This window comes from Legionella cardiaca (assembly GCF_029026145.1).
GTDB classification, from domain to species: Bacteria; Pseudomonadota; Gammaproteobacteria; order Legionellales; family Legionellaceae; genus Tatlockia; species Tatlockia cardiaca.
Genome location: NZ_CP119078.1, coordinates 498,529 through 959,901, shown reverse-complemented (window position 1 = coordinate 959,901; position 461,373 = coordinate 498,529). Strand labels below are relative to the sequence as shown.

The window sequence follows — 461,373 nt, the reverse complement described above, 5'->3', positions numbered from 1 at the left end:
AATCACGCTGATATACAGTGGAACTCAAATAGTATATCTTCTGAAAATGGCCAGATACTGTATGAGGTTTTTTTAAAAGACAAGAGGTATGTTTTAAACTGTTTGCGAAAAGATATGTTTTTAGAAAGCTATGTTGAGCGTTTGGACCCACTAAGTAATAAGGAAATATCTACAATACAATCTTCGCCGTCACAACAACAATCTCCTGTGCTTTCCGAACAATCTCAATTAAATCCTTATGCAGCATCAACAAACCCTCAAAGTTTTTTTCTTAACGTGGGTATGCAACCATTAGACTCAAACTCCAACCCTGCTGATTTAGATGGAACTACTAATTCCTTATAAACCTATAAGAATCCCTGTTTCTTTTCAGAAGCAGGATGACTTAAAATAAATTCTTATAGAACTAGCTCAGCCTTGGTATTGCGTTGCAATTATTACTAATAATCTCTGCAATTCAGCGAAAAGAATATTTTTGAGGTGTTTGGATAGGAAGTCTTTAAAGAATAAAGCCATTTAATTAATCGTGATGGACAAAAGCAATACTGGCACTGCCAATGATGGCTCAATGGTCTAAGGGATGTTTTGTCGATAACAGCCTGCCTGACATTATTGCGATTAGATGACAAGGATGGCAGCTGACAACGCAGGTCATCGTGAAAGGGTAAAAAAAGTGTTATAAATTGCTTAAGCACCTTTTTTACACCACTCGAAAATTCACGCAAGTTTATGACTGATTAACCTTTGACTCCCTGCCTAATTAATCGCTCAATCTCATCAAAGTCAGGCGGGCCCTCCTGGGGCGCTGGTGGATTTAATATATCTTTTAGACGAGCACCTCCAGAAACATTTTTTAAATCACCTTTTTTAACTTTTTCTTTAGTTTGTTTTTTTGCAAACGTTGGAGAAGATTTTTTCATGGTTACCTCTTGAAAACGAAGTCTTTACTTTGAGAGCATAAGGCCACCCTATTTCAAATGAATTTGCACCCTGATATTTAACTTATTTATCTTTTTCTACCTACTCCTGGGAATAAAGGGTGTTCTCCCGAGCGCCAGGTATCATCGGAGGGCCGTCTTCTGCCACCAGAAATATTTTTTAAATCCTCTTTTTTAAGATTTTCCTTAACGTTAGTTTTAGAGGGATCTTTTGCAGACTTTTTCATGATTTTGTCCTATAACAATAAGGTACCTTTTAAGAGTAGAACAAAATTTAACAAAAGGTTTAATTATGTGCGGTTGCTTTACCATTGACACGGATTACGAAAAAATTAAAGAGCAATTTGGTATCCACCAGATTGAGCCACTACTCAATAGTTTTAACGTCGCCCCAACTGGAAATGCGCTGGGTATTGTGTCCTGGTATGTGAAAGAAAAGAAAACACACTTTTAATCAATATGCCTGCAGAAACCGTTGCCGAAAAACCTGCTTTTCGTCAAAGCTTAAAATACCGTCGCTGCATTGGTGTTTTTTGAATGACAACATCATTAAAAGATGAAAAAAAAGTCAAACAACCTACTACATCACACGAGCCGATAAAAAACTCATGGCAGTTGCCGTCCTTTGGGAGCGATTTGGACCGAAGCCCTATATAATGATTCCCTCCTATTGCGTGCCAGCCACAGAACCCATCCCGTAGTCTATAGTAGCTATAGCTCCAGGTGTCCCGCCAATAGCCATTCCTCCACGGATTTATTACCGTCTTCCTTAGTCACTACTGACACGAAAGAAACAGGAAAAACAACTTTTCCTTTAAATTAACCTGATGTTGTATAATGCAATTTTTAAACTTAGAAATTTAATAGGTTTTTTAAAATTGCCTTTATTTAGTAACCTAAAGCTTGTCTTTAAAAAGTTATCTATTTAATTTCTAAATTTATTAATACCTTCCTTTGCAGCTTCGGTAAGGGTGGTTTCAACTTTGAGGCCGAACTTATCGTTATTCTTCGCGATAAAGAAGGAGGCTGTATTAAATAAAGATGAGGGGGATGCCTGAAATCCAAGGCGTATATAAGCATTTGCATCCGCTCTACTTAAATGGGGATTTAATTGTGTATTATCTTCATCAATTAAAATCATTTGCTCTGCTCCAGGGAGGCGGGTTTGAATGGCTTGACGTTGTTCTGGGCTCATCCTCTTTACTTCGCGAGTCATTAAAGACACCGTTTCAATATTTTGAGGTATAGCCTGGAAAATAAGCATTAAATCTTCTGCTGGTATATCTTCAAGACAATTCTGGCTCAAATCAAAATGGATGACTCCTGAATCTTTAAGGACGCTCAATATCGCTACCAGCTCCTCTGCGGTCTTTTCTCCAAGATTATTAAACTCCAAATTAAGATGGGTGATTCCCGAATCCTTGAGGGCGCTCAATATCGCTACCAGTTCTTCTGCGGGCCTTTGCCCAAGATAATTTCCGTTCAAATTAAGATGGGTGATTCCTGAATCTTTGAGAGCGCTCAATATCGCTACCAGCTCCTTTGCGGTCTTTTCTCCAAGATTATTTCTGCTCAAATCAAGATGGGTGATTCCCGAATCTTTGAGAACGCTTAATATCGCTACCAGCTCTTCTCCAGTCTTTTGACCCAACCGACACTCGCACAAATCAAGATGACTGATTCCAGAATCCTTAAGGACGCTCAATATCGCTACTAGCTCTTCTACAGTCTTTTGCCCCAAGTTATTTGATTTCAGCTCAAGGTGGATAACTCCTGAGTTTTTGAGGGCACTTAATATGGCTACCAGTTCTTCTCCGGTTCTTTTCTCAAGTTCATTTAGACCCAAACAAAGATGAGTAACTCCTGAATTTTTGAGGACACTCAATATGGCTACCAGCTCCTCTCCGGTCCTGTCTCCAAGATTAGTACCCTGCAAATTAAGATGGGTGATTCCAGAGTCCATAAGGACGCTCAATATCGCTGCCAGCTCCTCTCCGGTCTTTTCTCCAAGATTATTTCTGCTCAAATCTAGATGGGTGATTCCAGAGTTCTTAAGGACACTCAATATGGCTATCAGCTCCTCTGCGGTCTTTTTCCCAAGATTATTTCTGCCCAAATCAAGACAGGTAACTCCCGAGCCTTTGAGGACACTAAATATGGCTACCAGCTCTTCTCCTGTCTTTTGACCCAGCTCACACTCGCTCAAATCAAGATGAGTGATTCCAGAATCCTTAAGGACGCTCAATATGGCTACCAATTCTTCTCCTGTCTTTTGACAAAGATTATTCTTCCTCAAACTAAGATGAGTAACACCAGAATTCTTGAGCACACTAAATAGAGATATCAGCTCTGACTCTGTTTTTTCCCCAAGATTATTTCTGCCCAAATCAAGACAGGTAACTCCCGAGCCTTTGAGGACACTAAATATAGCTACCAGCTCTTCTCCTGTCTTTTGACCCAGCGCGTTTGATTCCAAATCAAGGTGGGTAACTCCATAATTTTTGAGCACCCTAAATAGAACTATCAGCTCTGCCTCTGTCTTTTCCCCAAGATTATTGCCGCACAAACTAAGATAAGTGACTCCAGAGTTTTGTGTTTGTTGCAATTCAGATATTAATTGTTCTATTTGATTGTTAAAGAGATGTAGATACATGATAAACCCTAGCCGGACTTGAAATTATTATGAACAATTATGCCAATTTATATTCATGCTTGTCAATATTAGAACAAAATCCATTGAATATCTATATCATGAAAGAACAATCAACTCTCAAGCGCCCACAACGGAAGTTCTCCCTGAAATACTACCAGTACCTGGTTCTGCAAATGATTAACCCAAGACAAAGGATAGCTACACTGGTTCCTACAATGGCTATAAACTCCAAGTGTCCCACCAATAGTCAATCCCTCCTGGATGTACCCCTTTTCTTTTGTCACTAATATTGAACCATAATATTTTCGCCTACCTTACCGACATGAAAACACTGATTTATTCTGGCTTATATCCTTGATAAATTATGAACCAATGCTTATTAGTTTTTAAAATGAATCTGCAATTTGTGAAAAAACCGCTTATGTGGTGTTGCAACGTACAGTGTTGAAATTATCAGGAAAGCCCTGCCTTGAACTTGATGAAATAGTGCCTAGACAATCCATTATGTCCTCTTGCTCGTTTGGAGGTCTGCAATCAGATTTTGGGTTTATTCAAGAGGCCATCAGCCATCATTTGCTAAATTTTGTCCCAGGATATTACCTAGACATCCTCAAGGCTCTCCAAAAGATCATTGTTATTTCTCCATGATAACGCTAGACTTGCTTACGAAAGTCCCGGTGGCACAGCTGGATAGCGCAGCCCCCTCCTAAGGGGCAGGTCGGAGGTTCAAATCCTCTCCGGGACGCCAATGAAATCAGGAATTATGTCTATTTATTCCCAATTTTAAGTATTATTTTTAAGACTGGTAAAATTAGTTTGTTGGGTCAAAATGACCCAACAAACTTGCTTGCTCCAGGCTAATATACAGTCGTAGGTTAATAAGATTTCTCCAATGACGCCACCCACGCGATTGTTCCTTGACGAATTAGGTAAACCTTTTCAATTTCGATTGACTGCAAAAAATCGTCATCATGTGAGATGACAATCATCGCTCCGGGATAATTTTTTAAGACTTGAATCACATGTGCACGTGTTTCCAAGTCTAAATTGTTTGTAATTTCATCTAAAATCAATAAAGCAGGCGTTTTGGCAGCGATGCAGCATAAAGATAGTCTTGCTTTCTCTCCACCTGATAAATCTGCAATGGTTGTTTCAACCTCTTCCGTTTTACGGAATAAAAAATCATTGAGATGTGCTCTTAAGTCATTATTTGTGGCTTTGGGCATGAACAGCGCTACCATTTCCAACACAGTTTTATCGCTATGAAGATTTTGATAGTGTTGGTCTAAATAGCCTACCGTTGTGCGATTTGGCAATATCCACGTACCGGTTTTTTTCAAGTTGCCGTCATCGAAAATAGCTTTTACAAAGGTCGATTTGCCTGAGCCATTATCGCCTATAAGAGCAATGCGATCACGCCCGGAAATAGTCAAACCAATATTTGACAATAACGGTTTACCCGGAAAATATTCTAATGCTCCACTAGCGATTTGAACAAGCGGTCGATTTGTAATTTTATGACTATTAATATAAAACTTAGGTACAATGCTCTCTGGTAGAGAAAGCTCAGCTAATCTATTTGTCAGATTCGCTTTGGTACTATCGATGACTTTTAATTTCTTACCCTGAGACTTTTCAGCTTTCATGCCTTTTAAATCGCCAACCGTTTTAAGCCATTTACGATTCGCTACTTTCTTCTCCCCTTTAGCACAGCTTTTAGCAGTACGTTGTTGTTCTTGCCTAAGTTTGTCGTGCATACCCTTTTTTTGCCTGTTTAAGCGCGTCAGTTCATTCTCAATGGATAGGCGCCTTAGCTCCTTCTCACGTATATAATCATCGTAATTACCTGAAAATATATGGATTTTTCCATTATCAATATGCCACAAAGTATCCACAGAGTTTCGCAAGAGTTCGGTATCATGAGAAACAATAATCAGCGTACCAAGATAAAACTGTAACATCCGCATCAAACTTATACGATTGCGTTTATCCAGGTGATTGGTAGGCTCATCAAGCAATAAAAGATTTGGTGAATGACAAAGTGCTGCAGTGAGTGTGCGATTTAAACGCTCTCCACCACTCCATGGTTCATGAGTATCAATTATCTGCGGTAAATAGCCAAGCTTAATATTATCTGGTAAGTGGATACTTCCTTCATGGTAAACACATGTGCCGTTGAAGGCTTTAAGCAACGTTGATTTACCTGTGCCATTACGACCGATGATCGCAATCCGACTACCATACAGAACTTCTGCGCTAAAATCTAAGAAACATTGTTTTTGTGGAAAGGAAAGACCAAAGTTTTTAAATTGGATGGGCTTATGCATGAAATTACACTCTTAAGTATTGAGAAGGGATAGTTCATTACCCTTGTCTAGTCAGGGTTTACTTAAGCTGTAATTATCATCGGATTTAAAAGCCTCAATCTGAAGTGACATGTTTAATCTAGGATCATACGCAATTAGTAAATAAAGATCAATTTGGTACCGCTATAGTCTATCCGGATACATTCATGAGTTGTCTGGGTATCGCCATCTTTTGAACAATTTATCGATTTTTTTAATGGTATATTGTTGTGTCACTCTTGCGTAACCGGAATGACACAAATTTCAGATTAAAATGCATAGTTAAATACCGATTTGTAACTGATTCACACGCGACGACAAGCTTGAACTTGAACTAAGCACATAAAACTGCAATTAAAACCAACCGCATTGTGATGAGAATTTTTCTGTTGCTTATTCAAGATCGTTAAACTTATTAACGTTTACGTCGTTCATCAAGTATACGACGAATCTCAGATGGATCTGGAAGCTCAGGGATATGAACCCTGCCTCCGGAAATATTCTTTAAATTCTCATTTTTTATAGTTTCTTTAGTTTTATCTTTTACAGATTTTTGAGAGGACTTTTTCATGATTTATCCTAAAACAAAGAAATATTTTTTAAGCATAGCCCAATTTTAATAGTTTTAAGCATATGCGTCTGTTTCATGTCGATATGGCTACAAAATCTGGAATTTACTCTATGATAGTTGGGCCGAAGCCCAACTTACGTGAAATGAGTTGAAAACTTAAATGTAGTTAAATACAGTTAATCCTTGAATCCTTGAGAAACTTTGTTGGGCTGCTTGTAGATAAATTCTTTGCAAATCCAGTTTTACAGCGACCTCAGCAAGGTTAACATCAACTAATGAAGATAAGGTTTCCTCACTGGTTTGCACCAGATCGCCATTCACTTGCTCTGCTACATCCAATTGATTTAAGCGTGCACCAAGCTGGGCTTGATATGCCAAGACATTATCAAGAGCGGCATCCAATTGATCGAGCAATTGATTATTTTCAGTCGATACGACAGCTTTGTCAGTCACGGTTAAAAAAGGCCGATTTAAATTTTTAACCATGCGATCCACTGTTGAAAAAACAGACTCATTTTCTGCTGGTTTAATAGCAAATGCATCCCCTGCAGCAGGATTACCATTAATGGTTACCTGAATACCATTAAAAGTCACTGTAGCGCCCTCTTGGTATACGGGAGCATCATCTGGAAGTCCTGTAGGTGGAATAACATTCCCAGTACTTAAACCATTCACCATGACAACCAGTTCATTTGATGAATTTAAGGCAAATTGCAGCGTGTAATCATCGGGAACGTATGAGGTCACATCAACCACAGTACCTGAATTAACTGAGCCACTACCCACATTGGGAGTAGCAGTTTGCCCGACGGTAAAATAGCCATTACCATTTATAATACGCATAAACAAATCAGAACCATTATCATTTATGGCGACATTCAATCCACTACTAATTGCCTGGAATCGTTGTGTTTCATCTCCATTGTAAATGAATTGTCCACTCACATCCCTGGTAATTGCCTGAGTAGCAGTTTTGCCGCCGCTAAATAAGTAATAGCCATTGCTATCTTGAGTGTTTGCAAGTCCTTGTAACTGACCTAATAGACTTTGTGCTTCCTCGCCTAAGGCTTTACGGTCAGCTTCAGAAAGAGAGCTATTTCCTGCCTGAACCTGTATTTCGCGAACTCTCTGCAGTACATTAATAATGTTGCTTAATGTACTCTCCTCAAAATTTAAAGCGCCTAAAGCTGCATCGCGATTCTGTTGCAAACGTTCAGTACTGTGGATACGTTGCTTCATAAGGTCAATTTTTGCCGCAGCAATTGGATCGTCTGACGGCGATTGCACTTTTTTCTGTGACGATAATTGTTGTTGAAGTTTTAATGTTTCAACTTGTTGGGCCAACATATTATTCAGCCCGCGCGTAAAAATTTGATTGGTTGAAATTCGCATAATCACCTCATCGCGGCGAATAATATATCCATCATCTGTCCAGAAACTGCCATTACTTTACTGGCTGCTTGATAGGCCTGTTCAAAACGTAGCAAATTTGTTGCCTCTTCATCTAAATTAACACCGGCTTTACTATCGCGAAACTCTACGGCTTGTTGATGTAATATATCGGCAGCGTCGCTGCGAAGTTTAGCTTGATAAGTTTTTCCGCCAACCTGAGCAATTAAGTTAGAATACCTGTCAAATATACTTTCACTGCCACCTTCAAATATCTTATTTTGTTGTAGTGCATTTAGTCTTAAACCGTTGCGATTGTCGCCAATCCCCCCACTATTAAATGATGCCGTGAAGCTATCGCCTGTTTTAGGAATTCCTGAAAGTACGATGGAATAAGAGGGTGCTAAGGCGTCGGGAATCAAAACAGTATTATCCGCGTTAGGAGTAAATGTAATAGGCCCTGTTGTTATACTGTCTGTCACATTAATCAGGTTATATTGCGTATCGGAAATAAACTCAATGCGGAATTCTTTATTAACATCTGTTGTGTTAAATACATCACCCAAGGCAATACGACCATTACCTGTATTTGCTAATGAAGCCTGAGTGCGTACTGGCGATGCAAAAGCGATTTCTCGAGCATCGACTACTTTTAATTTTAAATCTCTTGCCGCTCCTCGAGTTGGACTAATAGTAAAACGATCATCATTACTCAAATTAGACACATTATCGACCGTGATGGTCATACCATCAATGACAATTTGTCCAGCTGGAGGAGTCGGTGGACTATTTGTCCAGTTTAAGGTGGTTGATTGACCATCTGATTTTCGAATTAATCTAATTTCATTCGTTAAGGAATCAGTAACTAATAATTCATAATCACTCAGCTTCGTTTGTGCAATATCTGATATAGCAACTGATAAAACACCTGAACCAGTATTGTTGGTTGCTGCAACTGCACGAGTTAGCTGTAAGGACATGTCATTAAAATCAGTAAAAAAATCTTTACCAATTTGGCTATTCATATCAATGCCCAAGCGATGTTGTGCGTTAAACGTTGTTGCAAGACCTATTGCCATTTGTCCCAATAGTTGGCTCGCCTGTCCTATGACGTCCTCTTCAAAACTTAATAAGCCGCCTAACATACCGGAATGCAAGTTCTTTGTTACTTCGGTCTGGCCAGCACCGTTATCAATGGTAATTCTTGTGCCCACTTGTCCTGACGTATTGGGTGCAATTGCCAGATCACGATGCTCTGTGCCCATAACAAGCATTTCACCACTTCCAATAGCAACACTTATTCCTGAGTCACCTTGGTCAATTACGGTAACAGTGGTGTATTGAGATAATTCCCGAAGTAATTCATCTCGCTTGTCGAGTAACTCAGGTGCATTGCGTATGCCGCTTAGTTGTTCATTCACTTGAGCAATACTTGCTGTTATTTGATTAATCTGAGCAATCGCTTCATTGATTTGCGTCGTATTATTTCGTTGATACTCATCCAGGCGAAGCTGCATGGTATTAAACTGGTCAACTAATAATTCACTTTGCTTTATAGCTACTCCGCGGGAGGCAAGACTATCAGGCGCTTCGTTTAATTGGGCCAGCGCATTAAAAAAGTTTTGTAAACTTGCAGAAACGCTTGTTCCATCTTGAGATAACAGTTTATCTATCTGTAAAGCCTGTTGATAAAAGGTATCGTATTCTGTTTTGCTTGTCAGTGTTTCACGAACCTGTCGGGTTGCAAAAAAATCATTATTACGTTTGATATTAGATACTCCAACGCCCGTACCAATATAAGAACCAGCGTAACGTTGTGAGGGCATTGGAGTAAATTGTGTTGTTTGTCGTGAATAGCCACTATTATTCGCATTGGCTATGTTATTGCCAACAACCTCAAGGGCTCGTTGGAATGCACTAAGACTAGATGCAGCAATACTTAAAATCCCTGACATACTCTTACTCCCTTATCAATATTCCCTATCAAATTAAGAATTGTATTCAGTTCTTATTCCTATTATCTAATACTGAGTTATTCTAATGAAAAACCATTCCTTTCCAGTGCTTGCTGTAATTCATCACCATGATAAATTGCCAGAATTTTAGAAGCATAATTCGGATCAGTAGCGTAGCCTGCGCGATGTAACTCATCAACATAGCGTTCTGGGTCTTTGGTATTTGCCAGAGCAGCTTCATAGCGACTATTTCCCTGAATTAATGCAACGTAATCATTAAAACTATGCTCTATCGACGGATATTTACGAAAAGATGCATTGATTTTAATAGGTGTATCGGCAATGTATTCGGTAGTTTTAGTTTTAACCATATCTTCTGTGTCTGAAGTGGCTTTAATATTAAATAAATTGTTACTACTGCTACCATCAACGCCTTTTGTAACATACTGTCCCCACCCTGTTTCAAGAGCGGCTTGAGCCATTAATATTTTAGGATCAAGTCCTAACAAATTAGCCGCCTGTCGCGCATAAGGCCAAATTGATTTCACGAAATCATCGATAGTAGTAGCAGTTCCCACTGAACTATTTCCACTTGTAGTTAAAGCATGTTGCGGTGCCATACGTGTTAACAATGATGATTGATTGACCGAGTTCAAAGAAGAGCCGTTACTCGTGGAATTAATTTGAGGATTTTGTCCAAGTTGTTTTGCAAGCACAGCGGCCAATCCAACACCTTGAGAGTGGGCAATATTATTGGCGTATTGTGCATCCAACATATCTTGAAAAGTAGAGGCAGTATTACTCTTGAATGGGCTTGATTCATCAAGGAAATATTGTCCTCCCATGCGCATACTTTTTAACATGGATTGTAGAAAAATTGCTTCAAATTGCTTTGAAACTTCAGGCAAAGCCTTTTGCCCATCAGCCTGCGCTTGCTGTTTTAAATTTTGTAAACTCTTAAAATCACCTACAGCGATCCCATCAATTGCCATATCAACCATCCTGGTTAAATAATGATTATTGTTGCATTTAATGCGCCGACCTGCTTTAAAGCTTCAAGAATAGCAACTAAATCAGCTGGTGTGGCACCCACGGCATTAATTGCTTTAACAATATCTTTTAAAGAAGCACCCGGAGCGAATAAAAAGGTATGACTATTTTTTTGTTCCACATTAATTTGCGTATCAGGTACAACTACAGTTCGACCTGCAGCAAAAGGATTTGGCTGGCTGACGATGGGATTCTCACTGATAGTAACAACCAGATTTCCATGAGACACCGCGGAAGGTTTCACAAGTACGTTTTGGCCAATTACAACCGTACCTGTTCGTGGATTAATGATGATCCTTGCTTCTGCTTCAGCCGGCGTAAACTCAATATTTTCCAATACAGAAACATAGTTAACGCGATTAGCTGCTGTTCTAGGAGCGGTTACTTCCACTGAAGCAGCATCAATGGGGTGAGCTGTCCCTGGGCCCATTAATTCATTGATAGCATCGCTCATGCGTTTGGCAGTAGTAAAATCTGGACTATGCAAATTATAAGTTAAGGTTCTTGAAAAATAGAATGGGTTGGGAATGTCCACTTCGACTGTCGCACCGTTTGCAATTCGCCCACCACTTGGCACGTTAACTGTAACACTTGAACCATCCTCTCCACTGACCGCTAAGGCAACTACGGTAATATTGCCCTGCGCCATGGCATAAACACGACCATCCGCTCCTTTTAATGGTGTCATTAGAAGGGTACCGCCACGGAGACTTTTTGAATCGCCAATTGAAGATACATTGACATCCATGGTTTGCCCTTTTTTCATGAAAGTACTTAAACTTGCAGTCACCATCACAGCGGCAATATTTTTTGAATTAAGTTTTGTTCCTGGAGGAATATTGATACCTAATTGAACTAGCATATTAGTAAAACTTTGCTCCGTGAAACGTGTGCCAGTTCTATCGCCGGTTCCATCAAGCCCTACAACTAATCCATAACCGACTAGCTGGTTTGTTCGCACACCGGCTAAAGTCGCAATGTCTTTAATGCGCTCAGCATAGACAAAAGAGCCTAGCATATTGAGAAAAACTAATAAAAAAACAACATAAGCTTTGCGCATCGATTCGTCCTGTTATCTTAAATCGCAGATTCTACGCTTAAGAACAATCATTCATATTTCTTGCTTGTCATCCTTGGCAAAATGATGACTTCATCAACAAACCTTCACCATGGCGACAAGCTAAAAACATAACATTCTATAAACATTACACAGGAAAGAGAGGTCCCCAAATAAAGCGAGCAAACCAACCCTGCGCATTGGTATTATTAATTTGACCTGTACCACCATAAGAAATTCTTGCATTAGCAATCCTTTCAGAGGTGATTGTATTATCAGGTCTAATATCTTGCGGCCTGATAATCCCTGATAATCTTACAAATTCACTACCCTGATTGATATGTATCCACTTTTCACCCTGGACTACCATATTGCCATTAGCAAGAACTTTGGCAACAGTGACCGAAATGCTTCCCGCCAATTTATTATTTTGCACTGATTGCCCTTCACCTTCAAATTTACGCTTCGCATCCAGGTCAAAATCCATGCTGTAACCACTTCCAAAATCAATTGGGCGTCCAAGGAAAGTCGCATTAAATATTTGTGTTTTGTCATTCTTTCGTTGACGTGTAATTGCTTTCTTTTGAGCATCCGTTTTTTCAATTAACAGCACAGTAATCAAGTCGCCCGGGTGTCTTGCTCTAGGTGTCTCAAAGAGTGGTAATGCCGTCTCCGCATTATAAATAGCGCCATTAATATGTCGCGTTTGTTTTGGATCAGGCCCTGTCGGGTAGGTCGGAGCATAATCAGGATGCGTCCCCGGGTAGGGAGGAAATAACGCCTCGCAGCCACTTAATAAACAAATTACTCCTGCCCCTATCCAAAACCTAAGACTAGCCATTACTAATTCCCATTAAACCGTCTGTGTTAAATATTGCAACATGTTATCAACTGTCTGAATACCTTTGGCGGTAATTTCATAACTGCGTTGAGCTTGAATCATATTGACGAGTTCTTCAACGACATTCACGTTAGAAGCTTCTAATGATCCTTGCAATAAGGTTCCTAATCCGGCGTTGCCTGGGATGTCAGTTTGCGCAGGGCCACTTGCAACAGTCTCCAGGAATAGATTTTGTCCAATTGGTTGTAATCCAGTAGGGTTAATAAAATCGGTGAGTTCCAAGGTACCGATTTGTGTAGGAACATTGTTACCGGCCACCAACGCAGTCACAGTGCCGTCCTGGCCAATTGTTATATTTAATGTTTGCTCTGGAATGGTAATTGGGGGTTGTATTACATAACCATTTGCAGTAACGATTTGACCTTGAGAGTCACTCTGGAAAGTTCCATCGCGGGTGTAAGCTTCAGTACCATCAGGCAGCAGCACCTTTATGAAGCCGCGCCCTTGAATAGCTACATCTAAAGCATTCTGCGTGTTTTGAATACTGCCCTGACTAAAGATTTTTTGAGTAGAGACCATATGAACACCAGTACCCATATTGATACCGGTGGGTATTTCAGTGTTTTGTGTGGATTGTGCGCCAGCCTGGCGTAAATTTTGATAAATTAAATCTTCAAAGACCGCTCTTCCCTTTTTAAATCCTGTGGTATTAACGTTAGCCAGGTTGTTTGCGATATTCGCAATATTTTTATCTTGTGCATCAAGCCCGGTTTTACTAACCCATAATGCTGGTTCCATAGCCGTTCCTTATTATTATTCTTATTGTTAGGCTCTTCAAAAATCATATACGCAATAGTTCTGCCAACCCATCTGCAGCTTCTGCGGCAACTTGAATGGTTTTCATTTGCGCATCAAATTCTCGACCTGATGCAATCAAATCCACCATTTCCTCGACGGCATTCACATTACTACCTTCTAGTGCTCCTTTTACCACAACCACAGTAGCATCACTAGGTGCTACGCCTCCTTGTTTTAAACTCATCAATCCATCAAGATTCTTTACCAGATTCTTAGGATTTAACTTTACTAGCTTTAACCTGTCAATAACCGCCAACGTATCAGGATCACCATCAAGAGGAACAATGGATATTGTACCGTCGCTACCAATTTCAATACGTTGTGCTGGCGGAATAGAAATAGGACCACCATCCCCCAGCACGGGTTTATTCGCAGCGGTGACTAACATGCCATTTTCAGTTATATGAAAATCACCGGCTCGAGTGTAAGCCTCTTTTCCTTGTGAATCCTGCACTGCAAACCACCCATCTCCCTGCACAGCGACATCCAAATCGCGGCCTGTTGTTATTAATTCACCATCGGCAAAATTAGTACCATTTTCGGTTTCAACGACAAAGGCCTCTTCCGTTGCCACTGGACCTGTAACATACATGGATTCAAACTGAGCTATATCGGCCTTAAATCCGGTCGTACCAATGTTGGCTAAATTGTTTGAAGCAACGTTTTGTTTTCTAAAGTCAGTTTGTGAGCCACTCATTGCATTATAAAGCACAGGTTCCATTGTTCACCTCTTGTCATTTAAACCATCAACCACCTGCAAACACTAATTTATTAGCGAATATTAATAATGGTTTGTGTTACAGCATCCGCTGTCCTAATAGTTTGGGCATTTGCCTGGAAATTACGCTGAGCGCCTATCAAATCAACCAGTTCACCAGTTAAATCAACATTAGACTCTTCCAAAGCACCAGACTGGATTAAACCAAGACTGGCCGTGCCAGGATTACTAATTAAAGCTTGGCCTGATGACGAGGTTTCAGCCCAATTGGTGTCGCCTAATGCTTGCAATCCATCTGGATTGGTAAAATTAGCCAATTGTATTTGCCCCATGACCCTCGATTGCCCATTCGCATAACGACCAAATAAAGTTCCTTGCTCATCGATATCTAAACCATCGAGACGCCCCGTGGTATACCCATTTTGCACGTTGGATTGAACAGCAAAGGGACTACCAAATTGGGTGCTATTAGAGAAATCAACAGTAAAATTCAACGGATCCGCACCATTTGTCAGCGCCATGTTGAGTGGTATAAGGTTATTTGCTAAAGCTGTATTCGTAGTATCCAGGGCAGTACTGAACGATCCATCACTATTAAAATTTACTCTAAATAAATTATCAGTATTCTCAGTCCCTACGTTTGCTGGCAAATTTTGGTTATCAAGTTGAAAAGCGATATACCATTGATTTTGAGTACCCGGAGGCGAGGAGGCGTTCGGGTCACCTAACGCTGCAGAAGAGTCAGCGTGAATGAAATACATCGACAAGACATGAGAATTACCCAAGCTATCATAGATTGTTGTTGATGTTGCATTATTATAAGTATCCTGTGCCGGGGTTGCGCCACCAGTCCAATTGACTGTAGGGGCCGGGCTTGCCGCATACAAATTGACGCCGCTGGAGACAGTAGTTGTAGCGCTAGGACTTATATTGGCGGTATTTATCTGTAGATTTCCTGAGACATTCGAAATATTGCCATTCGCATCAGCCAGCAATCCAGTTAAATTTTGGTTTGAACTATTCACAATGAAACCATCAACATCCAAACCAAATGACCCGGCTCTTGAATAAACTTTCGAGCCTTGATCACTTAGGACAAAAAATCCTGAACCACTTATGGCTAGATCTAGACTATTATTGGTAAAGCTAAATGTTCCCTGACCAAAATTTTGTTGTACCCGGGATAAACGAACACCGCTCCCTATTACATTGCCTCCACCACCATAAGAGCCAGTTGCATAAACATCCGCAAATTCAGCCCGCGAGCTTTTAAATCCTATGGTAGCTGAATTAGCAATATTATTACCAATTACATCCAGATCTTTACTGGCTGCCTGAATTCCACTTAGTGCTGTTCCGAATACCATAATTGCCTCCTGCAATAATATTCAAAGCTTAGCAAAATCTAAGCTTTGCTTATAGTAAAGGCAGGTAAATTACCTGCTCTCAACTACGCTATCCTGTAATCTGCTTCACATCGCTCAAGGCTACTGAACCAATACCTGCTACATTAAGTTTTACGCCTTCACCATTTTGACCTAGACTCACACTATCAACATTAGCAGCGGTCATCGTCCTTAAGGCCACTTCTTTTCCTGAATATACGCCATTTACTTTGATTGTATATTTTCCGGCAGGAACCCTCTGACCATTTTGATTAAACCCATCCCAACTGAATTCAAAAAGCCCCGCGGAACGTTGTCCTAATGGGATAGTCCGCAGAAGCTCTCCTGCTTCTGAATAAATTGCTGCTTTTAAGTTATCGACTCCTGCGGGAATATCAACTGCAGCCTTAGTCTCCCCTTCTTGTCCCAGGCTCATTACATTGCTGTTTACTAATACTTTACGTCCTACTAATGCAGACGCTTGAAGTGCTTGATTAGATTGTAATGAAGAAGCTAGATTTTGAATTGATTCTTGCATTTTAGTAATCCCATCATTCGTGCTGAACTGCGCCATTTGAGAAAGAAAATCGCCATTAGTTTGTGGTTCTAAAGGATCCTGGTGTTGTATTTGAGCAATCATTAATTTTAGAAAATCTGCTTGCCCTAGACTTTTCTGAGGGCCTGTTGCGACTGGTCCCGTCAATGAGTTGGTTGCGCCATCAATTGAATTCATTGCCATTATTTAGTGCCCCTTACTGTCCAAGTTGTAAAGTTCGCTGGATTAGCTGTTTTGAGGTATTGATTACCTCCAAATTCATCTGATAGGCTTTTGATGCCGAAATGATATTTGCTATTTCAGCGACATAGTTAATATTCGGTGCATAAACAAATCCATCCGCATCAGCCAAAGGATTATTCGGATCATATTGCTTAAGCGCTTCTGCTTCACTTTCATAAATATCACTGACTTCCACGCCAGCTTTAACCTGATTATCCATCCAAGCCTGCGCTTCATCCTGGACAGTTCTAAAAACAGGATATTGTGCTTTATAGGTATCATCGGGGTTACTAGTAACGACGTTAGCGTTACTCATATTACTGGTGCTTGTTGTTAATCGCGCTGTTTCAGCAACAAGAGCCGAACCGGCAATATCAAATACATTGTTTAGGGAAGACATCATTATTCTCCTTTCAGCGCAGTGATCATGGATTTAATTTTACCATCCAGAAAGGTTAGACTGGCTTGATAGGACAATGCATTTCGAGCAAATTCAGTGGCCTCCAGATTTTTGTCCACCGTATTGCCATCCAGCGTTACATGACTAGGTGTGCGATATTTAAGCTGTTTGTCAAAATCACTTTGACCCACGATATGATTGGGTTTATCAACTACCATTTCTTGAGAAGAGCCCGTCATTACTTGGCTTAGTGCATCCTTAAAATCCAAGTCTTGGGCTTTGTAGTTAGGCGTATTGACATTTGCTAAATTCATAGCAATCTGTGATGAACGTTGATCACGCAAGACCAACGCCTTTGCATGAATCCCAAGATACTTATCTAAATCCAAGGCCATTTCTCAAACTCCCTTTTTACTGTCATCTGCAATTAAGCAAATGACGTGCCAATATTCATTATATTTTTACCCGCCAGGTCTATATTTCTTTTCCTTAAGCGTATATTTTACGCTTATTTGTTTTACTGATGTAACTGTTTTTGTATTGCCCTTCACAAATAATTTGTGGACAAACGCAAGACAGCTTTTTGTCTTTAGCGAACCAGGAGTAACTTATATGAGTACAATCCAGAAATTACCCTCAAACGCCATTGAATTAGTTAAACTATATCTTTTACAGTTGCAAAATAATATTTGTAAAACCTTGGAAGAGCTTGATGGTGAAGGTAAATTTGTAGAGGATCGCTGGGTTAGACCTCTAGGAGGCGGTGGCATTACACGAATTCTGAATGAAGGAAAGGTTTTTGCAAAGGCCGGGGTAAATTTTTCTCATGTTTCTGGTGAGGAACTACCTGCATCAGCTACTGCTCATCGCGAAGAATTGGCAGGTCGCCGATTTCATGCCTTAGGTGTGTCACTTGTTATTCATCCTGATAACCCGTATGTTCCGACCTCTCATGCAAATGTCCGTTTCTTCATCGCAGAAAAAGAAGGTAACAGTCCTGTATGGTGGTTTGGCGGTGGTTTTGATCTCACTCCTTATTATGGTTTTCGTGAAGATTGTAAACAATGGCATCAGACAGCATTTGCGGCTTGTCAACCTTTTGGAGCCGAGATTTATCCAAAATTTAAATCCTGGTGCGATCGTTATTTCTATCTTAAACACCGTCAGGAGGCCCGAGGAATTGGAGGGCTATTCTTTGATGATTTCAATGAAGGGGGTTTTGATAATAGCTTCGCTTTGATGAAAAGCGTTGGTGATCATTTTATTAAAGCGTACGAGCCTATTGTTAAAAGACGTAAAGAAATACCCTATGGACAACAAGAAAAAGATTTTCAACTTTATAGACGCGGACGTTATGTCGAATTTAATCTGGTTTATGATCGAGGAACATTGTTTGGTTTGCAATCAGGAGGCAGAACAGAATCCATCCTCATGTCTCTGCCACCTGAAGTTCATTGGAAATATAACTGGCAACCTGAACCAGATAGTGCCGAAGCCAAACTCTATACAGACTTTTTACCCGCCAAGGATTGGCTAAATGATTAACCCTACTTTTGAACACTAGCCCGGGCTAGTGTTCATTCCAGTTTGACCTCTTTATCAGCAAACATAACTGTATAGTTTTTATGAAACTCAAATTGCGTTCCCTCAAATACACGCCAATCTACAGAACACTTCTCGGAATGCAAGTTTATTAAAAAATAACTGTTCCTGCCATCTCTAGTTCTTGTACATGACAAAGAACCGGCATGTAATACTAAGCAAGTCCTGTCATTTTTTTTCTTTATCAAACCCAGATTCGCATAATGCAGATGCCCTGTGCATACGATATCGATATTACTGGTTTGTAAGTAATTTAAAAATTGATCTTCATTTTGCAAAGGCCTATGCAACCCTTCGATATGATCAAAGTTATGATGAAAAAATAATATGTTAACGCTTTTATTAGCTTCTAAAAAAAAATGTTCGATATTATACAGAGTTGACGTCGTTAATTTACCTTCTATTGCTTTAAAAGGATTAACACTACTAACTCCTAGAATAGAAATATCATTATTTGTAAATTTTGACTTAAAGTGTTCACCAACATACTGATTATATGATTTGAGTGGCCATAATAAGCGAGCAACCAGGTTGTACAATGGCACATCATGGTTCCCCGGAACCAGCAAAACAGTTCCGGGTAATCGATTTAAAAATGATTGTAATAATTTAAATTGATAGCTTTTTGCACGCTGGGTTAAATCACCAGAAATAATTATTATTTCTGGTTGCAAAAGATTTACATCCTTTAGAAAAGCTTCCAATACTTGAGGACCATGCATACCAAAATGCAAATCAGAAATATGCGCTATTTTCATTTTAGGGTTAACAGTTGTAATGAGTCGGGAAGACAACGATAAATTAAAGGAGTTTCTATCATGATTGCATCCCCATCTAATGAAATATTCACTTCGCGCCTATTTTTTACATTAACTTTAATTGTTGTTTCAGATTTCATAATTTCAAAGTTACTTGCTCTTTTTAATAAATGTTCGAAAACCTTTAAAATTGTCATCTTTCCATATTTTAAAAAATAGATTCCCAGTGCTTTTTGATTGAAAGTTTCTCGTCCAATCGTTATCGGAAATTGATAGGAGTAGAGATTGTTAGAAACCATAAAAAACGACGTGCGAATAGTACGGTTTAAGTTTTGGCTTTGTATTACCACATGAAACGTGTCATGGTAACGAAGCGTTTCTAAAAAACTTGGAATATAACTTAACCATTTAGGAAAATATTTAGCATAATGGTCTCGTTTTTTGGCTAATCTAGGATAGAAACCGAGAGATGAATTATTAATGAACACAAGTCCATTGACTTCAGCAAGATCAATTTTAATGACTTTGGGCTTTTTGATTGCAGCAATTAAGTCATTGACGGTAAATGGCAAGGCTAATTCTTTGGCAAAATGATTCATCGTTCCCAGGGGTAAAACCCCAAGAGTAATTGGACGATTTGCACAATATTGAGCAGCGTTCCGAATAGTACCATCTCCTCCCCCCACGAGTAAAAGAGAGCAATCCTGCACACATTGCTTAAGCGTTGCATCTAAATCTTGCGGTTCAATCTGAAAACAATTGTAATCGATTTGCTCTTTATTAAATGCATCAAGATAATTATCAATTAATGCGGCATTCTTCGCTTTTTTGTTTACTACAATAGCTATCTTAGTCACAATTACCTCTTAATAGAGAAATAAAATACTGACTTACAAAATCCTTAATTTATAAAGAGCCAACCATAATCCCATAGCAGCTAATGCATTTAAGATAGCTAACAAAAGAAAAATCATGGGAATACTTATATTTAAATAAAGTAAAAACATTACAAAACAAGAACCAAGCACCATAAATAAAGCATTGAAGATATTATTTGTAGCAATTGTACGCGCCCGCAAGCTCTCGTCACTTGCTACTTGTATATAAGTATATAACGGAACAATAAATAATCCTGCACTAAACGAAAATAGAAAAAAATCGACAGTAATGCGTAAATTATTAAATTTGGATAAAAAGACAACCAAAGACTGTAGTGGCTCTGCTATTATGAAATTAGGTGAGGCAAGATATAAATCCACAGCAAATAAGGATAAAAATATCATACTGAGCGGGACAAAACGTAAGGTGATGTTCCCGTTCAATAGACGCCCTATGACAATGGATCCCAAAGCAATTCCGATAGAAAATAGCGCAAGAAAAAATGCGAAAACTGAAGCTGAAGCTCTTAAAATATAATGTGTGTAATCCGGTAATTTTGTTAGCATCACCGCGCCAATTAACCAAAACCAGGATATCGTAAAAATAGCAGGTAATACTTTGTAATTGCTCATCGCATTTTTTAGCATTTGCCTTGTAGCACGCCATACATGCCAATCTATATTCAACTTAGTTGCATTTGCTGGAGCCTTAGGAATAAATAAACTCGATATTAACCCCAACCAAGCCACCAAATTAGTTAAAATTATTGCATAACCAGTATGTGATTGAGCGCTGCCAATACTTAATGTACCCAATGTGGTTCCTAAAAGAATAGCTAAAAATGTTGAGGCTTCTATGAGTGATGTAGCACCAAGTAACTCATCTCGTTGTAAATGATCAGGAAGAATTGAGTATTTTATTGGTCCGAAGAATGTGGAGTGAATCCCCATACCTGTTAATGTAATCATCATTAGTGCAACACTTTGTAAATAGAGTGAGAAACCTCCAATTATCATTAGACATACTTCAAATCCTTTCACAATAACAGACATATGGGCTTTATCGAACTTATCCGCAAGCTGGCCCGCCGTCGCTGAGAAAAGAAAAAAGGGAAGTGTAAATAAAGCACCAGCTATTGCCTGGTACATTTCGGACTGGTCTAGAGAAGTACTCAGATGGTAACTTATTAAAGTAAGCATCGCCAGCTTAAAAGCATTATCATTAAAAGCACCAAAAAATTGCGTTAAAAAAAGTGGTAAGAATCTCCTCTTTTTTAATAAATAACTCGTGGGAAGTCCCATTTAACACTCCGAAACCGCAATTTAACTACTTAAATGCCAGGACACCTAAATAATTACTGACAATCCTTAGGAATCAGAGGACAACCATGAGCATTCTTACGAACGTCAAAAACTACTTTGCCGTGAATATCATGAGGGTTAATATTTACTTGTCCCACACAATTCATAAATACATGGCTGTCATTTCCAAGCATCAGAAAATTATCGTGATTAAAATTTGAAGGTAAGTCGACTAAACTCTTAACACTGATAGGTGATGACAAAACCTCTTTATTATTTTCTTCTTTAATATAATTAAGAAGTATATGGCTTTTTTTATCATTCTTCTCATAGACATCCATTGCTTCCAGATGGTTATCACTGCAGCGCCAAAAAACTTTATAATCTACCGCCCAGCCTGTAACCGTAAAAAGCAATAATGATGATGCTAAAATGCCATTTTTCATCTCTTTACTCCCTTTGAATTCAAACACTTATCAATAAAAAACGGAATATGTTTTCTCTCATGTTATTGGGTAAGAATCCATCATGAGCTTGCCATAGCTCTTTTACTTAAAGAGGCAATAATTTTTTCAAGACTATGTGGATGTGGATCTGTTTGTTCGATAATGGCTCTAGCACGCTGTTCACAATAATCTTTTACTTCCCGGTCAGGTAAAATATAAAAAGTTTTGTTTTCAACTTCCTTAATAATATGTGATGCAACATCTTCTGCAGGTCTGCTACGAGCAACTAAATCAGCAACCATATGATGCAAGGTATCTGTATGCAGGGGAGTAGAATTTTTAAGTAATTGTGTATTGGCAAAGGAAGGACAAACCACTGATACATCAACTGGTTTTTCCAGACGCTTTAGATCAAAATGCAAGGATTCAGAAAGCGCTACAATAGCATGTTTAGACATAGCATAAGCAGACATCTGCGAACCACTGCATAAACCATATAAACTGGCCATATTAATTATATGAGCACGGTGCTGCTGTTTAAACATAAAAGGTAAGAATGCTTGTACACCATGAATTACTCCATGCAGGTTAACATCAATCACTTTACGGATATGCTCATGGGTTAACTCCCATATGGGTGCCAAATGACCACTAATTCCCGCATTATTGAATAGCCAATCAATGCGATTAAAATGTTCATAAGTTTGTTTTGCTAAATGCCTAAGACTGTCGGCTTTAGTCACATCACAGACTACACCCAATACTTCAACTTGCGATTGATTACTTAATTGCTCAACCTGGTCACATAAAGCAGTTACTGCATTATCTGCCATAACAACATGAATACCACGTTGTATACAAGCATGAGTTAAGGCAAGTCCAATTCCACTGGCCGCGCCAGTAATCACCGCAACTCTTTGATTAGACTCCATTCCAATCTCTCCTGAAGTGACATTGTGAGTGTTGATTATTAGTTCTCTCTCAGTATTAAATGCATTAGTATGTACACGTTACTATCTTTGTGGTTTTATTTTAAACAAAACATACTACCGTGGTGGATAATAACGATTCTTCTAGCACTTGGTCAAGAATAAGTAGCCTTCTACAGTGTAACTGGCAACTACAGCAAATATAAATGATAAAATTATCAGTTTACAAATTTACGGGAATTAGGTAAATAAAATTTATAGACGCAAAGTATTATTGATGTCACACCATTTAAAATCAACATAGAAAAAAGTCAGGCACTCCCTGCCTAACTTTTATCTAATATTCTTATTTTTGAGGATGCTATTCTTCGTTAGCGACTACAACAACATCTTGAGCCTTATAGCCTTTTGGACCTTTATCTAGCAAAAAAGTTACTGGGTCATTTTCATGTAAGGTTTTAAAGCCGACGCCTTGAATATCTTTGTAATGTACAAATATGTCATCACCTTGCTGATTGACGATAAATCCAAATCCTTTTTTCTCATTGAACCACTTAACATGGCCAGTTTCTCTCTGCGACATTCATATCCCCTTTCGTCTAAAACTCACCTACTTCCAGATAGTAGATTAAAACAATTCAGCGCATTCACCAAAAGGCCAAAATACAAGCAGTCATGCAATAAATACCACAAGTAAAACGGATTTTGAGCTACATGATGAATACTTTCATGTCAGTACTAACCAACATTCGATTAGAATAGCAGTTTTTTATTGATTGTTAACGATTTTTTTAAAAAAACATGCAATCTCTTTATTTTTTGCATCCACTGCTAATAAACTTTTGTAGAATAAGCCTTGCTGTCTATAAAGTAGGATATATTAATGAACCAATTTAAAGAATCGTTTATTCGTTTAGCGCTGGATTGTCAGGTACTAAAATTTGGCGAATTTACTCTTAAATCTGGCCGGAAAAGTCCCTATTTTTTTAATGCTGGCTTATTTTATCAAGGTGATGCTTTACGTCAGTTAGGACATTTTTATGCTAAAACACTGATTAATCACCAGATTGATTTTCAACATCTTTTTGGTCCTGCCTATAAAGGCCTTCCTTTGGCAACAGCAACAGCAATTGCATTGGCAGAACTAGACGTTAATGTCACGGTGACATTTAATCGTAAAGAAGTCAAAGTGCATGGTGAAGGAGGCCAACTTATCGGTGCGCCCCTTCAGGGCAAAACCATCATTGTTGATGATGTTATTACAGCGGGCACAGCCTTTCGTGAAGCCCAAACGCTGATTCGTCAGAACGGTGGCCAATTAACAGGAGTTATTATTGCCCTTGATCGTTGCGAACGTGGGGTCGGTAGTCAATCAACTCTTGCAGAAATTGAAGCTCAAGGCATTCGCGTTTTCTCTATAATTACCCTCTTTGATTTAATTGATTTTCTGCAAATGAATAATCAATTAGATAAAGTTGAGCGCTTGATGGCTTATCAAAGCGAATATGGCTGTAGCTAATATAATCTGTCGTCATTAACACGGCATCCAGACAAAAAGATTCCGCGCTTATGCGCGGAACGTAGACATTAGATATCAGGCAATCCCTAGATACAGATTGCACTTAAGAATTTAGTACAACTAATAAGCTGCAATATCGATAGTTCTTAATTTATAATTTAGGATTTTACCTTGTCTTAAGACACTAAGATTTATCGTTTCACCTACTTTAATATCTACAAGAATATTATAAAAATTATCGTAATTTTTTACGGGATGACCATTAATTGCAGTAATAACATCACCAATATGAATGCGCCCCCAACTATCGCGTACTGTTCCGTGTAATTTTGCCTGGGCAGCTGGGGTATGAGGGAGAACATCAGCAACTAATAAACCCTTTTCAATTCCAAGTCGTCTAGCGATATGCGGCTCAACAACCTGAATACCAATCCCTGATAACATTACACGGCCATTTTTAATAATTTGCGGGACAATACGAGCAATGTCATCTGCAGGTACTGCAAAACCCACACCAGCAGAAGAACCTGAATTTGAATAGATTGCTGTATTTAAACCAATGAGTCGACCTTTGCTATCTAATAGAGGGCCTCCTGAATTTCCAGGATTAATCGAAGTATCTGTTTGAATCATATCACGAATGGTAACACCACCTGCACCAGGAACCTGACGTCCTAAAGCGGAAATTACCCCCACCGTTAAACTGTGATCCAATCCAAAAGGATTACCAATAGCAATTGTTTTTTGTCCCACAAGTAACTCATTGGTGTGCGTCAGTTCAAATGGAGTAAATGATTTTAATAACTCCAATGCTTTAGGAGATTTAATGGCAAGAACAGCAATATCTTTACGAGGTTCTGCGCCTACTACTTTTGCAGGAACTGTTAACTTACCAATGCTCACCGTCAAGTTATCTGCACCATTAATCACATGAAAATTAGTAACTATATGGCCTTGTGCGTCCCAAATAATGCCTGAGCCGGCTCCAGCATTTACTTGCATGCGCTCATAAGAATGATTAACAACGGTTGCCAAGCGGTGCACATAAACAACTTTGGGTGAAAACTTTTGAAAGATTTCAACAGTATTCCTCTCATTCGGCAACAGCTCATCTAACGTAGTACCGTATGAAGTCAACGCCATCATACTCGAACAAGAAAACAACAATAACGACAACCATCTACGTCTCATTATCAAACTCCATACCTATTGCTCCAGACAAACGCTTGCGAATACTCTGGCGCGACAATAACTTATTAATTACAGGTTGAGGGAAATCAGTAATCCTGATCACGTTTTTACTTATTAGAACATCAATGAGATCTTCTAATACACGAATTAATTGCAGATCAGATTGCAATAATTCCAGTTTTTTTTTGTTATCACAGCGCGCTAGAAACTCGAGAACCTCCGGATGCGCCATGTCAATTTCTTCCATTTCCGAGGAACCTGTTTCATAAATTGCGCAAATTTTTCCTTCACTATCACGTTTAATATAAGTCACAGGATTGTCCTTAATTTAATTTTTGCCAATTATGCCTTATTTTAGTGTAACTAGACAAATAAAAAAACATAATTACGCCTGTTTTGCCCAAAGTTAACATGGGAACGAACTGTAAATTTTTAAAGTCATTTTAGAAAATTTAATAAAAAATAGTTATTAATCAAAAGTGAATGTTTTCCTGGACGTAAAGTATGTATATCTTGCTGCGGGCATCTTTTGTATAACCTTGATGTTTGCATTGCTAGCATCAAGGTTAAGACTTTATAACAAGACGATTTATTAAGTGGATTTGAAGATTACGTTTTTATTTAAAGCTACACTGCAAATTCTTTCTTACCATTATTGCCTTCATTTTCATCATTATTAGGAATATCCTCTATTACCTCACCATCCTCTTTGCCATTAATATCATCTTCAGCCTCTGCCACATCTTCTCTAGCATCAATTTCATCTTTAGCTTGTTCATCGTTAATGTCACTGGAAGGCTTAAAATATTGCATGAGCATCGTTATTGGAGCCATGATCATTGCTTTGAATGTCTGTGTGCCCGCATCAATTGATTTCACGGCAATATTTTCACTATTTCGGTTATGACGCAGATAAATCTTTTCTAATAGTCCTGAATGACGTTGGTAGATAGCATCCAGATGTCTGTTACGCTTTTTTTCCTGATCTAAAAGATAATCTTTTAACTCAGAATGTGTATCCCATAGTGAATCTCTTCTTTTTTGCAATTGCTCTAACTCACTATCATAAAATCCAAGCTCACTATCTATTTCACTTTTAAGCTTGTCACAAATTGCCTTGCGCTCAGCAGACTGCTCCCCACTAATCATTGCTGTTGATTCCCTAACAGCAATTTGAGCATAACGTTCTATTAAATCTGCTTTTTTCTTAAGAATGTCTTCGATTTTTTGATCAAGATATTGAATAGCATCCTTGTTTGTACCTAAAACCTGATAATGAGAATCAAAACGTTTATTATTCGCCATCTCACTACGAAGGTTTTCCAACTCTTTTACTTCCTGAGTAAGTGCTATCTGCTGAGCTTTATCGTTTAAATTTTTATCGCGGCTTAATAACAGCTGTCGAATAAAAGCTGACAATACAGCAACAACGCCAAATGCAGTCGCACAAATGATCGCTATAGTTACTGGTTCCATAGCAAAGTCTCCTTTAGTGCAAATGAATCAATTGAGTATGTATATCGATGGCAAAATAACGGCTGAATGCTTGAAACGAATCAACAACAGGCCATTCTTCAACGTTATTGCACATACGCATCATTTCTGCTTCAAAAATAGGCTCGTAGTGATGTTGCAGAAATGGTTTAATCTGGGTCAATTTAGTGAAATTTTTAACTACTACTGTTGCATTCTCAGCCAGGTGAGAAATATTAACTTTCTCTAATACACTAACCAAATCACTCTGATCTTCAACAGCTGCCTTCATCCATTTCAATAAAACTGAACGTGGCCTGACACGTAGTAACTGCTTACCTTCTTCAAAAGAGGGTTCCATAAGAACGATGTGAGAATGAAGTTCAAATTTAAAACAGCATAAAAAGTCTAGAAAGCTTCCTTCGATTTCGTTACGTGCGTTTTCACCCAGCCAACGACATATCTCATGCCTAAACATCGTGGTGAAGTGTCGTTCTATTTCATTTAAAGTATCTTCATCATTTTTCTGCTTTTCAATAACATAAGCTGTGTTATCAGTTTGCAACAAACGTAATTCTGGTAACTCAATCTCTGGTAATTGTGAAGCAAGGAATGATAAAAAAACTGGAGTAGGTTTGAGAATTATAATTTCCCATTTACTTGATTGCATGACGCTCTCCTTGATTTTATCGACTCATCCTGAGTACAGCTAAAAAGCAAAATCAACGTCTTTTTTCCCCTAACTTTTTTTAAGGGAAGACTATCAGATTAGTTCAATTTAAAAATAATGACAAGCAAAAAATTATTTTTTTATAAATTAGACGCCGAGGTATTTTAAATGGCGGTAGATTAACCCAGAACAAAAAAAACTAATAAAATCATATGGTATCGCGAAACACGCGTTATTCGCCCACTCTGTCATTCCGAGCGTAGCGAAGAACCTCCTGTCATTGGACGATGTCATTAGAATTCAGTATTAAAGTCATATAATCAGACATCTACTAAGCAGAAGTATTACCAAATTACGCGAGATTCCTCACTACACTTGGAATGACGGTAATTTTAGACACGGTTTTATTTTTTAATGAGATAGCACTGGGACCTTTGCCTTGACATAATCATTCTTCGCTATACTATATACCTGCCGTTTTTTTCCAGTATTCGACATGAAACTCCTAAAAAAACTAACTGTCTCGATAGTTGCCTTTCTCATTGTAGCCGCCGTTATCCTATGGGCACTTGCCAAATCAATTAATCCAGAAGTTATTAAAGACTATGTCAGCTCACAATTGACTGCCTTAACAGATCAGCAAAGCCAGGTCGATGGCGACATTTCCTGGCAAATTTTTCCACGCCCAGGAATAAAAATTACAAAAGTACAAATTGGTAGCGAAAAAAATGACCAAAGTAATTACTCGATAAAACTGGAGAATTTACTTTTTAATTTAAAAATTACCCCGCTTTTACGCGGTAAATTAGTTTTTAGTGAGCTCGATGTTAATGGTTTTCAAATTAACATAAATCCAAATGCAGAACCAATCAAGGTTAAAAACAAAAAAACAGCACAATCCTCCAGCCCCAAAAATCGCAACATTGCGGAACAATTTGCCATAGAGCGTTTTCTTTTGAGTCACGGCCAAATTAATTTCAATGGGAGCGAACAAACCATTAAACTGGCCAATTTACAAATTGGGGCTGAACAATTTAATTTAAATAAAACTCCCTTCCCTCTTCAGTTTAAAACCCAGCTAAATGTCGCTTCTGGTAACAAATCTGTTATGAAAGCACAAATTAATTTTAAAGGTAGTACAACGTTATCAACTTCCTTATTTAATAATCCATTTAATGCATTGCAAAATACACCACTGGACGGTCAATTAGCAGTCCAGGACTTTAACATTCATCAATTTAAAGTAAATAAAATTCGTGCACATGTAAAAACCAAACCAGGAGTACTCTGGTTAAACCCTCTAACTTTAAATATGTACAATGGCGAATCAGTTGGTGATCTCAGTTACGAGTTTGCCAGCATGAAACTTGCTCTCAATCAAACCGCGACTAATCTTAATGGCAATAAATTAACTTCCGATTTACTTAATAAAAAATTGTTTAAAGGCAGTGTCGATTTGTCCATTCATACTCAAGCCAATATGCAGAATAAAAATTGGCCTGAAAGCATTTTAGGAAAAGGTAATCTTACAATAAAAGATGGTATTGTTGAGTCAATAAATTTAGATAAGGTTATTGATGAAACGAGTAGTAAAATCAATAAATTGCTTAATGGTAAAAATAATGAGGTTAAAGATGTTTTACAATTAAGCCAATTTGATAATCCTGCTTTTTTCAAAGGAAACACCAATTTTAAATTGTTAACATTTCAATATTCTCTCCAAGATGCAAAATTACTAAGTGATTCGTTAGTACTACAAACCGAGCGCTTACAACTTAAGGGTGACGGGAAAGTAAACCTTAAAGACAATAGCGTGGATAGCCACCTGCTTGCTCAAGTTAGTTTAACTGATCCAGAAGTTGATAAAATTCAACAATTATTAGGTGGAAACTTTCCTCTTTTAGTTAAAGGTTACTTAACAGAGCCAACCGTATTACCTGATTTAAAAATTATTAACCCTATTCTTACCAAGTATTGGTTAAAAGAAACGCTGGTAAAACCGGTAAAGCAAATCCACAAACAAATCAAAACCCTTTTAACGACAAAGAATGACTAAGCAGCAACTACAAGAGCAATTTAGTCAACCTTTACTAACCTGGTTTGATACCTTTGGACGCAAGAATTTCCCTTGGCAAAATCCTCGAACTCCTTATCGGGTCTGGATTTCTGAAATTATGCTACAACAAACCCAAGTTAAAACTGTCATCCCTTATTTCGATCGTTTCATGAATCATTTTCCAGATATCCACCATTTGGCCGCAGCACCCGAGGATCAAGTATTAGCATTGTGGTCAGGATTAGGGTATTACAGTCGAGCGCGCAATCTCATAAAAACAGCAAAAATAATTTGTGCAGAGTATCAGGGGGAATTTCCTCATCGCCTGGAAGAATTGCTTGCCTTGCCTGGGATAGGTGACTCCACTGCCGCAGCAATTGCATCCCAGGCATTTAATCTGCCTGCAGCAATTCTCGATGGGAATGTAAAACGTGTTCTTTGCCGATACTTTATGATTGAAGGCTGGCCGGAGCAGGCTACAGTAAAAAAAAATCTCTGGCAACTGGCAAATCAGTGTATGCCCAATTACCGCTGTGCGGATTACACACAAGCTATTATGGATTTAGGGGCAACCTGCTGCACCATGAGGAACCCTAACTGCTATCACTGCCCTTTGCAGGAAACTTGCTTAGCTAAATTGCACGATAAAATAAATTTTTACCCACAAAAAAAACCTAAAAAAGCACTTCCTCATAGAAAGGAGCAATTTTTACTGCTCCACACAGCAGAAAACCAAATTTATCTGGAGAAAAGACCTCCGATAGGTCTTTGGGGTGGACTGTGGTGTATTCCAAGTATTGATATGAACACCTGTCCTAAAGAGCATATTAAAAAAATTTATAACCTTGACTGTTTAACTGCTAAAGAAATGATGAACCTCAAACATTCATTTAGCCATTTTCATCTTCACATTAAAGCCATTGAGATACAGGTAACGCCATCACCCAATACACTTGTTGAAACCAATGGCAGGTGGTTCAAACTAAACGAAATTAGTCATATTGGGCTAGCAAAACCAATCACAGCCATTATTACTCGCTTTCAAGAGAATCTAGGTTCTGGCGACGTTTGTTAATGACCAGCAAAATTAAAATTACCCCAGCTAACAGCAACATTATAATTTCTGCAGAATACAATTTTGCAACAGGAATACTTCTCCAGTGCACCAAGGCATAATAGAAGAAAATGATGACTGCACCAGATAAACTATTAAACAAAGATTGTACCCTTCCCTGATAACTTAAGTCTGTCATTTCTTGAGCTAATGTTGTCAACAATGCCCATGAAGAGAAAGAAAAGCCAAGCAAGAAATGATAGAAAATAGCCCATTCTGTATTCTGCGTATGACTAAAGAAGTAGAATGAAAGAACTCCCAGCATTACTTGACCAAAAATAACTCTGGTTAAAGAAAAACGTGTTGCTAACCAGGGACTTACAAAACCACCAAAAATGATACCTGCAGATAATGACGCCTCAAGCCAGCCAAATTGCGTAACATTGCTGTGTAATACTGATTTAGCATAGGGAGCTAGCAACACCGGGGCTGTCATATAACAAACAAAAAACAATCCCTGCACTAAATAAATCAATAAGAGAGGGAATCGGCGAATAATATAACGTCCTCCTTTTATAAATTGCATAGAAAAAGATTCAACGACGGTTTTTTCTTCGACTTCTCTGGAATAAGGAATTAATAAAATAAAAAGCGCTGCTAACAGATAACAAGCACTGTTAATAATAAAACAGGTAGCGAATGACGTTCCTGCCAAAATAAGGCCCGCGCCTCCCATCCCCAAAGCAGCCCCAACCTCGTAAGCAGTGTCGAGCATCGCATTAGCATAGAGTAAATCTTCCTCACCTTTAATAATTTCACGCACAAAAGCCATGGCAACAGGGATATAAGCGGCTAACAATGTCCCAATTAACGTGGCAAGGAAATAAATGGCAAAAGGTGTTGCATAATCATGATAAACCACTACTGCAAAACCAAATAAGCAAACAGCTCGCAAGCCAACGGTGGCTAGAAGTAATTTTTTACGATTCCACCTATCGGCAAGAACGCCTAAAAATGGCCCTAATACAACGTTTGGGAGCCAAAAGCAGGTCATCAGAATAGCAGTTGAAACGACGGAAGCATCAAAGCGAATTAATGCCCATACCATGACAATGTAAGTTAAACCATTACCGAACATGGCTAACATACAACTAAGCGTAAAATGCCTGAAAGCAGCATTTTTAAAGAGATGACGTTGTTTACTCAACATAATAATTTGTCTGTGTTGAAAGAGCAGCCCGCATTGATAGATAGCATGAGGCTCTTCATTGATTAAGAAAGAAACTCACTTGGATATTCTATAGTTTCTTTACATGGCTTATTCTGTGTCCTTTATCAAGATAATTTAGCCACACAGCCGCTATAGTATCACATCAGCGACAATATGAGAAGTTTTTGAACATAAAAAGGCTTATTGTGTTCGCCGATAAATCCAGTATTATCAACTCTTAATCTTCTTGAGAGTTGTTATGATTATTTTACTTATACTAGTTAGTCTTATCGCTTTATTATGGGCCGCCAACCAATTAATTACAGGCGCCTCAGGAATTGCGGCATACTACAGATTATCCCCACTTCTCATTGGGTTCACCTTGGTAGCTTTGGGCACTTCAGCACCCGAAATTATCATTTCTATCACAGCATCGATTGAAGGTTATACAGATATTGCAATTGGTGATGCCATTGGCACTAATATTGCAAATATTGGTTTGGTCTTAGGTTTGACCGCTCTTATTAAACCTATCCGCGTGCAATCTACCTTATTGCGCCGAGAATATCCCTTGCTTTTTCTGGTAATGCTTTTTTCTTACTCGTTAATGCTTGATGGTTATTTGGGAATTGTAGATGGTTGCTTGTTATTATTAATGTGTATAGGCATCCTCTGTTATTTTATTTTTGTAACTAGGCAACAACGCCCACAAAAACAACTGACTTTAGCTTTTCAGCAAGCATCACTCAATAAACACTCCATCAAATCGCATGTTGCAAGCTTTATTCTCGGTTTGATTGTGTTGCCTATCAGCGCCAAGTATTTGATAAATAATAGTATTCAGCTTGGTCATTTACTTGGCGCAAGTGATTTAGTAATGGGATTAACACTTATTGCCATAGGCACGTGCTTACCTGAATTGGCTACTTCTATTGTCGCTGTAATGAAGGGTGCCGATGATATTGCTATTGGTAATATTTTAGGCGCTAATATTTTTAATTTGCTTGCAGTGATAATCTTCCCCAGCATTATTCACCCTTCAGCAATCAGTACGACATTACTCTGGCGAGATATTCCAGTGATGTTTGTTACCACGTTTATTCTGCTATGGATTAATTATCGCAATAAAAAACGAATGGCTCGCTGGCATGGTGGGATTTTAATTTTGGTTTACTGCTGTTACATGGTGTCTATAATCATTAACGCCACACTTTGATTCAATTTCAATAAAGATTAGATTTTTACGGGAAGATGTTTTGCGGCTGTTGCTTTAAAATAGCAAGAGCTGCTACTGCCTCAGGTTGTCCCGCCTGCGCCGCTTTGTTAATCCAATACCAAGCTTTTTTGCGGTTTTCAACCACGCCTTGACCATAATAATACATATAGCCCACTGCATATTGAGCGTCAGGGCGTCCTTTTTTAGCTTCAGGTTTTAGGCGAACAAAAGCCTGGCGATAATCCTGGACGCGAAAACTCTTAATACCTTCTATTAAGTTTGAACGACTTGCACAAGCAAATTCTGTAAAACTTAAAACAATCACCAGAGCTATTCGCAGGGAAAAACGCATTACTTTATTCCTCAATTAGCGGCTTTGCTGGAGCATCGAAGGTTAATTCATTTTTTGGCAAACTTAAACTCTCAAGAGCACCATTATGCAAGACAACTACTCCATTTGGCGAAATTCGTTTAATAATAGCGCCACCAGGCAAAGAATCTCCAATAGAATAAATTTTTTCTTGCCCACCGCCAGCTCGAATTATAACTTGAGACTGATTTTCATCAGAGTCAAACATAATACCAACCACTTCAGCATCAAGCATGGATTGCTTAATCTCGGTCTCTGTCAAATTTGCAGGTACGTAATCGCCAAACAACGATATGGTAAATAGTGGAGAATTACTACGTAAATTTTCTTGAGCATTCTTATTCACAGGCATCGTGGCTACCATTACTTTTTCTGTTGTTTGAAAATGATTAACAATCTCCCACACAAATAAAAAGAAGGTAATGAAAAAAATAAGCACAGCGATTAATAATTTTGGATCTTTATAATCCGGAAGTAATGTCGTTTTTTTCATATCTTACTTCAACTTAGCATGATTTTTGCCTACTATTAATCGATTAATTAATATCAACTGACTAATAGAGCGATTTTCTTTAAAGCTTTGGATATTAACCAGTTAAGTGATACCTTCATCCCGTTTTCCTATCATCACAGAAAATTAAGGGATATTGCAAGTTTAGTCGAAGTTGTTAAAAACAATTCGGCTGTGGCAAGAAGATCTAAACATAACGAATGTTTATAGGAAATGAGCATGCAAATAAATCAAGAACCTGCTTACGTTCAGTTAGCAACAATGTCGCGTTGGTATGTTGTCTCACGAGCAATACATACCGTTGCAAAACTTGGCATTGCTAATCACATGTCCTTACAACCAATTAAAATTAAAAAATTAGCTGAAATGACCGGCACGAAACCAGAATTATTAGGAAGACTCCTAAAATTTCTTAGTGCTTATCAAGTATTCAATTGTGATGAAGAATCTTGTTCGCTTACCGAGTTATCATTGCCATTGCGAGATGACGACCCTCATTCTATTCGTGATGTTTTGTGCATGGTTGATGACAGTTGGTGGCAAGCTTTTGCAAACCTTGATACCAGTTTAAAAACAGGAAAATCTGCCTTTTCCCAACAACACGGTGATGATTTCTTTACTTTTCTTAGTAAGCATCCCGAAAAACAAAGTAATTTTGATAAAGGAATGGCAAAGTTATCCACCTATGATGACAAAGCAGTAGCGAATGCTTTTGATTTTTCGAGTTTCTCACATCTAATTGATATGGGCGGTGGACGTGGTGGCTTGGCAAAAGCAGTCGCTCATCAATACCCAACATTAAAAGTCATGTTATTTGACACTCCCGCTGTCATTTCCCAGCTCGATAGCAAGGACTTCTCAGAGCAAATAGAATTAGTTGCCGGCGATTTCTTAAAAGACATCCCCCAAGCTGACGCTTATCTCTTCAAAGGTGTTTTGCATGATTTTAATGATGAGTTAATGCAACAGATTTTAAGTAACTGTTTTCGACAAATGCCCCATAATTCAACTTTATTCATTGCTGAGCAAGTACTACCTGAACATGCCGGACCTCACCCAAATAAAACAATGGATATAGTGATGATGGTTTTATTAGGAGGGAGACAAAGACGTCTTTCAGAGTGGCAACGCTCTATAGAACCTGCAGGCTTTATTTATCAAGATAGCTATAAAACGAACACCTTGTTTACCTTGATGGCTTTTAAGCCTAATAAATAACCTTGTCTGCCCGCATTGGCGGGCACCCATTTCTGATATAAATTCTTTTACTTTATAGAAAATCTCATTAAACTTCGCGCTTGAATATTTAAAAAGGTCTTCACGATGCATGCTTTCATGCGTTCTTTAATTTTTGTTTTTTTGATTGCAAGTATTCCTGAGCAGACAATGGCTGCCAATGAGCGTCTGGTTTTTGCCCTGGATCTCATTCGTCATGGCGATCGAACCCCTTTTACTACCTTGCCCAATGCACCCCACCTATGGAGCGAGGGTGAAGGACAATTAACCGCTTTAGGCATGCAGCAAGAATATCAGTTAGGGGTAAAGTTACATCAACGCTATTTGGTTGATAATCAATTATTACCTGCAAGCTATCAAGCAAATACTATGTATGTGCGCTCAACAGAAGTCGATCGGACTATGATGAGTGCACAATCCTTGCTTATGGGTTTATATCCCCCGGGAACGGGACCAGTATTAGCAGATGCAAAGCCAGCATTACCCTCGCAGATACAACCTATTCCAATTCATGTAGTACCCGCAGCACAAGATAATGCATTGCTAATAGACCTTCGCACGAATGAATTTTCTGAGTTGCTTACTAACTACGTCTTTACACGTGCTGATTGGCAGCAAAAATCAGCCGAGTGGTCAGCACAATATGCACGCTGGAGCCAATTAACCGGTATGACAATTGACAATATGATCGATGTTATTAGTGTTGGTGACACCTTGAATACCTATATTGCTCATGATCTTGCATTACCCCAAGGCTTAAGCATCGAAGAGGCAAAGACTATGATTGCTGCAGGTAACTGGATTTTAGCTACCTTATTTAAGCCTCAACAAGTTGGCGATATTGCGGGCAAAGGCGCGTTAAATGAAATTAAAGAGCATCTACAGCGTGTGGCCGAACGAAGTTCAAAGACACAATTCGTCTTGCTGTCTGCTCATGATGTGACTCTGCTTGGAGTGATGAGTGCACTGCATGTGCCTTTAGATTCTGCACCACCTTATGCTTCTGATTTGAATTTTTCTGTTTATCAATCAGATTCAGATGAGCTTTTAATAAAAATAACCTATAACAATAAGCCAATACCGCTGCCAGGATGCGAGATCAATCATTGTTCTTTAGATCAATGGCTAAAACAAACTTAAGAAATGAGTTCGCATTGCCCTTATCATGATTTAACTCTCCATAGTGCTCGTGTATGCCCATTTTGCCTGTTTGTAATTTAACCTGTCATTTTCCAAATAATTTATTAAAGGAATTATACTAAAACCTCGTCATGAGAACTGCTCAACTTGACTGATGAGATTTAAATTAGATGGGTAATCTTACCCATGGAAAAACAAATACAAACAAATTAAATTCTGTGCAAATTTACAAAATCATTAGCACTTCAAGAGCTTTAATATGCCATCTTCCTCTCAAGAAATAACACTGACTATTCTTCCAGTCGACATTATTTGCTATTTAGCACTGAATTATCTGGATTATCAGTCGGCAGTTAATTTATTTAAAGAAATCATTATTAAGCATTTTTCGCTACAACACGCATTAACTTCTAATGAAGACCTATTTGATGAACTAAAGAAATTTAGAAGTTCTCATCCCTATAATCAGTGTGAGAATGTTCGCAAGCAACTATTTCCCAAAATCGCTGCCGGAGATTATGTGAGTTTTTATTTTCTTCCATCTGAAGGCTGGTTTGTTTGGGGTAGCAAAGATGCTGAACAACTTACAGGAATTCGGAGTAACCGGCCTCAAAAACTAAAACTTCCATTTGAAAGTCTTTCTTCGCAATTTTGGCAAAAACCTCAATTAAACATTGTTGATATCGCTTGTTATTCTTCCCGAACTTTCTTTTTAACAAGTGAGGGAAAAATTTATCAGACAGGAAAGGATTTTAGGGATAGGAATATTTCCCCTCCATTGAAATTTGTTAAGGAATTAGACAGCAAAAAAATTGTTAAACTTGCCTTAGGCAACAATCATATACTGGCTTTAACCGACAACGGCCAAGTCTATAGTTGGGGAAATAATGACTGCGGTCAATTAGGATTGGAACAACATGACGATTGCAACATACCACAATTAATTACTGCCTTCAAAAAGATAAGAATAACTGCTATTTTTGCTGGCCGTTCTACCTCATTTTGTCTTTCCGAAGAAGGAGAAGTTTATGCTTTCGGAGATAATGAAGCCAGTCAGTTAGGACTGGAAAATGTGAAAATGTGCATTAAGCCCCAACTCATTCCAGCCTTTAAGGACAAAAAAATTATTTCTATAGCCTGTGGTTATTCCCATACCTTATTTCTAAGCTATGAAAATGAAGTTTTTAGTACTGGCCTTAATATATCAGGTGCATTAGGAATTATAGGACTTCGCTCTACGAAAAAACCGACTCTCATTGACTCATTACGTCATAAAAAAATTACAATGATTACCACTTGCCTAACACATACCGTCTGTGTAGACGAACAAGGAAAAGTATACTCCTTTGGGAGAGATTATTCACAAGAATCTTTGATCTCTGCCGGATTCGGGATCCCTAAACTTGTTCCTATTCCAGAAGGTGAAGTTATTACAGCAGTAACTGCAGGAATTTACCATGTTCTATGTCTTAGTAAAAAAGGAGAACTTTATAGTTTTGGTTCTAACACCCATACACAATTAGGTCATGAGGAAAAGAAACCACACAAGGTTACTTTCTCTACAAATTTAGTGACCAATGATTCAGCTTTGCAAGAGTCACTAATTCTGAACAAAAAATGATGTGCTAACCTGAAAAAAATTTAGCTCGTAAATAGCTGCGATCTAAAAATAGAACGTGGATCATATTTTTTCTTAAGATTAAGCCAATCCTCATAAGAAGAACCAAAATGATTTTGCCAATAGTTTTGTGGTAAGTTCTGACCAAGGTAGCCTGATAGATAGCGTTTTCCACCCTGTGTTAAGAACAATGAATCCAGCATTTCAATGGTGTGCAGACAACCTGGAAGCAACTTTTCATTAACCCCTGGGGTTAGAATCATCACAGCAAAAACCTGTTCGCTATCTGGAAGCATAAAAAAGCCAACCTGAGGTTGTCTGGCAATAGGAACAATTTGCAGCACAGTCGCATAATACAAGGGCAATTGTTCCAAAATGGACTCAAGATTCATTAATAAATGCCCAGGAATAAAACATTCATACCAGGGATGAAGAAGATCCCACTGCCCCATAAGTTTCATCCCTTCAAAACGAGAATCATGACGATGTAAATAAGAGTCAATTTCCTCATCTTGGGTATGCAGGATTTTCCACGGTTGCAGTTGCTGACTAAGGTCTCCTAATTGAGGAGGCGTATTGTCGTATTCTTTGGCTACGTGCAGAGCAAATAGCCATTGTGCAAATGGCAAACGTTTTCCTGATGTGATTTTTGCACCTTGAATGGACGGAGAGCAAAAGGATTCAAGGTAATCCGCTTTATCCTTTAGGGTTTGTATATCATTAAGCCACTGCTCTTTGTCAAGATAAACCAGGAAAAAGGTTCTCACATTTTTTAAGCAAGGACGCAAATTGAGGCATGCTTTGGCGATGATTGCAACACGTCCTTGGCCCGAAAGACAGGCTCTAAAGAGGTCCGTTTTGGCCTCGACCATCTGCCGGCTACCGTCAGCAGTGATAACCTCAAGCGCTTTTACGTGAGAAATAACGTTACCGTATTTAAATGAAGACGCTCCTACTCCCCCCGCAGATAAAACGCCACCTACGGATAAATTACAGTTATAAGGAATAACATAAGGAATTTGAGAGCATTGCAGCGAGGTCTTAATTAATGCAGACCAACTTGTGTTGGCATCGACCCAGATAGATGCTTCCTCAAGAGAGCCAATCTGGTTTAATTTTTCTAAATGAACAGCCATTCCTCCTTCTACTGGCAGAGATTGCCCGCATTGACTTAAACCATTACCTCTAATGGTGAGAGGTAGATGATGTTGGTAGGCGTAATTTAAAAGGAGTTGAAGTTTTTCAGAAGAGCTTGGGAGACAAGCGGCAGCAGGAGAGGTTTGTGTTATCTTACCAAAATCACGTGAATAAAGGGTAAGCGTATGCTCATCGCTGAGCATCGCTTCACCAGTTTCTTTTTCACACTGCTTTATCTGAGACATATTCCAATGCATTTGCTGCATTTTTATTCCTTTCAGTAGCTAACTGTAGTCGTTTGTTACATGCAAGAATTAATCCATCAAACATCTTGTTAAATGCTTCATAACATCTGTCAATCATCTTGAGTGCTTCCCGACGAACATTAACAGGGACTGGCCACTCAAATAGTTTTCTTTCCATTTCTTCTTCGAAAATGGCATGTGCCATTTCAACTTCAAGATGAGAACTTGAGAAATATTTAAGATTTTTATCGGCACCTGTTTTCTTAACTTGTTTAACTACTTTTTCAAAGAAAACATGGCCTGAAGACTCTAATGTGAGTAATAAAGCGATATTTATTATTTCATCATCTGCTTTGTAAATTTCAGACATAATGGCATAGGCTGCATCACGGGTAAGCTGCGATTCTTTACTGTATAACCACGCTACATCATCTTTATTACATGATTCATCATGAGAGACTTTGCCTAAAAATTTCTTATCATGCAAAAACCATTTTTCATGACCCGCATCTTCTAAACGATGGTGACGAGCTACTTTTTTCAAATAGGGATCACTGACTCTCTCTTCATTTAAACGTAAAATATCTTGGAATGTCATTGCCCAAAAGGTCAATTCAGGAACAAAATAACTAATTTCTTCTAAACTATCTAATTGAGACAAGACTTCAAAAAAAGGATGATTCATAAATTCTTGTTGTTTGGAATCAATATAGGATTGTATAGTTTTCATAGTATTTGCCTCCACGGCATAAAATTGTTACTCAGGTAAGGTATTGCACCCTCCATGCCAAAATTTTTTGCCATTTGACGCAATTTTATTCAAAAAATCGGTTTTTTTTTCTTTATGACGTGGCAAAACCTCGGGAAGCGACAAAAAACTGTCCCCGAAATCAGGGGTGGTGACAAAATTTTGGCCAAATTACTCCTTTAAGTTAAAAGAGTTTTTATTTTCGAGTTTAAATTCGCCAAATTTTTGTCATATTGAAGCATTAAATCATCTACTTCGTTCCAATCTATCTCTTCAATTGACCTCACTTTTTTACAAATTTCATTTAATAACTGTTTTTGTAGCTCTCCATATGCCTTAGCTTTTGCATAAGGCGTATTGGTAAACATGACCAAAACATGTTTTGATACATAGATCTCTGGATAGCGGTGCATTAATTCTTGTTCTATTTGTTTTTTTAAATTGAACTTTTCATCACGTATATCTGTTTGAATTTCATGATAATTATCCATTGACATCGCAGATACAGCATCCGTATTAGGTTTACGAGAAGCAAAAAATGCGGGCATCACCTCTTGCCAATTATCTTGATAAGTATCTAAAAGCTCATTGAGAATGCGACAATCCTCAAAAGCGCTATTCATCCCCTGACCAAAAAAAGGCACTATCCCGTGAGCAGCATCACCAATCAATAGACATTGATCTGCAAAATACCAGGGAGCACACTTAATCGTACTTAAGTTTCCCGTTGGGTGATTTAAAAATTCACCAATTAAATCGGGCATAGCCTTGTAAGCATCGGGGAATTCTTTTTTAAAGAAAGCGTTAATAGCAATTTTATTATCAAGTTCTGCGAAGCTATTTTTACCCTCAAGAGCGAGGAATAAAGTCCCGGTAATTGAGTAATCTCGATTAGGATTTCCTAATAACATGAAGGAATCTCTCGGCCATAGGTGCAAATGCTCTGAGACAAAATCAGAAGAATAGCTTTTTGAAATAGACAACTCTTTGTAGCCATGTGGTAAAAAATTTCTTGAAGCAACAATGAGTTGTCTTCTAACCAACTCCTCTCGCACACGAGAACCTGCCCCATCGGCTCCAATCAATACGTCATACGATCTTGTAAGCTGCTCATGATTTTTAAGCTCAAAATGCAATAATTTTTTATCAATATCAAGGTTTACTAACTTCATATCAAAATATAAATGAATTCGTGGCTCACGCTCTGCAACATTCAGTAGTAAAGCATTCAACTCACTACGATGTATGGCATTAATATATTCATCTTTATGACGGCCAAAAGCTTGAAACTTTATCTCGCCATTCGATTCATGGATTGCTCTTGCAAACATAGGCACCATAATTTTTTCAACTTCAGACATTAGACTAATACTTGCCAATCCGGTAATCCCACGGCATGACAAAGCAAGATTAATGGAACGTCCCCGATCTAATTTTTCTGTTCTAATGTCAGGTCTTGATTCAAATACATTAACTTCATAACCTCTTCTGGCCATATAGAGCGACAATAACGTTCCAGCTAAACCAGAGCCAATAATGGTTATGCTCTTCATTTTTCTCTCCATTGCCATCTCAGGTCAATGAAGCCAGTTACATCGCTCCATCTACCCCAAGATTCGCTATCCATAAAATATATCCCATCACTATTTGAGGCAAAGTGATCAACTAATAGCTTACATCGACCTGATATTAGCTAGTACATAGTCAATACTCCTAAAAAACACGATCAATTTATAACCACTATAAAATTCCCAGCAATAATCGTACCTGCTGAAAAATTTCAGCATAAATTAATGTGATTTATAAAAAAATAGTATTTTCCCTAGATGGCTGTAGCCCAATGATTAAATATAAGAAATAATAAAGCTATTTGGGTTTATTGCTTGTCATTAAACACACATAGAATTTAAGATTTTTGGGGGCTGGCAGAAACATTTAGAGGTTCTTGCTCCTTTACTTCGCCAGTAAAAAGACTGTTTTCTGATACCGAGACTTTGGTTTCATCTAGCTTTTTTTGTTTGATATAGTGTTTTTCTTTTGGATAATCCCAAGCTTCATAGCACATGGGAACATGATGATTATAAGAAGTAAAAACTCGATTGCGGTAACTTGCTCGTAAAACCATAGCGTTTTGAGAACAGATGATTCTATCTTTAACGCCATTTGCCTTGGCAAGAATATCTTTCTGTAAAACAATAGGACCTGCAGAGCCCTCAAAAGGTAATAAATAATTTATGACCGCCCAAGGGTTTTCTTGCATATTCTCAAAATCAACTTCACCAAGAAAATAAGAGCGTTTTTCCCACCCAGGGATCGCAAATAATAGCTTCTTTATTCCAGGTGCATGGATTGGCTGAATCCGTAGATGAATCACGACCAATTACAACGAAAAAGTGATCAATCATCGGGTTATTAAATAATTCAATGTTAATGCCTCTACCAGAGGGTAGTAAATCAAGCAATCTATGCAAAACATTAAATGTCACGCAACCTTTTTCGCAACAATTGCCCACCCCATAAGCTTCTGCCAGAAAAGCAACATGTTGAATCCATTCAAGAGAATATAAAGGCTCCTCAATTTTTTCCTCACGCATTTTATTAAGAGAAGTTATAATTTTCTGACCAAAACTTGTTTGGATTTCACTTTCAGATAAACGATTGCTGGAACCCTTAATGACTGACATAGTATGTTCAAAGGCTTCTTGTGCGAGTCTAAAACGCTCTTTTGCAAAAGGGCTTTTAATGATTTCTTCAAGCGATTGTTTCATCTTTCTAAACTAAAAATCCGGGTATTTTTTTAAAAAATCTTTCAAAGCCTCGGGAGTATTAGGTGGTTTAAAATAATAGCCTTGTGCATAATCACAACCATGCTCAATAATAAAATCTTTTTGCAACTCTGTTTCTACACCTTCTGCCAATACTTCCAAATTTAAGCTATGTCCTAAATTAATAATAGCTCTGGCAATTGCTGCATCATTTTCTTTGTTTACCAACTCAGAAATAAAAGAGCGATCGATTTTTAATTTGTCGACAGGAAATTGTTTCAGATAAGACAGGCTGGAATACCCTGTACCAAAATCATCGATAACAAGCTTCACGCCCATGTCCTTTAATTGATACATCGTTTCTACAGCATGCTCAATATCATCTACCAATAAACTTTCAGTTAACTCAAGCTCAAGATATTTCGCTGCTAATCCAGTCATTTTTAAGACCTCACTAATGACCTTAGGTAGTTGACTTTGACGAAATTGACGACCAGAAATATTGACAGCGATCGTTAAATCTTCAAACCCCTCTTTATGCCATTTCACGGTTTGATTACAGGCTTCCTCTAATACCCACTTACCGATATCAATGATTAAGCCATTTTCCTCAGCCATACTAATAAAATCGACAGGAGAAACCTGGCCTAATAAATGACTGTTCCATCGTAATAAAGCTTCGAAGCCAAGGATTTTGTGCTTTTTTAAATCAATTAGTGGTTGAAAAACCAAATAAAATTCATTCCGCTTCATTGCATCATGCAAAGCATTATCAAGTTGCATGCGATTGATAACACGTCTATTCATTTCTTGTTCAAAGACTCGAAAGCTATTTCGACCACTGTCTTTGGCGTGATACATTGATAAATCAGCATTTTTCATTAAGGATTCATAATCAAGACCATCTTTTGGATAATAACTAATACCGATACTACCCGTTATTTTTAAACTGTGTTGGTCAATCTGAAATGGTTTCTCAATAAGATGCAGAATTTCTTGTGCCATTTGCTGCGCTTGCACTTCAGTACTGAGATCAGGAAGAAGAATAACAAACTCATCTCCTCCCAGCCGAGCCACTGTATCAAAGTCATTCGTTGCTATCAGTAAACGATTAGAAACAGCTTGCAATAACTTATCACCAATACTATGACCCAAAGTATCATTGGTCATTTTAAAGCGATCTAAATCAAGGAATAGAAAAGCAAGCAAGGATTTCTTTTTCTTTGCCTGTAAAATAGCCTGTTCCACCCTGTCCATTAATAAAACCCGATTGGGCAACTCTGTAAGAGAGTCATGGGTAGCCTGCCTAACCAATTGTTTTTCCATTTCACGGCGTTGTGTTATGTCATTAATAATGCCGATAAAATGTCTAATTTTACCGAAGGAATCACTCACCGGAGCCACACTAAGCTCAGACCAGTACATCTCGCCATTACGCCGATAACTTTCAAGCTCAACCGTTTCTTCTCGCTGTTCGCGTATAGCTAAATCAATCCGTTTTTGGTTAACTTGATCAACTTTACTACCTATAATTTGCGAAATATTTTGACCAACGATTTGTTTTTCACTGTATCCTGTAATGCGCTCAAACGATTTATTAACATAAATAATAGGCTGTTCTGCCTTCGTGATATCTATTATCGCTACTCCATGCGTACTTGCCTCAATCGCCCTCTCACGAATCCGCAACTCATCATCTGCCATAAGTTTTTGTGTAATATCACGAAAACTATAAACGCGTCCGACAATTTCAGACCCCACGCGTTGAGGTTGAGTATAGCGTTCGAAAATTCTTCCATCTTTAAAGTGCAATAAAGGTAACTCCCCTTGCCACTCAGGATTTTCATAGAGATATTGAACGTCAGCAACAACGGCAGCAGGATTACTTAGTTGCTCAAGAATATATTCAAATCCAATACTTTCAGTGCCAGATTCAAGCATATAGGAAGGAATACGCCACATTTCAACAAATTTTTGATTCCAATCAACTACTTGCCCTTTTCCATTTACCATCATGATGCCATCAGCAGTTGATTCTAAAGTAGCACGGAGTAAAGAAAGTGATTTTTCAAGTTCCAGATTTTTCTCAAGAATTTCACTGGTTTCGATTTTAATATTATCAGAAAGAGGTACTTTAATCGAACGCTGAAATTCAGGCTGATTGTGGTACCATTTCTCCAGCAATGAAGATAATTCAGGAGTAAATGAGAGAATACCCAACTCTTCACAGATGTTGGTAAGAGAGGGTTCCTTCCCCTGCTGTTTCACAGTTTCAGCGGCAGAGGCAACTTTTTCATAACTTATTTCTTGCCTACGCATTAATCCCTCACTAGAATTGCACAAACCTTTATTAAAATTATCAAATTCGCTTTAAGTTATTATATACTGCTCTTGAATTTTTTGCCGGGCAGCAATCTTAAACAAGGGAACATTTATATGGACAAAACTCACTTCGACACACGTGCAATCCATGCAGGCCAACAACCTGATCCTAGTACAGGTGCGGTAATGACTCCCATTTATACAACTTCAACTTATCGGCAAACTTCTCCAGGAGTACATCAGGGTTATGAATATTCCCGAACTCACAACCCAACAAGAAAAGCTTATGAAGACTGTATTGCTAATCTTGAATCAGGTCAACGCGGATTTGCTTTTGCTTCTGGGATGGCAGCAATAAATACAGTCGTAGATCTTCTTAATGCGGGCGATCATATCATTGCCACGGATGATCTTTATGGAGGCACGTTTAGATTATTTGACAAAGTAAAAACACGCACATCAAATCTCTCTTTTTCTTTTGTCGACATGACAAATATTAGCAGTATCGAAAAAGCCATTCGTCCGGAAACAAAAATGATTTGGGTAGAAACTCCCTCTAATCCCATGCTTAAGCTGGCTAATTTACGCGAAATTGCAGATGTAGCCAAACGTCACAAGTTAATTAGTGTCGCGGATAACACATTCGCCACCCCTTGGATTCAACGTCCTCTCGAACTTGGCTTTGATCTGGTTTTACATTCTGCCACTAAATATTTAAATGGCCATTCTGATGTAGTAGGTGGTGTTGTAATAGTCGGAGATAACCCCGAACTTGATGAAAAAATGGCTTTTCTGCAGAATTCATGTGGCGGAATAGCCGGTCCTTTTGATAGTTTTCTGGTATTAAGAAGTTTAAAAACTCTTTCGTTAAGAATGCAACGCCATTGTGAAAATGCAAGAAATTTAGCACAATGGCTGGAAAAACATTCTAAAATTGCAAAAGTAATTTACCCTGGTTTAGACAGTCATCCCCAACATGCGATAGCAAAAGAGCAAATGCATGACTTTGGTGGCATGATATCTATGGTTATTCATGGTGATTTAAACACTGCAACCCGCTTTTTAGCACGCTGTGAGTTATTTACACTTGCAGAAAGTTTAGGCGGTGTTGAGAGTCTAATTGAACATCCTGCTATAATGACTCACGCATCTGTTCCACCAGAAACACGTAGAAACCTGGGAATTGAGGATGGATTTATCCGACTTTCCGTCGGAATTGAACACATTGATGATTTAATTGCTGATTTAACTTATGCCCTCAGCTAAGAAATAGTCGAAATGCCTAATATGACTTATCCAATACACTTAGCCGGAGGAGTCATCTGGCTAAGTTTTCACTACAGTGAGTATCCTAATCCCGCTCTTGATTTGTAAATGGAGAAAATATTGAAAAATACAACACCATCGGGGGGTCAACTTCATGGCATTATAGCCATACTCATTCTGACTCTGACAACAACGTTAAGTTTTATTCCGGTTCTTTTTATGGGAATATTAAAACTTTTTCCAAACCGACGCTGGAAGCTCTTTTGCACAAAAATTGTAGATATAATAGCCAGTTTCTGGAGTGGCATAAACAATGCCTACATCAACCGCACTCATAAAATACACTGGGATATAGTAGGTCTTGAAAATCTTAGTCGTAAGAACTGGTATCTTATCATTGCTAATCATCAAAGCTGGCTTGATATTGTCGTCTTACAACGACTTTTTAATCGTAAAATACCAGTATTAAAATTTTTCATTAAAGATCAGCTAAAATGGGTACCTTTGTTAGGATTTGCATGGTGGGCCATGGGGTGTCCCTTCATGAAACGCTATTCTCGAGAATATCTTGCTAAAAAACCTCACAAAAAGGGCAAGGATCTGTTGGCAACCCGTAAAGCAATTGAGCTTTTTAAACACACGCCAGCAGCAGTTATGAATTTTGTTGAAGGAACACGTTTTAGCACTCAAAAAAATCAACATCAAAAATCACCCTACCAGTTTTTGTTAAAACCCAAAGCTGGGGGGATTAGTTTTGTCATTAGTACCATGGGACAACAATTCACTAGTCTACTGGATGTAACTATTATTTATTCTAACAAAAAACACTCTCTTTGGGATTTTTTGTGTCGTCGAGTTAATGCCGTTAAAGTGCGTATCAGACAACTCCCTATTCCGAGTCAATTTTTAAACTCTTCTCTCGTAGAAAATGATGATGCGCAGGCTGAGTTCAGAGACTGGCTTAATAATAGTTGGCAGGAAAAAGACAATTTAATTGCTAGCTTAAAAGCTTGAAGAACACCTGGTTGTCGCAAATGCACCAACCAGGCTACATCCCACGTCATCCAGACATACCGATGGATTCACCGGCAGTGGCATCGATGTTTCCCCTACGTCATTCCGAGCAAAGCGAGGAATCTCCAACAGCGGCACAATCTTTAAAGTAACGATGCTATAAATCCTTTTATTCCTAATCAATTTTATTAAGCATTTACCTTTGTTCGCTCAATGGCAAAGGACAGGGGTGTTATAACGTATACAATCCACATTGCAGGCGATCCCTCGCTTTGCTGGGGATGACGAGAAATAACGTACCGCGGTTTGTCCCACGTATCTAAGATTAAAATTCAACCATTAGGCTTTGGACGAATGTAATGCTACGGCGTTACCCTCTGTGTCCAGAATTATAGCTCTGTACCCATAAGGACCGATTTGTTCCTTATTTTTTAAAATCTCCGCCCCCTGCTCTTTTGCTGCTTTAATAGCATCATCAATACGACCATCAACATTAAGGTAAACTAAAGGACCGTTCTGTGAAGGCTTTCTATCCTCCATAACAGAAAGACAACCTGAAACATTATCTTCGGTGTGAGGTAGTAATCCAAACTCAAATCCATGTTCAGAGATTTTTTGCACAGATTTCCCTAGCAGCGCACTATAAAAATCAATAGCTCGATTCAAATCAATAACAGGGATATCTATCCAACAAAAAGTGTTTACAACGCTCATAATTTCCTCAGACAAATTATCAAAAAAACGATTTTACCACGCTTATTTAATCCGATTAACTATTTATCACAGTCTAAGTTTATTGCAGAATATTGATTATCAAACTATAGATGTTATGTTGAACTTCCTATTAATCGGGCTCTAATCGAGAGAAAGAAAAAAATGACCTCCTCTTCATTTCAAGGTTTTATTCCCTGGATAGTTTATTTTGTCTTGGCAGGATCTCAATATTTAGCCGATGAAGTAGCCGTCCTTGCTGCACTGGCCGCCACAATAATTTTTAACTTTAAAAATTTGCGTAAAAAATTCATTCTTGATTGGGGTACTCTACTCTATTTTGCTTTTCTTTCGGTGATGTACCTACTGCCTGTGGGAAATTGGTTTAATCAAATTGCATTTTTATTATCTAATGTGGTTCTTGCACTGATTATGTGGGTTTCAATTATCATTAAAAAACCATTTAGCATGCAGTATGCAAAAGAAGGTGTAGATGAAATTTTCTGGATAACCCCCACATTTAAATATATTAATTATGCTATTTCCCTAGTGTGGGCATTAGCACTGTCTTTGATGGCAATAGACGGTTTATTACAGTCTTCCGGGGTTGCTTCTGACTGGGTTGCTGATTTCATTTTAGTTTCACTATTTGTTATAGCTATCTGGTTTACCAACTGGTTTCCCGACTGGTATCAAGGTTTTCTCTTTAAAAAATTTAGTAAGAAAAAAGATGATGTTCGCAAAAATCCTTACTTGCAAGGTAATTTTGCACCCATTCAAGATGAATTATTCGTTACTGATCTGCCAATAGAGGGTGAATTACCTAAAGAGCTATCAGGAATTTATATGCGCAATGGACCAAATCCTCTTTTTGAGCCTCTTTCCTATACGTTTCCCCTGGATGGAGATGGCATGTTACACGCCGTTTATATTAATGAAGGCAAGGCAAATTATCGTAATCGATTTGTTGAAACCAAAGGATTAATTGCAGAAAAAAAAGCAGGGCGCCCGCTGTATGGAGGTATCGCCAGACCAATACCAGTCGATCCAAGGCTCATTGGTAAGGATGGCGATCGGGGTCCAGTTAAAGATGGCGCTTTTATCCATATTATTCGTCATGCAGAACAATACCTTGCCCTGTACGAATCAGGCCCAGCCTACGACGTTTCCTCACAACTCAAAACGATTGGAGAATGGTGCCCACCAGGTGGAACTCGGCCATTTAACGTCAATGCTCATACTCGATTAGACCCTGAAACAGGCGAACTTTATGCCTTTACCTACAACCTGCAATCTCCTTACTTGCAATACTATGTTTTAAACAAAGAAGGAAATCTTACCCATAATATTCCTATTGAGAAATCGACACCCTCAATGATGCATGATTTTATACTCACAAAAAATTACATTGTCTTTTTTGATTGTCCGGCGGTTTTTGACTTAAGCAAATTAGCAACAGGGGGTAACTTGCTTAGTTGGCAACCAGAGTTGGGAGTAAAGATTATCGTTGTAAATCGCCAAACCAATGAAATGTTTAGCATCGAAGCAGAGACATTTTTTGTCTATCATTTTGCGAATGGATTTGAACAGAATAATCACCTCATCATTGATTATGTCCGACATGCAAAACTAGCGCTACAAAAGGATACGACAGCATCCGCCAAACCGCCTGTGTTATACAGAACAGTTATAGATTTACAGACTAAAATGGCCATCCACACACAACTCGATGATTATCCTGTGGAATTTCCGCGTATTAACGAAGAGAGAATATCAAAGCCTAATCGCTACATTTACATTCCTACAAGAACAGCGGGAGAGCAATTTAACGCCTTAATAAAATACGATTTAGAAAAACAAATACCCATCGTGCATGATTTTGGTGAAAATGCCGAAGTTGGCGAAGCAGTGTTTGTACCCAATTCCTCTAGAAAAACTGAAGACGATGGGCTCATCGCACTATTCGTTTATGATAAACGCGAAGGAAAAAGTGACTTTATCTTTCTTAATGCCCAAACTTTTGTAGACGAGCCTGTAGCTAAAATTAAATTACCACACCGCGTGCCCCATGGCTTACATGGCTCCTGGATGCCAGGGCCATGGTAATAAAGGTAATTAATGATAAAAATCCAAATACCATTTAACAAATCGAGAAACTCCTTCGCGAAAATCAATTTTTGGACGATAGCCTAATTCTTCTTGTAAGCGATTCGTATCAGCATGCGTGGATACAACATCGCCAGCTTGCATGGGCAAGAATTCTTTTAAAGCTTTTTTACCTGTAGTTTCTTCAATGGCTGCAATGTAATCCAATAAATTCACCGGATTACCACAACCAATATTATAAATTCTATAAGGTGCATAGCTACTCGCCGGATTCGGCTCATTCGATGACCAGGATTCATCGGGTGCCGCTATATTATCAATCGCCAAAGAAACTCCAGCAACAATATCGTCAATGTAGGTAAAATCACGCTGCATATGCCCATGATTGTAAACTTTAATTGCTTTGCCCGCTAAAATGTCTCGGGTAAATGAGAAAAAGGCCATATCGGGTCTCCCCCAAGGCCCATATACTGTAAAAAAGCGTAACCCCGTCGTTGGTAATTGATATAAATGAGAATAGGAATGGGCAATAAGTTCATTGGCCTTTTTAGTAGCAGCATAAATAGTTAATGGATGACTTACAGCATCTGTTTCTTTATTAGGCTGCACACCATTTGCCCCATAAACTGAACTTGTAGATGCATAAACCAGATGTTCGACTTGATGACGATGGCAAGCTTCAATAATTGTACTAAAGCCCACTACATTAGATTGGACATAAACTTCAGGATGACTCAATGAATAGCGAACGCCCGCTTGCGCTGCCAAATTAACAACTCGCTCAGGTTTGTGACGAGTAAAAATTTCATTAACAGCGACAGGATCCCCAATATCCGCTTGATAAAATTGAAAATTTGGGTAATTTTGTAATAATTCCAAACGCGCTTGCTTTAGACGAACGTCATAGTACTCATTCAGATTATCTATAGCAATCACGGAATCTCCACGCTCCAAGCGAAGTTTTGCCAAATGAAAACCAATAAATCCAGCTGCACCCGTGATTAATAAACGCATAATTGATCCCATGCTCCTAAATAACCGACAAGTATACTCGCTATATTTCTGCCTGGAAACTAAAGGAATTTAAATCTCTTGTCTCCTACTAAGGAAAATCAATAATGTGACATTCTGGGTAAATTTACCCATGGGTTTACTTTAAACAAAATGTAAAATACAAATCATTTTTTATTGATAAAGAACAACTATTTTTAGAAATGACTATATGAATGAAAAATCAGAATCCCCAAGCACTGACACTTATAAAAAAACCAAGATTGCAAATGAACCTTTTCGTGACACAAATGACTGGATTACAGGATTACCTACAGAGGTTTGGCTACAAATATTAGGCTATGTTCATCATCAACATAATCTAAATTATCACCAATTTTTTAAACCAACTTACGCAAGAGTGAGTAAACTATTTAATGCTTGTGCCAATACATTAAGTAAATTGCCTTCTGAGAAAAGTTATCAACTCATGGCATATTGTTTAATCGGTAAAGTAATGGTCCAAAAATTAATTGAAGACTTTAAATTTCCGCGTGAAAACCAGTATCAACTTTTATTTAATCATATCTGTGTAGAAGTAGCGAAAATTTCTCGACACCATTCTTTCAACGATCTCGAAAAATTTACTAATAATATTATCAATTATTGTAAAGAAACTGACTTATTCGTATTTAAAAAACCGACATTTTCAGGATACCAGCGGAAAGACTTTCTTTCTTTATTCTTCAATCTTACCAAAGAAAAATATCAATTATTGACTGCTTTAACACCCAATGAGGATTGTTATTTTGCACTGATGGCTTTGGCCTATATTCAAAAAAATAAATCACTCGAAGCCATTGAGCAATTAGCTTGCTTCTTTGCCGAAACAGGTTTTTTAAAAGGAACCCTATTCATTTTGGAATTCTGCCAAGGATTTAACGTATGGTGCACCCCCAATCCACAATGCTCGCTGCAGTCCAACAAAAATGACTTTTTATTGAATGTATTAAAATATTCACTTAAATGGCCAGATGTAGGCACGTCTATTGGATATTATATAATGGAGCACTACCATTTTTACTATGACGCAAACTTTATACTTAGCAGTATTTATCAATGCAAGGTTTTTACACCTGCCATTAAACTCTTGTTGAATGATGTTCGACATTATCAATCCTCAACAGAAATGTTAAAAATTATTGCCTTAATCGCCCCAGCGTTGGCTAGTCATTACTCTCTACACAGCTTTCATGGACAACTTTCAGCAGAAATTATAGAGAAATTGCAAATAATGAATAAATTTGTCAAATTATTTGCTTCAAATTTTCACTTTGATGAAGGTGAATTAAACTTTTATACTCTGCCAGACAGGCTAGATAGGTTTGAAGAGGATATGCTTACAATAGTCTATTCAGCAGTAAGAATAATCACTAGCTATATAGAGCACGAATCCTCCCAAACCATGTCTCATACTCTACCTGCTCTTCTCTCTAATAGAATAACGCAAATAGAATTAGTAGGTGATTTGGCTGAGTTCTTTAATGCCCCTTCTCAAATTTCTGATAATCAAACCCTGTTTTACCAGGAAGTTGCAGATTTATGTCAGCAAATACCTTTGCATAAGAGCCTGCAATAGACCCCAAAGATACTTATCGTGTGGGTAAATTTACCCATGCGATTGCAACACGTAACGTGTGTAGAGTAAATCTACTTTATTTATTGTTCGCGAAGCTTTTGATAAGCTGCATTTGTTTTTTTTGCGTTGTGGCAAACTTGCCGATTAACAATATTTTTAGATACATCAGGGATTATTATGTCATTAAAGGATTGGGTAGGATTTGGGGCTTTCAGCCTATTTTTATTTATGATGTCAGTAGCAAAGGCAGGTAGTCCATTATGGACTTTTCAGCCGTTACCTAATACCAAAACCACGCTGACAGTGCCTGCCAATAGTACAGCTTTGGTGCAATACCGGGTGACTAATCAATCAGACAGACCACACACTTTAGTAATGCAAAAGATTTCTGGAATTACACAAATAACAACAGGTCTTGAGATTTGCGGCAACTCATTTGTTTTGCAGGGTCATAGTTCCTGTATCCTCTCTTTGCAAATAAATGGTAGTCAATTAAATTATCCGATTAATGATGGGCCATATGTTTGTCAGCAAGGATCCCGAATTTGTTATCGACCCAGTGTACCGGATATTTTACACATAACTCAGGCACCACCGACAACAAATGCGACAATAAGCGTCACTGGCTCCCCACTAACATTATCAACAAACGGAGGAAATCGTCAGTTAATCATTCGTAACCTCTCCAGTGAATTAGCCGCGACCAATATTACTTCTAATTTTTCAGGCACCGCCCTCAATGGTAATGTGACTGAAACAGGTAATACTTGTGCTTATGTACCGCCAGGAGGTAACTGCACCTTAACCTATACACCCGGCAATACGGTGGTGCCACAAACAAATTTCATAATTCAAGGCTCAAATACAAATGCGCTAGTGGCGGCGATTACAATACAGTCAGGAAGCGCCGTAATCAGCGTCGCGGGTTCACCGTTGACATTAGCAGTAAATGGGGCCACTGGTCAGTTAATCATTACTAACACCTCCACCGAAATGACGGCTACAAATGTTACTTCTAATTTTAATGGTACAGCGCTTGATGGAAATGTGACTGAAACAGGAAATAACTGTGCGAGTATCTCGCCGGGAGGTAGTTGTATTTTGACCTATACACCTGGCAGTACAGCGGTACCACAAACGAATTTTACTATTCAAGGCACGAATACAAATGCGCTAGTGGCAGCGATTGCAATACAGTCAGGAAGCACATTAACTGCTGTTAGTCCCACTTCTGGTGTAGCTGCCGGCGGCGTTGGAGTCACTTTAACTGGAACTGCATTAACAGGAGCTACGGCTGTGAGATTTGGAGGTGTCTCTGCTACCAGTGTTAATGTAGTCAATTCAACTACAGTGACGGCGGTTACGCCTGCTCATACGATAGGTGTTGTCGATGTGGTCATTGATACACCCGCAGGGGGAGCGACACTTGCAAATGGCTTTACTTATGTGACAACAGCTGTGGGCCTGTCTTCAAATGGCGGTATTATTGCTTGCTTAAATGGAGGTTTCAACAATTTGATCGCAGCTACTACAAATATTAGTAGTGGTATTCAATGGGGGGGTATGGGTATTTTAGTCCCTGGGGCAGGCAGTACTACCAACGGCGCAACAAATACTACGGACATTGTTAATGAATTAACAGGTAATCAAGGTATTCCCTTGGCCAACTATGCTGCAGGCCTTTGTAGTGACTATGCAATTGATTCGCAAGGTAATTCGCCTTGTCTGCCAAATAATACTTGCTATAACGATTGGTTTTTGCCAGCAGGCAACAATATCTCAGCGTCAGGACAACTCAACTGCCTGTATGTGAATCGTGTTGCTATCGGTGGTTTTCCCGCTGTCTCTAACTATTGGAGTTCCACGCAAGACTACAGTGGTATACCGTCTGATTTCGTTTGGACTCAAAATTTCTTCAGTAGTTTTCAAGGCCCTGGCAATAAGGATGGTTTTCGTTACGTCAGATGTGTACGAAATTTTACTCCGTAGAACTTTAACGGGTAACTGGCTTTTGAACAGTTACCCTTCCGGCATTTCTATAAACTCTTTGATTAGGTATACTAACTTGCCAGTTTATTAACCGATGAAATTTATGAACTCATTACAAACCACCATTGAACTTGGGTTTGACCAACGCCAAGAATTATCGCCCGAAACAGCATCCAAAGAGATCGTCAGTGCAGTTAATGAAGTGATTGATGGTTTAGATCAAGGTCATTTTCGTGTTGCTGAAAAAATCAATGGTCAATGGGTAGTTCATCAATGGATTAAAAAGGCAGTATTGCTCTCTTTCAAATTAAACTCTAATCAGGTTATCGATGCTGGCTTTTGTAATTTCTACGATAAAGTCCCTCTTAAATTTGCAACCTGTAACAGCAATGATTTTGAGCAAATTGGCGCACGCGTTGTTCCTCATGCCATGGTAAGACGTGGAGCTTTTGTCGGCAAAAATACAGTACTCATGCCGTCCTATGTCAATATTGGCGCTTATATTGATGAAGGGGTCATGGTTGACACCTGGGCTACCGTTGGCTCCTGTGCTCAGATTGGTAAAAATGTTCACCTGTCAGGGGGCGCGGGGATTGGTGGTGTTTTAGAGCCACTTCAAGCGAACCCCACTATCATTGAAGACAATTGCTTTATTGGCGCCCGTTCAGAAGTCGTTGAAGGTGTCATCGTTGAGCGTGATTCTGTGCTCTCTATGGGAGTATTTTTAGGCCAAAGTACAAAAATTTATAATCGCCTCACTGGAACCATTAGTTATGGTCGCATTCCTGCTGGCTCAGTTGTTGTTCCAGGCAATTTACCTAGCGAAGATGGTCGTTATAGTCTTTATTGTGCTGTTATCGTTAAACAGGTTGATGAAAAAACTCGTGCCAAGGTTAGCATTAATGAATTGCTAAGAGATATTAAGTAAGATGAATACATTAAAATCCTTGCTTGCCACCCTTGTTGGCTTCCCATCAGTCACTCCTCTTGATGCTGGTTGCCAGGACTATATGATTCAATTTCTTGAGCAATTAGGTTTTCAATGTCAACGGTTTAATAGTTCCCCAGTAGCTAATTTTTTTGCGCGTTTGGGTAGCACCTCTCCCTTGATAATCTTTGCAGGTCATACTGATGTTGTACCAGTTGGCGAAGAAAAAAAATGGAATACGGATCCTTTTATCTTACAAGAGCTAGATGGCATGCTTTATGGTCGTGGTACAGCCGACATGAAGGGTAGTCTGGCGGCAATGATGATTATGGCGGAACGTTTTGTACAAACCAATCCTAATTTTTCAGGGAGTCTTGGATTTTTAATTACCAGTGCTGAAGAAGGAGATGATTTTGCCCTTGGCACTCCTCATGTCATGGCAGAGCTTAATAAACAGGGTATTAAACTTGATTTTTGCATAGTTGGCGAACCTTCAAGTACACAATACCTGGGTGATGTTATTAAAATTGGGCGTCGTGGCTCATTAACGGGAAAAGTTTTAATACATGGAAAACAAGGTCATGTAGCTTACCCACATTTAGCAGAAAACCCCATCCATAGGATTAGCCCGGTACTAGCCGAACTAACAAGTATAAAATGGGATGAAGGGAATCAACATTTCCCCCCTACTTCCTTACAAATTACTCACATCAAAGCTGGTGGGCAGGCTTCCAATATTATTCCTGGTGAACTGACTTTGCATTTTAATTTTCGCTTTTCAACAGAGCAAACAGCAGAGTCATTAAAAAATGCAGTGGAAGACTGTTTCAAACGCTATGGATTACAATCTATCATTCAATGGCAATTAAATGGTGAACCCTTTTTAACCGCCCATGGTCAATTAATTACTAGTTGCATCAAAGCAATTCAAAAATTTACTGATAGAACACCGGAATTATCTACGAGCGGAGGTACCTCCGATGGTCGTTTTATTGCTCCCTATGGAGTTGAAGTCATTGAGTTAGGACCGGTTAATGCAACTATTCATCAAGTTAATGAATGCGTTTCTTTGGATGATCTGGATAGACTCGCTTTAATTTATCAAGCTATTTGTGAAGAAATTTTGCTGAAGTAGTTGGATTGCTTCTATCGACTATGCCTTAGCCTGTCTGAGGCATCCAACAATGTTTGAGGATATTAATTTATAACCTTTCACGCCTCAGGATGACCTGAGGCGTTACGACGAAGGATCTCCTAAAGGGGGCATTATCTTTTAGGTCAAATACTTATGTCATATTCAGGGAACCCTTCTGATGACGCAGGCATGAACGTTACTTAATCTTTTATGCCGCATTCATCTTTATTTAAATGGAGTTTATAAAAGCCCTCGCCGTCTAATTCATAATAATAAAAAAAATCAATATTATTTTTTAAAATCCACTTAACACTTTCATTGTTACAAGCTGACGGTTTAACTGCACCAACCAATTGCTGCACTGCTTCATTATAATTTGTATGCAGGAAATTAAGTTCTCCTTTACTAAAATTCACCAGACGGTAGTAATAAGATAGAGAATGATCACCTGGTACAACTTTGTATAACTCCATGTGCTTGTTAATTTGTGTAGGTAAAGATTGATTAAGAATTTCAGCCTGTTGAACTAGTATCTGATTAATATCTTTATTTTCTTTAAAAAATTTATTAAATAATCCTATATCCAAAGAAAGAAGAATTGCTACGGCTCCAAAAAAAACCGCAAGTTGGGATAGCGCTGCCAGAAGCTCTGCCCCTGTATATTTACTCGCACTTCTCCAAATAGAAACCAATATGAACGTAGCATAACCGAGCCAAAGTACTATTAGCAGATAGAGTGGAATAATCCCATATTTACTAATAAATTCCTCATCATTGGCATAACCAATTAACAACCTTCCTAAGCTGATCATTAATACGCCAAATATCCAAAAAGTTATCCATAATGGCATATCGCCTTGCCACAATTTTTTAAACATGTGCAAATCCTTAGCCCAGATAGTTAAAAGTATATCATTACCATTGTAAACATCCCAAAGCTCTCCGCCTGTTTTTTGCCAGATATTCCAAAAGGATTAAATTACCTGGTAAATTCTATGCGTCGCTCTTCGTTGAACTCCTCATTCAGTTTTCTGTAAGATCTCTTCTTCATAAATTTTACACGCATGCACGAATGTTTATTGAACCCTCAACAAACGCCGCCCGTTTAGATCTTATGCATACTAATGAGTGTTTTCCTGCTTGTAAGGAGACAAGAACTCTTATCGAGAATATTTTGCTGAAGTCTTATTTGAAAATGACATAGCTCTTTGAGGAGAGCGTTATTTTGAAAGTAGCAAATAAAATAAAGACAGCACCCGAAGTATAAAGGCAGTTAAACGTTGTTTGAGTTTACTAAAATTGCGGATGATGCCAAAATATGTGCTAAGTATAAACAAGGAATTATTTATTGAGGTATCCATTCTCCCAATAAAGCCCTGTTGAAGAGTAATTTAATTTATGATTGCTATCCAATTAAATTTGTTGTGGATGAAATGAAAGATAATAAAAAAATAGTAAATCAATACGAATATCCTGATTTTCTCGTCTCCGCTCTTGCTATCCATGGCTCTGTAACGCCAAAAGTGTTAAAGCAAGTATTAGTTGCAACTATCTACGCATGCTTAATATCGATTTTAAAATTGCTTATTCCTTGGTTTGCAATTCCTATAAGTCCTTTTGAGTACGCAGGACTTGTTATGGGATTAATTTTGGTTTTTCGCATTAATGCTGGTTATGATCGCTGGTGGGAAGCAAGGAAACTTTGGGGTAGTATTGTAAATAGTAGTCGAAATTTAGCAATAATAATTGCTAATTATGTGTCATCTACAGAAAAGGAATCTATACAGCATCTTATGGGATATATCGCAGCCCTTCCTTTCTTAATAAAAAATCACTTACGTTTGAATGAATCAATTAAAGAGGTGGAGCATCTGGTCGATCAAGCAACCTTTTTAACGTTACCACAAATTACACATAAACCGAATTATATATCCAGTAAGATTGCGGGTTTACTTTCCCTTTTATTAAAAGAAAATAAAATTAACGAGTTTTCATTTCTTAAGGCAGAAGAATGTCGTGAAATTGTAATTGATTGTCAAGGAGCATGTGAACGGATATTAAAAACCCCCATGCCTTTCGTGATGGCAATTAAGTCTCGACGTTTTATTCTATTGTTTTTATTGATACTTCCTATCGCTCTTGTAGATTATTCAATTTATATAAACCCTTTAGTTACGGCACTTGTGGCCTATGCTTTGTTTTCATTAGATCAAATTGGTATTGAACTACAAAATCCATTTTCTCCAGAAAGGCTTAGTCATTTACCTTTAGGAGACATTTGTCGAGGAATAGAAAATAATGTGATGGAAATCTATTCGAATCATGGGAGTAATTGCATAAAAAATTATGATCATAAAACACCTTCTCTAAAAAGAATAAAAGATAAAATCCAAACAACGCTCTAGATATTAAAGTGGATACATTTCTTTATTAAAGGTAAATACTATAACTTTCGATGAAAAAATAGACTAATTTATGAAAACTATTACAAAAGAACTACAACAACAGATAACACCGGACCAGGCTATTGAGCTTTTAGAAAACGGTAACAAACGCTTTATTCAAAATTTAAGCTTTAATAGAAATCTTTTACAGCAGGTTAATGAAACTGCAACTGGCCAATACCCTTTTGCAACAATTCTAAGTTGTATTGATTCGAGAACACCGGCGGAATTAATTTTTGATCAAGGCCTCGGTGATATTTTCAGTATTAGAATCGCTGGAAATATTATCAACGATGACATCTTGGGAAGCATGGAATTTGCATGCAAAGTTGCTGGTTCAAAACTGATTGTAGTTCTAGGGCATACTAATTGCGGAGCGATAAAAGGGGCCTGCGATGGTGTAGAGATGGAGCATTTAACAGGACTGTTAAGAAAAATCAAACCCGCAATAGACAGTGAAAAATCCATAACCAGTCAACGATGTAGTGATAATACCGAGTTTGTTAATGCGGTTTCAAAATTAAATATAATAAACAGTATTAATTATGTCCTTGCCGAAAGTAATATTTTAAAAAAACTTATATCAGAAAAAAAAATTAAAATTATTGGTGGTTTATATGATATAGCGAGCGGTAAAGTTTTATTTTTTAACCGTTAATGTAAGCTTATTCCCAGGGTCTGGGCCTGTTGACATGTCACCGTCCACCTACGTGACTCGGCTCGTCCGCGGCACCCCCACAAGGTCTATGCCGCCCTACAAATCGATAAATTGTTCAGAAAAAAAGAGCTTCAACGGCCCAATCATTTCTGCCAAAGCCTATCCAATAGGAGTCAATTCAAGATTTGGAGCCAACTTCCCATCTGCGCTTGCTTTGTCATTCACAACTTTCGCTACGCAAGAGTCAGACCATACATTTAATGCTGTCTCGAGCATATCAATGAGGCTATAGAAAGGTAAGATGATTCCTAACAAGGTAATAGGCACATTCATACTTGCAAGTAAACTTGCACTAAGGAAAAAACAACCCATAGGCACGCCTGCATTACCAATTGCAGCAATCGTCGCAATTACAACCCATAATGCCATCATTCCTAATGAAATTTCGATACCATGATTTTGCATGAGATAAATGACGGTTGCAAAAATAAAAGCTGCACAGCCATTCATATTGAGACTGGTGCAGAGCGGTAAAACAAAACGACTTATTTCAGGCTTAACATTTAAATTTTTCTCTGCTGTTTCCATTGTCACTGGTAAGGTACCTACTGAGGATTTAGAGAAAAAAGCAACTGAAAGCGCTGGGAGCATGCCTCTAAATGCCGCAAAAGGTTTGATACCTTGTGACTTCAACCAGAGTGGTAAAATCACAAAGCCCTGAATTAAATTGGCAAGCACAATGATAAGTAAATATTCACCAATTCCTTTAATGGCCATGCCTTCACGCAACTGCATTACTGTCGTAGTGATAAATCCGTACAAGCCTAAAGGAATCACAGCAATGATCCAATTAGTGATTACCATAAATAAACCATGCGCACCTTTAAAAAATTGCGTAATAGTTTGTCTGGCATCAGGCTCAGGAATGAAACGAATAGCCACACCAACTACAATCCCAATTAACAAGACTCCCATCACTTGATGTTCAAGAAACGGTGCCAAAATGGAGGAAGGAATAAGATTGGCGATATGCTGGAAATAACCCAATTGATTTGTTTCCATGGGTGCAGCAGCACTTTGTTTAACAACACCAACCATACCTGGATGAATAAGAAGATATAAAACACAGCTGGTGGCAGCAGCAACTAACGTCGTTCCAAGTGTATAACTCATTGCACGACGCCAAATCTTGCGCATTATTCCATCCGCACGGTAATTTGATAAAGTCACAATAATTGATAGTGCAATAATGGGAAGACTGATGCATTTGAAAATTTTAATGAAGACGTCAGCAATGAATAAACCAAAAGTTTTTAGCAAAGGAATATCTGAATAACCACTTAATATCCCAAGAAAAATCATAATCGCATATAAAAAAGGAGTACTTAACCATCGTTTTTTCTGGGGTGATTGTTGTGTGCACATGAGAAAATACCTTCTATAAAAATTAAATGGGGCTTTAGGAAACAGCAGAGGTTAGCAACAACAGCAGCAGCAACAACAAAATGAGAAGGAGGTTGCGGAAACAATAAAGATATAGGAAGGTAAAAGTGTATCGTTCATGATCACCATTTAGGTTATTTTTTACACATTGAGTTCATATTTTAACATATTCCGCTTTTAGGTCAAGTCTTTTATTAACTCCTTACTTTAACCCTTTCTTTAAATGAACTATTCTTTGATAAGCTTCAGCAATACGTTCTTTTGAAATCTTATTTGTATTAACTAATTCTTCTATTTTATCAATTACTTCATCAGGAGTTATTTGGCCTAATTGATTGCCAAAAATTAACATATCAGCCCCAGCATTAATTGTCAGATACAACGCCTCTTCTAAGGAATAATGTTTGGAAATTGCATGCATCTGCAAATCATCGCTAATGATAACACCATCAAAACCTAATTCCTGTCTTAATAATACCGTCAATATTGTCTTTGAAAGGGTCGCTGGCAGTCCACTTGGATCTAATTTACGGTTTATTACATGAGCTGTCATAATCATAGCAGGCACATCATTCTCTTTTAGTAGCACCCGATAAGGCTCAAGTTCGCTTGGATGAAAAGTTCCAGTGACATCAACAAATCCTTCATGTGTATCACCACAGGCACTACCATGGCCAGGAAAATGCTTGTAGCAACAAGTAATTTTATACTCTGCAAATATTTCTACAAATTGCCTGGTCACCTCAATGACCCGTTCAGGATGAGCCGAAAAACTACGTTTGAGTTTACCAATAATTCCTTGTTCCTTGTTTAACTCAAGATCAACAACGGGAGCAAAATTAAGATTAAAACCAAGCAATTTGATGGTTTTTGCCATTTCGTGAATTTCATTCTGTAAATCAGTTTGCGAAAAACCAGCTAACTCTGCAGGACTTACAGTTTTCATACAGCCATCAATATGCTTTAGACGATCAACCGCTCCCCCTTCATAATCAATAGCAATAAAAAGAGGCAGGTTACTTGATGAAGCGTTGGCTTGGTGTAATTGCTTTGTTAAATGCTGGATTTGCTGACGATTAATTAGATTTTTACCTTGACGCTGATGTATTAAATCATAATCAAATAACAAGACACCACCTAAGTTATTTTTATTTAACCAATTTTTGATGGAACTAGATTCATCAATCATCGTGCCTGAAAACCCCATAATCAGCATCTGGGAAATTTGCTGTCTTAAGGTTGTCATTCTTGTTACCTCTTTTTATTATCGTCAGTCGCAATGGGAGGATGATACAAGTTATGAGGAGTTAAGAAAAGCTCGATAATTCTAATTCCTAAAGGTGAATCATTTTGTATTAAATCAAATGATTGCTAATAAGAAGACTAACGATTACAATTTTGTTCTTTTAATTGTCTAACAGGTTAAAAAATGTTTTTCTCTAGTCCTCCTAAAATTAATCGTATTGCCAATTACCTGCAAGCTCAATTAGCCGAGTTTTCCCAGGACAGATGGGCTCATTTTCTTGTTGAAGCAAAAAAATATCACTCAGAGTTCGCTATTCTTCAGGAACAATCTGGCGTAGAAAATATTCAGGAGATTGTAAATACCTCTTCCTGGTTACAGGCAAAAGAGAATTTTTCCTGGCGGCTTGATTTAGACACGAGTGGCACTATTGTTCCTGCTTTTGCAGTTGATAATGCAAAAAAACAATATCACCACTACACAAATCTTTTGCATAAAGCAGAACGTATTGTAGCTGAACTTAATGAAAAATCGCCAAATTACCAAACAATTATTACCTTGGCCAAAGAGATAAAAGCAAGTTTGACAATAGTACCCTCGATTATTAGTGGAGATCCTATATCAATTGAAGTAGGTTATTTCTCAGGCAGTAATTTATTCGTCAATTTTTTTAGTGGAATCGGTGGATTAATTTATGCTCCTATTGCTTTTTTAGCGGGTGTATTATTTGCAATTCCTGGATATTTTTTAGATTCTCAATATTTTGGTACTGCGTCTTTTCTGCTCGATACAGCAATCTATTTTTGTGAATCTTTATTCAATGTAGCAAGTTCGGTTCTTTTCCCAATAGGAATGCTTTATTCAAAGTACCATACCGACTCTTATAATATCGTTAAAGGGGATTTACCACGCTGTATTGATAATCTCATAGCACTTGCAACAAACGAATTACCAAAAGATGTCGAGCTTAAGGAAATCAACACGTCCTCCTTAAGCATCATCAATTAACTTGTCCTTATTGAGGCGGGGGCGCAGGGATCTGGCTCCAATCACATTGGCAATTTCCTTGCGCATCCGGAGGCAAGGGAACTGCCGCAAAATTAGCAGGGAAACAAACTGGAATATTCCAGGCAGTATCACCTTCTCCTATGGTGGCAGGCAAAGACCAATAACGCATTGACATATAATTTTTTCCAACTTCACTTTGCCAGAAAACAGGCTGATAAGTGGCCTGATAAAAAAATCGTTGTGCAGGTTCACAAGTAAACTTCTGTCGCGCCCAAGATTTTCCTTTAGGAACCTCTACAGTAACCACAGGCTTGTTAGTATTTGCATCGACCACCACTACCTTTACATCATAATTTGTCCAGCAACTATCTTTTGCCAAGGTAAAATAACAAGTGAAGGCAAAAGTTTGGGCGGAAAATATTACACAACCTATAGCAAGCAAAAGCCTTATTCTCATTGGAACATCCATTTGTCAAAAATATTACCTTAATTATAAGCAATAATTTTATCCAAAATGCACAGAGTGACACATAAAAAAGCAAATATTTTTTATTGCTTTTTTATTTAATGCCCTTTTTTCTCAAAGAGTTGCAGGTATTACGGTTGATTTCCATCATATATCGGTATATTCTTCGCGCTGAGGAGAGATGGCCGAGCGGTCGAAGGCGCACGCCTGGAAAGTGTGTATACGGCAACGTATCGAGGGTTCGAATCCCTCTCTCTCCGCCAAAATTCTTAGGCAGACCTACTAACACATCTATGCGTCCACAATTAATTAAACACTTCTATCAATGCGAGGATTATTTTTTTAAATCAGTAAGTAAAGAATGGTTTGCCCTAAATGATCATGCATTGATTTATGTAACTAATGTCCCTGTAGCAAGCTTAAATCTTGTTGTTTTACAAAAAGATATTGCCAATCCCCATGATTTTTTTGAACAGTGCGATCATTTTTTTGCAGCCAAAAATTTACCATGGGCAGCAGTTCTTTCGACCCACTATTTGAAACACGATTTGGAAGATTATTTACAGGGAATAAATTTTGAAGCGAGTGAAAATGCTACGGCAATGTTTATTGACTTGCATGCCTTATCCCCCTTTGTACCAAACGAAAAATTCGTAATTAAATCAACGGATAATAAATTAAATGATTGGATGTCTCCATTAATCGATGCTTTTAATTCAACAAATGAATTGACATCACTTTATCTGCAAACACACGAGCGGGCACGCACCAAAAAAGCCCAGCTTCGCCACCTTACTTTTTATATTGATGACCAACCAATCTCTTCTCTGACTCTATCTTTTCATAATAATTTAGCCCGGATTGATGATTTCGGCACTTTATCGGCTTACCAAGGAAAAGGCTATGGAAGGTATCTCCTTAATTACACTTTAAAGGAGGCAAAAAAAGCAGGCGTCGAGTTTTGTTTTTTAGAAGCCGCCGAAACCAGTTTGTCCCTCTATGAAAAAATGGGATTTAAAAACCTTTTCAAAAGAAAGTACTTATGGGATTTCACACTTTAAGCAATTACGCCGATATAAAACCCTGAATTTGTATTTTCTTATTAAATTCAGCGACATAAAAATTATTTTTTGAAAAATTTTAAATCAATTTATTTCACTAAAAACAATAGTTGTGTATTTTTTTGTCGCAAAGTACTAAAATAGCCACTAGCGAATAAATAAAAAAATTTTGGAATTTTTCTTGGAAAAGAAACTCTTTACTTGTTATTTGATAGGAGAAGATCCTTTACTATTGCAATGCGCAGAAATTCTTCTATCCTACAATCATTCAATACTGGGCATTATCTCTCCTCTTCCGGCGGCCGAAGATTTTGCATCAAAGAGGAAAATACCTTATTTCCGTAAACTTATTGAAGCTAAGTCGGTATTAACAATAACCTCATTTGACTATTTATTTAGCATTATAAATGGGGCAATCCTTCCTCTTGCTTTGCTACAACAACCGCAATGCATGGCTATAAACTATCATAATGCCCCTTTACCAAAGTATGCAGGACTACATGCGCCTTCTTGGGCGATTTTAAATAATGAAAAAATTCATGGGATTACCTGGCATAAAATGGTTGAAGAAATTGATGCAGGCGATATCTTGAAACAAACCCTCATTGAAGTAGAGCCCAATGAAACAGGCTTAAGTCTAAGTGTGAAATGTTATCAGGAGGCAGTACATACATTTAAAGAATTGATTTATGAAATTACTTTCCAGCGCCTTCATATTCTTCCTCAAGATTTAAAAAATCGTACTTATTTTGATTATTATAAAAAACCTCGCCATGGGGGATGGATTACTTGGAACGACTCTGCCGAACTCATTGACAGAATGTGCAGAGCACTCAATTTAGGACATCATTACCACAATCGCTTGGGATTGCCTAAATTTAATATTGGAAAGGATTTTTTTCTTATTACACAGCTACATATGCTTAATGAACCGAGCAATCATCAACCAGGTACAATTTTAGAGATAACACCTAATTATTGGCGCATTGCAACAAAAACTGAAATAGTGCAATTAGAGCAAATCATTTCTTTACATAACAATACACCACTTAATTTAGTGGAGATTGCTAATCAGTACCATTTAAAAGTTGGTTCAGTACTTCCATCCGAACATGAAAAAAATCTGCTGGAGTATGAGTATCTCTATGAAATTTATGCGATTCACGAAATGTTTTGGGTGCGTCAACAAAAACACTTTAATCCTGCCCTACTCCCCTTTCAATCCTTAGTGTCCTCTTCAAAATGCATGCCTTTAGAACCTATCGCTTCTCTTGATACCGCTAAAATATTTGTTTCCTCGACGAATGAATATCCAAGGAATCCTTGCAATATCCTCTTTGTAGCATTGTTAATTTATTTTTATCGTTTGGGGAATAAAGAAAAATTTGGTGTCGGTTTTTCTCACCCCAAATTGCATCAATTATCTGAAACCATAGCACCCTTATTTTCTCCGGTTGTCCCTTTTTCATTATCGTTAGGAGAAGACTCTGCTGTTGAAGAGGTATGTGATGCTTTTTTTAAACAGCTATTAATGTTCGATAAACATTTAAGTTTTTCGAAAGATATCTTTTATCGTTATCCAGAATTAGCTTCAAGTTCACAATCTTTTTACCCTGTTACAATTGTTATAGGTCATGAAGCGAGTCTGGAAAAACAAATCCAGGAGCTTAATGCATCCGTTATTATTACTATTTCCAATACTTATAAAATTCAGTGGTATAGTCGAGATAACAATAAAGATTTGCGAGCCGTAATTAAAAATAGCGTGCAGCACCTTCCTATTCTTATTAAGGGAATGATAAAACATCCCACAATGTCTATTTCAAAATTGCCTCTGCTTTCTCAAAATGAGCGCCAGCAATTATTGATTACATGGAACAACACACAAACACCTTATTCCAGAGATAAAAATGTCGTGCAGCTTTTCGTGGAACAAGTCCAAAAGACCCCTTCGCAGACTGCTTTATCTTACGAAGGGCATTCGCTTTCATATCACTCACTCAATGAACAATCGAATCAATTTGCTCGTCTATTACAAAAACAAGGGGTTTCACCTGGGAGTCATGTTGCAATTTGCACTGACCAGGAAATTCATTTAATTGTTGGATTATTAGCCATTTTAAAAACTGGAGCGGCTTATATTCCAATAGACTCGAATTATCCTAGCTCCCATATACAATTTATTTTAAGTGACAGCGATTCAACACTGGCATTAGCTTCAAGCTCTGTAAAAAGCAAGATGCAGAATTGCTGTGATAGCCAAAATGTTCCTTTAATAATCTTCGATGACTTAATAGCGACAGCTGCCCATGAGAGTCGCGATGATTTTAATTTTGCCAATTCGACGCCTAACAGTCTTGCTTATATTATTTATACATCAGGTACAACAGGAAAACCCAAAGGAGTGATGGTTCCTCATCGTGGAATTAATCGCTTGGTTAACTCAACCAATTATATCCAAATTACTACCAAGGATCGTGTCGCACAAGCAGCAAGTATTAGTTTTGACGCAGCCACTTTTGAAATTTGGGGCGCCTTGTTAAATGGTGCAACGCTTGTGGGTGCTCCTCATCACATTCTCCTTAATGTTGACCTGTTTAGTCAGTTTCTTGTCGACAAGAATATTACCGTGCTATGGTTAACATCAGCTTTATTCAATCAATATGCATCTATAAATCCATCTATGTTTAACAAGTTGTCATACTTATTAGTAGGCGGGGATGTTTTAAATGCTGAACGAATAATGAATGTAATGCAGTGCGATAAGGGAGCTCCCCAAAATATTTTAAATGGCTATGGTCCGACAGAAAATACAACGTTCACAACCACTTATTCCATTATTCCTCAAAAAGAAGGCTATCAATCAATTCCAATCGGCAAACCAATCGCTAACACGACCGTATATATTCTTGATAACCATTTGGAGCCTACGCCAATTGGAGCACCCGGTGAACTGTATACAGGGGGAGATGGCGTTGCGCTTGGATATTTAAACCGCCCAGAAATTACTGATTCGCGTTTTATTCCGAATTTATACGATGCTCAAGGGACGTCTAAATTATACAAAACAGGGGATATCGTAAGGTGGATGCCCGATGGAAACATTGATTATCTCAGTCGCCAGGATAATCAAATAAAAATTCGTGGTTTTCGTGTAGAACTTGAAGCGATTTATTCTATATTACTTCATCATGAAGCAGTTACTCAGTGTGCTGTTCGCGTCTACGAAAATGAGAAGCATCAAAAATCGATAGTTGCATACCTTGTTCTTAAAACTGAGACACCTGTCACTCAGATTCAGCAATATATGTCCACTCAACTACCAGGATATATGATACCTAGTTTTTTTATCATTATTGATAGTATCCCTCTTACTTTGAATGGAAAAGTCAATTTTGAGAAATTGCCACCGCCTGATTTTGCCTCACATTCTCTACGTGCAGAGTATGTTGCGCCTCATACACAAATTGAAAAAAACATCGAAAAAATATGGAGCGAATTATTTGAACTGGATCAAGTCGGTATTCATGATTCCTTTTTTGATTTAGGCGGCCATTCCTTAATGGTGACGCAGCTGGTCTTAAAAATTAAAGAACATTTACAATACGATTTACCCTTACAGCAATTTCTTGAAAACCCAACTATTTATCATTTGGCCCAACTCATAGAAGCTAACCTTAACACCGAAAAAAAACCTTCATCTTTAGCAACTCATTGGCAATTTGATATCGAATTAAATTTATCTCATTCAATTAATGAACTAGAACCGTTTAGTTTTGATGTTCAATCAGTACTACTCACTGGGGCAAATGGTTTTTTAGGTACGAGTCTCTTACAACAACTCTATGATTTAACCTCCGCAACCATTTATTGTTTGGTAAGAGGAACAAATTATGATGATGCAAAAAATAAACTTGATAAGGCCATCAAACAATACCATCTTCACTTTAAAGATAGTAAGCGTATACGTTTGTTAGTTGGCGATTTGGAAAAACCTTATTTAGGTCTAACGATTGAAGAATTTATGTCATTAGCCGAAGAAATTGACATAATTTATCATAATGGCGCAGCTGTTCATCATCTCTACAGCTATGAAATGTTACGGGCAGCTAATGTTTCCAGCGTCAAAGAAATATTGAAATTTTCAACCATTAAAAAGCAAATTCCTATTCATTATGTATCTACCTTATCTGCAGCTGGGAATTATACTGACAATTTCGATGCGATTATTGAAGACTTCATTTACTCTCATCCTAACGCCGCTCCTCTGGATGGTTATAGTCAAACTAAATGGGTAGCAGAACAGTTGCTAGCGAAAGCTCACCAACAACAATTTCCAGTTAAAATATATAGACCTGGCTGGATATTGGGACATTCTCTTTCTGGGGTTATTGCAGCAGAGCAAAACCATTTACTTATGTTAATAAAAGGCTGTCTCCAATTAGGCTATGCCCCAGCTTGGGATGTTTCAATTGATATCCTTCCTGTTGATTATGTAAGCCAAATGATTATAAAAACATCACTAAATAAAAAAATACCCTACCATTTATTCAATTTAGTAAATCCTAATAAGTTATACTGGAAAGATTTGATAGAATATCTGCGACAACGAGGGTATAACTTGTCATTACTTCCACCACAAAAATGGCGAGAAAAACTTACAAAAGAGATTAATCCTGCGAACGCACTTTATTCGTTACTTACTTTATACATCAATCAAGATGATAATGATTGGATGAAAGGATTGAATAAAATATCTCATGCAAACAATCAAAATACGCACTATGCTTTTAAAGAAAACAATATGGAATTTCCCTTGATTAACCAGCAACTACTGGATACTTATTTTAGTTTTCTAGAGCAAAAGGGATTTTTAACAATAAAATAATGTCATCTTATTAGGGTAGTTTAATAATGGGAAAGAAATCCACAAGTATTCCTCTGCACCAACAAATGGAAGCAATCTTCACCTTATCAGAGGATAGCATTATTATTTTAGATGCTAATCATCGTATCATTGACTTTAACCAAGCTACTGAATCACTGTTGGGCTGGAAAAAAGAAGAACTAATTGGAGAATTTTTTAAAGAAGTTTGTCTTAATTGTGTCAACAAATCACCTTTCCCCCTCACACAGGTGGATGCTGTTTTACAGGGTAATCATAATGATTTTGAATACATTCTCTATAGAAACAACACCAAACGATATATTACCTGGAAGTTTAGTGCCCCAGATAAATCAAGTTTAATTATTTTAGGAAAAGATACTACAGACCAAAAACGTTTAGCCTTACAGAATGTAACCATTTTTGATCAAATTAAAAAAATTTCCGCCGCAGTGCCTGGTAATTTCTATTGGAAAAATAAGAATGAAGAATATTTAGGCTGCAATAAAATTCTTCTTAAAACACTTGGCTTTAATTCCATGAAAGATATTGTTGGAAAGACAGATTATGATCTTTGGCCAGAACATGCAGATGAATTGAAAAAAAATGATGAACAAGTTATCCAATCTAAACGGCCGATCTTTTTTGAAGAAACCGTAACACTTGATGGTAAAAAAATGTATTTTACTGTCATTAAAATGCCCCTCTTGGATGATGAAGGCAATATCATAGGCATTTTAGGTAACTCTTTAGATATTACCGAACTTAAAAAAACACAAGCCGATTTAAAAGTAGCCAAAGAAATCGCTGAGCAAGCAAGCCATGCCAAAACTGAATTTTTAGCAAACATGAGCCACGATATTCGAACACCATTAACTGGCATTATTGGAATGTCGAAAATGTTGGAAGAAACCGTGCAAAGCCAGGAGGAAAAGCAATACGCTAGTTGGGTTAATGATAGTGGAGAACAATTATTAAAATTTCTAAATGGCGTTCTTGATGTCATTTCTGCCGAACATATGAATGAAGATGATCTTCATCTAGAACCATTTAATCTGCAAGAATGTCTGGAGGACTTAAGTCAGCTAGAACGGCCCGCAATGGTTCAAAAAAATCTGGACTTTAATTTAAATATTCCCGCAGATATTCCTTCGATTATTATAACTGATCGCTTTAAATTAAGTCGTATTTTGCTTAATTTACTGGGTAATGCTATTAAGTTTACCGAATACGGTAGTATTAAACTTGCGGTTCATCGACAAACCACTTTAGATAATAAAGAATTATTAGCGTTTAGCGTATCAGATACTGGAAAAGGGATTCCCAAAGAAGCTCAAAAAAGAGTATTCGAGCGTTTTTACCGTGTCTCACCTTCTTATAAAAATGATCACCATGGACACGGCGTAGGATTACATATTGTAGAAAAATATATAGGCTTGTTAGGTGGTAAAATTGAACTTGAAAGTGAAGAAGGAAAAGGAACCACTTTTTTCTTTACAATTCCGTTGTTTCATTCACAGAATACTTCGACTGAAAATTTTTCATCTGCAGATAAAAACTCAGCTATTCAGTCTTCTTCTAGTCATGTTGATTTGCCATTTATTCTACTAGTAGAAGATAATACTGTAGCCTTAAAAGTCCTCGAAGGAATGGTGGCTAAAACAGGCTGCGCTTTTTTATCTGCTACTTCTGGCGAAGAAGGTCTACAACTTGCAAAAAAAGAGCGATTTGATTTAGTTATTACCGATATTGGTTTGCCTGGCATATCAGGTAATGAAATGACGCGACAAATTCGTGCTTATGAAAAAGAAACGAATACTCCAGCGCTTCTTATCTATGGTTTAACTGGTCATGCGGTACAAACTGCCGAAATGCAATCCCTACAAGCAGGAATGAATGGTTTATTTACGAAACCCATGACTCCTGAGGCCTTTAAAAAAATGCTGGAAACTTTTCGCTCCCAAAAAGAAAATGCCCCATCTTTCAAAAAACCTACTGTCTTAAGTGCCAATTTGCCAGATTCAAATGAGCTCTTTGCACTCGATCGTTTTTCGCTACTTGATATAGAAAAAGGCATTACTACCTTAGGCAATTTAGATATTCTCAAAGAACTTTTAGAGACTATGGTGAATCACGCTATTCCTGCTGAAGCCCTGGAAATTAAAAAAGCTTATGCGCAAAATGACTGGGAAACCATTGAAAATCTGGTACACAAAATGAAAAGTGGTGCGCTATATTGCGGTGCTGTTAGGATGCAATATGCTTGTCATTATCTTGAGCACTATCGAAAAACTGGAGAAAACGATTTACTCGATAAGTTATATCATCAATTAATTCAAGTAGTCGATAATACCAAGATGGCAATGAACACCTGGCTAAAAGAAACCATTTAACTTAGAGATAACCTTCAAGGATCCATTGCATGAAATCCCCATGCATTGTGAATGACACGGGGATTTATTCTACTTTGTTGGTTATTTAAAATTGAATCCATCATAGGCGGCGTTATATTCCGTAATGGATTCGAGTTGTCCATTCCCACACATCTGAGCAATTTTAATTAAAATTGCCTTATGTTGCTCTTGTTGAAAATCCAGATCAAATTCCATCAGATCTTTTTTCAGCAATCTGGCTAATAATTCCACCTGCTTTGCATTAGGTTTTACTGATGCAAATATAGGTTTGGTTCCTCTCATTCCTTGAGCGAGGATTTGAGCTGCCTTTCGAATTGCAACAAAGTCCTGCGCTCCCTTATCTGCAATCTGCTTGTCACAGGCTTCAGTCGCAGGAGGCTTGGTTTTACCTCCCAACGCTTCAGCCATGTTTAATGCATGCTTAGGATCACAAAAAAGAAGATCGAAGTTATCTTGATCAAGCTTTTTTCCATAGCTAAGACAAAAACAGGCACTTGTTAAAGTACGAATAAACGCAAAATTTTCAATAAGTTTAGTAATATTATCGGGACTAAGAATTTCAGCTGCGGCTAATTCTGCTAATAAATCAAGAAATTCTAAATTCATTAAATTTTTTTTAAATAACTCCGCACAAAGATGATTTTTTTCAATACTTAAATTCGTAAATTCTTTTGTGAAAATCTCATTTTTGCGTAAATATCTCACGACACTCGCAGCAACCTCTGCATTTTGCGATTGTTTAAGAGCAAGTTCTCTAATCTCGGGAGAAAATTGTTGTGCTTTCTCCAATTGTGTAAATAACAACGCCATTGAATCTGCGACGGCTGGGACAGTTGTGAAGAGTTTTTTATTCTCTTCGTTATCCAACGAGACAGTATTTGCAATTCTTATCGCATTAGCTAATTTAGTGGCATATTGAGGATCACTGATTATTATTGTTGCCAGATTGAAGCTAGTACATAAATTATTCTTTACAAGAATATCCACTGCCTCAATTAAATTGACAGAGTGTTGCGGGTTGTTAAAAAGAATATGTAAAAGAGATTGCACTTGAAGTAATGGGAGTTTTAATCTCTTAAGAGTTTCCAATGCAAGACTTACCTTTATATGATAGATCTGCACTATCGCATTTTTAAATAGGCTGTCTAAATGCGGTTCGACTGGCCATTTTGCCTCCTTAAATATATCTATTATTTCCTTGATCCAGGCGCTAGACGCCACTACATCAGGATGAAAGCATTTATCAAGGTTAGCTTGGGTTACACTCTCTTTAAGCAGGGTTAATTCTTTCAGAATCTCAAGAAACCCAATCGTATCATTTCCTAGCTTACAAACCCTCAATAGATTTGCTTTAATTAACTCTGGATGCTGCAACAACACCAAAATTTGATGCACAGAACTCATGTACTGGGTTGGTAAACAGTCTAACTCTTCTTCTGCAATATCTAATTGGCGCAATAGGATTATGGTACTTGCCATTGCACAAGATGCTTTATTGTTAGCTGTTAGTTGTAACGTTCTCGAAGAAAGAAAACAAGTTTGTTTAAGAAGCTCAATATCCTTTAATTTTTCATCGATATTTGCCAGATCATTAATTCCTTGCACGATCTCAGATAAAGGCGCATCAAGAGAATATCCTTTTAACGTCTCCATAAGGCGCGACAAATTATCAGCAAAATCTTTGTATTTTTCTAAGAGAAAGATATATGAACCAGCCAACTGTTTATTTTTTTTCAGCCTTTGCAGAGCATTTTTTCCACCTAAATGTGCAAGGAGATTTCCTAAAGCGATACTACTTTCCGAATCGTTCCAGGTATTTTTTCTAAGACAAATTCTTACTACTTTTACAAGCTCCAGCGATGTTAATTCTCTATCTTTACCTTCAAGCTCATTATTATAAAACTGCCGTAATTCTCCAATATGAGGTTCATCTTTGAATATACGCCCTGTTCCTTTATTCCCATCATAACTGTCAAGGCAACTTTTAATTTGTGCAATTCTCATAAGACATCCCATCCATGTTTATTCCATACTTATCAATTTTCAAAGCTAAACAAACTTTCTTTATTGCCTGCAAGAAAATAACGGTAGCTAACTCAACAGTCAATAACTCCTTATTTTTTATGAAGTGAGAAGAAAATTTCAGTTAAATGAGCAAAATAATGCGCTTCAAGTCCATCCTCCAGATTCCACACCCAAGAGAGAATAGCTTGCACAAAACACCATTGATAAACCCGTTTCTCATGCAAATTTAGTAGAGTTGCACATCGATTAATACGTTTACCTAATACAAATGGAAGCGATTTGACTTCAAGTAATTTGGGCATCGGGTTTTGCATAAAAGCAGCAAGTTCATAGGTTTTATCACCGATTACACCTTTGGGATCAATGATTATCCAATCATGGTCGTGCTGTAAAATATTTTCATGATGCAAATCGCCATGCAATAATTTATCTTCGTTCCTGGTTTGAAAAAGTATCGTAAGTTGTTTTCTAGCTTCTTCGAGATAAATCTTTGGAATAGGCCACTCTTTATAAAGTACTGCAAACCAATCTCGCAAATGAGGGAACTCATTTTTTGCGGGTAAAGGAGCATGATGCAACCGCTTTATACAGTCACACACGATTTTAGTAGCTTCATCTTCATTGTGAGGCCAGTGAGCTTTTAAGGAACTGCCAGGAACAGCACGCTCCAAAAGTAATGCATGCTTATCTTGCGCTAAAATTGAGATTACCCCATAACCTGCAAAAGCCTTAAGCGCTTTCGCCTCATTGTCCACTATTCTTTTATCAAATATTAATTTAAGGATAATCGGTTTCTTATGCTGAAAACCACTTAAAACGTAATTGTAAGATAAATTATCGACAGGTGTTAAATGACTGAGCTGCCAAGCAGCAACCAGTTCATTAATCAGGTATGGCAACTTCTCTAACCAACGTTTCCCTTCCTTCCCATAAAGACTGATGATAGTTTGTTCATATAAAGACATTAAATTATCTCTTTTATAAATAGTTTTTATTTGCCATACAATTGCACTCTATGTACAATATTTGTTTTGTTGTTGACATGGAGATGACATGGGCAGAAATTTAACGACGGAAACCTTACAGCAATTATGCCTCCGCACTATAGCTCAAGATCCCAAATTAGCTTTTGAGTTGCTTCATGACAATGACTTTGTTCCCCATCTTAAAATTGCATTGATAGAACTCGCTTTCATTAATTTACTACCGGTTGAATTACAATTACACATTGTCAATTATCTCCCTTTTAACAGTTGGCAATCATTGTCTCAAACAAATCGAGCGTGGCATTCAGTTGTTATGTCGGCAACTAATTCCTATCTTAATTCACTAAATGCTAAACCAGAGCTGGCCCCACAGTATATAGCCAGCATATTGGAGAATTTAAACAAGGAAGTTAAACAATATGAACAAACTATGTTCGGAGCCCATCCTAAAAGAGGCTTGCAAGTAAAACAAATCAAAAATCTCATTACAGAAGTAAATGGGATAACTAACAGTCTGGCAAAATGGCATCATTTTAAAAGAAAATTACATATTATCTCTCAAGATATTGAAGACTCTTGCAATACATCCTTCTCTTTTTTTTCTGGCGCGAGGCATAGTAGGCTTTTTAATATTACCGTCAACGCACTCAGTAGCGGCCCGTCAGATGCCTGGTTAAAGAAAGCAATTGCTTACACTACTTTTTCGCCAACTCATCCGTTCTCACAAAACTTTTTAGAAGAACTTGATAGAATTCAGAAAAAGAACACAAACAAACCTAAGGGGCTTATAACTAGAATATCGAGCGTATTACCAGGGCTTTAATTTTCATGATCTCATTAATTAGATTATTACTTTCATGAGAATTTTTTGGACTGTACAGCATTGGGAAAAATTTCTTTTATCGGTATGATAAAGAACCGAATTTATTAATGGAGCCCTTACCATGAACAAAAGTCCAATTTCACCGCAAGATATACTTGCTGACGGTGTTGATTATACGGAATTTAAAGGAGTCCGAGTGAGAAAGGCGACGGTAGCTGCATTTATTGCAAATATTGAAGTACTTGAGGATGTGAATACCTCTGCTGAGGATAAAAGTCAGGCAATTCGCACGTTAATGGATTTAGCACCTTCAATTGTTGCCATTGGTTTGCCGCAACATGTGCAATTCAAAAATGATTTTATTGAATCAATTATTCAGGAAGCATCAGCAAAACTACAAGAGCAAAAATGTTGATAGCTGGTTTTCATAATCTCATTGAATATCGCACTCAAGGTGCGATATTTCAGTTATTTCTGTGAATTACGCCAAAGTTCTCGTAACATCCGATAAAGTACATGGCGTGAAAGGTGATGTTCTAATGATAAATTTGGATGATCAAAATCATCATTTTCATTATGAGTCATACCTATTTTTTCCATAACTCTCTGAGATCGTAGATTACTTAAGGCAGTAAACGACACAATTTCATTTAACTGCAATTTCTTAAAACCATATTCTAATACTGCTTTGGCACCCTCAGTAGCTAATCCTCTCCCCCAGAATGGCCAAGCTAATCGCCAGCCAATTTCCACGCACGGAGTAAAATGAGCAGAGAACGAGGGAATGTTTAAACCAATAAATCCTATAAATTCCTTACTCTCTTTTAGCTGTGCCGCCCAAAGCCCAAACCCATGCTGCCGAATATGAGTATTGATACGCTCGATCATTGCAATCGTTTCCTCGGCAGTTAAGATTGCTGGAAAATGCTCCATTACTCGCTTATCTGCATTCATTGCTATAAACGCATCAGTATCTCGCTCTTGCCATTCTCTAATAATCAAACGTTCACTTGTTAATATAATCATTGCTAATCTCATACAGTAATAATCAAATAAATTTAAGTTAAGCTTAAAAAAATATTAATTTTCAATGAAAATATTCGCCTTAATTCTATAAGGATCTCTATAAATTTTTAGCATTAATATGCTTTTATGACATAGTCCGTCAGAATAATCTGGTGATTATAAATCGTTCTTTATAACCTATGTGAAAAAATTCTTGCGTTCCCAGCCTTTTTCTTATAAAAATCTCCTTTTGTTGCAATTTCACATAGAAATTTCTAGACAAAATACAAAATTATTATACAATTTTTGACCCATTACTACTTTTGAGAGACTAAACAGTTAGTGACTAACCAGCAACAACAAAATACCGCACCACTCAACGATGGCGGCTACAGACGCGGACTTAAAGATCGCCATGTGCAATTAATTGCTTTGGGCGGAATAATTGGTTCCGGCTATTTCCTGGGAACTGGAGAAGTGGTCAATCAGGTAGGTCCTTCTGTATTTCTCGCCTATATGTTAGGCGGTCTAATTATTTATCTCACCATGCTTTGCATGGGTGAGTTAGCTGTTGCGATTCCAATTTCAGGCTCATTTATTACTTATACCGCCGATTTCATTTCACCCACCATTGCTTGTGGTGTTGGATGGTCTTACTGGATCAGTTGGGTAGCCTATATACCAGCAGAATGTATTGCCGGTGGCATTATTATGCAGCATTTTACTGGAATAAATGGTTATGTCTGGGCAGTTGGGTTTGGATTAATTATTACCTATATCAATATCGCTAAGGTCGGTACTTTTGGTGAAATTGAATTTTGGTTAGCAATTATTAAAATTGCCGCTCTTATGGGCTTTGTTGCGCTTGCCACTCTTATTTTCTTTGGCGTCATTCATGGACCACAGCCTGCAGGGATTATTGGTGGTAGATTTATTTTTGATCAGGGAGGTCTCTTTCCTAATGGCAAGATGGTTTTATTAACAGCCATGGTTTTGCTGTTAGTAAACTATCAAGGCTCAGAAATTATTGGTCTTGCGGCTGGAGAGTCCATTAATCCTGGTCGTATGATTCCAAGAGCTATCCGCACCGTAACCTTTAGAATTCTTTTTATTTATATCATTCCAGTTTTTTGCCTCGTCTTAATTTATCCTTGGCAAAAGGCAGGTCTTGCAAACTCTGTTTTTGCTGATGCCCTCAATTTTTATGGTTTGAAATGGGCCGGTGTTGCAACGAGTTTTGTCACACTAACAGCAACGCTTTCATGTTCAAACTCAGGTGTATACGGTATTGTACGTTCATTAAATGCCCTTGCTCGTAATGGAATGGCCCCTCACAAATTAAGCAAGCTTAATCGCAATGCCGTTCCACAAAATGCAGGAATTGTAACGTTGTTAGCAATATGGATACTCTTGGCAGCAGGCTACTTTTTTGGACAATCGATGTTATATATTGCTCTACTTCTTGTCTCAGGGTTTACAGGAGCTACCGCATGGATTTCTCTTTGCTGGGCACAAATTAACTTCCGTAAGCGCTTGTATAAAGCAGGTTATACCGTTGAGGATTTAAGCTACAAAACCCCAGGCTCACCCTATACAGGGATAGTGGCTATTGTTTTGATGCTAGTTTGTTTAATTTTTCTTATTATGAATCCCGACCCAACTTATAAAATTGCTTTTGTTATGGGATTAATTAGTTTTATTGGACCTATTATTGTTTACAAAATCGGCGGTTTTTCCAAACGTAGACATAAAGCAATGGAAGCTAGTAAACATTTGCAATTTAAAGATGTTTTTCCCGATCGAAAAAAATCGGCCACTCATCACAAAGCATAGAATCGTTGTAGCCTGGTTGACGCATTTGCGACAACCGGGTTCTGAAAGATCCGCTGTTTGTCTGGCAAATCATACCAAACACATTCATTGCACTTTGTATACCTGACCTGTTTGCAACCCTTCAACACTTTTACTGTAAGCTAATGCAACCCGGGCAGCACTTACAGATTCATAGCCTCTAAAGTATGGCGCATAGTTTTCCATAGCTTCAGTAACAACTGTGGGGCTAACACAGTTGATACGCTGTCTTTTAGGCATTTCGATAGCTGCAGCAAGCACGAATGAATGAAGTGCACCATTGACCATGGATGCCGAAGAGCCATAGCGAATTGGGTCATCACTTAAGATACCGCTGGTTAATGTAAACGAGCCACCTTCGTTTAAATAATGTCTTCCAATTAATACGGTATTAACCTGACCCATGAGCTTATTCTGTAAACCAATATTAAACTCATGCTCATGCATTTGCATAAACTCACCGAAATGAACCTTTCCTGTAGTAAGCACCACTGCATCGATGTATTGAATTTTTTTAAACATGATTTCAATGGAGGTTTTGTCAGTAATATCAACATTGATATCACCAGAACTAAAACCCGCCGTAATAATATCGTGTCGCGACTGCAATTCGGCAACTACAGCTTGTCCAATTGTACCAGATGCCCCAATAACTATTATCTTCATAATAAACTCCTGGGTAAAAACAATTGTAGATTTTTAAAATTAGTTTCTCAAAAAAAAATAATTGTTTCCATAGAGTTAACCATCCATGCTCCTATTCATTGGAAATACTCTATAAGTTTACAGACATCCAATATAACTCTTGTTCATTTGAAATATCACAGATAATATTAACCGGAATAAAAAGCTTTAACTTTTGAAATCATTATTTAATTGCATCTCTATTTCCAGGGTGGAAAACTAAATATAGGGAAGTATTAGCCCACATGTTAAAAATTTTTACAGGAATATCCTGCTTATTTCTTAGTGCCTGTATGGTTGGGCCTAATTATAAAGAGCCAAAGCAAAACGTTGCTGCTAATTGGATGCAAAACAGTCCATCAGTTAAGCCCATTCCTCTGCGAGATGCTAATTGGTGGAAAGCATTTAATGACCCCACGTTAACATCCTTAATTTATCAAGGTTATCATAATAATTTATCCGTTCAGATTGCAGGGGTTCGGGTCTTACAAACAAGAGCGCAGCTAGCCCAATCAGTCGGTGAGCTTTATCCTCAACAACAAGCCTTGACGGGAGATTATACCTATAATCGTATTGGCGGAAGTTCATTACAAAATATTTTACCCTCCAGTTTCGATACAGCAACCCTGGGTTTTAAAGCAAGTTGGGAACTTGATTTTTGGGGGAAATACCGTCGAGCAATTCGCTCGAATGATGCAACTTTTTTAGCATCCGTAGCGGCTTACGATAATGCTTTGGTTACGTTAACCGCAGATATTGCCAGTGCTTATATCAGCATTCGCACCTATGAACGACAAATCAAAGTGACTAAAGCCAATATCCAATTGCAGATAATGAGCTTAAAAATAGCGCAATCTCGCTTCAGAAATGGGGAAACCAGCTTGCTCGATGTTGAGCAAGCCCAAACTGAACTTGCTGAAACACAATCAACGCTTCCTACTCTAATTAGTAATTTGCAACACCAGAAAGATAAGTTAGCTGTCTTGCTTGGTATTATTCCTAATGATGTAAATGTTTTGCTCACGAAGAGCATTGGAATTCCCAGGACCCCACCTACAGTAGCAGTAGGTATTCCATTAGAAACGCTAGCTCAGCGTCCCGATATCCATCAGGCTCGTCTGGAAGCTGTAGCACAATCAGAAGCTATCGGTGCCGTTAAAGCCAATCTTTTTCCTGCACTTTCACTATCAGGCACTTTTGTATTTGCGGCTAATACCATCGGTAATAATTCCATTAGCGACATTTTTAACTGGTCAAATCGCAATATCACCGCAGGACCATCCGTCGTTTGGCCTGTATTAAACTATGGACAAATTACCAACTCTGTACGTATGCAAGATGCTGCTTTTCAACAGTCCTTACTCAAATATATGAATTTAGTATTACAGGCCCAGCAGGAAGTACAAGACAATATTACCCGTTATATTGAAGCTAAAAAAACGGAAGCCTATCTTATCAAAGCCAATCGCTCAGCCACTCTTTCGACAAAATTAGCTTTAACACGATACAAGGAAGGCGAAGCAAGTTATACCACGGTGCTCGATGCCGAGCGACAAGAACTTCACGTCCAAACTTCATTAACAAATGCAACGGGTGAAGTTTCTCAAGCCTTGGTATCGCTTTATCGAGCGCTCGGTGGCGGCTGGCAAATCAGAGCTTGCGATGATGTTGTCCCTCAACACATTAAGCAGGAAATGGCTGCACGTACCAACTGGGGCAATTTGTTAAAACAACCAAATCATGAGCCGCCTGTCACAAAGGGGCAGCGAATTAAGCAACTTTATATACCGAATTGGTGATGAGTATGAATTCAGATAGAACATTAAAATTAATAAAAATTGGGCTTCTTGTCTTTGTACTTCTTCTACTTATTTATTTCATCATGCATCATAAAACTAATAACACTGCTTCTACCCTGCCTACACCGGTTGTTATTGTGCAAAAACCCAAGATGCTTGAAATGGCTGAATACGTCACACAAACCGGTAATACAGTTGCTTATAACTCAGTAAATTTAGTCGCACGTATTGAAGGTTATTTAGATGAAATCAAGTTTGTCGACGGTAGTATTGTTAAAAAGGGACAAGAATTATTTGTAATAGAACCACAACCTTATAAGGAAAAACTCATCGAAGCAGAAGCACAAGTTGCGGTCGCAAAAGCCGCCAATACTTATGATAATGCCGAGTATGCCCGCCAAAAACAAATGTATAGACAAAATGCTACGTCGCTAAAAAATGTGGAAAAATGGTTGGCAAAAGCAGAAGAATCAAAAGCTGAAATATCAAAAACGGTAGCCAATGCGAAAGTTGCAGCGATCAACTATAGTTATACCCACGTCCTTGCGCCATTTGATGGCCGAATTGGCCGTCACTTAGTCGATGTAGGAAATCTTGTTGGTAATGGCAAGGCTACTGATTTAGCTACTATTGAGCAAATTGATCCCATCTATGTTTATTTCAACCTCAATGAACTGGATTTAATTAAGCTTCGCGAAGCGGCGAAGGTCAGAGGTATTACAGTAAGTGATATTAATCAAATTCCTGTGTACGTTGCCATGCAAGGTGAAACAGGATTTCCACATGAAGGAAAACTTGATTTCGTTAATACTGGCCTTAATGCCTCAACAGGTACCATGGAATTTCGTGCTCTCTTATCCAATAAAAATTATGTTTTACTGCCTGGTCTCTTCGTACAGGTACGAATTCCTGTAACGAAAGCCTCTCCGAAATTGACTGTACCAGACACCGCAGTGCAATACGACCAGATTGGTCCCTATCTACTGACAGTAAATAAAGATAACTACGTGGAAATAACACGAGTGGTATTAGGTAGTTTAGAGCAAGGGAGCCGCGCTATTCTTAAAGGACTTAATGCTCAGGATAGTGTGATTGTTGATGGCCTACAGAATGCTACACCCGGTAATCAAGTTGCTCCTAAAATGCAAGCAGACTCCTCTCATTAAAAACATAGGGAGAGGACAAAATGAGAAGAAAGGGAAATGATTTCTAAATTTTTTATTGAGCGGCCTGTATTGGCTAATGTCATTGCACTATTACTCGTCTTATTGGGGTTAATTGCAATTGTTGTTTTACCCGTGTCACAATATCCAGCGATAGTCCCTCCCACGATTCAAGTTACAACAAATTACCCGGGTGCCGATGCTAAAACGCTAATTAAAACCGTAGCTCTTCCTATTGAGCAGCAGGTTAATGGTGTTGAAAATATGCTTTATATGCAATCGACGAGCACCAATAGTGGTAACTATACATTAATTGTCACTTTCGCCATTGGTACGGATTTAAACTACGCTCAGGTTTTAGTACAAAACCGTGTGCAGGCGGCAATGGCTCAATTACCTGAATCTGTGCAGCAACAAGGTGTTGTTGTTCAGCAGAAATCCACTGCTATCCTGCAATTTATTACCTTAACCTCTAAAAACGGCGAATACGACGGTTTATTCCTTGATAGTTATGCCACGATTAACATGCAGGATGAATTAGCCCGCTTACCCGGCGTGGGTAACGTAATTATCTTTGGCTCCGGGGCCTATGCAATGCGCGTCTGGCTTGACCCCAAAAAAATGCGTGCTTTTTCTTTGACACCTCGAGAAGTACTTAATGCCATTAGCAATCAAAACAAAGAGGTTTCAGCCGGACAAATTGGAGCCCCTCCAGTCACAGGTAAACAATCGTATCAATTTACAGTAAACGTGCCTGGTCAACTTGCTGATCCTAATGAATTCGCCGATATCATTATCAAGACAATAGCATCGGATCCTGATGAGCAAGCAAATGCCAGCAGTAGTGCACAAGTGGTTCGCATTCGTGACGTAGGTCGCGTTGAGCTTGGTTCATCAAGTTATAGCCAACTTGCAAAACTTAATGGTAAACCTACAGCCGCCATTGGTATATTCCAGCTTCCTGGAGCTAACGCTTTGGAGGTCGCTAAAGAAGTACGTAAAACTGTGGCTAAAATGGCAAAAAAATTTCCACCAGGGTTACAATATTCGATTCCTTTTGATACCACTATTTTCGTTAAAGCATCGGTCGATGAAGTATATAAAACACTCTTTGAAGCAGGTATTTTAGTCCTATTGGTTATTGTGGTTTTCCTCCAAAACTTTCGCGCTACCTTAGTTCCAGCAACAACAGTACCCGTTACTATTATCGGTACTTTCTTTGCCATGTTCTTATTAGGCTATTCGGTTAATTTATTAACTTTATTTGCTTTAGTATTAGCAATTGGTATTGTGGTGGATGATGCGATTGTGATTGTTGAAGGCGTTACGCAACATATTGAACGAGGACTGCCGCCCAAAGAAGCCTCCATTCAAACCATGCAGGAATTATTTGGCCCCATTCTTGGCATCACTTTAGTCCTGATGGCAGTATTTGTACCCGCAGGCTTTATGCCAGGCTTAACAGGTGCCATGTATGCGCAATTTGCCCTGGTTATTGCTGCAACCGCATTTATTAGTGCCATTAATGCAATGACATTAAAACCCACTCAGTGTGCCTTATGGCTTAAACCAATTGATCCCAACAAACCAAAGAATATTTTTTTCCGCACTTTTGATAGATTCTATAATCCTCTAGAGGCTTCTTATATTCGCTTCATGGATCGCCTGGTGCACCGCAGTGGGCGAGTATGTTTAGTCGGGATTATTTTGGTTGCTGTTGCTATTTTTGGGTTGAGTCGCATTCCTACAGGTTTCATCCCTATTGAGGACCAAGGCTACTTAATTATGAGTGTGCTATTACCCGATGGTGCAAGCCTGGATCGCACAGAAGCAGTCTTAGAACAACTCGGGAAAAAGGCTTCCAACATTGGAGGAGTGGAGAATGTTATTGCCATTGATGGTATTTCTCTCCTAGACAATAACTCTAGTCTGGCAAATTCTGGTGTTTTGTATGTGATGTTTAAGGATTGGAGTGTACGAGGTAAAGGTGAGGATCTAAGATCACTCTATACCAAACTCAATGAAATTGCTTCACAAACCTTAGACGCTAAAGTATTGGTTGTTGTTCCGCCTCCGATCCAGGGTCTAGGATTATCCGGCGGTGTGCAAATGCAAGTTGAACTACAAGATGGTACGTTTGATTATCACAAATTACAGAACGCCACAGATCAGATTGTTAAACACGGCAACCAAATGGAAGCGTTACAGAAGTTAATGACTTCTTTTCGCTCCTACGTACCCCAAGTGCTGGCGCCCTTTAATCGCGTGAAGGCAGAATCGTTAGGCGTTACGATTGGTGATACCTTTGACACCTTACAAACCTATTTGGGATCGTCCTACGTCAATCTCTTCACTAAATTTGGACAAGTATTCCAGGTTTATGTACAAGCTGATGCCTCTTCCCGTATGAGTATTGATGATGTTCGAAATTACTACGTAAAGAATAAAGATGGTGAAATGGTGCCTTTAGGAACATTAACGGAGATTACTCAAACTGTAGGCCCAGCACTCATTTCCCTTTATAACCTATATCCTTCCAGTAGCATTAATGCTATGGCTGGCACAGGTTATAGCTCGGGACAGGCTATCCAGGCAATGGAAACATTAGCGCATCAACTTTTACCTGCAGGCCTTTCTTTTGAGTGGACCAGCACAGCTTATCAAGAAATATTGGCCGGAAATTTAAGTTATATGATTTTTGCCTTGTCTCTTGTTTTAGTTTACATGATCTTAGCTGGACAATATGAGAACTGGCTTACACCAATAGCAATCATTATCAGCGTCCCGTTAACATTAATAGGTACTGTATTAGCCTTATCTAGTCTGGGTTTAGACAATAATATGTACACACAAATAGGCTTGTTACTACTAATTGCCCTGGCATCCAAAAACGCTATTTTAATCGTTGAAGTCGCACGTGAAGAAAGGTTGCTTCGTAATAAATCCATTCTTGAGGCAGCGGTATTAGGGGCAAAAACGCGTTTTCGTCCTATTCTCATGACTTCTTTTGCTTTTATTATGGGGGTAATGCCCTTAGTGTTTGCAACGGGAGCTGGTGCCAATGCACGACGTTCTATTGGAATAGCGGTTGCCAGCGGCATGCTCGCATCCACTTGTCTTGCCGTTGTTTTTGTTCCCGTTTTTTATGTATTGATTCAAACCTGGCAGGAAAAACGGCGTGCTAAAAAAAATGCAAATATAGTTTCGGATAAACCTGTTACAAATGAATAGATACTTATTAGTAATCCATGCGTTCAGCTGTTTAATGTCAGGAAGACTGGTCTATTCTTAAGAGGATTAAACGATAATATTCTTCATTTTTTGATGTCTATAACCTTTAAGGTAATAAAATATGAATCGCTTTTCTTTTGACAAAACCAAACTTCTTCATAGTCGTCAAGCCATTATATCTTTATCTGTGGTAAGCATTTATTGGATTTATTGTTTTTTCTGGGCACCGCCAACCCTTCTCACTGGTATTTCCTCTTTTGGTTGGCTTGGCAAAATTGTTTTTTTTCTTGTTAGTTGCCATTTAACCATGATCGCTATTTCAATCTATCTGCATCGTAGCCAAACGCATCGTGCAGTTGAATTTCATCCGCTTTTAAGACATTTTTTTCGTTTTTGGTTATGGCTTACTACCGCGATTGTCCGATCAGAATGGGTGGCAATTCATCGTGCCCATCATCAAGCTCCTGATCAAGGCGCAGATCCCCACAGCCCCTTGAATTATGGCTTACCAAACATGTTTTTAAGAGGTGCTGAAATCTATAACAGAGCTAAAGACCCTGAAATTATCAGTAAATATGGTTATATCAATGATAATGATTTTTTAGAAACCCTCTTTAAAACAAAAATAGGTCCTTTTTGTTTTTTATTACTTGAAATTACTCTTTTTGGCCTGTGGGGGATCGTTATGTGGAATTTGCAAATGCTTTTTCAAATAATCGCCCAAACATCGCTAATTAACGGTTTAGGTCATTACTGTGGTTACCGCAATTTCCAAACTGATGATAACTCGCACAATTTAATCCGCTGGGGAATTCTTATTTCCGGAGAGGAATTACATAATAATCATCATCATGATCCAGCCTCAGCCAAATTCTCATACAATCGTAATGAACTAGACATTGGCTGGCTTTATATTAAATTGCTTCAGAAGTTAAAACTGGCTCACCTTAGAAAAGAAGAAACACATTAACAGTAAAGCATGCCTAACTGCTCATGACCCACATCATTCTGAGGAGATCCTTCGCTTCGCTCTTGATGACGGTTGGTGTTTGAATGATGTGGACCATGAACGGTACAAGCACTCAACTTAACTTGTTTTTTTAGATAATCCCGTTTGAATATTCCATAAATATTGATAATAGGTTGGGGTTGTTATTAATTGCTGATGATTACCTTGCTCAATGATATGCCCCTTATCCAGTACATAAATTATATCCGCTCCCGTTACCGTGGAAAGACGATGGGCAATAATAATGGTGGTCTTATTATGAGAAATCGTTGCTAAGGCCTGCTGAATTGCTAATTCTGTATCATTGTCCACTGCCGATGTTGCTTCATCTAAAATGAGAATGGGAGCATCTTTAAGTACGGCTCTGGCAATTGCAATTCGTTGCCGCTGGCCACCAGATAAAAAACCTCCTCGCTGTCCTACTGATGACTCATATCCTTGAGGTAAACGGTTAATAAATTTATCAGCTCCAGCAATTTGAGCAGCATGACGAATGTCTTCCAGTTTAGCCCCCACTTTTGCATAAGCAATATTTTCTGCAATCGTACCTTCAAAAAGAAACACATCCTGACTTACTAAGGCAATTTGTTGTCGCCATTGAGACAACTCATAATGCTCTATAAGATGTCCATCCCAAAAAATAGCGCCCTTTTGTGGTTGATAAAAACGGCATAATAATTTAATCAGAGAACTCTTTCCTGAACCGGATTCTCCTACAAAAGCCACAGTTTGGTTTTTACCAATAGCAATATTAAAATTCTCAAATACAGCTTGGGTGGTATTGGGGTAGCTAAACGATAAATCCGTGATGACGAGTCCTTCCTGCTTTTTATTCTTACCTTCTATAGTCATTGTCGCTTTTTTCTTTTCTTCTTTTTCCCAAGTCAGCAAATTTAAAACGCGGGTGGTTGAAGCCATTGCACGCTGAAAGTTAACAGTAACATCGGCTAGATAAGAGAAAGGCCATAAGAGTCGTTGGGATAAAAAAATTAGCAAACTAAAAATCCCCACATTCATTTCACCATGGATAGTTTGATATCCACCAATTAATAAGGTAAATAAAAAACCAGTCAAAATCATTATGCGTATTACGGGAGTAACCATTGAACTGACAACGATTGTTTCACGGTTTGCTTCCTGATAATCAAGACTCAATTGCTCCAGGCGCTGCGCTTCAAAATTTTCAGCGGTGTAACTTTTAATGGTCAAAAGACCCGTTAAATTATTAGCTAAAGCTGCGGCTATGTTGGCGGCTTTTTCACGAACGTTTAAAAACTTGGGTTCTAATTTATTTTGGAAATAAAATGCACCTAATAAAATAAAAGGAATTGGTAATATTGAAAACAGTGTTATTAATGGAGAACATAAAAGAAAAATAATTCCAATTAATATGGTTGAAGAAACAATTTGAATAATTTGGTTAATTCCATCTTCAAGAAAACGCTCCAACTGATTGATATCATCATTAATAGTAGCAATTAATTGCCCTAAAGACGTTTTCTCAACGTCTTCCATACGCGCACATTGAATGTGTTGGTATGTTTCCATTCGCAGACGATGTTCAACTGCTTGAGCTAAATTTCGCCATTTCACACTGTACAAATATTGAAAAATAGATTCCAAACTCCAGGCAATAAAAGTCAAAGCACCAAGAAGAATTAACTGCAGTAGCATATTTGAATAGCCAGATAAGGCTGCTAACCACGAATGCTCACGGTTAACCACAACATCAACTGCAGCCCCTATTAAGACCTCTGGAAAAATATCAAACAACTTATTTAATATGGAATATAAGGTGGCTAATAGATAGATTTTCCGATCCCCCTTCATGTAACTTAATAGTCTAAATAAGGGATAACGAGATGTTTCTAAATAAGTTTTTTCATTCATTGAAAGCCTTTGTGTTATTAAAAGATATTAAGCTACTCTCATAAGATTAACATCGATAAACTATCACTGTTTATAGTATTACTAAATTTTATCTTTTTTGTATTACTACTGACCTTAAGTACATTCTATTATCTTATTGTACAAATTTATTCATAGTGCTAATATGTACAAATTGTATATTTTATTACTTGAATTTTCTTATGCTTTCTAAACCAAAATTAAGTGGCTCAGCCGCAACACGTCCTGATTATGTACAGTTAATTTCTTTAATAGATAATTTTAATACCGCTCCCGCAAATAGCTATACAAAATTAGCCTTGCTGCAACAAATTGATGCCTACTCCCGAGCTATTGTCGAAAATTGCGAAACAGAGTTTTTAGATACGCCACGAAAATTACCTCGTAATCGTTCATTTGCAGATGCGGTGTTTACCTGGCGCTATCAAAATGATTTTACTAGTTTATCAGCAATAAAAAAGCCGGGCGATACAGAAGAAAGTTTAGAACAAGTTCTACAATCTTATGGGGTTCACCGGGATGCTTCCATATTACTTAGAAGCGCTGAGTTTGCGATTGCTTATCGACGACTTGCTCCTACGACAACTGGCGAACCATTGGATGAAGAAAAACCTGTTCTCAGTATGGAACAATTTTATGAACTTTTAAGCCAACGTTATTTAATTCTGAAGCAGCTGTTAAACAAAGAATATGACTCAGGAAATGATGCGGAAAAACTTCATCAAAAATTAGCTGAAACCCATCTTCAGATATTTAGGGCAGTTGGCAACTCAACCGAAATTGCAGAATTAGTGCAAGAACATACCGATATGCTTGCCTTAACTTATGCAGAATTCGACGTAATTCAAGAAAGACTTGACCAGGAATTCCCAGGCCAGCAAGTAGAGGAATTAGAGGATAAATGCATCAATAATACGAACCTATCCTTTGTCATTCCATGTGGAGAAACTGATTTAAAATTGGTAATTCGCCAGGAAGATCGAGATAATGCTGCTAATGAACAATGGTTGCACTCCAACAAAATCGCAAGATTTTTTATTAAAGATTATGCCTCCTTTATGAAGCAATATGCTGTTGAAAATGGTTTTATCTATAATCCAATAGCCGTTAGTCAATATGCCAAACAAGGAAATTTAAAGAAAGTTGCTAAAAAAATACCGCAAGACCAGTCAGACATGCTTGTCGACAAAACACAGCTCTACTTTAATCAAATCTGTGAGTTTTGTCTTGAATTAATAGAATCAGGTTTTTATCATCCTGATATCAAATTAACAAATTTCCTTGTTGATGACGATAAAGTTTTTATCAGTGACCGGAAATCATTTCAATCAGAACAACAGATTAAGTTAGCAAAAATAAGAACAAGTCCATTATATTCTCCTCCCGAATTATCAAGGCATGTAAATAATTCACATACAACTATTAAATCTCATGCTGCAAAACAAACTTTAGACTTGGTTCCTTTTATGGCGTTTCAAGTCGGTATGGCTTTAAAATCGTTTTTACTGGGTGGTAGGTCTCCTAGTCATTTTATATCTGCTGATTTACTAAAATCATGTCCTAATCCCAGTGTTGCTCATAAGAATTTGGTTATCTTAAGTGATGCGCTTACGAGAAATGTTATCGAACATCGTATAAGTATCGATGTTTTTTACACTATGCTTTCTACAGAGAATTTGCAGCTTCCTACAAACCAGTTTTTATCGAAACTTAGAGAAGTTGCTGGCAAAAATCCATTTGTGATAGCGGAATCTCTTACCGAAATGAAGCAACAAGAATCTGGTGACATTAGCCAAACTGACCTCGAAAAACTTCTTAGCCCTTATGAGGAGAATTTAGTATTGATTGATCATGATGCAGAAAAGATTCTCCTGGAATTACTAAAAACAAAAACTGTCTCTTCAGTGTCTTTCCGTGAAATTGCAGTGAAAGTTCAAACAATGAAAGACCTCGTAAATGATAATTCAGTGGAAGAAGAAACGCTGCTAAAGATTTGTGAAGCACTCACTGAAAATAAACGTTTTCTTGAACAAATTCCTAAAACTCAGAAATTGTCTATAGCAGAGACACTACTGGCTAAAGCTGTTAAGGAAATAGAAAAGGACTATGATCCCTATATAAGAATGTTTGAAATGCGTTCACTCATAGAGAAATTTAAAAGCCGCACAGTGACGGAGCAGGATCTGAAGCAAACAGCCATGTATTTGAATACCTATTTGGGCGAAGATTTAAGTGAAAAACCTAAAAGACATCAAAGTGCTTTTAAAGAACTCAAAAAACTTAGTGCCGCTTTTGTTAAAGAAGAAGTGGCTACTTTTAACAAAAAGAAGGCGTGGTTCTTTGAAAGGATTTTAGCTTGGTTTCGCATAATAGACATTCCGAACAGAATCACTAAAACCGACATGGAGTCAGCTAGCGAGCTTCAGGCCAGCCATAGTCTTTTATCAAAGCTAACGGTTAGAAAAATAGGCTTATTTCTTACCACAAAATACCCATTAGCAACGTTCATGACGTCTTTATATGATGAAATTAAACAATCTTATAATAACGCATTAGAAAAACTTGGTCCGTCGAATGTGACAAGAAATACTAGAGACCAGACGCTATCATCAGCTTCAGTTAAAGAAGATGAGGAAAGTACAACCAAGTTCATTGCTTCTGAAGAAGAGCCTGGAGAAGGAACAACCAAGATCCACGTCGAAGAGGAATCTCAGAGTAATTTACAAGCCTTAATGTAATCTCAGAGCGTGTCCTCAATTGTTTTATGATGCAAAAATTATCCAGTTTTCGGCATTATAAAAGCAATTTGAGGGCATACTTCTAGCAAAAGAAAAAACTTTAATGAAGTTTCTGACCATTGGGAACTTTATGATCCGTGGTAATAAGGCTAATTGCCCCATTCGCATCGGTAAAGCCTACCAATAAAAATTGCGAAGTGAACCCAGCTATATTTTTTTCTCCTAAATTAACACATCCTACCACTGATTTACCTAGCAACGCTTCTGGCGTGTAATTAATTGTAATTTGCGCTGAAGTTTGTAAAATGCCTAACTGTTCACCAAAATCAACCCAAACTTTAAAAGCTGGCCTTTGAGCTCGAGGAAACGCCTCTACCTTAACGACAGTTCCTGAACGCAAATCTATTCGAGCAAAGTCATCATAACTAATCATCTATCTACCTCTTGATAACAATTTTTTGATATAGTCGGGTTAAAATGCTGCAACTATTTTTTTAATAATGCAACCAGGCGTACTGGCGCCTCAGTACCTCCCTCTATTTTAATTGGTAAAATCAGCGCATAACTTCCTACGCAAGGAACGGTTGCTGCATTTGCTATATTCTCTACAATATATTTTCCTGCCCCCAGAAATGCTTGATGAACTGGGTAACCAGAATCAGGTCTATCCGGAGAAAGTGTATCAATTCCCAAGCCCACTACATTTCGCTTTAGCAACAATTTTGCAGCATCTATTCCACAACTAGGGAAAAGATAATTATTATGATATTTTTCAGGCTGTTTCCAATATCCTTCCCAACCTGTTCTGATAATAACAAAAGAATGCTCTTCTATTTTTCCGAAACGCTCTTCAAAATGTAAAATTTCTTTAACTGTCAGTTGATAATCTGCTGTTGCTAAATGAGCCACATCAATCAAAACACAAGGTGCAAGCAGCTCATTAAGCTCAAGTTCGGCAATTGATTTTCCCCCTTTAATACAATGAGCAGGCGCATCAATATGGGTACCAATTCCAGCATCCATCTTGAGACGTTGCACACGAAATGAGACCTGGGCATCATCTTTATAATCTTGCGTTGTTTGGTGCTGAAAACCACAAGTACCCTCCCAACCAGGAATAGCACTTGATAGACTATGAGTTAAATCAAGAATGGTATAGGGAAAATCATGCATTTGGGCCACTAGCTATCTCCCTGGAGTTTTTTTTATGAAAGTTCTTTTCAGTATGCCAATCTTAACTCAGGGAATTGGCAATAGAATCCGGCTCTACCTGCGAATTAAACTCAGGGACTAAACTTTTCAATAAAATATAGAGCTCTGAATTATTATGCATTGTACACGCCATATTCAACAGCCGGATGGTTTGTGTTAATTCATTCCACTCTAAGTGGCGAAACTTAGCCTTGAACAATTTTTCATGTTGCGTTTGAGCAAGTTGTTCAGAAGGATGAAAAAGCTCCTCATATAATTTTTCGCCCGGTCTTAAGCCTGTATATCTTATCGTGATATCTTTACCAGGTTCTTTTCCTGCGAGTCGAATCATTTGTTCTGCAAGATAGCTAATCTTAATTGGTTCACCCATATCAAGAACAAATATTTCCCCCCCTTGCCCATTGATCATTGCCTGCAAAATTAACTGGCATGCTTCAGGAATAGTCATAAAATAACGCTGAATATCTGGATGAGTTACCGTCAGTGGCCCTCCTGCTTGCAACTGTTTCTGAAATAAAGGGACCACACTTCCTGCAGAACCAAGCACATTACCAAAACGCACCGTAATAAATTGTGTATCAACGCGTTCGTTTAGATTTTGACAGTAAATTTCGGCCACTCGTTTAGTCGTTCCCATAACATTGGTGGGATTTACGGCTTTATCAGTAGAGATTAAAATAAATTTCTCAACACCTACAGCCACACTTGCTTCAGCAATAACTTGGGTCCCTATGACATTATTTTGTACTGCGACCCGGACTTGTTCTTCCAACATAGGTACATGTTTATAAGCAGCAGCATGAAATACAATTTGTGGCTTAAATTGATGAAAAAGAAAATCAACTGCAGTAATGTCTGTAACAGAAATTAATCCTAGCTCCACAGGAATATCAGGAAATTTTTGCTTCAGTTCAAGTTCAATTTTGTATAAATTAAATTCTGAGTTATCAATAATTAATAATTTTTCAGGATTTAGCAACATAATTTGACGACACAGTTCGGAACCAATGGAGCCTCCTCCACCGGTGACGGCTACTCTTTTGTTTTGAATATTTGAGGCTATTCTTTGCCATTCTAATTGAACTTGATCGCGTCCTAATAAGTCTTCAATATTTACATCTCTAAGTGCATTAACCTCAACACGACCCGCAACTAATGCTGAAAGGCCAGGTAAAGTACGGAAAGGCACTTTACAATCTTCACAATGATTCACAATCCGTCGCATGACAGCAGAACGCGCAGAAGGAATAGCGATGAAGATAAGATTAATATTATATTCAGCAACCAAATCAACCAAATCGCGCGTGGTACCCAAGACCCGTACGCCATGAACTTCCAGTCCTTTTTTTCCAAGGTTATCGTCTACGAAACCTACTGGACAATAAGATTGCATACGCTTCAAATCGCGGACAAGACCTTCCCCTGCACGTCCAGCGCCAATAATTAAGACACGTTTACTTTCAATACTCTCCCCTTTCTCTTTTCTATCCCAGTAGGAACGCAATAACAATCGCCCACCGCAAAGAAACGTGATTAAGGTCATCCCATATAATGGAAATACTGAACGCGGAATATGTTGTAGTAAGGGCGTAAAAAACAATACCAGTACGGAAATAGCCGTAGCGCAGACAATAGCTTTAATAATTCTTGCTACATCATTTAAAGATGAGAAACGCCATAAACCACGATAAACTTTAAAATAGTAATAACAGCCTATCTGTACTAAAGATAGAAGCAATAATGATGTTAAGGAGTATACGCTGGTAAGATCACGAGGAAAAGGCTGTAAATTGTAGCGTAACCAATAAGCAAAATACCACGCAGCGGGTATAGCTAATGCATCGAAGGTGATTACAGGCCATTTCTTATATAACTTCTGAAGCATACCAAAATTTTGCATATTGAAAAAATCCTTTAAATGAGCACAACTCAAATTCCAGATGAATTAAGAGGTTGTATCTTACTACAGCTTCAATTTGATAGGGTATAAATTTCATATCGATAAGAAGATTTTTGATCACCCGTTTTATAAATGGTTTTAAAATCATACAACTGGTTATTTTTTAAAACCTGCGCTAAACAAAAATCAGTCGGAGTATACCTGACACGCCCATTCTCCACCAGCGAAGTTAAAATGATAACTTCAGGTTTGGTTTTAAGCACATCATGACATAACCAGGAATACATGTTTTGATTGGGTACGCTGCTCATTTTTTTATTGCTTAAACAGTAAGAATCTACAAAGTTTAGAGAGCTGAGATAAGGTATCATTCCGCTGTCTGCCAAAACTACTCTACTACCTGGTTTAATATGCGTTTCTAGCCAATCTACCACCTGTTGCCTAAGTGCTAATCCTGCCTGAGGATTAGCACTGAAATAACGATAATTTGCCAACGTCATTTTGGGGATAAAAAAGAAAGCAAAAAGCAAAACACTCACCACCAAATAGACAGTAGATAAAGCAGTCTTTTCCCTTGGCAAACAATAGTCAACTATATGGATAATTCCTTGCAGCGTTAATGGCAATAACAAAATAAATACGGGTAAAAATAAACGATTTGAAAATGCAACAATTGGATCAGCACCAATTAATAGCAGTAGGTATGCTAATGACGGCAGCCATAAAAAATAGTGTCGTTTGTCCTTTGCTTTAAAAATAGCAGGCAGAGCAAATAACACAAAAGGCCAAATCAGATTTAAGTAAGCTAAGTCCAGCTCCAGCGAAAAATCTCTAAATCCTTTGCAATAAACCGCATTCGGAAACAAACGACCATAATAATCCCACCGCCAAACAAAATAAGGCAGAAATAGTAAGGCCACGGTGAGACAACTTAGCAGCAATCCGGCAAAATAATGTCGTTGCATTGTTTTAGGTTTATCTATAATAGCCAGGCCATAAAAAATGAGCATTAATACAGGTGCCTCGGGCCTGGTTAAGCCAGCTACCGCCAATAAAAATCCGGCGATTACTAAGTAAAACCAGTTTGCTTTTTTTCTACCTTCAGGAAAAAAGCGGTATCCCATACCTCGAAATAAAAAAAACAAAGAAGCACATAGAAGCGCTTGATAAACCGTTGTCTCTAACCCACTAACACTCCATATAATTTCACCGCGATAGAGTAAAAGCCAAATGCTTGGAATAAATCCGATCCATGCGGAAAACCAAAGGCGCGAAAGAAAATAAAGACTAATTGTGCTAAAAACCAACCCTACAACTCCAAGACTTTTTAGCAAATTAACCGGTTCAATGTTAAGCTTCATTGCCAGCGCTGCCAGCGCAACAAAACTAAAACTAGAATAACCCTCAACAGGCTCCTCAGCAGGATTCCATGACAGGCCATGTCCTAAAGACCAATGTTTGGCGTAGCGCAAAGAGATATACATATCGTCGATGGTAAACGGCCAGATAGCATAAACTTGTAATACCAATAGATAACTAAAACAAAAAAACAAAAAAATGACTAAAATGCCCTTCTTCTTACTCATTTTGTTAAAGCTATAAAAGTTAAGATGAGAAAACAGAGTAAATTAAAGCGGGATAAATTGTCATTAAAGAAAAGTGACACCGGATCATCATTGTCAGAGTTTCTGGTGGTCAACCAAGCAAAACGCCATATTCCTATGGCTGCAAAAGGCAGGGTTAGCAAAAAGTAAAATGACTCGTCACGTGCATAGATTGTATAAAAAAGATAAGTAACAAAACTTGCTGCGGCAGTGAATATAATTAAGATATCAAGCAAGCGAGAAGGATACCTCTTTAAAACGGCACGGGTGGAAAAACGTAATCCTAATTGTTTTTCTAATCGCCGTTTGCACAATGCAATGAATAAACTAATTAACGTCGCCGTAAAGGCTAACCACCAGGAAATAGGAAGGCCTATACCAATGGTACCCGCTAAAACTCGCAATAAGAATCCACTAGCAATGCAGAGAACATCAAGTATTGGTACATTTTTTAACAAATGGTTATAGGCTAAATTGACCAAGAGGTAAATACCAAGTAGAGCCGCTAAATTGCTTGAAATAAACCAAGCCAATAATAAACCAGCAACAAGTAACACAACTAGCATGCTTACAGCGAAATCCAGAGAAATTTCCCCAGACGCTAACGGTCGGTAGCATTTTTGCGGGTGTAAACGATCCTCTTCCCTATCCTGGATGTCATTATAAATATAAACAGCACTGGCAATTAGGCAAAAAGAAAAGGCAGCCAATAAAGCATCGGGAAGATACTCAAGTGAACCTGCATAGAAAACACCAAGTAAGACAAAAGCAGCCTTCGTCCAGTGTGATAATCTAAGCAACTTGAAGAAATGTTTTATTGAGGTCATAACGATAGCCTAAAATAATATTTTAATTTAATACTACTCGCCACTATATCACACCAAGATTTACGAAAAACCCCAGAATTGAGACAAAAAATTGTTTTTAATGAGGAACCTACATAGACAAGAGAAATAATTTAAAAAAATTTCCTAGAAAATGACCATACAATGATTAATGTATATTAATAATGCAAGTTACTTTATCCCAACGATGGACTTCGATTTACCAGAGAATCAAGCAAATCAGCTGTACGGCTGCTAACTTTTCCTTCTCTAACAGCTGGTGATTCTTTTTCTACCTTTTCAACAGCCTCTTTTACTGACATTGTTTCTGTATGAACAATTAAATCGCACAAAGCATTAATTTTTTCTTGTTTTCTATCTTTGTTAGGATAGGGAATCCAACTATTAATTTCACTATGCAACGTTTCAATTTGCTCTTTAATGGCATCAAACTGCTCTGGAGTAAGATTATCTGGTTTTGCATGAGATTCAAAAAACGTTTTTACGTCATACCTTGGAAAGCCATAATTACTTTGATTACCAGATTTCATTTGTTGTATTTTTTCTTTGAAACCTGCCGTTGTCGATATCTTTTCTGCTTCGACAATTGTCTGAGTTGTAGAGGATATACCTTTTACTCTATCCGGTGCTTGAATATTAAAATGTGCAAATATAGCTGCTCTCTGAGCAAACATTTGCCCTGCGACCATACCAAGATTTTGAGGACTAATCGCATGCCCATTTTTATCAATTGGACTCCCATTTTTATCAATAGTGATTGAGCAAGCATAACCACCGGAATTTATTCCCTTAATAATGTAACTACCATTCTTTTCTTCGACGCTCTCAACAAAGCTGTCTCCGTCAGCCGAGACAAGTACATGTGGCTTAGTCTTTTTTACTTCACTTGGCATTTTTGAGCTAGTAACGATACCTTTTACCTTATCTGGTGCATGAATATTGAAATGGTCAAATATGGCTGCTCTTTGAGCAAACATTTGCCCTGCGACAATACCAAGATTTTGAGGACTAATCGCATGCCCATTTTTATCAATAGCATTTCCATCTTTATCTATAGTGACTGAACGAGACTGGCCAGAAGCATTTCTCCCTCTAATAATGTAATTACCATTCTTTTCCTCAACACTATCAACAAAGTTATCCCCTTTAGGATCAGCAAGCTTATATACACTTTTACTCGTGACTGGAGAAGCTTTTGGAGATGAAATATCAACAATATTCGTTTTTGTTAGATCCGTAGCAGATTGATTCGTTTGTACCATTAAACTTTTAGACTGTTCACTGGATGGGCTACAGGTTGCCACAACCATCTCGGTTCCTGAGGCTTGAAACTCTTTAATTTTTGCTACACCTGCATAAATTTCAGAAAGCGATGTTTTACCCAATGGTTTTATTTTTCCAAGTTCTTTATCACAGAAAAATAAAGGAGTACCGTCTTTGCTTCCCGCTGCAGTTTTTTGTAAATAATCTATTAACTTCTTCCCCTCCAGAATATCAATTTCTCCGGTAGGTCCTTTCACAGCCAAGGCACCACGGGCTAATACATCATGTGGAGGGTTAGTTAAATTCTGCCATCCCGTTCTTCCTTGGAGTAAACGACCTGCAAACCGTGCAAATTCAAATTTTGATTGTAATGGCGTAATACGAATATCAGAGATTTCTGTATCATGATATCTATGCCACTGAACGGATTTTCCTTCCTCATCTACAACAGGCCAAATTTTATTTTTCACGGTCATTTCTTCTAGATGACGATGCTGGTTATCAAAAGAAACCGTATAACTATTTCTTGCATCACCAGGCGTCATTATTCCATGCTGATCATCTACCCGCATTTTTTTATTTAATTTAGCACCATGACCATTAATAACTAATATTTTTTTCATAATAACAACTTATGATTGGATAATGATTTATTTTAGCAATAAAAATCAGTGATTATATTAAGGGAATATTATATAGATTAAATATTTTCCCTACTTATCTAATTATGAATGCCAATTATGAATGCCAAACAAATAAACTTTGTAAAACACGCTGATGTACCCTCAACCTTTCTCAGCTATTTCATTAACCGCTAGCTAAAAGTTTAATTTTAATAAATTGACTAGTTTATTGATTAATAAATAAAATTTATTTATAAAGGGTCTGAAATAAGCATTTTCAGAATACTTTCAGACAACTTGCGAGTACGTAGACGATGAGAAGTAATTGGCAAAATATTATTGGCTTGTCCCAAATTTAGTAAAATTTAACCAATTAAGATTGCATTTAACCAGAGAATACGTAATATAGAAAACTAGGACGATATTTTAACAATGGACGTGAGGTGCATATGCTCTTCGTACTATCTGACGAATTTATAATCAAACTTTGCATGATCCGCGACGATTATGAAAAGCGAGCCGGCATAATTCTTGATGAAACACAACAGCCTTATGCGATTAGTCGTTTTTTTGGCGCAAAAGACATAAAAACACGCAATATACAGATTAATCTCCTTGAAAAATGGCTTTCTGCATTTAAAAAAGATTTATTATTAGATAAGTTAACCCTCGAGGAGTTACAAAATTTAATTAAAAAATTACCCAAAAAAGAAAACTCTGAGCCCACCACAGAAAAATCACGCCACAAGAATGAATGGCTTGCTGCATTCAAAAAAGATTTAACTGACCAACAATGTTCACTTACAGAGGTACAAAATTTAATAAAGAGATCTGTAGAAGAAAAAAAAGAAATTGCGGACAAACTTCCTGACGGCGCTTCTCCTTTTGCCGAGCCTACAGCACAAGCAATTGAGAACCAAGTCACTGCTTTGCGTGTATTAGCAACTGTATGCATGTATATTAAATCAGAAATTGATTCCACCTATTCCGTTCGCTCTGGTTCTTCAGCTATTCTGGAACAGCTTATCAACGAAGCAATGGGAATCACATCATCAAATATCATTGATCAAGAAACACGTGCCTGTTGTTTACTTGCCACTCAACGCTACTTAAAGGAAAGAGGCCGATTTGAAGCGATTAATGCCCAGTTACAAACTCGATTTACGGAGAAACAGTGGCATGATTTTTTAAGTTTTGTCGATAAAGAATGCGCAGGATTAAGTAAAAAATACAAAACACAATTTCCTGTCAAAGACATTATGATGCCTCTCATGGGTAAGCCCTTGGAACTTGCTGGGTATACATCGGGCTTTATCTTGGGAGAAATGGTAAGTAAGTCCACGAAGTTGCTTAAAACACAGCATGCGTTAACTGCAGCGATAGGGAGTGGATTAGTATTGTGTCTTGGGCCATCAGCAAGTATTGGCGTCATACTACTCGCGCCAACTTACGCCAGCCGGATTTTAGACACTTTTTGTGGAGTAACACTGGCTTGGGCACTTGGAACGGCAGGTAATATTGTCGGACAAGGTCTTGGGTTCGGTGTGGGTGTATCCGTTGATTTGAGTTGGAAGCTCATGTATCACAGCGTTACCTTGCTAGCAAGTCTTTATGCTAAAACCAGACCCGAGGAAAAACTAACTGGCATTTGTTTGATTAATGGTCATCGCATTGTTGATGGGATTGAGTTAAAAGTTGTCGATCTTGAGAGCTTGCCTCCAGAGTGTCAACTTTGTCCCATTACGTTTGAAGTCGATGAAAAAGAGCTTAAAGTCACCGTAAACGAAGACCATACAACGGTTATACCATGGGAACCAGGCAAGGAATTACTCTATATGGAGGAATTGAAAAAATACCTGACAGCCCATGCTTACCTTGAAGCAAGTGCAAACCTTCTACAATCTCCGGATATTGGTGATAAAACTACTGATGAAACAGTCCAAATCCCAAGGGATGAGGAGCCACCTAGTCCTGAAAACAATGAGGGACGTGTTGCAGCTCCTGTTGTATAAGAGTAGTAACCTGTTTTATTACTGAATAAAGCACATCATCACACCCATATTGATAGAAATCCTGAGCATTGAGGTGATCCTCTAGGCTAATTCTGCAAGCTCCTTACTATACCCCGGTATCGTGAGGAAGCTCTTTCATTAACTCTCTAACCACTGATGTTGCATAACTTCCCGAAGGTAATCGAAACGATAGATGAAGAAGATTACCCTGCCAATCCCACTTCATATTCTCAACCTTAAGTATTAAAGAACGGTAGCTACGCTCCAAACCATGTTTTTCTAATGCATCACACCAGGATTCATATTCAGAAAGTGCTTGCCGCTGGCGAATAAGGGCTTGTTTTGATACACGCTCTTCTCCTCTCCCCCAAAGTGGTGCTGCAGGCGAAATATCAAATTCACTGACTCGTTTAATTATTACTTCATCAGGCTCATCGATAGCAAAAATACTGTTTGTACCAGCCAACTGCATGACATCTCCAGCGACTGCTTTATTCCAGGTTTCTGTCTGCACCCGCTGGCTTAAAATCTGATTAAACAAAAATGAGCGAGCCGCTGAATAATATAATCCTCGCAAAAAATGATTTCTTACCTTGTCACCCCCTAAAAGAAGTTTTTCTGCTTTTACCAAATTCTGATTTTCATAGCCAAAACGCTGCGCCCCAAAATAATTAGGAATACCATTGCGATAGATTTTTTGCAGGCGAGTCTCAACATCCTCACTATCGCTAATATTACGAATAACCAAAGAAAATTCATTTGCCGCAAGAGCACCGGTTCTTAATTTCTTCGCGTGACGCTGATGTTGGACAACATGCCACCCTTCTCCTTGGAGTAGTAGCGGGGAATTAATTTCTTCACCAGGACAATGTATCGACAACCACTGTGTAGTAATTGCTCCTTTATCCTTTAAACCAGCATAGGAAATTGTTTTTGCAGGCCTACCCAGATCACGGGCCAGAGCCTTCACTAACTCTTCTGTATTTAACCCTTTTTTTTCCACCTGCAAATACAAGTGTTCACCTTCACCTGATAAATTAAAACCTAATATTTCATTCACCCTAAAATCCTCAGGGGAAGCTTTTATTTTTCCAGAGCCGGCAGGCGCTCCGTATGCAAATGCAAAATGACTACAATCAAACATAACTCTATCAATCCTCAAACTGTATTTAATGCAGAAACCTATGGTTTTGGCTAAGATTCACTTCTCTTTTCTAGAATGGCTTAGACTAAACAGGATACTAATTATTAAAGTCGCAACAATGACTATTAACGAAATGAAAATCGGTATTTTAACCCAATAAGCGATTAGCATTTTCAAACCAATGAAAGTGAGAATAAGGGCGATGCCATATTTTAAAAGATGAAATCGATCTGCCATATTAACAAGCAGAAAATACATTGCTCTCAAACCCAGAATAGCAAAAATATTTGAAGTAAAAATGATAAATGGATCCTCTGTAATCGCAAAAATAGCAGGAATACTATCCAAGGCAAAAATTAAATCGCTTGTTTCAATAAGCACCAATACTAAAAACAGAGGAGTAATATAAAGTTGATTTGCCTTTCTTACAAAGAATTGCTCTTGATGAAAGGTCTTCGTTACTCTTAAATATTTGCGCATCCAATATAAAATAGGGTTTCTTTCCAGTGAATGATCTTCTTCACCCAAAAATAGTAATTTCATGCCACTAATCAATAGAAATGCCCCGAAAACATACAAAATCCAATGAAACTTCGTGACCAGCCAAAGCCCTAACAAAATTAATAAAAGACGCATTACTATCGCGCCTAACACTCCAAATAATAAAACACGCCTTTGGTATTCCAGTGGTACGGAAAAATATTTAAAAATCATTATAAAAATGAACATATTGTCCATCGAAAGTGATTCTTCAATTAAATATCCGGTAAAAAACTCCAAGGCCTTTTGATGCGCCGTTGCAGAATCAGTCGTTTGTAGAAGATAAAACCATAAAAGAATATTAAATAATAATGCCAAGGTTACCCAGACAATTACCCAGCTCAAAGCTTCCCTGGTAGAAACACGATGTATTTTCTTTCCACTGAGAAGAAATAGGTCGATGGCTAGCATAAAAAGAATAAAGAGAACAAAACCGCCCCACATCCACCACTGCCCCATCGAATGCATTCCTTTTCCCCTTGTCCTCTATATGTGATTACTCAATTGTATTGCTCATGCAACTTTTGAAAATTTAACGTAAATTATTTTCAATTTGGTGTTTTTTTAAGCATTTCTTAAGGTGTCTATGAAAAAATAAATTCATTCTCTTTGTTAAGGGGTATTATATGTTACAAAAGCACGAACTACCTCATGCAAACATAAGTTTACTTGAAGAAAAATATGGAAAATTTTGGTCTTCTTTTGTTTCCCCCTTTGATAATGCTAAAAAGGTATTAACTAACTACTGTGTCCGTGAGCTTCTTAAATGGACTCCAACTATGTTTCAACGTGTAGGTAAGAATCGAACTGACTCTAATGTAAAAATTGTAGAGCAAATTTTGACTGACTCCTCGCTAGGTACAGTGGAAGCCTTGCTTCATAAAATTAATAGTCAAGTCCCTTTTTATGAGCCCAATAGCTCCTTGCTTCGACGTATGCAATTCATTTGTAATAAAATGAATCTTCCTTACTCTATCGATATTCATGATAAAAAAGTCTCACTCACGCTACACTTCGAATCCCCGGGCGTTCACTTACAAGCATCCGCTAAACAGCTAAAAGCTGAAAGTCCAAGCACATCCTATATTGCTACTACGACTACGGCGAGTGGACTATTATTAGACTCTTATAAAAAATATAAATTACTCGAAGAATATAATGATCAGCAAATTATCAAACGTGAAGATAACGATTATAAAAACGTCACTTTAATTCGCGATCCGCAGGAATTAGAAAATAATAAAATTTATTTATACGTTATTACAGCCAATGGAGAAACCTGGTTCGCACCGCAACAAACCTCAGATTCTACTAAATTGACTCATGGTGGATTAATTAGAAAAGCACTGGGTATTTCTAATGGCCCAACGCCTCCTGTGATTGCAGCGGGCACGATTATGAATGCTAAAAGTGTAAAAACTGAAAAAGAAGAATCTAAACCATTAACTTTTATCACGCTCTCAAGTGGCCATTTTGCACCCGATTCAAAAGCCTATTATGCAGCGTGTGATGTATTGGTTGATAAACTTGGGGAACGACTATTACATCTTCAGGTAGGTTATTCCAATACTCACTATAAAAGCCTGGATATTCGCTATGGTCAGGAAGTGTCCTCGGAGGCCATAAAACAAGGGCGCGCTTTTAAGATGGCTCTCATGAATTATATGCAACAATCTTGTCATGATCCAGACAATATAGAAGTCGTAAGTGTAGTACGCAAACTATTGCTGGAAATAAATCCTTCAGATAAAGACTATGATGACGATGCGGTTATTAGCTTCAGTGGGCATGAATTGAAACTTTTCTTTCAAGATGAAAGCTTATGCGAGCTTTTCAAGACTTATAAGAAATTTTTCCCTGAAGCAATCCAGAACTATAATCCAGAGAACTCATCAGAATATACAATGAATATAAGAGTTTAAACCGGGTTTGCACTATCAATAAAATGATGTGCAACATTAAATCGTGATGACAAGTGTTTCCCTAACTCTTGCACTCCGTAGCGCTCTGTTGCGTGATGACCACAGGCAAAATAATGAATACCTAATTCCTTAGCCTGGTAATACGTGCGCTCGGAAATTTCACCACTTATATAAGCATCAGCGCCGAGATTATATGCTTCTTCAATAAAATCTTGAGCAGCACCACTGCACCAGGCAAAATATTTAATGGGTTTGGAAGAACCCTCAACATGCAAAGGTTTTCTACCTAATTTATCTTCTAATTGCAGAAGAAACTCATTCGCAGTTTTAGCTTTTGTAAAAGAACCCGACCATAGAAGATTTGGTGTTTTACCGGCGGAATGCATTTTAAAGGAATCTACATTCAAAAGCTTTGCCAAACAGGCATTATTACCAATCTCTGGGTGGCAATCCAGAGGCAGGTGGTAGGCAAAAAGTGATATATCATGTGTAAGTAATTGGCTTATTCTCTGCCGTTTCATGCCAGTTATAATTGACTCTTCACCTCGCCAAAAATAACCGTGATGAACAAGCAGAGCATCTGCTTGTAGAGCAATGGCATGCTCTATTGCCTCTGCTGAGGCAGTAACAGCTGTACAGATCCGTTTGATATCGTTTTTTCCTTCTATTTGCACGCCATTAGGTGCGTAATCATGAAAATTGCCACAACCTAAAAATTCGTGCAAATAAGAAGCAAGCTTAGTGCGTGATATCACCGTGCTGAGGCCCTCTTAATATCAGCACCTAACATGGATAGCTTTTCTTCAATACGCTCATAGCCTCGATCGACGTGATAAACACGCTCAACAGCGGTTTCACCCTCAGCGGCCAAACCGGCTAAAATTAAGCTTGCAGAAGCACGTAAATCTGTTGCCATAACCGGAGCACCTGTTAATTTTGGTACGCCAGTTATCATCGCTGTATTACCATTCAATTGAATTTGAGCGCCCATACGTTGCAATTCTTGCACATGCATAAAACGATTTTCAAAAATATTCTCAATGACTGAAGACGTTCCTTCAGCAACGGCATTTAATGCCATAAATTGAGCTTGCATATCCGTTGGGAAAGCTGGATAAGGGGCAGTTGAAATATTCACAGCTTGAGGACGAAGCCCATGCATATTTAAAGTAACCCAATCTTCGCCAATAGATAATTCAGCACCCGCCTCTTCAAATTTACAAAGCATTGAAAGTAAATTATCAGGTTTGACCCGGCGCACAGTGACTTTGCCACGAGTTATAGCTCCCGCAGTAAGATAGGTACCAGCTTCAATACGATCTGGCATCACTGCATAGCTACCACCTGACAATGCAGGCACCCCTTCCACTTCGATCGTGCCACTGCCAGCGCCGGTGATTTTAGCTCCCATCTGATTTAAGAAATTAGCCAAGTCAACGACTTCTGGTTCACGAGCAGCATTTTTAATTAATGTTTTACCTTCAGCAAGCACAGCAGCCATTAACACGTTTTCGGTTCCTGTCACTGTAACAGAATCAAAAATTAATGTTTTTCCTTGTAAACGGCCTTTTTTACAGCGTGCCTTAATATAACCATTTTTTACCGTAATCTCGGCTCCCATAGACTTAAGTGCCTTCAGATGAAGATCAACAGGCCGCGTACCTATCGCGCATCCGCCTGGAAGAGAAACATCCGCCTGACCAAAACGTGCCAATAAAGGTCCCAGAACCAAAATGGATGCTCGCATGGTTTTTACTAATTCATAAGGTGCAACATATTCGTTCACATGCGAAGCATCAACTTGCACATTCATCTTTTCATCAACTGTCAGCTGAGTTCCTAGTTGTCCTAAAAGCTCCATCATGGTCGTGACGTCTTTAAGATGAGGCACATTTGCAATAGTTACATTGTCGGTAGCTAGAAGTGTGGCTGCCATAATTGGCAATGCTGCATTCTTTGCTCCTGAAATGATGACTTCACCTTGCAAAGCTTTGCTACCATTGATAATTAACTTATCCACGATTTTTCTCCCACTCTTCCTTTGTTAAAGTCTTCATGGTTATTGCATGAAGGCTACCGGTCGTAATGTAATCTTTAAGTTTTGCATAAACCCACTGTTGTCTTGCCACTTTGGTTTTGCCCAAAAATGAATCAGATACAACAGTTAATTGATAGTGATAACCATCCCCTTCAACTCGAACAAAATCAACCTCTCCCGTTTCAACAAGACGTTGTTCTAGTACTTCATTATTAATCATACAACTCATTCTCACTTGGGTTTATTAGACTTCTTCGGAAACACTATTACAGAGGATTGCTTCCTCGAGACGGTACTCAATCGTCATATACAGGCATGTACACTCAGGTTCTGCGTACCCACTCGTCTCTCCCTATCTTCTCTGTAGTCGAGTATCCAAAAAAATTTCGTTTTACTTATTGAGTATTGCATCAACCCCACAAAACTCAGCCAAAGCATGAATAGCTTTAGGCATACCTTCAATTTTACAGGTTTTTTTTCTTGAAGCGCTTAATCTTTTCGCTTCAATCAACAAAGCAAGTCCTGCGCTATCGCAATGAGTAACCTCACTTAAATCAAGTGTTACATGATTACTCGCAACCTCACGGAAATACTTCACCAAACGCTCGCAATCTGATTGCACCGTCGTAAAGGTCATTTCCTGTGATGGTTTAAAAGATTTAGATTCCACTTATGCTGCCTTCTTACCAGGTTGTTCATGAAGTTGCTTAATAATTTGCTGCATACTTGAATTTCTTAATGCATCGGCAAATTGCGAACGGAAACTTTGGAGTAAACTTACCCCCTCGACACTTAAATCATAAATTTTCCAGGTTCCATTTTTAGAAACCAAACTATAACTTAGCGGAATATTCTGGCCATTTGAACGGATTATCACACTATTAACACGCAGGAAACGACCATCAAGGGACCCTCTGATGGGTAAAAATTTAATTTTCTCATCAGTATATTCAGCCAAAGGGGTTGCATAAGTCCGAATAACTAATTGTGTAAATTCATAAGAAAATTGTTGTCTCTCACTAGCAGAAGCCTTATTCCAAGCTTGTCGGCCAAGCACTGATCTTGACATCCCACTCACATCAACATTAGGAAGCAAATAACGTTTTACCGCTTGATGAATTATCTGCGGATTCTGCTTTAGTGATGATTTATTTTCTTTTAATGTTGCGATGATTTGATTTGCTGTACTTTCAAGCATGGGCAAAGGAGAAGTTTGAGCCCACAAAAACTGGCTGAGCGACAACGTGACCACCAAGGCTAATGACTTAATTGTTCTCATAATCCACCTATTTTTTATTAATATTGAATAAAAGCTGGCCAATCAAATTTTCAAGAATGACTGCTTCCTGTGTTTTAGCAATAACATCTCCTTCACGTAAGAAGGGATGGTCCTGTCCTTCCTCATCCTCAAATCCTGGTACAATACTTACATAATTAGAACCGATTAAACCTTCGGTTAGAATACGAGCAGAAGTATCTTCATAAGGAATTGGCTTGTCATTGCGTAATAACATCGTTACTTTGGCATTTAATTCACCAGGCTGTAGCTCAATGTGAGTTACTTCACCAATTTTTACCCCTGCAATAGTCACTGGTGCTCTTACTTTTAGCCCGCCAATATCAGTAAACTCAGCGCTAATATGATAGCCTTTATTTGATACCAAAGAAGTGACACCGCTCACTTTCATCACCAGAATAAGTAAGGCAAACAAGCCTAGCAACATAAAAATGCCTACGCTTATATCTGTATAACGTTGCCTATTATTCATTTACCAACCTCCAATCATCATCGCGGTCAAAATAAAGTCAAGTCCAAGCACTGCCAACGAAGAATAAACGACTGTTCGTGTTGTTGCCTGACTAATACCTTCTGCAGTAGCAATACAATTAAAACCTTGAAACACAGCTATCCATACCACTACAAAAGCAAACACCATACTTTTAATAATGCCACTTAAAATATCCAGACGAAAATCCACAGCAGCTTGCATGTTTGACCAAAAACTGCCGGCATCAACACCTAACCAATCCACACCCACAAAATAACCACCATAAATCGCTACAGCAGTAAAAATTAAAGCTAAGACGGGTAGCGAAACCAAGCCGGCAATAAAACGAGGATAAATGACGCGCCCTAAAGGATCGACACCCATCATATCCATGCTTGCTAATTGTTCAGTTGCTTTCATTAAACCAATTTCAGCAGTCAAAGCTGAGCCAGCTCTGCCGGCAAATAATAGCGCACTAATTACCGGTCCTAGCTCTCTGCCAATGCTTAATGCCAAAAGTTGCCCTAATTGGCTGCTTGCGCCAAATTTTTGCAGCGTATTATAACCTTGTAATCCGATTACCATTCCAACAAACAGTGCAGAAACTACAATAATCAAACAAGATAAAACGCCGACAAAATAAAGTTGCCCTTTTAAAGCGGGCCAAAGCCTTGAAAAATCAGGGTTTCTTAAAAACATTCTTAACAGAAATACACCCGAATGTCCCATGGCCTGCAAATTAGTTATTCCACGCTGCCCCATGCGTGCAAATGTATCAAGCATCTAGCAACTCCTCTGTGTAGGGGCGAGCTGGATAATGAAAAGGAACCACACCATCAGCTTCACCATGCATAAATTGTTTAACTTGCGGTTGATTTGATTTTTTTAATTCAAGAGGCGTGCCATGTCCGATAACTCGACCTCCAGCTATCAAATAAACATAGTCAGCAATTGAGCAAGTTTCCTCTACATCATGCGAAACAATGATGGTCGTTGTTTGTAAAAGCTGATTTAATCTTTTTATTAAACGCACTAAAACCCCCATGGAGATAGGATCTTGTCCAGTGAAGGGTTCATCATACATCATTAACTCAGGATCAAGCGCAATGGTCCGAGCTAATGCGACACGTCTTGCCATTCCTCCTGACAGCTCATCGGGCATTAATTGCGCGGCCCCTCGTAAACCAACGGCTTCAAGTTTCATTAACACAATATCGCGCAACATCGCATCATTTAGCTGGGTATGTTCCCGCAACGGGAAAGCGACATTATCAAAAACAGATAAATGGGTAAAGAGGGCACTACTTTGAAATAGTAATCCCATCTTACGTCGCGCCATATATAATTCTTTGCGGGGCAATTGATGAATGTTTGCGCCATTAACCAAAACGGTACCTGCTTGCGGGTATAATTGGGCACCAATTAAACGCAAAAGTGTCGTTTTACCACTCCCACTTGGTCCCATGATGGCGGTAATTTTTCCGCGCGCCATGTCCATACTGACACTATCAAAAATGCGACGCTCACCACGATCGAAGGTGAGATTAGTGATCTGCACTAAATTATCCTGCATTATTTTTATTCCGGCATAGAATTAAATAATGATTATATACTTGATAACGAGTAATTTGCGAATTAAAAAAGATTAGCGCTTTTATGTGCAATCTCTAGCTGATTTAATTAAATTACCACTACATCCACAGTTCCTTTCAGGAAAGAAGATATCTCTTTAAACAATTAAGTTACCTTGACCTGACTCTGCCCTATTTTTTAGAATGCTCATTCTTTGTTGTTACTGGATTTTTTATAATCAACTGGAGGCCGGAAATGCTAAAAAAAACTGAAAACACCCATTTATCACCGAGACAATTAGAAGAGCTGCGATTGAGAAAAGAAACAAATGGAATGTTTGCTCCAGCTAAACCCGGCAGTTTTTATGAGAAAAGAAAAGAACTTATTGAAAAATATGTGAGAGAAGGGCTTGAAAAATTTGATGCGCGTCAACAAGATACACAACAAATGAAAGATGATGAATTAATGTCCAGGATGGAACCTTAGATCCTGTCGATAACAGAAAATTCAAATCAAATCTGTCAATTAAAAGAAAAAATCTCAGACCAAATAATAAACAGGTGACGTCACTTTCCTCAAGATTTGATATTAATGAAGTAAACGATCATGATTTCTCAATATGGTACCTATTTTTGGTCTGCTATGTTACACTTTCCCTCTTCTTAGATGACTCTCAAGCATATGAATTTTTGCAAATTGGGCCTTGCAGTCATTGAAACTGAGGGGCAAGCAGTACTTGATTTAGCACAACGTATTGATCAACGCTTTGAAACAGCCTGTGAACTTTTACTGGCTTGCAAAGGCCGCGTGGTCGTAACGGGCATGGGTAAATCAGGTCATATCGGCAGTAAACTTGCTGCTACTTTCTCAAGCACAGGAACACCCGCCTTTTTTATGCATCCAGGCGAGGCGAGTCATGGTGATTTAGGAATGATTACACGGCAAGATACTGTCGTTGCAATTTCCAACTCAGGTTTTACAAATGAAATTATCACCCTGCTTCCTCTTTTAAAACGACTTGAAGTTCCTTTAATTACGTTGACAGGCAATAGCGAATCTACGCTTGCCAAAGCCGCTGATGTCAACCTTGATATTAGTATTCAACAAGAAGCATGCCCTTTGGGTCTAGCCCCCACCACCAGCACAACCGTTTCTTTAGTAATGGGCGATGCCTTGGCTATCGCTTTACTACAGGCAAGAGGATTTAGTGCAGAAGATTTTGCTTTAGCTCATCCAGGTGGTGCATTAGGACGACGTTTATTATTGCGTATTGATGAGCTTTGTCATGAGGGATCGCAGTTACCTATGGTGAATGAACAAGCGACTATTGGTGAAGCCTTAATTGAAGTCACCGCTAAAAAATTAGGTATGACTTGCGTGGTTGATAGTGCTGGATATCTTACTGGTGTATATACAGATGGGGACATTAGAAGAACATTAACCCAAAATTTTGATATTAATACCACCCCTCTGGCAACTGTAATGAGCAGAAACTGTAAGACAATCAAAAAAGGACTTTTAGCAGCAGAAGCACTGGCGCTAATGCAAAAATACAGCATTACATCCTTAGTGGTTGTCGATGACATCAATCGCCCCCTAGCAGTTGTTCACCTGCATGATCTGCTGCGAGCAGGAGTTTTTTAAAAAATTTTACCAGAATCCACTTTGTAGGATATAAAATGAATGAATTAATTGAAAAAGCAAAAAAAATCAAATGCTTAATCTGTGATGTAGATGGTGTACTAACTGATGGTCTTCTTTATATCGATAATTTTGGCAACGAATTAAAAACTTTTCATGTTCAAGATGGCATGGGTTTAAAATTCCTGATGGCTGCAGATATTCAGGTCGCTGTTATTACAACTTCGGTCAATGCTGTTATTGACAATCGTATGAAACAACTTGGTATTCAGCATTATTTTACTGGACAAGTCGATAAACGAAGTGCTTTTGAACAACTTAAAGCTCGTCTTGGCTTTAATTGTGAAGAATTTGCTTACATTGGTGATGATTTACCTGATCTACCAATCATCCAACAAGTGGGATTAGGAATCGCGGTTGCCAATGCTGTAAGTCAGGTCAAAGAATTTGCTGACTGGCAGACCGAAAAAACTGGGGGCAGAGGTGCAGTACGTGAAGTATGTGAACTCATTTTAAATGCACAGAATAAACAAGAAGAGGCATTTGCAAGGTATTTAGCCTCATGAACGCTGCTAAACAAGCTGCCTGGTTATTTTGTGTCCTTATAGCACTTGCCTGCTCCGGGTGGTATTTTGCCAGCTCCAACGTTATCAACAAGTTGGATGACAAAACACTATCCCAATCCGCTGATACGATTGTAACTAATTTAACAGTGCGTCGTTTTGATGAGCAGGGTGCCTTAATAAACTATTTACAAACGCCTGAAATGCAGCATATCCCGGCAGAAAATACACACTTGTTAAAAATGCCGCAAATTATGATTGTTCAACCTGGACAACCTGCCTGGCAAATTCATTCAGACACAGCCAGAGCTATTCATGGCGGAGAACAGATTACGTTTATCCATAATGTGATTGTTCATCAGAATAAAGGTGAACACACTCAGGAAAGTACAATGAAAACGGAAGAACTCGTTTATTTTCCTAAAGAAAAATTGGCAATGTCTGAACTTGCTGTAAGCTTTGAGCAACCTGGAAGTATCGTACACTCTCAGGGAATGAAAGCCTATTTGGCCGATAAACGCGTGCAACTAAGCAGAGCACATGCAACCTATGAGCCACGAAATGGATAAAATAACGAGTTTAGTCATTTTTTTCTTGCTAATCCTAGTTAACATAACCAGTTTTGCCATGCCTGACGATCGAGAAAAAATTGCCGAACTCGCTGCCGACTCTGCGGATCTCAATCAACAAACACACCGTGGCGAGTATGTTGGCAGAGTAGAGTTTAATCAGGGAACCACGCACCTGCGTGCCGCCAAAGCCATTACTGAAGGCAATCAGCAAAATAAATTAATTCTGGCAATTGCTTTAGGGGATGAGACTGAACAAGCCCATTATTGGACGCAGACTGCTCTTAATAAACCCTTATTACATGCTTATGCAGATATGATTCGTTATTATCCTGAGCGTCACTTGGTTGAATTAATTGGCAACGCACGAATTACTCAAGGAGATAACTCTTTTGCAGGTCCCAAAATTAGCTATGATACAGAAAAGCAACATGTTATTTCTAAGGGTGACACTAAAAATCGCACCACCATTATTATTCATCCTGAGAAAAAATCATGAGTGAATTGTTAGCGCGTCATTTAAAAAAATCTTTTAAAACACGTACGGTTGTTAACGACGTTAGTATCAATATTCGTCGTGGAGAATGCGTAGGATTATTGGGTCCTAATGGCGCCGGTAAAACAACTTGCTTTTATATGATTGTTGGTCTGCAATCTTGTGATGAAGGCCAAATTATACTTAATGAGCAGGATATTACCAAAGCTCCGATGCATCAACGAGCACGCTTGGGTATTGGCTATTTGCCCCAAGAAGCCTCAGTCTTTCGGAAAATGTCAGTTGCTGATAACATTTTATCGATTTTACAATTACGCAAGGACTTGGACGACCAAGGGCGCCAAGAAAAATTACAAGAATTAATGCAGGAATTTCATATTTCTCACATTCAAAAAAGCTTAGGGATGAGTCTTTCGGGGGGGGAACGTCGTCGTGTTGAAATTGCTCGAGCTTTAGCGATTGAACCTACGTTTATTTTATTAGATGAACCCTTTGCAGGCGTTGATCCCATTTCCGTTCTAGATATTAAAAAAATTATTCTTCATTTATGTGATAAAGGAATCGGTGTATTAATTACTGATCATAATGTTCGTGAGACTTTAGACATTTGTGAACGCGCTTACATTGTCAGTCAGGGCAGAATTCTTTGTGAAGGAACGCCTGAGGCAATCCTACGTAATCAACAGGTCAGAGCCGTTTATTTAGGTGAAGAGTTTTCTTTGTAGCTGATAAGTATCCCCAACGCATTTCATTGTTTTCTTTTAACTCAGGAATTTATGTTACTCATCATTGATAATTATGATTCTTTTACATACAACCTGGTGCAATATTTTCAATATCTAGGTCAACAAGTCATGGTTTATGCCAATGACAACATCGATATTCGGACAATCAGGCAGCTAGCACCGCAATATCTTGTTATTTCTCCCGGCCCTAAAGGCCCGCAAGAAGCTGGTATTTCACTTGCTGTAATTGAGCATTTCCATCAACAAATTCCAATTTTAGGGGTTTGTCTTGGCCATCAATGTTTAGCTTATTCGTTTGGTGCCTCAATTATCCAGGCCCCAACTATTATGCATGGAAAAACGTCTGCGATCCTGCATCATAAACAAGGTCTTTTTCGCTGTTTGCCGAGTCCCTTTCAAGCAACACGTTATCATTCGCTTGCTATCGATACGAAGACGCTTCCCTCTTGTTTCTCCATTGATGCATGGGCTGACGACACAATTATGGCTATTTCTCATCGTCAATACCCACTTTATGGTCTACAATTCCATCCGGAAGCCATTCTGAGCGAACATGGTTTACAATTACTAACCCATTTTTTAGAACATGAATACAACGAAACTTTTTGAGCAATTAATTGCGGGTAAAGATTTAACGACTTCGCAAATGCAAAATTTTATGCACACTTGCATGAGCGGTGAATTAACTGATGTACAAATCGCAACCTTCTTAGCTTTAATGCGCATGAAAGGTGAAACCACAGAAGAATTAACCACCGCGGCAACAGTAATGATGGAGCTTGCGCATCCTATTGATTTAGGAAAAGACCTCATTGATATCGTAGGTACTGGTGGCGATGGTAAAAATACCTTTAATGTCTCTACCATTAGTAGTTTTGTGGTAGCAGCAGCAGGAGTTCGCGTAGCCAAGCATGGTAATCGTTCTGTTTCAAGCCGCAGTGGTAGTGCCGATCTATTAATAGAAGCGGGTTTTGAATTGCAACTCAGTGATGAACAGCTCAAAGATTGCATACAACAATGCGGAGTAAGTTTTTTATTTGCACCACATTTTCACCAGGCAATGCAGCATGCCCGTAATGCCCGCCAACAACTTGGCATTCGCACCTTATTTAATCTTCTTGGCCCTCTCATTAACCCAGCACGAGTTACTAAACAAGTTGTTGGTGTGTTTGCAAAACGCTGGCTTGAACCTTTGGCACATGTCTTGGCCAACCTGGGAAGTGAACATGCTCTTGTAGTTAATTCGCGCGATGGCATGGATGAAGTCAGCATTTCAGCGATTACTGATGTAGTGGAATACCAGCATGGGCAATTGCGTCATTGGAGCATTAACCCAAAAGATTATAATTGCTTCCATTCAAGTTTGGACGAAATAATTGTGGATTCACCAACGCAAAGCTTAGCGTTAGCTAAAGGTGTATTCAACGGACAACAAGGGCCAGCACGTGATATCGTACTCCTAAATTCCGCTCTTGCCCTTTATTGCGCTGATTCCTCAATGAGTTTTTCTGATGCCATCGAAAAAGCAAAAGAAGCAATCGATAGCGGAGAGGCTCAACGACGATTCCAGCAACTAAAAGAATTAACCCACAAAGGGCAAATATATGAATAGCATTCTCAATAAAATAGCAGAACATAAAAAATTAGAAGTTGAATTGGCCAAACGAAATCTACCGTTAGAAGTTTTAATGGAACACAACAATCCCCTACCCCGAGACTTCATTGCTAATCTTAATAATGCTAACCCTGCAATTATTGCCGAAATTAAAAAAGCCTCCCCAAGTAAAGGATTGATTCGCGCTGATTTTGATGTGGCCACTATTGCTAAAATCTATGAAAAGAATGGTGCCCGGTGCTTATCCGTTCTTACTGATATTAATTTCTTTCAAGGCCATCCTTCTTTTCTTGCGGTGGCTAAAGAAAATTCAGTTTTACCCGTACTACGCAAAGATTTCATTATTGATCCTTATCAAATTTATGAAAGCCGCTTTCTGGGCGCTGACTGTATTCTACTTATTGTTGCAATGCTCGACGATCATCAACTTAGAGATTATTGCCAATTAGCGCAAGAACTGAATATGGCTGTGTTAGTAGAAAGCCATACACTTGAAGAATTGCAACGAGCCATAGAACTTCCGACACCATTAATGGGGGTTAACAATCGCAGCTTGCATACCTTCACAACCGATATCCGCACAAGTATTGAATTAGTTAAAAATCTCCCGGCAAATAAAATTATGATTACCGAAAGTGGGATTAATACTCGCGAGGACATCCAGCTCATGCTAAACAATCAAATTCATTGTTTCCTTATTGGTGAAAGCCTTATGAGAGCACCAGACATAGGAGGTAAATTAAGAGAGTTTTTGTCTCTTTGAACTAGCGCGAATCTCTTCCCTAACAAGAAAAAATGTCATTTCTGCGTAGGTGGGAATCTAACCATCCTAGTTATTCTTTCCTCCGTTTAGAGGATAAATTTCCACTTTCGTGGGAATGACAGGAATTATAAACAAAAGCAACGATTCCTCATCTCATATTTGCTCTTTTATTTGTATTAGTGTGCTAAATTTAGCATAATGCAAACCCTTTTTTTTATCCGAGAGTCTATGACACAGAATCGAATAACTGTTGATCTCTTGAAACAACTGGTGAGCAAAGCAGAACTCAGCCAGGAAGGCAATACGGCTAATTACATTCCTGAATTAGCGAATGTTAATAAAGATCTTACTGCCATAGCGGTGCATACCCTTGGTGGTGAATCGTTATCCTACAGCAATCAACCTCTCGCCCCAGTAACCCTACAAAGTACCGGCAAAATGATTACTCTCATCGGCCTGCTTGAAGAATTTGGTGCTGAGCAACTGTTTGAATGGGTGAAAGTCGAGCCATCAGGAGACGATTTTGCTTCGATTACTCGTCTTGAGCAATTTGGTCCTAAACCTTCTAATCCAATGTTAAATGCGGGTGCAATTACTTTATGCTCCCATATTCCAGGTATTGGCGAACAGCAATTTGCCTGGTTAGAACATTGGGTACAAAAACTTTTTAATCAACGGCTTAGTATTAATCCTCTCGTTTTTGCCTCTGAAAAAAGAACTGGTGATCGCAATCGCTCTCTCGCTTATTTACTGAAAAGCAGAAACAATTTAGGAGCCGGAGTAAGCGAAACGCTGGATTTATATTTTACCCTCTGCTCCTATGAAGCAGAGCTTGAGCAAATGCTCTATTTACCCACACTGCTTGCTAACGGTGGCAAAGATCCTGTTGGTGGCGGCCAAATAATTTCCCTGGAAACTTGCAAAATTACTTTAGCAATTATGGCTACTTGCGGTTTATATGACGAAACAGGCACGCATATGGTTAAAACAGGTATACCAGCCAAAAGTGGTGTTTCCGGATATACAATTGCAGCACTGCCAGGTAAAGCCGGAATTGTTGTACTGAGTCCTCGAGTCAACCCCAAAGGAAATAGTATTCGTGGGGAAATCATGCTGGAAGAGTTGTCCAAAGCAATGAGCTGGCATTTCGCCTTGCCTTAGATAAAAATCAACGACAATTGGGCTGAACGGACTTTGATGACAACAGTAGATTGTCATCAGGCTCAAGGAAATAGATTAGGGACTTTACACCATGAATGATCAAAACTATTTTGACCACGATGCAGATATTGGCATTATTGGAAGAGGCTCATCTTTAGAACAAAGCTTTGAACAAGCCGCCAAAGCAATGTTTGCTTTAATGGGAGATTTGTCCACAGTCACCACTCAAAAAGCCATTTCTTTTGTGTTTGAAGAAAATGATATTGAATTAGCATTTGTTACCTGGCTGAATTTGCTAATCGCGAACGCGCAGGAACATCATTTAATATTGGCTCATTTTAAAGTTGAAAATGCAGGTAGTACATGGCACGGCGAAGCTCAGGGCGAACAATGGAACGAAAAGATTGAACGGGGAATTGATGTAAAGGGTGCTACCTTGACAATGTTGTCCGTAAAACAAATAAATAATATATGGGAAGCTAAATGTGTTGTCGATGTTTAACAGCATAGATGGAGAGATTGCTTGTGGATATGTCACAAATAAAACGAATTGATGACTATCGTTGGGCGCCTGATGAAAAACCTCATTCAGTAATGATGTATGGCACCCAAGAATTAATAGCAGCTATGGATGAAAAAGTCCGCGAACAAATCATCAATGTAGCGAGTTTACCTGGACTAGTTGGTCAGGCTATGACCATGCCTGATGCTCATTGGGGTTATGGTTTTCCTATTGGTGGCGTGGCCGCATTCGATGCTAATGAAGGTGGAATTATTTCAGCCGGCGGTGTAGGCTTTGATATTTCTTGCGGTATTCGTTGCTTACGTACTAATCTTTTTCTCGATGATATTTTGCCCCACATTGAAGATTTGGCTGAACAACTTTTTTTATATGTCCCCTCAGGTGTTGGCTCAACAGGAAAACTGCGTTTATCTGTCAAAGAATTGGATAAGGTCATGTTGGGTGGTGCGAAATGGGCAATTAGTGAGGGTTATGGCAAAAAAGAAGATTTAGAGTATGTTGAAGAAAATGGTTGTGTCGATGGTGCACTCCCCAACTATGTTTCTGACCATGCCAAAAAGCGTCAATTACATGAAATGGGCACGTTAGGATCCGGTAATCATTATTTAGAAATTCAGCTTGTTAAACAGATCTATGATGAAAATGCAGCGAAAGCGTTTGGCCTCAGCAAGAATCAAATTATTATCGCCATTCATTGCGGCTCACGTGGCTTAGGTCATCAAATTGGTTCTGATTATTTAGTTTCGCTAGCAAAAGCAGCAAGCAAATTGGGACTTCATTTACCAGATAGAGAATTAGCCTGTGCTCCTATTCTTTCAGAGGAAGGCCAACGATATTTGGGAGCAATGAATGCTGGAATTAATTGTGCTTTAGCTAATCGCCAAATTATTGTCCATTTAACGCGAGAAGCCGTTGCTAACATACTTCCTCATGCTAATCTTGAAACGTTGTTTGATGTTTCTCATAATACTTGCAAGCAAGAAAAACATGTCGTTAACGGCAAAGAACAAATGCTCTATGTTCATCGTAAAGGAGCCACGCGTGCTTTTGGCCCGCAACATCCAACCTTACCAAAACGTTATAAAGAGGTGGGTCAGCCAGTTTGTATTGGCGGCAGTATGGGAACAGGCTCATTTATATTAGCGGGTAATCCACCAGATTTAAATCATGCCTTTGCCTCTGCTTGTCACGGTGCTGGACGACAAATGAGTCGCCGACAAGCGTTAAAACGCTGGCAAGGAAGAACGCTTATTGACGAGTTGAGACATGCAGGAATATATATTCGTAGCAGCTCCATGCGCGGTATCGCTGAAGAAGCACCTGGTGCTTACAAAGATGTCCATAAAGTGGTTGAAGCCACGGAGTTTGCCGGTTTAGCACGGCGAGTTGCATTCTTAACCCCTTTAGCCTGCATAAAAGGTTAATTTCACATATACTGTATTTTATGACTTCAACGTATTCTGACAGCCTGCCCTGGGCACATCCTCTGGTTCGCGAATGGTTTGTTAAGCAATTTATCTCAGCAACGGAACCACAAGAACAAGGTTGGCCGCAGATTCTTGCAGGCAATACCACTTTAATTTCTGCGCCTACGGGCTCGGGGAAAACTTTTGCTGCATTTCTCGTTTGCATCGATAAGCTAGTACGTCAATCCATTGCTAAAGAATTAACTAATCAAACACAAGTGCTGTATGTCTCACCATTAAAAGCACTAACAAATGACATTCAAAAAAATCTCATCGGCCCCCTGGCTGAGATTTTCAAATTGGGGAAAGAACAAGGCTATGAAATGGAGGAAATACAAATTGCCGTGCGTACGGGTGACACGCTTCCTCGTGAAAGACAAGCCATGCTAAAAAAACCCCCTCATATTTTAGTAACTACCCCTGAGTCGTTTTATTTATTACTTACTGCTGAAAAAAGTCGCACTATTCTGAAAGATGTAAAAACTGTCATAATTGATGAGATTCATGCATTAGCAAACAATAAACGGGGAACACATCTCTCGTTATCCTTAGAACGATTAGAAGCAATTAGCATTCAGTCCCCCGTTCGCATTGGTCTATCAGCGACGCAAAAACCTATCAATATTGTTGCTAATTTTCTTACAGGAAATGATCGACCTAAACCAGTGATTATCAATATTGGTCATACTCGTCAACTTGAACTTCATATTGAGGTTCCTTCCAGCGAACTAGCCCCTGTTGCATCCAATGAAATGTGGGATGAGATTTATGAGCGCTTGGCAGAACTAGCAAGGCAAAATCGTTCTACGTTAATTTTTGTTAATACCAGACGGCTGGCAGAACGTGTTGCTCATCATCTGGCCGAACGTTTAGGAAAAGAGTTAGTGGCAGCTCACCATGGGAGTTTATCGCGTAAGCTACGCTTGGCAGCTGAAACAAAATTAAAGAATGGTGAACTGAAAGCACTGGTAGCAACAGCATCCTTGGAATTAGGAATTGATATTGGTACGGTTGATCTTGTTTGCCAACTTGGCTCACCTCGTTTGATTTCTGTTGCTTTGCAGCGCATTGGTCGCTCAGGTCACTGGCATGGCGCTATTTCAAAGGGAAGAATTTTTGCGACCACACGCGATGAATTACTTGAATGCGCCGCCTTAGTTCATGCCATTCGCAACAAAGAATTAGATCAATTACTGGTTCCCGAGGTACCTCTAGACATTTTAGCGCAACAAATCGTTGCAACCTGCGCAACAGATGATTGGTATGAGGATGAATTATTTAAACTAATTAAAAAAAGTTTTCCTTATAAAAACCTCTCTCGAGAACAATTTGATTCTGTTTTAGAGATGCTTGCTAATGGTATTGCAGGCTCCCGCGGACGATACGGTGCTTATCTCTTTCGTGATCGCGTTAATGGCATCGTTAAAGCGCGTCGTGGCAGCCGTTTAACAGCCATTACAAGTGGCGGAGCCATTCCGGAAAATGGTTTATTTACGGTAATCGCAGAGCCTAATGAAGTTATGGTAGGTACCTTGGATGAAGACTTTGCTGTTGAAAGCAATCGCGGTGATATTATTCTGCTCGGCAATACTTCCTGGAAAATTAAACGAATAGAAAGTACCAAGGGAAGAGTCCTGGTCGAAGACGCTCATGGCTCCCCTCCCAGCGTTCCTTTCTGGCGCGGCGAAGCTCCCCCTCGCTCAGATGAACTCTCCCTGCAAGTTTCTTATTTACGAAAAAAAATAGATGAATTGCTTCCTTTAACTCTTTCTCCTGTTGAAGAAATTCAAAAACAATCTGCTGCTTCTGCCGCGATAAACTGGTTAAAAGAACAATGTGGAGTTAATGATGCCGGGGCTGAGCAACTTATTGAATACATTTTGGAAGGACGAGCCGTTTTAGGAGCGATCCCAACTCAGGAAATTATTATTGCTGAGCGTTTCTTTGATGAGTCAGGTGGTATGCAACTTGTTATTCATTCTCCTTTTGGAGCCCGTATTAACAAAGCGTGGGGGCTTGCTTTAAGAAAGCGCTTCTGTCGCTCGTTCAATTTTGAATTACAAGCAGCAGCGACAGATGACGGCATTAATATTGCTCTTGCTGAACAGCATAGCTTTCCTTTAGCTGATGTTTTTCATTTTTTACATCCAAATTCAATTACTGAGGTGATAACACAAGCGATTTTGCAATCGCCTCTTTTTACAACGCGCTGGCGATGGGCGGCAACCCGATCGCTAGCTTTGGTACGCTTTCGCAATGGTAGAAAAATACCCCCGAATATTCTGCGGATGCTTTCAGATGATTTATTAGCCGCTGTATTTCCCGACGCCGCTGCGTGTCAGGATAATCTAGCCGGGCAAGACATCGAGCTTCCAAAACATCCGTTAATTATTGAAACCATGAAAGATGCTCTCACGGAAGCGCTTGATATCGAAGGTCTTATTAAACTTCTTGAAAGAATCAACGAGGGAAAAATTCAATGTTTGGCCATCGACACCCCTGTACCTTCTGTGTTTTCCCATGAAATTTTAAATGCAAATCCCTATGCTTTTCTTGATGATGCCCCCTTAGAAGAGAGGCGAGCCAGAGCGGTAGAAATGCGTCGTTTTTTGCCAGAGTCTGTTTTACGTGAAGTGGGCGCACTTGATCCAGATGCCATTATTGAAGTTCAAAAACAGGCTTGGCCAGATATTAGAAATGCGGATGAATTACACGACACATTGCAAAGTTTAATTGCCCTGCCAATCGATATTCACTTGAGTAATATACATACGCTGTTTCCTGCATGGAAACTTTTTTTCGAACAACTAAGCAACCAGAATCGCGCAGGTATAGCCTCTGTTGCAAATAAGCAATTTTGGATAGCCACAGAAAAAAAACATAGCTTCGCTGAAATTTATCCTGAGGCAATTTTTGATACCACACTACCTGATATTAAGGAGCAATCTTTAGAGCGTGAGGCTGCTATTGTTCAAATGTTAAGAGGCTGGATGCAACATACCGGGCCTATTCACGCTCATGAACTTGCTAATACACTGGGTTTAAAAGAAGCTGAAATTGAACAGGCACTACTTCATCTAGAATCTTCAGGATCAATTTTGCGTGGTTACTTTAGAACAACAAAACAACAACAAGTTGAATGGTGTGAGCGGCGGCTTTTAGCCAGAATTCATAACCTCACTTTAGGCAAATTACGCCAGGAAATTGAACCCGTAACCGCTGCACAATTTATGCGTTGGCTAATAAACTGGCAGCATGTCATGCCCGGTACGGAATTAAAAGGCGAACACGGGTTGTTAGAAGCTATTAGACAATTACAAGGCTATGAGATTCCGGCCAATGCCTGGGAAAAGCAAATTTTTGCCAGACGAGTAAAAGACTATACCCCAGATATGTTAGATCGCCTTTGTTTGACAGGGGTAATAGGTTGGGGACGTTTATCACCTCATCCCGCATTAGCAGTACAAGAAAATAGCGCCTCCCCCGGTTCTTTAAAATATAAACGTATAATCCCCACCAGTGTGGCTCCAATTACTTTTTTTATTCGTGAAGATGCCGATTGGATGAGCAACATGCCTCCTTTAGAGAATGAACTACAACCCTCTCTAAGTCATGTTGCACAGAACATCTATTTTTATTTAAAAGAAAATGGGGCTTCTTTTTTTGTAGATATTACCGATGGAGTCAATCATTTGAAGGCCGAAATTGAAGCAGGTTTATGGGAGTTGGTTTCAGCTGGATTAATTACTGCTGATGGTTTTGATAATTTACGTGCATTGATAGACCCTCATCGTCGGACAGGAAGAAGAAGTCGTAGCATTTTTAGACATGCCACCGGTCGGTGGTCTCTATTAAATAGAAAAAAAATAACAACCAAAGATAGACAACTTGAGGCCACCTGTTGGGTTTTACTAAAACGATATGGCATATTCTTTCGTGAATTATTGGCAAGGGAGAAAATTATCTCCAGCTGGCGCGATTTACTTATTGTCTTTCGTCGTTTGGAAGCACAGGGAGAGATTAGAGGAGGCCGTTTTGTCAGTGGTTTTCTGGGAGAGCAATTTGCCCTACCTTATGCAGTTGACTCGGTTCGCGCTATTAAAAAGAAAACGCCTGACGCAATGAGTGTTAGCTTTTCCGCCGCTGATCCCTTGAATTTAGTCGGCATTATATTACCCGGTGAGCGAATTCCAGCCTTATCAGGAAAAAAAGTCACTCTCAAAGAGGGTGTTGAATGCAAAGAAGACGCTTACCAAGGTTGGTAAGCCATCTAGTGTGTAGTGACATCTGTTAGAGGTTCAATGGCACTTATAAATTTCCCCTGTCCCCATGTAACCCCTAATTTTTGTAAAATTTCCCACTGCTCCTCTCTTTCGATGAATGTGGCAATCACACTTATATCAAGTGTTTTTGCCATTTCGTTAAAGTAATGGATGAAGAACTGTTTATTTTCATTTTCCGTGATGTCATGAAATAGGCTGCCATGTAACTTGATGTAATTAATTGGAAGCTCATTTAAATAATGCATTGGTGAAAAATTAATACCAACTTGATCTATGCCGACATTGATATTTAATTTTTGCAATGCTTTGACAAAGAGCAATACTTTTGAGAAATTTTTTAATACTGTCGTTTCATTCATCTCCAAATGGAGCCTATTGCGATGCTTCATAGGTATCTTTCCAAGCATTGCCAGATAATCTTCGCGATATTGCGGATTCAAAATCGTCTCTGCTGTAAGGTTTAAAGCAATTGTGAAACGAGTCAAGAGATTCTCTGCCAACACTTTCTTCAGAACAGCCTGATCAACCAAATGAGCTTTCCCAGCTTTCTCTGCTATAGGCATAAAATAGCCTGCACACAGTTCGCGTCCATTCTCGTTAAGTCGTACGAAAATTTCTCGATGAAAACTGTCTCGATTTGAAACAATCAATTGATTATATAAAGAAATTTTTGACGTTGATAAAGCCGCTGTTATTTCTTCGCCAGTAATAGTCGGCTCATAACTATTTATACTTGCACTAAATGATAACTTGTTTGCTTCATTCCTTGAATGTTTTAAAATTTTATCTGCTTCAATCAACAATTCAGTAGGTGTTTGATGTAATGAATAAGGAACTGCTGCTACAAAAGCTTGGCATGGATAGCTTTTTAATGATTTTTTTATTTCTTCATTAAATTTGTCACAGTTTTTTACGAATTCGTTGGCATCACTTTCTTTTATTAATAATGCAAAATTACTACCGCTGATCCTGGATAGATTAATGATTGTGTCAGAGGGCCAAAAATTGGCACATACGTTGGCAATATCGCAAAGCACCTTATCCCCTTCCTGAAATCCTGATTCCTTATTTAAGCGTTCGAGACCATCTACGGCAACCAAGATTATAAAGCCGGGAGTAAATTCCTCTTCATCACTTAGCAAAGAGGTAAGTTGTTGTAAAAAGTATCGTCGATTTCCTATATTAGTTAAGGAATCCTGGAAAGACTGATCGCGTAATTTTTCTATTTGTTCTAACTGCTCTTTGAAAATACGTTTTACTCTCATCACCATTTGATTCATAGCAAGAGTAACCTTTTTGAATTCGGGTGTTTTTGGAATCTGTTCCTGTATAGGGAATTGGCGCTGGCAAATTCCTTGTGCCTGTTCAGTGACTCGTTTGAAAGGTTTCAGTAACCAATTTATAAAAAGATAAACGATGAACAATGAAAGCAAAGCAAACAGTACATACCAGGCAATTAGCTCGCGGGCATTATCCCACAGTGCATTCAATGCATAATTCGGATCTGTTGCCACAAAAATTTCACCGATTTGATTCCAGCCACTCATGACAATTGACGAGCGCACTGGGGGAGTTAATTGAATAAATTTTTTAAACCATCCAGGCACTTTTTCTTTTTGTTTAAGTTGTTGCCGCGAAATTAATAGCTTCCCTTCCATATTTCGAACTTCAATCAAAGAAAAATAACCACGATCAAATACAGCCTGCACCATAGAAAGCATGAGGGCTTTATCTTGGTTAACCAGTGCATGAGAAAGCGACAAACCTAATGAAGTGGCTGTATCCTGAGCATTGCTTCCCATTTGTTGAATAAAATAGTTTCGCTCATTATTTAAACTGATAAGGTATGAACCAATAAAAATTAATATTAATAAGCTTAGAACCGCTATAGACATCTTCCGTGTTAATGTCATAAATCACCTTTTTTGCATTCTTTGAATAAGACTTTGCCACTTAGTTAAACGATTTGAGTCGCCCAAAAATTTATCCGAACTTCGCTGTTTAGCTAACCAAAGTCCTTGACCATTAAAACTGTAAACGGGAATTAAATCCGGTCGTTTTGAAGCAGGTAAAATTTCACTCACCAAATTATCCAAAACCAGGGGTTCGGCATTTGGTTTTGCATAGAAGGCTAAAACCATGTGTGCGCGATTAAGTTTTACAGATTTAACATAGGTAATTCGCAAAGTTTGCATAGGAACTCCTAATGCAAGTAATGTAAAATACTTCGCAATGGAAAAATCTTCACAATCCCCTTCCCCAGAGACAATAAATTCTTCTGGTGTTTGCCAATAATCTTCTACACCCTGAGTATTGTCTTCATAGTGAAAGATAAATTGATTAAAAAAATCGTTCGTTACTTTTAGTTTATTGAAGGTAGCATCATTCCGATTCGTTAAAATTAATTTTTTCCAGGCAGCAAAACGCTGAGCTATGGCACCCGTGTATTTTTGCTGCTCCTTATCTATTTGCTCAATAGATAAGGGCAGATTCTCTTGTGTAGAACTATACCCAGACACAAAAGGCAAGCTTACAAGTAAAACTATGCCAGCCAGACTAAATGTGTTTAGGTATTTGCTTATAAGTGACCAGTACTCCCTGCACATGAGCAACTTCCTTTAGTCTCTCCATGGCGTTTGCTGCATGGCCACGATATTCATAAGGACCTACTATTACATTGAAACAACCTTTAATAATTTGTACGCAAGCCTTAAAACCTAGCTTATTAAGATGTTTTGCTAAAGTGATAGCTTCTTCTTTTTGAGCAAAAACCCCGGTTGAAACATACCAGACTCTGGGGGCGACAATAGGTGGTGTCGTTGTATTTTTATAAATAGTCGCTTTGGTCAGTGGCGTAGTATTCATATTTTTCACAGGATGAGCTAACGCTAACGCATCATCAGTTGTATCAGGATAAGGTATTTTATCCATTTCCTTATTAAGCAAGATATGCGTCTGAGCTGAACTAAATACATCGTTATTAACGACATTCGCGGGCAATCTAAGATGGAGATAAGGGAGTAATTTGCCCATACCATTTAAAATACGGTAACGTGCAAAAATTTCATCATTTTTACCTCGCACAAATTCAATTTCTGATTGATAGTATTCATTTTGAGAATCCAATAAATCAAGTAAAGTACGTTTACCTACTTTAAATTGCTCTTGATAAGCACTACGGGTCTGTCTTGAAGCAATGACGTGCTGTCTTAACGGTTTTAATCTAAGACCTGCTGCCATCCAGGCATTCCACGATAAACGAATAGACTCTTTTAGATCAATCAATGCCTTATTTTTTATTTCATAAGCTTCCTGAACTTGATAAGCCGTTTCACGCACATGAGCTTCATCCGCACCACCACGAAACGCGTTATAATTCATACGTATCATTGCCAGTCTATCGTTATTTGGTCCAACAAGACCATCTAAATTACGATTTTGCGAAGCGCTTAAAACCAAATCAACCCGTGGATAATAACTGGCTCGAGCAACTTCGTATTGTGATTTGGCTTCTTTCACATCGGCGTATGTAGACTTCACCGTAGGGTGACTATCTAATCCTTGCTCGATAGCCTCACCTAAGGAACGAGGCAACTCTCTATTCGTAGGAATTTTAGGCCAAACTAATTTTCCCGGCCATTTCCCTACCGCTTTAGCATAGTTAATTCTTGCTTCATGTAAATTTGCTTCGGCACTGATTTTATTAGCTTCAGCTAATGCTAAACGGGCATCCGCTTGATCTAACTCAGCCTCACGAGAAATTCCTGCATCACTTCGCTCTTTTATCATGGCAAAAACAGAGCGATGCGCCTGATAGTTTTTTACAGCATAAACATAGAGTTGCTGATGCAAAAGGACTAGTAAATATCGATTGGTTATATCCAAAGCCAAATCTTCGGCAATACCTTGTGTTTTTAATTTTTGCGCTTCACAAAGATAGACATTACGTTTCAGCTCATTAGCAATACCGCCTCCAGCAAAAAGATTTTGCTTGAATTCAATATTTGATTCGACACGGTTTAAGATGCGTTGCCCGGGACCGTCAATAGCTTCGGTAGTTGGGTTAATACTTTTTTCACGACCAAATCCACCCGTAACATCTACTGTAGGAAAATAGGCTCCTCGAGCTTTATCAACGCCTTGTCGAGCAGTTAATCCTTTAGCCGTATTAAATAAGACATCAGGATTTGAAATCATTCCATGCTGCACAGCATCATAGAGTGTTTCAGCAATCACGGAAGAAGTTATGACCAAGCTTGCGATAACCACAACACATCTAACAATCATCTAGATCCTTTTAGCTAACCATTAAACTGATAAAGCTTATCGCACAACAGCTATTTTTCCTACTAGTTTTAATTGCTAAAATATAATATTACTCCATCTTTTCTCATTTTTTATGCAATCAGATTTACCCACACTTTCAGTAAGTCAACTTAATCGTCAAATACGTTCTTTTCTGGAAAATGAAATTGGTGAGCTCCTTGTCCTTGGTGAGTTATCTAACTTAAGTAAGCCAAGCTCAGGGCATTTTTATTTTACCTTAAAAGATCACTTAGCCCAATTGCGTTGTGTTTATTTCCGGAATCATCATGACGCAAACAGCAAACATTTTAAAGATGGGCAACAAGTTTTAGCCAAAGGGAAATTAAGTCTCTATGAAGCAAGAGGTGATTATCAGCTAATAGTGCATTCCCTTAGTGATGCCGGCCTGGGAGAACTTTATCGTCAATTCGAAGAGTTAAAAGCAAAACTTCAGTCGTTGGGATTATTTGCTGCGGAAAGAAAAAAGAATATCCCTCGTTTTTCATCTGTTATTGGGATTGTTACTTCTGCCAGTGGGGCGGCATTGCATGACATTTTAACAACTCTGGCAAGACGTTATCCTTTAGCCTCGGTAAAAATCTATGCAAGCGAAGTACAAGGGAAAGATGCTGCCCAGCAACTCATTAAAGCCATCAAAAAAGCAAATCAAGATAATCTGGCTGATGTGTTAATTTTAGCCAGAGGCGGTGGTAGCATTGAGGATTTGTGGGCTTTTAATAATGAGCAGTTGGCCTTGGCGATAAGTAAAAGCACTATTCCCATTGTCACAGGGATAGGCCATGAGACTGATTTCACCATCGCTGATTTTGTCGCAGATTTAAGAGCTGCCACACCTACTGCTGCAGCCGAAGCAGTAACCCCTAATCAAATTGAGTTGCTAGCTTCCTTACAAACACTCAAACAACGTGCAATTTCATCGATTGGTCGCCTTACCCAACATAAACAACTTTTACTCTCTAACCGCATGGGTAAAATTTTATCGCCACAGCAGTTAATCGCTAAATATTGGCAGACAATTGACTTTTTAGAGCGACAACTCTATCAAGCAATGCATAGTTTATTAAACCAACAAAAAAACAGATTACATCTATTACTCACCAAATTACACGCCAATAATCCACGAACATTGCTCCAACAATCGCAAAATCGCGTTCTATCTTTGGAACAGTATTTAACACACCTTATTACTGCAAAGTTGAATAGATTAAAACAAACTTTCATGACCCGCTTGGCTACATTGCATGCAGTAAGTCCCTTAGCTACACTGGAGAGAGGCTATGCAATTGCAACCTTTAATGAAAAAGTTATTTTTAATGTTCAGCAAGTCAATAGAGGCGACATGATTAATATACGCTTAGCTCAAGGACATTTAAATTGTGAAATCATTAATAAAGAGGACCATAAATGATGGATTGCTCTAAATTTTTATATCTAATTATTTCTTTATTACTTTTGCTGACTCGTTCCTTGTATGCAGCCTCAAATAACTTGCCTGAAAACCATTCGGTTAACGGTGGTGTAACCATTATCCCTATCGACGTTAAGCAGCAACCTGAAATCTATTATGACAATAAAAAAATTGCCGTCCTTCCCAGTTCAGAACCCAATCAATGGCTACTTATTGTTGGTATACCTCTGGACAAAATGGAACCTGTGCAAAAGCTTATAATGACCAAACCCTATAAAACCTCAATTCCCTTTCATGTCACCGATAAATATTATGCAACTCAAAACCTGACAATTACTGATAATCGTCTTGTTAATCCGTATGAAGAAGATAAAAAACGCATTGATAAAGAAAATCAGGAGATGGCAAAACTGTTTGCAAAATTTACACCCAACAATCCCTTTGTTAGTGGATTTAAAGCGCCAGCACATGGGGCGATTACCAGTCTTTTTGGACTAAAACGATTTTACAACCATCAACCATGGCCACCCCATTCAGGTTTAGATATTGGAGCTCCTGAGGATGCTCCAGTTCATGTCACCGCTGAAGGAAATGTCGTTGCTACAAAAGAGTATTTTTTTACAGGTAATACAGTAATCGTCGACCATGGTATGGGCCTATTTTCTCTCTATGCCCATCTAAAACGTATTGATGTTAAAGTTGGTGATCATCTGGAGCAAGCAGCGCAAGTTGGAACCGTTGGCAAAACGGGGCGAGCCACTGGACCACATCTACACTGGTCAATGATTCTAAATCAAACCTTAGTTGACCCGCTTCTGTTTGTTCCTGTGCGAATAATTACCGCTCTGCCCGCCAACAACCCAGCTCAAAAAACCAATAAAAAACTGCTGAAACAATAAAAGAGATTTTACATGCTTGAAGAAATTAATCAGAGTTTGGCTATTATTATTGAACAAACAAAAGCCAACATGAATACACTTATTATTATTTTGTGTATACCTTGGCTGATTTATTTTATTAATCTTTTTTTAAACAATCGCTTGCTCTATCTTGGTATCATCCCGAGACGCTTTTATGGCCTCAGCGGCATTCTGTTTGCCCCCTTTCTGCATGCAAATTTCAATCATATTTTCTTTAATTCAATCCCATTATTGGTATTAAGTAATTTTATTCTCATTAACGGATTAACCTATTTTTTATACGTTACAGTAATGATTACGGTTCTGAGCGGCTTTTTAATTTGGTGTTTTGCCAAACCTGGAATTCATATAGGAGCGAGTTCATTAATTACTGGCTATTGGGGATTATTGGTAAGTGATATTCTGCAACAAGGGACTGTAACTGCAATTATACTTGGGATTATCAGCATTTATTATTTTGCCGGAATTTTTTTAGGGATCTTCCCGGGAAAAAAAGGTGTTTCCTGGGAAGGACATTTATTTGGACTAATAGCAGGCTTTTCTACCAGTTATCTTGTTAGCTATCTTGGGTTAGCTTTAACATCAGGCTCACCATTGTAGATGCTAGAGTTCGAATTTTGTACCAAGTTGTTTGATTTTTGCATTGCGATAAACTGCTTGAGCAATGCTGATATCTTGAATTGCAAGTCCAACTGATTTGAAAACTGTCATTCTCTTTTGGTAATAAGCCGAATTTTTTTGAATCATGCTCCCTAATTCTTTAAGTCTGGCTTTCGTCAGCGCCTTATTCTCAATTGCATTAATAATTTCTCCCGCTTCAGCAAGTGCAGCTTTTTTTTGATCAATAATTACAATAGCCTTTGCCAAAACATCGTTGGCAATCTCTCGCATTTCCTTTGAATGCGAACCAATTGCATTGATGTGAACTGACGGATTAATGTCTTTCAAATGCACAAGCGGTTCTTTACTTGCCGTTGCTGTACATATAATGTCCGCATCTTTAACAGCTGCTTTCACATCCTTATAGGTTTTAACCTCAAAATGCTCTTGTATTGCTTCCGCAAATAAATCAGCATTTTCCTTATGACGTGACCATAAAGAAACTCGCTTTATTTCCCGCACTGCAGCTATAGCTTCAAGTTGGGTAACAGCTTGCACACCCGAGCCAATAATCGCCACATGGCTGGCATCTTTCTTTGCAAAATACTTTGTTGCAAGACCTGAAGCAGCCCCTGTCCTTAAAGCTGTTAAATAAGTTCCCTCCATAAGGGCTTCTATTTCACCGGTTTCAGCATCTAAAAGGATAATGCTTCCGTAAATACTAGGGCGATTTTTCTTTGAGTTGTTTGGGAAAACGGAAACCACTTTTAGTCCCAAAGCATTATGAGCAGATAAATAAGCTGGCATAGTCAATGTTAAAGCATTTTTATTTTCAATAGGAATTGAGGTTCTAAGCGGCATAACAACATTACCTTTAGCTAATTGCATAAATGCTTCTTCCATTACTTGTATTGCTTCCTTCATGGTAATACAGTGTTTAATGTCATCCAGCTTTAGCAAGGTCAAACTCATAGGAACTCCAAATTTAAGACTCTAAAAAAGTAGGGTATACTATTTCTTGTATAAGAGACGGATATAAGCATGTCAATGTTTTTAATCATAAAATAAGGAAATACTATGAAAATTGGTACTTTTGCGGGGCTTGTTGCAACATTATCCTTAACTACCTTTGTAGCTCACGCAAACTGGGTATGTAATGTTGCTAATTTACGCGGGGAGCATTGGACTTTTACAGCTCCCACTCAAGAAAGCGCTCAAACAATGGCAAAGAATGCTTGTGATGCAAACAGCATTAATCCCAATAATTGCAATCCTCAATGTTTTGATAACGGTGTTGCTGCCGGCCGCTGGCACTGTGTGGTTAGTAATTTAAAAGGTGATCACTGGTCATTTTTTGCACCAACACAAGAGCAAGCTAATGCCTTAGCAAAAAATGCCTGTGATGCAAATAGCATTAATCCCAATAACTGCAATCCTCAATGCGTGCCTGAATAACAGCTACTTATGTCCTCCCGCGCAAGCGGGAATCTACCATCTATTAAATTCTTTACTTTCTTTGTGAAATGGATTCCGTCTACGCGTGAATGACAGAAAATGAGACAATCATTCTATGCCCTGCAAGCAGAGCAAGATAAAGTCCAATGTTTTATAACCCACTTTGTAGTATACTATTGCCCCTTGAAGTTTAAAGCATGTGTTCGCCCCATCATGGTCAAACTGATACTTAATCCCCCTAAAGTTGATAAAAAACAAACTTGGGGAAATTTATATGGCTGCAGTCTTCCTTTAGCAATAGCTGAATACTGTCAACAAAAAGCAGGCATCAAACTTTTAGTTGCGCCAGACAATCTAAGTGCAGGACAACTATTGGCCGAACTACGCTTTTTTTTGAGTGATAAAAACGCCCCAGAATTGCTGTTTTTTCCAGATTGGGAAACACTACCTTATGATCAATTTTCACCACACCAAGATATTATTTCTGAACGCTTAGCTACGTTGAGCCGCTTGCAACAAGTCTCTAATGCGATAGTTATCAGTTCAGCAAGCACGTTGATGCATCGCTTATGTCCACCGCAGTTTTTGCATCACCACGCGTTAATTCTGCAAGAAGGTCAAACACTTAATTTAGAACAATTTAGACATCATTTGCAGGAGGCCGGCTATCACTGCGTGAACAAAGTGTTGGAACATGGTGAATTCGCTATCCGCGGAGCAATTATTGATATTTATCCCATGGGAAGCCCGACGCCTTTTCGCATCGAGTTATTTGATGATGTCATTGATAGCCTACGGCAATTTGATACGGAATCACAACGTACAATTGCTAAAATTACAAATATTCAACTTTTGCCAGCGCGCGAATTTCCTCTAAATGAGCAAAGTATCACTTTATTTCGTCGCGCCTTTAGAGAACAATTTTCTGGCAATCCAAGTCAATGCCCTGTTTATGAAGCAGTCAGTGAAGGACAATACCCTTCAGGAATAGAATACTATTTGCCCTTATTTTTTGAACAAACTGCCACTTTTTTTGATTATCTACCCGCAAATGCTAACATCTTCCTCATTGGGGAAATTCCTGAACAGGCGGAGCAATTTTGGCAAGAAGTCGCAACACGCTATGAGCAGCGAAGCTACGATATTACACGTCCGATTCTTAAACCTAACCGTTGTTTTTTAACGGCCACAGAATTACTGACTTATGCAAACCAATACCAGCAAATTCGTTGTTATAATGAGACCGTAGAAAAAAAAGGAGCTGTTTTTAATTTTAATATTGAAAAAGCGCCCTCTTTACCTATTGAACGTCAAGCTGAAAAGCCCTTAGCAAAATTAAGTGATTATATTGCAGACAAAAATAAACGTTTTCTCATTGTTGTAGAAAGTGCAGGAAGACGCGAGGTTTTGTTGGACTTGCTAAAACAAGCTACTATAACACCGAAAATACAAGCTTCCTGGGAGGATTTCCTTGAGGACTCCGCTCTCATTAGTATTACTACAGGTCCATTAATTTATGGTACCGAACTCATTGATCAACAAATTGCAGTAATCGTTGAAGCGCAGCTGTTTGGTGAACAGGCTATTCCTCAACGACGAAGCACCCAAAAAGCTGTCGATCCCGATCTGATCATTCGCGATTTGGCTGAGCTGCGCATGGATACACCCGTGGTTCATTTACAATTTGGCGTAGGTCGGTATAAAGGCCTTAAAACCCTGGACAGTAATGGAACGATGAATGAATTTCTCGTTTTAACCTATGCTGGGGATGACAAAATTTATGTACCGGTCACCTCCCTTCATCTAATCAGTCGTTATACGGGTGTTGATAGTGAACACGCACCCTTGCATAAATTAGGTTCCGACCAATGGCAAAAAGAGAAGAAAAAAGCTGCCGAAAAAATTCATGACGTGGCGGTGCAATTACTTGAAGTCTATGCTAAACGTGAAGCAAAACCAGGTTACGTTTATCAGTTTAATTCCGCTGATTATCAACGTTTTGCCAGTGGTTTCCCTTTTGCTGAAACAACCGATCAATTAAGAGCAATTGAACAAATTATTAAAGACATGGAATCACCACGACCCATGGATAGGTTAATCTGTGGTGACGTAGGCTTCGGCAAAACAGAAGTTGCCATGCGTGCCGCTTTCATTGCTGTGCAAAATGGAAAACAGGTTTGTGTCCTCGTTCCTACTACATTGTTGGCTGCGCAGCATTTCGAAACATTTCGCGATCGATTTGCCGAGTTTCCTATTAATATTGAACTACTATCTCGTTTTCGTAGTGGCAAAGAGTCTGAGAAAGTCATTGATTCTTTGAAGAGCGGCCAAACTGACATTGTGATCGGCACCCACAAACTTTTTTCCAAAGAGATTTCTTTTAAGAATCTAGGACTCCTTATCATCGATGAAGAACATCGTTTTGGTGTTAAGCAGAAAGAACATATTAAATCTTTACGCACCCATGTTGATATTTTGTCTATGACGGCAACCCCTATCCCCAGAACATTAAACATGGCTATGGCTGGCATTCGCGATATTTCTCTTATTGCAACTCCCCCGGCAAAAAGGCTAGCCATTAAAACATTCTGGCAGGAAAAGAGTGACTATATTCTTCGAGAAGCGATGCTGCGTGAGATTTTACGTGGAGGGCAGGTTTATTTTCTTCATAATAATGTGCAAACTCTTGAGCGCGTCTGTCAGGATTTGCAATTATTGGTCCCTGAAGCAAAAATTCGTGGAGCACATGGACAGATGCGTGAACGTGAACTAGAACGAATTATGTCCGATTTCTATCATCACCGTTTTAATGTGCTCGTCTGCACCACTATCATCGAAACAGGAATCGACATTCCTACGGCAAATACCATTATTATTGATAGGGCTGATAAATTTGGATTAGCGCAACTCCATCAACTACGGGGGCGCGTGGGACGTTCTCACCATCAAGCCTACGCCTACTTATTAACACCCAATGAAAAATTATTAACCTCTGATGCAGTCAAACGATTAGAAGCTATTGTTTCTTTAGAAGACTTAGGCGCCGGATTTACTTTAGCCACTCATGATTTAGAAATTCGGGGAGCTGGTGAACTACTGGGCGAGGATCAAAGCGGTAACATGCAGGCGATTGGTTTTAGCTTATTTATGGAAATGCTCGATAAAGCCGTTAGCGACCTAAAAGCAGGTAAAACTCCTGAGTTGGCAACGCCCGTGCAGCAAGGTCCAGAAATTGACTTACGATTAAGCGCCATTATTCCCGACGATTATATTGCTGATATTCATACCCGTTTGATTATGTACAAGCGAATTGCCAATGCTAAAAATAAACAGCAATTACGTGATTTACAAATTGAAATGATAGATCGCTTTGGTTTACTACCGCAGCCTGCTAAAAATTTACTGTTAGTCACTGAACTAAAACTTTTAGCAACGCAGTTAGGAATTAACAAGATTAATGCCGCACAGCAACAAGGTAAACTGGAATTTGGCGAACAACCAAAAATTGATCCTGCTATCCTGATTAATCTGATTCAGCTCCACGCCAAACGTTATCAACTGGATGGCCCTACTCGTCTAAAATTTACGCTAGATAATACAACAGCGGAAGAGCGTATTCATGAAATTCAGGCACTATTAAGCAAATTAGCTAATAAAGAAATTGAATGGTAAAGATTAAGATAAAGCAGTCACTGCTTTAATTGCTAATCAATAATCCAACTTCAATCCTGCATCAGTCGCTGCAGATTCTGGATCAGCCGAGAGCTCTGCACCATCGCCAGGGAAAGAACTAAGCAAGGTATCAGGAGCATCTATTGATAATTCAGCTTGATAACGGATAAATGCGACACGACGCATAAGAGAACCCTCAGCATCAAATTTAGGATGTTTTTTAACATCTTTTTCCAGCTCGGCTAATGTCTCTGTAATGTCCTTACCAGATTCAAGTACCTCTATGGCGCGAGCGACTAATGCATGATGGTGGCGATTCCAGTGTGCCGTAAAAAATAAACCTAACGCGGGAATACACCAATCTTGTTTGTTGTAATCGATTAATAGCGCTAATACATTACGAGTAAATGCCTTTTCATTGTCCCATAAATGAGAATAACGACCCTCTAGCTCTTTAAAGTGTAAATATTCGCTAGATTGCTTCATTTGTTGTTCAGCGTCTGCTGCACCAATATCATTTAAGAATTGTTGTTGATAAGCGGTAAATGGAAATCGTTTTGGGGAGTCTAAGTATTGTACCAAGCATTTATTTGCCTTTCTTAAATAAGACTCTCTGCCTTCTTCTTGCAAGTCTAAAAAACTTTTAAGCTCATCGCTTTCCTTAGCACCGGCTAATCTACTGAGAGCAATATAAATAGCTAGAAAATTTTCTGCATCTTTTTGGGATTTTAGTGAACCAGAAACTGAGATTTTTTTTCTGGTAAATGGGCAAATAATATCATCTTCTGTTAATTGCTCACCGTCAAGCGTTAATTTTTTCTTATTTTCATTAACAATTGCCGCTTGCCTAAAAATTGAGTTTAAAAAAAAGTATGATAAAGAACTGGCTAGTGCATCCTCTTCGTTTTCTTGTTCGGGTAAAGTCTGCAAAATTCTAATTATCTCAATGCATTCATCTAAATGAGGAATAATTATTGGAGTAATTGTTGGGGTGGATACAATTTCGTCCAGGCTAACAGTATTTGTCAAAATAAGAGCAAATATTTTATCTAAACTTTGACATGTTCTTATAAAATTCTCACGCGAGGCTGTTCCCATTTTTTTCAGAATAGCATGATATTGGACTTGCAATTCTGATAAATCCTCAACTTTGTCTAAGGCTATTTGAATGCCTGTCTCGTCATTTGCATCCAATTGAATTATTTCACGAGCATCATCAAATTGCTTTTTTAAAGCAGCCACACTGTCCTTGGCGATTAAACGAACATCAGCATTTCCAGGTTCATAATTTGAAAACAAGGGAACATCAGGGATTTCTAAGGTACTGGAATCAATGAAGAAGCCCTCTTTTTCTTTAATTTTGTCGCTAAAATGGTGGATATCTATTGACGATAACAATGGCACATCAAACCTCTTCGAATGTCAAAAATTTAGACAGTTTGAATATTTTAAATAATAATTACACGAGAATCAAGCTAAATCGCATAAAATAATCCAATTCACAGGCTGCCAGAACCCCAGGGCCCTTTAGGTCTAGCCCATAATTCGTCTTTATCATGCAATTGCCTGGTGTAGGCTTTATCTAAATACTGCTTCGTATTTTCCAGTAATGAAGTAGCAACTTTCCTGAATAATGGATCATGATCTTTATTAATCATTGCTTCAAGCTTAAGGTAAGCACTACCCTCCCTGTTATTAACTACATGGGTTAGTCTGGCCATTTTATCAACCGTGTCTTCTAATGAGGAACGAAACAAGGTAGGTTTTGCCCCATAATAACTTTTCATCAGATCAAAAATTGCCTCTACTGTTGGCTCAGCTAGATTAGGTTTTTGAATTGTCACTGAGGGGGTAACATAGGAGGAAGAATGCGATACTGTAGGACTTACTGTAAAAGATGGCGGTTCATATTCACCGCCAGAATCAACCACGGGATGAACTAGTCCATGCCAGATTTTTAGCGCTTGCTCATTTTTTTCTGCTAAAATTTTCTCAGCAGCAACGTGAAATTGCGCCAATAAAGCCTCAACTTGCCCTCCTAAACCTAAATTAGCTGCCAAACCTTTAATTAGGTTTTCATGAGTCGTCTTCCAAAGTTCAATTGCTTCTGCATCGGAACTTGTAAGCTCTTTACTCCAATCAATAAAATATTCGGGTTCAAAATCAAAAAAATAAAGCCTGTCGCTAATTACTAAATTTCTAGCTGTAAGATTATCTCCAGTTCCTTTAAGCACACTGCGGTCTCTATCAACGACGCCTGCCTGCAGCATTATTAAAGACAATTCCATTGCTTGTCTTATTAACAGTTTTGAGTGGCTTTGAACTTGCGACCATTTTGTTGCAATTTTAGATGGATAAGCTTCGCGAATAAAATAATCATCGCCTGCTGCAATGACTGGAAGAAAACCCGCTCGACCTTGTAATTTTATTGAGGCATCTCGATCTTTTGGTGCTCCCAATCCTTGCTTAAACACAATTGCATCGGGATGGCTGGAATCAGTATCAGTCGATTTTTTCTTCCCTATCAAAACAGTAACGGGTCCGCCCTCCTTCGCTGCTACAAAATCATAATACTCATGCATGTTTTTTGCAGTAATCTTTGGCATTTCCTATCCTTTTATACCCTTAACCTGCCTGTTAACTTAAATATAGAATAAAAATGAGCAGACAGAGCATTAATGAATCCCATGCTTCAAAGATAGGCCTATGTACTTTGTTAAAACACTGTTATGATGATGAAAAATAGGAAATAATTTAAAAAAGACGCGCAAAAATGCGGCGTACATATATACTATTAACGAGGACAATTTAGTATAAGGTTTCTGCTATGGACATGAAAAAATACATTTTATCAATTGCAATGGGTACCCTATTACTAAGCTCGGTTTATGCCAGTACTCAGGAAGGCGAGGCGGCTTATAATGAGCAGCGTTACGAGAAAGCTTTCATGTTACTTTCTGATGAAGCCGCTAAAGGTGATGCAAAAGCACAATATCTGTTAGGTAAGATGTATTATAACGGACAAGGAGTAACTTATAATGCTGAGAAAACCGAACAGCTATTATTAGCCTCCGCTAATCAGGGTAACGTAGATGCCCAGGTGTTATTAGCGGGATTTTACTGGTACCAGGAAACACCCGATGGTTACAGTAAGGCACTTCAATGGTACGAAAAGGCAGCAGCTCAAAATAATTCCGACGCCCAATATGCTCTCGGTTACATGTATGATCATGCAACAGGCGTACCGCAAAATTACGAGACTGCTATGTCGTGGTATAAAAAAGCTGCTGAACAAGGAAATTCCGAAGCTGCTTTATCTATTGGTTTTATGTATGATACAGGAACCGGTGTAGCGAAAGATTTGCCTGAGGCGATTAAATGGTATCAAAAAGCCGCAGAACTCAATAATCCAGGTGCACTCTATAACCTCGGTCTTTTACACAAATATGGCGAAGGTGTTCCAAAAGACGAAACTAAAGCGTTTGAATATTTTCAAAAAGCGGCAGATAAGGGACATGCCAAGTCCCAACTTGAAGTCGGTTATTTTTATGATACTGGAAAAACAGGCTCTGCTGATTTACAAAAAGCAGCCTATTGGTATCAAAAAAGCGCTGATCAAGGTAATGCCAATGCTCAATTCAATATAGGTGACATGTACTTATATGGTGACGGGGTTACAAAAAACCTGGAACAAGCCGTTAGCTGGATTCGTAAATCAGCTGAGCAAGGATATGGAAGGGCTCAAAATAAAATGGGCATCTTTTATCGTGATGGCATAGGAGTAACGGTTAATCCCGTTGAAGCTTACGCATGGTTTAGCGTTGCAGTTACGAATGGTTTTACTGACTCTAGCAAAGCGCGAGACGAGCTTGAAAAAACACTCACGCCCGAGCAATTACAGCAGGCTAAAGATTTAGCCAATAAATATGCCCTGCAGTATAAAACCAAATAAATCATAAAAGCTACCAATAAACTGCCTCTATTGAGGCAGTTTATGTTTAGGCCCATACAATAGTGTTACGCTGAGAAACCGCCCCTTTAATAAGATCATGATAATTAGCCTCTACAATACGTCGTTTTACCTTAAGTGTTGGGGTTAAAAGACCATTCTCAGGCGTCCAGGCATCTTTCAAAATAATAACATGACTAATCTTTTCGTAATTGGCTAATTCACTGTTCACTTTACGTAAACTTTCCTGTAATTCTTGTTTAACATTTTCTTTATTTTGACTACGTCCCAAGTCACTCAAAGTAACAATTAAAACGTTGTTTGGTAACTCACGCCCCACTATACATAATTGTTCGATAGCTGAGTTTGCTGCAAACCGTTCTTCAATAGGCGCAGGGATAATAAATTCTCCTTTTTGATTTTTAAAATTCTCAGAAAGGCGCCCAATTATTTTTACATTATAATTTTCATCCAACTGTGCAATATCACCTGTATGTAACCAGCCATCTTTGGTTAGTGTAGCATCCGTTGCTTCTTTATTTTTGTAATATTCTTTCATCAAACAAGGTGATTTAATCATTAATTCATTTTCGTCACCTAATTTTAATTCCACTTGTAGTCTGGGAGTACCTACATAACCAGGGCGTCGTTGACCAAGCATTGTAAATGTTGCATAAGCTAAGTTTTCGGTTTGTCCGTAACCTTCTTGAATTTTTAAATCAAGCTTATCAAAAAATTCAATAATAGAGAGTGGCAAATGAGACGCTCCGGAAAAACAATTGGTGCATCGATTTAACCCCAAGTGATGTTTAATTTTCTTTTTTATCAAACTGGATACAAAAGGTATTTTAAGAAGAAAATTCAGTTTTCCAGGTGGTAATTTTTGCTCTATTTTTTGTTGGAATACCCCCCAAATCCGCGGGACCGCTGTAAAAAATGTGGGTTGGACTTCGCGCAGATTGTCAGCAAATTTATCAAGGCTCTCAACAAAAGAAACATCACAAGGAATCGTGATGCTACCCAATTGAATTGCGGAGCGCTCATAGACATGAGCCAAAGGTAAATAGGACATGAGGTGATAATGATCGAGTACCTTTATTCGCCTAATATCCTTAGGAAATAAACTGAGATAGTTCGCAATAATTTCATGAGTATAGACAGCGCCTTTCGGCTGAGCCGACGTACCGGAAGAATAAATAATGGTATATAAATCATCTGGTGAAGTCTCTACAACCTTTTCCACAGGTTCTTTAGCAAGAACATCAGTCCAATGATAGGTTGTATTCATATTCCCATGATAGCCAAAACTTACTGTAGGCAATTCTTCAGGAATATAACGGTGAACTCGTTGGTGGTCATCCAGCTTACCAATAAAGACAAGTTTAACTTCTGCATGACTTAGCACAAATTTGATACTATCTTCATGCTGATTAGCAAATAAAGGCACATTGACCATACCTGCTAAACTAATTCCGAAATCGCTAATAAACCATTCCGCGCAATTTTTTGAAAAAATTGCAACATGATCCCCTTTTTTTAACCCCACATCCTGTAGTAAACGTGCCACCTGCCTGGCTTGGTGGATAACCATACTCCAGGTTAATTCATGCCATTGTCCTTCGCGTGGTTGTCTAAGATAAACCTTGTCACTCAAATTATTTTCATTCTCGAGTAAAAGATGATTCAATAATTTTGCTTGCATTGTCATAGCAGAGCCCTTTTCATAATTCATAATTATAATGATAGTACTCAAAGACCGGTTTCTTAATTAGGTAAAGAGTGAGTTGAATTCTTATGGGATTTTTCTAGCACTTGTCATGCCAGTATATATTTAGATAATTTGATATCTAATGCTTGGCTGCTAGAAAAATCACAATATACCTTACTGGACTAGCTATGTTAATCTAGGAGCCTTACTCAGCATTTCCATTTTAAATTTATGAAAGCCAAAAGCTACAGAAATTATTTACAACAAAAATTTAATTATTCCATGCTACGAGAATGGAGTTCTTTTTTATTTCTCGTATTGATTTTATTTGCAGCTCGTTCAGCAATTGCCGATTGGAATCGCATCCCCTCAGGATCGATGGAACCAACAATTTATGTTGGCGATTTAATTTTAGTGAATAAATTAGCCTATGATCTTAAAATCCCTTATACTACAATTCATCTTGCTGAATGGGCAAATCCAAAACAAGGAGAAATTGTTGTTTTTAATAAACCAGGTGACGGACAACGTTTAATTAAAAGAGTCATTGGCACACCTGGCGACATTATAGAAATGAAAAATAATGTGTTAATTGTGAATGATCATCCCTCTACCTACAGCCCTTTGCCACCCGTCACGGCGAAGCTTCCAAAAGAAGAGCAAAATTTGGCAGTCTTTGCAACTGAACAGTTAAACCAAAAATCTCATGCTGTTATGGGACTACCCTCTCAGCCAGCCTTACGTTCATTTGGTCCTATTAAAATTCCAGCAGATCAATTTTTTCTGTTGGGGGATAATCGCGACAATAGCGCTGATTCCAGATATTTTGGTTTTGTACCACGCCAGCAAATTATTGGCAGGGCAGAAAGAGTAATTATCTCTTGGGATAAGGAAGATTTCTATAAACCAAGGTTTAAAAGATTTTTGCAAAAATTAATTTAAGTGAATGAAAACCTTCATTTCTATGTTCTAACAATATTCATTTACAAAGCCTACATTATTTTTAGATTGTTTAATTTTAAGTAGGCACAGTTTTTGAATATTAAATTACAGTAATTCTAGAGAAGGATTATGAAATGAAAGTTAAAACTTTGTTAAAAATTTTTCCTCTGGCACTTTATGCACTTATTTCAATCTTCCACAGTGCAATTATTTTATATTGAAATTTTATACAAAAAATCTCTCATGCCCGCGCAGGCGGGCAACCTTTCAGCTAATTGCTTTCCCTTGTCCTCCTACGAACAATATCTTCTTACTACTCAGCTTTCTTGCGCAAAAGTCAAACTTAGAAAATGAGAATCTTTTCTAGAGATCGATACCAGCAATTTTGCTTTATTTTGTTCAATTAAAGTCAATTTTTACTCGTGTAGCTAATTACCCCTCAGGTTAGGGTATACTATATCAACATAGGATATTGCGAAAGCAAGATTAACTCGCTTTATCTTCTAAAATAAATCACTCTGGCTTATTATTTTTATTGTTTGAAATTAGAACAATGAGTATTGAATAATGAAAAAAAAACGCATTATTATCGGCATATCCGGAGCCTCTGGAATTATTTATGGTATTCGACTTCTAGAGTTATTAGCTCAAACCGATTACGAAACACATCTTATTGTTTCAAAAGCAGCGCAACAAACACGTTCTTGTGAAACCAATTTAACCGCAAATGAATTGTGTGAATTGGCAGATGTTTTCTATTCTATTCACGATATTGCTGCTGCAATATCAAGTGGATCATTTAAAACAGCAGGAATGATTATCGCTCCTTGCTCAATGCAAACTTTAGCAAGTATTGCCTGTGGTACTACGTCTAATCTCCTGACACGGGCTGCTGATGTCGTTTTAAAAGAGCGCCGTCGATTAGTTTTATTGGTTCGTGAAACCCCTCTTCACCTGGGACATCTTGAAAATATGAAAAAAGTAACCGAAATGGGAGCCATTGTTGCTCCTCCTGTCCCAGCATTTTATAATCAACCTCAGACAATAAATGATATCGTTACTCATAGTGTCGGGCGTGTGTTGGATTTATTTGATATTGATGTGAATGTTGTCAAACGCTGGAAAGAGACTGACTCCGAATAAAAATAAATTCGATATATTGGCGTAAAATAAAAAGGATATTATTTTAATGGATAGCCTATGAATATTTTATCAAACATTAAAGTAAGGGCGGCTATAGTTGTTCGACATATATCTCAATCGACTACTGCCTGCCTTCTTTCCATGACAAAAGGCAATTTAGGCTCTCTTACATTAAGTCATTGGGAAATTGCCATTACTACAGGATTAGGTGTTGGTTTAATTAGCTTAATTGCCTCATTCGGGAATTTGGTTAAATTGCAAACATCTCGTTTTGGAGTCGCATTCATTGCCTTTGTTGGTACATTCATTGCCGATTATATTAATCATGCGGCCTGGCCTGAGGCCTTAGCTACAGGAGCGGGGGCCGCCTTGTTATCTCTAACATTATCACTGACCCCACTTGATAAATTTATAGCCAAATTACAAGGCGGTGAAGAACAGGAAGAAGAAGCCTAAATTTGACTCAATAGACTTATCACAGCCTAATGAGTCAAATATAATCTTAGCGAGTACCGCCAATAGTTAATGCATCAATTTTTAAAGTAGGCTGACCAACACCAACTGGAACAGATTGCCCATCCTTGCCGCACACACCAATGCCACTGTCCAGAGAAAGATCATTGCCGATCATGCTTACTTTTTTCATCACTTCAGGGCCATTGCCAATGAGTGTTGCGCCCTTAACAGGCTTGGTTACTTTACCATCTTCAATCAAATATGCCTCGCTGGCCGAAAAGACGAATTGACCAGAGGTAATATCAACCTGTCCCCCACCAAAATTAACAGCATACAAACCGCGCTTCACAGAACGAATTATTTCATCGGGGTGGTATTTACCGACCAACATGTAGGTATTAGTCATTCGCGGCATCGGCAAATGAGCGTAGGATTCGCGACGACAATTACCAGTAGGCTGCATACCCATTAATTTTGCATTGAGCTTATCCTGCATATAATTTACCAACACCCCGTCTTCAATAAGGGTTGTACATTGAGCAGGTGTTCCTTCATCATCAATGGTGAGAGAACCGCGTCTATCTTTTAAGGTGCCATCATCAACCACGGTGACACCTTTTGCAGCAACTTGCTGTCCCAAACGTCCAGAAAAAGCGGAAAGCCCTTTGCGGTTAAAATCGCCTTCTAACCCATGCCCAACCGCTTCATGTAATAAGACGCCAGGCCAACCTGGTCCTAACACAACAGGCATTGTGCCAGCAGGTGCATCCTCTGCTTCAAGATTAATCAAAGCTTCACGCACTGCTTCGCGTGCATAGCCGAGGGCTCTTTCTTTTTCTAGAAAATAAGAATAAGCTACACGACCACCACCCCCAGAGCGCGCTGATTCCCTACGCCCATTTTTATCTTCAACAATGACGCTTACGTGAATACTGACTAAAGGTCGTATATCAGCAGTCATTTGGCCATGCATGCCCGCAACCATAACGACTTCATAACATCCGCTTAAAGAAGCATTGACTTGTATAACACGAGGATCAATGCGCCGTGCTTCTTTATCAATTGCCTCTAAGAGCGCTATTTTTTCTTGTTTGCTCATGCCTTCAATAGGATTTAATGGCGCGTAACGTGTAATAGGTGACGCGGCTATCTGAATAGGCCGCACTGGTTTTGTTCCAGTAAAAGCAATTGAGCGGGCAGCGTCTGCTGCTCGTTGCATGGCAGGCAATAAAATATCATCACAATAGGCATAGCCGGTCTTATCACCACTTACGGCTCGAATACCAACACCACGATCGATAGAATAGCTACCACTCTTCACTTCAGAGTCTTCTAAATACCAGGACTCATAACTGCTACTTTGAAAATAAAGATCTGCATCATCCACATGATGGCTCATCATAGAGCGAATTAATTTTTCTAAAGCGGTTTCATCTAAAGATGCAGGCTTTAATAATATATCTTTGGCTAGCGCTAACGCCTGAGTCATAATTTTACCTTTTAATTAATAAAGAACATGATGGTCATTACACGGAAACTGCCGCCGTAATTGCTCTAATTGCTGCAAATCGACCTCAGCAGTTATCATACCAATACCTTCCTCTTGCTGTCTTACTATCTTTCCCCAAGGCTCAACTATCATACTGTGACCATAAGTATGTCGCCCATTTTCATGTAAACCACCTTGATTAGGAGCTATCACATAACATAGATTCTCAATAGCCCGTGCTCTTAATAAGACTTCCCAATGAGCAGCACCGGTCACCGCAGTAAATGCTGATGGCACACTAAATAATTCAGCCCCTCTTAATACTAATTGTCGATATAATTCCGGAAAACGCAAATCATAACAAACAGACAGGCCTACGCGGCCCACAGGTGTATCCACCACAACAATTTCATCACCTCTTTCAATTGTAGATGATTCTTGATGTGCTTCCTGCTCAGAAACACGCACATCAAACAAATGAATCTTATCATAGCGTGCGGCACATAGTCCTTTATCATCAAACACTAAGCAGCTGGAACGAGCACGTTCTTGCAAGCCCTTCAAAGGTAACGTGCCGGCGATAACCCATAAACCATATTCTTTTGCCCAACGACTGATATGGTCTTGAATTTCGCCCGATCCATATTTCTCAGCTTTACTCAATTTATCAGTTTCATGTTTGCCCATAAAAGCAAAATTTTCTGGCAAAACCAATAAATCGATCTCCTCCTCTTTGGCCTTAATAAAAAACTGTTTTACTTGATTCAAATTGTTTGTTATCGATCCTGAAGAAATCATTTGAATCGCAGCAATGTTAGGCATGTTCCCATTTCCAAATAGAAAATTATTCTAATTATCTGCGATTAGTTTGTGATGTTTCAATCTTTTGGTTATATATAAATCTTGGCACTTTCAAAATAGAAAGCTCCCAAAGACTATCATGAAGAAATCTTGCCAGTTTTTTTACATATCTATAGACTTGAAAAGAAAGCATCACACCTATACATATGCTAAAATAGAAATATAAATAATCTGGAGCTATGCATGAACAGAAACGACGTTACCTTGTTAAGTCAACGAAGTGAAGCGGTACTTGCGACGAATAAAGTTCTACGCAATACCTATCTTTTACTTGGTATGACATTTTTATTTAGTACTCTTATGGCTTATGTGTCATTTGCCGTCAATGCAAAGCCTATGAATCCTTTGCTAATGATTGTTGGCGTTTATGGTTTAATGTTTCTAACTCATGCATTAAGAAATAGTGCCTTGGGGTTAATCAGTGTTTTTGCTTTTACCGGTTTTCTTGGCTATAGCTTAGGCCCTATCCTAAACTTTTACGTTGCCAGTTTTTCGAATGGACATCAACTTATTGGAACTGCACTTGGTGGTACCGGGATGATTTTCTTTGCCTTATCAGGCTATGCTCTGACTACTCGTAAAGACTTTAGCTACTTGGGCGGTTTTCTTTTCGTTGGAGTCATGGTTGCCCTACTCGCTATGATTGCCGGAATCTTTTTCCAAATTCCAGCTCTACAGCTTGTTATTTCAGCAGCTTTTGTGTTGATTTCTTCTGGTTTAATTCTATTCCAAACCAGTGAGATTATTCACGGTGGAGAAACTAACTACATTTCGGCAACTGTTTCTTTATTTGTATCCATTTATAATTTGTTTGTTAGCCTTCTTAATATACTCAGCGCATTTTCAGGTCGCGACTAAAATCATCTCCTCAACTTGAGTCCCGGTGAGTCTACCGGGATTTTTTTATCTCCTATAAGTAACTCTTTTAATCTTTCCTTAAGCAGAGGTGTACTATCATATACACTACGTACTCTTAATTCCTAATTTATGCCTAACATAATAATATATACCGATTTCGATGGAACCATAACCGCAAAGCCCGGGAATGAACTGGTTTTTACCCCTTTCTATCAGTCATTGCTAGAAGGTTATGAAGAGGGAAAAATACAAAAAAATTATAAAACCACACCATTAAAAAGTTCTTCTGAAATCCAGGATTTGTTTGTAAAAAAATTCGGGGAATATGACGGAGAATCCAATTATCTTCGTGAAGATGCTGAGTATCTCATGACTCCGGAGGCAGTGAGCTTTTTCCATAAAGTATTAAGTAATCCCGATATCAAAGTAAATATTGTTACTAGAAACCGCTCTGGTTATATTAAAGAGTTATTCGCCTATCATAAATTTACTGCCGAAGAAATTAGTAGGCTGGAAATTCATGATAAAACAGGCAAATATGATGCTGTTTCTTCCGATTCCCATCCAGAGGGAATCTCTCATTTTTACGTTTTCGATGACTCTTCTGAAGATTACGGGGCGATGTATTATGCGCTTACAAATCGAGGGTATCAACAAGAGCAAATCTATGGGAGAAATGAAGCACCAGGACAATTTAAATGGGGCGAATATTTAAATCATATCCTAATTAAATTAGGACTTTCTTCCGAGAAAAAAGAATCTTTAGAGTCTATAAATCCCTCTTCAGAAGACTCATCAATACTCTCCGCTTCAAGCACCCTAACTGCGCTTGAGACGCGGGATCGAGAGTCTTCTAGTCGAAAAAAAGAACCTTCATCACAACATGCTACAGTTTTATTCGATAAAATAGAACAAGAGATAGCTCGTATTAAAGGTTACAAAAATAGCAAAGCCCTTTATAAGGCAAGTAAAATTGAAACTGCGCTTGCAGAAGCAAGTAAGTACTTGCAAGCAAATCCTTCTTGTACAATCAAAGAGTTTCTAAATTATCGAAAAGATAATAACCCTGAAACATTGTCTATTTCAAATGCCTTAGCCATTAAACGCAACTCTTGGGATTTCCTTCATACGCCTGATGCATTTAAGAATGTTATGAAGCTATTTACAGGACGAATGGATGAACAGGTTGGTCATAAAGAAGATGAGATTCGTCCTCTTCCCATCTCCCCCATTAAGTAAAACTTTGGAACGCCAGTTCAAAACTGGCGACTCAAGCTAGTCAAGTTGCACGCAATTAAATCCTGGAAATAAACCAGTGTGGTTTTGACCAAGGTTTATAACTACTTCTTTGGCTTGCTGATACACAAGATAAGTGTAATGATTTATTATAACTTTAATTGATGCGCTCAGTAGTGCAATTCTGAAACTCTAAAATCTAATTAAAATTTAATAGAATAGAGTCATAATTTTTAAACTTCCATCAGTTTGGATTTTAAAATTAAAAATATATGGGTCTTTATTCTTTCTGATTTTCTCCTGGTTCAGTTATGGCTACGCGATAAATCTCAAGATCGGTACCATCTACGACAATGCCCCTTTTGAAATGATAGCTAATAAAAAAAATGGAGAATTTATTGGCTTTGATATTAGTCTAATGGAAGAAATTTGTAGACGACTTAATGCGACCTGTACTTTTCAAGGCGTGTATTTTGATCAGCTTTTTGATTTGGTCAGTAGCGGCGAAGTAGATCTGGCAATTGCAGCAATTATTATTACCCCTGAACGAAGCGAAAAATTTTTATTTAGCCTTCCCTATAAAGAAAGCCATCTTCAGTATATAGTTCGTTATCAGTCTCCTTTGCAAAGCATTGAGGATTTGCAAGGAAAGACCATCGGTGTCTATTTAAATTCACCCGCACAAAATTTTGTATTACAACAATTTGCGAACACAGTGCAATTTCAAACCTATCGAACCTCTGCTCAAATGTTTGATGCGTTGTATCATCAAAAGATAGATGCAATCATTATCAATCCTCCCCAGGCTATGTATTGGATGTCCAACAACTCGGGGATTTATCGATTATTAGGAAAAAAATATCCGATAGGTGAAGGTTATGGAATTATGACCCAGTTAGGTCGTAATGATTTAATGGCTCAAATTAATAATATCTTGAATAGCATAGAAAATGACGGAACCTATCTGAATATTTATAATTCATTCTTCAGTGAATAGTCATTCCCATCCCAATGTAATTCCCTCGTCATTCTCCTCGTTATTTTCTCGCCATCCTTGTTATCCTCGTCATCCCGAACGTAGCGAGGGATCTCCTCACTGCAAGGATCATCTGGATAGATTGTGCCACGCAAGGAGATCCCTTCGCTACGCTCGGGATGTCGTAAGAGTTAAGGATGACAAAGGGAATTTTGAATGCAATGGACGGAGGCTACCTGCGTAGTTGCCAAAGTTTTATTCTGGAATTGCTTTCCTCAAAGCAAATTGAATCAGAACCAGTTGCCTCCAAACTCCGGAGTTAATTCTTCCCTTCTTGCTGCCAGCTTGCTTTAGCACGAAACAAGGCAGACAAATCACTCGCCGATTTCTTAAAGGGTTTACTCAATGAAAATATTTCGCGCTCTTTGCGATAATAAACACCTAAGGGAACAGGGAATTCCGGAAATGTTAGTCGAGCTAAACGCATGGCAGCAATAAAATTGCTAGCATCGTGGCGATAAGTTACTTCGCTTTGAATTTTGCGTTGCAACAGTTCATCTTGTAAATCTAAAGCCCACTGTTGTTCTGCACCAAATATCAAAGGAGCGCCCTCTTCCAAAATAATGGTTTGTTCAGCACGATTTGTTTTGACGGCAAACGCATCAAAAGCACCGTTATTAAAAATATTGCAATCTTGATAGATTTCAACAAATGAACATCCTTTATGTTCATAAGCTTTCTTAAGAATAGAAGCAAGATGATTTGGATCCTTATCCACCGCACGCGCAACAAAGCTGGCACCAGATGCCAGTGCAATTGTTAACGGATTTATAGGTTCATTGCTAACCCCTTGTGGGGATGTTTTAGTCACTTGTCCTTTTTGTGAGGTTGGCGAAAATTGTCCCTTTGTTAATCCATATACCTGATTATTAAATAACAAAATATTAACGTTTACATTGCGTCTTAAACAATGAATTAAATGGTTCCCACCGATACTTAAGGCATCCCCATCTCCGGTAATAATCCAAACTGTTAAATCATCACGCATTGCTTTAAGTCCTGTAGCTACCGCTGTCGCTCTGCCATGTATGGTATGAAAGCCATAAGTATTCATGTAATAAGGTAGTCTCCCCGCGCATCCTATTCCTGATACAAATACATGTTTTTCAGGTGGCACCCCTAATTCAGGAAGCACGCGTTGCAACGCCGCCAGGATTGCATAATCACCGCAGCCCGGGCACCAACGCACCTCAGTAGAATTAGTGAAATCTTCGCGTTTATACGTGTTATTCATGATCGATTTCCAATTTAATGGCTTGAACCAGGTGACTCACCGTAAAGGGTTGACCGTTGCACTGATTAATTGATTTCGCATCCACCAAATAATTGGCACGTAACAATTGGCACAATTGGCCAGAATTTAATTCAGCAACCAGCACTTTTTGGAATTTATTAAGAAGTGAACCCAACTCATCCGGTAATGGATTCAAATGCCTCAAATGCAGGAGAGCAATTGCAATTCCTTCAGCACGGCATTGACTGACAGCTGACTTTAAACTCCCATAAGTACTACCCCAGCCAATTAATAACATCGTTGCGTTTTCCTGGCCTTCAAGCTGTAAAGCGGGGTATTCGCGAACAATGCCGGCAATTTTATTTGCCCTGAGTGTAACCATATTTTGATGGTTCTGTGCATCATAGCTAACCCGTCCTTCTTCCCCTTGTTTTTCTAATCCACCTAATTGATGTATGAAACCAGGTGTGCCAGGCACGTTCCAGCTTCGTGAAAGAATTTCATCACGTTGATAGGGCTTAGGAAAACGATTGAAATCAATGACAGGCATTTCCAACGATTCGACCGCAGGAATCTTCCAAGGTTCTGCGGCGTTTGCCAAATAAGCATCGAGTAAAACAATGACTGGAGTCATGTATTTAATTGCCAGGGTGAAGGCTTCAAAAATAGTATTAAAACAATCAGCTGGTGATTTCGCCGCAAGAACAGGTAGGGGCGCTTCGCCATGGCGACCATAGAGAGCCTGACGTAAATCACTTTGCCCAGTTTTAGTCGGCAAGCCTGTAGAAGCGCCTGCTCGCTGAACATCAACCAAAACAAGAGGTAACTCTGCCATAACAGCAAGCCCCAGGCTCTCACTTTTTAAATCGAAGCCAGGTCCTGATGTGCACGTCAATGCCAAGCAACCACCATATGCAGCTCCTATACAGGTACAAATAGCGGCAATTTCGTCTTCTGCTTGCAGCAACTGCACACCATAATCACCTAATTTGGCACACTCATGTAAAATAGCTGAAGCGGGAGTAATCGGATAGCCAGACACGAGCAAAGAGGTTGCTGTTCCTGTTGCAATGGTTGCAATCGCTAATGAAACCGCTTCAACACCTGTAATTTGTCTATACTCACCATCCTCACGACTAACTTGCCCTAACATGAATTGACGACGAGTTAGTTCCAGAGTCATTGCATAATTAAAACCTGCCAGCAAAGTTAGTTCATTTGCCTTTGCAATTTGCGGATTAGTGTTGAATTTCTTTTTAATAAATTCGATACAATTATCCGTCGGTAAATCAAATAACCATAAGACCAGCCCTAAAACATAGAAGTTTTTAGCTTTCTTTGCCTGCGCATGATTCATGTCTAACGCGGCAACTGCTTGCAGTGTTTGGGTAATTAATGGCAAGGACACTACTTGATAGTGTTCTTTGGCATTATCAAGTAATTCATTGCTTATTCCTGCTTTTTGCCAATCCTTGGCTTGAAAACTATCCTCATTAATAATTAATAAGCCCCCGGCATTGAGATGTTGCAGGGAGTTTTTTAAAGCAGCAGGATTTAATGCCACTAATACGTCCAATGTTTCACCGGCCGTAAAAATAGCTTGCTCTGACATCGCCAGCTGAAAACCAGAAACGCCAGCAACAGTGCCTGCAGGTGCTCTAATTTCCGCAGGAAAATCAGGAAGCGTCCTTACATCTTTACCCGTTAGTGCTGCAGTAATTGTCAACTGCTCACCAACAAGTTGTACACCGTCACCCGAATCTCCTGTTAAACGTATAACGATTGCGTCAGTATTTGACATAGTTTCTTGCTTCCAACATGAGTTGACGCATGTGTCTTACCGCTTCCTTTAAACCACTAAATAAAGCACGGGCGATAATGGCATGGCCAATATTTAGTTCGTGAAACTCTTTAATAGCAGCAATGGGTTTTACATTATGATAATTTAAGCCATGTCCTGCATTGACAATCAAATTAAGACTGGCGGCATATTTTGCTGCTTCTGTAATTCTTTGCAATTCACGTGCCTGATCAGCTGGATTAGTGGCATCCGCATAACAACCAGTATGAATTTCAATCACTGGCGCTCCAACAGCAGCAGCAGCTTCAATTTGCTGCACATCAGGATCAATGAATAAAGAAACTTCACTTCCTATAGTCTGCAAACGTTTTACTGCATCAGCCACTGCCTGATAATGCCCTATGACATCTAAACCACCTTCTGTAGTAAGCTCTTCGCGTTTTTCAGGCACTAGACACGCATGTTCTGGTTTAATTTCTTCTGCAAAATTAAGCATCGCCTCTGTAATAGCCAACTCTAAATTCATTCGAGTTTGTAAGACAGCTTTAATAAGGCGAACATCGCGTGCTTGAATATGCCGTAAATCTTCACGCATATGCAGGGTAATTCCATCAGCCCCTGCCTCCTCGGCTTCCATAGCTGCTTGCACTGGGTCAGGATAAATAGTACCTCGAGCCTGTCGCACTGTTGCGATATGATCAATATTAACACCGAGCAAAATTTCATTCGTCATAACTTCACCATTGTAAAACAAATCAATGTCAAATTATGACCTGAAACACAGTTTGCATCTATAGCACTGTTAGGCATTTTTAATTTAATTCTTACTTTTGATACTAAAAATAAGCGATTTACATGCCAACACTATTCATTTTTTCTAATAAAGTTGACGAAAAATTTACAATGAAAAATCCAGTGTTAACTTTCACGTCATAATACTTTCATATAATGAAAAGAAATCCTTAATCATTTAGGGTTGATTATAGAATGCCATCCAATAACGACATAGTTAGCTTTTTCTTTCTTGGTACTGCACACCACCGCGCAACCAGACAGGATGTGTTAACTAGTTTTTATGATTTGATTAAGAAATCAGGCGGAGCAACCCATCTTTTTGATGGTGTTGGTTCTTCACCGCAGCACCTTGGAACTGAACACCCAATGCCCGGTCGTTATGTTTATGACCCCACTACCGACACAAAACTTATCCCTAGAGACGAATCACTAACAGGTGTTCGCGAGCTTATGAAAAAGTTAACAGGTGTCACTGCAGGCGATGGAATGGATGAATTGCTGTTTGAAGGCATTCAATATTTGGAAAATTTAATCAAAAACAATCATGGTGTAATGCCTAAAACTGTCAATTTACATGGTTATAGTCGAGGGGCCGACGCATGCGTAAGGCTTGCGAATTTATTGGATAGTTTATATCCAGATGTTGAGGTTAATTTATTTCTTATTGATCACGTGCCTGGCCCCGGTAGAGCAGATGATCCGGCTTCCTATACTATCCCTGCTAATGTAAAACGTTTACAGTCAACAATTATGCTCCATGAATACACGCCAGGATTTGCCCCACAAGATAAAGTACGTTACGTGTTTGCCAATCCCACATCAACCAAAGCTTCTATACAGGTTTATCCTGGCTCTCATGGGACAGCAACCAGACTAACATCAAATCAAAAAACTAATGATGTACCTATCCTCCTTCATGATTCATTATTACGTTTTGCCAGGGAAACAGGATCTCTACCTGACGATTCTGCAGTACCGACCTTGAAGGTACTTACTAAGGGTACAGCCTACGAAGAAAGAGAAGCGACCAGTCTTTCCGACATTGAACGATTTCATTATTACAATCAGGTCAAGAAAAATTGGCGTTATTATTGTGCGGTTGGTAATCTATCAAGTTTTCATTCCGCAGGTCTTGTAAGTCATCGTAAAGTATTAACTGAACATATACACTACAGTGAGAATCACCATCTATTTATTAACCAGGAACATGGCGAATTATTTCAACGCTTTTATCCTGCTTTGTACGATTGGTTCTTACTAAATCATTCTAATCCCACAGTTACTTCTGATGATGTCATACGAGAGCTTGAAATATTAGCTCAACAAGAACCTGATTTTCATAATAATTTCTGTCACATTTGTCAGATTGAGGATCTAGAAAACCCACAACCTTGTGCAATGAGACAACGCAAATTAGTTTCTTCCAATAAACCACTGGTTCATGATGAGTTGTCTTATTTGCAACATTCCCTAACTTCTATCATTAATTATCAACTTCATCATATGGGATCGGATACACCACCTCTATTATTTGCTATGAATCAATTAAATAAAGCTTTATATGACGCAGAAAAATGCGCTAAGTCTTCTGATGCTATTCGTGTTTTACGGCAAGGAATTTTCCTGGCAACTTCTTTCTTGGAAGTTAGAGCTCAACAAGAAAGCTATCTCTATCAACAACTACTTAAACTAAATATCAATGCTGATGAATATATAATAAGCATACAAACCCTTCTAAGGGAAAATTTAACCCACAATGAACAATTAGACTCCGACGAACGACAATTCCTCACCAGGGTGATCGAAATACTTGATGAGCTTGCTGCTGACAACCAGATGGATAAATTGTATAAATTACAACAGGCAAGAACCGTTGTAAAAGAAACCAGCATTAAGCTGCAATATCCAACAAATGAGGAAACATTAGTTAGAAATATAATAGCATCAGCCTATGAATCTTTTAATGCGCCCAAACAATTTAGCAGGCAAAAATTTATTTCATCTCTTAATGAGTTAAGTACTCCTGGCTTTTCTGATAAAAATATTGCTAACGATCTTGCAAAACAATTTAATTCCTATCATCAAAGAACTGTCTTTTGGTATGCAGTGAAAAAATTCTTATCAGATATTTTATCAATAGAAGTGCCTATCCCGCTTTCAGTAAGAAAAGCTAATATTGCAGCAGAAATGCGCGGTGAACTACAAACTTTGCATAAACAGGGGCAAGGAAACGATTTAGTTGCCGTTTCTAAAATTTTGGCCAAAGGTCAGCATGCATTGCAAACTATTTATTTGCATCATAAAGGTATACACAAAGGTGAATTGGATAAAATTTTTGATAAATCGCTAGGGATAGTACGTGCAGAAATTGATTTTTTAACAATACCGACAAATCAGGCTACCTTAAAAATTGGATAATCGCATTTTATATTGAGTACAAGTCCAAGACTAGTAAATTTAAAAATTTTCCTGAAAAATACAATATCCTCTCCATTTTAAAAAGTTCACATTTCATGTCTTCTGCTCTTTCAAAACGCCATTTCCCAAGTCTCTTTCCTCACATTAAAAATTATTTTTTTGTTTTCAGTATCTTACTTATTATTCTCTGTACTAATTTACAAAACATTAATGATGCATTTCATCAACGATATTATGTCTATGAACAAGACGCCTATATGCACCTTGTCATTGCATCTGATTTGTTACAGCACAAAATTTGGTACCAACACGTTAATCCTCGACTCAATATCCCTTGGGGGGCAGATACACATAGCTGGACAAATGCCACTACTGCCTTATTAGCTGGTGGGGCTATATTGCTAAATTTCTTTATGCCACTGGACTCAGCGCTCTATTGGTGGGGGTTTTGGTTACCACTGATTTTTCAAGCCCTTGCTGTAGGGGGTATGCTCTGGGTTGTCAATGCATTAAAATCCAGCACCAGCCAACAATTTTTTGTGTTGGGTGCTTTTTTATTTAACCCTTTTTTAAATACTTTTTTTATTCCCTTGCGAGTTGATTATGACTTTTTATTAATTACGCTGGGTATTGTTTATTGGGGTTATTTATTAAGGTTTCTGCAAAGAAATAAGACAAACTTTGCCTTGTATACCGCGCTTATTGCCAGCCTAGGAATATGGACCAGTATTAGTTTTATTTTGCCTCTATTAATTGGCTTAGCTTTTATCTTTTGGCAGGTCTTAAAGCAAAAAATTTCCCCTCAAGCAGTGATAACTCTTCTGAGTAGCTTATGTATTAATATTATTATCATTCTCTTTCTTGAACACCGTCATTTTTTTACGGTAGCTCATGACATCATTTCAGTTGTGCACTTAACTTTTTTTCTTTTGCTTACTTTAAGTTTCATTATTTATACATTTTTGCCAATGCAAAAAATTATTATCAAACTTATTTTTTTCATCATTGCTATGATGGTTATTTTTGCAATAATGAACGTTTTGTTCCCTGGATTTTATAAGGGTCCATACAATCACGTTGATCCCTATTTACTGAAAAATTTTTTCCCCATACTTTCAGAATTTTACTCACCCTTTAGTATTGATCGATCGCTTGCTTTAGCAATAATTTGCTATTTCATAATTGGTGCAGGTTACTGTTACTACCTTTATTTATCCCATACACTTTGCCCTGATAAATTGCTCTTATTATGGGCGGCAACAATATTAACCTTATTAACAGCCTACATGTATCGTTGGGTTGAATTTTCCATGCCGCTTACTATTTTTTTGGTTTCTTTTTTAATAAAAGAGAGCAAGAGCAGCTATCCAGGCATTAAATCTTTACTCATAATTTTATTAATTAGTTTGCCTACCTTAATTTTATTCCTGGCCAAAGATTACTTCTTAAATTCCCAACAAATTTGTCAGCAACAATTTTATCTAATGCTGCGTAATGGATTTTTAAATCAACCTCAATTTAATCAGGATAAGAGCATTTTTGTACACAGTAACTACGGTCCTTTATTAGTTTACGCAACACGTTACTCTATTGTAGCAACCAACGATCATCATAATCCCGAGGGTCTGAAAGATAGTATGAATTTTTTTAGGGAAAAAGAGAGTGATGCAAAACAAATGATATTGCAAAGAAAAATAGATTTAATACTTCTCTGCCCAATAGAACACCCTACCCAATTTAATCCTCATAAGAGCTCCTGGCTAAAACCTATACCTCTTCCAAGCACGTATTCTCAATGGCAACTTTACCGTCGTCGCAATTAAGACTATGATGAGCGTTTGGCAATATACAATGCCCGAGATTTTAGGGGTTTACCCCCTAAAAGATGATCAATAGCTTGACGCATAATAAACTTGGCTATTTTAAGTACATGAACATCATTTAGATGGCCTTCTGCAAGCGCTAAAATATCTTTCCCGGACAATCCCGTATTCGTCGGGAGAAAGCCTTCGTTTGCTATAAATTGGTAGTAGCCATCACTAGCAATATCATTTCCCGAATGAGCCTCAGTAAATGATATTGCTTGACCACATGCCATAAGCAAATGCCACTCAAAACGGCGTAATAGCACTTCGATTGCCAGATTGTCGGTTGTAATTGTTAACTGTTGTAGGGTTTCTACATAAACATCAAAGAGTTCTGTATGAGGATCAAGAGGTCTTAACGTATAATAAAGCAATTCATTGATATACAAACCTGCAAAAAGAGCACTGCTTTTAATATCGAGAGATAATGAGTTGCTTTCAAACTGGCGAGCATAGTACCACTCTTTTCTCATTTCTACGGCTAACCACAAGGGAGTAAAAGCCTGTAGAAGGGCTTGCTTTTTAGGCGTTCGCCCACCTTTACATAAACAATTAACAATACCCTTTTCTCGTGTAAAAAACGTCACATGAACGCTGGTATCACCTGAAAGGCGTTTATGGATAACCCAAGCCTCAAACGATTCAGCCGTCATAGCCCAATTGCTTTAACATACGCTCATCATCAGCCCAACCAGTTTTCACTTTACACCAACATTGCAGAAATACTTTTTTACCTAATAGTTTTTCCATGTCTAATCGAGCGCTGGTTGCCATCTCTTTTAATTTTTGTCCCTTATCACCAATAATAATTCGTTTATGGTTGTCTTTTTCCACAAGAATTAAAGCATGTATACGAATCAAGTTACCTTCGTCTTTAAATGACTCAATTTCTACCGTGGTTGCATAAGGTAACTCTTGGCCACAAAGACGAAAAATTTTTTCACGCAGTAATTCTGCGCATAAAAAACGAATCGGGCGGTCAGTAAACTGATCATCAGCAAATAAATGAGGGCCTTCTGGTAAGTAGGATTTTAATTGTTCTTCAAAATTCTCCACTTGGGTACCTGTTTTGGCAGAAAGTGGAATGATTAAGGAAAAATCATGGAGTTGACTTACTTTTTCTATAAAAGGTAATAATTCTGATTTATCAGTAATTTTATCTACTTTATTAATAAGCAGAATACAGGGAACTTTAGCCTGTTTAATTAAATGCAGAATGTATTCATCTTCATCGGTCCAATGTGTACCATCCACAAGAAAAGCGATTACATCAACGTCACGTAATACAGATTTGGCTGTTTTATTCATCATACGGTTCATGACTTTCTTTGAGCCCTGATGAATACCTGGTGTATCGACATACACATATTGATATTCATCTATTGTTTGTATTCCTAAAATACTATGTCTAGTAGTTTGAGGTTTACGTGAAGTGATACTTAATTTTTGCTGCAAAATACGATTTAGCAACGTTGATTTACCAACGTTAGGTCTTCCTATTAGAGCAATATAACCGCAGTAAGTTGTCATTAACTATAAATCCTGTCTATTTTTAAATCATTTTACCAGCCAGTCTGGTGGATTGCCAGCAACACGGAAAGTGTTTTGACAATTTTGCAGATTAATTTCCCAGAAGTCCACTTGCAATAGTCCTATAAAACCTAGTAGTGTTGTTGAAAGAGTGGGCAACAATTTATTTAGACAATGGCTAAAGTAAGATTAATTGGCGGGCGACTACAAACAGTAATCCCTTTACAAGTTAAACCCCATTCCCATGAAGCAATACCAACACTTACAGGTTCTGCAATTAGTCATCAGGCAGGCACTGTATTATATGGTTATTACAACATGGATTTTAAGCTTCCAAATAATGATTATCTGCGCATTTTTGCCAATCATAACAAAAAAAATGTACAGTTATTATGGCTTACTCATGATGCTAATAAATTAAAATCTTTACCCGGGGCAAGGCCTTCTTCTTTAGTAGCTAATGCAATTAGTCAAATAAATCGCTATTGTATTCGCTCCGATCATTACCCACAACCGCGCACTCAAGCTCAGGAAACCAAGTATAAAATAGCCACCACCTGCATTAGTCGTCTAACGCAATTACTCCCTTTGGAGCGAGAGTTAAGCAGCGATGACTGGTCAACTCAAGAGGCATTACGGGTCAAAGTAATCGCTATACTTGAAGAATGCAGGAGTGATAATTTATTGGTTGCCACAAACCCTATCGTTTCTGAAGGGATGTTAGATACGATAATTTATGATGCTCAACAGACAGCGCAACATTATCAATTTAATCGCCTGCATCCAGTATGTCTGTATGATCAACTCGATTTTAGCCAAGAGAAGGGAGAAAATTTCTTTGTCTGGGATAGTGAATTACATATTGGTCAAGATGAGGAGGCATTAAATGACACTATTCGTGTCATTTGTCAGGCCTATAATCTTGTTCCTCCCTCTTCATTAAGTAATATCGCGGCTAATCGTTTCAAACGTCTGGAATTATTTTTTCGTAAACTCTGGCTTGATGGGCGAGACTGGATAAATCATTTAGCAAATCCTTATGTAGCAAGCCAGGAAACTCAAACTGAAAAACGAACCGATGGCTTATCAATCACTCGTATTAAACCTTATTACCATTTAGACGGTGTTTCTCAAATTGGCTATTCATCGCTAGCAGAGCTAATTGCAGAGATTAATAAGAAGCCTCTTCAATCTTATATTGAAGCTAAATCCATGCAAGAAGCAGCCGATTGGCTAACCTGCCGTCCCAATGGTAGTTGGGCTACATTACCAGATCAGCGTGTCCTTTTGCGCTTAAATGATGAAATGGTCACGATTAATTATTTTGAGGAGGGAGAATTATTCTATCCTCTACCTAGTGGAGAGGATATCTATACTTTAAGCCAGCTCGGGAAAAATCATCTTTATTTGCCTGAGCGAGCGGGTTTACAACTGAAAGCTTTTTTCTCGCGTTTGCCCATTTTCTTTAAAAATTTATTTCATCGTGTAAAACAATTTATTCATGATCTCTATCAAGAATTTGCTAACCACATCCATGCAAGTCATAAACAATTAAAATTAGAAGAACCCACTACAAAAGCAAAGAAACCTCGTCGTTTAAGTTATTTACAAGAAGCGTTATATGCTCACGGATTATTGGAGGATGGACAAACATTAGAGGAATTTATCAAATTCCAGCTTAAGAAAAATCATTATATTATTGTGCGGGAAATGCACTCCCCCAGTCCAGAGCCCTATGAAAATCCTATGCATCGCTTTTTGGGAGTATTACGACATATTGGTGGTTTTTTTGTTGATACGAGTGAGAAACATCCTGTTATTGGCACATTAGCTATGGCAGCCTATGCCTATGGAGCGGGCGCTGTAATAGCTCCTGAAACCCTCACGTCAATTTTAACGAAATTGCATCTTAATGGGCTCATCTACGGCATTAAACCTACTCAAACACTAGCTAAATGGATGAGTCATGGTACCACCTCTGAAGCCATTTCTGCAGCAACCACCTACTGGCAGGGGATAGTTGTAGGGGGTGATCTCGATCAATTTTTTATTAAAGCAATTAGTTTATTCAAAGAAGAGCCTGCGCAAGTTGCCATTATTGTTGCATTGGCAATCAGTTTAGGTTACGGCCTATGTAAATCACTTCCCGCTCTTGAAGAGGAAATGGGACAATTTCCGTATATAAACTATGCAGCCCTGGGAGCTAAAGGAGGCGCTGCAATTTATGACACTGTCATGCATCCAGGAGATGATTGGCTACTCGGCACAATAAAATGGTTTTTACGAGGAGGTTTAACTCTCGCTAAACTAATTGGTGGTCCCTTTATAGAAGCATATTATTATGGATATCAAAATGGATTTATTTCCGGTTTGAAAAAAAGTTATAAGTTATTTATTAGTAGCACTAAACAATTAACTGCAGCATCCGTTGATTTTTTCTTAGCTGTAACCACGATCCCTTTGCTTGAATTAAGTTCTTTATTAATTCATGTACCCTTTCGTGGAATAACCAAACTTCTCAGTAAAACATTAGCGATTTTAGGTAATTGGCAAGTTGTGGGAGGCGTTTTAATTGAATTTGCAAAACGACCTAATAGTTGGGGGTATTTACCCGGTTTTCGTTTATCCCCTCTTTATGGCTTTAGTAGCCCTTTCGGCCATTATACCCAAAATCAGTGGCTGAATGTGGTATTAAATTTGGGGATGCTTCTTCTATGGCCGCCCCTCTTACTTTTTAAAAATTTTATTCTATTACCCGCGATGGATCTCTCATCCTTTTTGATTCGTTTTGTATTAACACTGTTCGATCCCGTAGTTCGTGTATTAGCATTCGGCCTCGGTCATGCCTTAACAACTGGGGGATTTATCTGGGATAACTCTTTAGGCCGCCTATTTCACTTTACTGCTTACGCTATTACTTTCTGCAGTAATAAGCTTGATAATTTTACTGGGCATCTTAAACAACAACTCGTTGCAGAGATACAAATTTGGCGCCGAAATCTTTATCATTGGGCCTTTCCTAAAGAAGAAGAATATGCCTTGCATAAAACCAATACAGATGTCGATTATTGTGTGCAAAATCCTATGAGGATAGAGCGCCTGCCACATCATTCAACCGAATGCATACTTAAAAAATTACTTAGCAATGCTTCATCTAACTCATCTAAATCAGTTTTGGCCGAAAAGACTTCTCATACAAGTTTATTCCACCCCTCTCTCAATAGTATGGATGCTCTTTCAGAGGAGCCCCTTTCAGTTATAGAACCAACTTATTAGCCAACAGCGAGAAGGATGAAAATTCATCGTATTACAGAAATGATTAAAATTTTGCAATATAGGTCCATACCGGAAGAGAAATTAATATCACTCTTTTGATAACTGCACGTCTTACCCATCACAATGAAACTGCTGAGCCATTATTGGTCCCACTTTGCTAGACCTCGATGCTTGTTGAAGGATAATCGGAAGAAGGCTCGTCATCACCAGGTTTGGAGTTTCTGATGCTAGTTAATAATGAGCCCGTGCGGTTGCTGAAAATTCCTTTGATTGCATCAGGATTCGCCTTTATTACTGCGTCAACAAGTTCCTCTACAGAATCATATTCAGTAGATTTTGTGAGTAACATTTTTAATGCTTCAATTTTAGTATTTTTTCTTTCTCTGTGAAAAAATAAGCAACCTCTAGTCTCCGCCTTTAAAATGCTTATTAATTCTTGTATTTGTGTTTTATGATCTTCGCTTATTAATTCCCTTCCTGAATTTTCTTCCAATAAACTACTTGAATCAGATGTTTTTTGTGCTACTAATTGTTTTTTTACTTCTTTCATTGCATTCGAAGATTGAGGAAGTAGTGTTTTTGAGGTCTCATCACTCCTTGAAATTCCCACCATACGTTTTCTATCATCAAGTCCATTAGGTAAGTGTTCCCGTGAGGTAATCTCTAAATCATCCTCATTCGCGTCTTCCTTCGCGGAATCAATCACAACATCTTCTTCCTCTTCAATATCTAAAAATTCAGTGATGGAATCCTCTTCAACATCTAAAAATTCAGTGATGGAATCCTCTTCAACATCTAAAAATTCAGTGATGGAATCCTCTTCAACACCTAAAAATTCAGTGATTGCTGCGAAGGAACTGTTCCGTGATCGCTTTACCGCCGGAAAATACGATGGGTTATCCACGATAAAATCGAGAGCATCAACTAAACTCCATACAGCTTCTTTTTTTCTGTCATAAAAATCTGTTTCTGTTTTCTTAATTTTTTTAAATTCACGCTCTAGTTCATCGGTTAATGGGCCTATATTTTGAATTTCTGAATTCTTTAATGCTTTATGAATATCTTCTAATATTTCCTGAAGAATTTGAAAGGGAGAATCCTCCTCCTCTTCATCAATTCTTCGAGCTGTACTTCTAATAAGTTCTTGAGATAAGCTTGTAGTCGATTCTTTAAGCAACTCAAAAACTGTTCCATTAACTTTCAACCTTTCTAAACTCTTTCTAGAAAGATTTCTCTGCACTGTGTCAGTTAATTTTTCGGCAGTATCAGTTAATTCTTCTGTTTCATCTCTGTTAGACGAAGTAGCAGCTAGAGTATGAGTAACATTATGCTCTACCATGTCATTTAGAGTTTTAAAAACTTTATAGTTTTCTGCCCCCACTATGTCTTTTATTTCCGTTGATGAAAGTTCCAGTTTTTTATCACGAATATAATAAATGGTATTAATAATTCTTCTGAGTTTTAAAAACTTCTCTGTATGAATATCGCCTGTAAGTTGATCAGTTATTTCTTTCGCTTTTTTACCAATCATCTCCGCAACATTCTCTTCTCTGGGATCCAATTTTTGGGTGGTCACCATATGATCAAAAACAATTTGATAAACTATAGAAATGTCGCCGCACGCCCAACCATTCCTTCGTTCTTCTTCATCCTCTCCTTCCCGTTGTATAGGTGTATTATTTATTTGATAACGTATATCTGAGTTATTGGCCATCCAGTCCCTTATTACACGTTCACGCGTATCAGATCCTTCGGCTCCATAAGGCTCTAAACGTATCAATGTATTATCATAAAGGATAAACATATTATAATGCGAGCCGACATAGGACAGTATATTAACTGGTTCTGTTTTTGAACTAGGCAATAAGCGATTAAAAGGGTCTAACGGTGATTCGCCGCCCTTCAAGGAATTCATATATGCAGGCGAAAATGAAGTATAATATGCATCTCCTGAATACGAAAAACATCTCATTATCGCTGATAGGGTCCTATCATCACGGAATGAGTTATCCGTTTTAGACTCGACATATCTTTTTAATTCTTTTAACTCAGCCTTACTCGCCATGACTATCTCATTACAAAATCCAACTCAAACATGAAAACAATTATAACATTTAGCTCTTTTTATTTCCATAAAATATCAAATTTACACTATAGAAACATGTAAATAGAACACATAGTAATTTTACCAATTTACCCCTAAAATTTTATAAATTGCCCCCAAATGGCTAGGAATTTGTTTATCGTGAGAAAATAGCGAAGCAACTAAATGACATTATTTTCTTGGAAGAAAGTTTAACGAAATCGGGGCTGAGGCAACAATAAAAAAATCTTGCTTTAAAATAATCCAAAAACAATAATTGTAGCCAGTATGAATAACTTATGACAGATCAAGAAAAAATCAGGATCTTAAATCGCTCAATGTTGTTTTTCTAAGCAATTAGCTAAAAGAGTGCGATTACACCATGGTGGGGATCCTTGCCTGTCTTCAAATATAGATGATAACTTACAACATTAAAATTGCTCAAAAAACTACTATAGAGAAAGTACAAGGAGAGTTATCGCAAAGAATAGAAGTTCACTCACCCGTTAATGAGGATATGAGCAACCTATCAATAAAGCAATTTTCCTCTACAGTGGAATTTCCGAGGATATCTCTAAATAAAGGATTTTCCCTTATAGAACTAATGCTAACCTTTCTTTTGATAGGTATTTTTGTCTGCAGCACTTACCCAAGTTATATGCATCATATTCTTAAGGCCAGACGTTACGATGGGCAATTAGCATTGCTTGACCTGGCAAACCACCTTGAACATTTTCATGCTGAGCAACATACTTATGAAACAGCCACTATGGGTACAGGAAAATTTACGGATATCAAAAGTAACGATTTATCCCCAGAAAAATGGTATCGCTTAAAAATAGTAATGCAAACCGTAGATTCTTTTACTCTATATGCGATCCCACTAAATTCACAAATAAAAGATAAATGCCAAACCTTAACCCTTGATAAGACAGGTATTAAAGGAATTTTAGCTGATGCCCAAGGTACATCATCACTTACAGCTGATGATTGTTGGTATTAATTTCACGCATTGAGGCATATTTTAGCTCTTTTGAAAGCCATTTTGACTATTGTATAGCCAGTTGAATAGTGTATAATTAAAGGTATTGAATTACCTGAGGATTCACCCCATGGCTAACAGTACGAAAGGTACCCCTGATCCAACCATTCCTAAAACCAGTTCCTATGAAAGTATAATGAAGCAAGGGGCCCCCCTCAGTAAACGAAAAGAAACGATTGAATCGCTTCAATTAACTACAAAAGATAAAAAATCCATCACCTTGACCTCCACTCAATTAGAGAAATGGTTTGCGAATCTCCAAGTCAAAGAAATGCAACAAAGCAAAAGAGAAAAGGAACTACGCCATCCGTTGGATATTCCAGAACTTGCTTCCACCTATCTTAGCCATTACGGACTTAGGACATCACGAGATGTCATTACTTTTTTAAAAACCCCAGCTGGACGCGAAGTTCAAAGCATGATTATCAACGAATTGGCTGAAATGGCAGCAATTAACGATGCCATTCATCAACAACAACTAGATAGTGAAATAAGAAGACAGCGTGCATTAGCCGCTCTTCTTTTAGGTTTGCTTTATAAAAAGGAAGCACAAGCCAAAGACAGAAATATAGAATTGCAAAAAGAGATCGATAAGAAATTGCATAGTACCACCTCCACTACGGATAACTACGCTGAAAGTCAAAAAAGAGCTGCAGCCAATGCTCAAGCCTATAACGCTTATCAAGCGTCTATTGATGCAATGGAGAAAAAATTAAAAGAAAAAATTCAGGAGTCTGAGGACCTTGAAGCAGAAATGGATTTACTTGAAGAAGAAGAACTCATGCTTGCGAGTCGTTATGAGCATCTGGAAGATAACCTCGCTTCACTTGATCATTTTGGCATTCTCTTAAATACGCTTTCCATGAATCCTGAAGAACGTCAGCAAACATTAGATAATTTGCAAGCACAGATTGACCAGTTAAGGGAGCAATCTGCACATGAAGGTACGGCAGAACCCAGATCATTGAGTACGATGTTAATTACACTTTCTCTTTTGCAAAAGCAAATTGAATCTCCTGAATCTACTCTGAAATTTATGGAAGACAGGCTTACAGAACTACAAACAACTTTAAAAGAACAAGCCAAACGCATTAGTAGCTCCGTTGTAAAAAGTAAAGATACAGGAGTCATGAGAGAGCGCATGGAAGAATTACATGAACATCATGGTCTTCATGTCCAATCTGAAGGCTTAAAAGACATTATTAGTGTCATGAAAGGGGAGAAAACACTATGGGGCTTCAATGGCCTGCCTGTCACCTCCTTTACAGACGCCGCGTTTATTCTTTCTAGAGGACGCTCCATTGTATTCGACAATGAAACCAACAAATATTATTTATTGGAGTCAGATCAATCACCCGAGAATTTCCGCTCTATGAGTCTTCAAGCGAAAGCCATGGCGGCAGAAAATTATGAACGCTCCAGACCAGACATTGCCAGCTTAAAAGTATTGGTACGTGATAATAGAACGGTTGAAGAGAGTAGCTGCATGAACAGAAGACTAGAGCTTTCTGTACGCAGTGAAACCATGCAGAAAGAAATTTTGCTGATTACCAATCAACTTACACGACTTCAAAGCGACCAAGCTAATTTATTAACTTTGATGAAGCAATCAAACCAGGATATTCCTTCTAGCACTGTTACGACTTCTTTATCAACGCCTACATTGAAACCAACAATGAGTCCAAATAATAAAGCCTCCCAATCTACAGGCAGTAGCTATGCTCAGGGCTGTAAACATCTGCTCCTTTTGATGAAAACCAATCCCACTCGCGAATCAATAGAGCGCTTAAGAGAATTATTTAAGGGACCTGACGGTAAACTTTCGCCAGCATTAGATTCTATGCTTAGAGAGATTAAATATGGTCGTCCAATACCAGAACAAACTATGCGCAATTTACTTCAGAACTTGAACCGTTTTGGTGTATCTGCAAACAAGCGCAATGTAACGAGCACTCCCGATCAGCTTGAAACGAGACAATCACCAGAATCAACTGCTCCAGTGCCTTATTTCGCGCGAATTACGCCAAAACCCTACTCTTAATACTTGCTAAGCAGCCGCAACTCTTCTAACATGGACAGAATGTTGCGGCTCCTAGTGAAAAAATCATGATGACTGACAAATTGTTTGATAATCAATCAATTATTGTAACTTTAGATGTTGATGCTTTTTTATTTGACAGACTCAAGCAAGTTGCCAGTGCCGGTTTTGCTATTGTCGAAATTAATAGTAGTGAACAGGAAATTTTGAAAAAAGTACTACAGGATTTTCCTTCATTACGTATTGGCTCAGGAAATATTACTAACACGCAACAACTAGAAGATAGTTATCAGGCAGGTGTTCATTTCACTTCCAGTCCTGGTTTTTTACCTGCGATCGCTCAAACCGCAGCAATTTACTCCATGAACTATCTCCCAGGCATAGCAACCATTTCTGAAGCAATGCAAGTCATGGCTTTAGGCTACCATCAAGCAAGACCCTACCCTGCAAATCTGGCTTTTTGTGCTTCTTTGAACAAATGCTTACCTATGCTACGTTTATTTCCAGCAGAAATTGAGTGGGATGAGGCGGAACACTATCTAAGTCTACCGGCAGTTGCGGCAGTTAGTATTATCAATCCTGAAAGCAAACAATTATACGCTTTATCGACTGGGGCTTTTGCATAAGTCCACTAATAGGAAAAAAGCGCCAATACAGATCGCACTGTCAGCTAAATTAAAAACTGGCCAATGATGATTTTTATAGTAAACATCAATAAAATCGATCACGTGGCCAAAGGCAGCTCTGTCGTATAAATTTCCTACTGCCCCACCGAGTATAAGACTTACAGCAAACGATTGAAGCTTGGCTTTTAAAGGCAGGCGAATTAGCCAGATAATCAAAGCTAAACTCATTACTATACTGAAACCCGCAAAAAACCAGCGATGCCAACCACCGGTCCCACTAAGAAAACTAAATGCAGCTCCCGAGTTGTAAGCTAGCGTGAAATTAATCATGGGTACTAATGCCTCGGGCTGATAAGGAGTAAAATTCGTAGCAGCCCAATACTTAGACCATTGATCAGCAACAACAACTGCAATGCTTAATAAAAACCAAGGCCATTTTTTCATGCGAAATGTCTCACTTCATCCCGACCACTAATATTATCCACACATCGTTGACATAACTCTGGATGAGTTATGTCGGCTCCGACATCTTCTCGTCGATGCCAACAACGGTCACACTTTTCATGCTCACTGGGATGTACAACAATAGCTACCCCTAATTCTTCATTGAGCGTAAGTTTATCTGTAGAAGAAGCCATTGGCTTTACTGTGGCAGCGGAAGTTATTAATACAAATCTTAACTCATCACCCAGCTTATTCAGTAAAGAATACGCCTTATCATTTGCATAAATTGTTACCTCAGCCGCTAAAGCTGAACCAATGATGCCTTCTTTACGTTGTGCTTCCAGTGCCTTATTCACTTCATTACGAATAATTTGCAATTGCTCCCAGAATGCAATATCCACATCAGTGATAGTTGGCCATTCATCGTACCATTGCTCTACAAAAACAGATTCACTTGTTTGACCAGGGATTACTTGCCAAATTTCCTCTGCAGTAAAAGATAGAATAGGAGCAAGCCATCGCGTCAGCGCATGTATGATATGAAACATTGCTGTCTGACAAGAGCGTCTGGCTACACTATTTTTAGCGGTAGTGTATTGTCTGTCTTTGATTACATCCAGATAAAAACTACCCATATCAACAGCACAGAAATTATGTATTTTTTGATAAATCACATGAAAATTATAATTTTTATAGGCTTCTATAATTTCTTTTTGTAGTTGTTGAGAACGTTTGATCGCCCAACGATCCAATTCAACAAGTTCATTAACAGGAATACAATGTTCTTCAGGAACAAAATCAAATAAATTTGCTAATAAAAATCGCGATGTATTACGAATACGTCGATAAGCATCAGCATTTCGTTTAATAATTTCCTCAGAAATACTGACCTCATGGCGGTAATCTGTTGAAGAAACCCACAGACGTAAAATGTCTGCGCCATGCTGATTAATTAATTTATCCAAAGCAACATAATTACCTTTGGATTTAGATAGTTTTCGACCCTCAGCATCGACAGTATAACCATGTGTTAAAACGCTCTTATATGGCGCATGACCATAGATGGCAACAGCAGTGGTCAATGAAGAATTAAACCAACCCCGATGTTGATCTGAACCTTCAAAATAAACATCAGCTGGCAAGCCAAGCTCTGTGTTTTGTTTTAAAACGCAATAATGTGAAACACCAGAGTCGAACCAAACATCAAGGGTATCAGTTATCTTCTCGTAGTGCTCAGCATCGGCTCCTAAAAATTCTTCAGCATTCAATTCAAACCATGCATCAATTCCTTGTTTCTCCACACTTGTTGCAATTTTCTCAATTAATGCGACTGAGTCTGGATGTAACTCTCGAGTAGTTTTATGAACAAATAAAGTCATTGGCGTACCCCAGGCGCGCTGACGAGAGATACACCAATCGGGTCTACTTTCAACCATATTAGCAATACGCGCTTTACCCCATTCTGGTACCCAATTAACCTCATCAATAACGGCAGCAATTGCACTGCGTAGGCCATTTTTATCCATGGAAATGAACCATTGAGGCGTTGCAAGAAAAATCATTGGTGTCTTATGACGCCAGCAGTGAGGATAGCTATGACGAATCGACTCATTATGAAGAAGTACTTGTCGCTCGTTAAGAACCTCAATAATCTTATCATTTACCTTTAATACCGAAAGACCAGCAAATAAAGGTACCTTTTCGTTATAACAACCGTTCGTCATGACAGGATTAATCAATGGCAGGTTATATGCCAGGCCCACAGGATAATCTTCTGGACCATGCGCGGGAGCCGTATGTACGCAACCAGTACCTGCGTCCGTTGTTACGTGATCACCTAAAACAATAGGAACTTGTCTTTCATAAAAAGGATGTTGTAAAGGAATTCTCTCAAATGCCTTTCCCTTTGCCTGGCCAGCAATTTTATAATCCTCTATCCCATAGCGAGTCATCACTGACGCCGCTAATTCAGCAGCAACTAGAAAATAATGTTTGCCAGTATCTAATAATACATATTCCAATTCAGGATGCAGACAAACTGCTTCGTTAGCGGGTAAAGTCCAAGGAGTTGTAGTCCAAATAGGAACAATTACCGTCTTAACAGGCAGAGTCGCTGATATAGCCGATACGATACTTTGAGACTCTACTGCAAAAAAGGCCACATCAATCGAGGGTGATGTTTTATCTTCATAGTCCACTTCCGCTTCCGCCAGAGCAGAACCGCACTCAATACACCAATGAACTGGTTTAAAGCCTTGCTGTAGATGCCCGTTCTCAATAACTTTACCCAGCGCACGAATAATATTGGCTTCATAAGAATAATTCATCGTCGCGTAGGGATGCTCCCAATCACCAAATACCCCTAAACGCTTGAATTCATCACGTTGAATATCAATTTGGCTGGCAGCATATTCACGACATTTTAAGCGAAATTCGCTAGGGGTAACTTTCACACCAGCTTTACCTATTTTCTTTTCTACATTCAATTCAATAGGTAAACCATGGCAATCCCAACCAGGAACGAAAAGTGTGTCAAAACCACTTAAACATTTTGATTTATTAATGATATCTTTCAAAATTTTGTTAAGCGCATGTCCACAATGCAAATGTCCATTCGCATAGGGAGGGCCATCATGAAGAATAAAGCGCTCTTGCCCCTGGCGAGCTTGTCTAATTTTTTTATAGATACCTTTAGATTCCCAATTAGCTAACATCTGAGGTTCGCGCTGTGCCAGGTTAGCTTTCATTGGAAATGTTGTATCTGGTAAATTTAAGGTATCTTTATACTCTGCCATTGCGTCTACTCTACTAAAAACGTTAAGTTTGAATTAGGGCCAGCGCGAAATCGTGCTTTAGCCATATCAACATCGTCATGGATTTGTTTTATCAAAGCATCCACTGAAGAAAATTTAATCTCATCTCGCAATTTGTGCAAGAAAAACACTTGTAACATTTCACCATACAGATTCTCATCAAAATCAAACAGATGAACTTCAAGAATATTTTTAGTTCCGTCTACAGTAGGTCTACTTCCTAAGTTAGCCACTCCAGAAAGCCAGACATCTTTTCTCTTAATCTGTACGCAAAATACTCCTCTTAACGGCAATGAAAGTTTATGCATGCTTAAATTAGCCGTAGGTATTCCCCATTGCCTGCCACGTCCATCGCCTTTAGTCACTCGACCACAAAGGCTATAGGTTCTTCCTAATAATCGGGAAGCTTGCACAAGATCACCTTTTGCCAAAGCCTCTCTTACCTTGGTTGAACTTACACGTTGGCTATCCAAAGAGACATCGGGAAACGTTTCAACAAGACAATCTATATCTTTACCTATCTCTCGAATTAGATGAACATCTCCTTTTCGTTGTTGGCCAAAACGGAAATCTTCACCTACTAGCAAATACTTTATTTGCAACAGTGAAAAGAAATAATGCCTTGCAAAATCTTGCGCTGTCATTAAAGCGAGTTCTTTATTAAATTTCAGACAACAAACATAATCAACATTACAGCGCTTGAGTACATCTATTTTTTCGCGCAAGCTTGTTAGCCTTGCAGGAGCTTGTTGTCTATAAAAAAACTCACCAGGCTGAGGTTCAAACAACAAAACAACTAAAGGTAATCGCATTTTATCTGCTTGAATACGCAGCTTTTTCAATAAAGCCTGGTGCCCTCGGTGCACACCATCAAAATTGCCAATCGTTGCAACCGTGCCCTGGGAAAAATCAGGGATGTTTTCTAATCCACGCAGCAGCTTCATGCTTATTCATAATAAAATGAAAAGATTATACCGAGTTTACGGGCAAATGCGAAATTAATCTAACTTTAGCCAAGGTGTCGATTCTGTACTTTTTTAATTTTATACCAATTTTATTGTCCTGTTTATATAGTGCTATTCTATGCAGACGGGAATCTATTCATTCTATTAATTCTCTTCTTTGTTTGGAAGATTCCCTTGCGCGAGAATGATATGAATTTAGAGCAGTGCGATCTCATTCCTTGTCTTTACTAAAATAGCGACGAACAACAACAAAAAACACAGGCACAAAAAAGATAGCAAGGATGGTTGCAGTGAACATTCCTCCAGCAACCCCTGTACCTACTGCATTCTGAGCTCCAGAGCCGGCCCCAGTACTAACCACGAGAGGGAGAACACCAAAAATAAATGCCATAGACGTCATCAAGATAGGACGCAAACGCATTCGTGAAGCTTCAAGTGTTGCTTCAACCAAACTTTTACCTTCTTTTTCAATTAAATCTTTAGCAAATTCAACGATCAAAATGGCGTTTTTTGCAGATAAACCAATGGTGGTCAAAAGACCTACCTGGAAATAAACATCATTACTTAATCCTCGCAATGAGGTAGCCAATAATGCCCCAATAACACCTAAAGGCACTACCAACATGACTGAAAAAGGAATAGACCAACTTTCATATAATGCCGCCAGACATAAAAAAATGACGATTAGTGAAATTGTATAGAGCATAGGCGCTTGAGAGCCAGATAAACGTTCCTGATAAGACATACCGGTCCAATCATAACCTATCCCAGCAGGAAGTTTGGATGCCAATTTTTCCATTAATAGCATTGCTTCACCCGTACTTTTACCTGGTGCAGCTTCTCCCAAAATCTCCATAGATGGCAAACCATTGTAGCGTTCCAAACGCGGCGAACCAAATTCCCAACGACTCGTAGCAAATGCTGAAAATGGAATCATTTGTCCATCTTGTCCTCTGACATACCACTCTTTGATATCGTTTGGTAGCATGCGAAATTTAGCCTCAGCTTGTACATACACTTTCTTCACTCGGCCTCTATCAATAAAATCATTGACATAGGTGCTTCCTAAATTAGTGGAAATTGTTTGATTAATATCATTAATTGAAGCACCCAAAGCCTCTGCTTTTTCCTGATCAATCTCAAGCTTAAATTGTGGTGTATCCTCTAATCCATTAGGACGAACACGTACTAGCGTTTCAGGGTGTTTTTTTACCATCTCCAAAAGTTTATTACGCGCTGCAGTTAATTTTTCATGGCCTACAGCACCTCTATCAATCAATTCAAAATCAAAACCTGTAGCAGTACCCAAGTCAATAATCGCAGGTAAATTGAAGGGAAAAACCAATCCATCTTTAATATGTGAAAAAGCATTCGTTGCTCTTGAGATAATGCCATCGACTTTATTTGCAGCCCCCTTACGTTCGTCCCAATCTTTTAGGGTAACAAACGCAAGCCCGGTATTTTGTCCTTGACCATTAAAGCCAAAACCAACCACTGTAAACACGGAAACGACATTGTTTTTTTCTTTTGTAAGGTAGTAGTCCGTTACTTGATCAGCAACTTTTTGTGTGCGTTCTATGGTAGCACCTGCAGGTAATTGCATCATCGTTAGCAACATTCCCTGATCCTCGTCAGGTAAAAAAGATGAAGGCAATGTAAGAAATAAATAGCCCACACCCACAACAATTAATAAATAAATCAGTAAATACCGCCCGGTTTGATAAAGAATTTTTTTAACCGCATCGTGATAGAGGTGAGTAACACGTTCAAAACTATGATTAAACCAACCAAAAAATCCTTTTCGCTGATGGATTTCTTTCACTGACATTGGTTTTAAGAGAGTTGCACAAAGTGCAGGAGTTAAAATTAAAGCAACCAAAACAGAAAGTACCATAGCAGATACAATCGTAAGGGAAAACTGCCGATAAATTGCCCCTGTTGATCCGCCAAAAAAAGACATTGGAATGAAAACAGCTGATAATACTGTCGCAATTCCTACCAAAGCCCCTTGAATTTGCGCCATGGAACGACGAGTGGCTGCCTTCGGTTCTAATTTCTCTTCGACAATGACACGCTCGACATTTTCTATGACAACGATCGCATCATCAACTAATAAACCTATTGCTAAAACCATCCCAAACATGGTTAAGGTATTAATGCTAAAACCAAAAATAGACAAAATTGCAAATGTACCCAACAACACCACAGGGACGGCAATCGTTGGAATCAGTGTCGCACGAAAATTTTGCAGAAAAAGATACATCACCAGAAAAACGAGAATAATTGCTTCAATGAGTGTTTTAACGACTTCCTCAATAGAAATTTTTACAAAGGGTGTTGTATCGTAGGGATAGACCACCTTAAAGCCTTTTGGGAAAAAAGGTGCCATTTCAGCAATTTCATTCTTTATTATTGCAGCAGTATCAAGCGCGTTTGCGCCTGTCGCAAGTTTAATGCCTAAGCCTGCCGCGGGAGTACCATTATAGCGAGAAATCATAACGTAATTTTCCCCGCCCAATTCGATATGAGCCACATCTTTTAAACGAACTTGAGAACCATCCTTGTTAACTTTTAACAAAATTTTTCCAAACTCCTCCGGTGTCTTTAGACGGGTTTGAGCAATAATAGAAGCATTAAGTTGTTGATTAGCAACAGCGGGCGTACCTCCCAGTTGTCCAGCGGCAATTTGGTTATTTTGTGCTCGAATAGCCAGAATTACATCACTGGGCATTAACTGATAATTATTTAGCTTATGAGGATCTAACCAAATTCGCATGGCATATTGAGCACCAAATAACTCGACATCGCCCACACCATTGAGGCGACTAACAGGATCTTGGATATTTGAGGCAAGGTAGTCAGCAAGATCATATTGATCCATGCTCCCATCTTCAGAAATTACCCCAAGAACAAGAAGGTAACCACTACTAGATTTCTTAACATTTACTCCTAATTCCTGCACCTCTTGAGGAAGCAGTGGCATGGCAAGTTGTAATTTATTTTGTACCTGCACTTGTGCTATGTCGGGATCGGCGCTAGCGTCAAAGGTCAGAGTAATAGTCACTGAACCTGAGGAATCACTTTGAGAAGAGATATACAACAACTTATCAATCCCGCTCATATTCTGTTCAATAACTTGGGTCACAGTGTCTGCAACAGTTGCAGCATCAGCCCCTGGATAAGTTGCCGCGATTTGAATTGCAGGTGGTGCTACGGTTGGATATTGTGCTATTGGTAAATTAAAGATAGCAATTACCCCTGCCAACATGACAAGTATCGCTAACACCCAAGCAAAAATGGGTCTGTCTATAAAAAAATTAGACATTCTCTAATTACCCTTTATGGAACTATCTGTTGATGTATGTTTATCGTCAGTGGTGTTACTAGGCTTTTCATTAGCCTCTACAAATCTTACCGTCATTCCAGGCTTAATTTTCAACTGACCAGTTACAATGATCTTATCACCGGCATTAAGACCACTTACAATAAGCCATTTATCGCCAATTGCCTTTGCGGTTACTACTTCGCGTAAAACGACCTTACCTTTAGTGTCAACAATAAGGGCCGTTGCTTGACCACGAGCATTACGGGTAATCCCCTGCTGTGGAGCAAGAATTGCCTGTTCTTTCATACCCTCTTTTAAAATCGCGCGTACAAACATCCCAGGGAGCAATTCATAGTTAGGATTAGGGAAAATAGCGCGTACAGTAAACGATCCTGTCGTTTCATCCACAGTAACATCAGAGAATTCTAAAGTTCCCGTTTTACCATAGTGTGTACCATCTTCTAAAATTAATTCGACAACAACATTATCATGACCTTGCTTAAGAAATCCTTTGGCAAACTCACGCTTCAGGCGCAAAAAATCGGCACTCGATTGTGTAACATCAACATAAATGGGATCCAGTTGATGTACAGTAGTTAACGCTGTTGTCTGGTTTTCAGTAACTAATGCCCCTTCCGTAACGTTCGATTTACCAATTCGCCCACTAAGTGGTGAGATTACTTTTGTATAAACAAGATTGATGTAAGCCGTTTTCAGATTTGCTTTAGCTGCTACAACTGTTGCATCAGCCTGCTTGGCATTAGCAACAGCAGTATCATAATCTTGACGACTGACAAAATTTGTACCTAATAAGGGTTGGTAACGCTTTACCGTTAGATGGTTAATTTGCGCATTGGCCTCTGCTTTAGCCAACTCCCCTTTTGCATTATCGTAAGCAGCTATGTAAGGTGCCGGATCGATTTGATATAAAGATTGTCCCTTTTTTACATCACTACCCTCAATAAATTGACGTTTTAAAATAATACCGCCTACTTGCGGTCTCACTTCAGCCACACGATAAGGACGCGTGCGACCAGGCAATTCGGCAGTGAGGGTAAATGGTTCTGTTTTTAAAGTAACCACAGTGACCAGAGGCGCTTCCTCTGCCGGTTTTTTTTTCTCACTGCAAGCGAAAAGTAAAGGCAAAATGGCTAACAACGCCAATACTACTGTTTGTGTTTTGCTACTTTTCGTGTTCATAACGTCTCTAGCCATCCATCCTCAAATAGATTTATCTACATCACAATAAAAAAGAGCATAATTTGATAACTATAGCACTATAAGATTATTTAAAACGACGTTTATTTAAAATAAGCTAAAAATCCCTCAAGTGGCTGAAATTAATAGCAGATCAATTTGAATTTAAATTTCCAACTTCAGGGAATTGGGATTAGTTAAAAAAGTAGGACCAGCTACTATCATTCTTTTCTCAAAAAAAGGAAGAGAATAATTTGTTTTTGCAGAATCATTTTCTTTCCTTTTAATTTTTTTGGCAGCTTGATAAGACTCGTTGGATTCTTGCTCATCGCCCGTAAGGTCCATTAATTTCTTCTTTTCCCGATAGTGCTGACATAGGCTGTTTTTTTTATTGAATAGAGTCGTTAAATATTTCTGTTCGAATTGTTTCTCATCCTCGCGTTTGCTCATTTGGTAATAGTTAATACCAAAACATATTCCTGCACCACAACAAATACTTAAGGTAATCATAAGCCCGAGGGGTCCTGTTAAGGCACTCAAAAGAATTGTTGCTCCAAAAGACGCTACAATTGCATTGATTCCCAGAAAAAAAGTTCCAAATAATGTGCTTGCCGTAAAAAGCGTTAAACCCACCGAATCTCTAATCCTTGTCAGTTTCTTTTTATCCTTAAATGAGGGTTTTTCTTCGAGCTCAAGTTGTATCCCCTCTCTTTCGAAGATTAAATCAATCACTCTGTTTTTCAGATCAATAAATTGCAAAAATTTCTCAAATTTATATTCTGCCTTCTGCATCTCAAGGTAGTTAGCAATAAAATAAAAAACGCTTAAGCCAACTGTAAATAAAACAACACTCACAGTAATCACGGTTAAGGCAATCAATCCTAGATTGATTAATCCGAGAATACTCCAAAGAATGATTAAAGGATAACTTGGAGCATCATTAATGAATAATGCAAAAGATTGCATTGTCCGACTGAAGTGATATTGCAAAACGGGATGATTAGAAGACTCAGCCAGGAATTGGCGAATTCTTTCTTCACCAAATATCCCAATTAATTCTTTCAACTTTTCACAATCAAGAATGTTATATAAAGCATCCAAATCTAATTCTGCTAGTAACATAAATCACCGTATACATGTAATTGTTAAATGTTACTTCTTAGAAATAACTATCCATAACCCAAATACGGAGTATGATTAAAATTTTTTAGTATTCGAGGGGAACGTGTTTGATCAATTTTCCGCTAATCAAAAGCATTGAAATTCATGACAATGACCAACAACAAACAATCTTACCTTATACAGTATCCCCTGACTTGTATATTGTGCTGGGATATCAGTATACAGGATCGCTATTATTATTAAATAATAATGAAAACATTCAGTTAAGCCGTTGTGGCTTAAGTGGATTGCAAACAAACTCTAGAAAATATCAATGCTCCACAATTGGCACAAAAACCCTTTTAATAAAATTTTATCCTTGGGCCATGGCTTGCCTGATAAATGAGCCCTCTGAGAATTTTATAAATAATGCTTTTAATTTTTGTGATCTTATAACTGGTTCTGCACATGAAAAATTGGAAGAGCTGTTATCTAAGAGATACTCATTAAATAAACTGACTATCCATCTGAAAAAGTTTTTTAATCATTTACAAACTGGCAAGGCTAATAAAAGACTCGATTATAATTTTATAGCTCTCATTCAACAGACAATGAGTGACTCCAATTATCAGACTAAATATCTCGAGGAAATTTCTGGCTATACAATTAGGACAATAGAACGCCGCTTCAAAGAATTAGTTGGTCTTACACCAAAAAAATTTCTTCTATTGAAGCGCTTCCAATCTGCTGTCAAATTTCTTAATGAGGGATTGAGCTGGAAAGACATTGTGGAAAAATGTAATTATTATGATCAAGCGCATTTTATCAATGATTTTAAAGAGTTTTCTAATATGACTCCTTCTCAAGTTTAAATTTTTTTGCTTGTCGTATTTTTCCAATACCCCGTCTTTATCTCATTTTAAAATTCTCATTTTTACATCTACAGGAGAATAAAAATGAACGATGTCGCTAACATCATTAAAATGTCAATAAAAGACTGTCTTGAAGATCAAGTTGATTTTTTAGAGCATGTTAAACGATTGACAGCCATCCATGTGAAAAACTATGAGGTTGATTTAGAAAACATGAAAATAGTCTATGAATTCTCATCACAACTAACCCATCAAGAAGAGCTACCGATTTCTACGCCCTTTCTTGCTAAACAATTTGACCAACAAAAGCTAATGCAGGCAATCATGAATGTGCAAAAGAAAAAAATTACCTATCCTACCTTTCTTGAGCACATTGCTGCTGCAGGGGTTAATCAATACCGAGTTTTTATTGAAGAAGCGAAAGTTATCTATTATGGTGATAATCGCTCAGTTACCGAGCATTTCCCCAAAGTAGTTGAGTAAATTTCGGTTCAACAAAACCTTCTAGTATAAACAAAGTAATCTCCCTTCCAGGTGACGGAGGTTACTATCCCACACAATGAAGCGTTTTAAGTAAAATATTCCTTAACTATGCGTAGAATGGCACAATCTCATCAATTAGAAGAGAACAAACTATAAAATGGTAACCATAGTTTATTTACCACCTTATAAGTTTAAACATCTGGAGTGCTACACAACATGGAAAATGTCTTAATTTGCCTTATGTTTTTATTTTTGCTTGTAGTTTCAGATATTATTAGACGATTCATTCCATCCATACCCGCGGTGCTCATACAAATTGGTATTGGTATATTAGTTGGGCTTCTTTTTCCTGGTTCTCATGTAGGATTTAATCCCGAACTTTTTATGTTGCTGTTCATCCCCCCTCTTTTGTTCATTGATAGTTGGCGTTTTCCCAAGAGAGAATTTTTATCCAATACCAGACCTATTATCATGTTATCTATTGGTTTAGTATTTTTTACAACCATTGGCATGGGGTATCTCATTCATTGGTTAATCCCTCTAATTCCTTTGCCTGCTTCTTTTGCTTTAGCAGCAGCGCTCTCTCCTACTGATGCTGTTGCGTTACGCTCCTTAGCAGCTAGAGAGAAAATCCCCGAACGTCTTATTAATATTTTACAAGGCGAAGCACTTTTAAATGATGCCTCCGGTCTGGTTTCATTCAAATTGGCCTTAACAGCAATGCTAACTGGTCTTTTTTCACTATCGCAAGCAACACTTAGTCTTTTTGTAATTGGCTTAGGCGGTCTTACAATAGGAGCAAGCCTCACTTATCTTTTTATTATGCTTTTAGGCCGTCTTAGTATCCATAATACTCATGAAACAACAACTGAGAATCTATTGCTAATCCTTTTGCCATTTACTGCCTATCTTATTGCGGAGAAGCTTGGGGTTTCAGGGATTCTTGCCGCTGTTGCTGCGGGTTTTACAATTGACCAAGCAGGTTTTTTAGATAGAACGTTAGCGACCATGCGAATTGAAGGTCATTTTGCTCGCGGCATGATTGAAGCTATTCTAAATGGAGCAATCTTTATTCTTTTAGGGATTTATGTCGCTAACTCATTAGAATTGTTGGCTCACACTCACAGTAGTGTCCCTTATTGTGCGACGATTATTGTCATTATTACTTTTTCACTCATTGCCTTGCGTTTTTTATGGATTTACTTAACGCTTCCTTTGGAAGCCCTCATCGCACGTCACCGTCAAAAAACCTGGTCGCGACCTCGCTTAAGAGTAATCGCTGTCATTTCTTTAGGAGGGGTACGCGGGGCAATAGCCTTGGCAGCCATCTTATCTCTTCCTACCCTGATGCCTGATGGAGCACCATTTCCTGAACGGGATTTATTAATCACTATTGCCGTTGGTGTCGTGCTTTGCTCATTGCTCGTGAGTATGCTTGCATTACCCCGGATGTTGCCTGGATTAAAAGGTTTAATTACTGATGCGCCTTATGATGAAGAAAAAGAAGCTATTATTGCTGCGGTTGGGGCAGGAATTAAAGCTATTGAAAAAAGAATGAAAAAATTATGTGACAACATGGACGAGCATGAATCCGATATTTGCAAACAAATAGGAAATTCTATTTTAGCAACACTAAACCAATTTCTCGCATCGAATATTGACATAGACAACGAGAGTAATTCGAGTAAATTTTCTATGGCCATCGAGCAGGAGTTACGATTAGCTGGTTTAGACGGCGCTCGCCAAGAACTACGTGCACTAAGAAAAAGCGGAAAAATTGATAATACAACCATGATGATGCTTATTAGTCGTCTTGATTTAAGACAACTTTCTATCGTTACCAGCAATAAAAGTTTTACTACGCGACCCACTAAATCTTAGAATAATTTCTACTTGTCTAACCCTGTGCAAATAGGTTAAAAATAGATAGCCAAACCACCACTATAGGGGATTTATGATGAAATTATTTTTTGCCAAAGGAGCATGCTCTCTGGCTGTGCGCATTGTTATCAACGAAATTAATGTCGATTGTAACTACGAAGCCGTGAATCTACAAACTAAAAAAACTGAAAGCGCTCAGGATTTTCTAAAAATTAACCCCAAAGGTGCCGTACCCGCACTTGAATTAGATAATGGTCAAATACTTACAGAAAACGCAGTAGTCCAACAATATTTGGCCGATAAATTTCATGCTCGAGAGTTGTTGCCGCCAGTGGGAGATCTTAGCCGTTATCGTACTCTTGAGTGGATGAATTTTATAACAACCGAATTACACAAAAGTTTTGGCAATCTATTTAACAGTACTATTTCTCAAGAACTTAAGGACAAAATTTTTATTCCTCTCATAAAGACCAAATTGGGCTTTATCGATAAACATTTAAAACATCAATATCTTATGGGTGAGCATTTTACCCTGCCAGATGCCTACATGTTCGTCATTCTTTTATGGGCTACAAAATTTAAGATTGATTTAAAAGCCTGGGATCATTTACCCCGGTATTTTGCAACTTTGCAGAAACGGCCTGCAATTATAAAATCGCTCAAAGAAGAAGCACTTGAGATTGCATAAACGTTAACTGAGAGTTCCTGATTGCCTGTAATGATAATTGCTATTCGCGAATATTGGGAACTCCGATTATTCTGATTCATTGATGATTACCTGACCCCACATGGGGATCTAATTTTTTACTGAAAATTTTTTTATAACAGTTTTTTGTTCTCTACAAATTGCCTCCTGCCTGTTGCATTTAATAATTCCTTAATAACTAAAGTTTATAATGCCCTGCCTGGATTAATATCCATTAATATTTACAAAAATATGATTAAAAAATCAAAATATTTAAAGGTTTAAGTTATTATCCGTCTAAAAAATAAAATGTTTATTTTATTTTTTATTTGAATTAAAATTGCACACCAAAATAACCCTATCATTTGAGGTATTATTATGACTGATTTGTTCAAAGATAAGATTACTGCTCAAGAAATAAGAGAAATCCTTACTAAAGAACCCCAAAAAAGAGAAGAGATTAAAGATAATCAAACTCCTATTCAAAAATTCGCTCAAGGAAAACAGTGGGATTTAGTTGAAGTGTTTGCTGAATTTCCTGTAAATGCAACTGAAGAAGATAAAGCAAGATACGGCAGTGCTCTACTGACTGCGGTTCAGGCCGACCAATTTGATCTTGCCAAGAAATTAATCACTGCCGGAGCCTCTGTTGGGTATTTTTTTAGTGATAGTGGTGAGAACTTACTGCATACCCTTCTTAAGAAAAAAGGACCAAATGAATTACTCAAACAAATTATCGACAAAGCCTATGCAACTACTCTGAAACGACGCAATAAAGAAGGTGATAGTCCCATCTTATTAGCAGCAAAATCAAATAATTGGGAGATAGTTTCTGCTTTGGCAACTAAATTAGGAAAAGAAACTCTTGAAGATAACCTTCAGTATGCAGAAGCTGCTAAGCTAGCAGAAACAGCAAACCAAAATGAAATTGTAGGATTATTAAAAGGACTTCAAACACCAACTTTAGAAACAATGACGCCAGATGATTTGCGAAAATTACTGCAAGGTACACTAGACATTCGTGAGCAAAAATTGAGCAGCGGTAGCTCACTCATTGAAAAGGCAGCTTCACTCAAGCGTTGGGATTTAGTCGCGGTTTTTGCCGAGTTTCCAGTAACATTAAGTCAAGAGTCGCAAGCAAAATATGGTAGCGCTTTGCTTGATGCTGTTAATGCCGATCAATTTGAGGTAGCTAAAAAATTGCTCGATGCTGGAGCTTCTACCGGATACTATTTTAGTGGTTCGGAAAATGGTTTACTGCATATCCTTATAAATAAAGGACAAGATGAACTATTAGAACAAGTTATTCAAAAAACCGGTGAAAGCACTTTGGTACGGCGCAATAAAGAGGGAGTAGCGCCCATTTTGTTGGCAGCAAAATCAAATAACTGGAAGGCAGTCGGTTGTTTGGCAAAGAAACTCGGAAAAACTGATATAAATGATCATTTACAGTACCAAGAAATACGTCAGTTAGCAGCAGAAGCCAAGCAAGATGAAACTGTACAACTACTCCAGCCGACACACACATGGGAAACAGTAACTCCAGAAGATTTGCGAAAATTACTGCAAGGAAAACTCAGTATAAGAGAAGCGAAACTGAGTGATGGTAGCCCTATTCAAAAAGCAGTTCAACTAAAACGTTGGGATTTAGTTGCGGTTTTTGCTGAATTTCCGGTAGATCCAAAGCAGGAAGAGCTAGCAAAATATGGTAGTGCTTTACTTAATGCAGCTAATAACGACCAATTCGATGTAGCTAAAAAATTGCTCACAGCTCAAGCCTCTACTGGTTACTATTACACTAACACCGGGAATACTCTTCTTCATGTTCTTCTAAGTAAAGCAGAACAAGCGGATTTGTTCGCAGATGTTGTTAGAAAAATCGATGGAGTTTCTTTGGAGCAACGTAATAAAGAGGGAAACTCGCCCATTTTATTGGCCGCAAAATCAGCTCGTTGGGATGCAGTACTGTGCTTAGCTGCAAAATTAGGAAAAATAGATATTACTGTTCTTAATTCTGACAAAAAACAGTACAAAGAAGTCTTGGCATTAGCCTTTCAAGGTAATCAGGACGACCTAGCTGACCGATTAATTTCTTATGATTCATTACAACAAATGAATGAAGAAGGCTTAACACCTCTTGCAAATGCCGTAAAAAATAATAATGCACCTCTTGTCAATCAAATGCTCTCTTATGAGATTTTTAATCCAGACTATTATGATTCGCAAAAAGATATAGCAGGTTGCACAAGAGCCTATCTCTTGACAAAAGAACAACCTGACGTATGCACTGCAGAAAACATGGTGCGCTTAAAAACAATAGCAGATAAGCATCTTTTTGCTGAGTTTCAAAAAGTTTATGAATCTTTGTATGCAGCTCAATCTTCTCTATTTAAGCAGAAGAAAAATACTTGCCAAAACTGGGACGATGTTCTTAAGTATGCGAAACAAAATCCGCATTCCAGATCAGCCAAGGCTGTTGAGTTGACTCTGAAGTTTATCGAAACTAACGATAAGAGCGCGTTGGTAAAAGCCGTGCACCAATATGGTTATGAACATAGTAGTAGTTTTGGCCTCTTCAAGCGTAGTAATAACAAACAAGGACTGGAAAATAACTTTGAGAATACTTATAAAAACGCTGATGAAAACTCAAGAACAGGAGCTATTCGCAGTATTTTAAACTAATTTATGATCTCAACAGGATTAATTAGGTAGTATTCCCTGTCATCCCTACATGGTTAATAACTCGCTGACAAATTTTGTCAACGAGTTATTAACATCTACCAAATCTTCGAATGAAGCAAAACCCCCGTTACACGAAGCATTTTTGCGTACTTATCTTAAATGATTTCTTTATAAATGAGGCATATTCTTCATTATTGACTAATTGTATTTTGAAAATTTAGTTTCAGATTTCATTCTGTCTTTTAGTTGGTTTTCAATTCGAAACTAACGCCTGTGCCGAGGTATGAATGATGGTTGATTTGTTTAGAGAGAACATTACTGCTGAAGAAATAAGAAAATCCTACAAATGAACCTCAAAAGAGAGGAAATTAAAGATAATCGAATGCCTACTCAAAAATATGCCCAGGAAAATCGTTGGGATTTAGTAAAGGTATTTACTGAATTTCCAATAAATACCCATCAAAAAGAAAAAGCAAATGCACACAAACTTGCCTATCGCTGTAATTAATCAACCTTTGGACGCACGATAAGAACATCGCATTCAGCACCATGCAGAATAGCATTGGCAGTAGAGCCCAATAACAAGGCAAGACCATGTTTGCCATGACTGCCAGTGACAATTAAATCAATTTTTTTCTCTTGTGCAACGCGTAAAATTTCATTTTTGGTCGAACCAAATTCAATCATGCAATGTGCGCTGTCGACGCCAAGTTTTTTAGCTAAAGTTGATAATTCCTTTTCCGCCTGTTCACGAATTGAAACCTCTACTTCAGCAAATCCTGCAAAGCCAGGGTAAGCATATGCTGGAATTGGCTCCACGACATGAACTAAAAGTAGATCAGCTCCATTTTCATCAGCAATTTTTTTCGCCTTATGGGCTGCTTTTATTCCCACTTCGTCAAAATCTGTCGCGAATAACACCCTTTTATACATGGTTTTCTCTCCTTGGCTACGCTAAATTCTAATTTTAATCGAACTTATAAATTTCTCATAATTTGCAGTTTACTATAAAATTTTACTGGCTTAAATTCCAAAAACAGAATTAAATCGCAGGTACTGTAGGAACAGTTCGAGTTTAAAATTGTTAAACTTGTAAAAATTAAACAAGATTTATACCAAGTTCCCTTGTTTTTTGAAAATACACCTTTTCAATTAGAACTCATGTTAAAATATAAAGCTTTAAAACCGATTACTAATACCCTCTAAGTCATGCTTTTAGATTTTTTAGGAACCGTAGCGTCCTTATTGGCCACCTATTATTTTATTCGTCTTGACCGAAAGGCATGGCTTATTAGCCTGTTTGCTACTGTATTGAATGCCTGGCTGTATTGGCAGAAGGGAATTTATGCGGATATGGCACTTGAATCGTTTTATTTTCTTAGTACTTGCTATGGCTGGTATCTTTGGCGTGTACCCCCAGCGAATCAAGAAGCTCCTATCATTACCAAACTTTCTATAACACAGTGGATGATAATTGCAGGCGTCATTAGTTGTCTTTTTATTTTTATAATAAGCTTGTTACTTGTCTTTACCTACTCAGATATTGCACTACTGGACGCAATGACGACATCGTTGAGTTTGGCTGCTCAATGGCTAATGTGTTATAAAATGATCGCAACCTGGATTCTCTGGTTTATTACTGATGCCATTTTTGCGTATATGTATTTTCATAAACATATACCATTTCATTGTTTTTTAATGACTATATATACAATCATGGCAGTCATTGGTTATCGCACGTGGGCTAGAAGAAAAGTACCCCAAACAATCTAGCCCCGACGAGTTCAACCTAATGCTGGAAGCCCTGATGTTGAGCGGATCCAGGGTTTAAACTGAGTAATTGTAGTAGGCAAATTTTTGGCCACTTGTTGTGCCTGCTCCACGCGTCCGTATTCACCGATAGTTAAAACATACCAGTTTGCACCCTTGCTCTTTGTCGTACGAATCTTGCTATCCGTTAAATGATGAAGATTAATAAAACGTTTAACATCTTCAAGGTTCTGACTAGCAAGCAGTTGAACCGTATAACGTTCCACTTTAGCTTCAGGAACCTTCGAAGCAACAACATTATTAGTCGTTGCCAAAGAAGGCTGCCTCATTGGTTTCGGAGTCTCTCTTGAAGAAACAACATTTCTCTCTAAATTTGCCACCTGCTTAATCTGTGGGGATGTTATCGTTTTAGGAATCACGACCACTTTATCCATGACCACTAACGAATTGTCGACTTCTTCTTCATCCAAACTAATGTCGACAACCCGCCTTAAAGGTGGTGGCTGCACTTCTTGACGGACGGCTGAAATATGGAGAGCGGGAATGTAACTGGTCATTCCTTTATTGTAGCTCGGTAACTGGCTGACTAAAGCAGGCTCCTCTCTTTGCATTGTTGGGGCTTGAGCAATAACTGAAGGTAACTGCTGCTGCTTAATTGCTACACGTTCCGATTCTTGAGAAGAAGGTGTTGTTTGCTTAAATAGATCCTGATTTTGCCAAATATAGACTGAAGCTAATAAAGCCACAGTTAAGGTTGCGGTTAAACCAATGTACTTGGAAGCAGACGATTTCTCCGTGGTTACTGATTTTAATTCCGGACAAAAATAATTGGTCATTTCTTTATTGATACGCGCAATATTACCACCTGTTAGTTGGTAAAACTGCGCTAGCCGTTTGTCTGACATAGTTTGATCAATACGCTTCAAAGCTGGCAAATTACTTAAGAGGTAAGTTTTTGTTTCACTCTCAGTGAGTGCACCAGGTTCTATGCGATGAATTAAATGCTCTAACGAGGCTGCTTCTAACTTATTCAAACTTGCAACTAAAGAAAAGTCGGAAACCAGACAAATGTGAAAATATCCCTGCTCTCCCTGCTGTTTTAATTCAAGCAACACTTCTTGTAAAAAAGTATCGGACACATGCTGAGCATCATCGATAATAAGTAATATATGAGCCTTTCTTTCATTAATTTGTTCGATGATTTTGGCAGTAGTCAGCTCAGTATCAGTCCTCAAATGGAATGTTGTTGCCAATTGAAGCAATAAACTAGTTTGATTAAATGGAGGGATGGCCTTAATTATCTGCGCTTTTATTTGAGCATCCAGTGAGGTTTGCAATAATTCAACAAAGGTTGTTTTTCCACCCCCTTCTTCTGCCAGGACGACTGCCAGCGCATTGTTGAAAAGAACTAAATGATTAATGAAATCAATTTTGGTAAGCCAGGCACTAGGTTTAAAAATATTTTTAACAGAAGTTATTATTTCCTTATTCTCTGATTCCTGTGTCATATTTTGCATTGTTATTCTCCTTCAACTGCAGCTTGCAAAATTGAGCGCAACAAGTCCTCTGATACCTTATCTTCAATGTAACAATTTCCTGCTGCTCTCATTAATATGAAGCGCAAATTTTTATTTTTGATTTTTTTATCCTGCGACATCGTTGCTCGTACTGATTCAAGATCAATGTCTTTCGGAATTCGCCGAGGTAACTTTGCCATTAACAGCATTTTGTCGATATTATTGACAACCTCTTTATCCAGATGAGCACACTGCTGCGATAATAATGCCGCACAATAAAGACCAATCGCAACTGCTTCACCATGTAACCAACGACTATAATGAGTACAGGCTTCAAGTGCATGCGCAAAAGTATGACCTAAATTTAAAAAAGCACGCTGGCCTGTTATTTCATACTCATCTTGTTCAACGTAACTGGCTTTAATCTGACAACAGTAACTAATTACCTCAGCTAAATTTTTTGAAGAATTAGTCTCTAATCCTTCTTGTAATACAGCCCAAACCAAGTCAAAAAATGCGCCACCGGTCAATAATGCATATTTGATAATCTCGGCAAATCCAGCTCTGAGCTCTCGCATAGGCAGAGTTTTTAAAGTATTTAAATCAATAATTACGGCCGTAGGTTGATAAAAACTACCAATCATATTTTTACCTTGTGGATGATTGATAGCTGTTTTGCCACCTACTGACGCATCAACTTGCGCTAATAGAGTAGTAGGTATTTGTATAAATTTTACTCCACGCTGATAAGTTGCTGCTGCAAATCCTGTAATATCACCAACGACACCTCCACCAAGAGCAATTAGAGTGCTATCTCGGTGGTGATGCTTAGCGATTAATTCATCATAGATAGCAGACAGGCTTTGTTGATTTTTAAATTCTTCACCATCTTTAAGAATAACTACATCACATTGCTTATCTTTAAACGCTGTTTGCAGATAGCCAAGATAGAGCGATGCAATTTTATCATTGGTTACGATAAGTACTTGCTCACCGGTGACATAACGATTAAGAACAGCAGAATCAATTAAAGCATCATACCCTATGACAATAGGATATTCCTGACCAGGTAAATGAACTACCAATTCCTTATATAAATCAAACTTCGCCATAGATGTATTTAATAATATTATTTGCTACAGCTTTTACAGTTAATTTATCCGTCTCAAAGCTAATATCAGCCAGTTCATCATAAAATGGCTCTCTTTCATCGCGCAGCATTTCTAATCGACTTTCTAAATCTTCCGTTTGCAGTAATGGTCGTTTTGTATCGCGTTTTGTGCGTTCGTATTGTTGTTGCAGGGAAGTTTTCAAATAGATAACTGTTCCTCGTCCAGCTAAAGCGTTGCGATTTTCAGGCGTCATAACTACACCACCGCCAGTTGCTAAAACAATATTTGTTTTTTGTGTTAACTCATCAATGACTTTCTGCTCTCGGCGACGAAATCCCTCCTCCCCTTCAATATCAAATATCCAAGAGATATCGGCTCCTGCACGCTCTTCTATTACTTCGTCAGAATCGTAGAACTCAAGTTTGAGCTCCTTTGCCAAAGTACGGCCTATTGTGCTTTTACCTGCTCCCATAGGCCCTATTAAAAATATGTTTCGTACTTTAACTATGCTCATTTTTAATTACATACCCCTTCAGCTGAATATGAGAAAAAGCCTCTCATATTTGATTAAACATAGTACATTCAAGAAAAACTTAATCTGTCTTTCCTGCTTGCTTACCAAACGTTTTTAATCTTACATTTCGTACAAACTTCTGCTTGCCAAACGATTTTGGCGATAAATTGTTTGATATTATCCTAGGAGTAATGAAAATGAGCAACTCCTCATTTCGTGTCGACAACACTTGATTTCTAAATAATGCCCCTACAATCGGCAAATCTCCTAAAAAAGGAACGCGATTGACCTCATTATTTTTATCTTGTTTATAAATTCCACCTAGAACAATTGTACGACCATTATTCACTAAAACACTCGTTTGAATTTCTTTTGTCAAAATAGTTGGTACACCATTAAAAACCTTAGGCGAAGGTATATCCTGATTAATTTTTAAATCCATTAAAATTTTATTATCAGGAGTAATTTGTGGAGTAACCCTTAAACTTAATACTGCTTTTTTAAAAGATACAGCAGTTGCACCACTAGACGTCGCCTCCTGATAAGGTATCTCTTCACCTGATTCAATCAATGCGGGCTGTTGATTGGTTGCTATAAGTCTTGGGCTAGATATAACCTCTCCCCGTCCCTCACTTTCAAGTGCAGAAAGCTCCAAATCTAATAAAATACCATCACTCAATTTTGCTAGAGCAATACCAATTGATGCCGGTGACGTAGCCAGTGGCATGTTTCCTAAATCAAAATTTAATCGTTCTGCTAATGGAATAGCATTCGCTGGAGTAGCCATTTGTTGACTGACATCACCTCTTTTTAACGACTCTTTAAGATGAGTGGGTCTTGATATACCAAAATGCAGACCTAAATCTTGCGCAAAATCTTTCGTCACATTAACAATACGCGCTTCAATTAATACTTGTTGTACAGGTATGTCTAGCTGCTTAATAAGTTTTCTGATAGCAATTAATCGACGGGCATTATCTTGTACCCATAGCGTATTCGTTCTGGTATCAACGACCAATTTACCTCGACCGGATAAAAAGGCATCTTTTTTATCCTGTAGAATATTTGCTATATCCATGGCTTTTGCATAATTAATTTGAAACAACGCTGTTTGCAAAGAAGCAACATTATCTATTTCCAATTGTGCCTGTTGTATTTTCTTCTCACGTTTAGTCATCTCTTCAGCAGGTGCGATAAACATGATATTGCCCATTCGTCGTTTCTCTAAGGATCGGGTTGTTAAAATAATACTCAAAGCCTGCTCCCAGGATATGTCATTCAGGCTAAGCGTAATATTACCTGTTACTGTATCACTGATAACCATATTTATTCCAGTAAATTCAGCCAACAATTGCAAAACATTTTTCACTTCAATGTCTTGAAAATTTAAGGAAATTCGCTTGCCATCAAATTTTGATTTAGTAATCCTATCTTTTCCTGCATTTGTAATCGTTCTCAAGACTGAGTCGGATGCATCATTTTGAGCCTGCAAATTACTCGATAAAAAAACAACACAGAAGATAAGAAGTACTTTAGTCATATTAACCTCTATCTTTCTGTTTTAAAAAAACTTTGAGTGGTTTTTGTTGCCATTTTCCTTCGACAAAAATTTTTTCCTCAAACACCAGCATATTCTTTTTTATTTTTATGAGCTCAACGTTATCCTTTCCAATATAATCACCTTCTTGGGCGTATGTAATTTTCATGTCGGGACTTTTAAATAAAGCCCATGTGTTCGAAGCACTTTGCATTAGCCCTACAAATTTTAAAGCACTCAAGGTGTATTCTTTCAGAAACCATTTTTTAGTCTCTTTATAAACATACCGCTGATTTTCAGTTTTTATAAATTTAAAAGGATTTCTGTGATAATTATTCGGATAGCTAAATTTTATTGGTGGTTTAAACGATGGAATCGATTCCTGAAACTGCCATTGCCTCATTTTCCTCATACTAATGTAATGCTCAAATTCACTGTCAGTCGAAGAATCACATGACATTAATAGCGGTAAGTAACCTATTAAAATTATCCATTTTTTTGTCATCATGCTATTCTTAATCGATAAACTCTAATAGTAATTTTCATTAATAATAAATCTGACAAACTTTCTTTATCATGTATGGGTAGTTTAGTTATCTTGAAATCTTCAAAGGTTATCAGAAATGGCAAATGAGCCACATCGCTCAAAAACAATGCTAATTTCTCATACTCACCAGTTACAATCACTTTAATTGGCAATTCAATATAGAACTCATGCTTAAACTCAGGCAGAGGAGCAAACAGTTCAATAGTAAGATCATTCTTTTTTCCCAGGTTAAAAATTGCTTCTGTTAAGGAGTATATCTCATTACTTTTAGGTAGTAATTTAAGCATTTTTTTAAAGGTAGAATTTAGGATATCAACTTGCTTGCGATAACCTTCTTGTTTTGATACAAAATCTTGTTTTTTTTCAAACTCGGCCCTTAAAATAGATTCTTGGGTGCTAAAAGCTTTATATTTGATTTTACCGGGTTTTATAACTAACCAATAATTAATGCTGATTAACAATCCACTTATTAATAACAATATCAGAGACTTTCTTGCTGTTAACCAGTGCGCTAACTCTTCTACATTGCTTAGACTTATTTTATTCTTTATTATCATAAAACTTCATACTAATGTTTAACTTAAACTTGCTATAGTTTTTATAACCTACAGTTCTTATCTCTGTAATTTTATAATTGCAAATCCATTTATTTTTCCCAAATTTATGCATCATTAATCCAATATCATCATGAAATTTAGCACGACCGGAAATGACAATTTTTCCCTCTTTCATTTCCATGCTATCAAGACAGATATTCTCGGGTATGATTTTTAATATTTCATCTAAAAAATGAATGACTAAAATAGGATTTAATTGTAAATAATGAAGTCTTTTAACATGATTCATAATTAAATCTCTAGATTCAATTATTTTTCTTGTTTCTTGAATTTTTCCTTCAAGATTCATAATTTCCATTTGTAGTTTTTGATTGCGACGCAATTGTCTTTTAATTGGTCTGTCTATATAAAAACTAAGGATTACACTGAGGATAAATATGAAACTTAAACTACTCAGACTTATTATTATCAATTTCTTTTTTAACTCTGCTCTTCTAAGTGTTCGCCAAGGAAGTAAATTGATTTCAGACATACTTAGTCACACGTTCTTAAAGCCAAACCTAAGGCTATTAATAACGCTGGACCCTTTTCAATGATTTTATGTAAGGAAATATGCTGCGATAGCAACATCCCTGCAAAAGGATTAGCGACACTGACAGGAATTCTTATTTTTTCTAGTATCCGTTGGCATAGGTTTGGCGAAAATACAGCATCACCAGCTAAAAAAAGATGGTCAATGCTGTTTAAGGAATTGGCTAAAGAAAAGAATTGCAGCATTCTTTTAATTTGACGAACGATAAGGTCCATATATAACGAGGATTCCTCTTGACCATTTGAAGCACTTTTGTACTGCGGTTTAAACATTTCAACCCCTTGATGGTTTCCTAACGGTTCCTCATGCGTAAAGATAATTTTTCCCTTATGCGCAACGTATAAATTAGTAACCAACTTATTAATATTCATAATGGCAATCGTTTCTTTTGGCTTTTCCTGTAAGCATTGTTTTATTAATAACAAGAGCACTCGCTCCATTGCTTTCGATTCTATCTCGACCACCCTGGTTTTTAAGCCGGCATTTTCTACTGCTTCAACGCGACTACGAACATGTTCAGCCCTGCAAGCTGTAACTAAAACATCAAATCTATCAAGATGCATGTCCGAAATCCCCTGGACAACAAAATCAAAATTAATGTCATTGAGAGAATAAGAAAAATGTTTACCTGCTTCGCGAATAACCGCATCCTCAATGTCCGCTTCGGCTAATAGGCTGCTAATTTGAAGGGTTTTGGTAATAATTGCAGAATCTGGAACTGCCAAAACAGTTAGCTTGCTTGAAAAATTTGTCTTCGATAAAAGTTTTTTAATACATTCGCTAAGCACTTCAGTATCTCTTATCTGATTATCTACTACGGTGCATGGCGGTAATAATTCCGAGGCAAAATTATCTAGACGGTAATTATCCTCAGTTCGAGAAATTTGCAGAGCATTGATTGATAAAGGGCTTATATCAATTCCTATGACGCTGGTTGACTTAAGTTGCTTCAGCACTCTAATTCCTTATTTGCTTTTATTGGACTTATTCTCTGAGGCACGTCTACTAGCGATTCCATTTTTACTGCCACCCAGAGCGATGCAAATATAACTGAAGAAAAATAAAAATAAAATATTTTTTTATTTAACATCAAACAGATTACGCATTTTTAGATACAAAATTTTACGTATTAACTTTTGCTACTACCGATTGTCCAACCCTTGCACTCATCGACTTATTTAAATATAGTGATTCAGCAAGGTCTCATTACTAGTACCTTCCATCATTGTTAAAAGGAGTTAATTATATGTCACGATTACAACGCGTTGTTGATTCTCTATGTCAAATTATTCTAGCCTACGGTGAAACACAGGGAGTAAAAAAATTCTCTCTTGATGAGGTCTTAAAAAAACCGCATCAAGAGTTAAAAGAATGCCTTCAATCGACCATTAACTCGAGTACACAGGGATGGTCAGCACGCGGTAATTTGCTTGACTATTTGCTTTTTGAAATAGATGTCCTAAGGCCACTTACTGCTCGAAACGCTCCTTTAAATAGCGACGAACTACTAATTGTAGAATCTCATTTAACTAAATTAATAATTACTTTGCATACGTTATTAAAGACGTCTCAAAGTGTAGTTTACTCCATTAAATATAATGGTAAGCAAGAAGATCTAAAGGGTTTAGTACGTGGAATGTCAAAGGCATGGAGTTATACTAATGCCGGCCAAGTTATTCGAGAGAATTTCATAGAGCCCTTATTTAAAGAATTTAAAGAGGAAACTGCTGCAGATTTTATTGCACACTTAATTAAAAAGCATCAAATGGAATTAGAAAATGTATCTCTGAAAAAGGAAATAATACAGATTACTGAAGTGAACAAACAATTAGAAAGCACCGTTAAGCAATTGGAAGAAGGTAATCATGCTCTCGAGGCTGAAAAATCAAAATTCTCCACTGAAGTAGAAAAATTAAGCACAGAAAACTTCGAATTGCAGCAACAAATAAAATTACTGGAAGCGGAAAAACAAAAAGCATCTGATGCGGGAGAAGAAAATATAGCGCTCAAAGATGAAAAATCAAAGTTGTCCTCTGAGGTAGAAAAATTAAGTACAGAAAACCTCAAATTGCAGCAACAAATAAAATTACTGGAAACGGAAAAACAAAAAGCACTGGATGAGGTTGAGCGTGTAAAGAGACAAGCGCTTATGAGAGATATGCATTCCAAAACTTTTATGCCATTTGCAAACAGAGGCTATTCTCCATTTTGGGCAACTGGTTTAGCTAGTTTGTTACCTCAACCTACTGGCGTTGCTGAAGACATTGACGAAAATGAAAATGCAGGCCTTGTTTTTGGCTCTACTCCCCTTACCGAGTAATTTTTACCCCCTCTCTAATGAGAGGGGTAAAAAGAGTTACTTAAAAATTTTCAGATTTTTCCTTTTAGCCAAAAGTATAAGAAATAGAAGCAAACAACTGAAGAAAATTCGCAAAATCCTATTAAATAGCGCTATAATTCGCAGATTATAATTTAAATTAAATTAATATTATCAGATGAAAAAATCGGCATATTTCTGGCGTAAAGGCTTGTGGGCTTTATTTAGTCTTTTTTTTCTGCTAGTTGTAGGTGTAAGCTTTCTTTATCTTTATCTTGAAAGTCAGCTACCAAATGTAGATTCTCTTAAAACAGTTCGCTTACAAGTTCCTTTACGCGTTTATACTCAAGATGGCTTATTAATCCAGGAATATGGAGAAAAGCGCCGTATACCGCTTAGTTATGAAGAAATTCCTCCCACGTTAATTCGTGCTATTTTGGCCACGGAAGATCAACGTTTTTTTGAGCATCCTGGCGTCGATATTTTTGGTTTAGGTCGGGCAACTGTTCGCATGATTCAAACTGGAACAAAATCGCAGGGTGGTAGTACCATTACAATGCAGGTAGCACGTAATTTCTTTTTAAGTCGTAAAAAGACTTTTTTGCGTAAATTTAATGAAATTTTGCTCGCCATTAAAATTGACCGTGAATTAAGTAAAGAAAAAATTTTAGAACTTTACCTTAATAAAATTTATTTAGGCAACCGCGCTTATGGTGTAGGTGCAGCTGCAGAAGTTTACTATGGTAAATCATTAAAAGAATTAAATTTAGCGGAATTGGCAATGATTGCTGGCTTACCGCAAGCACCATCAACTCAAAATCCAATTGCTAATCCACTTGCTGCTAAAAAACGCCGCGATCATGTATTAGAGCGACTACTTGAGGAAAAATATATCACTGAACAACAATATCAGGAGGCAATAAGCCAGCCAATTACAGCCAAATATCATGGTACCAATATTGAAGTAAACGCTCCTTACGTTGCTGAAATGATTCGGCAATCACTTTTCGATCATTTTGGACCTAAGGCTTATACAAAAGGATACAAAGTATATACTACCATCAAGGGTCCTTTACAAAATACTGCCAATAAAGTCGTTACTGACAGTCTTCTTGCTTATGACCGTCGTCATGGTTATAGAGGTCCAATTGCTCAGATTAGTGGTATTGATAGTAAATCACCCGATTCTTTGCATAAATTATTAGCGCAATATCCAGTGGTTAATGGTCTTGAACCTGCAATTATTTTGGCTGTTGGCGAAAAAGAAGCAATAGCTGCTACGCGACATGGACGCAATTTTACTATCCCTTGGGAAGGATTATCCTGGGCAAGACCTGCACTTAAACATGGTTGGATGGGTAAAGCACCCACTAAAGCATCTCAGGTTGTCGCAGTAGGTGATATCGTTTATGTTCATAATCAAGACAATAAATGGCAATTATCTCAAATTCCTCAAGTTGAAGCTGCTTTAGTTGCTTTAAACCCCAACAATGGTGCACTGGAAGCTTTAGTCGGTGGCTTTGACTTTCAGAAGAGTAAATTTAATCGGGCCACACAATCAGACAGACAACCCGGCTCAAGTTTCAAGCCATTTATTTATGCTGCAGCTTTAAACAAAGGCTACACGCTTGCGACATTGGTTAACGATGCACCCATTGTTGTAGATGACCCAAGTCAAGCCAATTTATGGCGGCCGCATAACGTGAATCTTACATTTAATGGCCCTACTCGCCTTAAAGATGCCTTGGTACACTCACGCAACTTAGTCTCTATTCGAGTTCTGGATGATATTGGTTTTGACTATGCTATCGATTTTATTTCTCGCTTTGGTTTCCGTAAAGATAAGTTACCAAAAGCATTATCACTTGCTTTAGGTAGTTTATCAGTTAGTCCCATGGAGCTCGCAGCGGCTTACGCAGTTTTTGCAAATGGTGGTTTTAGAGTCGAACCTTATTTAATTGACCATATTACTGACAATGATGGCGAGATTCTCCTTCAGGCAAAACCTTCTATTGCCTGTGATAATTGTGAGTTGGACAAAATTGATCCTGCAACGCTTGCCCCACGAGTCATTCCAGCTGATATAGCCTTTTTAATGACTTCTGCATTAAAAGGAGTTATTCAACATGGTACTGCTCATGCTGCAAAAATATTAAATCGACCCGATTTAGCAGGTAAAACCGGAACTACAAACGATCAGGTTGATGCCTGGTTTGCTGGCTTCAATCCTGATTTGGTTGTAACAACCTGGGTAGGTTATGATAATCCACAATCTTTACATGAGTATGCAGCGAATTTAGCTTTACCCATGTGGATAGATTTTATGAAAGTGGCTTTAACCACCATGCCAGTAAAGGAACTTCGTCAACCCGATAATATTATTGCCGTACGTATTGACCCGGTTACAGGCTTACTTGCAAAGTTTAATCAGTCCAATGCCATTACCGAATATTTTCGTGAACAAGATGTTCCAAGTTCAGAACCGTCCACATCTGACGATACTGAAACCTCCACAGAGGCGGATACTCAAGACAACTTATTCTAATCACAATCTAATCAAACCTGGGTACAGGTCCATTAGGACCTTAACCCCCGGTATTATGTAGTCTTCCTCTTGCCAGGTAGTAATCTATTGATTTAAATTAACTCTTTACCTTACTTGGCAGATAGGCCCCGCCTACGCGGAAAGACCAAAATGTGATCCAAATTCATACAGAATTGTAACTCATCATCGACTCAGTTTGATGATTCAAGTAACTCTTAGTTAGCTAATAATAAAATTTTATTTGAATAAATATCAGGTTTGCAGGGGTGGTGGTAGTACTTTGGTTATATAAGGAAAAATTTGTGTTATTCCCGCCTACGCGAGAATAACATATGAACTTTAGATCGAAAGTAGCGAAATTTAATTAGCTAGCGCCTCTGCTGCTTCAACATAATCATAGCCTAAATCGCGAGCTACGGCTTCGTATGTTATCATGCCTTTATGAACATTAAGACCGTTTAACAAATGACCATCGCTTAGTAAAGCCAGCTTAATTCCTTTCGTTACCAAACTGATAACAAAAGGTAGGGTAGCATTATTTAGAGCAAAGGTAGATGTTCGGGGTACTGCGCCCGGCATATTTGCCACACAGTAGTGAACAACATTGTCGACAACGTAGGTTGGCTCTTCATGCGTTGTAGCCCGGCTAGTTTCAAAACAGCCTCCCTGATCAATGGCTACATCAACCATTACAGAGCCTGGACGCATTGTCTTTAACATATTGCGAGTAACTAGTTTGGGAGCAGCGGCACCCGGTACTAATACAGCCCCAATGACAAGGTCAGCTTCTTTAACATAGTGCTCCAAAGATTCAACTGTGGCATAAATAGTATTTAGTTTAGAACCAAATTGAAAATCTAATTCTCGTAAACGAGATAATGATTTATCAATAACAATGACACGTGCTTCCATACCCATTGCCATACGTATCGCATTACTACCAACAACACCCCCACCTATTACTACAACATTTGCGGGAGCAACTCCAGGCACCCCACCCAAGAGAACGCCACTTCCACCTTGAGACATTTCCAAACAATGTGCTCCTGCCTGAATTGACATTCGCCCAGCAACTTGAGACATCGGGGTGAGTAGAGGTAACCCGCCATCATTTTGGGTTACTGTTTCATAGGCAATTGCTGTTGCTCCAGATTCTTTAAGTAGACGTGTTTGTTGTGGATCGGGAGCTAAATGCAAATAGGTAAATATCGTTTGCCCTTCGCGTAAACGCTTACATTCTATTGGCTGTGGTTCTTTGACTTTAACGATTAACTCAGAACGTTCAAAAACTTCATCTGCAGTTGCAACGATTTCAGCGCCAGCAGCACGGTATTGTTCATCACTGATACCAATACCCATACCCGCTCCCCCTTCCACAAGAACATTATTTCCTGTTCTTATAATTTCTCGTACGCTTCCAGGTACCAGGCCAACACGATTTTCTTGAGGTTTAATTTCTTTTGGAACGCCTACAAACATAATTTCATCCTTATAAAATCCAGGGCGGTCCTCAATTGCTTTTATGAAGCGAAAATTTGGATAATTTAGCGCCAATAAGAGATTGAGTAAGACGGCTATTTAACGACACGCCCTAACTATGTTTTAATTGTTTTATTAATTCAGGTACCAATTCAAATAAATCACCAACTAAGCCATAATTTGCAATTTGGAATATTGGGGCATCCTCATCTTTGTTAATTGCAACAATCACCTTAGAGTCTTTCATGCCTGCCAAGTGTTGCACTGCTCCCGAGATCCCCACAGCGATGTATAAAGATGGGGCAACCACTTTACCTGTTTGACCAACCTGATAATCATTTGGAACAAAACCTGCATCCACTGCGGCTCTTGAAGCACCAACAGCAGCACCGAGCACATCCGCCAAGTCTTCTATTAGCTTGAATTTTTCAGCACTTTGTAAACCGCGGCCACCGGAAACAACGATTTTAGCGCTCCCTAAATCAGGACGTTCAGAGCGACTTAATTCATGTTTCATAAACTTTGTCCTGCCTTCCTGAATTGCTTTATCAATTCGCTCTATGCAGCATGGGGCTTGACTGTCATTCACACTATCAAATGCAGTAGGACGAATAGTAAGCACCTTTATGGCATCAAGTATTTTCACAGTTTCAAGAGCATTTCCAGCATAAATAGGATGTTCAAACGTTTCTTGATTAATAATTCGGCTAACATCCGAAACTTGGGCCACATCCAATTTCGCAGCGACACGAGGTAATATATTTTTACCAAATGTTGACGCCGGTGCCAAAATAGCAGAAAAAGAAGTGGCAATTGAAGTGATTAAGTCTGCTACATTTTCCGCTAATTGATGTTGATAGCTCACATTATCAACCAACCACACAGCATGGACGCCAGCAATAGCAGCAGCTTGGTCGGCCACGGTTTGACATTGGTAGCCCGCAACCAACAGCACCAACTCTTGTTTCAACTGCAATGCGGCTGCGATAGTGTTACGTGTTACAGGGTGTATTTGCTGATTATCGTGCTCAACAATAACTAAAGTGCTCATGTTCTCTCCCTAAAATTAAAGCACTTTGGCTTCATCTTTCAATTTTTTGAGTAGCTCATCTACAGACGCTACTTTGATACCACCACTGCGAGATGGTGGTGGAGTAGTTGCAAGTACCTCCAAGTGCTCATTTAAGGTTAAGCCCATTGATTCAAACTCAATAATATCTAATGGCTTGCGTTTTGCCTTCATAATGTTAGGTAAACTCGCATAACGTGGTTCATTTAGGCGTAAATCCGTACTGACTACAGCTGGCAACGTCATCGCAAGAGTTTCCAGACCACCATCGATTTCTCGTGTCACCTCAATTTCTTGTCCTTGCACAATTAGTTTGGATGCAAATACTGCCTGAGGCCAGTTAAGTAAAGCAGCAAGCATTTGTGGTGTTTGGTTGTTGTCGCCATCAATCGATTGTTTACCCATTAAAATTAAGGTGGGTTGTTCTTTCTCGGTAATTTTTTGCAGTATTTTTGCAATATTTAAGCTGCAGAATTTTTTATTGGTTTGCACCAGGATAGCTCGATCCGCACCTAATGCAAGTGCATGCCGTAATGTTTCCTGACAAGCATCATCACCAATGGTCACAGCAATCACTTCATTGGCAATATTCTTTTCCTTTAAACGTATTGCTTCTTCAACAGCAATTTCATCAAAAGGATTCATAGACATTTTGATGTTCTGTGTTTCCACCCCAGTATTGTCTGATTTAACCCGAATTTTCACATAAGGGTCAACCACTCGCTTCACTGCAACCAGAATTTTCATAGTTCCTCTCTGGAATATCAACCAGTCAGCATCTTGCCAGAGATGTTGACTTAAGTTCAAGTTAGTTTTAATTACTTCCTTATTTTTATTCTAAAAAGACTTTAAAATCCCAGACCATAAGCCTAGGCTAAAGTCTGTAAATATTCACTGAATTCCTGACCGATTTCCGGGTGATTCAAACCTAATTCTACGGTCGCCTGCAAATAACCCAATTTCGAACCGCAATCATAACGTTTTCCATGAAACTGGAACGCTTGAACTTTTTGTTCTGCTAACAGCCCTCGAATACCATCAGTTAGTTGAATTTCACCACGGTAATCAGGAACAGTTTGTTTTAAACTAGAAAAGATTGCAGAGGTAAAAATATAACGACCAACTGCTGCAAGATTAGAAGGTGCTAACTCTCTTTTGGGTTTCTCTATCATAGCAAGTATAGTTGAATAATTTTCCGCAGCATCAACTACACGAACTACTCCATACTGGGGAACATCATGCCAGGGCACGGGCTGTACTGCTAAAACAGAGAGATGGTCTCTTTTAAAATGTTCTGTCATCGCGGATAAACAAGGCATTCTTGAATCATCAATTAAATCATCAGCTAATAAAACTGCAAATGGATCATCACCAATAACATGCTCTGCACATAAAACGGCATGTCCGAGTCCCAAAGGTTGGTTTTGCCTGACATAGGTAAATTGAATACCCGGGGGGGAGACGCTTTTAACAAGTTCCAGAAGTTTTTCTTTTCCTTGCTCTTCGAGACGTTTCTCCAACTCAAAATGATTATCAAAATGATCTTCAATAGCTCTTTTACTCGAACTTGTTATGAAAATCATATGATTAATTCCAGCACGCACGGCTTCTTCTACAGCGTATTGAATTAAAGGTTTATCAACAATTGGTAACATTTCCTTAGGATTCGCTTTAGTAGCTGGCAGAAAACGTGATCCTAAACCCGCTACTGGAAATACAGCTTTTTTTACTTGCATCCGTTATTTACTCCTACACATCCATGAATCAATGGGCGTCCCACTGAATAATAAGTTAATCCTGCAGCAGTTACCTTAGATAAAGCAAAACAATTACGTCCATCAAACAAAGGGGCATCTCCTAGCTTATTCTTCAAAATCTGTAAACTAAAATTTTTAAATTCGGGCCATTCAGTAACAATGACCAAAGCATCTAAACCATCGCCAAATACCGCTTCCATCGAAGAACACCAATTAATAGCGGAATTATTACCTAATAATTCCTGAGTTGCCGCTATAGCCACGGGATCAAACACGCGCAGCTTAGCATCAGCCTTTAATAATGCCTTGATTGCCACAAGACTACTAGCTTCTCTTAAATCATCAGTACCTGGTTTAAATGACAATCCCCAAATACCAATTGTTAATCCACCAAGCTTATGATTAAAGTGTTTTGATAATTTTCTAAAAACCCAACTTTTTTGAACCTCATTAATATCATCAATTGACTGTAACAGATGGGTATCAACCCCTATTGATTTTGCAGTTTGCACCAAAGCCCGAACATCTTTCGGGAAACAAGAGCCACCATAACCAATACCAGCTTGTAAAAAATGCGGCCCAATACGCTGATCAAGTCCAATGCCTTGACGAATGTCATCAATATTTGCATCCATTTCTTCCGCAATTTGACTAATTTGATTAATAAAACTTATTCTGCAAGCAAGCATTGCATTAGCTGAGTACTTAGTAAGCTCAGCAGAGCGACGACTCATACCTAACAGTGGAATGCCTTTTTCTACTAATGGTTCATAAATATTTTTTAGAATAGGTAGTATGTTTTCCTCGCCACCCACGATAATCCTATCAGCATTCAAAAAGTCATAAACAGCAGTTCCTTCGCGTAAAAACTCAGGGTTGGACGCAACATTTATTCTAATTTTTTTACCACTCTGTGCCAGTTCCTTATTAACTTGGGTTTGAATAGCATCCCCAGTTCCTACAGGCACCGTTGATTTAGTTATTAAAATACAGTCTTTATTTGCTTCTTGAGCAACGCGAGTTGCTACAGCAAATACCTGTGATAAATCTGCACCACCATCAGCCAAACTTGGGGTCCCAGTTGCAATAATATGTACATCAGCCGCTTGGATTGCCTCAGATAAAAGATGAGTAAATTTCAATCGTCCGGCACGTAGCTGTTCTTCTAATAACTCTGGAAGTTGATCTTCATAAATAGGACATTCACCTGCTGAAAGCTGCGTAATTTTCTGTGTATTAATATCCGCGCAAATTACCTGATGGCCTAGTTTTGCCAAACAAGTCGCAGAAACCAATCCTACATAACCGGCACCATAAACAGAAATAATCATCATTATCTCAAAATATTAAATGCTTGCATTATCCTAAAAAACTCTTTTGCATTCCACTACAGAAAGCGAGTCTAATTTGAACAACTCTCTTAGAATTTTTCCTAGTTGTAAATATTAAAACTGTTTTAGTATCCATTCTGCGCGTCGCTCGATAAACTATTACAGAATATAACCAAATTAAAGACCACTAACAATTTTCAGGAACTGCAAATAGCAAGTTGCTTCGTTTCTTCATTAGAGACCGGATGGAGAATTAATTGCAAGGTCCTTTGGGCAATTCTAATTGCTTTATTTGTATCACTCCCTTTAACGTTAATCGTTTTATTACTTATAAGCTTCTTGATAACTTTCTCGGCTTCCTCAAGTTTTGTCTTTAAATCCACATCGCTTCTATCCAATACTCGCAAAGCACGTAGTGCTTCCTTAATCGCTGCATTTTTTTGGCTTCCCAAACGCCAGTCTAACAACCACTGTCCTTCCAATTGTTTTGATTTTTTCTCAAGACTCATTGCCACTACTTTTAATTCGAAAGTTTTAAAACGTAAACCACCGAATAAATCTTGGGGAGCTACAATCAATGCTTTATTTTCATTAGTGGTATTCGTCGTTTCATGCGAATTTTCAGGAGAAGGAGCAGTCAGTAATTTATAAATACCACCACCGGCATCAATGCTTAAATTTATAGCTCCACGAATCATAAAAATATTTAACTCTGTTAAGCGAGCAATAAGAGCCGTGGCAGCACTAAAAATTGAATCACCAAACATGCGCATCATATGGCCCACCGTTTGACAGCGCACAGAAGAAGAATGTTCCAGCCACTGCCCTCCACGAGACAAGGTAAAAGTCACTGCATAAAGTAATGCTAATTCTTCCAGAAAAAAGCTGACACAATAACCGGTAGTTAAATAAGGCATCAATTGCGTTATTCTCTGCGCCCAAATAACTGATATATTATTATTCACATCACCATTGTATTCCTCAGCGGAACTGAGCATTACCAGAATACTGTCGAGTAATGCCCGCTGTGTATGCGTTGTTGCGTTTTCTCTATCTCTTTTTATCCGTTCAATCAATGCCTCCATACTTGAAGCACTTTGAAAATGGAATTCTGGCGCATCTGGATTTGTTAATTTTTTTTCACTTAGCTCAACCAAGTAAAAACAAGGAGCTTTCTCTGGGCATCCAGAACTTAAGGTATACTGTAGCCACTTGCTTTCAGGAGAGCTCACTGGATATTTATCCGGATGAAATAGCAACTGCAATTTTTTTGCGTGGCCATGAATTGTTTCGGATACTAGCCCATCTTGTGAAAGGTATTGAGAGATGAGGGCAATTAAATTAGCCTCTATTTTTTGCTTTTCTTCCAAACCAATAGATTTTTTATCTTTATAGATACAATGTTCCTTGTCAAAATCAGCATATTCAGAAATTAATTCTTTTAAATGCGCTTCAAAATCCATGATTAGCTCCCTGCTATTGTGCTTAATAAATTAGACTTTAGTCTGAGTAAAGCTTGGAAGACTCAACTGCTAAATTTGCGACCCTTTAACTCCTACAGCTTAAAATAAGCTTAAAAAAAATCCAACAATAGAATTCAAAATATCTCAATTTGATAAAAATTTGTCGTATTAAATAAACAGATGACCTATAGATTGTAGTCATTCTTTTTAGGATAATAGCCGGTTTGTTACCTTAGGCAATTTCAGTCTATATGGATATTTCAATACAAAAAAAATATTGGCTTCGACATCCTGCTATCATTTTATTAACTTTTGCACTTACTATTCTTCTGATTCGAATTTTTTTACGTGGCCACGTACTTTTATTGGATGAGTCTGAGCAAGTCGTCATGGCTCAGGAGTTGCTTCCTGGATATCCTAACCAACCCCCTCTTTATACCTGGCTGCAATACGCATTTTTTAAATTTTTTGGTGTGAATTTATTAAGTTTGGCTCTTTTAAAGTCTTGTCTATTGTTTGGCTGCTTTTATAGTTTTTATTTAATCTGCCGTATTCATTGTGAAGACAATATGTTAGCCTGGTGTGCATTACTATCCTGGGCTCTCATTCCCTCCATTTGCCTGGATCTGATCAAAGACAATACTCATTCTATTCTCGTACTATTTACAGCATGCCTGACATGGTATTGGTTTGTCGCTGCTGAACGTTTTTCAAAATTTATTTGGTACAGCTGTTTAGGATGCCTTATTGCTATAGGCTTCCTCGCAAAATTTAATTATCTCTTATTTCTATCCATTTTGTTTTTTAGTTCATTAACAATCAAAGAGTTTCGTGCCCTTCTAATTCATCCTTACATGATGCTAAGTTTTTTAATTGCAGCCGTTCTGATTAGCCCTTATTTAAGTTGGCTTATAGCACATACCAACTTAGGTCTTGCAAGTGCGTATAAATTACATGTTGCAAACTCTTTTTTTTTACAGGGTCCTCTTGTATTGATTAAGAGCATTATTTTTTTTGCGGCCCCTGTCCTCTTGGTTTTGACAATTTTTTTTCCGAGAAAAAGAACAATCAAACATACAAAAGAGAGCAAATTACTTTTTCGTTATCATCTTTTTATCCTGCCAGTTTTAGGTCTATTTATTTTAAGCGTAGACCTTCAATATTTTGAAGCTCGCTGGTTGATACCTATTTTATTTTTATGTCCTCTTCTTTATCTCAGTCAAGTGAAATACACCGATTCACTTAAAGCCAGAATTACTTCTTTTATTAGTATATCTTTAATAACGCAGTTAGTTTTCTTTGGTATTTTAATTTTTAGCAGTCATTCCGAACAAGCTAAGCGCAAACAATTTCCATTAAACACATTGGTTAATCTGACTAAAGCAAATCTCAACAATCTGGATTACGTTGTCTCCGATTCATATTGGCTTCTGGGTAACCTTGCTACTGCGCTTTCCATAAAAAATATCTGGTTAATTCAACCATCAAAAGAAATCTTACCAAAAGGTAAATCGTTAATTTTATGGAAGAGAGAGCAAGTCCCCTATTGGGTTAATTTATTTGCTGAAACCCACCTATTGACTGAATTAAATTTTATTTATGATTCACAAAGCAAGAAAATGATAGCTGGGCAAGCTTATGCCTATCAATGATGATTCAAGGGCGTAATCTCAATGACTCGTTTGAAGAAAAATCAAGCGAATTTGCAAGTAATTGAGGGCGCCCTAAGATAAACCTCTTTCGCCAGTACGATTCAATTTGGCAGTACGTGATCCTCTTTCGCGCTGGATTAAATATAAGTTTCGAGCGTAAATAAAAACACCTGTCGATTGTCCTAAAATAAATACCGGATCTTGCTTATAGATTGAGTAAACTAAAAGCGTCACGCCGCCCAATAAACTTAAATACCAAAAAGCAACAGGAATGATACTTTTTTTCTCTTTTTCACTAACTAACCACTGTACTATAAAGCGAGCAGAAAAAATTCCTTGTCCAATGAGGCCAAGAGCAAGCCAAAGATACTCAGAGTTCATGTTTGGAAACCTCCGGGGAACAAGGTCGTTTTAATAACCAACGCACACCAACTAAATCATGGATGCCAACAAATAATCGATTCATTACGCCATATTTTGAAACGCCGTACTGACGCGGGCGATGATTAACCTGAATATTAACTAATTTAAATCCTGCTCTTTTGAATAAAGCCGGTAAAAAACGATGTAAATGATTGAAGTGTGGTAATGCTAAAAAAGCTTCTCGAGGGAATAGCTTTAAACTGCAACCGGTGTCAGGACAATCGTCATCCAGCAAACGTTGCCTGATTCCATTGCCAATGCGTGAAGAAAGTCGACGCAAAGAATTATCATCTCTTTTTTTACGAATTCCTAATACAACAGTACGTAAATCCGTTCTTTGCTCAAAAAGTCGAGGAATATCATTGGGATCATTTTGACCATCACCATCCAAGGTAACCAGCGTCGAATATCGAGCTACGCGGGCACCACTAACCAAGCCCGCACTCTGACCAAAATTTCTTTTATGATATACCACACGCAGATTATCATAGTTTTGAGACAATAATTTTAAACGATCTGTCGTTCCGTCCGTACTGCCATCATCAACAAAAATAACTTCATAAATAAAAGCTTCACTGGGTAGTGCTGCAACTATTTCTTTATAAAGTCCTTCAACATTATCTACTTCATTGTATACAGGAATAATGATGGAAACATCTTGTGGATTATTTAATAGCATTTACTTCATCCAAGAAAACCAAATTTTTGCATTATACTGCATGTCCCCACGCTGGTGCTAGCCAAGATTTACGCCGTAAGAAACACAATAAGATACCGATTTCTAATAAACTAAGGTAACTAGCCGCCAATATATCACTAAGATAATGATGTGTTAGTAATACGCGAGACATAGCCACCGTTATTCCAGTTAATATAAAGGCATAAACATAACGCGGAAACACAATACTTAAACCAAAAACCACACTCATAATTGTCGTGGTATGGCCTGATGGAAAAGACCAAAACGGTGCATGAAATTGAAGACCATAAAAACCATACAAATCATTATGTATCCACAAATTGGGACGAGCTCGCCCAAAAAGTACTTTTAAAAAACCACAAACTAGAACAGGTATGAAAACACAGATAAACAAAAACCATGTGCGCGCTTCCCATTCTCGATTTACGTAAATGTAGCGAAAAAATAACGCAAGTATAAAAAATGTTGGTAAGTAGAAAACACTTAAACCTAATCTAGTAATCCAATCAAGCAACGCTAGATGTTGTCTTATATCAAGATTATAAAAATATTCGGCAACAGATTTATCTAAATATAAAAATGATATAACAATTAAACCCACATAACTTATCATCACGCCAGGCTTTGTCATGACATTCAGCAAGCGATCAAATGGCGACATTTATTGACTCTCCTTTTGTTGCATTACAAGAGCAAGCTCAGCCCAACGCCCTTTAGTATAATTATACCCTGTTGTTTGAGCTTTGATGGACAACTTAAGGCCCTCTCTTTCCCATTCATGCAAAATGATAGGATTAACTAATGCTAAACGGGTGGCATCTTGCTTTATTATTTGCACCGCGCTAGCGCTATCGAGAAATTTCACCAGTTTGGTATTCAGATTAAATACCAAACTTGGCTCCTCAAACCCTACGACTAACAAGGGTTTCTCACTTGAGAGTTTATTGTTTTCAATTAATTGTGCGACGTTTCTAGTCAACCATAGTGGTTCTAGTTGGGGAAACAGTTTTGTAAAAATTAAAGGATAGATACATAAAGCTGTAATAAAAACAGTAGCCATCGCACGATGATAAGCACCTTGCCATGAAAAATAAACACACAGAAACGTCATTGTTACCAATGCACCTAAAAGAATAATACTCATTGTGGGGATTTCTTGAGTTAATAAATAGGGAAGTGCAGCCAGGGCACAAGCCAAGCCAATCGACAAAATTCCCCACATTATTTGTAAAAAATGCATCCATCTTCCTGGAGCTTTTATTTGCTTGCTTTGTTCAATTGCTAAAGCACAAAGTAAAGCAATGGCAGGGAAAGTCGGTAAAATATATTGTGGCAATTTCGTTGGCATGAGCTCAAAAAAAAGCCAGGTTGGCAAAAGCCATGCCAACAAAAATTTGACAATTTTATCATGTCGATGCTGAGCAGCATACACACCACCCTGCCATAAAAATAATGAGGCCGGCCAAAAAGTTAATGGTAAAATAGCTAAATGGAATAAAGGCGGTTTACCATGAGATTCATGCCCACCCTGTAATTTTGGAAGTAAATCCTTGTGCAACATTTGCATCAAATAATTACTATGCTCAGCTTCATTGACCATAAAAAGCCACGCAAGCGTTAATATAACAAACAATAAAAGTCCGCTATATATTCGCAAATAACGAAGCCAATCAACGCGTCTCTCGAAAACGCAAAGAGCGACTATTGTTAGTACACCGACCAATGGAGTTACCCCTTTGAGCACCATACCAAAAGCCATTGCCAGCCAAAAACAAAGGGCCCATCCCCAGTGCGATGCTTCATTCTTAATGCCTTTATCAAAACAGTGCCATAAAGCTCCTTGCATCAACAATACAGAAAATAATAAAGAAGCATCGATTACCGCCATATGGGTTTCCACAACAAGCAATAATGATGTCGCAAACAATCCCGATGCGAATAATGCCGTACGTTGATTAACAAAATTACGAGCAAAAAAATAAAGCAGCAAAACAGAAAATAATCCACCAAATAGGGAAGGAATACGATATGGCCAGATTTCTGTTGCCTCAGAATTACTGAATAACCCTACACTTGCAGCCTGCAACCAATTAATCCCAGGTGGTTTTTGAAAGCGTGTTCTATCCTGAAAGCGGATTTGAAAAAAATTACCTGTCTGTAACATCTGTTTTGTCGCTTGTGCGAAATGAGCTTCGTCCCTATCGATTACAGGCATTTGAAACAGACCAGGAAGAAAGAGCAATAATGCAAAACAAGCTAACATTAAGGAATACTGTAACTTATGCAAATCTTCTACTCAAAAGACAAATTTTTGCATAATATAGGAAGCTCGTTTGAAATGCTACCATCTTTGATTATGCACACAGCCTGGGCGTGAAATCTTTTCTATATCCGCGTTAAAAATCCAAACATGCCGTTAATAATCGCTTGAGTAAGGACATTACTACCGTTAGAATGGCTAATTTATTCTTTCTCTATCGGTATGCTTGAATTAAGCACTGCTCAACAAATTACCATTTGGCTACTTCCTATTTTATTTGCTATTACCTTTCACGAAGCAGCACATGCATGGGTAGCTTATCGTTTAGGTGACACGACAGCAAAAATGTTAGGACGCCTCAGTTTTAACCCTATCCGTCACATTGATCTTGTGGGAACAATAATTGTTCCAATTGTCGTTTTAATATTGAGTCAATTTAATTTCGTTTTTGGATGGGCAAAGCCTGTACCAATCAACGCTTCACAATTCCGTAATGTTCGGCGCGATACAGCTTTGACTACCGCCGCTGGCCCTGTATCTAACTTGTTAATGGCCATTATTTGGGGAGGGTTATTGAAATTAGCAGCTAATCTTAATCCCCAATCTTCAAACCTTGCTTTATTTTTATTACTAACCTCGCGCGCTGGTATCATTATTAATTTATTATTAGCCTATCTTAATTTAATACCCATTCCCCCATTAGATGGCAGTCGCATTGTTGCAAGCATTTTACCACCCAGACAAGCCTATTTTTATCAAAAAATAGAACCATTTGGATTTATTATTTTACTATTATTAATGTTTACAGGTATTTTAGGATGGTTGATTAACCCTCCTATTCAGTGGTCACTTATAGCCCTTCGTAGTTTATTTAATTTATGAAAATTCTTGCTGATGCCAGTTTGCCAGGATTACTTGAAGCATTCCCGCAACCATTCGAATTGACGCTCTATCATGAGGCCAAAGATATTCCTCAGCAACTAAAGAATCAACAGATCTTACTCTGTCGGTCTACTCTCAAAGTAACAGAGGAATTATTAAAAAACTCATCATTATCCTATGTCGCCACAGCAAGTAGCGGCACTGATCACATTGATGAGAACTACCTTCAAAATCATCGCATTGGCTTAATCGATGCGAAGGGGAGCAATGCTTCTGCCGTAGCAGATTATGTAATGGCAACACTGGCATTTTTAGAATGTCATAAAGGATTTAAAGGAACGAAAGCAGCAGTTATTGGTGTCGGTGAAGTGGGCACTAAAGTTGCCCAGCGATTACGAGCAACAGGCATGGAAGTACTTTGTTATGATCCCCCTAAAAGTAAGCGTGATAAAGATTTTATTACTTGCTCTTTTGAGGCTATTACTGAATGTGACCTCATTTCCGTGCATGCCAACCTCCATAACCTTCTTCCAACGCCCAGTTTGAATTTAATTAACGATGGCGTATTAAAGCAATTAAAACCTCAGAGTGTAATTATTAATGCCTCCCGGGGCGGTATTGTTAATGAAGAAGACTTATTGCGACAAAAGAAACCTTTCTTTTACTGTACAGATGTTTTTAGCAACGAACCTGCTATCAGGCAAGGTATTGTTGATTTTGCCACCCTGTGTACCCCCCATATTGCCGGTCATAGTATTGAAGCCAAAAGTGATGCGATAACGATGATAAGCCAAAAATTGCATCTTGCTTATAAGTTACCATTCGTTAAACCATCTCTACCGGTACTTGCGAAGCTCCCTTCCTACTATCCACATCATACCTGGCAGGACTATGTCTTATCTCTTTATAATCCTCTCGTCGAGACAGAAATTTTAAAAAACACCCATGATCTTAAGTTAGCTTTTCTAAATTTACGTAAAGCCCACCAAAATCGACATGATTTTCAACTCTATGCAAAAGCGGTACAAACCAATAAGCAATTACTGCAAATTCTTGGGGTTAATGCTTGAGGTCTCGTCCACGCGGGACGACATGAATTTAGCTCAAATAGCAAAAAATGCGGTGAAATTATCGCTTCCTTAATTGCCTTATCACTGCCTGATCGGAAAAGGGATAGCGAACATTACCAATTTGTTGATAGTCTTCATGTCCTTTGCCAGCAACTAAAATGATATCGTCTTTATCTGCCAGACTAATTGCTTTGGCAATGGCTTGCTTGCGATCTTCAATTTTGAAAACATTAGCTTGGGAAGTTATACCGACAGCGATCTCATCAATAATGACCACTGGATTTTCAGTGCGTGGATTATCACTGGTAATAATTGCAATATCTGCATATTGGCTAGCAATTTTTCCCATCAATGGACGCTTTGTTTTGTCTCTGTCTCCCCCACAGCCAAAAACAACCAGGATACGATTCTTTTTTACCTTGCTTAAAGTAGCCAGAACATTTTCCAAAGCATCCGGTGTATGAGCATAATCGACAATCATATAAGGCTCATGGGCAACCACCTCCATGCGCCCAGGAGCAGCTTGTAGTTCTGCCATCACCGAAGCAATCTGACCGATTGGATAACCATTAGCAGCCAAACTTGAAAACACGGCTAATGCATTATAAATATTGAAAAAGCCTAAGGCATTTATAGTCAACTGCGACCTGCCCCATGGGGAAATAACATCAAAATGTGTCCCGTTTAAACTTACATTCAGGTTTAAAGCTCGCACATCAGCGCCCTCTTTAAGGCCATAACGGAGTACTTGGCAATCCGGTGTAGTAATAGCATTTCTCATCAGCTGATGATAGGCATCATCGTGATTTAAAATTGCCCACTTTAAAGTAGGTTTAGCAAATAAGAGCATTTTTGCTCTGGCATAAGCATCCATGGTTAGATGATAATCCAGGTGCTCATGGCTTAAATTAGTAAAAATTGCCTGTTGAAAATCAATACCATCAACACGTTGTTGACAAAGCGCATGAGAAGATACTTCCATGCAAACTTGTTTAATTTTGCTTTGGTGATATTCAGCTAAAAGTTGCTGCAAGCAAAGCGCATCAGGTGTTGTATTTCCTAAATATTTCAGTCCAGGAACTTTCCCTTGCCCTAGAGTGCCGATATAGGCAGAGCCTTCTCCAAGCAATCCGTATGCTTGTGCTAACTGGTAAGCAATCGTTGTTTTTCCATTTGTACCAGTTACACCTGTCATGGTTAATTTTTTTGTTGGATAATCATAAAAATGACTAGCGATTTCTGCCAATTTTTTGGCAAGACCTGGTAAGGGAATACAAATTAAATCCTGTGGCAACTGGCAATTTTGTGGCCAATTATTTGGTTCATAAAGGATAGCAGCAGCACCTGCTCCTACCGCTTGAGGAATAAACAATCGGCCATCTGTCTGAGCACCAGGATAGGCAAAAAATATAAAACCTTTATTAATATGCCGACTGTCATTATGGAGACCCAGAATTTCATAATCAGGAAGGGCTACATCAGTCCAAGGGCGCATTAATTCGGCAAATTTCATTCACTAACCTCACATAGTCGTTTTATCAGGAGGAACTTCCAATATTCGTAGAGCTCCAGACATAACCTGTGCAAAAAGTGGAGCTGCTACCGCTGCCCCATAATAACTGTTTTTTGTTGGTTCATGAATAACCACAACCACTACCAAGCGTGGTTTTGAAACAGGAGCAATCCCCACAAAGCTAGCGATATGTCGATTTGCTTCATATCCATTTTTGCCAGCTATACGAGCAGTACCTGTCTTACCAGCAACACGATATCCAGGTACTCGCGCTAATTTTCCCGTACCCTCATTACCAAGCACAGCCTCCATCATAGCGAGAACTTGATCAGATGTGGTTTCATCCAGCACTTGCTCGCCTAATGAATTCGCTTGATTATGTATTAGAGTAACTGGCAAAGCTCGACCTTTGTTAGCAAAAATGAGATATCCTTTTGCCAATTGCAAAGCAGTTACTGAAAGACCATAACCAAAACCCAGTGTTGCTAATACAAAAGGATTGGCATCCTTGACATTGACAATACCGCCATCACTTTCCCCAGGATAACCACTTTCTGTTCGTTGGCCAAACCCGCTTCGTTGTAATAATCCAATTAACTGTTCAGGTGGACTTTGTAAAATCATTTTTGTTACACCAACGTTACTTGAGTGTTGTAAAACCCCAGTGACATCTAAAACACCGTAGTTATGAACATCACGAATGGTATGGCCATGGACTATCATCCAGCTTGGACGTGTATCAATAATGGTATCTGGTTTAACCAGGCCACTACCTAAAGCACTTGCAATACTAAAAGGCTTAATTACCGAACCAGGCTCAAACGTATCAGTAATGGCTTTATTCCGATAACTATCCCGTGTATAACGAGAACGTGCATTAGGATTAAACGAAGGAGCATTAGCTGCAGCAAGAATTTCCCCATTCGTTGTGTCAACAACAACAACGGAACCAGATTTTGCAGCGAATTTTTCAAGCGTATTCTGTAATTCATGATAGGCTAAATATTGAATACGACTGTCGATACTTAAAACAAGCTCATGTCCTGGGCGAGGTTCTTTTAGAACACCCAGTTCCTCAATGATTTGTCCCATGCGATCCTTTAGAATCCGCTTTTTACCATTTGCTCCCATGAGCCAATCCTGGTAAGCGAGCTCTAAGCCTTCAATACCAATATCATCAATATTGGTAAATCCCAGTAATTGAGCAGTGCTATCACCAGCAGGGTAATAACGCTTGAATTCTTGCTGAAAATTAACTCCTGGAATTTTGAGTTGCTCAATTTTTTTAGCAATCATAGGGGGTAACTGGCGACTTAGATAAAGAAACTCACGAGCACTGGCGCGTTTAACCCGTGCTAACAAGGTTTTGGCTGGGACCCCAACTAATTGTGATAGTTCTGCCAGCTGTTTTGCATTCGGAGAAAACACCTGAGGATTTAACCAAACGGATTGCACCGGTGTACTCACAGCTAAAGGGGTTCCTTGTCTGTCTGTAATCATTCCTCGGTAAGCTGGAATATCTACAGTACGAATACTGCGAGCATCCCCTTGGCCCTGCAAAAATTGACGATGCAAAACGGTTAAATCAAGCATCCGCCATAGAAGAGCACCTAGCAGCACTATAAAAAAACAAGAGACAACGATTAGCCGTGCCTGAGCGCCTCTAGCTTTCATCGAGTTTGCAACACAAAAGTGTCTTTGTCAGCAGGCAATTTCATTTGTAACTTCTCTACCGCTAACTCTTCAACTCGACCTGGTGTAGCCAGACTAGCTTGTTCAAGTAGCAACTGTCCCCACTGTAGCTGCAATTGCTGTGTCTGCTGTTCTAAACGTTGCAGTTCACTAAAACTAATACGATGCTCGTTAGTTACGTATACGACAGCCAATGCGCTGACGAGTACTGCAAGCAGTAATGATAAGATAAAACAAAGCTGTTTTGAGAGACGCATATCTGATAAATGTCCACTAAAAAGATTGCTTTGATGAATCGCTCTAGCTGCTGCGTTCATGCTATTTTCTCCCCTATTCTTAAAACTGCGCTACGAGCTCTGACATTACGTTTTACTTCGTCATCGCTTGCCTTTATCGCTTTACCCACTTTCTTAAAATTTGTTTTTACTTCTTCATGGCGTACTGGCACTCCCGGAGGAAGTCTGTTCCCTTGTTCTTTATCACGCATAAATTGCTTTACAATTCTGTCTTCTAAAGAATGGAAACTAATAACCGCCAAGCGCCCCCCTATTGCTAAAACATCAATAGCTGTGGTCAACACAGCAGTTAAATCACTTAATTCTTGATTAATGTGAATCCGTATTGCTTGAAATATACGTGTGGCAGGGTGCTTATGTTTTTCCCATTTAGGATTCGCTTGCTTAACAATTTCTGCCAATGTTTCTGTCGTCTCGATAGGTGATTGCGCTCTTGCTGCAACAATTGCCCGCGCAATACGTCCAGCAAAACGCTCTTCACCATATTCTCTGAAAACTGCAGCCATCTCATCAGCTTCTGCTTCATTAATAAATTGTGCAGCACTCAACTCTTGTTCTAGATCCATACGCATATCCAAGGGTCCCTGCTGCATAAAACTAAATCCACGCGCTGGGTTATCGAGTTGCGGAGAGGAGACACCTAAATCCAATAAAATACCGTTAACTTGCCCATAAACATTTTCTCTCTTGGCAAACTCAGCAAGTTTGGCAAATGAGCCATGATAGATATGAAAACGCTTATCATTAGAAAAATGTTGATTCGCATAACTAATCGCTTCAGGATCTTTGTCAATTGCTAACAATTTCCCAGAGTTAGATAAGTGCTGCAAAATAGCACGGCTATGGCCACCTCGACCAAAAGTTCCATCGATGTAAATTCCATCTGCCTTGATAGCTAAGCCTTCTAGTGCTTCATGCAACAATACAGATTGATGCGCCGTCATAATTTTTTCCATTACAAAGAAAAGGTTTTCATCTCATCGGGCAATCCACCACCTTCACCAGATGCTTCGTCAGCTAGCCACTTCTCACGTCTGGATTGCCACAATGATTCATCCCAAACTTCAAACTTATTACCTTGCCCAATCATTACTACCCGTTTATCGAGATGGGCATAATCTCTCAATAAAGGGGGGAGCAGCACGCGCCCATTACCATCTAGTTCAACATCTGTTGCATGCCCAATTAATAATCGTTGGATTCGTCGGGCTGCAGCATTAAAACTGGGCAAACTTTGCAATTTATCCTCAATAATTTGCCATTGTGCTGCTGGATAAAGCAGCAAACAAGTTTCTTCAGTATCAATTGTCACCACTAAAGGCGCCTTATCATTGCCTCCGGCCAACGCATCGCGATAGCGCGTTGGCACAGCAAGACGGCCTTTTCCGTCGATTGTGATGGCATTAATTCCACGAAACATAATTTTCTCTTTGTGGTTTGCTTTAAAAGCTTCCCACAATTCTCCACTTTTTTATATTTTAACCCACTTTTATACACTATAGAAACACTATTTCCCAAGCGTCAACCCCTGAACGCTTTTTTTATCAAAAAAAAAGCGCAAGACGTCCCTTCACAAAAGAATGTGCACACATAAATTCCACAATGGAAAATTTGATGACACTTGTCTTGAGATCATCTCTCTTTGGAGCAATAAAATTTCATGCGTTGAATAAAACAGAGTTAAAACTGAGTTACTGCAATAAAATGCTACTACTTTTTGTCATCTTAAACGCCAGAGAATAAAAGATGACCTAAAATCCAGGGCGTGCTCTCGATTGCTTTTATGTAGCGAGAGGCAATTTACAGCCAGAAAATAATTGACGTATGCCCCTAAACTACATTTAGACATTTAAAGCCGCAGCTAAGCGGATCCCTTGTAACACTAAATCAGGAACGAGGTAATCATAAATAGCTTGTTTATCAAATAAGGAAGCAAAGCCTCCGGTTGCCAATACTAAAACCTCTTGTCCAGCAAATGATTCCTCTTTAATTCGAGTAATTAATTCCCGGCATGCCCCTAATGCACCGTAAAATACGCCAGATTGAATGCTTTCAATCGTTGAACGCCCAACCACTTGTTCCGTTCTTATAATTTCTACGGCTGGCAATTTGGCAGTTTTTGAAGCCAGCGCATCTACTGATAAACGCACTCCTGGTAAAATTGCACCGCCCAAATAAGCCTTTGCTGCGGTAATAACACAAAAAGTAGTGGCCGTACCAAAATCAATAACAATAATATTTTTACCAGGATACGTTTGCGTCGCAGCAATAGCATTGGCAATTCTGTCAGCCCCTACTTCCAATGGATTACGGTATTTTATATTTAAGCCTGTTTTAACCCCTGCCTGCAGAAAGAAGGGATCCACCGAAAAATATTTAACGCAAGCTGACCGCAAAGAGTAATCTAATTGAGGAACTACAGAGCAAATAGCAATCTCATTAATTGCCTCTGGCGAGCATTGATTCTCCCGTAATACTGATTTCAAAAAAATACCTAATTCATCAGAGGTGCTAACCTGGGAAGTATGACGAAATCGAAGACGAATTTCTTCACCTGCAAATACACCACCATAAATATGGGAATTACCAACATCGAGACATAGCATCATGTTCGAGACTCAGCAGCCATTAGAAATCGCGATAGTAAGTCGAGTCACCCTGAGAATCAAGATAGCTATTACTCACAGCGCTAAAATCTTCAGAAAAAGATTTGTTTTTCATCATAAAGAATAAATTAATAACAATTAAAATACCAAACAGTAAAAGGAATGAGCACCGGCGAGATGGTTACAATGTAGCAATAAAGTAAAAGGGTGTAAGCTAAAGGAGTTTTTTAGTGATTGGAAGGTTAAAAGTCGGTCGATAAGCCGGGTTCTGTCATGGACAATCATTCATCTAGGACATGCGTCACCACATGCCTCAAGCGACCTACCCGAATCCCGTACGGGCCATACGTTCTAGCCTTGCAGCCAGTTAGATTCCTATTTGGTCTTGCTCCGAGTGGGGTTTACCCTGCCACGCCTGTTGCCAGTCGCGCGGTGCGCTCTTACCGCACCATTTCACCCTTACCTTTTAATTGTGGCTTACGCGACAATAAAGGCGGTATATTTTCTGTGGCACTTTCCGTAGGCTCACGCCTCCCAGGAGTTACCTGGCACTTTACCCTGTGGAGCCCGGACTTTCCTCTTTTTGAATGCAAAAAGCGATTGTCTGACCGACTTTGTAATCAATAGTAGCAGAATGCCCAGCAAAAGACCAGATAAACATAGCCATTGGTCACTCTGCTATTTGAAGTAGTAATTTGCTTACTACCTACTGCTTATCCTCGAGTACCAATAAATTCGTCATCGAAATAACGCTTTAATTTAGTACGTAACGTACCACGGCTCACACCAAGAACACGAGCAGCTTTAGATTGATTATAGCGAGTTAGCTCCATTACTGTACGAAACAGAGGTGCTTCCACTTCTTCAACGATTAATTGATAAAGATTTAAATTACTGTCTTTGCTACCAACAGTATTTAAATAACCTTTGACAGCCCCAACAACTTGTTGTGTTAGCGCTTCATTATATTGTTCAACTTGTTGCATAACTGCACTCATTATCCTCTCCAACATCCAAAAGTAAAAACGATCATACATTTAGTCAGTTATAAACCAACCATCATGCTCGATATACTACCAAATATCACAAAGTATGTAAACATTGTCTTAATGATATTCATTTATTAAGGGAAGCTTAAGTAAATTTAAGATTTTTTTCAAGCAATTTTTGCACGAATGACGCATTTAAGAGCCATCGGTAACATTTTTTTACATTTTTTTAACTGAAAACCTGTCTTTGCGACTCTAAATTGCAGCTTAATAATAAAAATTCTTAAATAAATAAGTTAAAAAATTAAAAATATGATTATTATTTGAAATTATTGAGCAATGGTTTTATATGAGCAATGGTTTTATAAAAGAATGGAACTGCAGATTGCCCTTTCTGATGAATGAATTAAATGATTAAAAATGAACTCTATTGTTAAAGCGGATAGCCTCAAATGCTCTGGATGAGAAAACCCTTGTGACGCTATCGCTGCATCAAGGCTACATGGAGTGCTTTTAAAGATAGTATCTATTCCTTGAAATCTTTGCCTATATCGATATCAAGCAAGAAGCAAGGACCTATCCTAATCAACCGTAAAACTTTCACCACAACCACATTGTCCCTTTTGATTGGGGTTATCAAAAACAAACTTATAATTTAATCCCTGTCTCACATAATCAACACTCATTCCTTTAAGATAGGGATAACTTGCTTTATCAATGCAAAGCAAATATCCCTCGGCCAAAGGCTGCACTACATCATTTTCCTGAGGAGCAAGGACATAATCCACCACATATGATAATCCTGAACAGCCTGTCTTTTTAACAGATAAGCGAACGCCTTTATTTTCTTGCTGCTTGCCAAGATAAGCTAAAATATGCCGCAGGGCTGTCTCACTTAAAGTAATATGCTTGGCGGAACTGCTAATATGTTGCATAACCTCGGACATTATTCTTCCCCTTTTAATTTAGCTTTCATTGCCTTTATCACTTCGCGATAGCCATCTTCAATTTGTAATGCAACCGGATATCGGGTTTTAGGTATTTCTAACTGCTCTACTAGCCAGGAATAATCCAGTTGCGGATGGTCATTAATATGACTGTCTTCCAGTCGCTGACAAATCAATTCGGCAGCAGCAACTAAGTAAGGATTACCATAAGCTTTAAAACAGGCTTTCAGCACACGCCCTTGCTTGTTACATAACAAATATAAATCAAAAACATCACCGCGCTCGGCCCCACCGCGATAATGAACACTTAATGGTTCTGATAAATCGAGAGTTCCAACATGCTTCGGTGCAAAAAAACAAGATTCTACAAGTTCATTATATATCATAGTGGTGATATTTCATGCAAACGGCCAATTTGGCAACAAATTATATTCACTGCTTGCTTAACTTGCTCCTCCGTCGTAAAACGGCCACAAGATAAGCGCACAGAACTAAATGCTAATTCATCATCTAATCCTAAAGCTCTAAGCACATAAGACGGTTGTAAACTAGCTGAAGCACATGCTGAGGTTGTTGAGATTGCCAAGTCTCTCAAGGCCAATAACAATGAATCGCCTTCTACTCCGGCAAAACTTACATTCAAATTGCCAGCGACTCGTTTGTGTTCATGACCATTTAAACGTACACCGGGTATATGTTTGATACCTTCCCATAACTGTTGACGCAATCGCAAAATATGCGCCTGCTCTTCCACGCGTGCAGCTTCTGACAAAGCAAAAGCCTCTCCCATACCAACAATTTGATGAGTTGCTAATGTCCCAGAACGCAAACCACCCTCATGCCCACCCCCATAAGATTGAGGTTGCAGACGTATTCGTGGTTTATGTCGCACATATAAAGCCCCAATGCCTTTAGGTCCATAATTTTTATGAGCGGAAAAGGACATGAGATCAACCGCTAAATGTTTTAAATTTAGCTCAAGTTTCCCGGCACTCTGAGCTGCATCAACATGAAAGACAATGCCTTTATTTCGCAAAAATTCACCAATAGCGGCAATATCCTGAACAACCCCGATTTCGTTATTGACGTGCATAATAGAGACTAACAAGGTATCCTCTCTAAGTGCTTGTTTTAAGTCATCAAGATTAAGCAATCCATCAGGCTGCGGTTCCAGGTAAGTAATCTCAAATCCTTCTTTCTCCAATTGATGGCATGTATCAAGAACAGCTTTATGTTCTGTTTTCATCGTTATCGCATGTCGCCCTTTACGCTGATAAAAATGAGCAGCACCTAGAATAGCTAAATTATTGGCTTCCGTTGCACCGGAGGTAAACACTATTTCAGCTGGCGTTACATGAATGACATTAGCAATTTGCTCACGAGCATATTCAACAGCTTCTGCAGCCTTTTTTCCATAAATGTGGGTACTTGAAGCTGGATTGCCAAAGAGGCCATCGGGGCCTAAGTAGGCCATCATTTTATCAATTACTCTCGGGTCTACTGGTGTCGTTGCCATATAATCCAGATAAATAGGCAAATTACTCATCCTTTCAGCTCCTCCTATAGAGTTTTTGGAAAGAGGTCCATTTAATTAAAGATAAAAAAAATACTGCATTTCTATTTACTATTCAAAGCCTTTTGAATATGACTTAAAATTCCTCGCAAAATCGTGACTTCCATGTACTCTAATTTTGCGCGATTAAATATGCGGCGAATCCGTTGTAGCAACCGTCTCGTAGGACGGGTAGGTTTTAAAAATTTGGTAGCAAGCATAACCTCATTCAAATGCTCATAAAATTGCCCTACTTCATCAGCAGTAGCTAATCTATCGTGATGGAGTTCTACTTCAGCAGCTGGCGATAAGAATTTCATACGCAATTCATAAGTAATGATTTGTACAGCTTGAGAAAGGTTTAAAGAGCTATATTCTGGATTACTGGGAATATTAATATGATAGTGACTGCGCAGTAACTCTTCATTAGTTAGCCCCGCATGCTCACGACCAAAAAGAATAGCAATCTCAGTTTGATCTGCTTTGCCAGCGATAAGAGTAGCGCATTCCGAGGGTGTCAAACCTGGCAATGGAATGCCTCGGGGCCTGGCGCTTGTCGCAAAAATGAGCTGGCAACCTTTTAATGCCTCATCCAGCGAATCGGTAACTATTGCTTCCTCAAGTACATCGTCAGCTCCAGCAGCCATCTCTAGAGCTTTTTGGTGGGGAAATGCTTTCGGTGTGACCAGGTAAAGGTTGCCAAAACCCATCGTTTTCATTGCCCTTGCTGTCGAGCCAATATTTCCAGGATGAGAAGTTGCAATTAATACTATTCGAATCGCAGAAAAATTCATAATCAGATCAGTTTTATCCAGCTTACATCAAATTGCCAACCCAAGTAGTAAGGTTCCACCTTACTAGAGATCATTGCTTCGACCTCCTAGCTACAATGATAGCTAAATATTCCTTCTGTGTGTGAAATAACAATTTGAAGAGGTGTTTTTTAATAATTGCAAACTATACAGCAATGACTTCTCTCTGTACAAAAAAAAATGTGTTAGAATCGCTGATTTTGTAAAAACGAGCAAACCATGCAACCATTATTAAATATTGCCATTACTGCAGCACGCCTTGCCGGTGACATTATTATCCGCCATATGGAACAGGTGGATCGCATTAAAGTAACTGCTAAAAGTGACGAGGAATACTTTAGCGAAGTGGATATTAAGGCTGAACAGGCAATAATTAATACAATACATAAAGCATATCCTGATCATGGCATTATTGCTGAGGAAAGTGGTGTTTATAATGATGATGCTGAATCTGTCTGGATTATTGATCCTCTGGATGGAACGACCAATTACCTTCATGGGTTCCCTTTTTTCTCGGTTTCTATAGCACACCGCTTTAAAAATCGTATTGAACATGCGGTTGTTTATGATCCGCTCCGACATGAGTGTTTTTCAGCCAGTCGTGGCCGAGGAGCTCAATTAAACGATCGTCGAATTCGTGTATCTAAAAAAACGCAACTTGCTGAATCATTATTAGGGACAGGTTTCCCTTTTCGTAATACTGCGTTAGCTCAACGTTATTTGCCGACTTTTGAGGTATTGGTTGGAAAGTGTGCAGGAGTTCGCCGAACAGGTTCCGCGGCACTTGATCTTGCCTATGTTGCCAGTGGACGATTAGATGGTTTCTGGGAATTTGGTTTGCGTCCCTGGGATATCGCGGCTGGTTCATTGTTAGTAAAAGAGGCTGGCGGAATGATTAGTAGTATACAAGGCGGGGAAGATTACTTGAAACGAGGGGATGTTGCCGCCGGAACCCCAAAAGTTTTTAAATCTTTATTACAGACACTGATGCCTGTAGTTAAAAGTTAAGTTAACAGGCGAGGAAGTTATTTAATTCTAAATCGGCATGCTTTTGATGGCGTAAAACGCCATCAACGCCATATTTTATGCCCTAACTCCAGGCTTTAAACCTAAAGCTGTCGGTAACTGATCAGCAAGTGCTGTACCCAAATTCTTGGAGAAACGTTCAAACACAGTTTGCTTGTAGGTGTAATCAATCACTTTTTCAAGCTGTATTTTTTCACGTACCAGCTGACCACTACTTGCAAAGTCGTCAATTAACCCTCGCGCTTTAGCCTGCTCTCCAGTCCAGAACAGTCCTGAAAATGTATCATCGTCAATTTTAAGTCGACTACCACGTCCTGCCTTTACTTTCGCTATAAACTGCTGATGAATCTCATCAAGCATTGTTTGTAGCAATTGTACTTGCTGTGGCGTTTCTGGGGAAAATGGATCAAGAAACCCTTTATTTTTTCCTGCAGTCACTAGACGTCTACTAATTCCTAATTTCTGCATGGCATCAACGAGACCAAAGCCATTATAGAGAACACCTATAGAACCAACGATACTGGATGGGTTCGCATAAATCTCTTCAGCTCCCACAGCGACGTAGTAAGCAGCTGAAGCACACATGTCGACACAAACAGCATAAGTTTTAATGTCAGGGTATTGTTGACGATAATATTGCAAGCTATTGTACATATAATCAGCTTGCACAGGGCTGCCGCCGGGACTATTAATACGAATTATAAGCGCTTTTAATCCCTTACTTTTATAGGCTGAATCTAAACTTTTAGCAAAATTTTCAGCACTTGCACTATCAGTATCAAAAATTGTTCCATTTACATCGATTAAACCTACGTGTGGTTTAATTCTTAAACTTTTATCTTCATCGTCATAGCTATAAATTTGGTAAATTATAAAAGCTAAAAATAGAACAATCAGAATACGTTTAATCCAACGCCAACGCCGCTTATGTTTTTGGTCGCGCATGAATTCGATAACTATTTGATTTAACAATTTTTGTGAATCAGAATTATCCGGAGGTAAAGTTTCATTCATTTGTAATTTGCCACTTGATTTTTTTAAATGAACCCACATTTTACGGCAGGACAGAAGTATTTTAAACAAACATTTTAGAGAGGTTCTATTATGCGGATGGATAAGCTCACCTCAAAATTTCAAATGGCTCTAGCCGATGCTCAATCCTTAGCATTGGGGCGAGATAACAGCTTTATTGAACCAGAACACTTAATGAAAGCCCTGCTCGATCAGCAAGGCGGCAGTTGCAGACCTTTATTGACCAAAGCAGGTGTAAATCTGTCACAATTACGTACTTTAATTGATCAGGCTTTAGATAAACTTCCTAAAGTTTCTGGTACTGGTGGTGAAATTCACATTTCTAATGGACTCGGTCGATTATTAAACTTAACTGATAAATTAGCTCAACAACGCAAAGACAGTTATGTCTCTAGCGAATTATTTATTCTTGCTGCGATAAGCGAAGAAGGAAGCCTCTCTAAATTATTAAAACAAGCTGGAGCAGATAAACAAGCCATTGAGAAAGCAATTAATGATATCCGCGGTGGCGAAAACGTCAATGATCCTAATGCCGAAGAACAGCGTCAAGCATTGGAAAAATACACTATTGATTTAACCGAGCGAGCAGAGCAAGGCAAACTTGACCCGGTAATTGGTCGTGATGATGAAATTCGTCGCACTATCCAGGTTCTTCAACGTCGTACTAAAAATAATCCAGTACTTATCGGGGAACCAGGCGTGGGTAAAACTGCAATCGTTGAAGGCTTGGCTCAACGCATTGTTAATGGCGAAGTGCCTGAAGGTTTAAAAGACAAACGGTTATTATCTTTAGATATGGGAGCACTTATTGCTGGTGCTAAATTCCGCGGTGAATTTGAAGAGCGCTTAAAAGCTGTGTTAAACGATTTGGCCAAACAAGAAGGACAAATTATTCTTTTCATTGACGAGTTGCACACAATGGTTGGTGCGGGTAAAGCGGAAGGGGCTATGGATGCTGGGAATATGTTAAAACCATCTCTGGCTCGTGGTGAGTTACATTGTATCGGCGCAACTACTTTAGATGAATATCGCCAATATATTGAAAAAGATGCTGCTCTTGAAAGACGCTTTCAAAAAGTTTTGGTTGATGAACCCAGTGTTGAAGACACTATTGCCATTTTACGGGGATTGAAAGAGCGTTATGAAGTGCATCATGGCGTAGATATTACCGATCCGGCCATCATTGCAGCAGCAACATTGTCACACCGTTATATTACTGACAGACAACTACCCGATAAAGCAATTGATTTAATTGACGAGGCAGCAAGTCAAATTCGCATGGAAATTGATTCCAAACCTGAAGCACTTGATAAACTAGACAGACGTCTCATTCAACTAAAAATTGAAAGAGAAGCCCTCAAGAAAGAAAGTGACGAAGCTTCGAAAAAACGTTTAGTTGATCTCGAACAACTTATTAGTGAGTTAGGGAAAAATTATTCCGATCTTGAAGAAATCTGGAAAGCGGAAAAAGCTACTTTACAGGGAGCAACACAAATTAAAGAAGCTTTGGAGCAGGCAAAAATTGAACTTGAAACAGCTCGAAGAGCCGGCGATTTAGGACGTATGTCGGAGTTGCAATATGGACGCATCCCAGAGCTTGAAAAACAATTGACGCAAGTTGCAGACACCGAGGCAGGGGAAACTAAACTAGTACGCAATAAAGTAACGGAAGAAGAAATTGCAGAAGTTGTTTCTAAATGGACGGGAATCCCAGTTGCTAAAATGCTGGAAGGTGAAAAAGAAAAACTACTCCATATGGAAGAAGCTCTCCACAAACGCGTCATCGGACAAAATGAGGCGGTTGATACTGTAGCGAATGCCATTCGTCGATCACGCGCAGGATTAGCCGATCCTAAGCGCCCCATTGGCTCATTTTTATTCCTTGGTCCTACAGGCGTCGGTAAAACGGAACTTTGTAAAGCGCTGGCAGCCTTCCTCTTTGATACTGAAGAAGCTATGGTGCGTATCGACATGTCTGAATTCATGGAGAAACACTCTGTCGCAAGACTTATTGGTGCTCCCCCTGGCTACGTAGGTTACGAAGAAGGTGGATATCTGACAGAAGCGATACGTCGTCGTCCTTATTCAGTTATCTTACTTGATGAAATCGAAAAAGCTCACAGTGATGTATTTAATATTCTTTTGCAGGTTCTGGATGATGGCCGTCTAACTGATGGGCAGGGAAGAACCGTTGATTTCCGTAACGCAGTTATTGTCATGACATCTAATCTAGGCTCATCCCTTATTCATGACATGGGAAGCAAACTCTCCTATGAACAAATTAAATCCGCTGTAATGGATATTGTTGGTCAGCATTTTCGACCTGAGTTCATCAATAGAATTGATGATACCGTCGTTTTCCATCCTTTAGGCAAAGAACAAATTGCCACCATTGCTTCGATTCAAATTGGTTATTTGCAGCAACGATTGCAACAACAGAACATTGAATTGGATGTCACGCCAGAAGCCCTGGCTCATCTTGCAGAAGCGGGATTTGATCCTGTCTATGGGGCAAGGCCATTAAAAAGAACAATTCAACAAAAACTTGAAAATCCTTTAGCACAAGCTTTATTAACAGGTAAATTTAAATCTGGCGATACAATAAAAGTCATATGGAAAGACGATCATTTGCATTTTAATGTAGATTAAACAGGGAATGCTATTCTTTATCTATCATAAGAGCCCCATGAATACATGGACGCTCTTATGATAGAAGTCACTAACAAACAAGCCCTTCGGAAGCTTTTACAGTACTAGGCACCTCTAAAGCAGTCAAACGAATGTCCAAATCCATTTTCATACTTGCTTCACCAGTATCAGCATTCCAAGCACTAAAGTTTACATTCGGACAGTTATCAGGGATGCTTATATATTTTTTTAAGAGCTTTAGACCCATCAATCTGCTGTCATTATCTAATTGATTTTGCATAACTGAATTGATACTAGCATTCAGTGCATCTCTTAACTTAGGTGTTTTTGCATTACATTGACCTAAAGCCATGACGTAAGCTCCTAGTAACGTATAACTACTGTTTATAGTTAGTACCTGGCTAAAGTAATCCTCAAAGCTTAAAGGAAACTTTTTATTATTCCATTCAACTGAGTTTTCCTCAGCTTGCGCAGGAAGAGAAATTTTTAATATTTCTTGTGTTATCTGCGGAATCTTCGGAGATATAGACGCAATTACTTCAACTAAGTCTTCGTGACTTAACACATGTTTTTCTTTAATTGCTTTAGTTACTTCCTTTATAACTCCAGGTAAAACATTTGCAACTTCTCTATCCCTTTCCAGTAAGGATTTCGCCACTGATTGTACAAAAGCGATCACACGTAATTGCCTGGTTATTGGCTCTGCTTTTAGCTTAGCGGTTGTAACAATTTCCTGAAGATGTTTATAGAAGTCAGGATCTTCCTGAATATAAGGAAATTGTTCACCCACAGTTTTCGATTTTCCTGAATTTATATCAGGCTGTTTCAAATAAGCCTGATAGTCTCCACAACATTTCGCAAGCGTTTCATCGTCGACTGTTTTAAGATTAAATTCTTCAAGAAGAACCTGATAAAAAGCACAACAATTTTCAGCTGTATAACCAAAAAAACCATAAGTCTTTGCTGCATAAGAAATTTCAAGGCGCTTACCGCGATAAAATATCGCTCCTAACAGAATACTGTGAGCGTTATCTAACTCTTCGCTACTGCCTTTTGTTGGAAGCTTAGGCAACAGTTGGTTAATACATGCCACTTGATCTCGACGTAATTCTTTATTTGTACTAACTAACCAACCGGTTTTTTTCTCTGCCTTCAGATCATATTTTGCCTCCAAGGTAGTCACTTTTTCACGTAGTTTCTCATAACTAACTGGGATATAACGTCCACAAAGATTATTAAATAATGATAGTAAGCTATTTGTCCTTTTTTGCAACTCTGCGTACTCTGGCAGCTCATAACCCATATAGTCTCCTTAAAATAGGCTTGAAATCCCTATTTTTGTCATTAAGCCTGAAAATGAGGTACCCCACGATGAAGTGGAATTTAATCGTCTTTTTTGCGAATAAAGATTGCCTTGCATATTAGTAGGGAAGAGCTCGAATAAGCTATTTATTTGCTGATAATGATTACTTTTGGCATAAACCCAATAGCAAAAATTCTCTAACTCTAAAAGACTTTTCTTATAGATTTCAATATCCAGCTGGCTCAAAGACTCAATGCCCAAGTGTTCCTGTAATAACTCCAATAAGGGTTTATTTAAAAACCATTGCAAAGCACTATCATATTGATACCAAATATACGCATAAATCCCAATTAAGACCAAACGTTTGGTTTCTTGATTGATAGTTACACCTGTATGTGTCTCTCCCTTATAGAAACAGAGGCATTCTGCGGTTTTTTGAATTAGGAAAGCATCATTAAGTAGTTCGGTACTTGGGAGAGTAGGTAAACAAAATAAACTGCCACATGAATACTTCGTTGCCAGAGCGCGAGTTAATGACTCCGAAAAATTTTTTGCATCTCGCAACAAATCTTCAAACATTGGCATTGTTCTCTCCTTGAAAGCCTTCGCCCACATCTACACAACGATGTCTGCTCCTCCAAAGCCATTAAAGCTCCTGCATAATCTGCGCCTTATTGATTGCTGCGCTGCAACCATCATTTACTCCATTAAACTTTGCTCCTTAAAGTGGTTCCAGCTTGCACGAAGCAAAGTTGAGGTTATGCAAACGTTTCATTGGAGCATTCTTTTTTATAACAATCTGCCAAAGAATTTGCAACAGTGAATTAATCCTAAAACATAGTTATAAAACATTAAATAAAAAGATTTTAACTATTTTTATTTGTTCAATTCTCTTCAAGTTTTATCATCCATCATGGAGGCGTATTGAACAAGCATGAATCACCATTGTTGAGGTAGGACTTTTCGAGGTTTTGAATCGGTGTCTGAAGTCGTTCTATAAGTGCCGGAAGGTCAACTTTTGTGCGACATTCATCTAAATCACGTAAAGTTTCTATTGTGGGCAGGCGTTCGTGCCTGGGCACCGCCAATTACAGTGCTCCAATAGGATTTTCTCTCGCGGTATCCTAAAGCATTAAATTTTTTTTTATAATCAGAGAGTGCTGTAATTAACGGTTCAATATTAAAGTGACGTTCATTTTCATGCCATACACCTTTTAATTGATACATCACACCTTTATCAATGACCTCATTACATTGGTCTAATAATTTAAGTCTTATCTGCTCACCCTGCCCATTCTGCGGCAGACAATCCAGCATCATCACTGCCATGTAGCGCACGTCCTTTTCCCAAATAGCGTGCTGAAATACACTGATGGAATTAAATACTCTTCCTGAAACATCCCGTAATGGTGCCTTAACTAATAAATCCTTGGGATGTTTCTTTAATATTGCGCTCATCTATCCTGTGCCGCCAACCCAGCTAAAGTAAAAAGGACTTGTAGCCGTAAACCAGGACGTATATTTAGTAAAGTTACAATGCGATTTATATTACTTTGTAGCATATTGTGCCAATTTGGCTAAAATACGGTTTTTTTGTATGAGTTCAGTACCAAACAAAGAAAAGCGTCTCCTCAAACTTTTTATCTCTTGAGATTCATCTGTTGTATCTAAATAATTTGAAATAAGTGCTATGAGATCTGTATTCAGGGATTCCAGAGGAGATAGCTCGCGTTTCTCTTGAGTCCTGGATACTCCGACATGATAAAATTTTGCATAGGGTGTATTAATAGAGCTTAAAAGACAATAAGATTGGATGCCTATCCGTGCCTGCATTGAAGAGATCCTTCAAACGCTATGTCGTTTTCAGAATGACAGAATGAAGAAGGAAACCTTTCAAAATTAGCTATGTTGTTTTTAGGATGACATATTAGCTACTAAATTTTGAATCGATGTGAGCTACTAAATTTTGATGAATATTATCAAAGCCTCGATTACTCATCACTAAAATAGCATCTCCGGGACGCGCTTCTTCAACTACAGCACTGACAATAGCATTTGCATTGGGTAAAACTTGATAAGGGCATACCCAATCTTTCACTACATTCTCAAGACTAAAGTGTTCAGGATTTAAAACGTAGGCATGGTCAACCGGTGCTAGCGCTTGTGCCATGGCGCCAGCATGAACACCTGTCTTCATTGTATAAGAAGCAAACTCAAGAACTGCCAAAATGCGTTTGTGGCGGCTACTTTGCTTCAAGGCGTGAATAGTCTTGGTTATTGCCGTAGGGTGGTGGGCAAAATCATCATAAACAGTAATGTCATAGCGATCTGATTTTACTTCTAAACGACGTTTAACAGGCTGGAATTTCGCTAAAGCCTGCGCCGCGACATTAACTTCTACGCCAGCATGATAACTCGCAGCTATAGCGGCCAAGCCATTTTCAATATTGAAATGTCCAATTAAAGGCCAATGGACTTCCGTCACTGGCTTTCCCTGGTGCCAAACTCGGAAGGCCCGCCCACTATTATCAAGCACTTCTGCGCGCCAAGTTGCATCGCCTTGAAAAGCTAACTCCTCGACTGATGAAAAAATCCCTTGTGACAATACTTTATTTAACGCAGCATCGTCACGCGGTTTAATGACCACGCCTTTCCCGGGAATTGTTTTTAAGTAGTAGTGAAATTGCTGCTGAATAGCTTCTAGATTTGCGTAAATATCAGCATGGTCAAATTCCAAATTATTCAAGATGGCAACTTCAGGCCGATAATGCATTAGTTTCGGTCTTTTATCAAAAAATGCACTGTCGTATTCATCTGCTTCGATAACAAACCAATTCCCCTGCCCCAAATGAGCACTTGTATTAAAATTGGGGGCAACACCACCAATCAGAAATCCTGGTTGCAATCCGGCCTGTTTCAAGATCAATGCCAACATTGATGTCGTTGTTGTTTTTCCATGCGTACCCGCCACCGCCAATACACGATAGCGTGGCAAGATATTTTCTGCCAGCCATTGCGGACCAGAAGTATAATTCTTTCCAGCATTAAGGACAGCCTCAAGTACAGGCATTCCTCTTTTTATGGCATTGCCCACAATAATGCAATCCGCTTTTAATGCTTGAGTGGTATCTTCATAACCTTCAGTCCACTCAATATCCTTTGCTCGTAATAAATCACTTACGGGAGGATAACAATTCGCATCACAGCCAGTTACCTTAAAACCAGCTTCCCTCGCCAAGATAGCCAAAGCACTCATAAAAGTGCCACTGATTCCCAAAATATGTAAATGCATAATTTTTCTCATCGCCAAAATGAAACTGTCAGGATATTAAATGCTAACAAACCAAAGCTTGCCAGGATTGCTGTTAGATAATCTACTTCAAGTGTATATTTATAAATATGCACGGTTATTAAAAATTGCCACACCGTTAAAATCAATGTCAAAACTAAATAAATAACTCCTAACAGTAAAGCAAGACCATTACCCATATTTGCCTCAGCCAAAGCTGGCGCTACAAGCAATAAAGGAATCGCAAAAAGATGCACAATGAAATGACTTGCTAACAGAGAAGTTAATGCCTGTACAGCCCGATTCGTTTTATGATTTAACTTTAGTAATATAAAAGTGAATATAAAATAGGCAACGATTAAACTAATACCTGCAGCAATTGAGTTTGATATTGTAAATTGCTGCTTTATATCCGCCATAAACCATTGTAATAGTATTAATATAAAAAATAAAAATGCAACAACAACCAATAATGGCATCGAGTAAGGGGTATTGGCTGGGCTTTCTCTGAAGGTAGAAACTTGCCAATAACGCTTAAAAATTACCTCCCACATTCCCTATCCTATGCAAAATAAAAAGCAGTTAAATTTGCCAGGTAAGTCCTCACCAAGCATTTATTGCCGCATTGTGTATGTGTAAATTAAACAAAGCTAAACATTACGTTTTTTAATAATTTTCACTTGTTGTACTACCGGTTGCCGCCAAGGTCCAGAAATTTTATAGGTGTATCCACTTATCTTTTGCATTCCTTGGTTAATTAGCTTACTTGCTACCCAAGTAGCAATACCTGCTATAGGTCCACCAGCAATCGTTGCGACTACAGGTAAGCTTGCGGTGATGTGGGGATTTACTTTCAAATCAAGATCATAGTATTGTTTAGCGATATCCAGATTACCTTTCATACTTGCATAGGCTACTGGTCCATCAATATAACTGTCTTGGGTAGTCATCACACCATTCGCAATACTAAAATTGCCTTTAAACTCATCAAAACTATAACCGTCTTCCGATAAGTCACTAAAATCTAATTTCAAACGTCTTGGTATTGTCTGCAAGCTCAAGATACTTAATAATTTACCTAAACCTAATTTTTCTTCTGTTTCTGGACTAAGATTGGTAATGCGACCATCTTTAAAAGAAATTCCCATTTCTCCATTCAGTTTTGTCAACGAGAAGTCATAAATAGGGCCGGCCCACCCTCCTCGAAACTGAACAATTCCTTTATCAGCCTCAACAACAGGACTTACTTTCCAGCTTTCTAAACTCTTGGCAAGATTGGTAATTTGCAAATCAGCCTGTAGTTGAGTTGCATTTACTTTGTTCTTTTCGGACCAATTTCCTCTTGCTGTCAATTCATAGAAAGGCGATTTAATTTTACAGGAATCAAGTTGCCATCGATTTTTTAATGTCATGGCTTTCAAGGAAACATCACCAATATTTAATCCACCCAATTGGAACGAAGCAATACGCAAATCAAGATTAGGCATATCAGCGGGTTTTAGTTTAGGTACGGTCGCTTCCGCAGTAAAATTTGTCTGTTGATTTTTTTCGAGATGCAATTTCTCAAATACCCCCGTCAGGGTATTACTTTTCGGTTGATAGCGTAAATTGGCAGCAATTTTTTCTTGATTTAAATGGATGGACCACCCACCCTTTTCAAGTTTCATTGCTTTAATTGAAAGGTTTTTATAGCTTTGATTAAAAATTTTAGCGAGCTGAAGTTTAATATCAATGGAACTTAAAACTGCTGGCAATCCCTGATTATTTGTATTTTGCACAATTTTTTCTTTTATACTCAACCATTGCTGCATATCAAAATCAGGCAAAGTCCCAGCGATTTGTAATCCATGTTGCTGTTCATGTCCCACAAAATCCGTATTACCGAAAATAATTTTGCCTTTTTGGAATTCAAAAGCACCTTTAGGACCTGTAAAGAATAAATCACTGCTCAGATTATTGTTGTAGTTAAAACGTAACCGTACGGCTTTTTGCGGATTAAAGTCAATGTCCACGACTAATGGCGTTTTCATTTCCTTTGTTTTTCCTAAAGGCGGGGGTAAATCAATGCTTAAACCACGTAATGAGGTTTGGATACGCAAATGATCGAGATCGCTCGGTTCATCGGTTAACGTTAATAAACTTTCTAACCATAAAGATCCCTGCATCAGGGAAAATACAGGCAAATTAAACTTCTCGCGAAGCACTGAGATATTTGTCTGGCCTTTGAGTCTTACTTCCGTGGATGGCTCAGGGCCTCTAATGGATTTAATTAATAAAGTAACCGGATTACCTAAGAGCGTGGCTTGAAGATCACTATCTAGTACGCTTTGTTGATCAAACTGCAAGGTACCATTTAAATTTTTTAACTCCACATCATCTAAAGCATGATGAACTTTCACGTTATTACTATGAAAAGCAATATCCCCTAAGGCGAGTATATCATCGTTTTCAGGATAAAGCGGTGCTTCTAATTGCAAGTCCACATCGACAGGACCTTTCATTTGCAGCATATTTAAAACGGACAGTTTTTTATTCAATGGCGAAGAACGCACATAAGATAAGGCTTTGCTGGAATCTGTTTCAGCTTTAGTGTGGATTAACAATGTCTCACGATCCAAACCCAAATCATTCACGCGTAGATTACCTTTATCAACGATAATATCCTGAAGATTTGCGTGTACTATATCAGCTTCAAGAATTCGTTTTTCCACGTTTAAATACGCTTCGATATCGCGAGTAATGGGCCAATTACGTGCAAAAATTAAATCAACTCCTGATAAATAACTTTTAATAGAGAACTCGCCAGGCTGTCTATCAAAGGGAAAATCACGCATATTACCATTAACGATAAGTTCGCCAGTTGCTTTATGAATACGTTTAATATCATTTTTAAGCCAGACATCCAGCTTGGGTTTCAAACGTTTTGACGGCAGATACATTAGCCACTGCTCTGCATCATTGGCTGAAAATTCTGCTTTCAAACGCAAAGGACCAACTGACTCTTTTGAAACCTCATCTGCAACACCTTGAGCGCTTAGTAAAAGATTAGGGTGACTTAAAACAAAACGCTCCATGCTGACTCGTAAACCTTGATCCAACTCCTTCCAATCAAACGCGGCATTGACCATCGAAAATGTCACCGGCGGCTGATTTTTAGGAACAATAGATGCATTCTCGCCATCAATCTCCAAACGCCCTTCTGTTGGTTGCCAATGGATTACCCCTGAAAGATTTTCAATACCTGGACGACTATCGTTTGCCAGCCATCCCAATTTGGCAAACCGCGTGAGTACATAATGAACTTCATTTTGCTGAAACTGTATCTGGGTGTCATGCAGCTCACCATAAGGTTTCATTGCCAGCACAGTATTCATTGACTCCGGCCAAGCAATAGATGCTGAAAATAAAGATTGCAGAAGAATATTTTTTACATAAATAAAATAATCCTGCTTATCTTGATAACGTACTAAAAATGAGTTTTCAGGCCATGAAGTTCCACTCAAGCGCAAACCAATGTGATCTCCTGATATTTGCCAGCCACCGTTTTTAATTGGACTCCAAGCCAAATTTGCTTTCAAGGACTGGATTAATTGATCTTTTTCAGTTTGTGTATCTGCCCATGCGAGATGCTGAAAATCCAATCGCGCTTGAGCATTAGCAAATTTTCCTTTTTCTACATCCGCCCATAATTGCAGGTCGCCTTTTCCACCTAATAACTGAAATCGGGTTTGAGGAATAAATTTTTGCCATTGGGCGGGTAGTAATTGTTGTACCGAGAAAAATACATGGCCTGAAGCTTTATTTAGTGCGGCAGAATTTAAATACAGATCGGCCAATAATTCAAAATTAGTTGCCGTGGCTTGTCCAAGATAAGCGCCGCCCTTTATACGATAATGCCCTGAATGATTAGCAATACTCAGATCAAAATCATTCAAAGGGATTAGTGTGCCGTCTTTAAAATACACATGGGCCGAAAAATTTTTTAATATTATTTTTTGCTGCGCTAGGATCCAATTCAAAATAGGTTTTAAGGTTTCGGCATCTAACGTCATCTTTTGCTGGTTGGCAATACCTTCGATTTGCCATCCATCCTCTGTTTGATGTAAATTTAAATGCAGATCATCAATAAAGAGTACACCGGGCTGAATTTGCCAATGCCATAAAGAACTGAATATATTGATACCAACAAATAATTTGTTTAATTTAACAACTGCCTTTTTTCCATCCAGGATTTCCACCTGATTTAGTTTAATTACCGGTTCAAACCAATACCAACCAGTTTCCATGGTTTTAATCGTTACAGGTTCACCCAGCAAAGTAGACAAATGCTGTTCTACATCGGCTTTATATTGTTTTGCCCAAGGGGTTAGGGCACGGAAAAGGCTAGAAATAACCGCCGCGGTAATAATTAGGATGGCTAATGGCATCCAGCATCGTTTAATAAATTTATTCACCGCGTTTTATTAATGTTGATAACAGAATTTTTACTATACCACTGCTTTTGCGCGTACTCATCACTTTCTTTCTGCTCTGCTCGTTCTTGTTTCGCTTTTTGCTGGTCTTCTAATCGTTCTAATAAACGTTTTATAGCATCTTGCTCTGTTTTTGCCTGTAAGTAAATAGTTTCATAATGTGAGCGTTGTTTCGCAAGTTGAGCTAAATGCTGGTTCATCTGACCCAGTGCCGTATCTAGTTGTGTAATAAAATCAAGACGATTACGAAGCCTGCCGACAGTACAACCTGCATCACCTAAATCATGCAATTGTTGAATATAGTCCTGGCGATAACCTAGTAATTGATTATGACGTGACTTGCCTGATACAAATTGTTCTCGCGCTCGCATTAAATTCTCACTTGCTAATTTAGTAGCCCGCTCTTTAACTGTGAGCAATCGTAATAACCGTTCTTTTCGTGAATTCATGAATTTGTTTCTTCCAATAAACCAGCCAACTCATCAAGGACCTGCAAACTAGTATTAAAATCTACCTTTTCATCCATATTTTGCACGATATATTCATTTATTTTATCACGATATTTAATAGCTTTGTCCAATTTTTTATCATTTCCCTTTACATAAGCACCTAACAGAATGAGATCCTTATTTTTTTCATAAATGGAAAGATACTTTTTAACAAGTAACATTTGCTTTATTTGCAACTCAGGGACAATTGTAGGCATTACCCGACTAATAGAAGCTTCCAGGTTAATGGCCGGAAATTGACCTGCTTCGGCAAGCTCACGGTCCAAAACGATATGACCATCCAAAATAGCGCGAGCTGCGTCAGCAATTGGGTCTTGCTGATCGTCCCCTTCCGTTAATACTGTATAAAATGCCGTAATAGAACCACTACCGGGTTTACCATTCCCTGCTCTTTCCACAAGTTGCGGCAATTTAGCAAACACAGAGGGAGGATAACCTTTAGTAGCTGGTGGTTCGCCTATTGATAAGGCTATTTCGCGCTGCGCTTGAGCAAAGCGAGTTAATGAATCCATTAGTAACAAAACATTTTTACCTTGGTCACGAAAATACTCAGCAATACTTGTGGCAACCATCGCACCATGCAGGCGCATTAAAGGGCTTTCATCCGCAGGAGCTGCAACAACAACTGCTCGGCTAAGACCTTCTTCACCTAAATTACCCTCAATAAACTCTTTAACTTCTCGCCCACGTTCACCAATTAAGCCAACGACTACTAAATCAGCGGCTGTAAAGCGAGTCATCATACTAAGAAGAACTGATTTACCTACACCACTTCCGGCAAATAAGCCAATGCGTTGTCCCTTTCCAACAGTGAGTAAACCATTAATTGCACGTACCCCCACATCCATAGGCGTATTGATTGCTGCACGCTTTAATGGATTAAAGGGTTGACTTATTAAAGGATAAGTTTCAAACGTTTCTATTGTTTCTTTATCATCAATAGGAATTCCTGCACCATTGAGTACTCGCCCTAACAAACTATTCCCCACTCCTACTTGAGCAACTTTCCCGCTGGGTATAATCAGCATTCCTCGGCCGATTCCTTGAGTATGGCCAATAGACATGAGGTAGGCATTATCATTGTCAAAACCTACAACTTCAGCCTCAACTTGTTTTTTATTATTAATTTTTACCCAACATCTCGCACCAACAGGTTGATGAAAACCACGAGCTTCCAGGGTTAAACCAACGGCACGACTTACTCGACCACAGTGAAGTAAACCTGTGGTCGGGGTGGATCGTAATTTACTTAGGGTTGGGATTAGCTGCGATTTGTAGGGTTTCATAGCGAATCTTTCGGTTGAGAACTCTGAGAGACTTGTAACTCGGAAAGTTGTTTCTTAAATATTTGCTGCAACCGTGTTTTCAACTGGCCATCTAATTCACTAAACTCACTTTTTAAATAAAAGTCCCCCCTCACTAAATTTTCATCAGCCACAAGAAAATTGCTTAGTTCAGTAGCTTGCTGTTTGTCCAGATTTTCAAGCAACCATTGAACATCCTCTGGATTCATTAAAAGTTGTTTATCCTCTCGAAGTGACGGCAATTCTTTTTTTATTTCATCCAGCAAAAGGAGTAGCTTATCGGGGTGAATTGAAAGTTCGATACCAATACAAACCTCACATACCCAGGTAATCGTTTGTATTAATTCATAACTCAGATCATTATCAAGTAAGGTAATTGGCTTTTTCAATAAAGCCAAACAATTTGCTAATTCTTGTCGTTGTAATTGTAATTCTTCTGCGGCTAATTGCATTCCTTCTTGATAGCCCTGTTTTTTTGCTTCCTCGCGTAATCTTTCACACGCTTGTGCAAACTCTTCTTGTGGATCAATTTCAATAATAGGCTCTGGATCAGGAGCTTTGAATTCCCAGACATCAAAAGCGTCCTTATCCTTTTCTTCATAGAGTGGCTGAAAATCATTATCCACGTAGCATCCTCTCTAGTTGATCAGCAAATTTTGTAGGAAAAATTAGATCATTTCATCGCCACCCTTGGTACCCAGGGCGATTTTTCCTTCTTCTGCCAAGCTCCTTGCGATAGCCAAAATATCCCGTTGTGCTTTTTCTACTTCACTAACTTTTACAGGTCCCTGCATTTCCAAGTCATCTCTTAATAAATCTGCAGCTCGTTTTGACATATTTCCAAAAATTTTTTCTTTAACGGGTTCTGTTGTTCCTTTCAATGCCAGCATTAACTGCTCTGTAGAGACATCACGTAATAAAGTTTGCACACTACGATTGTCCATGTCGACTAAGTTTTCAAAAACAAACATCTTATCTTTGATTTTTTCACACAGATCTTCATCCCATTCTTGAATTCTGTCCAAGACATCGGTTTCAACAGATCCTTCAAGAAAGTTAATGACATCGGCAACGCTCTTAATACCACCGGCCGAGGCTGTTTTACCAACTTTTTGCCCGCTTAATTGTCTTTCAATCACATGACCAAGCTCAGAAATAGCTTCAGGCTTCACCGTATCAATTGTACACATCCGTAATAATACTTCTGCTCGCTTTTCCGATGAAAAATAACTGACTACCTCAGCGGATTGTTCACTATCTAAATGAATTAATATGGTTGCAATGATTTGTGGGTGTTCATTACGAATGACATCGGCTATTAAACGAGCATCTAACCACTTCAGCCGATTCAATCCGCTATCCTTATCAGAAACCAAAATTCTGTCAATGAAAGGAATAGCATTCTCCTCACCTAATGCATTGATAAGTACGGTACGTAAATAATTTTCTGCGTCTACTGTAAGGCTAGTTTGATCTTCAATGGCGTTCAAAAACTCACCCAAAACACCTTGCATTTTTGCTTTGCTAACACTACTCATTGTAGAAATAGCCATGCCTACTTTTTGCACCTGTCTTGGCTCGAGGTGTTTTAGTACTTCGGCAGCATTTTTTTCACCCATTCCTAATAGCAAAATTGCAGCCCGTTCTATTCCATCCATGTCTACCCCCGCTCAACCCAGGTTTTTACTACTTGAGCCACCCTCTTGGGTTCTTTATCTACAACTTGGCGTAGCAATGCCAATTGCGATTCATAATCATTGGCATGTGGTAATAAATTCTGTTGTGCTTGATAAGTTAACTCAGCTTGTTCAGGCTCTTCTAACTCTTCCTTGCGCGTGCCAACCAAGGTTTTAAACAAAGGTCTGAACAGTCCAAAAACCAGAGCTAATAGGAAAAGACCAGCAGCCATTTGTTTTATTATTGACCAAAATGAGTCCTTTTGCCAAAAATGCAGATCTGGAACTGGGGCAATTGGTTCGGGTTTAACAAAATTACTATTTACAACATTCAAGCTATCACCACGCTTAGGATTAATTCCAATCGCATCAGCAACCAAAATTTTGATTTGATCAATTTCAGCAGGTGTTAATGGTTTTGTTTCATCTTTTTTTGTTTTTGGATTAAAAACCGTACGATTATCAACCAAAACAGCTACCGTCAGTCGCTTGATGGTACCTGGTTGATTTTTGGTATGACTAATCGTTTTATCAAGTTCAAAATTTTTAGTGGATTGCGAGCGAAAATCACTTCCTTCGACCGCATCCGTGTTATTGGTAATCTGATTATTATTTTTATTGGCATTCTGCTGTTGTGGTTGCTGTTGTGCTTGCAATCCAGCATTGGCAGGAGGCGCATTAGACAAAGAGCCAGGTACTCCACTAGGAGTTGAACCAATATTTCGCTTTTCTTCTGTTTTTTGCTCGCTTCGCAATGATTGTGACTCTGGATCATACATTTCCTGAGTTTGCTCAAAAGCAGTAAAATCAATATCTGCCGAGACTTTTGCTTTAACACGCCCATAACCTAAAAGAGGCGTCAGGATATCCTGAATTTTTTGTACATATTGTTGTTCAAGTGTTTGACGATAATCCATGTAACGTTCAGTATTAGTAAATAATGTTTGGCCACCACCTTCACTAAGTAGTTGTCCATTTTGATCAACAACGGTTACACGGCTGGAAGATAAACTTGGAATACTTGAAGCAACTAAATTAATAATTGAAGCAATCGTTTGTTTTTTTATTTCTGCCCCTGGATAGACATCTATAAAAACAGAAGCACTAGGTTCTCTATTATCCCTTACAAAGGCTGATTCTCTAGGAATAGCTAAATGTACTCGAGCGGATTTCACATCATGAAATTGGCTGATTGTACGAGCCAGTTCAGTTTCCAAGGCTTGTTTATAACGCGCATTTTCCATAAATTGACTGTTAGTAAATGCGTTTTTATCTGCAAACAAGTCAGAACTTCCAGTATTACTTCGAGGTAAGCCTTCTGCAGCTAATTTAAGACGAGCATTTTGTGCCTCATCAGTCGGTACTAAAATTGTTCCCTGATTCTGATCGACTTTAAATGCAATTCTGTTACGTTGTAATGAATCCACAATGTCAGCAGCATCGCGGGTACTAATTTCGTTATATAAAGGCATATAACTTGGCTCCCGCGACCATAAAACCACTGCTACACCTATAGCAACACTAGCCGCAAGCCCTAGCATTAATCCTAACTGTCTTGGGATTGATAAACTTGCAAATTTTGTAGCAGCAGTAGAAGCATTGTCAACCAATGCCATGATATAACTCCCCAGTTCTTTTTATGAGAAATCCCTATGTTGTTTTCTCAATCTTATTCTTTATAATTTCGTGTGAGTATGTTAAATAGGCATATTCATAATGTCTTGGTATGCTTGTACCATTTTATTTCTGACACGTAATGTAGCTTCAAATGCTAAATTCGACTTTTGAGCAGCAACCATTACTTCGCCAATACCAACGTTCGTATCACCCATTTCAAAACGAGCTTTCAAAGTATCTGAAGTTTGTTGCAAATTATTTACGGTTCCTAACGCATTCTGCAATACATCACCAAATGCAGGTGCATCAGCCGGACTAAATTCCACACTACCGCCCTCAGCTTTTGCTGCCATGGCTCGCAGCTGGTTTAATAAAGATACTGTATTTATCTCGCTCATAGTGAACTCCCAAGTATCTACGCTTTTCTAATAAAATCATTTACTTTGCGAAACTATACAGCATATCCTTCTTCACGCATTTTTGCCAATTTATAACGTAACGTACGTTCACTCACACCTAAAATTGCCGCAACTTGCTGACGATTTCCATTGTGTTCCTTCAATGTTTACAAAATTAATTCAAATTCATGATTTTGCAAGCTTTTACTTTCTCCTTTCTTTATTTCTGAATGGTCAAGAATCAATTCATCCGTATTTTTGGGAAGTTGTAAATGAGGAACTTCAATTGTGCCATGAGTTTGCAAAACTAAAGCTCGTTGAACCACATTATCTAATTCACGGGCGTTGCCTGGCCAACTATATTCTAAAAGTGCTTGCTTTGCTTCCTCACTTAAAACAGGAATAACCGGTTGATTATTTTGACAATGACGACGAATCAAATAATTTGCTAAGGGAATAATGTCACAAATTCGTTCTCTTAAAGGTAACCAATGAAGGGGGAAAACATTTAAGCGATAATATAAATCTTCACGGAAACGTCCTGCCTTTACCTCATCAAGTAATTTTCTATTACTTGTTGCTAATACTCTCACATCTAACTGAATAAGTTTGTTCGCCCCTATTCGCTCAACTTCTTTCTCCTGCAACACACGTAATAGTTTCGCTTGCAGGCTTAAACACATTTCACTCACTTCATCAAGCAGTAATGTGCCTCCTTGTGCTTGCTCAAATTTACCTGGAGTTGACTTATAAGCGCCCGTAAAGGCCCCTTTTTCATAACCAAATAAAGTTGCCTCCAACATTTGCTCAGGAATGGCAGCACAATTTATAGCAATAAAAGGATGTTGCTTACGAGGAGAATGATCATGAATAAAATGAGCCAGTACTTCTTTACCGGTACCGCTTTCCCCACTAATCATAACCCCTACATCAGATTGGGCTACGCGTAATGCCATCGATAACAATGCTTGACTTTTAGGATCTTGAGCGACAGGTTGGCTATCATCGTCAGTCGACAGTGGTTTGATGTAACGATTTATTTTTTCAGTCAATGCATGAGCACTAAAGGGTTTTTGCAAATAATCAACCGCACCATTACGCATTGCAGTGACTGCGTCCTCAACTGATCCATGCGCTGTCATTAAAATAACAGGAACACCCGGATTCCTACGTTGAATTTCAGCTAACAATTGTTGACCATCTATTTTGTCCATGCGGATATCACTAAGGACGATAGCAGGACTATGACGTTCTAGCATGGCTAAAGCTTCTTTGCCATCTTTTGCCGCCAAATAGGAATGTCCCGCAAGATTCATTGTTTCCGCGAGTGCCTCACGTAACACGGGATCATCTTCAACTATTAAAACATCACTCATGGTAGAATCCTTTGTTTAAAGTACCATTATCCAGAAAAAAGCAATTACAAGCTACTACTATACTTGTTTCCATGCTTGCAACTGCCATCTCAGGCTATCCTGGTAGATTAATTGTTATACAACTCCCTTGTCCTGACAAAGAATCTAATATAACCTCTCCGCCATGGGCTTTTACTACTGCATAAACCACAGCCAGCCCCAAACCTGTTCCTTGAGCTTTTGTCGTGAAAAAAGGAGCAAAAGCTTGTGACTTCACTTCCTCTGACATTCCTACCCCATTGTCAGTTACTTGTATCTGCATATCCAGGTTGATTTTCTGAATAGTTATCACAATCGAATTTGCTTTTGCTTGTAATGCGTTGATGATTAAATTCAGCATTGCCCCTGTTAAAGATTCTGCATGTAACGATACCTCTTTATCTTGCAGCTGATTATTCATCACAAGTGTTGCGGATTGCGCCTCGACTAAGGGTTGCGCTCTTTCCATTAGTTGCTCAGACCATTCTTTTATTCGGGTTGGAGTAAGTTCAATGGTTTCACCGCGGGCGAATAATAATAAATCTTGAATTTGTTGCTCAATGCTCGCATGACATTCTTGTAATCGAGTTATCCATTGCAAACAGCGCCCATCCATGTCGGGTTGTGCAGCAAGATGTTCTGTGTAGAGTATGGCAGAAGATAAGGGGGTTCTTATCTGATGCGCAAGCTGTGCTGTCATTCTACCAATAGTTATTAAACGATTTTGATTTGCTTTCGCCTGCTCATAAACTCGCGTTGCAGTTAAATCAGTCAGCGTCACTAGTTGGCCAGGTAAACTATCTAAAGAGGAGATGGCAACCCTTACTCTGCGACCATCGACTAAAGAAACCTCATGACCATCATCTTCTCGTGGGGAAAAGACCTGTTGAATGACATCCCGCCAAGTAGCCCCACGTAGATTGAAGCCTAATAAGCCTTCTGCAGCAGCATTTAACCAAATGATAGTACCTTTAGTATTCAATATTAAAAGACCACAAGGTAAACACGCCAGAATATCTTGCTCTGGTAAATCAACATATTCTTCTCTGTTTAAAGGATCTTTAATCACTATGGCCCTATACACTTAAATAGATTTTATCTACGACTTTAACAAAATTTACAGAAAAATAAAAATGTAAATAAAAATCATAGTATTAACAAAAATAAACAATCATCGACGCCTACTTTTGACCTAAATTTGCACATATATCCTTTTTGGTAATAAATACCCCTCATATTTCAGTCTAAAGAGAAATGTTTTTTATAAAATATTTTCTAATATATATTAGTTGTCAGTTTTACCTCTATAAATTTAATTATTTTTGTCTTTCCCGCGCAAGCGAAAATCCATTTCTTTACTACACGCTGTTGTTTTGCAGGAAAGATTTTCGCATATATGGAATAGCTCCAATTTTTTGCATTATAATCAAAATATAATTGTCGTGAGAGCGCAAGTTTACATTTGTCTCTTCTGGATTTAGAATTTCATTTTTGACAAAAAATATAGCATGGAACAACTACAGCATTTGCTAAATTATGTATTACATATCGATACCTATCTTTTTTCTTTTGTTTCCAGCTATGGTGTTTGGACTTATTTGGTTTTGTTTGCAATAATTTTTTGCGAAACTGGCCTCGTTGTATTACCGTTTCTTCCTGGTGACTCACTATTATTTGCCAGTGGCAGCGTTGCAGCTCAATCAGGAGCTTCCCTCGACATCTTTTTATTGTTTGGCTTACTTGTACTCGCTTCCATAACAGGTAATCAATTGAATTACTCTATTGGCAAGATGGTTGGCCCGCAGGTTTTTTCGCGAAGCAACTCACGGCTTCTTAATAAAAAATATTTGCAAAAAACACATCTTTTTTATGAAAAGCATGGTGGAAAAACCATCATTTTTGCTCGCTTTATTCCTATTATTCGTACCTTTGCGCCTTTTGTTGCGGGAATAGGTTATATGAATCGTTCGCAATTTTTTCTTTATAATATCACCAGTGCGACCCTATGGATAGGAAGCCTCATTTGGTTAGGCTATTTTGTTGGAGCACTACCTTTTGTAAAAAATAATTTTACTTTGGTTATTTATGGAATCATTATTCTATCATTACTACCTCCTGTATTAACCTTCTTTTTTCGCAAGCTTCTTGCCGTTCATCAGCAAAATTAGTCTAAAAAGAATAACTTACCTTATTAATTTTCTTAACCCTGCATCTATTTTTTGTAACAAAACCCTCAATTACACTAAAAAATGTTGTGTATGGATAAATTAAACTCTAAAGTATGTGCTTTTAATAATCGGGAGCTATAATGCCTCATAATTTTTTTAAAAAACCTTCTAATGCTTTATTTGAACATGGGGTAACTTTATCCCTTTATCAAGAAAAACAAATAACATTTAACCCCAAAGATACAGCTCACACAAAATTAATCGATGATTGTACCCGCTTAGTTAAAGAAAAATTAACAGCCTTGCAAGCGATGGATATCAAAATAACAACAAGTTTCTCTCTTGGCACAATCGCTTTAGGTTTATCCTGGTTTCTGCCTTTAAGTTTGTTGGCGGGGGGTTGCTTTGCTTATGGCGCTTATCAAATGGGGCAACGAAAATATGCTTATGCTGAATACACAGAAGCACTTGAAAACTTAGCAAGATGCTGCCATTGGACTTTAGGTGAAGTGCGTGATGAATCTATATTGAATAATCCATCAATTGAAGAAATGCGTAAAGTTTTAGCTCCTCTCATGAACGAACAGCAATTGAGGGATTTCATTGACGATAAGGTTGAAGACAAAATTATTGAAGAAGCTGAAACTACCAAACAAGATACAACTTTCTTTGAACATCGTTTAAATCCAGAAGAAAACCAGCTTTATTTTAAAATTTACGGTTATCAGCAAGGTACTTTCCTGGATATTTTAAAAGGCATTGGTTACGCAATTAGAAATAGCTTTATGTCACTTAAAGCAGCCTGCATGGGTCAACAAAACCAAGAACCTACTCATGAAAGCATGCAACTCACTGTAAACTAATCTCCCTAATCCTCTAGTACCAAAATACTAGAGGATTCTTTTTAGCTTCCATAATGCGTTTTTAATAACATTGATTCTAAAGTAAGCCCGGGTCCAAAGGCACAACTAAATATATTCTTTTTATCATCCTGCTTTTTCAAGCTATTCCAAATACTTTTTAATACAAAAAGAACAGTCGCTGAAGACATATTGCCAAATTGACGCAAAACATCATAGGAATGCTTATTATCTTCCTCAGAGATATTTAACGCTTCTTCACAGGCGTGCAGAATTTTAAGTCCTCCTGGATGAATCGCATAGTAATCAATATCAGCAAAAGACCAATTTATTTTCTCTAAAAGTTTTTCAGTAAATAAACTAATACCTGACTTTATCACCTCAGGAATATAAGCACTAAGTACGATATCAAAGCCAGAATCTGCAATTTGCCAAGCCATTTGTTGGCTGGTTTGTGGTACCAAATCACAGTGAAATGACTCCAGAGTCAAACAGGTGCAACTACTTTGTTTTCCCTGGATGAGCACAGCAGCTGCGCCATCAGCAAAAATAGCATTAGAAATAATTGTTTCTGCGGTTTGTTCTTTTTGAAAATGAATTGTACATAACTCAATGCAAACGACTAACACATTTGCCTGTGGATCTGCCTGACAAATCGCATCGGCTACTTTTATTCCATTAAAAGCTCCATAGCAACCCATAAAATTAACAGCAGTTCGTTTTGTTGAGGTGGGTAATCCCAGATGTTGGACAATTTCAATATCTAAACCAGGCGCATACATTCCTGTACAACTAACCGTAATAAGATGTGTGATTTCTTGTTGACTGAATGTATTTAATTCGGCCAGGCAATTTTTAATCGCTTGCAGTGCGAGTATCAACGCATGCTCTTTATAAATTTGCATTCGTTTGGCTGTGGTTGGCAAAGGCGCGTCAGGATGTCGAGGGAAAAAATCAAATTCTTCTATGGGTTTGCAATAATCACTCAAAACACTGTATCTATACTCAATACCTGATGCCTTATAAATTGCTTTTAAAAATCTTTTTTCGGTGGGTTTGAGTTTAAACCCTTCGCAAATAAGCTGGGCGATTTCTTGTTGAGCACGCTTATAAGGTGGAGTAGCGATTCCTATGGCAGTAATTGCAGGCTGCATACGTCAATTCCCTTTGAATTTAAATTCGTTGAATTTAGTCCAAGCTACTTTAACAGAAATTATCTTTCAGGCTACTTTTTCCTTGTTTCGCTATCTAATTTCCTTAAAAAAGCCATTTTTTCCGCAATTTTTATCTCTAACCCTCTGGAAACAGGCTCGTACCAGCCTGGCTCTTTTACTCCATCAGGGAGATAGGTCTCACCCGCTGCATAGGCATGCGGTTCGTTATGCGCATAACGGTATTCGTGTCCATAGCCTAAGTCTTTCATTAAATGTGTAGGTGCATTACGTAAATGCAGGGGCACTTCTCGTGATTTATCATTTTTTACAAAAGCTCTTGCCGCATTATAGGCTTTATACCCTGCGTTACTTTTAGGAGCGATTGCCATGTAAATAATTGCCTGTCCTAGCGCTAACTCTCCCTCAGGCGATCCCAAGCGTTCATAGGTGGCAGCAGCATCATTTGCCAGCTGCATTGCGCGAGGATCAGCTAAACCAATATCCTCCCATGCCATACGAATAATTCGACGCGCCAGATACAATGGATCTACACCACCATCCAGCATACGGCATAACCAGTAAAGTGCAGCATCAGGATGTGAGCCGCGAACCGATTTATGCAGGGCCGAAATTTGATCATAAAAATTTTCGCCACCTTTATCAAAACGGCGACTTGCTGTACTCAATGCATTTTGAATCAATTCAACGGTTACTTCTGTTGTTTTTTGTGCAAGAGTTGCAGTACTAATTTGTTCTAATAAATTAAGCAGACGGCGTGCATCCCCATCGGCATAAGCAATTAATGTAGTAATTGCTTCTTCACTTAATTGCAAATGGGGTAGTGCTTGCTTATGAGCTCGTTGCAGCAATTTTTTGAGTTCGGATTCGCCAAGCGCTTTTAATACATAAACTTGAGCGCGCGAAAGAAGTGCAGAAATTACCTCAAATGAGGGATTTTCCGTCGTAGCACCAATGATAGTGATTAATCCTGATTCGGTAAAAGGTAGTAAAGCATCTTGTTGTGACTTATTAAAACGATGGATTTCATCAATAAATAACAAAGTCCGACGGTTTTTTTCCAAGTTGTCTTTAGCTTGATCGATTGCAGCACGAATATCTTTAACACCCGAAAGAACCGCCGAGAGTGCTATCCACTCACAATCAAAAGCTTTAGCACTCAATCTAGCCAAGGTGGTTTTTCCCACCCCAGGCGGCCCCCATAAAATCATGGAATGAGGGATACCTGAGTCAAATGCTATTCTTAGTGGTTTTCCAGTCCCTAACAAATGCTCTTGCCCAATGACCTCATCCCAATGAGTAGGTCTTAATAATTCAGCCAGTGGTACTTTGGGTTGCATACTCATAACTCATTGTTTAACCACATCAGTCCCTTTTGGTGGTTTAAATTTAAACAAGGCTGCAGCGAGCTTAGGATTAGTTTTTACATTCTTTAAATTCACAATCGTATGTTGGCCTAATTGGTCATACATCTCTATGCCACTTAAGGTATCCCCTTCAAAAATTAATTTGACACGTTGAAAATTAGCTTTGTTTGATTTCGAGTGCAAATCATAGAGTTCTTTTTTACCTTTTGTTGATGCAGTGACATCAAAATCGCGAGTGACTGTGTCATTGTAACCACTTAAAAATAATGCTGCTGTTCCCCCCACACCTTTTTCTTGTTTTTTTACGGTTACTTGTTCTAAGTCTACATCATAAACCCATAATTGCTCGCCATCGGCGATAACTAATTGCTCCATTGGATCTTTTGTTTGCCAACGAAAACGTCCTGGTCGTTCTAAGGCCATTGTACCTGACGAACTTGAAAGTTCGCGTTTTTTAGCCATGACCGTTTGGCTAAAATTAGCACTTAAGCTGCGAATAGCATTGAGTTTGGTTTGTAATACCTCTGCTGGATTACTAAATGCATTGCCACCTACTAGCAATAATGCCAATAACGCTATTTTTTTCATAATTAATCCTCAGTTATCGTGGAGACCAACACATCTCTAAAACCACCCTCTAAGGGGCCAACAATACCAGTTCGCTCCATTTCCTCTACCAATCTTGCAGCACGGTTATAACCTATCTTTAAACGACGCTGCACGGATGAAATACTTGCTTTTCGTGTTTGAATTACGAATTCAACTGCTTGATCATATAACGGATCAGCTTCTTCCGTGTCTTGCGATTCCTCACCAAAGCCCCCTTCAGAAGCCTCACTTGTTTGGGTAATTTCATCGATATATTCAGGCTCACCACGTGCTCGCCAATCATCAGCTACTCGATGAACTTCTTTGTCATCCACAAATGCACCATGAACGCGTAAGGGAGCCCCACTACCTGGTGCTAAATAAAGCATATCACCATGCCCAAGCAACTGTTCTGCCCCTTGCTGATCAAGAATAGTACGTGAATCAATTTTTGAAGATACCTGAAATGACATTCGCGTTGGAATATTGGATTTTATTAACCCTGTCAAAACATCCACGGAAGGTCTTTGGGTTGCCAGAATTAGATGAATTCCAGCTGCGCGAGCCTTTTGGGCAATACGAGCAATCAGCTGCTCTACTTTTTTGCCCACCACCATCATCATATCGGCTAACTCATCAATGATAACGACAATATAGGGCAAAGCTTGCAACACCGGGGCCGTTTCATCCATTGAATTTCCAGGCTTCCATAGAGGATCAGTCAGTTGCTCACCCTTGGCTTCTGCTTCCGCTAATTTGCTATTAAACCCTGCTAAATTGCGAACTCCCATGGCCGCCATCAATCGATATCGTCGCTCCATCTCTCCCACGCACCAACGTAAAGCACTGGCTGCTTCCTTCATATCTGTTACTACGGGGGTTAGTAGATGTGGGATACCGTCGTAAACAGATAACTCTAACATCTTCGGATCAACCATAATAAGACGAACCTGCTCAGGGGTCGATTTAAAGAGCAGGCTCAAAATCATGGCATTAATACCAACGGATTTACCAGAACCAGTTGTTCCGGCAACAAGTAAATGAGGCATCTTGGCGAGATCCACCACCATTGGATGGCCAGCAATATCAACTCCCAAAGCCAGAGCAATAGGCGAATGCGCTTGTTGATATACTTCGGCAGATAAAACCTCCGACAAACGGACCATATCTCGGTGTTGGTTGGGTAATTCAAGACCGACAACCGTTTTGCCGGGAATAACTTCAACAACCCGTACACTAATGACCGATAAAGAGCGCGCTAAATCTTTAGCCAGAGCCGATAACTTGCTTACTTTAATACCCGCGGCAAGTTGCAATTCAAAGCGGGTAATGACAGGACCAGGATGAACCGCAACTACATCGGCTTGAATGCCAAAATCTAACAAATGCTGTTCTACTTCGCGCGACACCGTTTCTAACTCTTGATGAGTGTAGCCACCCATTGATTTGCCTTGCTGCCCTTTATCCAGCAAATTAAGCGAAGGGAGTTCTCCGGTTACTTGTATAGCTGGTGCAGTAGATTTTGCCGGTGCTGGACGTGCAGGCTCTTTTATTTTTAAAGAAGGCGCCACGGATGGCACTGGAGGTGGCGTAGGTGCAGAAATTGTAGGTAATGGTTCCAACGAAGGCATAACCACAGGCAAAGATTCTGTTTTCTCTTTTTTTCGGGCAAGTAGTTTACGTGCAGGTTTTTCAATCTCTGGAGCAGGTTCCTTTTCTTTACTTTCTTTGCTTTCTTTTAAATGCTTAACTCGAGCTCGAATGACACGTGAACTTGCTAATGAGCTACGGAATAACCAATTGGTTGCTACCGTCGTATACCAACCTGTTAATTCAACAAGGTGAATCCAAGATAGACCTGTTAATAAAGTAATCCCAACAAGAAAAATTGCTGATAATAGTAATGTTGCCCCCTGCATACTCAGAGCATAACGAAATCCATCCGCTATAAAACTACCAAGCACACCGCCTGCGCTATGTTTTGCATCTAAGGCTAATTGTGCATCCAGACTCAAAAGAGAACAGCCACCCAGCATCATAAATATAAAGCCACTAGCTCGCAATAACATGGCCGGTCTATTAATAGTATGCAAGGCACGGTAATCTTTCACAACTATCCATGCAATATAGGCAAAAACCAGGGGAATAAAAAAGGAAAAATAGCCAAATACAAAATAAAGCGCATCCGCTATATAGGCACCCACCTGCCCCCCAGCATTGGTAATTTCTGTATTACTCTTGCTCATTTGTGACCAACTTGGATCACTTAAATCGTAGGTACTTAAAGAAAGTATGACATACAATGCAAGCGTTGATACTAAGATAAAACTGCCTTCGCTGAGTCTTTTAATTAAAAAAGTTGGCAGCGCTTGCTTACGATGTCCCGTTTGATTACTCGTTTGTTGTTTTCCCATAGGTATTTCATTGTTTGTTATTATGTCATAATATTTGCCATCTTAACATAATTCATAAGGAAGGCAGAGATGATAAGCGATAGCAATCACCATCGCCTCATAATTCTTGGTTCAGGCCCTGCAGGATATACAGCGGCAGTCTATGCTGCGCGTGCAAATTTAAACCCCGTGCTCATCACCGGTATGCAACCTGGTGGTCAATTAACAACCACGACAGAAGTTGATAACTGGCCCGGTGACATTGAAGGCTTGCAGGGGCCTGCTCTAATGGAACGCATGCAGAAACATGCAGAACGCTTTGAAACAAAAATTATTTTTGATCATATTGTAAAAGCTGATTTACAACAACGTCCTTTTTTACTGCAAGGCGATAGTGAAACTTATACTTGTGATGCGTTAATTATTGCAACAGGCGCTTCCGCTCGCTATATAGGTCTTGAGTCTGAGAAAGCCTATCAAGGGCGAGGTGTATCAGCTTGTGCTACTTGTGATGGTTTTTTCTATCGTAATAAGGAAGTTTGCGTTGTAGGTGGTGGTAACACGGCTGTTGAAGAGGCTCTTTATTTAGCAAATATTGCTAAATCCGTTACTTTGATTCATCGCCGTGATAGCCTTCGTGCTGAAAAAATTCTGCAGGATAAGCTTTTTGAAAAAGCACGTACCGGTAATATAAAACTATTGTGGCACCACACACTAGAAGAAGTCTTGGGTGATGATATGAAAGTCACTGGTGTACGCACTCGTAGTGTCATTGATAATAGCCAACAAGACTTGCCTCTTGACGGTGTTTTTATTGCCATTGGCCATGATCCCAACACGACTATTTTCAAAGAGCAACTGACAATGAAAGATGGCTATATTACCATTCGTTCCGGTTTGGAGGGCATGGCAACAGCAACATCAGTCCCCGGGGTTTTTGCCTGCGGTGATGTGGCAGATCATGTTTACAGACAGGCCATTACTTCAGCTGGTTTTGGCTGTATGGCAGCACTGGATGCAGAAAAATATTTAGATAGTCTGGAGAAATAATAATTCCTCCGATAACAATCCTTAGCATGGATACGCTGGATTTTCCAGATCCATTAAATAGTGATTCTCAAGGATTGCTGGCTGTTGGCGGCGATTTGTCGCCAGAGCGTTTATTGTCAGCATACCGCCAAGGAATTTTTCCCTGGTTTGAACCAGGTTCTCTTCCTCTTTGGTGGTCGCCCGACCCGCGTTTAATATTAAAACCTCATGCCTTCAAACTATCACGCAGTTTGAAGCAGACTCTAAAAAAACCTCATCGGTTTACCGTTGATACCGTTTTTGCAGAAGTTATTAATGCCTGTGCATCAAGTACAGGACGACTGAATCACACCTGGATCACAGATGAAATGCAAGAAGCCTACACCATGCTGCATCTGCTTGGTTATGCGCATTCATTTGAAATATGGATTGATGAGAAACTTGCTGGTGGCTTATATGGCATTAGTTTGGGACATGCTTTTTTTGGCGAATCAATGTTTCATCGAACGCGTGACAGCTCAAAACTAGCCATGTATTATCTTTGTAAGACTTTGCAACATTGGCAATTTGACTTTATTGATTGCCAATTGCCGACAGCTCACTTACAAAGTTTAGGAGCTGAAGTTATTAGCCGACGTCAATTCCTGCATCTGTTGAAGGAAACTTTAAAGCACCCTACTCATCCAGGTCGATGGGCTAATATATTAAACCAGGCGTAAACGAGATTTGGCAGATCATTGCCATTTCTCTTATTTTAGTGCACTATTTGCGCCTTATTTGTTTACTACATTAACTGGGAGCCCCATGGCAAAAGAAGATCATATTGAAATGGCTGGTACTGTAATCGATACGCTACCAAACACGATGTTTCGTGTGGAACTTGAAAATGGCCATATCGTAACAGCACATATTTCAGGACGTATGCGTAAAAACTACATCCGCATATTAACCGGTGACAAGGTTCGAGTGGAATTAACACCTTATGATCTGACGAAAGGTCGAATTACTTTCCGCGATAAAAACTAATACCCATCTTGATAGATTGCTCGAAGATGAAACAGTTATATGTTTTATATAATAGAGCTCTCTGACGTTTTTATTTAATTCAGACAAAAATATTGCAAATAGCCTCATCAATTCCCTATTTTTCTATACCCATTTAACCTACATGAGCAATCAGAATATCAACTGGAAGCTCATGTGGTTTTTAGAATAAAGCAATTTATTTACAATATTAAGGCTTCATCGGAGAAGCACTTAATATCTCCTCCTTAGTCTCCTCCAATTTAACTAAATACTCCTTTGCAGAAGGCCTTTGATCAGGTTCATGTAGCCATCCTAAAGTAAGTAGCTTGGCAACTTTTTTCGGTAAATTTTGTGGCAATGGTGGTCTTCCTCCCCGAACGACATGATCCAAAAACTCATTATAATTTTTATCTGTCTTGGGAGAGTCCCAGCAAACAATTTGCCACAAAGTAATCGCAAGGCTATAAACATCTACTTTCTCGTTATAAGGCTCCTCCAAAATGATTTCAGGTGCTATCCATAAGGGTGTACCCACTCCCCCACTAAGGGGTTCACCTTTCATAATCACTGCAGAACCAAAATCAGCAATTTTGGGATTTAAGGCGTGATCTAAAAGAATATTAGCGCCCTTGATATCACGATGAACAATAAAATTCTCGTGCAAAAAGATTAACCCTTCCGTAATTTGCGTAAGCCAGAGATAGCGCAAAGACCAATCTATGGGTGTCTTTTGGGCTATGAAGTTTTCGATAGAGCCCTTAGGCATATACTCCATCGCAATAAAATAATGATTTTCATATAGCATGTAGCCAAGCAATTGCACAACATAAGGTTTGTGCAACTCCGCCAAACGCCTCATGATGGCTCTTTCATTTTCTGCTTCATTTTTTTCTTTCGATACCTTAAGTGCAGCTTTTCTATTACGGAATGTTGTTTTAAGAACTACACCAAAATTACCTTTCCCAAGTATTCTTCCTCCAGCTGTAAAATCTTTCTCCTCCATTAAGTAAGGATCAACAGGAGAGTTATTAGCATGGCTTTTTGTTTGTTTTTCTAACTGAGTGTCTTTAGTCATATACCACCTACAATGATTTTCCAAAAAAATAGAACAAAAAGTGCAAAAAAAACTCTATGATAGGTTGGTTTTGTAGCGTTGAATATGGGTATTTATACCCACACATACTGTCAGGTAATCATGAATTAAACCATGAATTAAAATGATAATTGAAACTAGAGACTTTTGATAAAGCCCAATCAAGCGGAATTCGCTAGGCTTTTTATTTGGTAATAATCACATAGTGTAACTATATTATAATGAGATATAAGATTTAAGAGGACTTAAAAATGTCACAAGGTAAAGTAGAAACAGCGAAGAAAGCTGAAGAAAAGATTAACGCAGAATTTAATACTTGTACGCAGGTTGCGGATGAACTAAAAAAAATTTTTGAAGAGAAGGGATTCACGCAAGAAGCTAGTCAAATCTACGTTTATCATCCTACGCGTAACAGTCAAATATATTGTTCTGATTCGCAATCAATAAGTAACTTTGGAATTCATGATTTAGGTAATCCAGAAGAAGGGGGTATTTTAATTATTGTAGATGAGAACAGTGATCTTAATACCTTATTAAAAAATGTGGGGTTTAAAGAACATACTCGCGATTGGGCCGCTGAACATTGGGGTCAGGTAGTTTATAGTGTTTCCCCTTGGGCTGAAAATGGCCTCCCTATGGATGCTATAAAAAAGTTGCCAACACACCTAAGTAAAGATAAGGAATTCGTAGAGGACATCCTCGTAGGATTATCTGAGTTAGCAAATGTAATGCTGCAATGCCATCAAGATTTACAGAAGAAACTAACCAATAAAGAGATTAATGAAGAACTCAAAAAAATCTATCAGCATTTATACACATTAATAGCACAGGCAACAATTGATATACAGCAAAAGCCAGAAAATGTGACAGTACTTTTTAAGAATTGTATTAGCAATGTTGGTTCAACATTAGAAGAAATAGAAAAACATCCCTCTCTCGGATCGCTTATTAAAGAGAGTAATAATCCCATTAAAAGATTTATACAATATTTATGTGATAAACTTCATGATAAATTTGGCATTAAGCTAGAATCCATTAGACCTAAGACAACTATTGAAAAACTGCATAATTCTTTTTTTAAACAATACATGCCAGAAAATAGTAGGGAAAATAACTTATCTGGTCGTCAAGCTGTAGAAGAAACGAAGCAATCTAAAGAAAAAATTGATGCAGAATTTGATACTTGTACGCAAGTTGCGGATGAACTAAAAAAAATTTTTGAAGACAACGGATTCACGCAAGAAGCTAGTCAAATCTACGTTTATCATCCTACGCGTGACAGTCAAATATATTGTTCTGATTCGCAATCAGTAAGCAACTTAGGAATTCATGATTTGGGGAGTCCAGAAGAAGGTGGTATTTTAATTGTTGTAAATGAGAAAAGTGATCTTAATACCTTATTAAAAAATGCGGGGTTTAAAGAACACGACCGTGATTGGGCCAGTGAAAACATGGGTGAGGTAGTTTATAGCATCTCCCCTTGGGCTAAAAACGGTCTCACAATGGACGCTATAAACGCGTTACCAACCGATCTAAAGAAAGATTTGCCCAATAATAGTAATATGACAATTATATAGTAACTGTTGACGGGAATGTAAATTTCGCCCTTGCAAGCATTGGCGAAGCAATATTGATTCCTTTCCATGGTAAATGTTTTTTATAATTTCAATGCTACTATATTCCGTCTGAGATGTAAGAGCTATTACAATAATTAAACTTTTACTATTTTATTTGCTGATTTTATTTGGAAAATACTATCTCATTTAAAAATAATGATCCCATTCTTTTTTTATCATGGATTTTTTTAAGTACATGAGTAAATCCACAATATTCCCCCAGATAATCGCCTGAGAAATAAGTTCTAGTAAGAGTAGAATCCAAGGGATTGCTCATATCCACATCTGGGTAGAAAAGTATTCTCCATGGAAAAATCTCTCTAATGAAGTTGAATTTCAAATTTGAATCTTTAATAACAACAAATGCACTAATCCTTCACTTTATTGTAGAGGATTAGTGACTTAAGTAATTAATGTCCAGCCACCATCATTTCTGCAATGAGGACAGAGCCACAACGGGTCGCATAATTTGGATTAATATCAGTACCGACTGCAACAATAGACTTAAACATGTTTTTAAGGTTGCTTGCAATAGTTATTTCTTCGACCGGATATTGGATTTGTCCATTCTCCACCCAAAACCCAGAAGCTCCTCGAGAATAATCGCCTGTTAAACCATTAACCCCTTGTCCCATTAATTCAGTCACCAGAAGTCCTTTATCCATCTTCTTTATTAGTGCTTGTAAATCGCCTGCAGTGGCATCAATTGTGAGATTATGAACGCCGCCACTATTAGCCGTTGTTTTTAAACCCATGCGACGCGCTGAGTAACTGCCTAGTACATACTGACGCAATATGCCATTTTCAATAAACACATTATTCCTGGTAGGTACCCCCTCCCCATCGAAAGGAGAACTTCCTAAAGCATTTAATAAATAAGGCTGCTCATAGACTTGAATAGTTGATGGGAAAATTTCCTTTCCAATTGAATCGAGTAAAAAAGAATTTTTGCGATATAAATTTCCACCACTAATCGCATTAATGAAACTGGAAAAGAGACCACTTGAAACACGAGAAGAAAATAATACAGGTACTTTTTGCGTTTTTACCTGTTTGGCACCCAAGCGACTTGTCGCTCTTTCAACCGTTGTTTTGGCAATCTGTTCTAAAGAACACAAGTCTTTTGCATTCCTTGCCGTTGTATAATCATAATCGCGCTGCATGTTCTCCCCTTCTTTTGCAATGAGAGAGCAGCTCACACTATGGCGCGTACTTTGTATAATCCCTTTTCCACCATAAGTATTGGCAAAACCATTACAGAAAGCATGAGTTGATAAATTAACACCATCTGAATTAGTGATTCGTTTATCAAGTGCCAATGCGTGGGTTTCACAAGCAAGTGCCATTTCAATGGCTTCAGCTGGCGTAACAGCCCAGGGATGATATAAATCAAGATCAGGGTACTGGGTGGTCATTAGCTCACGATCCGCAAGACCAAAACAGGGATCGGCAGCACTTACTTTTGCAATGTCACAGGCTGCCATAACCAAAGCATCCAATGCTGCCGGTGAGGTATCTGTGCTGCTAGCCCCCCCTTTGCGATGCCCAATATAAACGACAAGGTTTATTCCTTTATCTTCATTAAACGCCACAGTCTCTACTTCACCCATGCGTACATCCACTGAAAAACCACTATCATGATTAACCGAGACCATGGCATCAGTTGCACCTTGGGCTTTTGCTCTATCAAGTACTTCATGCATCAATTCAGATAAATTGTTGGTTGACTTACCCGTTACTCTATTGTTATTTTCCGGTAATGTTCGCATGGTGGTTCCGCCGCTATAAAAGTTGTTCACAAGGATACAAGATTAATATGTCCAGGCAAACCATTAGTTCTGTAAAATGGCTAACTCAAGCAAGCAAATTATTTATTAGCTTGCTAATATTATTCTTTTCTATTCATTATGCCTCAGCGGGTGAGTGGCGCAAGTTAGCGCCCGGCATTGAATATCAGGATTTAGATGGAAGTTTTTTAACACCCTGGTCACATATTCATGCTTTTCGCATCAACTTAAAAGAGAATCGCCTTTCTCTTGTTACTGCCGCCGACTTATCGCGAGAACATGCTTCTGTCAATGAATACGCACAACACTCCAATGCCCTATTAACTATTAATGGTGGTTTTTTTGATAACAACTATAAACCCTTAGGTCTAAGAATTTATAATAAACGTCAAAAAACACCGCTTAAAAATATCAGCTGGTGGGGGATTTTTTATGTAAGAAATCAAAAACCCTATCTCACTAATGCCAGTCAATTTCGTCACAATAGCCAAATTGATTTTGCAATTCAAAGTGGCCCACGATTGCTAATTAACAGCCGTATTCCTCCTTTAAAAGCAGGAAGAGCTGAACGTTCAGCGCTTGGAATCACCAATGATGGCCGTGTTATTATTCTAGTGACCGATAATCTTCCTCTTTCAACCACAGAATTAGCTCAATTGATGAAAGCCCCCCCCCTTAATTGCCGCAATGCACTGAATTTGGATGGAGGAAGCTCTAGTCAGTTACGTGCTCAACTTGATTCATTTCAACTAGAAGTTCACGGGTTCTCTAATGTGAGTGACGCTATTATTGTTAAGGCGCGTAGTTGATAAGTTTAGAAAATCTTTGCTTTCTTACCTCTCTTCTGGGATAGCGTCTTTATTCATATAGAAAGGCTCCCATACATGACCATTGATGTCCTGAAATGATCTGCCATACATCCAACCATGATCTTCGGTCGGCCTATATTCTTTGCCACCATTTGCAATAGCTTTTTCAATCATCTTATCCACTGCAATACGACTCTCAAGTGATATGGCTATTAAGGTTTCTTTGGTTTGCAGTGCATCATTGATCTCATGATGAGGAATAAATCCTTTAAAAAATTTTTCAACCAGAAGCATGACAAAATTATCTTTACCCACAATCATGCAGGTCGCATTCTCATCAGTGAATTGAGGATTGAACGTAAATCCCAAATTAGTAAAGAATTCAATAGTTTGTTTTAAATCCTTCACAGGCAAATTAATGAACATTTGTCTATTTTCTGTTAACGCCATGTCATCCCTCTCTGTCAATAAAAATCTAAAGATCTTGAATAGCTGCAGAACTTTTATCTGTGTTTATTCCAGATCATGCTTAAGTAACAGCAAAGTAACAAACGTTACCATAGCAATCAATGTAAGATAAATACCTGGCATGTAAAGAATACCCGTTGCATGAATTAATGAAGTGGCCACAGCAGCACTCGTTCCGCCAAAGAATGCATTGGCTAAATTATAAGATAGAGATAAGCCTGTATAACGAAAGGCGATTGGGAATAACTCCAGAAGAATCGCCGGAATGACGGCATAACTTAAAGCCACCATGAATGCAAAAATGGTTTGCGAAACAAAAATAGCATCCGTACTTCCTTCTTTTAAAAGAAGATAGAGAGGAATTGATAGGAAAAGAAAAGAGACGGCACCAACCATTAGAACTTGCCATTTGCCAATTTTATCTGCCAACAATCCTATTAATGGACATGCAATTATTAATACCGCTAACGTAAGTGTATTAATAATCATTGCATGAGGTAGAGAAACGGTCAAAAAATAATTAAGATAAGTTGCAAGATAGAGAAATGTTAGATAGAAAGCTGTGGATGGTAAAATGACTAATGCCATTCCTTTTAATATTAATAATGAATGCGCTCTAAAAATATCTTTAAAAGGATTAGTTGTAACCTGATGATTTTTCTTCAACTGTTCAAAAATTGGTGATTCAGGCATACGGATGCGCAAATACAATCCTAACCCACCTAAAAGAATACTCAGCAAGAAAGGAATCCTCCATATCCATATCACAGAAAAAAATTCAACGATCGTTGCAGCTACGGCTCCTAACAACAAACCACAAAAGGCCGAGGCCATTGCTAATGCTCCATAAAAGCCACGTTTAGAATCAGGGGCATGTTCTAATAGATAAACCATCGACCCCGTAAACTCTCCCCCTACAGCCAACCCCTGTAATAAACGACAAACAATAAGAAAAATTGGTGCCAGAATACCAATTTGTTGATATGTCGGAAGTAAACCAATAAGAGTAGTAGGAATAGCCATCAATATTATGGCAGAAGACAATGCCTGTTTGCGTCCAAATCGATCACCAATATAGCCAAAAACAACTGCTCCTATAGGTCTTACCAAAAAACCAATAGCAAACACCGAAAAGGTTGTAATCAATGCAAGCGTGGTATCTTTATTCGGGAAAAATAAAGGGGTTAGAATGGCGGCAAAGTAACCATATAATGCAAAATCATACCATTCTAGGACATTTCCTAATAGACCCGGGATTACAACGCGATATAGAGAGGGTGAAGGAGCCATAACCTTTTTTAATAGTACTTTTCTTTGCAAGGATGCAATTTGTTTGCCAAACATGTTTGGCGTAAACCCTCCTTACACTTGCCCGAAGATTCTTCAATCGGCTATGTTGTTTCAGGATGACGGACGGTAACTTACAATTCTCTGGACTGAATATTATCGCCGCTTTGGTTTTTGCAGTGCAAAATATTAAGTTCATTATTCCTAATAAAGGATGCTAGCTCGTCATAATTATTAAAATAAGATACCACCCAGGCAGTTCCATGAGCCCCCGCTCTCTCATCAAAAAAATAAAAACCTCCTTCATCATGACGAATAAATTTCCCGGGGGCACATACAAAATCACTGGCTTGAGGACCATACTGAACTTCATGTTGCTGCTTTATCTTTCTTTCCTGATAAAGAACATAAGACAGTGGAAATAAACAAACAATGGGAATAAATAAAATAAGCAAAGAACTAACAGAACCTTTGGTAGCCTGTCTACTAGCGTAAAGACAACCCAATACTACTAACGGATACAGCCATATGTAGTAAGTCCAAATTTGAATATAGGAAGGATGGTGTCTCATTTCCAAAGCCACAGGCCCCCCACATAGTCCTGCATAACAAAGGTATGAAAGAAATGCATAAGGAGCTAATAACAATGAAAACCAGAGCACGCCAATTAAAAAAGTGCGAAAAAAATGATACATACTATTAAAGCTCCATCTTTATAGCCTTCACGCCTACTTCATCGGGATTAAAAGCTATTGTTAGAATTGGCCTCATTCAACATCAATTAGATTCTTTTATTGTAGCCAATAATTTATTAGAGCTAAGTATTCTTATTTGGAGTAGCGGTATTTTATCGAAATAACCTGTATAGAATTTTTAATTATCTGATTTGTCGCGGGAATATCGTTGCTCTCTTCGAAGTGAATAATTAAAACTCCACATTTTATCCACAGCTTATTCTCAGCTTATTCTCTTGCTTTTCACAAAAAACACAACATCTAGTTAGTGTTTATTAATAAAACAACCAGATATTGTGTTTATAGGGTTGTGATTTAGACTAAATTATTCTATATTTTAAGGATGGGATCCGTTAGTTTCATGGATCGGAGCTAGCAAAGTTCTCACTACACAATACCTTCCGTGGAGAAAACATGTCTGAAATTCTTGAGCCGGTAAAAGATGTGCCGCAAACAAGTCAACTGGAATTGACCGCCAATGCGCCAGGTTTGCTAAAAACTATTAAGCGCAATGGTAAGGTTGTCCATTATGACGACAATAAAATTAAAGTTGCCATCACCAAGGCATTCATTGCTGTAGAAGGTAGTAATGCCGCTGCATCAAATCGTATTCATCAACAAGTTAATGAAATAACCCAACATATTACTCAAGCATTTAAGCGCCGTTTACCCAGTGGCGGAGCTGTTCACATTGAAGACATTCAAGATCAGGTTGAACTTGCTTTGATGCGTAGCAGCCAATATGAAGTTGCGAGGGCCTATGTACTTTATCGTGAAGAGCATCGTAAAGCGCGTGAAGCTGCTATCAAGGAACAAGCTCGTGATGCCAAGGTTCCACTCATCACAATGCCGAATGGTGAGGTGAAACCATTAGATACAGAACGCATGACTACCATTGTGAATGAAGCTTGTCGTGAGCTGGAAAATGTTAACGCTGAGCCTGTTATCAAAGATGCTCTACGTAATCTCTATAACCAAGCTAAATTAGAAGATGTCCACAAAGCGCTAATTATGGCTGCGCGTACATTAGTAGAAAGAGAACCCAATTATACTTTTGTTAGTGCTCGATTATTATTAGATAGTTTACGAACAGAAGCACTCAGTAAATTGGAAATGCAAACTGAAGCCACTTTTGATGAGATGGCAGCCCTTTATCCTGTTTACTTCAAAGCCTATATTGCTCAAGGTATTAATCAGGGTTTATTAGATCATAAACTTAGTGAATTTAATTTAGATAAGCTTGGCAAAGCGCTATTACCACAACGAGACATGAAATTCACTTATTTAGGTTTGCAAACGCTCTATGATCGTTATTTTATTCATGAAGATGGTGTTCGCTACGAATTACCCCAAGCATTTTTTATGCGTGTAGCTATGGGACTCGCTATTCGTGAGCAACATCGCGACGAAAAAGCAATTGAATTTTATTTGTTGCTGTCTTCTTTTGATTACATGTCATCCACACCAACACTCTTTAATTCAGGTACGGTTAGACCTCAATTATCAAGTTGCTACTTGACTACTGTCCCTGATGATTTGGATGGTATTTACAGCGCAATTAAAGACAATGCTCTGTTATCTAAATTTGCCGGCGGTCTTGGTAACGACTGGACCCCAGTAAGAGCAATGGGTTCACATATTCAAGGAACCAATGGTAAATCACAAGGTGTTGTACCTTTCTTAAATGTTGCCGATGCAACAGCCGTTGCCGTAAACCAGGGAGGTAAACGCAAAGGTGCCGTTTGTGCCTATTTGGAATGTTGGCATCGTGATGTCGAAGAGTTTCTTGAGTTACGTAAAAACACGGGAGATGACAGAAGACGTACTCATGATATGAATACAGCATTATGGATTCCTGATTTATTCATGAAGCGAGTCCATGAAGAAGGTGATTGGACATTATTCTCTCCGGATGAAGTACCCGAATTACATGAGGAATACGGTAAGTCGTTTGAGGTGTTGTATGTTAAATGTGAAGACAGGGCACGTCGCGGAGAAATTAAAAACGTCAAAACAATACCGGCGCTCAAATTATGGCGCAAGATGCTTTCCATGTTGTTTGAAACAGGACATCCCTGGCTAACATTTAAAGATCCTTGTAATCTGCGTTCACCACAGCAGCACGCCGGTGTAGTTCATAGTTCAAACTTATGTACAGAAATTACTCTGAACACATCAGCGGAAGAAATTGCTGTTTGTAACCTGGGTAGTGTTAACCTTCCTGCGCATATCATTAATGGCAAACTAGATAGTGAAAAACTAAGACGTACAATTACAACTGCAGTACGCATGCTGGATAATGTCATTGATATTAACTATTACTCTGTCCCGCAAGCACGCCACTCAAATCTACAGCATCGTCCAGTTGGTCTAGGTTTAATGGGCTTCCAGGATGCGCTTTATGAACTAAAAATGAATTATGCCTCTAAAGAAGCCGTAGAGTTTGCTGATACTTCAATGGAGTTAATTAGTTATTATGCTATCGAAGCATCTTGTGAATTGGCGAAAGAGCGCGGTAAATATTCCAGTTATGAAGGTTCTTTATGGAGTAAGGGTATTCTTCCAATTGACTCTATTAATTTATTACAGCAGGCTCGTAATAAATATTTAGAGCAAGATCGTTCACAACGTTTAGATTGGGAAAGTTTACGCGTTAAAGTAAGAACACAAGGCATGCGTAACTCTAATGTCATGGCCATTGCCCCTACCGCAACAATTTCCAATATTTGTGGTGTGGCCCAATCAATCGAACCTACATATCAAAACCTCTATGTAAAATCGAATTTATCGGGCGAATTTACAGTCATTAATCCCTATCTTGTTGCAGATTTGAAAGCATTGAATCTATGGGATGAGGTAATGGTTAATGATTTGAAATATTTTAATGGCAGTGTACAACCCATTAGCCGTATCCCCAATGATTTAAAAGCACGTTATGCAACAGCGTTTGAACTCGATCCCATCTGGTTAGTTGAAGCAGCTTCCCGTCGCCAAAAATGGATAGATCAAGCGCAATCATTGAATATCTATATGGCTAAACCATCAGGTAAAAAGCTAGATCAACTTTACAAGTATGCGTGGGTAAGAGGCTTAAAAACCACTTATTACTTGCGAAGTATGGGTGCTAGTAATGCCGAGAAATCAACAATTACTGATGGAGCACTTAATGCAGTTAAAATAGAAGAAGAACCTAAAGTCTGCTCTATTTTGGATCCTGACTGTGAAGCGTGCCAATAAGAGGAGAATTTAATGTCAACAAGAAACATAGAATCTATTGATGCACCCATACACATGGGTGCCACTGGCTTAGAATTACTGGAAATGGGAGCTGGCCGCATTCATGTCGATGATAAACAAATTATCAACTGCCGCGCTGATTTAAACCAACTCGTTCCTTTCAAATATAAATGGGCTTGGGATAAATATTTAGCAGCATGTGCAAACCATTGGATGCCTAACGAAATTAACATGAGTGCTGACGTTGCATTGTGGAAAGATCCTAATGGCTTGACAGAAGATGAGCGTTTAATCGTTTTACGCAACTTAGGCTTTTTCTCAACAGCGGATTCATTGGTTGCCAATAACCTGGTATTAGCTGTTTATCGTCATATTACCAACCCCGAATGTCGTCAGTATCTACTGCGCCAGGCATTCGAGGAAGCGTTACATACCCATGCCTATCAATACATTATTGAGAGTTTGGGATTAGATGAAGCTGCTGTGTTTAACATGTATCGCGAAATTCCATCTGTTTCGCGGAAAGCATCCTGGGCACTTCCTTTTACTCAAAGCTTGGGCGATCCAAATTTCCACACTGGAACCCCAGAAAATGATCAACGATTATTGCGAGACCTAATCGCCTTTTACGTGGTTTTTGAAGGTATCTTTTTCTATGTAGGATTTACGCAAATTCTATCCATGGGAAGACGCAATAAGATGGTTGGCACCTCTGAACAATTCCAATATATTTTGCGTGACGAATCCATGCATATGAATTTTGGCATTGATGTTATTAATCAAATCAAAATTGAAAATCCTCATTTATGGACTCCTGAATTTAAAGAGGAAATTATTCAGTTAATTAAAGAAGGCGTTGCATTAGAGTATCAATACGCCAAGGACACCATGCCTCATGGTATTTTGGGTATGAATGCTGAGATGTTTGAGGAATATTTACACTTCATCGCCAATCGTCGTCTTAACCAAATAGGTTTACCGGAACAATACCCAGGTGCAGAAAATCCTTTCCCCTGGATGAGTGAAATGATGGATTTGAAAAAAGAGAAAAATTTCTTTGAAACTCGGGTTATTGAATATCAAGCCGGTGGCACATTAAGCTGGGATGATGAGGATTAAGCAGTTCAAGTGTAGTCAGTAAGTTGGGTCCATGTTGACCCAACAAAACTATTCATGATATTGGCATGAATGAACGAGACAAACTACCCTCCTACCAATCAATTGGAATAATTGTGGAATTAAACTAATTATTTCAGCAGTTTTAGCAATAACAATTTTATTTTATTGGTTTGGGCTCCATAGAAAATGGAGTCATGGTAGTGTTATTATTATAACTTTGCTCCTTATCGGGACCTTTAGATAACTCTGTACCTTTTTCTTGACGTAATCCCAATAGCTCTTTTTTCATTATTTTTTGCGTCTGAGAGCTTTCTAAATTCTCATATTTCTGCTTTGATGCTTCTATCTGCTCCGATGTTGGTGGAGTTGGATCAGCCAAGGTTAATCCATGCTTAGCATACGCTTCTTCAGCATACTTTCGTAAGTGATCAGGGAAGGCACCAGGTTCACCGCGGGGAATCATGCTAAAATTACCTCCTAATTTTGCTGCCATCTCTGCACATTTATCAATGCTTTCCTTAGTCCAGTTGTCTGAAACCATCCGTCCACCGATTCCATTGTGCATGACATAAAACGAAGAGCCATCATTTGATGTAACTTGATAGACATCTCTAAAAAAATGACGAGCTACGTCTTTGTCTTCCTCTTCTGTCGTAGCTTTTTTCTTGGGTGTTTTAGGTGATGGTTGTGGTGCTTTATCAACCTCATTAGCATAAAGTCTGGTAGTAGATGTTTCAACAAAATCTGGAAGCGAATCCATCTCGCATTTTTTTACTCGAAGCCCCATATCGCGCGCTACTTGTTCTATCTTACTTTGAAATTCTTCTTGTTCCGCTTTCGATAAATTAGCTTTTTTATTTTTTTCAAATGCTTCTCGCGCTTCTTTGTCAGTCAAGAGATGATTCATTTGTAACCTCTTTTACACAGTAAATATATTTATTGTGGTCAAAGATTAAAAATTAATCAATTAAGCGAAAAATTAGGCCACTCTTTAATTAGCCTTTCTTTCATAGATTGGCTATACCATTTATTAAATATTTAACTGAATTAACGCCTCTTTCCAGAAGCATATTTAAAGCGGCCATGCTTCTTTGGCCTGAGAAACAATAAAGAATAATCATCTGCTCAGGGTTTAATTCGTGTAATCGTTGAGGTAATTCAGTTAAAGGGATTAATTTTCCGCCGATATTTTTTTTCTGATGTTCTTCCAACGTACGCACATCGACTAACATTGCGTTGCGTTGTAAGAATTCTGGTAATTTCTCATAGGTGATTCCATAATCCTTATGATTAGAATACTGGCAAGCAAACGACTCCACCTTGTTCTCGCTGAAAAATTGATGATGGACACATAGCTGACAATCAGGATTTTGAATTAAATTTACCTCTTTAAACGTCATTTTTAATAAATCCACAATCAATAATCGTCTTTCTAAAGAATCACCTATTTTAAGTACCCACTTAATAATTTCTGTTGCCTGAATCATACCTAATATTCCCGGTAAAGTTCCTAAAACTCCCCCTATTCCACAGTTAGGAATAACTTGACGAGTGGATTCTTTTGGGAAAAGACAATGAAAACACGGTCCTTGTTTGCCATAAAATATTGAACTATAGCCTTGAAATTGCGATGCACTCGCATAGATATAAGGTTTGTTTAACGCGAAACAATAATCATGAGCTAAATAACGCGTATAAAAATTATCGCTACCATCAACGATAATGTCATATTGTTTAATCAAGGCCGCTGCATTTTGTTGCGTTAATCTTTCCGGATAAGCATTCACTTGAATTGTTGGATTTAAGGCCACAAGCTGTTCTTTTGCAGCGAAAGCTTTTGGTTGATTAATCTGTAACGAATGATAGAGTATTTGGCGGTGTAAATTACTCAATTCCACCACATCATCATCTACTATACCCAGAGTCCCCACCCCTGCTGCTGCTAAATAAAGAGATAATGATGACCCTAGACCACCAACACCTATACATAACACACGAGTATTTTTAAGTTTTTCTTGTCCCGATAAACCAACTTCCGGTAATTTTATTTGCTGGGAATAACGGGTTAATTCTTCTGTGACAAAAGACATCTTATTCATAACTTGCTTCATTGATTTTAGTTAAAAATTGCCGTGTAGTTTCAAGAGGATCGTTTGCTTGAGTAATAGCTGATATCAGAGATACTCCTCGCACTCCTGATTTTAAGACATCCGCTAATCGCTCAAGATTGATACCACCAATAGCAACTAATGGATACTGCAACATTCGTCGCCAGCGTTGCAGCTGTTCAATTCCTTGGGGTTGAAAAACCATCGCTTTACTGGTTGTTGAATAAATCGGTCCGCAAGCTATGTAGGAAGGCTTTAGAGCATGAGCGCGTGCAACTTCATAATAACAATGGGTACTCACTCCTAAATATAAACCTGAACAACGAATTTTATTGATGTCAGCTTGTTGCAAATCCTCTTGTCCCAAATGCACACCATCAGCGCCGAAACGAATCGCTAAATCCCAATAATCATTGACAAACAATTTGGCATCATATTGTTTTGCCAAATAAATACTGCGCTTGATTTCTTTTTCCAAAATCGCTTCACCCGCATTTTTTATACGCAGTTGAATGCACTTTACTCCTTGTGGCAATAACTTTTCTAACCAAAGACTACTATCCACAACAGGATACAAATTCATCTGGTAAGCCTTAAATGACTGAGGCAACTCCTCCAGGGGTTTTGGAGAAAGGTAAGGGAGATCTGCTTGTTCTTCTGGCCAATCATCATGAAAAAACCGTGCTATTTGAGAAGCTTTCCTAAGACCACGATTAAAATACATTGTAGCAATAACAATAGCATCCTTTATTGAATACCCTAATGCGAGACAAGCTGTAATCGCTGCCGACAATGCACCATCAACCTCCCAGTTGTTTATTTCTGAGTGGTGCATATTGGCAATCCAAAACGATTCATGGCCATTTGTCCAAAAATTTTGCCTCAAGTTCTTAATAGCATTTCCTTTGAGTAAGACGCTTTTCGCTCCCATCGTCAATAGCATATAGGCGGCTTCTTCAATGTCTTGATAAGAAAAAATAGGACGATTCAGTATTTTTTCTGCCTCAGTTAAGCTTAAGGTTATTATCTCAACGAAAGGCAACAAGTTTACTAAATTATCTCTCTGCTGTTTTCGGTCTGATGGCTTTGCTGAAAGCAACATGAAACACGGATCAAGCACAATGGGTTTTAAAAAATTTTTCAGAAAGGGAATCATTTTTCTGGAATATGAAACAGTTTCAATTCCACTAATTTTAAGGGCATCTGGTTTTAACGCGTTTTGAGAAAAATTAATGGAAAGCAACTCATTCACATTAATTCGCCGTGCATCTACTCTTAAATGTTTTGATGTAGTTAAATCTTCCTGGCTCTCTACATAGCCTGTTATCCAGACTGTAGGTTTTCTCATGCTCAATTTTCCTGATGCCAAAATGGTGTATCAATTAATGAAGTGCTTGGATGCGCTGCATTTCTTTCAGGCATGAGCCCAGCGACAAAGGCTTCGCGTCCCGCAACAAGCGCATGTCGAAATGCAGTCGCCATCGTAATCGGTTGATTGGCAAGAGCAACAGCTGTATTTAAAAGCACGCCATCAAAACCCAGTTCCATTACTTGAACCGCATGTGAGGGTTTGCCAATCCCTGCATCAATAATCAATGTACTATCTGGCAGACGATGACGTAATGTTTCCAAGGCATAAGGATTAAGGAGCCCGCGACCAGAGCCGATGGGAGCGGCCCAAGGCATTAAAATTTTGCAGCCCACATCAACCAATCGTTGACACAAAATTAAATCATCGGTGCAGTAGGGGAAAACATCGAATCCCCGTTCATTAAGTACTTTGGCTGCTTTAATTAACTCGAAAGGATCAGGCTGAAGGTTGTAATCATCGCCTATTACCTCTAGTTTTATCCATGAAGTGTTGAACAATTCTCGCGCCAGCTCGGCAGTACTGATAGCCGTTTGCGCATCACGACAGCCCGCTGTATTAGGTAAAAGATGACAGCCTAAATTTTTTAGAGATTGCCAGAATGCCTCACCACCAATGCCTTGAGGCGTTTGTCGTTTTATGGATAAGGTTATAACCTCTACTCCCGAAGCACGAATAGCATGCTCCATAACATCAAGTGAAGGATAGCATGCTGTTCCTAATAACAAACGGCTACTTAGCATTTTTCCCGCTAAATTCCACATAGTTATCCTCCTTGCATTGGAACAATAATATCCACGCGATCACCTGCGTATAATGTCGTTGTTTTATAAACAGCACGAGGCACCAAATGATTATTTATTGCAACTGCAAAATGCTGGTCGACAATTTTTTTTTGTATTAACAAATCATGCAATGATTGTGTTGACTCAATTTGACAGGCTTCCTCATTAAGATAAATGCTTATCATCTTCGTTCTCCCAAATTTCTGGATAATGGCTATTTTGCCTGTTGCCAAGACCACGTAAAACTTCTTTGGCTAAGGTTGGTGCAATCAAATAACCATGACGATAAAGACCATTAATTGCGATAAGCCCTTCGGAGTATCGGATACGTGGTAAGTGGGTTGAAAAGGTGGGACGACAATGTGTTACTGTCTTTAATATACGCGCTTCGGCAAAACCAGCATGAACATAATAGGCAGCAGTTAATAATTCCAACGTCGTGCGTAAAGAAATAGCACTATAATCTTCTGCTTCAATTTCACTAGCACCAATGAGATAAATATTTCCGGGTCTTGGGACAATATATAAACTATAGCGTGGATGTAAAAGGCGAATTGGACGCTGTAATTGCACATCAGGAGCATGCAACCAAATTAACTCACCACGCAAAGCACGTAAATCATTAAAAACACATGCAGCTCCAAGTCCTCTACAGTCAAAAACCATATCAAACTCGCGCTGCTCACAATGAGTAATAATTAGGTTGGCGGCAATTGATAATACTTTTGTATTCATTACATACCGTACACCTTGAGCCTCAAGATATCGTTTAAGTGTCGGCAATAATAGTTGGGAATCAATTTGCGCTTCATCCGCAAAATAGTAAGCATTCTCGAATTTATTTAGCTCGGGTTCGAGTGCAGTAAGGTCACCACCTGATAGCTGTTGAAAATAAATATTATTCTGCAACTGGCGGCTTGTTATACGTCGACTAAAATGGACCCATTCGGCTTTATCGTGAGGATGACTTACAACAATACTACCGGCCTGGCGAAAATAGATTGGGTCTGGCAACTGCTGAAGGATAGTAGGCCAATGCACTGTGATCGATTCTAGCCCTAAACGAGCAATTAACCAATCAGCCCTATCTAATTCAGAAATTGGTGTCAGTAATCCTGCCGCCGCAGCACTACAATTGGTGCCCTCAGCTTCTTGTTCAAACAGAGTAACTTGCCAGCCTGCATTATATAATGCAAGGGCTAGCAAATTCCCCATAATTCCTGAGCCAGCAATACCTGCTTCCATAATTAATCGTTTAGGCAGCAAGCGATAGGTTTTAAATCAGAATGTGGTATTTCCGGTAAAAAACGATTGGTATAGCATTGGGCAATATCAAAGCTCTCATCAATAATATTTAAGTGTTTTGTATAACGCCCTACTTTATTCCAATCTCGGTCTACATTAAGCAGAGTACGTGAAAAAAATGGCAAGGTTCGCATAAAAATCTTTTGATATACCGCTGCACGTAATTGCGGCTTTGCTTGACACAGCAATTCATAAGCCTCTTCAGGATGCTCTGTTGTAAATGCCGCCCCGCGTTGAGTTGCTTTTAGAAATCCTCGAACTAATTCAGGTTGCTGCAATGTTCGCTCAGGCACAATAAATTGAATCGAGCAAAAGCAGCAGCATCCAAGTCCTGCTAATTGATCCAGGCGCAAAAATACCGTCTCACCACGCAAGTGTTCTAACTCTACTTTTTGAAAATTGATAAAACCAATGCCAGTATCAATTACATCGCGACAAATCGCATCGGTAACATTCATACCAATTCGAACTGTTTCATAACTTTGTGGGTCGATACCGGCAAGTTTTGCCAAATCATCAATAATTTTTTTACCAAATTCACCAATGTAACCCACTCGCTTCCCTACAATGTCATGAAACGAACTAATACCACTCGATTTCAAAGCAATCAAACCGGTGGGTGGTTCATCAAGTAAGGTACCAATTGATGTGACAGGATAACCTTTTGCTTTAGCTGCCACAGTATGGATCATTGCTTTTACGCCAAAATCCACTGTACCTAACCCTACCAATTCGGTGACATCACTAGGATCAGTCGGTTCAAGAATGGCAAGTTTAATGCCCTCTTGAATATAAAACCCCAATTGCTGCGCCACTAGAATGGGCGTATGGTAGGGATTTGTATACCAATTAAGCAATAAGGTGACTCGAGATTTCAATGTTGACATTACCATAACTCCTCTTAATTAATACGTGAATAATTTTGGAGATGGCAAAAGGAAGCCTTACCAGGAAATCTGGTACGGATTTTTGAAGGCGTCCTTACGCTGATATGAATCAGATCAAGTTCGACGGGTAACTCTCAGCCGGTATTCCGACACCCCGCGCCATCTAACAAACAGTAGCATGCTAATTTTTAATTTTTGCTTTGTCAATGCGTTAGGTCGACCTACCTAATACGTTTCTCATGCTTTATCTGTGGAATCCAGTCCACATATAAGTTCATAGGTTAAGATGAGTGTTTATAATCACGAGTTATAACTGCACATGGTGACAAAGTTCAGCCAGAAAGCTATTTTTTAATTTCTCATTTCATTTGAAGCTTCTTGAGTATCAACATCCAATACAATTTCCAATGGCAAACTGGTCCTTTTTTGTGGTCCTAAACCGAAAGAATAAAGTTGCCCTTCAGATGTTAGACACAGCGTGTAATTACCATTGGCAGCCACTTTACTAATAACCTTATTTTTTAGGGCAGAAACGAGTTGAGGAGTATGGGGGCAATTGCTATTACTCAAGCCTAATTGGCCTTTTTGATTATCTCCAAAAGTATATACTTCACCATCCTTGGTAAGACATACTGAGTGATAAAAACCAGCCACAATAAAACTAACTTTTTCCTTCAACTCGTTAATTAAAGTCGGCTGTTCTATATAGCCTTCGGAATTGATTCCTAGTTGACCTTCTTTATTGAATCCCCAGCTATATACATTACCGGCTTCTGTTAAAGCTAGAAAATGCCATTTTCCTCCAACAATGGCCTTAATTTTTTCCTTTATTTCCAAATGAAAAAGTTGTAACTTTCCTTCGGAATTTTTATGGATATAAATTTTACCATCTACCGTTAAAAATAGCTGTCGTACTGCTGTGCAAGCAATTGCGACAATCTGCAAATTTTGTAATTCCGTTATTTCTTGAGGACAGATATAATGATTGGTACTGAGATCCAACTCCATCTGCGTATCTAATTGCCAGCTATAAACTTTACCTTTTGCTGTCAATAAATAACCTGTTGTTTCGCTCGCAATAATATCAATAACCTTTTCACTTTCAGGTATTTTTATTAAAACAAGCATACTCCTTTTTTGCTTATTATATTTTTCCGCAAGTTTCATCATTCGTTTATCAATGCCAAACACTTGTCCTTTTACAGTTAAAATGATTCTGTAATTTCGTTGATCAACAATTTTAATAATATTGTCATAGGCAAAATTTTTATCATTTTTAGAAAAAAAACCGAGTTCTCTTCCACCTTGATTAATCCCTTTGACATTGTTCTGATGACCAAGCAAATTGTTCATTTCAATATCTGGATTTTGGCTACTAAATGGATTGAATAATTGCGGGTTAACATTAACTTTTTGTCCAGGCTCTTGACTCCAATAATACCAACCTACATTAGGATTAAAATAAAAACTCTCCTTCGCTCCAACAACAATTTTTGGTTCCTGTAAAAATAACGCATCGTAAATTTTGGATAGTTGATGGTCACGATAAAATCTACGTGTGAACTTCTTTGCCTCCATGGCAGAATCAGGGCCTTTTTCCCTAAATGGATTGTTTTCCATAAATTGATAAAGAATAATCGCCTCTATAAAATACAAAGCAGTCTGATAATCCAAATGATGCAATGCCAAATAACAAATAAGGTCTTTATGTAATAAACTAAGAGGAATGTCTTTCATAAAAAATCATCAGCGAGCTCTTAAAAAATAGAATAATGCTTGATTCTATAAAGAAAGAAAATGGGTAGCCTCCATTTTCAAAACTGCCAGCCATGCCAAGTTGAGAACAACAGTCAGCTCCTAACGTTATTGTTACCGCATTACAGTAAAAATTATCTTTACAGATTTACGGACTCACTACATTTTTTAAGATTAATCGTTTGTATCTTTGCAAGACGATGTAATAGTTTTAAGTTGGTTGAGGCAATATTATAAATCTTTTGTATTGTTTCATTTTTTATTTCATCAAAAATTATTCTAATTTTTTCGATTGATTTTTCATCTAAGAATGACGTATTTGTATTACCAATCAGTTTTCTCATCTCTTTTAAATTAAATGATGAGAACCGGTAAAATTGATTATTACTATAGATGAATTGCGGGAAAATTAGATTATTAGTAATTTCTTTCAGCTCAACTGAATGAATTTTTTCTTCTAAATTATTTTGTGAGGTACTTTTAATAAAATTAATATGATTTAAGAAAAAAAACTCTTGCGAAATACCCGAAATCGCTCGATCAATGATGGAACAATTAACAAGTGGTAGACCTAAGCCAATATTATTTAAAAATAATACTTCAAATAAATCGTTAATATAAGCTTCGAAAGCCGCTTCTTTATTATTTACAATGGAATTTAAAATAAAATTAAAATCCAATCCTCTTCCCTGGTGTCCGTACCCACGATGCGAGTACCAAATTACATAGAAGTAGCCTTCCCAAGATGCAGAAGAAAAATATTTTTCTAATAAGGTATTTTGAAAATTTCTAATTTCTTTGGTTAATGTGGGTGTAATTACTTCTGATAAATACGGTTTGAGACAGACACAAACCCCCATTGAATTAATTTCCTTAATAACTAATAACTCTAGACCCATAATGGACCCCTATGCCTAAACTAGTCAGTTTGTTATGGCATCCAAGCTATTACTACCTCCCTTAATAAATCCTTTAATACCTTAAAAAATCTCCTTATTTGGTATTATTTTTTTTAACTAGACTTTATTTCTAAGAAAAGTAATTTACAGAATAGAACCTCCCCAAGGAAAAAACAAATTAATTTTTACATTTTCTTTGCAAATTATTGTTTTATTTTTAAAAATATTTTCATCATTAAAACAATGGATTTAATACAAAATAACAACATTTTTTAATATAAAAAAATACGAAACATCATGATTTCCATCAAAATAAGTGATATTTTTATAAAATAAAATATGGATAAAATTAAAATTTTTATAGGTGGATTTGAAATTTAAATAAAATGGCGATTTTGCTTTGCAAGTTCAGCAATAAATTTGAATGATTTAATCTAGAGAAACAAGGTTACTCTTTTTTTCCTTCAATTTTATCGAGTAACTCATCAAATCGCTCATCCAACAAATTTTCAATATTATCAAGCTGCGACATGAATTCATCAATTTTATACTCTATACTTCGCAAAAGTTTCTCTATCTCCTCTAACTTTTTGGCGGTATCCATCATATTTCTCCTTATCATAAATTTATTATAGATAAGAGTAATTCAGTCAATACTTCTACTCTAAAAAAAAAGACAGCTTAAGCTGTCTTTTTTTGGTGAGATGATATTAATTTTGACGCATGTGAGGAAACAAAATTACATCGCGTATAGAAGGTGAGTTGGTAAATAGCATGACCAGACGGTCAATACCTATTCCCTCACCCGCTGTTGGTGGCATTCCATATTCCAATGCCTCAATGTAGTCACTATCAAAGTGCATGGCTTCTAAATCTCCAGCATCCTTCTCCTCCACCTGTTTTTGAAAACGTTCTGCTTGATCCTGAGCATCATTTAATTCAGAGAAACCATTTGCAATTTCACGGCCGGCAATGAAAAATTCAAATCTATCAGTAACTTCTGCATCAATATCATTACGTCTTGCTAAAGGTGATACTTCTGTTGGATAGGCAGTTATAAACGTTGGTTGAATTAATAAATGCTCAACCGTTTCTTCAAAAATCAGCATTTGCAATTTACCTAAGCCATCAGTCGCTTTATAGAGAATTCCTAAACGATCTAATACAGCTTTACAACCCTCAGTCGTATCCAATTCGCCGTGAGACAATTCTGAATGATAATGCAAAATAGCTTGTTTAACGGTCATTCGTGCAAACGGTTTTTCAAAATCAATGACATGATCCTGATAAGTAACTTGTCGACCACCGACTACTTCATCGCACAAATAGCGTAACAATTCTTCAGTAAAATCCATTAGATCATTGTAATCAGCATAGGCTTGATAAAACTCAACCATTGTGAACTCTGGATTATGTCGTGTAGAAATCCCTTCATTGCGGAAATTGCGATTTATTTCATAAACACGCTCAAAACCACCCACGACCAAACGTTTCAAATACAACTCAGGTGCAATACGCAAAAACATTTGCATATCCAAGGTATTATGGTGAGTAATAAAAGGACGAGCTATAGCACCGCCAGGAATCGGGTGCATCATGGGAGTTTCTACTTCAAGAAATTGATGGCTGTCCATAAAATGACGGAAAGCTTTAATCAATTTTGAGCGAAGCAAGAAGGTTTTGCGACTTTCTTCATTCGCAATTAAGTCAACATAGCGCTTACGATAACGGACTTCCTGATCAGCTAAACCGTGAAATTTATCAGGTAGCGGCCGTAGTGACTTCGTTAAGAGCTCAATGTGTTCAGCATTCAAAGTGAGCTCACCTGTATTTGTCTTAAATAATTCGCCACTCACTCCGACGATGTCACCTAAATCCCAATGCTTAAATTGCTCGTAGATCTCTGGTAAATCATTCTGACGAATATAAATCTGGATACGCCCGGAAACATCCTGGATATGAAAAAAGCTGGCTTTCCCCATAATGCGGCGCAGAACAATACGACCTGCAACAGTAGCCTTAATGTGCTGCTCTGCTAATGCTTCTTTTTCCACTTGCGCATACTGATTGACTAAATCAATTGCCAAGTCATGACGACGAAATTTGTTGGGAAAATTAAATCCACTATTTCGTAAATCAGCCAGTTTTTGTTTACGAATTTGATATACTTCACTCTCATCTAATAAGTGTTCTTCTGTCATGCTTCACCTACTCCCGCCTTTAAACTGGCTTCAATAAATTGATCTAAATCCCCATCTAAGACTGCTTGCGTGTTACTCGTTTCAATCCCTGTACGCAAATCTTTTATTCGTGATTGATCAAGCACATAAGAGCGAATTTGTGAGCCCCAACCAATGTCGGACTTACTTGCTTCCAGTGCTTGCTGCGCTGCATTTTTTTTCTGCATTTCCATTTCATACAACTTGGCACGCAGCTGCTTCATTGCTTGATCTTTATTTTTATGCTGGCTTCTATCCGTTTGACACTGAACAACAATCCCACTAGGCATGTGCGTAATACGTACCGCAGAGTCAGTTCGGTTAACATGCTGACCACCAGCACCTGATGCCCGATAGGTATCTATACGTAAATCAGCTGGATTAATCTCAATATCAATATCATCATCAATTTCGGGAGAGACAAAAACAGCCGCAAAAGAAGTGTGACGGCGATTGCCTGAATCAAAAGGAGACTTACGAACCAGGCGGTGAACACCTGTCTCTGTACGTAACCAGCCATAGGCATATTCTCCAGTAAAATGGATTGTCGCACTTTTAATTCCAGCCACTTCACCGGCAGAACACTCAATTAATTCGGTTGTAAAACCATGATGCTCCCCCCAGCGCAGATACATACGCAGCAACATTTCCGCCCAATCCTGAGCCTCTGTTCCACCCGACCCCGATTGAATGTCCAGATAAGCATTAGAACCATCCATTTCACCAGAAAACATACGCCGAAATTCAAGATTAGCAACTCGCTGTTCAACTGTTGCCATTTCATTCGCTACATCGGTGATCATCGTGTCGTCTTCTTCAACACGTGCAAGCTCAAAAAGCTCTGTTAAATCAATCACTGCTTGCCCTAATTGCTCTAATTGTAGAACAATCGCTTCAAGTTGCGACCGCTCGCGACCTAAAGCCTGTGCATGTTCAGGATCATTCCAAATTTCAGAGGACTCTAATTCGCGAGTTACTTCTTCCAAACGCTCACGTTTGTGATCAAAGTCAAAGATACCCCCTAAGGGCTGCTATGCGCTTGTCCAAATCAGCCAAAGTGAGATTGATTTGATTTACTTCCAGCATGAGTGTCCTTTAAATTTTTAATTAAGGGCATTATTGTACAGTGAAAGCTCATTTCTGGCCATAGACGAGGAAATTATACTATTTATAATGAAAAGATAGACATATAGACAAATAATACCTTTCAACATCTCCCAACAACGAGATCTCTTTATCAAATTTAAATGGTAATAATGCCCTTAGCTCTACCCAATGTTGCTTATGTCATACGAGAATTATCTATTTTTAAATTCTCTCATCATCTCTCTTACCGGAGGCGCAAGTCTTTCCCTAGTTCACGAATTCGCGTTCCCGTGCTATTTCCCCTCTGAACGTCGTTTAGTTTTTCAGATGATATTTTTTATAATTTTTTTGTAAGATTGGCTGATTTTTTCATGAATCTCCACTGTTATAGCTATAGAAATATAGTTAAGTATAGTTGCACTTTATCAAGCATCTCTTAAATACAATAATTAAAAATAAATAGGCAAATGGTCGCTAGAAAAAATTAAGGCGAATTGAACTTATACTATTGGCAGCAAATCTCTTGAACACTTGTTAAAAAGCCTGCTTTTCATAGATTTATACGGTCTATACACAGAGTTATCCACACAATTTGTTGATAACTCTTTATAAAATCTCGCAAGAAGAACCCTTATTTTATAGGTTCTTATGACCATTGATAAAATAATTGGGTGAGAAAATAATAAGATGCAAAGAAAATATCCACAGGAGCAAGAAGATGAGAATAAAAGTTCCGCTTGCCAATTTTAATAAAAATACATCGAAATAAATAGACTTGACTTCGACTTTTTTAAAAGATTCTGATTGTATTCCAGGGTGTGTCGACAATTCATCTACCCACTTATGCCACAAACAAGTCGCAGCACGTAGGTAGTGGAATGTAGCCGTTTTAAACATCTATTCTTTCAGGCATATCCAGAATTCTGAATTTTTTCTCTTTTTCCCAATACCTTAGGGGTGAGAGTTCGGGGTTATTCATTGCGTGTACGGGTAAATAAAACAGTTGTTCTAACAAAAATTGCCCACTAAGAGCTGCGTGAGTAACTTGATCAGTAAACCCTACCCACGAACTTTGTGCAGGAAACTCAATACGCTGCTTGTTTACGGTCCTTTGATAACCATCATCTAACTTCATGCTGTCATGTAAATTAAGTTGATAGTGATCATAAGCGGAGCGCAGTGTTTTAGTGACTTTAATTAACTGCAGCAATTTAGCAATTGTACGGTTATAAGGTGGAATACTTGAGGAAAAATGTGCTAACGCTTTGGCAAATGACTCACCTAAATGCCAAACCCGTGGTTCGCCATAAGGGTTAACATTGGTAAAAACGCGCAAAATTCGTTGTCCATTTACAGGTGTAGCTGGAAAAGAATCAACATGCAAACGTTTATCATCTTTACGCCTTGAACTGGTACGTCCCTTAATTTCAGCAGCCTGATAACTCGTTCTTCCCCAGAGCAATGCATTTTCATATTCTGGGAATAAGCTATTCACCAAACTCTTTGCAAATTCAGCATATCGTTGCATAAAAATTTTTAATAATGTTGTTAACGGTGCATTACCCGCATTAGAGTCAATGCCACCTAATCGTTTTGTCCGATAATCAAAACTAAGGTTTTTATGCTTGCCATCCAATATCTTATCGGAGAGCAATTGCTCTTGTTCTGTAGAATCCATGTGGAAAGAATAAAAGGGTAAATAAATAACCTGTCCTTTTTCTAAAGAACTCATGGCGAGTTGCTTGGCTTCTTCAGTTAAGGAGCTTAAGTTATCAATATCCAAAGTATGAAGCAATTGATCCATTTATGGCCTCAATGATTATTAAAAAAGAAGGTGGTATAGAGCAAACTGGCTTAACATCTCGGATTCACTATAGTCTATCGAGTTGCTCTTTGGCTAACTCAGAGACTGCATCACCAGTATTCAAAGTAGTTTTAGGTTCAATCAATATAACATGAACTTCTTCTTTGGCTATAGGCATATGTTCAACACCTTTAGGGATAATTACAAACTCCCCTTGACCAAGATGAATGTCTTTATCTCTTAATTTTATTAGAAGTTGTCCTTTGATCACTAAAAATAATTCGTCTTCCGTATCGTGTTTATGCCAGACAAATTCACCTTTAAATTTCGCCAGCTTCACATGAGAATCATTCAAATCACCCACTATCTTGGGCGACCAATAATCATGAAATAAGGCAAATTTGTCCTCTAGATTTATTTTTTCCATAGGTAACATTACTAAAATAATGTGAGACTATTATATTCATATTAAAATAAAAGTTCATCTTTTATAAATTTTGCTCTGACTTTAACTCATTTTTATTGAACCTCAATAGAAATATAATCAGTCATTTTGATGTCCTATTTAGTGCGCTCTGCCCCATAAGGACGAGTAATAATTTCCATAAGATGACCGTTTGGATCTTCAAAGTAAACGCCTCTGCCACCATCGTGATGATTAATTTCACCTTGTTTTGATTGTGCAGGATCAGCCCAATAATGAAGTTTTTTTTGCTTAATACGCGCAAAAATTTCATCAAATTCATCTTCACTAATTAAAAAAGCATAATGCTGAGAATGAATTTCCCCGGCAAAATTTTTATAATCAAGGCTCACTTCATTGCTTGTTTGTACCATTACGAAAGGTCCCCAATGCTTAGGTGTAGGGAGATTTAGGATCTCTGCCAGAAAATCGGCTGAAGCCTGGTTGTCATGTGCTGCTACGATTGTATGATTAAGATAAATAGCCATCGTTTTCTCCTTCGCAGGAATAAACAAGATACAACCTAAGTTTAGCAGCAGGATTATCATTATTAGGAGAATTTCTTGATAAGGCTTACGTCAGCTCAAGATTATAGAAAGCAGTCCAATTTAGTTACTATGTTTATTTCGGTCTTTTATAGTTCTTGTGATAAACCAGTCTAAGCATTTGTTAACGATGGATTTGTTTTAATAGCCGTCCGGTAAGCATTTAAATTCATTAGTAATTCCGCTTCGGCACTCGAAAGGTGACAGCTTGTAATAATTTCTTCTTTGTCACCACCCATCTCAAGAATTCGCAATGCATGTTGATAGCCACCATCATTATCGCGTTTATTTTCCAAAGACTGTATCTGATTATCCATACTTATAAGGTGACGATTAATTTCTGTGATTTTTTTAGCAAAACCTAAGTCTGCATTAATCAATACCGCATGACTACGTTGAAGTTGTTTTAATTCCTGGATAATTTCCTGATTTTGTTTCTTTAATAATTCTGCAGCTTGTTGATAACGACGAATCAGGTGAAAAAAAATCCCGCTCAAAAATAAAGCAGCTACTAAAGCGATAATCATTGTGGTTCCTTACCTGTAGGTTCAGTTTTATTGGGTTTATTAATTTTATCTGTTTTAGGAGGATCTTCTTTGTTTTCATCAATTATAAGATCTTGGTTTTTCATAATAATTGCCGGGTTTAGTAAGCGAGGAACTGTTTTATCCTTAGCAATTATCATATTTACCCGCCTGTTCTTAGCACGTCCTTCTTCCGTTCCATTATCAGCAATAGGATATTGTTCCCCAAAACCGGTTACGGTAATACGACTTTGGCCAACGCCAAACATCGTTAGCATGCGAGCTACCGAGGCAGCTCTGGCGGCAGATAGCTCCCAATTAGAGGGGTATTGATTTGTGCTAATGGGCTCATTATCAGTATACCCTTCTAAAGCAATAGGATAAGGAAGTTTCTTGATGACTTCAGCCAGTTGCATTAATTTAACAAAAGCAATCGGCCGCAATTCAGCACTCCCACTTTCAAATAAGGCCCCCGCTTTGATATCCAATTCAACCCAGCCATCTTGTGGATTCATTTGATAATCAGAGTCCTGGAGTTCTGCCAATGATTTAACCATATCACCAAAAGGATCCTTCGGATTCGATGTTGCTGTTGGACTATTCGGCTCTTTAAGTATTGGCGGCTCATCAACAGGCTTCTGATGTCCTTTTTTCGCAAATGCCGAATGCATGCCTTGAGCTAATGACTTATATTTTGAAACATTAATTGAAGAAATAGCATACATTACTACGAAAAAAGCAAATAGTAAGGTAATAAAATCTGCATAGGAGACAACCCAACGGTGAGTATCTTCGTGGCTATCCGCTTTCTTTTTTCTTCCGTGCATTCTGATGGTGTTGTCCGTAGTTATTTAATTTCAAGTTTAGCATATTGGGGCTTTCACCGCTGGCCATAGAGACTAATCCCTCAACAATCATTTCGTTATGATGAATTTGATTAGCGATACAACTCTTTATTTTATTGGCGATAGGCAAGAACATTAAATTTGCAAACCCAACTCCGTAAATTGTTGCCACGAAAGCAACAGCAATCCCTATCCCCAGATGGCTTGGATCTTCCAAATTGCGCATTACCTGAATTAAACCTAGTACTGCTCCCAAAATTCCAATAGTAGGACTATAACCTCCCATGCTCTCAAAAACGTGCGCAGCACGCATGTCCTGGTCTTCCTGACGTATAACTTCTGTTTCAAGCACTTGTCTTATCGTTTGCTTATCCACACCAACTACTAACAACTCTAATCCTTGGCGCATTAAATCATTTTTTTCTCGCTCCAGATGCTCTTCCAGAGAAAGTAATCCAAATTGTCTTGCTCTACGTGATAAATCAATAAGTTGTTCGCGACTTTTTTCAAAAGGCTGTTCGGGTGGACGAAAAATCCATGGCAGAATTCTAAAAGCACGGATAAAGGTACGAAAAGGGGTTTGAATCATGACAGCCCCCAGAGTTCCCCCTAAAACAATCATCAAAGCTGGAAAATTAAGTAAAGAATTAAGCTCGCCTCCCTCAAACATCTGACCCACAACAATTGCGGCAAAAGCAGTAATTAAACCAAGTAATGTCAAACCATCCATAATGATCTCACTCCGGTAATCGAGATTTAATGCGAAGCGTTGCTTGGCTGTGAATCTGGGAAACTCGAGATTCGCTGACTCCGAGTACTTCACCAATTTCTTTTAGATTCAAATCTTGTTCGTAATATAAAGACAAAACCAAACGCTCTTTTTCTGGTAAACCGTCAATAATTTGAGACAGTTGATTAATCATATCCTCCTGTAACACATTAATATGTGGTTCCGTAGAGGCATTTTCAGTATCAATTTTTAAAATATCATCAGTAACACCCAGGTCATCAAAACCATAGAGCTGGCTGCCCGCTGAATCTTTTAGCATTTCATAATATTCATCAAGACTTAGGTTTAGTTCGCTGGCAACCTCATGATCTTTTGCATCTCGCCCCAAGCGATTCTCAACTTTTTTAACAGCTTCTGAAATCATACGCGCATTGCGATAAACCGAGCGGGGCACCCAATCGTTACGTCGGACCTCATCCAGCATATGTCCGCGAATACGAATACCTGCATACGTTTCAAAAGATGCACCTTTAGTTGCATCATAATGCCTTACAGCCTCTAATAGCCCTAGCATCCCCGCTTGCACAAGATCATCGAGTTGTACGGAATGCGGCAGACGTCCTAATAAATGATGAGCAATCCGTTTCACCATTAATGCGTGAGTTTTCACCAGCATTTCTTGTGTCTGTTGATTCACTTTGCTGTACGCAGCCAAAGCATCCACGATTTCTCCTTAGTCTTCTCGTTCAAAGGTTTAATCACCTCGATTAAACCTCATCAAGACAAGATATAACTCCCTTTAATGTTCTCCAGTAACTAGACGCTCAAGAAAAAAACTGGTGTTGCCCCCCAAAGCATGTTTATGCGGCCACTCTTCCACTTTTTCTGCTAACTGCAAAATTGCCTTTGCTGCCGTTGAGTTAGGATAGGCCAACAATACAGGTTTTTGTTTTTTGACTGCCTCATGCACCTGTTCATCAAAAGGAATTGCACCGATATAGTCTAAACGTACATTTAAAAAATGTTCGGCAACTCGATATAACTTATTAAAAAGTTCCCGCCCTTCTTTAGTGCTACGTACCATATTCGCCAGGACATGAAAATGACTCCATTCATAGCGTTTTGCCATTACTTTAATAAACGCATAAGCATCTGTTAGCGAAGTAGGCTCATCACAAACGGTGACGATTAATTCCTGGGCAGAGCGAGCAAAACTTAATACCGTATCTGAAATTCCTGCGGCGGTATCGATAATCATGTAATCAACATCGTCTGTAAGTTCATTGAAAGCATCGATAATGCCTGCATGTTCTGCAGGACTTAATTGCGTCATATACTCTGTACCCGAAGCAGCAGGTATTACTCGTACTCCCTCAGGTCCTTGCAACATAATATCTTGTAAATGACAATATCCTTGCACCACGTGGGAAAGATTATATTTAGTGTGCAAACCCAACATGACATCAACGTTAGCCAGGCCTAAATCAGCATCCAATAATAAAACTTTTTTCTTTTTTTGCCCTAAAGCAACTGCTAAATTTACAGAAATATTGCTTTTTCCCACACCACCTTTACCAGCAGCAATAGCAATGACTTTAACTGGTTTTGAACGCGATAGGTTGCGCAGGCCTGCTGCTTGATCAGCGATATCTTTACTCTTCGACATACACCCCCCTTGCAACCTCTAATTGCAGCTTAGGTTCATTGTTGTGTAGTAATTTTTCTTGTTCAACAAATTGTTCAATTAACTGATGACGCGTAGCCATTTTAATATCTTCCGGGACGCGTTGTCCGTGCGTTAAATAACTGATTTCCAGTCCTGTTTCAGCCACGGCACTTAAAACGCCCCCTAAACTAACAGCCTCATCCAATTTAGTAATGATACATTGTTCAAGACGACTAATCCCATAGTGTTTAATGGCATTGATTAGTACCTGATACTGACTGGTGGCTGACAGCACTAAAACCGTAGAAATTGAATGTAATTGCGAATTCAGTAAGTCCATTTGCACGTTGACTCGATTATCTGCAGGATTTGTTCCCGCTGTATCAATAAGAATCAACTTCTTCTCATTGAGTTGCCTTATAATCCGAGCAAGAGATACATCATCCCGCGCAATGCAAACTTGCACGCCTAAAATCTTGCCATATAGCATGAGCTGTTCATGAGCAGCAACACGATAGGTGTCCATTGTCACCAAACCTAATTTGTCAGCACCATAACGCAAGGCAAAACGCGCAGCAATTTTCGCTAAAGTCGTTGTTTTACCGACCCCGGTCGGGCCAACAAAGGCATAAGCGCCTCCCTCTTCTATAAACTGGAGATTGCGAATAGGTAATATGTCAGAAAAATGACTTAATACTTGTTGCCAGGCTTTTTGTTGATTAAGACTAGGATTAACCTGAGCGACTAGACTTCCTGCCGTCATTTGGCTGACACTCAAATCCAATAATTTTTGTGTTAACAAAGCATGAAGAGGTTGCTTGCCATGAGCAACTTGTCCGCGCATTTGTGTTTCTAACATCCCACGTAAAGTTTGAATTTCTTGACGCATATCGTCTAGTGGTGATGTGACAGGCGCTACATTCTTCTGACTAACAGGTTCGGCACTGGCAATAGCCGCTGTAGCAGTAAGGACTGTCTCATCAAAATCTATAGCAGCCACAATTTCGACGCCATTCTCAACACGGCTACTTGATAAAATTACCGCATCAGGACCGAAAGTCGCTTTGATTTGTTGCATTGCGCTTCGCGTATCTTGCGCAACAAAGCGTTTTAATTTCATAAGCCTCCACCCTTTTAGCCAACCGTACCTATAATTCGTATTTGTTTGTTATCAGGAATTTCCTGATAAGATAAAACATGTAAGTTATTTGAAATATTACGCACAAAACGTGCCAGAACCGATCTTATGCTTGGTTGTACTACTAAAACTGCCAACTCCTGCTTGGCTTGTTGTTGTGCTGCCAATTGAACCAAAGACTGTTGTATTTTATCGGCCATCCCTGGTTCAAAGCTTATCCCTTGTCCGCCGCTACTTTGAACTGTACTTTGCAATAACTGTTCCAATTCAGGTTTTAGGGTGATGATTGGTAATTCTTGATTCAATCCACTAATTTTTTGAGTTATCAATCGAGATAGAGACACACGCACCTGACTAATTAAGTATTCAGTATCTTTGGATTTAGGAGCTGCCTCAGCCAAGGTTTCAACAATCGTTCTGATATCAGTCAGGGGAATATGTTCTACCAATAAACCTTGTAGTACTTTGCTGACAGCACCTAAAGGTAAAGCATCAGGAACAAGTTCTTTTACTAATTTTGGTGAGGTACCAGCTAATTTATCAAGTAATTGTTGCGTTTCTTCATAACCTAATAATTGATAACTATTTTCTTCAAGAATCTGGCTTAAATGAGTCGCAACAACTGTAGAGGCATCCACAACGGTGTAACCGAAGGTATGTGCATGTTCTTTTTGATTTTCGTTAATCCAGACAGCATCTAAACCAAACGCAGGATCTTTAGTAGGCTGCCCATCCAGCTCTCCAAACACTTGTCCCGGATTAATGGCCAACCATTTGTCATTAAAAATAGCAGCCTCCCCCATTACAACGCCTGCAAGACTAATACGATAATGGTTGGGTTTTAGATCAAGGTTATCCCGAATATGCACAGTTGGGATAAGGAAACCTAGTTCTTGTGATATTTTTTTACGTACGCCTTTGATGCGAGAGAGTAAAACCCCACCCTGTGAACTATCAACCATTGGAATAAGTCTATAACCGACTTCCAATCCAATGACATCAACTGGATTTACATCATCCCAGGACAATTCATTAGTGGCAGATTCAGTACTGGCATTAACTCTCGATTCAGCAATTTTCTCCTCTTTGGTCTTTTGTTTATGCTGCTTAATTAACATGTAAGCCATTCCCCCTAAACCGGCCGCCAAAATCAAAAAGGCGATATGAGGCATTCCTGGTATTAATCCAATAATCCCAATAATCGCTGCGGCAATGATTAATGAACGTGGATTACCAAACACTTGGTTAACTACCGCATTGCTCATATTCTGCGCACTGGAAACACGGGTTACCATGATAGCTGCTGCTGTGGACAGAATTAAAGAAGGTACTTGTGCAACCAAGCCATCACCTATCGTTAACAGAATATAATTATGTAATGCATCGCTTAAACTCATGTCATGTTGGACTACACCAATCACTAAGCCGCCAATGATATTAATTAATAAAATTAAAATACCGGCAATTGCATCACCACGAACAAACTTACTCGCACCATCCATTGAACCATAAAAATCCGCTTCTTGAGCGACTTCGGCCCGTCTTTTGATAGCCTGTTCCTGATTAATTAATCCAGCATTAAGATCAGCATCGATAGCCATTTGTTTTCCAGGTAAAGAATCTAACGTAAAACGCGCACTCACTTCAGACACACGTCCGGCACCTTTCGTGACTACCACAAAATTAATAACTACCAAAATAATAAAAACAACCAGCCCCACCGTATAATTACCACCAATAACCACTTCACCAAATGATTGAATCACTTGCCCAGCCGCATCAGTACCCGTATGACCATGGAGTAGAACAACACGAGTAGAAGCAACGTTAAGAGATAGTCGTAATAAAGTGGCAAGTAAAATAACCGTAGGAAAAACCGCAAAATCAAGTGGCCTGTCACTATAGATAACCGCCAACAAAACGATCAAAGATAAAGCAATATTAAACGTAAAGAGAATGTCCAGGAAAAATGCCGGTAAAGGCAATATCATCATACTTAACATAATGATAAGCATCAGCGGGGTACCTAAACCCTGATGCATCCATTGACGCATGATTTGTAATATCGCATTCATTATGCGCTCTCCTCAGACTCACGTTTTAACTCATCAGGTATTGGCAGAGTTTGTAAGAACTCTGGATGTTTATCATAGTGTTGTTTATCTTTGAGTTGAAAAATATAGGCAAGTACCTGTGCAACAGCGACGTATAACCCACGAGGAATTTCTGCATTTAATTCTGTGGAAAAATAAATAGCTCGTGTTAAAGACGGAACTGCCAACAAGGGGACATTATGTGCTTGAGCAACCCGGTTAATTTGCAGAGCAATTAAATCCTTTCCTTTAGCAATAACAACGGGTGCACGATTACCATTTTTTTTATAACTAAGAGCCACAGCATAATGAGTAGGGTTTGTAAGTACCACATCTGCTTTCGGCACTTCGTTCATCATCCTTTTTCTTGCCATTTCCAGCTGCACTCTACGGATGTGACTTTTAACCTCTGGTTTCCCTTCCGTTTCCTTATATTCATCTTTTAATTCTTGCTTGGTCATTTTTAACTGCTTATTGTGTTCATGCCATTGGAAAGGCACATCCACTGCAGCAATAAGAATAAGACTGGCGCTGATTATCAAAAAGGATTGCACCACAGACCACAAACCACTATTTACAGCATTTGCCAAAGAAAAATCGGATAAACTTAGTAAAAATGGAATTTGCCATTGCAGCACCATAATGGCTACAGCTGCAACAAGCAAAAATTTCACGAATGCCTTAGCCATCTCCACGAACCCCTTAAGAGAAAAAATGCGCTTTAGCCCTTTTAAGAAACTTAAACGTGAAAATTTCGGTTGTAACACCTCAAGACTGAAAACCCAGCCTCCCATCAGCAATGGGGCGCAAATAGAGAGTACTAAAACGACAGCCAACAAAGGCAAGACAGCCCAAAAACCATCGTGGATTAAAATATGCAAATGCTGCGGTAATGCCAAAGGTATTTTTAAAATCTCGCTATTAAAGTCAAAAGCTTGACGCATCATTTGCATAAGCTGTATGGCAATATAATGTCCCAAGAAAAGGAAGACCCCACCGGAAAATAATAGCAGTAAGGTCGCATTGAAATCCTTCGAACGCGCGACTTGCCCTTTTTCCCTGGCTTCCTTAAGTCGCTTGGGCGAGGGCTGTTCTGTTTTTTCCTGTGATTGTTCTTCTTCTGCCATTAGTGTAAGAGTCCCATAATTAATTGCATTCCTTGTTCAAGACTATCTGCAATTTGTGAAGAAACACCCGGCAAACTAATGTGTATAATGACCATCCCCATCAATAATGTGATTGGAAAACCCATCGAAAAAATATTAAGTTGAGGAGCTACTCTTGTCATTATCCCAAATGCCAAATTGACAATAAGCAAGGCCAGGATGGCAGGCAAAGCGACTAACACGGCTTCTTTAAACATCCAACCAGAAAATGTCAAAATACTACCCAAAGCTGATAAGCTAATATCTACATTTCCTATCGGCATTTCACGAAAACTACTAAGTAACGCGTTTAATACTGCCAAATGCCCATTTAAACTTAGGAAGATTAAACTTATCATCATCAAATAAAATTGGCTCAACAGAGGAACACTGGCTTTACTTGCCGGATCAACCATGATGGCAAAACCAAGACCAGCCTGCATCGCAATAATTTGTCCACCAAGAATAAAAACCTGAAATACCAGTTGCAAAATAAAGCCCATTAAGATACCAAGCAGTATTTCATAAACTACAAAAGCAATATAATGACCATCAAAATGCAACAAAGATAAACTATCAGCAATGGCTGGTGCGCATAAAAAAGCTAAAGTCATCGAAAAAACAATACGTATTCTTACCGGCACAAGCACTGAAGAAATTAGCGGCATCGTAAGAAACAAACTGCTTATTCGCGGTAAGGGCCAAACGATCTTGCTAAATAGGTTAATCATCTCTGAATAATTGATGTTCATGTTTAACCTATTAGATAAGGGATATTACTAATTAAAGAATCCGTATAATTAATAATCGTCTTTAATAGCCAGGGACCCGCAAACACCAGGACTAAAAAGGTAATTAATAACTTGGGTATAAAGCTTAAACTCATTTCATTGATTTGAGTCGCTGCTTGAAACATTGCAACCAACAATCCTACAATTAGCCCCGGTGTGATTAATACTGCCAGCATAAGAATCATGACATAGACTCCCTCACTAAATAGTGATAACACTGTTTCAGGTGTCATTATTCCTCCCTAGCTTGCAAAACTTGATGCAAGTGATCCCAGCACCAATGTCCAACCATCTACCATCACAAATAACATAATTTTAAAAGGCAAAGAAATAATTAATGGCGATAACATCATCATTCCCATTGCCATCAAAACACTTGCAACAACCAAATCAATAATTAAAAAAGGCAAAAATAGAATAAAACCAATTTGAAACGCTGTTTTTAATTCGCTGGTAACAAAAGCAGGTATCAAAACACTCATGGGGACATCCGCTAACGTTTTATAGTTATCCTGGCTAAATTTCTCAAATAGCGATAAATCATTCTTACGAGTTTGATTGAGCATGAAATTTCGTAAAGGGGTTTGTGCATTTTGCATTGCCTGAGGAAACTCTATCTGGTCTGCCAGATAAGGCTGCAAAGCCTGCTGATTAATTTGATTAAATATTGGAGACATCACAAAAAATGTTAGAAAGAGCGCAATACCAATCAAAATCTGATTAGTAGGCGTTTGAGCCATACCAATTGCCTGACGCAAAATCGATAACACTATAATGATGCGAGTAAAAGCAGTCATTGCCATCAGTAATCCTGGCAAAACGCTAAGCAAGGTCATGAAGATGAGAATTTGTAAATTCACGCTATATGTTTGGCCACCATCAGGAGCTCCCGACACTGTTACCGCCGGCAAAGAAGTTGTACCAGCTTCAACAAGCCATGGGAAACCAAGCAAAAATATTGCACATAAAAGAATAATAATTTTTTTCATTTTTTTAAGACTTTCCGAGAGCTGTTTTGAGAAAATCCTTAAAGGAAGTTTTAGTATCTAACAAAAAGCCCGTCGGTAACTCTTCACCAAAATCATGAAGAGTAATGATACTTCCTGAGGTTACACCTAGAAGTAAAAAGCGATTTCCTATATTTACTAACATTATCTTTTCTCTTGTCCCTAAGCTCATGCTCGCCATCACCTTAAATCCATTTGTATTACCCAAACCAGCACTATTGAGACGTCGCAACAGCCATGATAAAAAAACAATAACACCTACGACTAATAACAATCCTCCCATTACTCGTAAAAGTTCACCGTTATTTATCGATGACGTACTACTAGTTTTGCTATTGGCCCACGTTGTAACCGGAAATAAAACCCAAACCCAATAAAACCTGTTTCTCATCGTAAACGCTTAATCCTTTCTGTTTTACTTACAATATCCGTTAATCGCACGCCAAATTTGTCATTTACAACAACAACTTCTCCATGAGCAACTAAAGTTCCGTTGACTAATACATCTAAGGGTTCACCCGCTAACCGGTCTAATGCGACAATCCCTCCCTGATTAAGTTGCAACAAGTTGCGAATTGTCATTTTAGTACGCCCAATCTCCACAGTCACTCCCACAGGGATATCTAAAATTACTTCCATTTTTTCGACATCATTATCCTGTGACGCAGTATTTGGTTGTGCCCCTCCCTCTGCAGGTGCCGGCTCCGTTTGATTACTCATTCAACTCCCCTAATAACTTATTTTTTTTATAATTTTTACCGCTCTTTTTTCGTTAGCACTACCCATGGTTGCCGTAAATCCAGGAGTACCTTCGATGTCCAAAGTCACTTCCTCATTTCTTTCCATAGGAATAAATTCACCGATTTGCCACTCCATCACTTTACCTAATGTGCTACTCGTTTTTGCCATAACCGAACTCACAGTAAGCTCAACATCCATAAGCTCTTCTTTTAATGACATAACCCAGTTTGGATCAATTTCATCATCCGGTCTTGCCGCCCCCAACTCTAATTGTTGTTTAATGGGTTCAACCATCGTATAAGGAATAACAAAGGAAAAAGACCCCATCTCTTTGCCAAAATCAAGATTAAAACGACTGACTAAAAGTAATTCATTAGGTTCACCAATATGGACTAACTGTGGATTCGTTTCATCGCCGACTTTAAGTGCCTCAAGTTTAATAATGGGTGCCCATGCCTGTTCGATGTTGTGAACTAGCTTTTCAATAATAATTTCCATCACCCTAAGTTCTGTAGCTGTAAAGTCCGTTCTGGTTTTTTGTGCTAAAAATTGAGAGCTGCCACCAAAATAGTAGTCAACCAAGTCGTAGACAAATGTGCTATCAAATAAAATTAAAGCTTTTCCTCGTAATGGTTTAAAGCGACGAATGGTCATTAGCGTTGGGTTAGGTAAACTGCTAAGGAATTCTCGATGTTTAACGATAGACAAGGCTTCTTGCTTAATCTGCAGATCTTTTGCCATTAACTGATAAATATCATTTGCAAAAAACCGGGCTGCTCTATCATGGATTTTATCTAATACAGGTAATTCACCACGAACGACTCGTTCCTGACTTGAAAAATTAAGTACCTGAACATCTTCTTCACGTGAGTGATTAGCATTTGATAAGTCATTTGCATCTGAAGTGGGGCTACCATCTTGTTTGATAGATTCATCCTCATCTACTGTATTTAGTAAAGCATCAATTTCTTCCTGAGACAAAACTTCTTTTTCCGCCATAAATTTCCTGTAAGCTTTTTTAAATCGCTATTTTTAACCCTACTTATCAAACACAGATGGCACAAGCAAACGACGTGCCAAAATCGCTAATTTTTTTAGTGAGAAAATAATCATTTTATAATCATATACCTTATTTGTCTTCTACATAAGAAGAGGTTTCTTAACATTCAATAGCGGAGACTCACTTTGCATCCAAAACAAACTATATGTCTAAATATGGATATTAATTTCGAGGAAGTCTCATTTCGTTTATAGCAAAAACGTGCCAAACTTATACTTGACTGCCTTGAGAATTCCTAAGAGGTGAATTTCTTCGCAACGATGCTTCACTCCTCTGTAACTCTGTGCTTCTGTATCTTTTCATCTTGCACTCAGGTTTCGAAAGAAGTCTATTAATAATGGATGACGGTAACTCATGCTTAGTAAAACTAAAACATTGTCAAATTTCAGTAACTCTGTAAACACCAGCGCCGACTGTTTGCGTCCCGATAATGAAGCACAGATTCCTGACATTTTTAATTACTCACCAGGACTATTGGCACGTGGCAACGGTTCCAGCTATGGAGATTGTTGCGTCAATCATCAAGGGATTATTGTTGAGACAACCCGGTTGAATCATTTTATATCATTTGACCCAACCTCTGCGGTTTTAATTGCCCAAGGGGGGGTCAGTTTTGCTGATCTTTTTACCATAAGCCCAAATCATATTCCTCCTGTCATACCTGGAACTTTACGGGCAACAATCGCGGGTGGAATTGCCAATGACATCCACGGCAAAAATAATCACCAAGCCGGCAGTTTTGGTCAACACATCGCCTGGATAGAGTTGCAGCTCAAAAATGAATCCTATCTTTGCAGCCCCAAAAAAAATCGAGAATTGTTTTTTGCCACCATTGGCGGACTTGGCTTAACGGGAATTATTAAACGCGTCGCTATTAATATGCGTAAAGCCTCCCCTTTCGTCTCTGTAGAAACTGAAAAGTATTCGGAATTAGAGCCTCTACTCCACCGCATGGAACATTATGGAACTCAATATGATTATCAAGTTGCGTGGGTCGATCTTCTTAATGACAAGAGAAATGCCCTATTGTCATTGGCTAATCACACAGAAGCTCGTAACGCAAAATCACGTTACCATTTAACAATTCCCAAGCTACCATTTCGTTTAGTAAACACATGGAATATGCGATTATTTAACCGACTCTATTTCAACAGTTATCAAATTAAAAACAAAATATTACCCCTTTCCTATTTTAATAATCCTCTTGATGCCATCCAGCACTGGAATCGTTTGTATGGAAAACAAGGCTTACTTCAATTTCAGGCGGTTTTTGACAAAGATACTGCCTGCGGAACCATTCAACAACTTCTTGGCTTAATTAACGCAGCACAGGCCACTCCAACCCTAGCTGTTTTGAAGTATTTTACTCAAGCAGGTTGCGGGCTCTTGTCTTTTAGCCAACCTGGATTTACTTTAGCAATTGATTTTATTAATAATGCACAAGCCCAATCAGCAATTCGAGCGATGAATGAATATATTACAAATCAGCATGGCAAAAGCTATTTAGCAAAAGACTTGTTCTTGACTGCAGATCAATTTTGTCGGCAATATCCTAACCATGATGAATTTGTTGATGTATTAACGCACTATAAAAGTCCTATGTGTTCGGATCTTAGTAAACGTTTAGGGATTACCTCATGACAGCAGCCAGAACCTGGCTTATTTTAGGCGCCACCTCAATTATTGCTGAAGAATTTGCTCATTTGGCAGCGCAGGCTAATAATAATTTAATCCTCGTAGGTCGTGATAGGCCGCAGCTTGAGATTATAGCAGCGAATATTCGTCTACGTTATCCAATTAACTGTGAGGTATTTTTTACTGATTTTTCTGCAGACTTGCGTAACTTACTCGATCTTTTGCAGCGAAAATCTTCTCCTGAGCTTGCTTTGTTTATTGCCCATAGCGCTATTCTGCAAAACGATGAGCTTAATCTGATGGCAATTGAAGAAATGATTCATACCAATGTTTTAAGCACATTGCAATTAATCAATACCTATTTAAAAAAACCACAGTCAAATCATCGATTAATTTTTTTAAGTTCTGTAGCGGCCTGTCGAGGAAGAAGCAAAAACAGTCTCTATGGTGGCACTAAAGCAGCAATTGAAATTTACCTTGAGGGGCTACAACAAAGTGCAAAAAGGAATCTGCGCATAACCATTGCAAGATTAGGGTTTATTGATACAGCTCAAACCTATGGCGCCCCAGGCATTTTTTATGCTTCGTCTCCTAAAGCTTGTGCTAAAGCTTGTTGGCGAGCCTCAAAAGCAGGGAAGCGCTGGATCTATCACCCTTTTTTCTGGCGTTATATTATGGCCATTATTACCCGTTTACCCTTTTTCATCTATAAAAGAATGAAATTCTAAGGTGTCATTAATTCCTCTAACGTACATCCAATAAAACAATCTGGCAGCTTAACTTAAACATTGGATGACTTTGATGAATGGGTTGCCCGTCTGCACGGGCATGACCGATTTTTTGTCCCGGCAAAACCATTTCTTAACACAACTTATGATACCTCTACCTCGGCTACCGGATAATTCTTATTGGTGGCAAGATTGTATGTATTATTCCAAAGAACTGTAAAACATAAATAATTAGAACAATTAAAACCACGAGATTAAGTAGTGTTTTTATGGCAGAAGGCATAGGTATTAAAACGTTAACAATCCACAAAGCCACACCAAAAACAATAATAATCGCTAATAGATTTAAGAGGTCGCTCATAGATATTCCCTATCGGTAGCTTCTTTATTAGTGTAGTACAAAAATTATTAATAACTATTTAAAAATACTGATTATCCAATTTGTTAATTATTCATCTGCGAGCAAAATAATAAAAAAAATGCCCATTATTCTTGGGCATTTTCTTAAAAGAAAACAATCCTGATGAAATATTAATCCCATTCCATGTAATTATCTGCATTATCTGGATTGACCCACACTCGATCAGGATTTACCCATGGTCTATTTGGATTTGGATTAAGGTTAGGTTTATTTTGAGGTTTATGTTTTTTGATCATTGGTTTGCGGTTTTCCGCCAGCATTTTTACATGATTTTCGCCTGAATTTTTTAAGGCTTCTTCCAGGCTTATAAAGGTAAAACCATTCTGTTTATAAAGATTAATGATATCTGGCAAAACATAAGCATTGAGCAGGTTAGCATGAATTAGTAAAATTTGAGGCTGCTCCGGTTTATTCGCCAGACGATTATGCTCTTCCGCTTTTAACGTTTGTTGCCATATAAAATCGATATAACAGCGCTTTAAAACGTCTAAAAAACCTCTTCTTTCTTTTTCTGGAACTCCATAGAGAATTTGATTGAACAGAAAGTCTTTACTGTCAATAGTAACGGGGGCAATTTGATAGTTTTTTGCGTTAAGGAAATGAAGAACCTCTTCTTTTTTATTTCCCTGACTCATTGCTAAATAGGGATAACGGAAATACTTAGGCTCTGTCATAACTGGCAAAAGGATCTTATCAGCAGCAGCAATCTCATGAATATAGGTTTCCGTGTTGACTCGATTTAAATTCACATGTGAATACGTATGATTACCTAAACCTAAGCCAGCATCATGAAACTTTTGCAACATTTTCATATTTTTGGGGGTAACTTCTTTGGCTATAACAAACCCTGTAGCTGGTACTTCTTTATTTTTGAGCGTGTTAATAATCATATTCAAATGAAAATTTTGGCTTTCACCAACAAAAGGTAAATCATCAATAGTGATTGCAATTTCTCGTTTTTGAGCGAAACCCAAATTGGATAAAACTAGCAATAAAAATGATACAACTAAAAATTGTTTTTTAATCAATGGAATTCTCATCAGAAATTACGCGTTGAGGCTTACTTATTTTTAACAGTGAACTAGAGTAACCGTTCACTTGAATTATACATTCGGAAAAGCAAGAATTTAAACCTGCACAAATAATACCACATTATACAATAATTACCCAGCATGAATTTTTAAAGTCCTTTCTTACAGCGAATAATAGCTTTTTTAACCCACAGCAAATAGTTTAATAAATTCGTCTATTCTTCTTTTTTATTTTTTATATCAGTCCGTAATAAATCTCTAATTTCGATTAAGATAGCTTCCTCTTTAGTAAGCGTTTCAGGTTCTTCTTCGCGCTTGCTTTGTAACATATTAATAAATTTGATGGCAACAAAAATTGCAAAGGCAATAATCGTAAAATCGATTATTGTTTGCAAAAAAGCGCCCCACTTCACAACAGCTGCGCCAATTTTAAAGGCTTTGTTGCTAATATCAATGCCTCCCATCAAAAGTCCAATAAGTGGCATAACAATTCCATCGACAAGTGAAGAAACAATTTTGCCAAAAGCAGCACCAATTACTACTGCAACGGCCAAATCCATGACATTGCCACGCATAGCAAATTGCTTAAATTCACTCCAGAAACTCATGAATGCCTCCTGCTTAGATAGAATCATTGGGCAATTTAGCTATCATTAAATTGCCCGTGGATGCCGTGTTAAGTATTCAGATTACCCACAGCAGCCAGAGTCTCCGCAGCCATTGGAATTGTACGCGACTCATCACAACCACTACCTTCCAAACGAAAGACACTATGGAGAGCTCGCACCCCTTCATCAAGTAAAGCCGTATCAATTAATACGGAGATCTTAATTTCTGAAGTGGCGATTAATTGAATATTAATTCCCTTAGATGCTAATGTCTTAAACATGATTGAAGCAATTTCAGGATGACTTTTAAGTCCAGCGCCTACCAGAGATAGTTTTGCAAGACTGGTTACCCCGACTACTCCTTCAGCATTCAAGTTTTTTGCGATCTTGCGCAACTGTTTTAAAGTAACCTGATATTCATCACGATGAACAGTAAAAGTAAAGTCAGTCTTATCATGAGCCGAGAGATGCTGAACTATCATATCAACGTTGACACCAATAGCACTGATCTCTGCCAGGATGCCTGAAGCAACACCAGGCGCGTCTGGCACACCAGATATCGTTAGTTTTGCTTCATTTCGGCTAAAAGCAATTCCTGTGACCAGGGGAGCTTCCATACTATTTTTTTGTTGATAGGTGATGAGAGTACCAGGCCCTTCCTGTGATGAGGATAAAACTCGTAGCGGAATATTATATTTGCCCGCAAATTCGACAGCTCGAATTTGTAATACCTTCGCACCTAAACTTGATAATTCAAGCATTTCTTCAAAAGTAATTTGCTCTAGACGTTTAGCATGAGGAACGATTCTTGGATCAGTTGTATAGACACCATCAACATCAGTATAAATCTGACACTCATCCGCATTTAAGGCTGCAGCAATAGCGACCGCCGTTGTATCAGAACCTCCACGCCCCAAGGTTGTGATGTTTCCTTCATTGTCGACACCCTGGAATCCAGCAATCACCACTACGGTATCTTGCTCTATATCATTAAGTATGGGCTGAGTGTCAATAGCTTGAATACGAGCTTTCTTAAACTGGCTGCAAGTCTGAATTCTAGCTTGTGCTCCAGTATAAGAACGCGCTCTAATCCCGCGGTTAATTAAAGCCATCGCCATTAGCGCCATGGATACTTGTTCACCAGTCGAAACCAGTGCTGCATACTCCCGTTCATCCGGGTATTCACTAATATTATTGGCTAATCCAATAAGTTTATCTGTTTCACCACTCATTGCAGAAACAATGACTACTACACTATGTCCTGCTTGTTTTGCCTTTGCCACTATATCAGCCGCATGGTTGATGTGTCCAAGCGTAGCTAGCGACGTTCCCCCGAATTTTTGCACTAATAATGCCATTTCAGCGCCCCGTCTTTTTCTTGTTAACCCGCGTGCTCAGTGATCATTGTTTTAATCTGTGAAATCTTTGCTTCCAGATCGTCCGGAACACGTCCTCCACCTTGAGCCATGTCTTCTCTGCCGCCACCTTTGCCACATAAATGCTTAACTAATTCTGCTGCAGAGGGTACTCGACCTAAAAGACTTTTGCTCACTCCTGCAACAACATTCATCTTGTCCTGATCAATAGCAAACAACACAATAACGGCATTCTCAAGGCTAGATTTCAACTGATCCAATGTGGTCCTTAGTGCTTGACTATCTCTGTTATCCAATTGCTTAACAAGTAAATTAATGTCCTTTAATGTCTGCACTTCCGATAGCAAATCAGTACTGGATTTTGCAGTTAACTTCGCCTCTAAACGCGTTAGTTCTTTTTCTTGTTGCTTTGCATCATGCAAAAATTGTGACAATTTCTCAGACACTTTTGCAGTAGAAGTTTTAAGTTTGGCGGCAACGGTTTCTAAATTATCTAATTGTTGATTTACCCAATCCACGGCATAGGCTCCTGTGACTAGTTCAATACGTCTTACTCCGCTGGCAACGCCGTATTCAGCAACAATCTTAAATAGCCCGATATCACCAGTACGTGAAGCATGTGTACCCCCACACAATTCTTTTGAAAAATCGCCCATTGAGAGTACACGCACCGAATCACTGTATTTTTCGCCGAACAATGCCACAGCACCGCTCTTTTTTGCCGACTCAATATCCATTAACTCCGTAACAACCTGCTCATTAGCACGAATTTTGTCATTAACTAAAGCTTCTAATTGGTGCAATTGATTAGGTGTGAGTGCCTCAAAATGAGAAAAATCAAAACGGGCACGTTCAGCATCCACTAAAGAACCTTTTTGTTGCACATGCGAACCAACAATAACTTTTAAAGCGGCATGCAACAAATGTGTGGCCGTATGATTTAATCGTATTGCCTGCCGTCTGACAGCATCGATTTGGGCTGTTACATCATCATTAACATGCAATTCACCGGTTAGCAACTGGCCATAATGAACAATAGCTTGTCCTGTCCGCTGTGTATCTTCCACTTGGAATACTATCTTATCTCGGATTAATTGGCCGCGATCGCCCACTTGTCCACCACTTTCAGCGTAAAATGGTGTGTTATCAAGAATAATTGCTCCTTTTGCACCCGCTGTTAGTTGATCGACTTTTGCTCCATCACAAAGAATCGCAGTTATTTGGGCTTGTAAGCTAATTTTTTCATAACCATGAAATGATGAGGATTCCTCAAGCTGTGCAGATACAGAGTAATCTGTTGTAAACTGGCTAGCCGCTTGTGACAATTGTCGTTGCTGCTGCATGTGCTGTTCAAAACCCTCCAGATCAACAGAAAGATTTTGCTCGCGCGCTATATCAGCTGTTAAATCCAAGGGGAAACCATAGGTATCGTAAAGTTTAAATGCGATATCACCCGGAATTTCTTTTGTTTTTAAGTTTTGAATCTGCTCTTGTAAGAGGCGCAACCCTTGATCAAGAGTTCGTGCAAATTGATTTTCTTCTTGAGTTAGAACACGTTCTATCTGTGCTTGATTTCTAATTAGCTCAGGATAGGCATCTCCCATGACATCAATCAATGGTTTGACTAATTGGTTAAAGAAAGGTGTAGGCAAACCTAATTTATTACCGTGACGCACGGCACGACGAATAATACGGCGAAGCACATAACCTCTCCCTTCATTGCCTGGCATCACACCATCAGCAATTAAGAAAGAACAGGCGCGAATATGATCAGCAATTACTTTTAATGATGGATGTTTGGCATCGATACCTGGTACAAGTTCACATATCGCGCGTATTAAATGCTGGAAGCTATCAATATCGTAATTGTTATGAACACCCTGAACAACAGCAGCAATCCGCTCAAGCCCCATTCCTGTATCCACGGAAGGCTTCGGTAAGGGATGTAAGTTACCCTCTTTATCGCGATTAAATTGCATGAACACAAGATTCCAAATCTCGATATAGCGATCCCCGTCTGCATCCGGGCTGCCAGGAGGTCCACCGGCAATATCTGGCCCATGATCGTAAAAAATTTCCGTACATGGCCCACAGGGTCCAGTATCTCCCATTGACCAAAAGTTATCTTTTTCCCCGCAACGAGAAAAACGTTTAGGAGAAACACCCATTTCATTTAGCCAGATATCAGCAGCTTCATCGTCTTCTGTGTAAACAGTTACCCAGAGGCGCTCAATCGGCAATTTCAACACGACTGTTAAAAATTCCCAAGCATAACGAATTGCTTCGCGTTTAAAATAATCACCAAAACTAAAATTACCAAGCATTTCAAAAAATGTATGATGTCTTGCCGTATAGCCCACATTTTCTAAATCATTATGCTTTCCCCCTGCACGAACACAGCGCTGTGAACTAACAGCTCGCGTATAGGGTCGCGTCTCTAAACCGAGAAATATATCTTTAAATTGGACCATCCCTGCATTGGTAAATAATAACGTGGGATCGTTTCCTGGGACTAGAGAGCTTGAATCAACAACTTGATGCCCTCTCTCAGCAAAATAATTAATAAATGCTTGTCTAATTTCTGAACTTTTCATGATTTTATCATTCATAATTTATCATTTAGCCTCGAGCCAGTTTGAATATTGCGCTCATATATTACCGAACTTATATAACATTCCTACAGAAAAACTTTTGCTTCTGCAGGGACATTAACCCTACCTCGAATAAATAGTCATTTCTAACATCGCCCATCATTGCCATAGCAACTCAAAAAGCATACTTGTTTGTATAACATTCGTTTTTTCATTCCCCCGCGGGCCGAAATCTATCTAGCAAGAACGGTCAGAGTTTAATACAGAAATGGATTCTCGCTCGCTCGGGAAAGACAAAATATGACCAGTTTTATACATAATTACTGTTTTAATCTTTTCAACCACGATAATCTTGCTCTAATTGCAAAAAAATAGTCCTAATTTTCCTTCACTACTTTTGCAATAATGTCGGTAGGAAAGCCACGGTATAATAAAAAACGCTGACCTTTTTGTAGCTCTACATAAGACAATGGGTTTTGTTTTTTATATTTTTTATCCCAAACAGCTTGTGCATAGTTAAGCCAATTATCTTGTTCAAGCGCAAGAACTGCATCAATTATTTCACGAGCTATTTGTTTTACTTGCAATTCCTGCAAGATTTTCAAAGGACCACAACCCTGACGAATACGTACGGTACATACCGATTCAACAAAACGTACATCACTTTGCAAACCAAGACTCTGGCATTTTACTATCGCTTCATTTATTTCCGTGTGACTATAACCTTTTTGCGCCAATTTATCTCTTAACTCTCGGGCACCATGCTCGCGCCTGGCAAGCAGGCGCAGTGCACAGTCAAACGCTTTAGTCATCGATACCCTCTAGGGCCTCTTCTACATCATCACTAACTGGTAATTTCTTCACTAATAACTCAGCTCTGATTTGCTGTTCCAGCGTTTGAGCTATTTGTGGATTTTCTTTCAAGTATAAGCGAACATTATCCTTGCCTTGACCTATCTTTTCTTGATTATAGCTATACCAAGCGCCAGATTTTTCAATGAGCCCTAATTGTGCGCCCAAATTGATGATTTCACTTTCTCTGGAGATACCTTCATTATAAAGAATATCAAAATCAGTCGTTTTGAAAGGTGGTGCAACCTTGTTCTTAACAACCTTGACTCGTGTCTCACTACCTAAAATTTCATCACCCTTTTTAATTGAGCCTACACGGCGAATATCCAGACGAACGGAGGCGTAAAACTTAAGCGCATTACCACCCGTTGTTGTTTCAGGGTTACCGAACATGACACCAATTTTCATACGGATTTGGTTAATGAAAATTACCAGGGTATTCGAACGTTTAATGTTTGCCGTTAGTTTACGTAGAGCTTGAGACATCAAGCGTGCCTGCAGACCAACATGAGCATCCCCCATTTCGCCTTCAATTTCCGCTTTCGGTGTCAATGCAGCAACAGAGTCGACAATAATCACGTCTACTGCCGCTGAGCGAACAAGCATGTCTGTAATCTCTAATGCCTGCTCTCCAGTATCAGGTTGAGATACTAATAATTCATCAACATTAACCCCAAGTTTAGCTGCATAACTTGGATCAAGAGCATGTTCTGCATCCACAAATGCGGCAGTACCACCCTTTTTCTGACATTCCGCAATAACTTGCAAGGTTAGGGTTGTTTTACCTGATGATTCAGGACCATAAATTTCAACAATTCTTCCCTTCGGTAATCCACCAATGCCAAGAGCAATATCTAAACCTAACGAGCCCGTTGAAATTGCTTCAATATCACGTTGAGCTTGATTATCGCCCATACGCATAACAGAGCCTTTACCAAATTGGCGTTCAATTTGAGCGAGGGCCGCACTTAATGCTTTTTGTTTATTGTCTTCCATTTTTCACCCACGATTGTGCAAAGGGCAAATTATCACACAGATATGAGCCTGCAGCAAACATAGACTTAGGATACGTCTTGAGCTAACAAGGACTGAATTGAAGAGGATTTTATATCTTCTTGAAAGATATGGACTCTAGTAAAGAAAACACGCCTTCTAAAGCACGACTACAAGCCAATTGGCGCACTTTCTTGCGCGATGCATTGGAAAAATAACAACGATGACTTGTTGCAGCTAAATTACGCATAGCCCACGCAAAACAAACAGTACCCACAGGTTTTTCATCACTACCACCATTAGGACCAGCAATGCCTGTTACAGCTAAAGAGAGATCGGCCTCACTATATTCCAAAGCACCTAAGGCCATTGCTTCCGCAACTTGCTCACTGACTGCTCCGTACAATTGAATTAATTCAGGTTTAATTCCCAACATTTCTTCTTTTGCCAGATTACTGTAGGTTACAAAACCTCGCTCAAACCAATGAGAGCTCCCTGGTAGCTCTGTTAGCAAACCTGCTATCAATCCTCCAGTACAAGATTCAGCTGTCGCGATTTGCAAATGCATTGCGCGTAAAGTGCTAGTTACTTTACGTACCAAAACCGCCAACTCACTCATAATACTCACCAACTAAGGTTAAAAAAAACCCCGCAATAGCGGGGTTTATAAGTAAAGCTGAATTACTGACCTGTGGTTTGATCGGTCTTAGTAGTATCAGTTGTAGTATCTGCAGGCTTGTTTTGATCCTGTTGCTCTACAGTAGTTGTAGCATTATTCTCAGCTTTTTTTTCCGCACTTTCACCACAAGCAGAAAGTAGTACTGCCATAAATGCGGTTACAGCTAGAAGAGCCAGACGTTTCATAATCATTCTCCGTAGTTGATCATAGGTTTTTAAACTTCCCTCCATTAGTCTAGCAAAAATTTGCCTTAAGTGAAGGACTTACGAAATATTGATGCAAATAAACTTTTACCCCGCTCAATTTAAGGGCTATAACATCATTTTTTTTTCAATTTTTAAACACCGATATCAATTCTGGATGAAATTATGAAATTAATTTACTCAAAATAAGATTTCATTAAAACACTTATGTATACCTTAATGCTGGGTAAACACAGTTAATTTTTAATTACAAAAGCTCATCGTTGCTGCATAAAAGTGCGCAGCATAGGTATTTTAACTCACTTCGTTTATCTGATCATGCAAGTATAGTTGTTTTTAATATTGCCTTAATTTTAATCAACTAAAATTTAGGCTAAGACCTGCAATAGAAAATACATATTATGCCAAGTGATAGTGAAGTAATACTTCGTGGTAAGGAGCTCGGTAGCGCGTTTAAATTTGCATTTGCATCATTTTTGACTAACCCCACAAATGAAATCAATCGTGATTGCTTAGCTCGAATTGCTGGAGAAATCTGTAGTTACGCTGGTCAAACTACAAGGAGTATAGCAGCTGACGACTTTATAGGTCCCATCGTAGACCTCTTGGCAGAGCAATTCCCTAAGTCATTAAAGCTTAGTACCCAAACATTTCATCATCTGGATACATTTACCAGCAGCCTACCTGAGGAAGAGGAACGAGAAAAAAGAATTGGATTCCATGCTTTAAGTATCATGAAAAATATATATATCTCAAAAATGCGAGTTCCAGTTGCTGAAGAGCGAGTCTGGGTTCAGCTACTATTATTGCAACGAACCATAGCAACACTCACTCCAACAAAGCAACAAACTCTTCAAGAAAACTATCAAAGACTCCATGATTTGATTGAAACACATTTTAACTTACCGATAGCAGAGCAAAAGACAAACGCCAAGCAATTTCATTCTGACGTCAAAGTAATTTGTGCCGACATACGCAATCACTTCGCATCTAATGTATCAATTATAAAAAGTTTAGTAAATTTACTGCATGCTCTAGGTGAGTTAATTGCCTTTTATAGTACCTATTTATTAACTAAAACTAATGATAGAGATACTTTTTTTGCGAATGCGGCCAGTAAACAAATAGCAAAGCTTAATGAACAGGTAAATTCACAAGGAGATAACAAATCTGAAACGTCTCCTGTTGTGGACGAGCCAGAAGATGGCGACCCTGAAGTGGGAGATCTAGACGAAAAGCCGTATAATATGGTTTAGTTATTATCAGCTAACAATCACCAGAACCTTACCGACTCTGCCCCTAATGTTCCCTCGAGGGCAGAGCAACAATGTCTCCTGGCCCTAATTGATTTTCTATATTCCCACCAAAAGCATAAACTTTTCCATCTTCAGAGATACAAAATGAAGTACCCCATCCCCGTAAAAATATTAGTAATTTTTATTTTGTCGAAAGCTGTAATTAACTGAGGGTATCTTGATAGTCACGATGTTGCAAACCCAACCCACCCAAGTTATTTTTTCCCCAGCTATAAACTTGGCCATTATCTATTAACACAAGGATATGAGAGTCCCTAAAGCAAGTTTGACAATTTTTTATTTTCTAACCACAGTTTGCGATTTCAACAATATCTAATTCAACTTTCTGCCATAGTTGCGACGTCGTGTTTTTAATGGATAGACCAAAGTTTTGAGCAACCTCGCTTTTAACGCCTGTAAATTGCTCAGCATTTTTACCCCATGCATACCATCCTTTTGGCGCAGAAAAATAAAAATTCACTCCCTCTCCGGCAATGAGTTTTTGTCCTTTAAAGCTAGATTTCATTTAAAATTCCAGCATATTAGTTGATATTATTGCGCAAAATAATATCAATGAATTTTTATTTCTCCATGGGAGATTACCCAGATATCACGTAGAGGTAGAGAAAAAATACGAGGTAGACAATTAAAATAAGTCCATTCAAAAAATCTAAACAATTGTATCTTGCACCCAACAAATGTATAATATAAACTCACAAAGTATTTTTTTGAATCAAATGACTTTTATTTTTAATAATTTTCCAAATCCATGTCTATTTTCTCAGCGACATTTTCGTATTTCTTACTCTCTTTTACCCGCGATTAGAAAACTAATATCAAACTGTAGCCATACTAAAGAATTAAATGTACTTAGCGTCGCTTGTGGTACTGCTTTAGAGGTATCTACTCTCGAACTATTGGCTCGTTCCAGGGGAAATAAATTTAATTATTTTGGCTGTGACATTGACGAAAGTGACTTAAAGTTCAATAGGCGGCTTTTGAGAAAAACAGCGCCCCATGTTAATCAAACCTATCTTCATTCTGATATGGCTAGTGCTCCTCCAATACCATTAATTTCAGAAGCTAATTGTATTCTTTGGCGCCATCCAGAATTTTTAAGCGATCATTCTGAGGTATCTAAAAAATTGATCCTGGATATGTGTCAAATTTTATGGAATATTCTAAAAAATAAAGCTCAACCTACTCCTATTTTAATTACTTGCTATGATCCGCATGAGATGATGCTGGTTTTAGAACTTCTTCACCAATTCTGCAAAGATGACCTTAAATATAATTTAAACATAGATAAACAAAATGGACGCGCATCCTGGCAAAATCCAATTATTGACCCCGAAGACTTAGATCCTTTATTTAATATAAATCATCAAGATCAATGCCAATTATTAATTACCCATTGTCAGCCTAAAAATCTTGAGATTAATGAGAACCTGTTTATTTCAGCATTAGCTAAGGCTTTTCAAAGTATTCTGACAAAATCAGAAGAGCAACCATCAACTCTTTTAAAAAATTTAGAAAATCCTACTCTAGATGTTTTGAGGGAGAGCACTATATATATGAATAACCAAATTCGAGAATCTGCCAAACCTTTTCTTAAAAGAGAGGAGTTATGTTCGCAACTTATGGACTATTATGCGCAATCTGAAGAGGTACAGCTATTAAATTATTAATCCCGGAGTTGGCACCAGTTTATCCTAGGCTCTCAATAACCATTAAACTAACTTTAAAGAAAGATTTTTTTGTATAAAAATGGATTCAAGTTCCTACCCACGGGGGACCGCTAACTCAAAATCATTTTGGGCTAAGTTGTCGTCGCCCATCCATTGCAATATTCTAATACTATACTCAATTTGATCAAAATCGAGTGGCGCTTTCTTTTCATGTCGCATATAACAAGGCGCAGGATTCTGCGACAATATTGAAAAAGTCCTTAATGGAGTTGCGTAAACACGCGAATAGACATCATGGGGATATATCAGCGCAGTATATTTAAGCGCCAATGGCCCATAACTACGAATAAGATAAGAATCTATTGATTTTATTCCATAAAGCCTGGTAGGCCCGAAAGGATAGAGCTCTGGAGATTCGCTCCACTCTTCAATGGTGAAGTAGTCATTTCTCGACAGATTGTACATTCGGTCTTCACCATAACTAATAACTTGCTTCTCTCCTTTTTTTCTCCAGGCGCCAGGAAAAATATCAATAAATGGTTTACCAATCTCTTCTAAAGGAGAGCCCGCCATACCTTTTGGACTATCTGCATAAAAACACTGCCAACCACCAGTCCATGCTTGTTTTTTAATAGAAATACCCGTTTCATTAGCAAAAGTACCATTATCTATTAAAGTTTTAAACGCCTCTATACTATCAGGATGAAGCATCAAATCCATGTCATCATCATTTCGAATAACTCCGCCTTCCCTTTTAGCGCCAAGCGCCGTACCACAACAGATTCTATAGTCAATCTTATGTTTGATAAAAAACTTATGGAGCAAATCTGCCATTGAATAGAGATGGGCAGCTTCTGTTTTATCTAAAAAATTTATTGAAGAATCAACCGGATTAGTTAAAAAAGAGCTCGCAGCAAGCTCAGGCGAATACCATGCTACAAAAATGCCAAACACAACACCCATGAACAGCCGCATATATTCCACAGCATCGACAAGTAATGATTGTGTATTACCCATGGCAAACTCACCTGTTCGTATAGATTCTATAATGGTGTCTATCATGCGACAGATATCTGACAGTAACTTGGATAGGAGACTCAATGCTGAAGAAAGCGGAATACCTGAAGCAACCAAACGTGATAATAATGGGTTTTTAATCCCATTAATCATTTTACAATATTTATAGCTGCATTCTTTTCCAAAAATTTCTATCTCAGGATATCGCTTGAGTTTATTTAAAATTTGACCTGACAATCGCGAATTATTGCGAGGAAAATCTGAGACAATTGAATCCATTTTTTATTCAAGAAAGACTTTTATTTTACTTGGCGAGCATCATTTTAACAAAAACTTAGAATGAATCTCAAGCGATGAGAGGTTTTCCTGACCAGAATAAGGCTGCATCCACCCACGTCATCCCGAGCGCAGCGAGGGATCTCCATAATATGAATCGCAGCCATTAACGCAAAAAAGTCGACCTAATGAAAAATGAAAACGTGACAGCTAAAAAATTAAGCGACAGGACAAACATTTCTTCTTGTATAATTTTACAGTGATTGGTTTTCTATAGAGTGACTCCAATCCACTCTATAGAATGCCGAACTATTCAAGCTAATAATTTTGCTCTAACTATAAAAAATTAACTTGGCAATGCTTAATTTATAATTTTTGCACGACCAAGACCTCATCATCGTCATGCATATCAGTTGTGATAACTGTTTTCTTTGGTGTTTCACTCATTAACATAATTTTCGTATCTGTTCTTGCACCAAAAAATGACGCGATATAGTTCTTGGTTAATACATCCCCTTTTGCACGAGAGTCACCTATTGAGTTAACAAAAATAAACCGTGAATCAGAAGCTGCCCGTTTTAGAAGTGTAAATATAAGTGCAACTAATGCTTTATCATCCAAGTACTGGAATATTCTTATGGCGATAAAGTTAATGGGTAAATTACTATCAAGATCCAGATCCATGCACCTTTGCACTTCAGCAGCATTATTTAAATTTACTTGCCGGCAAGGTACTTGTTTACTTTTTAACATTTTAATAGCCTGGTCACTATAATCATACCCCATAACTGGATATTGCGTTCTGTACTCCTCCAGGAAACAACCTGTAGAGGCACCAAACTGTAAAATTTTAGAGTTCTTCTTTAAATAAACATCTAACATAAATTGTTTAAAGAACATTTGCGAATAACTGCTAGAACTAATAATTTTTCCGTTCTCGTAAGTAACTACCGGATTTTCATCATTGAATTTTTCCCAATAGTCTTTGATTTTTTGGTTCTCTGGATTCTCCGTGTCCACTGTTTTAGATTGGATAGCTTTAAATTGTTGTGGCTTCATAATAATTGACTCATTAATTAGCAAATGGAGCGCTATTTTATCACGAGGAAGATTATTAAACCTTAAAGAAATGAAAATAACTTAGGTGAATTCTTATTAGTGCAACTTTTGTATTAGGGGATCAGGTTAAATAAATGAGAAGATTAAATTATTAGTCGTGGCCCGACTAAATCTTATCAAAAATGGCTAATTTCAAGGTACTATTCTATTCTAAAGAGCAGGTCTGAAAATTTCTTATGATTTTTTGTGTACTATTATTGATAATGGAACCTCTATAATGAGAGGTTTGATTATGTGCTTTTGCCATCATCCAAATATACAGCTCTTCTAGATTGTTCCCGCTTCTTTCTTCTATGGTCTTTTTATCTATATATAGCTTTGCAGTGTAACTAAACATGACATGTTCCCCTTAGATATTGATTAATGTGGTTATCAAAAGGAACATTTTTATATTTTTCGGTCCTATTTAAATTGATTTTCACATCCCTTGCATTAAGTATGGCATATATATCTGATGAGAGGGTTAATTAGAGGAAATTCAATGATTCTTTTGTTTTACAAACTTTAAATTACACGATATAGAAGAAAGATTGAATTTATTTCTAATAAACTCATAAGTCGTTAGCCTACGCTTGCTCCAAACAACCTGTATAATGTATTCCCATACTTGTCATCAAGGATCCCCATTTGAATCACCTACATCAAACCCCCTATGAACTACTTGATCCAAATGTCATTTTGGATGCAATTGAAAGCCTGGGTTTTATTTGTACAGGTAGTCTACTCGCACTCAATAGTTATGAAAATCGTGTTTATCAAATAGGGATTGAAGATGCTGAACCACTCATCGCTAAATTTTATAGACCTCATCGCTGGAGCTCCGCAGCTATTTTAGAAGAACATCAATTCTCATTTGAATTAGCAGAGGAAGAAATACCCCTTATTGCGCCTTTAATAATAAATAATAGAACCTTACATCATTATAGTGATTTCAGATTCGCCCTTTTTCCGAGACGTGGCGGCCGCGCATTAGAATTGGATAATGATGAACAACTGCAATGGATGGGGCGTTTTATAGGGCGTCTACATGGAGTCAGCTCGTGCAAAAAATTTCAACATCGCATTCAATTAAATAGTCAAAGCTACGGTCATGATCCCTATCAATTTCTGATTGAACAAAATTTTATTCCAGAATATTTAAAATCTAATTTTTGTAACGCTGTCGAAACAGCCTTACAAAAAATCAATCAGGTATTCAAATGGATAGGCCCCATTGATCAAATACGTTTGCATGGGGATTGTCACGCAGGCAATGTGCTATGGAGCGCTTCAGGACCTCATATTGTGGACTTAGACGATTGTCTCATGGGGCCTGCGATACAGGACCTTTGGATGTTGCTTTCGGGTGAACCAAAACAAATGGATATACAACTGACGAAGATTCTACAGGGTTACTGTGAATTTCATGATTTTAACCCACGCGAACGCCATTTAGTCGAAGTATTACGCACGTTACGCATGCTGCATTATCCCGCATGGCTCGCAAAACGCTGGGCTGATCCAGCATTTACTTTGAGCTTTCCATGGTTTAATACCCCAGTTTATTGGCAGGATCAGATTATCAATTTAAATGAGCAGATTGAATTATTAAATCAAATTGAATGCTAGATAATGAATCTTGTTCGTACTAACAAGATTCACCAAACAATGGATTATCAAGTGGACGCATCCATAAATAGATTAAAATCCCCAAACTAAATCTTCTAACTCTTTTAAAGTAGATACCGTGTTTTCCCAATCGTTAATTCTAACTTGAATTCTTAAGTTACTATATTTATGAAGAAGCATTAATGCAGTTAATTGATGACTCAGATTAGAATTTTGTTCATTAGGTAGAAAACCATAGGCACTTAAAAAAGCCTTTAGCAATTCTTTATCACCCTGGATTAAAAATGCACCAGGTCCTAATAAGTCATATTTATAATGTCCTAACATGGCATCGCCAAAATCGATTAAACCTGAGATATGCCAAACTCCTTCAATGTTAGTAACTAAAAAATTCATTGGCGTATATTCTCCAGTTAAAATAACCGGATTTTCTATTTCAAGTAATGACTCATGAATTGCTTCAATATAAGAAGGAATTTGTTGCAGTAACTGAGTAGATAAATTCTTAATTCTATGATTTTCTATGCAACCCGTTACTTGATTTTTAAGAAACGTTTTCCAATCACAATCAATCGGCTCTAGACCCTGTGTTGGTAAAGAATGAACTTCTCTTATTAATGAGCCTAGCTCCTTCATGATAATTAATTTATTCTTATGATCCAGAGTATGCCAAAGTGATTCTAACAATACTCCTTTTAGCTGAGTCATAATTATATAGGGCCATCCAGCTATTTCTCCTACATAATGTAGAGTCGGTGTTTCAACTGATAGTTTTCCCTCGAGAGTCTTAAGAACTAATCGTTCGCTTTCAAATTGATCTTGATGAAAAGGAGGGAAGAGCTTAATCACTAAACTATCATCATAAGAAAATACTATATTGGTTCCTTCAGAAAAGAGCGTTAATGATTTTAAAGGTAAATTATGGTGCACAAGAATTTTCTTTATAACCTCTTCAAAAATTTTGTGGTTTAGTTTCAACTCTTCAAATTCTTCAAATGAATTAACCGATGCTAATGTACAATTTATAGTGTTCATTTTGTTCATGTTAACGTAAATTTTAATTGGGAATGATACATCAATTTAAATAATTAGAACCTTCGTCCCAGGATTGGCCTTTACCCAATTAGCCACATATTCAATATAATTATTTTTGCCCACTGCAATGCACCCACGTGTTGAGCTTGGCAAGTTGTTTAACCAACCAAACAAGCTAGATGTCTGAGTTGGCCCATGGATGCCTACATCTCTACCTGTATATCCCGCAGCCACTTGCTTTGACGTTGGATAAAGAATTGGAATAAAGACTTTAAATTGGTTGGATTTTCTTGGATGAGCTAGTCCGTATAAACCAATGGGCGTTTTATTATCACCGGCATGTTTTTTACCGACGCCTTTGTATCCCAAAGCTACTTTAAAGGTCTTAATTACACTGCCGTTTTTACAAATATTTAAAATTCGCTTTGTGGTGTGTACATTGATTCCGTTTGATAAAGGACAAGCCGACGAAGCAAATAAGGTAACAGGAAAAAAAATAGCGATCACTAAAGAAATTGCTTTTATTCTCATACAAATAGACAAATATTATTGAAGTTGGTTAATAATTATTCCATAGCATTCGCATTATTCATAGATCTGGCAGATTAAATTTTTCCCAAAAATTCATAATAAAATAGATTAATTTTAACTAATTAATTGATTTTATTAAGTTTTATCTATTCTGCCTGCCTCCTCAAGTATTTAAAATTAATAGGTACAACGAGCAACGAAATAAAATGTTTTTAAGGTTATAATTGGCAGAAAATAATTTCAAAATTTTTTATAATGCAGAACGAACTCAACGTGCATTTTACTTATAATTACAAACAACCTAAGGAATATCGTTTCAGTCTTGATTCAATTCACCTTGCGAAATTTGTCGCTACCCAATTGAAATCACACCCAGATCTTGGTTCATTAAGGGTATTGGATCTTTGCGCAGGCTGCGGAGTTATAGGAATTGAATTATCGTGGCATCTTCAAGCGATTAGGCAAATTGATTTTATTGAGATTCAGGATATTTATACTGACTATTTTTTTCAAAACATGGCTATTATCAATCGACCTGAATTGCAATTCCGTTGGCATCTTTTAAATTATGATGAATTACATGAAAAAAAATGGGCAGGTAAATTTGATTTGACTATCAGTAATCCCCCCTATTTCCAACCAGGCCATGGAGTACTTTCCCCTTCCAAATTTAAAAATCGTTGTAGATTCTATTTAGACAGCTCTTTTGAGAGTTACATTCGAGCGCTAGAAAATTCACTTGCCAATAAAGGTAGGGCTTATTTTTTATTACGCCCATTAAAACATCATGGCCTTGATTTGTTTTCTGATGTACAAAAAATGCTACAGAAAACATCAGTAACAGCAAAAAAAATATCGCATATTCGTGGTACGGATATTATTTTATTAGAAAAACTGGAATGAATAAAATGGCTTCCTAATGACCTCTTTATTTGCCACTGGAATCTATTTACTATTGGCGCAGAAGTTTGCTCTTGTGTTGGAGGGTCCTCGATAGAAGGAGGTCCAGTGTCAATTAAGTCTAGCTTGGAGGCTAAACTCTAGAACGAATATGAAAAAATCTATTCAAATTTTCCTTTATGCAACTTCTATCGTTCTAATAGTGCCAGGCTTTGGGCAAACTGCAAAAGCTAAAACGACGACTTCAACTTTACCCTACCCCGCTACGACAGGTCCACTTGTTGTTAATTCTCATCCGTTTGATATTGAAGCTGGACTACTCGAAAAGATTTATATCAATGGCGTCATAAGCGGTCTTGGTCTGTGGCAGAATAATCCTATAGCGGGAAATTCCAACTCACTGCTAGATTTAGATAATGGGCAGCTATTTATTCAGAATACCAAAGGTTTGTTACAGTTTTATGTTCAGGCAGGGGGCTATTCTTTTCCATCTCTTGGCACCTCTTATCTGCGCATGGATGATACAACTCATAATTTTTTCGGTCCCGTGCCAGTGGCATTTATCAAATTGGCGCCCAGTGGTAATTTTTCAATAATGGCGGGCAAATTATTCACTCTTATCGGCGCTGAAAATAGCTTTACCTTCCAAAATTTTAATATTGAGCGTGGATTGCTGTGGAATCAGACTAATGAGGTAAATCGCGGTGTGCAAGTGAACTACAACCCAGGGCCTGTCAGTGCGTCGGTTTCTTTAAACGACGGCTTTTATTCTGGGCAGCTTAACTGGCTTTCTGGTCTATTGATTTATACTATTAATGCAAAAAATAGCTTAAGCGTAATTGCTTCCGGCAATATCAAACATGATGATAAATCTAGTGTTGTGACGCCATTAGCACAGAATAACAGTCAGATTTATGATTTAGTCTATTCTTATACTTTCGACCGATTGACGATAAGCCCTACCTTACAATTTACTCATATCCCTAAAGATCTAAATATTGGACTGAACTCGGCATCGACTTTTGGCGTTGCCTTAGCAACAAAATTTGCTTTCAACACCTATTGGAGCATCACTGGTCGCGCCGAATACATTGATACAACAGGAGGGACCAACGTGACTTATGGTCCTGGGAGTAATGCCTGGTCGCTAACGCTAACACCAACCTATCAGCGCGGCATCTTTTTTGCGCGCGGGGAGGCGTCCCTTGTAGTGGCGGATAATATTACTGCGGGTTCAGCCTTTGGGCAGGATGGTACAAACCATTCACAAGGACGGCTGCTTATTGAAACAGGTGTCTTGTTCTAGAAGCGTTTCAATAAGGAAATTAGCTCCGAGATACTGGTACAACTTTAACAATCGAATTGAACATATAATGGAAAACTCGCATTACACAGCAAGCTGGCAGAGTTTCTTAGTCCTGGAATGCTGCAAGGATGACCATTTAAAAGCGCAAGTGTATAATTACTGAATTTTTAAGCCTTGAGATAAAAAATGCCGGGTTCATCAAATCATGATTCAACTAAAAAAACATTCCAATTTATAAAGTTAGCCAATGAATTTGATCTTTGGGTGCATAGTAAGAACCAATTCAACCAATCAGATATGGAGCTGTTATTTGATTGGCTGGATAGTGATGACAACTCTAGGGGAATAGAAGAGTACGACGATTTTTTAGCTTTAGCACAAGAAGTAGCAGCATTAGGTTATAAAACTGCTATCGATGTGCCAATTTCAGCAGAAGATTTTGCGAATAGAAAGGTTGCCAATCGTTTTGAGAGTTGGTTGAAGAAAACTAATCAACCACTGATGAGAAGTGCTGACTACTTGTTAGCATGGATAGAAAAAGGTGATGGTTCAAGGCACATTACTGGTTATCAGCATTTTTTACAATTGACACAAACATTAGTAAACCGAGGTTATAAAGCCCCTATAGATGTACCTATTACAGAAGCAACCTTTAAACAAATTTATGACATAAAAAGAAAAACTATATTTCTTGACCTAGTAAAAAAATTCCTCGTAGATAAAATAAACTCGTATAAAAACAGATCATCCGCTTCGGATTTTAGCACATCCAATGAGCTGCTGCGCTTGTTTAAACTAGGGAGTACAGAATTATCAGAATCCAGACAGGCATTGACTGAGCATCTATTGTTAAAACTACATCAAGTGACTGGTAGGGGCTGCGACCTGGAAAGTTGTCACTTGTTAAAATCTCTTATTGCAGAATGTATGAAAACAGCAAGTAACCTCAAAAACTATACCAAGGGAAGGTTTGAGCAGACATTAACTGAAGCTATGTTGTTAATACAGAATATTTATGACAAATTGGAAGAAATCCAATTGCTGGATGTTTCCCATAACGACGATCCTCTCAATCAATTTCGTTATTATATGGCGCTTTATTTTTCCAAAAAAGTGGTCGAAACTCTACCCCCAAGTTACCTGCCTATTCAGCTAACGCCCGCCAGCTCTCTTGTTGCCCAGAAAGAAAAGCTTATTCTTCAAACTTTAAAGGAATGTGCATTTCATCTGGAGGTATTGAATAAAGGCCCTAGTGATTATCATCAAAATCGACGCAAACGGGTGCTAGATCATATTGAACAATTAAGGCGAACAATTATAGCCACCTGCGAAAAGCACTCTATAAAGTCGTTGCCTGTTTCGATTAGCTTTTTTTCAATCGCGAATGTAAATATGCCATCTTTGGGATCTAATGACTTTTTGCTTACATGTCTGCTTAAGGCAGAAAAGAAGATTAGCTCCGAGACAGTCGATACAACAATTGAATTGGGCATGTAAGTTTAGAAGGCGAAAGGAAAGCTCAAACGATAAACCATCATTTTACAACATACGGGAAGCACTTAATGCAACCCGTAAATTTAGTAATGAAAACGGTTACCATATTATTCATAGTGACATCTTAAGGCATTCGTCTGCACAACGATAACATGCTTCAGCACAACGTCGACAGTGTTCCATCGATTTATGTTTGGCACACTCATCACCACAAAATCTGCAGATTTCTGCACAAAGCTCACAAAAACGAGAAGCAAATTCTGAATCCCGTGCCATAAGTTGCACAGCTAATCGACAAGAATCTGCACAATCCCGATCAAGCTGAATACAATGAGTTAACTTATCGACGTCTTGCTCTCCAAGGCAAGCAGTAGCGCAATGTTCACATTCACTTACGCAATCATTGCAGGCATCAATGCAAGTTTTATATTTTTCGTGAGCCATAACGTCTCCTTGTATTCCTGGCTACGTGAGCGGTAATTTAACTATAGTTAAAAATAAAGTATTTACAAATCAGAGGCGGATGGTCTTATCAAAACTTCCCGATTAAAACCATCCTTTTATTTCGTTACATTCCCATTGTTGACGTTAGTTCTGACTTCTCCATATCCTTTGCTTTAGATACTTTGCTGACAGTTGTATTAAAAAAGGCCTGTTTTGTCTTGTAGGGCAGTACACTATCATCATATGAAACTGGTTTTTTTTCTTTAGCTTTAACCCAGGAATTCGCATAGTGAAACTTTATCGTGCATCCTGCCAGGGTTATTTCCTCATCATCTGCAGAAGCAGATAGTTCGCGAACATTTTCTTTAAATTTAGAGCCCGTGAATGTTTCAACAGGGAATGTTGCCATTTCTTTCTCAGAATAAGTAGAACTACCTTTTTTGTCGTTATACAGTAGAAACTCCGCTATCGCATCGCAAAGTGAATAGATTGCTGTCTTTATGGTATGCGACCTTCTTTTGTTATATTTATCGATTGTGCCTACCTGGAAAGGATAGCGTTTTGCATCCATCTCGGTAGCGTTTTCATAACCAAAGCCAAATTGTTTTTGATGTTCTTTGACCTTCAAATTAATATATTTAAGAAGCATTTGGCTTGTTTTTCCTACATCGGAATTTACAGGATTTAAACCTAGCGCATGACTGGTGTCTTCAATCAGTTTTTCAGAAGATTTTATTAACGCTGCTTTCTTGTGATTAATATCATCTTGTTGTGCTGGCGTTTGTGCTTTTCTATTGTTTAACAGACGCAAATTAAAACTAATATCCAGTAGCGCATTGATGAACTTGGTTTTAAGCAATTTATTCCTTTCATTTGATAATCTGTCTAAAAAATCTTTATCGAAAGCATTTAAAATAATATTGCTTGCCTCGATTCTATCCGGAAAGAAATCCAAGTCAGTTAGAAGTGTTCGTTCTGCATCGAATTTGGCGTAAGTGGTTAATGTCTTTTTTATTGCTACGCGTAAAATAGGATGCTTTGAAATCGCACCAAAAGCATCGTTATTACCCGCGACATTATCCACTTTATAAGGTCTACCCATTCTTCTTAATAAGTCTTGATAGCCCTCTAATGTTGGAGAAAATTTTCCAACAAAACCAAGTGCAGGTTCATCTGCCTTAAATTTTGTATCTTTGGTAAGTTGAGGGCGCAAATCGGTATCTAGATAATAACCGCCTTCATAATAAAGAGCGCAATAGCGTACTAAATCGCTGACAGAAGCCAAATTTCGATGGCCAATAGCTTCTCGTATTGTATTGATGATTAAATCATTCGTTTCTTTGTTGGAAAAAATAGGATTGGTTTTTAGATTTTCAAGTAAGGTATTAATATTTCGAACTTCGACATTGAGACTTCTAAGAGTAGCATCGATATTGCCGCTACCTTCCTTAAGAGTCATTTCATCGAATGTTTTCTGAATATGCTTTTCATCGTCAGTCCATAGAACAGTTTTAAAACCTGAGGAACGACTTGCCCTTGATAATTTGATAATAGACTCAAGGTCCCCTTCTTCAATTTCACCACCTACCCAAACATGATGGAATATGGAAGGAATAGCTCCTGACTTAAATTCATTTCGCCCTTTCATAGTAACTCCCATTTGCCTTATATGATTAATTTTTACTCATTTTGTTATTTTTTTAAAACGAAACTTTAGGAGATTGATCTTCTTATTTGGAATGAGCAAAGGTTAAAGTCAGGTTATTTGTTAAAATGACGTTGCTCAATTTTACTGACTTAGATAAACGCATTTGTTAAAATTCTTAAAATTTTTTGCATTAGAATTATCCATGTCTGTAACGCATACCCCCATGATGCAGCAATATCTGCGCATTAAATCTGAATATCCCGATATGCTTCTCTTCTACCGCATGGGTGATTTTTACGAGCTCTTTTATGATGATGCAAAACGTGCAGCTCAATTACTTGATTTAACCTTGACCCACCGAGGGCAATCAGCCGATAAACCAATCCCCATGGCCGGTGTTCCTTATCACGCCGTAGAAAATTATTTGGCACGGCTACTTAAAAAAGGAGAATCAGTCGCTATTTGTGAGCAAATTGGCGATCCTGCCACCAGTAAAGGCCCTGTCGAGCGTCAAGTTACGCGCATCATTACTCCTGGCACCGTCACCGACGAAGCATTACTGGATGCCCGAAAGGATAATATTTTGCTTGCTATTTTCCAGCAAGCTAAACAATATGGATTAGCTTGGGTGGATTTAAGTGGCGGGCGTTTTCATCTACTACAAGTCAATGAAGATGCGCCGTTAATTGCGGAGATTAATCGTCTTCAACCTGCGGAAATTTTACTGCCAAACTCGCTCTCCTTAACGATATTACGCGACCAATATACTATTAAAATACGACCTGACTGGGAATTTGAATATCAGCGCTCCAGCCAATTACTTCGCGAGCAATTTGCAGTCAGTAGTCTGGCAGGATTGGGCGAAAAAGACTACGGTGTTGCATTATTGGCGGCTGGCTGTTTATTAACTTATCTCCATACCACTCAACGGCAATCGCTTCCTCATCTAACCCAACTTACTCTGGAACAAAATGCTGATTATCTACAGCTTGATGCATCAACACAAAAACATTTGGAGTTATTTGAAAACTATCAGGGTGGACGGGAAAATAGCTTATTGGCAGTGCTCGATCATACGGCCTGTGCGATGGGTAGCCGCCTTTTAAAAAGATGGCTTGGCAGACCATTAAGTCAACATCATCTTATTGAGCAAAGACAGCTCTCTGTTGCTGAATTAATAGAAAAAAAACAAGATACCAGACTTTACTCCTTATTACGTCAAGTGTGTGATGTTGAGCGTATTGTGTCTCGTATTGCCTTAAAATCGGCAAGGCCACGTGATTTGGTTCAATTGCGAGAAACCCTGGCACGATTGCCAGAGTTGAATGAAATTCTTTGTGAAAATCATGCTTGTTTAACAAAGCAATTAGCATCCAAGCTAATACCGTTACCTGTTTTAAATGATTTGTTAACCTCAGCGCTCGTTGACAATCCACCCATGTTAATTCGTGACGGCGGGGTTATTGCCCCTGGCTTTGATGAAGAACTGGATGAATTAAGGGCATTAAATGACAATGCAACAGATAAACTCATTGAACTTGAGAATGCTGAGAAGCAACACTGTGGCCTGTCCTCTTTAAAATTTGGTTATAACCGAGTGCAAGGCTACTATATTGAATTATCTCGCACTCAAGCTGAAAAGGCGCCAGTTCATTATCAGCGAAAGCAAACGTTAAAAAATGTCGAACGCTATATCACACCAGAATTGAAAATATTTGAGGAAAAAGTGTTATCAGCCCAGGTAAAGGCCCTGGCTCGAGAAAAATGGCTCTATGAGAGCCTGCTAGAAGAAGTACTTCAATTTATTAATCCTCTTACTGAACTTGCTCATGCTCTTGCCGAAATTGATGTCTTGGCCAATTTTGCTGAACGAGCGCAATGTTTGAATTGGTGTCAGCCGCAACTGGTATCAACCCCTGGCATCCATATTAAGGCAGGCCGTCATCCGGTAGTAGAGCAAGTTCTACAAGAGCAATTTGTGGCTAATAATCTGGATTTAGACCGAACACAGAATATTGTATTAATGACTGGCCCCAATATGGGTGGCAAATCAACCTATATGCGCCAAAATGCCTTGATTGTTCTCTTGGCACACATTGGAAGTTATGTACCTGCTACTCAAGCTCAGATAGGCCCCATCGATAAAATATTTACACGTATCGGCGCAAGTGATGATCTGGCCTCGGGTCGCTCTACCTTTATGGTAGAAATGACAGAAACAGCGCATATTCTACGTCAAGCAACCAATAAAAGTCTGGTTCTTATCGATGAAATCGGCAGAGGAACTAGCACCTATGATGGCATGGCGCTAGCTTATGCTACGTGTGCATATTTGGCCAATACGATTAATGCTTATACCCTGTTCTCTACTCATTATTTTGAACTGACAAACCTGCCTAACCATTTTTCCTGTATAAGAAACATTCATGTACAAGCAACGTTAGCTTCTGGTCGTATCGTTTTTCTATATCGCGTTGAAGAAGGCGCTGCCGATCGCAGCTATGGTTTAGAAGTTGCCCAGCTTGCAGGAATTCCTAAGAAAGTACTGGAAATAGCCTCTGAGCATTTAAATCTTGTACAACAAACTGAGAAACAGGAGTTGCCCGCACCGGTAATAAAATTGCACTCCCCTCTTCTGACTGAGCTAGCAAAAATTGATGTTGATAGTTTATCGCCAAGAGAAGCGTTAGACGTGCTTTATCGCTTAAAGTCATTAGAGGCATTTCATGCTGATAATTAAAATTTTAAATAGCAAAACAGTCCACATAAATGCGGTATAATACGGAAAGGCTTCCCGGATAACAGCGTTGTTTTCATTATGTCTATTTCTGTTGTAGTACTATGAAAAAAAAATTACGCCTACTCTTGCTAACAATCGGCTCTGTTTTACTTATTGCGGCAACCACTCCGACAATGCAGATAACCGGTGTGAAAAAAAAGATTGCAGCAAATATTGAGGCTCGTTTAACTGAACTTGCAAAAGACAGACCGCTCGACCACATAACAAATGAGGAACTTAGTCTGCAAATTGCAAAAGCCATGGAACCCTATGGTTATTTTAAACCACAAATTAACCTCATCAATCGTCAGCCTTTACGCATTGCTATTGCTCCAGGCTCTCAAGTATTAATTTCAGACATTCGCATAGAGATTAAAGGTGAGGGAGCCAGTAATAGTGTCATTAAAAAAGTCCTGGAACCTTTACCTATTAAAAAAGGAGACCCTTTAAATACAATAAAATATGAAGAGATTAAACAAAATCTTTTGAATGCTGCTGAACATCAAGGTTTTATGCGTGCAGCATTTGAAAAATCAGAAATTTTGATTCATCCTCATTACGATACAGCATCTATCAGCCTCATACTGGATACAGGGCCACAATTTTATTTTGGACAAGTCCAATTTGATCCGACCTATATTTCACCTGATTTATTGCGACGCTATATACCCTTTAAACATGGCCAACCCTATTCGACTGATCAGATTCTTACTTTAAATAATCAACTGGCTTTCAGCGGTTATTTCAACAATGTTTCTATTAAACCACAGCTCGATAGTTCTCGTTCTATTCCGGTGGATGTGCACTTACAACCTACAGCAAGATTTAATTATTCTTTAGGTGTTGGTTATGGCACAGATACAGGGATACGCGGGCGTTTAGGTTACCATGTCGTACCAGTTAATCCCGCCGGCCATAAATTTAATGCTGTCGCATTGGGTTCTTTTAAAGAAAATGCCCTGCAAGCACAATACGTCATTCCAGGTACCAACCCAGTTACTGATCAATATAATATCACTGCTAACCTTGCTCACTTAGATTACAACAGTGGCGCAAGTAATTCTGTTTTGACTTCCATCGCCCAACAACATACCAAGCCTCGATTTCAACGCAGTTTATCAATCAATGGACTCTATGAACGTTACACCTATTCTTCCCAGCCACGAGAAGAGAAAAATACCATCTTCCCCAAAGCAAGTTTCACCTGGTTAAAAAATGATAGTACTCTTTTTTCCCCGACTGGGTACAATGTCACTATTAATGCCTTGGGTGCTAGCAGAAGAACATTGTCAGATATCGATTTTGCTCAAACATCTATTAATATTAAAGCTGCATTGACTATAGAACCGATACGTACTCGTTTTTATTTTCACTCCATTCAAGGAATCACGGCAATTCATGATATTAATCAAATGCCTTTATCTTTGGCTTTTTTACTAGGTGGTTCGGATAACCTTAAAGCCTATAGCTACAATTCACTTGGCCCGGGAAAAGTTTTAACATTTAATGGTTTCGAAATTCAAAAAGAAACCGTTGAGCATTGGTATTTTGTTGGTTTTTTTGACAGTGGGGATGTTTACATGCCAATATCCAAGAATTTAAAAAATGACGTTGGTATTGGTCTTATGTGGGTTTCTCCAGTGGGTCCTATTAAAATAGGAGTTGCACAAGCGATAGATCATCAATTCAATCGAAGTGACAAAGGTCCAAGGCTCGTCATTAATATGGGTCCTGACTTATAACATGCGCGCTTTTATTAAAATTTTTAAATTCGTCATGTATAAACTGGCGCTGGTTTTTGCTGTATTAACTGCGGTGGTTATTTTCCTGGCTACCACAAGCCCAGGTTTATCATTGACGCTCAAATTAGCAAGTTATTTATTGCCAGGTACACTATATGTTGAAAAAGTTCACGGTCGGCTAATCAGCCAATGTTCTTTGGACTACTTAAGTTATCATGATGAAACCATGAATGTCGTGCTAAAAGAACTCCATTTAAAATGGCAACCCATGGCATTTTTACGGCATAAATTAACCATTGAAAACTTAACAATCAAGCAAGCACAACTAAAAAAAACTGGCGGCAAACCTGAAGAAAACATGAGAAAAACAGACTTTGCTGTGCCAAAACTTCCATTCGATGTAACGCTTGAAAATGTCTTGATTAATCAGATGCAATTTATTCAGGATAATACCACTCATCAGTTTCAAAATGTTAAACTTCAGATGCAACTGACTAATCACCAATGGCAAATTAATCAATTAAATTTTGATTTTGATAAAATTAACTTCAGTGCCAAATTCACTGGCCAACCAGTGATGCCTTATGGATTATCAGCTGAGCTCAAACTCAAAAGTAAGCAGGAGAGTCCTTCACAGATAGAAGGTACCTTGCAATTAAGTGGCGATTTTTTTCTCTATCATTGGCAAGGTGACTTTAAGCAACCAACTCAACTCCATCTTAATGGCGTTCTTAAAAATGGACGAGAATTACATGCTCAAACCCAATGGCAAAATTTACTCTGGCCGTTAGATAACCAAACTACATTTCAAAGTCCCGTAGGGCATATTACGATGGAGGGACAGCTTCCCAATATTGTGATTAAATTTGATTCACAAATTAGTTCTCCTTTAAGCTCAAGCGTGACGGTGACAGCACATACCCAAACCCAGGGGATTCGTACTGAAGGCCATGTGAAACTACCAGAGGCTAATCTTAACTTTAATATTGATTACAATGAAGCAGCATTAAATGCAAAAATCAAAGGAATGTTGCATGCAGAATCCATCCCGGTAGAAGGTTCAACATTGGCTATTAAAGACTTGAAAGCCGATGCACAATTCACTGGAGAATCTCTTCTTAATTTATCTTTGAATACCCAAGTGTCTGCTAACTACTTTGCTGCTCCTCTACTTGCCAATATTCATTACCAACATCAACGTCTAGAGGGAAGTATTCGCTTAGGGATGAATGAGTTTAACATCCGAGGCACCTCTCCTTATCAGTGGCAAGCGACCGCTACACTACCAAAACCACAAATGCTGCACCCAGCGCTAACTGGCTTAAACACAACTATTACAGCTAATGCCTCTTTATCGAATGTGATGATGGGCACCTTGGATTTGACAATTAAGCCTGGTTATTATCAACTTGAAGAAGAAGGATTATCTCGCCTGGAATTTCAGGGAGGACAATTAAAAGCCTCACTAACTCCGCAAAATTTAATCTTAAATGGTTTAATTAATATCGATAAAGATAAGAGTCTGACTGCTCAATTTAAATTGCCTCAATTCAAATTAAATGATTTATCAACTAATCAGGCGCTTCAGGGAAATTTGCGCCTGGATGTGAATACTTTAAATTTTCTGCAAAGCTTTAGTCCAGAACTGGCTAAACCAGAGGGGCAATTAAGTGCCATTCTTAAAGCCACAGGAACGGTTACCAAGCCCATGATTGAAGGCAATATTATTTTAAAAAATGGCCGAGCATCGATACCCAATTTAGGTCTTGATTTTCAAGCCATCCAATTCGAGGTAAAAAGTCGCAATAAACATTGGCAAGCTCATGGCTCTTTAACCTCCAATGAGAAGATATTAACGCTTAAAGGACAAGGAAGTTTTGCGCCCCAAGTAACAGGGTTAGTACATTTAAATGGCAATGATTTTACTTTGCTCAACACACCTGAGTATCTGATTAATATATCACCAAAGTTGCTTATTGAGTTTACTTCCGCAGCACTTGCTGTGAAAGGAACCATAATTATTCCTAAAGCGCAAATTAAGCCACAGTCATTTAGTAACTCAGTCAGCTTATCAGAAGACGTTGTATTTGAAGGAAACGAACGCCCGGTTAACCCTCTACATATAAAGACAGATATACGCTTGGAGATGGGGGATGATGTATCTCTCAATGTAAAAGGATTAAAAGGATTTTTAACGGGCGCTATTCATTTGCATCAACTACCACAAGAACCTCTTAATGCGACAGGAGAGCTCAATGTTAAGGAAGGTAAATATCAAGCTTATGGGCAAGATTTAGCAATCGCACAAGGTCAGTTGATATTCACTGGTGGCTCTGTTTTAAATCCTGGGATACGCGTTCGAGCCGTTCGTCAATTTAAAAATACTACCAATAGCTTTGCTGGTTCAAACCAATTACTTGATTTTAATAATGCCAATTTGCAATCACTGAATTTTGGTAATAAAACAACTGTAGGGATTGATGTAACTGGTCGTTTAACATCACCTAAAGTAGAACTGTTTTCCATTCCCAGCACTCTCTCACAGGCAGATATTTTATCCATGATTCTTCTTGGTAGACCAGCTAATCAAGCCAATAAAGCAGGCGGCCAATTATTACTTGCTGCTATCTCCTCTATGAATTTAGGCACAGGAGCCAATGGCACCCAACTCGTAGAGCAATTGAAGCAAACCCTGGGAGTCGATGTAAACCTGGAAAACACGCCTAAATTTGACCAAAAAACTAACCAGATAACGGACAAAACGTCTGTTGTCGTTGGAAAATCCTTATCCAAACGTCTCTATGTAAGCTATAACTATGGTTTAGCAAAAACAGATAGCAATGTTGTTACTTTAAGTTATTTACTTAACAAATTTTTTAGTGTCCAAGTCAACTCCAGCCTGGCTGGTAGTGGCATTGATTTACTTTATACTCACCGCAAGGATTAACAGACAATGACCAACTACGATCTACCTTTACGATTAAAGCGATTGCGACAGACACCGGCAGCACGGAGTATGGTACAAGAAACGCGTTTGCATTTGCAGCAATTTATAGCACCTTTATTCATTAGTGAAACCCTCGCTGCGAAACGGGAAATTAAGAGCATGCCTGGCCAATTTCAATTGAGCTTAAATTGCTTGCCAGAAGAAATCGAGGAACTTTCAAACTTAGGTATTCCTGCAGTATTGCTCTTTGGGATTCCTGAGCATAAAGACGCTCAAGGGAGCGCTTCCTTGCACGATAACGGTATCATTCAACAAGCTATTCGTAAAATTCGTAGTGTTAATTCAGATATGCTCATCGTGACTGACGTTTGTTTTTGTGAATATACAGATCATGGACACTGTGGCGTCTTAAAAGGCGAACAAATCGATAATGATAAAACCTTAGCATTACTAGCCCAACAAGCTGTTAGTCATGCACAAGCTGGTGCTGATTGGGTCGCACCAAGCAGCATGACGGATGGGATGGTTGCCGCCATTCGCCAGGCGTTGGATGAAGCTGGTTATATTGACACTGCAATTTTAAGTTACGCAGTTAAGTACAGCTCCAGTTTCTACGGCCCTTTCAGAGAGGCAGCACAAGGTGCCCCAAAGTTTGGCGACAGAAAAACCTATCAGATGAATCCTGCCAATGCAAATGAAGCTTACAGAGAAGCGGCAATTGATTTAGCTGAAGGCGCAGACATGCTTATGGTAAAACCTGCGATGAATTATTTAGATGTGATTTTCAGAATAAAACAGCAATTTCCTGAAGTGCCATTAGGTGCTTATCAAGTGAGTGGAGAATACTCCATGCTTAAAAATGCTGCTGCTCAAGGCTTGATTAATGAAGAACAGGCAATGGTTGAAAGTTTATTAGCTATTCAACGAGCAGGTGCAGATTTAATTATTTCTTATTTTGCAAAAGACATCGCCAAATTACTCAATCGTACTTGTGTATAACCAGGCATTTTGCCTGGCACCTTAAGAGTTTCAAGGGGCCAGAATTATGGGCAGTTGCAACAGCAATAAATAAAAAGTGCAGGTTATGTAGGAGTACCAATAAAGATAGGGGGTTGTCTGGAAGAGGTCATTCCCCTATAGTAAACGACGGTTGGAATGGACGCCTGTATTACATCGATTTTTAGTAAGACGGGGTTTGTATTCAGTTCTAATAAGATGATGTATCTCTTAATTCCAGCATTTACTGGGTATGAGATGATCTAATGATATTAAGAATTGAAAACAACTTAGGTCTGTTGACAATCGTTTTGCAACTGCATTCGTGCAGGATAGCTTTTATTTCAAAATGATTGCCAGCAGATTCTTGCCTATACACCAACTTTTCTTAATTATGGAGTGAAATTTATATGAATCAATTGCTTAAAAGCTTGGCTGCCTCTGCTCTGGCCTTGGCAACTACAACTGTCTTGGCAAGTCCAGCCTATTTATTAACACATAATAAAACAAATGTTGAATCAAATGCATTTGTTGCAGGAACCCCCTCGCCTCACCCTACTGCAGCTAACAGTGATGGTAAAGTATCCTGGTTGGCCGTGCGCATGGCTTGCTATGGCCATGTTGAAAATGGTCGTTGCCAAGCAATGATTAAAATGGCTACTAATACAAACAATCCCGTTGAAGTAGGAATGGTTAGTCTGGATGTCGAAACTGGCGATATACTACCCAAACAATTTAGTGGTAATGGCTACACAGTAACAGTAAACGGCCCGGGTGAAGCTACAATCACCAAAAATTAGATAAAAAAAAAAGCCACGCATCGCGTGGCTTTTACTTAGATTCCTGTCTATTTTGTTGGCATTGGAATAGGTTGATCAATAATCCAGGTTAACTGAGCACCGACTAAATCAGCATGCGCATTACCACGTGCATTCACATTGTAAGTACTTGTGCTACCAACCGCTTCAGTTCTGTTAATTATAGGATCTTCAGCTGTGAATAGGTGGGTATAACCGGCATCGATACCAATATTGGGTCTCCACTGATAGTGACCACCAATAGAGAGTGCCCAACGATCAGAATCAGGAATACGAATACTTCTGAAGGTATCGTTAGTTGGTGTCTCATCGTAACCACCACCCACACGCAACATAAACTTCTCATTAAAGCGATAGTTAGCACCTAATGCAAAACGCCAGGTGTTGCTGTAGTTTTCTGTAGAAACAGAGTTAACCAATACTTGGCCCCCAGCAAATGTGGCAGAAGGAGGTGCATAAGCAGCAGCATGATCAAGCTCAATTGTTCTAATTGAATGCCAACCTGTGTAGACTACTGAAGCTAGAAGAGCAAGCCTGTCATTCACATCGTGATAGCCACTCAACGTAGCGATCTCTGGAAAATCAATATTATTACTTGACAACGTATCAGTTCTAAAGACAGCTGTTGGGCTTGCAAGAAGGACTGAGAATGGGTCAGTAACATCAAGACCTGGGGAAGCTAAACGTCCATTCAAACGGCTATAGCCATGAAACTTCTGTCTCATCTGTGATTGGTAATTTAAACCGATACGAGTATGGTTGTCATTAAACATAGCCAAGACACCGGCATGGAAACCAACGCCAAATGAATCACCTTTGTTATAACTTTCTGAGTCCACAAAATTTGCAGGCACTGGAACACCAAAAAGATTAAAGAATTGCATTAAATTTGGGTTACCCAACATGCGATTAAATTTAACTTTTGCATATTGCAAATCAATACCGCCCCCTAAAGCAAAATTCTCATTCAATTTGCCACCGATTTCAGGGGAAGCAGTGATAGTTTGCAATTCACTTAAAGTTGCAGCGTAGCGTACAGGACTTGTTTCTCCCCATATTGTCTTCAATCCAAAGGGAGATACAATACTGAAACCGAAAGTAGCACTTTCACCTAATGGCAATGCGTAATGCACAGAAGGTACAAATGCATCATGCGCACCATCTAAACCACTAAAGCTTTGAACATAAGGAAATGGAATTCCAGTCGTTCTAAATGTGCTTGTACCAGTAAGCTCAGAAGTTGGAAATACACCAACACCACCAAATACAACTTGCTGTTCACGAATCAAGGCAAGTCCTGCTGGGTTATACCAGCCAATTGATGCATCTGCAGCTTCAGCAGCGATACCGGCAGCAAAATTGCCCACTGCAGCTCCATTACTTTCTGTGTATAGGGAAAAACTCCCTGCATTGGCGGCTCCCGCCATCAACGCCATAACTGCTGCGCTGACTAATGTATTAATGGGTTTTTGCATACTCTTCACACTCCTTACGTTAAAATGCATCCCAAGACGTTGCAAACTAAGTGATAATAAATGAATTAGAAATGATTTCAAACGCTTGATGAAAAAAAATTCTCTATATAATCAAAAACTAGCCACACGAAACTCAATGTGATCACAATAGCGTCACAATGGAAAATTCTTACAATCTCATTGCCGGCAATTGCTTGTCAATACTAGTCCGTCCATGCTAAGGTGTACTATTTTTGCGCGGATATAATCATGCAACAAGTCGTTACTAAATTTGGCGGCACCAGTGTTTCCTCCCTGCAGACATGGAATAACATCGCTGCAATTACGAAACAGCATATTGTTAATGGAGTGCAACCCGTTATTGTTTGTTCTGCTTTAACACAAGCTTCTAATAAATTAGAAAAGGCTATTGAAGCTGCTCTTATTAATCAACATCAAAATATAGAAACTGACATTAGAAATAGTCATCAGGAATTGGCACAGGCATTACAAGTTCCCTTTGAATTGATTACAGCAGAATTATTGCAACTCCAACAATGGCTAACGGGCATTGCCCTGCTAAAAGAAGCCTCCCCTAAAACTCGAGCGCAAATTTTAAGCCTTGGTGAGTTAATGATGACTCGTCTAGGTCATGCATTTTTACGCAATCAAGGAATTGAGTGTGATTGGTTTGATGTTCGCGAAGCGCTCGTTTCTACACCTATCCCTGGAGGGGATGCAGTAAATTTTCTTGCTGCTCGCTGCAATAGCGAAACCAATCCTGAACTTAGTAATCAACTAATTGCAACCGGCGCTCAGGCTATCATTACCCAGGGTTTTTTTGCAGCCAATCCGCAAGGCGATACGGTGTTATTAGGTCGTGGTGGCTCAGATACCTCAGCTGCTTTATTAGCCGCTATTTTACAAGCACAGGTTTGTGAGATTTGGACCGATGTTCCTGGAATCTATACTGCAAATCCACATTTATTACCTCATGCTCGTTTACTAAAACAACTGAACTATGATGAAGCCCAGGAAATAGCTTCAATGGGTGCTAAAGTTTTACATCCCAATTGTTTACCACCAGTACGTAGAGCAGGCATTCCAATGGTGGTCAAATTCACCCGAATGCCCGAGCATTCTGGCACCAGAATCTCCAAGGAAAGTGATGAAAAAGCCCCTCCCATTAAATCGATTCAGGTAAAACATAGTATTATTTTGATTTCGATTGATACCATTAATATGTGGCAACAAGTGGGTTTTTTGGCCGATGTCTTTGCCGCCTTTAAATCGCATGGTTTTTCCGTCGATTTGCTTTCTTCTTCAGAATCAAACGTAACACTTTCTTTAGATAGTAATGCCAAGTTGCATGACAGACGAGCACTGGAAGCTTTACTTGCCGATTTAAATCGTTTTGGCCGTGCCAAGCTTATCGAACCCTGCAGTGCGGTCAGTTTAGTCGGTCATCACATCCGAACGGTTCTCCCACAACTAGGCCCGACCTTAGAAGTTTTTGATGCCCAACAAGTTTATCTTATGTCTTTGGCCTCGAATGATTTGAACTTAACGTTTGTGGTGGACGAATCTCAGGCGGACAAACTATGTCAGAAATTGCACAATTTACTAATTGATAGTAATCCTCAAAGCTTTTATTATTCAAAAAGTTGGCAAGAGGAATTTGGCAATCCTGGATTGAAGAATACGCCGTGGTGGGAACATGAGCGTGGTAAACTTCTTGATCTTGCAGCAATGCATTCACCTTGTTATGTCTATCATCTACCAACTCAATCGCAAAAAGCTGATGAACTCTTAACGCTAAAATCAATTGATCGTTTCTATTATGCAGTTAAAGCCAACCCTCATCCAGTTATTCTGAAAAATTTTTATGAGAAAGGTATCAATTTTGAATGTGTCTCTATTGAAGAATTACAACATTTATTAACTTTATTTCCTCATATCGATAAACAACGTTTGTTATTTACACCTAATTTCGCAGCTCGAGCAGAATATGAATTTGCCTTGGCACTCGGTTGCTACATTACTATTGATAACTTATATCCTCTGGAAAATTGGCCTGAACTTTTTAAAAATCAATCTATTTTGCTGCGCATCGATCCAGGATCTGGTGCTGGCCATCATAAATATGTTTGTACCGGAGGTAATGAATCTAAATTTGGTATCCCACAAAATGATCTGGAGTTAGCAAGCAGACTTGTAGAAAAACATCATATTCAAGTTATTGGCTTACATGCTCATTCTGGTAGTGGTATCTTAACACCGGAACTCTGGCAACAAACCGCTTTAATGCTTACAGCTCTGACTACGCGCTTTCCCGATGTCAGAATTATCAATTTGGGCGGTGGTTTAGGAGTAGTTGAAAAACCCGGGCAGCAGCCTTTAAATTTAACCGCGTTAGATGAATCACTTACCGCAGTTAAATCAGGGCATTCCCAATTAACATTTTGGCTTGAACCTGGTCGCTTTTTTGTCGCAGAGAGTGGTGTCATTCTTGCCAAAGTCACCCAGTGCAAAGAAAAAGGCAAAGTGCGTTTTATCGGTATTGAAACAGGTATGAATTCTTTATTGCGCCCAGCGCTTTACGGTGCTTACCATGAAATAGTCAATTTAAGTCGCTTGAATGATGAAAAAACCGGTTTTGCTCATATTGTGGGACCTATTTGCGAATCAGGAGATACCTTAGGCTATGACCGCTTATTCCCTGAAACCCGGGAAGGTGATGTTATCTTGATTGCCAGCACAGGAGCCTATGGGCACTGTATGAGTTCTCATTATAATCTCAGAGCCCCAGCACAAGAAATTACTATGGATTAATTTAAATGCTTAAGGACAAACAACAACGTACGCAAGCAACAGACCCCAGCCGCTCTTTTATTGTGCAAGCGCCAGCGGGGTCTGGTAAAACCGAGATATTAACCCAACGCTATTTACGGCTATTAAGTACAGTCTCAACGCCTGAACAAATCATTGCCTTAACCTTTACGCGTAAAGCGGCCAGTGAAATGCGGGAACGAATTTTATTAGCCTTAAGGCAAGCAGCAGAAAATATACCTCCTACCTCTGCTCATCAACAACAAACTTTTCTTTATGCAAGAGAAGCATTGGCTCGTAGTCAGCAACTCGAATGGCAACTATTAAAACAACCCGCTCGCCTGAAAGTAATGACTATCGATTCTTTATGTCAAACAATTAGTCAAGCCATTCCGCTGCAAGAAAAACAAATTCCTTATGCGCAAATTACAGAAAATCCCCAGACCCTTTATCAAACTGCTGCGCGTGCTTGTCTTGCCGATGCTCTTGATGATCCCGCATTGCATTTACCCTTAAAGCATCTATTGAAACACCTTGATAATCGCCAGGATAAATTATTAAGTTTATTTTGTGATTTATTGATAAGCCGTGATCAATGGTTACCCGCCTTGTACCAGGTTAAGAATCAAGATAAGACATGTTTTGAGAATTTACTCAAAATAATCGAACAAAATGAATTAAACCGTTTTAAACAAAGTATTCCTTTAGATTGTCAAACAGAGCTATGCACCCTTGCCCGTCAGGTAGCCGATATCGAAGCGAATCCAGAGTCACCACGTTATTTATTGCGAGATTGGCAAAACTACCAACAATTGGATAGAGAGTTAGCATTAAGTCTCGCAGCTTTACTTTTAACTTCACAGAATACTTTACGACAAAGCTTTGATCATCATGTAGGTCTTAAGCGTGGCGCTTGTGCTGATCATTTATATGACAATCTCAAAGCAGCAAGTAAAACCCTCCTGGAAAAACTCAGTGCAGATTCAAGTTTTCTGGATGCATTGTTAACAATCAAAGAGCTTCCTGCTACGCAATATGATGTTGAGCAATGGCAGGTTCTGCAGGCATTATTTACTCTGTTACCACGTCTTGTTGGGCACTTACATCTCGTATTTAATGAAAATAATGAGCTCGATTTTACTGCTGTTTCGGGACAGGCCCTATTTGCTTTGGGAGATGAACAGGAACCAACTGATCTCGCTCTTTATTTAGATAATACTATTCAGCACCTTTTAGTCGATGAATTCCAGGACACGTCAATTCAACAATTTAATCTTTTAACAAAATTGGTTCATGGTTGGCAACAAGGTGATGGCAGAACGCTTTTTGTTGTTGGTGACCCAATGCAATCTATCTACCGTTTTCGCCAGGCTGAAGTAGGTCTTTTCTTAAAAGCCAAACAACAGGGAATAGGCACTGTTCGATTAGAATTCTTAGAATTGTGTTGTAATTTTCGCTCGAGCGCCACCATTGTAGACTGGGTGAATCAAAAATTTCAGACCATCTTTCCTCAAATAGACAAGATCGAATCAGGCGCAATATCCTTTCACAAAGCGGTCAATGTACTTCCTACTGATGAAAAGAGTTACATTAAAGCCTATCAATTTACTGATCGACGCCTGGAAGCTGAAGCAGTTGTTGAATGTGCTATGTCAGAATTACAAAATAATGATAAGGATGAAATAGCTATCCTTGTCCGTTCTCGCAGCCAGCTTATTGAAATTACCCGCTTGTTACGCGAACGACATGTCACTTTTCAGGGTGTTGAAATTGAATTACTATCCCGATTACCGCATTTACGTGACTTGTGGTCTCTAACCCAGGCACTTCTTATGCCCGCCAATCGCTTGGCATGGTTAGCCTTACTACGAAGCCCCTTTTGCGGCCTCTCCCTTGCTGAATTGCATTTAATTGCTAATTTAGATAAAAATAAATCCATTTACTATGCGCTATCTCAGATTGACAAACTCCCTCTTAGCGAAAAAAGTCGCACGCGCTTACAGTTCGTTTACCATGTGCTACACAATGCCTTAGCTTGCCGCCATCAAGAATCACTTGTGGATTGGATTACGTTAACCTTTAAACAACTTCATGGCGAACAAATCCTGGACTCAAAACAGCAAGCTGATTTGGAGCAATTTTGGTTATTACTAACCCGTTTTACCGCCAGGAATCCATTTCCTGATTTAGAGCAATTTAAAATTGAATTTAATAAATTATATTCACAACGCAGCATGCCTTCGCGCTTGCAAGTCATGACGATTCACAAATCAAAAGGATTAGAATTTGACTGCGTCATTTTGCCAGGATTAAGTAGCAAGACATCCAATACTGAACAGCCCTTGTTGCGCTGGCTAAAAATGCCAAGCACGGATGATAGAGATTTATTATTAGTATCGCCAATAAAAGCAGCTTATCGCGACAGCTGTGCTATTTATAATTATTTGGCTAAGCTTGATGCTGAAAAAGAAAGTTATGAATTACAACGCTTACTCTACGTTGCTGTAACACGTGCCAAAAAACGCCTCTATCTTTTTGATAGTAGCGAAAAAGAAACAAAAGGTACTTTTCGCAGTTTACTAAGAAACCAGGATTTTATCGCGGCGCCTAAAGAGGCTGATGAAACTCACCCACAGATGCTCCCCCCTTCCCGTTATCAGTTGCCTATTGATTTTTATCTCAATCCACCAGTGCTCAACTCGCAAGAAATACCATCAACGGAAATTCCCTATCCCAATAACGCTCGTCAAATAGGCATAGTTACTCACGAATTATTACAATGGATCTGTAATTATCATCCACAACATATTCAAGAACTACCTTGGCCAATGGTAATTAACCGCTTTAAATCCATCGGATTTGAAGAAAAAGAACTGTCTGAAGCTTGTGAAAACTTAAGAGCACAAATTGATCGTTTATTGAACGAACCTATCGGTCAATGGCTTACCCAAATCCATGAGCAAGAATTTAATGAATATGCCTTATTAATCAATAAAGAGGGAACCCCCAGCACGCGAATTATTGATCGCACATTTATTCATAAAGGACAACGTTGGATCATTGACTTTAAAACTGGAAGTGAGGAAATAAGTGTACAACGTAAGCATCGCCAACAAGTTAATGAATACGCCAGCTTTTTTGCCGATAGTAATCACCCTATCCGTTGTGGACTTTATTACCTTGCCACTGGTACTTGGCTAGAATGGAATTACGCAGAGGAATCTGCATTACCAGTAGCAAGCGTTTAAAATAATTGTTGCATACCTTATAAATGCAAATACAGAGTTCATATCTACTCTGAGGATTGCGAAACCCCTGAGTTTTGTTGAATCTCAGGAGCCTGTTGAACCTCAGGAGCCTGTTGAACTTCAGGAGCCTGTTGAACTTCAGGAGCCTGTTGAACCTCAGGAGCCTGTTGAACCTCAGGAGCCTGTTGAACTTCAGGAGTCTGTTGAACCTCAGGAGCCTGTTGAACCTCAGGAGCCTGTTGAACTTCTGGAGCCTGTTGAACCTCAGGAGCTTGTTGAACTTCTGGAGCCTGTTGAACCTCAGGAGCTTGTTGAACTTCTGGAGCCTGTTGAACCTCAGGAGCTTGTTGAACCTCAGAAGGCTGTTGAACTTCAGGAGCCTGTTGAACTTCAGGAGCCTGTTGAACTTCAGGAGCCTGTTGAACTTCAGGAGCCTGTTGAACTTCAGGAGCCTGTTGAACTTCAGGAGCCTGTTGAACTTCAGGAGCCTGTTGAACTTCAGGAGCCTGTTGAACTTCAGGAGCCTGTTGAACTTCAGGAGCCTGTTGAACTTCAGGAGCCTGTTGAACCTCAGGAGCTTGTTGAACTTCAGGAGCCTGTTGAACTTCAGGAGCCTGTTGAACTTCAGGAGCCTGTTGAACTTCAGGAGCCTGTTGAACTTCTGGAGCCTGTTGAACCTCAGGAGCCTGTTGAACCTCAGGAGCCTGTTGAACCTCAGGAGCCTGTTGAACCTCAGGAGCTTGTTGAACCTCAGGAGCCTGTTGAACCTCAGGAGCTTGTTGAACCTCAGGAGCCTGTTGAACTTCTGGAGCTTGTTGAACCTCAGGAGGCTGTTGAACCTCAGGGGCTTGTTGAACCTCAGGTGCTTGTTGGACTTCAGGAGGCTGTTGAACCTCGGTAGGCTGTTGTGTAGTAGGTTGAGTTTCCGTAGTTTGTGGCACCCCTGTTTGCTGATTGGTTAATTCTTCTGTTTGTTCGGGAGTCAATGGCTTACCTGGATCTTTTACCAATAAGGGTTGCTCTTGTGAAAATGCCGCTGGTGTCGGTGGAGGCTCAGTTTTTATCACAGCGGTTTCGTTAACTATTTCACTGCTGGGTATCGCTGTTGTTGTTTGACTCCCACCTTGAACACTAATAGGCTCGGGAGTTACCGCCGCAATTGGCGATTTAGGCGCGGAGGCTATTGTTTCGGGCGTTACTTGAACCGCTGTAGTACTGATCGGTGCAGATTGTACAAATACGGTTGTTGGTACTGCAGTAATACCATTGGGTACATTGATATTTTGATAAGTAATATTGACGCGTGGGGAATTATAAATATTGTTAACATAAGTTTGATTTATAACCGTATTACTGATGTTAATTTGAATAAAGTAATTACGATTAACTTGATAAGGGGGTATATAAATCTCACCCGGAGCAAGAGGAAACCATGCAATACCTGGCTCCCCTCCAATTCGTAGATTAAATTGCCTACCTCCCACAAAAGCTACTAAAGCCGGCGCATAAACAGGAGTTCTGTGTCTGGGACCAGGAACCCAAGACCATTGATTTTGGAATCGAATCCAGCGACCGTAGTGAAATGGTGCAAACCCCCAAGGCTGTTCATCAACCCAAGTCCATCCCCAATGCGTCAACCATATCCAATGCCCAGTTCTATAAGGAGCCCAATTGGATGCCTTAACATGAGGAACCCAAACACGACCATAGGTCTTAATCACTTTCCAAGTGCCATAAAACTCAAGATCTTCATAACCAATGAGTTCTGGTGAGACATAATTAGCTGCCTTTTTTCCAACACGGCGATCGCGTTCTAAACTCCAATGATCAAACTCATCAGTAGGACCAATGGCTGAACACTGATATCCTTTTAAATTGTTGCCAGTAAAACGACAGGCTTGCCCTTCCTTGATCTTGAAAGAAGCATTTTTACCATAAATATTGGCCCTTCCTTTATGGACAATAACCACAGTAACATCTTTTTTGCTATCTACATCAATGCGATAGTAACCAGATTTAGTGGTAGTAAAAGCAATATTAGGCGTATTAATTTCATAGCGCCTATCTTTATTGATCGATTTAACACTTAAACTCAACATACCATTAGTCTGCTGGAATTGAGCAATCTGATTGTTAAGATTCAAAATTTTCAAATTAGTTTGCTCACCTAAGCGAACTGCAGCTGTGCCTAGTTGTAGCTCTACCAGTGCGTCAATATCAGACCATAATTGATCACCAATAATTAACGGCCTATTTAAACTAACCTTACTCCATTTATTAATGCCTGCCGGTGAAAAACTTATTATCCCTTGGATATAGCTTAAACGGGCAACAGTAGGCGTCACAGCTGTTGCTGCCAAGCTTGGGGTTATAAACAGGGTGGATGCTAATAACAAATAACTAAAGAGTTTTATGGCTTTTTTCATAATGCTTCCTGCGTTGAACTGATTGCCCATTCAATCGGATAATTTTTCTCAAGTTATATGGTTAAGTATGAACCCTACCGAGCGATTATTCTATTAAGCTTTATTTTTTGATCACCTACTCAACTTTATGTTATTAATGTTTACTTAATTGGCGTGGTTTATAATAACTCAATTTTTATTGACTCAGACTAGAGGAAAAAATGCCTAAACCAAAAATTGAATACATCGTTTCTTTGGGGGATAGCCTTTCTGATCCGGGAGCTATGGATCACAGAAAACTATTAGATGTTATTCCTATGGATGGTTTGAGTGGTTTAAAAGGCAAATCACCCAAAGGTGCATTCACTAACGGCTACACTTGGACAACTGATTTTGGCAATGATTTGGCTGAAGAAGAGATTATCAAACACCTTAAGCGCAGTGGAGCAAGTGCAATAGACATTGCTGATGGGATTATTGATCATGATCCTAAAGAAGAAAAACCACTTCATGATGATTTTAATCTTGATGGCTATAAACGCCTCGATCTTCAAGGACAGGATCTTCTTCGCTATTACGATGAGGGAGGCGCTACTTCTTATGATTATTCCGAAAGACCGATTGCTAATTTAAAGCTATTGGCTACAGAGAAAATTGTTTCTAATCTTGCGGCGAAGCGTCGCTTGCTATTAGCCGATGATAAAGCCCGCGGTATCACCGCCCAACATAAACAACGTACTTTAGTGACAGAGTGGTCAGGAGCTAATGATTTACTGACTGTTAATTTAAAACCAAACAAAGAAGAGGCCCAAAAAGCGGTAAAAGCCCGCCTTGAAAATGTTGAGAAGTTAATCGCTGCTGGTTATTGTCATTTTGCTCTCTTTAATCTACCCGATCTTTCCTTGACACCTCAATTTCAATTAGGCTCTGCGGAAGATCGCGACAATGCCCATGAAGTTTGCACGTACTTTAATCAGCTTTTAGCTGAAGGCATTATGAAATTAAGTGAACAATATAAAGAGGCGTGTTCAATCAACTTATTTGATGTGAATCAGATTTTTACTGATGCCTATAATCATCCACAAGCTTATGGACTGGACCCGGCAAAAAAACATACACCTTATATCACCTCACCCGATTTCAAACTTAATTCTGACAGAACTTCTCCAGCGCCAGGTTATATGTTTTGGGATGAAAAACATCCCACCGCACATGTACATAAGATTTTAGCGGAAAAATTTTATGCGGAGTACAGTAAGAAATATCATTTTACAGCCCCTCACGAATCACTTTTAACGCAATTTAAAGAAAATTACGGACAAAGATGGTCTGATGACATGAATGGCTGGTTTGGTTTCTTTAGACATTCAAATCTTGCAGATTATAAATCACCCGACCTGACTCTCACAGATATCTTAAATCATGCTTTGAACAATAAAGGCAAACGCACTCGTGACGTTATCACTAAATTAGGATGGATCAACGCGCAAGGTGAATTGATTTCAAAAAATCCGCAACTCGTACATGCCTGGCAAGAATTGAACGCCCATAAAGAAAGCATTAATGATGACGTTTCTTGTCTTTTTGACTAAATCCACCGTGATAAACTCTGGCTATCAGAGTTTATCACACAGATTTTCCTTGTCCTTAAAACCGCGCCAGCGTCATCAAAGGATTCTCATACACAGCCTTTAGAATCATTAATCCCTGGGGTAGTAATATAATCATCTACGTTATTCTACGTCCCTACATTCCTATGTTATTTTACGTCACTACGTCATCCCGAGCGTAGCGAGGGATCTCCAGTGTGGGTTATCTTGTCATGAGTTTCGTATAACCCAAAGAAATGGAAAGATTTATATCGCTACATAAAGATTGTGCTACAACAAGGGAGAGCCCTCGCTACGCTCGGGATGACGTAGTGACTTGGAATGATATAAGGCCTCGAAATAACGTGAGGAACTGAAAATGACTCTTTAGCAAAGTACCCGAAAAAGTCTATTTAAGAATATCCTGGGCTGAGGTATGATGCTAACCCCCTACAAGTCTGGATTTTGTTCTATGAAAATCGAAAATACCATCACGAATGTACTTGCTAATGTTAAAGACAAAATTCTAGATTTAACCGTCCAGCAGATGGGGCTTCAACCTGTCATACAAGTCAGCGATAAGCAAATAACAATCACCTTAAAAGGCGGATTCCCCATGCAGCCTTTGGAGCAAAGCCTGCTCCCCTCTCTTATCGAAAGCATGCAACAAGCCCTACCTGATTACCAAGTGGCGATTAATCTTGATTTTTTTGTAAAAGCTCATCGCACGCAATTGGTTGGAAAAGGTTTGAGAGGAATTAAAAACACCATCGCCATCGCTTCGGGTAAAGGTGGTGTAGGAAAATCGACGGTGACTGTTAATCTGGCAATCGCTTTGGCTAAGGCTGGTGCTAAAGTAGGCATTCTTGATGCAGATATTTATGGGCCAAGTATTCCATTGATGCTGGGAAACACTTCAGCTGTCCAAGTAAGTGATGAGCATTATCTCCCTGTTTCTGCTCATGGTATTCAAGCCATGTCCATTGGCTATCTTACAGACAGTCAAGAAGCCTTGATTTGGCGAGGTCCTATGCTTGCCAAGTCCTTGATTCAAATGCTTGATTTAACACTTTGGGATGAGTTGGATTATTTATTAATTGACTTACCACCAGGTACTGGTGACATCCAACTAAGTCTGGTACAAAAAATTCCTTTAACAGCAGCCATTGTTGTCACCACCCCACAAAATGTGGCTACATTAGATGCGCAAAAAGCGATCAAGATGTTTGCAAGAACGAATATTGATGTTTTGGGACTGGTTGAAAATATGTCCTTACACATCTGTAGCCATTGTGGTCATGAAGAAGCTATTTTTGGTCATGGCGGAGGAGAAAAATTAAGTCAATCTTTTGCTGTACCTTTGCTTGGCGAGCTTCCCTTAGACAAGCGCATTCAAATTGAATGTGACGAAGGCAAACCAACTGCCTCTCAGGAAAATCATGCATTAGCCACTGCCTTTATGAAAACAGCTCTGCATGCAGCAATCGCCTTATCGCAAAAACCACTCAATTATGCGGATAGATTCCCCAACATTGTTGTTGAGTAATTAATTTACTATTTGATTTTATAATGAACTTCGACCTGACCGTCAATTTTCATGCTAAAATAAACTTATTTTTATTAGGTAATGAAGAGCAATGTCTGAAAATTACACTGCTGAAGCGATAGAAGTATTAAGTGGCCTTGAACCTGTTCAACGTCGGCCTGGAATGTATACTGATACAACCAGACCCAATCATTTAGCCCAGGAAGTGATTGATAACAGTGTGGATGAAGTAATTGCTGGCTTTGCTAGCCAGATCATCGTGATTCTGCATGAAGATGGTTCAGTTGAAGTAGAAGACAATGGTCGTGGCATGCCCGTTGACTTACACCCACAACTTGGTTTAAGTGGCGTTGAAGTCATCATGACTCGTCTGCATGCTGGCGGTAAATTTTCAGATAAAAATTATAGTTTCTCTGGGGGATTGCACGGCGTGGGAGTATCCGTGGTTAATGCCTTGTCCGAACGAGTCGAAGTCACCATTAAACGCAACGGCATTATCTACAGCATGGCTTTCGCTAATGGGGATAAATTACTTGAGCTTAATGAAATTGGTACGACCAAGAAACGAGATACCGGAACAACTATTCGCTTTTGGCCTAATGCTAAATATTTTGATACCACCAAAATATCTGTCAAACATCTAACGCATGTTCTTCGAGCTAAAGCCGTGTTATGCCCTGGCCTAGACATGACCTTTATTAACAAAGCAACAAAGGAAGAAATTCATTGGTGTTATGAAAAAGGCTTAGCTGACTATTTACGACAATCATTACCTTCTGATTATTTTCCCGATGAGCCTTTTGTGGGTGAATTCACAAGTGACGAAGCAACTGCCGACTGGGCATTAGCGTGGTCTGCTTCGACGAATAGTGGTTTGAGTGAAAGTTACGTTAATTTAATTCCCACAGCCCAGGGTGGTACTCACGTTAATGGATTAAGATCCGGGCTTTATGATGCTTTATCAGAGTTTTGTGAACTTCGCAATTTACTGCCTCGCGGGGTTAAGCTAACAGCAGATGATCTTTGGGAACCTTGCCAATATGTGCTTTCGGTAAAAATGAAAGAACCGCAGTTTGCAGGCCAAACCAAAGAACGTTTAAGCTCTCGCCAGATGGCAAGCTTTGTCGGCAACGTAGTTAAAGATGCTTTTGCTCTTTGGCTTAATCAACATCGTAGTCAAGGTGAAATTATTGCAGCCTTTGCAATTGAGAGAGCGCAAAAACGTTTACGTCAGGCCAAGCAGGTAGCTCGAAAACGCATTAGCCAAGGGCCAGCTTTACCGGGCAAATTAGCTGACTGTTTACAACAGGATCTAAGCCAGGCCGAATTGTTCTTAGTTGAAGGAGATTCAGCAGGAGGCTCTGCTAAACAAGCACGTAATAAAGATTATCAAGCGATCTTGCCCTTACGAGGTAAAATCTTAAACTCATGGGAAGTCGATTCATCAGAGGTATTGGCATCACAGGAAATTCATGATATTTCCGTTGCTATTGGCGTCGACCCAGGTTCATCCGATTTATCAGGTCTGCGTTATGGCAAGCTTTGTATCCTTGCCGATGCGGATTCTGATGGCGCTCACATTGCCACCTTGTTGTGTGCCTTATTTTTACGCCACTTCAAACCGTTAGTTCAGGCAGGCCATGTTTTTGTTGCTATGCCCCCTCTTTATCGTATTGACGCTGGAAAAGAAGTTCATTACGCCTTAGATGATGAAGAGAGACAAAAAATAGTGGCGAAACTGACTAAAGCCAGCAGAGCAAAAATCAATGTTCAGCGTTTTAAAGGACTTGGTGAAATGAATCCCATACAACTTCGAGAAACCACCATGGATCCTAATACAAGGCGTTTGGTGCAACTTACTCTTGAGGATGAACAAGCGACATTAGCTCTCATGGATATGATGCTGGCTAAGAAAAGAGCTGCCGACCGTAAGATATGGTTAGAAACCAAAGGTAATCTGGCAGAAATCTAATTTATCTGGATTATCTTTAACGTTTGTCTACTTGCCGTGCTTTTTGCACGGCATCTCGATGAGAACAAGATTCGACGTTAAAACACAGAACGAAAATCATTTGGCTCCACCATTATGCATTCCTAAAGTAATAATTTTTGCTTAACCTCTTAATACAGTGTTAATTTTTCTAACTTATAATTAAAGCTATATTTCTCATTTAGAATAAAGTCATGACTGACAATATATTCATACTTATCGAAAATCATCTTGCTAAACCTAGTCAAGAATCCTTAGAAAAAATTAAAACCTGTTCTCACGAACTAGCTAATAATGCTTTCTTACAAGCAATAGAAGGAAAACTTAGCGAACTCACCATTAAAATTGGACAGGTCCCTCTTGAACCACCAGAAGAATACCGTGAGAAGGTAGAAGGAATTCTTAACCAGGAATTAGTTGCATACTTTAAGGCTGATCCTGCACTTCCCAATGAAGAGTTTAAACACTTCATCATGCAAGCTATACCCCGGTTAATGGAAAATATTCGAACCACACCTAATTTTTCTAAAGATATAGAATTTATTCAATTTATAAACCATCTAATCGACGCTAACGCTTGGATGCCAATTTTGAAAGACACCATAGAAGACCAAGCTCAAAAAGCTCTTTCTTTAGGTTCAGGGCGGTTAATCAAAAACGAAAGTTTTCAACAGAGAAACAAGGATAATGAAGACGCACCTTATATTTTTAGGGTATCTGAGTCTGAAGCCCAAAAAGTTAAAACTATTATAAGTGAAATGACAGGGGAAGCAAAAATAACAAATCAACGTCCTGATGGCCTTATTTTTTCCTACTCTGGCTATGTGGAAAGAAGAAAAAACTCTCAATTCCAATACGCCGACGATATGGAAATAAAAATTCGAAAACATGTGGCCCTCTTAGAACTGAAGGTACAAAATTTAGAAAAGAGAAAACATAAAGACCCTGCTGACATTCTGCGTAATACGCAGCAAAAGATTGCAGCGATCTGTCAAGAAACAAATGCAGAGGCTAAATCTGGATTTACAGCAGATCAGTTATCTAGAATATCGACAGCCTTAACGGAAGCACGCAAGTCACCTGTTATTCAAGCTCATCGTGGTGATGCCAAACAGATTTTGGCTAATTTTTTATATGCAATCAGTATAGTAGGCTTAGTTTACCTGAAGGCCACCTCTTCACAAAGAGGTTCATTCTGGTACCGTACAAATACAGATACGGAAGATAAACTTGATGCCTTTAAAAAAGACTTGCCATCTCCCCAATAAGAGACATTATTCTAACTTGACTACCATTTTAATAAAGGTATCAAGTTAGAATAATTATCCGTCCACAAATAACTCTCATTCTCGCTGACAAAGCGCCATCCTTTCTGCATTAGCAAACCAGCAATTTGCTGATTGGCGGTTAATAAAGCCCATTCAGAAGCCATCTGTCCCATTTTTGGATCTTCGCTTTGGAGTTTATGCAAGACAATTAACTCTAATTGACGACCTGCTGCTGTTAAAACAGGCAATAATCTTAAATGACGATTACTAACATGCGCCAAAATAACACCATTAGGGATAATTTTTTGCGAATACAATTTGAATGCTTCAAGTGTCAATAAATGCACTGGAATAGCGTCTGAAGAGAATGCATCGATAACCACTAAATCTGCTTTAGCAGCTTTAGCATTTTGCAAAACCAAACGACCATCGCCTTCTTGCACAGAAATTTTAGGAGGACAATCTTTCAAATAGGTAAACCACTGTGCATTATTAGCAATATTTATAACTTGCTTGTCGATATCTACCATTTTCACTTGGTCGTCTTTGCGATATTGGCAAGCCATCATTCCAGTACCTAAACCTAAAATAATCGAATTCAAGGATGCTTTTTCCTGCTGCAGCAATTCAACAACCTCAGCTGCAGGTCCATAATATCCCATACTACCGTTATTTTTATATGCGCCAGATAATTGAAAGCCGTGTAAGGTGTTTTGGCTGATTAATGCGTGGGAACCAATTGTTGAAAGTACTCGCTTAATACCGTAAAAATTACGCTGTTGCGTAAGAACTTTGTTGTCTTTAAGGCTCGGGGAAAATAGAAATATTAACAGAAGACTTACCCCCATAAAGAAACTTACTTTATTACCTGGCCAGATCATAATAATGCCTAGAGCTAACACTTCAGCCACATGATACTTTTTAAGCTCCAATAAAAAGCCAATATCAGACAAATAAGAATTAATAAATAATAATGACAGGACTATTAAGGGCATTGAATTAATGGTTTTCAACTTAGTGCCTGGAATACAAAGTGTCGCCAATACCAAAACGAAAGGATATTCATAGCTACCACTAAAAATTTTAGGGGCGAGCAGACTATTAAAAAGACCAGCTAACACGCCTCCTAATGCCAAACAAAAATAAAAAATTGTTAATTGATTTGCTGGTGGGCGGCTTTTTACCAGTTGTGCATGACAAAGCAAAGAAAACATGAAGAAATTTAATAAATGAAAAAGAATAAATTGCCAAGACTGCAATAAATTACCAGCAAAGATAAACCCCAGTAAGGGAAATATAAAAAAAACTAAAATATTACGCTCAATCCACTCAAAAGAAATAATGGGACGCTTGGCAAAAGTGATAACAAAAGACAATAAATAAAGTGCCAAAGGCAAAATCCAAAATACTGGCGCTGCTGCTATATCTGCAGAAATATAAAAAGTGACACCCAGCAGCAAACTACAAGGAATAAAGCTATACGCAATCCACTGAAAAATAGTCATCCATGATAAATGCGCCTTGTCCTGTGGAAGTCTCAGTAAGCGTTGATAAGATAAACCAAAAAAAATAAAAAATAACAGAATAATATAAATACAATAGCCAATATTCCAAAAGTAAAACTGTTCATTTAACCCCATATAACGCTCAATCAACCAGGGATAAGCAATCAGAGCTAACAAACTTCCAATATTGCTTGCAGCATATAGAAAATAGGGATCACTGGCTTTTTTATCTTTTGTTTGACTATAAGCAAACTGTAACAGAGGAGCTGAAGCTGCAATTACCAACAAGGGAAGTCCAAGTTGATAAACCAGGTTATGCAAAATTGTGAACTCCGGTGCTCCTTGCTGAGAAGAGATTGCAAAAATCAACGGCAAACTTAAAAAGCTTAACAAAATAAGAAAAGCATGGGGTAATCGCCAGCCCCAAACCGTAGAAGAACGACTAAGTAACCAAGTGTAACCATAAGCAAATAATAGTAGTGATTGAAAAAACAACATGCATACAGTCCAGACAGCAGGTGTCCCTCCATAGACTGGCAATAAGGCTTTGGCGACCATTGGTTGAATAGAAAATAAAAGACCTGCGCTTAAAAAGAGTCCTATTGAAAAAATAATTTGCATCAATGCTTGCCTGAAATAACTTAAAGTGACATTTTGTCTGATAATAAAGAACTAAGAAAGTTTTTTAAGGCGTATCATTTAATTCCATCAAATTGAAATAAGCGTAGTTTAGACTGCGAAGACTGAAATATCCTCACATTTTTTCTGACAATTTATTGCTTTTTTAATAGTCATATTGTTTATATGTGTCACTCCCAGGTAGGCGAAAATCTATCCATCACTGTACTTTTCACTTCCTTTGTGGATAGATTCCCGCAGTAAACATTTTAGATTAATACCACCTCAGCACTCATGAGTTTAAAGCGTTAATTTATTTCTCTTGAGGCATTCAACATCCAGCGAGCTTTTTCATGGGCGGCAATTCTATCACTAAGAAGGTTTGCTGTACCTTCATCCCTATTTTCTTGAACCAGTATAAGCGCCTGATTTAAATCTTTGACCAATGTGTCATGATCATGGGCAAGTTCAATCACCATTTCATTGGCATTTTTCCTGGAATCCCCATCTTTTACTCGCTTTAAACTTTCAAATTCTTTAAACGTAGCTGGGGTATGATGACCTAAAGTTCGAATGCGTTCAGCAACAGTATCAACAGCATCCGCCAATTCTTGATATTGCATTTCAAATAACTCATGCATGGCTTTAAATTGTGGGCCTTTGACATGCCAGTGATAGTTTTGCGTTTTTAAATACAAAGCATAAGTATCTGCCATGAGAACTGATAATTTTTTAATTACATCGTCCATATTAACACTCCTGATTTATTATTCTATATAGTAAACATAGCTGAAAAATTATTTTAAATAAAATCAATTAATTATATTATTTTAATAGATATTTTCTATTAAAAATAGACAATACGCATTTAATCATAGGCGACTTATTTAACGATCTCAAATTTAGACAGGGTCAGAAATTCCTCTTATTAACTCCCCTATTTCAATTGGCTCGCGTCCTATACCCAGAACCTCACGAACATAATTGGAAGCAAATAGTAATGTTTCAAGATGATAAGTTTTCATTTTTATAGCCTGTAAATAAGCAATAAAAAACTCTGTTTTTAAATTACCAATCCCCTTTCCCATACCCGCCAGAGAAGTGTCTATATACTTAACACCAGCACGGATTGCGGCTAATGCATTAGCTTGTGCCAAACCAAGATTATCATGCGCATGAAATCCAAATGGAATGGAATAAAGCTGTGTATACCGTTGATAAACAGATTCAACCTTATCAGGTAAAACACTGCCATTAGAATCTGCAAAATAAATCATATCAGGCTTACAAGAAACAACTTCCTGCACCACGCAATCTAACGCTTGTTCTTCATATTGAGACATATTGGTCAGGTTAATTGATACATTCAGAGAAAGATCTTTCGCCATTTTCAATACGGAAAAAGCTTCTGCTAGCCTGTCTTTAACAACACAAATACGAATTAAATTGACACCAGCCTCTTTTAATTCGAAGAGATCCTCTTTGGTAACATTTCCAGGATATACCATGACGGCTATCTTGGCTTTCTTTATTAAAGAAGTACAAAAATGAAGATAATCTTTTTGACACAACCCTGCTTTACCAATATTTGTAATTGGATTTAATGAACCATTGCGATAGCCAATCTCAATATATTCAATTCCAGACTCATCGAGTGCAGTCAATATTTTTTGTATATCCTTATCTGCAAAATGAAAATTGGTTCTATGTCCTCCGTCTCGAAGCGAGACATCTAATACATCTACTATTTTCATAACAATTACTTCATTGATTGTCGATAAATTTATATTTTTACTTCTTAAATTAAGTATAGTTGTATTACTAGCATTACTAGTTAATGCAGACTTGACACGGCACTTGGTTGGAAATTTTATCTTTGGACACAAATAAGAGTAAATGTTGATATAAAGGAGGAGGATGATATGAAACCTAGAAAAAGGAAGAATCAAAAAACAGAAACCAATTTTTTTGCTTTTTTTGCTAAACTGGCTTCCGATGCCATGGGTAAGGAATGGTGTTTTATTCTGGCCCTTTCCATGGTAATTATCTGGATTATTACCGGCCCTTTATTTAAATTTTCCGATACGTGGCAATTAATTATTAATACTGGAACGACCATCGTTACTTTTTTAATGGTTTTTCTGATTCAACATACACAAAATCGGGACACGACGATATTGAATTTAAAGCTGGATGAGTTAATCAAAGCCAATCGTTCAGCCAGTAATTTAACAATTGATTTAAGTATCCTCAGTGATGAAGAGCTACAATTCCTGGAAAAAGAGTATAAAAAAATCTGTCACGGAAAAAAGAAATAATGTTATTGGATTTTCTTTAAATCAGCTTCTACTATTAAATTTGCGGTATGTGGAAAACTCATTAACTTTATAAGGATATTATCATGTCACAAAGAAATGAAGGCAATCGTTCTGGTCATGGTCAACAAGGACATCGAGCCGATGAGGCTTTTGGTTCCAATCGCGATAAGAAAGGCCAGCATGGTTCTGATCACTCTAAACGTGATAGTCATCAATTTGATGACAAATCTGGCAAAAATTTCTCTGACAGAAGCAACATGGGTAGCAATCACTGCTCTAACAAACCCTCTCGTGATGAAAGAAAATAGAAAAATAAAAAACTGATTGAAATTCGGTGGGAATGAAGCGTATATCGATAGATAAAATTCTATACGCTTCATTCCTTCTAATTTCAAAGTTTTGTTCAAATTTTATTCGGTCTCATGTACGATTAACGGTTCATAGAATCTTAAGTATTCAAACGTCTCTTTAGCCTTATGATAACACTCATCCCAGAATACAATACTACAAGAACTATCCAGCAAGCTTACTGCTTGCTCTAACTTGTCACCCATTTTCACAAAACTGGAAAGTGTATTATTGATGGGGATATTCGGTTGTTTAATACCCACTAAAGTTCCTTTGATCTTTGGAAAAGTTATCCAACCAGCATAAGTCTCAGAATGCTCTACGTTAAGTTTTCTCTCTGGATGCATCTGAACTTGATAATGCAACTCCTCAAGATGTTTCCCATAAATGATTTTATACATATCAGGCACCCCTGCCCCTGGTGTCCTGGCTGCAGCCTCTAGAAAAATAAGTTCACCAGATTTTTTACTTTTAAATACTTCAATATGAAATGCCGAAGAGAAAGTACCCAGAGCATTTAAAACATTATCGGTAAATTCTTTGAGTTCAGAAAACAAGCTTGCATCATTAATTGGAAAACTCCCCATTGGAGAACCTTTAGAAAATTTGGCAAGGGGCCATGCATATTTCCCAGCCATGAAAAATTCAATGGTATTCTCTCGCAAGATAGCATCGCAGTGATATAAATCGCCTTCGATGAATTCATCAATTTCAAAGTCCCAAGATTTTTGACTGATAATTTTCAAGACCTTTCTTAGGTTGGCCATATCCGTTACATGATAAGTATCAATACTGCTTACCAAATCAATGGGTTTGATAAACATGGGGAACCCTATTTTGTTTACCACAGTGTTTAAATAGGCTTCATTATTGCTCTTGTATGCATTCTTATCGAAGGATATAAAATGGGGTATCCTGACCTTTCTTGCAAGTTTATGTTTAGAAACTACTTTATTCACATAGGGCAATACCTGACTGGATTGATATCCAGGAATACTGTATTTTTCACGCAGTAGAGCACAAACAAGTTGCGTACTGTCTTCATTTGAGAGCAATCTTATATCCTGGGGGTTAAACCTGTTTAAAATATCTAATAGAATTAATTCAACTTCATCACTATTAATTTGATGAAAACTGCGATTATTTAGTCGATAAATCTCATTAAAAAGACTTTTGTTCTCATCTGAAAGATGGTTTAAACAATATTCACTGCCTATTAATATAAATTGGCAATCACTATCCCCTTTCAAATGAGACAGATTGGACTTGATTGCTACCACATTATATAAAAACACGTAAACGGTCATATTCCCTCGCTGGCGCCACACAAAGGAACATATTTTACCACATTGTCAATGAAATGCGCACAAATATTAAATTTTGCGATATTAAAGAAGAGCTTGAATAGAAAGGGGTCCAAGTGGGGGGTGCCGCTATGAGATTGAATTAAAAAGATTTAATTTATAAGAGGAAATTGCAACCATCATCTATAATAATCATAAATCTACAAATTCGCAGTCAGGATGAAATCAGATCTCAATTCTAACAAGAAATCCGACATCTTTGAGTTATTGTTCAATAGTATGCCTTTTACTTATATTTTTTGGAAAAATAGGCAAGGCATTTATATGGGCGCAAATTCCAATCAAATTGCAATGTTTGGTCATAATGGTAAAGACTTTATTGGCAAAACCATTTATGAAGTTCTTAATGATTATGAATCAGCTAAATTAATTGATGATATTGATACTAAGATAATGTGCGATGGCGTACCCGTTACCATTGAAGAACCAGTGACTACCCCTCAGGGCGAACAACGCGTTTTTCTTTCGCAAAAACAGCCCATTAGAAATTATAACAATGAAATCATTGGCTTATTGGGCTTTTCTTTGGATATTACCGAAAGAAAAAAAATGGAGGATGATTTAAGGCATTCTAAAGAATTGGCAGAGGCTGCGAATAAAGCAAAAACTGAATTTCTGGAAAATATGCGACATGATATCCGCACCCCATTAACAGGGATTGTGGGTTTTGCAGACATTTTGAGGATGGAAGCGGATAGTCCGCATTTAAAAGAGTATGCTGATAATTTAATCGCTTCAAGCTATGCTTTACTCGACTTACTCGATGAGGTTCTAGAAGCAATTCGGGTAAGTTCAGGAGAAATTCCTAAACTTAAGAAAAAATTTAATCTTCGTAAAACATTACAGGGTATTATTGAATTAACGAGGGCTAAAGCCGCGCAAAAAAAAATAGAGCTTACATTAAATTTTGACTCCAATATTCCCAGTTATTTGATTGGGGACAAGGTGAGGGTTCACCGTATTATTTTAGAGCTTGTTGCGAATGCCCTTAATTTTACAGATGCAGGCTTCGTAAAACTCTCAGCGCTGTTATCCAAACGCAATCATCGAGAATTAATCATTAAATTAATCGTAGAAGACTCAGGCATTGGCATTCCCAAAGATAAACAACAAGAAATTTATGTCCAATTTAAACGTCTAACGCCCTCTTACCAGGGAATTTATAAAGGCGCAGGTCTTGGTTTGTCAGTTGTTAAACAATTTGTTGATGAATTGGAAGGAGAAATTTATGTTGAAAGTGAATTGCGCAAAGGCTCGCGATTCACTTGTATTATTCCATTACAAGAATCGTTGCTCGATGAAGCTTTAGGGATTGATGAAGAAATAGACAGTCTAGTCGATCATCCCTACGAAAGAACTTTTGCGCAAGAAATTAAACCCATTTCTCCCGCTTTAGAACAAAAACAACATCGGATATTAGTGGTTGAGGACAATACTATTGCCCAAACTATAGCAAAATCACTGCTTAACACTCTAAATTGCAATGTCGATATCGCTGATAGTGGTAAAAAAGGCATTGAACAGTGGCGAACGGGACAATACGATTTAATTTTTATGGATATTGGCCTCCCGGATATGAATGGTTATGAGGTCACCCATCTCATTCGCATCCAGGAATTACCTAAAAAATCCCATATTCCCATCATTGCTCTCACTGCCCATGCTGGCGATGAGAATAAAAAACGCTGTATTGATGCCGGAATGAATGCAGTTATTACTAAACCACTCACAGCCAGGAATTGTACCGATATCATTGATACTTTTATTCCTGGTCGAAAAAAAGATGAAGATACACAGGCTTTACCAGTCCTTTCTGGCACATGGGAGGAAAATTCAAGTTTGTTTGATTTAACTGAATATCCAATATTGGATATTGAAGAAGGAATCCGTACCACGGGTGATAAAAATATGCTGGCTGAAATGTTAACCATTATGGTGGATGAATCTCTACCTGGTGATTTAGAATTATTAATACAAACTCACGATGCTAATAATTGGGATAAAACACAACAGATAGCTCATAAAATAAAAAGTGGTGCAGTTTATGTAGGCACGGTAAAGGTTAAAATGGCTTGCCAATACTTTGAACAGTACTGGAAATCAGGACAACGTGAACTACTTGAAAAACTATATCAACAAGTCATTGCTACAATTCACGAAAGTTTAGAAGAAATACGTAAATGGTTAACAACCAACAAATAATATTGCTTTAACGATCCCATCAATAATTTTCAAACTCATTTTAATAACCTCTGCGGGTTAATCATTGACAACGCCGAATGAAACATAAATTTAGCAAAGCGATTAAATCCTCCCATTCTTTTCTTTCCACTCTTACTTAATTGTTTTTGAGAGTCTATTTTTCCTCCTTCTTTCCAACCCGCTAAAAAAGAGGGAATGAGAAAAACCAATAAAAGGTATTTATTATCTTCCTTTAGCTGCCTGAAATAATCTTTATGCTCCACTAACATTGTCCGCTCTATTTGAATCTTAGTGTCCAAGCGGTTAATGGCGCTTCGTAATTTTCTTCGTGAGTTCATGACTATCCTTTGAATGATCCCTTAATAAAGCTCTTGTTTTTTCAAAACTCATTTGTCTAATACAAGAAATCAAACTCTTTATAACCAAAAATAAGGCGATGATATTAAGCAGTAAAATAACGATTAGCGCTATTAAAAATCCAAACCAAAACGTGAGCCAATAACCGATTAATACCATCACTGTTAACCAACCAGAGAAAAAAAGTGCCATTAATGCCCCTATGCTCAGCAATAAAGGTACAATATTTAATCCAGCAAGCTTCGCCTCTAGCTGTAATAAAGTCATTAGCCCTTTAGCTACAGCTATCTTACCGAAAATTAATCTTTCCAAGTGCTCGATGAAATTCATCATAATCACTTTCTAAAAAGTGATGACAAAATAAATCCAATACCTCCAGCAATCAAAATAGAGGTGAGCGGATTTTTCTTCACGTTTTGTGCCAACTCATCGGCGTAGCTTTTTATTGTTTCCTGGGCTTCATCGAACTTTTTCTTACTCTCTTCAATCCATTCTTCAGTATTATTTTTTAATTGTTGATATTGCTCTTCAATTTTATCGAGCTCAATTTCTCTGTCTCCTTTTTTGCGTGTTCTTGAAACTGGATCGACAGTAAGGTTATCTTCTTTGTGTAAATGTTTTGTTTTTTCTTTTCCATTATCAGATTTTGAGGGAGTTTTAGTCATGATATTTCCTTATAAATGACATTAATTTATTCATAGTATTTATGAATTTTGGTTGCAAAATCAGGTGCTGCAAAGTCGGGCCAATTATCCTTGTCAAATCCTGGAGCATTTTTTAAATGTTCTTTATCTATGTCAATGAGAAAACAATCCGCTGTTTTATCATATTTGAATAAGTGCCAGGGAAGAGCAAAAAATTTATTCCCAAATCCTAAAATACCACCAAATTCCAGTACTAAATAATTTACCTTACCAAACGCCTTATCAATCACTAACTCATTAATTGTACCAAGGTTCTCACCATTCATATTCTTGACGTATACACCAGTTACTTCACTGGCCTTTACAACACTTCGTTGGCTTACCATGGTTAACACTCCTTATTAGGATCTGTTATTGTTGCAAGACCTTTATTTTTTTATCCTCTGTATTTTAGTTTAGACTAACTTAAAGAAGTGTGTCCTTAATCCAGTGATACTAATTATGAAAACTTGAGAATAAAAAAAACCCGCTAAAAAGCGGGTTTTTTTATGGGGAGTAGCTTAGGCTTACATCATGCCCATGCCGCCCATTCCGCCCATGCCACCCATATCACCAGCACCTACTGCTTCTTCTTTCTTTGGAAGATCAGCAATCATGCACTCAGTGGTTAGCATTAAGCTTGCAACAGAGGCTGCGTTTTGTAAGGCAGTACGAGTCACTTTAGTTGGATCAAGGATACCCATTTCAACCATATCGCCATACTCACCAGTTGCAGCATTGAACCCATAGTTGTCTTTGTTTTCAGCAACTTTGTTAACAATAACAGAAGCTTCATAACCAGCATTAGCGACGATTTGACGTAATGGCGATTCGATAGCACGACGTAGGATGTTAATACCCATGTCTTGATCAGCATTATCACCTTTTAAGCCATCCAATACTTTCTGAGCACGAATCAAGGCAACACCACCACCGGCAACGATACCTTCTTCAACAGCAGCACGAGTTGCATGTAAAGCATCTTCAACACGAGCTTTTTTCTCTTTCATTTCAACTTCAGTAGCCGCACCAACTTTGATAACAGCAACACCGCCTGCTAACTTGGCAACGCGCTCTTGTAACTTCTCACGATCATAATCAGAAGTTGTTTCTTCCATTTGTGCACGAATTTGGGTAATACGAGCGTTAATTTCAGATTCTTTACCTTCACCGTCAATGATAGTAGTGTTTTCTTTTGTTACTACAACGCGTTTTGCAGTACCTAGGTCTTCTAATGAAGCACCCTCAAGGCTCTTACCTACTTCTTCTGAGATAACTTGGCCGTGTGTCAGAATAGCAATATCTTGCAACATTGCTTTACGACGATCACCGAAACCAGGTGCCTTAACTGCGCATACTTTAACAATACCACGCATATTGTTAACAACTAGCGTAGCTAATGCTTCACCTTCAACATCTTCTGCAACGATCAGCAAAGGACGTCCAGATTTAGCAACACCTTCCAATACAGAAAGCATGTCACGGATGTTAGAAATCTTTTTATCAACTAAAAGAATGAATGGATGCTCAAGCTCAGCACTCATGTTTTGTTGATTGTTGATGAAGTATGGGGATATATAGCCACGGTCAAACTGCATACCTTCAACTACAGATAATTCATTTTCCAGGCTATTGCCATCTTCAACAGTAATAACACCTTCTTTACCTACTTTTTCCATTGCTTCAGCAATGATAGCACCAATTGATTGATCAGAGTTTGCAGAAATGGTTCCAACCTGAGCAATTGCTTTACCATCTTTACAAGGCTTAGACATTGATTGTAACTGCTTGGTTACAGCCGCAACTGCTTTATCAATACCACGCTTAAGATCCATTGGATTCATACCAGCAGCAACTGCTTTGTTACCTTCAACCATAATAGCACGAGCTAATACAGTAGCAGTTGTAGTACCATCCCCAGCGGCATCAGAAGTTTTGGAAGCAACTTCTTTAACCATTTGTGCGCCCATATTTTGGAAGCGATCTTCAAGCTCAATTTCTTTAGCAACAGATACACCGTCTTTAGTTACAGTGGGAGCACCAAAAGATTTTTCTAAAACCACGTTTCGTCCACGTGGACCCATCGTAACTCGCACAGCATTTGCCAGAATATTTACACCAGCAATCATTTGTTGACGTGCATCATCGCCAGAACGTACTTCTTTAGCCATTATAATAATCTCCTTAAAAATCTTTTATATTAGATTACTTCTCAATTACGCCCATGATGTCGTCTTCACGCATCACAACCAATTCTTGTCCTGATACTTTAACTTCTGTACCAGAGTATTTGCCAAAAAGAACAACATCACCAACTTTGACAGCCAAAGCACGAACGTCGCCGTTATCTAATACTTTACCAGCACCAACAGCGATGACTTCGCCGCGCATGGGTTTTTCAGTAGCGCTATCTGGAATAACGATGCCGCCAGCTGTAGTGCGTTCTTCTTCCATACGACGAACAACAACACGATCGTGTAAAGGACGAATTTTCATACTTGTTTTCTCCTGGTTTTTTAATTATCACCTATAATTTTCAGAGTAAGCTCTGATTTTTTAGCGTTACACAACAGTGAGTACTTCTATGTATCTATGATTGTACTTCGCTGATGACAGCCATATGGGGGCTCTCAAATAACTTTCAAGGGGTGATGTAAAAAAAAATTTTGGCTTTTTTTAATACTGCTACTACAATGTTTACTATTTGACTGGTTGCAATACGTCCATGAAGAAATGGTTGCTATTTTTACTACTTTGTTTTACGTCGTTTCTTAATCACGCAAACCCTCTTCCGGCTGCAGAAGTATTTCAAGTTGATGTAAAGCAAATCGATCCTAATACCTTAACCATTAATTGGCAAGTTAAGCCTGGTTATTTTATTTATGCTGACCGCATTAAATTAACGGAACAAACCAATAGTAATGTGCATCTAGGAGAATTAAGATTTCCCAAGTCTTTAATAAAAACAGACAAGCGGGGGCAAAGCTACAACGTTTATCGGGATGAATTATCACTTCCTGTTGCTATTTTAGGTGAACAGCCCGGTGAAACATTAATTAACTTACATTTTCAAGGATGTGCCGATGATGGCTTTTGCTACCCTCCCGAGACGCGCGAAATCAAACTCACTATCGATAACAATTTCGCATTAACCAGTGCCAGCATGGAAGCAGAATCGCCCCAAACAACAACTGTTGCCCCAACCGTAACTAATGAAATAGAAGCCGTCTTTGCGAATCATCACTGGACAATAGTGATTCTTAGTTTTTTTGGATTCGGTTTACTTTTAGCCTTTACACCTTGTGTTTTACCAATGGTGCCAGTGTTATCCGGAATTATTGTCGGGCACGGTAAAAATCTATCTACTCGCAAGGCATTCTTTCTTTCATTAAGTTATGTCTTAAGCATGTCTGCCACTTATGCCTTGGTAGGTGCGGTTGTTGCTTCACTAGGTAGTAATCTGCAAATTGCGATGCAATCACCTTGGGCTATTAGCATATTTAGTCTTCTTTTTGTGTTATTGGCTATGTCAATGTTTGGCTACTATGAATTACGCCTTCCGATCTCATGGCAGGCAAAATTAGCAGGAGCCAGCCGTAGCCAAGCCAGAGGACATTATCTTGGCGCAGCAATCATGGGAAGTTTATCCACGCTGATTCTGTCTCCTTGCGTTACAGCCCCCTTAATTGGAGCACTAGGGTACATCGCTCATAGTAATAATATTGTATTTGGTAGTCTGGCTTTATTTTTCTTAGGTCTAGGAATGGGTACACCCCTATTATTAATAGGTACTTCAGCGGGAAAATGGTTGCCTAAAGCTGGAAAGTGGATGAATGGGGTCAAAGCTTTTTTTGGCATCTTGTTACTTGCTGTGGCTATTTTTCTATTAAGTCGCATCTTACCAGCTGTCATTGTTATGCTTTTATGGGCAAGCTGGCTAATTTTTATAGGTATCTATTGCGGCGCTCTCACGAAAGCACTTTCTAATCATGCTAAATTCCGCCAAGGATTTGGTCTTATTAGCTTGATTTATGGTCTACTCATATTAATTGGTGCAAGTATGGGTAACAGTAATCCCCTACAGCCGCTGGCAGGACTCTCCACGGCTGCCAATGCCACACAAAGTATACCCATTGAAACTGTTAGCTCCGTCAGTGAAGTACAAGAAGCGATTGCCAAAGCCAAGGGGAAACCCGTTCTTTTAGATTTTTATGCTGACTGGTGTACTTCTTGCCAAATTATGGAAGCAACAACATTTAAAGATCCGCAAGTGGAAGCGGCATTAAAAAATTTTGTTGTATTGAAGGTAGATATCACAGCCAATAATGCTCAGAACAAAGCGCTACTTCAACAATATGGCGTAATTGCCCCACCTACCTTTTTATTTTTCAATAAACAAGGTAATGAACAAAGCAGTTTGCGCGTTATTGGTGAAGCTTCGGCAAGTAAATTTTTAGAGCAATTAACCCAAGCCTCTGCCCTTGATTAATTTCATCGATTGAAATCAGCGGTGGATTAGACAAATTCACTGCAGAAGCGTTATAATTCGCCCACTTTTTTTACAGTTTGCAGATAGAAAATTATGAATCACAAGGTAGGCTTTGTCAGTTTAGGCTGCCCTAAGGCGTTAGTTGATTCCGAACGAATCATTACTCAACTGCGTGCTCAAGGATATGATCTGGTTTCCAGTTATCAGGATGCAGGTGTTGTTGTAGTCAACACTTGCGGCTTTATTGATGCAGCAGTGACTGAATCCCTGGACACTATTAAAGAAGCCATGGCTGAAAATGGACGTGTTATTGTCACTGGTTGCCTTGGTGCCAAAGCTGACGTTATTCGCGAAGCCTGCCCTGACGTTCTTCATATCAGTGGCGCTCATGCTTACGAAGAAGTTGTTCGCGCTGTCCATAGACATCTCCCTCCCCCTGCCGACCCGTTTACTCAACTTGTTCCTCCTCAAGGCATAAAATTAACACCAAGACATTATGCTTATTTAAAAATTTCTGAGGGTTGTAATCAAAAATGTACTTTTTGCATTATCCCAACGATGCGAGGCAAGTTGCAAAGTTACCCGCTCACGCAAGTGCTTTCAGAAGCAAAACGCTTAAAAGATGCTGGAGTAAACGAATTACTCGTTATTTCCCAAGATACGAGTGCTTATGGAGTTGATACACGTTATCAGGCTATTGATTGGCAAGGAAAAACCATCAACACCAAGTTCTATGATTTATGTGAACAGTTAGGTGAATTAGGCATTTGGGTACGTCTGCATTATGTTTATCCTTATCCTCATGTGGATGACATCATTCCTCTCATGCGAGACGGATTAATTTTACCTTATTTGGACATTCCCTTGCAGCATGCTAACTCTCGAGTATTAAAAGCAATGAAACGTCCAGCAAGCAGTGAAAATACGCTGGAACGAATTGCACAGTGGCGTGAGATTTGTCCAGACATCACTTTGCGTTCAACCTTTATTGTCGGCTTTCCTGGTGAAACAGAAGATGAATTTGAAGAGCTTCTGGACTTTTTGCAAAAAGCTCAACTAGACCGTGTTGGTTGCTTTCAATATTCACCGGTTGAAGGTGCTAAAGCCAATGAGCTTGCTAATCCTGTCTCAGAAGAAATCAAAGAGGAACGTTATCATCGCTTCATGCAAGTACAGGCAGAAATAAGCCGTAAGAAATTAGAGGCTAAAGTTGGCTCAACACAGACGGTGATAATTGATCATATTAATGAAGAACAAATTATAGCTCGTAGCAAAAGTGACGCTCCCGAAATTGACGGTTTAGTGTATTTACCGGTTAATAGGGAGGTAGGTCTTGGTAGTTTGATTGATGTCTCTATCACCGATAGCGATGACTATGATTTATATGCGGAATTGGTTTAATTTTTTATGGTCTTAGGTAACCCATCGGAAAAATTTCTTCATACAAATCACACCATTCTGAGTTGAGTTTCTCGATTAAATTGACTGGATCCCTCAGTCGTTAATCCGAGAGCTACAAAGCAGCTTTCGAATTAACTTATACCCTAAGGCTAATTAGAGCGTTGTTCTTAGATTAAATTTTTCCTGCTTTGAGGTTGTTTTTTCTTGGTTACTTGCTCGACTTATAATTTCAGGAGAATCATCAAAAAATCCCAAAGGATTTTTTGATGGATTTGGTGTTGCAGCTTTTCTAAAATAATAAAATATGGTTTTAGAAACGTCTTCTTTCATACTTATTTTTTCTGTGACAGGCTGAAATCCAAATCTTTTTGCCAGGTAGTCAATTATATTTTTAGAAAAATAATTAGCGGTACCATATTCTTGTTTAAATTTTTCCATATCGAGCACAGCAGTATACTCTTGCTTAGCTTTTTCCAGGTCCAGAGTAATACACCGGCTATTATTGTCTGTGGAATGCTGGGTATTCTGTTTAAGTTGCTTATTTTTAATAAATTTATCGAGGCTATATCTTAAATTTAATAAAAGATGAGACAACTCAAGAACATCATCATTGTGACAATTATCGTGTTCAGATAAAAACAAAACCCCATCCTTCTCTAATAACTCTGCTATTTGTCTGAAGCAATTTTGTTGCGCGGAAAAAGAGGGGAAATGATGCAAAGAATGATTTAACATAATCACTTTGAATTTTTTATTGCCTAAAGTACCGAGTAAGTCTCTGCCATCATAAACATATTGCTTGCTGAGTTTTTGCATGTATTCGTTTTTAACAACTTTATCACTACTCGTTTGTCCGCCCCAATCAATCTCGGTTTGTATATCAATTGCACACGCTTCCATATTTAATTTCTTACTGACCAAATAAGTCATTGCGCAATCACCAGCTCCTATATCGAGAAGAGCTTTTTCCTTTAGTTCATTTTCTGAAGCCCCACTTTTAATGATATTAGCAATATTGGATGCTTTCTTCTGTTGATACTCTCCATCAGTCATTGGAAAACCTACCAAATCACCCTTTGGTAAAGAGATATACCAACTGGCGATAGCCTCTGCTGCTGCATTATCATCAGCAGTCATGGGCAGATCTTGCAATTTCCTTATCAATCTGGCTACTGCTTCCTTAGAAACATCAATAAAAGCATAATTCAATACTTGTACAGCATCTCGATGCAGATGCCTACTCATGAGGGTATACAGGATGTGGTTTTTTTTCATCTCAAATGCTCTATATAAAATCTTTGAGATTAAATATTAATTTATATGTTTAATTTTTGATATGGGTAAATTTACCCACATTCTCGCAGCTAAGTCAAAATATGCCTTGTTTTGAATTTGATTAATTATTTTATAAATAACAACAGCAATTTCACATGTTCAGGATATTTATCAAAAGTGCGGGTTATAGCATTAATCTAAGAAATCCTTAATCTTTATTGAATACAATCCGTCTCCATTAAAGTAAAAAGCAAACAGATAAAATGGGAAAAACTAGAAAAGCCGTTATTCTTGCTAATGGAACAGTTTCGATTACACAGAAACGATCAAATAAAGGAGGATATTTCGGTTTTTTTAGTTTGAGCCAGGCAACTGCCTGGCTCATGTATGATTCAGTTAATTTTATTAATCAATTAGCTGAACACTGTGAAGAAAAGCATATGCTTATTCTTGATGGGCCAGGAACAGACGTCACTCATGATAAGGGTTCATTATTAAAATCACTTGGTGCCTTACTCGATGGACACATTGGCGATAATGGTGTTAATGCTAATTTTGAAAAGACCAAAGAATTTTTAATAAAACAATCTAAGGAAGCCGAAGAGGCAGGTGAAACATTAATCGTTTGCGCGGTAGGTTGGAGCCGAGGTGGATTTGTTTTGAATCAAACTAAGGAATGGCTTGAACGACAAATTGCCGCGGGTAGTATCAAATTACAAGCTTTTTATCTTCACTGTATTGATTCAGTGGTAGGCGGTCCAACTGACAGATTGCGGTATTTCCTTAAAGTACCAAATAGCAGTGAAAAGGTACCCATGAACCTGGAAGTACACAATTATTTGTCAAATACAGGTAATCTTAACCTATGGGAACAATTGATTGGATTACTTCCTAAAAAGTATCAGATAAATACACCTTTTTTTAGCGCCTTTCTTGATAATACCAAGAGTCTAACTTTTTTTGCCAACGAATTAGAATTTACGCACTGCTCAAATACTTGGCTATTTCCTGCATCTCACGAAGCATTAGTTGGAAAACCCAAAAATAAAACTGAACAATGGGCGGGAGATATTGTTCTTGCTAATATCATTCGCAATTTTATAGAGCTTTCTTTTAATTTGAATGAAGATTGGGCGAATAAAGTTCTACGGAAAGGGCAGATAGCCTTAGAGGAATTACGTAAGGGTGATATTAAGCTAAATAGCTGCAGAAAATATTTAGATTTCGACGACGCTATAGCTACTCTTTTTGGCAGAGATTCAACAGAAGACGATCGCATTCATTCATGTATAAGCATAAGAAATTTTCACGGCAATTAAATACTAAAGATTAAAATCATGTTGTCATTTATTGAGGACACATCCAGTTAGCCTCTCCGATTATCAACTGAGTTCTTGTCGCTTGGCTTTATCTAAGTCTTCCAAATGCTTTTGCCAAGGAATGAATTTATTACGCTCTGCTTCAGGTAAATTTAAAAACAGAGTTTTGGTTTCGCAGGACTCTGAGAACATGGTAGCAATGAATTCACTCCATTCTCTGTCGATTTCTCTTTGCTGATTAAAATCCTCTCTTTTATGCTGGCTTTCTTCTTTAAAAAAACTTTGTAGTGTAGGAGGAGCTTTCTCTTGTTCATCAAGCTTCTTTTGCTTTAACGCTCTCTGCATCTCCGAAAGCAGGTCTTTTAGAATCATATTATGTTTTTTTAAAGTAATACAATTCTCTTTGTCACCTTTCATAACATCTAGTCTTTGAGTGAATTGCGTAGTTTTAGAAGTCGTAAATTCAAGTGATAATTGTGCAATCATGTCTTCTAAATTTTTCTTCTTTACCTTTCTTGCTACTAATAACCGATTTTCAAGTCTATCCATTAATTCCTTTAATTCGTCGAGATTTCTACTGCACGTAATGCGCATGAAACCTTTATCACCAGGCATTCCAAAATAGGATAAAGGAGCTATCATCAAGTCATCTTCGAATAAAAGAGCATAAGCTAACTCTTCATCCGTTTTAATTTCCCCAGTTTTACCTAAAGCACGTTTAGCTTGCTCGGGAAGTGATAAACCTAACATATCACTAAAATCAGCAAGTACGTAAAAAGCACCTTCTACTTTATAATTCGGATCAGGCATACCAGCACCCATAGTGTTTAAACGCTCCGCAACATAATCAACTTTCTTTTTATAAAATTTTTTAAGAGCTGCGAGATCTTCATTACTTAAATTTTTCATTGTCTCTGCATAAGCTTTCTGAGCAGAAATAGGCGCATGTCCAGTTAAACTAATATTTTTTGTTACTAACTTGCTCATCATTACTTTATCAAACGCCATGAGTACTGCCAAACGCTCTCCTGCAACGGAAAGTCCCTTAGTACCTGAGCGCATCACAAGCATTCTATCTTTTAAATAAGGAGCAATTTTTAATAAAGAAGGAGCCTTTTCATAGGCCATTTCGGCATAAGCCTCATCGATAATGACATGTAGATCAGGGTATTTTTTTAAAACCTGCGCTATCTTTATTAACTCATCCTCACTAATTACTGTACCTAGTGGATTATTGGGATTACAAATTAAAACCGCTTTAGGTTTTCCCTGATCTATTTTTGCCAGTTCGTAAGCTTCGGAAATACTTCTCTCAAGCGCTTCTGCGGTCAACTTGTAGCCTGGTTCATTCATTACGTTAATTGGATGCAACCGATGTGCTTCATAATCAGCGTAAAGGCTATAATATGGAAAAGGAGTAATGATGCGATATTTTGGCGTGTTCTTATAGAGTTCATGAAGCGTTTCAAAAACAACACGTAACCCACCTGCACCACCCGTTAGAAACAAAATATGGTCAGGTTTAATTTCAGATTCATACCAAGACGACATTGCCGTAGCCATTATCTTCCTGGCGTTTTCATCCCCTTGAGGATGTCCGTAATCAATGGCTGCACTTTCTTGGATTTGTTCAAGGTTTTCTTGCGCTTTTAAAACTAATTTTTCAATTGTCTGCCAATAGTGTAAATAATGGTTTATTGTATGCATATTTACAGGATAGGTTGGCTGGCCCATGCCTGCGAAAATTATTTTTCGCAGTTCATTGAGAGCATTTACAGCTAAAGTTTTTTCGGTATGCAATGTTTTAGTCCACATGGCCAGGAGCATAATTTTGTCTATTTTATCAGCAAGTTGGCCTTCAGGAGTAAACATGGCTAAATTCCTTATTCAATGAACAAATATTTGGTAGTTTGCTAATATTTTAAGTATACCCTTGTTATAGAAAGTATGACAATGCAAGAAAAAAAAACTAAATTTCAGTTAACACTTGATGAAGTAGGCGATTTTTTAGCCAAACTATCTGAGCATAGCGACCAGGTATACTGGATAAGCAGTCCTGATTTTAAAAAAATTCAATACATTAGTCCTTCTTATGAACGAATCTGGGGACGCTCTCGGGCTGAGCTCTATGCTAATCCTGAAATTTGGATAGATTTTTTACACCCAGAAGATGTAAAAAATCATCATCCGATCCATCAAATGGCCGAACAAATTAAACTCTTGGGCGAAAAGGCTCGTTATTCAGAACGTTACCGAATTATAAGGCCAAATGGCGAAATTCGCTGGATTATTGATAACGGTTTCCCACTTATTGATCATCGAGGAATTTGCTATGGCGTTACGGGGGTGGCTACTGATGTGACCGAAGAGAAAAAGCAAACTGAAGATTTACAAAAGGCTAAGGAAGCAGCGGAAATCGCCAATAAAACTAAATCAGAATTCATTGCTAATATGAGTCATGATATTAGAACACCTCTTAGTGGCATTGTTGGGATTTCTAAATTATTGGAAGTAGAAGCTCATACGGATACAGAAAGGGAATATGCTCGCTGGATTAATCAAAGTGGTGAACAATTATTAGAATTATTAAATAATGTTTTAGAATTAATTTCCTTGGAAAATCTGAAAGAATTGGAGATTCATCAGGAATGGTTTAATCTAAGACAAGAAATATCAACTATTTGTAAGCTTGAATTACCGGCAATTAAAATCAAAAACCTTGATTTTAAAGTTGAAATTGATGAATTGATTCCTGAACTGATACAAAGTGATCGCACCAAAATCCATCAAATTCTGTTAAATTTATTAGGAAATGCGATCAAATTTACCGAAAAAGGACATATAATTCTCTCGGTTAAGCAAATTTCTTCTGATAAGAATAACCTTGAGTTAGAATTTATAATAAAAGATACGGGCATTGGCATTGCTGATGAGCAACAAATTCTGGTATTTGATCGTTTTTTTCGTATCGCTCCTTCGTATAAAGGAGTTTACAAAGGGTATGGGCTAGGCCTGCATATTGTGCAAAAATATGTGGCTTTATTGGGTGGCGAAATAAGGTTAAAAAGTATGATTGGCAAGGGAAGCACTTTCTCCTTTAAATTATCTGTTAAAGCTAAATCTGAAGCTTTACCTAAAGCTCACCCTAATATTAACGAATTAGTGAGTGAGGATATGTCTCAACATGAGGATACTCATTCTGTCCCAGAGCAACCATCTATTCATACTGATGAACCCTTACACCAAGGAAAACAGTTGCCTCACCTTCTCCTTATTGAGGATAATACAATTGCCTTGCGCTTACTTGAATCAGTAACAAAGCAGGTAGGATGTCAATTTACCTCGACAATGGATGCCGAAGAAGCATTTGATTTAGTAAAAAAAACAGATTTTGATTTGATTATCACAGACATTGGTTTACCCGGCATGTCTGGAATTGAGTTAACAATCTATATTCGTCATTGGGAACAAGCTTTGGATAAAAAACCAATTCCTATTGTTGGCTTGACCGCGCATTCTTTAGGTAGCTCTGTTGATGAATGCTTAGAAGCAGGGATGAATAAAGTTTTCGCAAAACCAATTAATTTACCAACAATGAGGGACATCGTTTCAGCACTCATACCAAGCAATAAGCTAGAATCATCGGGTCTCTTATTTGAGCAGGATACGCAACTCAATGAGGAAGAGCTTTTAACTCTGAGCCATTTTCCATTACTCGATATACAACAAGGTCTTGGAAATCTTGGTAGTGTGGAATTATTGAAAGATTCTCTCATGCTTATGGTGAATGAAGATATTCCTCAAGATAAAGCAAGGATTCAACAAGCCTACGAAGCCAAAAATTGGCCAGCAGTGGAAAAACTTGCACTTAAAATGAAAAGTAGTGCGCTTTATTGTGGCACAACCCGATTGCGCTATGCTTGCCAATACTTGGAAGGTTATCAAAAAACAGCTCCCAGCCATCTTTTAGAAAAATTATATTACCAGCTCATTGAGGTTTTGCAGGAAACAAAACAAGCAATTATTGATTGGCTGCAAAAACAATAAGCACAAAAAAATATCTAACCTGATAACGCTGTAATAGAAAAATTATTTTTTTCTTGTAGAGTTGGTTCCCTTTTTCTCTGTTTTTATAATTTCTCAGCGCGAGCCCGCTATGCTGAAAACAGCGTCAGTAGAAATTATTAATTCAGTTTAATTGAGGCATTAACAGAGATTAAAAAAATTGAAACAAAAACTAAGCATTATTCGATTTAACTTTATTGGTCTCTGGGATAATGGATGACGATAATTTTTAGTAGAGCATATATTCCATTAGTGGAACAGGAAGGAAAGTAGAAAAATAACCAAGGTTATTTAAATTTGCCCTATGGAATTTAAAGCCATCATTCTTTACTCCAAAAGTTAATCCTTGAATTGTCTTTAAAGGTAAGAATAATTTAAAACCGTTTTCTGGAAACGCTATGAATCCCTAATGTCTATAAAATTTTATAGCAAAAGAATACCTACCTCTTCTAATTCGAAAAGACCATTTTCCTTAATAAATGGGTAATTTTACCCATTTTTTCTTTCTTTAATTAAGTTACTTTAACCTACTCACTGATGATATGGCTTTGATTTTTGAAATCAAGTAAGGAGAAATAGATGTTTTCCATGCAATTTTTTAAAAATGAAGAAACAACTTCTAATAAAATAAAGCTTCCCAAGTTATTTTGGGAGTATGGTATTGTTCTTGATTGGCAAAGCGCTACTCCCATTGCCCCTGAATTAATAAAAGAATTAGAAGAGAAGTTTATCCCGGAAATAAGGGATATCGTGTGGCCAAAGAAAGGGGCCCCCTTAATTGAAAGTATCCTTAAGCTTATAAAGAAAGAATTTAAAAATAACCACCCCACTGTATCACTGCAATTAGACCCTCAAGCCAAACCAATGAGTCATCCTCTTTTAATGGGCGTAAGTGATTTTGTCGTTCTCCCGCCTGAAAAACCTGCCTATTCACGCGAAGCCTTTGTCTATAGAGTAAGCGTATTATTAATGATGCGATATACAGTGGACCATTGTCAGAAACTAGAAGAGACCAGCCTCTTAATAGAAAAATACAAATCGGAAGGTGCATCAGTTACAAACCGTTTATTCCCTTTTGCCCTCATTCAATATGCTTATGAGGAAAATGGTCGCATCGAGGAATTACAAAAAAGGATACAAGAAGCTGTCACACCTGCAGTAAAGCGTGCATGGGAGATTATCAGTACAGAAGGCAGTAAATTTATAAAAGAGATACAAGATTACGAATCTTTTAAAGACAAAGTAACCGCCATAGAGTTCAAATAATAATAGACCCCCATATTTTGTTTAAAATTTATGGGGTCTAATAAAACCATTTTAACCCACTAGAAATCATAAACTTTAGACTTTGTAAATTTGCTCGGCCACTTCTATAACATTATTCTGTAGTGTTTTTGCCGTACTAACCTCTTCAGACTTGAGTAAATTTTGATGCAATAATTGATGATAATGTTTGTATGCTTTAACCAGTTTCTCAAATTGCTCTTTATCAATGATCCGTTCAGCAAATAATTTCCGTAATAAACTCAATGTATTCGTGTAGCGAGAGAAACTTTCATATGGATGAGTTAGCACCAAATACTGGACTAAAAACTCCAGATCAATTAAACCTCCTGGTTTATGCTTAATTTCATCTCCATTGGCGTGTTTGTAGATTTTTTTACGCATAGCTAGCACTTCATCACGAATCAATGTGAGATTTCGAGGGATTTGAAATATTGCTTTTTTTAATTGCTTAAACGTCTGCCCTGTATATTTATCGCCCACTAAGACTCTTGTTCTTATTAGGGCTTGATGTTCCCAAGTCCAGGCATGACGCAATTGATATTCCACAAATGCATCAATATGGCTTACTAATAATCCCGCCTCCCCCGAGGGACGAAGACGTGTATCTACCGAATATAAAATGCCCGCCTGTGAGCGAGTGGTCAACATATGCAGAATTTTTTGTGTTAAACGGGTAACTAAGGCTTCCTCTTCTGGGTCCGTGGCATGAATAAAAACCAAATCGAGATCTGAGGTATAATTCATTTCGCGGCTGCCTAATTTACCATAAGCAAGAATTGCAAAATGAGATTTAATTTTTGTCATTTGTGGATAGCGTGGAGCTAATTGTTCACAGGCTAATGCAAGAACTTTTGTCACAATAACTTCAGCGACGTCTGCCAAAAAACCACTGATTCGCGTAGCATGGTAGCGTCCATAAATTTCTGCCCGGGCTGCTGAAAGCCAATTAACCAACTTAAATTGTCGTAGAATTTCTTCTTTTTGTTCGCCATCGACACAATGGCTTAATCTATTTTCCAAGGAATATTCTAATTCCTTTCGTGAGGGAAGATGCCAATTTTTTTCTTGTTCGAGTAATACTTCTAATAAAAAAGGCTGATTGACAATCAAGGATGTTATAAACCGGCTATGTGCAAACCAGTACAATAATTCTTTCAAGACTTGGGGATTTTCAGTAATTAATGCAAGATAAGGGCTGCGACCAACAATGTTTTCTAATAACTGGAGAACTTGCAATAACACCCTATCCGTATCCACAACATGAACTAACTCACTTAATAGTAACAACATAAAGCGATCAAGACGCATGCGAGCAGCTTGTGATAAACGCCTGCAACGTGGAGCATGGCGAAAAGCATTAATCATCTGATAACACCGTTCTGCCCGCTGAAAACCTAAGCTTGCTAACAAATTAATAGCCATCGTTGTTTCGACATGCCCCTGCCATAAACTCATTAGCTGATTTGTTAATAAGCGTTTCTCATCCTCATAAGGCTCAACTTTTGCAAGAACTGCGCGAAAAATAGCGCTGATGATGCGCTGATATTGATGGAGTTTATTTAAAAGTTCTTGCCAAGTGTAGCCCATAGCAAAGGCTATTTGCGCTTGTTTTAATTCATCTTGAGGTAAAGAATGCGTTTGCTGATCATTTTGACTTTGTAAAACATTTTCTAATTTTCTTAGAAAAAAATAAGCTTGTCGCAAAGCCGCTGTATGGGATAACAAACCTTCTTGTTTTAACACTTTAAGTGCTGCTATCGTATTTTGCGTTTGTAAATCAGGTATTCGTCCCCCGCGAATTAATTGCATATTTTGAATAATAAATTCTACTTCTCGAATCCCCCCGAACCCGCGCTTAATATCATCTAACATGGGATTAAGTTGAACTTCACGCTCAATCATTGCCTTCATACTGCGCAAAGACTCAATTACACTAAAATCTACATAACGCCGGTAAACAAAAGGAGTAATTAAACGATGGAACCAATGATTGGGATTTTCTGTGTTTTCTCCGATTAAACGCGCTTTGACCATTGCATAGCGTTCCCAATCTCTGCCTTGCTCTTGATAATAAGTTTCCATAGCAGCTAAACTTGAAACTAATGCACCACTATCGCCGTTTGGACGCAAACGCAGATCAACACGAAAAACAAAGCCCTCTGCCGTTATATTTTGTAAAAGTTGAATAAATAATTGCACTACCTTTGTATAATATTGTTGGTTCGCAATTTGCTCGCTACCATTTGTATAACCAGCTGTTGAAAAAGCACAGATTAAATCAATATCAGAAGAATAATTAAGTTCACGCCCCCCTAATTTGCCCATTGCCAATATATATAATTTTGTTGGTTTCCCCTGCTCATCACAAGGATATCCATAACGCGTGGCTACTTCCTTTTCACAAAAGCGAATCGCCCGTAGAACGATAGCATCGGCAAAGTCTGACCACGCTCTCATGGTGTCTTCGGTAGTTCCCAAGCCACTTAATTCTCTTAGTAATAATCGTAGGAATTGAGTATGTCTAAATTGTCGCAACGCTCTCGCAAAAAGACTAAATGGTTGATCATCTATCTGCTCTAACAAACGGGAATAGTCTTGCAAACCCAGTGGTGTTTGGTAATCCGTAAGAACTACTTGCTTTAAAAGTTCTATTTGTCTGCATGCATAATCACTAAACAATAAAAGCGTTTGCAGAGGAGCACATGATTTAAATTCAGCGAAATGCTTCTGATAAAAAGCAATTTTAGGTTGTAGAAGGGATGGAATTTCCAACACAGTGTCTTTAGCTAATAAAGAAGATCTATAAGCCTAGCGAAAGGCAGAAAAAAACTCAATTGAACATGACCTCGAATATTACTCATTAGAAAATGAATTCTGGTTTCCACTATTATCAGAAATTGTCTCTTAAGCCCGCTCAAAAGAAATTTTTTGCAAAATTTCCTCAATAGGCAATCCCATAACATTGTAATAAGAGCCCTCTATTTCTTTAACAAACGTATCACTTACTTGCTGGATGCCATAACTTCCCGCTTTATCAAAGGGATCACCTGAATCAATATAATTCCTTATTTGCTGCTCTGTCAGGGTATGAAAGGTAATTCTGGTTTTCACATAGTCAACTAACCATCGTTGTTCTGGTAGAAAAACCAGAGCATAACCCGTATAAACATCATGAGTATTGCCACTTAGCATCCGCAGCATTCTATACGCATCTTCGCGGTTGCCCGGTTTTTCTAAAATATGATTCTGATAAGCAACCGTAGTGTCTGCTGCCAAAATCAGATCCGCACTGTCTACTGCAACCTTCGGCAAAATAGCTTGAGCTTTTTCTTTGGCAAGCCGAGTCACATAGGTTTTGGCTTCTTCGCCTTTTTGCAAAATTTCTTCAATATTGGCGGACATAACGACAGCAGTTAACCCATACTTTTGCAGTATTTGCAAACGTCTTGGAGATGCGCTGGCTAAAATAATTTTTAATAGGTGATTAGATTTCATAAAAATACTTTAGATTCTCCTTTATGCTTTAAAATAAAGCATAAAGTTCACAAATAGCCAAAAAGAACTGAAATGGATATACTTACAAGTCAAGCTATTTATAGGTAATTCAATGTACAGTAACAAATCTCATGAGCATGATTCTAGAATAATGTGGGTTGCAGGTCAAAATGAAACGGTTAGAAAAACAGCAGAACAAAAAGGATTCCCTGCTACCGTGGGGCTTGAAGGGTGTGTAGCAATAATTTTTGCTGATAAAAAAGGCAACGTCAGCCTAACTCATGTGGATTCAGATACGGATTTATCTTTTATAAAAGTTGAAATTTCTTTTATGGAAGGGGAATTTACTATTGATGTAATAAAAAAACCGAACAAGGGTCAGCTTGATTTAAAAGTTCTTGCTACATTGGCTGCTATGGGGCTTTCTCAAAGTGCGTCATCCACTGCTCATAGGGTTATTGAAAGCAATGAAGGTACAGTGGTTTATAACTATTTAAAAAGAGTCCCACAAAGTTTTTCTTTTGCTGATTTTAAAGAAATTGCTACACCGGGCGTGACGGCACAAAAAACAAATAAGTTATTTCTACTGGGTTATAGTCCTCAAACCTGCGAAGATGATCCTCTCAAGTTCCAGTTAAGAGTATACAGCCGCCAGTTAAATCAGGCTTTATCTTCTAACCCCACTGCTCTGCCATTATTAGTGCATGACGCCTCAGGTTGGCTAGAAACAGAATGCGAATAGCAAAGGACGTCGAATTAATTTTAAACACTGATGCTTATGACATTTCTTTCTTTAAATCCTCCAAATTACAATCTTTGAATCATGTTTTACCGCGTTATTTGGCGCTTATAAAGCACTTTGACTCACAGAATAGGAAAGATTCTGATAATTCAGCTTCAGATTACCTCAATTAATTAGTCTTTTTCACTATGGGTAATTTTACCCATAGTAATCAAAAATAAATCATTGTTATTATTTTTTTCACAAATCTTAAAATTCAAACTCCCAAGGAATGTTGTAAAATGCCATCCAATGCGTCCTCCCCTCTGCTTACTCTACCTTCTGATATCCTTTGCTATTTAGCATTGAACTATCTGGACTATCATTCCGCAGTTATTTTATTTAGGAATATTATTTATAAGCAGTTTACGCTGGAAAATCCGCGAAAGATTAACGAAACGCGATTAGAGCATCTAGAGACATTTACGGACGCTACTTTCAAGTCATATAAGGAAGTCTGCAGGAAACTATCCTCTAAATTACCCAAAATTATTGGTGGTAATTATGCTTGTTTTTATTTTTCCCCCGCTCAAGAATGGTTTGTCTGGGGAAGCGGGGCCAGACAATATACAGGCAATGAAAGGCTTAATTTTTTTCCTAAGAAATTAATCCTTTCTCTTACAAAGAGTACTTCACAATTATGGCAAAAGTCTGAATTAAATATTATTGATATCGTCTCTGGTAATTCACAAACCTTTTTCTTAACAACAGATGGAAAAGTTTATCGTCAAGGAAATAATTTTCCCAAAGAAAGACAACCTTTTAAAAATAAAGCCCTATCTTCAAACACTGAGCTGGAACTTATTAAGGAATTAGTAGGTGAACAAATTATCGAGCTTGCTTTAGGCGATAATCACGTACTTGCTTTAACAAACAATGGTCAGGTTTATAGTTGGGGATTAAATGACGCAGGCCAATTAGGATTGGGGCATACCGACTATCAAAGTACACCACAATTAATTACTCACTTAGAAAACATTACTCATATTTTTGCTGGTTCCGATGTCTCGTTTTGTATTTCAGAAAAAAGACAAGTTTATGCTTTCGGGGCAAATATTTGTGGTAACCTGGGCCTTGGAAATATCCCATATATCTTTAAGCCACAGCTCATTCCCGCGTTAACAGATAAAAAAATTATATCTGTTGCCTGCAAAGGTAATTTTTATACTCTGTTTCTCGCTAAATCAGGGGAAGTTTTTAGTACAGGAGTAAATAATGAAGGCGCTCTGGGGCTTGGCAATGTGACCTCTGTCAGTACGCCGACCGTTGTTAATTCATTACCCAGGATTAAAAAAATTATAAATGAAGATTCTCTTTCTCTGTGTTTGGATGAACAAGGGGAAATGTATTTTTTCGGTAAAAATATACTAGCCCCCTCATATTTTAAAAAAACGATTCCTGTTACCCATTATTCGACTCCCCAACCCCTTAAATTTGTAAACGATACAGGGATTGCAAGCATTGCTATAGGAGATTTTCATCTCTTATGCCTCACCAAAAGTAAAGAGATTTATACTTTCTCTTTAAAGAGTTCACTTATAAATCCAATTTTCCTTAAAGTTCCTCTTCCTGAGGCCCTCGATAATTCAGATTTGCCAAACTCAATTCGTCTTTAGCGGGACTAATTCATCGCTCTGTTACAGAATTTTTAATAAAGCGGTAAGGAAAGTTTCCTACACTGTAAATATACATTTTAGGAGCTTACTGAATGTTTAATGATCTTCATGAGTATTTTTTAACAAAGAAAACAGAAGCTAAAAACTCCTATCTGACCTCTTCGTTTGCAAAGCTACCGGAGGATATCTTTCATGCCTCAGAGCATTTTATGGATTTAGCAAAAGAAGAGAGCAAATCTTATCACGATCCCGAATTAATAAAGGCTCAAATTGATTACATTATTTTGCAAGAGTTATATTGCGATAAACTAACAATCCATAGCGAAGATGGTGTGAAAGCATGGTTGAGATTAGAGAGTTCATACAAAAAATTGGAATCCATGCTTTTTGAAGCAAGACACCATACTTTAAGACCGACAATTGAATCTCAGATTCAAAGAGCAAAACAAATCAGTTCAGAAATAGCCTCTGCCAACGATACACAAAAATTAGATAAAGGGGATAGTATAACGCAGGGATTTATTATGTTTATAGCGGCTATTAAAAAATCCCATTCACAAATTTCTTTAAGAGAATCGGAGTACGCTGTAAAACACTACACTGATACATCTGAGGATCTGAGAAAAAAATTACAAGAGATTCGTCAGCAACACAAAGAGGCTCTTGCAGAAAGAGACATTCTGGCTACCCAAAAAAATAGTCAAAAACCACTTACCCTCCTTGAAACTTGGGGAGCTGACGATCACCAGGGCCAGGCAAATCCTTTGAAAAGGTTGGTTTTATGGGTAAATAATCTTTTCTCTTCGCAACGTATTCAAGATCGAGCCTATCTTCATTCTCAGCAAAACGCTTCGACTACTCTGGCATACAACATGAAATGCGATCGAATTACTCAATTGGAAAGTGATTATGCAGAAAATCTAAAAAATTACCGCCAGACAAATAGTAAACTTTCAATAGCCGAAAATCGACATCAGAGCGCTCAACAGGTATTAGGCATTACCTCTATTACTGTTGAAAATCTAGAGCAAGAAGAAACTCATGATATGAAAAGCACACCCACTTCTCCATAATAAGTCTTTATGTAATATATTGAAATTACAAAATGAATTACATCTTATCTGGTTCTTTAACTCATGAGGTTATATGCTATAAATATTGCAAATATTAATTATGGGTTAATTAATGAAAAGACTACTTTCATTTGTTCTCTATTTATCCGTCTTTTTCAATCCATCTCTTTTTGCCCAAGGAGAACCATTACGGGTAGGTATTGATACCTTTACGCCACCTTTTGTTATGCAAGGTGCCAATATGCAACTTTTTGGCTTCGATATTTCTATGATGGAATACATTTGTCGATATATGAAACGTAATTGTGTTTTTGTTCCCCTGGATTTTAATAACATCTTTAATGCAGTAGAAACAAAGCAAGTTGATGTTGCAGTCAGCGCCCTTACCATTACTGCCGAACGTGCTTCCAGAGTGCTCTTTTCTTCCCCATATCTTTTAGGAAATTCGCGTTTTATAGGCCCGAGCGCGCTTGCCAAGGAAAAATTTGGCCTGCAATTATTGAATAACCATACCATTGGCATTGAAGAAGGTACGATTTTCCCCAACGTCATCAATTCACTGGGGGTACGAAATCCTAAAATTGTTACATTCAAAGATGCTCCGCATTTAATCGACGCTCTTCAAAGTAATGATATCGATATAGCCTTAATGGATGCCCCATCAGCCATGTACTGGCAGTCCCAATCCTCCGGTATACTGAGCGTCCTTGGCGAACCATTTCCCTATGGATTTGGGCTTGGAATCGCAATAAATCGTAACGAAGTAGATTTACTAAATAATATTAATCAAGCTTTAATAGCCTATCAGAATAGTCCCGATTTTAAGAAAGACTATGATAAATTCATCGCTAGCTTTTAGTAGCAAGGAATTTAGCAGTTTCTTGAAAATTGCAGAATGGTGTTTTGCCTAACCTATGCCATACCCGCCGCGCAGGCGGGTAATCATTCTAATCTAGGTGCTGAATTAAGAATTGTTCACTAAATATTGAAATGAATAATTCCCTGGTTACATAATCTAATGGACCGTTTCGTCTTTGGTAATACAGCGGGTAATCACCTGCCGCGTTATAAAATCACCCTGACTGGCCCCATAAAGAGAGGTGAAATGCTCGGCTATCATCATCACCCAGGAAGACAAACGAAAATCCATTCTTTTTTCTTCCTGGTTAACGACAAGTTCAAATAATCCCAAAGAATCAGTATTTTGTTCCTTTGCGTATTCTTCCATGATGCGTTGTGCTGTAGACATGTCCTTATCTTTCGTTGGCCAATCTTTATTCATTCAATACTCCCTACTTCAAACCCGGACTGCTGCATTCTATGATAATCACATTGGGTCAAAGAGTAAAATTCCAAGGCTTCGCTTTAAAATAATTTCAAAGAAAACTCTTTTTTCTAATAAGAGACCGGCTTGACATTACCTTGTGGTTCCTGCCAAAGCGTTACAAACAAAACCATGATTATTGGTCCTACAAATAACCCTAATAAACCTAAAGTCTCAACTCCACCTAAAATGCCAAAAAGGACCGCAAGAAAAGGCAATTCGATAGCACCACCAATCAAAACAGGCTTAATAAAATGATCAGCGACAAACATCACAAAAGTACCCCAAATCACAACAAAAATGGCACCGATCATTGAGCCTGTGGATAGTAAAATAAGTGCAACGATAGCAAAAACAATAGGTACGACGAAAGGAATCATCGCAGCAAATGCAGTGATAAAGCCTGTTAACGTTGGCGCCGGAAAACCAACTAGCAGGTAACAAATCCCCATTAGAAACCCTACGCCTAATCCTACAACGATAGTGCCATTTACCGTAGCCCGCAAAGCAGATGGAAGTCTATCCGCATAACGAAACCATCTCTGTCCCAAACAGAATTGGCCGATATGACTTACCTGCTGATTTAATTTATCGCCATCACGATAAATAAAAAACAACGTTAATAACGTAAATCCTAATTGGAACCCACGATGAGCAAGATTAACTCCTACTTGCTTAATGTAATAACTTGCTGGCGTTAATGATAAATGCAAATTTGATAACAAATTCCGCACTTTTCCTGGTTGACCGACATTGGTATCCCAATAATTAACCAGATCGTTACCAACTATGGGAAATTGTTGTAACAGCGAGGGCGCTTGCCCTCCTTCACGATTTATTAATTGTAAGTAATTAATAAATAACTGCAGCTCTTTTATTAAAATGCTCACTAACCAGCTTAAAGGGAGCAAAAACAGCAAGGCCAAGATAAAGGTAAATAACAAGGATGCCAAATTATGATGATTACCAAAAAAAGAACGCCAGCGCAAATACAAAGGGTAAGTCGCTATACCGATAATCGCCGCCCAAATCATTGAGGGGATAAAACGATGAACAATAAATATCGCGAGCGCAACAATACCAACCGTTACCCCAATACTAATTAACTCTTTATGGTTTTCATTCATTATGCAAAACCCCAGGCTAATAGCTGCATTATTAACCATGCAGGTATAGCAGCAAGGACATCATCTAACATAATTCCCATACCACCTCGAACATGGCGATCGATTGTACGTATTGGTTGTGGCTTCCATATATCAAAAATACGGAATAGGAAAAAACCAATAATTATCCATAATACACCTGCGGGTGCCATTGTCATAGTCAGTAAGTAACCAACCACCTCATCCCAAACAATACCTGAATAGTCATGAACACCAAGCTCCCGAGATACTTTATCAGAAACCCAAACACCAAGTATAAATGCAGCAACAACAATCGCCAGATAAATACCTAACGATTGCCCCATGATTAACAAGTAGAGTGGAATCGCTGCTAAAGTCCCCCAGGTTCCGGGGGCAACAGGCAGCAAACCACTGCCAAATCCAAATGCGATGAAATAGCTCGGATCTCGCCAAACTTTGTTTTCTAACCTGCTTGCATTCACCTTATTCTCCTAAAGCATGCAAGATGCTTATTATTTTTAGAAATGACTATAACCCTGAGGAGTCAATATCTCAGGTTCGCCATCAACGTGTTTTATTCTTAAGCCTTTTTCTTCCTCAATCACGCCGATTGGATAACAGTCTAGCCCTAAATCTATAAGTGAGGCCAAGAATTTTTCTTCTTTCTGAGAAGGCACTGTAAAGCATAACTCATAATCATCACCACCACTGAGGGCAAAATAAGTTGCTTTCTCTTGCTGATATTTTTTTACTAAGTAATGCACTGGAATTGCTTCATCTATCAAGCAGGCTCCAACATTGCTCGCGACACATAGATGATTTAAATCGGCACTTAGCCCATCTGAAATATCAATGGCAGCAGAGGCATATTCTTGTAGGATTGATCCTAAATCAATTCGTGGCTGTGGATGTTGAAGCTTTTGCATTAACGCTTCCCTATCATCTGTATTAATATTACTCTGTTGTAAAAAACGCACAGCTAAGGCTGCAGCACCTACCTCACCACTGACATAGATTTTATCACCTGCTTGAGCACCAACGCGCCGTACGGATTTACCTGTCGGAACAAGCCCATGAATGGTTATCGTCATGCTCAATGGACCACGTGTTGTATCTCCACCAATCAATGCAATATTAAATCGACGCAATGAATCATGAAGACCTTGGGAAAAACGTTGCAGCCAGGATTTATTATATACAGGCAGTGTGAGAGCCAAGCTAACCCAGCATGGAGTGGCAGCCATAGCAGCCATATCACTGACATTCACCATGATTGCTTTGCAAGCAATATCATAGGCATCCCACTCACTTAGAAAATGGACGTCAGCAACAAGGGTATCCGTGCTAATTAACAATTGTTGGCCCTGAGGAACGGCGACACAAGCTGCATCATCCCCTATTCCATAAATGACATCCTCTCGCCTAAGTGCGGGATTCTTGAAGAAAACATCAATTAAGGAAAATTCATCCATTATTGATTTCAACTTTTCTAGCCTGTTGCGCTAGATTATTTAAAACCCCATTTACATAGCGATAACCATCTTGTGAACCAAATTCTTTGGTCAGCGAAATCGCTTCATCCAATACCACACGGTAAGGAATTTCTGGGCAATGAAGCAATTCGAAAGCGCCTAAGCGTAGCACGGTTAATTCAATAGGGTTTAATCCCTCAATTGCTCTATCAAGGAATGGGGTAAGTTTTTCTTCCAGTGTTTTTACATGTGCAGGCACGCCATGGAGCAGACGGACAAAATACTCTCCATCTACTTTTTCCATATTATTATTTATGCGAAATTGCGTTTCAATCTCATATAATTCATCACCGGACATGTACCATTGATAAAGCGCTTGCAAAGCGAGTTTTCTGGCGCGTCTCTTACCACTAATTGCTTGTTTTTCCACAAATTACCTCATGAATTTTTTTCGTCTTTTATTTCATCAATAGCTTGCCTGAAATCACTGACGTCCTTAAAGCGTTTATACACTGAAGCAAATCGAACATAAGCAACATGATCAAGACGATATAACTGCTTCATTACTAATTCGCCTACTTCCCGAGAATCAATTTCACGCTCACCACGACGACGGATTTCCTGCATGATGGTTACAATTGCCTCCTCAAGGGCATCCACACTAACAGGCCTTTTTTCTAAAGCCCGCAACATCCCTGCGCGTAAATTTTTTATATTAAATGGTTCTCTTCGACCATCACGTTTGATAATCGAAGGCATAATTAATTCAGCCGTTTCAAATGTTGTAAAGCGCTCATGACAAAGAAGACATTGTCTTCTTCGGCGCACCTGAGCTCCCTCAGCAACAAGGCGTGAATCCACTACCTTTGTTTCTTCAGCATGACAAAATGGACAATGCATGGTTAACGATATACCGGAAATTCATGACATAATTGCAATACCTGGGCTTTAACCCTCGTAATGGTAGCTTCATTATTTACATCATCAAGCACATCAGCTATCCATCCACTTAAAGTACTCACCTCTTTTTCTTTAAAGCCTCGAGTTGTAATTGCCGGAGTTCCCAGGCGAAGACCACTTGTTACAAAAGGAGAACGAGGATCATTAGGCACTGCATTTTTATTAACAGTAATATTAGCCCGACCTAAGGCCGCATCCGCTTCTTTACCAGTAATATTTTTTGAAATTAAGTTTACCAACAGCAAATGATTTTCAGTACCACCAGAGACAATAGGATATCCACGTCCCTTTAATACTTCTGCCATGACTTTTGCATTTAATATAACTTGTTGTTGATACTGTTTAAATTCAGGCTGCAATGCTTCAGCAAAAGCTACCGCTTTTGCTGCAATGATATGCATCAGCGGTCCGCCCTGCATTCCGGGAAATACCGATGAGTTCAATTTTTTTTCTATTTCTTCATTAGCACGAGCAAGGATTAAACCACCACGTGGACCACGTAATGTTTTATGAGTAGTTGTGGTTACCACATCAGCATAGGGTACTGGTGAAGGATACAAACCCGTGGCCACCAAACCAGCCACATGAGCAATATCTGCCATCAAATAAGCATCAACTTTATCAGCAATTGCTCTAAATCGCTGCCAGTCAAGAACTTGTGAGTAAGCAGAAAACCCGGCAATAATCATCTTTGGCCGATGCTTAAGAGCTAACTCTTCAAGAACATCATAATCAATCAAGCCTGTGTCGACGTCCAAACCGTACTCTATTGATTGATATATTTTTCCTGAAAAATTAACTTTTGCACCATGCGTTAAGTGTCCGCCATGAGGTAAAGCCATACCAAGAATAAGATCACCAGGAGAAAGCAGAGCCATCATCACAGCGGCATTTGCTTGCGAACCAGAATGCGGCTGCACGTTAACATAATCAGCGGCAAATAGTTTTTTAGCCCTTGCTATTGCTAAAGACTCTGCAACATCAACATGCTCACAACCGCCATAATAGCGTTTGCCTGGATAACCTTCGGCGTATTTGTTAGTTAGAACAGAACCTTGTGCTTCAAGAACTCGGGGGCTCGCATAATTTTCTGAGGCGATGAGTTCAATATGGTCTTCCTGGCGAACACGCTCAGCTTCAATAGCTTGCCAAAGTTCTTTATCAAAATTTGCAATAGTGTAGCTTTTATCAAACATTTGCAATCCTTAACCTATCAATAATTGAACAATTATAGTACTGCTCACCAGATACTGTCACGCAAAACATCTTAGATAAATTTATCATTACAACGAATGTTTGCAGAGCCTTCTCGACTACATAACTGTTAAAAAAATTGAGGTAGTCATATTGCTTACTACCTCGAAACTTATAAATCTATAGGCCTATTTAACAATCAACGCATTACGGACATGTCTCACGCCGTCAACGTTACCAGCAATAATACCAGCGCGCTGTTTAATGACTGCACTATTAACAAAACCGCTAAGCTGCACTTCATCCTTATAAGTGGTAACTTTAATTGCAAATCCTTTAGCACCTAATTTATCCACTAACTCAGTTTTAACTTTTGCGGTGATTGCTGAACTGTCAAGATATTGACCTGTACTCTCACTTGTTGGGGTAGCAGAACAGGCAGCAATTATTGATATCAGTCCTACGATGGCAAATAACTTGAGCGTTCTTAGCATGGTTACTTCCTTATAATAAAAGTTAAAGAAAGATATCACACTGTTATCTGCTAGTCATGACCATGCGCATTATTCTGTAAATTATTATGTCCATGAATTGATGTATTTTTGTTGTTATTACTCGGCACTTTTATTTCTGCTCTATTGTCTGCATGACCGTGGGTGGTGTTTCCTACATTATTGTCATGGCCATGAGTGCTTGCATCATTACGATAACGTCGGTTTTTATTGTGCGGGGTAACATGCCTATGACCATGTTGAGAATAATGTCTATAGGCAACAGGAGCGGTTCTATATACAGTAGGCCGTTCACTGGTGTGATAATGCGTATTCGGTGTGTCCTGATAAGAATAACCGTAAGGAACTTCTACATGCGCACTGGGAGGACGACGATAATAGCCTTCATCATAGTAGTTATTTTCGACACAGGAAGCTAATAATGGTAACAAGGGTAATAAAACAAGCAAGCGTTTCATAATTAAAACCTCTAAGAGTACAACCAGATAAAAGAAAGGCACGATGATTATCGTGCCTTGTACAACATTTTATTTATTTGGAAAAAATTACTTAGCCTTAACTTCTACTTTGATTTGATTTTTAAGGTAAGGAACGATGTGAATGGTGTTATTCACATAAGTGTATCCACCATAGACACGGTAACCGCTGAAAGTATCAATATACAGATTCATACCAGCGTGGCAATAGCCGTAGTAAAACAGGTCGATATAATGCGGACCTTCATAACGATAAATATTAAATGGTGTCAATGTAGTACCATCATCAAAAACACCATAAACACGCACATTATCATAACTACTATTGATGACTTCTATTTCACAATAACCTGGTAACTTGGCATTTTTTGCAGCTGATTTTGCATCTGTTGTATTTGCACCAGGATTATTTGCTTGTGGGTGAAAATGACGACTATCAGCAAACGCTGATGTTAATAAACCCAAACAGCAAACAAACAGAAGTGACTTAAGCTTCATTGTTATAACCCCTAAGATTAGTGGAAAGCAAATGTTAACAAAGCTTTGTATTTAGTCAACAGGTTTTTTTTGTGTCCATGATTATCTGATCGAACCTACCATTTAGAAGGATTGCCCTACAAACAACAAAAATTAAAACCAACTAGAGAGAGAGTTTTAAACATTAGAATAATGCCTGTTTTAAGTTGTCTTTATACATTAAGTATTTATGATATAGTAGACGCCGCTTAATTGATTGCTCTCAATCTGTTTTAGAGGACTGAAAATGAAAAGACGCATGACTATCATGATAATCGCCCTAGTGGTTGTATTTGGAGGAATTATTGCGTTCAATCTCTTTAAAAGTTTTATGATTAAGCGTTTTTTTGCGAGTTATGAACCACCTGCGGTCAGTGTCTCTTCTGTCACAGCAATGAAAAAAAATTGGGAACCGCGTATTGATGCTGTTGGCAATTTTGTCGCAATTAATGGGGTTGATGTAAACTCTCAAGCAGCGGGCAACATTGTAAAAATTCATTTTGAATCAGGTCAATATCTGGAACAAGATCAACCGCTGGTAGATATTGACGACAGGGTGGATCAAGCCACTCTGAAATTCAATAAAGCCGACTTGGCATTAAAAGAGCTTAGCTATAAACGCCAAGCGGATTTATTTAAACGCGGAGCAACGTCAAGTTCTAGTGTTGATGAAGCAACAGCAAGCCTTCAACAGGCTCAAGCTAATGTAGAAAGAACAGAAGCAGAAATAAGACAAAAACACATCTCTGCACCTTTTTCAGGTCAGCTAGGTATTCGTCAGGTAAACTTAGGACAATATGTCACTCCCGGACAAACAGCAATCGTCACGTTACAGTCCATGGACCCTCTCTTTCTTGAATTTTACTTACCTGAGCAAATGCTAAAGCGTCTTCATATTAATCAAGGAATTCAATTTAGCGTTGAAGAGTTCCCCAATGCCATCTTCGGGGGAAAAATAACTGCCATCAATGCTAAAGTTGATACCAATACTCATAATATTTTGGTCCAGGCAACTGTTCCCAATTGCCCATCGCTTGATTTAGTAACCCAAAAGTCAAATTTACTAAAAGCCAAGACACCTCAAGAAGGCGGAAAAACATTCTTTCAATGTGATAGCAAAATGAATGCACAAAACCACGTCACTCAATTTGCATTCATTCCAGGTATGTTTGCCTCAATTTCTGTAGAGCAACCCGTAATTCCGGACATGATCGTTTTGCCATCCACATCCATCTCCTACAGCTTATATGGCAACTCGGTATTTGTTATAGAGAAAGACAAGAATGGTAAAAAGGATAATGACGGTAAAGATCTTCTACGTGTCCGGCGGGTTTTTGTTAGTACTGGAGAACAAAAAGGCAATTACACTGTTATTAAGAAAGGAATTGAAGCAGGTCAGCAAGTTGTTAGCTCTGGCGAGTTGAAATTACAAAACAATACTCGTGTTGTCATTAATAACAGCGTGGAGTTAAAAGATATTGCTGATTCGGATTCATTAGGTCAATAAGTGACGCATAGGTGGAAGGAAAAAATTCCTTTGTCATCTTGAGCATTGTGAAGATGACAATATCTGCAAACGATCGCAGATTGTCCACACGAAATGGGGCATGTCCCTACCCTGGTTATTAAAAATTAAGTTTTTGTCAGGATAGTCTATGAAATTTACAGATATATTCATCAAACGCCCAGTACTTGCCTGTGTGGTTAGTCTTCTCATTTTTTTGTTTGGGTTAAATTCTATTCTGACGATGCAGATACGCCAGTATCCACGTATGGATAATACAGTAATTACAATTACAACAGCCTATCCTGGAGCGGATGCAAATCTCATTGCTGGCTTTATAACTACCCCGCTCGAAGCGGCTGTAGCCAGTGCTGAAGGGATTGATTACATGACCTCATCCAGCACACAAAGTTTAAGTACGATTACACTAACCATTAAACTTAATTTTGATCCTCAAGTGGCTTTTACTGATGTAATGAGTAAAGTGCAACAAAGTTTAAATCAATTGCCTCCCGAAGCTCAGCAACCGGTTATTGTAAAAAGCTCAGATACCTCAACCCCGTTGATGTACATTAGTCTTGATAGTACAGAGATGACCCCGCAACAAATCACTGATTACGCGACGCGGGTTGTACAACCTCAGCTTGAAACCGTGGATGGCGTGGCTAAAGCAGAGATTTTGGGTGGAGCAACCTACTCCATGCGAATCTTTCTTGATCCAATTAAAATGGCAGCATTGAATGTTTCTCCTTCTGATGTCACAAGTGTACTTGCACGTAATAACTTTCTTACTGCCGCTGGAAGCACAAAAGGAGAATATGTTGCTATTAATATGACGGCAAAAACTGATCTTAATAATGCCGACGAATTTAGCCAACTCATCGTACGCTCCAATAAAAACTCTATTGTTCGTTTAAAAGATATCGCCAAAATTGAGTTAGGTTCTCAAGATTACAACACCTCAGTACGTTTTGATGGAAAAAAAGCAGTCTTTATTGCGATTACCCCAACCCCAACGGCTAACCCCCTTACGGTAATCAATGATGCCCGTAAAATTATGCCATCTATTCAGCGAGAATTTCCTCCCTCTTTAACGGGAACGATTGTTTATGATGCTACTGATTTTATTCGCGCCTCAATTGAAGAAGTCGTCCATACTATTATTGAAGCCGCTTTGATTGTTATTGTTGTCATATTCCTATTCTTAGGTTCATTACGCTCCGTGGTGATTCCCGTAGTGACCATTCCATTATCACTCATCGGGGTGTGTACATTCATGCTTTTCTTAGGCTATTCCATCAATCTGCTAACCTTGCTTGCTTTTGTGCTGGCTATTGGTTTAGTGGTTGATGATGCTATCGTCGTTGTTGAAAATGTGCATCGCCATATTGAAGAAGGTCGAACACCCTTGCAAGCCGCAATTATAGGTGCTCGCGAAATAGCGACCCCTGTTATTGCAATGACCATCACTTTAGCAGCTGTTTATGCACCTATCGGTTTTATGGGCGGATTAACAGGTGCCTTATTCAAAGAGTTTGCCTTTACGCTAGCCAGCGCGGTTGTTATCTCAGGAATTATTGCTCTTACTCTAACGCCAATGATGTGTTCTAAAATTCTCACTGCTGATATCAGCAGCGGACGTTTTGTTCATTTTCTCGACGATAAATTTAATAAATTAAAAGTTCGCTATCAGCGTGCCTTACACAGTTTATTAGATACCCGAGCGATTATATTGGTCTTTGCGGCAGTAGTTTTATTAGTTCTCCCTTATTTGTATAGCCATACTCCTGATGAAACGGCTCCTGAAGAAGATCAAGGATTTTTCTTTGTTGTCGGTACTGCACCGCAATATGCCACAATCAATTATATTGAAGCGTTTACAAAACCCTTTGATAATATTTATAAAAGCTTCCCAGAAACCGAACATTATTTTACCGTTAATATGAGTGCGCCTGTTTCAGGTATGGTTCTGAAAGCCTGGGATAAGCGGGATAGAACGCAATTTCAATTGAAAGAATCTTTACAACAGAAATTGGATGAAATTGCCGGCTTAAAATCATTTGCTGTTATACCTCCTCCCCTACCCGGAGGTGGTAGCGGTACCCCTATCCAATTTGTTATCAAAACGACAAATGATTTCCAAACGTTATTTGACGTCTCTAATAAGTTACTGGAAAAAGCACAAAAGAGCGGACTTTTTATTTATTTGGATAATAGCCTTAAGTTCAATCAACCTGAAATAGAATTTCAGATTAATCGTTCCAAAGCCTCTGATCTGGGCTTAGATATGCAGGCAATTGGCAGTAGTTTGACAAGCGCTTTATCCGGCAATTACGTTAACTATTTCAACTTGCAGGGTCGAAGTTATGAAGTAATCCCTCAGTTAGATAGAAAATATCGTTTAGCGCCTGAGCAATTAGGAAAAATTTATGTTCGTTCGGCTGATAATACAATGATCCCTTTATCAACTGTCGTCACGGCTAAAGAGAAAGTACAACCGAATGCTGTATCACACTTTCAGCAGCTAAACTCAGCTACTATTCAAGGCGTCATGATGCCAGGTACTACTTTAGGACAAGGACTTTCTTTTCTCGCAGAACAAGCAAAAGAAGTGTTACCTACAGGATTTACATTTGATTATGGTGGGCAATCAAGACAATTTATTCAGGAAGGAAATGCTCTAATTCTCGCTTTCTTTTTGGCGATCATCGTGATTTTTCTGGTACTTTCAGCACAATATGAAAGTTTCAGGGATCCATTAATTATTCTCATCAGCGTACCAATGTCTATCTGTGGTGCACTTATTCCACTTAATTTAGGTGCGGCAAGCATTAATATCTATACTCAAGTCGGCTTAATTACATTAATTGGTTTAATTAGTAAACATGGGATTTTAATCGTTGATTTTGCTAATCAATTACAACGTGAAAAACAACTTGATCGCAGAGCCGCTGTAGAAGAAGCAGCCGGCATCCGTCTACGGCCAATTTTAATGACGACTGCAGCGATGGTATTTGGTGTCATACCTTTATTGGCAGCCAATGGCGCTGGTGCTGTTAGCCGCTTTGATATTGGTTTAGTCATTGCGATGGGCTTATTAATAGGCACTGGCTTTACTCTCTTTGTTGTACCTACAATGTATACATACCTTGCAGCCGATCATCGTCATGATGCAGATAAAGAAAAAGAGGCAATCCTGAGTGAAGATTTGGATGAACACACGCATCCTAAAATGTAATAATCTTTCTTGATTGCGAGCGCAAATATCAGGAGAAACACCGATGTTTGAGCATCTTTGCTCTTTACGATGATTTATGCCTGCATCATATGTTAATATTCGCAACTTTCATTTGTACAGGTTAAAACATGGATAAGACTTATTCCCCACATGCCATTGAACAAGCTTGCTACGAAAAGTGGGAAAGCCACCATTATTTTGCCCCACACGGTGATGGCAAAAGCTATTGCATCATGTTACCTCCACCTAACGTGACGGGCAGCTTGCACATGGGCCATGGCTTCCAACATACATTAATGGATGCCCTAACACGTTATCACCGTATGCAAGGTGCAAGAACACTCTGGCAACCCGGTACTGATCATGCTGGGATTTCTACGCAATTAGTGGTTGAGCGTCAACTTGAAGCACAAGGTCTCTCTCGCCGTGATATGACGCGTGAGCAATTTTTAGAGCGTGTCTGGCAATGGAAAGAAGAATCTGGCAACCAAATTACAAGCCAAATGCGTCGTATTGGCTCCTCAGTAGACTGGTCACGTGAACGCTTTACCATGGACGAAGGTTTATCGGCTGCTGTGCAGAAAGTATTTGTCCAACTGTATGATGAGGGTTTAATTTATCGCGGCACACGCTTGGTAAACTGGGACCCTAAACTAGGAACTGCGGTTTCTGACCTTGAGGTTCTTTCAGAGGAAGAGGATGGCTTTTTATGGCACATTCGCTATCCATTGGCTGATTCAAATGAATCTTTAGTAATTGCAACGACAAGACCAGAAACCATGCTCGGTGATACGGCTGTCGCTGTACATCCGGACGACCCACGTTATAAACATCTTATCGGTAAGCAAATTCAGTTGCCTCTTAGCGACAGAATTATTCCAATTATTGCTGATGAATATGTTGAACAGGAGTTTGGCAGTGGTTGTGTAAAAATAACACCTGCACATGATTTTAATGATCATGAAATCGGTAAACGTCATAATCTTCCTTTAATCAATATACTGACAAAAAAAGGTACGATTAATAAGAATGCCCCGCTTAATTACCAAGGTATGGATCGCTTTGTTGCACGTGAACAAATTATTCAAGACCTAGATAAAGCAGGTCTTTTAGTGAAAACAGAGCCCCACAAATTAAAAGTCCCGCGTGGCGAAAAATCAGGGGTTATTATCGAGCCACTTTTAACTGATCAATGGTATGTTAAAATTAAACCATTAGCAGAACCAGCCATTGACGCCGTCAAAAAAGGTGAGATTCGTTTCGTTCCTGAAAATTGGACTAAAACTTACTATCAATGGATGGAAAATATTGAAGATTGGTGCATTAGTAGGCAATTATGGTGGGGGCACCGTATTCCTGCCTGGTATGACAGTCATGGTCACATCTATGTCGGATACAGTGAAAACGATGTACGTTTTAAATATAAATTAGATGAGTCAGTGCAGCTCAAGCAGGATGAAGACGTACTAGATACCTGGTTTTCTTCAGCATTATGGCCGTTTTCAACCTTAGGTTGGCCAGAGCGTACTCCAGAATTTGAACAATTTTATCCCACTTCTGTTCTGTTGACCGGGTTTGACATTATTTTCTTCTGGGTTGCCCGTATGATTATGATGGGATTAAAGTTTACCGGAAAAGTACCGTTTAAAGAGGTCATTATTACTGGACTTATTCGCGACAGTGAAGGTCACAAAATGTCTAAATCGAAGGGCAATGTACTCGATCCCATAGACATTATTGATGGTATTGATCTTGAAAGTCTGGTCGCGAAAAGAACGTCTAATTTGATGTTAACCTCGGTTCGTAACAAAATTGCCAAAGCAACCCGTAAGGAATTTCCTGAAGGTATTCCTGCTTTTGGTACAGACGCATTGCGTTTTACTTTTTGCTCACTCGCATCAACAGGTCGTAATGTGCGTTTTGATATGGGACGAGTTGAGGGTTATAGAAATTTTTGTAATAAACTTTGGAATGCGTCACGCTATGTTTTATTAAACACCGATGAAGAACAAGTTGATTTTGGCGACGGTGCCTTCCAATATAGCCCAGCTGATGAATGGATTCTTTCCCGTTTACAGCATACCATTTCCCAATGCCATCATTATTTTGAAACGTATCGTTTTGATTTATTAGCCAATACGCTTTATGAATTTGTTTGGCATGAATACTGTGATTGGTACCTTGAGCTTTCTAAATCAGTTCTTTATGACCATCAAGCATTAGGTGCAATGAAAAGAGGAACTCGCCGTACATTAATTCACGTACTCGATCAAATTTTGAAGCTATTGCATCCTATCATGCCATTTATCACTGAAGAGATTTGGCAACGGACTAGTAAACTCACCAGTATGAATGGCGAAACCATCATGCTAAGTCCTTATCCTGAAGTGAATGAAGATTTCATTAACCCTGAGGTGGAAGAGGAAATTATCTGGTTAAAGGCAGTGATTCAATCTATACGAACTATTCGTAGTGAAATGACAATTTCTCCTGCCAAGCTTATTCCTTTATACCTGAAAAATGCAACGCCAGCGATTAAGGAACGAGTGGAAAAATACCACAGCACGCTACTTGCTTTAAGCAAGCTAACTCATATCCATTGCATGGAAGAAGGTGAATCAACGCCTGTTTCTGCATCCGCGGTGGTTGGGGAACTGGAATTGCTTATTCCTATGGCAGGACTCATTGATAAAGAGGCTGAATTAGCACGCCTTCACAAAGAACTCACCAAGCTGGATAAGGATATTTCACTCGCAGAAGGCAAGCTCGGTAATCCTAAATTTACCGACAATGCACCGGCAGAAATTATTGCGAAAGAACAAGAAAAACTTGCTCAAGCTCTGCTGACTAGAGATAAATTACTGCATCACAAGAAAACAGTTGAATCGCTTTAATATCTTTTCTTATAGTCCAATCTGTGCTTCTTGTAAGCACTGATTGGGAATATATATTCTCCCTCTTGTTTTGTAGCTGTGAAAACGTTATTTTCTCTAAGCTCTAATCATGGGTTCTTTAAAAATGCAGGAAAAGAAAGAAAACAATGGAACTGGTCTTACCGATAACAAACTTATCATGCAACTATCGCAAATGTATCCTCGAGATTACAGCGAAATGCATGAAAAGCAACCTTTATGGTCGGAGTTAAAAGAAAAACTACCCCAAGCACTTGAATATATAAAAACACTGCAAACTCGACAAGATGATACCGCTTTAGAACTTTTGGGTAATTTGTCTCATAATGTGGGAGTCTTCTGTACTCATGTCATTGAAAATTATCCGCAAGCGCTTGAATTACTTAATATTGCTTTAAAAACTAAAAAAACACGTCATCCTATTGATGATGAATCCCTTGCTTTAACACATACTCACCTGGCCGATTGCGCCTATCGCAATGGCAATTATGTTTTAGCAATCTCACAATTTGAATTAGCAAATGAGGCTTATAAACGTAAAGAAGGCCTTAAGCATTGTGATTTAGACCGTGCGTTTGTACTCCATGCCAGTGGAAATGCTTACTATAATATTGGGGCTTATGCCAAAGCGTTAGAGGTATTTTCTGAGGCAGAAAAAATACGGTTAAAGTATTTAGCGAAGGATGCTATTGAATTCGGTTATCTTGAACACGATCATGCTGATGTATTAACTGCTTTGGGCAAATATAAAGAATCAGAGGAATTATTCAACTCTTCTTTAGAAAAAAAGAAGCGTTATTTCAAAACTGAAAAGCACACTAATATTGCCTTGCTTTATCAGTGTCGAGCGCTGTTATATCTTAAATCGAGTCAATTTGAGAAATCTCAAAAAAACTTGGAGCAAGCCTATACTATCTATTCGAGTCATACTGAAAATTTTGCCACAGAGTACCAACCTGATTTATTTCGCAATTATTTTTATAGCATCATTTTGCAACTTGCTATTGGCGATCTTAAACAAGCCGAAGCAGAAATTGATCATTTCAACTCTCAATTACAGACAACAGAAAATAGAACCAAACCGGTGTTTGTCCGTTTAGCTCAGGCAAAAATCAGACTATATCAATGTCAAAATAAAACCGAAGAAACATTTAGGCAATTACAAGAATCAATCAGCCGTTTTATACCCAATCTAAAATTTGAAACAGCCGATAAAATTCTAACCCCTGATAATAAATTTGATGTTGCCATTTTATTAAGTCAATTTGCAGTTGAATTATATATTCATAACAATTATCAAAACTTTAATGATTGCCTGGCCATTCTTAATCTAGCATTACAGCTTAAGGAAAGTTTTTATAACGCCCTTCCTCCAGCGATACCAGCACTTGGAACAATTAATTATGCATTTAGTGATTATGATTTTGGCTCTCTCTATTATTTGGCCGCATTAAATTGCAAGGATAAGCAAGAGCGACAAGGAAAATTAGATATTTCTGCTCGTTACTTTGAAGCTGCCAGGAAAAAATTTTTAGACGTTGGGATGAATGAAGATCACAACAATATCATTGCTTGTCTAGCACAGTTAAACAAAATAAAAGAATTCTCTTGTTCACAGTCATTTGAGGAAGAAGCATCAAGTAAGAAAATTACGATACCACGACGAATTTCTTTTTTTCCTGTTACTTGCCATGAACAGTCTAAAATCTCAGCAATAGATTGTATCCCTAGTTTGGATACCATCATTATGGATTACCCTTAAATAAGTTATCGGCGGGATCGTCAGCAATCATCAAAGTTAATGTTATTAGTAGTGGCTTGATAACTCTCATCACGACCAAGGTAGCCAGGCAGCATTAAGGATTCCCTTTTGGGATGAAAACCCTTTCAAGCTATTAATGACCTTTATGTTTTCGCACTTTTTCTTCATGAGAAGGTTCATTTTTTGCAACCATTCGTTTAGGAAATGATTTAATTTCTGAGGTTTTGGCTTGCGGACTTGTCTTTTTCTTTGCTGCAGTTTTTTCTTTGGTCGCCGGTTTTGCTTTCACTTTTTTCTTCTTCTTAGCAGCTTCAATTTCTTCCTCTAACGTGGTTACTAATTCTTTAAGAATTTTAACCATCCGCTTTTTTTGCGCTATATCAGAAATGTTCCAATCATCTTTATTAGCACGTTGGTGTGCAACTTTGTATTTTAATCCTGACATTTCAGTGGAATAGTCGTTAGCATTTAACTTCTCAACAACCTGGTGAGCCAAGATATACCAATGGTATTTTGTTCTCACCGGTACCCCAGATCCTTCCGGAGCATGCCCCTTTCTTCTTTTTGTCACAGCATAATTGATTTCCCATAGATCTGGGGTCACTTTGGTTTCCTTCCATTGCCCAGCATCATAAATCCAGTAATGGCTACGGCCAACCTTCATACCGGTATATCGCTTACCTTCAAATTCCTTGAATTTATTATAGGACTGTGCGATATCTTCTTCGTGAATTTTTTCTTTCTTCCTCATTAGATTTACCTCTGATTTCCGTACACCTTATCTATAAGTTTAGCAAATGGGTCTTTTTCATTTACCAAAAAGAGACTTAATGGATGACAAAATAATTGTTGAACAAGACAAAATCTGTCGTGCCTCGGAAACCATGGCTGGTAAAAACCATTAAATAGTTACTTGAAACTCTGCTTTATTTATAATTTATTAGCGTCACTAATCTCATCTTTCATTGCTATTTTTTCAAAATAACTTTCCAACACAGGTGTTGCATTTCGCCCTTGTAATAAGAGGTGATCACCACGTGGGTATTCTTCGAAACTTAGATACGTTCTATTTTCTGTTTCTTCTTGAATCCTTAAAATTGGATCGCTGGAAACGGCAATGTCTCTGCAACCGAAAAAAATATTCCATTTAGGGGAACCTTCTTCAGGCTTCATGGTCGCAAGTTGCCGAAGTGATTTATAGGCTTCAATCATAATAGCCAATAAACTGGGTAACGTTGTTAGAAATTTAATAATGTTGCCCGGTTGGGATAACGAAGGTTTAACAAAGCGTGGCTGATTTAATTGCTGACGCTCCAAAGCCTCTTCATGAGCTTCTCGCTTGAATAAAGCGTTTTTGAATTCACTAAAAAACCCCATAAAAGAAGGGGTAACTGCTGGCGAAAAACAAGTGACAGATTTTATTTGTGCCTGATTTTGAATGAATTTTTGATTATTAAGCAAAATCGCCCCACCCATGCTGTGCCCCACAAGTTCAATCTGAGCCTCTGGATTTTCCTTAATGATATCTTCAAGGAATTTTCGAAAATCTATACTAAGTAATTCATTATTATGCCCACTTTCAGTCCGCTCACTATCAAAACCATAACCGCGATGATCATAGGCGATAACTTGATAACCTTTTTTTATCGCTTCTTGTCCCAGATTATTCCAACATTCAGCACTATCTCGCCAACCATGAAGCGCAATAATGATTTTTTCCGGTTTCTTTTCTTTATCCTGCGGATTTTTCCAGACCTTGGTTTCTACGACACGACCTTCAGGATATTTTTTTTGCTGCCGTTCATAATTTTCAATAGCATGTTGCATGTGTTTATGTAAGAGATTGGGGGTGCCTTCTTGTGCAACAAGATTTTTGAGTTTAATTAACTGCGTTTTGGAATCCCCGTCTGACAGTATTTCTTCCACTGCCCTCACCATGGCTTCACTATGAATTATCTCTTCTTCTGTTTTCTCACTAGCAAATCTTTCAAGAGAGAAATTTACAAAGTCTTGTAATTGATAAGTAATCTTTCTCTGAGAATAATATTCATTGAAGTGAACATTTTGGTTAATAATTTTTGATAAATTCTTTTTAAAAAAAGATTCAAAGCTGTTTTTTTCGGGCGATATTTTAGTATATGTTTTGCAAAAATTAGCGAACGCAACTATGTCGTTAATTCCCTCTATTTCCTCAGAAATTTGATTATAGTTTCCCTGACCGCCACCACGTACCCTCGCCTCAGCTAAAGCATTAATAGCGCAATTCCTCAAAGCCTGCTTTTTTTGCTCTAGTGAAGAAATTTCAAATTGTATCGGCAATAGAATATGTTCGTAAAAAGAGTTCATTGTTGCTGTTACATAGTCTTCCAGCAAACTTCCATCTAAAAGACCAGTCTTAAACGTGTGCCCTTTTACATTTTCAAGTATGGTTGGGGGGAAAGGAGGAGACTTGATGTATTTTTCTGCAGTTGTTTTTCCTGCAAAATAATCTTCAATTTCTTTTCGCGAGACTTCAGGATCCCTATTTGATTTAACAATCTCACGAATAACAACCATATCGATTTTTCTTGATGAAGCGTTCTTCTGATTTTCATAAACACCCAAAGCAAAAAAAATAGCTTGCTGAAATAACGAATTATTTTCTTTATTATTGAAAGCAGCGTTGCTAAATTTGCTTTTCGTTGCCAAAAACATGTAACGATAATCACTTTTAGACATAATTAATCCTTCGGTGATCTTTATTTAATTATATAGTCCAAGTGTTAACCCAATATTAATAATGAAACTGAGTGGTATAAAACCTTTCTCGACACAGTAAATATTTTATATTTGTTGACTAATAAATAACCACAAAGTATAATTAAGCCCTATTTTTTGTCAATTATCTTGATTAAATTACACAATAGACCAGGTGATAACTATGTTGATTGAAAACTTCCAGGCACTAATAAGTGAGAAGAATGGCGATCTTAGCGAAATTGCTGTCCAAATCGATGGCATAAAAACAACAGAACAAGTCGAGCAATTGCTGGCAGTGTTATCTAATAAAAACTTGAAAATTGGAAAATTAACAATTGTGGTTGCTGACGAAGTTGCTGATTTCTTCGTTTCACAATTTAAAACTATGGCTAGCACTCCTGCAATCACCTCATTAGCATTACCCCGTATTAAACTGTCTCACACTGGTTGGGAAACTTTGTTTGAAGCGTTGCAAAATTTTAAAGAACTAAGCAGATTGGATGTTGAAAATAGTAATTTTGACTATGGTCATGATTTGAAAGCTCTAGGTCGTTATCTCGCCACAAATCCAGCGTTGAAAGAAATTAATCTCTGTAATGATACAAAATTTGATGACAAAACTTTTAGTTCTGGTACAAAAGCAAAAGAATTACTTGGCTATTTGAGTACCAATAAAAATTTATTAACGTTTACCTACGGTCATCAATTCGATACCATTTTGAAGCCAAATTTAAGCCCAGATTTAATACAAAAACTTCATTCCAATAGTTTGCATATTGGAAATCAAAAAGAAATAGCTGAAGCGGCTGAAAAATTACAAAATGCTAACTTTCTAAAAGACTTACAGCAAAAATTGGAAAGTTTCATTGCAGAAGACATTAAAGACTCAACTCTTAAGGGAACCGAAAAAGAGAAAGAAATACAATTAGATGTTTATGGACTACCCTTATCACGCAAAAAACTACTCATTGCCCTTACATCACTTAAAGAACTTTATAGTTTGGCAAAGCAAGATAAAAGCTTTGACGAAAGCCAACAGAAAAAGATTCAAACGTTAGGGAATTATTATTTTTCACAATACAGCCTACTTACTGCGCTCGATGATATGTACCAACAAGAGCTTAAAGCAAGTCCCCATGATCAATCTATCTTACACAATCTACGAGAAGACCTCCTACAAGAGTGGAAGACGATTTCAGAAAAAGCAGCTTCCGTAGAACAAAAAGATAAAGACATGCATAAATTCCTCGATAAATGGGTGGAAAAAAGCCAACGCACAGCAGGAGAGGTTAAAGACAGAACAAGTAGCGCTGTTATTAAAAATGTATTGTTAATATTGGGGGCTATTTTAACTGCAGGTATAGCACTCGGCATTTATGCCTTCGCCACTAGAAAATCCAGAGCTGAATGCGGGCATTTTTTCTTTAAGGATATAGAGCTCAGTAAATCTAAAGTTGAAAAAATTACAACTGATTTGTCAGAATTCAAGCAAAGTTCGGAAGATTTTCACAAATCGTTTTAATTAGTTTAATCAGGGGTCCTGATTAAGAACCCCTGAATTTAACTTTCACACATGAATAGCATCAGCTTACTTTGTAATCACCAGGTAGGTGTTGCAGAATTTCCACCATTGTCGGGTTCAGTATCTTCTTTTTTATGGATTTCCTGATTTTTTCCTCCCAAGCGCAGGCGTGAAGCTGCTAAATTACTTACAGACGATTTTCTGCCAAATACTTTAGAGTTTCTCTTCAGGGTTTCAATAAAGGATTTATTATCACATAGATTGTTATAGGTTAGTTTCTCCACGTCTTGAACCAATTTATTTAACTCGGTAACTAACTTTTCCTTATCGACCTTACCCTTTGTATATTTAGCATAAACCTTTAGAAAAGATAATCTTCTTTCCTCATTATTCACGTTAATCACTTGCCTTTCATCGTCCAGTGTCTCAGGTGGTTTAACATATTCTGCTACCAATCTGTTCAGGTCATCGTTAAAACTCACTGATGCGGTATCATCTAGCAATTGGTAAGCATCTTTAAGAAAACTATACAATTCCGTAATATTTATACTGGTAAAAAATTTAAAAAATTTTTTATTTTCATCAGCAACAATAAATTTTTTTATATGATGACACAGGCATTTACTGTTATTTAACAAGCACATTTTTCATCCTTGGGTTCAACAGTCTTATATGAAATATAGGACATTTTTTGTTCAACGCAAGACTCTATATTAAATCGGATTGGATTCATGGGATAACCTCATTGGAGATGATAGATTAATTGCTTTATTTCAAAATAGATAACACATTATACAACTTGCCACGTCATCCCGAGCGCAGCGAAAGATCTCCTGTGTCAACGGGCAAACCTTATAACCTCAGGAGATCTTTCGCTGCGCTCGGGATAACGAGGGAATAGTCATGTTCCTAAGTACTTGTTGCACCAAGACTAGTATTTGATCGGCAAGGCAACATTTACTGCCTCAAAGCTACTTGCTGCAACTACATCTAATGCTTATTTACATTTATAAATTTGGATAGAACAAGTGGTAATTGGACACATTAAAGACTGTAGCTGCCTTCCAACTCCAATACTCTTCTATGAGCACTGGACTGTCCTGCGAATCGTTTGATTGCATCCTCACGCATTTTAAGAGCATGGGTATTGATATAATGATGATACGCAGCATAATCTTTTAAGTAGTAAGTAACGACGATCTTTCTTACCCCTTCGCTCGCCTGCTCATTATCAAAGAGCAAATCGGCTTTTATAAAGCCTTCAAGCGTTAATAATTCTTTAATATGTGGTTTTAACCAGGCAAAGTACTCATTAAAAATAGCTTCCTTCACCTCTAAATTTACCTCGTAAATAACCATACATGACCTATTTTATGCTTTATTGCAAACGCGATGACCGATCCACCCAGCAAGTATTAATGTTGAGAATACACCTAATATTACCCCGTAGTTATGCCAGCCCGGACCAACCAGAGTTAGGGCATCGGGTGTATGTAAAATAGAGAACGGTATCGCCAAAATAACATCCACGATCGCAGAGCCAGCAACGAGACCACAAGCAATTAATACCCCTTTTTGTTTACGCTGACGCTTATCTTCTTCTACGAGGAGACGTTTATTTAGTCGCTTCTGAACAACTAGGGCTATCATGCCTCCTAAAAAGAGAGGGAAGGATGACGCAAGAGGTAAATACATGCCAATTGCCACCCCTAAAATAGATAGTTTTAAAAAACGGTCTAATTTAAATAAACGATTACAGAGAATAATAGCTAATATAATTGCTGCACCAATGAACATCATTGTCCATGGAAGTGTATTGCGGAAAACAGCTTCTGTTATGGCGGCCATTAATGCAGCTGTTGGTGCAGGTAACGATTGACTCGGATCCATTCCCTCATGGGGCATCACACCTGCTATGCCATAAACATCAAATAAAAGCTGCATAACAGGAGGGATGACTAATGAAGAAATAACGACGCCCAGCAGAAGCATTACCTGCTGTTTCCATGGCGTAGCACCTACTAATTGACCTACTTTTAAATCTTGCGTGTTATCATTAGCAATGGCTGCAATTCCCGTAACGACAGACCCAATAATAATTGTAATTGCTTCTGCTGCTCTAATCTGACCATTTGTAAATGGTAAAGAGAAAAAATGATTCATAACTGTTAATAAGAGCCACGCTGCAAATAACATTCCAGCGATAACTACTGAGCTTCCCGGACTTGCGGTAACACCCACCATACCAGAAAAATAAGCGGTGATGACAGAAAACAAGAATCCAATAATTAAAATATAAAGAACTGCTCCAAAAACCAGGGTAGGCCCATAATTTCCATCAAGGCCCACTTCCTCCAAAGGAAAAATGAATTGAAAGAATAAAAATAATACGGCTGCCATGATGAGGATACCACTCAGAATAAAGGGCATGGGGATATCTTTATCAGTGCGAGGCAATTGTGCGTCGGAGTGACTTTTTGACATAAAAGCACTAAATGAAATACTCATACTTTTTATCAATGGTCTTATTAATTTTAAGAAGGTCCAGGTTCCTGCAAAAAGCATCGCCCCGATTCCCAAATACCTCATTTCACTATTCCACAGAAAACCTGCTGCCTGATCTGCAGGATACTGTTCAACGAATTGAGGATAAAATTGACTTACAATGGGCATAGCAACTAGCCAGGATATAATGGCTCCTAAAAAAATACTAATCGCCATTTCATGACCCACTAAATAACCTGCACCTATCATTGTTGCAGAAAAACCTGTACCGAAACCAAACAAGGAGCGCTTTGCTACAAACCAATAGCTCCAGCTATTTGCGACCACTTTAAATCCTGTTTGCAATAACTCGAGTAGTCCACCTACTGCACCACCTAAAAAAATATCACGAATTCCAGCTTTTTCGGCGGAAGATTTTAAAACTTCGGCAATAGCTCGTCCTTCTGGAAATTTCAAAGCTTGCTCATTAACCAGGATTCGACGCAAGGGAATAGAGAATAGCACGCCCAGAATTCCGCCTGTCGCTGCTATAAAGAAATTAGTGAAATAATCAAAACCATCCCAATATTGAATGATTATCAGTGCAGGAATGGTATAAACAATTCCACCTGCGACGGCTTCTCCAGCCGATGCAGCAGTTTGTACAGCGTTATTTTCAAGGATGGTAGCATCCTTGAAAAATCGTAAAATCCCCATGGAAATAATAGCCGCCGGGATAGAGGCTGAGGTGAGAATGCCTAATTTCAAAGCCAGATAAGCATTGGATAAAGCTAGCAATACCGTTAAAATAACGGCAAGTACAATTGTACGCAACGTTAATTCAGCTATTTTTTTATCCGCTGTAATAAACGGAACAGATTTACTCATTGGCTACCCCATAGCACTTTAGCTACTTCCGGGCGTAGCAAATTAGTGAGTTTTGTTTTAGGAATCGTAACTGTCTGCGGGCCATAGACATAAGCTGCAACTTGGTAGGTATCAAAAACTACAGCCAAACCATCCGCAGAAAAATACCAATTACGGTAATTTTCTTGAGTCGGATTTGTTCCTGTTGTAACCCAGTTTTCGTCAGAGATTTTTTTCTTAAGAATAGCTGAACGACTAAATGCTGCTATTTTAGACAAGTAATTGCTTTCCGGTTTAAATAGCTCGCCTAAAGTAACCTCTTTCCCATCAATAAAATTGAAAGTTCTTACAGCATTATTAGGATGAGCAGCACCACGACTATAAGTAGAAATGGAAAAAAGCAGACTTACTGCATTCTTATTTTCAAATGGAATTTTATAATCGATGTGCAAGCTATTTTTTCCAGGTGCATCAGGCATATCACTTGAATCAGGATTAGCATCCGCTCTTTGTGTCTCATCAATATATGCTTTGACAACCTTGTCAATATTTTTATTGGCAAAACCTTGTGGGTATTTAATATCCAAATCAAAGGTCGCCGTTTCTTTTTTTACTGCAACTGTTTTTGCTGACTCAGCCCAACTCGCATTTATTGAGAAATAAACCAATAAGATAATGCTCCAAATAAATCTCTGCATGTCAGTACTCCTTATTTAGATACTTAACCAATGACCCGCTATCATGGTGCTATGCTCCAATGGATAGCCAAAATGGTAACAAAGAGACGCGCTATCATTTGTTGACCAACGCACTAAATCTGCATTTAATCCTACAGCTATTGCACCTATTTTCTGCTGCAAACCCAATGCTTTGGCAGCATAATAGGTAACACCAGCCAATGCTTCGTCTACTGTAAGACCAAAAAATTGACAAGCCATATTTAACATCAGGGTTAACGATGTTGTGGGCGATGACCCAGGGTTTGAATCTGTGGCAATAGCCATACCCACCGCCATTTTTCGCAAAATGTCCACCGGGGGTTTCATTTTTTCACGTAAAAAATAGTAGGCACCCGGTAATAACACTGCGACTGTCCCGTGCTTGGCCATAGCGGCAGCTCCTGCAGAATTCAAATACTCCAGATGATCGCAGGATAAAGCGCCTAAGCCTGCCGCCAATTCTGTGGCACCCAAATTAGATAACTGCTCTGCATGGCATTTGATCGGTAATGATAATTCCCTTGCTTTCAGAAAGAGTGTTTCTGTTTGTGCCAAAGTAAAACCAATTGATTCACAAAAAACATCCACGGCATCAGCCAGATTTTCCGCGACAATGGCAGGTAACATCTCTGAGCATAAAAAATCGACATAACCTTGCGCGTTATTTTGAAATTCAGGCGGAACAGCATGCGCTCCTAAAAAGGTGGTCCTTACACGAATACCACTTAAATCCCCCAATCGTCTCGCCACCCTTAGCATTTTCATTTCATTCTTTAGATCGAGCCCATACCCCGATTTAATTTCAACGGTAGTTACTCCTTCAGCCCGCATAGCTAAGATTCTTGGTAGTGATTGCTCCAATAACTCCTCTTCCGTGACAGCTCTTGTTTTTCGAACTGTAGACAAAATTCCACCACCTGCTCGAGCAATTTCAGCATAGGTTTTACCCTCAAGACGCTGTTTAAACTCATCTGCCCGATTGCCAGCATAAACTAAATGGGTATGACAGTCGATAAATCCGGGAGTAACTAGTTGCCCTTCGCACTCATGAATAGCAATTGCGTGCTGTCTATAATCGTGGGGAAGATCTGTCATATTACCACACCAGACAATAAGCCCATTGGCTATAGCAATAGCCTGCGCTTGAAGTTGCTTTCCTTCAGTATTAATTGTTGTTGCATTCAACAGTAAGCGCTCGCAGGTTATCATCACCTTTTACTCCCAGTGAGGAACTTTATGTGGGGAAACAAGCCAAAACTGGTGATGACTTTTATCATAAATATCCCATTCTTTAGAAACAAACTCCTCCTTGCCTAAGTCAAGAAGTAGCCAGCTTAAAAAAAGAGCCACTGTTTCCACCGTTAGTAACCGTTCTTCGGCTTTTAGTGTAAGAAAAAAGTTGCGCTTATCCTCATCCATAAATCGCGCCTGACGAATAAGTGCCTGCATATCGGTATCAATAATACCGGGCATTACACTAGCAAAAGCAGCATCTTGGCTTTCCAGCTGCCAACAGCGGGTTAACATCGATAACGCTGCTTTTGAGACACAATAGGCTGCCCATCCTGTAACAGGAAAATAGGCGGCCCCAGAGCCAATATGCAAAACGCGGCCCTGTTTTAACTTAGGTAACAGTGATTGTGATAAAAATAAGGGGGCATTAAGATTAGTTGCGAATGCTTGCTGCCAGGAAAGTTCGTCAATCGTTGCTATTGGTACCATAGGTTCAATCGTAGCGGCATTATGAATTAAACCATCTAATGAGCTAATTGACTTAAGCTGCGCCGCGATTTCCTGCCTTCCTGCATCTGTTGCCACATCAGCGCAAAGAAAAGAAATTTGTGGCGAAAAGGCAGCTGTTTCAGCAAGTGCATCTTCACGCCGACCAATAATTAAAACTTTATTTCCTCGTGTTGCCAATGCTTGAGCCAATGCTCGGCCAATTCCACTGCCACCACCAGTGACTACAAACACAGTTATTCTCCCAGATAAGCAGCTAGTCAATTACCAACTGTTCTTAACAGTTGCACTTTATAAGCGGCAATAATCTTGTCGCTTTACTACGATTCCAATTTCGTTTTAGTTTAAAATCTTACATAGTTATTGGGTCCAACGAAATTATTGAACAAGTTAAGACAAATCAAGTTTTATTTAAGAATTGTGGCAATTTTTGTGCGCCGATAATAACAGACATTCCTTTGAATTGGCATATTTAGATGAATAACAATTCATTTACCTGGTTTTTAATTAACGGAACAGATTCTTTATTTGCTCATAATAATTGGAAGCTGATTTAAAATTAATGCAAATATTATTTTGCATCGCTTCTTATTAACCCTCTGTTTTTTTATATTTTTTTTTTATAAAATCGTTAAATTACCTCATTTCATCTTCTAGAGCTATAGTATTCTCTACGAGGAGATTCTGATGTTTACCGATATTTTTAATTATGAGCCGACCGATACATCGCTTTGGCAAGGACGTAAAGACAGCTTACCTGGTGAACGATTCTTTCAAAGAGTGGCTATCCAGGATATTCGCTCTCATTTTTCGAAAAATCCTCAACAAGACATTGCGATAATCGGTTTTTGCAGTGATGAGGGCATAAAGCGTAATGAAGGACGTGCAGGTGCAAAAATTGGCCCTTTAAAACTTCGCGAGCAATTAGCAAAATTACCCTGTCATTCGCCTAAGAATCTAATTGATCTCGGTAATATCATGTGTCGGGAAGGACAACTGGAAGAAGCACAAGCACAATTTGCCAAGCTTATTCATCATCTTCAGGAACAAGGCTATAAAACCGTTGCACTAGGCGGCGGACATGAAATAGCCTGGGGCCATTTTTCTGGTTTAACGGGTAAGTATCACAAACTTGGCATTATTAATTTCGATGCTCATTTTGATTTACGTCCCTTAAACGATAATCTTTATGGGACATCTGGCACACCATTTCGTCAGATTGCCAATTATTGTATGCAAAATCAGTTAGACTTTGATTATTGCTGTCTGGGAATTCAAGCACTTGGCAATACTCAAAGCCTTATTAAAACCGCCAATGAGCTTAAGGTTTCTTATTTGACTGCAGAGCAAATTAATACTGACAGTTTAAGCCAGCAAATCGCATTTCTGGATAATTTCCTCTCTGGTCATGAGGCAATTTACTTATCCATCTGCCTCGATGTATTCGCTGAATGCTTTGCACCAGGCGTTAGTGCACCACAAACTATGGGATTAACTCCCTGGCAAACACTTCCCCTGTTGAAATACATCTTACAAACTGGCAAAGTTGTAAGTTTTGACATTGCTGAACTTTCACCCCCACTTGACCAGGAGCAGCGGACCGCACGCCTTGCTGCAAGTCTTGTGGCAACCTTACTGGATTACTATTAATGCAAGGAGTGTTTCAATGAACAAATCCATGCTGTATGCAGGATTAATGAGTATCTTATGTACCGCTTATGCGGAAAATGATGATAAAAATTTAAATCATGTAACTGCAACAATTCAAACAATGGTGGCGAATTCTCAATCAGACATTGCATCGAACTCGAAAACAGCTGACATTCAATCTGGACAACAGTTAGCTTCTCAAACAGTTACCCCCAAATCGACGGAACCTCAATTACCTGCCCCACAGGGTCAACAGATTCCAACTCCACAAGGGCAGCAAATACCAGTCAACCAAGGTACACCAATGCCTTCACAAACCCAGACGCCAGCAGCGCAGGGTACCACACAAGTGACAACGCAACCCGCTACATCTCAGGGTGCTACAACCACTACGACAACCGTAACAACGACTCAAACACCTCCGAGTGCCACAACGACTACACCACAAGAACAAACTTCAACATCGCAAACGACAAAAACAACGCCTGCAAGTTCTCAGCCTGCCTCAACGACAGTGACTACTCAACCAGGTTCAACGACGGTTACTACTCAGGCTACGCCACAAACTATTGACTGCAATTATCGTATTCCAGCAACAACTACCAAGATTGATCCCTCACTCGTTATGAAGTGGTCTGAAAAAGCGACTGCACAATCGTTTGACTTCGACTATACAACAATGGATAGTCAGCTCGCCGCGCTTAAGGCATGCTATACCGACTTGGGATGGCAAGGTTTTAATGATGCCTTACAAAAATCCGGTAATCTCAATGCCATAAAAACACAGCGCTTAATGGTAAGCAGTATGGTGGATGGCGCAGGGCAAATTACGGAAATAAAGGATAACCAGTGGAAAGTAAGTCTTCCTTTGCAAGTGGTTTATCAAAATGAAAAAGAGAAGTTAACACAGCCACTCACGATAAATCTGATTATCGGGCGCAAAGTTTCTGGTGATTTAGGTATCATGCAAATGATCGCTATTCCACGTACTGCAGCTAATACGGCTATACCGCAAACGACAACCCCTGCTGCAGTATCGCCTCCTCCATCAACCCCGGCACAATCTCAATAATCCTTTTAATTATCAGGTGCAATTATTCACTTAAATAATTGCGCCTTTCTTAAGTAGAACAAATTATGCGCTATTCAGTTGCCATTTTTTTAAGCCTAACAAGTGTTAGCATTCATGCTAATGTCTTGCAATATTATACAGGGATAACCTATAGCAATCCTGCTGAACTTTTTAAGGTTAAAGAGAATGAATTTTTAATTGGGATGACCGGTTTTTTTGCCGATGTCCGATTTGCAGGCAGTGTATTAAATTTAAATACATTTCAATATGACAGTGGCATTAGTGCTTCACGCCGATTTAGTGTTTTACCTTATGGTCGAATTGCAAGCCGATTGAATGAGAAACTTGTCTTTGGAGTCGATGTCACGCAACCTTTTCATTCAAATTTAATTTATGGTCTAGATTCTTTTACTCGTTATGCGTCTGTTGAAACCATAATGACCGACGTTGATATTAGTCCCCGCTTTTCATTTAACGTTGCTCCAAAATTAAACGTTGGCGCCGGGTTAAATATGAACTTCTTGAAAAATAATGAAACCAACTGGGCCTTACCTATTAGCCAAACAGCTTACGCCAAATTTGTTAATCGCACCTCTGGTTTCGGTGTTGGGTATAACCTTGGCGCTTATTTAATGATTAATTCCAGTAACTTCTTAGGAGCGACTTACTATAATTCGATCAAACAAAAAACCAGAGGAGAAAGTTTTCTTGACAGCAATGTCAGTAATGACTTGGTTTTTAATTTTCGAATGCCAACAACAACTGTAGTGAATTATGTCCATCTATTTAATCCCAAATGGCTTGTTAGCGCACAAATTTTTTGTTCACAATGGAATGCTAATCAGTACGCTCGCATAAAGAATACTGCAGCTCCTCCACCCCTTGGTCCTGATTTTACTTTTACGATGAAATACAGTGCCGCCTGGGCCTATGCCGCGGCTCTGCGGAAGCAACAAACTGAAAATTTGGGTCTTACATTAATTGGGCTTATTGATGATGGCCCGGAAAGGGATCATTTACGAACGCTTAATTTTCCGTCGGATGTACAATATTTTCTGGCTCTATCTGCCGATTATCATCTAACTAAAACATCAACGATGGAGTTGCTTTACGGTCATGTTTTTTCAAACACAACAATCGCTAATTCTTTACCACTCAATGGCCAACCAACTCCCTTTACGACAGGTAAAGTACGTATTAATGCTGATGTATTTGAGCTTCGATATAAGCTGCAAACTTAACTGTTGCAGCTTATCGAAATTTTAACGTTAGGAAGACCTTATAAAACCATTAGACTTCTTATTTGGTAGTTGTTAGTTCTATTTGATTTCTAAATTTGATGTCGAGTCATCAATAGCTTTTTTATTTCCTGTAGTTTTCAGAAATTTTCTATGAAGTTGAAAAGGTAAGAAAAATTTTGCAGCGGTACCAATACTAGATATCTTATCTGTTTTTGCTGCTTTTTTAATTTCCGTTTCAGATGGCTTATTCTTCACTTCAGTTCGTGCAGGCGAAAGCTCTTTATTTTCTTTAGCAGATTCCAGGTTATTCACAATTTTTGTCGACTCTTGAGTGTCATGCTTCTTGGATCGTTTAGAAGCATACCCATTCATTAATTGTTCACCATGACCGATAAAAATCGTACTTCCATATCCAAATGGGCGGCTCAGTTCAATAGCTTTTAGATTAGTGTAAGGCACAAAAACTGGTTGAGGCTCATCTTTTTTTGAATAATTTTTTTCCCAGTTATAGGTTCTACCATCAGATATCACAATCTGTTCTTTTCGATTTACAGTGGCTAAAGCCATCTCTAAACCATCGTCATACTGAGTAAGTAATACATCAGGTATCGCTTTCAGTAATAGCGCATCCGGATTTTGAGATACAAGATAATTTCTAACAGGACTGTCTACAATTTCTGTTCTTCTTTTCACTTCATATTTAGCATAGGTAAATCGACGCTCCACGTCATCAAGCATAAAATGAACATGATGGATTACATCCTCTTTGTCAGGCCCCAATTGTTCAGTTTCTATCTTCAGTATTTCTCCGCCTAAAACTTGAGTAATGCGCAGTAACACATCTGGGCATACTTTATACCTGCCATCGGGATAGTCATTACCTTTTTCTTCATGGTATTTGTGTGAGTCAAATCCACCCGCAAACCATACTGGTACCGACATAAAATTATTATCCTCATTATAGTAATTTAAATTATCGATACCGCCGAAATCATCTCTACCAAATCCAACTACCGAAGTACATGAAGGAAATAATAAAAACACATGGGCTACATCAGCACCACAATAGGGATAATAGACTGTTGATATTAAGTCACCTTGAGGTATTTTTTGACCCATTCGGCGTATATAGACGCTAATTTCTGAATCCGATGGAGAGCATTGGCCCTTGGACTGGTGTAATTTCTGCAATAATTCGTCTTGATTAAGATTAGTAATGACTCGTGGTTTAGGCGTTTCTTCAACAATTACTGGCTCTTGTTGATCTGCTAATAGTTGCGCTACAAAAAAGTCTGTGGAACCTTCAAATTTATACATGATTTAATTTAAGTCAAATTGTTTTTTTAAAATTCTACAGCATTTAAATGAAGGAAATATTAATAATTCATTAAAAAACGATTTATTTCCTACACGGACAGTTTCTAATGCAAAGGCATTTTTTGCATATTCAGTTGAATTGGCGCCTTCATAGGATTTACTGAACGTAATTTTTTCATCCAACCATGGATATTGGCGACTAATATTTTTTTATTGTAAGAATAATCATGGTAGGCACCTGGGAGTTGTCGATAAAGATAACGTGAACTCTTTATCTGTATTCGACGTACCGCGGCTTGATCCAGTACAGGGCCATAATCAAACTGTGCTGTAATATCAAATAGAGGGAAGGGTATTTTCTCTATTAAACTGGGAGTCTCTTTATTCTCGGGAAGGTCGAATGCAGATATAAAAATCATACCGTTGACTTGTTTTGCCTGTAATTTAGAAAAATAACTTACGGACCCTACTAATTGTGATCCATAATGAATTACTATCATCCGTGAATTATTTTTTTTGCGTAAAGCAGACAATGCTTCGGGTAATTGTTCAACCCAAGGAGCGGTGTTAATTTGCAGGCTCGTATTTAACACAGCTACTGACCAGCCATATTGTGCTAATGCGTGACTTAAATTATCAACAAGTTTGGTACCTTCGCTACTTTGCTCCCCATTGACTATAACAACCCCTCCCCGCTGTTTTTTGCCTTTAAACAATAAATAAGGTAATGCAATCTTTTGCTGCTTAACAAGGATATCCAAACTTGCCGCCTTCACCTCGGCAAAATTTAGAAAAAACAACAAGAAAAGACCTAGAAACAGTCGCATAGCTTATACCCTGTTGTTTGAGGTTTTGTAAATTAAGCAATTTTCCTGCCGGTTCTAAAGCAAAATTTGAATAACGTCAGGGAGTAGAATTTTTGCAACTAAGCAATTAGAGATGATAACCGTTTACACGGGAATGACATGAAAATTCTAGACAAGAGCGTTTGAAATGAGCGTTGGGCTTTACAGCCCAACTTACATACACTTTAAAGACAGCTACTTAGTTGGTTTGTGGCTATCTCAGAGATAACCTAAGCCCAGAAAGAAAAACCAAACTAGTCAAATTTAACACCAGAAGCATCTAAGAAATTTTTAGCGTGCTCTGCCATAATTTGATGAGCAGGCGCCGTTGGGTGGACAGGATCAAAAAATAAAAAGCCTTCGCAAGCATCTTTTTCCGTTTCTTCTTTAAGTTTTAGTTTAGTTGCCATGTGAAGCACTAATCGATTTGAAGGTTTCTCTGCCATTGCTTCATAACAAGTGTCACTAATATTATCAAATCCATATTTTTCAGGATGAATAATTAGATCATTTAGAGTTTGATTAACATCAAAATAGAGCCACTGAACCTCTGGGTAGCTCTGCTTAAGGTTCTCAAGACTTGCTGTTAATAATTCATTATGCTGATTAGCAAAATAAGACAATTTATCTTGAGCATCAAAGGCCGTAGCAATAGGCGTTTTACCAAGATCCGGCAAATTGACAATTAAAATATGTTTTGCCCCGGCATCAGCCAATCGTTGTAAACCATGAGTAATACCAAGATTAACCTCATTTAACACTTGTTCAGGATTATCCGGAATTCCCAAGTAATTATTTGCGCCTATCCAAATAATAAATAAGCTGTCTTTATCTGCCTTTTCTTGGTGAGCAAGAAAATAAGTGTCTATTTCCTTTTTTAAGGTAAACAAAACATCATCATCTGGAGTTTCTGAAATACCTGCGCCACCAAAGGCATAATCAAATAAATGTTCACTAGTCTTGTGAGGGAAATAATCTGCCGCCAAACGTTCTACCCAAACTGGACCATTCGTAAATCGCCCTTGATAGTAAGGGGGCGATTGAGGCAACTTTTGATGCATGTATTCATAAAGATTGCCGTTATCCGATAAACTATCACCAAATACAACTATATTATTTAAAGGTTTTGCGGCTACCAATCCTGAAAAAAATAGGATAACTACGGTAAATAAGATTTTCATCTGCCACCTAATCAATTGATTTTCCATGGAAAAATGTCCGATTATATAGATAAAAATTACGATTATCAATTTTTTCTACCGGGCTATTCCCGCATCAAAATAAATTTAATTATTAGAAAAAGAAGATAAATGCGCGTTATTTTTGCATAAAATTAAATCTAAGCAGCGGAAAAATAAGCATAATATTCCCTTCTATTATAAAGACGAATTATTCTAACAATTCAGATAACAGGACTATTTTATTAAAAAGGATTTTTTACTATGAATAGATTTCAACAGCACTTCACTACTTTTTTTTACCAAAAATTATCTCTGATACTTTCTGACGAAAAGCTTTTACAAAAAGCGCAACGAGATTTTCAACAAGCTGATAAAAATATTGAGCGTTACCTGGGTCGGTCTTCCTTTGGTTTGCATGAATGGAAGAAAGAAAATGCCAGCAAATTTAGCGCGGCAATTGCGGAAGCCTTAAGTGAAACGCTTACAGCCTTTTATACAACAGATGATGAACAGTTACAATTGATTCAATCTTGCAGTGAAACAATTCAAAAGCAACTAATCCCTAAACTGGCCACAAATGTAACAGTAGATAATCCTTTTGCTGAAATTCAGCAAAGAATTCAAAAAGAAATAAATCAGTTAAACGGGGAGTCCGTTTTTAAGAATCCTTATGTTTTGTTTGGAAGCATGGCCGCCGTCGCCGTAGTAGCAACGGTCGCCTGGAAGTTAAGCCCTTAAAAGGGCATTTATCATGCGTTACCTAAGGATGTTAATTTTAACTGTCGACCACACACCCAGGCGCCATTTAAATCCTGGAATATTTTTTTAGACATTCCTTGGGGCAAACGCACAGTAGAATGATCTTCATGAATCTTAAGACCTGTAATATAACGACTTTCTAATCCTGCTTCGTTTGCTATAGCTCCAACGATATTACCCGGCTTAACACCATGCACACGTCCGACGTCGAGACGAAATAATTCTTGTGGATAGTCATCTCGAAATTGCTTTCTACCCCTATCTGATTTCTGTCCACGACCAGATTTGAAGTTATTATTGTCGCGCTCCTGCACGCGTGCTTCTCTTGCCACGCGAGGTGGTTTAGGTAGCTCACGCTTCCAAGGTTTATCCTGATTTAGCATTAGAGCCAACGCCGCTGCAACATCAACTGCCGAAACCTGATTTTGTTTGAGAAACTCTTCAACAAGATATTGATAAGAAGGTAAATGCTCATGCTGCAAACGCATCTTGATATTAGCCATAAAACGCTCTTGTCTTGCCATTTGAATTGCATGATCATTAGGAACTACAATTTTTTCAATACGTTGGCGAGTATGACGTTCAATCGTATTTAAAATTCGTGCTTCTTTTGGGGTTACAAATAATACAGTGACTCCACTACGGCCCGCACGGCCAGTTCGACCAATTCGATGAACATAGGTTTCGCAATCATGAGGGACATCATAGTTAATTACATGGGTAACTCGCTCCACATCCAAACCACGTGCAGCAACATCGGTTGCCACCAGAATATCAATAGATCCTTGTCTGAATTGAGCAATAACTTTTTCACGTAGTGCTTGCGTAATGTCCCCATGAATTGCCATCGCACGATAGCCCTGTTGCTGTAGTGATTGAGCAACGTCTTCTGTACTGCTCTTGGTGCGCACAAAAACGATCACACCCTGGTATTCTTCCACGGCTAATATGCGTAGCAAAGCATCTGGCTTTTGAGCCCCGGAAGCAAATAGAAAACGCTGTTCAATCGCTTTAACCGTTGCCGTTTCAGCACGAATTTCTACTGATTCAGGGTTATTCAAATAGCTATTTGCTATATGACGAATCCGAGATGGCATTGTTGCTGAGAATAAAGCAATTTGTTTTTCTGCTGGCAACTTGGCAAGAATTGTTTCTACATCTTCAATAAAGCCCATTCGTAACATTTCATCTGCTTCATCAAGAACAAAGGTTGTCAAATTACCTAGTTGCAGTGTACCTCTATCAATGTGATCCAATATACGACCAGGAGTTCCTACTACAATCTGTGCTCCTTCGCGTAATTGTTTTAATTGACGTCGATAATCCTGCCCTCCGCATAGAACAGAGACTGAGACATTACTGTGAGCACTCAAAAGCTCAAATTGTTCTGCAACCTGAATGGCTAGCTCGCGAGTAGGCGCAAGAATTAAGGCTTGCGTTGCCTGAGATTTCGCTGATAGACGTTGTAAAATTGGCAGCGCAAAGGCAGCCGTCTTGCCAGTACCTGTTTGTGCTTGCGCAATAACATCCCTTCCCTGTAGCAATAAAGGAATGGTTTGTGCCTGGACCGGTGATGGTGTTTTAAACTTCATGTCCTCCAGCGCTTTCAATAAAGTCGCGGATAAATTGAGGGCAGAAAAGTTTAGTAATTCTTGTGTCATAAAAAATCCAAAAAATCGTAAATCCGAGTGGACAAACTAATGTAAAAAATGCGCAGTATAATAACAAAACAAACAAGCTGATGCACGAAATTTATTCTGCTTCAATTTGTTACATCGATTTTGACCAACAATATCTCATGCGCAGACAAGGGGGAGCACTGGAAGATTATTATATACACATAAAGATCAATTTTCAATGAATTTGTAATAAATTAACTCAATTATATATAATTTATAGTAGTTCTTCTATTTTTCAAATTCAGGATGAATAGTGATTAATGACAGATCATACCACTAAAAAACCCATTGTTGTTGTTCGTAATGCGAAAATTAACGACATACCTAGAATCCGTAGCCTTGTTGCACGAGCTTACCCTGCGCATATGGAAACTTACACCCCAGATGCTCTTCGTGGCCATATCCATCATTTTCCCAAGGGCCAATTTGTAGTCGAATATGATGATCAGATCGTTGGTTATTGCGCTACATTCAAAATTAGTGGGGATATCGCTCTACAACCACATACCTGGAATGAAATTACAGGTGGTGGATATGCATCTCGCCACGATCCGAATGGTGATTTTCTTTATGGAATGGAGGTATGTGTACATCCAGAATATCGTGGTTTACGTATTGGTAATCGCTTATATACGGCACGCAAAAAATTATGCCAGGCAGAAGGTTTAAAGGGAATTGTCTTTGGTGGTCGCATCCCTCGTTATCACAAAAAATTCAAACTTTTTCCCAACGTTAATGATTATGTTAATGCCGTTATTACAAAAGAAGTCAAAGATCCTGTTTTGTCTTTTCAATTGCGAAATGATTTTCAACTTATTGGTGTATTAGCCAATTATCTTCCTATCGATAAACAATCGATGGGATATGCGGCTCACTTGGTTTGGTATACCCCTATCGCGATGATTACTGAACAAGCTGGTAAAACAGCTATTCCAGAACAAATCGTTGATAAAGTTAGATTGAGCGTCGTTCAGTACATGCAACGTCGCGTACATTCTTTCGAAGAATTTTCCCAACACGTGGAATATTTCATTGATGTGGTTGCCGATTACTATGCAGATTTTGTGCTTTTTCCTGAATTGTTTACACTTCAGCTACTTTCTATTGAAAATAGTGACTTATCACCATCACAGGCTATTTTACAATTGACGGAATATACCGAGCCTTTTTTAAAATTGATGTCCACTTTAGCCGTCAAATACAATATCAATATTATTGGCGGTAGCCATCCTACGAAGGCCAACGGCAATATTTATAACGTTGCTTATGTTTTTCTTCGCGACGGACAAATACATGAACAGTATAAAATTCACCCTACTCCTAATGAAAGGTATTGGTGGGACATCCATGGAGGTGACGAATTAAAAACCATTATGACTGATTGTGGTCCTATTGCAGTCTTGATTTGTTATGACTGTGAATTTCCAGAATTAGCCAGGCATGTTATCAATCAGGGTGCTAAAATATTGTTTGTGCCCTTTTGTACAGATGAAAGGCAAAGTTACATGCGCGTGCGTTATTGCTGCCAGGCAAGGGCAATTGAAAATCAATGTTATGTTGTAATAGCGGGCAATGTTGGTAATCTGCCAGGTGTAGCAAATATGGCTATTCAATATGCGCAAAGCAGTATCTTCACTCCCTGCGATTTTCCCTTCGCTCGCGATGGCATTGCAGCTGACACCACACCAAATGTAGAGATGGTTTGTTTTGCAGACTTAAGCATGCACAATTTGGAAATTGTACGAAATCAAGGAACTGTTCTTAATCTTAAAGACAGACGCCATGATTTATATTCGGTACGGTGGAAGCATAAATAAACTTATTTTTTCGTTAGTTCATTCCTGTAACCAGGGCAAAGATTGTTATTCTTTAATGCCCGAATAATATTAAAACTAACTTCGCTGGAAATAGTTTGCTTTAATTCAATATTTTTAATGTAATACCAAAGATCAACAATCACGTGTAAGCTATCTTTTGCAGGCACTAACTCATAAGAAACAACCGGGTGATGTGGTGGTGTTTGAACAATATAAGGATTTTCTTTAACCACATCTAATAATATTTGCTCTGCAAGTGCAAGATCGCTACCACTATCGAGAATGACTTGGTTATTAACACGACAAATCTTATTTTGACGGTAGTTATAATTGGTCACTGATTTATTAATCAAATGAGAATTAGGGATTATCATATCGGCATGATTTAACGTCGTTATTTGAGTTGATAATAAGCGTATGCGTTTAACATAACCTTCCGTATCATCAATAATGACCCTATCTCCTGGCGTTACTGGCTTATGGACTAATAATATAATACCGCTGACAAAGTCACTTGCCAGATGCTGTAATCCAAAACCAATACCAATCGATAGTGCTCCGGCAATTACAGCAAGATTCGTAAAATTCACTCCCGCGACTAATAATGCAACGATAACAGCAATACTGAACATCGTATAATTAATTAGTATCGCAATATTATCCTGTCTATATTTTTCACCTTTAAAAGCACTATGTTGGGTAACATAAGTTGAAAGAGCCCTACCTACCATTAATAATACACAAAATGTGATGGCTCCTCTTACAATTCTCGCTGGCCAAATAGAAAAACCGTAAATAGTCCCTCCCTGAAAATACCAGGTTTTAAGATAATCGAAATGATACTGGGACATACCCCATAACTTCATAATTATAAACACGCAAAAAATAAGAAAGCCGATGTTTAATATGATTCGTATTGTAAATAACTCCGTAAGTTTTTGTGTTGATTTAATCCCTAGCCAGGCGTGAATTTTTTCTGCAATAGGACGACCCTCATCATTTAATAAGGAAAATAAATTTCCTAACAATTCGCTAACTTTCCAGGCAATAATAAAAATAATAAATGTGGCAATCATGTTTGGAATAAAATAAACCGCAAAATTACTATAGCCTAACAATCCCATTAACACAGTAAACAGAAACAGCAAAACTAAAAAAACCTTAATTAGGTTTAGTGAATATTTGGGTAAAGATTTAAAAAAGGGAAAGCGAAAAACAAGCCAACTTAACCAGGAAAAAGCCAATGTTAATAATGCTGAGAATATAACAAAACGCGGTCGTAAGATCTCTGGCGGCAGCCATTGCCCTTGAACCATAACTCCGGCAAAACTTCCCAACCACAAAACCATTAAAAATACCGTAGCTCTTTTTTTGGTATCAGCCACCAGTTTCTTCTGCCAATCTGTAACATACTGCTGCTGCATATAACTTAAGATAAATCTTGTGATCGTAATGGCCAACATAAAATAAACAAAGATATTAGCTAATGAAAGAAGACTTGGTCGTGGCAAAACATCCATAAATTGCGCATGCAAATAAATATTGATAACAAGGAAGGTTAACAATAAAAATAATCCACTTTTAGAAAGAGATAACAACCATTTTTTCCTCGATGATTTTTTTGCATTTTTTTTTGAAAATCGTGTAAGAAATTTATGAAAAATTAAAGAAAAAACAAATCCTATAGCTACTATAAATCCAATAATTATTAGATTTAACTTACTCAATTTATCGATGCCACTGATTTGATAAAATTTATCCTTATTAATCACCACCTTAAAAAATGACTGCGGATCGAAATTCTTCCAGACAGGCGTGGATTTTGTTAACAAATTAAACATCCGAGTATTTGCCAACTGCGCATTGATATCGTTTAATATTTCCTGAGCATGATAATTGAAAAGAGCACAATCGGCAGTTACCTTAGTCATAATCTCTTTATCGTGAAGCAATTCTTGATACCGCGTATCGTTTTGCTTCATTAATGTTGATGATATTTCACTATTGCCAAGTAACTCATTAATCTTTTGTAACTGTCCTTTCCCATTCTCCATGCATCGATTTGCTTGTTTCTGTAGAACAGTGATTTGTTTAACTGCCGTATACAATTGTTCATAACTAGGACTTTTTGTTGATAGTTGTTCTCTGATGGTTTCGAGTTGACGGGTAGCCTTCTGAACATCAAAACCGCTGTACGCTTGGAATGCAGAAGCAGAAAGAGCACTAGTGAAAAATACTAGAACTATCAATGTCGCCGATAACATTATTCTATTCATGACCGATCCCAGCTCACGTGTTTTGGCTATAACTACTTGGGTTTAAAAGAAAATCCTAATGTTAATAATAGCATCTAGAAAAAATAGTTCCTTTATTCGTAATGATTGATGTTGTTTTCCTGACAAAAGACACAGAGTCCCTATTTCGAGAATGCCCTACTTTTAACGTAACCATAGGGATTGCGTTTTTCACCCTTAGCCCGCTTTTCAAAATGTTGATAGTCCTGAACATCGTACCAATTACCACCCCAATCCCAGCCATATTGAATAAAAAGTTTATAAATGAAACTATTTCTTGTTATTTTTCCAGGATGAGGATTTTTGCGATCAACAAATTTAACCCCGTTAGAGGGTTCTATTTGCTGTCCGGAAACATAGGGGTTAATTACTGGATTAATATCAATCGCACGACCATAACTATGTTGTGAAAAAATTCCTGGTTGACCTGTGACGGCTCGACAATTAAATGAACTTGTATTATTGGCCCTCATTGCCGCCACATCATTTCCCTTGAATACATCGACAGGTGTCATGCGTTCAATAGGAAAACGATGGTCATATATGGACTTAAAAATCTGCACAACCTCTCTAGCCAGTGATTTGTTTACTATTAAAACACCAAGATGCACTTTCTGGTCAAAGCCCCAGTAAGACAATGTCACATAACGTAAATCTTTTAGGGATAACGGACATCCTTTATGCCAACTATATTTTTTTATGCGTTTTTGAATGGGCAGAGGGATAACGGTAATCCGGCTTTTAAAGGCAGACACACTATGTTTTGCTACACTCTGCATAGGAAATATTATGAGCGCCAACATCAGCATAATGACTACAAAAGAAACGTTTTTCATTGCCTTTAGTGACTTAATTTTAAACCAATAATCGCTACGATAATAAGGCCAATACAACTAATACGCAGTACGGTGGCCGGTTCACCTAGAAAATAAAGTCCATAAATTACGGTCCCTACTGCCCCAATACCAGTCCATACCGCATAGGCAGTTCCAATGGGTAACGTTTTTAACGACTGTGCTAACAACAAAAAACTAATGGCCATTGCTGAAAGAGTAAGTATCGAGGGAGCAAAGCGAGTAAATCCCTCTGTATATTTAAGACCTACTGCCCAAACTACCTCAAATAAACCTGCCATTATTAAAAATAACCATGCCATGCTTTATATTCAATTTATCCGTACGATCACTATACGTTAGCTGGTATGTCTTATTTTTACAATGCTATATTCACGTTTGCATCAGGCATGGGTAAGCATGACCCAACCGAAATCTCCCGAAGATCCGCTCCGAATATCTAGCTAGATGAGTCTATTTTTTATTTATGCTGGTTAAATACTAAACTTATAAATGAGTCTTTAAAAAGGAGATTGTAATGAGACCTAGTGATTATCATGTTTTGCCCAATGAACGTTTAGGTGGCTGGGATGTCAAACGTGAAAATGCAACACGAGCAAGCCGACATTTTGAAACTCAGAATGAAGCGATTGCTAGCGCTCGTAAATTGAGCCGTGGGGCAGGGACCGAATTGTTTATTCATGGTCTAGATGGAAAAATTTTAAGAAAAGATAGTCATGGACATGATCCCTTTCCACCAAAAGGTTAAAAATTTAAAAATAATGGACTGTGCATTTTGAGCTAGTTACCAGCTAATCGCCTTCTGTGATTGCAGCAATCAAATCACGGTATAGTCAGCGCTATCTCATCGCTTATTTCAGTTTATTTACAAACAAACAATTTAAAAGTAAGACAAATTCCGGTATAATGTGTCCATTTTAAATTCAACTTGGAATTATAAATGGCTAAATTTGTAAAAATAACCTCTACCGAAGCTACTTCATTTAATGACCAACTTTATAAATTTGCTGAGATTTCTGATTCCAAAGTACATTTGTTTGTAAACAAAGACCTTTCTAACGAGGAGTTAGAACAGTTTGAACTTTTTATTCAAACTAAAACCCCATTTCCCTTCAATAAAATTTCATTACAAGTGGATAATACACTCATCCAGAAAGAATCTTTTTTGAAAATTATTCAGGCATTTAATAAGGCTTCTTTTTCTAGTTTAGAATTAGTTTTCCCACATCATGAAGTAGAATCTATTTCCACACAAATAGTAAACAATCTAACAGCACTTGTTGCCCCCTTGGCAACCTATCCTATACAAGTGCGTGAATATCATGAAGAAGCCATACGTCCGAGCAAACTTGCACTTGAAGAATTCCAGGCTCAAATAATTAAAAAAATTCAAGAAAAAAATAAAATGGCTAATGAAGTGGAAGAGCAATCTGCTGAAACGCAAAAGCCAACTAACCCTCATCATCCATTAAGTAAGCCAATCAAATTAAAACAATTAGTTGGAAGAAGAAGTTTAAAAGATAATGTGAGAGCTGAGTATATCCAACTAGAAGTTCAACATGTAGAGACGGTGGAGCAACAAGTTGTCCATCAAGAAGTTATCGAAGTCAATGTTCATGCTCAATCCCAACAGATTCAGCAATACGAAGGACAATTAATCGGCTACAGTGATTTTCAGGAACCAATTTACAAAAAAAGGGTGGAAGAAGCCGTTAATAGTCAACAAGTTACTGAAGAGCTTTATACGCTATTAAAGACAGAATTATTCGCTAATTTACCCCATGCAATTAAATACTTATCTCCACAGGCTGCTGAGCAATTAGCCCACAATTTACCGGGGTTTGTCACCTTAAATAAGGAAAATTTGCCCACAGGCTTTCTTTTAAAGAAAACAGATAAAGGGGAGCTGGTTTTAGATTACGATGCCTTCCTGGAAAACGAAAATGGTAATCCTTTTACTCCAGTAGAATTTCTTGATGAAGATGATTATCGACCTATCTATGATATTGAACTCAAAGAAGACATTGTTCGCAATTGGATTGATGATCCTGAGTTATCAGCCGTATTTCTTCCCAATGATGTTCCTTATAACACCCCCAAGCAATTGGTCAATATGTGGATAAAATATGGCGATGAGGGAGTTTGTGATTTTTTCCTTAAAATGCGCTCATTGAAAGAAAAGAATCCTACATTAATTAGCTTCTTATATCAAAATTATCTCTGTCATTTTCCACAATGGGACCATTTTGCAAAAAATGGAGCTTTTTTTGATTGCCTTGAACGGATCAGTCATTATGATGAAAAAAAATTAACCTGTTTAATGAAATTCCTGGAATATACTGGTTCATCAAGACATGATTTACTCCGAACAGTAACTGCTTTTGAATTTTTTTGGAATGAAATAACCAGTTTATGTATTGAGAAAAAAATTGAGATAGATCAAATTAATTCCGGCTGGAGCACACCAGTGGGTGGGAACCCCGTAGTCTATATGGAGAGAGTATTATTTTTATTAAATAATGCCCGAAACTTACAAGATCAATTATTAGGACTACACAATCTCTATTTAACCAATTATGGCGCTTATTACGCTGCCAAATATGAGGAATTTAAATCCGTTTCTGCCAGGATGAAATTTAATTACCATCCAGACTGGGTGGACCCTCTTCCCTTTAATTTAAACTTTCAACTCTACCGTGCTGAACTTGATAATTTATGCGAGCGTTTTGAAAAAAGAGAAGAATATGGAAATATTTGTCTCGCCGCTAACTATGACGAGGACCATAGTTTTTGGCTTATTAATTGCGAAAAAGAAACCCCTTCTCTGGAAAATTTGAAACAATTGCAAGAAAAAGGATTAGCAATTCCATTTGATAGCAAAAAATTTGTTCCACCTTATCAACTTTACAAGGTCAAGAATGATCAACTAAAACTTCTTCTTACCTCTAGGCCACAAGCCTTTGATGCTGAGGCACTCAGTTTTCGTTTCATTGGGCAACAATCATCAGGCATTACCGTCTCTTCATTTGCTTCCCAATTTGATAAGTTCAAACAAGGTTTTTGGAGTAAATATAATTTTTCGACTATCCTCCTGGGAAGTTTATTTTTTATTTCCCATGAGCGTTTCACCAATAAACCACTTGGGCAACTATTTGATTGTTTGGAAAAATCGTCTATACACAAACATGTTGTCATTGGAACACTTAATCAATTAAGAAAACTATATAAATTAGACATTAAATTAAATGAAGCAGAAGGGCTTATGCTTCTTGTCACTATTGCCGGTATGAATTCAGCCGAGTTTGAAGGAACAGGATTAAGTAAAGACGACAGTATTAAAAAATTGCTGACTTACTTGCAGGAAAATAAATTAGCCACTTTTAAATTTTTCCGCTTTCGCGTTGAGAAAAGCAGCCCGAAATGGCCATTTCTCTATGCTTTAGACACCGCTGAATTTTTAGCAGAAGATGCGAGCATTTCTGCGATGTATCATGATGATTTACTGTTGTTTTCAGGTTTAATTAATAGTCAACGTGCGGAAGCATATTATCACGCCAGACAAGATAATAATGCGGGAAAAATTAAAGAAAATTTAATACTGGTTCGTTCTTATTTACAACAGGCAGTGACGCAACCTGGCCCTAACAATTTTCAATACGCAATTCAGGTTTTAATTCAATCAGGCGAGTATTTCAGTTATCAACAATTCCTCGATGCTTGTGCTGAAATTGAAGCCCTTCCCTCTTTTGATGCGAAAAAAGTTGATGACATTTTAAAACACCATAAATTTAGAATTGGCGCTCAATTACCAGAAATATTTACTCGAGATAATGCTGACTTAAAAGCATTGATGATTTCATTAATTCTTCAATTAGATGCGGCACGAACCACCGAAGCATCAGTAGGGCCTCAGGCAACAAGTTTCACCTATGAAGCGTTAGCTACCAAATCCATTTCCGAACTCCAGCCCGTTCTAAAACAAAAATGGCAAGAAGCAGGTGTTTTATTATCAATTGTTGGTAAACAGTACTTAGAGCGGGTATTAAAAACAACAAAAGAATTAAGTATACAGGAAGCTTTTGAATTACATCGTGACACGGGATTACTAAAAGTCGTTGGCAAAAAGATAGTAGATTTACCTGATTTTCAAGATCATAGCGATTTTGAAAAGGTAAATTTAATCGTCTCTGAAGCAGAAACCATTGCCTCTTTATTCAAGCAAATTTTAAAAAATCCTTATGTTATAGAGAAAGAGCAAGAATTCGTCGCTCTATTTGAAAACTTCAACTTTGCTAAAATTGACTATGAAAATCTCTTTGCCCTACTTACCTTATTTACCAGTATGCCGCAAAGAAATTATTTAGAATTAGTTAAAATACTCCTTGGCAATTCGCAGTTTAAAGCGGACAAAAAGCAATATCAGGGATTACTCGATCATTTAACCAGACTAAATAGTAATTGTTTTCCTACATCCTATCTCACTGCCTTCAGTAATCTGGTGATGATGAATCCTGAAGAGGAAAGTTTTAGTGATTTAACTGCTCAGATGATAACTACCTATAGCAAAGACAATCGCGATCCCATTCTGGAATTCGCCATGACCCAGTCTGCTCTCTCTTATCAGATGGTCAAGCAAATAATGACCGTTAGCGAAGGAATAGAAAATAATCGAGATAAAATAAGCAAATTATTAAGTACTTTAATTGAAAAAAATAAGTTAGAAGATTTCCTTAAAGAATTAGCATCTTTCCAACCAGCTAACCAGAAAAAAATTCTGGAAATAATGGCTAAAAGCCATGCTGTCGAGCGCGCCAAGTCCCAGGAAAGCGAGTTTAACTATACGACATTGCTATCTTCCTTTAAACAAGTATCCGATGAAAATCTGGAAATCTTATATCAATTTTTTGCAACAACAGTGGTTAGCTCACCCTGTTTACTCAATGCTCTGAATACACCGAATATCAACGATGATTTTCAGAACTTCCTTCTAGAATTTGAAAAAGCACCGTTTGGCAAACGGGATTTACAGCAACAGTTTGACTGTTCTGAAGTTGAACGTGTAATTAATTCTTCTTGCGATTTTATCAATGACAGTACTTACACCTATCAGTATCGTAAACAATTGATGGAAGCCTTTTCTTTTGTCAATCAGATAGGGAATGATTTACCTGTTTATCATAATAAAGCTGCCAAAGATTTAACCAATGCAGAAATAAGTTCTTTTTTTGCTGATTTGAAAGCTAAAAAGATTCCTCAATTAAGTCCTTTTCAAAATAGGCTGTTAGCTTTGGGTTTAATGCGTGAGGCGATGTATCGCAGTACAGGGGAATTTCCTTATTCAACCCAGATAATCGCACTTATTGATGGCATCATGCATGAAGGTGATTTCATCTCAAATATTGATACAGGACAAGGGAAAAGTTTAATTGACTCAATGAAAGCTGCTTTGTTATGGCTTGATTCAGATAGAGTAGATTTAAGTACCTCCTCCATCGTTGATGCGAAAAGAGATATCGCCAATTATGGTTCATTCTTAAAATTATTGAACATTCCTTACTCGGAAAAACCCATCACTTCTTCTTCCGCCATCACTGATTTTCAACCTGCAGGAATTAACTTTAGTACCTTTGCTCAGCTATCGCTGTTTTTCTCTAAAGCCAAAGTACTTAATATTGAATTGGATACGCCTTCTACTCGTGTCTCATTAGTAACAAATGAATCCGATTATACCCTTTTAGATGACCGGGTTATTTATCGTTTTGCATCCCCAGATGGTGTTGGACTTGGTTTAGGTCAAGAATGGATGTATTACGCAATTAATGATTTCGTAAACAGACCTGAATTTATATTTAATAAGAAAACCAGCGCGTTAGAAGATATTGATGATTTAAAAACTTACTTAAAAGTCAAAGCTGCAGAACTTAAAAAATCAGCAAAAATTATTAATAAATTTTCTAATGAACAGTACTTATCCTGGATTGAATCCGCACTTCTCGTTAATTATGAATTACAGGAAAATCAAGACTTTGTAATTCCAGAGGAGTTTGAAAAAAGAGTCGTTGGTGGTATTGAGTTCCGTTCAAAAGTTGCCAAGATTTTGATGACTGATGATAAGGTTAGTCCCGATTCAACATTTGGTAATGGGATGCAACAGCTTCTTTATGCACGCCTTAATAAAGAAAGAAACAGCACTGATTTCGTTATTGAGCCCCAAACTCGTACCATTATTTCCACAAATAATAAGAATTTGCTTACCTATTACCGTTCCAAGCAAGGGTTTATTTGGGGTTCTTCTGGTACCGTAGGTTCAAAGGCAGAAATTCAGGAACAATACAAAAAATATGGTTTTGAATTTTCAAAAAATGAACCTCATCAAGAAAAACGTGTCAAATTCAATAAACCTGAGGTTTTATTAAATGAGGCCGAACAATTTAAGAAACTTATTGAGCGCTTAACTGTTAATGAACCTCATGGAAAAAGCGCGCCGAGTATAGTCTTTTGCAGAGATATTAATACTGCAACCCGACTGTTTAATGCATTAGCTTCGCAAAACCCAAAGCAATTTCCTGTCCAACTCTATACCGGCCTGGGAAAAGAGGAGGATTATATTAAGAAAGCGGGCCAATCCGGAATGATTACTATTACCACTTCTGCATTAGGCCGTAATACAGATATTCCATACAATAAAGAAATTGGTCTTCATGTGTGGCATACCTTTATTGATTCCACTCGAGGAAGTGGCCAAAAGAGTGGTCGAACTGGCAGACAAGGTTCTGAAGGTGAAGTGGATTTCATTCTTAATAAAGAAGAACTCGGCGATAGAAGCATTGAAGAAATCACCGATGAGATCGAGGCTCTTTCGGCTGCAGAACGCTCTTTTAATGAAGATTATTATGATGTTTTGGGTTATTTATTGGCACAAGTTGAATGCATACCAACTGACCATTTCACCCATGGCAAAACCGCATTTTTCCAAAATGTATGGGCAAAATTCAGTTTAGACAGTGAGACAAAATTTCGCGCAGACAATCGTAATAATACTTACCAAAAAGAACTGTTTAGGAAAATGATCGTTGCTGCTTTCAACGATATGATGAAAACAGCGGTTAATCCTTTACCTCAGGAAGTCTCTGCTGAAGAGCTAAATCAGCTTCTCTCACAAGAGTATGCGGAAAAAGAAACTTACGTAGTGTCTGCACGAGAAGTAAAACTGGCTGATTGCACACCCCCAGTAACAATCGCTTATCATCTTTTAGGCTTCCAAGATCATGATGAGACTGATCCTGAAGAAAGAAAAAAAGAGATTAGAGAAAAGCTTGAGCAATTGTTTGTCAATATCAAAACCGGCTCTGTTAATGAATATTCGAACTATCTTCGATATCTCGCATCGACACCTACGACTAAAGAGCGTGTAGTCACTGTGCATAAGGAATTTTTAAAGACATACCTGCAACAGGAAAATTCAAAGAAATTAAGCTTTTTTGAACGATGGTTTGGTTATGAAAGTTACTTAAATCAAATTGCCAGTAATACAAATTATTTGGTCATGTTTGCAGCATTAACGCATGTTTCGCCTGACTCGACTGAGCCCATGGTTGAGCTGGATATTATTAAAGAATCTATTAACCATCTTGTTGACGAATATCTTGAGACATCCTGGTTTGTTAATAATGAACGACGAGTAGAGGTAGCAAAACTCAAAGACATGATTAATACTGCGAAAGATATTGAAACAATTATACATCACTTGGCACAAAGCCAAATCGATACTGCCAAGAATGATGTGGAGGCGTCTAAAAATCGTTTAAAACCAATTAACTTTTTTGGACATAGTCGCTATCAAACAACGTTGAATCGAGCGCTTAAGCTGACAAGTTCGTTGACTGGTGCGAACGATGTAGACAATATCCTTCAGGACTTAACACCATTAATTACCGATAAGGATCAAACTGATTTAACCATTGATAAGCTGGATGCCATTGCTCAGACAAGCTCGTCAGGAAATGCCAAAGTTATTATTGCAAATCTTGAAAATGCGCTGGCAATAGCAGCTAAAGAACCCGTTGGCATGAAAGGTAGAACCAGATTTTTTATTCCTGATGTTAAAAAAGAACCAGAAAAAACTGATGCATACCTCAGCATGGAAACAATCTTATCTTAATTAATGTGCTCAATCTTCCTTACGTTCGGCTTCAAACTCGCCTATATGCCGCGACTTGTTCGCGACATATAGCGAGGTTTAGATGCGGCACGTAGGAATTCAAAGCCGCAGCATGATGCCAATTGTGTTATAAGATTGCAGCCAAACGACAAGCTTGATTGATAGCATGTCGTGCATCCAATTCGAGCGCCTTAAACGCTCCACCAATTAAATGAACAGACTGCCCTGTCTGTTTTAAGGAATCATATAATTCCCGGAACTCTTTTTGACCCGCACACACAATGATGGAATCCACTGGAAGTACTTCCTTTTTCTCGTTCATAGTAATGTGTAGACCTTCATCATCAATGCGTTCATATTGCACCCCGGCAAGCATTTTAACCTGTCGATGCTTTAAGCTTAATCGATGAATCCATCCAGTAGTTTTCCCAAGGTTTTTGCCATGCTTTTCTTTTTTACGTTGAAGTAAATAAACCTCGCGCGAATTTTTTATCATTTCTGGTTTTTTTATACCCCCACGATGCTCCATTTTGATATCAATACCCCACTCTTCATAAAATTGCTGCGGATCGCCATTATGTCGATGAGTCAACCATTCAGCTACATCAAAACCGATTCCACCAGCACCAATAACCGCTACGCTATCTCCCGGCTCTTTTTGCTGTAGGAGCAAATCAATATAACTCATGACTTTTTCATGCTCGATTCCTTCAATTTCAGGAACACGCGGCTTAATACCCGTTGCCAAGATCACTTCATCATAATCGCGCAACATATCTGCATTAGCGTTGGTATTTAAACGGATATCAACCTGAAAATTTTCCAACTGATGAGTAAAATAATTAATTGTATGCTGGAACTCTTCTTTACCTGGAATTTTTTTTGCTAAATTAAATTGCCCACCTAATACGTCAGCCTTTTCAAATAGAGTCACTTTATGGCCGCGCTCTGCCGCAACTGCAGCGAAAGCCAAACCAGCAGGCCCAGCCCCAACAACCGCAATTCGTTTAGGATGAGCCACCGTTTCATAAACCAATTCGGTTTCATTACAAGCACGCGGATTGACAAGGCAAGAGGCGGTTTTATTCACAAATACCCTATCTAAACAAGCCTGATTGCAAGCAATACAAATATTAATTGCTTTGGTGTCACCTATTTTTGCTTTTTGTGGGAAAAGAGGGTCGGCAAGAAAAGGTCTAGCCATTGAAACCATATCAGCAATACCCTCTTCAACTACACTATTTGCAAGTTCAGGTGTATTAATACGATTTGATGTAATAATGGGAATTGAGACTTCCGGTTTTAGCTTCTTCGTAATTTGTGTAAAAGCCGCTGCCGGTACCATTGTAGCAATGGTTGGAATACGTGCCTCATGCCAGCCGATCCCTGTGTTAAGTAATGTTGCTCCAGCGTGCTCAATAGCCTTCGCTAATTGGACCACCTCTTCCCAACTACTTCCATCATTTATCAAATCAAGCATTGATAACCGATAAATAATAATAAAATTCTCACCAACCGCTTCACGAACGCTACGGACAATTTCCACCGGGAAACGCATACGATTACTAAAAGCGCCACCCCATTCGTCCGTTCGTTGATTGGTGTGCTTAACAATAAATTGATTGATTAAATAACCTTCGCTACCCATGATTTCTACACCATCATACCCTGCTTCTTTGGCCAGGCGTGCACAACGTGCGAAATGCTGGATAGTTTTTACAACGCGCCGCTGACTCATTACCCAAGGTTTAAATGGACTAATGGGCGATTTCAAATTACTCGGAGCAACAATAAAAGGATGGTATCCATAACGACCAGCATGCAAAATCTGTAAAGCAATCTTACCACCCGCATCATGTACTGTATTCGTTATTAGTTCATGCCGTTCTTGTTCTTTAGGTGAGGTAAGTTTCGCTGCAAACGGAGCTAATCGACCAGCGCGATTTGGAGCAAATCCCCCCGTTACAATTAAGCCAGCACCGCCTAAAGCCCTTTCCTTATAAAAAGTTGCCAAGCGCAATAAACTCTCTTTATCCTCCTCTAATCCTGTATGCATTGAGCCCATTAACAAACGGTTCTTTAGTTGAGTAAAGCCTAAGTTTAATGGCTGAAATAAGGCTTTGAAAGGGGTATTATCAATTCTCAATTCCATTGAATACTCACAAACAATTATGAAAATTTAAAGTATAATGCTTTTATTTACTATTAGCATATATAACCTTCACTTTTTTGTACGGAGCAATTTTGCTGTTTGAACCATCAATTTAAATAAAGCAGAAGTGGCTTTTTGCTTATAAGCGAAGCTTTTTAGGAGAGTACTTTGCTATTGCAAAAAATTAGAAATTAAATTGCAGCTAATCATTTCAATCGTTTTAAATTACTACTAGAGCGGCCGGCAATAATCGCTCCGCTTAGAGCTAGAAGACCACCCACAAGAGATAAACCGGTAAGCGTTTCATGAAGTAAAATAGCCCCCATCAATGTTGATAAAATAGGTAGTGCATACAAATACATTGAAGCTTTGGACGCTGGCATATGGTTTAAAACATAACACCAACCGACATAAGCTAAGGCAGCAGGAAAAATTCCCATATAAACGGCTGCGAAAGTTGCTTTAAAGCTAGCCATTTTAATTTCCCGACTTAACTGTGGAGTAAATATTAGTAATAAAAGTGTGCCGCCCCAGATAACCCAGGCAGTGATTGCTATAGGATGAAAATCACGTAAATAGCGTTTTTGGGAAATCGTATAAATTCCGCCCATGAGAGAAGCGATAAGAATGATTAGCACACCGCCATCAAAAGTTGTCTGTGTATTTTCGGCCCAAAGCAAAAAAACAAGACCTATAAAGCTAATGAGGATGCCAAGCCAAACAAGTCGACCAGGTCGTTCCTGTAAAAACAATACTGATAATATAATCGTAATCACCGGCATTAGACCAATTACAAAACTAGCAACACCCGCAGAAACACTCATCTCACCGTAATTTAAAGAGATATTGTAAATACCAATTCCCGCTATACCAATAAGCAAAAGCTGCCATCGTTTATTCCATGGGATTCGTTTTTTATTGGGCAGTTGCCAATAGATGATTGCCATGCAAAGGGAAGCAACCAGAAATCTCAGTAATGCAAGAGAGCCAGGAGAGTAAGCCATTAAGCCCACGCGAATCCCAACAAATGCCGATGCCCAAAAAAGCAAGGTAAAAGCAAGCATACAATTTACTTTGATTGAATCCACAATACGCCTCTTAGTAATACCGCCAATGAGGTCGCTATTATAGCTTATTCTCATTTTTAAATTTACGCTTAAGGAGTAATCAGAAAATTTCTACTGTTCTTAAAAAGAGAGATCAATGCCGGTATAGATTGCATACTTACTTGTCACTTGGGTGCCATTTAATCTTTCTGACACAGGGATGCCAATGCTTAAGTAACAAGAAATATTGTCTTCAATATTTGCCCTAAAACCTGGATTTAAATAAATACTATTTCCTCCACTGTTTGGATCTTTGATACTGTGAATTTTATCTTTGGCAACATACTCACCGGCGATTTCTAATATTCCTTCAAAATTATAGTTATGCTTGCCCTCGTGCTCAAAAAGAGGGTAATCAAGGGCAAAATTATAGTCAAAATAGCTACCTAAAATTGTGTCTTGGGTACCCTTTGTCATTTGAGTATAAATAAAATTGCTACTTAATGTTAAATCGTGCCATTTTTTAGAAAAAATAATCCCACCGACAGGCACCCAGGCACCTGTTCCCGGTTGATCAGAAGCCGAAAATAATTCGCCATCTTTTGTTTTTGCTGTTGTTTTTCCCGTGGGCATGTTTATACCAAATAACAATGCCATTGACAGTGGGAAACGTTTACTATCCCCTTTTGCCGTACGCCATAATCCAAACACCGTTGCATCAGACAGACCTGAAATATTGCCAAGATCCGCAACCACAAAAGAATCATCATCGTCTATTTCATTTACAGCACGTAGATTATAAGTACGCTGAACAGGTAAATTTACACTCACCGTAAAATCATTGGTCAACCCATAACCCAACATAAAATAATTGATTAAAAGTGACTTTTGACTTTCAGCAAGTGGAAACTCTAATAATGTTGCATCTGAAAGCGTATTAAAGCGATAGTATTCTGTTCGTTGATTTCCTGACCACGATCCTTTATCTAAAGTATCCGTGGTTGAAGTAACAATAGGAGCACCAAGACCCATAGAATAATTAATGACACCATGTTGAGAGGTAGCTGCATAAAGAATGTTAGTAGAGCCGCAGTATAGGGTTGTCAGTATCCAAAACAGTTTCTTCATTCAGGCTCACGGATAAAAAAGGCAGTTGAGATTCATCGCTAATTTTTATAAATATAAGGTAAAAAAAGAGAAAGCCACAAGAGGTTTTTTTTACTATGGTCTGTTGAAATTTCATCTGCAAGTTATCTTGACTACCCATTGTATTGTACTAAAATTGTTCAAGTTAGGGCTTCTTATCTCGCCAATACAACATGGAAGCATCGCCTAGGGAAAACAGCCAGCGTCATAAGTGTTGACAAGTTGCATCCTTAGGAGATGGCGATGAATCTTTTAAAGTTAAAACTTCTTCAGACACTTTCCACTTTAGCCACTAAATTACCAGCCAACGCTCAGGCAACAGTATTAGCTGTTGTCAATAAGTTAGCTGAGAAATTTGGCATTGATCTCGATCCCGACAGTGTTTCAATTAGTGGCGATGCGATACAAAACCAAACGTTAACGGCTGACTTATCACAGGTTGATTTTGATGATGGTTCAGGATTTAGCTATCAATGGCAAGCAGATGGGGTAAATATTTTTAATGCTACCCAACAAAGCTACACACTTACTCAAGACGATGTCGGTAAACAAATTGGTCTACAACTTACTTACACCGATGAGAACGGCAATCAAGTGGTACTTACTTCCGACTTAACGCTCGAAGTAGCCAATGTAAACGATGCTGTAACTGGTAATGTGATTATTAATGGCCTGGCAGAACAAGGGCAAACACTGACCGCAGATACGACGCACTTGGCAGATTTGGATGGATTAGGGGAGTTAGCCTATCAATGGTTTGCTGATGGGGTTGCCATTGCCGGTGCTAATGCCGCAAATTATACACTAACTCAGGCTGATGTAGGGAAAGCAATCACCGTTGCCGTTAACTATACGGACGGTTTTGGTGCTGTAGAAAACGTTGCTTCAGCAGCTACTGCTGCAGTAGTCAATGTTAATGATCAAGCTCTTGGACAAGTTATCATTGAAGGACTGGCACAAGAGGATCAAGCACTCGTAGCCAATACCAGTGCAATCACAGATGCAGATGGTTTAGGGGAATTTAGTTATCAATGGTTCGCTGATGGCGTTGCCATAGCAGGTGCTAACGCAGCTAACTACAAGCTTACACAGGCTGATGCAGGTAAAGCTATTACGGTACAAATTAACTATACGGATCAATACAATACAGCTGAACAAGTTGTTTCTGCAGCAACAGCTGCCGTTGCCAATCTAAACGATGCCCCCGAAGGTGCAGTGGTTATCACGGGTACGGCGCAAGAGAATCAAATATTAACAGCTAATACCGATGCCATCGCTGATGCGGATGGTTTAGGCCAATTTAACTATCAATGGTTAGCAGATGGCGTCGTCATAGACGGTGCCACCGGCGCTAATTATACTTTGGTGGAGAGTGATATTGGCAAAGCAATCACAGTACAAGTCAGTTATACCGACCAATACAATACCCTTGAGATACTTGACTCGGCATCTACTGCCATAGTAACCGCCGATGTTGACCTTTACGTTCCTGAACAAGCGATAATTGAACTCACAGGCACTGGTGTTTATGCAAATGACTCTCAGCAAAATGGGGGTATACAAACCATTCAAACGGGTGAAGCGAACGATCTACTAGTGATTAACACGGTAATTGATGGTTTGGAAATCGATCTAGGTGAGAATAGCACGAATACAGATAATGATGTCGTTGATATGTCTAATCTCCATGGCCTTACTTACACAGCCAGCACAGGAGCCTTGACCGACACCCAAGGTAACAGCCTAACCATAGACAATGCTGACGCTATTCGCCTGGATACAGAGGCAACTACCATTGTTTTAGACAAGGGAGGAGACTATAACTTTATCTTTGCGGCTAATACCAATGACTACGGTAATAATGAGCCAACTAAAATAAAAATGATTGAAGGAACAGGGGCAACAAATGTTGGCCTATTCTTTGAAGAATATTCCGCCGAAACGCCGCCGACAATTAATAGTATTCAAAAATTAAATATGGAAATGGAATTTAACAGTGGCGGTCCAAATTTGGATAACGTAGCTGAACTGAATTTTGCGGAAGGAACTTATTCCTTTAACGCCACAGCGATTGAATATGGTTTAATTGCTGCCTTACTTGCCGCAGCCATATTGAATAATACACTGACGTCATCTGATTTTAGTTTAGCACTTGCCCAATTGGCAGAAGCGATGGCTCCAGAGGGAGAATCAGCAAGTACAAGCACGCAGCTTTTTACCGGCCAAGTTAAAGTAGCGCTAACTACTTCCTCTATCAATCCCGTGACTGATGAGGTTACTGCCCAGGTTACAGGCTTTCGTGATAACACAGTAACCGTTCAAAACGGTGATACAACTGCGGAATATAGGCCCTTGGTAATTGTTGATAATGAAACTAATGTTAGAGGAGTTACTGATTTAACGACAGTTGTTCATACTCGTCAGATAACACCTGAAGAACCTACTCCTACACCTGAACCTGCTCGAGTTAATGCAGTTTGGGATGGTGCAGGAGGAGATGGAGAAGGCGTTCTTTTCGTGAATGAGATTGATGCATCAGGAGAGTCTATCTCTAATACGCATGCCTTTTACGGATTTAGTGAGCTCCAGTTATCTGAAGCTAACGATATCTTTGCTGTAAAATCACTCAATAATTTTTCCGACAATTTAGTCACTATGGGAGAAAAAGCGGATAGTTCTGATTACGACGTTCTTGATTTAAGTGCACTTACTACAGGAGCAAACTTTGACGCTGTCAATGGCGTATTATCCACTGGTGGAAAAATATTAAATATTCAGGGAGTCGAAGAAATTATTGGTACGAATCAAAACGACACTATCGTCGGAGACAATGACAATAATACAATTAAAGGTGGTGGAGGCAACGATACGCTTTCTGGTGGTGGAGGCAACGACACATTTACAGGTGGAGAAGGCAGCGACTCCTTTGTCTTTGAGGCAGCAAATATCGGCGCCGACGTTATTACCGATTTTAATTTTAATGCTGGTGACACATTAATATTTAATGTGGCCCCAAGTGTAATCGAAATAGTTGATAATAATACAGTCTATCATTTCGAAGGAACAAGCACTGTCACTCTGTTAGGTGTAAATATCTATGACTACAGTCTCTAATATTTAATAATAAAAGGCGCTTTCTTTTTCGAAAGCGCTTTTTTTATAATGCAAAATTGTTGTCATTTTCCCCGTAGGCGGAGTCTTTCCTATAAGGCACGATAGAGTCTGTTCGGAGCTGGTTTCCCGCCTGTGTGAGAATCTATCTGCATTGGCATGACCGATCTTACTACAGAGATAGTGTTCTGCCCGTACCCGAATGGCGAATATGAGCAAATTTATACCGTACTGCAGTTCTTAATTAACTTATTTGGGTATGATCTTATTCTGTGCGGTTACCCTTGGCAGTTGTTAGACTATGAGTAATTGATTATATTTCTAAAGTTTAAATCAATCATTGCATGGAGCATTATGAATAAAATATCTGCTTTATTCTTGTCATCTCTTTTTTGTACAGCAAGCTATGCAGCGCAAATCACTGTACCCATTTATACGACTGATGGAGGCAAAAAAGAAATCGGCAAAGTTGTCTTGAGTGATACAGAGTTTGGTTTATTGATTATACCAGCGCTTTCTTCTTTGCCTTCTGGTTTGCGTGGTTTTCATTTACATCAGCATGCGGATTGTGGTGATAAAGGCATGCATGCCGGTGGCCATTATGATCCAGCCAAAACCAATAGCCATCAAGGACCCTATGGTAAAGGACATTTGGGCGACTTACCCGTTCTCTATGTCGCTGCTGATGGCACCGCAAATACCCCCGTATTAGCCCCTCGTTTGAAAACCAAAGATTTACAGGGCTTGGCAATCATGATTCATGAAGGGTCTGACAATTACAGCGATAATCCACCGCTTGGTGGCGGTGGTGCACGGATTGCTTGTGGTCCAGTAAAAGGATAGATAGCGACTTGAACCTTTGTTATATATAGCAAAGGTTCATAAAGTGAGACTTACGTAAGTAGCATGAATGACCGCGCTAATTCGACCGATTCTAGCAAGCGCTTGTACACTTACTCCATGTTCTTTCAATTGGCGAGTATGCGCGCTGATACAAGTACCGCATCCATTTAAGATTGATACAGCAAGAGACAGGATTTCAAACGTAACTCGATCAATGCCTGGATTTATCATTCCCTGCATGCGAAGTCCTGCAGGAACTTGTGCAAGTTCGGCATGTTCACTTAAATGAACAAAGCGATAATAAATATTAGTCATTGCCATTAAACTCGCCGCAAGTTTGGCCGGCTCTTGTAATTTTTCTGCATAAGGTAAGGTAAGCAATTCATCAGTTAGCGATTTATTCCCTAAATGATAAGCGACAGCTAAAGCAGCGCCAATAATTTGCTGTTCGCTTAAACCGTCAGTTTGCGTCAAATCAAGAACTTTGTTGAGGTTTAAACGGACATCCTTAGCAAACTCTGGTAATTGTTGTTTGATATCTTCAAGCATAATTAATTCCTTACTGTGTTAGTCTTGGTTTTTATACCAAGACCCTTGTTATTCCACATGAATAGTTTCTTCACCCTTCTTCCAGTTACAAGGACAAAGTTCATCTGTTTGCAGAGCATCTAAAACACGCAATACTTCTTCTGGGTTTCGTCCCACGTTAAGATCGGTAACCATCACAAAACGCGTTATCCCCTCTGGGTCAATAATAAAGGTGGCTCGCTGGGCAACACCCTCTTGCTCATCAAGAATACCTAATGCCTGACTGAGCTCTCTCTTAACATCAGCTAACATCGGAAATGGCAAATCATGCAAATCTGGATGTTGCTTTCTCCAGGCTAAATGCACAAACTCAGTATCGATGCTTGCCCCTAACACCTGCGCATCGCGCTCACTAAATTCGCCATTTAACTTACCAAATTCAGCAATTTCCGTGGGACATACAAAAGTAAAATCCTTGGGCCAGAAAAAAACTACTAACCATTTACCTTGATAAGTTTCATTGGAAATTGTTTTAAATGCGTGTTGAATTTCATTACTTACAGTGGCCTTAAGGTGAAATTCAGGAAATTTTTTACCAACACTAATCATTCTTTTCTCCTATTTTTTATCATCTATCGTTTTTAACTCTAGATAACAATCATTAATAAGTAAAATTGAATGTTTTTATTAAATTGATAGAAAAAAGCTATTAATTACACTATTTTTACTTTCCTTAACAATTACATTCTGTTCTTTTAATTGAAGATATGAGAAAATTATGGGCTTTTAATCTATAGGGGAAATGTAGGTGAGTCCAATTATATTTTTTGCTGATCCAGGTAAAGACGGTGATGATTTAATCGCAATAGTTCATTTTATTCTACAGGCAAAATCAGCAGGTGTTATTCCAGTTGATAAACCCGTTAAAATAGTAACCACAGATGAAATATCCTGTACTAAAGAGGGCAAGCAGGATCCTAAAGGGGAATATGGCTTAAGAGCCCTTTATCTAAATATGCAACTTGCCAAAATTAAGAGCAAAATAGCGTTACCACCTGAAGCATTTCCTGAAATTATAGCGGGACCACGAACAAGCTATTATACCTATCAAGAAGAAAAGAAACGCTTTTACCATGAAGCCTCACAAAGTGAAGCCTTCTACCCCACAGATGAGGTAGAACAGTATTACAGTGGGGATGAGTCTAATAAACCCTCATGCCTGCTAAGCCCTACAGAGAATTCTGCAGCTTGGATTAAACAACTGGAAGAATCAACAAAAGAAGGTGCTACTCTGGTCAGTATTGCACCCTTTGATGCGATTAGTGATTTTGTGGCATCCATTTCTGTAGAGCGTCGTCCACAATTTAACGTTATCACCATGGGTTATAACAAACCCTACTCCAGTTCTGAATATGAACAAAAAGTTAAAGAACCCCACGCATTACCTTACAATGCACGTAGTACCAGCGCTCCAAAAGCATCCATCCTTAAAACCCTTATCGAAATGAAGGCTTTAAATATTGTTTCGGGAAGCACACGGACAGCACCCAAGTACGATGCCAAAAGCTGGTTAGGAAGTTTCTCCGAAATTATGTCTCGCGCATACCCATTGTATGTTGAGCAATACTCAAATGCACCAACCAAAGAGCAACTTCAGAAGGAAAAAGAACTTGATGAGCTGAGTGCAGCAATACAAGAGAAACGAGAGTTACTAAAAAAACCCTCACTAGAGGAAGTTGCTAAAGACAAAGAAATTGTGCAACTCTCTAAAGAACACGAACTGCTAAAACAAGTTAACCAAAAAAACGAACTTGTATTGTCTACGAAAGTAAACGAACTCACTAAAGAACTTGAGCAGCTAAAACAAACCCATCAACAAAAGGAAACTGAGCAAGCGCTTAAAATAGAGCAACTCTCTAAAGTCGATAAGGAAAAAGAAACAGAGGCCTCTCCTATAGAGCAACTTACTAAGGAGCTTGAGGAATTTAAGAAAGCTAATCAGGAAAAAGAAAAAGAACTATTTACTAAAGTAGAGCAACTTTCCAAAGAACTTGAAGAGCTAAAAAAAGTCAACAAAGAAAAAGAGAAGGTGGTAACCGATAAAATAGCACAACTCTCTAAGGAACTTGAACTGCTAAAACAAGTTGATAAGGAAAAAGAACTTGAGCAACTCGAACAAATGTTGGAAGAGCAATTAGACAATCTACCTCAAGAATCTTCATTGCTTTCGGGTATAGTTGAATTTATGAAGCACTCCAAATATCAAGCATTTTGGCCTCATGACGTGGTTGCTTCTCTAGCAGTATTAATGGAGCATGGTAACTGGAATGCGTTTGGATTACCTAACCTCAAAAAAGAAATGTTGTTTACCGAAGTAGTAAAAACACCTGCTTCACAATTATCTCTTCGTCTCGTCGATAACAAAACCGGTGTTTTGATTGATTCTTCTGTAGCTAAAGCCGAGCACGATCAAGTCGTTGGCACTGAAGAGCAATTCTTTACTTATGGCAAAGAATTGGATGTAATTTTCTTTACCTGCCTTTCTCATTTATTAGCAATAGAAGCTTTACCCGCTGAGCAAAAGAAACAATTTGCTGCGATACAAGAGCAATATAAAAATATTTTAAAATTAAAAGTCTCCTTATTTGAGTTAAAGCAAAAGCCCGATACTGATAAAACGCAAATAGACGCTTTAGAGAAAGCAATTAAATCCTCATGGTCTTTGCTTAGCTTTAGAGAATTGCAACAACAATTAGTTCTGCAAGGTCAAACTGGTCTCAGTGAAGACGCTCAGTACATGTTGGGTGAAGAACATGATGGTTTTTCAATAAGCAAGTTTACTGCAGAACAAGCAAATGGTCTTGCAATATTTATCGGTGACATCATTGCCTGGGGCGAGCATTTAGACGATAAAAGCCTTCTGGATGAGAACCTCCTCAAATGGATTAAAGAACTTGCTGAAACTATGCAAGAACTAAAATTCGACTTAACAGAATCCATGCGAAAAAATCTGGTTACTGCACTGCCTAAGGTAGCGCAAGAAAAGAAACTTACCGCATTAACCTCTGTATTGTTAAACGAATTAAGACATGCAGCCTTACCTGAAGCAAGCAGATTGCTCACGGAGGAAGGCAAATTGGGTGATGAGTTCGCGCGTACCGGCAATAGTATGTTATATGCTATGTTTGCACTCAGTGGTCATTTAACCCATCCTTTCCCAATTGGGAGTCTTGGCATGTCAGAGAAATACAAAGACTTGTTAAGCTTAAAGGATCAATCCCCTGCTTACCGCGAAGCGTTTCTTCTGCATTTAGCTATTCATGATGCCGGTAAAGGTGATGTGATTAAAAATGCGGTTAAGCTTAATGAAGCAGGATTATATTTTGTTCAAATTGAGGGCGCTTATTATGAATATAATCCTGAGATCAACATAATAGCATCGTCTTCTCAAGAACTATTTGACCAAGCGACCGCTCATGTTGATCACGACACCGCCTTGGAAGTCTATGCTAAAGTTGGAGCCGACCTAAAGAAATGCTCGCTAACCGAGTTTCTACTGTGGAATGGTCCTAAAGAAGGAGTCTCAAAAGATTCCATTGCTATGTGTGATGAGTTAATTACTTTATGTAATTTCGTAAGTATCGCGCAAATAGTTCAAGGGGAAATTCCTCTCGTTGGTGTTAAAAACGGTTTGGATTTATTCTTTGAGGCTTATAAGATTGATCCTAAGAAAGCAGAGCTTGTCTTTGCCCATCATTGCTATGACATTTTTGGCGCAGCACCAATACCTCCTTCTTTAGTCAGCATAACCGCAGGTCGCGATCCCAACATTCACTTAAAAATTAATCTACTCTATGAAACGCTTTTAGAAGTTGCGCAAAAAGATGTAGGTCCTACTTCAAGTGAAGAAGCTTATACTAACTATCGTAAAAAGTTAGCTCTTGCTATTCCTGCGATAGCTAAGCAGCCTGAAGCTCAAAATGAAACTGTAACGTTGGCAAAGACTCGACTTGCTCAAATGTTACGATGTCATTTATTTAAGACTGAGACTAATCCAGAAACTAAGCAGCTTTCAATTTCTGACGTGGGAGCGTATGAAGCAAGAACGCAATTATTTGTCAAAAGTGTTGATGCTGCCTTTGATAAGTTACCCAAACAGGAACAAGAGAAATTAGTTGATTTCCTGAACAGGAATGCTGGTACAACTGAAAAACCTGCTGTTATGGTTATGTATGGTCCAAAATTGTTGTTAACTGGAACTACCGGTGCTGAGTTTGCTCTTAAAGATCCAACAGAACAGCAAACAATAGTTGACTCTCTGGTACCCATGCTGAGTTTATATGCGAATTTGTATGAATTCCAAGCCAGCAAATCCAAGACTTACGGTGTTATTGATGTTAATAAATTAGCACTCGTCATTGGAAAAGTTTTCCCCTTGTATCAAAAATCAGCTAATGAACAGAAGAATTATTTGGCTGAGTTATTTTTTACTATTCAAAAACAAGGCTTGGCTGAGGAAATCTTGCTTAAGCTTGGCGATACCAAGGATTTAACTGATGAGCAACGAATAGCTAAATTCAAAGAGGTACTCATAGAAACAAATATACCGTTTGTTGAGTCAAAACTTCCATCAACATTTATTGGTGAAATTGAATCGGCGATTCATGCAGGAGACACTAAAACTAATAAGCAAGAAATTCTTCTCAAGCAAATCAAGGGAAGAAATTTAACAGTAGCAGAGCTTGGTAAGCTTTATGATGCGGTGAAGAATATTGAAGATTTAAATACCCATCGCAACCCCTGTTTAGACAGTTTCTTCGGTATAAAAAACACAACCTCATGGCGTAATACGTTAGAGGAATTTAGAAGAATCGCACGAGATACTTTATTCCATGAAGTTGATAGTCTTGATGAGAGTGCTACTGAAGAGAAAATTGCTATGCTCAATGATGCTAAAAAACTGCCTTTATTCTGGGAACACCGTAATAATTCAGTATTTACAGGTGCCTGGGGTAGAACGACAGCACTTAGAATGATTGATGAGAAGATAGCAAGTTTGGAAACAACTGCTCCTGCTCTCAACTAAATAATCGATTAAGACCCAGTAAAAGCTGGGTCTTAATTATTGATTGATTTTTATCTAGTATGGTGGTCCAATACACTATCCTTGCAATAATGGAGATCACTCCAATGTCTAAAGAAGAAATGATATGTCGTATTGTCCGCCAAATTACTAAGCAAGCCTTGCAAAAGACCTGCTGTGGATAATGAAATTACCTTTACTCTCTGAACTACTTGCTTATGAAAATGCGCGAGTAGTTCATTATTTTTGTCATTACCACCCTGAGTTTAACTTTGTACAAGGGCAACGACTTCTTAATGATTTCTTAGCCTGGATGTGGCTAAACGCCTACCGTAAAAACACCAATCGTCATACTTACTTATTTGGTCCTTTACTCATTCTGGACAAGCTTTGGCATGCGTTTATTCTGCATACTGACGATTATGTCAGTTTCTGTCAGCACTATTTTGGCGAATACTTTCATCACCACATTGAACCTCTTGGTATGGAACATGAACTTACACCCGACGAGCTTGCCGACTTTCTCAGTGATGCTTATGACTATCTTGGAAGAGAATGGATTGAGCGATATTTTATCGCTCTTCTTCATGAAACCTAAGTACTTTTAAATTCACTTATCGACAACACTTTTTAGATAACGTATTATCTTTAACTCAAAGTATATCCCTTAGTTTAAGTAGTAACTATTCAAAAATTTTGCCAAAAGACAGAAGTGTATTTGGCATGTGAGAAGTTACCAAGATTATATTGGAGTGAAGCCATGACAGCCGAACGCTTTTCGGCCTCTATTGTAAACCGACTGTCATTACCCGGCACTCAAAAAATGCCTCAAGGCTATTATCGCTCTAAGTTATTTATTGCGCCTTTTACGACCAATCCGCTGGTCGCTGCAGCAGGTCCTCTATTATCTTTACTTGAGCGCTTATATATTACGCCTTCACTCCCCCCCATCAACAGCATTCGCGAAAATATTGAGCATGAATTACGCGCATTCCATAGTCGATTAAATGGTAAAACCTATACGGAAGAGCTGGATGCGATAGCCCACTATTTGTTGTGCGCGACTATTGATGAATTATTAGGCAAAAACTATTTGCGTCTTTATGGAAAAATTGCTGAGTTCAAAGCGTTTACGCCCTCTTCACATGATGATATCGGACCACAACAGCGTTTTTTTGACATAATTAAATATATTAAAGAAAGACCAAATCAGTATCTGGATTTGATCGAACTTGCCTATTATTGTTTGATTACAGGGTTTGAGGGTGAACAACATGGTCGCACAGATGGCCGGCAAGTATTGGATAACTTAATTGAAGAATTATATCAATTAATTAAAGAACATCGTGTGAATAAATCTCATCAATTATTTAAAGAACAAAAACATGTCGATAATTTCCCAAAAAACCATAAGCCATTAATAGTTAGCTCTATTCTTGCTTTAGCAATATTAGCTGGCGGCTATTTTATTAGTCATTTTTTATTAGAAAATCAAGCTAAAATTGTGCAATTTGGACATACTGTGGCCGCTAAACTGGATGACTGATGGATAATTCATTAAACGCACTTTGCGACGCATTAAAACGAATCCTGAGCTATTTAAAACCACAAACTAATGCTATTTCCTTTTTACTTCTTACAGGGAAAATTAGCCAAGGTAAAACCACATTACTGCGACAGGCGAACTTAACTCATTATCCGGTTGATACAGAAAATAACGCCAATTTTTTTTATAATCAACAAGGCGTCATTTTAGAATTGGGCGAAGCCTGGCTTAACCAGAGTGAAAATCTACTGACCTATACACTAAAACAATTAAACCGCTGCCATAGCAATGTTAGAATCACAGGCATCGTTTTATGCGTCGATAGTGGTGAATTATTACTTACTGAACCTATACAACTTCTAGAACGATGTAAATCCCACACCCAATTGCTAGAGCGATTTGGTCGCAGTTTAGGTTACTGTGTAGATACTGCCCTTATTCTCACTAAATTAGATACCCTAGCCGGATTTTGTGATTTTTTTCAAACCGATCATGTTAATGATCTTGCTAAACCACTGGGTTTTTCGTTAGCAGCAACGAAGCAGAAAAACAATTTACTCGAGCATTATAGACAGCAATTTGATCAAATGATTGAAGTGTTAGGGCATCAGATTATTAATAAGCTGCATCCAGCCCGCTCCAGTGTTAAACGCACGCTTATTCGCGAATTCCCATTACAACTAGCAAGTCTACGCGTTCCAGTGCAATCGCTGGTGCAGAATATAACATTGCAATTTTTTCGCTTACAAGCAATTTATTTTACCAGTGCTGAACAAGGTGGTTTGAGTGTTGATAAATTAAATAAGAAAATTCAGCATGAATATGCCTTGGCTGTTCAAGATAGATTTCCACAAGCAAATAATTATCGTGCTTATTTTATCGATGGTGCCATTAGAGCCATTCAGGAACAAACAAAACGCTACACAGCACAAATGGGGGCGACACAAAAATGGTTAATTGGCCTTGGAACGGGTATTGTTGGCTTATCGCTGGTTTGGGTTATCCAACAACATTTAAAAACTTCACGTCTTCTCGATGAAGCAAGCAAAGAATTAATTACTTATGAAATGTTTCTTGGTCAGGCAAATGATAAAACATCGGCACTTTACCATTTGTCCCTTGCATCAACAAAACTGCAGCAAATACCCACCAATATTTTGTCTGTCTCTGTCGTGGAACAGCTAAAAAGGCAACTCTACAGTAATGCAAAACATCGTTTACATGATGACTTTCTCCCTGAGTTAATTACAGGCATTGAGAAAATTATTCTAGACCCCGCGCAAACGCAAATAGCTCGTTATCAGGCATTAAAAATATACTTAATGCTTGGAGAACCCGAGCATTATTCCGAGGCTGAGGTCACGCGCTGGTTTAGCGACTACTGGAAGGCAAATAACCAGCAAAATACAATGCACAAAAAATTGCTGCTGTTACAAAATGCCTTAAGACAACCCATGCAACCGATTAGGATTAATAGACAATTAATTAGTGATGTACGTAATTATTTAAATGCATTGCCTGCCACTTATCTGTATTACACCTTAGCAAAAAATACTTTCCCTTCGTCCACGAAAACTATAGTCGTTGAAGGATTTGAATTACCTAACAGAGATCTGCCTTATTATTATACCAAGGCAGGATTTAGAGAAATTATTGCTGCATTACCTACAGTTTCTGCGCGTTTACAGCGTGAAAATTGGGTGTTGGCACGTCAGGATCTGAATAATTTACACAGCCAGTTAGAACAAGCTTATTGTTTTGAATACGTGACTTGGTGGCAGAATTTTATACGCCGAACCAAACCTTTCCACTATCAAAATTATCAGCAGGCACGGCAGCTCACACAAAGTTTGTATCGCACCAATGCAATGAGCACGCTTATTAAATTAATTCAACAGAATACCGCGCCAGAACCGAATGAAAATGCTGTGCTATTCAATCAAAAGATTGCCAACGAATTTACTAATTTAAATTTAATGAGTGATTCAGCAGCTAATGAGTTAACACTAAATATCAATGAATTAGAAAAATTCCTCACGACATTGTCATTAGTAAATGACAAAGGACGTACCGCCTTTGATTTAACCAAAGCTCGTTTCCAGGGAGGTACCGCTTCTGATCCGTTAAGTACACTATATAACCGGGCAAGACAATTGCCCGAACCGGTTGCTACCTGGGCAAAACAGATAGCCGACGATACCTGGTATATTTTTATCAGTGAAAGCAAGAGCTATCTTAATCAACAATGGCAACAAATGGTTTATAACGACTATAAGATGACTATTGCTAATCGTTATCCATTAGATCCTTTGCAAACAGAAGAAGTCTCCCTTATAGATTTTGATCGTTTCTTTTCTCCACATGGAACCTTGAATACTTTTGTCAGCAATTACTTAAAGCCATTTTTAGATACTTCAAACCCACAATGGCAGCCTAAAGAAGTCAATGGTTATGTGATGCCTATTGCCAGTGAGATTACCAATGAATTGATTCGCGCAAATGTTATCACCAATATGTTTTTCTCCGCTGACAACGAAACAAGTAAAATTGAATTTAGCTTACAAAAAATTAATTTAGATCCCGTGGTTGCCAATTTGCAATTAACTATTGGTCAAAAAACGCTCACTGATAATCAGGGCAGTGATTCATTCACGCAATTTAGCTGGCCTCAAAGCAATGCCAAATTGAGTTTAGACTCTATTGAAGGTAACCACTATGAGCTTGAAGAAATCGGACCTTGGGCTTTCTTTAAAATGCTGCAGAAGGTGAATGTGTTAGTTGATAGTGAAGATAGTGCAAGTTTGCAAATCCTATTTGAAGTTAATGGTAATTCTGGCCGATATCTATTAAAAACACAGAATCAGATTAACCCATTCAGTCCCGGAATCTTAACAGGGTTTATTTTAAAACCTGAGGTTACATAAGTTAAATCCACTAAGAAAACCTGGTTGTCGCAAATGCGTCAACCAGGCTACTTATAGTAGTCTATGCAACTGTATGCACTTGCTGCAGTAAAGAAATCAAGGCATCTTTATCAATAAACCCCACTGCATTTAATGCTTTTAAAGGCTCACCCTTCGCATTAAAAAATAACATGGTGGGCGTCCCATAAATTGCAAAAGCCTGCTTAATTTTCTCTACTTCAGGATTATCAGGATCACTGATATCAACTTTTAGGTTTACCAGTCCTGACATGGCTCGAGTGACCTCAGGTTGATTAAACACCTTCGTGTCCATTTCCTGACAATCACTACACCAGGTCGCATAAAACTCAAGGAACACCGCCTTATTTTCCTTTTTAGCAGCAAGTAATTTTTCTTCTATCATGGCTAAATTGTGTACCTTAATAAATGGTGATTTTATTACCTCGGCGGCAGAAGCTTTGTTTGCAAGCTCTGTAGAAACAGTTGAGTAGGCAATAATTCCACCAAAAACCAAAGCAACAATTCCTAGCCCCTGAAACAAATATCCTACTTTGCTTGTTGGCGTTTTTAGACTACCTAAACTAATGCTGCTAGTAATAAGTAAAGCAGCCCATAACAGCCTTATTGTTTCTTCTGCCAAAACTCTCCCCAACATCCAGATTGCCATAGCTATCATTAATATGCCAAAAAACTTCTTGATTTTTAGCATCCAGGAACCTGTTTTAGGTAATAAAGCGCCTTGGCCTGCCCCTACTACAATTAAGGGAATACCCATTCCTAAAGCCATGACAAAGAGAATTAATCCCCCCATAAATGCCTGGCCGGTTTGACCAATGTAAGTCAATACGCCAATTAAAGGAGCAGTTACACAAGGAGAAACAACCAATGTGGAAATAATCCCCATGAGTGCCACAGTCATAAAATTAGCCTTACTATTTTTTTGGCTAACGCAAGCCAATTTGGCATTAATTTTTGACGGTATGCGTAATTCAAAGAGACCAAACATTGATAACGCCATTAATACAAACAACAAACTAAAAGCAATAATCACGGCTGGTCGCTGCATTAATGTTTGTAGGGTACTTCCCATGTAACCAGCTATGATGCCTGCTGCTGCATAGGTAATTGCCATACCCAAAACATAACTGAGTGAAAGTTTCACTGCTTTGGCTGTTGTGACTCTATGCTGTCCAACAATTATCCCTGATAAAATGGGTACCATTGGTAATACACAGGGTGTAAAAGCTAACAAAACACCAAGACCAAAAAAAACGCTTAAATAAACAAAAACGCTATTGTCTTGAATAAAATGCATGATAGTTACTGGATTTGCACTTTCAAATCCAGCTGAGAATGACCATACGCTATGCGAAATAAGCATAAGCGCCAATATACCCATAAGGGATTTAAAATTTTTCATAATTGATTCCTATTAATCAAATAATAACTACACAAGGTAGCCAAAGATGTTGCTTGATTAATAAGACAAAATTGGCGGTTTAAATAACCTGGAATAAGGTGAAATAGAGTTCAGTTGAACATAAATAAAATAGAGTAGCCCTGCAAAAATATATAAATATAAACTTTCCAGCCGCTCTTCATTTGCCAATGTGTAGCAAACCGATGTCTGGCAAAAAGAAGTCGTTGGGGAATTACCTGAACATTTACTATTTGTCGTCGTATATTGAGTCGTCGAAAGCATTTGTTTTGAGAAGTCAAAACGCAGCAAAGGCTTTATAGCCAATAAAACCAGACTCACAATAATCAGATAATGAAAAAGTTTACTCATGATTTTCATACTATCTATAATAACAGCCACTTACATTTGTGTAAAGATTACTCAAAATACTGGGCAGGCAAAATCCTCAACTTAACTTGAACCTCGGGTTATTTGATAGAGGGTCATCCGCCTACACAGGCATAACAATTTTACACTAAGCTAGTTTACTGCCAACAACCAACTCAGGAGCGGGTCTAAGTGGAATGGTACATACAATAGCATTTCCTCCCATTGGGGAATTGCCAAGATGAATAGCCCCGCCATGTGCTTCAATAATTGCACCGCAGATAGCAACTTCCAAATCCACTCGCAAACCATTTTTGAAATTTTCCAGGATAATTTTTGCTTGCCCTATAGAAAGTACAGGTCCCCTATCATAAACACTAATAGTTAATCTATCTTGATTAATGGTTACAGCTAAAACGACATTAGTTCCTACAGGTAAATATTTACAAGTATTTACAAGTAGCGTAGCAAGCACTCTTTCAATAAGGGTATCATCCAAATAGACCAAGGGTAAATTTTCCTCCAGGAGGGTATCTATTGGATGAGTAGTTATCTTTGTATTAATGGAATGTATTACTTTCAAAATGATTTCCTCAAAATGACACCATTGCAAGTTTAACTTTAAATCACCGCTCTTAATGCGTGCCATTTCAAGCAAATTCTTAATAACTTCCTCCATTCGCAACACTTCTTGTTTCAATGCTTGTGTTAACTCTTGTTGTAGAGGCGTTGACGGTGCCTGCAGTAAGGAATCAGATAAATGATGCATTGAAGCTAGAGGAGTTTGGAGATCAAATGATAAAGCAGCCAACAGTGAATTTCGCATGCGTTCCGATTCAATATGTACAAGTGCCTCCTGGGCAACTTGAATAAAATGCACGCGTTCTAAAGCAATTGCTGCCAGAGCAGCAAAAGTATCTAGTTGCTGACGTTCCTCTGGTCGTTTTATCCAATAGATATTTTTAGATTTGATGACCAGTAACCCTCGAGTTCGCATCGGAGCAACCAAGGGTAAATAGAAAAAACTGTTTCCGGGTAAAGTGTCTGTACCATATCCAGCAGATTCTTTGTGATCAAAAGCCCATTGTGCAATTCCTATATCTAAATCTTTTAAAGAGGAGCCAAAAAATAGTTTTGCATTTGCTGGTAACTGCAAATGTCCAGTATTATCAGGTAGCAACAACAACGCTCGAGCATTAAAAGCATGTTGAATATAAACTCTCGTGGTTTCTAATATCGGCTCTATTTGCAAAGCACTTGATAACTCTCGAGCAAAATTATAAAGCACATGCGTTCTGGACTCTCTCTGTCCTTTAATGAAGATCTGATAACGTAAATTGGATGTTAAATAACCGGTAATTAAAGCGATTAGTAACATCATGATTAGCATAATGACATACTGCAAATTAGCGACATAAAAAGAGTAGCGTGGCGTTACAAATAAAAAATCCAAGGCACTAAGTGTTATTAACGAGGAAACAAAGGCAGGCCCCCGTCCAAAGCGAATAGCCACTAGCAAAATTGTGAGCAAACATAAGAGTCCAAGATTTGCTGTGTTAAAGAATGGATCCAATAAAATAGTGGCTATGATAGTAAAAAAACTTGCAAGAATAGCAATTAAATAGCGTAAATATCCTCTTTTTTGCCTTTTTTTAAATTCTTTTACTTTAACATTTCCCGACCCTTTTCGTGATTGATTGCTAAGGATTAATAAATCCAAATCGGGAGCATGAGTCGCAAGACGAGATATTAATGAGCGATGCCATGGCCAGGCAAAACGACTTCGCCTTCCCAAAACAATTTTTGAGAAATTTTGACTTCGCGCATAGTCAATGATAGCTAATGCAATATCATCACCGGTAAGGATAGAGGTTGTTGCTCCTAATTCTTCAGCAAGTTCTAAAGCTTTTAAAGCATATTGCCGTTTGGACTCAGACAAACGCATCAATTCAGGCGTTTCAACATAAATTACATGCCAGGAAGCATTTAACTGACTGGCGAGTCTTGCTGTGCTTCGTATAATGTATTCAGCACCGGGCCGTTCTCCAATACAAACGAGTAAGTCTGTATCTGTTTTCCATATGTTATCGATTGATTGCTCAATGCGATAAGCTTGTACATCCTCTTCAAGCCGCTCAGCAGTACGTCGTAATGCCAGTTCCCGTAAAGCTATTAAATTTCCTTTACGAAAAAAATTTTTTTGAGCCAATTCACCTTGTGACCCTTGATAAACTTTTCCAGCCTTTAAACGTAATAATAAATCTTCTGCAGTAATATCAACCATGACTACTTCATCAGCTTTATCAAAAATGGTATCTGGCACAGTTTCAGAAATGTGAATGTTGGTAATTCCACCTACCACATCGTTTAAGCTTTCCAAATGCTGCACATTAAGAGTGGTGAAAACATCAATACCCGCGTTAAGTAATTCTTCAATATCTTGCCAACGTTTAGGATGACGTGTGCCAGAGATATTGGAGTGGGCTAATTCATCAACAAGAATTAATTGCGGTTTTCTTTTTAGCGCTGCATCAATATCAAATTCAAGGAGATTTTTGCCACGATAGTGGATTTTTTGGCGTGGTAAAACAGGAAGACCTAATAGCAATGACTCAGTTTCCTTACGTCCATGTGTCTCGACAAGTCCAACAACAACATCACATCCTTCTAATTTAAGTTTTTTTGCCTCAGTAAGCATGGCATAAGTTTTACCAACACCAGCAGATGCACCAAAATAAATTCTCAATTTACCTTGAGAAGCCTCTTTCTCTTGGCTCTGAACTTTTGCCAGTAAGACATCTGGATCAGGTCGTTGATCATCCATCCCCACCATGAACTAACCCCTCCTATTGAAAGAGTTTAGTAATGCCTTGTAATGAGGAGTTGCTGTCCTGTATTACTACATAGACATTTGTATTCTTTCTTCCTCAGTATAGATATTCTGTTTGTGTATTGTCTCGACTTCTGTTTTAAAGGTAGCTAAATGACTTTGCAGAGTTTTGTCATACTCGGCACCATCTTCTTTGGTTCGTGGTTTAAATTTTTCCCCATCTTTAATCTTTGTACACAACGCTTCATAATTATCAGGGTCTTCTTTATAATTTTGAAAGGCAACTTTTAATTCACTAAGATAGTCTGTTCTTAGTTGAGCTTCAGTTTTATAACCAACACAACCGAAAAACAAAGCCACAAAAGAGCTTGCCATATCTCGAAACCAGAATTCTTTCTCGCGAGCGTTCAGATAGTCACCAAAGTGTCCAGTGAATTTATTATCCGTCGTCTTTTTTCCGAAATATTTCTCCTCAAGATAATCACGAGCATCCTCAAATTTAACTTCAGCTACGGCAGTATTTTCAGATGGCATCTGTGTAATCGTTTTAAAATAGTCTAAAATATTACCCAGACTCCCCACCAGGTTTGAATCAAGACTAGATTTCTCTATCTCATTCCAAGAATCTATTAAAGCACTCTTTAGAAAAGCAATAAGGTCTTTTTGGAGCTGTTTCCTGTCTCTCTGGTGATAAGGTAAAGATTCTAAAACACTAATTCTGGCCTTTAAAGCATTTGCTTCTGCTAATACTTCCTTATATAACGTTTCACTAGAAATTTCTGCACAACGTTTTTGGAATTGCTCAAACCCCTTTCGGGCCTGTTCAATTTGTTCACCTTTTGCAGAAACAGCGGGATGATCCCCCGTCGCTACGGTTGCTTTTGCCAACGTCGTTACAGAATCCTCTGTGAGTGCCTGAAGTTTTTTGGATAACTCAAGGACAGGAGCTACTTTTTTCCAAGTCAATTCATTTTCTTTTTCAGCAAGTTCCTTAAATCCTGTAAGTATATCCTCCAAATTATTCAACTCTGGTATAACTATTTTTATTCGCTGAAGCTCTTGAAGATTATCTTCCACAGTTTGCAACTCAGGAAGAGCGCTCTTTTGTAAACTCTCCATTGCTGTTTTAATTTTTTCTTCAAAGTTGGTAATAGCCTGTGCCCATTGGGTTCTGGTCTCACAATTGGCAGAAGATAATTCCTCAGAGGTTTTAGACAAGTTAGCAGCCTCATTACTGATATCCTTCAATAAATTTAACTGTAACTTATTCTTAGCTTCAGTGAGCAAAGTTAGCTCATTTCGGGTAGCCAACAGACTATCTTGCACTGACTTATCTTTATTGTTATCAAGTTCCTGTAGTCTAGCCTCGACTCTATCTTCGAATACTATTATATCCGCGAGTAACTTCTCTTGAGTTTCAAAGCCTGCAACCGCATCTGCTCTTTTTAGCAATTGGGAAATATCATATTTCACTTTAGATAATTCTAAATTAATAATTTTATTATTAATTTGGACCTTTAATTCTGCTCGATTTTTCTCAAACCCCTCTTTTTGAGCTAATAATTTATTAAAGTGCAAATGCGTTTTTTCTTTTAATTCTTGCAAATCTTTAGGTAGTTCTTCTGTAAACTGGGTTACTCTTGCTTCTGCTTTCCTGACTATTCCTTTAGTTGCATGCTCACTCCACTCGTCTAATTTCGCAGATAGTCCATCTTTAACCTCACGTTGTATTGCGTTAGCAGAAGACTCTCTATAACTTTTGGCAGTATCAAGCATCATTTCAATATCAAGTTCTTTAACTTTCTTCTCTACCTTAGCCCAATATTCTAAAGCTTTTTCATCACTATCTAATGCTTCTAATTCGGCATTAAGCTCTCTTAGAGTTGCATGTGCAGCTTTTTCTACATCACTTAACTTGCAATCAAGAACAAAAGCGTTATTTTCGATAAGCGCTTGCTCATGTTGCATACGAACTAACACTTGGCGAACATCGGCTTGAGCATGGCGTAACTCATGGGCTCTCAGTTTCTCATTCAACTCGGCAATTTTTCCTGCTTTTTCTTCAGTTAACTCTTTGAGTCGATGTTTTCGCTGCAAGGCATAAAGATTATCTTCTCCTAGATACTCAATTTGTGGTTGGGGAGAGTATTTCTCGGTGATGTCAATTTTTAACTCTTCATCAATTTGGGCAAGTTTAACTGCAACGACCTCTTCTATATGTTGTAGATCGAGTTGGTATGAACTTGGCCCCATCAGGGTGGTGTAGTGTCCCAGGTTATTCTTTGCAGCATTCCAACTTCCCCATATTCCCGTAGCGTCGGCTACCCGTTTATACATGCCATCAATCCAATTATTTATCGCTTCATCCTCCCCTATTTCCAGATATTTTTTAAAAAGGTTTTGCGGTATTTCTTTTGTAGGGAAATAAATAGCGCTTGGATTATTAGCAAGTGCTTGATGGTATGCTATCAAAGCTTTCTTTGCATCCTCAAGAAATGCTCGACGCTCTCTTGCCTGATCCTTCATAGAATCATAAGTTTGTTCACAGACCTCCTCTCGTTTTATTCCCAATTGCTCTTCAAGCTTCTGCATTCTAGGCTCATACCGTCCATCAATCTTTTTTACTTCGGGCCGGTAGAAATCTTCTGTAAATCTAACAAGAGCAAACCTCTTCCGCGTTGCGTTTGTTCTAGCCTCAGTACTTGCTGCAAAGCGCTCACTAATGACTTGTCCGAGCTGTTGTAAACGACTAGCTCTTTGTTCATTAGATGCAAGAAGTTCTGCCTGTGCTAATTCATTTTGTTTTACTTGTAATTTTTGAATAGAGTTTCTTATCTCGGCAACTTTTTGTTCTTTTTTCTCCAGTAAATGCCCTTTAGCATCTCTCATTGCCAGTTTATAAGCCTTATCATAAAGCTCACCTACCATTCTCTCTTGGGGAGGATTATTTTCTTCAAAATGCTCATGCGCATCGTCTATTTCAGCTTGAAATACTTTTAAATATTCCTTTAAACCCTCGATCATTTTCTCGCAAGTCGCAGAGTCTTTAGGCTCTTCTTTTGCGCTGTAGAATTCAGGAACCTCTCGAGTGCTGGATAGCACTTGAACAAGCGCTTGATCCAATTGATCAACATAAGGTTGAATTTCTTTGAATACCTCTTCAGCCTTGATTAGTTGCTCCTCAGCTTTTCCTTTTATTTTTGCCATTTTTTCCAATAAATTCTCTTGATTAGCAACTCTAAAGAAGCGCTTATACCTTTCATCGAGACTTACTTGGATATCCTCTTTGAATGAGTCTATGCTCCGTGAACTATTAAAAATTTTCATCCATTCAGGCAACACAATTTCAGAAGGCATAGGATGACCATATAAATTTGCAAGAACAAGAGAACTTTCTATGGTGTCAGGTAGTTTGCGTTTTTTACCGTTGATCTCAAATTCTTGCTGGTTTTCTAACTTCCAATTATCTAGAATGTCCACATATGCCTTTTGGGCTTGTCTTCTCTTATCGGGTTGCTCCTCAGCCATTCGTATAATTTCACGTAGCTTCTTGCGATCCATCAAATTATCTTTTAATAACCATTCTGCTTCTCCCACAAAATTTTCAACCTGCTTAAGGCCATCAAAAAATTCTTTGCATTTATCATCAAGTTCCTTCTTTCTCTGTACTACAATTTTCATGCAAGCACCAACCTCGGCAGCATGCTTCGGAGAGTGCAGTTCATAGTTTTTTAGTCGTATAGCCAGGTCGTCTCGCAATGGTATTAAATTATTTTGCGCTGGTTCTCTAATTTTGCCAACTATCGGAACACTTTCAGGAAGAGACGCTAGATCTTCATCAATCACAGCGGTTAAAAACTCAGATAACGCCTTACCTATTTGATAGGTACGTTCGTCAACAATTTTTGGTACCCAGGTTTCTTGATCTAAAAACCTAAACGCTTCTTTTATGGTATCTTTATTGTTGTAGGCTGCTAAATATCCCGTGGTAACAGCAGCAATATTCCATACAGCCTGCATTACCATATCTGAATACAGCTCTAACTCTCTGTGGGTAGCAATTTCTTCAGTTGAAGTATCAGTACCTTTGGGTAAAAGTGCCGGGTTGACAAATTGTTTCTGTGAGAATTGGGTATCAGACAAACCATCTCTACTTATCTCTAAAGGCTTATTGCCATTAATTTTTACAAGTGCTTGTCTAAGCACTTCAACTTTTTCAAACATACCCATTTAGACGCCCCTCACTAACACAATCATTTGTTTTGTGAATTTAGTCCTTCTTTATAATTTTATTATATTTTTTTTATCTGAAGTAAATATTAACAGTTTAGGACAAATTACTATCTTTTTGTCGATATTTGCATCACTATAGAAAAATATTGACAATCTAATAGCAAATAAATAAAAAATAGTCGTGTAGACAAGAACTACATGGAGGGGGAATGGACGCAAAAGTATCGTTTCTGGATAAGTCATCGACTTTTTTATGGGTATTTATTTAATGTCATTCCCGCGATAGGCGGGAATCTATTCTTGTTTGGAAGATGGATTTCGCGGAAATGACAGGAATTTAGATTCAGGTAAGAACTGGTTAATGCATTTTTGGTAGTATCTTTATGTTGGGGTCTTTGGAGTAGGCATTAAGAATGTCATTGACCAGCTGCTCAATAACGCTTTCTTTTGCATCTTCTTCAATTAAGCCCGTTTGCTCTCTCATAGAGGACAGGCGTACTTCAATTTCTTTAGCAACAGAACCATTCGGGAATAAGGCTGCTAGCAATCTTCGCGCTTCTGCAGGGCCTAAATGACGATAAAGTTGATTTCGCACACTGGCATCTTCAGCCGTGGTGCTGAATGCCCATAATTCGACAGGACCCAAGGTAAGGGTAAGCAACTGAACGTTGACACCGCTTTTTGTGGCATATTGAACAAGAAACGTGGCACCACCCTGACGAGGCCCATGAACACGAGTACGCAATGCTGCTTTTGCAGTGTTTGATAATCCAAAAATTTGGCTCGTTTTTTCTACAGCTTGCGAGGGGCCCGCATCCATTACATAAATAGCCGTACTAAAATCAATCATAATCGCGTCAAAGTCATCTACAGATTGTGATAACAAGGCAATTTGCACTTTCCACTTACGGCCTTCACGCATATCAATAATAACCTGGTCACGTACAGCTGCAGATTTTGCCGTGCGATGGAATTCATCATAAACGATTCGTTTCGGATCTTCTCTAATTTCTAATATCCGTTCTTTATGGTATTCCTGATATTGTTCCGGAATATTATTCAAACTTTCCTCAGTCAGATAATAATGACGCGCCAATACATAACGTGCCAACATGTACATTACTGAAGTTTGTCTATCCGCCGCATCTCCTCCACTCTTCGCCACTTCGTCCAAGTCAAGAGAAACAACTCGTGCATCGCCAATATCAAAAGCTGTCACGCGTGATAAAATTGGATACTCGCGTACCGCCCCAGAAATCATTCTAGCAAAAGCATTAATTAATGATTCACCCGTAGGAGCTGTTACCTTCTCATATAAGTCTTCAATTGATGGCGTACGACAAATCGATGCTGCATCAGCAAGGAGAGGCATCGCATAACGCTGGGCGAGCATGGCTTCATGGATGAAACCGGCTGAATAAAGAGAATCGGTAACTTCCCACCAGGTGGATTTTGAATCCCTTACAAACCCAATCTCCTCGAGAATACTATCAATGAACTCTTCAACACCTGGCGCATAGGGTGTGGGATTAAATTCATCAGCAAGACTTTTATAAAGCTCATCAACAATCATACCAGCCAAATCAGCCATACCATCATAAGGTTTAGCTGCACCTAGCGGCGTTGTTAGTAAGGTTAAGAAGTTAACTAAAAATGAGCGTTCTAGTGCCGTAGGATAACGGCATCCTAATTGAGTATCGAAAGGATTAATTGAGTAATCCGGTGTCATCCGTAAACGATGATAAGCCACAAGGTGACGTTGCGACGCAGGAAGAGCTTCCTTAAGTAAAGAAATTAACCCACTACTTGAAGGGCCAATATCGATAATTGCAATCCGAGGCAAGCGCGTTAATCCACCTGAAAGGCAAAGTGCTAAATTTAAAGCATTGGACAAAACAGATTTACCCGAACCAGGACGTGCATAAACCAAATCAATCCATGTAGTTTGTTGTGTTGAACCAGGTTGAAAAGGCCATGGTTTACCATCAGGCGTACGGAATAATAATGCTCCCGTATCCCAAAGAGAAGCGGGTCTGGTGATTGGCAGCATGGTAATAACATGAGACAAAGGAGCAACAGAGGGGACTGCTGCACTTTTCAAAGTCGTTGCCAGCATGCTTGATACAAATCCAGCAAAAGGATCACCACAAATTTCTGAAACATCTGTAGAACCCCAACCTTGAATAGCTTTAACAAGCTCTGAACTTCGTCTTCTTAAAAGGGGCAATTGCTCTTCAGGGGCCCAGGTTGTTGCCACAACTCGTAGGCGGACAATCACATCATCCGTATTCAACTGCAAATATTTTAATAAGTTAACCGAATCACTAATTAATCTATTCTGTGCAGACGAGAAACTTAAAATAGCAGATAACAAACCCTTTAGTTTAAGGGTATTTAATCCTTCACTTTCTATCAAAAATGAAATTCGCCAGGGAACATGCGAGGGCAAAATTCTGGCAAATAAATTAATGAAAGGTCTAATATCTTTGGGAAACAAATCAATAAATACTGATGAATACAGTTTGTTTCCAACCTTAACTGTCCTTAAATCCAGAGTTTCCGCATCACGTGGAATTACCTGTTTTGCTAATGAGGGCCATAAAAGATCTGAAGGATCGCCATCAAAACCGTTAAGTTCGCGAGCAACTATCGCGTCTCCAGGAAGCGCTGCTCGCCAATCATCTGCAGTAAAGTCAGGGTCTGCAGTCATCCGTATGGCATGAACCGCATCGTGGACTTCCATTAATCTGGCAATAATGTTTAATGCATCTAAATCGTTAAGAATAGAACGCACATAAGCATCATGAGTATCACGCAACTCTGGAATGGCAGCATAAATAGTTTGGGTATTTTTAAAGGGCGGGGCTTTTGAATCTTTTAGCATCTTCAATTTTGCTTTAGAAGCTGCCTTTAATTGATCCTGGGCCAAATTATAAGGACGTGTGTATAATACAAAAAAAACCCGCTCTTCTGCACAATACTGTGCTAAAAAGCTGACCCGCTCAGAGAATAAATCATCCAGGTTTAATTCTAATCTTTTGGCGGTTGCTTCAGCCGGAGCATAAATATCTTGAATAACCTTTCTTATATTTTGTTTATCATGACTAAAATAGACTTGCAAAGAATGACCCGGTCGCCCCATAGCCGCCTGAAATGCATTACTCAAGCCTTCTACTAAACGATCGAATTCCTCTGTTCCCGCCAGTGCCGTAATGCCTTCTATTTTTAGGATAGATAACAAACTACCATCATGATTAACTAAAACAGTTGGACTATCTGCCGTCTCCAAATCACAATAGGATTCAGTTGTTTGTTTTAATGATGTACTTAACCAGGAAAAAAAGGTATCAACACCTTCAAAAAATGACTCTGCCCATTTCCCCATGTCATTCCCTATATTCTTAACTAATTATTCTCAACGAGAATTTAAAGTGCCCCTTTATTGGGGTTTACTTATTTTCAGTAATTTCTTCTAAAGCACTAGCAGCCCAACGCTCAATTTGTTTACGAAATTTAGCGCGAGAAGGTAATAACCTTATATTTTTAAATAGATTTTCAGCCGCATCAGGCGACACATTTGAATCAATAATTAATTGACCAAAAATTGCTGGATCACTTGTGCCTTCACCATATTTTTCTTCAACAATTTGTGAACGAAATTTAAAGCTGCGGTAGATATTTTGTGCACTACTTTTATAGCCTGTATCATTTGTGATTGCACAAAATAAAACGTGACATAGGCTATTTAATTCCGTCTGGCTAAGCTCTGGTAAATAAACCAGAGTACCGCCGCCATAACCACCAACGCCTACAGATTCAATAAAAAAACACTGTGCACAAAAGCAACATGCTGTTACTAAATTTGATAATCGATTATTTGTGAAGTTATGATCGAGATTCACAACTTCCTGAAAAAGTTTTGCTTGGAAGCCACAAAATTGGCAAGTATATCGATCGCGTTGAAATACTTTTAATTCGTAGGATTTAAAACGTTCGTCTGCCTTCCTAGCAGAATATAAACGCCAAGAACCAGCACTCGCTATAAGTTTTAAATTATTACGTTCTTGGTTACCCGCCATTGAGCACTCACAATTACAAAAATTAATTAAAAAAAATCAGGAAGGCACGCCGTGTCTTCCTGATTTTTTACCTAGTTCTTAACCGCCAGAACCAGTAAAGATGGTTCCAGTAGGACCAGCGACTGAACCTGCTTCACCAAACATGGTTTGTCCAGTAACACCTAGGATTGAAGGTAAAAATAACAAAGCTGCAGCAATGAATACCAGCGCAATTGGTGTTCCAATTGGAATTTGCGTTGGGTTATCTTTATGCTGCTTAAACTTCATAATTGCACCAATAGAGAAACCAAGTCCTGCCAAGTAGGAACCTGCAGTGATTAATTTCGCCACACTAGTGAAGGAACCTGTAATACTAGATGCCATATTTCCCAAAGTCTTGGAACTTGCAGCAACTTCTCCTGCAAACACCATCAAACCAAGGCAAGCAGTAAATATTAGCAGCTGTTTCAAATTATGCTTTAAATTTAATGGCTTGTTCACTTAATTTCTCCTTTCTAAAAGCTATTAACTTGTACCATAAATTGTATTATTAACGATTTGCAGTGTTGCTACAATGTTCATTGCCAAGATACCCCCAAAAACATGTATCAACCCCTTGCCAGTCCCGCCCGGTGGTTGTCCCTGGGAGGTGGAGCGAGCAATGAGTACCCATCCTCTAACAAAAGCTATCACTCCAATGGTTTGGATGATAATTGCTAATGGACGTCCTATTGTACTTCCACTACCAAAAACCGCCGTTATGGCATAATTATTACTATCTACAGGGGCATATTGTAAAATACTAGATGAACCGAATGTAGTCTGCAACAAAATCGCCAATCCTGTGGGAAAATAAATGAATATTCCGGCAACTAACAGATAGGCTAATGGTTCCTTGATGCTGGTATTACTAGACATCATCGTTCTGGCTTCACCGTACACTTTTAAACTATATATTGCTTTAAAAGCAAATGCCAGACCTATAAGGTAGGCTGCGCCAGTAACTAAGCGCTCAACTGGTATTAAGTTATTAGCAATATTGTTCAGGATATCAGCTTGGTTTTGTAACCAATTGATCACTGAACTTCCAGTATTATTCGCGGACATAACAGCCTCAACTATCTTGCTGACTAAACCTTATCACTCTACCAGAGCTCGTTAGTACTCTTCCTTGTCTAGAGTCAATCAGCCTAACAACACCATAACCTACTATTGGAGTTCCCTCTCTTACGGTAATTGTAGACCCATTTTGTGCAATTAACCAAGCTCTTCCAGGTATTATAGCCTGAATAAAATAAGACGGCGGTGGCGGTGTTTTTATGACTACTTTTGCTACTGGTTTTGGCTTGGCTCGTACTGTTATTACAGCTATTTGTTTTGATTGTTCTTCAACCCTGGTAACAATTACTGTCAGAGTCTGATTCAACTGGGCAATCTTCTGTGCTAACTCATTCATGTTAGTATTAATTGTTGCCAGTTGACTGTTCATTGAATCAACTTCTGAACGGAGATTTTGCTGGCTAACCTCAAGCGCTGATAATCGCTGGGTGATTTGAGAATCGTCCGTAGTGGGTGTCGGAGTCTGTTGCTGCTCTATTGCCGGTACAGCAGTTTGTGCGGTTGGGGGCTGTTCTGCAGGTGTTACCGGTTGCGGTTGCGGCTGTTCTATAGGCTGTGGTGGAGGGGTAGTCGCTGTTAGTGAAGGTACATTATCAGTGGATTGAGGCTTCTTTGTAAAAAGAGGTCCTAAGAATTTATAAGCAAGCATAGCGACAACAATCACAACGACTGCAACTATTGCATTACGCTTAAAATTGGGATTAATGTCTTTTTTTGCAGCAGGAGTCGTCTTGGCTTGCTCTTCTTCTGCTGAATCAGGACTAATGACGTCTAAATCAGAAAATTGATACTCATCACCATATTCATTTTTATCTTCATCTGCCATGTCTTACCTACTCATCAAGTTTAAAGTGAGGTTACATCTTGAGTAAATAATATACCCAAACCAGTACCTGAAAAGACCTCTACCGTTATCGGAGTGCTAAATTGCTGTTGCGCAACCTGCCCCCAACTTTTTCCAACGGTTGCTAAACCAATTACTGCGTTCTCTAAAGCAGAACGTCCTATGCCATTTTGTACCGTTATATTGTCACCGCCCCCTGTACCACCAATTGTTACCGTGGTATTTGCTGATTGGAAAGCATTACCAAATCCTTCGATGAATGAAGAAGCAAATAAAGAGCCGTATCGTAAAAGGTAATGGTGATCTACTTTACTCGCTATTGCCGTTCTAGCAGTATTAGGGTCAATAGCATAGGCACTAATTGAAGTAGTCTTTGCTGCACCTGGAACAGACATTGTGTTAAAACTAATTACCATCTTATCGGCATTACTGGGCAAATTGAAACTTCCAATCAGTTTAGCCCCTTTAAATTTACCAGACACGATGGTTGCTAAAATGGGACCTGGTTCATCACTATTAACTGAAGTATCCAATACTGCAAACATTACATCGCCAGTTTTAATAATCGCTTTTGGCTGAGACCCATTGGCAAGCCCACCAGGACTAACTGTCGTGGCTTGCGTAACTATTTGCCCACTAGCACCGGCAGTAGCTGCTTGAGCGGGTGCTTTTTCTTCTTCTGCAGAAGCGGCATTGTAAGCTTGTGCTGAAACTTTCTGCCAGCCTTGCAAAGACTGATTTGCTGCACCTAGCATTTGCGCCATTCGTTGTTGAATTTTTTGTTGATAACGTTGATCAGCAAGCAATTGTTTTTGTCTAGCTAAAATAGCTTGTAATTGCTTCGTGTTTGCTGTCTCTGCCGCTAGTGCAGCATCTGTCGGTCCAGGGGCAACACCTGGTATTCCTGGAAGCCCTGGAACAGCTGAAGGAACACCTTCCTGTGTTGGTGCTTGCAAGCCGGCTACTTGAGAGCCTGGAAAACCTGCATCCTGTATTTCTGCATCACTGAAACCTGCACTTTTTAACTGATCTGCGGTAAACCCGGCATCCTTCAAATCTTTTGCAGAATAACCGGCATTTCTTAAATCTGCCGCACTAAAACCCGCATCTTTTAAATCTTTAGCACTAAACCCGGCTGCTTTAAGTTGACTTGCAGAAAATCCGGCATTTTTTAAATCAGCGGCACTAAATCCAGCATCTTTTAATTCACTAGCGGAAAAGCCTGCATTTTTTAGATCAGCAGCGCTAAATCCTGCCGCGCGTAATTCTCTGGCAGAAAAACCAGCATTCTTAAGATCAGCTGCACTAAAACCGGCATTTTTTAATTCGGCCGCAGTAAAGCCTGCAGCTCTTAACTCAGCAGCAGTATATCCTGCAGCTTTCATGGCTGCTGCACTGCAACCTAAGGTTTGTCGGATTGTAGTGGCAGAAACTCCTGCTGCTCTTGCTGCCCTTAAGGACTCAACACTGCAATCGGCTGTTCTACCCGCTGCAACCGCCGCAGCTGTACCTATGCCCGCTTGTCTTAATTGTTCTGGAGTAAAACCTGCGGCTAAAAGCTCAGCCGGAGTAAACCCTGCGTCAGATAGTGCTTTAGCATCATAGCCGGCAGCTTTTAGCGCTTCAGCGCTACAGCCATTTAAATCGCGAATGCGTTTTGCAGGTACACCTTGGCTAAACAAATATTTTAATTTAGCTGGGTCACAGCCTGCTGAGCGAATCATAGCATCTGAAAGACCAGTTGCAGCATTAATTTGTTCAGGAGTGAAGCCCGCTGCCAGAAGTTGTTGGGGTGTAAATCCAGCATCAGCTAATTCTTTTGCATCAAAACCTGCGGCTTTTAAAGCATCAATGCTACATCCATTTAAATCGCGGATTCTTTTAGCGGAAACTCCTTGAACTAAAAGAGCTCTTAATTTAGTGGGATCGCAGCCTGCTGCACGGATAGTATTGTCATCTACAGGACTTGCAGCAGTAATTTGAGCAGGTGTAAAACCAGCATTGGCTAAATCGGTATCGGAAAATCCCGCATTTTTTAATGCTTTTGCATCGTAACCGGCTGCCTTCAACGCTTGAGCAGTACACCCATTGAGAGTCCGTATCCTTTTAGCGGATACGCCTTTACTAAGCAGTATTCTTAGCTTGTCAGGATCACACCCGGCTGCGCGAATTGTATCATCATCCACAGGACCTGCCGCAGCAATCTGTGCTGGCGTAAAACCAGCATTAGCTAAATCTGCATCGGTAAATCCTGCCGCCTTCAATGCCTGAGCGCTACATCCAGCATATTGTCTGATGAGCTTCGCACTTACACCTGCAAGACGTTCTTTTCTTAGAGTTTCAATATCGCAGCCTGCACTTTTTATATCTGCCGGCGTAATGCCTGGTGGTAATTCAGCCTCAGCAGCTGAAATTTCTCCTGGAGTATAACCTGCTTTTCTTAAATCATCTGGCGTAAAGCCTGCGTTAAGCAAATCTCTTGCGCTGTAACCTGCCTGTCTTAATTGTGCTGGTGTAAAACCTGCATTTTTTAAATCGGCAGCACTAAAGCCGGCATTTCTTAATTCCGCAGCAGTGTAACCTGCAGCTTTCAGTTGAGCAGCGCTACAACCACTAATACGACGAATTGCTGCTGCAGTGACTCCCGCCGCCCGTAAGCGTTTCAAAGCATCAACCTGACAACCAGCATTACGGACGTCGGCAAGTGTCACACCATCCGGCAAGCCACTTGCTTTTGCTATATCATTATCAGAAAAACCTGCCCCTTTTAATTCACCATCAGAAAAACCACCATCTTTCATTTCCTGTGCGGTAAATCCGGCATTTCTTAATTCACAAGCGTCAAAACCACATAGCCTGAGGCGTCCTGCATCAAAACCAGCCTCTTTTAATTGGCGAGAATTAAAGCCTGCTGCTCGTAATTCTTTACATGAACACACCGGCTCAAGATCTTTAATTTGGTAGCCATTATCTTTCAACTGTGTACAGTTACATGCTGCTCTTAAATCGCTAATTGTAGCTCCCTGGTTCACAACATTGGTGATTGTTGCTTTACTACAATTATTATTTTGCAAAGATTGAATCCATAAACTGCGTTGAGCACCTGCTTCATCTTCCCGTGCAAGAGTTGCAAAGCCAACACCCCCTTCCCCTTGTTGTGGACCAATTGCCTGAACCCCTTCACCGAGTGCCTGAGAACGAATAATAGTCGGGATAGCACTTCCACCTGTTTTCATGGCGGCTTGCGCTTGAGTAACATTTTGCTCCTGTTGCAACTTGGCGTATTGCACCGTCGGATCAATAGCACCAGGAATAGACTGAATACCAGGCACAGTCGTTACTGTCGAAGTTCCACCAGTAACGTCTCCTGTTCCTCTTAATTTTAATACACCAATGATTACCGCTATAATTAATAAAATTGCGGTAAAAATAATGATTACTCGGGAACGAGTATTGGTAAATAGCGCCTTAAGATTTTCTTTTCTACCTGCCATTTGATTATAACCCTTCTACCTTAAGCTGCATGACTTTTCCATGCCAAGAAACAAGCAACACTGGAGATTTTTGCATTT

The 461,373-nt window shown here is 38.5% G+C and carries 380 protein-coding genes, 2 tRNA genes, 1 other RNA gene and 1 riboswitch (2 of these 384 cut by a window edge); of the genes, 139 read left to right on the top strand and 244 right to left on the bottom strand.

What is annotated here, in order from left to right; all coding sequences use genetic code 11:
• Nucleotides 1-345, top strand: the end of a protein-coding gene (locus PXX05_RS04190) for an SET domain-containing protein-lysine N-methyltransferase (protein ID WP_275089807.1). 7,161 nt of this gene lie to the left of the window's left edge; the window shows 345 of its 7,506 coding nt (coding positions 7,162-7,506); the start codon falls outside the window, past its left edge; the stop codon is at nt 343-345.
• A 392-nt stretch (nt 346-737) separates the two neighbouring features.
• Here the strand turns inward: PXX05_RS04190 and PXX05_RS04185 are convergent, their stop codons facing one another.
• Together PXX05_RS04185 and PXX05_RS04180 are read right to left on the bottom strand one after the other, a co-directional pair.
• Nucleotides 738-920 carry a hypothetical protein gene (locus PXX05_RS04185; RefSeq protein ID WP_275089806.1) on the bottom strand — a complete coding sequence of 61 codons (183 nt, stop codon included), beginning with the start codon at nt 918-920 and terminating at the stop codon, nt 738-740.
• 86 nt (nt 921-1,006) lie between these two features.
• A complete protein-coding gene (locus PXX05_RS04180) occupies nt 1,007-1,165 on the bottom strand; it encodes a hypothetical protein (protein WP_275089805.1) in 159 nt (52 codons plus the stop codon).
• Nucleotides 1,166-1,230: 65 nt separating this feature from the next.
• Between PXX05_RS04180 and PXX05_RS04175 the strand changes: the two genes are divergently transcribed.
• Complete coding sequence (locus PXX05_RS04175; protein WP_275089804.1) at nt 1,231-1,392, top strand: hypothetical protein; 162 nt, start codon at nt 1,231-1,233, stop codon at nt 1,390-1,392.
• Nucleotides 1,393-1,863: 471 nt separating this feature from the next.
• Here PXX05_RS04175 and PXX05_RS04170 read toward each other — a convergent pair whose 3' ends face one another.
• Entirely contained in the window at nt 1,864-3,591 is a 1,728-nt protein-coding gene (locus tag PXX05_RS04170; RefSeq protein WP_275089803.1) for a leucine-rich repeat domain-containing protein, read from the bottom strand.
• A gap of 671 nt (nt 3,592-4,262) precedes the next feature.
• On the opposite strand from PXX05_RS04170, the gene PXX05_RS04165 reads away from it, so the two are divergent.
• Nucleotides 4,263-4,339: transfer RNA gene (locus PXX05_RS04165), tRNA-Arg, on the top strand.
• Between the two features lie 127 nt (nt 4,340-4,466).
• Here the strand turns inward: PXX05_RS04165 and PXX05_RS04160 are convergent.
• From PXX05_RS04160 to flgB, 13 genes are all read right to left on the bottom strand, one after another.
• Nucleotides 4,467-5,918 carry an ABC-F family ATP-binding cassette domain-containing protein gene (locus PXX05_RS04160; RefSeq protein WP_275089802.1) on the bottom strand — a complete coding sequence of 484 codons (1,452 nt, stop codon included), beginning with the start codon at nt 5,916-5,918 and terminating at the stop codon, nt 4,467-4,469.
• Between the two features lie 433 nt (nt 5,919-6,351).
• The gene (locus PXX05_RS04155) at nt 6,352-6,507 is read right to left on the bottom strand and encodes a hypothetical protein (protein ID WP_275089801.1); all 156 of its coding nucleotides are present in this window, start codon (nt 6,505-6,507) and stop codon (nt 6,352-6,354) included.
• A gap of 156 nt (nt 6,508-6,663) precedes the next feature.
• Nucleotides 6,664-7,899, bottom strand: a complete 1,236-nt coding sequence (gene flgL / locus PXX05_RS04150) for a flagellar hook-associated protein FlgL (RefSeq protein WP_275089800.1) — start codon at nt 7,897-7,899, stop codon at nt 6,664-6,666.
• A 2-nt stretch (nt 7,900-7,901) separates the two neighbouring features.
• A complete protein-coding gene (flgK, locus tag PXX05_RS04145) occupies nt 7,902-9,851 on the bottom strand; it encodes a flagellar hook-associated protein FlgK (RefSeq protein WP_275089799.1) in 1,950 nt (649 codons plus the stop codon).
• Between the two features lie 77 nt (nt 9,852-9,928).
• On the bottom strand, nt 9,929-10,843 hold the full coding sequence (gene flgJ, locus PXX05_RS04140) for a flagellar assembly peptidoglycan hydrolase FlgJ (protein WP_275089798.1): 915 nt from the start codon (nt 10,841-10,843) through the stop codon (nt 9,929-9,931).
• Between the two features lie 14 nt (nt 10,844-10,857).
• Complete coding sequence (locus tag PXX05_RS04135; RefSeq protein ID WP_275089797.1) at nt 10,858-11,961, bottom strand: flagellar basal body P-ring protein FlgI; 1,104 nt, start codon at nt 11,959-11,961, stop codon at nt 10,858-10,860.
• Between the two features lie 145 nt (nt 11,962-12,106).
• A complete protein-coding gene (locus PXX05_RS04130) occupies nt 12,107-12,799 on the bottom strand; it encodes a flagellar basal body L-ring protein FlgH (protein ID WP_275089796.1) in 693 nt (230 codons plus the stop codon).
• A gap of 12 nt (nt 12,800-12,811) precedes the next feature.
• The gene (flgG, locus tag PXX05_RS04125; RefSeq protein ID WP_275089795.1) at nt 12,812-13,597 is read right to left on the bottom strand and encodes a flagellar basal-body rod protein FlgG; all 786 of its coding nucleotides are present in this window, start codon (nt 13,595-13,597) and stop codon (nt 12,812-12,814) included.
• A 43-nt stretch (nt 13,598-13,640) separates the two neighbouring features.
• Entirely contained in the window at nt 13,641-14,378 is a 738-nt protein-coding gene (gene flgF, locus PXX05_RS04120) for a flagellar basal-body rod protein FlgF (RefSeq protein WP_275089794.1), read from the bottom strand.
• A 50-nt stretch (nt 14,379-14,428) separates the two neighbouring features.
• Nucleotides 14,429-15,742, bottom strand: coding sequence for a flagellar hook protein FlgE (gene flgE, locus PXX05_RS04115; protein WP_275089793.1), 1,314 nt, complete (start codon nt 15,740-15,742; stop codon nt 14,429-14,431).
• 88 nt (nt 15,743-15,830) lie between these two features.
• Nucleotides 15,831-16,499, bottom strand: coding sequence for a flagellar hook assembly protein FlgD (locus PXX05_RS04110; protein WP_275089792.1), 669 nt, complete (start codon nt 16,497-16,499; stop codon nt 15,831-15,833).
• Nucleotides 16,500-16,512: 13 nt separating this feature from the next.
• The gene (gene flgC, locus PXX05_RS04105) at nt 16,513-16,941 is read right to left on the bottom strand and encodes a flagellar basal body rod protein FlgC (RefSeq protein ID WP_275089791.1); all 429 of its coding nucleotides are present in this window, start codon (nt 16,939-16,941) and stop codon (nt 16,513-16,515) included.
• Nucleotides 16,941-17,333: a flagellar basal body rod protein FlgB gene (flgB, locus tag PXX05_RS04100; RefSeq protein ID WP_275089790.1), complete on the bottom strand. Its 393-nt coding sequence runs from the start codon at nt 17,331-17,333 to the stop codon at nt 16,941-16,943. The genes flgC and flgB overlap by 1 nt, the downstream gene beginning before the upstream one ends.
• Nucleotides 17,334-17,550: 217 nt before the next feature.
• On the opposite strand from flgB, the gene hemF reads away from it, so the two are divergent.
• Nucleotides 17,551-18,483: an oxygen-dependent coproporphyrinogen oxidase gene (gene hemF, locus PXX05_RS04095; protein ID WP_275089789.1), complete on the top strand. Its 933-nt coding sequence runs from the start codon at nt 17,551-17,553 to the stop codon at nt 18,481-18,483.
• A 32-nt stretch (nt 18,484-18,515) separates the two neighbouring features.
• Here the strand turns inward: hemF and PXX05_RS04090 are convergent, their stop codons facing one another.
• From PXX05_RS04090 to PXX05_RS04065, 6 genes are all read right to left on the bottom strand, one after another.
• Nucleotides 18,516-19,298, bottom strand: coding sequence for a metallophosphoesterase family protein (locus PXX05_RS04090; protein WP_275089788.1), 783 nt, complete (start codon nt 19,296-19,298; stop codon nt 18,516-18,518).
• Nucleotides 19,295-20,155 carry a diacylglycerol/lipid kinase family protein gene (locus PXX05_RS04085; protein WP_275089787.1) on the bottom strand — a complete coding sequence of 287 codons (861 nt, stop codon included), beginning with the start codon at nt 20,153-20,155 and terminating at the stop codon, nt 19,295-19,297. The genes PXX05_RS04090 and PXX05_RS04085 overlap by 4 nt, the downstream gene beginning before the upstream one ends.
• 33 nt (nt 20,156-20,188) lie before the next feature.
• Nucleotides 20,189-21,478, bottom strand: a complete 1,290-nt coding sequence (locus PXX05_RS04080) for an MFS transporter (protein WP_275089786.1) — start codon at nt 21,476-21,478, stop codon at nt 20,189-20,191.
• Between the two features lie 53 nt (nt 21,479-21,531).
• Nucleotides 21,532-21,924 (bottom strand): hypothetical protein, encoded by a 393-nt coding sequence (locus PXX05_RS04075; RefSeq protein WP_275089785.1) that lies wholly within the window; start codon nt 21,922-21,924, stop codon nt 21,532-21,534.
• A gap of 80 nt (nt 21,925-22,004) precedes the next feature.
• Nucleotides 22,005-22,856 carry an SDR family NAD(P)-dependent oxidoreductase gene (locus PXX05_RS04070; protein WP_275089784.1) on the bottom strand — a complete coding sequence of 284 codons (852 nt, stop codon included), beginning with the start codon at nt 22,854-22,856 and terminating at the stop codon, nt 22,005-22,007.
• Nucleotides 22,857-23,214: 358 nt separating this feature from the next.
• Nucleotides 23,215-23,436 carry a cold shock domain-containing protein gene (locus tag PXX05_RS04065; RefSeq protein ID WP_275089782.1) on the bottom strand — a complete coding sequence of 74 codons (222 nt, stop codon included), beginning with the start codon at nt 23,434-23,436 and terminating at the stop codon, nt 23,215-23,217.
• Between the two features lie 300 nt (nt 23,437-23,736).
• Between PXX05_RS04065 and pyrE the strand changes: the two genes are divergently transcribed.
• Nucleotides 23,737-24,372, top strand: coding sequence for an orotate phosphoribosyltransferase (pyrE, locus tag PXX05_RS04060; protein WP_275089781.1), 636 nt, complete (start codon nt 23,737-23,739; stop codon nt 24,370-24,372).
• A gap of 120 nt (nt 24,373-24,492) precedes the next feature.
• Here pyrE and PXX05_RS04055 read toward each other — a convergent pair whose 3' ends face one another.
• The 4 genes from PXX05_RS04055 to PXX05_RS04040 form a co-directional block, all read right to left on the bottom strand.
• On the bottom strand, nt 24,493-25,563 hold the full coding sequence (locus PXX05_RS04055) for a S1C family serine protease (protein WP_420844629.1): 1,071 nt from the start codon (nt 25,561-25,563) through the stop codon (nt 24,493-24,495).
• Nucleotides 25,553-25,876: a hypothetical protein gene (locus PXX05_RS04050; RefSeq protein ID WP_275089780.1), complete on the bottom strand. Its 324-nt coding sequence runs from the start codon at nt 25,874-25,876 to the stop codon at nt 25,553-25,555. Before PXX05_RS04050 ends, PXX05_RS04055 begins: the two co-directional genes overlap by 11 nt.
• 314 nt (nt 25,877-26,190) lie before the next feature.
• Entirely contained in the window at nt 26,191-27,039 is an 849-nt protein-coding gene (locus tag PXX05_RS04045; RefSeq protein ID WP_275089779.1) for a gluzincin family metallopeptidase, read from the bottom strand.
• Nucleotides 27,040-27,052: 13 nt separating this feature from the next.
• A complete protein-coding gene (locus tag PXX05_RS04040) occupies nt 27,053-27,706 on the bottom strand; it encodes a hypothetical protein (RefSeq protein ID WP_275089778.1) in 654 nt (217 codons plus the stop codon).
• A gap of 496 nt (nt 27,707-28,202) precedes the next feature.
• On the opposite strand from PXX05_RS04040, the gene PXX05_RS04035 reads away from it, so the two are divergent.
• Together PXX05_RS04035 and mutY are read left to right on the top strand one after the other, a co-directional pair.
• Complete coding sequence (locus tag PXX05_RS04035) at nt 28,203-29,762, top strand: AsmA family protein (protein ID WP_275089777.1); 1,560 nt, start codon at nt 28,203-28,205, stop codon at nt 29,760-29,762.
• The gene (gene mutY, locus PXX05_RS04030; RefSeq protein ID WP_275089776.1) at nt 29,755-30,837 is read left to right on the top strand and encodes an A/G-specific adenine glycosylase; all 1,083 of its coding nucleotides are present in this window, start codon (nt 29,755-29,757) and stop codon (nt 30,835-30,837) included. The genes PXX05_RS04035 and mutY overlap by 8 nt, the downstream gene beginning before the upstream one ends.
• Here mutY and PXX05_RS04025 read toward each other — a convergent pair.
• Complete coding sequence (locus PXX05_RS04025; RefSeq protein WP_275089775.1) at nt 30,794-32,026, bottom strand: MFS transporter; 1,233 nt, start codon at nt 32,024-32,026, stop codon at nt 30,794-30,796. The genes mutY and PXX05_RS04025 overlap by 44 nt on opposite strands.
• A gap of 259 nt (nt 32,027-32,285) precedes the next feature.
• Between PXX05_RS04025 and PXX05_RS04020 the strand changes: the two genes are divergently transcribed.
• The gene (locus tag PXX05_RS04020; protein WP_275089774.1) at nt 32,286-33,242 is read left to right on the top strand and encodes a calcium/sodium antiporter; all 957 of its coding nucleotides are present in this window, start codon (nt 32,286-32,288) and stop codon (nt 33,240-33,242) included.
• A gap of 25 nt (nt 33,243-33,267) precedes the next feature.
• Here PXX05_RS04020 and PXX05_RS04015 read toward each other — a convergent pair whose 3' ends face one another.
• Together PXX05_RS04015 and PXX05_RS04010 are read right to left on the bottom strand one after the other, a co-directional pair.
• The gene (locus PXX05_RS04015; RefSeq protein ID WP_275089773.1) at nt 33,268-33,594 is read right to left on the bottom strand and encodes a tetratricopeptide repeat protein; all 327 of its coding nucleotides are present in this window, start codon (nt 33,592-33,594) and stop codon (nt 33,268-33,270) included.
• A gap of 4 nt (nt 33,595-33,598) precedes the next feature.
• Nucleotides 33,599-34,105 (bottom strand): type II secretion system protein N, encoded by a 507-nt coding sequence (locus tag PXX05_RS04010; protein ID WP_275089772.1) that lies wholly within the window; start codon nt 34,103-34,105, stop codon nt 33,599-33,601.
• Between the two features lie 237 nt (nt 34,106-34,342).
• Between PXX05_RS04010 and PXX05_RS04005 the strand changes: the two genes are divergently transcribed.
• From PXX05_RS04005 to PXX05_RS03995, 3 genes are all read left to right on the top strand, one after another.
• A complete protein-coding gene (locus PXX05_RS04005) occupies nt 34,343-35,341 on the top strand; it encodes a methyltransferase (protein ID WP_275089771.1) in 999 nt (332 codons plus the stop codon).
• 105 nt (nt 35,342-35,446) lie between these two features.
• Entirely contained in the window at nt 35,447-36,499 is a 1,053-nt protein-coding gene (locus tag PXX05_RS04000; protein WP_275089770.1) for a histidine phosphatase family protein, read from the top strand.
• A 259-nt stretch (nt 36,500-36,758) separates the two neighbouring features.
• Nucleotides 36,759-38,120 carry an RCC1 domain-containing protein gene (locus tag PXX05_RS03995; RefSeq protein WP_275089769.1) on the top strand — a complete coding sequence of 454 codons (1,362 nt, stop codon included), beginning with the start codon at nt 36,759-36,761 and terminating at the stop codon, nt 38,118-38,120.
• A gap of 20 nt (nt 38,121-38,140) precedes the next feature.
• On the opposite strand, the gene PXX05_RS03990 is transcribed toward PXX05_RS03995, so the two are convergent.
• The 6 genes from PXX05_RS03990 to PXX05_RS03965 all read right to left on the bottom strand — a co-directional run bounded on the left by PXX05_RS03990 (nt 38,141) and on the right by PXX05_RS03965 (nt 45,331).
• Entirely contained in the window at nt 38,141-39,520 is a 1,380-nt protein-coding gene (locus tag PXX05_RS03990) for an FAD-binding oxidoreductase (protein WP_275089768.1), read from the bottom strand.
• Nucleotides 39,477-40,229, bottom strand: coding sequence for a hypothetical protein (locus tag PXX05_RS03985; RefSeq protein WP_275089767.1), 753 nt, complete (start codon nt 40,227-40,229; stop codon nt 39,477-39,479). Before PXX05_RS03985 ends, PXX05_RS03990 begins: the two co-directional genes overlap by 44 nt.
• Nucleotides 40,230-40,426: 197 nt before the next feature.
• Nucleotides 40,427-41,800, bottom strand: coding sequence for an FAD-dependent oxidoreductase (locus PXX05_RS03980; protein WP_275089766.1), 1,374 nt, complete (start codon nt 41,798-41,800; stop codon nt 40,427-40,429).
• Nucleotides 41,801-42,153: 353 nt separating this feature from the next.
• On the bottom strand, nt 42,154-42,507 hold the full coding sequence (locus tag PXX05_RS03975; RefSeq protein WP_275089765.1) for a hypothetical protein: 354 nt from the start codon (nt 42,505-42,507) through the stop codon (nt 42,154-42,156).
• Nucleotides 42,508-42,523: 16 nt separating this feature from the next.
• Nucleotides 42,524-43,015 (bottom strand): hypothetical protein, encoded by a 492-nt coding sequence (locus PXX05_RS03970; RefSeq protein ID WP_275089764.1) that lies wholly within the window; start codon nt 43,013-43,015, stop codon nt 42,524-42,526.
• Between the two features lie 9 nt (nt 43,016-43,024).
• The gene (locus tag PXX05_RS03965) at nt 43,025-45,331 is read right to left on the bottom strand and encodes a bifunctional diguanylate cyclase/phosphodiesterase (protein WP_275089763.1); all 2,307 of its coding nucleotides are present in this window, start codon (nt 45,329-45,331) and stop codon (nt 43,025-43,027) included.
• A 117-nt stretch (nt 45,332-45,448) separates the two neighbouring features.
• Between PXX05_RS03965 and PXX05_RS03960 the strand changes: the two genes are divergently transcribed.
• The 3 genes from PXX05_RS03960 to PXX05_RS03950 all read left to right on the top strand — a co-directional run bounded on the left by PXX05_RS03960 (nt 45,449) and on the right by PXX05_RS03950 (nt 47,766).
• The gene (locus PXX05_RS03960; RefSeq protein WP_275089762.1) at nt 45,449-46,600 is read left to right on the top strand and encodes a cystathionine gamma-synthase; all 1,152 of its coding nucleotides are present in this window, start codon (nt 45,449-45,451) and stop codon (nt 46,598-46,600) included.
• A gap of 120 nt (nt 46,601-46,720) precedes the next feature.
• Nucleotides 46,721-47,614, top strand: a complete 894-nt coding sequence (locus PXX05_RS03955) for an acyltransferase (RefSeq protein WP_275089761.1) — start codon at nt 46,721-46,723, stop codon at nt 47,612-47,614.
• Nucleotides 47,611-47,766 carry a hypothetical protein gene (locus tag PXX05_RS03950; RefSeq protein ID WP_275089760.1) on the top strand — a complete coding sequence of 52 codons (156 nt, stop codon included), beginning with the start codon at nt 47,611-47,613 and terminating at the stop codon, nt 47,764-47,766. The genes PXX05_RS03955 and PXX05_RS03950 overlap by 4 nt, the downstream gene beginning before the upstream one ends.
• A 187-nt stretch (nt 47,767-47,953) precedes the next feature.
• Here the strand turns inward: PXX05_RS03950 and PXX05_RS03945 are convergent, their stop codons facing one another.
• Nucleotides 47,954-48,328 (bottom strand): VOC family protein, encoded by a 375-nt coding sequence (locus tag PXX05_RS03945; protein ID WP_275089759.1) that lies wholly within the window; start codon nt 48,326-48,328, stop codon nt 47,954-47,956.
• Between the two features lie 162 nt (nt 48,329-48,490).
• On the opposite strand from PXX05_RS03945, the gene PXX05_RS03940 reads away from it, so the two are divergent.
• Complete coding sequence (locus tag PXX05_RS03940) at nt 48,491-50,431, top strand: carotenoid oxygenase family protein (protein WP_275089758.1); 1,941 nt, start codon at nt 48,491-48,493, stop codon at nt 50,429-50,431.
• Between the two features lie 9 nt (nt 50,432-50,440).
• On the opposite strand, the gene PXX05_RS03935 is transcribed toward PXX05_RS03940, so the two are convergent.
• Nucleotides 50,441-51,445 (bottom strand): NAD-dependent epimerase, encoded by a 1,005-nt coding sequence (locus PXX05_RS03935; RefSeq protein ID WP_275089757.1) that lies wholly within the window; start codon nt 51,443-51,445, stop codon nt 50,441-50,443.
• 208 nt (nt 51,446-51,653) lie between these two features.
• On the opposite strand from PXX05_RS03935, the gene PXX05_RS03930 reads away from it, so the two are divergent.
• The 4 genes from PXX05_RS03930 to dapE all read left to right on the top strand — a co-directional run bounded on the left by PXX05_RS03930 (nt 51,654) and on the right by dapE (nt 57,112).
• On the top strand, nt 51,654-53,060 hold the full coding sequence (locus PXX05_RS03930) for a hypothetical protein (protein ID WP_275089756.1): 1,407 nt from the start codon (nt 51,654-51,656) through the stop codon (nt 53,058-53,060).
• Between the two features lie 177 nt (nt 53,061-53,237).
• Nucleotides 53,238-55,049 carry an IPT/TIG domain-containing protein gene (locus PXX05_RS03925; RefSeq protein WP_275089755.1) on the top strand — a complete coding sequence of 604 codons (1,812 nt, stop codon included), beginning with the start codon at nt 53,238-53,240 and terminating at the stop codon, nt 55,047-55,049.
• Nucleotides 55,050-55,152: 103 nt separating this feature from the next.
• Nucleotides 55,153-55,977 (top strand): 2,3,4,5-tetrahydropyridine-2,6-dicarboxylate N-succinyltransferase, encoded by an 825-nt coding sequence (dapD, locus tag PXX05_RS03920; protein ID WP_275089754.1) that lies wholly within the window; start codon nt 55,153-55,155, stop codon nt 55,975-55,977.
• A 1-nt stretch (nt 55,978) separates the two neighbouring features.
• Nucleotides 55,979-57,112, top strand: coding sequence for a succinyl-diaminopimelate desuccinylase (gene dapE / locus PXX05_RS03915; protein ID WP_275089753.1), 1,134 nt, complete (start codon nt 55,979-55,981; stop codon nt 57,110-57,112).
• Nucleotides 57,113-57,312: 200 nt separating this feature from the next.
• Here dapE and PXX05_RS03910 read toward each other — a convergent pair whose 3' ends face one another.
• Nucleotides 57,313-57,990 carry a hypothetical protein gene (locus PXX05_RS03910; RefSeq protein WP_275089752.1) on the bottom strand — a complete coding sequence of 226 codons (678 nt, stop codon included), beginning with the start codon at nt 57,988-57,990 and terminating at the stop codon, nt 57,313-57,315.
• Nucleotides 57,991-58,545: 555 nt separating this feature from the next.
• On the opposite strand from PXX05_RS03910, the gene PXX05_RS03905 reads away from it, so the two are divergent.
• Together PXX05_RS03905 and PXX05_RS03900 are read left to right on the top strand one after the other, a co-directional pair.
• Nucleotides 58,546-59,517 (top strand): bestrophin family protein, encoded by a 972-nt coding sequence (locus PXX05_RS03905; RefSeq protein ID WP_275089751.1) that lies wholly within the window; start codon nt 58,546-58,548, stop codon nt 59,515-59,517.
• A gap of 70 nt (nt 59,518-59,587) precedes the next feature.
• Nucleotides 59,588-60,214: a carbonic anhydrase family protein gene (locus PXX05_RS03900; RefSeq protein ID WP_275089750.1), complete on the top strand. Its 627-nt coding sequence runs from the start codon at nt 59,588-59,590 to the stop codon at nt 60,212-60,214.
• Between the two features lie 159 nt (nt 60,215-60,373).
• On the opposite strand, the gene PXX05_RS03895 is transcribed toward PXX05_RS03900, so the two are convergent.
• Nucleotides 60,374-61,639 (bottom strand): dicarboxylate/amino acid:cation symporter, encoded by a 1,266-nt coding sequence (locus PXX05_RS03895; RefSeq protein ID WP_275089749.1) that lies wholly within the window; start codon nt 61,637-61,639, stop codon nt 60,374-60,376.
• Between the two features lie 220 nt (nt 61,640-61,859).
• Complete coding sequence (locus tag PXX05_RS03890; protein WP_275089748.1) at nt 61,860-62,903, bottom strand: glycoside hydrolase family 3 protein; 1,044 nt, start codon at nt 62,901-62,903, stop codon at nt 61,860-61,862.
• A gap of 183 nt (nt 62,904-63,086) precedes the next feature.
• On the opposite strand from PXX05_RS03890, the gene PXX05_RS03885 reads away from it, so the two are divergent.
• Nucleotides 63,087-63,908, top strand: coding sequence for a hypothetical protein (locus tag PXX05_RS03885; protein ID WP_275089747.1), 822 nt, complete (start codon nt 63,087-63,089; stop codon nt 63,906-63,908).
• Between the two features lie 7 nt (nt 63,909-63,915).
• Here PXX05_RS03885 and PXX05_RS03880 read toward each other — a convergent pair whose 3' ends face one another.
• A complete protein-coding gene (locus tag PXX05_RS03880) occupies nt 63,916-64,365 on the bottom strand; it encodes a hypothetical protein (RefSeq protein WP_275089746.1) in 450 nt (149 codons plus the stop codon).
• A gap of 184 nt (nt 64,366-64,549) precedes the next feature.
• Between PXX05_RS03880 and PXX05_RS03875 the strand changes: the two genes are divergently transcribed.
• The 4 genes from PXX05_RS03875 (at nt 64,550) to PXX05_RS03860 (ending at nt 72,713) form a co-directional block, all read left to right on the top strand.
• Nucleotides 64,550-64,637 (top strand) — tRNA-Ser (locus tag PXX05_RS03875).
• Between the two features lie 30 nt (nt 64,638-64,667).
• Nucleotides 64,668-65,435: a GNAT family N-acetyltransferase gene (locus PXX05_RS03870; protein ID WP_275089745.1), complete on the top strand. Its 768-nt coding sequence runs from the start codon at nt 64,668-64,670 to the stop codon at nt 65,433-65,435.
• Between the two features lie 181 nt (nt 65,436-65,616).
• Nucleotides 65,617-70,323, top strand: a complete 4,707-nt coding sequence (locus PXX05_RS03865) for an amino acid adenylation domain-containing protein (RefSeq protein WP_275089744.1) — start codon at nt 65,617-65,619, stop codon at nt 70,321-70,323.
• A 26-nt stretch (nt 70,324-70,349) separates the two neighbouring features.
• Nucleotides 70,350-72,713: an ATP-binding protein gene (locus tag PXX05_RS03860; protein WP_275089743.1), complete on the top strand. Its 2,364-nt coding sequence runs from the start codon at nt 70,350-70,352 to the stop codon at nt 72,711-72,713.
• An 81-nt stretch (nt 72,714-72,794) separates the two neighbouring features.
• On the opposite strand, the gene PXX05_RS03855 is transcribed toward PXX05_RS03860, so the two are convergent.
• Together PXX05_RS03855 and PXX05_RS03850 are read right to left on the bottom strand one after the other, a co-directional pair.
• Nucleotides 72,795-74,738, bottom strand: coding sequence for a hypothetical protein (locus PXX05_RS03855; RefSeq protein WP_275089742.1), 1,944 nt, complete (start codon nt 74,736-74,738; stop codon nt 72,795-72,797).
• Nucleotides 74,739-74,848: 110 nt separating this feature from the next.
• A complete protein-coding gene (locus PXX05_RS03850; protein WP_275089741.1) occupies nt 74,849-75,724 on the bottom strand; it encodes an aminoglycoside phosphotransferase family protein in 876 nt (291 codons plus the stop codon).
• Between the two features lie 88 nt (nt 75,725-75,812).
• On the opposite strand from PXX05_RS03850, the gene PXX05_RS03845 reads away from it, so the two are divergent.
• Nucleotides 75,813-76,568 carry an F-box protein gene (locus PXX05_RS03845; protein ID WP_275089740.1) on the top strand — a complete coding sequence of 252 codons (756 nt, stop codon included), beginning with the start codon at nt 75,813-75,815 and terminating at the stop codon, nt 76,566-76,568.
• A 121-nt stretch (nt 76,569-76,689) separates the two neighbouring features.
• Nucleotides 76,690-76,983, top strand: a complete 294-nt coding sequence (locus tag PXX05_RS03840; protein ID WP_275089739.1) for a hypothetical protein — start codon at nt 76,690-76,692, stop codon at nt 76,981-76,983.
• A 53-nt stretch (nt 76,984-77,036) separates the two neighbouring features.
• Here the strand turns inward: PXX05_RS03840 and PXX05_RS03835 are convergent, their stop codons facing one another.
• Complete coding sequence (locus tag PXX05_RS03835) at nt 77,037-77,594, bottom strand: GNAT family N-acetyltransferase (RefSeq protein WP_275089738.1); 558 nt, start codon at nt 77,592-77,594, stop codon at nt 77,037-77,039.
• 321 nt (nt 77,595-77,915) lie between these two features.
• On the opposite strand from PXX05_RS03835, the gene PXX05_RS03830 reads away from it, so the two are divergent.
• Nucleotides 77,916-79,406 carry an amino acid permease gene (locus PXX05_RS03830; protein WP_275089737.1) on the top strand — a complete coding sequence of 497 codons (1,491 nt, stop codon included), beginning with the start codon at nt 77,916-77,918 and terminating at the stop codon, nt 79,404-79,406.
• 84 nt (nt 79,407-79,490) lie between these two features.
• Here PXX05_RS03830 and PXX05_RS03825 read toward each other — a convergent pair whose 3' ends face one another.
• Complete coding sequence (locus tag PXX05_RS03825; RefSeq protein ID WP_275089736.1) at nt 79,491-80,090, bottom strand: short chain dehydrogenase; 600 nt, start codon at nt 80,088-80,090, stop codon at nt 79,491-79,493.
• A 263-nt stretch (nt 80,091-80,353) separates the two neighbouring features.
• Between PXX05_RS03825 and PXX05_RS03820 the strand changes: the two genes are divergently transcribed.
• The 4 genes from PXX05_RS03820 to PXX05_RS03805 all read left to right on the top strand — a co-directional run bounded on the left by PXX05_RS03820 (nt 80,354) and on the right by PXX05_RS03805 (nt 87,271).
• Nucleotides 80,354-81,907 (top strand): efflux transporter outer membrane subunit, encoded by a 1,554-nt coding sequence (locus PXX05_RS03820; protein WP_275089735.1) that lies wholly within the window; start codon nt 80,354-80,356, stop codon nt 81,905-81,907.
• 5 nt (nt 81,908-81,912) lie between these two features.
• Entirely contained in the window at nt 81,913-83,073 is a 1,161-nt protein-coding gene (locus tag PXX05_RS03815; protein WP_420844628.1) for an efflux RND transporter periplasmic adaptor subunit, read from the top strand.
• Nucleotides 83,074-83,109: 36 nt separating this feature from the next.
• A complete protein-coding gene (locus PXX05_RS03810) occupies nt 83,110-86,301 on the top strand; it encodes an efflux RND transporter permease subunit (protein ID WP_275089734.1) in 3,192 nt (1,063 codons plus the stop codon).
• Nucleotides 86,302-86,422: 121 nt separating this feature from the next.
• The gene (locus tag PXX05_RS03805; protein ID WP_275089733.1) at nt 86,423-87,271 is read left to right on the top strand and encodes an acyl-CoA desaturase; all 849 of its coding nucleotides are present in this window, start codon (nt 86,423-86,425) and stop codon (nt 87,269-87,271) included.
• A gap of 117 nt (nt 87,272-87,388) precedes the next feature.
• Here the strand turns inward: PXX05_RS03805 and PXX05_RS03800 are convergent, their stop codons facing one another.
• On the bottom strand, nt 87,389-89,200 hold the full coding sequence (locus PXX05_RS03800) for an ABC transporter ATP-binding protein (protein ID WP_275089732.1): 1,812 nt from the start codon (nt 89,198-89,200) through the stop codon (nt 87,389-87,391).
• A 200-nt stretch (nt 89,201-89,400) separates the two neighbouring features.
• Here PXX05_RS03800 and PXX05_RS03795 point away from each other — a divergent pair, with 200 nt between their 5' ends.
• Nucleotides 89,401-91,956, top strand: coding sequence for a protein kinase family protein (locus PXX05_RS03795; protein WP_275089731.1), 2,556 nt, complete (start codon nt 89,401-89,403; stop codon nt 91,954-91,956).
• A gap of 100 nt (nt 91,957-92,056) precedes the next feature.
• On the opposite strand, the gene PXX05_RS03790 is transcribed toward PXX05_RS03795, so the two are convergent.
• The 6 genes from PXX05_RS03790 to PXX05_RS03765 form a co-directional block, all read right to left on the bottom strand.
• A complete protein-coding gene (locus PXX05_RS03790) occupies nt 92,057-92,389 on the bottom strand; it encodes a tRNA-binding protein (protein WP_275089730.1) in 333 nt (110 codons plus the stop codon).
• A gap of 53 nt (nt 92,390-92,442) precedes the next feature.
• A complete protein-coding gene (locus PXX05_RS03785; RefSeq protein ID WP_275090456.1) occupies nt 92,443-93,129 on the bottom strand; it encodes a cyclase family protein in 687 nt (228 codons plus the stop codon).
• 61 nt (nt 93,130-93,190) lie between these two features.
• Nucleotides 93,191-95,068, bottom strand: coding sequence for a polysaccharide biosynthesis protein (locus PXX05_RS03780; protein WP_275089729.1), 1,878 nt, complete (start codon nt 95,066-95,068; stop codon nt 93,191-93,193).
• Nucleotides 95,069-95,139: 71 nt separating this feature from the next.
• Nucleotides 95,140-96,654 carry a 3-isopropylmalate dehydratase large subunit gene (locus PXX05_RS03775; RefSeq protein WP_275089728.1) on the bottom strand — a complete coding sequence of 505 codons (1,515 nt, stop codon included), beginning with the start codon at nt 96,652-96,654 and terminating at the stop codon, nt 95,140-95,142.
• Nucleotides 96,651-97,499, bottom strand: a complete 849-nt coding sequence (locus PXX05_RS03770; RefSeq protein ID WP_275089727.1) for a decaprenyl-phosphate phosphoribosyltransferase — start codon at nt 97,497-97,499, stop codon at nt 96,651-96,653. The genes PXX05_RS03775 and PXX05_RS03770 overlap by 4 nt, the downstream gene beginning before the upstream one ends.
• A gap of 194 nt (nt 97,500-97,693) precedes the next feature.
• The gene (locus tag PXX05_RS03765) at nt 97,694-99,403 is read right to left on the bottom strand and encodes a hypothetical protein (protein WP_275089726.1); all 1,710 of its coding nucleotides are present in this window, start codon (nt 99,401-99,403) and stop codon (nt 97,694-97,696) included.
• A gap of 449 nt (nt 99,404-99,852) precedes the next feature.
• On the opposite strand from PXX05_RS03765, the gene PXX05_RS03760 reads away from it, so the two are divergent.
• Nucleotides 99,853-101,415, top strand: a complete 1,563-nt coding sequence (locus tag PXX05_RS03760) for a hypothetical protein (protein WP_275089725.1) — start codon at nt 99,853-99,855, stop codon at nt 101,413-101,415.
• Nucleotides 101,416-101,521: 106 nt separating this feature from the next.
• Here the strand turns inward: PXX05_RS03760 and truD are convergent, their stop codons facing one another.
• Entirely contained in the window at nt 101,522-102,559 is a 1,038-nt protein-coding gene (gene truD, locus PXX05_RS03755; RefSeq protein WP_275089724.1) for a tRNA pseudouridine(13) synthase TruD, read from the bottom strand.
• A gap of 57 nt (nt 102,560-102,616) precedes the next feature.
• Nucleotides 102,617-103,567 (bottom strand): TerC family protein, encoded by a 951-nt coding sequence (locus tag PXX05_RS03750; protein WP_275089723.1) that lies wholly within the window; start codon nt 103,565-103,567, stop codon nt 102,617-102,619.
• A gap of 158 nt (nt 103,568-103,725) precedes the next feature.
• On the opposite strand from PXX05_RS03750, the gene PXX05_RS03745 reads away from it, so the two are divergent.
• Nucleotides 103,726-105,021 (top strand): hypothetical protein, encoded by a 1,296-nt coding sequence (locus PXX05_RS03745; protein ID WP_275089722.1) that lies wholly within the window; start codon nt 103,726-103,728, stop codon nt 105,019-105,021.
• Here the strand turns inward: PXX05_RS03745 and PXX05_RS03740 are convergent.
• From PXX05_RS03740 to PXX05_RS03705, 8 genes are all read right to left on the bottom strand, one after another.
• The gene (locus tag PXX05_RS03740; RefSeq protein WP_275089721.1) at nt 105,018-105,776 is read right to left on the bottom strand and encodes a Nif3-like dinuclear metal center hexameric protein; all 759 of its coding nucleotides are present in this window, start codon (nt 105,774-105,776) and stop codon (nt 105,018-105,020) included. The genes PXX05_RS03745 and PXX05_RS03740 overlap by 4 nt on opposite strands.
• Nucleotides 105,773-107,041 carry a UDP-N-acetylglucosamine 1-carboxyvinyltransferase gene (gene murA, locus PXX05_RS03735; protein WP_275089720.1) on the bottom strand — a complete coding sequence of 423 codons (1,269 nt, stop codon included), beginning with the start codon at nt 107,039-107,041 and terminating at the stop codon, nt 105,773-105,775. The genes PXX05_RS03740 and murA overlap by 4 nt, the downstream gene beginning before the upstream one ends.
• Nucleotides 107,034-107,279 (bottom strand): BolA family protein, encoded by a 246-nt coding sequence (locus PXX05_RS03730; RefSeq protein WP_275089719.1) that lies wholly within the window; start codon nt 107,277-107,279, stop codon nt 107,034-107,036. The genes murA and PXX05_RS03730 overlap by 8 nt, the downstream gene beginning before the upstream one ends.
• 171 nt (nt 107,280-107,450) lie before the next feature.
• Complete coding sequence (locus PXX05_RS03725) at nt 107,451-107,729, bottom strand: STAS domain-containing protein (RefSeq protein WP_275089718.1); 279 nt, start codon at nt 107,727-107,729, stop codon at nt 107,451-107,453.
• Nucleotides 107,730-108,338 carry an MlaC/ttg2D family ABC transporter substrate-binding protein gene (locus PXX05_RS03720; protein ID WP_275089717.1) on the bottom strand — a complete coding sequence of 203 codons (609 nt, stop codon included), beginning with the start codon at nt 108,336-108,338 and terminating at the stop codon, nt 107,730-107,732.
• A gap of 7 nt (nt 108,339-108,345) precedes the next feature.
• Nucleotides 108,346-108,828 (bottom strand): outer membrane lipid asymmetry maintenance protein MlaD, encoded by a 483-nt coding sequence (gene mlaD / locus PXX05_RS03715; protein ID WP_275089716.1) that lies wholly within the window; start codon nt 108,826-108,828, stop codon nt 108,346-108,348.
• On the bottom strand, nt 108,829-109,611 hold the full coding sequence (gene mlaE / locus PXX05_RS03710) for a lipid asymmetry maintenance ABC transporter permease subunit MlaE (protein ID WP_275089715.1): 783 nt from the start codon (nt 109,609-109,611) through the stop codon (nt 108,829-108,831).
• On the bottom strand, nt 109,604-110,401 hold the full coding sequence (locus PXX05_RS03705; RefSeq protein WP_338034426.1) for an ATP-binding cassette domain-containing protein: 798 nt from the start codon (nt 110,399-110,401) through the stop codon (nt 109,604-109,606). The genes mlaE and PXX05_RS03705 overlap by 8 nt, the downstream gene beginning before the upstream one ends.
• A 254-nt stretch (nt 110,402-110,655) precedes the next feature.
• Here PXX05_RS03705 and PXX05_RS03700 point away from each other — a divergent pair, with 254 nt between their 5' ends.
• The 13 genes from PXX05_RS03700 (at nt 110,656) to PXX05_RS03640 (ending at nt 124,208) form a co-directional block, all read left to right on the top strand.
• Nucleotides 110,656-110,886: a hypothetical protein gene (locus PXX05_RS03700; protein ID WP_275089713.1), complete on the top strand. Its 231-nt coding sequence runs from the start codon at nt 110,656-110,658 to the stop codon at nt 110,884-110,886.
• 195 nt (nt 110,887-111,081) lie between these two features.
• Entirely contained in the window at nt 111,082-112,044 is a 963-nt protein-coding gene (locus tag PXX05_RS03695) for a KpsF/GutQ family sugar-phosphate isomerase (protein ID WP_275089712.1), read from the top strand.
• 35 nt (nt 112,045-112,079) lie between these two features.
• Entirely contained in the window at nt 112,080-112,607 is a 528-nt protein-coding gene (locus tag PXX05_RS03690; RefSeq protein WP_275089710.1) for a KdsC family phosphatase, read from the top strand.
• A complete protein-coding gene (gene lptC / locus PXX05_RS03685) occupies nt 112,604-113,173 on the top strand; it encodes an LPS export ABC transporter periplasmic protein LptC (protein ID WP_275089709.1) in 570 nt (189 codons plus the stop codon). Before PXX05_RS03690 ends, lptC begins: the two co-directional genes overlap by 4 nt.
• Entirely contained in the window at nt 113,166-113,672 is a 507-nt protein-coding gene (lptA, locus tag PXX05_RS03680; RefSeq protein ID WP_275089708.1) for a lipopolysaccharide transport periplasmic protein LptA, read from the top strand. Before lptC ends, lptA begins: the two co-directional genes overlap by 8 nt.
• The gene (lptB, locus tag PXX05_RS03675) at nt 113,669-114,394 is read left to right on the top strand and encodes an LPS export ABC transporter ATP-binding protein (protein WP_275089707.1); all 726 of its coding nucleotides are present in this window, start codon (nt 113,669-113,671) and stop codon (nt 114,392-114,394) included. Before lptA ends, lptB begins: the two co-directional genes overlap by 4 nt.
• 51 nt (nt 114,395-114,445) lie before the next feature.
• Nucleotides 114,446-115,024 (top strand): anthranilate synthase component II, encoded by a 579-nt coding sequence (locus tag PXX05_RS03670; RefSeq protein ID WP_275089706.1) that lies wholly within the window; start codon nt 114,446-114,448, stop codon nt 115,022-115,024.
• Nucleotides 115,002-116,027: an anthranilate phosphoribosyltransferase gene (trpD, locus tag PXX05_RS03665; RefSeq protein WP_275089705.1), complete on the top strand. Its 1,026-nt coding sequence runs from the start codon at nt 115,002-115,004 to the stop codon at nt 116,025-116,027. Before PXX05_RS03670 ends, trpD begins: the two co-directional genes overlap by 23 nt.
• Complete coding sequence (trpC, locus tag PXX05_RS03660) at nt 116,020-116,793, top strand: indole-3-glycerol phosphate synthase TrpC (RefSeq protein ID WP_275089704.1); 774 nt, start codon at nt 116,020-116,022, stop codon at nt 116,791-116,793. Before trpD ends, trpC begins: the two co-directional genes overlap by 8 nt.
• Nucleotides 116,794-117,021: 228 nt before the next feature.
• Nucleotides 117,022-117,954, top strand: coding sequence for a glutaminase A (gene glsA, locus PXX05_RS03655; RefSeq protein WP_275089703.1), 933 nt, complete (start codon nt 117,022-117,024; stop codon nt 117,952-117,954).
• A gap of 91 nt (nt 117,955-118,045) precedes the next feature.
• Entirely contained in the window at nt 118,046-118,456 is a 411-nt protein-coding gene (locus tag PXX05_RS03650; RefSeq protein ID WP_275089702.1) for an archease, read from the top strand.
• 23 nt (nt 118,457-118,479) lie between these two features.
• Nucleotides 118,480-119,901: an RtcB family protein gene (locus PXX05_RS03645; protein ID WP_275089701.1), complete on the top strand. Its 1,422-nt coding sequence runs from the start codon at nt 118,480-118,482 to the stop codon at nt 119,899-119,901.
• A gap of 20 nt (nt 119,902-119,921) precedes the next feature.
• Nucleotides 119,922-124,208, top strand: coding sequence for a DEAD/DEAH box helicase (locus PXX05_RS03640; RefSeq protein ID WP_275089700.1), 4,287 nt, complete (start codon nt 119,922-119,924; stop codon nt 124,206-124,208).
• A gap of 5 nt (nt 124,209-124,213) precedes the next feature.
• On the opposite strand, the gene PXX05_RS03635 is transcribed toward PXX05_RS03640, so the two are convergent.
• From PXX05_RS03635 to PXX05_RS03625, 3 genes are read right to left on the bottom strand one after another with little or no spacing between them, the layout of a single operon-like run.
• The gene (locus PXX05_RS03635) at nt 124,214-126,139 is read right to left on the bottom strand and encodes a bifunctional diguanylate cyclase/phosphodiesterase (protein WP_275089699.1); all 1,926 of its coding nucleotides are present in this window, start codon (nt 126,137-126,139) and stop codon (nt 124,214-124,216) included.
• Between the two features lie 3 nt (nt 126,140-126,142).
• Complete coding sequence (locus PXX05_RS03630) at nt 126,143-126,745, bottom strand: transglutaminase-like cysteine peptidase (protein WP_275089698.1); 603 nt, start codon at nt 126,743-126,745, stop codon at nt 126,143-126,145.
• A 37-nt stretch (nt 126,746-126,782) separates the two neighbouring features.
• On the bottom strand, nt 126,783-128,513 hold the full coding sequence (locus PXX05_RS03625; RefSeq protein WP_275089697.1) for a TolC family outer membrane protein: 1,731 nt from the start codon (nt 128,511-128,513) through the stop codon (nt 126,783-126,785).
• A gap of 112 nt (nt 128,514-128,625) precedes the next feature.
• On the opposite strand from PXX05_RS03625, the gene xseA reads away from it, so the two are divergent.
• The 3 genes from xseA to PXX05_RS03610 are packed head-to-tail and all read left to right on the top strand — an operon-like array spanning nt 128,626 to nt 131,480.
• The gene (gene xseA / locus PXX05_RS03620; protein WP_275089696.1) at nt 128,626-129,960 is read left to right on the top strand and encodes an exodeoxyribonuclease VII large subunit; all 1,335 of its coding nucleotides are present in this window, start codon (nt 128,626-128,628) and stop codon (nt 129,958-129,960) included.
• Entirely contained in the window at nt 129,957-130,859 is a 903-nt protein-coding gene (locus tag PXX05_RS03615) for a peptidoglycan DD-metalloendopeptidase family protein (RefSeq protein WP_275089695.1), read from the top strand. The genes xseA and PXX05_RS03615 overlap by 4 nt, the downstream gene beginning before the upstream one ends.
• A 12-nt stretch (nt 130,860-130,871) precedes the next feature.
• Entirely contained in the window at nt 130,872-131,480 is a 609-nt protein-coding gene (locus tag PXX05_RS03610) for a rhomboid family intramembrane serine protease (protein WP_275089694.1), read from the top strand.
• A 3-nt stretch (nt 131,481-131,483) separates the two neighbouring features.
• Here the strand turns inward: PXX05_RS03610 and PXX05_RS03605 are convergent, their stop codons facing one another.
• The gene (locus PXX05_RS03605; protein ID WP_420844627.1) at nt 131,484-132,452 is read right to left on the bottom strand and encodes an ornithine cyclodeaminase family protein; all 969 of its coding nucleotides are present in this window, start codon (nt 132,450-132,452) and stop codon (nt 131,484-131,486) included.
• A 105-nt stretch (nt 132,453-132,557) separates the two neighbouring features.
• Here PXX05_RS03605 and PXX05_RS03600 point away from each other — a divergent pair, with 105 nt between their 5' ends.
• Together PXX05_RS03600 and mfd are read left to right on the top strand one after the other, a co-directional pair.
• Nucleotides 132,558-132,935, top strand: coding sequence for a hypothetical protein (locus PXX05_RS03600; RefSeq protein ID WP_275089692.1), 378 nt, complete (start codon nt 132,558-132,560; stop codon nt 132,933-132,935).
• Between the two features lie 213 nt (nt 132,936-133,148).
• Nucleotides 133,149-136,607: a transcription-repair coupling factor gene (gene mfd, locus PXX05_RS03595; protein WP_275089691.1), complete on the top strand. Its 3,459-nt coding sequence runs from the start codon at nt 133,149-133,151 to the stop codon at nt 136,605-136,607.
• A 36-nt stretch (nt 136,608-136,643) separates the two neighbouring features.
• On the opposite strand, the gene PXX05_RS03590 is transcribed toward mfd, so the two are convergent.
• Together PXX05_RS03590 and PXX05_RS03585 are read right to left on the bottom strand one after the other, a co-directional pair.
• Nucleotides 136,644-138,011: a DUF5617 domain-containing protein gene (locus PXX05_RS03590; RefSeq protein ID WP_275089690.1), complete on the bottom strand. Its 1,368-nt coding sequence runs from the start codon at nt 138,009-138,011 to the stop codon at nt 136,644-136,646.
• A 95-nt stretch (nt 138,012-138,106) separates the two neighbouring features.
• Complete coding sequence (locus PXX05_RS03585) at nt 138,107-139,213, bottom strand: hypothetical protein (RefSeq protein WP_275089689.1); 1,107 nt, start codon at nt 139,211-139,213, stop codon at nt 138,107-138,109.
• 221 nt (nt 139,214-139,434) lie between these two features.
• Here PXX05_RS03585 and PXX05_RS03580 point away from each other — a divergent pair, with 221 nt between their 5' ends.
• Nucleotides 139,435-140,559 (top strand): SEL1-like repeat protein, encoded by a 1,125-nt coding sequence (locus PXX05_RS03580; RefSeq protein WP_275089688.1) that lies wholly within the window; start codon nt 139,435-139,437, stop codon nt 140,557-140,559.
• Nucleotides 140,560-140,605: 46 nt separating this feature from the next.
• On the opposite strand, the gene PXX05_RS03575 is transcribed toward PXX05_RS03580, so the two are convergent.
• Nucleotides 140,606-142,264, bottom strand: a complete 1,659-nt coding sequence (locus PXX05_RS03575) for an AMP-binding protein (RefSeq protein WP_275089687.1) — start codon at nt 142,262-142,264, stop codon at nt 140,606-140,608.
• Between the two features lie 231 nt (nt 142,265-142,495).
• Here PXX05_RS03575 and lepB point away from each other — a divergent pair, with 231 nt between their 5' ends.
• From lepB to PXX05_RS03560, 3 genes are all read left to right on the top strand, one after another.
• The gene (gene lepB / locus PXX05_RS03570; RefSeq protein WP_275089686.1) at nt 142,496-143,206 is read left to right on the top strand and encodes a signal peptidase I; all 711 of its coding nucleotides are present in this window, start codon (nt 142,496-142,498) and stop codon (nt 143,204-143,206) included.
• 567 nt (nt 143,207-143,773) lie between these two features.
• Complete coding sequence (locus PXX05_RS03565) at nt 143,774-144,349, top strand: UbiX family flavin prenyltransferase (RefSeq protein ID WP_275089685.1); 576 nt, start codon at nt 143,774-143,776, stop codon at nt 144,347-144,349.
• A gap of 57 nt (nt 144,350-144,406) precedes the next feature.
• Nucleotides 144,407-144,805 carry a hypothetical protein gene (locus PXX05_RS03560; protein WP_275089684.1) on the top strand — a complete coding sequence of 133 codons (399 nt, stop codon included), beginning with the start codon at nt 144,407-144,409 and terminating at the stop codon, nt 144,803-144,805.
• 46 nt (nt 144,806-144,851) lie between these two features.
• Here PXX05_RS03560 and tldD read toward each other — a convergent pair whose 3' ends face one another.
• Both tldD and PXX05_RS03550 read right to left on the bottom strand, forming a co-directional pair.
• Nucleotides 144,852-146,294, bottom strand: coding sequence for a metalloprotease TldD (gene tldD / locus PXX05_RS03555; protein ID WP_275089683.1), 1,443 nt, complete (start codon nt 146,292-146,294; stop codon nt 144,852-144,854).
• Nucleotides 146,295-146,309: 15 nt separating this feature from the next.
• Nucleotides 146,310-147,116: a carbon-nitrogen hydrolase family protein gene (locus PXX05_RS03550; protein ID WP_275089682.1), complete on the bottom strand. Its 807-nt coding sequence runs from the start codon at nt 147,114-147,116 to the stop codon at nt 146,310-146,312.
• Between the two features lie 222 nt (nt 147,117-147,338).
• On the opposite strand from PXX05_RS03550, the gene PXX05_RS03545 reads away from it, so the two are divergent.
• From PXX05_RS03545 to PXX05_RS03535, 3 genes are all read left to right on the top strand, one after another.
• Nucleotides 147,339-148,013, top strand: coding sequence for a Bax inhibitor-1/YccA family protein (locus PXX05_RS03545; protein WP_275089681.1), 675 nt, complete (start codon nt 147,339-147,341; stop codon nt 148,011-148,013).
• Nucleotides 148,014-148,142: 129 nt separating this feature from the next.
• Nucleotides 148,143-149,252 (top strand): hypothetical protein, encoded by a 1,110-nt coding sequence (locus PXX05_RS03540; protein WP_275089680.1) that lies wholly within the window; start codon nt 148,143-148,145, stop codon nt 149,250-149,252.
• A 364-nt stretch (nt 149,253-149,616) separates the two neighbouring features.
• Nucleotides 149,617-150,246 carry a transporter substrate-binding domain-containing protein gene (locus PXX05_RS03535; protein ID WP_275089679.1) on the top strand — a complete coding sequence of 210 codons (630 nt, stop codon included), beginning with the start codon at nt 149,617-149,619 and terminating at the stop codon, nt 150,244-150,246.
• Nucleotides 150,247-150,544: 298 nt separating this feature from the next.
• Here the strand turns inward: PXX05_RS03535 and PXX05_RS03530 are convergent, their stop codons facing one another.
• The 3 genes from PXX05_RS03530 to pdxJ are packed head-to-tail and all read right to left on the bottom strand — an operon-like array spanning nt 150,545 to nt 154,053.
• Nucleotides 150,545-151,519, bottom strand: coding sequence for a 2-oxoacid:ferredoxin oxidoreductase subunit beta (locus PXX05_RS03530; protein ID WP_275089678.1), 975 nt, complete (start codon nt 151,517-151,519; stop codon nt 150,545-150,547).
• A complete protein-coding gene (locus tag PXX05_RS03525) occupies nt 151,512-153,320 on the bottom strand; it encodes a 2-oxoacid:acceptor oxidoreductase subunit alpha (RefSeq protein WP_275089677.1) in 1,809 nt (602 codons plus the stop codon). The genes PXX05_RS03530 and PXX05_RS03525 overlap by 8 nt, the downstream gene beginning before the upstream one ends.
• Nucleotides 153,307-154,053: a pyridoxine 5'-phosphate synthase gene (gene pdxJ, locus PXX05_RS03520; RefSeq protein WP_275089676.1), complete on the bottom strand. Its 747-nt coding sequence runs from the start codon at nt 154,051-154,053 to the stop codon at nt 153,307-153,309. Before pdxJ ends, PXX05_RS03525 begins: the two co-directional genes overlap by 14 nt.
• 254 nt (nt 154,054-154,307) lie before the next feature.
• On the opposite strand from pdxJ, the gene PXX05_RS03515 reads away from it, so the two are divergent.
• Together PXX05_RS03515 and PXX05_RS03510 are read left to right on the top strand one after the other, a co-directional pair.
• Nucleotides 154,308-156,533 carry a DUF5621 domain-containing protein gene (locus PXX05_RS03515; RefSeq protein WP_275089675.1) on the top strand — a complete coding sequence of 742 codons (2,226 nt, stop codon included), beginning with the start codon at nt 154,308-154,310 and terminating at the stop codon, nt 156,531-156,533.
• A gap of 95 nt (nt 156,534-156,628) precedes the next feature.
• Nucleotides 156,629-158,356 (top strand): hypothetical protein, encoded by a 1,728-nt coding sequence (locus PXX05_RS03510; RefSeq protein WP_275089674.1) that lies wholly within the window; start codon nt 156,629-156,631, stop codon nt 158,354-158,356.
• A 2-nt stretch (nt 158,357-158,358) separates the two neighbouring features.
• Here PXX05_RS03510 and recO read toward each other — a convergent pair whose 3' ends face one another.
• Together recO and era are read right to left on the bottom strand one after the other, a co-directional pair.
• The gene (recO, locus tag PXX05_RS03505; protein ID WP_275089673.1) at nt 158,359-159,051 is read right to left on the bottom strand and encodes a DNA repair protein RecO; all 693 of its coding nucleotides are present in this window, start codon (nt 159,049-159,051) and stop codon (nt 158,359-158,361) included.
• Entirely contained in the window at nt 159,041-159,928 is an 888-nt protein-coding gene (gene era, locus PXX05_RS03500) for a GTPase Era (protein ID WP_275089672.1), read from the bottom strand. Before era ends, recO begins: the two co-directional genes overlap by 11 nt.
• A 174-nt stretch (nt 159,929-160,102) precedes the next feature.
• On the opposite strand from era, the gene PXX05_RS03495 reads away from it, so the two are divergent.
• Nucleotides 160,103-163,204 carry a hypothetical protein gene (locus PXX05_RS03495; RefSeq protein ID WP_275089671.1) on the top strand — a complete coding sequence of 1,034 codons (3,102 nt, stop codon included), beginning with the start codon at nt 160,103-160,105 and terminating at the stop codon, nt 163,202-163,204.
• A gap of 157 nt (nt 163,205-163,361) precedes the next feature.
• Here the strand turns inward: PXX05_RS03495 and PXX05_RS03490 are convergent, their stop codons facing one another.
• Entirely contained in the window at nt 163,362-165,269 is a 1,908-nt protein-coding gene (locus PXX05_RS03490; RefSeq protein WP_275089670.1) for a hypothetical protein, read from the bottom strand.
• A 622-nt stretch (nt 165,270-165,891) separates the two neighbouring features.
• Here PXX05_RS03490 and PXX05_RS03485 point away from each other — a divergent pair.
• The 3 genes from PXX05_RS03485 to PXX05_RS03475 all read left to right on the top strand — a co-directional run bounded on the left by PXX05_RS03485 (nt 165,892) and on the right by PXX05_RS03475 (nt 168,993).
• Nucleotides 165,892-166,290 (top strand): type IV pilin protein, encoded by a 399-nt coding sequence (locus tag PXX05_RS03485; RefSeq protein WP_275089669.1) that lies wholly within the window; start codon nt 165,892-165,894, stop codon nt 166,288-166,290.
• Between the two features lie 109 nt (nt 166,291-166,399).
• Nucleotides 166,400-168,370: a hypothetical protein gene (locus tag PXX05_RS03480; RefSeq protein ID WP_275089668.1), complete on the top strand. Its 1,971-nt coding sequence runs from the start codon at nt 166,400-166,402 to the stop codon at nt 168,368-168,370.
• A gap of 65 nt (nt 168,371-168,435) precedes the next feature.
• Complete coding sequence (locus PXX05_RS03475; protein ID WP_275089667.1) at nt 168,436-168,993, top strand: bifunctional 4-hydroxy-2-oxoglutarate aldolase/2-dehydro-3-deoxy-phosphogluconate aldolase; 558 nt, start codon at nt 168,436-168,438, stop codon at nt 168,991-168,993.
• On the opposite strand, the gene lspA is transcribed toward PXX05_RS03475, so the two are convergent.
• The 6 genes from lspA to PXX05_RS03445 all read right to left on the bottom strand — a co-directional run bounded on the left by lspA (nt 168,970) and on the right by PXX05_RS03445 (nt 178,859).
• Nucleotides 168,970-169,437 (bottom strand): signal peptidase II, encoded by a 468-nt coding sequence (lspA, locus tag PXX05_RS03470; protein ID WP_275089666.1) that lies wholly within the window; start codon nt 169,435-169,437, stop codon nt 168,970-168,972. The genes PXX05_RS03475 and lspA overlap by 24 nt on opposite strands.
• Entirely contained in the window at nt 169,434-172,232 is a 2,799-nt protein-coding gene (gene ileS, locus PXX05_RS03465; protein WP_275089665.1) for an isoleucine--tRNA ligase, read from the bottom strand. The genes lspA and ileS overlap by 4 nt, the downstream gene beginning before the upstream one ends.
• Nucleotides 172,233-172,237: 5 nt before the next feature.
• The gene (ribF, locus tag PXX05_RS03460; protein WP_275089664.1) at nt 172,238-173,194 is read right to left on the bottom strand and encodes a bifunctional riboflavin kinase/FAD synthetase; all 957 of its coding nucleotides are present in this window, start codon (nt 173,192-173,194) and stop codon (nt 172,238-172,240) included.
• Nucleotides 173,195-173,426: 232 nt separating this feature from the next.
• Nucleotides 173,427-176,540, bottom strand: a complete 3,114-nt coding sequence (locus tag PXX05_RS03455) for an efflux RND transporter permease subunit (RefSeq protein WP_275089663.1) — start codon at nt 176,538-176,540, stop codon at nt 173,427-173,429.
• A 3-nt stretch (nt 176,541-176,543) separates the two neighbouring features.
• Nucleotides 176,544-177,740: an efflux RND transporter periplasmic adaptor subunit gene (locus PXX05_RS03450; protein WP_275089662.1), complete on the bottom strand. Its 1,197-nt coding sequence runs from the start codon at nt 177,738-177,740 to the stop codon at nt 176,544-176,546.
• Nucleotides 177,741-177,902: 162 nt separating this feature from the next.
• Complete coding sequence (locus PXX05_RS03445; RefSeq protein ID WP_275089661.1) at nt 177,903-178,859, bottom strand: hypothetical protein; 957 nt, start codon at nt 178,857-178,859, stop codon at nt 177,903-177,905.
• Nucleotides 178,860-178,966: 107 nt separating this feature from the next.
• Between PXX05_RS03445 and PXX05_RS03440 the strand changes: the two genes are divergently transcribed.
• From PXX05_RS03440 to PXX05_RS03415, 6 genes are all read left to right on the top strand, one after another.
• Nucleotides 178,967-179,710, top strand: coding sequence for a helix-turn-helix domain-containing protein (locus PXX05_RS03440; RefSeq protein WP_275089660.1), 744 nt, complete (start codon nt 178,967-178,969; stop codon nt 179,708-179,710).
• Between the two features lie 84 nt (nt 179,711-179,794).
• Nucleotides 179,795-180,193: a DUF1398 family protein gene (locus PXX05_RS03435; RefSeq protein WP_275089659.1), complete on the top strand. Its 399-nt coding sequence runs from the start codon at nt 179,795-179,797 to the stop codon at nt 180,191-180,193.
• Nucleotides 180,194-180,409: 216 nt separating this feature from the next.
• Complete coding sequence (locus tag PXX05_RS03430) at nt 180,410-182,074, top strand: Na+/H+ antiporter (protein WP_275089658.1); 1,665 nt, start codon at nt 180,410-180,412, stop codon at nt 182,072-182,074.
• A gap of 73 nt (nt 182,075-182,147) precedes the next feature.
• Nucleotides 182,148-182,762 carry a glutathione transferase GstA gene (gene gstA, locus PXX05_RS03425; RefSeq protein ID WP_338034425.1) on the top strand — a complete coding sequence of 205 codons (615 nt, stop codon included), beginning with the start codon at nt 182,148-182,150 and terminating at the stop codon, nt 182,760-182,762.
• A 375-nt stretch (nt 182,763-183,137) separates the two neighbouring features.
• The gene (locus tag PXX05_RS03420; RefSeq protein ID WP_275089657.1) at nt 183,138-185,441 is read left to right on the top strand and encodes a transient-receptor-potential channel family protein; all 2,304 of its coding nucleotides are present in this window, start codon (nt 183,138-183,140) and stop codon (nt 185,439-185,441) included.
• 346 nt (nt 185,442-185,787) lie between these two features.
• Nucleotides 185,788-185,949, top strand: a complete 162-nt coding sequence (locus tag PXX05_RS03415) for a hypothetical protein (protein WP_275089656.1) — start codon at nt 185,788-185,790, stop codon at nt 185,947-185,949.
• Here PXX05_RS03415 and PXX05_RS03410 read toward each other — a convergent pair.
• Nucleotides 185,946-186,374 carry a universal stress protein gene (locus tag PXX05_RS03410; RefSeq protein ID WP_275089655.1) on the bottom strand — a complete coding sequence of 143 codons (429 nt, stop codon included), beginning with the start codon at nt 186,372-186,374 and terminating at the stop codon, nt 185,946-185,948. The two genes, PXX05_RS03415 and PXX05_RS03410, sit on opposite strands and share 4 nt — an antisense overlap.
• A gap of 276 nt (nt 186,375-186,650) precedes the next feature.
• Here PXX05_RS03410 and pnuC point away from each other — a divergent pair, with 276 nt between their 5' ends.
• The gene (gene pnuC, locus PXX05_RS03405) at nt 186,651-187,214 is read left to right on the top strand and encodes a nicotinamide riboside transporter PnuC (RefSeq protein ID WP_275089654.1); all 564 of its coding nucleotides are present in this window, start codon (nt 186,651-186,653) and stop codon (nt 187,212-187,214) included.
• An 11-nt stretch (nt 187,215-187,225) separates the two neighbouring features.
• Here the strand turns inward: pnuC and PXX05_RS03400 are convergent, their stop codons facing one another.
• The 8 genes from PXX05_RS03400 to pilM all read right to left on the bottom strand — a co-directional run bounded on the left by PXX05_RS03400 (nt 187,226) and on the right by pilM (nt 194,543).
• Entirely contained in the window at nt 187,226-188,728 is a 1,503-nt protein-coding gene (locus tag PXX05_RS03400) for an SPOR domain-containing protein (RefSeq protein ID WP_275089653.1), read from the bottom strand.
• 2 nt (nt 188,729-188,730) lie between these two features.
• Entirely contained in the window at nt 188,731-189,840 is a 1,110-nt protein-coding gene (aroB, locus tag PXX05_RS03395; RefSeq protein ID WP_275089652.1) for a 3-dehydroquinate synthase, read from the bottom strand.
• Complete coding sequence (gene aroK / locus PXX05_RS03390) at nt 189,827-190,354, bottom strand: shikimate kinase AroK (RefSeq protein WP_045106431.1); 528 nt, start codon at nt 190,352-190,354, stop codon at nt 189,827-189,829. Before aroK ends, aroB begins: the two co-directional genes overlap by 14 nt.
• 79 nt (nt 190,355-190,433) lie before the next feature.
• Nucleotides 190,434-191,894, bottom strand: coding sequence for a type IV pilus secretin PilQ (locus tag PXX05_RS03385; protein ID WP_275089651.1), 1,461 nt, complete (start codon nt 191,892-191,894; stop codon nt 190,434-190,436).
• A 1-nt stretch (nt 191,895) separates the two neighbouring features.
• Entirely contained in the window at nt 191,896-192,399 is a 504-nt protein-coding gene (locus PXX05_RS03380; protein ID WP_275089650.1) for a pilus assembly protein PilP, read from the bottom strand.
• Nucleotides 192,396-192,995 (bottom strand): type IV pilus inner membrane component PilO, encoded by a 600-nt coding sequence (locus PXX05_RS03375; RefSeq protein WP_275089649.1) that lies wholly within the window; start codon nt 192,993-192,995, stop codon nt 192,396-192,398. The genes PXX05_RS03380 and PXX05_RS03375 overlap by 4 nt, the downstream gene beginning before the upstream one ends.
• Nucleotides 192,979-193,527, bottom strand: coding sequence for a PilN domain-containing protein (locus PXX05_RS03370; protein ID WP_275089648.1), 549 nt, complete (start codon nt 193,525-193,527; stop codon nt 192,979-192,981). The genes PXX05_RS03375 and PXX05_RS03370 overlap by 17 nt, the downstream gene beginning before the upstream one ends.
• 2 nt (nt 193,528-193,529) lie before the next feature.
• Complete coding sequence (pilM, locus tag PXX05_RS03365; protein ID WP_275089647.1) at nt 193,530-194,543, bottom strand: type IV pilus biogenesis protein PilM; 1,014 nt, start codon at nt 194,541-194,543, stop codon at nt 193,530-193,532.
• Between the two features lie 290 nt (nt 194,544-194,833).
• On the opposite strand from pilM, the gene PXX05_RS03360 reads away from it, so the two are divergent.
• Both PXX05_RS03360 and PXX05_RS03355 read left to right on the top strand, forming a co-directional pair.
• Nucleotides 194,834-195,907, top strand: coding sequence for a hypothetical protein (locus tag PXX05_RS03360; RefSeq protein ID WP_275089646.1), 1,074 nt, complete (start codon nt 194,834-194,836; stop codon nt 195,905-195,907).
• Nucleotides 195,908-196,082: 175 nt separating this feature from the next.
• Entirely contained in the window at nt 196,083-198,449 is a 2,367-nt protein-coding gene (locus tag PXX05_RS03355; RefSeq protein WP_275089645.1) for a penicillin-binding protein 1A, read from the top strand.
• Nucleotides 198,450-198,809: 360 nt separating this feature from the next.
• On the opposite strand, the gene ald is transcribed toward PXX05_RS03355, so the two are convergent.
• The 6 genes from ald to PXX05_RS03325 all read right to left on the bottom strand — a co-directional run bounded on the left by ald (nt 198,810) and on the right by PXX05_RS03325 (nt 205,548).
• The gene (gene ald, locus PXX05_RS03350; protein ID WP_275089644.1) at nt 198,810-199,928 is read right to left on the bottom strand and encodes an alanine dehydrogenase; all 1,119 of its coding nucleotides are present in this window, start codon (nt 199,926-199,928) and stop codon (nt 198,810-198,812) included.
• Nucleotides 199,929-200,040: 112 nt separating this feature from the next.
• Nucleotides 200,041-200,979 (bottom strand): electron transfer flavoprotein subunit alpha/FixB family protein, encoded by a 939-nt coding sequence (locus tag PXX05_RS03345; RefSeq protein WP_275089643.1) that lies wholly within the window; start codon nt 200,977-200,979, stop codon nt 200,041-200,043.
• Nucleotides 200,980-200,994: 15 nt separating this feature from the next.
• Nucleotides 200,995-201,744 carry an electron transfer flavoprotein subunit beta/FixA family protein gene (locus PXX05_RS03340; protein ID WP_275089642.1) on the bottom strand — a complete coding sequence of 250 codons (750 nt, stop codon included), beginning with the start codon at nt 201,742-201,744 and terminating at the stop codon, nt 200,995-200,997.
• Between the two features lie 122 nt (nt 201,745-201,866).
• Nucleotides 201,867-202,733 carry a UTP--glucose-1-phosphate uridylyltransferase GalU gene (gene galU / locus PXX05_RS03335; RefSeq protein ID WP_275089641.1) on the bottom strand — a complete coding sequence of 289 codons (867 nt, stop codon included), beginning with the start codon at nt 202,731-202,733 and terminating at the stop codon, nt 201,867-201,869.
• Nucleotides 202,724-204,088: a UDP-glucose dehydrogenase family protein gene (locus PXX05_RS03330; RefSeq protein WP_275089640.1), complete on the bottom strand. Its 1,365-nt coding sequence runs from the start codon at nt 204,086-204,088 to the stop codon at nt 202,724-202,726. The genes galU and PXX05_RS03330 overlap by 10 nt, the downstream gene beginning before the upstream one ends.
• A 194-nt stretch (nt 204,089-204,282) precedes the next feature.
• Nucleotides 204,283-205,548, bottom strand: coding sequence for a hypothetical protein (locus tag PXX05_RS03325; RefSeq protein ID WP_275089639.1), 1,266 nt, complete (start codon nt 205,546-205,548; stop codon nt 204,283-204,285).
• Between the two features lie 251 nt (nt 205,549-205,799).
• Between PXX05_RS03325 and PXX05_RS03320 the strand changes: the two genes are divergently transcribed.
• Nucleotides 205,800-207,200 (top strand): ArnT family glycosyltransferase, encoded by a 1,401-nt coding sequence (locus tag PXX05_RS03320; protein WP_275089638.1) that lies wholly within the window; start codon nt 205,800-205,802, stop codon nt 207,198-207,200.
• 72 nt (nt 207,201-207,272) lie between these two features.
• Here PXX05_RS03320 and PXX05_RS03315 read toward each other — a convergent pair whose 3' ends face one another.
• From PXX05_RS03315 to PXX05_RS03300, 4 genes are read right to left on the bottom strand one after another with little or no spacing between them, the layout of a single operon-like run.
• Nucleotides 207,273-207,581 (bottom strand): lipid-A-disaccharide synthase N-terminal domain-containing protein, encoded by a 309-nt coding sequence (locus PXX05_RS03315; protein WP_275089637.1) that lies wholly within the window; start codon nt 207,579-207,581, stop codon nt 207,273-207,275.
• Entirely contained in the window at nt 207,571-208,302 is a 732-nt protein-coding gene (locus tag PXX05_RS03310; protein WP_275089636.1) for a glycosyltransferase family 2 protein, read from the bottom strand. Before PXX05_RS03310 ends, PXX05_RS03315 begins: the two co-directional genes overlap by 11 nt.
• Before the next feature lie 31 nt (nt 208,303-208,333).
• Nucleotides 208,334-208,984 carry a phosphatase PAP2 family protein gene (locus PXX05_RS03305; RefSeq protein ID WP_275089635.1) on the bottom strand — a complete coding sequence of 217 codons (651 nt, stop codon included), beginning with the start codon at nt 208,982-208,984 and terminating at the stop codon, nt 208,334-208,336.
• Nucleotides 208,985-210,586: an ArnT family glycosyltransferase gene (locus PXX05_RS03300; RefSeq protein WP_275089634.1), complete on the bottom strand. Its 1,602-nt coding sequence runs from the start codon at nt 210,584-210,586 to the stop codon at nt 208,985-208,987.
• A 219-nt stretch (nt 210,587-210,805) separates the two neighbouring features.
• Here PXX05_RS03300 and PXX05_RS03295 point away from each other — a divergent pair, with 219 nt between their 5' ends.
• Nucleotides 210,806-211,465 carry a site-2 protease family protein gene (locus PXX05_RS03295; protein WP_275089633.1) on the top strand — a complete coding sequence of 220 codons (660 nt, stop codon included), beginning with the start codon at nt 210,806-210,808 and terminating at the stop codon, nt 211,463-211,465.
• The gene (locus PXX05_RS03290; RefSeq protein ID WP_275089632.1) at nt 211,462-212,535 is read left to right on the top strand and encodes a 4-phosphoerythronate dehydrogenase; all 1,074 of its coding nucleotides are present in this window, start codon (nt 211,462-211,464) and stop codon (nt 212,533-212,535) included. Before PXX05_RS03295 ends, PXX05_RS03290 begins: the two co-directional genes overlap by 4 nt.
• 58 nt (nt 212,536-212,593) lie before the next feature.
• Here PXX05_RS03290 and PXX05_RS03285 read toward each other — a convergent pair whose 3' ends face one another.
• From PXX05_RS03285 to PXX05_RS03230, 12 genes are all read right to left on the bottom strand, one after another.
• The gene (locus tag PXX05_RS03285) at nt 212,594-214,048 is read right to left on the bottom strand and encodes a UDP-N-acetylmuramoyl-L-alanyl-D-glutamate--2,6-diaminopimelate ligase (protein ID WP_275089631.1); all 1,455 of its coding nucleotides are present in this window, start codon (nt 214,046-214,048) and stop codon (nt 212,594-212,596) included.
• Nucleotides 214,049-214,057: 9 nt separating this feature from the next.
• Nucleotides 214,058-215,722 carry a peptidoglycan D,D-transpeptidase FtsI family protein gene (locus PXX05_RS03280; protein ID WP_275089630.1) on the bottom strand — a complete coding sequence of 555 codons (1,665 nt, stop codon included), beginning with the start codon at nt 215,720-215,722 and terminating at the stop codon, nt 214,058-214,060.
• Nucleotides 215,719-216,057, bottom strand: coding sequence for a cell division protein FtsL (ftsL, locus tag PXX05_RS03275; protein ID WP_275089629.1), 339 nt, complete (start codon nt 216,055-216,057; stop codon nt 215,719-215,721). The genes PXX05_RS03280 and ftsL overlap by 4 nt, the downstream gene beginning before the upstream one ends.
• Nucleotides 216,054-216,980, bottom strand: coding sequence for a 16S rRNA (cytosine(1402)-N(4))-methyltransferase RsmH (gene rsmH, locus PXX05_RS03270; protein ID WP_275089628.1), 927 nt, complete (start codon nt 216,978-216,980; stop codon nt 216,054-216,056). Before rsmH ends, ftsL begins: the two co-directional genes overlap by 4 nt.
• Before the next feature lie 11 nt (nt 216,981-216,991).
• On the bottom strand, nt 216,992-217,456 hold the full coding sequence (gene mraZ / locus PXX05_RS03265) for a division/cell wall cluster transcriptional repressor MraZ (RefSeq protein ID WP_275089627.1): 465 nt from the start codon (nt 217,454-217,456) through the stop codon (nt 216,992-216,994).
• A 421-nt stretch (nt 217,457-217,877) separates the two neighbouring features.
• Nucleotides 217,878-218,645, bottom strand: coding sequence for a type III pantothenate kinase (locus PXX05_RS03260; RefSeq protein ID WP_275089626.1), 768 nt, complete (start codon nt 218,643-218,645; stop codon nt 217,878-217,880).
• A 238-nt stretch (nt 218,646-218,883) separates the two neighbouring features.
• Nucleotides 218,884-219,258, bottom strand: an RNA gene (rnpB, locus tag PXX05_RS03255) — RNase P RNA component class A.
• Nucleotides 219,259-219,355: 97 nt separating this feature from the next.
• Entirely contained in the window at nt 219,356-219,640 is a 285-nt protein-coding gene (locus PXX05_RS03250) for a helix-turn-helix domain-containing protein (RefSeq protein WP_275089625.1), read from the bottom strand.
• A 572-nt stretch (nt 219,641-220,212) separates the two neighbouring features.
• Nucleotides 220,213-220,578, bottom strand: a complete 366-nt coding sequence (locus tag PXX05_RS03245; RefSeq protein ID WP_275089624.1) for a HesB/IscA family protein — start codon at nt 220,576-220,578, stop codon at nt 220,213-220,215.
• Entirely contained in the window at nt 220,578-220,964 is a 387-nt protein-coding gene (locus PXX05_RS03240; RefSeq protein ID WP_275089623.1) for an iron-sulfur cluster assembly scaffold protein, read from the bottom strand. The genes PXX05_RS03245 and PXX05_RS03240 overlap by 1 nt, the downstream gene beginning before the upstream one ends.
• The gene (locus tag PXX05_RS03235; RefSeq protein WP_275089622.1) at nt 220,961-222,124 is read right to left on the bottom strand and encodes an IscS subfamily cysteine desulfurase; all 1,164 of its coding nucleotides are present in this window, start codon (nt 222,122-222,124) and stop codon (nt 220,961-220,963) included. Before PXX05_RS03235 ends, PXX05_RS03240 begins: the two co-directional genes overlap by 4 nt.
• Before the next feature lie 71 nt (nt 222,125-222,195).
• Nucleotides 222,196-222,924, bottom strand: coding sequence for an RNA methyltransferase (locus PXX05_RS03230; RefSeq protein ID WP_275089621.1), 729 nt, complete (start codon nt 222,922-222,924; stop codon nt 222,196-222,198).
• Nucleotides 222,925-223,161: 237 nt separating this feature from the next.
• Between PXX05_RS03230 and PXX05_RS03225 the strand changes: the two genes are divergently transcribed.
• Nucleotides 223,162-223,950: an inositol monophosphatase family protein gene (locus PXX05_RS03225; protein WP_275089620.1), complete on the top strand. Its 789-nt coding sequence runs from the start codon at nt 223,162-223,164 to the stop codon at nt 223,948-223,950.
• Nucleotides 223,951-224,025: 75 nt separating this feature from the next.
• Here PXX05_RS03225 and PXX05_RS03220 read toward each other — a convergent pair whose 3' ends face one another.
• On the bottom strand, nt 224,026-224,982 hold the full coding sequence (locus PXX05_RS03220) for a S49 family peptidase (RefSeq protein WP_275089619.1): 957 nt from the start codon (nt 224,980-224,982) through the stop codon (nt 224,026-224,028).
• 90 nt (nt 224,983-225,072) lie between these two features.
• Here PXX05_RS03220 and clpB point away from each other — a divergent pair, with 90 nt between their 5' ends.
• Nucleotides 225,073-227,649 carry an ATP-dependent chaperone ClpB gene (gene clpB, locus PXX05_RS03215; protein WP_275089618.1) on the top strand — a complete coding sequence of 859 codons (2,577 nt, stop codon included), beginning with the start codon at nt 225,073-225,075 and terminating at the stop codon, nt 227,647-227,649.
• A 70-nt stretch (nt 227,650-227,719) separates the two neighbouring features.
• Here clpB and PXX05_RS03210 read toward each other — a convergent pair whose 3' ends face one another.
• From PXX05_RS03210 to PXX05_RS03135, 16 genes are all read right to left on the bottom strand, one after another.
• The gene (locus tag PXX05_RS03210) at nt 227,720-228,952 is read right to left on the bottom strand and encodes a hypothetical protein (RefSeq protein ID WP_275089617.1); all 1,233 of its coding nucleotides are present in this window, start codon (nt 228,950-228,952) and stop codon (nt 227,720-227,722) included.
• Nucleotides 228,953-228,961: 9 nt separating this feature from the next.
• Nucleotides 228,962-229,537 carry a hypothetical protein gene (locus tag PXX05_RS03205; protein WP_275089616.1) on the bottom strand — a complete coding sequence of 192 codons (576 nt, stop codon included), beginning with the start codon at nt 229,535-229,537 and terminating at the stop codon, nt 228,962-228,964.
• A gap of 453 nt (nt 229,538-229,990) precedes the next feature.
• On the bottom strand, nt 229,991-230,410 hold the full coding sequence (locus PXX05_RS03200; RefSeq protein ID WP_275089615.1) for a hypothetical protein: 420 nt from the start codon (nt 230,408-230,410) through the stop codon (nt 229,991-229,993).
• A gap of 90 nt (nt 230,411-230,500) precedes the next feature.
• Nucleotides 230,501-230,785 (bottom strand): hypothetical protein, encoded by a 285-nt coding sequence (locus PXX05_RS03195; RefSeq protein WP_275089614.1) that lies wholly within the window; start codon nt 230,783-230,785, stop codon nt 230,501-230,503.
• A 94-nt stretch (nt 230,786-230,879) separates the two neighbouring features.
• Complete coding sequence (gene mpl, locus PXX05_RS03190; protein WP_275089613.1) at nt 230,880-232,244, bottom strand: UDP-N-acetylmuramate:L-alanyl-gamma-D-glutamyl-meso-diaminopimelate ligase; 1,365 nt, start codon at nt 232,242-232,244, stop codon at nt 230,880-230,882.
• An 8-nt stretch (nt 232,245-232,252) separates the two neighbouring features.
• Nucleotides 232,253-232,795 (bottom strand): hypothetical protein, encoded by a 543-nt coding sequence (locus PXX05_RS03185; protein ID WP_275089612.1) that lies wholly within the window; start codon nt 232,793-232,795, stop codon nt 232,253-232,255.
• 96 nt (nt 232,796-232,891) lie between these two features.
• On the bottom strand, nt 232,892-236,695 hold the full coding sequence (locus PXX05_RS03180; protein WP_275089611.1) for a YhdP family protein: 3,804 nt from the start codon (nt 236,693-236,695) through the stop codon (nt 232,892-232,894).
• Entirely contained in the window at nt 236,692-237,162 is a 471-nt protein-coding gene (gene fliJ / locus PXX05_RS03175; protein ID WP_275089610.1) for a flagellar export protein FliJ, read from the bottom strand. Before fliJ ends, PXX05_RS03180 begins: the two co-directional genes overlap by 4 nt.
• The gene (fliI, locus tag PXX05_RS03170) at nt 237,159-238,508 is read right to left on the bottom strand and encodes a flagellar protein export ATPase FliI (RefSeq protein WP_275089609.1); all 1,350 of its coding nucleotides are present in this window, start codon (nt 238,506-238,508) and stop codon (nt 237,159-237,161) included. Before fliI ends, fliJ begins: the two co-directional genes overlap by 4 nt.
• Nucleotides 238,505-239,152, bottom strand: coding sequence for a FliH/SctL family protein (locus PXX05_RS03165; RefSeq protein ID WP_275089608.1), 648 nt, complete (start codon nt 239,150-239,152; stop codon nt 238,505-238,507). Before PXX05_RS03165 ends, fliI begins: the two co-directional genes overlap by 4 nt.
• A 42-nt stretch (nt 239,153-239,194) precedes the next feature.
• Nucleotides 239,195-240,184: a flagellar motor switch protein FliG gene (gene fliG, locus PXX05_RS03160; protein WP_275089607.1), complete on the bottom strand. Its 990-nt coding sequence runs from the start codon at nt 240,182-240,184 to the stop codon at nt 239,195-239,197.
• Nucleotides 240,185-240,186: 2 nt separating this feature from the next.
• Nucleotides 240,187-241,818: a flagellar basal-body MS-ring/collar protein FliF gene (gene fliF / locus PXX05_RS03155; RefSeq protein WP_275089606.1), complete on the bottom strand. Its 1,632-nt coding sequence runs from the start codon at nt 241,816-241,818 to the stop codon at nt 240,187-240,189.
• Between the two features lie 81 nt (nt 241,819-241,899).
• The gene (fliE, locus tag PXX05_RS03150) at nt 241,900-242,217 is read right to left on the bottom strand and encodes a flagellar hook-basal body complex protein FliE (protein WP_275089605.1); all 318 of its coding nucleotides are present in this window, start codon (nt 242,215-242,217) and stop codon (nt 241,900-241,902) included.
• Between the two features lie 53 nt (nt 242,218-242,270).
• Nucleotides 242,271-242,381, bottom strand: a complete 111-nt coding sequence (locus PXX05_RS03145; RefSeq protein WP_275089604.1) for a helix-turn-helix domain-containing protein — start codon at nt 242,379-242,381, stop codon at nt 242,271-242,273.
• Nucleotides 242,382-242,384: 3 nt separating this feature from the next.
• Entirely contained in the window at nt 242,385-243,593 is a 1,209-nt protein-coding gene (locus tag PXX05_RS03140; protein ID WP_275089603.1) for a sigma-54-dependent transcriptional regulator, read from the bottom strand.
• A 94-nt stretch (nt 243,594-243,687) separates the two neighbouring features.
• Nucleotides 243,688-244,680 (bottom strand): sensor histidine kinase, encoded by a 993-nt coding sequence (locus tag PXX05_RS03135; RefSeq protein WP_275089602.1) that lies wholly within the window; start codon nt 244,678-244,680, stop codon nt 243,688-243,690.
• Nucleotides 244,681-245,119: 439 nt separating this feature from the next.
• Here PXX05_RS03135 and PXX05_RS03130 point away from each other — a divergent pair, with 439 nt between their 5' ends.
• Nucleotides 245,120-245,779: a DedA family protein gene (locus PXX05_RS03130; RefSeq protein ID WP_275089601.1), complete on the top strand. Its 660-nt coding sequence runs from the start codon at nt 245,120-245,122 to the stop codon at nt 245,777-245,779.
• 140 nt (nt 245,780-245,919) lie between these two features.
• Nucleotides 245,920-246,642: a hypothetical protein gene (locus PXX05_RS03125; protein ID WP_275089600.1), complete on the top strand. Its 723-nt coding sequence runs from the start codon at nt 245,920-245,922 to the stop codon at nt 246,640-246,642.
• 41 nt (nt 246,643-246,683) lie between these two features.
• On the opposite strand, the gene PXX05_RS03120 is transcribed toward PXX05_RS03125, so the two are convergent.
• The 4 genes from PXX05_RS03120 to PXX05_RS03105 form a co-directional block, all read right to left on the bottom strand.
• Entirely contained in the window at nt 246,684-247,793 is a 1,110-nt protein-coding gene (locus tag PXX05_RS03120; RefSeq protein WP_275089599.1) for a type III polyketide synthase, read from the bottom strand.
• 71 nt (nt 247,794-247,864) lie between these two features.
• The gene (locus PXX05_RS03115; protein ID WP_275089598.1) at nt 247,865-249,157 is read right to left on the bottom strand and encodes a replication-associated recombination protein A; all 1,293 of its coding nucleotides are present in this window, start codon (nt 249,155-249,157) and stop codon (nt 247,865-247,867) included.
• 3 nt (nt 249,158-249,160) lie between these two features.
• Nucleotides 249,161-249,766, bottom strand: a complete 606-nt coding sequence (lolA, locus tag PXX05_RS03110; RefSeq protein ID WP_275089597.1) for an outer membrane lipoprotein periplasmic chaperone LolA — start codon at nt 249,764-249,766, stop codon at nt 249,161-249,163.
• Nucleotides 249,767-249,768: 2 nt separating this feature from the next.
• Nucleotides 249,769-252,180, bottom strand: a complete 2,412-nt coding sequence (locus PXX05_RS03105; protein ID WP_275089596.1) for a DNA translocase FtsK — start codon at nt 252,178-252,180, stop codon at nt 249,769-249,771.
• A 69-nt stretch (nt 252,181-252,249) separates the two neighbouring features.
• Here PXX05_RS03105 and trxB point away from each other — a divergent pair, with 69 nt between their 5' ends.
• The 3 genes from trxB to infA all read left to right on the top strand — a co-directional run bounded on the left by trxB (nt 252,250) and on the right by infA (nt 254,214).
• Nucleotides 252,250-253,209 carry a thioredoxin-disulfide reductase gene (trxB, locus tag PXX05_RS03100; RefSeq protein WP_420844625.1) on the top strand — a complete coding sequence of 320 codons (960 nt, stop codon included), beginning with the start codon at nt 252,250-252,252 and terminating at the stop codon, nt 253,207-253,209.
• A gap of 26 nt (nt 253,210-253,235) precedes the next feature.
• Nucleotides 253,236-253,907 (top strand): leucyl/phenylalanyl-tRNA--protein transferase, encoded by a 672-nt coding sequence (aat, locus tag PXX05_RS03095; protein WP_275089595.1) that lies wholly within the window; start codon nt 253,236-253,238, stop codon nt 253,905-253,907.
• A gap of 85 nt (nt 253,908-253,992) precedes the next feature.
• Nucleotides 253,993-254,214, top strand: a complete 222-nt coding sequence (gene infA / locus PXX05_RS03090; RefSeq protein WP_275089594.1) for a translation initiation factor IF-1 — start codon at nt 253,993-253,995, stop codon at nt 254,212-254,214.
• 208 nt (nt 254,215-254,422) lie between these two features.
• On the opposite strand, the gene PXX05_RS03085 is transcribed toward infA, so the two are convergent.
• Nucleotides 254,423-255,289 carry a protein kinase domain-containing protein gene (locus PXX05_RS03085; protein WP_275089593.1) on the bottom strand — a complete coding sequence of 289 codons (867 nt, stop codon included), beginning with the start codon at nt 255,287-255,289 and terminating at the stop codon, nt 254,423-254,425.
• 269 nt (nt 255,290-255,558) lie between these two features.
• Between PXX05_RS03085 and PXX05_RS03080 the strand changes: the two genes are divergently transcribed.
• Complete coding sequence (locus PXX05_RS03080) at nt 255,559-256,884, top strand: hypothetical protein (protein ID WP_275089592.1); 1,326 nt, start codon at nt 255,559-255,561, stop codon at nt 256,882-256,884.
• A 449-nt stretch (nt 256,885-257,333) separates the two neighbouring features.
• On the opposite strand, the gene pmbA is transcribed toward PXX05_RS03080, so the two are convergent.
• The gene (gene pmbA / locus PXX05_RS03075) at nt 257,334-258,692 is read right to left on the bottom strand and encodes a metalloprotease PmbA (protein WP_275089591.1); all 1,359 of its coding nucleotides are present in this window, start codon (nt 258,690-258,692) and stop codon (nt 257,334-257,336) included.
• A 47-nt stretch (nt 258,693-258,739) separates the two neighbouring features.
• On the opposite strand from pmbA, the gene PXX05_RS03070 reads away from it, so the two are divergent.
• Nucleotides 258,740-259,519: a phosphodiester glycosidase family protein gene (locus tag PXX05_RS03070; RefSeq protein WP_275089590.1), complete on the top strand. Its 780-nt coding sequence runs from the start codon at nt 258,740-258,742 to the stop codon at nt 259,517-259,519.
• A 24-nt stretch (nt 259,520-259,543) separates the two neighbouring features.
• On the opposite strand, the gene PXX05_RS03065 is transcribed toward PXX05_RS03070, so the two are convergent.
• From PXX05_RS03065 to PXX05_RS03055, 3 genes are all read right to left on the bottom strand, one after another.
• Nucleotides 259,544-259,969 carry a VOC family protein gene (locus PXX05_RS03065; protein WP_275089589.1) on the bottom strand — a complete coding sequence of 142 codons (426 nt, stop codon included), beginning with the start codon at nt 259,967-259,969 and terminating at the stop codon, nt 259,544-259,546.
• 63 nt (nt 259,970-260,032) lie between these two features.
• Entirely contained in the window at nt 260,033-261,331 is a 1,299-nt protein-coding gene (locus PXX05_RS03060) for an MFS transporter (RefSeq protein ID WP_275089588.1), read from the bottom strand.
• Between the two features lie 77 nt (nt 261,332-261,408).
• Nucleotides 261,409-261,969 (bottom strand): hypothetical protein, encoded by a 561-nt coding sequence (locus PXX05_RS03055; RefSeq protein ID WP_275089587.1) that lies wholly within the window; start codon nt 261,967-261,969, stop codon nt 261,409-261,411.
• 453 nt (nt 261,970-262,422) lie between these two features.
• Here PXX05_RS03055 and PXX05_RS03050 point away from each other — a divergent pair, with 453 nt between their 5' ends.
• On the top strand, nt 262,423-265,245 hold the full coding sequence (locus PXX05_RS03050; protein WP_275089586.1) for a ribonucleoside-diphosphate reductase subunit alpha: 2,823 nt from the start codon (nt 262,423-262,425) through the stop codon (nt 265,243-265,245).
• A gap of 12 nt (nt 265,246-265,257) precedes the next feature.
• Nucleotides 265,258-266,364: a ribonucleotide-diphosphate reductase subunit beta gene (locus tag PXX05_RS03045; RefSeq protein WP_275089585.1), complete on the top strand. Its 1,107-nt coding sequence runs from the start codon at nt 265,258-265,260 to the stop codon at nt 266,362-266,364.
• A gap of 157 nt (nt 266,365-266,521) precedes the next feature.
• On the opposite strand, the gene PXX05_RS03040 is transcribed toward PXX05_RS03045, so the two are convergent.
• The 29 genes from PXX05_RS03040 to fliM form a co-directional block, all read right to left on the bottom strand.
• Nucleotides 266,522-267,271 carry a hypothetical protein gene (locus PXX05_RS03040; RefSeq protein WP_275089584.1) on the bottom strand — a complete coding sequence of 250 codons (750 nt, stop codon included), beginning with the start codon at nt 267,269-267,271 and terminating at the stop codon, nt 266,522-266,524.
• 100 nt (nt 267,272-267,371) lie between these two features.
• Entirely contained in the window at nt 267,372-268,475 is a 1,104-nt protein-coding gene (locus tag PXX05_RS03035) for a ThiF family adenylyltransferase (protein ID WP_420844622.1), read from the bottom strand.
• Entirely contained in the window at nt 268,456-269,820 is a 1,365-nt protein-coding gene (gene thiE, locus PXX05_RS03030; protein ID WP_275089583.1) for a thiamine phosphate synthase, read from the bottom strand. Before thiE ends, PXX05_RS03035 begins: the two co-directional genes overlap by 20 nt.
• A 2-nt stretch (nt 269,821-269,822) precedes the next feature.
• Nucleotides 269,823-270,605: a thiazole synthase gene (locus tag PXX05_RS03025; protein WP_275089582.1), complete on the bottom strand. Its 783-nt coding sequence runs from the start codon at nt 270,603-270,605 to the stop codon at nt 269,823-269,825.
• Between the two features lie 2 nt (nt 270,606-270,607).
• Entirely contained in the window at nt 270,608-270,811 is a 204-nt protein-coding gene (gene thiS / locus PXX05_RS03020) for a sulfur carrier protein ThiS (protein ID WP_275089581.1), read from the bottom strand.
• Nucleotides 270,792-271,871: an FAD-dependent oxidoreductase gene (locus PXX05_RS03015; RefSeq protein WP_275089580.1), complete on the bottom strand. Its 1,080-nt coding sequence runs from the start codon at nt 271,869-271,871 to the stop codon at nt 270,792-270,794. The genes thiS and PXX05_RS03015 overlap by 20 nt, the downstream gene beginning before the upstream one ends.
• A 2-nt stretch (nt 271,872-271,873) precedes the next feature.
• On the bottom strand, nt 271,874-272,818 hold the full coding sequence (locus tag PXX05_RS03010; protein WP_275089579.1) for an ABC transporter substrate-binding protein: 945 nt from the start codon (nt 272,816-272,818) through the stop codon (nt 271,874-271,876).
• Between the two features lie 74 nt (nt 272,819-272,892).
• Nucleotides 272,893-272,985, bottom strand: a riboswitch (TPP riboswitch).
• 184 nt (nt 272,986-273,169) lie between these two features.
• Nucleotides 273,170-274,555, bottom strand: coding sequence for an RCC1 domain-containing protein (locus tag PXX05_RS03005; protein WP_275089578.1), 1,386 nt, complete (start codon nt 274,553-274,555; stop codon nt 273,170-273,172).
• 158 nt (nt 274,556-274,713) lie between these two features.
• Nucleotides 274,714-275,472, bottom strand: a complete 759-nt coding sequence (locus PXX05_RS03000) for a hypothetical protein (RefSeq protein WP_275089577.1) — start codon at nt 275,470-275,472, stop codon at nt 274,714-274,716.
• 448 nt (nt 275,473-275,920) lie between these two features.
• Entirely contained in the window at nt 275,921-276,079 is a 159-nt protein-coding gene (locus tag PXX05_RS02995) for a hypothetical protein (protein ID WP_275089576.1), read from the bottom strand.
• Between the two features lie 103 nt (nt 276,080-276,182).
• Nucleotides 276,183-277,673 carry a lysine--tRNA ligase gene (gene lysS / locus PXX05_RS02990; RefSeq protein ID WP_275089575.1) on the bottom strand — a complete coding sequence of 497 codons (1,491 nt, stop codon included), beginning with the start codon at nt 277,671-277,673 and terminating at the stop codon, nt 276,183-276,185.
• Nucleotides 277,670-278,777, bottom strand: a protein-coding gene (gene prfB, locus PXX05_RS02985; RefSeq protein WP_275089574.1) for a peptide chain release factor 2 whose coding sequence is annotated in 2 segments (ribosomal slippage) — nt 277,670-278,701 and nt 278,703-278,777 — 1,107 coding nt in all. Because the reading frame shifts where the segments join, the coding sequence is not laid out codon by codon here. The genes lysS and prfB overlap by 4 nt, the downstream gene beginning before the upstream one ends.
• An 889-nt stretch (nt 278,778-279,666) precedes the next feature.
• Nucleotides 279,667-280,581 carry a Kdo hydroxylase KdoO gene (locus tag PXX05_RS02980; protein ID WP_275089573.1) on the bottom strand — a complete coding sequence of 305 codons (915 nt, stop codon included), beginning with the start codon at nt 280,579-280,581 and terminating at the stop codon, nt 279,667-279,669.
• 67 nt (nt 280,582-280,648) lie between these two features.
• Entirely contained in the window at nt 280,649-281,008 is a 360-nt protein-coding gene (locus PXX05_RS02975) for a cupin domain-containing protein (RefSeq protein ID WP_275089572.1), read from the bottom strand.
• A 134-nt stretch (nt 281,009-281,142) separates the two neighbouring features.
• Nucleotides 281,143-281,532 carry a VOC family protein gene (locus PXX05_RS02970; protein ID WP_275089571.1) on the bottom strand — a complete coding sequence of 130 codons (390 nt, stop codon included), beginning with the start codon at nt 281,530-281,532 and terminating at the stop codon, nt 281,143-281,145.
• Nucleotides 281,533-281,702: 170 nt separating this feature from the next.
• Nucleotides 281,703-282,116 (bottom strand): DUF2802 domain-containing protein, encoded by a 414-nt coding sequence (locus PXX05_RS02965; RefSeq protein WP_275089570.1) that lies wholly within the window; start codon nt 282,114-282,116, stop codon nt 281,703-281,705.
• Nucleotides 282,113-282,940, bottom strand: a complete 828-nt coding sequence (locus PXX05_RS02960; protein ID WP_275089569.1) for a flagellar motor protein MotB — start codon at nt 282,938-282,940, stop codon at nt 282,113-282,115. Before PXX05_RS02960 ends, PXX05_RS02965 begins: the two co-directional genes overlap by 4 nt.
• Entirely contained in the window at nt 282,912-283,688 is a 777-nt protein-coding gene (locus PXX05_RS02955; protein WP_275089567.1) for a flagellar motor protein, read from the bottom strand. Before PXX05_RS02955 ends, PXX05_RS02960 begins: the two co-directional genes overlap by 29 nt.
• A 7-nt stretch (nt 283,689-283,695) precedes the next feature.
• Nucleotides 283,696-284,412, bottom strand: coding sequence for an RNA polymerase sigma factor FliA (locus PXX05_RS02950; RefSeq protein ID WP_275089566.1), 717 nt, complete (start codon nt 284,410-284,412; stop codon nt 283,696-283,698).
• Nucleotides 284,413-284,487: 75 nt separating this feature from the next.
• Nucleotides 284,488-285,354 carry a MinD/ParA family protein gene (locus tag PXX05_RS02945; RefSeq protein ID WP_275089565.1) on the bottom strand — a complete coding sequence of 289 codons (867 nt, stop codon included), beginning with the start codon at nt 285,352-285,354 and terminating at the stop codon, nt 284,488-284,490.
• Nucleotides 285,341-286,474: a flagellar biosynthesis GTPase FlhF gene (gene flhF / locus PXX05_RS02940; RefSeq protein WP_275089564.1), complete on the bottom strand. Its 1,134-nt coding sequence runs from the start codon at nt 286,472-286,474 to the stop codon at nt 285,341-285,343. Before flhF ends, PXX05_RS02945 begins: the two co-directional genes overlap by 14 nt.
• Before the next feature lie 14 nt (nt 286,475-286,488).
• Nucleotides 286,489-288,567, bottom strand: a complete 2,079-nt coding sequence (gene flhA, locus PXX05_RS02935; protein ID WP_275089563.1) for a flagellar biosynthesis protein FlhA — start codon at nt 288,565-288,567, stop codon at nt 286,489-286,491.
• The gene (gene flhB / locus PXX05_RS02930) at nt 288,567-289,712 is read right to left on the bottom strand and encodes a flagellar biosynthesis protein FlhB (protein ID WP_275089562.1); all 1,146 of its coding nucleotides are present in this window, start codon (nt 289,710-289,712) and stop codon (nt 288,567-288,569) included. Before flhB ends, flhA begins: the two co-directional genes overlap by 1 nt.
• On the bottom strand, nt 289,712-290,482 hold the full coding sequence (fliR, locus tag PXX05_RS02925) for a flagellar biosynthetic protein FliR (protein ID WP_275089561.1): 771 nt from the start codon (nt 290,480-290,482) through the stop codon (nt 289,712-289,714). The genes flhB and fliR overlap by 1 nt, the downstream gene beginning before the upstream one ends.
• 2 nt (nt 290,483-290,484) lie before the next feature.
• Nucleotides 290,485-290,754 carry a flagellar biosynthesis protein FliQ gene (fliQ, locus tag PXX05_RS02920; RefSeq protein ID WP_275089559.1) on the bottom strand — a complete coding sequence of 90 codons (270 nt, stop codon included), beginning with the start codon at nt 290,752-290,754 and terminating at the stop codon, nt 290,485-290,487.
• 9 nt (nt 290,755-290,763) lie between these two features.
• Nucleotides 290,764-291,510: a flagellar type III secretion system pore protein FliP gene (fliP, locus tag PXX05_RS02915; protein ID WP_275089558.1), complete on the bottom strand. Its 747-nt coding sequence runs from the start codon at nt 291,508-291,510 to the stop codon at nt 290,764-290,766.
• A gap of 4 nt (nt 291,511-291,514) precedes the next feature.
• A complete protein-coding gene (gene fliO, locus PXX05_RS02910; RefSeq protein WP_275089557.1) occupies nt 291,515-291,919 on the bottom strand; it encodes a flagellar biosynthetic protein FliO in 405 nt (134 codons plus the stop codon).
• Nucleotides 291,916-292,248, bottom strand: coding sequence for a flagellar motor switch protein FliN (gene fliN / locus PXX05_RS02905; RefSeq protein WP_275089556.1), 333 nt, complete (start codon nt 292,246-292,248; stop codon nt 291,916-291,918). Before fliN ends, fliO begins: the two co-directional genes overlap by 4 nt.
• Nucleotides 292,249-292,257: 9 nt before the next feature.
• The gene (gene fliM / locus PXX05_RS02900) at nt 292,258-293,268 is read right to left on the bottom strand and encodes a flagellar motor switch protein FliM (protein WP_275089555.1); all 1,011 of its coding nucleotides are present in this window, start codon (nt 293,266-293,268) and stop codon (nt 292,258-292,260) included.
• A gap of 415 nt (nt 293,269-293,683) precedes the next feature.
• Here fliM and PXX05_RS02895 point away from each other — a divergent pair, with 415 nt between their 5' ends.
• On the top strand, nt 293,684-294,970 hold the full coding sequence (locus tag PXX05_RS02895; protein ID WP_275089554.1) for an FAD-binding oxidoreductase: 1,287 nt from the start codon (nt 293,684-293,686) through the stop codon (nt 294,968-294,970).
• Complete coding sequence (locus PXX05_RS02890; protein ID WP_275089553.1) at nt 294,967-295,692, top strand: SDR family NAD(P)-dependent oxidoreductase; 726 nt, start codon at nt 294,967-294,969, stop codon at nt 295,690-295,692. The genes PXX05_RS02895 and PXX05_RS02890 overlap by 4 nt, the downstream gene beginning before the upstream one ends.
• 163 nt (nt 295,693-295,855) lie before the next feature.
• On the opposite strand, the gene PXX05_RS02885 is transcribed toward PXX05_RS02890, so the two are convergent.
• The 9 genes from PXX05_RS02885 to PXX05_RS02845 all read right to left on the bottom strand — a co-directional run bounded on the left by PXX05_RS02885 (nt 295,856) and on the right by PXX05_RS02845 (nt 304,428).
• A complete protein-coding gene (locus PXX05_RS02885) occupies nt 295,856-296,053 on the bottom strand; it encodes a Thivi_2564 family membrane protein (protein ID WP_275089552.1) in 198 nt (65 codons plus the stop codon).
• A 170-nt stretch (nt 296,054-296,223) separates the two neighbouring features.
• A complete protein-coding gene (locus tag PXX05_RS02880) occupies nt 296,224-297,153 on the bottom strand; it encodes a polysaccharide deacetylase family protein (protein WP_275089551.1) in 930 nt (309 codons plus the stop codon).
• A gap of 206 nt (nt 297,154-297,359) precedes the next feature.
• On the bottom strand, nt 297,360-297,752 hold the full coding sequence (mscL, locus tag PXX05_RS02875; RefSeq protein ID WP_275089550.1) for a large-conductance mechanosensitive channel protein MscL: 393 nt from the start codon (nt 297,750-297,752) through the stop codon (nt 297,360-297,362).
• Between the two features lie 68 nt (nt 297,753-297,820).
• Nucleotides 297,821-299,110 carry an aspartate kinase gene (locus PXX05_RS02870; protein ID WP_275089549.1) on the bottom strand — a complete coding sequence of 430 codons (1,290 nt, stop codon included), beginning with the start codon at nt 299,108-299,110 and terminating at the stop codon, nt 297,821-297,823.
• Between the two features lie 23 nt (nt 299,111-299,133).
• Entirely contained in the window at nt 299,134-301,722 is a 2,589-nt protein-coding gene (gene alaS, locus PXX05_RS02865) for an alanine--tRNA ligase (protein WP_275089548.1), read from the bottom strand.
• Nucleotides 301,723-302,096: 374 nt separating this feature from the next.
• Nucleotides 302,097-302,531 (bottom strand): recombination regulator RecX, encoded by a 435-nt coding sequence (gene recX, locus PXX05_RS02860; protein WP_275089547.1) that lies wholly within the window; start codon nt 302,529-302,531, stop codon nt 302,097-302,099.
• Nucleotides 302,524-303,567: a recombinase RecA gene (gene recA / locus PXX05_RS02855; protein WP_275089546.1), complete on the bottom strand. Its 1,044-nt coding sequence runs from the start codon at nt 303,565-303,567 to the stop codon at nt 302,524-302,526. The genes recX and recA overlap by 8 nt, the downstream gene beginning before the upstream one ends.
• 109 nt (nt 303,568-303,676) lie before the next feature.
• The gene (locus PXX05_RS02850) at nt 303,677-304,183 is read right to left on the bottom strand and encodes a CinA family protein (protein ID WP_275089545.1); all 507 of its coding nucleotides are present in this window, start codon (nt 304,181-304,183) and stop codon (nt 303,677-303,679) included.
• A 62-nt stretch (nt 304,184-304,245) separates the two neighbouring features.
• Nucleotides 304,246-304,428 (bottom strand): hypothetical protein, encoded by a 183-nt coding sequence (locus PXX05_RS02845; protein ID WP_275089544.1) that lies wholly within the window; start codon nt 304,426-304,428, stop codon nt 304,246-304,248.
• A gap of 419 nt (nt 304,429-304,847) precedes the next feature.
• Here PXX05_RS02845 and PXX05_RS02840 point away from each other — a divergent pair, with 419 nt between their 5' ends.
• Nucleotides 304,848-305,702, top strand: a complete 855-nt coding sequence (locus PXX05_RS02840) for a hypothetical protein (protein WP_275089543.1) — start codon at nt 304,848-304,850, stop codon at nt 305,700-305,702.
• A gap of 202 nt (nt 305,703-305,904) precedes the next feature.
• On the opposite strand, the gene PXX05_RS15125 is transcribed toward PXX05_RS02840, so the two are convergent.
• Complete coding sequence (locus tag PXX05_RS15125) at nt 305,905-306,000, bottom strand: RCC1-like domain-containing protein (protein WP_420844617.1); 96 nt, start codon at nt 305,998-306,000, stop codon at nt 305,905-305,907.
• 45 nt (nt 306,001-306,045) lie between these two features.
• Nucleotides 306,046-306,267, bottom strand: coding sequence for a hypothetical protein (locus PXX05_RS02835; RefSeq protein WP_275089542.1), 222 nt, complete (start codon nt 306,265-306,267; stop codon nt 306,046-306,048).
• Nucleotides 306,268-306,478: 211 nt separating this feature from the next.
• Between PXX05_RS02835 and PXX05_RS02830 the strand changes: the two genes are divergently transcribed.
• Nucleotides 306,479-307,429, top strand: coding sequence for a hypothetical protein (locus tag PXX05_RS02830; protein WP_275089541.1), 951 nt, complete (start codon nt 306,479-306,481; stop codon nt 307,427-307,429).
• 93 nt (nt 307,430-307,522) lie between these two features.
• Here PXX05_RS02830 and PXX05_RS02825 read toward each other — a convergent pair whose 3' ends face one another.
• The 3 genes from PXX05_RS02825 to PXX05_RS02815 form a co-directional block, all read right to left on the bottom strand.
• The gene (locus PXX05_RS02825; RefSeq protein WP_275089540.1) at nt 307,523-308,683 is read right to left on the bottom strand and encodes a LicD family protein; all 1,161 of its coding nucleotides are present in this window, start codon (nt 308,681-308,683) and stop codon (nt 307,523-307,525) included.
• Nucleotides 308,684-309,088: 405 nt separating this feature from the next.
• On the bottom strand, nt 309,089-309,781 hold the full coding sequence (locus PXX05_RS02820) for a hypothetical protein (RefSeq protein WP_275089539.1): 693 nt from the start codon (nt 309,779-309,781) through the stop codon (nt 309,089-309,091).
• A gap of 205 nt (nt 309,782-309,986) precedes the next feature.
• On the bottom strand, nt 309,987-310,178 hold the full coding sequence (locus tag PXX05_RS02815; RefSeq protein WP_275089538.1) for a hypothetical protein: 192 nt from the start codon (nt 310,176-310,178) through the stop codon (nt 309,987-309,989).
• A gap of 290 nt (nt 310,179-310,468) precedes the next feature.
• Between PXX05_RS02815 and PXX05_RS02810 the strand changes: the two genes are divergently transcribed.
• Nucleotides 310,469-311,449: a serine/threonine protein kinase gene (locus PXX05_RS02810; RefSeq protein WP_275089537.1), complete on the top strand. Its 981-nt coding sequence runs from the start codon at nt 310,469-310,471 to the stop codon at nt 311,447-311,449.
• 72 nt (nt 311,450-311,521) lie between these two features.
• Here PXX05_RS02810 and PXX05_RS02805 read toward each other — a convergent pair whose 3' ends face one another.
• Both PXX05_RS02805 and PXX05_RS02800 read right to left on the bottom strand, forming a co-directional pair.
• Nucleotides 311,522-312,484 (bottom strand): aminoglycoside phosphotransferase family protein, encoded by a 963-nt coding sequence (locus PXX05_RS02805; RefSeq protein WP_275089536.1) that lies wholly within the window; start codon nt 312,482-312,484, stop codon nt 311,522-311,524.
• A gap of 45 nt (nt 312,485-312,529) precedes the next feature.
• Nucleotides 312,530-313,015, bottom strand: coding sequence for a L,D-transpeptidase family protein (locus tag PXX05_RS02800; protein ID WP_275089535.1), 486 nt, complete (start codon nt 313,013-313,015; stop codon nt 312,530-312,532).
• 255 nt (nt 313,016-313,270) lie between these two features.
• Here PXX05_RS02800 and PXX05_RS02795 point away from each other — a divergent pair, with 255 nt between their 5' ends.
• The 3 genes from PXX05_RS02795 to PXX05_RS02785 all read left to right on the top strand — a co-directional run bounded on the left by PXX05_RS02795 (nt 313,271) and on the right by PXX05_RS02785 (nt 316,718).
• The gene (locus tag PXX05_RS02795) at nt 313,271-313,918 is read left to right on the top strand and encodes a methyltransferase (protein WP_275089534.1); all 648 of its coding nucleotides are present in this window, start codon (nt 313,271-313,273) and stop codon (nt 313,916-313,918) included.
• 148 nt (nt 313,919-314,066) lie between these two features.
• Complete coding sequence (locus PXX05_RS02790) at nt 314,067-315,221, top strand: outer membrane beta-barrel protein (protein ID WP_275089533.1); 1,155 nt, start codon at nt 314,067-314,069, stop codon at nt 315,219-315,221.
• Between the two features lie 186 nt (nt 315,222-315,407).
• On the top strand, nt 315,408-316,718 hold the full coding sequence (locus tag PXX05_RS02785; protein ID WP_275089532.1) for a hypothetical protein: 1,311 nt from the start codon (nt 315,408-315,410) through the stop codon (nt 316,716-316,718).
• 108 nt (nt 316,719-316,826) lie between these two features.
• On the opposite strand, the gene PXX05_RS02780 is transcribed toward PXX05_RS02785, so the two are convergent.
• Together PXX05_RS02780 and PXX05_RS02775 are read right to left on the bottom strand one after the other, a co-directional pair.
• Nucleotides 316,827-317,159, bottom strand: a complete 333-nt coding sequence (locus PXX05_RS02780) for a four-helix bundle copper-binding protein (protein WP_275089531.1) — start codon at nt 317,157-317,159, stop codon at nt 316,827-316,829.
• A gap of 124 nt (nt 317,160-317,283) precedes the next feature.
• Nucleotides 317,284-318,807: a TcdA/TcdB catalytic glycosyltransferase domain-containing protein gene (locus tag PXX05_RS02775; protein ID WP_275089530.1), complete on the bottom strand. Its 1,524-nt coding sequence runs from the start codon at nt 318,805-318,807 to the stop codon at nt 317,284-317,286.
• Between the two features lie 202 nt (nt 318,808-319,009).
• On the opposite strand from PXX05_RS02775, the gene mutS reads away from it, so the two are divergent.
• From mutS to PXX05_RS02750, 5 genes are all read left to right on the top strand, one after another.
• The gene (mutS, locus tag PXX05_RS02770; RefSeq protein WP_275089529.1) at nt 319,010-321,547 is read left to right on the top strand and encodes a DNA mismatch repair protein MutS; all 2,538 of its coding nucleotides are present in this window, start codon (nt 319,010-319,012) and stop codon (nt 321,545-321,547) included.
• A 101-nt stretch (nt 321,548-321,648) separates the two neighbouring features.
• The gene (locus tag PXX05_RS02765) at nt 321,649-323,328 is read left to right on the top strand and encodes an autotransporter assembly complex protein TamA (RefSeq protein ID WP_275089528.1); all 1,680 of its coding nucleotides are present in this window, start codon (nt 321,649-321,651) and stop codon (nt 323,326-323,328) included.
• Between the two features lie 34 nt (nt 323,329-323,362).
• On the top strand, nt 323,363-326,275 hold the full coding sequence (locus PXX05_RS02760; protein WP_275089527.1) for a translocation/assembly module TamB domain-containing protein: 2,913 nt from the start codon (nt 323,363-323,365) through the stop codon (nt 326,273-326,275).
• Nucleotides 326,276-326,281: 6 nt separating this feature from the next.
• Nucleotides 326,282-327,274, top strand: coding sequence for a porphobilinogen synthase (gene hemB, locus PXX05_RS02755; protein ID WP_275089526.1), 993 nt, complete (start codon nt 326,282-326,284; stop codon nt 327,272-327,274).
• 407 nt (nt 327,275-327,681) lie between these two features.
• Nucleotides 327,682-328,071 carry a hypothetical protein gene (locus PXX05_RS02750; protein WP_275089525.1) on the top strand — a complete coding sequence of 130 codons (390 nt, stop codon included), beginning with the start codon at nt 327,682-327,684 and terminating at the stop codon, nt 328,069-328,071.
• A gap of 47 nt (nt 328,072-328,118) precedes the next feature.
• Here the strand turns inward: PXX05_RS02750 and PXX05_RS02745 are convergent, their stop codons facing one another.
• Nucleotides 328,119-329,573 carry an OmpP1/FadL family transporter gene (locus PXX05_RS02745; RefSeq protein ID WP_275090452.1) on the bottom strand — a complete coding sequence of 485 codons (1,455 nt, stop codon included), beginning with the start codon at nt 329,571-329,573 and terminating at the stop codon, nt 328,119-328,121.
• 240 nt (nt 329,574-329,813) lie between these two features.
• On the opposite strand from PXX05_RS02745, the gene PXX05_RS02740 reads away from it, so the two are divergent.
• Together PXX05_RS02740 and PXX05_RS02735 are read left to right on the top strand one after the other, a co-directional pair.
• Nucleotides 329,814-332,375, top strand: coding sequence for a bifunctional aspartate kinase/diaminopimelate decarboxylase (locus tag PXX05_RS02740; protein WP_275089524.1), 2,562 nt, complete (start codon nt 329,814-329,816; stop codon nt 332,373-332,375).
• Between the two features lie 5 nt (nt 332,376-332,380).
• Complete coding sequence (locus tag PXX05_RS02735) at nt 332,381-335,620, top strand: UvrD-helicase domain-containing protein (protein WP_275089523.1); 3,240 nt, start codon at nt 332,381-332,383, stop codon at nt 335,618-335,620.
• Nucleotides 335,621-335,664: 44 nt separating this feature from the next.
• On the opposite strand, the gene PXX05_RS02730 is transcribed toward PXX05_RS02735, so the two are convergent.
• A complete protein-coding gene (locus PXX05_RS02730; RefSeq protein ID WP_275089522.1) occupies nt 335,665-338,046 on the bottom strand; it encodes a DUF6600 domain-containing protein in 2,382 nt (793 codons plus the stop codon).
• 200 nt (nt 338,047-338,246) lie between these two features.
• Here PXX05_RS02730 and PXX05_RS02725 point away from each other — a divergent pair, with 200 nt between their 5' ends.
• From PXX05_RS02725 to PXX05_RS02710, 4 genes are all read left to right on the top strand, one after another.
• Nucleotides 338,247-339,617 (top strand): SGNH/GDSL hydrolase family protein, encoded by a 1,371-nt coding sequence (locus PXX05_RS02725; RefSeq protein WP_275089521.1) that lies wholly within the window; start codon nt 338,247-338,249, stop codon nt 339,615-339,617.
• A gap of 469 nt (nt 339,618-340,086) precedes the next feature.
• Nucleotides 340,087-341,160, top strand: coding sequence for an iron-sulfur cluster carrier protein ApbC (apbC, locus tag PXX05_RS02720; RefSeq protein WP_275089520.1), 1,074 nt, complete (start codon nt 340,087-340,089; stop codon nt 341,158-341,160).
• A gap of 91 nt (nt 341,161-341,251) precedes the next feature.
• Entirely contained in the window at nt 341,252-343,132 is a 1,881-nt protein-coding gene (parE, locus tag PXX05_RS02715) for a DNA topoisomerase IV subunit B (RefSeq protein WP_275089519.1), read from the top strand.
• Between the two features lie 212 nt (nt 343,133-343,344).
• A complete protein-coding gene (locus PXX05_RS02710; RefSeq protein WP_275089518.1) occupies nt 343,345-344,418 on the top strand; it encodes a hypothetical protein in 1,074 nt (357 codons plus the stop codon).
• Between the two features lie 20 nt (nt 344,419-344,438).
• Here PXX05_RS02710 and PXX05_RS02705 read toward each other — a convergent pair whose 3' ends face one another.
• The 3 genes from PXX05_RS02705 to PXX05_RS02695 all read right to left on the bottom strand — a co-directional run bounded on the left by PXX05_RS02705 (nt 344,439) and on the right by PXX05_RS02695 (nt 348,295).
• Nucleotides 344,439-346,544 carry a spermidine synthase gene (locus PXX05_RS02705; protein WP_275089517.1) on the bottom strand — a complete coding sequence of 702 codons (2,106 nt, stop codon included), beginning with the start codon at nt 346,542-346,544 and terminating at the stop codon, nt 344,439-344,441.
• 305 nt (nt 346,545-346,849) lie between these two features.
• A complete protein-coding gene (locus PXX05_RS02700; protein WP_275089516.1) occupies nt 346,850-347,290 on the bottom strand; it encodes a Dps family protein in 441 nt (146 codons plus the stop codon).
• Nucleotides 347,291-347,443: 153 nt separating this feature from the next.
• Entirely contained in the window at nt 347,444-348,295 is an 852-nt protein-coding gene (locus tag PXX05_RS02695) for a beta/alpha barrel domain-containing protein (protein ID WP_275089515.1), read from the bottom strand.
• 168 nt (nt 348,296-348,463) lie between these two features.
• On the opposite strand from PXX05_RS02695, the gene PXX05_RS02690 reads away from it, so the two are divergent.
• A complete protein-coding gene (locus tag PXX05_RS02690; protein WP_275089514.1) occupies nt 348,464-348,859 on the top strand; it encodes a low affinity iron permease family protein in 396 nt (131 codons plus the stop codon).
• Between the two features lie 83 nt (nt 348,860-348,942).
• A complete protein-coding gene (locus tag PXX05_RS02685) occupies nt 348,943-349,167 on the top strand; it encodes a hypothetical protein (RefSeq protein ID WP_275089513.1) in 225 nt (74 codons plus the stop codon).
• A gap of 102 nt (nt 349,168-349,269) precedes the next feature.
• Here the strand turns inward: PXX05_RS02685 and PXX05_RS02680 are convergent, their stop codons facing one another.
• Nucleotides 349,270-350,514: an ATP-grasp domain-containing protein gene (locus PXX05_RS02680; protein ID WP_275089512.1), complete on the bottom strand. Its 1,245-nt coding sequence runs from the start codon at nt 350,512-350,514 to the stop codon at nt 349,270-349,272.
• 216 nt (nt 350,515-350,730) lie between these two features.
• Between PXX05_RS02680 and PXX05_RS02675 the strand changes: the two genes are divergently transcribed.
• Nucleotides 350,731-352,773 (top strand): response regulator, encoded by a 2,043-nt coding sequence (locus PXX05_RS02675; RefSeq protein ID WP_275089511.1) that lies wholly within the window; start codon nt 350,731-350,733, stop codon nt 352,771-352,773.
• 35 nt (nt 352,774-352,808) lie between these two features.
• Here the strand turns inward: PXX05_RS02675 and PXX05_RS02670 are convergent, their stop codons facing one another.
• The 6 genes from PXX05_RS02670 to groES all read right to left on the bottom strand — a co-directional run bounded on the left by PXX05_RS02670 (nt 352,809) and on the right by groES (nt 356,309).
• Nucleotides 352,809-353,042: a hypothetical protein gene (locus PXX05_RS02670; RefSeq protein ID WP_275089510.1), complete on the bottom strand. Its 234-nt coding sequence runs from the start codon at nt 353,040-353,042 to the stop codon at nt 352,809-352,811.
• 34 nt (nt 353,043-353,076) lie between these two features.
• Entirely contained in the window at nt 353,077-353,463 is a 387-nt protein-coding gene (locus PXX05_RS02665) for a hypothetical protein (RefSeq protein WP_275089509.1), read from the bottom strand.
• A gap of 2 nt (nt 353,464-353,465) precedes the next feature.
• Complete coding sequence (locus tag PXX05_RS02660; protein ID WP_275089508.1) at nt 353,466-353,795, bottom strand: hypothetical protein; 330 nt, start codon at nt 353,793-353,795, stop codon at nt 353,466-353,468.
• Nucleotides 353,796-353,821: 26 nt separating this feature from the next.
• Entirely contained in the window at nt 353,822-354,160 is a 339-nt protein-coding gene (locus PXX05_RS02655) for a PRC-barrel domain-containing protein (protein ID WP_275089507.1), read from the bottom strand.
• 180 nt (nt 354,161-354,340) lie between these two features.
• Nucleotides 354,341-355,984, bottom strand: coding sequence for a chaperonin GroEL (gene groL / locus PXX05_RS02650; protein WP_476737579.1), 1,644 nt, complete (start codon nt 355,982-355,984; stop codon nt 354,341-354,343).
• Nucleotides 355,985-356,018: 34 nt separating this feature from the next.
• On the bottom strand, nt 356,019-356,309 hold the full coding sequence (gene groES, locus PXX05_RS02645) for a co-chaperone GroES (RefSeq protein WP_275089506.1): 291 nt from the start codon (nt 356,307-356,309) through the stop codon (nt 356,019-356,021).
• Nucleotides 356,310-356,538: 229 nt separating this feature from the next.
• Between groES and dsbD (PXX05_RS02640) the strand changes: the two genes are divergently transcribed.
• A complete protein-coding gene (gene dsbD / locus PXX05_RS02640) occupies nt 356,539-358,302 on the top strand; it encodes a protein-disulfide reductase DsbD (protein WP_275089504.1) in 1,764 nt (587 codons plus the stop codon).
• Between the two features lie 93 nt (nt 358,303-358,395).
• Nucleotides 358,396-359,703, top strand: coding sequence for a 30S ribosomal protein S12 methylthiotransferase RimO (rimO, locus tag PXX05_RS02635; protein ID WP_275089503.1), 1,308 nt, complete (start codon nt 358,396-358,398; stop codon nt 359,701-359,703).
• A 153-nt stretch (nt 359,704-359,856) separates the two neighbouring features.
• Here rimO and PXX05_RS02630 read toward each other — a convergent pair whose 3' ends face one another.
• Nucleotides 359,857-360,978 (bottom strand): class I SAM-dependent methyltransferase, encoded by a 1,122-nt coding sequence (locus PXX05_RS02630; RefSeq protein WP_275089502.1) that lies wholly within the window; start codon nt 360,976-360,978, stop codon nt 359,857-359,859.
• Between the two features lie 263 nt (nt 360,979-361,241).
• Here PXX05_RS02630 and PXX05_RS02625 point away from each other — a divergent pair, with 263 nt between their 5' ends.
• Complete coding sequence (locus PXX05_RS02625) at nt 361,242-362,297, top strand: hypothetical protein (protein WP_275089501.1); 1,056 nt, start codon at nt 361,242-361,244, stop codon at nt 362,295-362,297.
• 63 nt (nt 362,298-362,360) lie between these two features.
• Here PXX05_RS02625 and PXX05_RS02620 read toward each other — a convergent pair whose 3' ends face one another.
• Nucleotides 362,361-364,169 carry a pyridoxal phosphate-dependent aminotransferase gene (locus tag PXX05_RS02620; protein ID WP_275089500.1) on the bottom strand — a complete coding sequence of 603 codons (1,809 nt, stop codon included), beginning with the start codon at nt 364,167-364,169 and terminating at the stop codon, nt 362,361-362,363.
• An 81-nt stretch (nt 364,170-364,250) separates the two neighbouring features.
• Between PXX05_RS02620 and PXX05_RS02615 the strand changes: the two genes are divergently transcribed.
• Both PXX05_RS02615 and PXX05_RS02610 read left to right on the top strand, forming a co-directional pair.
• A complete protein-coding gene (locus PXX05_RS02615; RefSeq protein ID WP_275089499.1) occupies nt 364,251-366,344 on the top strand; it encodes a PAS domain-containing hybrid sensor histidine kinase/response regulator in 2,094 nt (697 codons plus the stop codon).
• A 597-nt stretch (nt 366,345-366,941) separates the two neighbouring features.
• Complete coding sequence (locus PXX05_RS02610) at nt 366,942-367,628, top strand: hypothetical protein (RefSeq protein WP_275089498.1); 687 nt, start codon at nt 366,942-366,944, stop codon at nt 367,626-367,628.
• A 75-nt stretch (nt 367,629-367,703) separates the two neighbouring features.
• Here PXX05_RS02610 and glnE read toward each other — a convergent pair whose 3' ends face one another.
• Both glnE and PXX05_RS02600 read right to left on the bottom strand, forming a co-directional pair.
• The gene (gene glnE / locus PXX05_RS02605; protein WP_420844610.1) at nt 367,704-370,424 is read right to left on the bottom strand and encodes a bifunctional [glutamate--ammonia ligase]-adenylyl-L-tyrosine phosphorylase/[glutamate--ammonia-ligase] adenylyltransferase; all 2,721 of its coding nucleotides are present in this window, start codon (nt 370,422-370,424) and stop codon (nt 367,704-367,706) included.
• 129 nt (nt 370,425-370,553) lie between these two features.
• A complete protein-coding gene (locus PXX05_RS02600; protein ID WP_275089497.1) occupies nt 370,554-371,144 on the bottom strand; it encodes a Maf family protein in 591 nt (196 codons plus the stop codon).
• A 112-nt stretch (nt 371,145-371,256) separates the two neighbouring features.
• Between PXX05_RS02600 and PXX05_RS02595 the strand changes: the two genes are divergently transcribed.
• From PXX05_RS02595 to PXX05_RS02580, 4 genes are all read left to right on the top strand, one after another.
• A complete protein-coding gene (locus PXX05_RS02595; protein WP_275089496.1) occupies nt 371,257-371,886 on the top strand; it encodes a YbgA family protein in 630 nt (209 codons plus the stop codon).
• Between the two features lie 281 nt (nt 371,887-372,167).
• On the top strand, nt 372,168-373,541 hold the full coding sequence (locus PXX05_RS02590) for an RCC1 domain-containing protein (protein ID WP_275089495.1): 1,374 nt from the start codon (nt 372,168-372,170) through the stop codon (nt 373,539-373,541).
• A gap of 92 nt (nt 373,542-373,633) precedes the next feature.
• A complete protein-coding gene (locus PXX05_RS02585; RefSeq protein ID WP_275089494.1) occupies nt 373,634-374,614 on the top strand; it encodes a hypothetical protein in 981 nt (326 codons plus the stop codon).
• A gap of 112 nt (nt 374,615-374,726) precedes the next feature.
• Nucleotides 374,727-375,473, top strand: a complete 747-nt coding sequence (locus PXX05_RS02580) for a transporter substrate-binding domain-containing protein (RefSeq protein ID WP_275089493.1) — start codon at nt 374,727-374,729, stop codon at nt 375,471-375,473.
• Nucleotides 375,474-375,629: 156 nt separating this feature from the next.
• On the opposite strand, the gene PXX05_RS02575 is transcribed toward PXX05_RS02580, so the two are convergent.
• From PXX05_RS02575 to PXX05_RS02530, 10 genes are all read right to left on the bottom strand, one after another.
• Nucleotides 375,630-375,896: a hypothetical protein gene (locus PXX05_RS02575; RefSeq protein WP_275089492.1), complete on the bottom strand. Its 267-nt coding sequence runs from the start codon at nt 375,894-375,896 to the stop codon at nt 375,630-375,632.
• A gap of 113 nt (nt 375,897-376,009) precedes the next feature.
• The gene (locus tag PXX05_RS02570) at nt 376,010-377,065 is read right to left on the bottom strand and encodes an AI-2E family transporter (protein ID WP_275089491.1); all 1,056 of its coding nucleotides are present in this window, start codon (nt 377,063-377,065) and stop codon (nt 376,010-376,012) included.
• On the bottom strand, nt 377,065-377,547 hold the full coding sequence (locus tag PXX05_RS02565) for a phosphatidylglycerophosphatase A family protein (RefSeq protein ID WP_275089490.1): 483 nt from the start codon (nt 377,545-377,547) through the stop codon (nt 377,065-377,067). The genes PXX05_RS02570 and PXX05_RS02565 overlap by 1 nt, the downstream gene beginning before the upstream one ends.
• A gap of 36 nt (nt 377,548-377,583) precedes the next feature.
• Nucleotides 377,584-378,537 carry a thiamine-phosphate kinase gene (gene thiL / locus PXX05_RS02560; RefSeq protein ID WP_275089489.1) on the bottom strand — a complete coding sequence of 318 codons (954 nt, stop codon included), beginning with the start codon at nt 378,535-378,537 and terminating at the stop codon, nt 377,584-377,586.
• Nucleotides 378,530-378,967: a transcription antitermination factor NusB gene (nusB, locus tag PXX05_RS02555; RefSeq protein WP_275089488.1), complete on the bottom strand. Its 438-nt coding sequence runs from the start codon at nt 378,965-378,967 to the stop codon at nt 378,530-378,532. The genes thiL and nusB overlap by 8 nt, the downstream gene beginning before the upstream one ends.
• 8 nt (nt 378,968-378,975) lie before the next feature.
• Entirely contained in the window at nt 378,976-379,437 is a 462-nt protein-coding gene (gene nrdR / locus PXX05_RS02550) for a transcriptional regulator NrdR (protein ID WP_275089487.1), read from the bottom strand.
• Nucleotides 379,438-379,439: 2 nt separating this feature from the next.
• Complete coding sequence (gene glyA / locus PXX05_RS02545; RefSeq protein ID WP_275089486.1) at nt 379,440-380,693, bottom strand: serine hydroxymethyltransferase; 1,254 nt, start codon at nt 380,691-380,693, stop codon at nt 379,440-379,442.
• Between the two features lie 186 nt (nt 380,694-380,879).
• Nucleotides 380,880-381,185: a BON domain-containing protein gene (locus tag PXX05_RS02540; RefSeq protein WP_275089485.1), complete on the bottom strand. Its 306-nt coding sequence runs from the start codon at nt 381,183-381,185 to the stop codon at nt 380,880-380,882.
• 50 nt (nt 381,186-381,235) lie between these two features.
• On the bottom strand, nt 381,236-381,661 hold the full coding sequence (locus PXX05_RS02535; RefSeq protein ID WP_275089484.1) for a hypothetical protein: 426 nt from the start codon (nt 381,659-381,661) through the stop codon (nt 381,236-381,238).
• Between the two features lie 87 nt (nt 381,662-381,748).
• The gene (locus PXX05_RS02530; RefSeq protein ID WP_275089483.1) at nt 381,749-382,177 is read right to left on the bottom strand and encodes a hypothetical protein; all 429 of its coding nucleotides are present in this window, start codon (nt 382,175-382,177) and stop codon (nt 381,749-381,751) included.
• A 265-nt stretch (nt 382,178-382,442) separates the two neighbouring features.
• Here PXX05_RS02530 and PXX05_RS02525 point away from each other — a divergent pair, with 265 nt between their 5' ends.
• The 4 genes from PXX05_RS02525 (at nt 382,443) to PXX05_RS02510 (ending at nt 391,611) form a co-directional block, all read left to right on the top strand.
• Nucleotides 382,443-383,702, top strand: coding sequence for an efflux RND transporter periplasmic adaptor subunit (locus PXX05_RS02525; protein ID WP_275089482.1), 1,260 nt, complete (start codon nt 382,443-382,445; stop codon nt 383,700-383,702).
• 148 nt (nt 383,703-383,850) lie between these two features.
• Nucleotides 383,851-386,937, top strand: a complete 3,087-nt coding sequence (locus PXX05_RS02520; protein WP_275089481.1) for an efflux RND transporter permease subunit — start codon at nt 383,851-383,853, stop codon at nt 386,935-386,937.
• Nucleotides 386,938-387,065: 128 nt separating this feature from the next.
• Nucleotides 387,066-389,831: a valine--tRNA ligase gene (locus tag PXX05_RS02515; protein WP_275089480.1), complete on the top strand. Its 2,766-nt coding sequence runs from the start codon at nt 387,066-387,068 to the stop codon at nt 389,829-389,831.
• 109 nt (nt 389,832-389,940) lie between these two features.
• Nucleotides 389,941-391,611, top strand: coding sequence for a tetratricopeptide repeat protein (locus PXX05_RS02510; protein WP_275089479.1), 1,671 nt, complete (start codon nt 389,941-389,943; stop codon nt 391,609-391,611).
• Between the two features lie 133 nt (nt 391,612-391,744).
• Here the strand turns inward: PXX05_RS02510 and PXX05_RS02505 are convergent, their stop codons facing one another.
• Together PXX05_RS02505 and PXX05_RS02500 are read right to left on the bottom strand one after the other, a co-directional pair.
• The gene (locus tag PXX05_RS02505; protein ID WP_275089478.1) at nt 391,745-392,362 is read right to left on the bottom strand and encodes a hypothetical protein; all 618 of its coding nucleotides are present in this window, start codon (nt 392,360-392,362) and stop codon (nt 391,745-391,747) included.
• A gap of 179 nt (nt 392,363-392,541) precedes the next feature.
• Nucleotides 392,542-394,329 (bottom strand): alpha/beta hydrolase, encoded by a 1,788-nt coding sequence (locus PXX05_RS02500; protein WP_275089477.1) that lies wholly within the window; start codon nt 394,327-394,329, stop codon nt 392,542-392,544.
• A gap of 202 nt (nt 394,330-394,531) precedes the next feature.
• Between PXX05_RS02500 and PXX05_RS02495 the strand changes: the two genes are divergently transcribed.
• On the top strand, nt 394,532-395,872 hold the full coding sequence (locus PXX05_RS02495) for a leucine-rich repeat domain-containing protein (RefSeq protein ID WP_275089476.1): 1,341 nt from the start codon (nt 394,532-394,534) through the stop codon (nt 395,870-395,872).
• Nucleotides 395,873-395,949: 77 nt separating this feature from the next.
• Here the strand turns inward: PXX05_RS02495 and PXX05_RS02490 are convergent, their stop codons facing one another.
• From PXX05_RS02490 to PXX05_RS02465, 6 genes are all read right to left on the bottom strand, one after another.
• Nucleotides 395,950-396,516 (bottom strand): hypothetical protein, encoded by a 567-nt coding sequence (locus tag PXX05_RS02490; RefSeq protein WP_275089475.1) that lies wholly within the window; start codon nt 396,514-396,516, stop codon nt 395,950-395,952.
• Nucleotides 396,517-396,916: 400 nt separating this feature from the next.
• Nucleotides 396,917-397,231, bottom strand: a complete 315-nt coding sequence (locus PXX05_RS02485; protein ID WP_275089474.1) for a DUF4286 family protein — start codon at nt 397,229-397,231, stop codon at nt 396,917-396,919.
• Nucleotides 397,232-397,243: 12 nt separating this feature from the next.
• Nucleotides 397,244-399,244 (bottom strand): OPT family oligopeptide transporter, encoded by a 2,001-nt coding sequence (locus PXX05_RS02480; protein ID WP_275089473.1) that lies wholly within the window; start codon nt 399,242-399,244, stop codon nt 397,244-397,246.
• Nucleotides 399,241-399,921, bottom strand: coding sequence for a DUF3298 and DUF4163 domain-containing protein (locus PXX05_RS02475; RefSeq protein WP_275089472.1), 681 nt, complete (start codon nt 399,919-399,921; stop codon nt 399,241-399,243). The genes PXX05_RS02480 and PXX05_RS02475 overlap by 4 nt, the downstream gene beginning before the upstream one ends.
• Nucleotides 399,922-399,936: 15 nt before the next feature.
• Complete coding sequence (hutI, locus tag PXX05_RS02470) at nt 399,937-401,151, bottom strand: imidazolonepropionase (RefSeq protein WP_275090449.1); 1,215 nt, start codon at nt 401,149-401,151, stop codon at nt 399,937-399,939.
• A gap of 6 nt (nt 401,152-401,157) precedes the next feature.
• On the bottom strand, nt 401,158-401,916 hold the full coding sequence (locus tag PXX05_RS02465) for an SDR family NAD(P)-dependent oxidoreductase (RefSeq protein WP_275089471.1): 759 nt from the start codon (nt 401,914-401,916) through the stop codon (nt 401,158-401,160).
• Nucleotides 401,917-402,369: 453 nt separating this feature from the next.
• Here PXX05_RS02465 and hutG point away from each other — a divergent pair, with 453 nt between their 5' ends.
• From hutG to PXX05_RS02450, 3 genes are all read left to right on the top strand, one after another.
• Nucleotides 402,370-403,332, top strand: coding sequence for a formimidoylglutamase (gene hutG / locus PXX05_RS02460; RefSeq protein WP_275089470.1), 963 nt, complete (start codon nt 402,370-402,372; stop codon nt 403,330-403,332).
• A 16-nt stretch (nt 403,333-403,348) separates the two neighbouring features.
• The gene (locus PXX05_RS02455) at nt 403,349-404,404 is read left to right on the top strand and encodes a DotI/IcmL family type IV secretion protein (protein ID WP_275089469.1); all 1,056 of its coding nucleotides are present in this window, start codon (nt 403,349-403,351) and stop codon (nt 404,402-404,404) included.
• Between the two features lie 65 nt (nt 404,405-404,469).
• A complete protein-coding gene (locus tag PXX05_RS02450; protein WP_275089468.1) occupies nt 404,470-405,645 on the top strand; it encodes an OmpP1/FadL family transporter in 1,176 nt (391 codons plus the stop codon).
• A gap of 78 nt (nt 405,646-405,723) precedes the next feature.
• Here PXX05_RS02450 and PXX05_RS02445 read toward each other — a convergent pair whose 3' ends face one another.
• The 3 genes from PXX05_RS02445 to plaA form a co-directional block, all read right to left on the bottom strand.
• Nucleotides 405,724-406,962: a hypothetical protein gene (locus tag PXX05_RS02445; RefSeq protein ID WP_275089467.1), complete on the bottom strand. Its 1,239-nt coding sequence runs from the start codon at nt 406,960-406,962 to the stop codon at nt 405,724-405,726.
• 104 nt (nt 406,963-407,066) lie between these two features.
• A complete protein-coding gene (locus PXX05_RS02440; RefSeq protein ID WP_275089466.1) occupies nt 407,067-407,789 on the bottom strand; it encodes an alpha/beta hydrolase in 723 nt (240 codons plus the stop codon).
• Between the two features lie 272 nt (nt 407,790-408,061).
• On the bottom strand, nt 408,062-408,988 hold the full coding sequence (gene plaA / locus PXX05_RS02435) for a GDSL family lysophospholipase PlaA (protein ID WP_275089465.1): 927 nt from the start codon (nt 408,986-408,988) through the stop codon (nt 408,062-408,064).
• Nucleotides 408,989-409,249: 261 nt separating this feature from the next.
• Here plaA and PXX05_RS02430 point away from each other — a divergent pair, with 261 nt between their 5' ends.
• Nucleotides 409,250-409,726, top strand: a complete 477-nt coding sequence (locus PXX05_RS02430; protein WP_275089464.1) for a hypothetical protein — start codon at nt 409,250-409,252, stop codon at nt 409,724-409,726.
• Between the two features lie 11 nt (nt 409,727-409,737).
• Here PXX05_RS02430 and PXX05_RS02425 read toward each other — a convergent pair whose 3' ends face one another.
• On the bottom strand, nt 409,738-411,408 hold the full coding sequence (locus PXX05_RS02425; RefSeq protein WP_275089463.1) for a DEAD/DEAH box helicase: 1,671 nt from the start codon (nt 411,406-411,408) through the stop codon (nt 409,738-409,740).
• A gap of 278 nt (nt 411,409-411,686) precedes the next feature.
• Here PXX05_RS02425 and PXX05_RS02420 point away from each other — a divergent pair, with 278 nt between their 5' ends.
• The gene (locus PXX05_RS02420) at nt 411,687-413,243 is read left to right on the top strand and encodes a bifunctional GNAT family N-acetyltransferase/carbon-nitrogen hydrolase family protein (RefSeq protein WP_275089462.1); all 1,557 of its coding nucleotides are present in this window, start codon (nt 411,687-411,689) and stop codon (nt 413,241-413,243) included.
• Between the two features lie 2 nt (nt 413,244-413,245).
• Here PXX05_RS02420 and PXX05_RS02415 read toward each other — a convergent pair whose 3' ends face one another.
• From PXX05_RS02415 to sugE, 3 genes are all read right to left on the bottom strand, one after another.
• Nucleotides 413,246-415,519 carry a mechanosensitive ion channel family protein gene (locus PXX05_RS02415; protein WP_275089461.1) on the bottom strand — a complete coding sequence of 758 codons (2,274 nt, stop codon included), beginning with the start codon at nt 415,517-415,519 and terminating at the stop codon, nt 413,246-413,248.
• A gap of 140 nt (nt 415,520-415,659) precedes the next feature.
• Nucleotides 415,660-416,373 (bottom strand): M15 family metallopeptidase, encoded by a 714-nt coding sequence (locus PXX05_RS02410; RefSeq protein WP_275089460.1) that lies wholly within the window; start codon nt 416,371-416,373, stop codon nt 415,660-415,662.
• Nucleotides 416,374-416,378: 5 nt separating this feature from the next.
• Nucleotides 416,379-416,693, bottom strand: a complete 315-nt coding sequence (gene sugE, locus PXX05_RS02405) for a quaternary ammonium compound efflux SMR transporter SugE (RefSeq protein WP_275089459.1) — start codon at nt 416,691-416,693, stop codon at nt 416,379-416,381.
• Nucleotides 416,694-416,908: 215 nt separating this feature from the next.
• Here sugE and PXX05_RS02400 point away from each other — a divergent pair, with 215 nt between their 5' ends.
• Both PXX05_RS02400 and PXX05_RS02395 read left to right on the top strand, forming a co-directional pair.
• Complete coding sequence (locus PXX05_RS02400) at nt 416,909-417,139, top strand: DUF2188 domain-containing protein (RefSeq protein WP_275089458.1); 231 nt, start codon at nt 416,909-416,911, stop codon at nt 417,137-417,139.
• A 192-nt stretch (nt 417,140-417,331) separates the two neighbouring features.
• Complete coding sequence (locus tag PXX05_RS02395) at nt 417,332-424,552, top strand: hypothetical protein (protein ID WP_275089457.1); 7,221 nt, start codon at nt 417,332-417,334, stop codon at nt 424,550-424,552.
• A gap of 127 nt (nt 424,553-424,679) precedes the next feature.
• On the opposite strand, the gene PXX05_RS02390 is transcribed toward PXX05_RS02395, so the two are convergent.
• The 3 genes from PXX05_RS02390 to PXX05_RS02380 all read right to left on the bottom strand — a co-directional run bounded on the left by PXX05_RS02390 (nt 424,680) and on the right by PXX05_RS02380 (nt 428,878).
• Nucleotides 424,680-426,704 carry an NADPH-dependent 2,4-dienoyl-CoA reductase gene (locus PXX05_RS02390; RefSeq protein ID WP_275089456.1) on the bottom strand — a complete coding sequence of 675 codons (2,025 nt, stop codon included), beginning with the start codon at nt 426,702-426,704 and terminating at the stop codon, nt 424,680-424,682.
• A 206-nt stretch (nt 426,705-426,910) separates the two neighbouring features.
• Complete coding sequence (locus PXX05_RS02385) at nt 426,911-427,846, bottom strand: DMT family transporter (protein WP_275089455.1); 936 nt, start codon at nt 427,844-427,846, stop codon at nt 426,911-426,913.
• A gap of 45 nt (nt 427,847-427,891) precedes the next feature.
• Entirely contained in the window at nt 427,892-428,878 is a 987-nt protein-coding gene (locus PXX05_RS02380) for a hypothetical protein (protein ID WP_275089454.1), read from the bottom strand.
• A gap of 261 nt (nt 428,879-429,139) precedes the next feature.
• On the opposite strand from PXX05_RS02380, the gene PXX05_RS02375 reads away from it, so the two are divergent.
• Nucleotides 429,140-432,010 (top strand): calcium-binding protein, encoded by a 2,871-nt coding sequence (locus tag PXX05_RS02375; RefSeq protein ID WP_275089453.1) that lies wholly within the window; start codon nt 429,140-429,142, stop codon nt 432,008-432,010.
• A 351-nt stretch (nt 432,011-432,361) separates the two neighbouring features.
• Nucleotides 432,362-432,850: a superoxide dismutase family protein gene (locus PXX05_RS02370; RefSeq protein WP_275089452.1), complete on the top strand. Its 489-nt coding sequence runs from the start codon at nt 432,362-432,364 to the stop codon at nt 432,848-432,850.
• Nucleotides 432,851-432,886: 36 nt separating this feature from the next.
• On the opposite strand, the gene PXX05_RS02365 is transcribed toward PXX05_RS02370, so the two are convergent.
• Together PXX05_RS02365 and PXX05_RS02360 are read right to left on the bottom strand one after the other, a co-directional pair.
• The gene (locus PXX05_RS02365) at nt 432,887-433,399 is read right to left on the bottom strand and encodes a carboxymuconolactone decarboxylase family protein (protein ID WP_275089451.1); all 513 of its coding nucleotides are present in this window, start codon (nt 433,397-433,399) and stop codon (nt 432,887-432,889) included.
• A 48-nt stretch (nt 433,400-433,447) separates the two neighbouring features.
• Nucleotides 433,448-433,987, bottom strand: a complete 540-nt coding sequence (locus tag PXX05_RS02360) for a peroxiredoxin (RefSeq protein WP_275089450.1) — start codon at nt 433,985-433,987, stop codon at nt 433,448-433,450.
• Nucleotides 433,988-434,186: 199 nt separating this feature from the next.
• Between PXX05_RS02360 and PXX05_RS02355 the strand changes: the two genes are divergently transcribed.
• The 4 genes from PXX05_RS02355 to icmF all read left to right on the top strand — a co-directional run bounded on the left by PXX05_RS02355 (nt 434,187) and on the right by icmF (nt 442,931).
• Nucleotides 434,187-438,464: a hypothetical protein gene (locus tag PXX05_RS02355; protein WP_275089449.1), complete on the top strand. Its 4,278-nt coding sequence runs from the start codon at nt 434,187-434,189 to the stop codon at nt 438,462-438,464.
• 181 nt (nt 438,465-438,645) lie between these two features.
• Nucleotides 438,646-439,059 carry a glycine-rich domain-containing protein gene (locus PXX05_RS02350; RefSeq protein ID WP_275089448.1) on the top strand — a complete coding sequence of 138 codons (414 nt, stop codon included), beginning with the start codon at nt 438,646-438,648 and terminating at the stop codon, nt 439,057-439,059.
• A gap of 162 nt (nt 439,060-439,221) precedes the next feature.
• Nucleotides 439,222-440,007, top strand: a complete 786-nt coding sequence (gene icmH, locus PXX05_RS02345; protein WP_275089447.1) for a type IVB secretion system protein IcmH/DotU — start codon at nt 439,222-439,224, stop codon at nt 440,005-440,007.
• Complete coding sequence (icmF, locus tag PXX05_RS02340) at nt 440,007-442,931, top strand: type IVB secretion system protein IcmF (RefSeq protein ID WP_275089446.1); 2,925 nt, start codon at nt 440,007-440,009, stop codon at nt 442,929-442,931. Before icmH ends, icmF begins: the two co-directional genes overlap by 1 nt.
• Before the next feature lie 61 nt (nt 442,932-442,992).
• Here icmF and dsbD (PXX05_RS02335) read toward each other — a convergent pair whose 3' ends face one another.
• The 11 genes from dsbD (PXX05_RS02335) to PXX05_RS02285 form a co-directional block, all read right to left on the bottom strand.
• The gene (gene dsbD / locus PXX05_RS02335) at nt 442,993-444,351 is read right to left on the bottom strand and encodes a protein-disulfide reductase DsbD (RefSeq protein WP_275089445.1); all 1,359 of its coding nucleotides are present in this window, start codon (nt 444,349-444,351) and stop codon (nt 442,993-442,995) included.
• A gap of 57 nt (nt 444,352-444,408) precedes the next feature.
• Complete coding sequence (locus tag PXX05_RS02330; protein WP_275089444.1) at nt 444,409-444,720, bottom strand: lpg1681 family protein; 312 nt, start codon at nt 444,718-444,720, stop codon at nt 444,409-444,411.
• A gap of 145 nt (nt 444,721-444,865) precedes the next feature.
• On the bottom strand, nt 444,866-447,550 hold the full coding sequence (locus PXX05_RS02325) for a DUF4118 domain-containing protein (RefSeq protein WP_275089443.1): 2,685 nt from the start codon (nt 447,548-447,550) through the stop codon (nt 444,866-444,868).
• Nucleotides 447,551-447,616: 66 nt separating this feature from the next.
• Nucleotides 447,617-451,777, bottom strand: a complete 4,161-nt coding sequence (locus PXX05_RS02320; RefSeq protein ID WP_275089442.1) for a coiled-coil domain-containing protein — start codon at nt 451,775-451,777, stop codon at nt 447,617-447,619.
• 361 nt (nt 451,778-452,138) lie between these two features.
• Nucleotides 452,139-455,165 carry a type IV secretion protein IcmB gene (locus PXX05_RS02315; protein ID WP_275089441.1) on the bottom strand — a complete coding sequence of 1,009 codons (3,027 nt, stop codon included), beginning with the start codon at nt 455,163-455,165 and terminating at the stop codon, nt 452,139-452,141.
• Nucleotides 455,166-455,229: 64 nt separating this feature from the next.
• On the bottom strand, nt 455,230-455,859 hold the full coding sequence (gene icmJ / locus PXX05_RS02310; protein WP_275089440.1) for a type IVB secretion system protein IcmJDotN: 630 nt from the start codon (nt 455,857-455,859) through the stop codon (nt 455,230-455,232).
• Between the two features lie 78 nt (nt 455,860-455,937).
• The gene (locus tag PXX05_RS02305) at nt 455,938-456,270 is read right to left on the bottom strand and encodes a type IV secretion protein IcmD (protein ID WP_083500819.1); all 333 of its coding nucleotides are present in this window, start codon (nt 456,268-456,270) and stop codon (nt 455,938-455,940) included.
• 93 nt (nt 456,271-456,363) lie between these two features.
• Nucleotides 456,364-456,945, bottom strand: coding sequence for a type IV secretion protein IcmC (locus tag PXX05_RS02300; RefSeq protein WP_275089439.1), 582 nt, complete (start codon nt 456,943-456,945; stop codon nt 456,364-456,366).
• A 7-nt stretch (nt 456,946-456,952) separates the two neighbouring features.
• The gene (gene icmG, locus PXX05_RS02295; RefSeq protein WP_275089438.1) at nt 456,953-457,783 is read right to left on the bottom strand and encodes a type IVB secretion system protein IcmG/DotF; all 831 of its coding nucleotides are present in this window, start codon (nt 457,781-457,783) and stop codon (nt 456,953-456,955) included.
• A gap of 20 nt (nt 457,784-457,803) precedes the next feature.
• The gene (gene dotG / locus PXX05_RS02290; protein ID WP_275089437.1) at nt 457,804-461,295 is read right to left on the bottom strand and encodes a type IVB secretion system protein DotG/IcmE; all 3,492 of its coding nucleotides are present in this window, start codon (nt 461,293-461,295) and stop codon (nt 457,804-457,806) included.
• 4 nt (nt 461,296-461,299) lie between these two features.
• Nucleotides 461,300-461,373, bottom strand: the final stretch of a protein-coding gene (locus tag PXX05_RS02285; protein WP_275090448.1) for a DotH/IcmK family type IV secretion protein. 1,027 nt of this gene lie beyond the right edge of the window; the window shows 74 of its 1,101 coding nt (coding positions 1,028-1,101); its start codon lies beyond the right edge, outside the window; it ends in the stop codon at nt 461,300-461,302.

Coding starts and splice junctions, on each gene's coding strand:
- PXX05_RS04185 (WP_275089806.1), bottom strand. CDS start 920: ATGAAAAAATCTTCTCCAACGTTTGCAAAAAAACAAACTAAAGAAAAA.
- PXX05_RS04180 (WP_275089805.1), bottom strand. CDS start 1,165: ATGAAAAAGTCTGCAAAAGATCCCTCTAAAACTAACGTTAAGGAAAAT.
- PXX05_RS04175 (WP_275089804.1), top strand. CDS start 1,231: ATGTGCGGTTGCTTTACCATTGACACGGATTACGAAAAAATTAAAGAG.
- PXX05_RS04170 (WP_275089803.1), bottom strand. CDS start 3,591: ATGTATCTACATCTCTTTAACAATCAAATAGAACAATTAATATCTGAA.
- PXX05_RS04160 (WP_275089802.1), bottom strand. CDS start 5,918: ATGCATAAGCCCATCCAATTTAAAAACTTTGGTCTTTCCTTTCCACAA.
- PXX05_RS04155 (WP_275089801.1), bottom strand. CDS start 6,507: ATGAAAAAGTCCTCTCAAAAATCTGTAAAAGATAAAACTAAAGAAACT.
- flgL (WP_275089800.1), bottom strand. CDS start 7,899: ATGCGAATTTCAACCAATCAAATTTTTACGCGCGGGCTGAATAATATG.
- flgK (WP_275089799.1), bottom strand. CDS start 9,851: ATGTCAGGGATTTTAAGTATTGCTGCATCTAGTCTTAGTGCATTCCAA.
- flgJ (WP_275089798.1), bottom strand. CDS start 10,843: ATGGCAATTGATGGGATCGCTGTAGGTGATTTTAAGAGTTTACAAAAT.
- PXX05_RS04135 (WP_275089797.1), bottom strand. CDS start 11,961: ATGCGCAAAGCTTATGTTGTTTTTTTATTAGTTTTTCTCAATATGCTA.
- PXX05_RS04130 (WP_275089796.1), bottom strand. CDS start 12,799: ATGGCTAGTCTTAGGTTTTGGATAGGGGCAGGAGTAATTTGTTTATTA.
- flgG (WP_275089795.1), bottom strand. CDS start 13,597: ATGGAACCAGCATTATGGGTTAGTAAAACCGGGCTTGATGCACAAGAT.
- flgF (WP_275089794.1), bottom strand. CDS start 14,378: ATGGAACCTGTGCTTTATAATGCAATGAGTGGCTCACAAACTGACTTT.
- flgE (WP_275089793.1), bottom strand. CDS start 15,742: ATGGTATTCGGAACAGCACTAAGTGGAATTCAGGCAGCCAGTAAAGAT.
- PXX05_RS04110 (WP_275089792.1), bottom strand. CDS start 16,499: ATGGCAATGAATTCAATTGATGGCGCAACCAACTCATTGACGGGACCA.
- flgC (WP_275089791.1), bottom strand. CDS start 16,941: ATGATGTCTTCCCTAAACAATGTATTTGATATTGCCGGTTCGGCTCTT.
- flgB (WP_275089790.1), bottom strand. CDS start 17,333: ATGGCCTTGGATTTAGATAAGTATCTTGGGATTCATGCAAAGGCGTTG.
- hemF (WP_275089789.1), top strand. CDS start 17,551: ATGAGTACAATCCAGAAATTACCCTCAAACGCCATTGAATTAGTTAAA.
- PXX05_RS04090 (WP_275089788.1), bottom strand. CDS start 19,298: ATGAAAATAGCGCATATTTCTGATTTGCATTTTGGTATGCATGGTCCT.
- PXX05_RS04080 (WP_275089786.1), bottom strand. CDS start 21,478: ATGGGACTTCCCACGAGTTATTTATTAAAAAAGAGGAGATTCTTACCA.
- PXX05_RS04075 (WP_275089785.1), bottom strand. CDS start 21,924: ATGAAAAATGGCATTTTAGCATCATCATTATTGCTTTTTACGGTTACA.
- PXX05_RS04070 (WP_275089784.1), bottom strand. CDS start 22,856: ATGGAGTCTAATCAAAGAGTTGCGGTGATTACTGGCGCGGCCAGTGGA.
- PXX05_RS04065 (WP_275089782.1), bottom strand. CDS start 23,436: ATGTCGCAGAGAGAAACTGGCCATGTTAAGTGGTTCAATGAGAAAAAA.
- pyrE (WP_275089781.1), top strand. CDS start 23,737: ATGAACCAATTTAAAGAATCGTTTATTCGTTTAGCGCTGGATTGTCAG.
- PXX05_RS04055 (WP_420844629.1), bottom strand. CDS start 25,563: ATGAGACGTAGATGGTTGTCGTTATTGTTGTTTTCTTGTTCGAGTATG.
- PXX05_RS04045 (WP_275089779.1), bottom strand. CDS start 27,039: ATGGAACCAGTAACTATAGCGATCATTTGTGCGACTGCATTTGGCGTT.
- PXX05_RS04040 (WP_275089778.1), bottom strand. CDS start 27,706: ATGCAATCAAGTAAATGGGAAATTATAATTCTCAAACCTACTCCAGTT.
- PXX05_RS04035 (WP_275089777.1), top strand. CDS start 28,203: ATGAAACTCCTAAAAAAACTAACTGTCTCGATAGTTGCCTTTCTCATT.
- mutY (WP_275089776.1), top strand. CDS start 29,755: ATGACTAAGCAGCAACTACAAGAGCAATTTAGTCAACCTTTACTAACC.
- PXX05_RS04025 (WP_275089775.1), bottom strand. CDS start 32,026: ATGTTGAGTAAACAACGTCATCTCTTTAAAAATGCTGCTTTCAGGCAT.
- PXX05_RS04020 (WP_275089774.1), top strand. CDS start 32,286: ATGATTATTTTACTTATACTAGTTAGTCTTATCGCTTTATTATGGGCC.
- PXX05_RS04015 (WP_275089773.1), bottom strand. CDS start 33,594: ATGCGTTTTTCCCTGCGAATAGCTCTGGTGATTGTTTTAAGTTTTACA.
- PXX05_RS04010 (WP_275089772.1), bottom strand. CDS start 34,105: ATGAAAAAAACGACATTACTTCCGGATTATAAAGATCCAAAATTATTA.
- PXX05_RS04005 (WP_275089771.1), top strand. CDS start 34,343: ATGCAAATAAATCAAGAACCTGCTTACGTTCAGTTAGCAACAATGTCG.
- PXX05_RS04000 (WP_275089770.1), top strand. CDS start 35,447: ATGCATGCTTTCATGCGTTCTTTAATTTTTGTTTTTTTGATTGCAAGT.
- PXX05_RS03995 (WP_275089769.1), top strand. CDS start 36,759: ATGCCATCTTCCTCTCAAGAAATAACACTGACTATTCTTCCAGTCGAC.
- PXX05_RS03990 (WP_275089768.1), bottom strand. CDS start 39,520: ATGCAGCAAATGCATTGGAATATGTCTCAGATAAAGCAGTGTGAAAAA.
- PXX05_RS03985 (WP_275089767.1), bottom strand. CDS start 40,229: ATGAAAACTATACAATCCTATATTGATTCCAAACAACAAGAATTTATG.
- PXX05_RS03980 (WP_275089766.1), bottom strand. CDS start 41,800: ATGAAGAGCATAACCATTATTGGCTCTGGTTTAGCTGGAACGTTATTG.
- PXX05_RS03975 (WP_275089765.1), bottom strand. CDS start 42,507: ATGCAAGAAAACCCTTGGGCGGTCATAAATTATTTATTACCTTTTGAG.
- PXX05_RS03970 (WP_275089764.1), bottom strand. CDS start 43,015: ATGAAACAATCGCTTGAAGAAATCATTAAAAGCCCTTTTGCAAAAGAG.
- PXX05_RS03965 (WP_275089763.1), bottom strand. CDS start 45,331: ATGCGTAGGCAAGAAATAAGTTATGAAAAAGTTGCCTCTGCCGCTGAA.
- PXX05_RS03960 (WP_275089762.1), top strand. CDS start 45,449: ATGGACAAAACTCACTTCGACACACGTGCAATCCATGCAGGCCAACAA.
- PXX05_RS03945 (WP_275089759.1), bottom strand. CDS start 48,328: ATGAGCGTTGTAAACACTTTTTGTTGGATAGATATCCCTGTTATTGAT.
- PXX05_RS03940 (WP_275089758.1), top strand. CDS start 48,491: ATGACCTCCTCTTCATTTCAAGGTTTTATTCCCTGGATAGTTTATTTT.
- PXX05_RS03935 (WP_275089757.1), bottom strand. CDS start 51,445: ATGCGTTTATTAATCACGGGTGCAGCTGGATTTATTGGTTTTCATTTG.
- PXX05_RS03930 (WP_275089756.1), top strand. CDS start 51,654: ATGAATGAAAAATCAGAATCCCCAAGCACTGACACTTATAAAAAAACC.
- PXX05_RS03925 (WP_275089755.1), top strand. CDS start 53,238: ATGTCATTAAAGGATTGGGTAGGATTTGGGGCTTTCAGCCTATTTTTA.
- dapD (WP_275089754.1), top strand. CDS start 55,153: ATGAACTCATTACAAACCACCATTGAACTTGGGTTTGACCAACGCCAA.
- dapE (WP_275089753.1), top strand. CDS start 55,979: ATGAATACATTAAAATCCTTGCTTGCCACCCTTGTTGGCTTCCCATCA.
- PXX05_RS03910 (WP_275089752.1), bottom strand. CDS start 57,990: ATGTTTAAAAAATTGTGGCAAGGCGATATGCCATTATGGATAACTTTT.
- PXX05_RS03905 (WP_275089751.1), top strand. CDS start 58,546: ATGAAAGATAATAAAAAAATAGTAAATCAATACGAATATCCTGATTTT.
- PXX05_RS03900 (WP_275089750.1), top strand. CDS start 59,588: ATGAAAACTATTACAAAAGAACTACAACAACAGATAACACCGGACCAG.
- PXX05_RS03895 (WP_275089749.1), bottom strand. CDS start 61,639: ATGTGCACACAACAATCACCCCAGAAAAAACGATGGTTAAGTACTCCT.
- PXX05_RS03890 (WP_275089748.1), bottom strand. CDS start 62,903: ATGACAACCTTAAGACAGCAAATTTCCCAGATGCTGATTATGGGGTTT.
- PXX05_RS03885 (WP_275089747.1), top strand. CDS start 63,087: ATGTTTTTCTCTAGTCCTCCTAAAATTAATCGTATTGCCAATTACCTG.
- PXX05_RS03880 (WP_275089746.1), bottom strand. CDS start 64,365: ATGAGAATAAGGCTTTTGCTTGCTATAGGTTGTGTAATATTTTCCGCC.
- PXX05_RS03870 (WP_275089745.1), top strand. CDS start 64,668: ATGCGTCCACAATTAATTAAACACTTCTATCAATGCGAGGATTATTTT.
- PXX05_RS03860 (WP_275089743.1), top strand. CDS start 70,350: ATGGGAAAGAAATCCACAAGTATTCCTCTGCACCAACAAATGGAAGCA.
- PXX05_RS03855 (WP_275089742.1), bottom strand. CDS start 74,738: ATGAGAATTGCACAAATTAAAAGTTGCCTTGACAGTTATGATGGGAAT.
- PXX05_RS03850 (WP_275089741.1), bottom strand. CDS start 75,724: ATGTCTTTATATGAACAAACTATCATCAGTCTTTATGGGAAGGAAGGG.
- PXX05_RS03845 (WP_275089740.1), top strand. CDS start 75,813: ATGGGCAGAAATTTAACGACGGAAACCTTACAGCAATTATGCCTCCGC.
- PXX05_RS03840 (WP_275089739.1), top strand. CDS start 76,690: ATGAACAAAAGTCCAATTTCACCGCAAGATATACTTGCTGACGGTGTT.
- PXX05_RS03835 (WP_275089738.1), bottom strand. CDS start 77,594: ATGATTATATTAACAAGTGAACGTTTGATTATTAGAGAATGGCAAGAG.
- PXX05_RS03825 (WP_275089736.1), bottom strand. CDS start 80,090: ATGAAGATAATAGTTATTGGGGCATCTGGTACAATTGGACAAGCTGTA.
- PXX05_RS03820 (WP_275089735.1), top strand. CDS start 80,354: ATGTTAAAAATTTTTACAGGAATATCCTGCTTATTTCTTAGTGCCTGT.
- PXX05_RS03815 (WP_420844628.1), top strand. CDS start 81,913: ATGAATTCAGATAGAACATTAAAATTAATAAAAATTGGGCTTCTTGTC.
- PXX05_RS03810 (WP_275089734.1), top strand. CDS start 83,110: ATGATTTCTAAATTTTTTATTGAGCGGCCTGTATTGGCTAATGTCATT.
- PXX05_RS03805 (WP_275089733.1), top strand. CDS start 86,423: ATGAATCGCTTTTCTTTTGACAAAACCAAACTTCTTCATAGTCGTCAA.
- PXX05_RS03800 (WP_275089732.1), bottom strand. CDS start 89,200: ATGAATGAAAAAACTTATTTAGAAACATCTCGTTATCCCTTATTTAGA.
- PXX05_RS03795 (WP_275089731.1), top strand. CDS start 89,401: ATGCTTTCTAAACCAAAATTAAGTGGCTCAGCCGCAACACGTCCTGAT.
- PXX05_RS03790 (WP_275089730.1), bottom strand. CDS start 92,389: ATGATTAGTTATGATGACTTTGCTCGAATAGATTTGCGTTCAGGAACT.
- PXX05_RS03785 (WP_275090456.1), bottom strand. CDS start 93,129: ATGCATGATTTTCCCTATACCATTCTTGATTTAACTCATAGTCTATCA.
- PXX05_RS03780 (WP_275089729.1), bottom strand. CDS start 95,068: ATGCAAAATTTTGGTATGCTTCAGAAGTTATATAAGAAATGGCCTGTA.
- PXX05_RS03775 (WP_275089728.1), bottom strand. CDS start 96,654: ATGAGTAAGAAGAAGGGCATTTTAGTCATTTTTTTGTTTTTTTGTTTT.
- PXX05_RS03770 (WP_275089727.1), bottom strand. CDS start 97,499: ATGACCTCAATAAAACATTTCTTCAAGTTGCTTAGATTATCACACTGG.
- PXX05_RS03765 (WP_275089726.1), bottom strand. CDS start 99,403: ATGAAAAAAATATTAGTTATTAATGGTCATGGTGCTAAATTAAATAAA.
- PXX05_RS03760 (WP_275089725.1), top strand. CDS start 99,853: ATGCTCTTCGTACTATCTGACGAATTTATAATCAAACTTTGCATGATC.
- truD (WP_275089724.1), bottom strand. CDS start 102,559: ATGTTTGATTGTAGTCATTTTGCATTTGCATACGGAGCGCCTGCCGGC.
- PXX05_RS03750 (WP_275089723.1), bottom strand. CDS start 103,567: ATGCATTCGATGGGGCAGTGGTGGATGTGGGGCGGTTTTGTTCTCTTT.
- PXX05_RS03745 (WP_275089722.1), top strand. CDS start 103,726: ATGTTACAAAAGCACGAACTACCTCATGCAAACATAAGTTTACTTGAA.
- PXX05_RS03730 (WP_275089719.1), bottom strand. CDS start 107,279: ATGATTAATAATGAAGTACTAGAACAACGTCTTGTTGAAACGGGAGAG.
- PXX05_RS03720 (WP_275089717.1), bottom strand. CDS start 108,338: ATGAGAACAATTAAGTCATTAGCCTTGGTGGTCACGTTGTCGCTCAGC.
- mlaD (WP_275089716.1), bottom strand. CDS start 108,828: ATGAATAATAGGCAACGTTATACAGATATAAGCGTAGGCATTTTTATG.
- mlaE (WP_275089715.1), bottom strand. CDS start 109,611: ATGCTTGATACATTTGCACGCATGGGGCAGCGTGGAATAACTAATTTG.
- PXX05_RS03705 (WP_338034426.1), bottom strand. CDS start 110,401: ATGCAGGATAATTTAGTGCAGATCACTAATCTCACCTTCGATCGTGGT.
- PXX05_RS03700 (WP_275089713.1), top strand. CDS start 110,656: ATGCTAAAAAAAACTGAAAACACCCATTTATCACCGAGACAATTAGAA.
- PXX05_RS03695 (WP_275089712.1), top strand. CDS start 111,082: ATGAATTTTTGCAAATTGGGCCTTGCAGTCATTGAAACTGAGGGGCAA.
- PXX05_RS03690 (WP_275089710.1), top strand. CDS start 112,080: ATGAATGAATTAATTGAAAAAGCAAAAAAAATCAAATGCTTAATCTGT.
- lptC (WP_275089709.1), top strand. CDS start 112,604: ATGAACGCTGCTAAACAAGCTGCCTGGTTATTTTGTGTCCTTATAGCA.
- lptA (WP_275089708.1), top strand. CDS start 113,166: ATGGATAAAATAACGAGTTTAGTCATTTTTTTCTTGCTAATCCTAGTT.
- lptB (WP_275089707.1), top strand. CDS start 113,669: ATGAGTGAATTGTTAGCGCGTCATTTAAAAAAATCTTTTAAAACACGT.
- PXX05_RS03670 (WP_275089706.1), top strand. CDS start 114,446: ATGTTACTCATCATTGATAATTATGATTCTTTTACATACAACCTGGTG.
- trpD (WP_275089705.1), top strand. CDS start 115,002: ATGAATACAACGAAACTTTTTGAGCAATTAATTGCGGGTAAAGATTTA.
- trpC (WP_275089704.1), top strand. CDS start 116,020: ATGAATAGCATTCTCAATAAAATAGCAGAACATAAAAAATTAGAAGTT.
- glsA (WP_275089703.1), top strand. CDS start 117,022: ATGACACAGAATCGAATAACTGTTGATCTCTTGAAACAACTGGTGAGC.
- PXX05_RS03650 (WP_275089702.1), top strand. CDS start 118,046: ATGAATGATCAAAACTATTTTGACCACGATGCAGATATTGGCATTATT.
- PXX05_RS03640 (WP_275089700.1), top strand. CDS start 119,922: ATGACTTCAACGTATTCTGACAGCCTGCCCTGGGCACATCCTCTGGTT.
- PXX05_RS03635 (WP_275089699.1), bottom strand. CDS start 126,139: ATGACATTAACACGGAAGATGTCTATAGCGGTTCTAAGCTTATTAATA.
- PXX05_RS03625 (WP_275089697.1), bottom strand. CDS start 128,513: ATGATTGTTAGATGTGTTGTGGTTATCGCAAGCTTGGTCATAACTTCT.
- xseA (WP_275089696.1), top strand. CDS start 128,626: ATGCAATCAGATTTACCCACACTTTCAGTAAGTCAACTTAATCGTCAA.
- PXX05_RS03615 (WP_275089695.1), top strand. CDS start 129,957: ATGATGGATTGCTCTAAATTTTTATATCTAATTATTTCTTTATTACTT.
- PXX05_RS03610 (WP_275089694.1), top strand. CDS start 130,872: ATGCTTGAAGAAATTAATCAGAGTTTGGCTATTATTATTGAACAAACA.
- PXX05_RS03605 (WP_420844627.1), bottom strand. CDS start 132,452: ATGAGTTTGACCTTGCTAAAGCTGGATGACATTAAACACTGTATTACC.
- PXX05_RS03600 (WP_275089692.1), top strand. CDS start 132,558: ATGAAAATTGGTACTTTTGCGGGGCTTGTTGCAACATTATCCTTAACT.
- mfd (WP_275089691.1), top strand. CDS start 133,149: ATGGTCAAACTGATACTTAATCCCCCTAAAGTTGATAAAAAACAAACT.
- PXX05_RS03585 (WP_275089689.1), bottom strand. CDS start 139,213: ATGCCAAAGATTACTGCAAAAAACATGCATGAGTATTATGATTTTGTA.
- PXX05_RS03580 (WP_275089688.1), top strand. CDS start 139,435: ATGGACATGAAAAAATACATTTTATCAATTGCAATGGGTACCCTATTA.
- PXX05_RS03575 (WP_275089687.1), bottom strand. CDS start 142,264: ATGACAATGCAAGCAAAATTATTGAATCATCTTTTACTCGAGAATGAA.
- lepB (WP_275089686.1), top strand. CDS start 142,496: ATGAAAGCCAAAAGCTACAGAAATTATTTACAACAAAAATTTAATTAT.
- PXX05_RS03565 (WP_275089685.1), top strand. CDS start 143,774: ATGAAAAAAAAACGCATTATTATCGGCATATCCGGAGCCTCTGGAATT.
- PXX05_RS03560 (WP_275089684.1), top strand. CDS start 144,407: ATGAATATTTTATCAAACATTAAAGTAAGGGCGGCTATAGTTGTTCGA.
- tldD (WP_275089683.1), bottom strand. CDS start 146,294: ATGACTCAGGCGTTAGCGCTAGCCAAAGATATATTATTAAAGCCTGCA.
- PXX05_RS03550 (WP_275089682.1), bottom strand. CDS start 147,116: ATGCCTAACATTGCTGCGATTCAAATGATTTCTTCAGGATCGATAACA.
- PXX05_RS03545 (WP_275089681.1), top strand. CDS start 147,339: ATGAACAGAAACGACGTTACCTTGTTAAGTCAACGAAGTGAAGCGGTA.
- PXX05_RS03540 (WP_275089680.1), top strand. CDS start 148,143: ATGCCTAACATAATAATATATACCGATTTCGATGGAACCATAACCGCA.
- PXX05_RS03535 (WP_275089679.1), top strand. CDS start 149,617: ATGATAGCTAATAAAAAAAATGGAGAATTTATTGGCTTTGATATTAGT.
- PXX05_RS03530 (WP_275089678.1), bottom strand. CDS start 151,519: ATGAATAACACGTATAAACGCGAAGATTTCACTAATTCTACTGAGGTG.
- PXX05_RS03525 (WP_275089677.1), bottom strand. CDS start 153,320: ATGTCAAATACTGACGCAATCGTTATACGTTTAACAGGAGATTCGGGT.
- pdxJ (WP_275089676.1), bottom strand. CDS start 154,053: ATGACGAATGAAATTTTGCTCGGTGTTAATATTGATCATATCGCAACA.
- PXX05_RS03515 (WP_275089675.1), top strand. CDS start 154,308: ATGCCATCCAATAACGACATAGTTAGCTTTTTCTTTCTTGGTACTGCA.
- PXX05_RS03510 (WP_275089674.1), top strand. CDS start 156,629: ATGTCTTCTGCTCTTTCAAAACGCCATTTCCCAAGTCTCTTTCCTCAC.
- recO (WP_275089673.1), bottom strand. CDS start 159,051: ATGACGGCTGAATCGTTTGAGGCTTGGGTTATCCATAAACGCCTTTCA.
- era (WP_275089672.1), bottom strand. CDS start 159,928: ATGACAACTTACTGCGGTTATATTGCTCTAATAGGAAGACCTAACGTT.
- PXX05_RS03495 (WP_275089671.1), top strand. CDS start 160,103: ATGGCTAAAGTAAGATTAATTGGCGGGCGACTACAAACAGTAATCCCT.
- PXX05_RS03490 (WP_275089670.1), bottom strand. CDS start 165,269: ATGGCGAGTAAGGCTGAGTTAAAAGAATTAAAAAGATATGTCGAGTCT.
- PXX05_RS03485 (WP_275089669.1), top strand. CDS start 165,892: ATGCTAACCTTTCTTTTGATAGGTATTTTTGTCTGCAGCACTTACCCA.
- PXX05_RS03480 (WP_275089668.1), top strand. CDS start 166,400: ATGGCTAACAGTACGAAAGGTACCCCTGATCCAACCATTCCTAAAACC.
- PXX05_RS03475 (WP_275089667.1), top strand. CDS start 168,436: ATGATGACTGACAAATTGTTTGATAATCAATCAATTATTGTAACTTTA.
- lspA (WP_275089666.1), bottom strand. CDS start 169,437: ATGAAAAAATGGCCTTGGTTTTTATTAAGCATTGCAGTTGTTGTTGCT.
- ileS (WP_275089665.1), bottom strand. CDS start 172,232: ATGGCAGAGTATAAAGATACCTTAAATTTACCAGATACAACATTTCCA.
- ribF (WP_275089664.1), bottom strand. CDS start 173,194: ATGAAGCTGCTGCGTGGATTAGAAAACATCCCTGATTTTTCCCAGGGC.
- PXX05_RS03455 (WP_275089663.1), bottom strand. CDS start 176,540: ATGTCTAATTTTTTTATAGACAGACCCATTTTTGCTTGGGTGTTAGCG.
- PXX05_RS03450 (WP_275089662.1), bottom strand. CDS start 177,740: ATGAACACGAAAAGTAGCAAAACACAAACAGTAGTATTGGCGTTGTTA.
- PXX05_RS03445 (WP_275089661.1), bottom strand. CDS start 178,859: ATGTTACTAGCAGAATTAGATTTGGATGCTTTATATAACATTCTTGAT.
- PXX05_RS03435 (WP_275089659.1), top strand. CDS start 179,795: ATGAACGATGTCGCTAACATCATTAAAATGTCAATAAAAGACTGTCTT.
- PXX05_RS03430 (WP_275089658.1), top strand. CDS start 180,410: ATGGAAAATGTCTTAATTTGCCTTATGTTTTTATTTTTGCTTGTAGTT.
- gstA (WP_338034425.1), top strand. CDS start 182,148: ATGATGAAATTATTTTTTGCCAAAGGAGCATGCTCTCTGGCTGTGCGC.
- PXX05_RS03420 (WP_275089657.1), top strand. CDS start 183,138: ATGACTGATTTGTTCAAAGATAAGATTACTGCTCAAGAAATAAGAGAA.
- PXX05_RS03415 (WP_275089656.1), top strand. CDS start 185,788: ATGAACCTCAAAAGAGAGGAAATTAAAGATAATCGAATGCCTACTCAA.
- PXX05_RS03410 (WP_275089655.1), bottom strand. CDS start 186,374: ATGTATAAAAGGGTGTTATTCGCGACAGATTTTGACGAAGTGGGAATA.
- pnuC (WP_275089654.1), top strand. CDS start 186,651: ATGCTTTTAGATTTTTTAGGAACCGTAGCGTCCTTATTGGCCACCTAT.
- PXX05_RS03400 (WP_275089653.1), bottom strand. CDS start 188,728: ATGCAAAATATGACACAGGAATCAGAGAATAAGGAAATAATAACTTCT.
- aroB (WP_275089652.1), bottom strand. CDS start 189,840: ATGGCGAAGTTTGATTTATATAAGGAATTGGTAGTTCATTTACCTGGT.
- aroK (WP_045106431.1), bottom strand. CDS start 190,354: ATGAGCATAGTTAAAGTACGAAACATATTTTTAATAGGGCCTATGGGA.
- PXX05_RS03385 (WP_275089651.1), bottom strand. CDS start 191,894: ATGACTAAAGTACTTCTTATCTTCTGTGTTGTTTTTTTATCGAGTAAT.
- PXX05_RS03380 (WP_275089650.1), bottom strand. CDS start 192,399: ATGATGACAAAAAAATGGATAATTTTAATAGGTTACTTACCGCTATTA.
- PXX05_RS03375 (WP_275089649.1), bottom strand. CDS start 192,995: ATGATAATAAAGAATAAAATAAGTCTAAGCAATGTAGAAGAGTTAGCG.
- PXX05_RS03370 (WP_275089648.1), bottom strand. CDS start 193,527: ATGTCTGAAATCAATTTACTTCCTTGGCGAACACTTAGAAGAGCAGAG.
- PXX05_RS03360 (WP_275089646.1), top strand. CDS start 194,834: ATGTCACGATTACAACGCGTTGTTGATTCTCTATGTCAAATTATTCTA.
- PXX05_RS03355 (WP_275089645.1), top strand. CDS start 196,083: ATGAAAAAATCGGCATATTTCTGGCGTAAAGGCTTGTGGGCTTTATTT.
- ald (WP_275089644.1), bottom strand. CDS start 199,928: ATGTTTGTAGGCGTTCCAAAAGAAATTAAACCTCAAGAAAATCGTGTT.
- PXX05_RS03345 (WP_275089643.1), bottom strand. CDS start 200,979: ATGAGCACTTTAGTTATTGTTGAGCACGATAATCAGCAAATACACCCT.
- PXX05_RS03340 (WP_275089642.1), bottom strand. CDS start 201,744: ATGAAAATTCTGGTTGCAGTGAAGCGAGTGGTTGACCCTTATGTGAAA.
- galU (WP_275089641.1), bottom strand. CDS start 202,733: ATGCAAGTAAAAAAAGCTGTATTTCCAGTAGCGGGTTTAGGATCACGT.
- PXX05_RS03330 (WP_275089640.1), bottom strand. CDS start 204,088: ATGATGATTATTTCTGTTTATGGTGCCGGTTATGTAGGATTGGTTTCT.
- PXX05_RS03325 (WP_275089639.1), bottom strand. CDS start 205,548: ATGGATTTTGAAGCGCATTTAAAAGAATTAATTTCTGAATATGCTGAT.
- PXX05_RS03320 (WP_275089638.1), top strand. CDS start 205,800: ATGGATATTTCAATACAAAAAAAATATTGGCTTCGACATCCTGCTATC.
- PXX05_RS03315 (WP_275089637.1), bottom strand. CDS start 207,581: ATGAACTCTGAGTATCTTTGGCTTGCTCTTGGCCTCATTGGACAAGGA.
- PXX05_RS03310 (WP_275089636.1), bottom strand. CDS start 208,302: ATGCTATTAAATAATCCACAAGATGTTTCCATCATTATTCCTGTATAC.
- PXX05_RS03305 (WP_275089635.1), bottom strand. CDS start 208,984: ATGTCGCCATTTGATCGCTTGCTGAATGTCATGACAAAGCCTGGCGTG.
- PXX05_RS03300 (WP_275089634.1), bottom strand. CDS start 210,586: ATGTTAGCTTGTTTTGCATTATTGCTCTTTCTTCCTGGTCTGTTTCAA.
- PXX05_RS03295 (WP_275089633.1), top strand. CDS start 210,806: ATGCTTGAATTAAGCACTGCTCAACAAATTACCATTTGGCTACTTCCT.
- PXX05_RS03290 (WP_275089632.1), top strand. CDS start 211,462: ATGAAAATTCTTGCTGATGCCAGTTTGCCAGGATTACTTGAAGCATTC.
- PXX05_RS03285 (WP_275089631.1), bottom strand. CDS start 214,048: ATGAAATTTGCCGAATTAATGCGCCCTTGGACTGATGTAGCCCTTCCT.
- PXX05_RS03280 (WP_275089630.1), bottom strand. CDS start 215,722: ATGAAAGCTAGAGGCGCTCAGGCACGGCTAATCGTTGTCTCTTGTTTT.
- ftsL (WP_275089629.1), bottom strand. CDS start 216,057: ATGAACGCAGCAGCTAGAGCGATTCATCAAAGCAATCTTTTTAGTGGA.
- rsmH (WP_275089628.1), bottom strand. CDS start 216,980: ATGACGGCGCATCAATCTGTATTGTTGCATGAAGCACTAGAAGGCTTA.
- mraZ (WP_275089627.1), bottom strand. CDS start 217,456: ATGTTTCGTGGAATTAATGCCATCACAATCGACGGAAAAGGCCGTCTT.
- PXX05_RS03260 (WP_275089626.1), bottom strand. CDS start 218,645: ATGATGCTATGTCTCGATGTTGGTAATTCCCATATTTATGGTGGTGTA.
- PXX05_RS03250 (WP_275089625.1), bottom strand. CDS start 219,640: ATGAGTGCAGTTATGCAACAAGTTGAACAATATAATGAAGCGCTAACA.
- PXX05_RS03245 (WP_275089624.1), bottom strand. CDS start 220,578: ATGTCCGAGGTTATGCAACATATTAGCAGTTCCGCCAAGCATATTACT.
- PXX05_RS03240 (WP_275089623.1), bottom strand. CDS start 220,964: ATGATATATAATGAACTTGTAGAATCTTGTTTTTTTGCACCGAAGCAT.
- PXX05_RS03235 (WP_275089622.1), bottom strand. CDS start 222,124: ATGAGTAATTTGCCTATTTATCTGGATTATATGGCAACGACACCAGTA.
- PXX05_RS03230 (WP_275089621.1), bottom strand. CDS start 222,924: ATGAATTTTTCTGCGATTCGAATAGTATTAATTGCAACTTCTCATCCT.
- PXX05_RS03225 (WP_275089620.1), top strand. CDS start 223,162: ATGCAACCATTATTAAATATTGCCATTACTGCAGCACGCCTTGCCGGT.
- PXX05_RS03220 (WP_275089619.1), bottom strand. CDS start 224,982: ATGAATGAAACTTTACCTCCGGATAATTCTGATTCACAAAAATTGTTA.
- clpB (WP_275089618.1), top strand. CDS start 225,073: ATGCGGATGGATAAGCTCACCTCAAAATTTCAAATGGCTCTAGCCGAT.
- PXX05_RS03210 (WP_275089617.1), bottom strand. CDS start 228,952: ATGGGTTATGAGCTGCCAGAGTACGCAGAGTTGCAAAAAAGGACAAAT.
- PXX05_RS03205 (WP_275089616.1), bottom strand. CDS start 229,537: ATGCCAATGTTTGAAGATTTGTTGCGAGATGCAAAAAATTTTTCGGAG.
- PXX05_RS03200 (WP_275089615.1), bottom strand. CDS start 230,410: ATGAGCGCAATATTAAAGAAACATCCCAAGGATTTATTAGTTAAGGCA.
- PXX05_RS03195 (WP_275089614.1), bottom strand. CDS start 230,785: ATGCAGGCACGGATAGGCATCCAATCTTATTGTCTTTTAAGCTCTATT.
- mpl (WP_275089613.1), bottom strand. CDS start 232,244: ATGCATTTACATATTTTGGGAATCAGTGGCACTTTTATGAGTGCTTTG.
- PXX05_RS03185 (WP_275089612.1), bottom strand. CDS start 232,795: ATGTGGGAGGTAATTTTTAAGCGTTATTGGCAAGTTTCTACCTTCAGA.
- fliJ (WP_275089610.1), bottom strand. CDS start 237,162: ATGAATTCACGAAAAGAACGGTTATTACGATTGCTCACAGTTAAAGAG.
- fliI (WP_275089609.1), bottom strand. CDS start 238,508: ATGAAACCCTACAAATCGCAGCTAATCCCAACCCTAAGTAAATTACGA.
- fliG (WP_275089607.1), bottom strand. CDS start 240,184: ATGGATGGAATAGAACGGGCTGCAATTTTGCTATTAGGAATGGGTGAA.
- fliF (WP_275089606.1), bottom strand. CDS start 241,818: ATGGCATTGGTTGACAATGCTTCTACTGCTGCTACAAAATTTGCAAGT.
- fliE (WP_275089605.1), bottom strand. CDS start 242,217: ATGAGCGAGATAAATACAGTATCTTTATTAAACCAGCTGCGAGCCATG.
- PXX05_RS03140 (WP_275089603.1), bottom strand. CDS start 243,593: ATGAGTGATGTTTTAATAGTTGAAGATGATCCCGTGTTACGTGAGGCA.
- PXX05_RS03130 (WP_275089601.1), top strand. CDS start 245,120: ATGGAACAACTACAGCATTTGCTAAATTATGTATTACATATCGATACC.
- PXX05_RS03125 (WP_275089600.1), top strand. CDS start 245,920: ATGCCTCATAATTTTTTTAAAAAACCTTCTAATGCTTTATTTGAACAT.
- PXX05_RS03120 (WP_275089599.1), bottom strand. CDS start 247,793: ATGCAGCCTGCAATTACTGCCATAGGAATCGCTACTCCACCTTATAAG.
- PXX05_RS03115 (WP_275089598.1), bottom strand. CDS start 249,157: ATGAGTATGCAACCCAAAGTACCACTGGCTGAATTATTAAGACCTACT.
- lolA (WP_275089597.1), bottom strand. CDS start 249,766: ATGAAAAAAATAGCGTTATTGGCATTATTGCTAGTAGGTGGCAATGCA.
- PXX05_RS03105 (WP_275089596.1), bottom strand. CDS start 252,180: ATGGGAAAACAACAAACGAGTAATCAAACGGGACATCGTAAGCAAGCG.
- trxB (WP_420844625.1), top strand. CDS start 252,250: ATGATAAGCGATAGCAATCACCATCGCCTCATAATTCTTGGTTCAGGC.
- aat (WP_275089595.1), top strand. CDS start 253,236: ATGGATACGCTGGATTTTCCAGATCCATTAAATAGTGATTCTCAAGGA.
- infA (WP_275089594.1), top strand. CDS start 253,993: ATGGCAAAAGAAGATCATATTGAAATGGCTGGTACTGTAATCGATACG.
- PXX05_RS03085 (WP_275089593.1), bottom strand. CDS start 255,289: ATGACTAAAGACACTCAGTTAGAAAAACAAACAAAAAGCCATGCTAAT.
- PXX05_RS03080 (WP_275089592.1), top strand. CDS start 255,559: ATGTCACAAGGTAAAGTAGAAACAGCGAAGAAAGCTGAAGAAAAGATT.
- pmbA (WP_275089591.1), bottom strand. CDS start 258,692: ATGCGAACATTACCGGAAAATAACAATAGAGTAACGGGTAAGTCAACC.
- PXX05_RS03070 (WP_275089590.1), top strand. CDS start 258,740: ATGTCCAGGCAAACCATTAGTTCTGTAAAATGGCTAACTCAAGCAAGC.
- PXX05_RS03065 (WP_275089589.1), bottom strand. CDS start 259,969: ATGGCGTTAACAGAAAATAGACAAATGTTCATTAATTTGCCTGTGAAG.
- PXX05_RS03060 (WP_275089588.1), bottom strand. CDS start 261,331: ATGTTTGGCAAACAAATTGCATCCTTGCAAAGAAAAGTACTATTAAAA.
- PXX05_RS03055 (WP_275089587.1), bottom strand. CDS start 261,969: ATGTATCATTTTTTTCGCACTTTTTTAATTGGCGTGCTCTGGTTTTCA.
- PXX05_RS03050 (WP_275089586.1), top strand. CDS start 262,423: ATGTCTGAAATTCTTGAGCCGGTAAAAGATGTGCCGCAAACAAGTCAA.
- PXX05_RS03045 (WP_275089585.1), top strand. CDS start 265,258: ATGTCAACAAGAAACATAGAATCTATTGATGCACCCATACACATGGGT.
- PXX05_RS03040 (WP_275089584.1), bottom strand. CDS start 267,271: ATGAATCATCTCTTGACTGACAAAGAAGCGCGAGAAGCATTTGAAAAA.
- PXX05_RS03035 (WP_420844622.1), bottom strand. CDS start 268,475: ATGAAGCAAGTTATGAATAAGATGTCTTTTGTCACAGAAGAATTAACC.
- thiE (WP_275089583.1), bottom strand. CDS start 269,820: ATGAGAAAACCTACAGTCTGGATAACAGGCTATGTAGAGAGCCAGGAA.
- PXX05_RS03025 (WP_275089582.1), bottom strand. CDS start 270,605: ATGTGGAATTTAGCGGGAAAAATGCTAAGTAGCCGTTTGTTATTAGGA.
- thiS (WP_275089581.1), bottom strand. CDS start 270,811: ATGATAAGCATTTATCTTAATGAGGAAGCCTGTCAAATTGAGTCAACA.
- PXX05_RS03015 (WP_275089580.1), bottom strand. CDS start 271,871: ATGGAAGCAGGTATTGCTGGCTCAGGAATTATGGGGAATTTGCTAGCC.
- PXX05_RS03010 (WP_275089579.1), bottom strand. CDS start 272,818: ATGTCAACATTGAAATCTCGAGTCACCTTATTGCTTAATTGGTATACA.
- PXX05_RS03005 (WP_275089578.1), bottom strand. CDS start 274,555: ATGAAAGACATTCCTCTTAGTTTATTACATAAAGACCTTATTTGTTAT.
- PXX05_RS03000 (WP_275089577.1), bottom strand. CDS start 275,472: ATGGGTCTAGAGTTATTAGTTATTAAGGAAATTAATTCAATGGGGGTT.
- PXX05_RS02995 (WP_275089576.1), bottom strand. CDS start 276,079: ATGATGGATACCGCCAAAAAGTTAGAGGAGATAGAGAAACTTTTGCGA.
- lysS (WP_275089575.1), bottom strand. CDS start 277,673: ATGACAGAAGAACACTTATTAGATGAGAGTGAAGTATATCAAATTCGT.
- PXX05_RS02980 (WP_275089573.1), bottom strand. CDS start 280,581: ATGGATCAATTGCTTCATACTTTGGATATTGATAACTTAAGCTCCTTA.
- PXX05_RS02975 (WP_275089572.1), bottom strand. CDS start 281,008: ATGGAAAAAATAAATCTAGAGGACAAATTTGCCTTATTTCATGATTAT.
- PXX05_RS02970 (WP_275089571.1), bottom strand. CDS start 281,532: ATGGCTATTTATCTTAATCATACAATCGTAGCAGCACATGACAACCAG.
- PXX05_RS02965 (WP_275089570.1), bottom strand. CDS start 282,116: ATGATTATCGCTTTAGTAGCTGCTTTATTTTTGAGCGGGATTTTTTTT.
- PXX05_RS02960 (WP_275089569.1), bottom strand. CDS start 282,940: ATGCACGGAAGAAAAAAGAAAGCGGATAGCCACGAAGATACTCACCGT.
- PXX05_RS02955 (WP_275089567.1), bottom strand. CDS start 283,688: ATGGATGGTTTGACATTACTTGGTTTAATTACTGCTTTTGCCGCAATT.
- PXX05_RS02945 (WP_275089565.1), bottom strand. CDS start 285,354: ATGTCGAAGAGTAAAGATATCGCTGATCAAGCAGCAGGCCTGCGCAAC.
- flhF (WP_275089564.1), bottom strand. CDS start 286,474: ATGAAATTAAAACGCTTTGTTGCGCAAGATACGCGAAGCGCAATGCAA.
- flhA (WP_275089563.1), bottom strand. CDS start 288,567: ATGAATGCGATATTACAAATCATGCGTCAATGGATGCATCAGGGTTTA.
- flhB (WP_275089562.1), bottom strand. CDS start 289,712: ATGGCAGAAGAAGAACAATCACAGGAAAAAACAGAACAGCCCTCGCCC.
- fliR (WP_275089561.1), bottom strand. CDS start 290,482: ATGAACATCAATTATTCAGAGATGATTAACCTATTTAGCAAGATCGTT.
- fliQ (WP_275089559.1), bottom strand. CDS start 290,754: ATGACACCTGAAACAGTGTTATCACTATTTAGTGAGGGAGTCTATGTC.
- fliP (WP_275089558.1), bottom strand. CDS start 291,510: ATGAAAAAAATTATTATTCTTTTATGTGCAATATTTTTGCTTGGTTTC.
- fliO (WP_275089557.1), bottom strand. CDS start 291,919: ATGAGAAACAGGTTTTATTGGGTTTGGGTTTTATTTCCGGTTACAACG.
- fliN (WP_275089556.1), bottom strand. CDS start 292,248: ATGAGTAATCAAACGGAGCCGGCACCTGCAGAGGGAGGGGCACAACCA.
- fliM (WP_275089555.1), bottom strand. CDS start 293,268: ATGGCGGAAAAAGAAGTTTTGTCTCAGGAAGAAATTGATGCTTTACTA.
- PXX05_RS02895 (WP_275089554.1), top strand. CDS start 293,684: ATGCTTAGTAAAACTAAAACATTGTCAAATTTCAGTAACTCTGTAAAC.
- PXX05_RS02890 (WP_275089553.1), top strand. CDS start 294,967: ATGACAGCAGCCAGAACCTGGCTTATTTTAGGCGCCACCTCAATTATT.
- PXX05_RS02885 (WP_275089552.1), bottom strand. CDS start 296,053: ATGAGCGACCTCTTAAATCTATTAGCGATTATTATTGTTTTTGGTGTG.
- PXX05_RS02880 (WP_275089551.1), bottom strand. CDS start 297,153: ATGAGAATTCCATTGATTAAAAAACAATTTTTAGTTGTATCATTTTTA.
- mscL (WP_275089550.1), bottom strand. CDS start 297,752: ATGAGTTTCTGGAGTGAATTTAAGCAATTTGCTATGCGTGGCAATGTC.
- PXX05_RS02870 (WP_275089549.1), bottom strand. CDS start 299,110: ATGGCATTATTAGTGCAAAAATTCGGGGGAACGTCGCTAGCTACGCTT.
- alaS (WP_275089548.1), bottom strand. CDS start 301,722: ATGAAAAGTTCAGAAATTAGACAAGCATTTATTAATTATTTTGCTGAG.
- recX (WP_275089547.1), bottom strand. CDS start 302,531: ATGACTAAAGCGTTTGACTGTGCACTGCGCCTGCTTGCCAGGCGCGAG.
- recA (WP_275089546.1), bottom strand. CDS start 303,567: ATGGAAGACAATAAACAAAAAGCATTAAGTGCGGCCCTCGCTCAAATT.
- PXX05_RS02850 (WP_275089545.1), bottom strand. CDS start 304,183: ATGAGTGAGTTGGCGGTTTTGGTACGTAAAGTAACTAGCACTTTACGC.
- PXX05_RS02845 (WP_275089544.1), bottom strand. CDS start 304,428: ATGAAACGTCTGGCTCTTCTAGCTGTAACCGCATTTATGGCAGTACTA.
- PXX05_RS02840 (WP_275089543.1), top strand. CDS start 304,848: ATGCCAAGTGATAGTGAAGTAATACTTCGTGGTAAGGAGCTCGGTAGC.
- PXX05_RS02835 (WP_275089542.1), bottom strand. CDS start 306,267: ATGAAATCTAGCTTTAAAGGACAAAAACTCATTGCCGGAGAGGGAGTG.
- PXX05_RS02830 (WP_275089541.1), top strand. CDS start 306,479: ATGACTTTTATTTTTAATAATTTTCCAAATCCATGTCTATTTTCTCAG.
- PXX05_RS02820 (WP_275089539.1), bottom strand. CDS start 309,781: ATGAAGCCACAACAATTTAAAGCTATCCAATCTAAAACAGTGGACACG.
- PXX05_RS02815 (WP_275089538.1), bottom strand. CDS start 310,178: ATGTTTAGTTACACTGCAAAGCTATATATAGATAAAAAGACCATAGAA.
- PXX05_RS02805 (WP_275089536.1), bottom strand. CDS start 312,484: ATGAACACTATAAATTGTACATTAGCATCGGTTAATTCATTTGAAGAA.
- PXX05_RS02800 (WP_275089535.1), bottom strand. CDS start 313,015: ATGAGAATAAAAGCAATTTCTTTAGTGATCGCTATTTTTTTTCCTGTT.
- PXX05_RS02795 (WP_275089534.1), top strand. CDS start 313,271: ATGCAGAACGAACTCAACGTGCATTTTACTTATAATTACAAACAACCT.
- PXX05_RS02790 (WP_275089533.1), top strand. CDS start 314,067: ATGAAAAAATCTATTCAAATTTTCCTTTATGCAACTTCTATCGTTCTA.
- PXX05_RS02785 (WP_275089532.1), top strand. CDS start 315,408: ATGCCGGGTTCATCAAATCATGATTCAACTAAAAAAACATTCCAATTT.
- PXX05_RS02780 (WP_275089531.1), bottom strand. CDS start 317,159: ATGGCTCACGAAAAATATAAAACTTGCATTGATGCCTGCAATGATTGC.
- PXX05_RS02775 (WP_275089530.1), bottom strand. CDS start 318,807: ATGAAAGGGCGAAATGAATTTAAGTCAGGAGCTATTCCTTCCATATTC.
- mutS (WP_275089529.1), top strand. CDS start 319,010: ATGTCTGTAACGCATACCCCCATGATGCAGCAATATCTGCGCATTAAA.
- PXX05_RS02765 (WP_275089528.1), top strand. CDS start 321,649: ATGAAAAAAAAATTACGCCTACTCTTGCTAACAATCGGCTCTGTTTTA.
- PXX05_RS02760 (WP_275089527.1), top strand. CDS start 323,363: ATGTATAAACTGGCGCTGGTTTTTGCTGTATTAACTGCGGTGGTTATT.
- hemB (WP_275089526.1), top strand. CDS start 326,282: ATGACCAACTACGATCTACCTTTACGATTAAAGCGATTGCGACAGACA.
- PXX05_RS02750 (WP_275089525.1), top strand. CDS start 327,682: ATGAATCAATTGCTTAAAAGCTTGGCTGCCTCTGCTCTGGCCTTGGCA.
- PXX05_RS02740 (WP_275089524.1), top strand. CDS start 329,814: ATGCAACAAGTCGTTACTAAATTTGGCGGCACCAGTGTTTCCTCCCTG.
- PXX05_RS02735 (WP_275089523.1), top strand. CDS start 332,381: ATGCTTAAGGACAAACAACAACGTACGCAAGCAACAGACCCCAGCCGC.
- PXX05_RS02730 (WP_275089522.1), bottom strand. CDS start 338,046: ATGAAAAAAGCCATAAAACTCTTTAGTTATTTGTTATTAGCATCCACC.
- PXX05_RS02725 (WP_275089521.1), top strand. CDS start 338,247: ATGCCTAAACCAAAAATTGAATACATCGTTTCTTTGGGGGATAGCCTT.
- apbC (WP_275089520.1), top strand. CDS start 340,087: ATGAAAATCGAAAATACCATCACGAATGTACTTGCTAATGTTAAAGAC.
- parE (WP_275089519.1), top strand. CDS start 341,252: ATGTCTGAAAATTACACTGCTGAAGCGATAGAAGTATTAAGTGGCCTT.
- PXX05_RS02710 (WP_275089518.1), top strand. CDS start 343,345: ATGACTGACAATATATTCATACTTATCGAAAATCATCTTGCTAAACCT.
- PXX05_RS02705 (WP_275089517.1), bottom strand. CDS start 346,544: ATGCAAATTATTTTTTCAATAGGACTCTTTTTAAGCGCAGGTCTTTTA.
- PXX05_RS02700 (WP_275089516.1), bottom strand. CDS start 347,290: ATGGACGATGTAATTAAAAAATTATCAGTTCTCATGGCAGATACTTAT.
- PXX05_RS02695 (WP_275089515.1), bottom strand. CDS start 348,295: ATGAAAATAGTAGATGTATTAGATGTCTCGCTTCGAGACGGAGGACAT.
- PXX05_RS02690 (WP_275089514.1), top strand. CDS start 348,464: ATGAAACCTAGAAAAAGGAAGAATCAAAAAACAGAAACCAATTTTTTT.
- PXX05_RS02685 (WP_275089513.1), top strand. CDS start 348,943: ATGTCACAAAGAAATGAAGGCAATCGTTCTGGTCATGGTCAACAAGGA.
- PXX05_RS02680 (WP_275089512.1), bottom strand. CDS start 350,514: ATGACCGTTTACGTGTTTTTATATAATGTGGTAGCAATCAAGTCCAAT.
- PXX05_RS02675 (WP_275089511.1), top strand. CDS start 350,731: ATGAAATCAGATCTCAATTCTAACAAGAAATCCGACATCTTTGAGTTA.
- PXX05_RS02670 (WP_275089510.1), bottom strand. CDS start 353,042: ATGTTAGTGGAGCATAAAGATTATTTCAGGCAGCTAAAGGAAGATAAT.
- PXX05_RS02665 (WP_275089509.1), bottom strand. CDS start 353,463: ATGATGAATTTCATCGAGCACTTGGAAAGATTAATTTTCGGTAAGATA.
- PXX05_RS02660 (WP_275089508.1), bottom strand. CDS start 353,795: ATGACTAAAACTCCCTCAAAATCTGATAATGGAAAAGAAAAAACAAAA.
- PXX05_RS02655 (WP_275089507.1), bottom strand. CDS start 354,160: ATGGTAAGCCAACGAAGTGTTGTAAAGGCCAGTGAAGTAACTGGTGTA.
- groL (WP_476737579.1), bottom strand. CDS start 355,984: ATGGCTAAAGAAGTACGTTCTGGCGATGATGCACGTCAACAAATGATT.
- groES (WP_275089506.1), bottom strand. CDS start 356,309: ATGAAAATTCGTCCTTTACACGATCGTGTTGTTGTTCGTCGTATGGAA.
- dsbD (WP_275089504.1), top strand. CDS start 356,539: ATGAAGAAATGGTTGCTATTTTTACTACTTTGTTTTACGTCGTTTCTT.
- rimO (WP_275089503.1), top strand. CDS start 358,396: ATGAATCACAAGGTAGGCTTTGTCAGTTTAGGCTGCCCTAAGGCGTTA.
- PXX05_RS02630 (WP_275089502.1), bottom strand. CDS start 360,978: ATGAAAAAAAACCACATCCTGTATACCCTCATGAGTAGGCATCTGCAT.
- PXX05_RS02625 (WP_275089501.1), top strand. CDS start 361,242: ATGGGAAAAACTAGAAAAGCCGTTATTCTTGCTAATGGAACAGTTTCG.
- PXX05_RS02620 (WP_275089500.1), bottom strand. CDS start 364,169: ATGTTTACTCCTGAAGGCCAACTTGCTGATAAAATAGACAAAATTATG.
- PXX05_RS02615 (WP_275089499.1), top strand. CDS start 364,251: ATGCAAGAAAAAAAAACTAAATTTCAGTTAACACTTGATGAAGTAGGC.
- PXX05_RS02610 (WP_275089498.1), top strand. CDS start 366,942: ATGTTTTCCATGCAATTTTTTAAAAATGAAGAAACAACTTCTAATAAA.
- PXX05_RS02600 (WP_275089497.1), bottom strand. CDS start 371,144: ATGAAATCTAATCACCTATTAAAAATTATTTTAGCCAGCGCATCTCCA.
- PXX05_RS02595 (WP_275089496.1), top strand. CDS start 371,257: ATGTACAGTAACAAATCTCATGAGCATGATTCTAGAATAATGTGGGTT.
- PXX05_RS02590 (WP_275089495.1), top strand. CDS start 372,168: ATGCCATCCAATGCGTCCTCCCCTCTGCTTACTCTACCTTCTGATATC.
- PXX05_RS02585 (WP_275089494.1), top strand. CDS start 373,634: ATGTTTAATGATCTTCATGAGTATTTTTTAACAAAGAAAACAGAAGCT.
- PXX05_RS02580 (WP_275089493.1), top strand. CDS start 374,727: ATGAAAAGACTACTTTCATTTGTTCTCTATTTATCCGTCTTTTTCAAT.
- PXX05_RS02575 (WP_275089492.1), bottom strand. CDS start 375,896: ATGAATAAAGATTGGCCAACGAAAGATAAGGACATGTCTACAGCACAA.
- PXX05_RS02570 (WP_275089491.1), bottom strand. CDS start 377,065: ATGAATGAAAACCATAAAGAGTTAATTAGTATTGGGGTAACGGTTGGT.
- thiL (WP_275089489.1), bottom strand. CDS start 378,537: ATGGATGAATTTTCCTTAATTGATGTTTTCTTCAAGAATCCCGCACTT.
- nrdR (WP_275089487.1), bottom strand. CDS start 379,437: ATGCATTGTCCATTTTGTCATGCTGAAGAAACAAAGGTAGTGGATTCA.
- glyA (WP_275089486.1), bottom strand. CDS start 380,693: ATGTTTGATAAAAGCTACACTATTGCAAATTTTGATAAAGAACTTTGG.
- PXX05_RS02540 (WP_275089485.1), bottom strand. CDS start 381,185: ATGCTAAGAACGCTCAAGTTATTTGCCATCGTAGGACTGATATCAATA.
- PXX05_RS02535 (WP_275089484.1), bottom strand. CDS start 381,661: ATGAAACGCTTGCTTGTTTTATTACCCTTGTTACCATTATTAGCTTCC.
- PXX05_RS02530 (WP_275089483.1), bottom strand. CDS start 382,177: ATGAAGCTTAAGTCACTTCTGTTTGTTTGCTGTTTGGGTTTATTAACA.
- PXX05_RS02525 (WP_275089482.1), top strand. CDS start 382,443: ATGAAAAGACGCATGACTATCATGATAATCGCCCTAGTGGTTGTATTT.
- PXX05_RS02520 (WP_275089481.1), top strand. CDS start 383,851: ATGAAATTTACAGATATATTCATCAAACGCCCAGTACTTGCCTGTGTG.
- PXX05_RS02515 (WP_275089480.1), top strand. CDS start 387,066: ATGGATAAGACTTATTCCCCACATGCCATTGAACAAGCTTGCTACGAA.
- PXX05_RS02510 (WP_275089479.1), top strand. CDS start 389,941: ATGGGTTCTTTAAAAATGCAGGAAAAGAAAGAAAACAATGGAACTGGT.
- PXX05_RS02505 (WP_275089478.1), bottom strand. CDS start 392,362: ATGAGGAAGAAAGAAAAAATTCACGAAGAAGATATCGCACAGTCCTAT.
- PXX05_RS02500 (WP_275089477.1), bottom strand. CDS start 394,329: ATGTCTAAAAGTGATTATCGTTACATGTTTTTGGCAACGAAAAGCAAA.
- PXX05_RS02495 (WP_275089476.1), top strand. CDS start 394,532: ATGTTGATTGAAAACTTCCAGGCACTAATAAGTGAGAAGAATGGCGAT.
- PXX05_RS02490 (WP_275089475.1), bottom strand. CDS start 396,516: ATGTGCTTGTTAAATAACAGTAAATGCCTGTGTCATCATATAAAAAAA.
- PXX05_RS02485 (WP_275089474.1), bottom strand. CDS start 397,231: ATGGTTATTTACGAGGTAAATTTAGAGGTGAAGGAAGCTATTTTTAAT.
- PXX05_RS02480 (WP_275089473.1), bottom strand. CDS start 399,244: ATGAGTAAATCTGTTCCGTTTATTACAGCGGATAAAAAAATAGCTGAA.
- PXX05_RS02475 (WP_275089472.1), bottom strand. CDS start 399,921: ATGCAGAGATTTATTTGGAGCATTATCTTATTGGTTTATTTCTCAATA.
- hutI (WP_275090449.1), bottom strand. CDS start 401,151: ATGATAACCTGCGAGCGCTTACTGTTGAATGCAACAACAATTAATACT.
- hutG (WP_275089470.1), top strand. CDS start 402,370: ATGTTTACCGATATTTTTAATTATGAGCCGACCGATACATCGCTTTGG.
- PXX05_RS02455 (WP_275089469.1), top strand. CDS start 403,349: ATGAACAAATCCATGCTGTATGCAGGATTAATGAGTATCTTATGTACC.
- PXX05_RS02450 (WP_275089468.1), top strand. CDS start 404,470: ATGCGCTATTCAGTTGCCATTTTTTTAAGCCTAACAAGTGTTAGCATT.
- PXX05_RS02445 (WP_275089467.1), bottom strand. CDS start 406,962: ATGTATAAATTTGAAGGTTCCACAGACTTTTTTGTAGCGCAACTATTA.
- PXX05_RS02440 (WP_275089466.1), bottom strand. CDS start 407,789: ATGCGACTGTTTCTAGGTCTTTTCTTGTTGTTTTTTCTAAATTTTGCC.
- plaA (WP_275089465.1), bottom strand. CDS start 408,988: ATGAAAATCTTATTTACCGTAGTTATCCTATTTTTTTCAGGATTGGTA.
- PXX05_RS02430 (WP_275089464.1), top strand. CDS start 409,250: ATGAATAGATTTCAACAGCACTTCACTACTTTTTTTTACCAAAAATTA.
- PXX05_RS02425 (WP_275089463.1), bottom strand. CDS start 411,408: ATGACACAAGAATTACTAAACTTTTCTGCCCTCAATTTATCCGCGACT.
- PXX05_RS02420 (WP_275089462.1), top strand. CDS start 411,687: ATGACAGATCATACCACTAAAAAACCCATTGTTGTTGTTCGTAATGCG.
- PXX05_RS02415 (WP_275089461.1), bottom strand. CDS start 415,519: ATGAATAGAATAATGTTATCGGCGACATTGATAGTTCTAGTATTTTTC.
- PXX05_RS02410 (WP_275089460.1), bottom strand. CDS start 416,373: ATGAAAAACGTTTCTTTTGTAGTCATTATGCTGATGTTGGCGCTCATA.
- sugE (WP_275089459.1), bottom strand. CDS start 416,693: ATGGCATGGTTATTTTTAATAATGGCAGGTTTATTTGAGGTAGTTTGG.
- PXX05_RS02400 (WP_275089458.1), top strand. CDS start 416,909: ATGAGACCTAGTGATTATCATGTTTTGCCCAATGAACGTTTAGGTGGC.
- PXX05_RS02395 (WP_275089457.1), top strand. CDS start 417,332: ATGGCTAAATTTGTAAAAATAACCTCTACCGAAGCTACTTCATTTAAT.
- PXX05_RS02390 (WP_275089456.1), bottom strand. CDS start 426,704: ATGGAATTGAGAATTGATAATACCCCTTTCAAAGCCTTATTTCAGCCA.
- PXX05_RS02385 (WP_275089455.1), bottom strand. CDS start 427,846: ATGAGAATAAGCTATAATAGCGACCTCATTGGCGGTATTACTAAGAGG.
- PXX05_RS02380 (WP_275089454.1), bottom strand. CDS start 428,878: ATGAAGAAACTGTTTTGGATACTGACAACCCTATACTGCGGCTCTACT.
- PXX05_RS02375 (WP_275089453.1), top strand. CDS start 429,140: ATGAATCTTTTAAAGTTAAAACTTCTTCAGACACTTTCCACTTTAGCC.
- PXX05_RS02370 (WP_275089452.1), top strand. CDS start 432,362: ATGAATAAAATATCTGCTTTATTCTTGTCATCTCTTTTTTGTACAGCA.
- PXX05_RS02365 (WP_275089451.1), bottom strand. CDS start 433,399: ATGCTTGAAGATATCAAACAACAATTACCAGAGTTTGCTAAGGATGTC.
- PXX05_RS02360 (WP_275089450.1), bottom strand. CDS start 433,987: ATGATTAGTGTTGGTAAAAAATTTCCTGAATTTCACCTTAAGGCCACT.
- PXX05_RS02350 (WP_275089448.1), top strand. CDS start 438,646: ATGAAATTACCTTTACTCTCTGAACTACTTGCTTATGAAAATGCGCGA.
- icmH (WP_275089447.1), top strand. CDS start 439,222: ATGACAGCCGAACGCTTTTCGGCCTCTATTGTAAACCGACTGTCATTA.
- icmF (WP_275089446.1), top strand. CDS start 440,007: ATGGATAATTCATTAAACGCACTTTGCGACGCATTAAAACGAATCCTG.
- dsbD (WP_275089445.1), bottom strand. CDS start 444,351: ATGAAAAATTTTAAATCCCTTATGGGTATATTGGCGCTTATGCTTATT.
- PXX05_RS02330 (WP_275089444.1), bottom strand. CDS start 444,720: ATGAGTAAACTTTTTCATTATCTGATTATTGTGAGTCTGGTTTTATTG.
- PXX05_RS02325 (WP_275089443.1), bottom strand. CDS start 447,550: ATGGTGGGGATGGATGATCAACGACCTGATCCAGATGTCTTACTGGCA.
- PXX05_RS02320 (WP_275089442.1), bottom strand. CDS start 451,777: ATGGGTATGTTTGAAAAAGTTGAAGTGCTTAGACAAGCACTTGTAAAA.
- PXX05_RS02315 (WP_275089441.1), bottom strand. CDS start 455,165: ATGGGGAAATGGGCAGAGTCATTTTTTGAAGGTGTTGATACCTTTTTT.
- icmJ (WP_275089440.1), bottom strand. CDS start 455,859: ATGGCGGGTAACCAAGAACGTAATAATTTAAAACTTATAGCGAGTGCT.
- PXX05_RS02305 (WP_083500819.1), bottom strand. CDS start 456,270: ATGGTGTTTGCAGGAGAAGTTGCTGCAAGTTCCAAGACTTTGGGAAAT.
- PXX05_RS02300 (WP_275089439.1), bottom strand. CDS start 456,945: ATGTCCGCGAATAATACTGGAAGTTCAGTGATCAATTGGTTACAAAAC.
- icmG (WP_275089438.1), bottom strand. CDS start 457,783: ATGGCAGATGAAGATAAAAATGAATATGGTGATGAGTATCAATTTTCT.
- dotG (WP_275089437.1), bottom strand. CDS start 461,295: ATGGCAGGTAGAAAAGAAAATCTTAAGGCGCTATTTACCAATACTCGT.